Source organism: Lysobacter capsici (genome assembly GCF_014779555.2).
Lineage (GTDB): Bacteria > Pseudomonadota > Gammaproteobacteria > Xanthomonadales > Xanthomonadaceae > Lysobacter > Lysobacter capsici.
On record NZ_CP094357.1, the window covers coordinates 4302401 to 4763773 of the forward strand.

Annotated in this window: 375 protein-coding genes, 6 tRNA genes, 3 pseudogenes and 1 riboswitch (2 of these 385 only partly in view); of the genes and pseudogenes, 117 read left to right on the top strand and 267 right to left on the bottom strand. The window is 66.8% G+C overall.

Annotated features, from left to right (window positions below):
- Nucleotides 1–2038: the 3' portion of a DUF4082 domain-containing protein gene (locus tag IEQ11_RS17605; protein ID WP_191822365.1), read on the top strand. 239 nt of this gene lie to the left of the window's left edge; only the last 2038 of its 2277 coding nucleotides appear in the window; its start codon lies off the left edge, out of view; it ends in the stop codon at nt 2036–2038.
- A 563-nt stretch (nt 2039–2601) separates the two neighbouring features.
- On the opposite strand, the gene IEQ11_RS17610 is transcribed toward IEQ11_RS17605, so the two are convergent.
- On the bottom strand, nt 2602–2862 hold the full coding sequence (locus IEQ11_RS17610; protein ID WP_247024587.1) for a hypothetical protein: 261 nt from the start codon (nt 2860–2862) through the stop codon (nt 2602–2604).
- A gap of 295 nt (nt 2863–3157) precedes the next feature.
- Between IEQ11_RS17610 and IEQ11_RS17615 the strand changes: the two genes are divergently transcribed.
- Both IEQ11_RS17615 and IEQ11_RS17620 read left to right on the top strand, forming a co-directional pair.
- Nucleotides 3158–4759 (top strand): DNA-3-methyladenine glycosylase 2 family protein, encoded by a 1602-nt coding sequence (locus IEQ11_RS17615; RefSeq protein ID WP_191823826.1) that lies wholly within the window; start codon nt 3158–3160, stop codon nt 4757–4759.
- Entirely contained in the window at nt 4756–5298 is a 543-nt protein-coding gene (locus tag IEQ11_RS17620) for a methylated-DNA--[protein]-cysteine S-methyltransferase (protein ID WP_096415213.1), read from the top strand. Before IEQ11_RS17615 ends, IEQ11_RS17620 begins: the two co-directional genes overlap by 4 nt.
- A gap of 38 nt (nt 5299–5336) precedes the next feature.
- Here the strand turns inward: IEQ11_RS17620 and IEQ11_RS17625 are convergent, their stop codons facing one another.
- Nucleotides 5337–6653, bottom strand: a complete 1317-nt coding sequence (locus IEQ11_RS17625) for a formimidoylglutamate deiminase (protein WP_191823825.1) — start codon at nt 6651–6653, stop codon at nt 5337–5339.
- 27 nt (nt 6654–6680) lie between these two features.
- On the opposite strand from IEQ11_RS17625, the gene hutI reads away from it, so the two are divergent.
- From hutI to IEQ11_RS17640, 3 genes are all read left to right on the top strand, one after another.
- Nucleotides 6681–7940, top strand: coding sequence for an imidazolonepropionase (gene hutI / locus IEQ11_RS17630; RefSeq protein ID WP_191823824.1), 1260 nt, complete (start codon nt 6681–6683; stop codon nt 7938–7940).
- Nucleotides 7941–8483: 543 nt separating this feature from the next.
- Nucleotides 8484–9698: a dipeptidase gene (locus tag IEQ11_RS17635; RefSeq protein ID WP_191823823.1), complete on the top strand. Its 1215-nt coding sequence runs from the start codon at nt 8484–8486 to the stop codon at nt 9696–9698.
- Nucleotides 9695–10537, top strand: a complete 843-nt coding sequence (locus IEQ11_RS17640) for a DUF6348 family protein (RefSeq protein ID WP_191823822.1) — start codon at nt 9695–9697, stop codon at nt 10535–10537. The genes IEQ11_RS17635 and IEQ11_RS17640 overlap by 4 nt, the downstream gene beginning before the upstream one ends.
- A gap of 100 nt (nt 10538–10637) precedes the next feature.
- On the opposite strand, the gene IEQ11_RS17645 is transcribed toward IEQ11_RS17640, so the two are convergent.
- The 3 genes from IEQ11_RS17645 to IEQ11_RS17655 all read right to left on the bottom strand — a co-directional run bounded on the left by IEQ11_RS17645 (nt 10638) and on the right by IEQ11_RS17655 (nt 12308).
- The gene (locus tag IEQ11_RS17645) at nt 10638–11273 is read right to left on the bottom strand and encodes an outer membrane beta-barrel protein (RefSeq protein WP_057922257.1); all 636 of its coding nucleotides are present in this window, start codon (nt 11271–11273) and stop codon (nt 10638–10640) included.
- 238 nt (nt 11274–11511) lie between these two features.
- Nucleotides 11512–11718, bottom strand: a complete 207-nt coding sequence (locus tag IEQ11_RS17650) for a 30S ribosomal protein THX (RefSeq protein WP_257720866.1) — start codon at nt 11716–11718, stop codon at nt 11512–11514.
- A gap of 182 nt (nt 11719–11900) precedes the next feature.
- Complete coding sequence (locus IEQ11_RS17655; RefSeq protein ID WP_036114664.1) at nt 11901–12308, bottom strand: MerC domain-containing protein; 408 nt, start codon at nt 12306–12308, stop codon at nt 11901–11903.
- A 103-nt stretch (nt 12309–12411) separates the two neighbouring features.
- Here IEQ11_RS17655 and IEQ11_RS17660 point away from each other — a divergent pair, with 103 nt between their 5' ends.
- The 3 genes from IEQ11_RS17660 (at nt 12412) to IEQ11_RS17670 (ending at nt 16628) form a co-directional block, all read left to right on the top strand.
- Nucleotides 12412–14436 (top strand): TonB-dependent receptor, encoded by a 2025-nt coding sequence (locus IEQ11_RS17660; RefSeq protein ID WP_191823821.1) that lies wholly within the window; start codon nt 12412–12414, stop codon nt 14434–14436.
- Nucleotides 14437–14638: 202 nt separating this feature from the next.
- Nucleotides 14639–15034, top strand: a complete 396-nt coding sequence (locus tag IEQ11_RS17665; protein WP_228465051.1) for a MarR family winged helix-turn-helix transcriptional regulator — start codon at nt 14639–14641, stop codon at nt 15032–15034.
- Between the two features lie 340 nt (nt 15035–15374).
- The gene (locus IEQ11_RS17670; protein ID WP_191823819.1) at nt 15375–16628 is read left to right on the top strand and encodes an MFS transporter; all 1254 of its coding nucleotides are present in this window, start codon (nt 15375–15377) and stop codon (nt 16626–16628) included.
- A gap of 475 nt (nt 16629–17103) precedes the next feature.
- Here the strand turns inward: IEQ11_RS17670 and IEQ11_RS17675 are convergent, their stop codons facing one another.
- Complete coding sequence (locus IEQ11_RS17675) at nt 17104–17601, bottom strand: transcriptional repressor (protein WP_036114650.1); 498 nt, start codon at nt 17599–17601, stop codon at nt 17104–17106.
- Between the two features lie 31 nt (nt 17602–17632).
- The gene (gltX, locus tag IEQ11_RS17680) at nt 17633–19030 is read right to left on the bottom strand and encodes a glutamate--tRNA ligase (RefSeq protein ID WP_191823372.1); all 1398 of its coding nucleotides are present in this window, start codon (nt 19028–19030) and stop codon (nt 17633–17635) included.
- Between the two features lie 197 nt (nt 19031–19227).
- Between gltX and lpxH the strand changes: the two genes are divergently transcribed.
- The gene (gene lpxH / locus IEQ11_RS17685; RefSeq protein WP_191823373.1) at nt 19228–19962 is read left to right on the top strand and encodes a UDP-2,3-diacylglucosamine diphosphatase; all 735 of its coding nucleotides are present in this window, start codon (nt 19228–19230) and stop codon (nt 19960–19962) included.
- 44 nt (nt 19963–20006) lie between these two features.
- Here lpxH and IEQ11_RS17690 read toward each other — a convergent pair whose 3' ends face one another.
- From IEQ11_RS17690 to folC, 11 genes are all read right to left on the bottom strand, one after another.
- Complete coding sequence (locus tag IEQ11_RS17690) at nt 20007–21287, bottom strand: hypothetical protein (protein WP_191823374.1); 1281 nt, start codon at nt 21285–21287, stop codon at nt 20007–20009.
- Between the two features lie 187 nt (nt 21288–21474).
- On the bottom strand, nt 21475–23748 hold the full coding sequence (locus IEQ11_RS17695; RefSeq protein ID WP_191823375.1) for a TonB-dependent receptor: 2274 nt from the start codon (nt 23746–23748) through the stop codon (nt 21475–21477).
- 447 nt (nt 23749–24195) lie between these two features.
- Entirely contained in the window at nt 24196–26646 is a 2451-nt protein-coding gene (locus IEQ11_RS17700) for a S9 family peptidase (RefSeq protein ID WP_228464990.1), read from the bottom strand.
- A 110-nt stretch (nt 26647–26756) separates the two neighbouring features.
- A complete protein-coding gene (locus IEQ11_RS17705) occupies nt 26757–27035 on the bottom strand; it encodes a hypothetical protein (RefSeq protein WP_191823376.1) in 279 nt (92 codons plus the stop codon).
- A gap of 203 nt (nt 27036–27238) precedes the next feature.
- Nucleotides 27239–27664 carry a hypothetical protein gene (locus tag IEQ11_RS17710; protein WP_191823377.1) on the bottom strand — a complete coding sequence of 142 codons (426 nt, stop codon included), beginning with the start codon at nt 27662–27664 and terminating at the stop codon, nt 27239–27241.
- Between the two features lie 11 nt (nt 27665–27675).
- A complete protein-coding gene (locus IEQ11_RS17715; protein ID WP_191823378.1) occupies nt 27676–30126 on the bottom strand; it encodes a S9 family peptidase in 2451 nt (816 codons plus the stop codon).
- A 105-nt stretch (nt 30127–30231) separates the two neighbouring features.
- On the bottom strand, nt 30232–31047 hold the full coding sequence (locus IEQ11_RS17720) for a ferritin-like domain-containing protein (RefSeq protein WP_191823379.1): 816 nt from the start codon (nt 31045–31047) through the stop codon (nt 30232–30234).
- Between the two features lie 13 nt (nt 31048–31060).
- A complete protein-coding gene (purF, locus tag IEQ11_RS17725; protein ID WP_036114624.1) occupies nt 31061–32530 on the bottom strand; it encodes an amidophosphoribosyltransferase in 1470 nt (489 codons plus the stop codon).
- A gap of 175 nt (nt 32531–32705) precedes the next feature.
- Nucleotides 32706–33563 carry a CvpA family protein gene (locus IEQ11_RS17730; protein WP_191823380.1) on the bottom strand — a complete coding sequence of 286 codons (858 nt, stop codon included), beginning with the start codon at nt 33561–33563 and terminating at the stop codon, nt 32706–32708.
- Between the two features lie 74 nt (nt 33564–33637).
- Nucleotides 33638–34738: an SPOR domain-containing protein gene (locus tag IEQ11_RS17735; RefSeq protein WP_191823381.1), complete on the bottom strand. Its 1101-nt coding sequence runs from the start codon at nt 34736–34738 to the stop codon at nt 33638–33640.
- Between the two features lie 287 nt (nt 34739–35025).
- Nucleotides 35026–36297: a bifunctional tetrahydrofolate synthase/dihydrofolate synthase gene (gene folC, locus IEQ11_RS17740; protein ID WP_191823382.1), complete on the bottom strand. Its 1272-nt coding sequence runs from the start codon at nt 36295–36297 to the stop codon at nt 35026–35028.
- Nucleotides 36298–36671: 374 nt separating this feature from the next.
- On the opposite strand from folC, the gene IEQ11_RS17745 reads away from it, so the two are divergent.
- Both IEQ11_RS17745 and IEQ11_RS17750 read left to right on the top strand, forming a co-directional pair.
- A complete protein-coding gene (locus IEQ11_RS17745; protein ID WP_191823383.1) occupies nt 36672–37241 on the top strand; it encodes a hypothetical protein in 570 nt (189 codons plus the stop codon).
- Between the two features lie 66 nt (nt 37242–37307).
- Complete coding sequence (locus tag IEQ11_RS17750) at nt 37308–38222, top strand: hypothetical protein (RefSeq protein WP_191823384.1); 915 nt, start codon at nt 37308–37310, stop codon at nt 38220–38222.
- A 94-nt stretch (nt 38223–38316) separates the two neighbouring features.
- On the opposite strand, the gene IEQ11_RS17755 is transcribed toward IEQ11_RS17750, so the two are convergent.
- Both IEQ11_RS17755 and serA read right to left on the bottom strand, forming a co-directional pair.
- Nucleotides 38317–38961, bottom strand: coding sequence for a histidine phosphatase family protein (locus tag IEQ11_RS17755; protein WP_191823385.1), 645 nt, complete (start codon nt 38959–38961; stop codon nt 38317–38319).
- A 2-nt stretch (nt 38962–38963) separates the two neighbouring features.
- Nucleotides 38964–40526 (bottom strand): phosphoglycerate dehydrogenase, encoded by a 1563-nt coding sequence (gene serA / locus IEQ11_RS17760; protein ID WP_046657599.1) that lies wholly within the window; start codon nt 40524–40526, stop codon nt 38964–38966.
- Between the two features lie 479 nt (nt 40527–41005).
- Here serA and IEQ11_RS17765 point away from each other — a divergent pair, with 479 nt between their 5' ends.
- Nucleotides 41006–41233: a DUF6289 family protein gene (locus IEQ11_RS17765; protein ID WP_036115256.1), complete on the top strand. Its 228-nt coding sequence runs from the start codon at nt 41006–41008 to the stop codon at nt 41231–41233.
- A gap of 301 nt (nt 41234–41534) precedes the next feature.
- On the top strand, nt 41535–41768 hold the full coding sequence (locus IEQ11_RS17770) for a DUF6289 family protein (RefSeq protein ID WP_057922275.1): 234 nt from the start codon (nt 41535–41537) through the stop codon (nt 41766–41768).
- Nucleotides 41769–41942: 174 nt separating this feature from the next.
- Here IEQ11_RS17770 and IEQ11_RS17775 read toward each other — a convergent pair whose 3' ends face one another.
- On the bottom strand, nt 41943–44153 hold the full coding sequence (locus IEQ11_RS17775; protein WP_191823386.1) for a S46 family peptidase: 2211 nt from the start codon (nt 44151–44153) through the stop codon (nt 41943–41945).
- Nucleotides 44154–44735: 582 nt separating this feature from the next.
- A complete protein-coding gene (locus IEQ11_RS17780) occupies nt 44736–46910 on the bottom strand; it encodes a S46 family peptidase (protein ID WP_036115244.1) in 2175 nt (724 codons plus the stop codon).
- Nucleotides 46911–47424: 514 nt separating this feature from the next.
- Here IEQ11_RS17780 and IEQ11_RS17785 point away from each other — a divergent pair.
- Nucleotides 47425–49959, top strand: coding sequence for a M66 family metalloprotease (locus IEQ11_RS17785; RefSeq protein ID WP_191823387.1), 2535 nt, complete (start codon nt 47425–47427; stop codon nt 49957–49959).
- A 41-nt stretch (nt 49960–50000) separates the two neighbouring features.
- Here IEQ11_RS17785 and IEQ11_RS17790 read toward each other — a convergent pair whose 3' ends face one another.
- A complete protein-coding gene (locus tag IEQ11_RS17790) occupies nt 50001–52154 on the bottom strand; it encodes a S46 family peptidase (RefSeq protein WP_191823388.1) in 2154 nt (717 codons plus the stop codon).
- A 136-nt stretch (nt 52155–52290) separates the two neighbouring features.
- On the opposite strand from IEQ11_RS17790, the gene tdh reads away from it, so the two are divergent.
- From tdh to IEQ11_RS17805, 3 genes are all read left to right on the top strand, one after another.
- On the top strand, nt 52291–53325 hold the full coding sequence (tdh, locus tag IEQ11_RS17795; protein WP_187313240.1) for an L-threonine 3-dehydrogenase: 1035 nt from the start codon (nt 52291–52293) through the stop codon (nt 53323–53325).
- Nucleotides 53326–53435: 110 nt separating this feature from the next.
- The gene (kbl, locus tag IEQ11_RS17800) at nt 53436–54629 is read left to right on the top strand and encodes a glycine C-acetyltransferase (RefSeq protein ID WP_191823389.1); all 1194 of its coding nucleotides are present in this window, start codon (nt 53436–53438) and stop codon (nt 54627–54629) included.
- A 111-nt stretch (nt 54630–54740) separates the two neighbouring features.
- Nucleotides 54741–55130, top strand: a complete 390-nt coding sequence (locus IEQ11_RS17805; RefSeq protein WP_191823390.1) for an HNH endonuclease — start codon at nt 54741–54743, stop codon at nt 55128–55130.
- 331 nt (nt 55131–55461) lie between these two features.
- Here IEQ11_RS17805 and IEQ11_RS17810 read toward each other — a convergent pair whose 3' ends face one another.
- From IEQ11_RS17810 to IEQ11_RS17830, 5 genes are all read right to left on the bottom strand, one after another.
- Complete coding sequence (locus IEQ11_RS17810) at nt 55462–56214, bottom strand: pseudouridine synthase (RefSeq protein WP_228464992.1); 753 nt, start codon at nt 56212–56214, stop codon at nt 55462–55464.
- Nucleotides 56215–56523: 309 nt separating this feature from the next.
- Nucleotides 56524–57048: a hypothetical protein gene (locus IEQ11_RS17815; protein ID WP_096415241.1), complete on the bottom strand. Its 525-nt coding sequence runs from the start codon at nt 57046–57048 to the stop codon at nt 56524–56526.
- Nucleotides 57049–57310: 262 nt separating this feature from the next.
- Nucleotides 57311–58390 (bottom strand): OmpA family protein, encoded by a 1080-nt coding sequence (locus IEQ11_RS17820; RefSeq protein ID WP_046657607.1) that lies wholly within the window; start codon nt 58388–58390, stop codon nt 57311–57313.
- Between the two features lie 466 nt (nt 58391–58856).
- Entirely contained in the window at nt 58857–59936 is a 1080-nt protein-coding gene (locus IEQ11_RS17825) for an OmpA family protein (protein WP_096415242.1), read from the bottom strand.
- Between the two features lie 259 nt (nt 59937–60195).
- Nucleotides 60196–61653 carry a bifunctional 2-methylcitrate dehydratase/aconitate hydratase gene (locus IEQ11_RS17830; RefSeq protein WP_191823393.1) on the bottom strand — a complete coding sequence of 486 codons (1458 nt, stop codon included), beginning with the start codon at nt 61651–61653 and terminating at the stop codon, nt 60196–60198.
- A 232-nt stretch (nt 61654–61885) separates the two neighbouring features.
- Between IEQ11_RS17830 and IEQ11_RS17835 the strand changes: the two genes are divergently transcribed.
- Nucleotides 61886–62677 (top strand): DODA-type extradiol aromatic ring-opening family dioxygenase, encoded by a 792-nt coding sequence (locus IEQ11_RS17835; RefSeq protein ID WP_191823394.1) that lies wholly within the window; start codon nt 61886–61888, stop codon nt 62675–62677.
- Nucleotides 62678–63630: 953 nt separating this feature from the next.
- Here IEQ11_RS17835 and IEQ11_RS17840 read toward each other — a convergent pair.
- Nucleotides 63631–64545, bottom strand: a complete 915-nt coding sequence (locus tag IEQ11_RS17840) for a LysR family transcriptional regulator (RefSeq protein WP_191823611.1) — start codon at nt 64543–64545, stop codon at nt 63631–63633.
- 100 nt (nt 64546–64645) lie between these two features.
- On the opposite strand from IEQ11_RS17840, the gene IEQ11_RS17845 reads away from it, so the two are divergent.
- Nucleotides 64646–65902 (top strand): MFS transporter, encoded by a 1257-nt coding sequence (locus tag IEQ11_RS17845; protein ID WP_228465025.1) that lies wholly within the window; start codon nt 64646–64648, stop codon nt 65900–65902.
- 188 nt (nt 65903–66090) lie between these two features.
- Here the strand turns inward: IEQ11_RS17845 and IEQ11_RS17850 are convergent, their stop codons facing one another.
- Complete coding sequence (locus tag IEQ11_RS17850) at nt 66091–67002, bottom strand: LysR family transcriptional regulator (protein ID WP_191823612.1); 912 nt, start codon at nt 67000–67002, stop codon at nt 66091–66093.
- Nucleotides 67003–67124: 122 nt separating this feature from the next.
- Between IEQ11_RS17850 and IEQ11_RS17855 the strand changes: the two genes are divergently transcribed.
- Complete coding sequence (locus tag IEQ11_RS17855) at nt 67125–68372, top strand: SGNH/GDSL hydrolase family protein (RefSeq protein WP_191823613.1); 1248 nt, start codon at nt 67125–67127, stop codon at nt 68370–68372.
- A 127-nt stretch (nt 68373–68499) separates the two neighbouring features.
- The gene (locus IEQ11_RS17860; RefSeq protein ID WP_191823614.1) at nt 68500–69516 is read left to right on the top strand and encodes a zinc-binding alcohol dehydrogenase family protein; all 1017 of its coding nucleotides are present in this window, start codon (nt 68500–68502) and stop codon (nt 69514–69516) included.
- Between the two features lie 327 nt (nt 69517–69843).
- On the opposite strand, the gene fusA (IEQ11_RS17865) is transcribed toward IEQ11_RS17860, so the two are convergent.
- The 5 genes from fusA (IEQ11_RS17865) to IEQ11_RS17885 all read right to left on the bottom strand — a co-directional run bounded on the left by fusA (IEQ11_RS17865) (nt 69844) and on the right by IEQ11_RS17885 (nt 78507).
- Nucleotides 69844–71913 carry an elongation factor G gene (fusA, locus tag IEQ11_RS17865; RefSeq protein WP_191823615.1) on the bottom strand — a complete coding sequence of 690 codons (2070 nt, stop codon included), beginning with the start codon at nt 71911–71913 and terminating at the stop codon, nt 69844–69846.
- 60 nt (nt 71914–71973) lie between these two features.
- Complete coding sequence (locus tag IEQ11_RS17870) at nt 71974–72432, bottom strand: hypothetical protein (RefSeq protein ID WP_191823616.1); 459 nt, start codon at nt 72430–72432, stop codon at nt 71974–71976.
- A gap of 798 nt (nt 72433–73230) precedes the next feature.
- On the bottom strand, nt 73231–76035 hold the full coding sequence (locus IEQ11_RS17875) for an AAA family ATPase (RefSeq protein WP_191823617.1): 2805 nt from the start codon (nt 76033–76035) through the stop codon (nt 73231–73233).
- Entirely contained in the window at nt 76028–77026 is a 999-nt protein-coding gene (locus IEQ11_RS17880; protein WP_191823618.1) for a hypothetical protein, read from the bottom strand. The genes IEQ11_RS17875 and IEQ11_RS17880 overlap by 8 nt, the downstream gene beginning before the upstream one ends.
- Nucleotides 77026–78507 (bottom strand): hypothetical protein, encoded by a 1482-nt coding sequence (locus IEQ11_RS17885; RefSeq protein ID WP_191823619.1) that lies wholly within the window; start codon nt 78505–78507, stop codon nt 77026–77028. Before IEQ11_RS17885 ends, IEQ11_RS17880 begins: the two co-directional genes overlap by 1 nt.
- A 213-nt stretch (nt 78508–78720) precedes the next feature.
- On the opposite strand from IEQ11_RS17885, the gene IEQ11_RS17890 reads away from it, so the two are divergent.
- The 3 genes from IEQ11_RS17890 (at nt 78721) to IEQ11_RS17900 (ending at nt 82680) form a co-directional block, all read left to right on the top strand.
- The gene (locus tag IEQ11_RS17890) at nt 78721–80784 is read left to right on the top strand and encodes an NADPH-dependent 2,4-dienoyl-CoA reductase (RefSeq protein ID WP_191823620.1); all 2064 of its coding nucleotides are present in this window, start codon (nt 78721–78723) and stop codon (nt 80782–80784) included.
- 641 nt (nt 80785–81425) lie between these two features.
- Entirely contained in the window at nt 81426–81884 is a 459-nt protein-coding gene (locus tag IEQ11_RS17895; protein ID WP_036114714.1) for a cell wall hydrolase, read from the top strand.
- Nucleotides 81885–82068: 184 nt separating this feature from the next.
- Nucleotides 82069–82680, top strand: a complete 612-nt coding sequence (locus IEQ11_RS17900; protein ID WP_191823621.1) for a glutathione S-transferase N-terminal domain-containing protein — start codon at nt 82069–82071, stop codon at nt 82678–82680.
- Nucleotides 82681–83003: 323 nt separating this feature from the next.
- Here IEQ11_RS17900 and IEQ11_RS17905 read toward each other — a convergent pair whose 3' ends face one another.
- The 6 genes from IEQ11_RS17905 to IEQ11_RS17930 all read right to left on the bottom strand — a co-directional run bounded on the left by IEQ11_RS17905 (nt 83004) and on the right by IEQ11_RS17930 (nt 93173).
- Entirely contained in the window at nt 83004–83510 is a 507-nt protein-coding gene (locus IEQ11_RS17905) for a hypothetical protein (protein WP_036114719.1), read from the bottom strand.
- 310 nt (nt 83511–83820) lie between these two features.
- A complete protein-coding gene (gene prpC, locus IEQ11_RS17910; RefSeq protein WP_191823622.1) occupies nt 83821–84972 on the bottom strand; it encodes a bifunctional 2-methylcitrate synthase/citrate synthase in 1152 nt (383 codons plus the stop codon).
- A 524-nt stretch (nt 84973–85496) separates the two neighbouring features.
- A complete protein-coding gene (prpB, locus tag IEQ11_RS17915) occupies nt 85497–86384 on the bottom strand; it encodes a methylisocitrate lyase (RefSeq protein ID WP_036114723.1) in 888 nt (295 codons plus the stop codon).
- 336 nt (nt 86385–86720) lie between these two features.
- A complete protein-coding gene (locus tag IEQ11_RS17920; RefSeq protein ID WP_191823623.1) occupies nt 86721–87788 on the bottom strand; it encodes a suppressor of fused domain protein in 1068 nt (355 codons plus the stop codon).
- 127 nt (nt 87789–87915) lie between these two features.
- On the bottom strand, nt 87916–89820 hold the full coding sequence (prpE, locus tag IEQ11_RS17925) for a propionate--CoA ligase (protein WP_191823624.1): 1905 nt from the start codon (nt 89818–89820) through the stop codon (nt 87916–87918).
- Between the two features lie 986 nt (nt 89821–90806).
- The gene (locus IEQ11_RS17930) at nt 90807–93173 is read right to left on the bottom strand and encodes a TonB-dependent receptor (RefSeq protein ID WP_191823396.1); all 2367 of its coding nucleotides are present in this window, start codon (nt 93171–93173) and stop codon (nt 90807–90809) included.
- A 295-nt stretch (nt 93174–93468) separates the two neighbouring features.
- Here IEQ11_RS17930 and IEQ11_RS17935 point away from each other — a divergent pair, with 295 nt between their 5' ends.
- From IEQ11_RS17935 to IEQ11_RS17950, 4 genes are all read left to right on the top strand, one after another.
- The gene (locus IEQ11_RS17935) at nt 93469–94797 is read left to right on the top strand and encodes an MFS transporter (RefSeq protein WP_046657623.1); all 1329 of its coding nucleotides are present in this window, start codon (nt 93469–93471) and stop codon (nt 94795–94797) included.
- A 76-nt stretch (nt 94798–94873) separates the two neighbouring features.
- The gene (locus IEQ11_RS17940) at nt 94874–96196 is read left to right on the top strand and encodes a dicarboxylate/amino acid:cation symporter (protein ID WP_046657624.1); all 1323 of its coding nucleotides are present in this window, start codon (nt 94874–94876) and stop codon (nt 96194–96196) included.
- Between the two features lie 138 nt (nt 96197–96334).
- A complete protein-coding gene (locus IEQ11_RS17945) occupies nt 96335–97537 on the top strand; it encodes an OprO/OprP family phosphate-selective porin (protein ID WP_191823407.1) in 1203 nt (400 codons plus the stop codon).
- A gap of 264 nt (nt 97538–97801) precedes the next feature.
- Nucleotides 97802–100471, top strand: coding sequence for a hybrid sensor histidine kinase/response regulator (locus IEQ11_RS17950; protein WP_247024590.1), 2670 nt, complete (start codon nt 97802–97804; stop codon nt 100469–100471).
- Between the two features lie 566 nt (nt 100472–101037).
- On the opposite strand, the gene IEQ11_RS17955 is transcribed toward IEQ11_RS17950, so the two are convergent.
- From IEQ11_RS17955 to IEQ11_RS17970, 4 genes are all read right to left on the bottom strand, one after another.
- Nucleotides 101038–101694: a LuxR C-terminal-related transcriptional regulator gene (locus IEQ11_RS17955; RefSeq protein ID WP_057922299.1), complete on the bottom strand. Its 657-nt coding sequence runs from the start codon at nt 101692–101694 to the stop codon at nt 101038–101040.
- Nucleotides 101695–102188: 494 nt separating this feature from the next.
- On the bottom strand, nt 102189–103175 hold the full coding sequence (locus IEQ11_RS17960) for a malate dehydrogenase (RefSeq protein ID WP_036111681.1): 987 nt from the start codon (nt 103173–103175) through the stop codon (nt 102189–102191).
- Between the two features lie 87 nt (nt 103176–103262).
- On the bottom strand, nt 103263–103649 hold the full coding sequence (locus IEQ11_RS17965) for a glutaredoxin family protein (RefSeq protein ID WP_057922301.1): 387 nt from the start codon (nt 103647–103649) through the stop codon (nt 103263–103265).
- A 70-nt stretch (nt 103650–103719) separates the two neighbouring features.
- Entirely contained in the window at nt 103720–104925 is a 1206-nt protein-coding gene (locus IEQ11_RS17970; RefSeq protein ID WP_057922302.1) for a pyridoxal phosphate-dependent aminotransferase, read from the bottom strand.
- 461 nt (nt 104926–105386) lie between these two features.
- Between IEQ11_RS17970 and IEQ11_RS17975 the strand changes: the two genes are divergently transcribed.
- The gene (locus tag IEQ11_RS17975; protein ID WP_191823398.1) at nt 105387–105677 is read left to right on the top strand and encodes a hypothetical protein; all 291 of its coding nucleotides are present in this window, start codon (nt 105387–105389) and stop codon (nt 105675–105677) included.
- Nucleotides 105678–105896: 219 nt separating this feature from the next.
- On the opposite strand, the gene IEQ11_RS17980 is transcribed toward IEQ11_RS17975, so the two are convergent.
- Entirely contained in the window at nt 105897–106403 is a 507-nt protein-coding gene (locus tag IEQ11_RS17980; protein WP_046657632.1) for a peptidylprolyl isomerase, read from the bottom strand.
- A gap of 473 nt (nt 106404–106876) precedes the next feature.
- On the opposite strand from IEQ11_RS17980, the gene typA reads away from it, so the two are divergent.
- From typA to pqqE, 8 genes are all read left to right on the top strand, one after another.
- Nucleotides 106877–108706, top strand: coding sequence for a translational GTPase TypA (gene typA, locus IEQ11_RS17985; protein WP_036111701.1), 1830 nt, complete (start codon nt 106877–106879; stop codon nt 108704–108706).
- 71 nt (nt 108707–108777) lie between these two features.
- Nucleotides 108778–109299, top strand: a complete 522-nt coding sequence (locus tag IEQ11_RS17990) for a hypothetical protein (protein WP_191823399.1) — start codon at nt 108778–108780, stop codon at nt 109297–109299.
- A complete protein-coding gene (locus IEQ11_RS17995) occupies nt 109296–109769 on the top strand; it encodes a DUF2127 domain-containing protein (RefSeq protein ID WP_046657634.1) in 474 nt (157 codons plus the stop codon). Before IEQ11_RS17990 ends, IEQ11_RS17995 begins: the two co-directional genes overlap by 4 nt.
- Before the next feature lie 457 nt (nt 109770–110226).
- Nucleotides 110227–110310, top strand: coding sequence for a pyrroloquinoline quinone precursor peptide PqqA (gene pqqA / locus IEQ11_RS26045; protein WP_036111709.1), 84 nt, complete (start codon nt 110227–110229; stop codon nt 110308–110310).
- 64 nt (nt 110311–110374) lie between these two features.
- Nucleotides 110375–111304, top strand: a complete 930-nt coding sequence (pqqB, locus tag IEQ11_RS18000; RefSeq protein WP_191823400.1) for a pyrroloquinoline quinone biosynthesis protein PqqB — start codon at nt 110375–110377, stop codon at nt 111302–111304.
- 35 nt (nt 111305–111339) lie between these two features.
- Nucleotides 111340–112086 (top strand): pyrroloquinoline-quinone synthase PqqC, encoded by a 747-nt coding sequence (gene pqqC, locus IEQ11_RS18005; protein ID WP_247024869.1) that lies wholly within the window; start codon nt 111340–111342, stop codon nt 112084–112086.
- Entirely contained in the window at nt 112083–112379 is a 297-nt protein-coding gene (gene pqqD / locus IEQ11_RS18010) for a pyrroloquinoline quinone biosynthesis peptide chaperone PqqD (RefSeq protein WP_191823401.1), read from the top strand. Before pqqC ends, pqqD begins: the two co-directional genes overlap by 4 nt.
- Nucleotides 112376–113551 carry a pyrroloquinoline quinone biosynthesis protein PqqE gene (pqqE, locus tag IEQ11_RS18015; RefSeq protein ID WP_191823402.1) on the top strand — a complete coding sequence of 392 codons (1176 nt, stop codon included), beginning with the start codon at nt 112376–112378 and terminating at the stop codon, nt 113549–113551. Before pqqD ends, pqqE begins: the two co-directional genes overlap by 4 nt.
- Nucleotides 113552–113581: 30 nt before the next feature.
- Here the strand turns inward: pqqE and IEQ11_RS18020 are convergent, their stop codons facing one another.
- Complete coding sequence (locus IEQ11_RS18020) at nt 113582–113947, bottom strand: hypothetical protein (RefSeq protein ID WP_191823403.1); 366 nt, start codon at nt 113945–113947, stop codon at nt 113582–113584.
- A 409-nt stretch (nt 113948–114356) separates the two neighbouring features.
- On the opposite strand from IEQ11_RS18020, the gene IEQ11_RS18025 reads away from it, so the two are divergent.
- On the top strand, nt 114357–115808 hold the full coding sequence (locus tag IEQ11_RS18025) for an amidase (RefSeq protein ID WP_247024871.1): 1452 nt from the start codon (nt 114357–114359) through the stop codon (nt 115806–115808).
- 158 nt (nt 115809–115966) lie between these two features.
- Here the strand turns inward: IEQ11_RS18025 and IEQ11_RS18030 are convergent, their stop codons facing one another.
- The 55 genes from IEQ11_RS18030 to IEQ11_RS18300 all read right to left on the bottom strand — a co-directional run bounded on the left by IEQ11_RS18030 (nt 115967) and on the right by IEQ11_RS18300 (nt 160639).
- A complete protein-coding gene (locus tag IEQ11_RS18030) occupies nt 115967–116410 on the bottom strand; it encodes a hypothetical protein (protein WP_191823405.1) in 444 nt (147 codons plus the stop codon).
- 32 nt (nt 116411–116442) lie between these two features.
- Nucleotides 116443–117837 (bottom strand): class II 3-deoxy-7-phosphoheptulonate synthase, encoded by a 1395-nt coding sequence (locus IEQ11_RS18035; protein WP_036111723.1) that lies wholly within the window; start codon nt 117835–117837, stop codon nt 116443–116445.
- Nucleotides 117838–117927: 90 nt separating this feature from the next.
- Nucleotides 117928–118428 carry a disulfide bond formation protein B gene (locus IEQ11_RS18040; protein ID WP_096415268.1) on the bottom strand — a complete coding sequence of 167 codons (501 nt, stop codon included), beginning with the start codon at nt 118426–118428 and terminating at the stop codon, nt 117928–117930.
- 336 nt (nt 118429–118764) lie between these two features.
- Nucleotides 118765–119139, bottom strand: coding sequence for a 50S ribosomal protein L17 (gene rplQ / locus IEQ11_RS18045; protein WP_031373811.1), 375 nt, complete (start codon nt 119137–119139; stop codon nt 118765–118767).
- Nucleotides 119140–119434: 295 nt separating this feature from the next.
- Complete coding sequence (locus IEQ11_RS18050) at nt 119435–120433, bottom strand: DNA-directed RNA polymerase subunit alpha (protein WP_036111743.1); 999 nt, start codon at nt 120431–120433, stop codon at nt 119435–119437.
- 158 nt (nt 120434–120591) lie between these two features.
- Nucleotides 120592–121221, bottom strand: a complete 630-nt coding sequence (gene rpsD / locus IEQ11_RS18055; RefSeq protein WP_036111747.1) for a 30S ribosomal protein S4 — start codon at nt 121219–121221, stop codon at nt 120592–120594.
- Between the two features lie 14 nt (nt 121222–121235).
- Complete coding sequence (gene rpsK / locus IEQ11_RS18060) at nt 121236–121628, bottom strand: 30S ribosomal protein S11 (protein ID WP_036111750.1); 393 nt, start codon at nt 121626–121628, stop codon at nt 121236–121238.
- Nucleotides 121629–121641: 13 nt separating this feature from the next.
- Nucleotides 121642–121998: a 30S ribosomal protein S13 gene (gene rpsM / locus IEQ11_RS18065; RefSeq protein ID WP_036111754.1), complete on the bottom strand. Its 357-nt coding sequence runs from the start codon at nt 121996–121998 to the stop codon at nt 121642–121644.
- Nucleotides 121999–122232: 234 nt separating this feature from the next.
- Nucleotides 122233–123606, bottom strand: a complete 1374-nt coding sequence (secY, locus tag IEQ11_RS18070) for a preprotein translocase subunit SecY (RefSeq protein WP_096415269.1) — start codon at nt 123604–123606, stop codon at nt 122233–122235.
- A gap of 7 nt (nt 123607–123613) precedes the next feature.
- Nucleotides 123614–124051, bottom strand: coding sequence for a 50S ribosomal protein L15 (rplO, locus tag IEQ11_RS18075; protein WP_036111758.1), 438 nt, complete (start codon nt 124049–124051; stop codon nt 123614–123616).
- Between the two features lie 10 nt (nt 124052–124061).
- Nucleotides 124062–124268, bottom strand: coding sequence for a 50S ribosomal protein L30 (gene rpmD, locus IEQ11_RS18080; RefSeq protein ID WP_036111762.1), 207 nt, complete (start codon nt 124266–124268; stop codon nt 124062–124064).
- On the bottom strand, nt 124261–124800 hold the full coding sequence (gene rpsE / locus IEQ11_RS18085; RefSeq protein ID WP_046657640.1) for a 30S ribosomal protein S5: 540 nt from the start codon (nt 124798–124800) through the stop codon (nt 124261–124263). Before rpsE ends, rpmD begins: the two co-directional genes overlap by 8 nt.
- A 201-nt stretch (nt 124801–125001) precedes the next feature.
- Nucleotides 125002–125355 (bottom strand): 50S ribosomal protein L18, encoded by a 354-nt coding sequence (rplR, locus tag IEQ11_RS18090; RefSeq protein WP_036111769.1) that lies wholly within the window; start codon nt 125353–125355, stop codon nt 125002–125004.
- A 66-nt stretch (nt 125356–125421) separates the two neighbouring features.
- On the bottom strand, nt 125422–125949 hold the full coding sequence (gene rplF, locus IEQ11_RS18095) for a 50S ribosomal protein L6 (protein WP_036111772.1): 528 nt from the start codon (nt 125947–125949) through the stop codon (nt 125422–125424).
- 14 nt (nt 125950–125963) lie between these two features.
- A complete protein-coding gene (gene rpsH, locus IEQ11_RS18100; protein ID WP_036111776.1) occupies nt 125964–126362 on the bottom strand; it encodes a 30S ribosomal protein S8 in 399 nt (132 codons plus the stop codon).
- Nucleotides 126363–126507: 145 nt separating this feature from the next.
- The gene (gene rpsN, locus IEQ11_RS18105) at nt 126508–126813 is read right to left on the bottom strand and encodes a 30S ribosomal protein S14 (protein WP_036111781.1); all 306 of its coding nucleotides are present in this window, start codon (nt 126811–126813) and stop codon (nt 126508–126510) included.
- 15 nt (nt 126814–126828) lie between these two features.
- The gene (gene rplE, locus IEQ11_RS18110; protein ID WP_036111783.1) at nt 126829–127371 is read right to left on the bottom strand and encodes a 50S ribosomal protein L5; all 543 of its coding nucleotides are present in this window, start codon (nt 127369–127371) and stop codon (nt 126829–126831) included.
- 11 nt (nt 127372–127382) lie between these two features.
- On the bottom strand, nt 127383–127697 hold the full coding sequence (gene rplX, locus IEQ11_RS18115) for a 50S ribosomal protein L24 (protein ID WP_036111786.1): 315 nt from the start codon (nt 127695–127697) through the stop codon (nt 127383–127385).
- Between the two features lie 16 nt (nt 127698–127713).
- Nucleotides 127714–128082, bottom strand: coding sequence for a 50S ribosomal protein L14 (gene rplN, locus IEQ11_RS18120; protein ID WP_031373826.1), 369 nt, complete (start codon nt 128080–128082; stop codon nt 127714–127716).
- 14 nt (nt 128083–128096) lie between these two features.
- Entirely contained in the window at nt 128097–128366 is a 270-nt protein-coding gene (gene rpsQ, locus IEQ11_RS18125) for a 30S ribosomal protein S17 (RefSeq protein ID WP_036111791.1), read from the bottom strand.
- 9 nt (nt 128367–128375) lie between these two features.
- Nucleotides 128376–128561: a 50S ribosomal protein L29 gene (rpmC, locus tag IEQ11_RS18130; RefSeq protein WP_036111794.1), complete on the bottom strand. Its 186-nt coding sequence runs from the start codon at nt 128559–128561 to the stop codon at nt 128376–128378.
- A complete protein-coding gene (gene rplP / locus IEQ11_RS18135) occupies nt 128561–128974 on the bottom strand; it encodes a 50S ribosomal protein L16 (RefSeq protein WP_036111797.1) in 414 nt (137 codons plus the stop codon). Before rplP ends, rpmC begins: the two co-directional genes overlap by 1 nt.
- A 6-nt stretch (nt 128975–128980) precedes the next feature.
- Nucleotides 128981–129724 (bottom strand): 30S ribosomal protein S3, encoded by a 744-nt coding sequence (gene rpsC / locus IEQ11_RS18140; protein WP_036111800.1) that lies wholly within the window; start codon nt 129722–129724, stop codon nt 128981–128983.
- A gap of 14 nt (nt 129725–129738) precedes the next feature.
- On the bottom strand, nt 129739–130074 hold the full coding sequence (gene rplV, locus IEQ11_RS18145; protein ID WP_036111801.1) for a 50S ribosomal protein L22: 336 nt from the start codon (nt 130072–130074) through the stop codon (nt 129739–129741).
- Between the two features lie 10 nt (nt 130075–130084).
- Nucleotides 130085–130354: a 30S ribosomal protein S19 gene (gene rpsS / locus IEQ11_RS18150; protein ID WP_031373832.1), complete on the bottom strand. Its 270-nt coding sequence runs from the start codon at nt 130352–130354 to the stop codon at nt 130085–130087.
- A 6-nt stretch (nt 130355–130360) separates the two neighbouring features.
- The gene (rplB, locus tag IEQ11_RS18155; protein WP_036111804.1) at nt 130361–131188 is read right to left on the bottom strand and encodes a 50S ribosomal protein L2; all 828 of its coding nucleotides are present in this window, start codon (nt 131186–131188) and stop codon (nt 130361–130363) included.
- A gap of 10 nt (nt 131189–131198) precedes the next feature.
- The gene (gene rplW / locus IEQ11_RS18160) at nt 131199–131495 is read right to left on the bottom strand and encodes a 50S ribosomal protein L23 (RefSeq protein ID WP_036111808.1); all 297 of its coding nucleotides are present in this window, start codon (nt 131493–131495) and stop codon (nt 131199–131201) included.
- The gene (gene rplD / locus IEQ11_RS18165) at nt 131492–132097 is read right to left on the bottom strand and encodes a 50S ribosomal protein L4 (protein ID WP_036111811.1); all 606 of its coding nucleotides are present in this window, start codon (nt 132095–132097) and stop codon (nt 131492–131494) included. The genes rplW and rplD overlap by 4 nt, the downstream gene beginning before the upstream one ends.
- A gap of 2 nt (nt 132098–132099) precedes the next feature.
- Nucleotides 132100–132756: a 50S ribosomal protein L3 gene (rplC, locus tag IEQ11_RS18170; RefSeq protein WP_036111814.1), complete on the bottom strand. Its 657-nt coding sequence runs from the start codon at nt 132754–132756 to the stop codon at nt 132100–132102.
- Between the two features lie 10 nt (nt 132757–132766).
- Complete coding sequence (gene rpsJ, locus IEQ11_RS18175; RefSeq protein ID WP_027070119.1) at nt 132767–133078, bottom strand: 30S ribosomal protein S10; 312 nt, start codon at nt 133076–133078, stop codon at nt 132767–132769.
- Between the two features lie 649 nt (nt 133079–133727).
- Complete coding sequence (gene tuf, locus IEQ11_RS18180; protein ID WP_247024592.1) at nt 133728–134918, bottom strand: elongation factor Tu; 1191 nt, start codon at nt 134916–134918, stop codon at nt 133728–133730.
- Between the two features lie 165 nt (nt 134919–135083).
- Nucleotides 135084–137204 (bottom strand): elongation factor G, encoded by a 2121-nt coding sequence (gene fusA, locus IEQ11_RS18185; RefSeq protein ID WP_036115441.1) that lies wholly within the window; start codon nt 137202–137204, stop codon nt 135084–135086.
- A gap of 143 nt (nt 137205–137347) precedes the next feature.
- A complete protein-coding gene (gene rpsG, locus IEQ11_RS18190; protein ID WP_036115439.1) occupies nt 137348–137815 on the bottom strand; it encodes a 30S ribosomal protein S7 in 468 nt (155 codons plus the stop codon).
- An 83-nt stretch (nt 137816–137898) separates the two neighbouring features.
- Nucleotides 137899–138273, bottom strand: coding sequence for a 30S ribosomal protein S12 (rpsL, locus tag IEQ11_RS18195; protein ID WP_036115437.1), 375 nt, complete (start codon nt 138271–138273; stop codon nt 137899–137901).
- A 409-nt stretch (nt 138274–138682) separates the two neighbouring features.
- Nucleotides 138683–142915, bottom strand: a complete 4233-nt coding sequence (gene rpoC, locus IEQ11_RS18200; protein ID WP_057922311.1) for a DNA-directed RNA polymerase subunit beta' — start codon at nt 142913–142915, stop codon at nt 138683–138685.
- 120 nt (nt 142916–143035) lie between these two features.
- Nucleotides 143036–147205 (bottom strand): DNA-directed RNA polymerase subunit beta, encoded by a 4170-nt coding sequence (gene rpoB / locus IEQ11_RS18205; RefSeq protein ID WP_036115430.1) that lies wholly within the window; start codon nt 147203–147205, stop codon nt 143036–143038.
- 349 nt (nt 147206–147554) lie between these two features.
- On the bottom strand, nt 147555–147926 hold the full coding sequence (gene rplL, locus IEQ11_RS18210; protein WP_191823770.1) for a 50S ribosomal protein L7/L12: 372 nt from the start codon (nt 147924–147926) through the stop codon (nt 147555–147557).
- Nucleotides 147927–147997: 71 nt separating this feature from the next.
- Nucleotides 147998–148531 (bottom strand): 50S ribosomal protein L10, encoded by a 534-nt coding sequence (gene rplJ / locus IEQ11_RS18215; protein WP_036115423.1) that lies wholly within the window; start codon nt 148529–148531, stop codon nt 147998–148000.
- A gap of 503 nt (nt 148532–149034) precedes the next feature.
- The gene (rplA, locus tag IEQ11_RS18220) at nt 149035–149733 is read right to left on the bottom strand and encodes a 50S ribosomal protein L1 (RefSeq protein ID WP_036115420.1); all 699 of its coding nucleotides are present in this window, start codon (nt 149731–149733) and stop codon (nt 149035–149037) included.
- Nucleotides 149734–149736: 3 nt separating this feature from the next.
- Nucleotides 149737–150165, bottom strand: a complete 429-nt coding sequence (rplK, locus tag IEQ11_RS18225; protein WP_036115418.1) for a 50S ribosomal protein L11 — start codon at nt 150163–150165, stop codon at nt 149737–149739.
- Between the two features lie 293 nt (nt 150166–150458).
- Complete coding sequence (nusG, locus tag IEQ11_RS18230; protein ID WP_036115415.1) at nt 150459–151034, bottom strand: transcription termination/antitermination protein NusG; 576 nt, start codon at nt 151032–151034, stop codon at nt 150459–150461.
- Nucleotides 151035–151047: 13 nt separating this feature from the next.
- The gene (gene secE, locus IEQ11_RS18235; protein WP_036115412.1) at nt 151048–151425 is read right to left on the bottom strand and encodes a preprotein translocase subunit SecE; all 378 of its coding nucleotides are present in this window, start codon (nt 151423–151425) and stop codon (nt 151048–151050) included.
- Between the two features lie 96 nt (nt 151426–151521).
- A tRNA-Trp gene (locus IEQ11_RS18240) sits at nt 151522–151597 on the bottom strand.
- A 229-nt stretch (nt 151598–151826) separates the two neighbouring features.
- Nucleotides 151827–153017 (bottom strand): elongation factor Tu, encoded by a 1191-nt coding sequence (gene tuf, locus IEQ11_RS18245; RefSeq protein ID WP_046657641.1) that lies wholly within the window; start codon nt 153015–153017, stop codon nt 151827–151829.
- 72 nt (nt 153018–153089) lie between these two features.
- Nucleotides 153090–153165 (bottom strand) — tRNA-Thr (locus IEQ11_RS18250).
- Nucleotides 153166–153233: 68 nt separating this feature from the next.
- Nucleotides 153234–153308 (bottom strand) — tRNA-Gly (locus tag IEQ11_RS18255).
- A 97-nt stretch (nt 153309–153405) separates the two neighbouring features.
- Nucleotides 153406–153491: transfer RNA gene (locus tag IEQ11_RS18260), tRNA-Tyr, on the bottom strand.
- Between the two features lie 121 nt (nt 153492–153612).
- A complete protein-coding gene (ychF, locus tag IEQ11_RS18265; RefSeq protein WP_036111823.1) occupies nt 153613–154704 on the bottom strand; it encodes a redox-regulated ATPase YchF in 1092 nt (363 codons plus the stop codon).
- Nucleotides 154705–154786: 82 nt separating this feature from the next.
- The gene (gene pth / locus IEQ11_RS18270) at nt 154787–155368 is read right to left on the bottom strand and encodes an aminoacyl-tRNA hydrolase (protein ID WP_191823854.1); all 582 of its coding nucleotides are present in this window, start codon (nt 155366–155368) and stop codon (nt 154787–154789) included.
- A gap of 59 nt (nt 155369–155427) precedes the next feature.
- Nucleotides 155428–156087, bottom strand: a complete 660-nt coding sequence (locus IEQ11_RS18275; RefSeq protein ID WP_036111831.1) for a 50S ribosomal protein L25/general stress protein Ctc — start codon at nt 156085–156087, stop codon at nt 155428–155430.
- Between the two features lie 175 nt (nt 156088–156262).
- Nucleotides 156263–157222 carry a ribose-phosphate diphosphokinase gene (locus IEQ11_RS18280; RefSeq protein ID WP_036111835.1) on the bottom strand — a complete coding sequence of 320 codons (960 nt, stop codon included), beginning with the start codon at nt 157220–157222 and terminating at the stop codon, nt 156263–156265.
- Nucleotides 157223–157357: 135 nt separating this feature from the next.
- Nucleotides 157358–157434 (bottom strand) — tRNA-Gln (locus IEQ11_RS18285).
- Nucleotides 157397–158308, bottom strand: coding sequence for a 4-(cytidine 5'-diphospho)-2-C-methyl-D-erythritol kinase (gene ispE, locus IEQ11_RS18290; protein WP_191823853.1), 912 nt, complete (start codon nt 158306–158308; stop codon nt 157397–157399). The genes IEQ11_RS18285 and ispE overlap by 38 nt, the downstream gene beginning before the upstream one ends.
- A gap of 31 nt (nt 158309–158339) precedes the next feature.
- Nucleotides 158340–159032 carry a lipoprotein insertase outer membrane protein LolB gene (gene lolB, locus IEQ11_RS18295; RefSeq protein WP_228465057.1) on the bottom strand — a complete coding sequence of 231 codons (693 nt, stop codon included), beginning with the start codon at nt 159030–159032 and terminating at the stop codon, nt 158340–158342.
- Nucleotides 159032–160639 (bottom strand): tetratricopeptide repeat protein, encoded by a 1608-nt coding sequence (locus tag IEQ11_RS18300; RefSeq protein ID WP_051547691.1) that lies wholly within the window; start codon nt 160637–160639, stop codon nt 159032–159034. The genes lolB and IEQ11_RS18300 overlap by 1 nt, the downstream gene beginning before the upstream one ends.
- 398 nt (nt 160640–161037) lie before the next feature.
- Between IEQ11_RS18300 and hemA the strand changes: the two genes are divergently transcribed.
- The 7 genes from hemA to ppk2 all read left to right on the top strand — a co-directional run bounded on the left by hemA (nt 161038) and on the right by ppk2 (nt 168199).
- Complete coding sequence (hemA, locus tag IEQ11_RS18305) at nt 161038–162342, top strand: glutamyl-tRNA reductase (protein WP_191823852.1); 1305 nt, start codon at nt 161038–161040, stop codon at nt 162340–162342.
- 72 nt (nt 162343–162414) lie between these two features.
- Nucleotides 162415–163497, top strand: coding sequence for a peptide chain release factor 1 (prfA, locus tag IEQ11_RS18310; RefSeq protein ID WP_036111838.1), 1083 nt, complete (start codon nt 162415–162417; stop codon nt 163495–163497).
- A gap of 737 nt (nt 163498–164234) precedes the next feature.
- A complete protein-coding gene (locus tag IEQ11_RS18315) occupies nt 164235–164705 on the top strand; it encodes a GNAT family N-acetyltransferase (RefSeq protein WP_036111841.1) in 471 nt (156 codons plus the stop codon).
- A 22-nt stretch (nt 164706–164727) separates the two neighbouring features.
- Nucleotides 164728–166452, top strand: a complete 1725-nt coding sequence (locus IEQ11_RS18320; RefSeq protein ID WP_191823752.1) for an O-linked N-acetylglucosamine transferase, SPINDLY family protein — start codon at nt 164728–164730, stop codon at nt 166450–166452.
- A 75-nt stretch (nt 166453–166527) separates the two neighbouring features.
- On the top strand, nt 166528–167046 hold the full coding sequence (gene moaB / locus IEQ11_RS18325; RefSeq protein ID WP_046657649.1) for a molybdenum cofactor biosynthesis protein B: 519 nt from the start codon (nt 166528–166530) through the stop codon (nt 167044–167046).
- A gap of 5 nt (nt 167047–167051) precedes the next feature.
- The gene (locus tag IEQ11_RS18330; RefSeq protein WP_191823753.1) at nt 167052–167432 is read left to right on the top strand and encodes a helix-turn-helix domain-containing protein; all 381 of its coding nucleotides are present in this window, start codon (nt 167052–167054) and stop codon (nt 167430–167432) included.
- Complete coding sequence (gene ppk2 / locus IEQ11_RS18335; RefSeq protein ID WP_191823754.1) at nt 167429–168199, top strand: polyphosphate kinase 2; 771 nt, start codon at nt 167429–167431, stop codon at nt 168197–168199. Before IEQ11_RS18330 ends, ppk2 begins: the two co-directional genes overlap by 4 nt.
- Before the next feature lie 245 nt (nt 168200–168444).
- Here ppk2 and IEQ11_RS18340 read toward each other — a convergent pair whose 3' ends face one another.
- On the bottom strand, nt 168445–169188 hold the full coding sequence (locus IEQ11_RS18340; protein WP_191823755.1) for a helix-turn-helix domain-containing protein: 744 nt from the start codon (nt 169186–169188) through the stop codon (nt 168445–168447).
- Nucleotides 169189–169373: 185 nt separating this feature from the next.
- Between IEQ11_RS18340 and IEQ11_RS18345 the strand changes: the two genes are divergently transcribed.
- Nucleotides 169374–169745: a hypothetical protein gene (locus tag IEQ11_RS18345; protein ID WP_157754103.1), complete on the top strand. Its 372-nt coding sequence runs from the start codon at nt 169374–169376 to the stop codon at nt 169743–169745.
- Between the two features lie 26 nt (nt 169746–169771).
- Entirely contained in the window at nt 169772–170698 is a 927-nt protein-coding gene (locus IEQ11_RS18350) for a DUF2145 domain-containing protein (RefSeq protein WP_191823756.1), read from the top strand.
- A 183-nt stretch (nt 170699–170881) separates the two neighbouring features.
- Here the strand turns inward: IEQ11_RS18350 and IEQ11_RS18355 are convergent, their stop codons facing one another.
- From IEQ11_RS18355 to IEQ11_RS18370, 4 genes are all read right to left on the bottom strand, one after another.
- Entirely contained in the window at nt 170882–171979 is a 1098-nt protein-coding gene (locus IEQ11_RS18355) for a hypothetical protein (RefSeq protein WP_191823757.1), read from the bottom strand.
- 167 nt (nt 171980–172146) lie between these two features.
- Entirely contained in the window at nt 172147–172416 is a 270-nt protein-coding gene (gene yccX / locus IEQ11_RS18360) for an acylphosphatase (RefSeq protein ID WP_046657651.1), read from the bottom strand.
- Nucleotides 172413–173087 (bottom strand): TlpA family protein disulfide reductase, encoded by a 675-nt coding sequence (locus IEQ11_RS18365; RefSeq protein ID WP_191823758.1) that lies wholly within the window; start codon nt 173085–173087, stop codon nt 172413–172415. Before IEQ11_RS18365 ends, yccX begins: the two co-directional genes overlap by 4 nt.
- On the bottom strand, nt 173087–174358 hold the full coding sequence (locus IEQ11_RS18370; protein ID WP_096415285.1) for a YihY family inner membrane protein: 1272 nt from the start codon (nt 174356–174358) through the stop codon (nt 173087–173089). Before IEQ11_RS18370 ends, IEQ11_RS18365 begins: the two co-directional genes overlap by 1 nt.
- A gap of 283 nt (nt 174359–174641) precedes the next feature.
- Here IEQ11_RS18370 and wrbA point away from each other — a divergent pair, with 283 nt between their 5' ends.
- From wrbA to IEQ11_RS18395, 5 genes are all read left to right on the top strand, one after another.
- Nucleotides 174642–175235, top strand: coding sequence for an NAD(P)H:quinone oxidoreductase (wrbA, locus tag IEQ11_RS18375; RefSeq protein WP_057922322.1), 594 nt, complete (start codon nt 174642–174644; stop codon nt 175233–175235).
- Nucleotides 175232–175618: a DUF2069 domain-containing protein gene (locus tag IEQ11_RS18380; protein WP_191823759.1), complete on the top strand. Its 387-nt coding sequence runs from the start codon at nt 175232–175234 to the stop codon at nt 175616–175618. The genes wrbA and IEQ11_RS18380 overlap by 4 nt, the downstream gene beginning before the upstream one ends.
- A 166-nt stretch (nt 175619–175784) precedes the next feature.
- Nucleotides 175785–176750 carry a DUF6708 domain-containing protein gene (locus IEQ11_RS18385; protein ID WP_052756347.1) on the top strand — a complete coding sequence of 322 codons (966 nt, stop codon included), beginning with the start codon at nt 175785–175787 and terminating at the stop codon, nt 176748–176750.
- Nucleotides 176751–177051: 301 nt separating this feature from the next.
- Nucleotides 177052–177537: an asparaginase domain-containing protein gene (locus IEQ11_RS18390; protein ID WP_191823760.1), complete on the top strand. Its 486-nt coding sequence runs from the start codon at nt 177052–177054 to the stop codon at nt 177535–177537.
- A 218-nt stretch (nt 177538–177755) separates the two neighbouring features.
- The gene (locus IEQ11_RS18395; RefSeq protein ID WP_191823761.1) at nt 177756–178424 is read left to right on the top strand and encodes a hypothetical protein; all 669 of its coding nucleotides are present in this window, start codon (nt 177756–177758) and stop codon (nt 178422–178424) included.
- Nucleotides 178425–178488: 64 nt separating this feature from the next.
- Here IEQ11_RS18395 and IEQ11_RS18400 read toward each other — a convergent pair whose 3' ends face one another.
- The 13 genes and pseudogenes from IEQ11_RS18400 to IEQ11_RS18465 all read right to left on the bottom strand — a co-directional run bounded on the left by IEQ11_RS18400 (nt 178489) and on the right by IEQ11_RS18465 (nt 207018).
- Nucleotides 178489–179802 (bottom strand): M20/M25/M40 family metallo-hydrolase, encoded by a 1314-nt coding sequence (locus IEQ11_RS18400; protein WP_191823762.1) that lies wholly within the window; start codon nt 179800–179802, stop codon nt 178489–178491.
- Between the two features lie 449 nt (nt 179803–180251).
- Nucleotides 180252–181928, bottom strand: coding sequence for a M20/M25/M40 family metallo-hydrolase (locus IEQ11_RS18405; protein ID WP_191823763.1), 1677 nt, complete (start codon nt 181926–181928; stop codon nt 180252–180254).
- Nucleotides 181929–183711: 1783 nt separating this feature from the next.
- Complete coding sequence (locus IEQ11_RS18410) at nt 183712–186000, bottom strand: M14 family zinc carboxypeptidase (RefSeq protein ID WP_191823069.1); 2289 nt, start codon at nt 185998–186000, stop codon at nt 183712–183714.
- A 358-nt stretch (nt 186001–186358) separates the two neighbouring features.
- A complete protein-coding gene (locus IEQ11_RS18415; RefSeq protein WP_228464943.1) occupies nt 186359–188371 on the bottom strand; it encodes a proprotein convertase P-domain-containing protein in 2013 nt (670 codons plus the stop codon).
- An 826-nt stretch (nt 188372–189197) separates the two neighbouring features.
- Nucleotides 189198–191234 carry a proprotein convertase P-domain-containing protein gene (locus tag IEQ11_RS18420; protein WP_247024596.1) on the bottom strand — a complete coding sequence of 679 codons (2037 nt, stop codon included), beginning with the start codon at nt 191232–191234 and terminating at the stop codon, nt 189198–189200.
- A 344-nt stretch (nt 191235–191578) separates the two neighbouring features.
- The gene (locus IEQ11_RS26050) at nt 191579–192166 is read right to left on the bottom strand and encodes a PKD domain-containing protein (RefSeq protein WP_425494690.1); all 588 of its coding nucleotides are present in this window, start codon (nt 192164–192166) and stop codon (nt 191579–191581) included.
- Nucleotides 192167–192193: 27 nt separating this feature from the next.
- Nucleotides 192194–193501 (bottom strand): annotated as a pseudogene (locus tag IEQ11_RS18425) (M12 family metallo-peptidase); the annotation flags it as partial.
- Between the two features lie 462 nt (nt 193502–193963).
- Nucleotides 193964–194509, bottom strand: coding sequence for a hypothetical protein (locus tag IEQ11_RS18430; protein ID WP_191823072.1), 546 nt, complete (start codon nt 194507–194509; stop codon nt 193964–193966).
- A 291-nt stretch (nt 194510–194800) separates the two neighbouring features.
- Nucleotides 194801–196255: a S8 family serine peptidase gene (locus IEQ11_RS18435; protein WP_191823073.1), complete on the bottom strand. Its 1455-nt coding sequence runs from the start codon at nt 196253–196255 to the stop codon at nt 194801–194803.
- Between the two features lie 586 nt (nt 196256–196841).
- Entirely contained in the window at nt 196842–198623 is a 1782-nt protein-coding gene (locus IEQ11_RS18440) for a S8 family peptidase (protein ID WP_191823074.1), read from the bottom strand.
- Nucleotides 198624–200138: 1515 nt separating this feature from the next.
- On the bottom strand, nt 200139–202001 hold the full coding sequence (locus IEQ11_RS18445) for a S8 family peptidase (protein WP_191823075.1): 1863 nt from the start codon (nt 201999–202001) through the stop codon (nt 200139–200141).
- Between the two features lie 399 nt (nt 202002–202400).
- Entirely contained in the window at nt 202401–204608 is a 2208-nt protein-coding gene (locus IEQ11_RS25920) for a S8 family serine peptidase (protein ID WP_191823076.1), read from the bottom strand.
- Between the two features lie 364 nt (nt 204609–204972).
- Nucleotides 204973–207018: a S8 family serine peptidase gene (locus IEQ11_RS18465; protein ID WP_191823077.1), complete on the bottom strand. Its 2046-nt coding sequence runs from the start codon at nt 207016–207018 to the stop codon at nt 204973–204975.
- Nucleotides 207019–207763: 745 nt separating this feature from the next.
- Here IEQ11_RS18465 and IEQ11_RS18470 point away from each other — a divergent pair.
- On the top strand, nt 207764–208174 hold the full coding sequence (locus tag IEQ11_RS18470; RefSeq protein ID WP_191823078.1) for a hypothetical protein: 411 nt from the start codon (nt 207764–207766) through the stop codon (nt 208172–208174).
- Between the two features lie 221 nt (nt 208175–208395).
- On the opposite strand, the gene IEQ11_RS18475 is transcribed toward IEQ11_RS18470, so the two are convergent.
- The 4 genes from IEQ11_RS18475 to sufT form a co-directional block, all read right to left on the bottom strand.
- Nucleotides 208396–210201: a S8 family serine peptidase gene (locus tag IEQ11_RS18475; protein ID WP_191823079.1), complete on the bottom strand. Its 1806-nt coding sequence runs from the start codon at nt 210199–210201 to the stop codon at nt 208396–208398.
- Between the two features lie 427 nt (nt 210202–210628).
- Nucleotides 210629–212404, bottom strand: coding sequence for a S8 family serine peptidase (locus tag IEQ11_RS18480; protein WP_096415308.1), 1776 nt, complete (start codon nt 212402–212404; stop codon nt 210629–210631).
- A 596-nt stretch (nt 212405–213000) separates the two neighbouring features.
- Entirely contained in the window at nt 213001–213186 is a 186-nt protein-coding gene (locus IEQ11_RS18485; RefSeq protein WP_191823097.1) for a proprotein convertase P-domain-containing protein, read from the bottom strand.
- A gap of 103 nt (nt 213187–213289) precedes the next feature.
- Entirely contained in the window at nt 213290–213841 is a 552-nt protein-coding gene (sufT, locus tag IEQ11_RS18490) for a putative Fe-S cluster assembly protein SufT (RefSeq protein ID WP_046657671.1), read from the bottom strand.
- Nucleotides 213842–213942: 101 nt separating this feature from the next.
- On the opposite strand from sufT, the gene IEQ11_RS18495 reads away from it, so the two are divergent.
- Entirely contained in the window at nt 213943–214440 is a 498-nt protein-coding gene (locus IEQ11_RS18495) for a hypothetical protein (RefSeq protein ID WP_191823080.1), read from the top strand.
- A 367-nt stretch (nt 214441–214807) separates the two neighbouring features.
- On the opposite strand, the gene pdxR is transcribed toward IEQ11_RS18495, so the two are convergent.
- Nucleotides 214808–216253 carry a MocR-like pyridoxine biosynthesis transcription factor PdxR gene (gene pdxR / locus IEQ11_RS18500; RefSeq protein WP_036114348.1) on the bottom strand — a complete coding sequence of 482 codons (1446 nt, stop codon included), beginning with the start codon at nt 216251–216253 and terminating at the stop codon, nt 214808–214810.
- 276 nt (nt 216254–216529) lie between these two features.
- On the opposite strand from pdxR, the gene IEQ11_RS18505 reads away from it, so the two are divergent.
- The 4 genes from IEQ11_RS18505 (at nt 216530) to IEQ11_RS18520 (ending at nt 219744) form a co-directional block, all read left to right on the top strand.
- The gene (locus IEQ11_RS18505) at nt 216530–217402 is read left to right on the top strand and encodes a helix-turn-helix domain-containing protein (RefSeq protein ID WP_051547861.1); all 873 of its coding nucleotides are present in this window, start codon (nt 216530–216532) and stop codon (nt 217400–217402) included.
- Nucleotides 217403–217776: 374 nt separating this feature from the next.
- Nucleotides 217777–218274 carry a hypothetical protein gene (locus tag IEQ11_RS18510; protein ID WP_191823081.1) on the top strand — a complete coding sequence of 166 codons (498 nt, stop codon included), beginning with the start codon at nt 217777–217779 and terminating at the stop codon, nt 218272–218274.
- Nucleotides 218264–218866, top strand: a complete 603-nt coding sequence (locus IEQ11_RS18515; RefSeq protein WP_191823082.1) for a cytochrome P460 family protein — start codon at nt 218264–218266, stop codon at nt 218864–218866. The genes IEQ11_RS18510 and IEQ11_RS18515 overlap by 11 nt, the downstream gene beginning before the upstream one ends.
- 407 nt (nt 218867–219273) lie before the next feature.
- Nucleotides 219274–219744 (top strand): YehS family protein, encoded by a 471-nt coding sequence (locus IEQ11_RS18520; RefSeq protein ID WP_036114355.1) that lies wholly within the window; start codon nt 219274–219276, stop codon nt 219742–219744.
- Between the two features lie 43 nt (nt 219745–219787).
- Here IEQ11_RS18520 and IEQ11_RS18525 read toward each other — a convergent pair whose 3' ends face one another.
- The 4 genes from IEQ11_RS18525 to IEQ11_RS18540 form a co-directional block, all read right to left on the bottom strand.
- Nucleotides 219788–220951: a lactonase family protein gene (locus IEQ11_RS18525; protein ID WP_191823083.1), complete on the bottom strand. Its 1164-nt coding sequence runs from the start codon at nt 220949–220951 to the stop codon at nt 219788–219790.
- A gap of 131 nt (nt 220952–221082) precedes the next feature.
- Nucleotides 221083–221568 (bottom strand): hypothetical protein, encoded by a 486-nt coding sequence (locus IEQ11_RS18530; RefSeq protein WP_057922347.1) that lies wholly within the window; start codon nt 221566–221568, stop codon nt 221083–221085.
- A 36-nt stretch (nt 221569–221604) separates the two neighbouring features.
- Complete coding sequence (locus tag IEQ11_RS18535; protein ID WP_191823098.1) at nt 221605–223038, bottom strand: NAD(P)(+) transhydrogenase (Re/Si-specific) subunit beta; 1434 nt, start codon at nt 223036–223038, stop codon at nt 221605–221607.
- Between the two features lie 131 nt (nt 223039–223169).
- A complete protein-coding gene (locus tag IEQ11_RS18540) occupies nt 223170–223475 on the bottom strand; it encodes an NAD(P) transhydrogenase subunit alpha part 2 (protein WP_036114365.1) in 306 nt (101 codons plus the stop codon).
- A gap of 371 nt (nt 223476–223846) precedes the next feature.
- On the opposite strand from IEQ11_RS18540, the gene IEQ11_RS18545 reads away from it, so the two are divergent.
- Genes IEQ11_RS18545 through IEQ11_RS18555 form a run of 3 tightly spaced genes read left to right on the top strand, consistent with a single transcriptional unit; the run spans nt 223847 to nt 225396 of the window.
- Entirely contained in the window at nt 223847–224473 is a 627-nt protein-coding gene (locus IEQ11_RS18545; protein ID WP_191823099.1) for an RNA polymerase sigma factor, read from the top strand.
- Nucleotides 224470–224913, top strand: coding sequence for a hypothetical protein (locus IEQ11_RS18550; protein ID WP_191823084.1), 444 nt, complete (start codon nt 224470–224472; stop codon nt 224911–224913). The genes IEQ11_RS18545 and IEQ11_RS18550 overlap by 4 nt, the downstream gene beginning before the upstream one ends.
- Nucleotides 224914–224919: 6 nt before the next feature.
- Nucleotides 224920–225396 (top strand): DUF3106 domain-containing protein, encoded by a 477-nt coding sequence (locus IEQ11_RS18555; RefSeq protein ID WP_096415317.1) that lies wholly within the window; start codon nt 224920–224922, stop codon nt 225394–225396.
- A gap of 410 nt (nt 225397–225806) precedes the next feature.
- On the opposite strand, the gene IEQ11_RS18560 is transcribed toward IEQ11_RS18555, so the two are convergent.
- The 3 genes from IEQ11_RS18560 to IEQ11_RS18570 form a co-directional block, all read right to left on the bottom strand.
- Nucleotides 225807–226457, bottom strand: a complete 651-nt coding sequence (locus IEQ11_RS18560) for a hypothetical protein (protein WP_191823085.1) — start codon at nt 226455–226457, stop codon at nt 225807–225809.
- Between the two features lie 3 nt (nt 226458–226460).
- On the bottom strand, nt 226461–227564 hold the full coding sequence (locus tag IEQ11_RS18565; RefSeq protein WP_057922349.1) for an NAD(P) transhydrogenase subunit alpha: 1104 nt from the start codon (nt 227562–227564) through the stop codon (nt 226461–226463).
- A gap of 384 nt (nt 227565–227948) precedes the next feature.
- The gene (locus tag IEQ11_RS18570) at nt 227949–230252 is read right to left on the bottom strand and encodes a DUF1631 family protein (protein WP_160329674.1); all 2304 of its coding nucleotides are present in this window, start codon (nt 230250–230252) and stop codon (nt 227949–227951) included.
- A gap of 124 nt (nt 230253–230376) precedes the next feature.
- On the opposite strand from IEQ11_RS18570, the gene IEQ11_RS18575 reads away from it, so the two are divergent.
- The 3 genes from IEQ11_RS18575 to IEQ11_RS18585 all read left to right on the top strand — a co-directional run bounded on the left by IEQ11_RS18575 (nt 230377) and on the right by IEQ11_RS18585 (nt 232667).
- Nucleotides 230377–230961 (top strand): nitroreductase family protein, encoded by a 585-nt coding sequence (locus IEQ11_RS18575; protein WP_191823086.1) that lies wholly within the window; start codon nt 230377–230379, stop codon nt 230959–230961.
- Nucleotides 230962–230984: 23 nt separating this feature from the next.
- The gene (locus tag IEQ11_RS18580; RefSeq protein ID WP_036114387.1) at nt 230985–231914 is read left to right on the top strand and encodes a 5'-3' exonuclease; all 930 of its coding nucleotides are present in this window, start codon (nt 230985–230987) and stop codon (nt 231912–231914) included.
- A gap of 186 nt (nt 231915–232100) precedes the next feature.
- Nucleotides 232101–232667 (top strand): NUDIX hydrolase, encoded by a 567-nt coding sequence (locus tag IEQ11_RS18585; RefSeq protein ID WP_191823087.1) that lies wholly within the window; start codon nt 232101–232103, stop codon nt 232665–232667.
- A gap of 81 nt (nt 232668–232748) precedes the next feature.
- Here the strand turns inward: IEQ11_RS18585 and IEQ11_RS18590 are convergent, their stop codons facing one another.
- From IEQ11_RS18590 to IEQ11_RS18630, 9 genes are read right to left on the bottom strand one after another with little or no spacing between them, the layout of a single operon-like run.
- Nucleotides 232749–233486, bottom strand: coding sequence for a class I SAM-dependent methyltransferase (locus IEQ11_RS18590; protein WP_096418513.1), 738 nt, complete (start codon nt 233484–233486; stop codon nt 232749–232751).
- Nucleotides 233487–233523: 37 nt separating this feature from the next.
- On the bottom strand, nt 233524–234492 hold the full coding sequence (locus IEQ11_RS18595; protein WP_191823088.1) for a class I SAM-dependent methyltransferase: 969 nt from the start codon (nt 234490–234492) through the stop codon (nt 233524–233526).
- A gap of 10 nt (nt 234493–234502) precedes the next feature.
- Nucleotides 234503–235312, bottom strand: a complete 810-nt coding sequence (locus tag IEQ11_RS18600) for a polysaccharide pyruvyl transferase family protein (protein ID WP_191823089.1) — start codon at nt 235310–235312, stop codon at nt 234503–234505.
- A complete protein-coding gene (locus tag IEQ11_RS18605) occupies nt 235302–236027 on the bottom strand; it encodes a hypothetical protein (RefSeq protein WP_157754118.1) in 726 nt (241 codons plus the stop codon). The genes IEQ11_RS18600 and IEQ11_RS18605 overlap by 11 nt, the downstream gene beginning before the upstream one ends.
- Nucleotides 236024–236830 (bottom strand): glycosyltransferase family 2 protein, encoded by an 807-nt coding sequence (locus IEQ11_RS18610; protein WP_484502700.1) that lies wholly within the window; start codon nt 236828–236830, stop codon nt 236024–236026. Before IEQ11_RS18610 ends, IEQ11_RS18605 begins: the two co-directional genes overlap by 4 nt.
- The gene (locus IEQ11_RS18615; protein ID WP_191823091.1) at nt 236820–238982 is read right to left on the bottom strand and encodes a glycoside hydrolase family 99-like domain-containing protein; all 2163 of its coding nucleotides are present in this window, start codon (nt 238980–238982) and stop codon (nt 236820–236822) included. The genes IEQ11_RS18610 and IEQ11_RS18615 overlap by 11 nt, the downstream gene beginning before the upstream one ends.
- A gap of 24 nt (nt 238983–239006) precedes the next feature.
- A complete protein-coding gene (locus tag IEQ11_RS18620) occupies nt 239007–240140 on the bottom strand; it encodes an ABC transporter ATP-binding protein (protein WP_157754120.1) in 1134 nt (377 codons plus the stop codon).
- Between the two features lie 10 nt (nt 240141–240150).
- A complete protein-coding gene (locus IEQ11_RS18625; RefSeq protein ID WP_191823092.1) occupies nt 240151–240942 on the bottom strand; it encodes an ABC transporter permease in 792 nt (263 codons plus the stop codon).
- The gene (locus IEQ11_RS18630) at nt 240939–242846 is read right to left on the bottom strand and encodes a glycosyltransferase family 2 protein (protein WP_247024600.1); all 1908 of its coding nucleotides are present in this window, start codon (nt 242844–242846) and stop codon (nt 240939–240941) included. Before IEQ11_RS18630 ends, IEQ11_RS18625 begins: the two co-directional genes overlap by 4 nt.
- A 30-nt stretch (nt 242847–242876) precedes the next feature.
- On the opposite strand from IEQ11_RS18630, the gene IEQ11_RS18635 reads away from it, so the two are divergent.
- Nucleotides 242877–243263: a hypothetical protein gene (locus tag IEQ11_RS18635; RefSeq protein ID WP_247024602.1), complete on the top strand. Its 387-nt coding sequence runs from the start codon at nt 242877–242879 to the stop codon at nt 243261–243263.
- 519 nt (nt 243264–243782) lie between these two features.
- On the opposite strand, the gene pip is transcribed toward IEQ11_RS18635, so the two are convergent.
- Nucleotides 243783–244724: a prolyl aminopeptidase gene (pip, locus tag IEQ11_RS18640; RefSeq protein WP_046657689.1), complete on the bottom strand. Its 942-nt coding sequence runs from the start codon at nt 244722–244724 to the stop codon at nt 243783–243785.
- 122 nt (nt 244725–244846) lie between these two features.
- Nucleotides 244847–245674, bottom strand: coding sequence for a peptide chain release factor N(5)-glutamine methyltransferase (gene prmC, locus IEQ11_RS18645; RefSeq protein ID WP_191823095.1), 828 nt, complete (start codon nt 245672–245674; stop codon nt 244847–244849).
- 469 nt (nt 245675–246143) lie between these two features.
- Here prmC and IEQ11_RS18650 point away from each other — a divergent pair, with 469 nt between their 5' ends.
- The gene (locus tag IEQ11_RS18650) at nt 246144–247748 is read left to right on the top strand and encodes a PKD domain-containing protein (protein ID WP_191823096.1); all 1605 of its coding nucleotides are present in this window, start codon (nt 246144–246146) and stop codon (nt 247746–247748) included.
- Between the two features lie 1099 nt (nt 247749–248847).
- Here IEQ11_RS18650 and ahpD read toward each other — a convergent pair.
- On the bottom strand, nt 248848–249375 hold the full coding sequence (ahpD, locus tag IEQ11_RS18655; protein ID WP_036115815.1) for an alkylhydroperoxidase, AhpD family: 528 nt from the start codon (nt 249373–249375) through the stop codon (nt 248848–248850).
- Nucleotides 249376–249713: 338 nt separating this feature from the next.
- Complete coding sequence (locus IEQ11_RS18660) at nt 249714–250253, bottom strand: peroxiredoxin (RefSeq protein WP_036115812.1); 540 nt, start codon at nt 250251–250253, stop codon at nt 249714–249716.
- 153 nt (nt 250254–250406) lie between these two features.
- Between IEQ11_RS18660 and IEQ11_RS18665 the strand changes: the two genes are divergently transcribed.
- Together IEQ11_RS18665 and IEQ11_RS18670 are read left to right on the top strand one after the other, a co-directional pair.
- On the top strand, nt 250407–251363 hold the full coding sequence (locus tag IEQ11_RS18665; RefSeq protein WP_057922360.1) for a LysR substrate-binding domain-containing protein: 957 nt from the start codon (nt 250407–250409) through the stop codon (nt 251361–251363).
- A 283-nt stretch (nt 251364–251646) separates the two neighbouring features.
- Nucleotides 251647–252219 (top strand): DJ-1/PfpI family protein, encoded by a 573-nt coding sequence (locus IEQ11_RS18670; RefSeq protein ID WP_191823895.1) that lies wholly within the window; start codon nt 251647–251649, stop codon nt 252217–252219.
- A 227-nt stretch (nt 252220–252446) separates the two neighbouring features.
- Here IEQ11_RS18670 and msrA read toward each other — a convergent pair whose 3' ends face one another.
- On the bottom strand, nt 252447–253097 hold the full coding sequence (msrA, locus tag IEQ11_RS18675) for a peptide-methionine (S)-S-oxide reductase MsrA (protein ID WP_057923631.1): 651 nt from the start codon (nt 253095–253097) through the stop codon (nt 252447–252449).
- A 239-nt stretch (nt 253098–253336) separates the two neighbouring features.
- On the opposite strand from msrA, the gene IEQ11_RS18680 reads away from it, so the two are divergent.
- Entirely contained in the window at nt 253337–254986 is a 1650-nt protein-coding gene (locus tag IEQ11_RS18680; protein WP_191823896.1) for a peptide-N4-asparagine amidase, read from the top strand.
- Nucleotides 254987–255335: 349 nt separating this feature from the next.
- Nucleotides 255336–255788, top strand: coding sequence for a hypothetical protein (locus IEQ11_RS18685; protein ID WP_247024604.1), 453 nt, complete (start codon nt 255336–255338; stop codon nt 255786–255788).
- Here the strand turns inward: IEQ11_RS18685 and IEQ11_RS18690 are convergent.
- Both IEQ11_RS18690 and IEQ11_RS18695 read right to left on the bottom strand, forming a co-directional pair.
- Nucleotides 255755–256690, bottom strand: coding sequence for a DMT family transporter (locus IEQ11_RS18690; RefSeq protein WP_036115574.1), 936 nt, complete (start codon nt 256688–256690; stop codon nt 255755–255757). The two genes, IEQ11_RS18685 and IEQ11_RS18690, sit on opposite strands and share 34 nt — an antisense overlap.
- A gap of 249 nt (nt 256691–256939) precedes the next feature.
- The gene (locus IEQ11_RS18695; RefSeq protein WP_036115576.1) at nt 256940–257221 is read right to left on the bottom strand and encodes a putative signal transducing protein; all 282 of its coding nucleotides are present in this window, start codon (nt 257219–257221) and stop codon (nt 256940–256942) included.
- 215 nt (nt 257222–257436) lie between these two features.
- Between IEQ11_RS18695 and IEQ11_RS18700 the strand changes: the two genes are divergently transcribed.
- The 5 genes from IEQ11_RS18700 (at nt 257437) to IEQ11_RS18720 (ending at nt 263765) form a co-directional block, all read left to right on the top strand.
- Nucleotides 257437–259185 carry a glutamine--tRNA ligase/YqeY domain fusion protein gene (locus tag IEQ11_RS18700; RefSeq protein WP_057922363.1) on the top strand — a complete coding sequence of 583 codons (1749 nt, stop codon included), beginning with the start codon at nt 257437–257439 and terminating at the stop codon, nt 259183–259185.
- 17 nt (nt 259186–259202) lie between these two features.
- On the top strand, nt 259203–259757 hold the full coding sequence (locus IEQ11_RS18705) for a nucleoside deaminase (RefSeq protein ID WP_036115615.1): 555 nt from the start codon (nt 259203–259205) through the stop codon (nt 259755–259757).
- A gap of 138 nt (nt 259758–259895) precedes the next feature.
- A complete protein-coding gene (gene rlmM, locus IEQ11_RS18710; protein ID WP_036115583.1) occupies nt 259896–260966 on the top strand; it encodes a 23S rRNA (cytidine(2498)-2'-O)-methyltransferase RlmM in 1071 nt (356 codons plus the stop codon).
- A 200-nt stretch (nt 260967–261166) separates the two neighbouring features.
- On the top strand, nt 261167–261916 hold the full coding sequence (locus IEQ11_RS18715) for an EF-hand domain-containing protein (protein ID WP_191823870.1): 750 nt from the start codon (nt 261167–261169) through the stop codon (nt 261914–261916).
- A gap of 505 nt (nt 261917–262421) precedes the next feature.
- Nucleotides 262422–263765 carry an MFS transporter gene (locus IEQ11_RS18720; RefSeq protein WP_191823869.1) on the top strand — a complete coding sequence of 448 codons (1344 nt, stop codon included), beginning with the start codon at nt 262422–262424 and terminating at the stop codon, nt 263763–263765.
- 18 nt (nt 263766–263783) lie between these two features.
- On the opposite strand, the gene IEQ11_RS18725 is transcribed toward IEQ11_RS18720, so the two are convergent.
- From IEQ11_RS18725 to IEQ11_RS18740, 4 genes are all read right to left on the bottom strand, one after another.
- On the bottom strand, nt 263784–264089 hold the full coding sequence (locus tag IEQ11_RS18725; protein ID WP_191823868.1) for a hypothetical protein: 306 nt from the start codon (nt 264087–264089) through the stop codon (nt 263784–263786).
- A gap of 1 nt (nt 264090) precedes the next feature.
- Nucleotides 264091–264441: a hypothetical protein gene (locus tag IEQ11_RS18730; RefSeq protein WP_191823867.1), complete on the bottom strand. Its 351-nt coding sequence runs from the start codon at nt 264439–264441 to the stop codon at nt 264091–264093.
- Nucleotides 264442–264618: 177 nt separating this feature from the next.
- Nucleotides 264619–265818 carry an FAD-dependent oxidoreductase gene (locus tag IEQ11_RS18735; RefSeq protein WP_191823866.1) on the bottom strand — a complete coding sequence of 400 codons (1200 nt, stop codon included), beginning with the start codon at nt 265816–265818 and terminating at the stop codon, nt 264619–264621.
- Nucleotides 265815–267176: an FAD-dependent monooxygenase gene (locus IEQ11_RS18740; protein ID WP_425494649.1), complete on the bottom strand. Its 1362-nt coding sequence runs from the start codon at nt 267174–267176 to the stop codon at nt 265815–265817. Before IEQ11_RS18740 ends, IEQ11_RS18735 begins: the two co-directional genes overlap by 4 nt.
- Before the next feature lie 439 nt (nt 267177–267615).
- On the opposite strand from IEQ11_RS18740, the gene IEQ11_RS18745 reads away from it, so the two are divergent.
- From IEQ11_RS18745 to IEQ11_RS18755, 3 genes are read left to right on the top strand one after another with little or no spacing between them, the layout of a single operon-like run.
- On the top strand, nt 267616–268209 hold the full coding sequence (locus IEQ11_RS18745; RefSeq protein WP_057922370.1) for a hypothetical protein: 594 nt from the start codon (nt 267616–267618) through the stop codon (nt 268207–268209).
- A gap of 17 nt (nt 268210–268226) precedes the next feature.
- On the top strand, nt 268227–268781 hold the full coding sequence (locus IEQ11_RS18750) for a cob(I)yrinic acid a,c-diamide adenosyltransferase (protein WP_191823865.1): 555 nt from the start codon (nt 268227–268229) through the stop codon (nt 268779–268781).
- Nucleotides 268782–268783: 2 nt separating this feature from the next.
- Entirely contained in the window at nt 268784–269695 is a 912-nt protein-coding gene (locus tag IEQ11_RS18755; protein ID WP_191823864.1) for a histone deacetylase family protein, read from the top strand.
- A gap of 1024 nt (nt 269696–270719) precedes the next feature.
- On the opposite strand, the gene msrB is transcribed toward IEQ11_RS18755, so the two are convergent.
- Nucleotides 270720–271217, bottom strand: a complete 498-nt coding sequence (gene msrB / locus IEQ11_RS18760; RefSeq protein ID WP_191823719.1) for a peptide-methionine (R)-S-oxide reductase MsrB — start codon at nt 271215–271217, stop codon at nt 270720–270722.
- 141 nt (nt 271218–271358) lie between these two features.
- Between msrB and lptD the strand changes: the two genes are divergently transcribed.
- From lptD to IEQ11_RS18800, 8 genes and pseudogenes are all read left to right on the top strand, one after another.
- Nucleotides 271359–273914 carry an LPS assembly protein LptD gene (gene lptD / locus IEQ11_RS18765; RefSeq protein ID WP_046657706.1) on the top strand — a complete coding sequence of 852 codons (2556 nt, stop codon included), beginning with the start codon at nt 271359–271361 and terminating at the stop codon, nt 273912–273914.
- Nucleotides 273911–275288 (top strand): annotated as a pseudogene (locus IEQ11_RS18770) (peptidylprolyl isomerase); the annotation flags it as partial. The gene lptD and the pseudogene IEQ11_RS18770, both read left to right, overlap by 4 nt.
- On the top strand, nt 275283–276275 hold the full coding sequence (gene pdxA, locus IEQ11_RS18775) for a 4-hydroxythreonine-4-phosphate dehydrogenase PdxA (RefSeq protein WP_191823720.1): 993 nt from the start codon (nt 275283–275285) through the stop codon (nt 276273–276275). The pseudogene IEQ11_RS18770 and the gene pdxA, both read left to right, overlap by 6 nt.
- A complete protein-coding gene (rsmA, locus tag IEQ11_RS18780) occupies nt 276272–277132 on the top strand; it encodes a 16S rRNA (adenine(1518)-N(6)/adenine(1519)-N(6))-dimethyltransferase RsmA (RefSeq protein WP_046657709.1) in 861 nt (286 codons plus the stop codon). The genes pdxA and rsmA overlap by 4 nt, the downstream gene beginning before the upstream one ends.
- A 290-nt stretch (nt 277133–277422) precedes the next feature.
- On the top strand, nt 277423–277809 hold the full coding sequence (apaG, locus tag IEQ11_RS18785) for a Co2+/Mg2+ efflux protein ApaG (RefSeq protein WP_036115350.1): 387 nt from the start codon (nt 277423–277425) through the stop codon (nt 277807–277809).
- 13 nt (nt 277810–277822) lie between these two features.
- On the top strand, nt 277823–278686 hold the full coding sequence (locus IEQ11_RS18790) for a symmetrical bis(5'-nucleosyl)-tetraphosphatase (protein WP_046659280.1): 864 nt from the start codon (nt 277823–277825) through the stop codon (nt 278684–278686).
- Nucleotides 278687–278810: 124 nt separating this feature from the next.
- The gene (locus tag IEQ11_RS18795; RefSeq protein WP_191823721.1) at nt 278811–279491 is read left to right on the top strand and encodes a DUF1287 domain-containing protein; all 681 of its coding nucleotides are present in this window, start codon (nt 278811–278813) and stop codon (nt 279489–279491) included.
- Complete coding sequence (locus IEQ11_RS18800; RefSeq protein WP_191823722.1) at nt 279488–280135, top strand: hypothetical protein; 648 nt, start codon at nt 279488–279490, stop codon at nt 280133–280135. Before IEQ11_RS18795 ends, IEQ11_RS18800 begins: the two co-directional genes overlap by 4 nt.
- Before the next feature lie 11 nt (nt 280136–280146).
- Here the strand turns inward: IEQ11_RS18800 and IEQ11_RS18805 are convergent, their stop codons facing one another.
- The 17 genes from IEQ11_RS18805 to IEQ11_RS18885 form a co-directional block, all read right to left on the bottom strand.
- Nucleotides 280147–280653, bottom strand: a complete 507-nt coding sequence (locus IEQ11_RS18805; RefSeq protein ID WP_191823723.1) for a dihydrofolate reductase — start codon at nt 280651–280653, stop codon at nt 280147–280149.
- Between the two features lie 44 nt (nt 280654–280697).
- Nucleotides 280698–281372 (bottom strand): DUF3828 domain-containing protein, encoded by a 675-nt coding sequence (locus IEQ11_RS18810; protein WP_191823724.1) that lies wholly within the window; start codon nt 281370–281372, stop codon nt 280698–280700.
- Nucleotides 281373–281424: 52 nt separating this feature from the next.
- Entirely contained in the window at nt 281425–282219 is a 795-nt protein-coding gene (locus IEQ11_RS18815; protein WP_191823725.1) for a thymidylate synthase, read from the bottom strand.
- Between the two features lie 3 nt (nt 282220–282222).
- Nucleotides 282223–283137, bottom strand: a complete 915-nt coding sequence (gene lgt, locus IEQ11_RS18820) for a prolipoprotein diacylglyceryl transferase (RefSeq protein WP_191823726.1) — start codon at nt 283135–283137, stop codon at nt 282223–282225.
- Nucleotides 283138–283453: 316 nt separating this feature from the next.
- Complete coding sequence (locus IEQ11_RS18825; protein WP_191823727.1) at nt 283454–283978, bottom strand: TPM domain-containing protein; 525 nt, start codon at nt 283976–283978, stop codon at nt 283454–283456.
- Nucleotides 283978–284874, bottom strand: a complete 897-nt coding sequence (locus tag IEQ11_RS18830; RefSeq protein ID WP_191823730.1) for a TPM domain-containing protein — start codon at nt 284872–284874, stop codon at nt 283978–283980. The genes IEQ11_RS18825 and IEQ11_RS18830 overlap by 1 nt, the downstream gene beginning before the upstream one ends.
- Before the next feature lie 43 nt (nt 284875–284917).
- Complete coding sequence (locus tag IEQ11_RS18835; RefSeq protein ID WP_191823728.1) at nt 284918–286246, bottom strand: TPM domain-containing protein; 1329 nt, start codon at nt 286244–286246, stop codon at nt 284918–284920.
- The gene (locus IEQ11_RS18840) at nt 286243–287208 is read right to left on the bottom strand and encodes a TPM domain-containing protein (protein WP_191823729.1); all 966 of its coding nucleotides are present in this window, start codon (nt 287206–287208) and stop codon (nt 286243–286245) included. Before IEQ11_RS18840 ends, IEQ11_RS18835 begins: the two co-directional genes overlap by 4 nt.
- Nucleotides 287209–287337: 129 nt before the next feature.
- Complete coding sequence (locus tag IEQ11_RS18845; protein ID WP_036115366.1) at nt 287338–287964, bottom strand: LemA family protein; 627 nt, start codon at nt 287962–287964, stop codon at nt 287338–287340.
- A 245-nt stretch (nt 287965–288209) separates the two neighbouring features.
- Nucleotides 288210–288953 carry a TerC family protein gene (locus IEQ11_RS18850; RefSeq protein ID WP_046657716.1) on the bottom strand — a complete coding sequence of 248 codons (744 nt, stop codon included), beginning with the start codon at nt 288951–288953 and terminating at the stop codon, nt 288210–288212.
- Nucleotides 288954–289071: 118 nt separating this feature from the next.
- A complete protein-coding gene (locus tag IEQ11_RS18855) occupies nt 289072–289467 on the bottom strand; it encodes a diacylglycerol kinase (RefSeq protein ID WP_046657717.1) in 396 nt (131 codons plus the stop codon).
- Between the two features lie 1473 nt (nt 289468–290940).
- Entirely contained in the window at nt 290941–292179 is a 1239-nt protein-coding gene (locus IEQ11_RS18860; protein WP_191823778.1) for an ABC transporter permease, read from the bottom strand.
- A complete protein-coding gene (locus IEQ11_RS18865) occupies nt 292176–292883 on the bottom strand; it encodes an ABC transporter ATP-binding protein (protein WP_191823779.1) in 708 nt (235 codons plus the stop codon). The genes IEQ11_RS18860 and IEQ11_RS18865 overlap by 4 nt, the downstream gene beginning before the upstream one ends.
- Nucleotides 292880–294481: an efflux RND transporter periplasmic adaptor subunit gene (locus IEQ11_RS18870; protein ID WP_191823780.1), complete on the bottom strand. Its 1602-nt coding sequence runs from the start codon at nt 294479–294481 to the stop codon at nt 292880–292882. Before IEQ11_RS18870 ends, IEQ11_RS18865 begins: the two co-directional genes overlap by 4 nt.
- A gap of 260 nt (nt 294482–294741) precedes the next feature.
- Entirely contained in the window at nt 294742–296037 is a 1296-nt protein-coding gene (locus IEQ11_RS18875; protein WP_191823781.1) for a hypothetical protein, read from the bottom strand.
- 149 nt (nt 296038–296186) lie between these two features.
- On the bottom strand, nt 296187–297518 hold the full coding sequence (locus IEQ11_RS18880) for a sensor histidine kinase (RefSeq protein WP_191823782.1): 1332 nt from the start codon (nt 297516–297518) through the stop codon (nt 296187–296189).
- A 15-nt stretch (nt 297519–297533) separates the two neighbouring features.
- Entirely contained in the window at nt 297534–298244 is a 711-nt protein-coding gene (locus IEQ11_RS18885; RefSeq protein WP_036112873.1) for a response regulator transcription factor, read from the bottom strand.
- A 130-nt stretch (nt 298245–298374) separates the two neighbouring features.
- On the opposite strand from IEQ11_RS18885, the gene IEQ11_RS18890 reads away from it, so the two are divergent.
- Nucleotides 298375–298716 (top strand): DMT family protein, encoded by a 342-nt coding sequence (locus tag IEQ11_RS18890; protein ID WP_036112871.1) that lies wholly within the window; start codon nt 298375–298377, stop codon nt 298714–298716.
- 8 nt (nt 298717–298724) lie between these two features.
- Nucleotides 298725–299351 carry a hypothetical protein gene (locus IEQ11_RS18895; RefSeq protein WP_191823783.1) on the top strand — a complete coding sequence of 209 codons (627 nt, stop codon included), beginning with the start codon at nt 298725–298727 and terminating at the stop codon, nt 299349–299351.
- A 147-nt stretch (nt 299352–299498) separates the two neighbouring features.
- On the opposite strand, the gene IEQ11_RS18900 is transcribed toward IEQ11_RS18895, so the two are convergent.
- From IEQ11_RS18900 to nudE, 8 genes and pseudogenes are all read right to left on the bottom strand, one after another.
- A complete protein-coding gene (locus IEQ11_RS18900) occupies nt 299499–299987 on the bottom strand; it encodes a hypothetical protein (protein WP_191823784.1) in 489 nt (162 codons plus the stop codon).
- A gap of 119 nt (nt 299988–300106) precedes the next feature.
- Nucleotides 300107–300412: an Mpo1-like protein gene (locus IEQ11_RS18905; RefSeq protein ID WP_046657722.1), complete on the bottom strand. Its 306-nt coding sequence runs from the start codon at nt 300410–300412 to the stop codon at nt 300107–300109.
- Entirely contained in the window at nt 300364–300840 is a 477-nt protein-coding gene (locus IEQ11_RS18910) for a hypothetical protein (RefSeq protein WP_191823785.1), read from the bottom strand. The genes IEQ11_RS18905 and IEQ11_RS18910 overlap by 49 nt, the downstream gene beginning before the upstream one ends.
- A 78-nt stretch (nt 300841–300918) precedes the next feature.
- Nucleotides 300919–301587, bottom strand: a complete 669-nt coding sequence (locus IEQ11_RS18915) for a hypothetical protein (protein ID WP_191823786.1) — start codon at nt 301585–301587, stop codon at nt 300919–300921.
- Nucleotides 301588–301635: 48 nt separating this feature from the next.
- Nucleotides 301636–301962, bottom strand: a complete 327-nt coding sequence (locus IEQ11_RS18920; RefSeq protein ID WP_191823787.1) for a YnfA family protein — start codon at nt 301960–301962, stop codon at nt 301636–301638.
- Nucleotides 301963–301981: 19 nt separating this feature from the next.
- Complete coding sequence (gene mazG, locus IEQ11_RS18925) at nt 301982–302821, bottom strand: nucleoside triphosphate pyrophosphohydrolase (protein WP_096415361.1); 840 nt, start codon at nt 302819–302821, stop codon at nt 301982–301984.
- Nucleotides 302814–303644 (bottom strand): 3'(2'),5'-bisphosphate nucleotidase CysQ, encoded by an 831-nt coding sequence (gene cysQ, locus IEQ11_RS18930; RefSeq protein ID WP_046657724.1) that lies wholly within the window; start codon nt 303642–303644, stop codon nt 302814–302816. The genes mazG and cysQ overlap by 8 nt, the downstream gene beginning before the upstream one ends.
- 86 nt (nt 303645–303730) lie before the next feature.
- Nucleotides 303731–304276, bottom strand: a pseudogene (gene nudE / locus IEQ11_RS18935) (ADP compounds hydrolase NudE); the annotation flags it as partial.
- A 92-nt stretch (nt 304277–304368) separates the two neighbouring features.
- Between nudE and bioA the strand changes: the two are divergent.
- Nucleotides 304369–305769, top strand: coding sequence for an adenosylmethionine--8-amino-7-oxononanoate transaminase (gene bioA / locus IEQ11_RS18940; protein ID WP_228465049.1), 1401 nt, complete (start codon nt 304369–304371; stop codon nt 305767–305769).
- Nucleotides 305760–306497 carry a 16S rRNA (uracil(1498)-N(3))-methyltransferase gene (locus IEQ11_RS18945; RefSeq protein WP_191823790.1) on the top strand — a complete coding sequence of 246 codons (738 nt, stop codon included), beginning with the start codon at nt 305760–305762 and terminating at the stop codon, nt 306495–306497. Before bioA ends, IEQ11_RS18945 begins: the two co-directional genes overlap by 10 nt.
- A 1403-nt stretch (nt 306498–307900) precedes the next feature.
- Here the strand turns inward: IEQ11_RS18945 and IEQ11_RS18950 are convergent.
- From IEQ11_RS18950 to pilG, 12 genes are all read right to left on the bottom strand, one after another.
- Complete coding sequence (locus tag IEQ11_RS18950; protein ID WP_036112849.1) at nt 307901–308362, bottom strand: chemotaxis protein CheX; 462 nt, start codon at nt 308360–308362, stop codon at nt 307901–307903.
- Nucleotides 308359–308724 carry a response regulator gene (locus IEQ11_RS18955; RefSeq protein ID WP_036112846.1) on the bottom strand — a complete coding sequence of 122 codons (366 nt, stop codon included), beginning with the start codon at nt 308722–308724 and terminating at the stop codon, nt 308359–308361. The genes IEQ11_RS18950 and IEQ11_RS18955 overlap by 4 nt, the downstream gene beginning before the upstream one ends.
- 12 nt (nt 308725–308736) lie before the next feature.
- The gene (locus IEQ11_RS18960) at nt 308737–310908 is read right to left on the bottom strand and encodes an ATP-binding protein (RefSeq protein WP_191823218.1); all 2172 of its coding nucleotides are present in this window, start codon (nt 310906–310908) and stop codon (nt 308737–308739) included.
- A gap of 158 nt (nt 310909–311066) precedes the next feature.
- A complete protein-coding gene (locus IEQ11_RS18965) occupies nt 311067–312227 on the bottom strand; it encodes an OprO/OprP family phosphate-selective porin (RefSeq protein ID WP_191823217.1) in 1161 nt (386 codons plus the stop codon).
- Nucleotides 312228–313143: 916 nt separating this feature from the next.
- On the bottom strand, nt 313144–314277 hold the full coding sequence (locus IEQ11_RS18970) for an acyltransferase family protein (RefSeq protein ID WP_281439887.1): 1134 nt from the start codon (nt 314275–314277) through the stop codon (nt 313144–313146).
- Nucleotides 314274–314780: a chemotaxis protein CheW gene (locus IEQ11_RS18975; RefSeq protein WP_046657728.1), complete on the bottom strand. Its 507-nt coding sequence runs from the start codon at nt 314778–314780 to the stop codon at nt 314274–314276. The genes IEQ11_RS18970 and IEQ11_RS18975 overlap by 4 nt, the downstream gene beginning before the upstream one ends.
- 208 nt (nt 314781–314988) lie before the next feature.
- Nucleotides 314989–317109 (bottom strand): chemotaxis protein CheB, encoded by a 2121-nt coding sequence (locus IEQ11_RS18980; protein WP_191823216.1) that lies wholly within the window; start codon nt 317107–317109, stop codon nt 314989–314991.
- On the bottom strand, nt 317102–324199 hold the full coding sequence (locus tag IEQ11_RS18985) for an Hpt domain-containing protein (protein WP_191823215.1): 7098 nt from the start codon (nt 324197–324199) through the stop codon (nt 317102–317104). Before IEQ11_RS18985 ends, IEQ11_RS18980 begins: the two co-directional genes overlap by 8 nt.
- 153 nt (nt 324200–324352) lie before the next feature.
- Complete coding sequence (locus tag IEQ11_RS18990; protein WP_036112833.1) at nt 324353–326371, bottom strand: methyl-accepting chemotaxis protein; 2019 nt, start codon at nt 326369–326371, stop codon at nt 324353–324355.
- Between the two features lie 55 nt (nt 326372–326426).
- Entirely contained in the window at nt 326427–326978 is a 552-nt protein-coding gene (locus IEQ11_RS18995; RefSeq protein WP_036112830.1) for a chemotaxis protein CheW, read from the bottom strand.
- A gap of 8 nt (nt 326979–326986) precedes the next feature.
- Nucleotides 326987–327352, bottom strand: coding sequence for a response regulator transcription factor (locus tag IEQ11_RS19000; protein ID WP_036112827.1), 366 nt, complete (start codon nt 327350–327352; stop codon nt 326987–326989).
- Nucleotides 327353–327371: 19 nt separating this feature from the next.
- Nucleotides 327372–327770, bottom strand: coding sequence for a twitching motility response regulator PilG (gene pilG, locus IEQ11_RS19005; protein ID WP_036112825.1), 399 nt, complete (start codon nt 327768–327770; stop codon nt 327372–327374).
- A 330-nt stretch (nt 327771–328100) separates the two neighbouring features.
- On the opposite strand from pilG, the gene gshB reads away from it, so the two are divergent.
- Together gshB and IEQ11_RS19015 are read left to right on the top strand one after the other, a co-directional pair.
- Nucleotides 328101–329063 (top strand): glutathione synthase, encoded by a 963-nt coding sequence (gshB, locus tag IEQ11_RS19010; protein ID WP_191823214.1) that lies wholly within the window; start codon nt 328101–328103, stop codon nt 329061–329063.
- Nucleotides 329060–329941 (top strand): energy transducer TonB, encoded by an 882-nt coding sequence (locus IEQ11_RS19015; RefSeq protein ID WP_046657730.1) that lies wholly within the window; start codon nt 329060–329062, stop codon nt 329939–329941. The genes gshB and IEQ11_RS19015 overlap by 4 nt, the downstream gene beginning before the upstream one ends.
- Nucleotides 329942–330041: 100 nt before the next feature.
- Here IEQ11_RS19015 and IEQ11_RS19020 read toward each other — a convergent pair whose 3' ends face one another.
- From IEQ11_RS19020 to IEQ11_RS19080, 13 genes are all read right to left on the bottom strand, one after another.
- Nucleotides 330042–330320 (bottom strand): DUF7710 domain-containing protein, encoded by a 279-nt coding sequence (locus IEQ11_RS19020; RefSeq protein ID WP_191823213.1) that lies wholly within the window; start codon nt 330318–330320, stop codon nt 330042–330044.
- A gap of 42 nt (nt 330321–330362) precedes the next feature.
- Nucleotides 330363–330896: a hypothetical protein gene (locus IEQ11_RS19025; protein ID WP_191823212.1), complete on the bottom strand. Its 534-nt coding sequence runs from the start codon at nt 330894–330896 to the stop codon at nt 330363–330365.
- Between the two features lie 2 nt (nt 330897–330898).
- Nucleotides 330899–331627: a tRNA (adenosine(37)-N6)-threonylcarbamoyltransferase complex dimerization subunit type 1 TsaB gene (tsaB, locus tag IEQ11_RS19030; protein WP_191823211.1), complete on the bottom strand. Its 729-nt coding sequence runs from the start codon at nt 331625–331627 to the stop codon at nt 330899–330901.
- A gap of 480 nt (nt 331628–332107) precedes the next feature.
- Nucleotides 332108–332551 carry a VOC family protein gene (locus IEQ11_RS19035; RefSeq protein ID WP_191823210.1) on the bottom strand — a complete coding sequence of 148 codons (444 nt, stop codon included), beginning with the start codon at nt 332549–332551 and terminating at the stop codon, nt 332108–332110.
- 16 nt (nt 332552–332567) lie between these two features.
- Nucleotides 332568–334703, bottom strand: coding sequence for a DNA repair helicase YoaA (gene yoaA, locus IEQ11_RS19040; protein WP_191823209.1), 2136 nt, complete (start codon nt 334701–334703; stop codon nt 332568–332570).
- Nucleotides 334704–334710: 7 nt separating this feature from the next.
- Complete coding sequence (locus tag IEQ11_RS19045; protein WP_191823208.1) at nt 334711–335325, bottom strand: hypothetical protein; 615 nt, start codon at nt 335323–335325, stop codon at nt 334711–334713.
- A 3-nt stretch (nt 335326–335328) separates the two neighbouring features.
- Complete coding sequence (gene mrcB / locus IEQ11_RS19050; protein WP_191823207.1) at nt 335329–337737, bottom strand: penicillin-binding protein 1B; 2409 nt, start codon at nt 337735–337737, stop codon at nt 335329–335331.
- Nucleotides 337738–338087: 350 nt separating this feature from the next.
- Nucleotides 338088–339023 (bottom strand): glycosyltransferase family 2 protein, encoded by a 936-nt coding sequence (locus IEQ11_RS19055; RefSeq protein WP_191823206.1) that lies wholly within the window; start codon nt 339021–339023, stop codon nt 338088–338090.
- Between the two features lies 1 nt (nt 339024).
- Nucleotides 339025–340050 carry a glycosyltransferase family 2 protein gene (locus IEQ11_RS19060; protein WP_191823205.1) on the bottom strand — a complete coding sequence of 342 codons (1026 nt, stop codon included), beginning with the start codon at nt 340048–340050 and terminating at the stop codon, nt 339025–339027.
- 400 nt (nt 340051–340450) lie between these two features.
- The gene (locus IEQ11_RS19065) at nt 340451–341956 is read right to left on the bottom strand and encodes an NBR1-Ig-like domain-containing protein (protein WP_191823204.1); all 1506 of its coding nucleotides are present in this window, start codon (nt 341954–341956) and stop codon (nt 340451–340453) included.
- 499 nt (nt 341957–342455) lie between these two features.
- Nucleotides 342456–344066 carry a hypothetical protein gene (locus IEQ11_RS19070; RefSeq protein WP_247024606.1) on the bottom strand — a complete coding sequence of 537 codons (1611 nt, stop codon included), beginning with the start codon at nt 344064–344066 and terminating at the stop codon, nt 342456–342458.
- A 130-nt stretch (nt 344067–344196) separates the two neighbouring features.
- Nucleotides 344197–344472 carry a DUF6966 domain-containing protein gene (locus tag IEQ11_RS19075; RefSeq protein WP_036112801.1) on the bottom strand — a complete coding sequence of 92 codons (276 nt, stop codon included), beginning with the start codon at nt 344470–344472 and terminating at the stop codon, nt 344197–344199.
- Nucleotides 344469–358367 carry a putative Ig domain-containing protein gene (locus IEQ11_RS19080; protein WP_191823203.1) on the bottom strand — a complete coding sequence of 4633 codons (13899 nt, stop codon included), beginning with the start codon at nt 358365–358367 and terminating at the stop codon, nt 344469–344471. Before IEQ11_RS19080 ends, IEQ11_RS19075 begins: the two co-directional genes overlap by 4 nt.
- A gap of 219 nt (nt 358368–358586) precedes the next feature.
- Here IEQ11_RS19080 and IEQ11_RS19085 point away from each other — a divergent pair, with 219 nt between their 5' ends.
- A complete protein-coding gene (locus tag IEQ11_RS19085) occupies nt 358587–358907 on the top strand; it encodes a hypothetical protein (protein WP_191823202.1) in 321 nt (106 codons plus the stop codon).
- A 41-nt stretch (nt 358908–358948) separates the two neighbouring features.
- Here the strand turns inward: IEQ11_RS19085 and IEQ11_RS19090 are convergent, their stop codons facing one another.
- Nucleotides 358949–361141, bottom strand: a complete 2193-nt coding sequence (locus IEQ11_RS19090; protein WP_247024608.1) for a RelA/SpoT family protein — start codon at nt 361139–361141, stop codon at nt 358949–358951.
- A gap of 72 nt (nt 361142–361213) precedes the next feature.
- Between IEQ11_RS19090 and IEQ11_RS19095 the strand changes: the two genes are divergently transcribed.
- On the top strand, nt 361214–361744 hold the full coding sequence (locus IEQ11_RS19095) for a hypothetical protein (RefSeq protein WP_191823201.1): 531 nt from the start codon (nt 361214–361216) through the stop codon (nt 361742–361744).
- 54 nt (nt 361745–361798) lie between these two features.
- Nucleotides 361799–362284 carry a hypothetical protein gene (locus IEQ11_RS19100; RefSeq protein ID WP_191823200.1) on the top strand — a complete coding sequence of 162 codons (486 nt, stop codon included), beginning with the start codon at nt 361799–361801 and terminating at the stop codon, nt 362282–362284.
- Nucleotides 362285–363252: 968 nt separating this feature from the next.
- On the opposite strand, the gene IEQ11_RS19105 is transcribed toward IEQ11_RS19100, so the two are convergent.
- Complete coding sequence (locus IEQ11_RS19105; protein ID WP_191823695.1) at nt 363253–367452, bottom strand: DUF3418 domain-containing protein; 4200 nt, start codon at nt 367450–367452, stop codon at nt 363253–363255.
- 237 nt (nt 367453–367689) lie between these two features.
- Here IEQ11_RS19105 and IEQ11_RS19110 point away from each other — a divergent pair, with 237 nt between their 5' ends.
- Nucleotides 367690–368277 (top strand): Dps family protein, encoded by a 588-nt coding sequence (locus IEQ11_RS19110; protein ID WP_036107789.1) that lies wholly within the window; start codon nt 367690–367692, stop codon nt 368275–368277.
- Between the two features lie 313 nt (nt 368278–368590).
- Nucleotides 368591–370408 (top strand): DNA helicase RecQ, encoded by a 1818-nt coding sequence (gene recQ / locus IEQ11_RS19115; protein WP_057922401.1) that lies wholly within the window; start codon nt 368591–368593, stop codon nt 370406–370408.
- A 399-nt stretch (nt 370409–370807) separates the two neighbouring features.
- Here the strand turns inward: recQ and IEQ11_RS19120 are convergent, their stop codons facing one another.
- From IEQ11_RS19120 to IEQ11_RS19145, 6 genes are all read right to left on the bottom strand, one after another.
- Nucleotides 370808–372520: a ShlB/FhaC/HecB family hemolysin secretion/activation protein gene (locus IEQ11_RS19120; protein WP_191823694.1), complete on the bottom strand. Its 1713-nt coding sequence runs from the start codon at nt 372518–372520 to the stop codon at nt 370808–370810.
- A 266-nt stretch (nt 372521–372786) separates the two neighbouring features.
- On the bottom strand, nt 372787–374268 hold the full coding sequence (locus IEQ11_RS19125) for a collagen-like triple helix repeat-containing protein (RefSeq protein ID WP_228465035.1): 1482 nt from the start codon (nt 374266–374268) through the stop codon (nt 372787–372789).
- A gap of 580 nt (nt 374269–374848) precedes the next feature.
- The gene (locus IEQ11_RS19130; RefSeq protein ID WP_191823691.1) at nt 374849–375727 is read right to left on the bottom strand and encodes a PhzF family phenazine biosynthesis protein; all 879 of its coding nucleotides are present in this window, start codon (nt 375725–375727) and stop codon (nt 374849–374851) included.
- Between the two features lie 340 nt (nt 375728–376067).
- The gene (locus tag IEQ11_RS19135; RefSeq protein WP_191823690.1) at nt 376068–376238 is read right to left on the bottom strand and encodes a hypothetical protein; all 171 of its coding nucleotides are present in this window, start codon (nt 376236–376238) and stop codon (nt 376068–376070) included.
- A gap of 221 nt (nt 376239–376459) precedes the next feature.
- A complete protein-coding gene (locus tag IEQ11_RS19140) occupies nt 376460–377440 on the bottom strand; it encodes a glycoside hydrolase family 6 protein (RefSeq protein WP_191823689.1) in 981 nt (326 codons plus the stop codon).
- A gap of 361 nt (nt 377441–377801) precedes the next feature.
- Nucleotides 377802–377957, bottom strand: a complete 156-nt coding sequence (locus IEQ11_RS19145) for a hypothetical protein (protein ID WP_247024610.1) — start codon at nt 377955–377957, stop codon at nt 377802–377804.
- On the opposite strand from IEQ11_RS19145, the gene IEQ11_RS19150 reads away from it, so the two are divergent.
- From IEQ11_RS19150 to IEQ11_RS19165, 4 genes are all read left to right on the top strand, one after another.
- A complete protein-coding gene (locus IEQ11_RS19150) occupies nt 377956–378645 on the top strand; it encodes a response regulator transcription factor (RefSeq protein ID WP_046657745.1) in 690 nt (229 codons plus the stop codon). The two genes, IEQ11_RS19145 and IEQ11_RS19150, sit on opposite strands and share 2 nt — an antisense overlap.
- A complete protein-coding gene (locus IEQ11_RS19155) occupies nt 378638–380026 on the top strand; it encodes a sensor histidine kinase (protein WP_191823687.1) in 1389 nt (462 codons plus the stop codon). The genes IEQ11_RS19150 and IEQ11_RS19155 overlap by 8 nt, the downstream gene beginning before the upstream one ends.
- The gene (locus IEQ11_RS19160; RefSeq protein ID WP_228465034.1) at nt 380023–381150 is read left to right on the top strand and encodes an ABC transporter substrate-binding protein; all 1128 of its coding nucleotides are present in this window, start codon (nt 380023–380025) and stop codon (nt 381148–381150) included. The genes IEQ11_RS19155 and IEQ11_RS19160 overlap by 4 nt, the downstream gene beginning before the upstream one ends.
- 113 nt (nt 381151–381263) lie before the next feature.
- On the top strand, nt 381264–381608 hold the full coding sequence (locus IEQ11_RS19165; protein WP_191823686.1) for a hypothetical protein: 345 nt from the start codon (nt 381264–381266) through the stop codon (nt 381606–381608).
- 33 nt (nt 381609–381641) lie between these two features.
- Here IEQ11_RS19165 and IEQ11_RS19170 read toward each other — a convergent pair whose 3' ends face one another.
- The 22 genes from IEQ11_RS19170 to IEQ11_RS19275 form a co-directional block, all read right to left on the bottom strand.
- On the bottom strand, nt 381642–382022 hold the full coding sequence (locus IEQ11_RS19170) for an energy transducer TonB (RefSeq protein ID WP_191823685.1): 381 nt from the start codon (nt 382020–382022) through the stop codon (nt 381642–381644).
- Between the two features lie 127 nt (nt 382023–382149).
- Nucleotides 382150–382701 (bottom strand): hypothetical protein, encoded by a 552-nt coding sequence (locus tag IEQ11_RS19175; RefSeq protein ID WP_191823684.1) that lies wholly within the window; start codon nt 382699–382701, stop codon nt 382150–382152.
- A gap of 209 nt (nt 382702–382910) precedes the next feature.
- Nucleotides 382911–383273, bottom strand: coding sequence for a hypothetical protein (locus IEQ11_RS19180; RefSeq protein ID WP_036107764.1), 363 nt, complete (start codon nt 383271–383273; stop codon nt 382911–382913).
- 505 nt (nt 383274–383778) lie between these two features.
- A tRNA-Lys gene (locus IEQ11_RS19185) sits at nt 383779–383854 on the bottom strand.
- A gap of 116 nt (nt 383855–383970) precedes the next feature.
- A complete protein-coding gene (gene queC, locus IEQ11_RS19190) occupies nt 383971–384669 on the bottom strand; it encodes a 7-cyano-7-deazaguanine synthase QueC (RefSeq protein ID WP_191823683.1) in 699 nt (232 codons plus the stop codon).
- A 521-nt stretch (nt 384670–385190) separates the two neighbouring features.
- Nucleotides 385191–385868 carry a 7-carboxy-7-deazaguanine synthase QueE gene (gene queE / locus IEQ11_RS19195; protein ID WP_036107750.1) on the bottom strand — a complete coding sequence of 226 codons (678 nt, stop codon included), beginning with the start codon at nt 385866–385868 and terminating at the stop codon, nt 385191–385193.
- 7 nt (nt 385869–385875) lie between these two features.
- On the bottom strand, nt 385876–386676 hold the full coding sequence (gene ybgF, locus IEQ11_RS19200) for a tol-pal system protein YbgF (RefSeq protein ID WP_036107746.1): 801 nt from the start codon (nt 386674–386676) through the stop codon (nt 385876–385878).
- A 114-nt stretch (nt 386677–386790) separates the two neighbouring features.
- A complete protein-coding gene (gene pal / locus IEQ11_RS19205) occupies nt 386791–387315 on the bottom strand; it encodes a peptidoglycan-associated lipoprotein Pal (RefSeq protein WP_046657751.1) in 525 nt (174 codons plus the stop codon).
- Nucleotides 387316–387405: 90 nt separating this feature from the next.
- A complete protein-coding gene (gene tolB / locus IEQ11_RS19210) occupies nt 387406–388725 on the bottom strand; it encodes a Tol-Pal system beta propeller repeat protein TolB (RefSeq protein ID WP_036107742.1) in 1320 nt (439 codons plus the stop codon).
- Between the two features lie 202 nt (nt 388726–388927).
- Nucleotides 388928–389482: an energy transducer TonB gene (locus IEQ11_RS19215; RefSeq protein WP_191823731.1), complete on the bottom strand. Its 555-nt coding sequence runs from the start codon at nt 389480–389482 to the stop codon at nt 388928–388930.
- A gap of 2 nt (nt 389483–389484) precedes the next feature.
- Nucleotides 389485–390441: a cell envelope integrity protein TolA gene (gene tolA, locus IEQ11_RS19220; protein WP_191823732.1), complete on the bottom strand. Its 957-nt coding sequence runs from the start codon at nt 390439–390441 to the stop codon at nt 389485–389487.
- Complete coding sequence (tolR, locus tag IEQ11_RS19225) at nt 390438–390884, bottom strand: protein TolR (protein ID WP_036107734.1); 447 nt, start codon at nt 390882–390884, stop codon at nt 390438–390440. Before tolR ends, tolA begins: the two co-directional genes overlap by 4 nt.
- Before the next feature lie 110 nt (nt 390885–390994).
- On the bottom strand, nt 390995–391777 hold the full coding sequence (tolQ, locus tag IEQ11_RS19230; protein WP_036107730.1) for a protein TolQ: 783 nt from the start codon (nt 391775–391777) through the stop codon (nt 390995–390997).
- A 184-nt stretch (nt 391778–391961) separates the two neighbouring features.
- Entirely contained in the window at nt 391962–392447 is a 486-nt protein-coding gene (gene ybgC, locus IEQ11_RS19235; RefSeq protein ID WP_191823733.1) for a tol-pal system-associated acyl-CoA thioesterase, read from the bottom strand.
- 16 nt (nt 392448–392463) lie between these two features.
- Nucleotides 392464–393498 (bottom strand): Holliday junction branch migration DNA helicase RuvB, encoded by a 1035-nt coding sequence (gene ruvB / locus IEQ11_RS19240; RefSeq protein ID WP_036107728.1) that lies wholly within the window; start codon nt 393496–393498, stop codon nt 392464–392466.
- A 170-nt stretch (nt 393499–393668) separates the two neighbouring features.
- Entirely contained in the window at nt 393669–394778 is a 1110-nt protein-coding gene (locus tag IEQ11_RS19245) for an SMI1/KNR4 family protein (protein WP_228465041.1), read from the bottom strand.
- Nucleotide 394779: 1 nt separating this feature from the next.
- Nucleotides 394780–396633, bottom strand: a complete 1854-nt coding sequence (locus tag IEQ11_RS19250; RefSeq protein ID WP_228465042.1) for a potassium transporter Kup — start codon at nt 396631–396633, stop codon at nt 394780–394782.
- 240 nt (nt 396634–396873) lie between these two features.
- On the bottom strand, nt 396874–398811 hold the full coding sequence (locus tag IEQ11_RS19255) for a potassium transporter Kup (RefSeq protein WP_082124458.1): 1938 nt from the start codon (nt 398809–398811) through the stop codon (nt 396874–396876).
- Nucleotides 398812–398844: 33 nt separating this feature from the next.
- Nucleotides 398845–399435 carry a Holliday junction branch migration protein RuvA gene (gene ruvA, locus IEQ11_RS19260; RefSeq protein ID WP_036107722.1) on the bottom strand — a complete coding sequence of 197 codons (591 nt, stop codon included), beginning with the start codon at nt 399433–399435 and terminating at the stop codon, nt 398845–398847.
- A 215-nt stretch (nt 399436–399650) separates the two neighbouring features.
- Nucleotides 399651–400217: a crossover junction endodeoxyribonuclease RuvC gene (gene ruvC / locus IEQ11_RS19265; protein ID WP_051547409.1), complete on the bottom strand. Its 567-nt coding sequence runs from the start codon at nt 400215–400217 to the stop codon at nt 399651–399653.
- Nucleotides 400218–400314: 97 nt separating this feature from the next.
- Complete coding sequence (locus IEQ11_RS19270) at nt 400315–401046, bottom strand: YebC/PmpR family DNA-binding transcriptional regulator (protein ID WP_191823734.1); 732 nt, start codon at nt 401044–401046, stop codon at nt 400315–400317.
- 224 nt (nt 401047–401270) lie between these two features.
- A complete protein-coding gene (locus tag IEQ11_RS19275) occupies nt 401271–401897 on the bottom strand; it encodes an esterase/lipase family protein (RefSeq protein ID WP_046657759.1) in 627 nt (208 codons plus the stop codon).
- A 447-nt stretch (nt 401898–402344) separates the two neighbouring features.
- Here IEQ11_RS19275 and IEQ11_RS19280 point away from each other — a divergent pair, with 447 nt between their 5' ends.
- From IEQ11_RS19280 to IEQ11_RS19290, 3 genes are all read left to right on the top strand, one after another.
- Nucleotides 402345–403844 carry a DUF4832 domain-containing protein gene (locus tag IEQ11_RS19280; RefSeq protein ID WP_191823735.1) on the top strand — a complete coding sequence of 500 codons (1500 nt, stop codon included), beginning with the start codon at nt 402345–402347 and terminating at the stop codon, nt 403842–403844.
- A 955-nt stretch (nt 403845–404799) separates the two neighbouring features.
- Complete coding sequence (locus tag IEQ11_RS19285; RefSeq protein WP_191823915.1) at nt 404800–405996, top strand: LamG domain-containing protein; 1197 nt, start codon at nt 404800–404802, stop codon at nt 405994–405996.
- Between the two features lie 52 nt (nt 405997–406048).
- On the top strand, nt 406049–406528 hold the full coding sequence (locus tag IEQ11_RS19290) for a hypothetical protein (protein WP_191823916.1): 480 nt from the start codon (nt 406049–406051) through the stop codon (nt 406526–406528).
- 1036 nt (nt 406529–407564) lie between these two features.
- On the opposite strand, the gene IEQ11_RS19295 is transcribed toward IEQ11_RS19290, so the two are convergent.
- The 6 genes from IEQ11_RS19295 to IEQ11_RS19320 all read right to left on the bottom strand — a co-directional run bounded on the left by IEQ11_RS19295 (nt 407565) and on the right by IEQ11_RS19320 (nt 415892).
- On the bottom strand, nt 407565–408101 hold the full coding sequence (locus IEQ11_RS19295; protein ID WP_191823242.1) for a GNAT family N-acetyltransferase: 537 nt from the start codon (nt 408099–408101) through the stop codon (nt 407565–407567).
- 184 nt (nt 408102–408285) lie between these two features.
- On the bottom strand, nt 408286–410055 hold the full coding sequence (gene aspS, locus IEQ11_RS19300; protein WP_191823243.1) for an aspartate--tRNA ligase: 1770 nt from the start codon (nt 410053–410055) through the stop codon (nt 408286–408288).
- Nucleotides 410056–410497: 442 nt separating this feature from the next.
- Nucleotides 410498–410860 carry an FmdB family zinc ribbon protein gene (locus tag IEQ11_RS19305; protein ID WP_046657763.1) on the bottom strand — a complete coding sequence of 121 codons (363 nt, stop codon included), beginning with the start codon at nt 410858–410860 and terminating at the stop codon, nt 410498–410500.
- 177 nt (nt 410861–411037) lie between these two features.
- Nucleotides 411038–411586, bottom strand: a complete 549-nt coding sequence (locus tag IEQ11_RS19310) for a Slp family lipoprotein (protein WP_191823244.1) — start codon at nt 411584–411586, stop codon at nt 411038–411040.
- A gap of 107 nt (nt 411587–411693) precedes the next feature.
- On the bottom strand, nt 411694–413796 hold the full coding sequence (locus IEQ11_RS19315) for a hypothetical protein (protein WP_191823245.1): 2103 nt from the start codon (nt 413794–413796) through the stop codon (nt 411694–411696).
- 221 nt (nt 413797–414017) lie between these two features.
- Nucleotides 414018–415892, bottom strand: coding sequence for an ABC-F family ATP-binding cassette domain-containing protein (locus IEQ11_RS19320; RefSeq protein WP_191823246.1), 1875 nt, complete (start codon nt 415890–415892; stop codon nt 414018–414020).
- 203 nt (nt 415893–416095) lie between these two features.
- On the opposite strand from IEQ11_RS19320, the gene IEQ11_RS19325 reads away from it, so the two are divergent.
- A complete protein-coding gene (locus IEQ11_RS19325) occupies nt 416096–418501 on the top strand; it encodes a TonB-dependent receptor plug domain-containing protein (RefSeq protein WP_191823247.1) in 2406 nt (801 codons plus the stop codon).
- A gap of 93 nt (nt 418502–418594) precedes the next feature.
- Here the strand turns inward: IEQ11_RS19325 and IEQ11_RS19330 are convergent, their stop codons facing one another.
- A complete protein-coding gene (locus IEQ11_RS19330) occupies nt 418595–419458 on the bottom strand; it encodes an alpha/beta fold hydrolase (protein WP_191823248.1) in 864 nt (287 codons plus the stop codon).
- Between the two features lie 568 nt (nt 419459–420026).
- On the opposite strand from IEQ11_RS19330, the gene ybaL reads away from it, so the two are divergent.
- Both ybaL and IEQ11_RS19340 read left to right on the top strand, forming a co-directional pair.
- Nucleotides 420027–421718, top strand: coding sequence for a YbaL family putative K(+) efflux transporter (ybaL, locus tag IEQ11_RS19335; RefSeq protein ID WP_191823249.1), 1692 nt, complete (start codon nt 420027–420029; stop codon nt 421716–421718).
- 71 nt (nt 421719–421789) lie between these two features.
- Nucleotides 421790–422494: a YceH family protein gene (locus tag IEQ11_RS19340; RefSeq protein WP_096415460.1), complete on the top strand. Its 705-nt coding sequence runs from the start codon at nt 421790–421792 to the stop codon at nt 422492–422494.
- Between the two features lie 62 nt (nt 422495–422556).
- Here the strand turns inward: IEQ11_RS19340 and IEQ11_RS19345 are convergent, their stop codons facing one another.
- The 13 genes from IEQ11_RS19345 to btuB all read right to left on the bottom strand — a co-directional run bounded on the left by IEQ11_RS19345 (nt 422557) and on the right by btuB (nt 435620).
- On the bottom strand, nt 422557–423570 hold the full coding sequence (locus tag IEQ11_RS19345; protein WP_228464966.1) for an AraC family transcriptional regulator: 1014 nt from the start codon (nt 423568–423570) through the stop codon (nt 422557–422559).
- Nucleotides 423571–423677: 107 nt separating this feature from the next.
- Nucleotides 423678–424421, bottom strand: coding sequence for an adenosylcobinamide-GDP ribazoletransferase (locus IEQ11_RS19350; RefSeq protein WP_191823265.1), 744 nt, complete (start codon nt 424419–424421; stop codon nt 423678–423680).
- Entirely contained in the window at nt 424418–425056 is a 639-nt protein-coding gene (locus tag IEQ11_RS19355) for a histidine phosphatase family protein (RefSeq protein WP_191823250.1), read from the bottom strand. Before IEQ11_RS19355 ends, IEQ11_RS19350 begins: the two co-directional genes overlap by 4 nt.
- A gap of 60 nt (nt 425057–425116) precedes the next feature.
- Nucleotides 425117–426211, bottom strand: coding sequence for a nicotinate-nucleotide--dimethylbenzimidazole phosphoribosyltransferase (gene cobT / locus IEQ11_RS19360; protein ID WP_425494650.1), 1095 nt, complete (start codon nt 426209–426211; stop codon nt 425117–425119).
- Between the two features lie 35 nt (nt 426212–426246).
- On the bottom strand, nt 426247–426765 hold the full coding sequence (gene cobU / locus IEQ11_RS19365) for a bifunctional adenosylcobinamide kinase/adenosylcobinamide-phosphate guanylyltransferase (RefSeq protein WP_191823251.1): 519 nt from the start codon (nt 426763–426765) through the stop codon (nt 426247–426249).
- Nucleotides 426753–428240, bottom strand: a complete 1488-nt coding sequence (locus IEQ11_RS19370; RefSeq protein WP_191823252.1) for a cobyric acid synthase — start codon at nt 428238–428240, stop codon at nt 426753–426755. The genes cobU and IEQ11_RS19370 overlap by 13 nt, the downstream gene beginning before the upstream one ends.
- Nucleotides 428237–429235 (bottom strand): threonine-phosphate decarboxylase CobD, encoded by a 999-nt coding sequence (gene cobD, locus IEQ11_RS19375; protein ID WP_191823253.1) that lies wholly within the window; start codon nt 429233–429235, stop codon nt 428237–428239. The genes IEQ11_RS19370 and cobD overlap by 4 nt, the downstream gene beginning before the upstream one ends.
- Before the next feature lie 221 nt (nt 429236–429456).
- The gene (gene cbiB, locus IEQ11_RS19380; protein WP_191823254.1) at nt 429457–430395 is read right to left on the bottom strand and encodes an adenosylcobinamide-phosphate synthase CbiB; all 939 of its coding nucleotides are present in this window, start codon (nt 430393–430395) and stop codon (nt 429457–429459) included.
- A complete protein-coding gene (locus tag IEQ11_RS19385; RefSeq protein WP_425494691.1) occupies nt 430392–431711 on the bottom strand; it encodes a cobyrinic acid a,c-diamide synthase CobB in 1320 nt (439 codons plus the stop codon). Before IEQ11_RS19385 ends, cbiB begins: the two co-directional genes overlap by 4 nt.
- 68 nt (nt 431712–431779) lie before the next feature.
- Nucleotides 431780–432421, bottom strand: a complete 642-nt coding sequence (cobO, locus tag IEQ11_RS19390) for a cob(I)yrinic acid a,c-diamide adenosyltransferase (RefSeq protein ID WP_036104509.1) — start codon at nt 432419–432421, stop codon at nt 431780–431782.
- Nucleotides 432418–433026 carry a hypothetical protein gene (locus IEQ11_RS19395; protein WP_046657772.1) on the bottom strand — a complete coding sequence of 203 codons (609 nt, stop codon included), beginning with the start codon at nt 433024–433026 and terminating at the stop codon, nt 432418–432420. The genes cobO and IEQ11_RS19395 overlap by 4 nt, the downstream gene beginning before the upstream one ends.
- A gap of 69 nt (nt 433027–433095) precedes the next feature.
- Entirely contained in the window at nt 433096–433686 is a 591-nt protein-coding gene (locus IEQ11_RS19400) for a hypothetical protein (RefSeq protein ID WP_096415482.1), read from the bottom strand.
- A 56-nt stretch (nt 433687–433742) separates the two neighbouring features.
- Nucleotides 433743–435620 carry a TonB-dependent vitamin B12 receptor gene (gene btuB / locus IEQ11_RS19405; protein WP_191823268.1) on the bottom strand — a complete coding sequence of 626 codons (1878 nt, stop codon included), beginning with the start codon at nt 435618–435620 and terminating at the stop codon, nt 433743–433745.
- A 153-nt stretch (nt 435621–435773) separates the two neighbouring features.
- A riboswitch (cobalamin riboswitch) is annotated at nt 435774–436034 on the bottom strand.
- Between the two features lie 143 nt (nt 436035–436177).
- Between btuB and IEQ11_RS19410 the strand changes: the two genes are divergently transcribed.
- The 3 genes from IEQ11_RS19410 (at nt 436178) to IEQ11_RS19420 (ending at nt 442119) form a co-directional block, all read left to right on the top strand.
- Entirely contained in the window at nt 436178–436933 is a 756-nt protein-coding gene (locus tag IEQ11_RS19410; RefSeq protein WP_191823255.1) for an SDR family oxidoreductase, read from the top strand.
- A 605-nt stretch (nt 436934–437538) separates the two neighbouring features.
- The gene (locus IEQ11_RS19415; RefSeq protein ID WP_191823256.1) at nt 437539–439920 is read left to right on the top strand and encodes a TonB-dependent receptor plug domain-containing protein; all 2382 of its coding nucleotides are present in this window, start codon (nt 437539–437541) and stop codon (nt 439918–439920) included.
- Nucleotides 439921–440091: 171 nt separating this feature from the next.
- Nucleotides 440092–442119 carry an amidohydrolase family protein gene (locus IEQ11_RS19420; RefSeq protein ID WP_191823257.1) on the top strand — a complete coding sequence of 676 codons (2028 nt, stop codon included), beginning with the start codon at nt 440092–440094 and terminating at the stop codon, nt 442117–442119.
- 24 nt (nt 442120–442143) lie between these two features.
- Here the strand turns inward: IEQ11_RS19420 and IEQ11_RS19425 are convergent, their stop codons facing one another.
- On the bottom strand, nt 442144–442287 hold the full coding sequence (locus IEQ11_RS19425; RefSeq protein WP_228464968.1) for a hypothetical protein: 144 nt from the start codon (nt 442285–442287) through the stop codon (nt 442144–442146).
- Between the two features lie 308 nt (nt 442288–442595).
- Here IEQ11_RS19425 and IEQ11_RS19430 point away from each other — a divergent pair, with 308 nt between their 5' ends.
- The 3 genes from IEQ11_RS19430 to IEQ11_RS19440 all read left to right on the top strand — a co-directional run bounded on the left by IEQ11_RS19430 (nt 442596) and on the right by IEQ11_RS19440 (nt 443881).
- Complete coding sequence (locus tag IEQ11_RS19430; protein WP_191823258.1) at nt 442596–443090, top strand: CC0125/CC1285 family lipoprotein; 495 nt, start codon at nt 442596–442598, stop codon at nt 443088–443090.
- A complete protein-coding gene (locus tag IEQ11_RS19435) occupies nt 443087–443506 on the top strand; it encodes a hypothetical protein (RefSeq protein WP_191823259.1) in 420 nt (139 codons plus the stop codon). The genes IEQ11_RS19430 and IEQ11_RS19435 overlap by 4 nt, the downstream gene beginning before the upstream one ends.
- A 231-nt stretch (nt 443507–443737) precedes the next feature.
- Nucleotides 443738–443881 (top strand): hypothetical protein, encoded by a 144-nt coding sequence (locus IEQ11_RS19440; RefSeq protein WP_191823260.1) that lies wholly within the window; start codon nt 443738–443740, stop codon nt 443879–443881.
- A 164-nt stretch (nt 443882–444045) separates the two neighbouring features.
- Here the strand turns inward: IEQ11_RS19440 and clpB are convergent, their stop codons facing one another.
- Entirely contained in the window at nt 444046–446631 is a 2586-nt protein-coding gene (gene clpB, locus IEQ11_RS19445; protein ID WP_096415495.1) for an ATP-dependent chaperone ClpB, read from the bottom strand.
- Between the two features lie 433 nt (nt 446632–447064).
- Between clpB and IEQ11_RS19450 the strand changes: the two genes are divergently transcribed.
- Nucleotides 447065–448417: an OmpA family protein gene (locus tag IEQ11_RS19450; protein WP_191822036.1), complete on the top strand. Its 1353-nt coding sequence runs from the start codon at nt 447065–447067 to the stop codon at nt 448415–448417.
- Between the two features lie 114 nt (nt 448418–448531).
- Here the strand turns inward: IEQ11_RS19450 and IEQ11_RS19455 are convergent, their stop codons facing one another.
- The 8 genes from IEQ11_RS19455 to rluD form a co-directional block, all read right to left on the bottom strand.
- Nucleotides 448532–449074 (bottom strand): hypothetical protein, encoded by a 543-nt coding sequence (locus tag IEQ11_RS19455; RefSeq protein WP_191822037.1) that lies wholly within the window; start codon nt 449072–449074, stop codon nt 448532–448534.
- A 194-nt stretch (nt 449075–449268) separates the two neighbouring features.
- Nucleotides 449269–449799: a lactoylglutathione lyase gene (gloA, locus tag IEQ11_RS19460; protein ID WP_036104519.1), complete on the bottom strand. Its 531-nt coding sequence runs from the start codon at nt 449797–449799 to the stop codon at nt 449269–449271.
- Nucleotides 449800–449854: 55 nt separating this feature from the next.
- The gene (locus IEQ11_RS19465) at nt 449855–451441 is read right to left on the bottom strand and encodes a SulP family inorganic anion transporter (RefSeq protein WP_191822089.1); all 1587 of its coding nucleotides are present in this window, start codon (nt 451439–451441) and stop codon (nt 449855–449857) included.
- Nucleotides 451442–451458: 17 nt separating this feature from the next.
- Nucleotides 451459–451671, bottom strand: coding sequence for a hypothetical protein (locus IEQ11_RS19470; RefSeq protein ID WP_191822038.1), 213 nt, complete (start codon nt 451669–451671; stop codon nt 451459–451461).
- A gap of 467 nt (nt 451672–452138) precedes the next feature.
- Nucleotides 452139–452717 carry a DUF4166 domain-containing protein gene (locus IEQ11_RS19475; protein WP_191822039.1) on the bottom strand — a complete coding sequence of 193 codons (579 nt, stop codon included), beginning with the start codon at nt 452715–452717 and terminating at the stop codon, nt 452139–452141.
- Nucleotides 452718–452727: 10 nt separating this feature from the next.
- Complete coding sequence (locus tag IEQ11_RS19480) at nt 452728–453543, bottom strand: PA3715 family protein (protein ID WP_191822040.1); 816 nt, start codon at nt 453541–453543, stop codon at nt 452728–452730.
- A gap of 68 nt (nt 453544–453611) precedes the next feature.
- Nucleotides 453612–454397, bottom strand: coding sequence for a peptidoglycan editing factor PgeF (pgeF, locus tag IEQ11_RS19485; protein WP_191822041.1), 786 nt, complete (start codon nt 454395–454397; stop codon nt 453612–453614).
- Nucleotides 454394–455368 (bottom strand): 23S rRNA pseudouridine(1911/1915/1917) synthase RluD, encoded by a 975-nt coding sequence (gene rluD, locus IEQ11_RS19490; RefSeq protein WP_191822042.1) that lies wholly within the window; start codon nt 455366–455368, stop codon nt 454394–454396. Before rluD ends, pgeF begins: the two co-directional genes overlap by 4 nt.
- Nucleotides 455369–455547: 179 nt before the next feature.
- Here rluD and IEQ11_RS19495 point away from each other — a divergent pair, with 179 nt between their 5' ends.
- Nucleotides 455548–456453: an outer membrane protein assembly factor BamD gene (locus IEQ11_RS19495; protein ID WP_036104537.1), complete on the top strand. Its 906-nt coding sequence runs from the start codon at nt 455548–455550 to the stop codon at nt 456451–456453.
- A 196-nt stretch (nt 456454–456649) separates the two neighbouring features.
- Here the strand turns inward: IEQ11_RS19495 and IEQ11_RS19500 are convergent, their stop codons facing one another.
- The 4 genes from IEQ11_RS19500 to sucC all read right to left on the bottom strand — a co-directional run bounded on the left by IEQ11_RS19500 (nt 456650) and on the right by sucC (nt 461033).
- Nucleotides 456650–458305 carry an NAD+ synthase gene (locus tag IEQ11_RS19500; RefSeq protein WP_191822043.1) on the bottom strand — a complete coding sequence of 552 codons (1656 nt, stop codon included), beginning with the start codon at nt 458303–458305 and terminating at the stop codon, nt 456650–456652.
- A 19-nt stretch (nt 458306–458324) separates the two neighbouring features.
- Nucleotides 458325–458681 carry an endonuclease domain-containing protein gene (locus tag IEQ11_RS19505; protein ID WP_191822044.1) on the bottom strand — a complete coding sequence of 119 codons (357 nt, stop codon included), beginning with the start codon at nt 458679–458681 and terminating at the stop codon, nt 458325–458327.
- A gap of 297 nt (nt 458682–458978) precedes the next feature.
- Entirely contained in the window at nt 458979–459854 is an 876-nt protein-coding gene (sucD, locus tag IEQ11_RS19510; RefSeq protein ID WP_036104545.1) for a succinate--CoA ligase subunit alpha, read from the bottom strand.
- Nucleotides 459855–459866: 12 nt separating this feature from the next.
- On the bottom strand, nt 459867–461033 hold the full coding sequence (gene sucC, locus IEQ11_RS19515; RefSeq protein ID WP_036104548.1) for an ADP-forming succinate--CoA ligase subunit beta: 1167 nt from the start codon (nt 461031–461033) through the stop codon (nt 459867–459869).
- A 320-nt stretch (nt 461034–461353) separates the two neighbouring features.
- Between sucC and IEQ11_RS19520 the strand changes: the two genes are divergently transcribed.
- Nucleotides 461354–461373: the 5' portion of a sensor histidine kinase gene (locus IEQ11_RS19520; protein ID WP_191822045.1), read on the top strand. 1606 nt of this gene lie beyond the right edge of the window; the window shows 20 of its 1626 coding nt (coding positions 1–20); its start codon is at nt 461354–461356; its stop codon lies off the right edge, out of view.

Sequence of the window (461373 nt, forward strand, 5' to 3'; positions counted from 1 at the left end):
GACCAGCGTGCGCGTGGCCGCGCCGTTGCTCAACGATGGCGACGACACGGTCGACGTCGATCTCAGCGGCGGCCAGCCCGAACCGATCGATAACTACGAAGCCGCCGGCGTGATGTGGCGCGACCGACTGCGCACCATCGACCGGGTCGAGATCGTCCATGGCAGTTGGAACAGCAGCGGCGACGGCGCGTTCTGCGCGGGATTGACCTTGCAGTTCTCCAACAGCTTCAGCGGCGACTGGCGCGACAGCGGCTGGACCCTGGAACCGGCGTATCAATACGACTCCTCGCAGACCGCCGGCGTCACCTACACCTTCCGCGGCCCGCCCAGCGAAGTACGCGCGGCGCGCATCACCGGCCAATTACACTGCACCCACAACAGTTCGTACTGGACCAACATCCGCGAAGTGCGCGCGTTCGAAGCCGGCCGGCTGAGCCTGTGGAACGACAGCGCCGTGCCGACCGTGGTCGACGCGCCCGATACCGGCGGAGTCGAGCTGGGCCTGCGGTTCCGCAGCGTCCAGCCGGGCTGGATCAAGGGCGTGCGCTTCTACAAGGCCGCGGCCAACATCGGCGTGCACGTCGGCAACCTGTGGAGCAACGACGGCGCCTTGCTGGCGCGCGCGAACTTCGTCGACGAAACACCGTCGGGCTGGCAGCGCGTCGCCTTCGCCACGCCGGTGCGGATCGCCGCCGATACGACCTATGTGGTGTCGTACTACGCACCCGGCGGTCATTATTCGGCCGACCTGGATTACTTCGCCGCCGCCGACTACGCCAACGGCCCGTTGCGCGCATTGCGCGACGGCAGCGACGGCGGCAACGGCAACTACCGCTACGGCGCGCAGAGCGCGTTCCCGGACGCGACCTGGCGCTCGGCGAACTACTGGGTCGACGTCGAATTCGCCCCGCTCGACGGCGACACCGCCGCGCCGAGCGTGCCGACCGGCCTGCGCGCGATCGTCGGCGATGCGACCACGGTGTCGTTGAACTGGGACGCCAGCAGCGACGACACCAGCGCGGTGCGTTACCGCGTTTACGTCGATAGCAATCCGGTCGCGCTCGGCGAAGTCGAGGTGCCCGCGTTCGTGCACGACAGCGCGCAGCCGCAGACGAGCTACAGCTACCGGGTCAGCGCGGTCGATGCCGCCGGCAACGAATCGGCGCGCTCGCCGGCGATAGTCGTCACCACCCCGCCGCTCGGCAGCGCGCGCGGTTGCCCGCCGTTCCCGGCGTTCCCGAACGCGGCCTGCACCGGCGTACCGGCCGGCCAGACGCTGACCACGATCAACGGCAACCTGAGCAGCACGCGCGATGGTCAGATCATCAACGCCATGCTGATCACCGGCGACCTGGTGATCCGCCATGACAACGTCACCGTGAGCAACAGCCGGATCAAGGGCTTCGTCGACAATCGCAATGTCCGCAACCTGGTGCTCAGGGACGTCGATGTCGGCCCCGACGCGTGTCCCGCGGTCAACAACGGCGGACGCCGCCTGATCACCGGCGACAACGGCTACACCCTGATCCGCGCCCACCTGCACCACAACGGCGACGACATGCTGATCACCGGCGGCGGCGAACCGGTGGTGATCCAGGACAGCCTGATCCACAACACCTGTTTCTATCCCGACGATCATCTCGACGCGGTGCAGTTCTATTCGCCGGGCCAGGTCGGTCACGTCAGCATCCTGCACAGCGACATCGACGCGCGTCCGGTCAACGCCTCCGGCTACGGCAACGCCGCGGTGTTCTGGGCCGATCGCCCGGGCGCGGGCTCGACCCTGACCATCCGCGAAAGCCGCCTCGCCGGCGGCGGTTACACCCTGGCGCCGTACGATTCCGGATTGGGGTCGGGGGTGGTGATCGAAGTCAGCGACACCCGATTCGTGCGCAATTCGCAATGGGGCAGCGCTTGTTACGTGGGCAACAACAGTCCGGCCAATCATTCGCCGACGATCGCGTACAACGGCAGCGAGGGGCTCAAGTGGTTGCGCAATGCCTGGGATGACGGGACGCCGCTGCCGAGTTGTCAGTAACGCTTTCATCGCAGGTGCGACTGGTTTAGTCGACCCCGGGGCCGCGTGTTGGTCTCGGGGTTTTTCTTGGTGGTCGATCGCTTGCTATTGCCTCTGTGGGCGAGCTGAATCCCGATGGTTTCGGGTCCGATCGCGACAATCTTCGCGATCGGATCGAACGATGTCGCGGCTTGCGCCGCTCCTAGAGGTAGGTCACGCGGCTCTAACCGGAGGTCAAGGTCGAAGCCCGGGACGACGTAGCCGCATCGCTGCCCCTGTAGGAGCGACGCGAGTCGCGACCGCGACGTTTCGATGGCGACGAGGCTTTCGCTGTGCTTGTGTTTTCGCGGTCGCGGCTTGCGCCGCTCCTACAGGTAGGCCATGTCGCTTCTACTTAGGTCTGAAGCCGCGCAGTTCATCCAGCGCTGCGAGGCTTGGAACTCGCGAGAACAAAAGCACACCCGAAGGGCGGCGTGCAGGATGCACGCCGTGCGCCACCGGGACATGGATGTCCCGTGTGGCGCATGCCTGCGTAAGCACCGCACTTGCGGGCACTTGATTCAAAGAAAAGCGTTTTTCTTTGGTTACTTTTCTTTTGTCGCTTTTGACAAAAGAAAGTAACTCGGCCGCTTGCGGACGAAAGCTGTTGATCTTGCTTTCGGCCTCAAAAGCTCCAAAGCCTTCAAAGCCTTCAAAGCTTGAAGCAGGATCAAAAGCGTTCCGCCGCTGAAGCGGCGGGTTACTTTCTTTTGTCTAAAGCAACAAAAGAAAGGTAACCAAAGAAAAATGCTTTTCTTTGAATCAAGGGCCCGCACGATCGGTGCAGACGCGGGCATGCGCCACACGGGACATCCTGTCCCGGTGGCGCACGGCGCACATCCATGTGCGCCGCCCTTCGGGTGTGCTGTTGTTCTCGCGAGCTCCAAGCTTCGCAGCGCTGGGAATGGAATGCGACATCAGGCGCGAGCAACAGCAACTACAACTACAGTGGCGACGGCGACACCATTAGCCGCCGCGACAACAACAAAAACAGAGCGGCCGGGCCTCACAAACTTGCCCAATTCATCCCCCTGAACCCCTCCAGCATTGATGTCCGAATCCGGCGAGTCCCCCTCCCCGCCCGGTGCTAGCCTCCCTCCCATGAACAGCAAACCCGACCCCGTCGCTACCCCCGCCCCCAGCGCCTCGCTGCCGCAATGGCAAGTGTGCGAACAGGCCCGGCTCAGCCGCGATCCGCGCTTCGACGGGTTGTTCTTCACCGCGGTGACCAGCACCGGCATCTATTGCCGGCCGGTGTGCCCGGCGCCCGCGGCCAAGCGCGAGAACGTCAAATACTTCGGCCACGCCGCCGCGGCCGAAGCCGCCGGGTTTCGGCCGTGTTTGCGCTGCCGCCCGGAGTTGTCGCCGGCCGAAGGCGCCTGGCGCCGCGGCGATGCGGCGATCGCGCGCGCGCTCAAGTTGATCGACGAGGGCGCGCTGGCCGAACGACCGCTGGCCGCGCTGGCTGAACGCGTCGGGCTGGGCGAACGCCAGTTGCGACGCTTGTTCGTCGATCGCCTCGGCGCGCCGCCGATCGGCGTGCACAGTACCCGCCGCCTTTTGTTCGCCAAACAGTTGCTGACCGAAACCCGCCTGCCGATCACCGAAGTCGCGATGGCCGCCGGTTTCGGCAGCCTGCGCCGCTTCAACACCACCTTCCGCGAGGCTTATCGGATGGCGCCGCGCGATCTGCGCCGGCACCCGAACGAAACCTCCGACAGCGACGGCGAAACGCTGGTGCTGCGGCTGGGCTATCGGCCGCCGTACGACTTCGCGCTGATGCTGGATTTCCTGCGCGGCCGCGCCCTGCCGGGCGTGGAAGTCGTCGACGAACACAGCTACAGCCGGGTGATCGGGCCGATCGAATCGCCGGGCTGGTTGCGGGTCAGCGCCTGGCCTAGCGTCAAGAACGAGCCGCAGCACGCGCTCAAGCTCGAATTGCACGGGCCGGCGCCGGCGCGGCTGCTGGAGATCATCAATCGCTTGCGACGCATGTTCGATCTGGACGCCGATCCCAACGCGATCGGCGCCGCGCTATCGGTCGATCCGCGGCTGCGCGCACTGGTCGCCAAGCGTCCCGGTCTGCGTTTGCCCAGCGGCTGGGACGGTTTCGAAATTTCGGTGCGCGCGATCCTCGGTCAACAGGTCAGCGTCGCCGCCGCGCGCACGCTCGCCTCGCGCACCGCGCAACGTTTCGGCCAGCCGCTGCCGAAAGCGTTCGGGCCCGGACTGGAGCATCTGTTCCCGACGCCCGAAGCGCTGGCCGACGCGGATCTGGCCGAAATCGGCCTGACCCGCGCCCGCGCCGACACCGTGCGCACCGTGGCGCGCGCCTTGCTCGACGGCCGGGTCGACTTCCGCACCGAACGCACGCTCGACGAGTTCGTCGCGCGCTGGGTCGCGCTGCCCGGGATCGGGCCGTGGACCGCGCACTACATCGCGCTGCGCGCGCTCGGCCATCCCGATGCGTTCCCGGCCGACGATCTGGTCCTGCAGAAAGCCCTGCCCGAAGACGGCATCCGCATGAGCGCGAAGGCGCTCAACGCCCGCGCCGAAGCGTGGCGGCCATGGCGCGCGTACGCGGTGATCCAGATCTGGCGCGACAGCATGTCGACGCCGCTTGCGAAACCCGCGGCCAAATCCGCGATCGAGCCGCCGGGCAAATCGCCGATGAAGACGCGCAAAGCGAGGAAGGCCGCATGAGCACCAACATCCGACTCAAGGACGGCGCGGTCACTTATCAGCACATCGACAGCCCGGTCGGGCGCCTGCTGCTCGCCAGCGGTGACGACGGCCTGCGCCTGATCGAATTCGAAGCGCCGTGGCATCCGGTGTCGATGAGCGAGGGCTGGCGCGAAGGCGACGATGCGGTGCTCGCCGCAACCCGCACGCAGCTCGCCGAATATTTCGCCGGAACCCGCAAGACCTTCGATCTGCCGCTGGCCCCGCACGGCACGCCGTTCCAGATGCAATGCTGGCGCACGCTCGCGCTGATCGGCTGGGGCGAGACCTGGAGTTACGGCCAGATGGCGCGGCATATGGGCCAGCCCAGCGCGACCCGCGCGGTCGGCGCCGCCAACGGCCGCAACCCATTGCCTATCGTGCTGCCCTGCCATCGCGTGATCGGCGCCGACGGCAGCCTCACCGGTTTCGGCGGCGGTCTGCCGACCAAGCAATTCCTGCTGACCCACGAAGGCGTGCTGGGACGGCCGGCGCCGATCGCGGATCTGTTCGCGGTTTGATCGCGGCGGGTCGCAGAACGCGACCCCACCCAGCGAGTTCAATCTGCCAGCAACGCCCGCAAGGTCCGCGCATACCGCGCCGCGATCGCCGCATGCTCGCGATGACGCCCGTCGGCGACGACCTGGCGACCGCCGACATGCACTTCGCGCAGCACGCTGCGATTGCCGCTGAACAACCAGCGGTCGATGCAGTCCTCGTCGCTCGCGCCGGCCAGTGCCGGCGCATCGCCATCCAGAGTCAGCGTATCGCCATCGAGGCTGGCCTGATCGAAACCGGTCGAACGCGATGCGCTCGCGACCACATCGCGCAGCAGGGTTTCGCCGACGCTGCTCGACGCCTCGCCGACCGCGATGTTGCGCCGGCGCGTGAGCAGGCGCTGGCCGTATTCCAGCCAGCGCAATTCCTCGACCGGCGACACCGAAATATGCGAGTCCGAGCCCACGCCCCAAAACCCGCCGGCATCGAGGTAATCGCGCAGCGGGAAGAAGCCGTCGCCCAGATTGGCCTCGGTGGTGGTGCAGATCGCCACGGTCGCGCCGCTGCGGGCGATGCCCTGCACTTCCGCCTCGTCGAGGTGGGTGGCATGCACCAGGGTCCAGCGTTCGTCGACCTGCGCATGCTCCAGCAGCCATTGCACCGGCCGCGCCTTGCGCACGGCGAGGCAGTCCTCGACCTCGGCGACCTGTTCGGCGATATGCACATGCACCCGGCTGTCGGCCGGCAACGCCGCGAGTACTTCGCGCATCGGCCCGGGCGGCACCGCGCGCAGGCTGTGCAGGCAGCAGCCCACCCGCAGCAGTTCGTCGGCTTCGCCGCGCAGGGTGTCGAGCAAGCTCAGATACGCGTCGACCTCGTGACCGAAGCGGCGCTGGCGTTCGCCGAGCGGACGTTCGTCGAAGCCGCCGGTCATGTACAGCACCGGCAGCAAGGTCATGCGGATGCCGGTTTCGCGCGCGGCGGCGATCAGCGCGCGCGACATCGCCGCCGGGTCGGCGTAGGGCCGGCCGTCGGGCGCGTGATGCAGATAATGGAACTCGCACACGCTGGTGTAGCCGGCTTCGAGCATCTCCACGTACAACTGGGTCGCGACCGCGTGCAGCGCCTCGGGGGTGAAGCGCGCGGCGAACCGGTACATGGTTTCGCGCCAGGTCCAGAAGCTGTCGGCGGGGTTGGTCTGGCGCTCGGCCATGCCGGCCATCGCGCGCTGGAACGCGTGCGAATGCAGGTTGGCGATGCCCGGCACGACGCGATCGCCGGCGGCGTCGCCGCGCCAGCCGGCGGGGGTCCAGATGCGGTGGGAGGCGGGAATGGTCATGCGCGCATTCTCGCCTGCGCGGCGGCGCAACGCGACCATCGCGCACGAGCGACTAGAATCGGCACTATGACCGCCTCTACTTCCGCCCCTCACAACCACCGCTACGACGGCCTGATCCTCGGCGCCTCGCTCGCCACCCTCGACTGCGCCGACGGCTACGGCGAGATCGCCGACGCCGCGCTGGCCTGGCGCGACGGCCGCATCGCCCACATCGGCCCGCGCTCCGCGTTGGACGCCGAGCCGGCCGAGCTGGCGACCACGGTGATCCACGCCGACGGCTGGATCACCCCCGGCCTGATCGACTGCCACACCCACCTGGTGTTCGCCGGCGACCGCGCGCGCGAGTTCGAGCTGCGTCTGCAGGGCGCGAGTTACGAAGCCATCGCCCGCGCCGGCGGCGGCATCGTCTCCAGCGTTCGCGCCACCCGCGAAGCCAGCGAGGACGAGCTGCTGCGCCAGTCGCTGCCGCGCGCGCGCGCGCTGCTGGCCGACGGCGCGACCAGCCTGGAGATCAAGTCCGGCTACGGCCTGGACTTCGACAACGAACGCAAGATGCTGCGGGTCGCGCGCCGGATCGGCGAGATCCTCGGCGTGCGGGTGCGCACCACCTACCTCGGCGCGCATGCGCTGCCGCCGGAATACAGCGACCGCGCCGACGCCTACATCGACGCGGTCTGCGAGTGGATGCCGCGCCTGCACGCGGAAGCGCTGATCGATGCGGTCGATGCGTTCTGCGAAGGCATCGGCTTCAGCCCGGCGCAGACCCGACGCGTGTTCGAAACCGCGCGCGCGCTCGGCCTGCCGGTCAAGCTGCATGCCGACCAGCTCAGCGATCTCGGCGGCGGCGCATTGGCCGCCGCGTTCGATGGGCTATCGGCCGATCATGTCGAACACACCTCGCTCGACAGCGTGCGCGCGATGGCCGAGCACGGCACGGTCGCGGTGCTGCTGCCCGGCGCGTTCCATGTGCTGCGCGAAACCAAGCTACCGCCGCTGCAGGCGTTCCGCGATCACTGTGTGGCGATGGCGGTGGCGACCGACTGCAATCCGGGCACCTCGCCCTTGCTGTCGCTGCGCCAGGCCATGCAGCTGTCCTGCACGCATTTCCGTCTGACTCCCGAGGAAGCGCTGCGCGGCGCCACCGTGCATGCGGCGCGCGCGTTGGGGCTGGTCGATGCGGGCGTGCTGCGGGTCGGTGCGCGCGCGGACTTCGTGCAGTGGGATATCGGGCATCCGGCCGAGCTGTGTTACTGGCTCGGCGTGCGGCTGGCGCGACGGGTGGTCGCGGGTGGGCGGGTGCTGGTGGAACGTGGCGAGCGGGATTGATGCGCGGGGCTGGCGATTAGTGTCGATGGCTGACTATCAATGACCCATGGTGTGGAGCATGTCTGAGCGAATGGGTGGGGCATGTCCACCGAAAGCGTCGACGTTGTCCCATCCATCGCCCCCCCTTCGAAACAACATCGCCCCCTTTGAAAAAGGGGGCCGCGCCGGCGCGGGTACGAAGTCTCTGCATACTCGATAGCGCGGGGGGATTTGCTTTTTTGCCGCGGCAACGCTTGACGTCGCGGTTAAAAGCGAATCCCCCCTGCCCCCCTTTTCCAAAGGGGGGAACAGCACGGGCTTTCGTGGGGAGCAGAGCAAGCATGTTCGTTGGAAGCAGCACAAGCGTGCAGACATGAAAGCGGCAAGCCGCGCGTATGCGAGCCAGTGTCTTTCACGTATGCGCCCTGCCCACATCGCACCCGTATCGCGCCCACCTCGCCCCACCAACGCTGCGCCGCCGCAAGGCTCCATCCTCGCGCTGTTGTACGCTGGGCGTCCGCCGCGCCGCACGATGCGCGCGGTTCAACCCGATCCGGAGGTCATGTGCGCATCGCCGTTCTCGCTTTAGCCGTCGCCGCTGTCGCCCTGTCGTCGCCGCTGATCGCGCAAGCCGATCAGCCCCTCAGCGCCGGCCAGCGCTTCGCCCAGGACGCGATCATCGTCGATACCCACATCGATGCGCCCAGCCTGCTGCTGCGCAACTGGAACGACCTCGGTCTGGACACGCCCAAGGTCGAGTTCGACTACCCGCGCGCGCGTCAGGGCGGGCTGGATGTCGCCTTCATGTCGATCTACACCTCGCCGGCCGAAGATGCCGCCGGCACCGCGACCCAGACCGCGCACACCCAGATCGATGCGGTCGAGGCGATGGTGGGACGCCGCCCCGATCAGTTCGCGGTGCTGCGCAGCCCGAAGGATCTCGAACGCCTGCACCAGCGCGGCCAGCGCGTGCTGCTGGCGCTGGGCATGGAGAACGGCGCGCCGATCGGCGACGACCTGTCCAGGCTCAAGCTGTTCCACGCGCGCGGCGTGCGCTACATCACCCTCGCCCACAGCGAGGACAACCGGATCAGCGATTCGTCCTACGACAAGCACCACAAGTGGAAGGGTCTGAGCCCGTTCGGCGAGCAAGTCGTCGACGAGATGAACCGGCTCGGCATCATGGTCGACGTCTCGCACCTGTCCGACGACGCGGTGCGCGACGTGCTCGCGCGCAGCAAGGCGCCGGTGATCGCCAGCCACTCGGGCCTGCGCCACTTCACTCCCGGCTTCGAACGCAATCTCAGCGACGAGTTGGCCAAGGCGGTCGCGGCCAAGGGCGGCGTGGTCCAGGTAGTGTTCGGCAACGCCTTCGTCGACCCGGCCTCGGCCGCCGACACCCAGGCCTATTTCGACGCCAGCGCCAAGTTCGAACAGGAACAGGCCGCGGCGCGCGCGCGCGGCGACAAGCCGCGCAGCGAAAAGGAATTCGACGACGCCTGGCAGGCGGCGCATCCGCCGCGCACGGTCAAGATCGATGCGGTGCTCGATCAGATCGATTACGGCATCAAGCTGCTCGGCGCCGATCATGTCGGCATCGGCTCGGACTTCGACGGCGTCAGCGGCGCCTTGCCCGAAGGACTGAAGTCGGTCGCCGACTATCCGAACCTGATCGAAGGGCTGAAGGCGCGCGGCCATTCCGACGAGACCATCCGCAAGGTACTCGGCGGCAATCTGCTGCGCGTGTGGGGCCGGGTCGAGGCCTTGGCGACGCCATGAGCGAACCGACCGACACGCAGGCGACGCACGCGTTCGAACCGATCGCGGCCAATCCGGGTTCGGCCAGTTACGGCCACCTGACCTTCGCCCCCGAGGGCGAGGAAAGCTGGGTCGAACCGTTCGACCTGACCGAACTGGCGGCGAAGGTGCTCGGCGAACTCGGCCACGAAGTCCGCGTCGACGGCGACTGGATCGAATTGCCCGCCAGCGGCCTGTACCTGCTGCCGCAGTTGATCGAATTCGATATCCGACCCGACGGCAACATCCACGTCGCCACGACCATGCAGTGCAACCACGCCACCTTGTTGCCGCAGGGTTTGTTCGAGTATCAGTACTCGGTCCAGGAAACCTTCGACGAAGCCGCCGCGCTCGGTTTCAATCAGTGGGCGCGCACCGACCTGCCGGTGCTGCTCGACGCGACCCGCGACACCGCCGAATCGTGCATGCAGATGCGCATGGATTTCCCCGCCGAAGGCGATCGCCCGGCCTACGCGCGACGCGTGCTGTTCGGACCGGTCGCGCATTACGGCCGGGTGCCGCGCGAGGCCGCCACGAATGAAGACGGCGACGATGACGAGGGCGAGCACGACTTCTGCCCGTGCTGTCTGTTCACCAACTCCATCGACACCTTTGAACCGCTGCTTCACAGCGAAGCGCTGTACGGCCTGCGCCTGTTCGCCTCGCGCGACGAGGACGGCGAGTGCCAGTCCGACTGCCGCGCCAACGGCGAGGAATGGCCGCAGGGCCTGGCGGCCTTGCGCGCCTATGCCGCCACCTGGCCGGGCACGCATATGGAGTACCGCAAGCAGTACGTGATCGTGCAGAGCGTCGTCGACTGAAACGATGGTTCGCCTGCCGCGGCGCGCGGCCGCGCGAATCTCGCGCGCACAAAAAAGCCCGGTTCGCACCGGGCTTTTTCGTTTAAAACCGACGCAACGATCAGAAGCTGGCGCGGATGCCCAGGCTCAGCTGATTGTGGTCGTCGCCGAATTCGGCTTCGCCGACGAGGCCCCAGATGTGGTTGAACTTGACCTGGGCGCCGATGGTGCCGCTGAACTCGCTGTCGTACGCGTCGCCGTCGGTGTAGTTGGCCTTGACCCAGCCTTCGAAGTTGCTGGCCAGCTTGCCGCGCAGACCGACCGAAGCGCGGAAGTCGTCGGCGCGCTCGAACTCGTCGTCCTCCTCGACCTCCACATCGGTGCCCACATAGCTCAGCTCGCCGGTCCAGTCGACGCGGTCCGACAGCGTGTGGTGGTAACCGAAGCCGACTTCGTACTGGGACAGGTCGATGCCGACTTCGCCCAGCTTGATGTCACGAAAGCGCACCGCGACATCGTCGTCGCCCTGGCGGTAACCGCCGAACAGGTGGAACGCATCGCCCAGCGCGACCGAGCCCTTGATGTAGCCGCCGTTGGCCTTGATGTCGTCGACCGAATAATCGGGGTCGACGGTCGGCAGCTCGACCTTGCTCTGCGAGGCGCCGAACTCGACGTAGGAATAGCTCAGACCGTCGGCGGCCGCGGCGGCCGAGGAAGCGGTGGCGAGAAGAATGGCCAGCGCGAGTTGCTTCTTCATAAAGATCCCCTTGATCCTTGAATTGGTTAGACGTCCCTTTCCCCGGGAACGGCGCGCATCTTAATGAAAAAATCACATTCCGTGAAGTTTTTTTGATCGCGCTCACACAAACACACAAATTCCATGTAAGTCACGGCACCGCAATCGACATCGCATGCGTAATCGCGGCGCCCCGCGGGCAAAAGAAAAGCCCCGCGAGGCGGGGCTTTTCGTCAGGCGGAACAACCGGCGGGCCGGATTATTCCTTGCTCGCGGCCTTCTTCGCGACGACCTTCTTGGCCGGCGCCTTGGCGACGGCGGTCTTGGCGGCCTTCTTCACCGCCGGGGCGGCGGCGGTGCCGGCGGCCTTGGTCACGGCCTTGCTGCGGGCGTTGCCGTAGCTGGAGTTGTAGCGCTTGCCCTTGGCGGTCTTGCGGTCGCCTTTACCCATGGTCGTGCTCCTAATTAAGACGTTGAACGTTGTATCGAATGGTGGTCCGCGCAGACTGCAGGCGGGTCGGCCAGAGGACCCGGACCGCCTCTGGATGAAGAGATCGGACCGGCTACCGGCGCAGCGCGGCCGCGCGCGAGGCTGCGAAGCCTAGCACAAGCGTCCGGACTCGGCCTCCAGACCGGAGGCGATGGCCCTCAGTGGGCGCAGCTGGCGTCGTGGACGTGGCCGTGGTTGAGCCGCAGATTGGCCAGATGGGCCAGGCCGACCAGGGTGCCGCCGAAGGTCATCACGATCGCATGCGGCAACAGCGCGCCGTGCAGCGGCGGGTACAGCACCCCGCTCCACAACACGATCAGGCCCGGAATCAGCAGCGACAGCGCGCGCACCGCGTGGTGGCGGCGATACCCCGACCACACGCTGAAACCGCCCAGCAAGGTGGCGAAGATCACGAACGCGAGTTCGAAGCGATGGCCGAACCAGCTGGACAGGCCCAGCGAGGGCAGCACCGCGATCAGCAACGGCAGGGCGGCGCAATGCACGGCGCAGGCCAGCGAGCCGACAGCGCCGATTCGGTCCAACAGGCCGCGTAGAAATGAAGGCATGGGGGATGACTTCTGGGATGGTTGTCAATTCAGTATCGTTACTTTATAACATTTCACCCAGGCCCGCCAGCCTCCCCCACCATTCATTTCCAGTCGGTCCGCCATGCCCAAGCCCATCGTGTCGTCCCCGCGCGCTCGTCGCAGCGCGCTTGCCCTTGCCCTGACCCTCGCCCTGCCCTTGACCCAGGCGGCCGCCCAGGATGCCGCCGGTCCGTCCAGCCCCAGCGATACCCGCCACGACAAGGCTACCAGCCTGGACGCGGTCGTCGTTACCGCCACGCCGCTGCAGTCCAGCGCCGAGGAGCTTGCGCAACCGGTGGAAGTGCTGTCGGGCGAGAAGCTCGACGAGGCGCGCGGCGCCACCCTCGGCGAAACCGTCGGCAAGCTGCCGGGCGTGCAGAGTTCGAACTTCGGCGCCGGCGTCGGCCGGCCGATCATCCGCGGCATGGAAGGCCCGCGCGTGGGCGTGATGACCGGCGGCCTGGCCAGTCAGGACGTGTCCACCGTCAGCCAGGACCACAACGCCGCGGTCGAGCCGTTCCTGGCCGACCAGATCGAAGTGCTCAAGGGTCCGGCCACCTTGTTGTACGGCAGCGGCGCGATCGGCGGCGTGGTCAACATCGTCGACGGCCGCATCGCCGAGAAGCCGCTCGACGAAACCGTGTCCGGCCGCGCCGAAGTGCGCCGCAGCTCGGTCAGCGACGGCGTCACCGGCATGGCCCGGGTCGACGCCAGCGGCGCCGACGGCGCGCTGGTGCTGCATGCCGACGGCGTGTACCGCAACAACGACGATTACAACACCCCGCTCGGCCGCCAGCGCAACAGCTTCGTCGACACCAAGACCGGCGCGCTCGGCGCCTCGCTGGTCGGCGACGTCGGTTTCCTGGGTTTTTCCGCCGCGCGCTATGAAGACAAGTATGGCAATCCCGGCGAACCGGGCAACGCCGAGGAAGGCGAATCGCCGGTCCACATCGACATGCGCCAGAACCGCTTCGAACTCAAGGGCGGCATCAACCAGGAATTCGGCATCTTCAGCGGCCTGCGCGCGAGCGTGGCCGATACCGAATACGAACACACCGAATTCGAAGGCAGCGAAGTCGGCACGCGCTTTCTCAACGACGCCACCGAAGGCCGGCTGGAACTGACCCACAAGCCGCTGGCCGGCTGGGTCGGCGCGATCGGTCTGCAAGGCTACGAGCGCACCTTCCAGGCGATCGGCGAAGAAGCCTTCGTGCCGAAGACCAAGACCCGCGCGGCCGGCCTGTTCGTGACCGAGCAGCGCAAGTGGGATCAGCTGCAGATCGAACTGGGCGCGCGCATCGACAAGGTGGAAAGTTCGCCCAGCGGCGCGGCCAAGCGCGATTTCAACCCGCTGAGCCTGTCGGCCGGCGCGATGTGGAAATTCAACGACGCCTGGCGCCTGACCTTCAACGTCGACCGCGCCGAACGCGCGCCGGCCGAGGAGGAACTGTTCGCCAACGGCCTGCACGCGGCGACCGCCTCGTTCGAGATCGGCGACGCCGACCTGCGCAAGGAGCGCGCCAACCAGTTCGAACTCGGCCTGCACTACCACGGCGCGAAGTTCGAAGCGAAGCTGGCCGCGTACCAGACCCGTTTCGACGGTTTCATCTATTTGATCGATACCGGCGCGTTCGAAGAAGACAATCCGGTGCGCCAGTGGAGCCAGGCCGACGCCACGTTCAACGGTTTCGAGGGCGAGGCGATCGCGCATCTGTTCGACGGCGACGCCGGCAAGTTCGACGTGCGCCTGTTCGGCGATACCGTGCGCGCCAAGCTCGACAACGGCGGCGGCAACCTGCCGCGGATCGCGCCGTCGCGCATCGGCGGCGAACTGCGCTGGGACGCCGACAGCTGGCGCGCCTCGCTCGGCGCGACCCGCTACATGAAGCAGGACAAGGTCGCGCTCAACGAAACCCCGACCGACGGCTACACCCTGGTCGATGCGCACATGGCCTACCACTGGGATTCGGGCAACCTGGGTTATGAGGTGTTTCTCGACGGCACCAACCTGACCGACCAGGTCGCGCGGGTGCACACCTCGTTCCTCAAGGACAGCGTGGTGCTGCCGGGCCGCGGCGTCGATTTCGGGGTGCGGGTGTTCTTCTGACCGTTGCCGCCGATGCATCGTTTGCGGGGTTGAACCGACTCTCTCCAGGTCGCTTGTAGCGCTTCCCCACAGCCCCGAACGCCGGCCTTCGCGCCGGCGTTTGCGGTTGCGGCGCAAATAGGTGTATATACACATAATGACTATCGGCAACGACTCAATCGCAATCGACCCGCCCGCCCCCGGCGTCTGCACCTGTTTTCGCATGCGCAAGCTTTCGCGCCTGATGAGCCAGCGCTACGACCAGGCGCTGGCGCCGGCCGGGGTCAACCTCAATCAGTACTCGATCCTGCGCCGTACCGGCGGCCAGGGCCGGCCGCTGGGCGAGATCGCGCACGAACTGGGCATGGACCGCAGCACCTTGAGCCGCGACCTCAAGCCGCTGGTCGAAGCGGGCTGGATCGAAGCGGTCGCCGGCGGCGACGCGCGCCAGCGGCGGCTGCGCATCACCCGCGCCGGGCGCAAGGTGATCGACCGCGCGATGCCGCTGTGGCGGGCGGCGCAGGACGAGATCAATCGTGGGCTGGGGATGGATGGGATAGCGTTGCTGCATGCGCAGTTGGATGCGGCGATTGCGCAGTTGCAGGGGGCTATTCGCTGATGAGATCACTTTCTGCCCGGGCATGCCCGTCCGCTTCAACCGCCGCGCAACTCACCTACCGTCATTCCCGCGTTCGCGGGAATGACGTTCTGGTGAGATCACCCTGACTTGTGTGGATGTTCGGCTCCGCCGAAGTAAAGCAGAGCCCGCCTTCGCGGAAATGACGGCAAAAGCAGGAGCTGTGTAGCAAAGACTGCAACGTGAGTGCGACTGCAATCGAAACCGAGCTGGAACTGGAACTAAAGCCAGAAACCCGGACCGAAACCAGAAAATTTTCCTCTCCAAATCCCGCACCGCAAACCCCGCACATCACGCCGCCCCACCCGCCGCCGAGTTCCCCATGACACCCACCCCAACCGCGTCTCTTGGCCCCAAGCCCGCCTCCTACTGGCCGCTGCTGCTTGCCGCCACCGCGATGCTGATGATCACCATGGGCATCCGCCAATCGCAGGGGCTGCTGATCAAGCCGATCGGTCGCAGCACCGGGCTGGGCATCGCCGAGATCAGTTTCGCGCTCGCGATCGGTCAGTTCGTGTGGGGCGCGGTGCAGCCGGTGTTCGGTGCACTGGCCGATCAGCGCGGGCCCGGGCGGGTGCTGGTGTTCGGTGGCGTGCTATTGATCGCTGGCATGGCGCTGACGCCGCTGGTGTCTTCGCAATGGGGATTGATCGTCACTCTGGGCCTGCTGGGCGCGGCCGGCGCGGGCGCGGGCAGTTTCTCGATCCTGATCGGCGCGACCGCGCAACGCCTGCCGGCGGAAAAGCGCTCGATGGCGGCCGGGGTGATCAACGCCGGCGGCTCGATGGGCCAGTTCGTGTTCGCGCCGCTGGTGCAGGCGGTGATCGCCGCGGCGGGCTGGATGGCGGCGATGTGGACGCTGGCCGCGGCCGCGGTCGCCACCCTGCCCTTGGCCTGGCCCTTGCGGCGCCGCGCCGAGACGGCCACGCCGTCGGCGTCGACATTCAACGCCGCGCCGGGCATCGGCTTGCGCGAGCAACTGCGCATCGCCTTGCGCGATCGCAGCTACTGGATGCTGCACCTGGGCTTTTTCACCTGCGGCTTCCACATCGCTTTCCTGGTCACCCATCTGCCCGGCGAGATCGCGCTGTGCGGGCTGTCGGACAACGTGTCGGCGATGGCGCTGGCCTTGATCGGCCTGTTCAACGTCGCCGGCAGTCTGGCCGCGGGCTGGCTCGGCCAGCGCTATCGCATGAAGCATCTGCTCGCGCTGATGTATGCCAGCCGCGCCGCGATGATCGCGATCTATCTGATCTCGCCGCCGACGCCGCTGACCTTCTATCTGTTCGCCGCGGGCCTGGGCGTGACCTGGCTGGCCACGGTGCCGCCGACCGCGGGGCTGGTCGGCAAACTGTTCGGTCCGCGCTACCTGGGCACGCTGTTCGGGCTGACCTTGCTGTCGCACCAGATCGGCGGTTTCTTCGGCGCCTGGCTCGGCGGCGTGGCGATGGCCAAGTTCGGCGACTACACCTGGATGTGGTACGCCGACATCGCGTTGGCGCTGATCGCGGCGCTGGCGAATCTGCCGATTCGCGAGGCGCGGCCGGTGCGGGTGGGTGGGTTGGCGGCGGCTTGATTCGGGATTCGGGATTCGGGATTCGGGATTCGGGATTCGGGAATCGGGAATCGGGAATCGGGAATCGATCGATGATTCGATGCTCGGGAGTCGACGTCGAGCATCAGACGCGACGAATCCCTCCTATCTGTTCTCCCCTTTGAAAAAGGGGGGTCAGGGGGGATTTGCTCTTACGATCAGATCGCCGCGCACTGCCGCGAAAAGCAAATCCCCCGCGCCAGTCGGCGACGGTGAGACTTCACGCAACGCAGGGCGCAGCCCCCTTTTTCAAAGGGGGCGAATTCTCGCGGTGATTCTTTGACAAGCGAGTTGCCGCGGTCGAGCAGCTTGCCGCAGTCGACCGGCGCATGCGTTTGCGAAGCAGCCGCTGCGAGTCGTTGAGCTGCCCGAAACCGCGTTTACACAAACTCCGAGCAGGCCAAGACACCTGCGTAGCCTCGCCAGGACGTTTGAGCGACCTACGCCACTCAGCGCTTTAAGCCTGCGCCGCCTTCGCCTCGACGCAATCCGCGCACAGCCCATGCACTTCCAGCGTCTGCGCCTGCGGCACGAAACCCAGCGCGCGCGCGCGGCTTTCCAGCAGGTCGACGATGCGCTCGTCTTCCAGCTCCATCGCCGACTGACAGTTGTCGCAGATCAGGAACGGCACCGCGTGCTGGGCGCCGCCGGGATGATGGCAGCCCACGAACGCGTTGATCGACGCGAGCTTATGGATGAAACCGTGCTCGAGCAGGAAATCCAGCGCGCGGTAGATCGTCGGCGGCGCCGCGGCGTCGTGGGTGGCTTTCATCTGATCGAGCAGGTCGTAAGCCTTCATCGGTTTGCCGGCCGCGGCGATCAGGCGCAAGGCATGCGCGCGGATCGGGGTCAGCCGCAGCCCGCGCTGCTCGCAGGCCCGCTCGACCTCATGCACGAAGGCGTCGCCGTCGTGGACGTGGTGCTGGGGATCGGTGCAGGCGTGGCTGGTGCTCATGGCGGACTCCGTGGTCGCGGCGCGGTTGAACCTACGCAGGGATCTTAGTAAGGGCGGCGTCGATGCGTTGCAAGGCCCCGGCCTGGCCGGCCAGGTACACCGTATGCGAGATATCCGGACTGACCTGGGTGCCGGTGATCGCCACCCGCAGCGGCTGGGCGACCTTGCCCATGCCCAGCCCCAGCGCGTCGGCGGCCTCGTGCAGCGCGGCAGCGACCTTGTCGGCGCTCCACTCGCTCAGCGCGGCCAGACGCGAGCGCGCTTCGCTCAACGGCGCCTGCGCGGCGGCGTTGAGGTGCTTGGCGACCGCGGCTTCGTCGTAGCTCTCCAGCGGGCGATACCACACCGCCGCGCGCTCGGCCATGTCCTTGAGCGTCTGCACCCGGTCGCGCAGCGCGATCACCACGTCGGCCGCGGCCGGACCGCTGCTCAGGTCATAGCCGTTGTTGAGCAGATGCCACTGCAGGTGCTTGCCGACCTCGACCGGATCGTCGCTCTTGAGGTACTGCTGATTCATCCACCCCAGCTTGGCCGCGTCCAGGCGCGAGGGGCTGGAATTGACGTCGGACAGCTGGAACAGCGCGGTCATTTCCGGGATCGAGAAGATTTCCTGATCGCCGTGCGACCAGCCCAGACGGACCAGATAATTGAGCAGCGCATGCGGCAGATAGCCTTCGTCGCGGTACTGCATCACATCGGCCGCGCCGGTGCGCTTGGACAGCTTCTTGCCCTCGTGGTCGAGGATCATCGGCAGATGCGCGAAATGCGGCACCGGCGCGCCCAGCGCCTGGTAGATGTTGATCTGGCGCGGGGTGTTGTTGACATGATCGTCGCCGCGCACGACATCGGTGATGCCCATGTCCAGATCGTCGACGACCACGGCGAAGTTGTAGGTCGGATAGCCGTCGGCGCGGAAGATCACCAGATCGTCGAGCTCGCTGTTGGCGATCTCGATCCGGCCCTTGACCTTGTCCTCCAGCACCACCGTGCCGTCGAGCGGATTCTTGAACCGGATCACCCGGTTGGGATCGTCGCGGTACGGCTCGTTGCGATCGCGGTACGCGCCGTTGTAACGCGGCTTCTCCTTGGCCGCCTCGGCCGCTTCGCGCGCGGCCTGCAACTCTTCCTTGCTCTCGTAGGCGTAATACGCGGTGCCGGCCGCGACCATCTGCTCGGCGACCTCGCGGTAACGCTCCAGACGATGGGTCTGGTAGATCGGGCCCTCGTCGTAGTCCAGGCCCAGCCACTGCATCGCTTCCAGGATCGCGTCGATCGCGGCCTGGGTGCTGCGCTCGCGGTCGGTGTCCTCGATGCGCAGGATGAACTGGCCGCCCGCGCGGCGCGCTTCCAGCCAGCAGTACAGCGCGGTGCGCGCGCCGCCGATGTGCAGGTAACCGGTGGGGCTGGGGGCGAAGCGGGTGCGGGTCATGCGGGGCTCGGGTGGATCGGGGAATCGCGCATTTTAACGGACTGGCGGTGGCGATGGCGGCAACGGCCGCGCGACGCCGCGCTCAAGCGCCCGCAACACCGCGAAAGCGCCGGCCCGCAAGGTTTTCGGCCGATCCCAAGCGCCTGGTACGAGCGCCCACCCACGCCGCCCAGGCGCGGTGTTTTAGACTAGCGGCCATGACCACCCTCTTCATCTCCGACCTCCACCTCGACGCCGAGCGTCCGCAGATCACCGAGCTGTTCGGCCGCTTCGTGCGCGGCGAGGCGCGCCAGGCCGATGCGCTGTACATCCTCGGCGACCTGTTCGAAGCCTGGGTCGGCGACGACGACCCGTCCGACACCGGCGCCTACGTCGCCAGCGAACTCAAGGCGCTCGGCGACAGCGGCGTGCCGGTGTTCTTCATCCGCGGCAATCGCGATTTCCTGCTCGGCGCCGACTACGCGGCGCGCGCCGGCATGCGCCTGCTGCCCGATCCGTCGGTGATCGTGCTGTACGGCCAGCCGGTGTTGATCGGCCACGGCGATCTGCTGTGCACCGACGATATCGCCTACCAGCAGTTCCGCGCCCAGACCCGGCATCCGGCCTGGCAGGCGCAGTTCCTGGCCCAGCCGCTCGCGGCGCGGCTGGCGTTCGCGCAGCAGGCGCGCGCGGCGAGCAAGGCGCATCAGGCCGGGCTCAAGGACGACGGGCGCATGGAAACCATCACCGATGTCGCCGCGGACACGGTCGCCGAAACTTTCGCCCGCTACGGCATCGACACCCTCATCCACGGCCACACCCATCGTCCGGCCGTGCATACGCTCGAGGTCGGCGGGCGCTCACGCACCCGCATCGTGCTCGGCGATTGGTACGAACAAGGCTCGGTGCTGCGGGTGGATCGCGACGGCATGCAGTTGCAGACGCTGAGCTGAGGCCGCCGAGAGCCGTCGAGTAACGACGCCACGACCGCCGGCGCTCATTGCTCCGGCGATGCCCAGCGCACCGAGCGCGCGACCGCTTCGGCCCATTCGCGCGGCGCGTCGAGTTCGTCGCTGATGGTCAGCAGCAGCACCCGGCCATCGACCGCGCAAGCCGCGTACAGATGCCGCACCCGCGCTTGTGCGTCTTCCTCCCAGCGCGCAGTGGCCACAATCTCGTCCTGGGCCCAGGCCAGATCGGCCGGGCCGTCGCGATTGGCGGTTTCCAGCAGCTCCGCCGCGGGCGGCAGGCTGCCGTCGGCGGCCGCGATGCTCAACGAACTGACATAGACCGCGCGCCGGTCGCCGACGTATTGCAGGTTGTTGCCGTCGTTGAGCTCGTGTTCCTTGAAATGCCCCGGCACCTCGACGCTCCATGGCCCGCCGTACAGCGCGTGCCGGGTCGGCAGGCGCTTGTAGCCCGGCCCCTCGCGCTGCGGCAGTTCGATTTCCGCGCCGCGATCGAGCAGCCATTGCAGTTCGTCGCGCACCTCCGGTTCGAGCGCGCGGCGCGGATCGATCGCGGTCGCGCGGCGATCGCTGTCGAGCACCCGCCGCAACACGTCGCGTTCGGCCTGATCGCGCGGACCGACCCAGTTCACGTCGCACCACACGCCCACGCGCGCCAGCCCGCTCCAGAAATCGGCGCCGAAACCCGGCTGCCACCACGGAAAGAATTCGCTCGCCGCCGCCAGCGCTTCGGCTTCGCTCGCGGCGATGCGTTCGAAACGATCTTCGCTCCAGATTCCCATCGGCGAACCGACGAAGCCGCCGATGCGCGGCATCGGCCCGATCGGCATGGATACGAACAGATCCTGCGCATCGCGCCGCTGCAACAGCAGCTGCGCCACCTGCCGCAGCCAGATCGCCATCTCGTCCTGCAGTTGCGCCAGATCGCGGCCGTTCGCGTAGCCGGTCTCGTCGCCGCAAGCCTCGTCGTCGACTTCGTCCCAGCGCCAGCGCAGGCCCCATTGCGCGGCGATGCGATCGAGCAGGTCGAGCAGAAACGCGTGATAGCCCGGCCCGACCGTGTTGGTGCGGGCGCAGGCGATCAGGCTGCCGTCGGCGCGCAGCTCGATCGACAGCCCTTCCTCGGCCGGATGCCAGGCGAGGGTCGCGCCGTGCTCGCCCTGCCATACCTGCAGGCGCTCGCGCAGCACCGGCTCGGGCAAGGCCTCGAGGTAGGTGCGCTGAAATTCGCGCAGCAACGCCGGCACGCTCGGCTTGGCCCACATGCGCCGCTTCCACGGCGTGCTGACGACCTGAAACCCGATACCCATGCTGCCCCCCATCGCTCGCGTCCCCGGACGAATGCTAACGAGTTTTCGCTATGCGCAACGAGGGGTATTGCAGGCACACATGCGAACGCCCGGACGGTGCCGGGCGTTCGCTGCCTTGCATGCGCGTGCCTTCAATGCACGCGGTCTATGTCATCGGTCACGGCCGTATTGAACACAGCGGGATCGATCAGAACCGCACTTCCGCGGTCAGGAACGCCTGCCGCGGCGCGCCCGATTGCAGGGTGTAGTTCAGGCCGCGCGGATCGGAGGCGACGAAGCCGTTGGTGCCGATGCTGCCGAAGTACTCCTTGTCGAACAGGTTGGTCAGGTTCAACTGCAGCTTGAACGCATCGGCCCAGGCGATGTCCTTCCATTCGTACGAGGCCGAGGCATCGACCACCCAGAACCCCGACACGTGCGAATCGTTGAGGTAGGTCAGATAGCGCTTGTCGGTGTACTTGGCGCCGAGCTGCAGTTGCAGGCCATCGTGATCCCAGCGCAGCTCGGTCGCATACAGACGCTTGGGCGCGTCCACCGCCTGCTTGCCCTTGGTCAACACCACGGTGGTGCCGTCGAGATAATCCGACTCGTACTGCGAATCGTTGAACGCCAGCGAGTGATACCAGCTGAAACCGGCGAACGGCTTCCACAGCACGGTGATCTCGGCGCCGCGGCTTTCCACGTCGCCGACGTTGGCGAAGCTCGACGCGCAACCCACGATGCCGGCGCAACGCGCGATCGCGAGCAATCGGTTCTCGAAGTTGACCCGGTACACCGCGACCGAGGCCTCGATCTGGTCGCGGCTGGTGCGCAGGCCGGCTTCGAAGGTCTTGGAGGTTTCCGGTTCCAGCGTGCCGACGGCGGCGTTGAACGCGGCCTGCGAGGTCGAATGCGGACCGTTGACACCGGTGCGGAACGCCGACAGGTTTTCGCTGTAGGAGCCGAAGATTTCCTCGTGCTCGCTCAGCTGCCAGCGCGCGCCGAGCTGCGGCAGGAAGTTGTCTTCCGACACCAGCTTGCCGCTGGCGCGGCTGGCGCCGCCGATCAGGGTCTTGCCGTCGGTCTCGACCTTCAGCCCCTTGAAGCCCGCATCCACGGCCAAGCGGCCGTCGGCGAACTCCATGTGATCGAGCACGTAGTACATGCGCGTATCGGTGTCGAAGCGCTGGCGGAACACGCGCGCGGACGGGTTGCGGTAGAAGAAGATCTCGTCCGGCGGTTCGTTGCGGTTGAGGTCGTAGAAGTTGCGCTGCACGCCGTGATCGTTCTTCTCCAGCCACAGCCCGGCCTGCAGGCGATGGTTGCCGATCTGCCAGCTCAGGCTCGGCATGAAGCCGGTGCGCTCGATGTCGTACTCGGTGGTGCGCATGCGCAGCGGCACGGTCGGCGAGACCGCGTACGGCGTGGCCCAATGGCCCTGGCCTTCGTTGTTGTGGTAGTACGCGGTCGCCGCCAGGGTCACGTCGGCGTTGAGGTTCCACTCCGCGCTCAGGTAAGCCAGATCGTCGTCGCGCACGCCGCGGGCGATGTAGTACGCATCGTCCAGGCTGGTTACGCCGCCGCGGAAACTGCCGTTGGCCGCGTCGATCGCGCGCTGCCAGTCCTTGGCGTAGTTGTCCCAGTCCATGCCCAGGCGCTTGGCCGATTCCAGCGACAGGTCGGCGTAGTCGGTCTCGCGACGGCGCGAGGAGTCGGCGAAACCGGTGATCTTGAAATCTTCGCCGGTGTAGACGAACTTGCCGTTGAACTGGCTGTTGCGCTGCGGGCCTTCGCCCTTCCATTTGTCGGTGGTGTGGAACACGCCGCTGAGGTAAGCGCTCCAGCCGTCGTGATCGCCGGTGTCCAGGCGCGCGTAGGTGCGGCTGGTCGCGTCGCTGCCGATGGTCTGGGCCAGGCGCACGCCGAAGTCGGCGGACGGATCGGAACTGAAGAAACGCAGGGTGCCGCCGAGGTTGCCCGAGGACGCGGTGTCGATCGCGCCGCTGCCTTGCGAGAGTTCGGCGCCGGACAGGTTTTCGGCGGTGATCGCGCGGCTGATGTGCAGGCCGTTGTGATTGCCGTAGCTCATATCGCCCAGCGGGATGCCGTCGAGGGTGAAGCCGAGCTGCTGCTGCGAGAAGCCGCGGATGCTCAGCTTGCTCGACCACTCGTAATTGCCCCACGGATCGGAGCTCTGGAAATGCACGCCGGGCAGCTTGGCCATGACCTTGAGCGGGCTGGTGCCGGCCGCTTCGCGTTGCAGATCGGCCTTGCCGAGCGCCTGCACCTGGCGGGTCTGGCCGGTGCCGACCACCGACACCGCGTCGAGCGTGGTGGCGTCCTTACCGGCATCGGCGCTGGCGCCGGTGGCGGCAGCGGATTCGGCGGCGTTTGCGGGGCTGGCGGCTTCGGCGGCGCGGCCGTTGCCGGCGTACAGACAAAACAGGATCGAGGCGGCGAGGAGCGTCGTCTTCGTCGTCATGGGGAACTTCCATTGGGAGAGAGTGCCGCCGCACGCGTTGCAGAATCCGCTGCGTGAATCACTCTGGGCGGCTTGAGAGCGAAGCCCGGAAGTCTGTGGGTGACGTGTGAAAGGGATATTTCAGATCGACGTCAGTTTGCGTCGCGCGAGCGTGGGCTATGCCGGATTTGCGTTGTGACGTGGAGCAAAGCGATACGGCACGTCTGGAGAGATATCGCTCTTCGCGAAGCGCGCGACAGTTGGCCCCCTTTGGAAAAGGGGGCGGCGCGCTGCGATGACGAGAGGTTTGCGCGATAGGGCTCGCGCGGGGGATTCGCTTTTGCCCGGCCGCGGCGATCGTCGTGGCTGGGAGGAAAAGCGAATCCCCCCTGCCCCCCCTTTCCAAAGGGGGGAACTGCCTGAGGACTAGTTTCCAGCCATCTCGTTAAATCCCGCCATGACGCCCAATCAAAACCCCGAAGTGCTCAACTGTTTCGGCGGCTGCAACCGATAATTCGCCGGCGGCCTGGCGCCCATCAGATGCTCGACGAAGTAATCCCACATCCGCCGGGTGTAGTACGGGTCGTTGCGGAACAATTCGTGATCCTGGTTCGGCAGGTACAACAGGTCGAAATCCTTGTTGGCGCGGATCAAGGCCGAGGTCAGCTGCACGGTCACGGCCGGATAGGCGTTCTCGTCGAGATCGCCGTACACCAGCAGCAACTTGCCTTGCAGGCGATCGGCCAGGCGGGCGTTGTCGAAGGCGCGATACACCGCCGGCACCGCGTCCGGCGTCGGCCGGAAGCGCTCGCCGTTGCCGTAATCCAGCGGACCGGTCAGCAGGCGGTCCAGGCCCAGCACGCCGCCGGCGTACATGCCCTGGAAATTCTGATTGCCGGCCGAAGACACCGCGACCTTGTAGAACTCCGGCCGACGCAGGATCGCGCGAGTCGAGGAATAACCACCGAAAGAATGGCCGTAGATGCCGACGCGTTGCAGATCCAGGCCGGGATACCGCGCCGCCAGTTGCTCGATCGCGGCGACGTGATCGTCGATCTGAGTATCGTGATTGAGCCCGTAGCTGACATCGTGGAACGCGCGCGAACGGCCGGGCGTGCCACGTCCGTCGATGGTGATCACCACGAAGCCCAGCCGCGCCAGGCTGGAGCGCGAGATCGGATTGATCGCCGCGGTCGCCTCGACATAGGCCACCGGCGCATTGGTCACCTGCGGGCCGCCGTAGATCGCGTCGATGATCGGGTACTGACCCGGCTTGGCGCGTTCGGGCGCATAGTCCGGCGGAAAATAGACCGTGGCGAATACCTCGGTGCGACCGTCGGCGCCGGTGAATTTTAGCCGTTGCGGCGGCAACCAGCCGGCCGCGGTCACCGCGGACACGTCCGCGCGCTCCAGTTCGGCGATTACCGCGCCGTCTTCGGTCGAGCGCAGCACGCTGCACGGTGGCTGATCCAGGGTGGAGTAGCTATCGACCACATAATCGCGCGACGGCGACAAGGGATCGGCCGCGCCGCTGCGCGCGAAACCGCCGCCTGCGTCATTGATGTCGTGATCGGCCTGCTCCGCGGTCAGCAGCACCGGATCGCCGCCGTCGAGCGACACGCGATACAAGCGGCGTTGATACGGATCGCCCGGCTCGCGGCCGCCGGCGGTGAAGTACACGCGGCGCCGAGGTTCGTCCACGCCGATGACCTCGCGTACCGCCCAGTCGCCGCCGGTCAGGCGGCGAATCAATCGGCCGTCGCGCAGGTCGTACAAATACAGATGGCCCCAGCCGTCGCGCTCGGAATACCACACCGCTTCATCGCTCACGGCGAGCACGCGCACCGCGGCCGGCCGGGTCAGAAAATCGTTGACCTGCACGCGGGTGTCGGACCGCTCCTCGAACACCTCGCGCACGGCGCCGTCGCGCAGCCCGATCTCGATCATGCGCGCGCGCGTCGGACGCCCGTCGTTGGCGATCGCCGCATACACCCGGCCGTTGTCCCGCGACCAACCCAGCACACCGGCTTCACGCATCGCATTCCACCCATCCGGGATCGCGATGCGACGCGCACCGCCGGCCTCCACATCGACCGCGAACCATTCGTCGCGCGCCGGCTCGCGATCGCCCGGCAGGGTCAGGCGCAGCTCGTAGGCGACCGGGCGGAAGCCATGCTCGGGCGCGAACGCGACGAACGGATACGGCAGCACCTTGCGCTCGTCGAAACGCAGGCCGAACAGATGACGTCCGTCGGGCGACCACGACACCGCGTACGGCCGGGTCTGGCCGCGGCCCTGCAGACGCGGCACGCCGCGCATCGCGAAATCGGGCTGCACGCCGTAGCCGTAGTGGTCTTCGCCATCCGAAGTCAGCGCACGCTCGGCGCCGCTGCGCAGATCGCGCAACCACAGATTGTTTTCGCGCACGAACGCCGCGCGACTGCCGTCGGGCGACAGCAACCAGCCCGGATCGGCGGCAGCGGTGGCCGCCACGGCTTGGCAACGATAGGTCTGCAGATTGCAATCGAGTTCGCGAGCGCCCGCACCACGCAAGCGCGCTCGCAAGGCTTCGCCGTCCACCTGCAGAGCCAGCAATTCGGGCGCCGCGGTGGCCTGAGGCAACGCGGCGCGCATCGCCTGGCTCAGTCGCGCCGAGTCGAACAATGGCCGCCGCTCGGCGCGGGCCGGATCGATCAATACGTATTCGGCGCCGCGCTCGCCGTCGCGGCGATACCAGAAGCGGCCGTCGGCGAGCCACTGCGGCGCGACCGTCGCGTTCTTGATCCGGCCCTTGAGGTTGTAATCCAGCACCCGCTCGGCGCGCGCGTAATCGGCAGCGGACAAGGCCAGCGGTTGCGCCTGACCGGCAGCGGACATCGCGGCGCAGATCGCCGCGATACAGATCGCCCATCGTTTCATGCCATCCCCTTCCCCAGGTATGAAAGAAGAAGATCGCATAAGCCAAACGCGCGGACTTTACCTGCCTTGGCCCCAACATGACGCGCTGCGGCGTAACGCAATCGCTGAAGCTATTTCACTGCGACCAGGCTCGAGTCGGCGAAGCGCACGTCGGCAAATGTCGCGGCTTGCGCCACCTCTCGCAAATCGTTGGGCAGATCGGCGCAGGCGATCGGCAACAGCGGCCTGGCGACCAATTCGTATGCGTTCAATGGCCCTTCGATACTCGCGAAATCGGTCCAGTCGTATACGAACACGCCCCGCTGCGCCAGCGCGATATAGGAACCGGGGTCAGACGCATCGCACAGATTCGTTACCGCCTGACCGGGCCGAATGCTCAGGCGCAGCACTCTGGCTTCCACTTCCTCGACAGGAAAGAAGTCACCGCGCAGCGCTTGTGCCGGAACCGACCCTTCTCCGGCGGTGATGAAGACGCCTACGAATCCCTGCCCATCGGATGCGATCCAGGCTCAATCCACCGCGTAAGGATATTCTTGCTGATTCATCGTGGCGCCCTCGCGCAACTGAACTTCCGCAAGCCGCAGACCACGCATCAAACCGCTCTGAGCTGCTCATTGAATCGCCCGGAGTAGCGCCATCCAAGCCACTTGAACATATTTACGAACCATTCCAGCGAATCCACAGAATCCTCAACGCTATCGCCGTGCCCAAGAACACAGATGAGCGCCCGCATCGCCGCGTCTTCCTTATCGAGAACGTCGATGCCGCGCCCTTTGGAGACCAGGTAGTTCCAACACGATTCGTTGGCGGCATCGAGAGCGGCGACTTCGCCTTTCCCCTCGAGCCAGTATGAGCTGGCCAGATCCAAGGCGTCCCGACCGATCCGCGGCAACAAGTCGCGAATCGTCGCCAGACAGCGGCACATGAAGATCGAAAACGTACGCTCGACCTCGGCCGGACTTTGTTCGCGAGTGACCGAGCGTACGAATTTTTCAACCGACTTGAAATCAATATGCATGCGCCTTCGCCTCAGTACCCGCCCCCACCCCGCTTCGGCGGCGGCGCCAGCTTGTAACCTACTGGCGGCTTCGCCCCCATCAGATGCTCGACGAAATAATCCCACATGCGCCGGGTGTAGTACGCGTCGTTGCGGAACAGCTCGTGGTTCTGATTCGGCAGGTATAGCAGGTCGAAGTCCTTGTTGTTGCGGATCAGCGCTTCGGACAATTGCGCGGTCACCGCCGGCAGCGCGTTTTCGTCGAGGTCGCCGTACACCAGCATCAGCTTGCCGCGCAGGTTCTGCGCCAGGGTGGCGTTGTCGAGGCCGCGGTAGTTTTCCGGGATCGCCTCGGGCGTGGGTCGCACGGTGCGGCCGTTGCCATAGTCGACCTTGCCGGCCAGCAGACGCTCCATGCCGTTGAGGCTGGAGTACATGCCCTGGTAGTTGTGACTGCCGGCCGAGGACACCGCGACCTTGTAGAACTCCGGCCGGCGCAGGATCGCGCGCGCCGAGCTGTAGCCGCCGAAGGAATGGCCGTAGACGCCGACGCGCTGCAGGTCCAGTCCCCGATAGCGCCGCGCCAGTTCGCCGATGGCGGCGACGTGATCGTCGATCTGCGGATCGGCGAACGCACCGAAGCTCGCGTCGTGGAAGGCCTGCGACCGCCCCGGCGTGCCGCGCCCGTCGATGGTCACCACCACGAAACCCAACGCGGCCAGGCTGGAGCGCGAAATCGGATTGGTCGCCGACACCGCTTCGGCCATGCCGACCGGTGCGTTGGTCACTTGCGGGCCGCCGTAGAACGCGTCGATCACCGGATATTGGCCGGGCTGAGCGGTCTTCGCGAAATACCCGGGCGGGAAGTACACGGTCGCGTAGAGATCGGTGCGGCCGTCGGCGGCCTTGAGCGTGACCCGCTGCGGCGCGCGCCAGCCGGCGGCGATCACGTTTGAGGTGTCGGCGCGCTCGAGTTCGAGCACGATCGCGCCGTCGCGGGTCGAACGCAGCACGGTGCGCGGCGCGGTATCCAGGGTGGAGAAATTGTCGATCACGTAGTCGCCCGAGGGCGATAGCAGATCGATGCCGTCGCCGCCGAGGATCGCGCTCGCGCCGACTTCCAGCGCGTGATCGGCGACCTCCGGCGTCAGCAGCACCGGCTCGCCGCCGTCGAGCGACACCCGATACAGACGGCGCAGATACGGATCGCCGGCTTCGCGGCCGCCGGCGGTGAAGTACGCCACGCGCCGGGTTTCGTCGACGCCGATCAGGTCGCGCACCAGCCATTCGCCCGAGGTCAGTCGGCGGATCAGACGACCGTCGCGCAAGTCGTGCAGATACAGATGGCCCCAGCCGTCGCGTTCGGAAAACCACACGACCTGATCGCTGCGATTCAACACCCGCACCGCGGCGCGGTTGTAGAGAAAGTCGTTGACCTGCACGCGGGTGGCGGATTGTTCTTCCAGCACTTCGCGCGAACGGCCGGTGTCCAGATCCAGTTCGACCAGGCGCATGCGCGCGGGACGGTCGTAATTGGCGATGGAGGCATAGACGCGGCGATTGTCGGCCGACCATCCGAAAATATCCGCCTCGATCACCGGCGACCAGCCTTCGGGAGCGACGATGCGCTGAACCTTGCCGGCGCCGTCGACATCGACCGAGAACCATTCGGCCCGTGTTTGCTCGGCGTCGCCGAACAGGCTCAGACGGATGTTGTACAACTCCGGCCGATGGCCGCGCTCGGGCGCCATCGCCAGCATCGGGTACGGCTGCACCTTGCGTTCGTCGAAACGCGAACCGAACAGGCGCTTGCCGTCGGGCGACCAGTTGACCGCGAACGGCGGCACCTTCCATCGCCCCTGCCGCGACGGCACCGCGTGCAGGGCGAGATCGGGCAGCACGCCGTAGCCGTAGTAGGCTTCGCCGTCCTGGGTCAGGGCGCGCTCGCGGCCGCTGTCGAGATCGCGCAGCCACAGGTTGTAGTCGCGCACGAACACCGCGCGGCGACCGTCGGGCGATGGCAGCCACAGCGGGTCGGGTGTGTTCGCCGCAATCGCGCGGCATTGGTGGGCGACGACATCGCAGGACAGTTGCTGCGTTGCGTCGCCGGCGAAACGCGCGCGCAATACGCCTGCTTCGACGGCGACCGAAAGCGGCTCGGGTACGCGTTCGGCGGCCGCCGGCAGAACCGCGCGGATCGCCTCGCGCATGCGCGCCGGATCGAACAATGGCTCGCGGCTGCGCGCGGCGGGGTCGACCAGCATGTACTGCGCGCCATGCTCGCCGTCGCGGCGATACCACAGGCGTCCGTCGGCCAGCCAATGCGGGACGATCTCCGCGTTCTTGAGCTGGCCCTTGAGGTTGTAGTCCAGCACTTTCTCGGCGCGCGCGTAGTCCTGCGCGCTCAACGACGCGGGTTGCGCCCACACCGGTCCCACCGCGGCGCACAACAGCGCGGCGGCCCATATTCCGTAACGACTCATGCCATCCCCCTTCCCTTCGATCGAAGGCCGACGATGGCACAGGCGCCGGGGGGCCGGCTTTGCATTGCGAGGCAGTCCGACCGGACGACGCGGCGATGCCGGCCTCTAGCGTTCGACGAACGCCTCCAGCATGCGCAGTTCCTCATCGTCGAAGCCCGCCGCGCTGCGCGCTTCGAAGTTGAACGGCCCATACAGCACCGCGCGCGCGTATTCGCCCAGCAGTTCGCGAAAACGCGGCGCCGGGTCGATGCCGGCGCGTTCGCAGTACCAGCGGTACCAGCGCGAACCGGCGGCGACGTGGGCGACTTCCTCGCGCAGGATCGTTTCCAGGATCGCCACGGTCGCGCCGTCGCCGAGCGAACGCAGCTTAACGATCATGCCCGGGGTCACGTCGAGCCCGCGCGCTTCGAGCACGCGCGGCACCAGCGCCATGCGCGCCAGACCGTCGTGCGCGGTCTTCTCGGCCATTTCCCACAGGCCGTTGTGCGCGTCGAAGTCGCCGTAGTCGTAACCCAGCTCCTGCAGGCGCGCGCGCAGCAGGCTGAAATGGCGCGCTTCGTCGTTGGCCACGCTGACCCAGTCGGCATAGAACTGCGCCGGCAGGCCGCGGAAGCGGTACACCGCGTCCCAGCCCAGGTCGATGGCGTTGAATTCGATGTGCGCGATCGCGTGCACGAACGCGGCGCGGCCCTCGGCGGTGCCGAAGCCGCGCTTGGGCAGTTCGCGTGGATGCACCAGCGCCGGCCGCGCGGGGCGGCCGGGCATGCGGATCGGATCGGGCGCGGGCGCGTCGAGCGGCGTGGTCAGTTCGCCGCGCGCATAGGCCTGCGCGCAGGCGAAGGTCAGCTCGACCTTGGCCTGCGGCGTATCCGCATCCAGGCAGGCGCGTGCGGCGTCGAACAGCGAACCCGAGTCAAGCATGGCCGGCGCGCGCTTACGACGCGCGTCGGGTCTTCTTGGCGTCGTCCGAGCGCAGTTGCTGGATGCGCTCGAAATAGCCCGGTTCCACGCCGGTGACGTACTCGCCGTTGAAGCAGGACGAATCGAAATGGTCGATGCGGTGCTTCGGCCCGGACACCGCCTGTTCCAGCGCGTCCAGATCCTGATAGATCAGCCAGTCGCAACCCAGCAGGGTCTGCACTTCGTCGTCGGTGCGGCCGTGCGCGACCAATTCGTCGGTCGAGGGCATGTCGATGCCGTAGATGTTCGGGAAACGCACCGGCGGCGCGGCCGAGGCCAGATACACCTTGCGCGCGCCGGCGTCGCGCGCCATCTGCACGATCTGGCGCGAGGTGGTGCCGCGCACGATCGAATCGTCGACCAACAGCACGACCCGGTTGCGGAATTCCAGCGGAATCGGATTGAGCTTGCGCCGCACCGATTTCGCCCGCTCGCCCTGCCCCGGCATGATGAAGGTGCGGCCGACGTAACGATTCTTGATGAAGCCTTCGCGGTACTTCACCCCGAGGGTGTTGGCGATTTCCAGCGCGGAATCGCGCGAGGTGTCGGGGATCGGGATCACCACGTCGATGTCGTGATCCGGACGCAGGCGCTGGATCTTCTCGCCCAGGGTCTGGCCCATGCGCATGCGCGCCTTGTGCACCGACACGTCGTCCATCATCGAGTCGGGACGGGCGAAGTAGACGTATTCGAAAATGCACGGCGCGTGCTGGCGCGGCTGCGCGCACTGGCGCGAGAACAGTTCGCCGCGCGCGTTGATCACGATGCCCTCGCCCGGACGCACGTCGCGCAGGCGCTCGAAACCGAGCAGGTCCAGCGCCACCGATTCGGACGCGATCGCGTATTCGTCCTGGCCGCCGGTATTGCGCTTGCCCAGCACCAGCGGTCGGATGCCGTGCGGGTCGCGGAACGCGACCAGGCCCAGGCCGAGCACGGTGGCGACCACCGCATAGCCGCCGATGCAGCGGCGATTCACGCCCTCGATCGCGCCGAACGCGGCCTCGGGGGTGAGCACGCGCTGGCGGTCGAGCTCGTGCGCGAACACGTTCAACAGCACTTCCGAATCCGATTCGGTGTTGACGTTGCGGCGGTCCTGTTCGAACACCTCGCGCCGCAACATGTCGGTGTTGATCAGATTGCCGTTGTGAGCCAGGGCGATGCCGAACGGCGAGTTGACGTAGAACGGCTGCGCTTCGTCGGAGCCTTCGCTGCCGGCGGTCGGATAGCGGCAATGGCCGATGCCGACCCGGCCTTCGAGCAGGCGCATGGCCTTTTCGTCGAACACGTCGCTGACCAGGCCGTTGCCTTTGTGCACGCGCAGACGCGCGCCGTCGGCGGTGGCGATGCCGGCCGCGTCCTGGCCGCGATGCTGCAGCACCGTAAGACCGTCGTAGAGCTGAGCGGCGACATCCGTGTTGCCGACGATACCGAGAATGCCGCACATAGCGCTTGAATCCTGCTGAGATGTCGATGATGCGTGGCGCGCCGGAGCACGCGTTGCGGAACGAGTTATGGAGCGGGGTTGCGAACAACGGTTACTGCAAATGCGGGCGACGCGGGCCGATACCCATCCCTCGCCGTGTTGCGATACGTCCGCCGTCCGTGGCCGCTGGCGTGGCTCAATTCACGCGTTTGTCGTCTTGCTGCTTGTGTGCGTCGACCCGGGCCGGATCGCCCTGGGGACGATTCGCCGCGCCCTGGCCGCCGGCGCCGCGCGGCAACAGATCGCGCATCGCGCCGGGCAGCAGGTCCTGCAAACCGCCACCCGAGGCCTGTTCTTCCGGCAGCGGCTGCGGCAACGCGATGTCGCGCGGGCCGCCGGTGTCGTGGTTGTTCTGGCCGCCGCTCATCCCGGCCGGAATCAGGTCGGCCAGTCCACCGCCGGCGAGGCCGCCCATGCCGGGCAGCCCCTGCGGCACCTGCTGTTTCAGACTCTTCTCCAGGCCCTTCGCCTCGGACTGCACGGTCGCCTGCAACGAAGTGCCGCGCCCTTCCAGATCGACCTTGCGCGCCATTGCGTCCGGCAGGCCGCTGCGCATCAGCTTGGCGCCCGGCATCAGCAGCGCGGCGAAGCTGGAATCGCGCCAGGCGCGTTCGCGCGGCAGCGTGGTCATGCCCAGGGTCACCAGCAAGGCGCAGGCGAAGATCAGGCCGCGGATCGCGCCCAGGCCCAGGCCCATCAACCGGTCCATCTCCGACAGGCCGTAGGAATGCGCGATCCGGCGGATCACCAGACCGATCAGGCCCACGGTGATCCAGATCGCCACGAATGCCAGCGCATAGCCGCCCATGTACGAGGCCCAGCCCATCTGACCGTCGCCGAGGCTGCGGCCGACTTCGCCGCCGAACAGGAACGCGCCGACGCCCGCCAGCAGCCACGCCGCCAGCGACACCGCCACGCCGATCAGGCCGCGGGCCATGCCCAAGATCGCCGACAGCCCGACGATCAACAACAAACCCCAATCCAATGCCGTCATAGCGTGCCGCTCCTTAGTGTTTCCGCTCGCGGCTCACCGCCGCGACCGCCCTGGCTGCGCGCCGCGATCGCCGATCACGGATGCGGTTTGACCAGGGCATCGCCGACCCCGAGCTTGCTCGCGACCTGGGCCTTGAGCTTGTCGGCGTCGGCACGGTTGACCACCGGACCGATGCGCACGCGGTTGAGCATGCCCTTGTCGGTGCGGACCTGTTCGACGAAAGCGCTGAATCCGGCGGCGCGCGCGCGGTCGCGCAGCTTGTTGGCTTCTTCGGCGTTGCCGAAGGCGCCCAGTTGCACGGCGAAACCGGTGGCCGCGGCGGCGGGCTTGGCCGGCTCGACGGGCTTGGGCGCGGCCGGCTTGGTTTCGGCGGGTTTGGCGGCGACCGGCTTGGTCTCCGGCTTGATGGGTTCGGCCGGCTTGGTCGGCTTGACCTCGGCGGGCTTGGCCGCGACCGGCTTGGCCGGCTCGGGCTTGACCGGCGTGGGCGTCGGCGGCAGCGGCGTGGGCTTGGCCGGCTTGGTTTCGGCCAGCGGCTGCGGCGCGCTGACCGGCGGCTTGGCCGCGGCCGCGGGCGTGCTCAGCGCCGGATCGGCGGCGTCGGCGTTCAGCACCACGACCTTGGCGCCGATGTCGTTGCGGACTTTCGCCGAACTCAGGCGCGCGGACTCGGCGTCGGCCTGGGTCGCGAACGGCCCGATCCGGACCCGGTACACGGTGCGGCCGGCGGCGCTGGCGACGGTTTCCTGATAGCCCGGCAGGCGCGCGGCCTGCAACGCCGCGATCACCCGGTCGGCATCGCCGGCGCTGGCGTAGCTGCCGAAGCTGACCGCGTAATCGCCGCCGGCGGTGGACGCCGGCAGCATGCCCTGGTTGCCGGCCGCGGTGTCCACGGTTGGCAGGGTCTGGCCGTCGCCGCCGGGCGTCGGCCCGGTCGCGGGCGTGGGATGGTCCATGCCGACCACGCCGCCCTGGGGCGCATCGCCCGGGGTCACCAGCGGCAGTTCGCGGGTTTCCAGCTCGCCGCTGCCCTGCGGCTGATCGGGCAAGGTCAGCGGCACATCGGAGGCGCCGCTTGCGGGCGCCGGCCCCTTGATCAGCATGGGCAGAAAGATCACCGCCAGCGCGACCAACACCATCGCACCGATCAATCGCTGTTTCAGGGCAGGTTCCATCGCTACTCGATCACTCGCAAGGCCGGATGCCGGCGCGAATTATACCCCCGAGCGGGCATCGGTCCGGTGTACATGGCCGGGTCGGAGCGTTGTATTCAGGATAACGGGGCGTGCCGGATGCCGTTTCCCACAGCGATCCAATGCCGCGGCATGTCCCTGTAGGAGCGGCGCGAGCCGCGACCGCGAATTCCGGCCTGCAGCGAAAGCACCGTCGTAACTGTGATGTCGCGGTCGCGGCTCGCGCCGCTCCTACAGGGGGCTATCGCGGTTTCGTAAGGCGTCGAGGCTCAGTTCGCGCCCAACAACGCCAGCGCCGCCGCCGCGGTATGGAACGAACCGAACACCAGAATCCGATCGCCCTCGCCGGCCTGCGCCCGCGCCGCCCGCAGCGCGGTGGCGACGTCGGCATGCCGCTGGCCCTCGCCCGCCGCGCTGCCGCGCAAGCGTTCGGCGAACGCGTCCACGCCGATCCCGCGCGGGCCGCTGTCGGCCAGACCGGCCAGGTACCAGTCGTCGACCTGCTCCGCCAGCGCCTCGACCACGCCGGCCACGTCCTTGTCGCCGAGCGCGGCGAACACCGCGCGCACCCGCCCGGTCGCCGGCGAAGCCCGCAACCACGCCGCAAGTTCGCGCGCGGCCTGCGGGTTGTGGCCGACATCGACCACGATCTCGATCCCATCGCGCTCGAACCGCTGCAACCGCCCCGGCACCCGCGCGGCGGCGACGCCCTCGGCGAACTGCAGCCGGGTCGGCGACGGCCGCAGCGCCCGCAATGCGGCGATCGCGACCGCGGCGTTGCGCCGCTGCGCCGGCGCGGCCAAGGCCGGCGCCGGCAATTCGACCCGATAGCCGACCTCGCGCCAACGCCAGTGATCGGTGCCCGGCAGCGGCTCGAAGAAGAAATCGCAGCCGGCGCGCACCGCCGAGGCGCCGATCGCATAGGCATGGCCGAGCACGCTCGACGGCGGGTCGTCGTCGCCGAGCACCAGCGGCTTCCAGGCGCGCGCGATTCCGGCCTTTTCGAACCCGATCGCCTCGCGGTCGTCGCCCAGGTAATCCTGATGGTCCAGATCGACCGTGGTGATCACCGCCACGTCCGGGTCGACGATATTGGTCGCGTCCAGGCGCCCGCCCAGGCCGACCTCCAGGATCGCCAGATCCAGCTTCGCCCGTTCGAACAGCCACAGCGCCGCCAGGGTGCCGTATTCGAAATAGGTCAGCACGACCTCGCCGCGCGCGGCCTCGATCGCCTCGAACGCGGCGACGATGTCGGCATCGTCCGCGTCGCGCCCGTCGATGCGGATGCGCTCGTTATAGGCCAGCAGATGCGGCGAGGTGTAGGCGCCGACGCGGCGGCCCGCGGCGCGCGCGATCGCCTCGATGAAGGCCACCGTCGAGCCCTTGCCGTTGGTGCCGCCGACGGTGATCACCTTCTTGCCCGGGCGCTTGAGGCCCAGGCGTTGGTGGACGTCGCGGATGCGCTCGAGCCCCATGTCGATGGACTTGGGGTGGATGCGTTCGATGTGGGAGAGCCAGTCGGCGAGAGTGCGTTGCTGCATGCGCGCATTGTCACCCAGAAGCCTCCGCCCTAGACAGTCCGCCACAGTCCGTACCGCGAAACGCTTGATCACCATATCGCCCGGGAAGGATGCTCGCCCCCTCGCCGACTGCCCACCGACCTCGGCGTGGATCCACGGAAACATAATGCAAGCTTCATTTCAGCGCGCCAATCGCCCCCTTCATTTGGCATAGCATTATTAGGCACATAAACACCACGATGAAGGCGCAGCCTTTATACACGCCATTAAAATTATCGCGACCAACCGCAACTTTCAGAAAAATAATTTCATTGCGCAAAAACCGCATGTGCTAGCGTCGAATCGCGACCGGAACGGCCGCGGAAAAACGCAAAAACAAAGGAGCAACAAAGCACATGCCGACCAAATTAATTGCGCTGATAGCGCTCGCGCTGCTATCTCCCCAGGCGATCTCCAGCCAACATAAATCCGCGAGCCTGGATGCCGCCGAGGCGGTAGCAGAACTGAGCTTGATGCAACAGGAAATCGACTCAGCCACCGCGCCGATCAAATCCAGGCAGCAATTGCAACGCTATCTGAGCCGCACGCCCGAAGCGCCGCTGCACAAGCTGCCCGATAGCGCCAAACGGAATTTCATCAACAGCCTGATATTCACTGGGAAAGGATTAGGCTCATACTCGTATCTGCCCCTGGCCGACCATCTGAGCGCCACCGAAATCTACCAGACCCTGAGCCTTTTCGGAGTGCAGAGTTCCACCGGCGTCATTCCGAAATTGAAAGCCCACACTACCGTCGAACGCTCCATCATGGCCCGACCGACGAGTGACTTCTGCGAAACGCCCGATTCCCCGCTATGCCAAGCCGGAGGCGGCACTAAAACCGACTATATTTGCTCATCCGACCCATGGGACGACAAATATTCGTGTACGTACAGCTTCGGGGACATCTGCACCAAGAGCTGTTAAACCCCTGACGAGCAACAGCGGCGATTGCTGGAAGCACCAGCAATCGTCATTCGACCGAACATAGCAATGAAAACAGCCTGCCTATACTTGTCCATGGCATTACTTATCGTCTCGATATCGCCTGCCGCGGCGCAATCGAGTGCGACAGAAAAATATGAATCCTCAATGCTCGGCCTCAGTCGATCCAAAGGATTGTCTCTGGACCAGAAAGCCGACCAACTGAAACAGATATACGACGCCGAGTTCGCCCAGACCGTAACGACGGCCAGGCCCTCCGATGATGAGCTTGAGGCTCTGTTCAAGGCCGCCAACATGATGGCGAGCTACACCTTATTGCGCGACCATCAAGACAATCCGATCTATGTCGGGCACATGCGGCATGCGCTGTCTGAACTGCAGCGCCGCAATCTGGCGGGCGACCGGGAGATCAAGGAGATGTATGGCGCTCTCATCGCCGCGAGAATGTTCGAAGAAGCGTCCGCCATTGCAAAACGCTCGCCGACGCTCGACTTGCCACAACCGCCATCAATCGATACGCCAGCGGGTTTCGATCAAGGCAGGCCGGCTTATTTCGAAATTGAAGGCGCAACTGGACAGCTGAAACTCAAGAATGATGCGCAGACCCGGGGAGTCCGGATCATCGTGGTCGCGGGCTGCCATGTCTCGCTAGACGCCGCGAACGCCATAGCCTCCGACAAGGAATTGCAGGGGGCATTCCACAAGGCCAATACCCTATGGCTGACACCGGCGGAACGGACTTTGGACATTGCGGAGATTTCGGAGTGGAACCGGAAATTTCCGCAGAGTCCGATGCGGATCGCCTATACGAATAGATCCTGGCAAGGTCTGGACTTCTCCAATAAACCCACGTTCTATTTCTACAAAGACGGAGTACTGCTCAGCAAACATGTCGGCTGGAGCAGGGGCGGCGTCCCCGCTCCAATTCTCACAGCGCTCCGTGAGGCGCGACTGATCCGGTAAGCAACCTTCAAATACCGTACGACGGGTGCCGCTGACCTGGCGGCAAAGCCGCCCCCAGACCAGCACGCGCCGCTCATGTGCATCATTTGCCGAACTACAACGCCCGATGCACCGCCTCCCCAAACAACGCCGTGTGATGGCTGCAATCGTTGAGCCGCAACACTTCCAGACGATCGACATCATCACCCTCGAGCAGATTCAACGTCGTCGGCGCCTGTCGGAACGTCCACAGCTTCGACAGCGGAATGCCCAGCACCTTGCACAGCAACACCCGGTTGACCGCATCGTGCGCGACCACCAGCAAGGTGTCGTCGTCGCGCAGGCCATCGCAAGCGCGCGCGAACGCCGGCCAGGCGCGGTCGAGCACGTGCACGATCGATTCGCCGCCGGGCATCAGCACTTCATGCGGGGTGTCGCGCCAAGCGCGCAGGCGGTCGCCGTCGCGCTCGCGGATTTCGCTGGCGAGCAGGCCTTCCCAGGTGCCGTGGGCGATTTCCATCAGGCCCGGATCGAGCTTGAGCATCGACGCGCGCTCCTCGCCAAGCGCGAGCTGCGCGGTGTAGCGCGCGCGCGACAGCGGCGAGGCCACCGCGCGGGTGATCGACACTTCGCGCAGGCGCGCGCCGAGCGCGCGCGCCTGGGTTTCGCCGACCGGCGACAGCGCGATGTCTTCCTGGCCCTGGTAGCGGCCTTCGGCATTCCACGGGGTTTCGCCGTGGCGGGCTAGCAAGATGCGCATGCTTACACCTGCGCCAGCGAAAGGATGCCGGGGGTCGCGCGCAAGGCGGCGAGTTGCTCGTCGTTGACCGGACGATCGACCGTGATCGCCGCGCGCGCCTGGCCGTCGCCGGCCGCGCCAAGAGCGAAATTCACGATGTTGACGCCGGCCGCGCCGAGGGTCGAACCGACCACGCCGATCATGCCGGGACGGTCTTCGTTGCGCAGCAGCAGCACATGCGCCTGCGGATCGAATTCGATTTCCACGCCGTCCAAACGCACCACGCGCGGACCACGGTGCAAGGTCGCCTCGATCTCGCGGGTGCGGTTCTCGCCGACCACGCGCAGTTTGAGCAGACGATCGAAACCGTCGCCGTCGCCGCCGAGGGTTTCCGACACCACCAGGCCGCGCGCCGCCGCTTCCTGCAACGCGTTCACCGGCGTGACCCGACCCGAGGCGGTGCCGAGCAACGCGGCGACGAGCAGGCGCGACAACGGCCGCGTATCCAGCGCCTCGGTACGCCCGGCGTAAGTGATTTCCAGACGCGTCGGCGCCGGCACCAGGCGCGCGGCGAGGCGGCCGAGCGAGGACATCAGCGGCATCCACGGGCCGACTTCGCGCGCGGCTTCGGCGGTCAGCGGCGGCAGATTGACGCAGCCGGCGACCGCGCCGGTGGCGACGAAATCGATGATCTGGCGGGCGAGGATCGTGCTGACCGCCTGCTGCGCTTCGCTGGTGGACGCGCCCAGATGCGGGGTCAGGATCAGTTTCGGATTGGCGCGCAGCGCGGAATCGGCCGGCAACGGCTCGGTGACGAAAGTATCGAGCGCGGCGCCGGCGATATGGCCTTCTTCGATCAACGTCAGCAGCGCGGCTTCGTCGACCAGTCCGCCGCGCGCGGCGTTGATCAGGTAGGCGCCCTTCTTCATCGTGCGCATGCTGGTTTCGGACAGCAGGTTGGTGGTTTCCTTGGTGCGCGGGATATGCAGCGTCACCACGTCGGCCCAGGCCAGCAGTTCCTCGAGCGTCTTCAGCGGCACGCTGCCCTTGCCGGCCGCCGAGGCGGGCAAGAAGGGGTCGTGCGCGGCGACTTCCATGCCGATGCCCTGCGCCTTGCGCGCGACCGTGCCGCCGATCCGGCCCAGGCCGATCACGCCCAGGCGCTTGCCTTCGAGTTCGAACCCGGTGAGCCCGGCTTTGGGCCATTCGCCGGCCTTCATGCCGGCGTCGGCACGCGGGATGTGGCGGGCCAGCGCGAACAGCAGCGAGATCGCGTGTTCGGCCGCGGCCAGGGTGTTGCCATCGGGCGCGTTCATCACCGCGATGCCGCGCTCGGTCGCCGCGTCCACGTCGATGGTGTCGACGCCGGCGCCGGCGCGGCCGATCACCCGCAGCTGGCCGGCATCGGCCAGGGCTTCGGCCGGGACCTTGGTCGCCGAACGCACCAGGATCGCGTCAACGCCCTTGAGCGCGGCGGCCAACGCGGCGGGTTCCTTGATCGGATCGGACACCACGACATCCCAGCCCGCATCGCGGAATAGGGCCAGACCGTCTTCATGAATGCCATCGCAGGCCAGTACTTTCATCGCAAGCTCCAAGTCGTGAGGGACAGACGGGAGACACTGCGAGCCGGCACTACGGGTAGATGGATCGCCTCGGATTCCGGATCAGCCCCCTGAACAGGGAACGATCCGCCGAAAGCGGCGCCGCGTGGAGCGGCATCTGACACGGGTCGGGAGACGGGGCCGGCTGGCATGGGAATCCGCGACTGCCCGCGCAGCCTAAGGCAGCGGGTGCGTGCTTTGCAAGCGCCCGCGGGAATGGGGAGTCGGGAATGGGGAATCGGTTCAAGAGCAAAGGCGAGCGGACGAAGCAATCGCGCCGCTCATCAATTCCGTGTGCCCGCTTCAACGATTCCCCATTCCCGATTCCCAATTCCCGAAACCAAAACGACTCCCATCACAAAGCTACACAAAGGTGTTACTTGTCACGTTGAGTAATCGCGAACCGCGTCCTAGCTTCGATGCGCCGGCACTGTGCCGGCACACGAAGAGAGAACCTCATCATGCGCAAGAAACTCGCTCTGGCGCTCGGCTTCGCGGCGCTCGCCGCGGTCGGCGCCGCGGTCGCCGCGATCGGTCCCACCGGTCCGGGCCAGATCTACACCTACTACGACGCCAACGGCACGGTGGTCGGCCAGTCCTCGATCCATTGCGACGGCACGCCCGAGTTCTGGGGCAAGGCCACCAAGAACTACGGCGTGGGTTACTACATCTGCGATCCGGAGCCGTGATCGACGCGGATCGGCGCGCGCGCTGGCCTCGTGAGTGAGCGCAGGCTCCGCCGATCCGATCGTGCAATTGCTTGGCGTGCGATCGCCGGACCGATCCATTCGCGTCGTCCGCGCGCAGCACCGTCAGCAACGCGTTATCCGCAGTACCGATCCCAGCGATCGGCGCATGGCACGGCCCGCCTGACGTGAGCGACGTCAACGGCGAATCGCGCCGCGTCTTCGAGGGATCCACCACCGTCCGCGCGGCGACTCGCATCGCGGCGGACGTCCATCCTTCGCTTCGCCACACCAGGAGTTCGTCATGCGTAAATCCCTTGCCCTCGGCTTCGGCCTCGCCGCCGCCCTCGTCGCCACCGTCGCCCTCGCCCGCCCGCCGGGTCCGGACGAAATCGGCGAGTTCTATTTCTACTTCGACGCCAACGGCAACGAAGTCGGCCACGCCGAGCTGAGCTGCTCGGGCGTGTACACCGAGTCGGGCGTGCGCACCGCCAACTACAGCGCCGGCCATATGATCTGCCCGCCGCCGCGCGATTGATGCGGTGTTCGGCGCGGCGTGATGCGCCGATGCAATAAGCGACGGGCCGGCATTGCCGGCCCGTTGTTTTTCGCCGCGAAATACAACGCAACACCCTCAGCGCTTCACGCAAAACCTCGCGGCCCGCATCGGCGACGGATGCTCACGCCAGATCGTTTGGCGACACCAAGACGATTACTTGCCCGACGCCGGCACGCCCATCTCGGCCAACAGGCGCGGCGCCGGAAACACTTCCTGCAAGATCCAGCGCATGTAGCGTTGATCCACCGAGATCGTCCGCGTCAACGCCGGATCGAACAGCCAGCTCGCGCTCACCGATTCCCAGTTGCTGTCGAACACCAGACCGGCCAGCTTGCCCTGCGCGTCGAGCACCGGCGAGCCGGAATTGCCGCCGCTGATGTCCAGGTCCGACAGGAAATTCACCGGCACCGATTCCAGTCGCTTGTCCACCAGCGCGCCGCCGTACCGCTTGGCCGACACCGCATTGAGCAGCGCCGGCGGCGCGTTGAACGGCGCGGCGCCGCTGTTGCGCGCGACGATTTCCTCCACCCGCGTGAACGGCAATTGCCGCGCGCCGTTGTCCTTGGTGTAAGGCGTGACCGTGCCGTAACCGACCCGCAGCGAGCCGTTGGCGTCGGGGTACGCGACCTGCCCCACGCTCTTGCGGTAATCGGCCAGCGCCTTGAGATACACCGGCCGCACCGTCAGCGTTTCGCCGGCGCGGCTGCGGATTTCCTGCTCCATCCGCAACACGGTCGGCATCACCGCGACCGCGAAGCCGATCGCGCCGTCCTTGGCGCCGTCCTTGCCTTGCTCGAAGGCGAGGCGATCGGCGCGCAGCCAGTTGGTGCGTTGATCGGGATTGTTCAAGCGCGACTTGGCGATGCGGTCGAGCGCGCGCTTGATGTATTTGTCGTCGTCGCCTTCCAGCCAGCGGTCCAGCGCCTCGACCCGGTGTTCCTTCGGCAGCTTGATGTATTCGCGCAGCCAATAGTTCTGCAATTGCCGGTCCATGCGCGGATCCGAGCGCCGGTCCATCTGCCGCAGCTGATTTTCGAACGCGGCCTGATCGCGCTGGCGATAGCCGTTTTCGCGCAGGCTGTCGGGCTTGGCGCGTTCGATCGCCGAACGGTACAACTGCATCGCGGTGGCCAGCGAACCGGTCGCGTACAATTGGCCGATCACCAGGTCGCGATCGCGCTGCGCGCGCGCCTGCTGGCCCAGTTCGACCAGGCGCGCATGCGCCGACACCGCGGCGCTGCCGGCCGCGCCCTTCTTGCCCAGCCATTCGAGCAAGGCGGTTTCCTCGTCGCGCTTGATCTGCGCGGTGTTGGCGCGGCGGAAGCTGTCGACCTGGCCCTCGTAGCTCTTGGCCGCGCCCTGCCAGCCGCGCAAGGTGCCGGCGTACTTGCTGGCGATCTCGGGATTCTTGCGGCCTTCGGCTTCGATCAACGCCGCCAGCTTGCGGTAATGCGCGGCGACGGTCGGATAGGTCCAGTCGGCATTGGCCTGGAAATCGTCGGCCATCGCGTAGCGGTTGGTCAGCGCCGGAAAGCCGGCGAGCATGACGAAATCGCCGGCGCCCAGCGGCTTGTCGGCGATCTTGAGCCAGCGCTTGGGTTGATATGGCACGTTGTCGATCGCGTACGCCGCCGGCTTGCCGTCCTTGCCGACATAGGCGCGGTAGAAGGCGAAATCGCCGCTGTGGCGCGGCCACATCCAATTGTCGTTGTCGCCGCCGAAGTTGCCGATGCTGTCGGGTGGCGAATACACCAGGCGCAGGTCGCGAATCTCGATGCTGCGCTGCAGTTGGTAGCTGTTGCCGCCGGAAAAACTATAGAGGCGGCAGCCGTATCCGGGCGTTTTCTCGCAGTCGGCGACCAGCTGCTTTTCCAGCGCGTCGAGCGCTTCGATGCGCGCGAGCGGGTCGCTGGCCGCGGCCAGCGCGGATTGCACCTTCGCGGTCACGTCCTGGACCGAGTCGAGCACGTAGATGCGCGCATTCGGCCCGGCCGACACTTCTTCGTTGTTGGTGCCGGTCTTGAAGCCGTCGCGCAGCAGATTGCGTTGCGGCGTGGAGTTGAGATTGATCGCGCCGAGCGCGCAGTGCTGATTGGTCAGCAGCAGCCCCTTGGACGAGACGAAGCTCGCGGTGCAGCCGCCCAGCGGCACCACCGCGCCGAGCGGATCGCCCTTGGGGTCGGCCCATTGGCCGAGTTGCTTGGGCGTGGCGCGCAGGCCGGCTTGCTTGAGTTGCGAGGCGAGTTCGGGCAATTGCGGCGGCGTCCATAGCCCCTCGACCGCTTGCGCGGCATCGACCCAGACCGCGCCGCACACCAACGTCCCTGTCATGGCCATCGCTCTGGCCAGCGCCGTATATCGCATCAAAAACGTCCTGGGTCCGCGGGAGGTCGAGTCTAGCCCGGGGAAAACTGTGAACGCCATGGCGGAAGCGGCATACGACCGGATCGGCATGCGGATGGGGCGTGGAGTTTTAGCTTGCGCTCAGTTTTGCTTGGGGTTTTCGGGGTAACGCTAAAATTTCGTTAGTGTTTTGGGGCAAAAGCGAATCCCCCCTGCCCCCCTTTTCCAAAGGGGGGGAAAGCACGGGTTTCAAGTGGGATAGCACGAGTTTCGATGCGGTGGCGCGGTTTGTTGTGGTCCATGGTCCTTGCCAGCGCTCGTGCTCGGCGCTCTGCGCTTTCTTACTCACTCCTCATTCTTCTCCACTCTTTTTTCGCCCCCACACCTACCGCAGCGCAACTGCTTGCCCCCTTTGCAAAAGGGGGCCGCGCCCGCGCAACCATCCGCAGCCGAAACAACCATCGCGGGGGATTCGCTTTCAGCTCTTAGCTCTTAGCTTTTCGCCCTCGCCCTCGCCTTTCGCCACAACCACACCACCCCCTAAAACAAAACGCCAGCCGGTTCCCCGACTGGCGTTTCGCATATCCGACGATACAACCGCGATTACTTCTTCGCAGGCACGCCCAGCTCGACCAGCAACTGCGGCGCCGGATACACCTCCTGCATGATCCAGCGCATATAGCGCTGATCGACCGCGATCATCCGGGTCATGGTCGGATCGAACAGCCAGTTCGAACTCACCGATTCCCAGTTGCCGTCGAACGCCAGGCCGACCAGCTTGCCTTCGCCGTCGAGCACCGGCGAGCCGGAATTGCCGCCGGTGATGTCCAGGTCGGACAGGAAATTCACCGGCACCGACTTCAGGCGCTTGTCGACCAGACCGCCGAAACGCTTGTCGGCGATCGCTTCGAGCAAGCTGTCGGGCGCGTCGAACGGGTCCTGGCCGGTGGCCTTGGCCGCGACTTCTTCGAGCTTGGTGAACGCCGCCTGCTTGCTGCCGTCGAGCTTGGTGTAGGCCTTGACGTTGCCGAAGGTGATGCGCAGGGTCGAGTTCGCGTCCGGATACACCGACTGCTTCTTGCTCTTGCGGTAGTCGATCACGCCCTGCAGATACACCGGACGCGCCGCCAACGACTCGCCGTCGCGGGTCTTGGCTTCCTGCTCGATGCGCAGCACTGCCGGCAGCAGCGCCTTGGCCAGCTGGATCGCCGGATCCTTGCTCTTGTCCATGCTCGCGCGATCGTCGTCGATCAGCGCCAGGCGTTCCTTGGTGTTGCCCAGCTTGGTCTTGGCCAGCTTGTCGAGACCGCGCTTGATCGCCTTCTCATCGGAGCCGCCGAGCCAGCGGTCGAGTTCGGCGATGCGCTCGCCGGCCGGCAGCTTGACGTATTCGCGCAGCCAATAGGCCTGCAGCTCGCGGTCCATGCGCGGGTCGTAACGGCGTTCCATCTGCTCCAGCGCGCCCTTGATGCTCGGCAGATCGCGCTGCTGATAACCGACCTCGCGCTCGGCATCGGGCTTGGCGCGCTCGACCGACAGACGGTACAACGTGCCCGCCGCCGAGATCACGCCGAGGCGGCGCATCTGGCTGAAGACCAGATCGCGCTGACGATGCGCGACCGCGCTCTGGTTGACCTCGACCAGCTTGTCGTGCGCGGCCAGCGCCGCGGCGCCCTGCGCGCCGCGTTTGCGCAGCCAGTCGAGCACGGCCGCTTCGTCGGCGTCCTTCTTCTGCGCCGCGCCGATGCGCTCGAAGCCTTCCAGCTGGCCGTCGTAGTTCTTCGAGGTGTTCTGCCAGCCGCGCACGGTGCTGGCGTATTTCACCGCGATTTCCGGGTCTTTCTTCGCGGTTTCGCCGACCAGTTCGATCAGCGCCTTGTAGTGCCCGGCGATGGTCGGATAGGTCCAGCCGGCGGTGGAATCGAACTCGCTGGCCAGCGCGTAACGATTGGTGCGGCCCGGGTAACCGGCGACCATGACGAAATCGCCTTCGCCCAGCGGCTTGTCGGCGAGTTTCAGATAGCGCTTGGGCTGATACGGGACGTTGTCCTTGGAGTACTCGGCCGGCTTGCCGTCCTTGCCTACGTACGCGCGGTAGAACGAGAAGTCGCCGGTGTGGCGCGGCCACATCCAGTTGTCGACTTCGCCGCCGTAGTTGCCGACGCTGCCCGGAGGCGCGTACACCAGACGCACGTCCTTGATCTCGACCGTGCGGAACAGGCGATAGGTGCCGCCGCCGAAGAAGCTGTACAGCTCGCAGCTGTAACCGGCTTCGGCTTCGCACGAGGCGATCAGTTTCTTTTCGATCGCTTCCAGCGCATGGGTGCGATCGATCGGCTCGACCGCGTCGTCGATCACGGCCTTGACCTGCGCGGTCACGTCCTGGATCGAGTCGAGCACGTAGATGCGCGAGGACGGACCGGCGGAGACTTCCTGCTCCATCGTCGCGGCGTTGAAACCGTCGCGCATCAGGTTCTTCTGCGCGGTCGAATTCAACTGGATCGCGCCGTAGGCGCAGTGGTGATTGGTCACCACCAGGCCGCGCGGGGCGACGAAACTCGCGGTGCAACCGCCCAGCGACACCACCGCGCCCATCGGGTCGCCGGTGAGGTCGGCCAGCTGCTTGGCATTGAGCTTGAGCCCGGCCTTCTTCAGCGCCACGGAGATTTCCGGCAACTGCTGCGGCACCCACATGCCCTCCACCGCGCCCGCCGGAGCGGCCAGTCCCAAACCCAGCGTCCCGACCGCGACAGCCGCGGCCAATACCGTGTAGCGCATGCGTATACCCCTGATCTGTACGGAAAAATTCACGCGCCAGTCTAGCCGGCCCGGCCGACCGCTGCCACACGCGGCGCCGGGACCGGGCGCAGACCGAGTCGTCGCGGATGCGCGCGCCACATGCGCGCCGAGCGCCATCGCCGCCGCGCGTGCGCGGTCTTGCGCCCGACCGGTTGCCGCGCCTTCGCTTGTTCGCGGACCTGTCGACCGCCACCGCGTTCGAATCGTCAATCGCAACGCAATCACAATCGCGCCGCTTTCTTACCAATCCTAAAGATCGCGTGCGGCGAGGTTGCTACCAAGGCGTGCTCCATCCTCCCCCTCAGGATCCCCAATGTCCGTCTGCCACCGTATTCCGCCTTCGCGGCTGATCGCCGCATCCCTGCTCACCTGCGCACTGACCGGTTGTCCGCTCGACCGACAATCTTCCTCCGTCGACGATACCCAAGCCCCGTCACAAGGCGCCGCGGCAACCTTCGCGACCGCCCCGCAGGCGGCGTCGACAGCGACCGCAATGGCCGTCGACACCGACGCCATCGGTTTCTACGACCGCATCGCCGACGGCAGCGAGCGTCCGATCCGCAACGATCTCACCGGAACGCTGCAAGGCATGGTCCAGTTCGTACAGAGCCACTCGGTCGACCCCTCCGGCAATGCCGCCAAGCGGATGCCGCGACTGACCAGCGAACGCGAGGCGTTGCTGCTGGTGACGCCCACCAGCGCCTTCGCCGACGCCACGTCGCTGACCCTCACCGCCACGCTCGACGGCGTGCAGCTGCCGCCGGTCACGCTCAATCGCCCGGAGGCCCTGCCCAAGGCCGATAACCCGGGTGCGAGCGAACCGGAGATCGTGTATTCGCGCCGGGCCTGGTCGACGGTGCTGCCATGGCATTGGGTCAAGCCGGGGCTGGCCCTGAACATCGTCGACGATCGCGGCCGCGCCGGCACGCTGGCCGCGACATCGATCGAATTCGGCGCTCCCGCCGAACTGATCGTGCACAACATCCGCATCGGCATGCTGACCGATCCGCCCGATCGCCCGGAAGATCACTACATGCTGCGCGAACCCGCCAAGGCCGCGGCCGACTACTTCCAGACCATTCCCGCGGCGCAGCTGACCGTCAGTTCCTACGAGGACCTCAAGCTGACCCGGGCGATGGTGGCCAGCGGCGTCATCTACGACACGGCCAGCGCGACCGAGGGCGGCGATTACATCGGAGACATGCGCGAGGACATCGCCAAGGACACTGTCAGCGTCGGCATCAACCTCGCCAACTGGGGCATCACCAGTTCCTCGATGGGCAGCCAACAGCAGCCGCAGTTGACCCAGACCGTCGTCGCCCATCATGTGCTGGGCAATTACAAGAACGGAGTGATGGGACACGGCCTGAGCGGCGGCAACGGCATGCTCACTCTCTACCAGTCCCATGGCAACGAGTTCAGCCATGAGATCGGCCACCATTTCGGCCTGGGCCACCATCCGGGCGCGGAACTGGAGCCGAAGAATTTCTGGAACGGACATCACGCCGACAGCGGCTGGGGCTATATCGCTTACCGCAAGCGCATGCGCGCCAATCTGGCCTGGCATCGCCCCTATTCCGCCGATACCGGCACCGCCGCCAACAGCTTCGCCCAGCGCTACTTCTACAACCTCGATGCGATGTCCGGCGGCGAAGCCGTCAGCGAGTTGTCGCGTTACACCCATTACACCGGCTACAGCACATTCGTCAGGATACAGCGCAGTCTGAGCCGCTTCATGTTCGATCCCGCCGCCCCCTCGGGTTACAAGCACTGGAATACGAGCACGCGCAAGATGGAAGCGATCGCCACGCCCGCTGCCGTGCCCGACAACATGCCGGCGGTCTGGTTCAACGGCGGCACCTACCGGCCGGCGCGGCGTCACGGCATACCGGTGTTCACCGTACTGGGCGGCTACGATCCCGACAACGGCCAAGCCGTGCTCTATCCCGCCGCGCGCGGCAACTGGGGCAACGTCTTCGACCTGCCCGCGCCCAGCGCCAACGCCAGCGCAAGGCAGTGCTGGTTGCAGGTGAATTTCGGTTCGCGGCCGGCCAGGTCCATCGCCTTGGCCCCGCAGCGTCTGCGCAGCGCCACGGTCAACAAGCTGCACATCCAGATCGCCCAGGACGAAGCGCCGACCTCGGCGAGCCTGCAATGCCAGGATCCGGGCGCGCAACCGCGGGAACTGGCGAGCATGCAATTCCCGCAGAACCTCGCGGCGATGCCCGCGCCGGTGGTGATCGGCCGCGACAAAGGCTACGACGCCTTGACCAAGGTCGAATGGCCCGAGCTGGAAGCCGGCCTGCTGGCGCTGGCAGGCAAACCGGCGCCCTGGCCGGACAATAAGACGGCGCTGTTGATCGAGAGCTACTCCGACAAGATCGGACAACTGTCGTCGGCGGCGCGCGCGCAATACGACCGCCACCTCGCCCTGCGCCAGAAGGGGGCGCAACTCACCCAGTGGATCGAGCAGAACCGCATCGCGCTGGATGCGGGCGAACAGCAGGCCTGGCTCAATCTGGACCGGCAGATCGAAAGCACCCTGGGCCTGCAGGCGCCGGGCGAGAAACTGCCCGACGGCGGGCTGATCGTCTTCCGCGATGCCTGCCTGAAGATGGAGCAGACGGCCACCGGTCCGAATGCCTACTTCGCGGCCGCCTCCACCTGCAGCATCGCCAACGACGCCTGGATCATCGACGCGTCCGGCCGCATCCGGCCCCGCGCCCGCCTGGACTTGTGCATTTCCGATAGCGGTAACCGCGTCGCCAAGCTCAGCACCTGCGATACCGGCCGCGCGTATCAATCCTGGGACCTGACCACGTTCGCGCCCAAGGCTTCACGCCATGGCCGCTGTCTGTCCTTGTTCCAAGGTTTCCTCACCGATGGGCGCGGCTTGCTGGACATCTGGGTGAATTGCCATCAGGTCCCCGACGGCTGGCAACTGCCGGCCGTCAGCCAGAACCCGATGCTGCCGATCACCCGTTCGGACCACTGGCAGTACATCGAACGCTGGAGCCGCAACAACTGATCCGCATCGTGCGCCGGCTGGTTTCCAGCCGGCGCGCGCTTTCACTCCGCCGGCAGCTTCATTTCCTTGAGCAGATGCGGCGCCGGATACACCTTGGCCAGCAACCAGCGCATATAGCGCATGTCGACATGGATCGCGCGCTTGTAGCGCGGATCGAACATCCAGCTGGCGCTGACCGCTTCCCAGTTGCTGTCGAAGTTCAATCCGATCAACTTGCCGTTGGCGTCGAGCACCGGCGAGCCGGAATTGCCGCCGGTGGTGTCGAGGTTGGTCAGAAAATCCACGGTCTGGGTCTTGAGCTCGGGATCGACCGTGCTGCCGAAATCGCCCTTGGCGATCGCGTCGCGCAAGGCCTGTGGCGCGTCGAACGGCTTGACCCCGGTGTGTTTCTCGACGATGCCCTGAACCGTGGTCAGCGGCCGGTAGCGCACGCCATCGCGCGGGTCCATCGTGCTGACCTTGCCGTAGCTCACCCGCAGGGTCGAGTTCGCATCCGGATAGACCGCCCGGCCCTGCGAATGACGATACGCGATCAAAGCGCGCATATAGGCCGGACGCAAGCGCAGCAATTCGCCTTCGCGCGCCTTGGTTTCCTGCTCGATGCGCAGCACCGCCGGCAGCAGCGCGGCCGCGGCCTTGAGCAGGCTGTCGTCGCTGGCCTGCAACTGCCTGGCGTCGCTGTTCATCGCCTGCAGGCGCGCGGCTTCCTCGCCCAGGCGGGTGCCCGCGTACAAGCCATCGAGCGTGCGCTGCAGCGCGGCGCGGTCCTCGCCGGCGAATACCTGATCGAACTCGGCCACGCGCGCGGCCTTCGGCAAGGCCTTGTACTGACCCAGCAGATCCAGCAACAACGCCTTTTCGACTTGCGGCGCGTAACGGCGCTGCACCTGCTTGAAGCGACCGGCGATCAGCGCGTCGTCGCGCTGCTGATAGCCGCTTTCGCGCTGCGCATCGGGCTTGGCGCGCTCCAGCGCGAGGCGCTGCACGGTCAGCGCGGTGTTGAGCAACTGGGTCTGGGTGCGGATCGCGGTCAACAGCTGATCGCGCTCGCGCATCGCCGCGCCCGCGTCGAGCACGCGCTGCGCGGCGTCGATATCGGCGCGGATCGCCTTGGCGTCGGGCTGCTTGTCCAGCCACGCGAGCATCGCCGCCTCGTCGTCGCCGCGCACCTTGACCGCATCGCTGCGACGCAGGCCGTCGAGTTCGCCCTGCGCGCGCTTGAGGGTGTTCTTGAAGCCGGCGACCTGCGCGGCGTAACGCACCTTCGCCTCGGCGTCGTTGGCGCCGGCCGCTTCGACGGTCTTGATCAGACCGCCGTACAAGGCCACCCGCGACGGCAGTTGCCACTCGATCTGCTGGACGAATTCGGAGGCCATGCGGTGACGGAAGGTCACGCCCGGGTAACCGGCGAGCATCGCGTAATCGCCTTCGCGCACCGGGTCGGTGGACACCTGCAGATGCCCGGGCGGCGCGTACGGCACGTTGTCGGGCGAATAGTCGGCCGGCTTGCCGTCCTTGCCGACGTAGGCGCGCAGCAAGGTGAAATCGCCGCTGTGGCGCGGCCATACGAAGTTGTCGACCTCGTCGCCGTAATTGCCGATGCTGTCGGGCGGCGCGTACACCAGACGGATGTCGCGCAATTCCAGCTGGCGGATCAGATAGAAGTCGGTGCCGTAGTACATGTTGGCGACGCTGCAACGGGTGCCGGCGTCGCGTTCGCATTCGGCGACCACCGCCTTGCTCGCGCTGTCGATCGCGTCGTAGTAATCGCGGCCGTGCTTGCCGCGCGCGCCGGCGAGGATGCGCTCGGTGACCTTGTCGAAACCGGTCGTGACCAGCACCCGGAAATCCGGATTGGCCGGCAACTCGGCGGCGCGGTCGGCGGCGACGAAGCCGTTGCCGATCAGGTCGCGATCGGGCTTGGCGTTGTACTGGATCACGCCGAAGGCGACGTGGTGATTGGTCAGCACCAGGCCGTCGGGGGAAACGAAGGCGCCGGTGGCGCCGCCGACCTTCACCACCGCGTTCATCGGCGCGCGGGTGAGTTCGGCCAAATCGCTCGGATTGCCCTTGAATCCGGCCGCGCGCAGTTGGCGCGCGAGGTCGGGCAGTTGCGAGGGCATCCACATGCCTTCATCGGCCTGGGCGGCGGTGGCGCACAGCGCCAGGGACAGGGCTAACACACGGGGGCGCATGGATTTTCCGGGACGGCGAGGAAGTCGCGACGATAGGCCAAGCCGCCCGCCGCGGGCAAACCCGGCCGGGGTCGCGGCGTATAATTCGCGCTTCTCTCCTGCCCGGCCTGGCCGTGGCCCCTAGGTATCGACTCCAATGACGCAAACGATGAAGGCGCTGGTCAAGCGCGAAGCCGGCAAGGGCATCTGGCTGGAAGAAGTGCCGGTGCCCGTGCCCGGTCCGAACGAGGTCCTGATCAAGCTCGAGAAGACCGCCATCTGCGGCACCGACCTGCACATCTATCTGTGGGACGAGTGGAGCCAGCGCACGATCAAGCCCGGCCTGGTGATCGGCCATGAATTCGTCGGCCGCGTGGTCGACCTCGGCCCCGGCGTGGTCGGCTACCGTCCCGGCCAGCGCGTTTCCGCCGAAGGCCACATCGTCTGCGGCCACTGCCGCAACTGCCGCGGCGGCCGTCAGCATCTTTGCCCCAACACGGTCGGCATCGGCGTGAACCGCAACGGCGCGTTCGCCGAATACATCGTGATGCCGGCCAGCAACCTGTGGCCGATCCCCGACCAGATCCCCAGCGAACTGGCCGCGTTCTTCGACCCCTACGGCAACGCCGCGCATTGCGCGCTGGAATTCGACGTGGTCGGCGAGGACGTGCTGATCACCGGCGCCGGTCCGATCGGCATCATCGCCGCCGGCATCTGCAAGCACATCGGCGCGCGCAACGTGGTCGTCACCGACGTCAACGATTTCCGCCTCAAGCTGGCCGCCGACATGGGCGCCACGCGCGTGGTCAACGTCGCCAATCAGTCGCTCAAGGACGTGATGGCCGACCTGCACATGGAAGGTTTCGACGTCGGTTTGGAGATGAGCGGCAACCCGCGCGCGTTCAACGACATGCTCGACTGCATGTACCACGGCGGCAAGATCGCGATGCTCGGCATCATGCCCAAGGGCGCGGGCGCGGACTGGGACAAGATCATCTTCAAGGGCCTGACCCTGCACGGCATGTACGGCCGCAAGATGTACGAGACCTGGTACAAGATGACCCAACTGGTGCTCGGCGGTTTCCCGCTCGGCAAGGTGCTCACCCACCAGCTGCCGATCGACGAATTCCAGAAGGGTTTCGATCTGATGGAAGCGGGTAAGGCGGGTAAGGTTGTGCTCAGTTGGAACTGAGCGGAGATTCGGGATTGGGGATTTGGGATTCGCAAAACATCCCGCCCCATCTCGATCCGCACCGCTCTACCAATCTCGAATCCCCAATCACGAATCCCGGCCTCTAACCAATGTCCCTGACCCAACACTACGCCGACACCCTCGACGAAATCCGCGCGCAGGGGCTGTTCAAGTCCGAGCGCGTGATCACCAGCCCGCAGTCGGCCGAGATCGTGCTCGAGGACGGGCGCACGGTGCTGAACTTCTGCGCCAATAATTATCTGGGCCTGGCCGATCACCCGCAGGTGATCCAGGCGGCGAAGGACGCGCTCGACACGCACGGCTTCGGCATGGCCTCGGTGCGCTTCATCTGCGGCACCCAGGACCTGCACAAGCAGCTGGAAAAGACCATCGCCGATTTCTTCGGCACCGAAGACACGATCCTGTACGCGGCCTGCTTCGATGCGAACGGCGGCTTGTTCGAACCGCTGCTCGGCGAGAGCGACGCGATCATCTCCGATGCGCTCAATCATGCTTCGATCATCGACGGCGTGCGCCTGTGCAAGGCCAAGCGCTTCCGCTACGCCAACTGCGACATGGCCGACCTGGAAAAGCAGCTGCAGGCCGCCGATGCCGCCGGTTGCAAGACCAAACTGATCACCAGCGACGGCGTGTTCTCGATGGACGGCTTCATCGCCCCGCTCGATGAAATCACCGCGCTGGCGAAAAAGTACGGCGCGCTGGTGCATATCGACGAATGCCACGCGACCGGTTTCCTCGGCGCGAGCGGCCGCGGCTCGGCCGAAGTCAAGGGCGTGATGGACAAGATCGACATCTTCACCGGCACCCTCGGCAAGGCCATGGGCGGCGCGCTCGGCGGTTTCACCACCGCCAAGAAGGAAGTGGTCGAACTGCTGCGTCAGCGTTCGCGTCCGTACCTGTTCTCGAACTCGCTGCCGCCGCATGTGGTGGCCGCGGGCATCAAGGCCTTCGAGATGTTGTCGGCGGCCGGCGATCTGCGCGATCGTTTGGCGCAGAACACCGCGTACTTTCGCGAACAGATGACCCAACTGGGTTTCGACGTGAAGCCCGGCGTGCATCCGATCAGCCCGGTGATGCTGTATGACGCGCCGCTGGCGCAGAAGTTCGCCTCGCGCCTGCTCGAAGAAGGCATCTACGCGATCGGCTTCTTCTTCCCGGTGGTGCCGCAGGGCCAAGCGCGCATCCGCACCCAGATGTCGGCCGCGCATACGCGCGAACATCTGGACCGCGCGATCGCCGCCTTCGCCAAGATCGGCCGCGAACTCGGGGTCATCCAGGCTTGAGCCGAATGCCGCGATCGCAACGCAGCGCCGGCCTCGCCGGTGTTGCGCCGCGTCGCGGCGGTTTCGACGAGGCCCGCGCCGCGGGCCTCGTGTCCGCATCGCGATAAGCCCATGCGCGCCGCGCTGCGTCGCCGCTTGTTGCAGGCCGTGCATACCGACGCGCTGGCCGTGTTCGACGGCGGCGTGTGGCAAACCCGTTGCCTGCATTGCCGGCGCGCGCTGAGCCTGCGCGAGGACGGTGAAGCCCTGGGCACGACCTCGCTGGAGCATGTCGTCCCCAGCGCCTGGTTCGGCAAACGCGCGGCCGCCGCGTTCACCGCGCGCGTCGGCGACGATGCCGACGACCCGCGCAACCTCGCCCTGGCCTGCGCCGCCTGCAATCACGGCAAAGGCTGCAGCCACGACGCTCGCGGGCCGGGCGACGAACGCGCGCGCGAGGTGGTGTCGGCCTTGCTCGATGCGCGGCTGGCGCGCTGGCGCGACGCCGGGCCGCGCGACTGACCCGTTCGCCGCGACGCGACGCTTACTGCTGCGCAGCGAGCATCGCCTGTTCGAGCTGGGTCATATGCAAGGCCAACTGCGCCAGCGCCGCATCGGTCAGCGCCAGTTCGGTCTGCGAGGTCGGCTGCATCACCAGCGTGGCGGATATCCAAGCCGGACTTCGAGCCTTGTGACGTGGCGTCGTAACGCCAACCCCCATGGGCGATCGCTGCAGTCGCGGTCTTGTGGCGAGGCTGCAACCCCGACGCGGTGCTTTCATTGACTGCGGATCTTCCCAACCGCCTGATCGGAACGCATCAAGGCTGCAGCCGCGCCGACAACAGACCGCGCTTCAGTCGCCAGCCACCAAGGCGGCGACTTCGGTCCCGCTCAGCTCACGCCATTGGCCCTTGCCCAACTCGCCGAGCGCCAATCCGCCGATGCCTACCCGCACCAGCCGCAGCACGCCGATATCGAACGCGGCCAGCAAACGACGAATCTGCCGGTTACGGCCTTCGTCGAGCACGATCTGCAGCCACGCGTTCTTCTCGCCGCTGCGCAGCAAGCGCGCGGATTTCGCGCGCAGCAGTTCGCCGTCGAGGCTCACGCCGGCGTGCAGCGCGGCCAGTTGCGCGGCATCGGGGATCGCGTCGATCTGTACGTGATAGGTCTTGTCCGGCCCGCGGTCCGGATCGGTGATGCGCGCGGCCCATTGCGGGTCGTTGCAGAACAGCAGCAGGCCTTCGCTGGCCTTGTCGAGGCGGCCGACCGGCGCCAGCCACGGCAACGGCGCGTCGTGCAGCCGCGCGCCGTCGAGGCAGCGGTACACGGTGTCGCGGCCGCGTTCGTCCTGGGCGGTGGTCACCAGGCCGCGCGGCTTGTTGAGCATCAGGTACAGGCGCGGCGCCGCGTCGGCGGCGTTGCCGTCGATTTCGATCCGCTGCCGGCCCTGCACGATCGGAAACTCGGGATCGCGCACGATCCGGCCGTCGACCGACACGCGCCCGGCGGCGATCCATTTCGCCGCTTCGCTGCGCGAGCACAGCCCTTGCTTGGACAGCACGCGGGCCAGGCCGTGTCGGGGCGATGAGGATGAGGTACTCAAGCGCGGTCCTGGAAGCTGTGGAACGGATGCGGCGTGGCGATGGGGACGAACCCGACAGCGATCGGGTCGACGCGATCCGGACGCATCGCCTTGATCAAGCGCGAGCGCGGAGCGAACGCGGATCCGCCGCACGATACGAGCCGCTCGCGAAGTCCGCCAGGCGACCATCCGGTCTCGCCACGAGCATGAGCCGAAAGCCCGCGCATCGCTTCAAGCCACTCATCGCGGCGAGATCACGCCGCGCGGGTCAAAACGAAACGGCCGCGGGCAATGCCCGCGGCCGCTGGAGTCGCGTCGCCGCGGCGAGGCTTACTTCTTTTTCTTCTTCTCGTCGGCCGGAGCCGGCGCCGGTGCGGGATCGACAACCGGAGCCGGCGCCGCCGCGGGCGCGCCGTTGCCCTTGGCCACGCGCACGCCCTTGGCCTTCATCCAGGCGCTGAATTCGTCGGCGGTCATGCGCTTGCCGCCCTGGCTCATGTCGAAGCGCCACGGCGTGTTGTCGTATTGGGTCTGCGGCTTGTACGCGGCCGGATCGTTGGCCGACGGCATGCCGGTCGAGGCCGGCGTAGCCTTGGCGACGTTGCAGCCGTCCAGGCGGATGCGCAGCAGCACCTGATCGACCGACAGCGCTTCGTCCAGCGCCTGCGACAGCACGCCGGTGGGCGCGCCGAGCTGATGCGAGGGCGCGACCAGTTCCGGCGCGATCGGCGCGATCAGGGTCGGCTGCACGGGCTGCGCGCGCGACGCGGTCAGGGCCGCGCAATTGGCCGCGCTCTGCGCTTGCGAGGCGCCGGCAATCAAGAGCAACGACAGTCCGGCAATAACTCGGCGCATGATTTTCTCCTGGATTCGGCGCGAAGACGATTCCTACGCCGTTTGAACAGTGCGCGCCAGTGTAGGCGCCGGGGCGGGATCGGACAAGATTTTTGGCCGGGATTGGGGATTCGGGATTAGGGATTCGCAAAAGCGAGACATCGCCGCTTTGGCTTTTGCCAATCCCGAATCCCGAATCCCCAATCCCGGCCAAAAAGAAGCCCGGCACAAGGCCGGGCTTCGGGTGTCGCGGTGCGGGTTCCGAGGAACCCGCGGGTGTCGCTTAGTTCTGAACGTTCAACTCGGTGCGGCGGTTCTTCTCGCTCTTGCACGCCGGCATGGTCTGCGCGGTCGGCTCCAGCGGACGGCTTTCGCCGTACCCCACCGGCCCGATCAGACGGCCCGCGTCCACACCGTTGCTGGTCAGGTAGTCGTACGCAGCCTTCGCGCGACGCTCCGACAGCTTCTGGTTGTAGTCGTCCTTGCCGCACAGGTCGGTGTGACCGGCGACTTCGACCTTCAGGTCGGGGTAACGCTTCAGGATTTCGCTCGCTTCGCTCAGGATCGCCACCGCGTCAGGACGCAGGGTCGCCTTGTCGAAGTCGAAGTTCACGCCCTTCAGGTCGATGGTGACCGGCACCGGGCAGCCGTCCGGACCGATGGTCTGGCCAGCCTGCGAACCGGGGCACTTGTCGTCGCAGTTGTTCACGCCGTCGCCGTCGTCGTCCTTGTCCGCGCAGCCCGGCTGCACTTCCGGAGCCACCGCGACCGGAGCGGTCGGTTCCGGACCCAGCGGGACGATGATGCCGACCGAAGCCAGCACGTCGCCGAACCAGTCTTCCTGCGGCGCATTCACGCTCTGGTCGTCGAAGTCGGCGCGGTACGCCAGCTCGGTGCGGATGCCGACGCGGCCCAGGTCACCCTGCACGCCCAGACCGACCTTGGCGGCGAAGTTGCCGTCCTTGCGGTTGGCCGGCGACAGCGGCGACGGAATGGTGTACTCCTCTTCCGAGCGCTGGTAGCCCAGGCCCATCAGCAGGTACGGATTCCAGTTGCGGCCTTCGGTGACGAAGTGGCGGCGCAGGTCCAGCGAGATGCCGTACTGGCTCCAGTTCTGGTTCTGGTTGGCGTCGAACTTCGGGTTCTGATAGTTCAGTTCACCGTCGAGCGACCAGTTCTTGCTCAGGAACTTGCCCAGGCCGATCGCGCCGAACGGAGCGTTGCGGGTGCCGCGGTCGTTGTCCTGGATGTTCATGCCGGCCGAGCCGGTCAGGTACCAGCGGTCGTCGAAATCCTGGGCGCTAGCCACCTGCGAAAAAGCCAAGCCCGCCAGCAGTGCGGTGCTCAACATACGGATCTTCATTCTGTAACTCCTTCAGATCGATCGGAACGGGGGGTGATCGGGACTGTGTGATCGGGACAGTCTTTTGCGGCGCTGACTCTATGACAGAGACACTTTCAGCACTGGCAAGGCCTAGCACCGCGGTCACTGGCGGGGGGATCATACACGGTCAAGATGATTGTTAATACCACTTAACGTGGTTCAGTCGGAGGTCGAACCGGTTTGTGTGTAACGCGTCCGCAAGCAATACGCCCACTGGGCTGAGGCCGCGCCGACGAACGGTCGATATTCGGGCAATGAAATGAGTTGTTGGTCTTAGTTTCGGGATTCGGGATTCGGGATTCGGGATTCGCAAAAGCCAAAGCGGTGACGTTCCGCTTTTGCCAATCCCGAATCCCGAATCCCCAATCCCGGCCAAAAAGAAGCCCGGCACAAGGCCGGGCTTCGGGTGTCGCGGTGCGGGTTCCGAAGAACCCGCGGGTGTCGCTTAGTTCTGAACGTTCAACTCGGTGCGGCGGTTCTTCTCGCTCTTGCACGCCGGCATGGTCTGCGCGGTCGGCTCCAGCGGACGGCTTTCGCCGTAGCCCACCGGCCCGATCAGACGGCCCGCGTCCACACCGTTGCTGGTCAGGTAGTCGTACGCAGCCTTCGCGCGACGCTCCGACAGCTTCTGGTTGTAGTCGTCCTTGCCGCACAGGTCGGTGTGACCGGCGACTTCGACCTTCAGGTCGGGGTAACGCTTCAGGATTTCGCTCGCTTCGCTCAGGATCGCCACCGCGTCAGGACGCAGGGTCGCCTTGTCGAAGTCGAAGTTCACGCCCTTCAGGTCGATGGTGACCGGCACCGGGCAGCCGTCCGGACCGATGGTCTGGCCAGCCTGCGAACCGGGGCACTTGTCGTCGCAGTTGTTCACGCCGTCGCCGTCGTCGTCCTTGTCCGCGCAGCCCGGCTGCACTTCCGGGGCCGGAGCCACGGCAGCGACGGGTTCCGGACCCAGCGGGACGATGATGCCGACCGAGGCCAGCACGTCGCCGAACCAGTCTTCCTGCGGCGCGTTCTTGCTGCTGTCGTCGAAGTCGGCGCGGTACGCCAGCTCGGTGCGGATGCCGACGCGGCCCAGGTCACCCTGCACGCCCAGACCGACCTTGGCGGCGAAGTTGCCGTCCTTGCGGTTGGCCGGCGACAGCGGCGACGGAATGAAGTACTCCTCTTCCGAGCGCTGGTAGCCCAGGCCCATCAGCAGGTACGGGTTCCAGTTGCGGCCTTCGGTGACGAAGTGGCGGCGCAGGTCCAGCGAGATGCCGTACTGGCTCCAGTTGGCGTCCTGGTTGGCGTCGAACTTCGGGTTCTGATAGTTCAGCTCACCGTCGAGCGACCAGTTCTTGTTCAGGAACTTGCCCAGGCCGATCGCGCCGAACGGAGCATTGCGGGTGCCGCGGTCGTTGTCCTGGATGTTCATGCCGGCCGAGCCGGTCAGGTACCAACGGTCGTCGAAGTCCTGGGCGCTGGCGACCTGCGCGAGGCTCAGGCCACCCAGCAGGGCGGCGCAGAGGAGTTTCTTATTCATTGTTGTAGCTCCTGGTTCTAAAAATTATGGAAACCGCGTCTGCGAGGTTTCTACCGTTCAGGACGGTCGCCTGGACGACGCCATCCCGCGCAGAGTAGGTTTGCCAACGTGAAAGCGGTGTTAACAAGCGTCTAACATTCGACCGAGTTCCGTGAATTCTGAGACTGGGTCGCCCTGCGTTCAGTTTCGCGAGGGCGACCCGTTCAGCGCGGAACTGCACTTATAAGGTGTGCAATCGGCCGGGATCGGCGCTGGCAGCTTACTTGCCGGCCTGGCTGAACAGCGCCATGAACTCGGTCACCGGCAAGGCTTCGAGCTCGGCCGGGTTGTTGGCCAGGGCCAGCAGGCGGTCGGCCTGGGCGGCCGGCAGCTTGGCGCGGACGGCGGCTTCGAACTTGGCCATCAGCACCGGGATGCCCTCGGCGCGGCGCTTGCGGTGGCCGATCGGGAAGTCGATCGAGACCTTGTCGGTGGACGTGCCGTCCTTGAAGAACACCTGCACCGAGTTGCCGATGTAGCGCTTGTCGGGGTCGAAGTAGTCCTTGGTGAACTGCTCGTTCTCCTTGACCGTCATCTTGTCGCGCAGCGCGTCGATGCGCGGGTCGGCGGCGATTGCGTCGACGTAATCATCGGCGGTCAGGCGGCCGAAGATCAGCGGCACGGCGACCATGTACTGCAGGCAGTGGTCGCGGTCGGCGTAGTTGGCCAGCGGGCCGGTCTTGTCGATGATGCGCACGCCGGCTTCCTGGGTCTCCAGCTCGACGCGTTCGATCTGGTCGAGACGGTCCTTGACCTGGTCGTGCAGCTTCATCGCGCACTCGACCGCGGTCTGGGCGTGGAACTCGGCCGGGAAGCTGATCTTGAACAGCACGTTCTCCATCACGTAGCTGCCGAACGGGCGCTCGAACTCGAACTGCTTGCCCTTGAAGGCGATGTCGTAGAAGCCCCAGGTCTTGACCGACAGCGCGCTCGGGTAACCGACCACGCCCTTGACGGCGTTCAAGGCATGCGTGACGGCGCGGCGGCAGGCGTCGCCGGCGGCCCAGCTCTTGCGCGGGCCGGTGTTCGGCGCGTGGCGGTAGGTGCGCAGCACGCCGTTGTCGATCCACGAGTGCGATACGGCGGTCACGATCGCGTCCTTGTTGCCGCCCAGCATCTGGGTGGTGACGGCGGTCGAGGCCAGACGCACCAGGATCACGTGATCCAGGCCGACCCGGTTGAACGAATTCTTGAGCGCGTAGCCGCCCTGGATTTCGTGGGCCTTGATCGCGTGGCCGAGCACGTCGCGTACGGTCATCGCCTTGCCGCCTTCGGCCTCGGCCTTGCGGCCCAGGTAGTCGGCGACGCCGAGGATGGCGCCGAGGTTGTCGGACGGGTGACCCCATTCGGCCGCGAGCCAAGTGTCGTTGAAGTCGAGCCAGCGGATCTGCACGCCGATGTTGTAGGCGGCCTGGACCGGGTCGAGCTCGTGCGCGGTGTACGGCACGCGCGCGCCGCCGCTCATGCCGGCGCCGGGGACCAGCGGGCCGAGGTGCTTGACGCACTCGGGGTGGTCCATCGCCATCGCCGCGCAGGCCAGCGAGTCGAGCAGCATGTAGCGCGCGGTATCAAAGGCTTCCTTCGAATCGATCTGGTAATCGGCGACGTAGTCGGCGATGTCGACCATCGGCTTGTCGGGATCGGGGCGGACGGTCGAACGGATGTCGAAGTGGCTCATGGGTACGGGGGCCTGCGGACGGGTGAGTTAGCCCGCTATTTTGCCAGACTCGGGCGACGCGGGGCGGCGGCGGAGCCGGCGCGGTCGTGGCGCGGGCCGATCGCGCATCGTTTGCGCACCGGTTCGGGCTTCAACAATCAGCGCGCTTGATGCGAATTGATCGCAATTACAGAACGATCAGGCACAGCCGTCCAACTTGGAAATCGCCCCGGCGAGGATCACCCTGAGGGGCATGGACATCCCTACTCGCCTGCCGACGCTGTTTCTTTCCCATGGTTCGCCGATGCTCGCGCTGGAGGATTCGCCGGCCGGGCGCTTCCTCGATCAGCTCGGCCAGCAACTGCCGTGGCCGCGCGCGATCGTGATCGCCTCGGCCCATTTCATGACCGACCGGCCGATGGTCGGCGGTCACGACCGGCCGCACACCGTGCATGACTTCGGCGGCTTTCCGCAGCCGCTGTATCAGATCCAGTACCCGGCGCCGGGGCATGCGCGCCTGGCCGAGCAGATTACTCAACGCCTGATCGACGCCGGCCTCAACGCCAAGTTGCGCGACAACCACGGTCTCGACCACGGTGTGTGGGTGCCGCTGCGGCGCATGTACCCGCAGGCCGATATTCCGGTGGTGCCGGTGTCGGTCATGCCGCATGGGACGGCGGCGCAGCACTATGCGGTCGGGCAGGCCTTGGCGGCGTTGCGGGACGAAGGGGTGTTGGTGATCGGCTCGGGCGGGTTCGTGCATAACCTGGGCGATCTGGACTGGCAGCACCGCGATGCGCCGATGCCGGCATGGGCGGCGGAGTTCAGCGAATGGATGCATCGCAAGTTGGCGGCGCGCGATCATGCGGCGCTATTGGATTGGCAGGCGCAGGCGCCCAATGCGCGGCATGCGCATCCGACCGTGGAGCATCTGATGCCGTTATTCGTGGCGATGGGCGCGGCCGGCGAGGTGCCCGGGGTGCGGACGATTCATCGGTCGCATGAGATGGGGTCGTTGGCGTTGGATGCGTTTGCGTTTGATTGATGGGTGGTGATGGGTTCGCATCGGTTGCGGATGTTCGACGCGATGCGTGGGTTCGCGGTCGCGGCTTGCGCCGCTCCTACAGGTAGGCCATGCAGGTTCGGCTCGTGCCTGAAGCCGCGCAGTCCATCCAGCGCTGCGACGCCTGGAACTCGCGAGAACAAAAGCACACCCGTAGGGCGGCGCACATGGATGTGCGCCGTGCGCCACCGAGACAGGATGTCTCGTGTGGCGCATGCCTGCGTCTGCTCCGCACGCGCGGGCACTTGATTCACAAAAAGCATTTTTCTTTGGTTACCTTTCTTTTGTTGCTTTAGACAAAAGAAAGTGACCCGCCGCTTCAGCGGCGGAACGCTTTTGATCCTGCTTGCAGCTTTAAAGACTTCAAAGCTTTGAAGCTCTAGAGCTTTTGAAGCCAAAGACAAGATCAACAGCTTTCGTCCGCAAGCGGCCGAGTTACTTTCTTTTGTCTAAAGCGACAAAAGAAAGGTAACCAAAGAAAAACGCTTTTCTTTGAATCAAGTGCCCGCAAGTTCGGAGCAGACGCAGGCATGCGCCACACGGGACATCCGTGTCCCGGTGGCGCACGGCGTGCATCCTGCACGCCGCCCTTCGGGTGTGCTTTTGCTAACGCGAGTTACAGGCCTCGCAGCGCTGGATGAGCTGCGCGCCTTCAAGCCCGAGCAAAAGCTAAATGGCCTACCTGTAGGAGCGGCGCGAGCCGCGACCAGGAACCCGGCTACGGCGCAGGTTGCGAGGTTGTCGTCATGACGCGGTCGCGGCTCGCGCCGCTCCTACAGGCAGGCCATGAGGATCGCGACTCGCTCAGGCGGGACAGGTGGCGATTCCAGCCGCATGGATGCAACTTCAGGTTTCGATCCGAAGAAAACGCAATTCAAAAACGCCATCCGATCTTCCACGCCGATGCCGCCGGGCAAGCGGGACGGCATCCCCCCTCACCCACCCCGCTCCCACGGCGGCACCTCGCCGAACGACTCGGCCACGAAATCCACGAACGCCCGCACCCGCGACGGGACGAACCGGCGCTGCGGCATCACCGCGTGGATCGCGGTGTCGGGCAGTTCGTAACCGGGCAGCACCTGCACCAGACGCCCGGCGCGCAGGTCTTCGTGGACGTGCCAGGTCGAGAAATGGGCGATGCCCAGGCCGGCGATCGCGGCGTCGCGCAGGACTTCGCCGAAATTGCTCTCCAACCGGCCGTTGACCCGCACCGTGCTGGCGTGGCCGTCGCGGTCGAGGAAACGCCAGTACTCCATCCGCCCCTGCGCGCCGACCAGCAGCAGGCATTCGTGCTCGATCAGGTCCTGCGGCACCCGCGGCGCGACGCGCTGGCGCAGGTACTCGGGCGAGGCGGCCAGCACGCGCCGGTTGTGGGCGAGTTTGCGCGCGACCAGGGTCGAGTCGTCGAGCGCGCCGATCCGGATCGCCAGGTCCATGCCCGAGGCGATCAGGTCCAGGCGTTCGTCGTTGAGGTTCACGCTCAGCCGCACCAGCGGGTAACGACGCTGGAATTCGGGCAGCAGCGGCGAGATGTACTGGCGGCCGAACGAGGCCGAGGTGGTGACCCGCAGCAGGCCGGAGGGTTCGCTGCCGGCCTGGCGCAGGTCCGAGGTCAGCGCGTCGAGGTCTTCGATCAGGGCGCGGCCGCGTTCGGCCAGGGCCATGCCCTCGGCGGTGGGGTGCAGTTGCCGGGTGGTCCGGTGCAGCAGGCGCACGCCGAGGTCGCGCTCCAGCCGCTTGAGCCGCTGGCTGGCGACCGCGACCGACAGGTCCAGGCTGCGCGCGGCGGCGCTGATCGAGCCCAGGTCGAGCACGCGCAGGAACAGGTTGAGGTCGTCGACGCGGTCCATGGACTTTCAACGATTCGTTGATAGTGATTCCGCATACTGGCGGTTTTTCTACAAGATGCAACGGACCACACTGCCGCATCGTTTCCACGGATGCGCCCGCATGCACGCTTCATCGCCCGCTCCCGCCGCCCGCAAGGGGCTGCCCGTCGCGCTGTACGCGCTGACCGTCGGCGCTTTCGGCATCGGCACCACCGAGTTCGTGATCATGGGCCTGCTGCTGCAGGTCGCCGCCGACTTGCAGGTTGGGCTGGCCGCGGCCGGCCTGCTGATCTCCGGTTACGCGCTGGGCGTGTTCGTCGGCGCGCCGGTGCTGACCATCGCCACCGGGCGCATGCCGCGCAAGGCGGTGCTGGTCGCGCTGATGGTGATCTTCACCCTCGGCAACATCGTCTGCGCGATCGCGCCGAACTACACCGTGCTGATGATCGCGCGGGTGATCACCTCGCTCGCGCACGGCACTTTCTTCGGGGTCGGCGCGGTGGTCGCGACCGGCTTGGTGCCGGCCGACAAGAAAGCTTCGGCAATCTCGATCATGTTCACCGGCCTGACCGTGGCGACCTTGCTCGGCGTGCCGGCCGGGGCGTGGCTGGGCCTGCATTACGGCTGGCGTTCGACCTTCTGGGCGGTGTCGGTGATCGGCGTGATCGCGACGATCGTCATCGCCACCTTGGTGCCGAAGGACAAGACAAAACCTGAGCCGGTCGCGCTGCGCCGCGAGGTCAAGGCGGTGGTGCATCCGCAGGTGCTGCTCGGGCTGGCGATGACGGTGCTCGGCTTCGCCGGCGTGTTCACCGTTTACACCTTCATCCAGCCGATCCTGACCCGCATCAGCGGTTTCAGCGAGGCGGCGGTGTCGCCGATCCTGCTGGTGTTCGGCGTCGGCATGATCCTGGGCAACATCGTCGGCGGTCGCCTGGCCGACAAGCGTTTGACGCCGGCCTTGATCGGTACGTTGATCGCGCTGGCGGTGGTGTTGGGGGTGATGACGTTCGCCTTGCACAACCCGATCGCTGCGATTGCGTTTGTCGGTTTGCTCGGCGTGGCCGCGTTCGCGACGGTGCCGCCGCTGCAATTGTGGGTGCTGCAGAAGACCGATCCGGCCGGGCAGAACCTGGCTTCGAGTTTGAACATCGGCGCGTTCAATCTGGGCAATGCGCTGGGCGCGTGGCTCGGCGGCGCGGTGATCGAGCACGGGCCTGGGTTGGGCGCGGTGACTTGGGTGGCGGCGTTGGTGACGCTCTCAGGTTTAGCGCTGGCGGTGTGGGCGGCGCGGTTGGATCGGCCGGCGCGGTTGTCGACGCATGGCGGTGCGGATGCGTCGAACGAGGACGATGCGGCGGCGTGCGCGGCGGTTTGAGTCGTTGAGTCGACGACTCGCTTACGACCTGCACAGACTTGCGCACTAAACAGACATCTGCACGCATGCACGCCTTAGCTCTTGCTCGTCATCCCCGCGAAGGCGGGGATCCAGAGACTTCAGAGTCATGTCGCGATGGAGCCCTGGATTCCCGCCTTCGCGGGAATGACGGATGGAAGATTTTCGGCCTACGCGTTTTCCACATCGAAAAACCCCGGCAACTCCAGCAACCGCTCGCGCAAGAACTCCAGAAACACCCGCGTGCGCAACGGCAGATACCGCCGCGCCGGATACAGCAGATACACCTCATGCGCCGATGCCCGCCATTGCGGCAACACCCAGCTCAGTTCGCCGCTGTCGATCAGGTCCTGCACCAACCACGCCGGCGCCAAGCCCACGCCCGCGCCGATCAAGAAACTTTCGCGTATCCCCAGCGAGTTGTTGATCCGATAGCGGCCGTTCGCCTGCAAGCGCTGCACTTCGCCATCCGGTCCCTGCAGTTCGACACTCTCGCTGGCCCAGGCGAAGCGCAGGTAGTTGTGGTTCAGCACGTCCTGCGGCGCGTCGATCGGCGGATGCGCGCGCAGGTAGGCCTGCGAGGCGACCAGCCCGCGCGGCGACAGCGCGATCCGGCGCGCGACCGCGTTCGGCGGCAGGTTCGCGCCGAGCCGCAGCGCCGCGTCCATGCCCTCTTCGACCAGATCGACATAACGATCGTTGAGGATCAACTCGATCTCGATCTGCGGATACAGGGCGAGAAATTCCTGCACCAGGCGATTGAGCCGCAGCACGCCGATGCTGACCGGCGCGCTGACCCGCAACAGCCCGGCCGGGGTTTCGGTCAGACCGCGCGCATCGGCGACGGCTTCGCCGTATTCCTCCAGCACCCGCCGCGCGCGTTCGTAGAAACGCCGGCCTTGCTCGGTCGGCGCGAGGTGGGTGGTGCTGCGATTAAGCAGGCGCACGCCCAGTTCCTGTTCGAGCGCGGCGACGGTCTTGCTGACGGTCGGCTGGGTGGTCTGCAGTTCGCGCGCGACCGCCGACAGGCTGCCGAGTTCGACCGCGCGCACGAAGGTGCGCATGCCGCGAAGGGTGTCCATGGGGCTCCCACGATCCCATTCCGAAATGGAATGAAGCCTATGCGATCTTGCCTGCTACCACCCGATAGCGGAAGAACCGATGGTGCCCTGGTCGAATCCCCGACGCTTCCCGATCCCTGCCCATGAACGCTTCCGCCCTGCTCAAACCCCTCGCCGCCGCCGCGCTCGCCGTGGCCCTGTCGGCCCCCGCCTCGGCGGCCGACAAGCACTGGGTCGGCACCTGGAGCGCCAGCCCCCAAGCCACCTGGGGCACGGACTTCGTGCTGCCCACCGGCACCCCGCCGCGCCTGCGCGACCAGACCCTGCGCCAGGTCGCGCGGGTCAGCGTCGGCGGCGGACGAGTGCGCATCGCCTTGTCGAATGCCTACGGCGCGCAGCCGGTGACGATCGGCGCGGCGCGGATCGCGCTCAGCACCGGCGGTTCGCGCATCGACCCGGCCAGCGATCGCGTGCTGAGCTTCGGCGGCCAACCCGGCGTGACCCTGCCTCCGGGCGCGCCGATGCTCAGCGATCCGGTCGATCTGGACGTCGCCGCGCTCGGCGAAGTCGCGGTCAGCCTGTATCTGCCCCGCGACACCGCGGTGCAGACCTTCCATTGGGAAGGCCGCCAGGACGCCTATCTGGTCGGCGGCGATCGCACCGCCGACGCGCAGCTCGCGCGCGCCGACACGCTGCAGACGCGGCCGTTCCTCAGCGGCGTGTATGTCGAATCCGCCCGGCCGACCCGCAGCGTGGTGGTCCTCGGCGATTCGATCACCGACGGCGCCGCGTCCACGCCGAACCGCTACCAACGCTGGCCCGACCTGCTCGCTCAGCGCCTGGCCAAGCGCGACATCGCCGTGCTCAACGCCGGCATTTCCGGCGGCCAGGTGTTGCACGACGGCATGGGCGTAAGCGCACTGGCGCGGTTCGAACGCGATGTGTTGAGCCTGAAACCCGACACGGTGTTCGTGCTGCTCGGCATCAACGACATCGGCTGGCCCGGCAGCAGTTTCGAACCCACGCGCGAAGCGATGAGCGCGCCGCGCCTGATCGCCGGTTACCGCCAGTTGATCGCGCGCGCGCACTCGCACGGCGTGCGCATCGTCGGCGCGACCCTGACCCCGTTCGAGGGCGCGTTGCCGGATGCGCCGATCCACGATTACTACAACGCCGACAAGGACAAGGTGCGCCAGGCCGTCAACGCCTGGATCCGCGACAGCGGCGAGTTCGATGCGGTGGTCGATTTCGACGCGATCACGCGCGACCCGGCCCACCGGCAACGCTTCCTGCCGGCCTACGACTCCGGCGACCGCCTGCATCCGGGCGACGCGGGCTATCGGGCGATGGCCGCGGCGGTCGACGAGGCCGCGCTGTTCGGCCCGCGCTGATTCTCATGAACCGCATCGCATCGCCCCGATGCAACCGTCTTCGCGCCATCGTTCGATGATTTTTCGCACAATCCGGCCTCGTCGCCACGACGCCGGCCTCACCTCCCCAAGCACTCTGGAGTTCGCAATGAAAGCCGTAGCCCTCACCCGTTATCTGCCGATCGACGACCCGCAATCGCTGCTCGATGTCGACCTGCCCGCGCCGGTCGCCAGCGGCCACGACCTGCTCGTGCGGGTGGAAGCGATCTCGGTCAATCCGGTCGACACCAAGGTGCGTTCGCCCAAGCCGCAGGTCGAAGCGCAGCCGCGCGTGCTCGGCTACGACGCCGCCGGCACGGTCGAAGCGGTCGGCGAAAGCGTCACCCGCTTCAAGGTCGGCGATCGCGTCTATTACGCCGGCGACATCACCCGTCCGGGCAGCAACAGCGAACTGCAGTTGGTCGACGAACGCATCGTCGGCGCCGCGCCGACATCGCTGAGCGCGGCGCAGGCCGCGGCGTTGCCGCTGACCGCGATCACCGCGTGGGAACTGCTGTTCCAGCGCATGCCGTTCGATGCGGAAACCGGCGGCCGGGGCAAGTCGCTGCTGATCCTCGCCGGCGCCGGCGGCGTGGGCTCGATCGCGATCCAGCTCGCCAAGCGCGCGGGCTTCACCGTGATCGCCACCGCCTCGCGCGGCGAGAGCATCGACTGGAGCAAGCAGATGGGCGCCGATCACGTGATCGACCACCGTCAGCCGCTGGCGCCGCAGCTCAAGGCGCTGGGTTTCGACCACGTCGACGCCGCGTTGAACCTGGCCGACACCGATCGCTACTGGGACGTGCTGGGCGAATTGCTCGCGCCGCAGGGCCATGTCGGCCTGATCGTGGAGCCGTCGGGCACGCTCAAGATCGGCGACCCGTACAAGGCCAAGTGCATCGGGATCCACTGGGAAATGATGTTCGCCCGTCCGCGCTTCCAGACCCCCGACATGATCGAACAAGGCCGCATCCTCGATCGCGTCGCCCAGTTGATCGACGCCGGCGAACTCAAGGGCACCCACAGCGCGACCATCGGCACGATCAACGCGGCGAACCTGCGCGAAACCCATCGCCGGCTGGAGTCGGGCGCGACGATCGGGAAGTTGGTATTGGCGGGCTGGTGAACAGCGGGGTGATGCACCGGTAAAAGGTGGGCTCAAGTCGCTGCAATCACGCGTTCGCGGGACTGACGAGCCACCGCGATCGACGCCTCGGCTCATCCATCGTTCCCGCTAAAACGGGCTGCGCTTCTACTTCGGCCTGGCCGAATATCCAGCGACGTTCACCCGTGAAGCGGAGAAGCCGCGGCGCCTGGCCGCTGCGGGAGCGACGACTCCGAGCACCGCAAGGGCGATCCGAAAGAACCCACCCAACCCGGGAACGCGAAAAAAAAGAGGGGTCGGCATGCCGACCCCTCCCGTTCTTGCCTACTACGGTGTCGCACTACTTGCTTACACGGCATTGGATGCAGGACGCGCCTGCTCGTAGCCGTTGAACACCACCGACGCCGAGGCCCGTCCCTGGGTCAGCGAGCGCAGCGCGGTCGCGTAACCCGACAACGCGGCCAACGGCGCGCGCGCGGTCACGTCCGTGCGGCTGCCCTTGTCCTCGATGCCGAGCACCCGGCCCGAGCGGCGTTGCAGATCGCCGACCACATCGCCGACGTTGCCGGCGGGGGTGTCGATGACCAGCGCCATCACCGGTTCGAGCAAGGTCGTGCCGGTCACCGCCAACGCCGCCTTCAAGGCTTCGCTCGCGGCGCGCTGGAACGCCAGCTCGCTGGAGTCCACCGCGTGGGTCTCGCCGTCGGTGAGGCTGACGGTGAGGCCAACCAGCGGATAACCGCGCGGACCTTCGCTCAACGCCGCGCGCAGGCCCTTCTCCGTCGCATTGACGAAGTTCTTGGGCACCACGCCGCCGCTGGTGCGATCGACGAACTCGAACTGCCCGTCCTCGCGCGGCGCGACATCGATCGTCACCCGCGCGAATTGGCCCTGCCCGCCGTTGCGCTTGACCAGCTTGCCCTCGATGCCCGCGACCGCGGCGCTCGGGGTTTCCTGGTAGGCCACGCGCGGCGAACCGGTGCGCACGTCCACGCCCCAGCCTTCGCGCAGGCGCTCGACCATGACGTCCAGATGCAGCTCGCCCATGCCCCAGACCAGGGTTTCGCCGGTTTCCGGATCGGTGCCGACCCGGAACGACGGATCTTCCTGAGCCAGGCTGGCCAGGCCCTGGCCCAGACGGATCAGGTCGCTGGCCTTGGCCGCGGTCAGACGCCACGACAACACCGCCGGTTGCGCCTGGATCGTGTCGAGCACGAGCTTGCGTTCGACGCCGCTGAGGGTTTCGCCGCTGACCGCGTCCTTCCATCCCTGGATCGCGACGATCTCGCCGGCATACGCCACCTCGACATCGCGGCCGTGATCGGCCTGCACCACCACCAGTCGACCGACCCGTTGCGCGCGCTCGCGACGCGAGGCCCACACCGTGTCGCCGACCCGCAGCGTGCCCGAGTACAAACGCACGAACGACAGCGCACCGTGTTCCTGATGCACGATCTTGAACACCAGACCGCCCAGCGGACCGGAGGCATCCGGCGCCAGCGCCACTTCGCCGTCTTCACTTTGCGCCGTCACCATTGGACGATCCAGCGGCGACGGCAGGTAGTCGACGATGGCGTCGAGCAGGGTTTCCACGCCCTTGTTCTTGAACGCGGAACCGCCCAGCACCGGCGTGCCGGCGCCTTTCAGGGTGCCGCGACGCAGCGCCGCCTTGAGCAGCTCGCTGTCGATCGCGCGCGCGTCCAGGAAAGCCTGCGCGAGCTCGTCGTCGTGATCGGCGACGGCCTCGATCAGGCGCTCGCGCAGCGGTTCGTGCTCGCGCGTTTCCGCCTCGTTCCAGGGGCGCCGGGCGATGCCGCCCGTCTCGTCCCACAGCACGAGTTCGCGCGCGACCAGGTCGACCCAACCGCGCAGATCGCTTTCCGCGCCCAGCGGCCGGCCGATCGCCCACGGCGTCGCATCGAGCTTGTCGCGCATCTGCGCGAGGGTTTGCTCGAACGACGCGCCGACGCGGTCCATCTTGTTGACGAACGCGATCAGCGGCACGCCGTGCCGGCGCGCCTGACGCCACACGCTTTCCGATTGCGGCTGCACGCCGTCGACCGCGCTGAACACGGCGACCGCGCCGTCGAGCACGCGCAGCGAACGCTCGACTTCGATCGCGAAGTCGATGTGGCCGGGGGTGTCGATGATGGTCAACCGATGCTCGGCCAGGCCTTGCGGGGTCCAGTGCGTCTGCACCGCGGCCGCGCCGATGGTGATGCCGCGGCGTTGTTCGATCGGATCGAAGTCGGTGGTGGCGGCGCCGTCGTGGACTTCGCCGACGCGATGGATCGCGCCGGTTTTCCACAGCAGCCGTTCGGTCAGCGTGGTCTTGCCGGCGTCGACGTGGGCGATGATGCCCAGATTGCGCCAGCGCGAGGGGTTGAGGTTGAGAGTGCGGGTGTTCGTGGTGTTCATGACGATGCCTTAATGCCAACACGGGAGGCCGCGCGCCCCTGTTGGCTGCAAGGCGCGCGGCTAGGTTTGGGTTTCGGCCGTGGAATTCATGGCACGTTCTCCTTGGTTTTCAGGGGTTTCGGTGAAGGAATTGCGCTTGTTCGGCGGGTCGCGCGGATCGTTTTCGACGGATGTCTTCGACAAATTCCGGGCAATAAAAAAGCACCCTTGCGGGTGCTCTGTTCTGGTGTGGCTTCGCGCGGTCGTTACATCGACGCAGCGGCGAAAATCACAGGAGGCAGGCGCACCCGGCCCGCGCTCACGCGCTGGGCTTGCAGCGATATCAGTAGCGGGAACTGCTTCATGGGTGCGGTACGACTGCGGTTTTGGGTGTGCATAGAGTAAGGGCGGCGCGGCGGGAGTCAATGGGCGCGGGGTGTGGGTGGCTGGGATGTATCGTTCCATCGGCTGGATGGAGATCGGGCGGATGGGGAAATCGGGCGGTGGGGCGTCTTTGTTTGAGCCGGCAAGGCGTGCCATGAATTACAGCGTGTTTGCACGAAGTCGCGGCTGAAATCGGCGCCCGCTTTGGAAAAGGGGGCGAGCGCCCGGCAGGGTTCGATCCTGAGGGGCGATCGGTGCGCGGGGGATTCGCTTTTGGGCGGTCGGCGCTGCGATGGAGCGAGAGCAAAAGCGAATCCCCCCTGCCCCCCTTTTACAAAGGGGGGAACAGCAACAGCAACGACGACGGCACGGCGACTGTAACTGTAATAACAACGCCAGAGCAGCGGCGGTGGCGGCGCCGACGACACCAACACCAACACCAACGGCCACGACCACAACCGCGGCTGTAGCCACGGCTACTGCTACTGCTACTGCTACGGCTACGGAGACGGCGAAGGCGAAGGTGAAGGTGAAGGTGAAAGCGAAGGCTCTACGATTGCCTAAACACAAATGCTCCGGGTAAATCACGGAGCAGCCCATTTTCCGCACGAAGCCGCGGCTGAAATCGGCGCCCACTTTGGAAAAGGGGGCGAGCGCCCAGTGTGGTTCGATCCTGAGGGGCGATCGATGCGCGGGGGATTCGCTTTTGGGTGGTCGGCGCTGCGATGGAGCGAAAGCAAAAGCGAATCCCCCTGCCCCCCCTTTTACAAAGGGGGGGAACAGCAACAGCAACGACAACAGCAACGACAACAGCAACAGCAACGACAACGGCAACGACAACAGCAAAGGGAATTCGATTGTAGAAAAACGCTTATGTCGAGCGAGCCGCGGGCTCCGGATGTATCACGGAGCCACTTGCAGCAATCAGGCTGAATCACCTCCAGCCACACCCCCTCACGCCGCCTTGTTGTCCTCGCACTTGCGCTTGAGCACCGCCACCGCTTCCGCCCATGGGTTGCCGCCGCGGCGTTTGCTGGTCGCCAGCACCAGGTCGGAGGGTTCGAATACGTTGAGGTTGTGGGTGATCGGCGTGGTCAGGATGTACTGCGCGTCGGTGGCGCGCAGGAAGCGGCCCACCTTCTCGATGTTGAACACGTCCAGATGCGCGAACGGTTCGTCGATGAAGACGAAGCCGCCCGGCTGATCCTCGTCGCGCAGCAAGGCCACCAGCAGCAGCAGCGACTTCATCACCTGCTGACCGCCCGAGGCCTCGCCATCGTCCAGGCCGATCCAGCCCTTGCGGTCGAAATCGAAGCGCACCGACAACCCGGCCTGGGCCAGGGTCACGTCGTCATTGGCCAGTTCCGGCATATCGGCGTCGACGCCGATGCCGGCCAGGTCGCCGAGCGCGGCGAGGTTCTTCTTGTAACGGCGCACAGTCGCGCGCAGCACGTTGATGTAGGCGCCACGCGCTTCTTCGGTGAGGCGCTTGGCGCGGTCCAGATGCGCTTCGCGGCGGCCAATCGAACTTTCCAGCTCGTCGTGGTCGGCGCCGATCTTGTCGCGCAACGGAACGCAGGATTCGTCGGAGACGAAACCGCCGCGCTCCAACCGATCGTCCATGCGCTCGATCTCGCGACGCACCGCCGAAGTGCTTTCGTACTCGGCGCGCGCGGCCGCGAGCGCGGCGGGGCTGCGCCAGGCATCGGGCATCAGCGCGCGCTTGCGGCGGTAGTCGAGGATGCGCTGGATCAGGCTCTGGCGTTCGCCGTGGATCTGCTGCCCGCGTTCGCGCAACTCGCGCGCGAGCGCGTCGATCTGGCCCTGACGCTTGGCCGCGGCGATGCCTTCGGCCTTGTCCTGCTCGGCGGCCTCGTCGATCTTGGCGCGCGCCTGGGCCAACGCGGCCGCGGCTTCGGCGGCGGCTTCGGCCAGTTCCGGCAGACGCGCCTGCGCGTCGGCGAATTCGTTGGCGCGGGTGACCAGTTCCTGCGCCGCGTCCAGGCCCATCAGACGCGACTGATCGGCGTCGACGCGCTGGCTCAGCTCGTGCAACTCGGCCTCGCGCGATTGCGCGCGCTGGGTGATCGTCGCCAGTTCCGCGCGCAGTTCGGCCAGATGCGACTGCCGCGCGCCGCTGCCGAAATGATGCTGGTTGCCGCCGATATGGCGGCCGCCGCGGCTTTCGCGCAGATAGCCCTTCTGGGTGATCCAGTCCTGCCCGGCCGGCAGGCGCGCGCCGTGTTCGATATCGGTGACGCGGCGGATGCGATCGAGCTGACGCGGCAACCACGCCGGCGGATCGGCCGAGAAACGCACCACTTCCAGCAAGGAACCGGCGCTGGCCTTGGGCACCGGCGCGCGTTCGGCGACGATGAAATGACGGTACTGCTGACTCTCGCCGAGCTTCCACGCGATCCGCGCGTCCTTGGGATTTTCCAGCACCAGCAGATGCCGGTACGGCGCCAGCACCGCCTCGACCGCGACCGACCACTGCGGATCGGCGATCTCGACCAGTTCGGTCAGCACCTGATGCTTGATGCCGGCCTGTTCGAGCCCGGCGCGGAAGTCGCGTTCGAACGGCTCGACGATGCGCCCGCCGCCGCTGAGCGCGGCGGTCTGCGCGGAAATCTCGCCGCTACGCTTGCGGTCGCGCTCGGCTTCCAGCTTCAACTCGGCCTGGCGGCGGCGTCCGCTTTCGACGCTGGCGCTGAGCGCCTCGACGTCGATCGCGCCGCGCTGAGCCTGCAGGCGCGCCAGTTCGTCGCGACGCTTGACCAGCATCTCGGCATCGCGCGCAGCGTCGCGCGCCTGGGTGAAGGCCTGCTCGCTCGCGGTCACCTGACGGCGCGCTTCGCGCATCGCTTCTTGCAGCACGTCGCGGCCGGTCGCGGCGATCGCGTCGTCGGCGCGCATCTCCTCGAGGATCCGCTCGCGTTCGCGCAGCGCGCGGCGCAGCCCGGTCAGACGCGGCTTGGCGCCTTCGATCGCCACGCGCTGATCGGCCAGTTCGACCTTCGGCGCGATTTCGCTTTCCAGGCGATGGCGCTGATTGCGCAGCGCATTGCCTTCCTCGAACGAACGCACGTCGGCCTTGGCCGATTCCAGGCGCAGGTGCAGGCCGGCTAGGTCCTGGCCGAGCTGCTGTAATTCCTTTTCGACATCGAACTGCTCGGTGCGCGCGCGCTGGTAGTCGTCGAGCACCGCCTTGTCTTCGAACACGTCGAAGATCAGTTGCAGCAGATCGCGCGGCGAGTACTGGCAGAGTTTGTCGGTCGCGCCTTGCTCGAGGGTGAGCACGCGGCAGATCGCGCGGGTCAGCCCGGCGCCGGCCAGACGCACGCGGTAATCGCGCACGCCGAGCCAATCACCGCCTTGTTCGAGCGTTTCCACCGGGGTGTCGCCGGCGACGATCTGGTAATCGCGGCTCCAGTCGCCGCCGCGCTTGCGGATGCGGCAGGCCAGCGTGACCACGTCGTCCTTGATCGGGAAGAACGGCCGGCCGCCGCGTTTGTCAGGGCGGTTGCTGACCACCGCGCGCAGCCATGCGTACGGCTTGCCGTTGTGGCGCAGATAGGTCTTGTAGTCGCGCGCGGTGTCGCGGTCTTCGATCGCCAGCAAGGTGCGCAGCGCGTCGAGCAACGTCGTCTTGCCCGAGCCGTTGGGACCGACCACGGTGACGATGGACGCGTCCAGCGGCAACTGGAAACGCTGCCAGTAATCCCAGTGGACGACTTCGAGGGAGCGGAACTCAAACATCGGCCGCGGCCTCCTGGTTTTGCTTGGATGGGGTGTCGGGGTTTGCGTCGGTCGCGTCGGTGTCGTCGCTTACCGCGATCGCTTCGGCGTCGCCGCTTTCGGCGGCGAAAGCCCCGACTTCGTCGTCGGCGATCTCATCGGCCTGCAACGGCGGCAACGGATCCATCGCATCGCCGTCGCCGTCGTCGAACACCGCGCCGATTCCCGATTCCCCACTCCCGATTCCCGGCTCCCCATGCGTCTGCGCATACGTATCCAGGTCGGAATAAATCCCCGCCTCGATATCCGCCAGCAACGCCGCATCGGCCTGCGCCTCGGCCTCGGTCTCGCCTTCGAGTTCGGGATTGTCGGCGCTGTAATGGCGCGCTTCGGCGACCACGAACGACAGCGCGCCGTCCATCACCCGGCCGGCGATGCGTTCGTAATCCAGGGCCAGGTCGAGCAACGGGCCTTCGTGGATGCGTTCCTTGCGCCGCACGATGAAGCCCTGCCGCGCCAGCGAGCCCAGGTTGAACTGGATGCGGGTCTTGCCGCCGAGTTTCTCGGCGAAATCGGCGAGCAAGGTGCGCTCGTTGATCGGCTCGACCACTTCGGCGCCGACCGGCACCGGCTTGAGTTCGGCGAACATCTGCTCCTGGTCCTGATCGCGGTCGGCCTGCTGGCGCGCGATCTGGCGTTGGCGCTTGGGCAGCACCAGCAGCGCCCACAGCACCACCAGCAGCGCGATCGCGTCGCGGTCGAGTTGCAGGTTGGTCGACGACCACGCCTTGGCGCTGCCGAACACCGCCGATTCCTGCGGGCGGGCGATGCCGACGGCGATATTGGCGGCGTAAGGATGTTCGAGCAGGCGCATGCCGGCCGCGGCGAGGCGGCGGTCGAGGTCGTTGCGCAGTTCGGCGTCGGTCAGCAGATCGCGGACCGCGACGTCGTCGCGCGGCAGCCAGCGTTCGGCCAGCAGGCGCGCGATCAGGGAAGCGATGGGGTCGTTCATCAGGTGTCCGCGGTGTCCTTGGTCGCTTTGACGCGCTTGCCGGCGGGTGCGGCGGCGGGCGTGGCGGCGCTCTTCTTCTTGGGTTTGCGTTTGGGTGTCGCAGCAGTCTCGGCGTCGGGCGCGGTCGCGTCCTCGACGTCATCGCGCGCTTCGGCGCGTCTGCGCGGGGGCTTGCCGTGCAACGTGGTGTAGTCCGGCGCTTCCAGACGGCCGCGGCTCATGTAGGCCACGCCGGCGCGATCGATGGTTTCGAATTCGGTATCGACGCGCCACGCCAGCGGCAGCCGCGCCATCGAGGCGCTGACGCCGTTGCGGTTTTCCGCGCCGGGATCGCCGATCAGGCCGAGCAAGGACAAGCGGTACGCGCTGAGCGCGAAGCTGTCCTGCGGCACGACTTCGCTCAACTGCGCCGGCGTGTCCGTGGACGCGGCGGCGACATCGGCCAACGCGGTCAACTGATCCAGCCAATTCTCGGCGAACTGGAAATCGGTGGCCGCGGCCGGCGAAGCCTCGGTGTCGGGCGCGGCCTGCGCGGGCGGCAGCGACTGGTCTTCGTGCGCCTCGCGTTCGCGTTCGACCAGTTCGTACTCGGCCACGTCGAGCGCGATCGGCGACAGCATGAACGCCGGGATCGCCGAACGCGCGAGCACGTCGTCGGCCAGCGCGGCCAGCGCCTTCGCATCGAGTCCGCGCAGATAGCGGTTGACGTCCGACGAGGACAACCCGCTCGCGCCCAGATGCACGCGATGGCGATCGAGCTGGCTCAGCGCGCGCTGGAACACCGAGGCCTGGCGCAGCATCGCGCTCTGGGCGCGGCCGATCTGCTGGGCGACGCGGTGGGTGTGGCTGTCGAGTTCCAGGTCCGAGGAAATTTCCTCGACGATCTGGGTGCCCTTCTCGATCCAGCGCCAGGCCTGCTGCAAGGTGCCCGCGGCGCGCAGGATGCGATGCTCCGAGCCGCTGAGCACGGCCTGGTCGAAGTCCTCGCGCAGTTCGTTGAGCCGCGACAGCAGATGCTGCAGATCGTCCGGGCGCACCCGTCCGACCGCCTGGCCGGCGGCGATCTGCGCGGTGACGTAAGCCAGTTCGTCGCCTTCGCGATTGAACTGCAGCAGCAGGCCGATCGCCGACAAGGCCTGGCGGCCGACCGGGCTGATCCGGTAGCGCTGAGTCTGCGCGTCCCATAGCAGCAAATCGTTTTCGCGCAGGCGGCCGATCACGGTGTCGAACTTGACCGGATCGAGGTAGCCGAAGTGTTCGCGCAGTTCCTGCGGGGTCCAGTCCGGGGCCTGACCGCGTTCGCCGATCGCGCGCAGCACCAGCAGCCGCACCATCACCGACTCTTCGCCGCCATGGAACAAGGTGGAGAACGCGCGCAGCAGATCGCGCGCGCCCAGCAGGGGCTGCAGGTCGGGCAGGTCGGCGGCGACGATGTCGGCGCGCAGATAATCCTGGAGGCTGTTTTCTGGGGCGGCGTCCATGGAGGCGGGGCTACGGGGGTCGGGCATGTTCGGCGATGCGCCGCGTCCGTGACAACCGTTGCATTCGCGCGCGTTCGGTGCCTGTCTTCGCCCGGCCTTGACCTGGGACCGCGACGGCCCGCCCCGAAACCCGCTCCGATCGCCGATTCCGCTTGAATTAGCGCGCTGTTCGCGGCATCGTGCCCAATCCATACGCCAGCGTATTCAGCCAGCATGACCACGGCCGCCAACAGCTCCGCCCCGCACCCGCTCTACCCGCGTCTGTTCGCGCCGCTGGACCTGGGGTTCTGCACCCTGCCCAACCGCGTGCTGATGGGTTCGATGCACACCGGGCTGGAGGACAAGGCCGCCGATTTTCCGAAGCTGGCGGCCTACTTCGGCGAGCGCGCGGCCGGCGGGGTCGGCCTGATCGTCACCGGCGGCTTCGCGCCGAACCTCGTCGGCTGGCTCAAGCCGTTCGGCGGCAAGCTCAGCTGGCCGTGGGAAAGCGGCAAGCACAAGCAGGTCACCGCCGCGGTCCACCAGCACGGCGGACGCATCTGCATGCAGATCCTGCACGCCGGCCGCTACGGCTATCACCCGCTGCAGGTCGCGCCGAGCAAGCTCAAGGCGCCGATCAATCCGTTCACCCCGCGCGCGCTGTCGGCCGGCGGGGTCGAGCGCCAGATCAAGGCCTTCGTCAATTCGGCGCGGCTGGCGCGCGAGGCCGGTTACGACGGCGTCGAGGTGATGGGTTCGGAGGGCTATCTGCTCAACGAGTTCACCGCGCCGCGCACCAACAAGCGCAACGACGCCTGGGGCGGCGACGCCAGCAAGCGCTTCCGTTTCAGCGTCGAAATCGTCCGCCGCATCCGCGAGGCCTGCGGCCCGGACTTCATCATCATCTACCGCCTGTCGATGATCGATCTGGTCGACGAAGGCTCCAGCTGGAGCGAAGTCGTCGCCCAGGCCAAGGCGATCGAAGCGGCCGGCGCGACCCTCATCAACACCGGCATCGGCTGGCACGAGGCGCGCGTGCCGACCATCGCCACCTCGGTGCCGCGCGGCGCGTTCACCGGCATCACCGCGCGGCTCAAGCCCGAAGTGCGGATTCCGCTGGTCACCACCAACCGCATCAACATGCCCGACGTGGCCGAACGCATCCTCGCCGCCGGGGACGCCGACATGGTGTCGATGGCGCGTCCGTTGCTGGCCGACCCGGCCTGGGTCGACAAGGCGCAGCGGCAACGCGCGGCCGACATCAACACCTGCATCGGCTGCAACCAGGCCTGCCTGGACCATGTGTTCGAGAACAAGCACGCCAGCTGCCTGGTCAACCCGCGCGCCTGCGCCGAGACCGAACTCAACTACCTGCCGACCAAAACGCCCAAGCGGATCGCGGTGGTCGGCGCCGGACCGGCCGGGCTGGCCTGCGCGACGGTCGCGGCCGAGCGCGGCCACCGCGTGACCTTGTTCGATGCCGCCGGCGAAATCGGCGGCCAGTTCAACCTCGCCAAGCGCATCCCGGGCAAGGAAGAATTCTTCGAGACCCTGCGTTATTTCGCCGGCCGGATCGAACAGACCGGGGTCGAACTGCGCCTGGGCACGACCGCGGATGCGGCGATGCTGGCGGGCTTCGACGAGGTCGTGCTCGCGACCGGGATCAAGCCGCGCGAGGTCGCGTTCCCGGGCTCGGACCACCCGAAGGTCGTGTCCTATCTCGATGTGCTCAAGGGCCGGGTGGTCGCGGGCAAGCGCGTGGCCATCGTCGGCGCGGGCGGGATCGGTTTCGACGTGGCCGAGTTCCTGGTCCACGACGGCCCGCATTCGATCGACGCACCGCACCATCCCGACCCGGCGCGCTGGCGCGCTGAATGGGGCGTGGACCTGGGCTATGGCGACAACCGCGGCGGCCTGGTCGCGCCGCGGCCCGAACCGCCCGCGCGCGAGGTCTGGCTGCTGCAGCGCAGCCCCGGCAAGCCCGGCGCGAAACTCGGCAAGACCACCGGCTGGATCCACCGCGCCACGCTCAAGGCGAAGAAGGTGCGGATGATCGGCGGAGTCGAATATATCGGTGTCGACGACGAAGGCTTCCACGTCCGCGTCGAAGGCAGCGAGCAGGTGCTGCCGGTCGACCAGATCGTGATCTGCGCCGGGCAGGAACCGTTCAAGCCGCTGGCCGCCGCGCTGGCCGAGCGCGGCGCATCGGTGCATGTGATCGGCGGCGCCGATGTCGCCGCCGAACTCGATGCCAAGCGTGCGATCGCGCAGGCGAGTCGGCTTGCAGCGTCGCTTTAAGGCCGGGATTCGGGAATGGGGATTCGGGATTCGGAACGGCAAGAGCGGTTCAACCGCTTTTCCGATTCCCGATTTCCCATTCTCGATTCCCAGCACTACCTGTAGGAGCGGCGCAAGCCGCGACCACGACATCCGGTGACCGGCGAAACCTTCCGCCGCCGGCCCGGTCACGGCCCGATCCGCCCAAACCCCCATTCAGACTTGCCGAACCCGCCGCAAATCCCACCTCGGGCCGAGTCCACCCCGCCCCGGAGACGCCAATTCGCGCACTCGCGAATGCGGCTCACGACCACGTGAGACACGCCCGGCACGCTTCCTGCCGGCACAAAGCCCTGTAGAACCAACGACCTACCACCTGTTCAGAATAAAAACTCCAACTAAATTAGAAACTTGGAAATAGACGTTCAGGTTTTGTTTGGCTGGCCGTCGCTACCGTTCGCCAACTTTTCCGCCGCCCCCTGCAGAGGCGGCACCCACCATCGCTCCGGGCGCCCATTCGCCCCCGGCCCGATGACGGGGCAAAAGCGCGCCGCTAGAGCCGCTGCCCTCCCCAGTACGCCATGTCAGCTCACGGCTGTCCCGCTCTCCCGTTGGGGAGATCGAAGACCCCGTGCGGCCGACGCAACGGAGCAAGGAGTCATATGAAACTGGCTTGGATCCTGTGGTTGGCATCTGTGTTGCCGCCGCAAACCGCCGATTCGCTGTGTTTGAGCACCACCGTGTACCTGGAAGCCCGCGACCAGTCCCTGCGCGGCCAGCAAGCCGTCGCCGAGGTCGCCCTGCGCCGCCGCGACAGCGGCCTGTGGGGCGATACCGTCTGCTCGGTGGTGACCGCCAACAAGCAGTTCGCCCCGACCCTGGTGTCGCCGGGCACCCGCCTGAGCAACAGCGAAGCGTGGACCGAATCGGTCAACGTCGCGCTGGCGGCCGAACGCAACTGGGCGCTGCCCGAGGGCAAGCGCAAGGAAATCGTGCCGGGTGCGAGTCACTTCGCCGCCCACGCGATCGCCAGCCCGTCGTGGCGCAACGCGTACCAGGTCGCGACCATCGGCGATCACACCTTCTATAAGGTGCAGAAGCTCAAGTCGCGGCGGGGTTGATCGGGCCGGGAATCGGGAATCGAGAGTCGGGAATCGTAGAAGCAGTCAAACCGCTCTTGCTGTTGCGATTCCCAAGTCCCTATTTCCTATTCCGTCGAGCCGTAACGCATCGTTGCACCCGATTGCTTGAGCATAGCCCCGAAGCCGGCGATAGTCGGCGGCTTTCCTACCAAAGGGGCAACACATGAAGCTCTACAGCAAGCCCGGCGCGTGTTCGACCGCCGACCATATCGCGTTGCAGTGGACCGGCGGCGCGTTTGAAGTCGAAGTGATGGACAAGGACACGATGAAGGCCCCGGCCTACCTCGCGATCAACCCAACCGGCGCGGTGCCGGCGGTGGTCGACGGCGATTTCGTGTTGAATCAGAACAGCGCGATCATGGGCTACATCGCGGACAAGTTTCCGCACGCGCATCTGAGCGGCGACGGCAGCGCGCAACAGCACGCCGAAGCCGCGCGCTGGCTCGCCTTCGTCAATTCCGATCTGCATCCGGCGTTCAAGCCGATCTTCGGACCCGGCGCATTCCATCCCGATCCCGCCCAGGCCGACACCGTGCGCCAGCACGCGCGCGAACGCGTGCGCGCGCTGTACGCCACGGCCGATCAGCGTCTGGCCGATCGCGAATGGCTCGCCGGTTTCCGCAGTTACGCCGATCCGTATCTCTACATCACCCTGCGCTGGGCCGACGCGGTCGGCGTCGACATGTCGGGCTACGAACACCTGGCCGCGTTCAAGCGCCGCATGGAAGCCGATGCCGGCGTGCAAGCGGCGTTGAAGGCCGAAGGCCTGCAGTAAGCGCGAACAGCACGATCGCTACGGGGCGCGACGTTCGCCGCCTCGTAGCACGCGTCATCGCATCGGGCGGACGCTCGATGCGATGCCAAGACTTCTAGTACGAACTGCGCACGCCACATCGCATAGCGTCGTCAGTCGCGGCTCACAAGTCCGCGACAAACAAGCCGCGCTCGATCAAGCCGCTACGCAAGCAGCGCATTCTTCAGACAGAGCGAAACATCGACAGCCCCCAGTAGGAGCTGCGTAAGCTGCGACCGCGCAACCTGACCCACCGCGCCGGTCTCACTGACTGGATCGAAGCCCCAAGACACAACCCCGCAAGCTCAAGTCCCGGCGGAAAACCGAGCCTCGATCTCCGCGGCAATATCGTCCTTGCGCGCCTTCGCCAGCGCCGCGCTCAACTCCGGCAACACCTCGCCGAGTTCCTCGCTGTTCGAACAACGCTCGATCTTGAGCTGCAGAAAATACCCGCGCAGCCCCAGATGCTCGCGCACGGTTTCGCTCATCAGCGTGTACAGGGTCTGATACCGCTGCGCGGTATCCACCGGCGCGGCGACCGGCAACGCGAACGCCATGCCCGGCGTCGGCGCATGCGCGCTCACCGTGGCCGCGACCGCCGCCGAGGACGCGATCAAGCCCAAGCTTTCGAGCTGCTCCAGCGCATCGGCCGGCCCATGCAGGCTGGCGATCAGATCGCGCAGATGACGCACGCTGCGCTCGCCGTCGACGATCAACAGGATCGAACGCAGGACCGGCGGCAATTTGCGCGAGCGGTGCTGGATCTCATCGCGGCCGTCGTTCGTTTTGACCGGCAGATCGCTGTCGCGCATGGCTATCCCTCGTAGTGAATCCGACCGCACTGCGAACGTCGCGGACCGCAGGCATCGGCTGCGTTGACTGCAGACTTCGCTACGCTCGCGCGCTCGGCCAGCGCCGTCGTTCTCCCGGCTGGCAGCGGATCATGACATGTGACTCCATGACGTTTCTGTGTCGTATTCGACGTTAGTCGTAAACGGAAATACGTCAACCTGCAAAGGTCGGATGCACGAAAAAGGCCAGGCGATCGCCTGGCCTTTTTGCCTTGCTTCCTGCGTTTTACCGCCGCGCCGCATCGCGCGTGGCGATGCGGCCGGCGCGCCGTCAGCGCTGCTCGATCGGCACGTAGGCGCGATCTTCCGGCCCGGTGTAGTTCGCGCTCGGGCGGATGATCTTGCCGTCCTCGCGCTGCTCGATCACGTGCGCGCTCCAGCCGGTGGTGCGCGCGATCACGAACAGCGGGGTGAACATCGGGGTCGGGATGCCCATCATGTGATAGGCCGACGCCGAGTACCAATCCAGGTTCGGGAACATCTTCTTGCTGTCCCACATCAAGGTCTCGATGCGTTCGCTGACGTCGAACAGGACCTGATTGCCGCCATCCTTGCACAGCGCGCGCGAGATTTCCTTGATGATCGGATTGCGCGGATCGCCGGTGGTGTAGACCGGGTGGCCGAAGCCGATCACGATTTCCTTGCGCTCCACGCGCGCGCGGATGTCGGCCTCGGCCTCATCGGCGCTGTTGTAGCGCGAGATGATGTCCATGGCGACTTCGTTGGCGCCGCCGTGCTTGGGACCGCGCAGCGCGCCGATCGCGCCGGTGATGCACGAATGCAGGTCCGAGCCGGTGCCGGCGATGACGCGCGCGGTGAACGTGCTCGCGTTGAACTCGTGCTCGGCGTAGAGGATCAACGACTTGTCCAGCGAATCGGCCAGCAGCTGGCTCGGCGGTTCGCCGTGCAGCAGGTGCAGGAAGTGCGCGGCGACCGAGTCGTCGTCGGTTTCGCAATCGATGCGGCGGCCGTTGCGGGTGAAATGCCACCAGTACAGCAGCATGGAACCGAAGCTGGCGATCAGGCGGTCGGCGATGTCGCGCGCTTCGCTGGCCGGATGGCCTTCGCGTTCGGGCAGCACGGTGCCGAGCACCGAACAGCCGGTGCGCAGCACGTCCATCGGATGCGCGTTGGCGGGGACGAGTTCGAGCGCGTCGGTGACGATCGCCGGCAGGCCGCGCAGGCGCTTGAGCTTGGTCTTGTACGCCTTGAGCTGCGAGGCGGTCGGCAGCACGCCGTGGACCAACAGGTGCGAGACTTCCTCGAAGGTCGACTTGGTCGCCAGATCGTGGATGTCGTAGCCGCGGTAATGCAGATCGTTGCCGCTGCGGCCGACGGTGCACAGCGCGGTATTGCCCGCGGCGGTGCCGCTCAGGGCGACGGATTTCTTGGGCTTGGGCAGGGTCTGTTGCGTGTCGCTCATGGTCCTTCCTCAATAAAGTTGTCTTTTATTCCTATTTCCCTCTCCCGCCTGCGGGAGAGGGCAAGGGCGAGGGCGCGCGAATTCCGGCTTGCATCGCTGGCATGAAGTTTCGTGCGCCCTCATCCGGCCTGTCGGCCACCTTCTCCCGCAAGCGGAAGAAGGAAAATCTCAAGCGTTCAAACAAATTCCTTCGTTCCATTCCCTCTCCCGCTTGCGGGAGAGGGCAAGGGTGAGGGCGCGCGACTTCTGGCTACGTCGATGGCTTGAAGTTTCACCTGCCCTCATCCGGCCTGTCGGCCACCTTCTCCCGCAAGCGGGAGAAGGAAAATCTCGAGCGTTCAAACAAATTCCTTCGTTCCATTCCCTCTCCCGCGTGTGGGAGAGGGCGAGGGTGAGGGCACGCGACTTCTGGCTACGTCGATGGCTTGAAGTTTCAAATGCCCTCACACCCTAAGGGTGCGTCCTTCGGAGCGCCCGGCCCTTCAGGCCACCTTCCACGCCACGCGGAAGAAGGAAAAATCAGATCACCCGCTTTTCTTGGCGAACAACGCGTCCAGTTTTCCCTCGAACGCGTGATACCCAATGCGGTCGTACAACTCCTCGCGCGTCTGCATCGTGTCGACCACGTTCTTCTGATGGCCATCGCGACGGATCGACTGGTACACGTTCTCGGCGGCCTTGTTCATCGCGCGGAACGCCGACAGCGGGAACAGCTGGATCGCCACGCCGGCCGAGGCCAGTTCGTCGCGGGTGAACAACGGGGTCTGGCCGAATTCGGTGATGTTGGCCAGCACCGGCACCTTCACCGCATCGACGAAGCGGCGGTAGGTCGGCAGGTCGTAAGCGGCCTCGGCGAAGATGCCGTCGGCGCCGGCTTCCACGCAGGCGATGGCGCGTTCGATCGCGGCGTCCACGCCGTCGACCGCGATCGCGTCGGTGCGCGCGATCAGGAAGAAGTCCGGATCGGTCTTGGCGTCGGCCGCGGCTTTAACGCGATCGGCCATTTCGCCGGCGCTGACGATTTCCTTGCCCGGACGATGGCCGCAGCGCTTGGCGCCGACCTGATCCTCGATGTGGCAGGCGGCCGCGCCGGCCTTGATCAGCGACTTGACCGTGCGCTCGATGTTGAACGCGCTCGGGCCGAAGCCGGTGTCGATGTCGACCAGCAACGGCAGGTCGCACACGTCGGTGATGCGGCGCACGTCGACCAGCACGTCCTCGAGCGTGTTGATGCCCAGGTCCGGCAGCCCCAGCGAGCCCGCGGCGACGCCGCCGCCGGACAGGTAGATGGCGCGGTAACCGGCGCGCTTGGCCAGCAGCGCGTGATTGGCGTTGATCGCGCCGATGACCTGCAGCGGCGATTCTTCGGCGAGCGCGGCGCGGAACTTCGCGCCGGCGGAGTGGTGGCTCATCTTCAAGCTCCGGGGGCCCGGTCGGGGGCGATCCAGATATTTTAACCCGCGGCGCGGACCGGCCGATGACGTCGCGGGCGGCTGAACGCGACCGGTCCGGAAGCGAACAGCGACCGGGTCGGCGAAACGGTCGGCGAATCAGCCGATCAGGCACAACGCCGCGGTTCCAGCCGCGAACCATCGGGTGGAGTATCGAGCGCTCGCCAGCAAGCCCATGGCGGGCCGGGGGCCGATCCCTGCCCTGCCCGCGCCGTCGCATCGCGGCGATGCAGTCGGCGACACCGACACCGCGCGCCGTCGCATGCGCGGCTTAGCGCGCCGGTTCAACCGGCCGATTCAGCCGATGGTGCGAACGATATTGCCGTCCTGGTCGCGGATATGCGTTTGCTTGACCTCGACCTGCAAGGCCGGAAAGCCTTCGATCTCGTAGCTGCCGGCCTGCGCGCGCAGGCGCGAGACCAGGCTGCGCAAGGCCTGATCGTTGAGCCGCAGATGCAAGGATTCCTCGATCGCTTCCGCGCTGCAGCGCTGCGCGGGCTCGAACACGATGCGCTGTTCCTTGCCGATGAAGTAGAAATCCGCACCGAAGCGCAGCCGCAACGGCAACAGCGCGAGCAGTTCGCCGACCTGATTAGCGCCGAGGGTGATCTGCGTGGTCGGCGAGCGCAGCAAACGCTTGTGCTGCTCCCAGCCGAGCTGATCGGTGAACAGCATGCCGGTCGACGAACCCTCGCGCGCCGATCCCTCGGCCAGCCGCGCCGCCACGTCTTCGTCGGCCAGCAGCGAACCGCGCTCGATGTCGGTGACCCACAAAGGCAGGAAGTCCCGGAAGACCTCCAGCACCTTCAAGGTCGACCATCGCTTGAGCGCGAATTCCTCTTCGTTGGTCAGGCCGACCACCTGCAGGAAATCCACGCGCCCGTTGAGCGTGTCGATCGGCGGCAATTCCGGATCTTCGACGAAGGCCACCGCGCGGATCGCGCTGTCGGTGTCGGCGGCGATCGGGCCGTTGGCGTTGAGGTAATGCCCGGACTCGAAGGCGTTGCCGGTCTTGAACACGTAACGCGCCAGGTTCTGCAGGAAGTTGAGCACCCAGGTCGGCGGATCCTCGCTGTCCTCCGGATCGGCCAGGCGGAAGGTCAGTTCGAAACCGTAACCGCTGCGTTCGGGATCGTCGGATTCCTTCGCATACAGCTCGCTGAAACCATAGGTGATGAAATGCCAGTGCGGCACCGGAGCGATGCGCTTGTAGGCGCTGATGCCCGACAAGGGATCGTTGCCGCCGAGCGCGAAACCGATCACGGTGCCGTAGTGCTTGGGCTCCTGGCGCGAATAGATCCGGTTGAGCGCGCGATCGATCGCGCTCCAGCCCGGTGCTTCGTCGTCCTGTGTGTCGTGCTGCATAGCGTGTTCGCCTGCCGTTTCACCGCGGGCCGCGCCCGCATGCCGTGGACGATGCTAACGCGATCACGGGAAAATTTCGTCAATGCGCACATTTGGTGATCGGGCGTGAGTCAGCTGCCGGCGCGGCTCAGCTGCCCGCGTCGGCGCCGCGATCGAGCGCGCGGCGGACTTCGTCCAGCGCGGCCGGATCGTCGAGGGTGGACAGATCACCCGGGTCGCGGTCTTCGGCCAGGGCCTGGATCGAGCGCCGCAGCAACTTGCCCGAGCGGGTCTTGGGCAGCGCGTTGACCACATACACCCGCGCCGGCCGCGCCAGCGCACCCAGCTGTTGCACCACGCATTGCTGCATCGCCGCGGCGGCCAGCGCCGGGTTCTGCTCGCCGCTGGGCTTGAGCGTGGCGAACACCACCGGCACCTGGCCCTTGAGTTCGTCGTGAACGCCGATCACCGCCGCTTCGGCGACGCCGCTGTAACTGGCCACCGATTCCTCGATCTCGCGCGTGCCCAGGCGATGGCCGGCGACGTTGATCACGTCGTCGGTGCGACCGAGGATGAAGGTGTAGCCGTCGTCGTCGCGGATCGCCCAGTCCAGCGAGCTGTACAGCAGTTCCTTGAAATGGCTGAAATAGCTCGACAGGAAGCGCGCGTCGTCGTTCCACACCGTGGTCATGCAGCCCGGCGGCAGCGGCGGCACGATCACCAGCACGCCCTTCTCGTTCGGTCCGGCGTCCAGGCCGGTGGCTTCGTCGATCACCCGCAGGTGATAGCCCGGCGTGGGCAGGCCGGGCGAACCGAATTTCACCGGTTGCAGGTCCAGGCCCGGCATCAGCGACAGCACCGGCCATCCGGTTTCGGTCTGCCAGTAGTTGTCGATGATGGTCTTGCCGATGCCGTCGGTGATCCAGTGCGCGGTCGGTTCGTCGAGCGGCTCGCCGGCCAGGAACAACCAGCGCAGTTGCGACAGGTCGTGTTTCTTCAACCACGCGGTGTCCTGCTTCTTCAGCACGCGGATGCCGGTCGGCGAGGAAAACATCGTGCGCACGCCGTATTGCTCGCAGATGCGCCACCAGATGCCGGGGTCGGGATTCGTCGGCAGGCCTTCGTACAACACCGAGGTGGCGCCGGCGATCAGCGGCCCGTAGACGTTGTAGGAATGGCCGACCGCCCAGCCCACGTCGGAAGTCGAGAACATCACTTGTCCTGCGCGAATGTCGTAGATCGACCACATCGACAGCGCCAGCGCCACCGCGTAGCCGCCGACATCGCGCTGCACGCCCTTGGGTTTGCCGGTGGTGCCGGAGGTGTACAGCAGGTAGCTGGGTTCGTTGGATTCGAGCCATTCGACCGCGACTTGCTCGCCGTCGTGGCGCGCGCGCAAGGTCGCGTAATCGAGATCTCGACCGGCGACGATGGCGTGATCGGGGTCGAGGCCGCGGCCGACGACCAGCACGTGCGGCGGCGGCGATTGCGCTTCCTCGCAGGCCGCATCGACCAGCGGCTTGTAAGCGATGACCTTGCCGCCGCGCATGCCCGCATCGGCGCAGATCAGCAGTTTGGGCGTGGCATCCTCGATGCGCAGCGCCAGGTTATGCGCGGCGAACCCGCCGAACACCACCGAATGCACCGCGCCGATGCGCGCGCAGGCCAGCATCGCGAACACCGCCTCGGCCATGTTCGGCATGTAGATCACCACCCGATCGCCGCGACCCACGTCCAGCGACTTGAGCACGGCGGCGAAGGTGTTCACCTCGCGGTGCAGTTCGCGATAGCTCAGCTCGACGGTCTGGCCGGTCTCGCTGGAAATCGCCACCAGCGCGAGCTGATCGCCGCGCTCGTCCAGATGGCGGTCGATCGCGTTGTAGCAAAGATTGGTTTCGCCGCCGGCGAACCATTTGCGGAACGGCGGACGGGAGTAATCGAGAATGGTCCGCGGCGGCTTATGCCAGTGGATCGCCTGCGCCTGCTCGGCCCAGAACGCTTCGGGCTGCTCGATCGAGCGGCGATGGAAGGCTTGGTAGGACTCGTCACGCATGCGGCTGCCTCGCAGGACCGGTGGGCTACCGTCGGCAGGCTAGACCAGCCTTCGGCGGGATGCGTTACGACCATGGTCTAGAGGCTGGGGTGTTGGCAAGGTGTGAGGGGATGGGATTGGGGATTGGGGATTGGGGATTGGGGATTGGGAACCGGGAATTCGGGAGTCGCGGCCCCAGGGCAAGCGAAAATCATCGCCCCTTTGCAAAAGGGGGTGCGCCTTGCGCCGTAATTGGGTTGGCGCGGTCGCGGCTCGCGCCGCTCCTACAGGTAGGCCATGCGGCTTTTGCTTGAAGTCGCGCAGTTCATCCAGCGCTGCGAGGCTCGGAACTCGCGAGAACAAGAGGACACCCGAAGGGCGGCGCACATGGATGTGCGCCGTGCGCCACCGGGACAGGATGTCCCGTGTGGCGCATGCCCGCGGAAGCACCGATCGCGCGGGCCCTTGATTCACAGAAAAGCGTTTTTCTTTGGTTACCTTTCTTTTGTCGCTTTTGACAAAAGAAAGTAACTCGGCCGCTTGCGGACGAAAGCTGTTGATCTTGCCTTTGGCTTCAAAGCTCTGGAGCTTCAGTGCTTTAAAGCCTTTAAAGCTGCAAGCAGGATCAAAAGCTTCCGCCGCTAAAGCGGCGGGTCACTTTCTTTTGTCTAAAGCAACAAAAGAAAGGTAACCAAAGAAAAATGCTTTTCTTTGAATCAAGTGCCCGCAAGTTCGGAGCAGACGCAGGCACGCGCCACACGGGACATCCATGTCCCGGTGGCGCGCGACGCGCATCCATGCGCGTCGCCCTTCGGGTGTGCTGTTGCTATCGCGAGTCAGTGGCTTCGCAGCGCTGGATGAACTGCGCGGCTTCAAGCCCAAGCCACATGGCCTACCTGTAGGAGCGGCGCGAGCCGCGACCGCGCCACCCCGCCCACGCCGCAGGTCGCGACACATTCGTAACCCCACGCAATCAGCCAGCATCCTTCAGCCAATCACCCGACCAATCAAAACTGCGCATCAATCGTCAAAAACACCTGTCGCGGCGCATTGGCATGAAACGCAAACGTCTTCCCCTGCGGATCCGAGGCGCTGAACGCCGTCAGATTGCTGGCCGTACGCTTGTCGGTGAGATTGCTGCCATTAAGCGCAATCGACCACTGCCGCAACGGCCCCACCGGTTCGAAGGTGTAACGCAAGGCCGCGTCGAACTGAGTCGAACCACCGAACCCATTGTCGTTGGTGTAGGTGTAATAACGCTTGCCGGTGTACTTGCCGCTCACACTCGCCAGCCACGGCCCGCTGCGATAGCTCAACTCGCTCGACAGCATCTTGTCCGGCACATCGACCACGCGCTTGTCGCGGGTCTGCACGACCTTGCCGCTGTCGATGTAATTGTCCTGATAAGTCGACTTGTTCCACGACAGCGCGTTGTACCACTCGAACTGCGCATTAGGCTTCCAGATGAAGACCAGCTCGCTGCCGAAACTGTCGACCGAACCGACGTTGAAGAACTGGGTGACGCACTCCGGCCGCGTGCCGGCTTCGATGCTCGAACACGGGTTCAGCGACAGCAGGCGGTTGTCGAACTTGACCTTGTAGACGCTGAAAGAGGCCTGATAGGTCTCGCCCACGCGGCGATAGCCCGCTTCCAGGGTCTTGGACGATTCGGGCTTGAGGCTGGCCTTCTGCACGTCGAACGCGGCCTGACCGATCGCCAGCGGGCCGCCGGCGCCGCCGCCGACGAAGGCCGCGACGTTTTCGGTGTAGGCGGCGAACAGCTCCTGCCCTTCGCTGAGTTTGTAGCCGACGCCGAGCTGCGGCAGGAAACTGTCCTTGGTTTCCAGACGCCCGCTCGCGTTAGGCACTTCCATCGCGCGCGGATCGACCTGGCGCGCGCGCATGTCGACCTGGGTGCTCTTGGCGCCGACGTCCACGGTCATGCGGCCGTCGAGCAGGCTGATGGTGTCCTGCAGATAGGCTTGGCGGGTGTTGATGCGGTACTTCTGGAAGAACAGGCGGCGGTCGGGATCGTTGAGGAAACGGTCGTCGTTGACCGGGCCTTCGATGAAATAGAAATTGCGCTGCACGTCGTGGTGGTTGCTCTCGTACCAGAACCCGCCTTCGATGCGGTGATTGCCGATTTCCCAGGCCAGCGAGCTCATCGCGCCATAGCGGTTGATGCCGTAGTTGGTGCTGCGGATCGAGATCGGGATCGCCTTGGGCGTGTTCGGATACGAGTAATTGCCCGGCGACCACCAATGGCCCTGGCCGCGGTCGTCGTGGTAATAGGCCTGCGATTTCAGCGTCAGGCCTTCGCCGAGATTGAACTCGCCGGCCAGCGCGGCCAGATGGTCGGTGCGCAGCGCGCGGCTGGCGTAGTAGGCATCGTCGATGGTCGCCGCGGGGCCGCTGAAGCCGCAGCGCGGATCGCCGGCGCGGTGCTGGTTCGCCGGCCACGGCTTGGGCGCGCAGTACGCCGCGGCGAGCGCGCGCTGCCAGTCGGGCTTGTACAGATTCCAGTCCCAGCCCGAGCCGCGCGACAGCAGACCCTTGGACAGGTAGGCGAAGTTGGCTTGGCTGGTTTCCGCGCTCGACACGAACGCGCTGATCCGGTTGCCGTCGCCGAACTGATACAGCGCCTTGAGGTTGACCTGGTTCTGATCCTGGTTGTCGCCGGGCTTGGACCACATGTCGGCGCTGAGCAGCGAACCGGACAGATACATCGAGAAACCGCCGTGATCGCCAGTGTCCATGCGCGCATAGGTGCGGCGGGTGCTGTCGCTGCCGAAGGTCTGGGCAAGGCGCAGGCCGAATTCGCTGTGCGGATCGGAGGAGAAATACTGCAAGGTGCCGCCGAGGTTGCTGGTCGAGGCGGTGCCGAGCGAGCCGATGCCCGCGGCCAGTTCCGCGCCGGCCAGGTTCTCGCCGATCAAGGCGCGGCTGATGCCCAGGCCGTTGTAGTTGCCGTAGCTGTTGTCGCCGAGCGGAATGCCGTCGAGGGTGTAGCCGAGCAGGCGCTGGTTGAAGCCGCGCAGGCTGATGGTCTGCGATTCCTCGTTGGCGCCGTAGGCGTCGTTGGACTGCACCGAGATGCCCGGCAGCTTGTTGAGGATCTTCTGCGGGCTGGTGCCCGGCGCGCGCTTTTCGATATCCGCCAGCTTGATCCGCTGCACCTGGCGGGTCTCGCCCATGCCGATCACCGACACCGCGTCGAGCGTGGTCGCATCGCGGCCCGCCGCTTCACCCGCGGCGCCGTCGAGCGCGGTCTCGGGCGCGGGCGCGGCCTCGCGCGGATCGGCATGAACGGGCGCGGTCGCCAGCGCGGTCCAGATCGCCAGCACGAGCGCGGGCGTGGCAAGGGGGTACTTCATTGCAATCTCCGGGGGAAGTTCGGGCAAAAATCCGGAGAAGCATGGGCGGCGCAGATGACGCGCTGATGGCGGACCGGCGCGGATGAACGGCCCCCCTAACCCTAAGGTGGTATTGGTCGCCGCCGCGGTCGGGACCACTATCGGCGGCGACCGCGGGGACGCGCGCTCGCCTTGCCGTCGCCCGCGTCTGCCGCGAGCCATTCGCGCAAAGCGTTCACGGGCATTGCGGTCGCACGGCCAGCGCGACCACCGCCTTCGCATCGTCAGTATTCGCTTTTCCAGGAGCCGCCATAACGTGAGCGCCGTCACCCTCGCCGACACCGTGCCCAGCGCCCCGAGCGTGAGCCCCGGGCAACGTCTGAAATCGATCTTCTCCGGCTCGGTCGGCAACCTGGTCGAGTACTACGACTGGTACGTCTACACCTCGTTCTCGCTGTACTTCTCCCACGTGTTCTTCCCCAGCGGCGACAAGCTCAGCCAGAACCTCAAGACCGCGGCGATCTTCGCGGTGGGTTTTCTGATGCGGCCGATCGGCGGCTGGGTGTTCGGCCGCTACGCCGACCGCCACGGCCGCAAGGCTTCGCTGATGCTGTCGGTGCAGTTGATGTGTCTGGGCTCGCTGATCATCACCCTGACCCCGGGTTACGAAACCATCGGCCTGTTCGCGCCGATCCTGCTGCTGGCCGCGCGCCTGATGCAGGGCCTGAGCGTGGGCGGCGAATACGGCAGTTCGGCCACGTATCTGAGCGAAATGGCGTCGAGCAAGCACCGCGGCTTCTGGTCGAGCTTCCTCTACGTCACCTTGATCATGGGCCAGCTGCTGGCGGTGCTGGTGCTGGTGGTGCTGCAGCAGTTCGTGCTGACCGACGAGCAATTGCGCTCGTGGGGCTGGCGCATTCCGTTCGCGATCGGCGCGATCGCCGCGGTGGTCGCGCTGTACCTGCGCCGCAACATGCACGAGACCGAGTCGTTCACCAAGCTCAAGGCCAGCGACACGCCGCAGCGCAAGGAAGGCTCGCTGCGCACCTTGATGCAGCACCCGCGCGCGGTGCTGACCGTGATCGGCCTGACCATGGGCGGCACGCTGGCGTTCTACACCTATTCCAACTACATGCTGAAGTTCCTCAGCCTGAGCGCGGGCTTCAGCGAATCGACCGCGACCTTGATCAACGCCTCGACCCTGTTCGTGTACATGCTGCTGCAGCCGCTGATCGGCGCGCTGTCGGACCGGATCGGCCGGCGCCCGCTGCTGATCGCGTTCGGCGTGCTCGGCGCGGTGCTCACCGTGCCGGTGATGCACTGGATCCGCGACGCGCAGACGCCGCTGGAAGCGTTCTTCCTGATCATGGTGCTGCTCGGCGCGGTCAGCGGCTACACCGCGATCAACGCGGTGGTGAAGGCCGAACTGTTCCCGGTCGAAGTGCGCGCGCTCGGCGTCGGCCTGCCGTATGCGCTGACCGTCGCCCTGTTCGGCGGCACCGCCGAGATCATCGCCCTGCAGTTCAAGCAACACGGCATGGAGAGCGGTTTCTTCTGGTACGTCAGCGCCTGCATCGCCTGCTCGCTGCTGGTCTATTTCTTCATGCCCGACACGCGCAAGCACTCGACCATCGATCGCGACTGATGCCCGCCGTCGCGCGCGCGAACCCAGCTCCCGTCCCCACCCTTTCCGCCGTCGCTCCAGTACAGGAATCCCGCCCATGAAGAAGTCCGGTTCGCGTTTCTACCTGTGGGTGCTGGGCGCGATCGTCCTCGGCGGCGTGTTCGGTCATTACTTCCCGGACATCGCGGTCAAGCTCAAGCCGCTCGGCGACGGCTTCATCTCGCTGATCAAGATGCTGATCGCGCCGATCATCTTCCTGACCGTGGTGCTCGGCATCGCCGGCGTGTCCGACGTCAAGAAGGTCGGCCGCGTGGGGGTCAAGGCGATCGTGTATTTCGAAGTGGTCTCGACCATCGCCCTGGTGATCGGCCTGGTGGTGGTCAACACGCTCAAGCCCGGCGCCGGTTTCAACGTCGATCCGGCCACCCTCGACGCCAGCGCGGTGGAGAAATACGCCGCCGCGGCCAAGGACCAGAGCACCGTCGATTTCATCCTGCACATCATCCCCAAGACCTTCACCGACGCCTTCACCGGCAACGGCGACCTGCTGCAGGTGCTGCTGATGGCGGTGCTGTTCGGCTTCGCCCTGCTGCACATGGGCAAGAGCGGCGAGAAGGTGATGGACCTGCTCGAAGCGGTGTCGAAGGTGTTCTTCGGCATGATGAGCATGATCATGAAGCTCGCGCCGATCGGCGCCGGCGCGGCGATGGCCTTCACCATCGGCAAGTACGGCGTGGATTCGCTCGGCCCGCTGGCCAAGCTGATGGGCAGCTTCTACCTGACCTGCGCGTTGTTCATCCTGATCGTGCTCGGTTCGATCGCGCATTTCACCGGTTTCAGCATCCTGCGCTTCATCCGCTACATCCGCGACGAACTGCTGCTGGTGCTCGGCACCTCGTCGTCGGAATCGGCGCTGGTGCCGCTGATGCGCAAGCTCGAACGCCTGGGCTGCTCCAAGTCGGTGGTCGGCCTGGTGGTGCCCAGCGGCTATTCGTTCAATCTCGACGGCACCAACATCTACCTGACCATGGCGACGATCTTCGTCGCCCAGGCGCTCGGCGTCGATCTGACCCTGACTCAGGAACTGACCTTGCTGATGGTGGCGATGCTGACCTCCAAGGGCGCGTCCGGCGTCACCGGCGCGGGCTTCATCACCCTGGCGGCGACCTTGACCGTGGTGCCGTCGGTGCCGGTCGCGGGCCTGGCCCTGATCCTGGGCATCGACCGCTTCATGAGCGAGGCGCGCGCGCTGACCAACTTCATCGGCAACGGCGTGGCGACGATCGTGGTCGCGCGTTGGGAAAACGAGCTCGACCGCGACAAGCTCAATCACGAACTGGCCAATCCGCCAAGCGCGACCGATCTCGACGACGACCTGCCGTCGGATCATCACGCGCCGCTGGCCGATAAAGCCGCCTGACCTAGCGCCGCGGAAGTTTCGCCGGGCCGTTCAAGCAGCCCGGCTCATCCAACCCAATCACCACGAGCCGGACGCGCTGCGCCCGGCGCGGTTTCCTGCTGCCAGGACGGCGGTCACGACCTGGAGTTCCGACCGATGATCCGTATCGACCGCCTCGCCCTCGCGCTGTCCGCCGCGATCCTCGCCGCCGCGCTGCCGTGCGGCGCGCGCGCCGCCAACTTCGACGATTGGCCGACCAAGTACAGCTTCGCCGACGGCACCGAGATTTCCGGCACCGCCAACGTCGCCTACGACGTGGTCGATTTCTCCGGCGACAACGGCTACGGCACCGCCGCGACCGCGTTGTCCGACGACGGCCACTTCCGCCGCCGCGAGTTCGGCGTGAACCTGAAGAAGAAGGATGTGTACGACTTCACCGCGGTGTTCGATTTCGAAGCCAAGGTCTGGCTCGACGTCGCCCTGCGCATGGAGACCAAGGCCTTGTTCGGCGCCGACTACGGCAAGCTGCGCGTGGGTTACTTCAAGACCCCGGTCAGCATGGAGAGCGTGGCGGCGTCGCGCAGCGGCAGCATGATCGAATTGTCGGCGGCGTCGCAGGCGATCTACCAGGCCCGCCGCACCGGCGTGGAATGGTCGATGGAGCGGCCGCGTTACGCGGTGAGCGCTGCGTATTTCTTCGGCCACGACCTGCAGGGCGACAACCCCGGCACCACCGCGGCCGGCCGCGCGGTGTGGACGCCGGTCAAGGACAAGGACCATGTCGTGCATCTGGGCCTGACCGCGTCGGTCGAGAACCCGCACGGTTTCACCGATGGACGCGGCGCGTACTTCGGCCCGTCGACCCGCTTCCGCGCGCGGCCGATGAGCGGCCTGACCGCGGTGCGGCTGGTCGATTCGGGCAGCCTGCGCAACACCGACAAGGTGCTGCGCAACGGCCTGGAAGCGTTGTGGATCGACGGCCCGTGGTCGGTGCAGGCCGAGTACCTGCGCGCCACCGCGCAGCGCGAAAACGGCGCGCGCGATTTCACCGCCGACGGTTACTACGTAACCGGCAGCTGGGTGCTGACCGGCGAAACCCGGCCTTACACCGGCAACAACGTCGCCAACATCAAGCCGGCGCATGGCTATGGCGCGGTCGAACTGCTCGCGCGCTATGGCGAACTCGATCTCGACGACGGCGGCATCGCCGGCGGCCGCCAGCGCGATCTGACCCTGGGCGTGAACTGGTATCTGACCACGCACTTCAAATTCCAGGCCAACTGGGTGCAGGTCAAGGCGGACAAGGGGCTGTTGTCGGGGGATCCGGATGTGATGGAGGTTCGGGCGCAGTTGCAGTTTTAACGGCCGGGATTCGGGAATGGGGAATCGGGAATCGTGAAAAGCCGGGATTCGCAGGCGCTTTGACTTTGCCGCAGCGGATGGCGACGATGGATTGCGCACTGCGTTGATCCAGACGATGCAACGTCGGGCTCGGTCACCGCCGCCGGAGAACACGATGCTTGCACCCCGCTCAACTCATTCACGTCCTTCTCAGCGTGTCCGCGAGATCGCGTCGCACGCGCTTTTCCGACTCCCGACTCTCGATTCCCGATTCCCGTCCCACCCGTGATCCCCCACCGCCGCCAGCTGCAAACCGCCCTGTGGATCGCCCTGATCGCGATCGGCGTGGCGCTGTCGATGCTGATCGCCGGACGCATCGCCTATTCGCAGGCGCTGCAACGCCAGGCCGGCGAAGCGCGCGCGCTGCTGGCCCAGCGCGCGCAGGTGATCGAGCAGCACATCGACCGTTACCGGATCATGCCGGCGGTGCTGTCGCTGGATCCGCAACTGCGCGCCACGCTCGCCAATCCCGACGATCGCACTCAGCGCCAGCGCGCCAACGAGCGCCTGGTCCAGCTCAATTTCGCCAACCGCACCAGCACCCTGACCCTGATCGACAGCAAGGGCATCGGCATCGCCGCGAGCAACTGGGACCTGCCCAACAGCAACGTCGGACAGTCGTATGCGTTCCGTCCGTATTTCCAGAAGGCGATGACCGACGGCGCCGGCGAGTTCTACGCGATCGGCGTGACCACGCATGTGCCGGGCCATTTCATCGCCCGCGCGATCCACGACGAACGCGGCGGCGCGGTCGGCGCGGTCGCGGTCAAGGTCGAACTCGAGGACATCCGCTCGGACTGGAGCGAACGCGGCGATCTGGTCCTGCTCAGCGACGCCAGCGGCGTGGTGTTCCTGACCGCGCAGCCGCAATGGCGCTATCGCCTGCTGCGGGCGCCGACACCGGCGCAGAACCTGCAATTGCAGCGCACCCGGCAGTATCAGGGGCAGACCCTGCGGCCGGCCACGATCCGGGTCGAGCGCGAAGTCGGCGACGGCGCGCGCGTGGTGCGCCTGCGCGATCCGCTGATGCGCGAACCGATGCTGTGGCAATCGCTGCATCTGCCGCGCGAGGACTGGACCTTGCATCTGCTGCGCGATACCACGCCGAGCATTCGCACCGCGTGGATCGCGCGCGCGGTCGCGGCCGGCGCGTGGCTGCTGCTGGTCTCGGTCGTGCTGCTGCTGATGCAGCGCAACCGCATCGCCGCGCTGCGACTGCGCAGCCGGCAGGAACTGGAGAAGATGGTCGAGCATCACGCCGAAGCCTTGCGCAACGCGCAGGACGGCGTGGTCCAGGCCGCGCGGCAGGCGAGCCTGGGCGAAGGCCACAGCCTGGAGCATCTGCCGCAAGGCGTCAGCGTGGTCGACGCGGAACTGCGTCTGGTCGCGTGGAATCAGCGCTATGCCGAACTGTTCCGTTACCCGCCCGACCTGCTGCAGGTCGGCCGTCCGATCGAAGACCTGATCCGCTACAACGCGCGCCGCGGCCTGCTCGGCGCTGATCCGGAAGACGCGATCCGCCGCCGCCTGGATCACCTGCAGCGTGGCCAGCCGTACCTGCACGAACGCGAGCGGCCCGACGGCACGGTGATCGAGATCCGCGGCAATCCCATGCCCGACGGCGGCTTCGTCACCAGTTACGCCGACATCACCGCGTACAAGCAGGCCGCGCGCGATCTGCGCACGCTCGCCGACAGCCTGGAACGCGGCATCGAGCAACGCACCAGCGACCTGCAAAGCGCCAAGGGCGAAGCCGAACGCGCCAACCGGTCCAAGACCCGCTTCGTCGCCGCCGCGGTCCACGATCTGCTGCAGCCGTTGAATGCGGCGCGCATGTATCTGTCGTCGCTGCGTCGGCGCGTCGATGCCGAAGGCCGCGAGCTGACCGATCACATCGAGGCCGCGCTGGCCGCGCAGGACGACATCCTGTCGAGCCTGCTGGATATTTCGCGGCTGGAATCGGGCGCGCTGGAAGTCAAACGCGGCGCATTGCCGCTGGCGCGCGTGCTGAGCGCGATCGAAAGCCAGTTCCGCATCCTGGCCGAATCGCGCGGCCTGCATCTGCATTGCCTGCCGTGCAGCGCGATCGTCGACAGCGACGAAGTGTTGCTGCGCCGGATCGTGCAGAACTTCCTGTCCAACGCGATGCAGTTCACCCCGCGCGACGGCCGCATCGTGCTCGGCGCGCGGCGCTTGCGCGATGGCGTGCGCATTGAGGTGTGGGACACCGGGCCGGGCATCGCGCCGAACAAGCGCGAGCTGATCTTCGAGGAATTCCAGCGCCTGGACACCGGCGTGGAAGCGCCGCAGCGCGGCGCCGGGCTGGGACTGGCGATCGTGCGCCGAGTCGCGCTGTTGCTCGACCATCGCATCGGTCTGCGTTCGTGGCCGGGACGCGGCAGCGTGTTCTCGGTCGAGGTGCCGTATGCGAGCGCGGCGGTCGACGATGCCGCGCCGAGCCCGGCATCGGCGACGCCGGACGGTCCCTTGACCGCTCTCGATCGCGAAGAAGACTCGCCGCTGTATGAGCGTCAGGTGTGGGTGGTCGACGACGACCCGCATTCGCGCCAGGCCGCGCAACATCTGCTCGAAGATTGGGGCTGCCGGGTCGAGACCGCCGCCACCGCGGCTTGCGCGCTGACCCATGCCGATCATCTGCCGATGCCGGAGCTGTTGCTGCTCGATTACCGGCTGGGCGAAAGCACCGGCTTCGAACTGGGCACCCAGTTGGAAGCCAAATGGAAACGCATGCCGCCGGTGGTGCTGATGTCGGCCGATGCCGATCCCGGGCTACGCACGCGCGCGGGCGAGCGTGGGTGGAGTTTTCTGCCCAAGCCGCTGAAACCGGCGGCGCTGCGGGCGTTGGTTACGCGGATGGTGATGCGGGGCGGTTGAGGGTTAGGCGGGTTGGGTTTGTGTGCGTTGCGATTGCGCGATGCGCGATGCGCGTTGCGCGTTGCGCGTTGCGCGGATGCGCGGATGCGCGGATGCGATGTTGATGCGCAGTCGGCTGGCGCGGCAGGTTTTTCGCGTTGTGTTGAAGCAAAAGCGAATCCCCCCTGCCCCCCTTTTACAAAGGGGGGAACAGCAACAGCAACGGCTACGGCTACGGCAACAGCTACGGCAACAGCGACGACAACGACAACGACAACGGCCATAGCGTGGGGAAATCGCCAGCGCTCGGGATACGTATTGTCGACAAGCACATGTATCTAAGGAAGCGCGGGTTCCGGCCGAATCGCGCGTGCGTGCATTTGTTCGCACGAAGCCTCGGCTGAAACCGGCGCCCACTTTGGAAAAGGGGGCGAGCGCCCGGCGGGGTTCGATCCTGGGTGGCGTTCGGTGCGCGGGGGATTCGCTTTTCGTGTCAGCCAGCGCAAACGCCGCGCCCTGAACTGTCTTCAGCGAAAGCGCCGATTGCGAGCGCGCCGACAGCGGCCTCGACCACCGCGCAGCGAGCCCTAGTCGTGCAACCCCGCCGCGTCGTCTTCCAACGACAGCCCCTTCACCAACACCGCCGCCTGCGTGCGCGAATGGCAACCGAGTTTGCGCAGGATCGCGGTGACGTGGATCTTGACCGTGTTCTCCGCCAGCGACAGCTCGTAGGCGATCTGCTTGTTGAGCAGGCCGTCGGCCAGTCGCAACAGCACCCGCATCTGCTGCGGAGTGAGCTGGGCCAGGCGATCGGCGAGTTGCGCGTCGCCCTCGTCGCGCTCGACCTGCTGCGGCGGAAACCAGATCTTGCCGGCGAGCACCGCCTCGACCGCTTCGGCCAGTACCGTCGATGGCGCCGACTTGGGCACGAAGCCCGATGCGCCGAACTGCTGGGCGCGGCGGATCGTGCGCGGATGTTCGTTCGAGGAAATGATCACCACCGGCAGCTCGGGACGTTCGCCGCGCGCGTATACCAACGAGGAGAAGCCCATCGCGCCGGGCATCATCAGGTCGAGCATGGCCAGGTCGAATTCCTCGCCGCTGGCGATCGCCGCCTCCAGCGCGCTCTGGCTGGACACCTCGACCATCGCCGCGCCGGGCGCGATCTCGCCCAGCGCGAAGCGCAACGCCGCCCGGAACATCGGGTGGTCGTCGGCGATCAGGATGCGCAGGGTGTCGCTCATCGGGTGGATTCCCTCGGACGTGGAGCGGGACCGATCCTACACGGTCGGGGACGGCGCGGGACTTTGGTGCGCCTTTCCCTGGATCGGCTTGCGCGCCCGCCCTTGCTTGCGGCGTCCGCAGGGTGGCGACAGGTGAAAGGGCTGGGTGAAGGCACATGAGGCCTGCGATCGCATCGCTCGCCAAGATTCGCGTGCCCTCATCCGGCCCTTCGGGCCACCTTTTCCCGCGAGCGGGAGAAGGGAAAACCCCAGCGCTGCTCCACTCCAACTCCAACTCCCTCTCCCGCTTGCGGGAGAGGGCCGGGGTGAGGGCTCACGGGCTGGAAGCTCGCGTCGCAACCCAGAATTCGCGCGCCCCTCATCCGGCCCTTCGGGCCACCTTCTCCCGTAAACGGGAGAAGGACTCGTTACCCGTAATGCGCAGCTAACCGAAGCCCGCAAAAAAAACGGGGCAGCCAAAGCCGCCCCGTTCATGCACCGCATCGCGCGATCGATCAGCCCAGCAGATGCGCCACGCCGGCGCGCTCTTCCTCGAGCTCGGCCAGGGTCTTGTCCATCGCGGCGCGGCTGAACGCGTCCACTTCCAGACCTTCAACGCGCTTGTACTCGCCGTTTTCGGTGATCACCGGCACGCCGTACATCACCGTCTCCGGAATGCCGTAGCTGCCGTCGGACGGCACGCCCATGGTCACCCACTTGCCGTTGCTGCCGAGCACCCAGTCGCGGATGTGGTCGATCGCGGCATTGGCCGCCGACGCCGCCGACGACAGGCCGCGCGCTTCGATGATCGCCGCGCCGCGCTTACCGACCTGCGGGATGAAGGTGTTCGCGTTCCAGTCGGCGTCGTTGATCTTGTCCTTCAGCGACTGGCCGTTGACGGTGGCGAAGCGGTAGTCCGGGTACATGGTCGGGCTGTGATTGCCCCACACCACCAGGTTCTCGATGTCGCCCACGGCCACGCCGGCCTTCGCGGCGAGCTGGCTCAGCGCGCGGTTGTGGTCCAGGCGCAGCATCGCGGTGAAGTTCTTGGCCGGCAGGTCCGGCGCCGACTTCATCGCGATGTAAGCGTTGGTGTTGGCCGGGTTGCCGACCACCAGCACCTTGACGTTGCGCGAGGCGACCTTGTTCAACGCCGCGCCCTGGGCGGTGAAGATCTTGGCGTTTTCCAGCAGCAGGTCCTTGCGCTCCATGCCCGGGCCGCGCGGACGCGCGCCGACCAGCAGGGCCACGTCGGCGTCCTTGAACGCGACTTCGGCGTCGTCGGTGCCGACCACGCCGGCCAGCAGCGGGAACGCGCAGTCTTCCAGCTCCATGATCACGCCCTTGAGCGCGGCCTGGGCCTTCTCCAGCGGCAGTTCCAGCAACTGCAGGATGACGGGCTGATCCTTGCCGAGCATTTCGCCGGAAGCGATGCGGAACAGCAGCGAGTAGCCGATCTGGCCGGCAGCACCGGTGACGGCAACGCGGACGGGGGTCTTCATCGGGGTCTTTCCTTCACGAGTGAACGGTATGGCGGGCACGCGGCCCGCGGGATTGATTGGAAACCGCGCGCGGCCTGCGCCGCGCGCTTACAGGCGGTAGCCGAGCGGCTCCATCCGGTCCTTGATCTCGTCCATGTTGTAACCGTAGACGATGTCCTGACCGATGATGGTGACCGGCACGCCGCGCGCGCCGACGGCCTCCATCGCGCGCTGGCCGGCTTCGGTGTCGATGTCGATCAGGCTGTAGCGCACGTTGGCCAGTTCGAAATCCTTGCGCAGTTTTTCGCAGTAGCCGCACCACTGCGCGGCCAGCATCACGATGCGCTTGTCGCCGGTCGTGTGGCGCGGATCGTCGGGCTTGAGTTCGGCCGGACGCGAGGCGAACAGATCGAAACCGTTCGCCTTGATCAGCTTGACCCCGCCGACGCCGACGGCGGCGGCCAGGGCGATCCAGAGCACGGTGGTGACGCGCATGTCGAAGTCCTTGTCTCTAGGATCGCCGTGACGGCGGCTGTGAACCGGTGACCACGATTCCGCGCCGGGCTCAGACGAGCTCGGCGAAGAATTCCTGGAACCGCTGCAGGCCCGGCGCCAGCTGCGGCGTCGGACAGGTGTAGCTGATGCGCAGCGCGCGAGGCTCGCCGAACGCCGAGCCCGGCACGCAGGCCACGCCCTTGGTTTCCAGCAGCGCGTTGCAGAAATCCATGTCGCTTTCGATCTTCAGCCCGCTCGGACCGTGGGTCTTGCCGAACGCGACGCTGATGTCCGGGAACACGTAGAACGCGCCCTGCGGACGCGGGCAGACCACGCCCGGAATCGCATTCATCACGTCCATGACCTGATCGCGCTTGGCCTGGAACTCGGCGCAGCGCGCGGTCGGCACGTCCTGCGGACCCGACAGCGCGGCCACGGCGGCGGCGGTGACGATCTCGGGGACGTTGGTGATGTGGTTGGAATTCATCGTGGTCACGGCCTGCGCCACCACTTCCGGACCGGCCATGAAGCCCACCCGCCAACCCGGCATGCCGTAGGTCTTGGACAGCGAGTCGATGAAGATCACCCGGTCGCGCAACTCGGGACGCGAGTGCACGAAGTTGTGATAGCCCAGGCCGTCGAACACCATGCGGTTGTAGATGTCGTCGGTGATCACCCAGGTGTCCGGGTACTTGGCGACGACGTCGGCCAGCGCATCGATCTCTTCCTTCCCGTAGACCATGCCGGTCGGGTTGGAGGGATTGTTGAACAGGAACACGCGCGGCTTCTTCGCCAGCGCGGCGTCGAGCTGTTCGGGCGTGAGCTTGTAGTCCTGCGAAGCCGGGCACGGCAGCAGATCGATCTTGGCGTTGACGATCTCGGCGATGTCGAGATAGCTGGTCCAGTACGGGGTCGGGAAGACGATGGTGTCGCCTTCGTCCAACAGCGCCTCGGCGATGTTGTAGATCACGTGTTTGGCGCCGATGCCGGTGGCGCAGTTGACCCGGCCGTAACCGCTCAGGCCGATCTTGCTCATGTGCTCGATGAACGCGTCCAGCAGCGCGTCGGCGCCGCGGTTGCTGCCGTACTGGCCGCTGTCCTTGGCCAGGGCTTCGCGCACGGCGGCGTAGACGTGATCGCCGGGCAGGAAGTTGGGAACGCCGATCGAGAAGCTGATGATGTCGCGGCCTTCGGCCTTGAGCCGCTTGGCCTTTTCGGCAACCTGCATGATCGCGCTGGGCTTGGCGCGACCGATGCGCCGGGCGAGCTGGGGCATCGTGTAAACCTCGTGGGGTGGTGTACGACGGAGCGTGTGCGGGAGAGATGCGTGGGCCGAACGGCCGTGACGCCGCGGCGATCGCTGCCGGAATCGCATCCCCGACGACGCGGGAATGGCCGAAAACTACCGCCGGAACCACGGGTTCGAGCCGCAAAATGGTAGCACAGCACCGGCGCCGGACCGGTTTCGCCGCGCGCCGCCGAGCCGCCGCCGCCTGTCCGGACCCGGGCGTTCGCCGTGCCCGATCCGCCACCGCGCCTTGCACATCCTGTCACTTGAAAAAGGCCCGAAGACCAGCAAGCCGCGCCTGACCTGGACCCTCGGCCCGGGCGTGACCGGACTGCGCGAGGCGGCGGGCGCCGACTGCGGCCTGTTCACCCTATGTCCGCGATTCGTACGCCAGCGGCGGCCGCAAGAAAACGGCCTCCAAGCCCGACGGCCCCTGGTTCCGCGGCGGCATGCGCGCCGACGAGTTGCGCGACCTGATCCTGGACGGCCTGCGCGAGGAAGGCGCGGTCAACGTGAGCGGCAGCCAATTGCGTCCGCAGCGCTTCAGCAATGTCGACGGCGTGCGTTTCGACTTCGCCATGACCGATGCCGGCGGCTTGAACTACAAGGGCACGGCGGCCGCGGTCGAGCGCGACGGCAAGCTGACCGCGCTGGTCTGGCTGGCGCCGGGCGAGCATTACCACGACCGCGATGTGGTCGCGGTCAATCGCATGCTCGACGGGATGCAGTTCGCGCAGTGAGTGCGATGCGCTTGGGTCGGACAGTTCGTCTGGTGCCTGCGCGGTGAGCGGGTGTGACATGTCTTTGGCGCCCGCATCGGTCGCGCCGGAACCAGCGGTCGCGACTCAAACCGCTCCCGCGGGCAGCGGCCGAAAACGAAGTAAAAAAAAGACGGCCGCGAGGCCGTCTTTTTCTTGTGCGACCGTGGCGGCCAGTCGGCGCGCCGCGGACGGCAACCCTTACGGGCGCTTGTTTTCGTCGAGGATCTTGTTCCAGTCGGCCACGCGATCGGCCTTGGCGGCCAGCACCGCGGCGGTGTCGCCCTCGATCTTGATCGAGTTGATCGCGTCGCCCTGCTTGATGGTGTCGACGATTTCCTGGCCGTCGAGCACCTTGCCGAACACGGTGTGCTTGCCGTCCAGCCAGTCGCACACGACGTGGGTGATGAAGAACTGGCTGCCGTTGGTGCCCGGGCCGGCGTTGGCCATCGACAGCACGCCGCGCTGGTGGCTCAGGCCGTTGCGGGTCTCGTCCTCGAAGCGGTAGCCCGGGCCGCCGGTGCCGGTGCCCTGCGGGCAGCCGCCCTGGACCATGAAGTTCGGGATCACGCGGTGGAAGGCCAGGCCGTCGTAGAAGCCGCGCTGGGCCAGGTTGACGAAGTTGGCGACGGTCAGCGGCGCCTTGTCGGCGGCGAGTTCGACGCGGATCGGGCCGCGCGAGGTGTCGAAGGTGGCGATCAGGCTCATGCAACGCACTCCAGGTGTAGCGAAGGGGATGGGGATTGGCTCGCCCGCCGACATGGCGACTGCAGAGGCAATCCACAATGATACCGAAGCAAAAAAGCAGCCGCCCGGCTGGCGCACGCCGGACCGGAGCGGCACATGGCGGCGCGGGCCGCGGCGACCGGGAGCCTGGCGAAGCCCAGCCGACCAGGAATTCGCCCCCACCCGGCCCCGTCCGGCATCGTGCCCGGGCCGTTCAGGCGCGCGCGGCCGGACCCGTCTGCCCCCGCTGGAGCGGCCATGCGACCCGGGTCGGCCGGCCTTCCGCGGCGCGCGACTTGCGCCGCGCCCATCGAAGAAACCGATTTCTCAGCGCTGATCGTCAATAAAACCGGCAGAACATGAACAGGGCCCGCCCCGGCAGGCACGTGCCACCTTTGCCCGGTATAATGGCCGGCTATCTTCCTCAGCTATAGCGCCTTCCGGCGTCCAATCGCATGTCCATCGAACGCCTGCGCAATATCGCCATCGTCGCCCACGTCGACCATGGCAAGACCACCCTCGTCGACTGCCTGTTGAAGCAGTCCGGCACCCTGTCCGAACGCACGGTGCTCGCCGAGCGCGCGATGGACAGCAACGACCAGGAAAAGGAACGTGGCATCACGATCCTGGCCAAGAACACCGCCATCACCTGGCAGGGCAACCGCATCAACATCGTCGACACCCCGGGCCACGCCGACTTCGGCGGCGAGGTCGAGCGCGTGCTGTCGATGGTCGACTCGGTGCTGATCCTGGTCGACGCGATGGACGGCCCGATGCCGCAGACCCGCTTCGTCACCCAGAAGGCCTTCGCGATGGGCTTCAAGCCGATCGTGGTGGTCAACAAGATCGACCGCCCGGGCGCGCGTCCGGACTGGGTCATCGACCAGGTGTTCGACCTGTTCGACAAGCTCGGCGCCACCAACGAGCAGCTCGACTTCCCGATCGTCTACGCCTCGGCGCTGCACGGCTACGCCAGCCTGGACGACGCCGCGCGCTCGGGCGACATGACCCCGCTGTACGAAGCGATCATGAAGCACGTCCCGCCGCCGGAGGTCGATCTCGACGGCCCGTTCCAGATGCGCATCAGCCAGCTGGACTACAGCAACTTCGTCGGCCTGATCGGCATCGGCCGCATCCAGCGCGGCAAGGTCCGCCGCAACATGCCGGTCAGCGTGATCGACCGTCACGGCAAGAAGCGTCAGGGCAAGGTCCTGCAGGTGCTCGGCTTCATGGGCCTTGAGCGCCTGGAGACCGAGGAAGCCGAGGCCGGCGACATCGTCGCCATCTCCGGCGTCGCCGACCTGTCGATCTCCGACACCGTGTGCGCGCTGGACACCCCGGAAGCCCTGCCCGCGCTGACCGTGGACGAACCCACCATCAGCATGACCTTCCAGGTGAACAACTCGCCGTTCGCCGGCAACAAGGACCTCAGCGGCGGCAAGTTCCTCACCAGCCGCCAGCTGCGCGAGCGTCTGCAGCGCGAAACCCTGCACAACGTGGCGCTGAAGGTCGAAGAAGGCTCCGATCCGGACAAGTTCCTGGTCTCGGGCCGCGGCGAACTGCACCTGTCGGTGCTGATCGAGAACATGCGCCGCGAAGGCTTCGAACTGGCCGTGTCGCGTCCGGAAGTCATCATCAAGGAAATCGACGGCAAGCTGATGGAGCCGGTCGAACAACTGGTGGTCGACATCGAAGAGCAGCACCAGGGCGGCGTCATGGAGAAGCTCGGAACCCGCAAGGCCCAGTTGAAGGACATGGTGTCCGACGGCAAGGGTCGCGTGCGCCTGGACTACATGATCCCGGCGCGCGGCCTGATCGGCTTCCAGAACGAATTCCGCACCCTGACCCAGGGCTCGGGCCTGCTGTTCCATGTGTTCGACCACTACGGTCCGAAGGAACAGGGCGCGATCGCCAAGCGCATCAACGGCGTGATGATCGCCAATGCGCCGGGCACCACCCCGGCCTATTCGCTCGGGCCGCTGCAGGAACGCGGCAGGCTGTTCGCCGCCGAAGGCGACAACGTGTATGAGGGCCAGCTGGTCGGCATCCACTCCAAGGACAACGACCTCACCGTCAACGCGATCAAGACCAAGCCGCTGACCAACATGCGCGCTTCGGGCAAGGACGATGCGATCCAGCTGAGCCCGGCGATCAAGTACACGCTGGAACAGGCGCTGGACTTCATCGAAGACGACGAGCTGGTCGAAGTCACGCCGAAGGAAATCCGCCTGCGCAAGAAGTTCCTGACCGAAAGCGATCGCAAGCGCGCCTCGCGCGCGGCCTGATCGCCCGGTAAGTAATTGCAGTAGAGCCGCGCGTTTGGGGAACCAGCGCGCGTTGCAAGGATCGAAGTGAAATGGACTTACACGATCTGATCTGGTGGTTCGCGGGCCTCGCGCCCGGACTGCTGCTGGGCTGGTGGCTGGGCGCGCGCAAGCGCCCGGCCACGACCCAGGCCGCGGCGACACCCACGCCGCAACCGCAACTGCCGCCCGAGCCGCGGCCCGAGCCCATCGCACCAGCGCCCGCGGCCGTTCCCGCCGCGCCCGCGCCTTTAGTCGCACCGGCGGCGCCCGTCGCCGAACCGCCCGCCCCCGCCGCTCCTGTATGGTCACCGGACGTGCAGGCGCTGTTCGACAAGGGCGAGACGATCGAAGCGATCAAGAAAATCCGCGCCACCCTCGGCGGCCCGATCGCACGCAAGGTCGCGCGCGAACACCTGAGCGAAGGCGAGTTCCGCCTGCCCGCCGACATCCGCAAGCTCGCCGACGCGAACAAGAAACTCGAAGCGATCCGCCTGCTGTGCGATCAGACTCATATGGACATGCCGCTGGCTCAACGATTGGTTGAGCACTACGTCGCCCATCCGTACCGATGACCGAAGCCCAAACGCACTACGACGCCAACCCCAAGGCCCACCCGGGCCTGCATGTGATCGCCGCGGTCGAAGCGGTCAAGGGCGCGCTCGCGCTGAGCGCGGCGAGCGGCCTTGAACTGCTCGGACCGGCGCCGCTGCAACGCTGGATCGGCGAACTGATCAAGCGCTTCCATCTGGACCCCGAGCACGGCTCGCTGGCCTGGCTCGCCCACACCATCAGCCCGCATTCGGTGCACCTGGCCGCGGCGGTGGTGCTCGCCTACGGATTGCTGCACCTGATCGAAGCCTGGGGCCTGTGGAAGGCCAAGGCCTGGGCCTCGTGGCTGGGCTGCCTCGGCGCCGCGCTGTACCTGCCGTTCGATATCTACGCGATGTTCCGCCATCCCGGCTGGCTGGCCACCGCGGTGCTGATCATCAACCTGATCGTGGTGTGGGTGCTGGCGCGCGACATCCTCAAGCGGCGGCAGTGATCGCGCGTCGCGCATCGCGAAATCGTTTGTAAGACACACGTCGGCGTTGACGCGTTTCGCTCGGGTCATGCGACTGTCGACACGATCCGGGCCAGGTCCATCGATGCGCGTGGATTGCGCCGACATCGATCGGATCGGCCGAACCTTCGAAGCGGTCCGATCGCAACGCACCGAGGCTGATCCCCCGCCCAAAACCGCCGAACCGTTGCCGATCGGCCTGAATTGTTAGCGACTGATTAAACCGCACCGTGCCTGGGTTCCACCCCGATCGGGCTGCAGTCACAGGCATCGCGCGCCGCGCCGGTGTATGGTTTCCAGGTCGCGGCGATCGGCCGCGATGCACGCCGCGCGCCGCATCGCGCGGCCTGCGCATCGCGACGTTCGATGCGGACGCGCGCAGGCCGTTGCGCGCGCTGTCGATGCTGGCACGGCTCACTCCCCACCACGAGGAACGCTCATGAAGACTTGGTCCAAGCCTCAGATCCGCGAAATCTCGGTCGGCTGCGAAATCAATTCGTACTCCTCCGGCGACCTGTTCTGAGCATGCCCGCCTCTGCCGTCGCAACGCGCCCGGGGCCGCGCAGCCATTCGATGGATCATCGGTGATGCGCATCCTCGTACTCGGTGCGGCGGCCGGAGGCGGCTACCCGCAGTGGAACTGCAACACCCCCGGCAGCCAGCGCGCCTGGCGCCAGGAACCCGGCCACCAGCGCCGCACCCAGGCCAGCATCGCGGTCAGCGCCGACGACGAGCGCTGGCTGCTGATCAACGCCTCGCCCGACTTCCGCCAGCAGATCCTCGCCCAGCCCGCGCTGTGGCCCAAACGCGATCTGCGCCACTCGCCGATCGAAGCGGTGCTGCTGACCAGCGGCGAAATCGATCACATCGCCGGATTGCTGTCGATGCGCGAACGCCAGCGCTTCGACCTGTGGGCGAGCTCGCGCGTGCTGGACGTGCTCGGCCAGAATCCGATCTTCGATTCGCTGCATCCCGATTACGTCACCCGCAAAGCGCTGACCCTGGACACGCCGATCGAGGTCGCAGGCCACGACGCGCCGCTGGGCCTGCGGGTCACCGCCTTCAGCGTGCCCGGCAAGGTGCCGTTGTTCATGGAATCGCGCGCGAACGGTAATTTGCAGGGCGGCGACGAAGAGACGGTCGGCCTGGAAATCAGCGACGGCCGCGAACGTTTCCTCTACATCCCCGGCTGCGCCGCCATGACCGACGACCTGCGTCGGCGATTGCACGGCGCCTCGCTGGTGCTGTTCGACGGCACCTTGTGGCGCGACGACGAAATGGTCCGCGCCGGCGTCGGCAGCAAGACCGGCGCGCGCATGGGCCATATGAACATCGCCGGCGACGGCGGCGAGGACGGCGGCACGCTCGCCGCGTTCGCCCCGCTCGACGTGCGGCGCAAACTGTTCATCCATCTCAATACCACCAACCCGTTGCTCGACGATCACTCGCCCGAACGCGCGCAAGCGCGCGCGCACGGCTGGGAAGTCGCCGAGGACGGCATGGAGCTGCAGCTGTGAACGCAAGCGCGACCCAGGCGATCGACACCGACTTCATCGGCGACGATGCGCTGCTCACCCCGGCGCAACTGGAAGCGCGGCTGCGCGCGATCGGCGCGGAGCGTTACCACGACAAACACCCGTTCCATCACCTGCTGCACAGCGGCCGGTTGAACCGCGGCCAGGTCCAGGCCTGGGCGCTCAACCGTTTCGAATATCAGCGCTGCATCCCGCTCAAGGACGCCGCCCTGCTAGCCCGCATCGAGGACCCGCAACTGCGCCGGGTCTGGCGCCAGCGCATCGTCGATCACGACGGCGAGCGCGACGGCGACGGCGGCATCGCGCGTTGGCTGCACCTGACCGATGCGCTGGGCCTGGACCGGGCGATGGTCGAATCCGGCCGTGCCCTGTTGCCGGCCACGCGTTTCGCCGTGCAGGCCTATATCCATTTCGTGCGCGAACGCAGTCTGCTCGAAGCGATCGCGTCGTCGCTGACCGAACTGTTCGCGCCGACCATCATCGGCCAGCGCGTCAGCGGCATGCTGGCCAATTACGACTTCGTCTCGCGCCAGTCGCTGGCCTATTTCGATTCGCGCCTGCACCAGGCGCCGCAGGACGCCGACTTCGCCCTCGACTACGTCAAGCGCCACGCCCTCACCCGCGAGCAGCAGGACGCGGTGTGCGCGGCGCTGCGGTTCAAATGCGAGGTGCTGTGGTCGATGCTCGATGCCTTGCATCTGGCCTACGTCGAACCGCGGTTGATTCCGCCGGGCGCGTTCCGTCCGGACGAGGCCGGCGCATGAGCGCGCCGATCGAATCCACCGCGGTGCCGCGCTTCCCCGCCGGGGTCCGCCTGCAGCACGACCGCGCGCGCGATCAGTGGGTGCTGCTGGCGCCGGAACGGGTGGTCGAACTCGACGAGATCGCCCACGCCGTGCTCGCCCGCGTCGATGCCGCCAGCAACGTCGAAACCATCGTGCAGGCGCTCGCCACCGAATACGGCGCCGAGCCTGCGCAGGTGCACGGCGACGTGATCGAACTGTTCGCGACCCTGCAGGAAAAACGCATGCTCACGCTGAGCGCGCCGATGCCATGAGCGTCGAAGCCGCCAGCGTCGCCGGCATCGCCGCGGAACTTGCGCCGCGCAAGGCACCGCCACCCGTACCCGCGCCACCGCTGGCGGTGCTGCTGGAACTGACCCATCGCTGCCCGCTGTCGTGCCCGTACTGCTCCAATCCGCTGCAACTGGTCGGCATGCGCGAGGAACTGGCCACCGCCGACTGGCTGCGCGTGCTCGATCAGGCCGCCGAGCTCGGCGTGCTGCAAGTGCATTACTCCGGCGGCGAACCGACCCTGCGCAAGGACCTGCCCGAGCTGCTGCGGCATGCGCGCGCGCTCGGCCTGTACTGCAATCTGATCACCTCCGGCGTAGGCGTGACGCGCGAGCGCCTGCAGGAGTTGCAGCAGGCCGGCCTGGACCATCTGCAACTGAGCATCCAGGACAGCCAGGCCGCGGGCGCCGACCGTATCGCCGGTTACGCCGGCAGCCACGAACGCAAGCTCGCGCTGGCGCGCTGGTGCGGCGAGCTCGATCTGCCGCTGACCCTCAACGCCGTCGTGCATCGGCACAACGCCGAACGCGTCGCGCAGATGATCGAACTCGCGCTCGATCTGGGCGCGGGTCGGCTCGAAGTCGCGCACACCCAGTACTACGGCTGGGGCCTGAGCAATCGCGCCGCGCTGATGCCCACGCGCGCGCAACTCGACGCGGTCACCGCCGTGGTCGAGGACGCGCGCCAACGGCTGCGCGGACGGCTGACCATCGACTACGTCACCCCCGATTATTACGCGCGCCGGCCCAAAGCCTGCATGGGCGGCTGGGCGCAGCGCTTCGTCAACATCACCCCGGACGGCAAGGTGCTGCCCTGCCACGCCGCCGAGACCCTGACCGAGCTGCGCTTCGACTCGGTGCGCGAACGCAGCCTGGGCGACATCTGGCGCGACTCCGACGCGTTCGTGCGCTACCGCGGCACCGACTGGATGCCCGAGCCCTGCCGCGGCTGCGAGCGCCGCGAAATCGACTGGGGCGGTTGCCGCTGCCAGGCGCTGGCGCTCAGCGGCCGCGCCGATACGCTCGATCCGGTGTGCGAGAAATCGCCCGATCACGCGCGGGTTCGCGCCTTGGCCGAAACCGAATCGGCCGCGCCGGCGCCGGAGTTCGTATACCGCCGTCTGCGCGCGACGGGCGCCAAGGCCGCGACCGACTGACGCCGTATCGGCGCCCCACTTCGGCAACCGTCAGTCCAGCAGCTCGCGCAAGCGCTCGAAATAATCGCCGCTCCATTTCGAATACAGCGCGTCGTCGAGATTGACGATCCGATAGCCGTCTTCGATATCGAAATGGGAAAACACGCATCGGCACACGCCCAGCGCGATCCAGACGATGTTCGCGCGATGCGCCTGGCGCGCGACCGCGTCGCTCGAGACCAACTGCAGGTCGGCAACTAGCGATTCGAATAACGCCGCATCGAACACGCCGCGCTCGAACAGCCCATGGCAGAACGTGCCTTCGATCTCGTCATCGCGATTGCTCAGCAGACGGGCGATGGCCGCCTCGATCCGCGGGTCGCGCGGCGCGGCTTGAGTCGGGATCGTTGAATTCATCGCTGCGTCCTTTCGAATGGAAACCCGTGTCGCCGCGCCCCAGTCAGGCCGCGACCACGCCGCGAGACATCGTAACGGTGCCATCCGCACCGCACGATGCAAGCACGCGGGCACCCTGTCGTTCCGCCCCGGATCCTGGGCCGTACGAACAGGCTTGCCGTGTCGCCGACTGCGGGCATACTCGAGCGAATCCCTCGCGCGCCACGATCAGGAACCGGCCATGCCCGCCTTTCATTGCACCGCCCGCCTCAGCCTCGCGGCGCTGACGCTCGCGCTGGCCGCATGCACCGGCCCCCAGGCGGTGCGTGCGCCGCGGCCGGTCGTGGCCTCCGACGAAGCCGCCAAGGGCTTCCTGCCGACCGACCCGCTGCGCCTGGCCGAAGCCGACACCGCCGCGCTGAGCGCGCGCATGGCCAACGGCGAGCTCAGCAGCGTGCGCCTGACCCAGGGCTACCTCGACCGCATCGCCGCGCTCGACGACGCCGGCCCGCAGCTCAACGCGGTGATCGAACTCAACCCCGACGCGCTCGCCGAAGCGCGCAAGCTCGACGACGAGCGCAAGGCCGGCCAACTGCGCGGCCCGCTGCACGGCATCCCGGTGCTGATCAAGGACAACATCGACGCCACGCCGATGGTCAATTCGGCCGGCTCGCTGGCGCTGGCCGAGCACCGCCCCAAGACCGACGCGCCGATCGTCGCCGCGCTGCGCCGCGCCGGCGCGGTGATCCTGGGCAAGACCAACCTCAGCGAATGGGCGAACTTCCGTTCGACCCATTCGATCTCCGGCTGGAGCGGCCGCGGCGGCCTGACCCGCAATCCTTACGTGCTCGACCGCACCGCCTGCGGTTCCAGCAGCGGTACCGGCGCGGCGATCGCCGCCAGCCTAGCCGCGGTCGGCGTGGGCACCGAAACCGACGGCAGCATCCTGTGCCCGGCGGCGATGAACGGGCTGGTCGGGTTCAAGCCGACGGTCGGGCTGGTCAGCCGCCAGGGCATCATCCCGATCTCGCACAGCCAGGACACCGCCGGCCCGATGGCGCGCAGCGTCGCCGACGCCGCGCAGTTGCTCAGCGTGCTCGCGTCGGCCGAGGCCGGCGGCGACAGCGCCGCGCTGGCCGGCGCCGACAAGCGCCTGGCCGATTACGTTAGCGGCCTGGACGGCGACGCGCTGCAGGGCGCGCGCCTGGGCCTGCTGCGCGAATCGGGCGTGGGTCAGCTGCCGGCGATCGACGCCGCGCTCGAACGCGCGCTCAAGACCCTGCGCGATGCCGGCGCCACCATCGTCGAGGTCAAGATTGCGACCGCGGGCCAGTGGGACCGCGCCGAGGGCGAGGTGCTGCGCTACGAATTCAAGGACGGCCTGGAGCGCTATCTGCGCGAAAGCGGCGCGCCGGTGAAGACGCTGAGCGAACTGATCGCGTTCAACCAGGCCAACGCCGCGCGCGAGCAACCTTACTTCGGCCAGGAATTGTTCGAGCAGGCCAACAAGAAGGGCAGCCTCAAGGACCCGGCCTACCGCAAGTTCGCCGCGCAGGCGCGGCAGCTCGCCGGCCCGCAGGGCATCGACGCGACGCTCAAGCGGCACAAGCTCGACGCGCTGATCGCGCCGGCCACCACCCCGGCCTTCATGGTCGACCCGGTCAACGGCGACCCCTTCGGCGGCGCCAGCTGGGGCGCGGCCGCAGTCGCCGGGTATCCGAGCCTGACCGTGCCGATGGGCGACGCATCCGGCCTGCCGATCGGCCTGGTGTTCATGGGCAAGCGCTGGAGCGACGCGCACCTGCTGTCGCTGGGCTACGCCTTCGAACAACTGACCCTGGCGCGCACGCCGCCGGGGTATCGGGTGACGCTGAGCCCCTGAGTTCGAAGTTTCATCGTCGCCACATCAGCCCCCTGCAGGAGCGGCGCAAGCCGCGACCGCGACACCCCAGCGACGACCCAAACACGTCCCGCGACCACGCCGCAAAACCAAAAACCCGCCTCATCGGCGGGTTTTCGCTGTCTGCATCCAAGCTCGCATTACGGCGGCCGCCCAAGCCGCTTCCACACCCGCAGCAAACCGATCAAATGCACCACGCCGATGCCGAGGCAAATACCCGAACTCCACAGCCAGAAACTCACGCTGCGCCCCGGAAACACACTCATCATCGGCACCGCGGCCAAACCGCGCAGCAGATACACCGTGGTGACCAGAAACATCACCGTTCGCAGCAACGGCAAACGGCGCAACACACCCGCGGCGGAAAACGCGTACAGCGCCCAGACCGTCAGCACCGAGGCGATCACCAACGTGGCGACGGCCGGATACCAGTGACCAGCGATCGAAGCCTGCGCCATCCATTCGCCAGCGCCCAAGGCGCGATACCACGGCGCACCGAACACGATGCAGCCCAGATGCAACAAGGCGGCGAGCGCGCTGAGCGCGCCCGCCGCCATCAAGGTCCGATCAGGTTCGCCGCTCATCGTCCTTACGAACCGATGACCGACGACGCAGCTCAGGCCGGCGCCGCGATCTGCGCCTGCTTGCGCACGATCAGCATCGCCACTTCCAGCGCCTGTTCGTAGTTCAGGCGCGGATCGACCGTGGAACGGTACGCGCGCTCGAGATCGCTCTCGGTCAACTCGCGCGCGCCGCCGAGACACTCGGTCACGTCTTCGCCGGTCAGCTCCAGATGCACACCGCCCAGGCGCGTGCCGGCCGCGGCATGCAGCTCGAACGAGGTCTCGATCTCGGCGCGGATGTTGCGGAAGCGGCGGGTCTTGTAACCGTTGCTGGTGCTTTCGGTGTTGCCGTGCATCGGATCGCACACCCACAGCACGCGGCGGCCGTCGCGACGCATCGCATCGAGCAGCGGCGGCAGCTTCTCGGCGACCGCGGTCGCGCCCATGCGATGGATGAAGGTCAAGCGGCCCGGTTCATCCTCGGGATTGAGCAGGTCGATCGTGCGCAGCAGCTGATCCGGCGTGACCGACGGACCGACCTTGAGCGCGATCGGGTTGCGGATGCCGCGGAAATATTCGGCATGGGCGCCGTCGACCGCGGCGGTGCGCATGCCGATCCACGGGTAGTGGGTGCTGAGGTTGAAGTGGCCCCAGTGACGCGGCACCTGCCGGGTCATCGACTCTTCGTACGGCAGCAGCAGCGCTTCGTGCGAGGTGTAGAAATCGACCCGGTTGAGGTTGTGCACTTCCGAACCCGACAAGGTCTCCATGAAGCGCACCGCGTCGCCGATCGCATTGACCATGCGCCGGTACTCGTCGGCCAGCGGCGAGTGACCGACCCAGCTCAGGTTCCAGTACTCGGGATGATGCAGGTCGGCGAAACCGCCGTCGATCAGCGCGCGCACGAAGTTCATCGTCATCGCCGAACGCGCGTGGCCCTTGATCATGCGACGCGGATCGGGCCGGCGCGCGGCCTCGTTGAAGGCCGGCGCGTTGACCATGTCGCCGCGGTAGCTCGGCAGGGTCACGCCGTCGATGGTCTCGGTGTCGGCCGAACGCGGCTTGGCGTACTGGCCGGCGAAACGCCCGACCCGCACCACTGGCTTGCGCATGCCATGGACCAGCACCAGGCTCATCTGCAGCAACACCTTCAGACGATTGGAGATCACGTCCGAGGAGCACTGGTCGAAGCTCTCGGCGCAGTCGCCGCCCTGCAGCAAAAATCGCTTGCCTTCCTGCGCCTCGGCCAGTTGCTGCTTGAGCGAGAGGATCTCCCACGAGGTCACCAACGGCGGCAGCTGACGCAATTCCTGCAACGCGGATTCAAGATCGGCCGCGTCCGGATAGCTGGGCAACTGCAGTGCGGTGCGCTCGCGCCAGGAGGTCGGGCTCCAGTCGGCGGGCAGGTTGACGGCACGGAGGTTGCTGTTGCGATCGGAAGCGCTCATTTCCTTGATTCCAGTTGGTGTCGCGGTGTGTGGTGGGTGGTTGGGATGGATGGGAGGGTGGAGACGGCGAAAGACGAAGGGCTACTGAGTTCAACGGCCGCGGAACGCGGCATAGGCCGCCCACAGCGCCAGCACGACGAAGCAGATCAGGCTCCAGGCCGGCATGGACAGACCGAGGAAGGTCCAGTCCACGTTGGCGCATTCGCCCGAGCCGGTCATGACCTTCTTGATCACGCCGGTGATCGGCATCGCATCGAGCATGTAGTTCAGGCCCGGGCCGCAGGCCGGGACCTGGTCCGGCGGCAGGTGCTGCAGGCGCACGTGATTGCCGGCGACCGCGATACCCGCCAGCGAGGCTAGCAGGGCCAGGACGCCGTAACCGCGACGCCCGCCGGCCTTCTTGGGGCCATGCAGCGCGCCGAGCAGGAACACCAGGCCCAGCGCGGCGAACGCCACGCGCTGGAAGATGCACAGTGGGCACGGCTCGAGGTGCTGGTAGAGCTGCAGGTAGAAGGCATACGCGAGCAAGCCCGCGCAGGCCAGAAAACCAAGCAGAAATTGAATCCGGAAGGAGGCTTTGAAGGGGTTCATGCTCACACCATACGGGTCTGGGTCGGGTCGTGCCAATGTCGAATCGGCATGTATTTTCGCAACGCGGCATTTCGTCGCAGCAACATCGACTGCGCCCGGGGACGAAAGTTGCCGCCCCGTTCACGACCCTGAAAACCCCTCCGATGCATGAGATGACCGAACCCTACCGCGGCGCGGCGCTTTCGACCGCAACCGTTGCGCGAGTAACCGTTGCCAGAACGCAAAAACCCCGGCCGGGGCCGGGGCTTTGCTGGCTGCCGCCGCGACCGCGAACGGTCATGGACGGTAGAGGCTCGCGCTGGAACATCGCTGCGCCGGTCGCCCGGCGCGACGGATTTACTCAGCCGCGGCTTGCGGACGATCGACCAGCTCGACGTAGGCCATCGGCGCATTGTCGCCAGCACGGAAACCGCACTTGAGGATGCGCAGGTAACCGCCCGGACGCGACGCGTAGCGCGGGCCGAGTTCGACGAACAAGGTGCCGACGGCTTCCTTGTCACGCAGGCGCGAGAACGCCAGACGACGATTAGCGACGCCGTCCTTCTTCGCCAGGGTGATGAGCGGCTCGGCGACGCGACGCAGCTCCTTGGCCTTCGGCAGGGTGGTGCGGATGAGACCGTGCTTGATCAGCGAGGCGGCCATGTTGGTGAACATGGCGTCGCGGTGGGCACTGGTGCGGCTGAACTTACGGCCGGATTTCTGATGGCGCATGACTGTGATTCCTGATGAATGTTGAAACGGTTGGACTTCGCTGTCGCCATCCAGGCGTTGGAACATTGGACTGCGGGTGGTCCGAACCGATCGGTCCTTGATCGGCGGGTCGCGGAGTTCTGAATCCGTCGACGGGGTGGTGCGTGGTGCTTGTTGTTACGCGTTTCGGTGTGCTGATGAAGCAAGAGCCCACGCTTCGGTTAGCTTCGGCGTGGACTCTCTCGTTCCCCGGCCCTGCGCAGCGCGCAGGGCGTTCGCCCGGCCGCGCGGCAGTGCCGCGCGAGCTAGGCCGGGCTCACCCCATCATTCCGTGCGAGGCGATACCCGCCGGCGGCCAGTTTTCCAGCTTCATGCCGAGCGACAGGCCGCGCTGAGCCAGCACTTCCTTGATCTCGGTGAGCGACTTCTTGCCCAGGTTCGGGGTCTTGAGCAGCTCGACTTCGGTCTTCTGGATCAGATCGCCGACGTAGTAGATGCTCTCGGCCTTGAGGCAGTTGGCCGAACGCACGGTGAGCTCGAGATCGTCGATCGGGCGCAGCAGGATCGGATCGATGCCGCTGGTGGCCGGCTTCGCCGCACCGCGGTCGCGGTGGGTGAAGTCGCCGAACACCGACAGCTGATCGGTGAGGATGTCGGCGGCGGTGCGCACGGCTTCCTCGGCGTCGATCGTGCCGTTGGTTTCGATGTCCAGCACCAGCTTGTCGAGGTCGGTGCGCTGCTCGACGCGCGCGGCTTCCACCGCGTAGGCGACGCGACGGACCGGCGAGAAGCTCGCGTCCAGCATCAGACGACCGATCGCGCGGGTTTCTTCGTCCGGACGACGGCGCGAAGCCGCCGGCTGGTAGCCGAAACCGCGTTCGATCTTCAGACGCATGTTGATCGCCGTATCCTTGGTCAGGTGGCAGATCACGTGGTCGGTGTTGAGGATTTCGACGTTGTGGTCGGTCTTGATGTCGCCGGCGGTGACGATGCCGGGACCCTGCTTGGCCAGCGACAGCGTCGACGCGTCGCCGGTGTGCATGCGGATGGCGACGTCCTTGAGGTTCAGCAGAACCTCCAGCACGTCCTCTTCCAGACCTTCGACCGTGGTGTACTCATGCAGCACGCCATCGATTTCGACCTCGGTGATGGCGAAACCCGGGATCGACGACAGCAGCACGCGCCGCAGCGCGTTGCCCAGCGTATGGCCGTAACCGCGCTCCAGCGGCTCGATCACGACCTTCGCGCGATTGCCGGTGAGGCGTTCGATCTGCGGACCACGCGGGCGCAGTACCTGATTGGCGGTAACCGTCATGTTTCGGTGTCTCCAATGACCTCCACCGGGGGGCGGCGGGAGGCTTTAGCTCTTGGAGCCCTCTCTTAACGAGAGAGCGGCCGGTGCGCATGGCGCACCGACCTGGGTTGCGGGTTCTCCGCCGGATCCTGAGGGACGCCGGCGGGTGCCCTGCACTATTACTTGCTGTACAACTCGACGATCAGCGCTTCGTTGATGTCGGCCGGCAGGTCCGCACGATCCGGAACCGCCTTGAACACGCCGCTGAACTTCTTGCTGTCCACTTCGACCCACGACGGCGACAGGTCCATCTGCGACGACACGGTCAGGGATTCCTGCACGCGAAGCTGCTTCTGGGCGCGCTCGGACAACGCGATCGCGTCGCCGGCCTTGACCTGGTACGACGGAAGGTTGACCGACTTGCCGTTGACGGTGACGCCGCGGTGCGAGACCAGCTGACGGGCAGCCGGACGAGTCACGGCGAAGCCCATGCGGTAGACGACGTTGTCCAGACGGGTTTCCAGCAACTGCAGCAGGTTCTCGCCGGTGTTGCCCTTCTTGGTCGAGGCCTTCTTGTAGTAGTTGCGGAACTGACGCTCCAGCAGACCGTAGATACGCTTGACCTTCTGCTTCTCACGAAGCTGGGTGGCGTAGTCGGACAGCTTGCCCTTGCGGGCGGTGGGGCCGTGCTGACCGGGCTTCTGCTCCAGTTTGCACTTCGAGTCGAGCGCGCGAGCGGACGACTTCAGACCGAGATCGGCGCCTTCGCGACGGGCGAGCTTACAGGTGGGGCCAATATAACGAGCCATTTTTCTTCAGCTCCTCAGACGCGACGCTTCTTCGGCGGACGGCACCCGTTGTGCGGGATAGGCGTCACGTCGATGATGTTGATGATCTTGTAACCGACGTTGTTCAAGGAACGAACGGCGGACTCACGACCCGGACCCGGGCCCTTGATGCGCACTTCCAGCGACTTGACGCCGTAGTCGAGCGCAGCACGGCCAGCCTTTTCGGCTGCCACCTGGGCGGCGAACGGGGTCGACTTGCGGGAGCCGCGGAAACCCGCGCCGCCCGAGGTCGCCCACGAGAGCGCGTTGCCCTGGCGGTCGGTGATCGTGATGATGGTGTTGTTGAAAGAAGCGTGGACGTGGGCGATACCGTCGGTGACGATGCGCTTGATCTTCTTCTTGGTCTTGACTGCTGCCGGCTTGGCCATGGTCTAGGTTCCCTTACTTCTTGATGGCCTTGCGCGGACCCTTGCGGGTACGTGCGTTGGTACGCGTGCGCTGACCACGCAACGGCAAGCCGCGGCGGTGACGCAGGCCGCGGTAGCAGCCCAGGTCCATCAAACGCTTGATCGCAATACCGACCTCGCGACGCAAGTCGCCTTCGACCACGAACTTGCCGACTTCGGCGCGCAAGCGCTCGACTTCGGGCTCGGACAGGTCACGGATCTTCGTGGTCGAAGTCACACCCGCCGTCTGGCAGATCTGCTTCGAACGGGTACGGCCGATGCCGAAAATGCTTTGCAGGCCAACCCAGACATGCTTCTGGGCAGGCAAATTAACGCCCGCAATACGCGCCATAAGGCGATCTCCAACTGATTTGGCGGCCGAGACGGATTAATCCCGGCGGAGTGAACTGGAAATTATATCTAGGTCTCGGGTTAATAGGAAGCCCCGCGGCACCCGAGGGTGCCACGGAACCACGGCATGGGGAGTGTGCCCATGCTCCGGCGACGAGTCTGAACTGGCTGAACAATGCGATGACCTGCCCTGCCCAGCCCCGCGCGCTACTCTGGCGCGCAGAACGGTCCTGACTCACCCGCGCGCGAGACCGCCGCGCGAGCCGCCCTTCAAGTTCGCTTTCTTCAACAGGCTCTCGTACTGATGCGACATCAGATGAGCCTGGATTTGAGCGATGAAATCCATGATCACGACCACCACGATCAACAGCGACGTACCGCCGAAGTAGAACGAGGTGCCGAGCTGGGTCCGCATGACCTCCGGAAGGAGGCAGACGATTACCAGGTAAATTGCGCCGGCCGCGGTCAAGCGGGTCAGCACGCCGTCAACATAGTCCGCGGTGGCCTTGCCGGGGCGAATGCCCGGGATCAGCGCGCCCGACTTCTTGAGGTTGTCGGCGGTTTCCTGCGAATTGAACACCAGCGCGGTGTAGAAGAACGCGAAACCGATGATCAAGCCAGCATACAGGATCATGTGGACCGGCTCACCCGGGCTGAGCCACTGGCTCAGGCGCTGGAGGAAACCGGACACGCCGCTGCCGCTGTTGCCCTGGGCGAACCAGGTCGCGGCGGTGGCGGGGAACATCACGATGCTGGAGGCGAAGATCGCCGGGATCACGCCCGACATGTTGAGCTTCAACGGCAGGAACGACGCCTGATTCATGTAGGCGTTGCGACCGCCCTGACGACGCGCGTAGTTGACCGTGATCCGACGCTGGCCGCGTTCGACGAACACCACCAGGTAGGTGAAGGCCACCACCAGACCGACGACCACGATCGCCACGATCGGGCTCATGTCGCCGTTGCGGATCTGCTCGAACATGTGCAGCACCGCGGCCGGAAGACCGGCGACGATACCCGCGAAGATGATCAGCGAAACGCCGTTGCCGACGCCGCGCTCGGTGATCTGCTCGCCCAGCCACATCAGGAACATGGTGCCCGCCGTCAAGGCGATCACCGCGGTCAGGATGAAGCCCATGCCCGGTGCGTAAACCACCGGCGTGCCGTCAGGCGCCAGGCTCGACTGCAGGCCCGTGGCGATGCCCCAGGCCTGGAAGATCGCCAGCGGAATCGCACCCATGCGCGACCATTGATTGATCTTGCGACGGCCCGATTCGCCTTCCTTCTGGATGGCTTTCAGGCTCGGCACGATCTGCACCAGCAGCTGCACGATGATGGACGCCGAGATGTACGGCATCACGTTCAGCGCGAACAGGCTGAAGCGGTGCAGAGCGCCACCGGAGAACATGTTGAACATGTCCACGATGGTGCCCTGCTTGGTCTCCATGAACTTGACCATCGCTTCCGGGTTGATACCCGGCACCGGGATGTAGCTGCCGATGCGATAGACGATCAACGCGCCGATGACGAACAGCAAACGCTGACGCAACTCGGTGAACTTACCGAGTCCGCCGCCGATTCCAGCCATTGCGTTGCCGCTGCGCGCCATTGAGCCCTTACTCCTCGACCTTGCCGCCGGCCGCTTCGACCGCGGCCTTCGCGCCGGCCGTGGCCAGCACGCCCTTGAGCACGAACTTCTTGGTCAGCTCGCCCTTCTTCACGATCTTGGCCTGCTTGGCGTTGCTCGGAACGAGCTTCGCGGCCTTGAGCGCGGCGAAATCGATCTCGCCGGCTTCCAGCTTGTCCAGCTGATACAGCAGGACTTCGGCCGTGTCGTTCTTCAGCTTGGAGCGGAAGCCGATCTTCGGCAGACGACGCTGCATGGGCATCTGACCGCCTTCGAAGCCGGCCTTGATCTTGCCCTTGCCCGAACGGGCGAACGAACCCTTGTGGCCGCGGCCCGCGGTCTTGCCCAGGCCGGAACCGATACCGCGACCGACGCGCTTGCGGTCTTCGCGGGCGCCGTCAGCCGGCTTGAGTGTATTGAGACGCATGATGTGCTCCTTAGCCCTCGACCTGAACCAGGTAGTGGACCGTATTGATCAGGCCACGAACCTGCGGGCTGTCTTTCAGCGTCCGCACGTCGTTGAGCTTGTTCAGGCCGAGCGCCTTCACCGACAGGCGGTGACGCGACTGACAGCCACGCAGACCCTTGACCAGGCGCACCGTGACGGTGCCGCCTTCGACGGGCTTGTTAGCAGCCTTAGCCATGGTTGAGATCCTCCACCTTCTTGCCGCGCTTGGCCGCGATCTTGGCCGGCGAGTGCATGCCGGTCAGACCCTTGAGCGTGGCGCGAACCAGGTTGATCGGGTTACGCGAACCGGTGGCCTTGGCCAGCACGTTCTTGACGCCGACCGCTTCGAGCACGGCGCGCATCGCGCCGCCGGCGATCACGCCGGTACCTTCCGACGCCGGCTGCATGTACACATGCGCCGCGCCATGGCCCGACTTCACGGCATGCCACAAGGTGCCGCCGTTGAGGTCCACGTTGTTCATCGCCTTGCGGGCGTATTCCATCGACTTCTGGATCGCGACCGGCACTTCGCGCGCCTTGCCGTAGCCGAAGCCGACCTTGCCGTTGCCGTCACCGACCACCGTCAACGCGGTGAAGGTGAACTGGCGACCGCCCTTGACGGTCTTGCTGACGCGATTGACCGCGATCAGCTTTTCGATCATGCCGTCGTCGATCTCTTCGCGGTTGCGATCACGGTCGCGGCCCCGCGGGGCTCTATCGTCTGCCATTTCGGTGTCTCGTTGATTAATGGGATTTGCGGCGTGGCCGCTTATGATTGTGAAGTGGTTCGGGTGCCTCGCCAGGGCGGGAATCCGCCAGAGCGCCCGGCACAAGCCCGTGTCGGCGGGTGAAACTGTCCGGTGCGAAAGGCGTGGAGACGAATCTCCACGCTTTCAAGCCTGATATCAGTCTAAATACGGCAAGCCGTATTAGAACTGCAGACCGCCTTCACGCGCGGCATCGGCCAGCGCCTTGATACGGCCGTGGTAGCGGTAGCCCGAGCGGTCGAACGCGACCTTCTCGATGCCCGCGGCCTTGGCGCGCTCGGCGATCATCTTGCCGACCTTGACGGCGGCTTCGGCGTTCTTGCCGTTCTTCAGGCCTTCCTTGACGTCGGCCTGCACGGTCGAGGCCGAAGCCAGGACCTTGGAGCCGTCGGCGGTGAAGACCTGGGCGTACAGGTGCTGACCGGTGCGCAGCACGGTCAGACGGGCGACGCCGAGGTTGCGGATGTGCGACCGGGTCGACTTGGCGCGGCGCAGACGAGCGATGTTCTTGTTCATGTTCTGATCTCCGAAAGCTGAAGGCTTGGTGTCGTGGGAGCCGGTGCGGGACCGGCGCCCTACCCGTTAGGCCTTCTTGGCTTCCTTGCGGATGATGACTTCGCCGGCGTACTTCACACCCTTGCCCTTGTAGGGCTCCGGCGGACGGAAACCGCGGATCTTGGCGGCAACTTCACCGACGCGCTGCTTGTCCGCGCCCTGGACCAGGATTTCGGTCTGGGTGGGGGTGGCGATGGTGATGCCTTCGGGGGCCTTGAACAGGACCGGATGGGAGAAACCCAGGGCCAGGTTCAGGTCCGCGCCCTGCATCGAGGCGCGGTAACCGACGCCGACCAGCTCGAGCTTGCGCTCGAAGCCTTCGGACACGCCCTTCACCATGTTGGCGAGGATCGCGCGCAGGGTGCCGGTCAGCGGGATCAGCGCCGCGTCTTCGGTGGTGAACAGCGCTTCGCCGTTCTCGACCTTGAGGCTGATGGCGGCCGGCTTACCGATCGACAGGGTGCCCTTCGGGCCCTTGGCGGCGATCGAATCGGCCTGGATGTTGAGTTCGACGCCCTTCGGGAGAGCGATCGGCTTCTTGGCAACTCGGGACATGGTCGTTTACTCCCTTAAGCCACGAAGCACAGGACTTCACCGCCGACGCCCTGCTGGCGCGCCTGCGCATCGGTCATGATGCCCTTGGAGGTGGAGATGATCGCGATACCCAGGCCGCCGAGGACCTTCGGGATCGCGTCCTTGCCGCGGTACTGACGCAGGCCCGAGCGGGAGTAGCGCTGCAGGCGCTCGATCACCGGCTTGCCTTCGTAGTACTTCAGCGAAATTTCGAGTTCGGACTTGCCCGGACCGATTTCGGTCACGCGCGAATCCAGGATGTAACCCTCGTCCTTCAACACGGCGGCGATCGCCACCTTGATCTTGGAAGCGGGCATTTTCACCGTCTGCTTGCGCACAGCGGCCGCATTCTTGATGCGGACCAGCATGTCGGCGATGGGATCAGTCATGCTCATTGTGAGTCACCTATGAGTAGCACCGATATCCGCGGGATTGCGAATTTCAGTAGTAATTACAACGGGTTACTGCTTCTTCAATAACGCCGCCGCGGCCCGAGGGCCGCGGCGGTTGAACCGGGTAGCCGGCTATCGTACCAGAGATTTACCAGCTTGCCTTACGCAGGCCCGGCACATCGCCGCGCATGGTGGCTTCGCGCAGCTTGTTGCGGCCCAGGCCGAACTTGCTGTAGACGCCACGCGAACGACCGGTCAGGACGCAGCGGTTGCGCTGGCGGCTCGGCGAGGAGTCGCGCGGCAGCTTCTGCAGCTTGATGACCGCCTCGGCCTTCTCTTCGTACGACGAGTTGTCGCTGGAGATGATCTTCTTGAGCGCATCACGCTTGCCGGCGTACTTCTTCGCCAGCTTGGTCCGCTTGATGTCGCGGTTGATCATGGAAGTCTTAGCCATTGTTCAATCCTAGACTCAGTTACGGAACGGGAAGCGGAAGGCTTCGAGCAGGGCCTTGGCCTCGGCGTCGGTCTTCGCGGTCGTGGTGATCGCGATGTCCATGCCGCGCAGCGCGTCGACCTGGTCGAAATCGATTTCCGGGAAGATGATCTGTTCCTTGACGCCCATGTTGTAGTTGCCGCGGCCGTCGAACGAACGGCCGGAGACACCACGGAAGTCGCGCACGCGCGGCAACGAGATGTTTACCAGGCGGTCGAGGAACTCGTACATCTTGGCGCGGCGCAGGGTGACCTTGGCGCCGATCGGCCAGCCGTCGCGGATCTTGAACGAAGCCACCGACACGCGGGACTTGGTCACGATCGGCTTCTGGCCGGCGATCTTGGTCATGTCCGCAACGGCATTTTCCAGGATCTTCTTGTTGGTGGCCGCTTCGCCCACGCCCATGTTCAGGGTGATCTTGACGAGGCGCGGCACTTCCATCGGGTTCTTGTAGCCGAACTTCTCAGTCAGCACCGGAACCACTTCTTTCTTGTAGAACTCTTCCAGACGGGTGGTCATTTCAGCATTCCTCAGGCGTCAACCGCCTCACCACTGGAGCGGAACACACGCAGTTTGCGTCCATCCTCCAGTACCTTGAAACCGATGCGCTCGCCCTTGCCGGAGGCCGGGTTGAACAGCATGACGTTGGAAATGTGAATCGGCGCTTCGCGCTCGATCACGCCGCCCGGCTGGTTGGCCTGCGGATTCGGCTTGGTGTGGCGCTTGATGATGTTGATGTTCGACACGACGACCTTGTCGCCGAGCACGCGCACCACATCGCCCTTCTTGCCCTTGTCCTTGCCGGCAGTGACGATCACTTGATCGCCCTTCTTGATACGGTTCATGGTCTAGTTCCTCCGCTCAGAGCACTTCAGGCGCGAGCGAGACGATCTTCATGAACTTCTCCGAGCGAAGCTCGCGAGTCACGGGTCCGAAGATACGGGTGCCGATCGGCTCATGCTTGTTGTTGAGCAACACCGCGGCGTTGCCATCGAAGCGGATCAGCGAGCCGTCCGGACGGCGCACACCCTTGCGGGTGCGAACCACGACGGCGTCATAGACGTCGCCCTTCTTGACCTTGCCACGCGGGATCGCGTCTTTCACGGTGACCTTGATGATGTCGCCAATGTGCGCGTAACGGCGCTTGGAGCCGCCGAGCACCTTGATGCACATCACTTCCTTCGCACCGGAGTTGTCGGCCACGCCGAGGTAGCTTTGCATCTGGATCATGGTTCAGCCTCCTCTTAAATGGCCGCGCGGCTGACGATTTCAACCACGCTCCAGTTCTTGGTCTTGGACATCGGAGCAATTTCCTTCACCCGCACGATGTCGCCTTCTTTGCAGGCGTTGTCGGCGTCGTGGGCGTGGAGCTTGGTCGAGCGACGGATGTACTTGCCGTACAGCGCGTGCTTGACCTGGCGCTCGACGAGCACGGTGACGGTCTTGTCCATCTTGTTGCTGACGACCCGGCCTTCAACCGTGCGCAGCGCCTTGTCTGTATTGTTGTCGGTCATGGCGGGTCCTTACTTCTTCTCGCCCAGCAGCATGTTCACGCGAGCAATCTCGCGCTTCACACGGCGGGCTTCATGGGTCTTTGCGAGCTGCCCGGTGGCCTTCTGCATGCGCAGAGCGAAGCTCTCCTTGTGCAGGTCGACCAGGTGGGCCTTGAGCTCGTCCGCCGACTTCTGGCGCAGTTGCTTGAGTTCCATTAGCGCACCGTCCGGGTAACGAAAGTGGTGGTCACCGAGAGCTTGGCGGCGGCCAGGCGGAACGCTTCACGCGCCACGTCTTCGGCCACGCCTTCGATCTCGTAAATCATGCGACCGGGCTGGATCTGGGCGACCCAGTACTCGACGTTGCCCTTACCGGAGCCCATTCGGACTTCGATCGGCTTCTTGGTGATCGGCTTGTCCGGGAACACGCGGATCCACATCTTGCCGCCGCGCTTGACGTAGCGGCTGATCGAGCGGCGGGCCGCCTCGATCTGGCGCGCGGTCAGCTGACCGTGCGCGGTCGCCTTGAGGCCGTATTCGCCGAAGCTAACGGCATTGCCGCTCCAGCTCAGGCCATCATTGCGGCCCTTGTGCACCTTGCGGTACTTGGTTCGCTTGGGTTGCAACATGATGGATTACCTCTGTTCGCGGGCAGGACGGCCCGGGCGGTCGTTACGATCACCGCGATCGCCGCGGTCACCACGATCGCTGCGCGGCGAATCGTCCTGCTTCTCTTGGCCGACCTGGGAGAAATCGAAGATTTCGCCCTTGTAGACCCATACCTTGATGCCGATGATGCCGTACGTCGTCTTGGCTTCAGCGAAGCCGTAGTCGATGTCGGCGCGCAGCGTGTGCAGCGGCACGCGACCTTCGCGGTACCACTCAGAACGCGCGATTTCGGCGCCGTTGAGGCGGCCGGCGACGTTGACCTTGATGCCCAGGGCACCCAGGCGCATCGCGTTGCCGACCGCGCGCTTCATCGCGCGGCGGAACATGATGCGGCGCTCGAGCTGCTGCGCGATGGACTCGGCGACCAGCTGCGCGTCGAGTTCCGGCTTGCGGACCTCGGTCACGTTGATGTGCGCCGGAACGCCCATCAGGGTGCTGACTTCCTTACGCAGCTTCTCGATGTCCTCGCCGCGCTTGCCGATCACCACGCCCGGACGGGCGGTGTGGATCGTCACACGGGCGTTGTTCGCCGGACGTTCGATGAAGATCTTGGAAATACCCGCTTGAGCAAGCTTCTTGCGGAGCATCTCGCGGACCTTGAGGTCGGCGGCGAGGTACTCGGCATACTGCTTCTTGCCGGCAAACCACTTGGAATTCCAGTCCTTGGAGATACCAAGGCGGATTCCGGTCGGATGAACTTTATGACCCATTGTCTGACTCCGCCTTACTTGCCGGCGCCCACAACCACAGTGATGTGGCTGGTGCGCTTGAGGATGCGGGTGCCGCGGCCTTTCGCACGAGCCATAAAGCGCTTCAGTGCGGGACCCTCGTCCACCATGATGGTCGTGACCTTGAGCTCGTCGATGTCAGCGCCCTGGTTGTTCTCGGCGTTGGCGATGGCGGACTCCACGACCTTGCGGATCAGTGCAGCTGCCTTCTTGTCCGAGAACTTCAGCAGGTTGACGGCGCGCTCGGCCGACAGACCGCGCACTTGGTCGGCGACCAGGCGGGCCTTCTGCGGGGAGATGCGCGCGGTGCGCAGGATGGCTTTCGCTTCCATGGTCATCTCCTTACTTACCCGACTTCTTGTCGCCGCCGTGACCCTTGAACGTACGGGTCAGGGCGAATTCGCCAAGCTTGTGGCCAACCATGTTTTCGTTGACCAGCACCGGGATGTGGTTTTTGCCGTTGTGCACGGCGATGGTGAAGCCCACCATTTCCGGCAGCACCATCGAGCGGCGCGACCAGGTCTTGATCGGCTTCTTGTTGTTGCCCGCGGTCTCCACCTTCTTGATGAGATGGTGGTCGACGAACGGACCTTTTTTGAGAGAACGTGCCATGGCCGATTAACCCCTGCGATCGCGCACGATGAATTGCGTGGTGCGCTTGTTCTTGCGCGTCTTGTAACCCTTGGTCGGAACACCCCAGGGGGTGACCGGATGCGGGTTGCCCTGGCCAGCCTTCGCCTCACCACCACCGTGCGGGTGGTCGACGGGGTTCATGGCGGCGCCGCGGACGGTCGGCTTGATGCCGCGCCAACGCTTGGCGCCGGCCTTGCCGAGCTTCTCGAGGCTGTGCTCGTCGTTGCCGACTTCGCCGATGGTCGCGCAGCAGTCGACCGGCACCTTGCGCATTTCGCCGGAGCGAAGACGCAGCGTGGCGTAACCCTGTTCGCGAGCGACCAGCTGCACGCCAGCGCCAGCGGCGCGGGCCAGCTGAGCGCCTTTGCCCGGCTTCATCTCGATGCAATGCACCGTGGAGCCGACCGGGATGTTGCTCAGCGGCAGCGTGTTGCCGACGCGGATCGGGGCGTCACGGCCAGCGATCACCTGATCGCCGTCCTTCAGGCCCTTGGGGGCGATGATGTAACGACGCTCGCCATCGACGTAGCACAGCAGCGCGATGTGCGCGGTGCGGTTGGGATCGTATTCGATCCGCTCGACGCGGGCCGGAATGCCGACCTTGTCGCGCTTGAAGTCGATGATGCGGTAATGCTGCTTGTGGCCACCGCCGATGTGACGGGTGGTGATGCGGCCGTGGTGGTTACGACCGCCGCTCTTGCTCTGCTTTTCGACCAACGCCGCGTGCGGCGCGCCCTTGTGCAGGCCCGGGGTCACGACGCGAACCGCGTTGCGGCGGCCGGCGGACGTGGGCTTGAATGTCATCAATGCCATGGATCTTTCCTCAGGCCTTGGCCATCACGTCGATCGACTGGCCTTCGGCCAGCTTCACGTACGCCTTGCGCCAGTCGGCGCGGCGGCCCATGCGGAACTTGAAGGCCTTGTTCTTGCCCTTCACGTTGACCACATTGACTGCCTCGACCTTGACGTCGAACAGCTTTTCCACGGCGACCTTGATGTCGGCCTTGGTAGCGTCCGTCGCGACTTCGAAGACGTATTGGTTGGAGACTTCCTGCAGACGGGCGGTCTTTTCGGACACGCGCGGCGCGCGGATGATGCTGTAAAGCTTGGCGTCGTTCATGCCAGCCACTCCTCGATCTTCTTGACCGCATCGGCGGTGAACACGATCGAATCGGCGCCGACGAGGGCGACCGGATCGAGTCCCTGCACGTCGCGGACTTCCACGTAAGGCAGGTTGCGCGCCGAGAGGTACAGATTCTCGGAGGCTTCCTCGGTGACGAGCAGCGGACGACGGCCCATGTCGAGCGACTTCAGCATGGAGATCATGCCCGAGGTCTTCGGCGAGTCGATGTCGAGCTTTTCGACGACGGTGATGCGGCCCTGGCGGTTGAGTTCCGACAGGATCGACGCGATCGCCGCGCGGTACATCTTGCGGTTCACCTTCTGGGCGAAGCTGCGCGGCTTGGCCGCGAAGGTCACGCCGCCGCCGACGAAGATCGGAGCCGTCAGCGCGCCATGACGCGCGCCGCCGCCCTTCTGCTTCTTCGACTTCTTGGTGGTGCCGTTCACTTCCGAACGCGTCTTCTGCGCCTTGGTGCCGGCGCGGCCCGCGTTGCGGTAGGCCACGACCACCTGGTGAATCAGGTCTTCGCTGAATTCGCGATCGAAGATGGCGTCGGAAACCGACAGCTTCTTGTCGCTACCGTTGATGGCAAGTTCCATCGTTATGCTCCCTTGCTCGACGGGCGGACGATCACATCACCGCCCGGAGCGCCCGGCACGGCGCCCTTGATCGCGATCAGGCCGCGCTCGGCGTCGACCTTCACCACTTCCAGGCCCTGCGTGCTCTGCTGAACGAAACCCATGTGACCGGACATCTTCTTACCCGGAAACACGCGGCCCGGCGTCTGGCGCTGGCCGATAGAACCCGGCGAACGGTGCGACAGCGAGTTACCGTGCGTCGCGTCGCCCATCTTGAAGTTCCAGCGCTTGATCGTGCCCTGGAAGCCCTTGCCCTTGGTGATGCCCTGGACGTCGACGATCTGGCCCACTTCGAAGATGTCGGCCTTGATCTCGCCGCCGACTTCGAACGCGCCGATCTTGTCGTCTTCCACGCGCAGTTCCCACAAGCCGCGACCGGCTTCGACCTTCGCCTTGGCGAGGTGTCCGGCTTCGGGCTTGTTGACGAGCGCCGCGCGGCGCACGCCGACGGTCACCTGCACGGCGCTGTAGCCGTCGGTATCCGTGGTCTTGATCTGGGTAATGCGGTTCGGGGTCGCCTCGATCAGGGTCACCGGAACCGATTTGCCGTCTTCAGTGAAGAAGCGGCTCATGCCGGCCTTGCGACCGACGATGCCCAACGAATATTTCTTCGCGGTCATAGTGGTGGCCTCAGGTCAGCTTGATCTGCACGTCGACGCCAGCCGCGAGTTCGAGCTTCATCAGCGCGTCCACGGTCTTGTCGTTCGGGTCGACGATATCGAGCACACGCTTGTGCGTGCGGGTTTCGTACTGGTCACGCGCGTCTTTGTCGACGTGCGGGGACACCAGGATGGTGTAACGCTCGATCTTGGTCGGCAGCGGGATCGGGCCGCGCACTTGCGCGCCGGTCCGCTTAGCCGTCTCGACGATCTCGCTGGCCGAACGGTCGATCAAACGATGATCGTACGCCTTCAGCCGAATCCGGATCTTTTGGTCCGCCATGACGGAATTCCTTGGTTGAAAGAGCGACGGGACGGCTTCTGGGTGCGCCGACCCCACGAAATGCAAACACTCCAGGACAACACCCTCGCCCCGGAGCTTCCCTGCCTGGAAAAGCTAAGGCGGCCCGGTCACCCGGTCCGCCCAGACGGAATAGAACGCAGGAAGGGCCCCATCAGCGTTCTTTGGATGCCCTTGCGGGCCCAGAACGTATGGAGCGCTGCCGTGCGACATGTCCCTGTCTGGCGAATACGAGGGGCGTCCTGCTCCTCATTTCGCTGGTTGCGCCGCCCCGGCGTGAACAGGGGTGGCACGGTGGTCGCGCATTCTACATGCACCTTGGAGAAGAGTGCAAGCACTCGGCTCCTGGGTCGCGGAAACGCCCCTGCCCTGTCCAGCCGAGCGGGGTTTGACTACCGGTTTTCCCAACTGTGGCCGCGGGGCCGCGGTTGGGAAAACCGGCGACGGCTGGGCCGTCGCGGGTTTCTTTGTTGCTGGCGGGAATCCCGAGGGATTCTTGCCTTTAGACATCATGCCTTCGACGAGGGGTAGGACCGGACTTCGGGACTAATCCTCGTCTCTGGATCCCCGCCTTCGCGGGGATGACGAATCGGCAAAGCCGTGCGCGCTTACGCGCGCACGGGCCGATTCGTCACTTGATGATCTTCGCCACCACGCCGGCGCCGACGGTGCGGCCACCTTCGCGGATCGCGAAGCGCAGGCCTTCGTCCATCGCCACCGGGTTGATCAGCGTGACCACCATCTTCACGTTGTCGCCCGGCATCACCATCTCGACGCCCTCCGGCAGCTCGCAAGCGCCGGTGATGTCGGTGGTGCGGAAGTAGAACTGCGGACGGTAGCCCTTGAAGAACGGGGTGTGACGGCCGCCTTCGTCCTTCGACAGCACATACACTTCGGCTTCGAAGTCGGTGTGCGGCCTGATCGAGCCCGGCTTGCACAGCACCTGGCCGCGCTCCACGTCGTCACGCTTGGTGCCGCGCAGCAGCAGACCGGCGTTGTCGCCCGCCTGACCCTGGTCCAGCAGCTTGCGGAACATTTCCACGCCGGTCACGGTCGTCTTCTGGGTCGCGCGGATACCGACGATTTCGATTTCGTCGCCGACCTTGATGATGCCGCGCTCGATACGGCCGGTCACCACGGTGCCGCGGCCCGAGATCGAGAACACGTCTTCCACCGGCATCAGGAACGGCTTGTCGACGTCACGTTCCGGCTGCGGGATGAAGGTGTCCAGCGCCTCGACCAGACGCAGGATCGACGGCACGCCGATTTCGCTCTGGTCGCCTTCCAGCGCAAGACGCGCCGAACCGTGGATGATCGGGGTGTCGTCGCCCGGGAAGTCGTACTTGGTCAGCAGCTCGCGCACTTCCATCTCGACCAGCTCGAGCAGCTCGGCGTCGTCCACCATGTCGGCCTTGTTCAGGAACACGACGATGTACGGCACGCCGACCTGACGCGACAGCAGGATGTGTTCGCGGGTCTGCGGCATCGGGCCGTCAGCGGCCGAGCACACCAGGATCGCGCCGTCCATCTGCGCCGCGCCGGTGATCATGTTCTTCACGTAGTCGGCGTGGCCCGGGCAATCGACGTGCGCGTAGTGACGCGAAGCCGATTCGTATTCCACGTGCGCCGTCGAGATCGTGATGCCGCGCGCCTTCTCTTCCGGCGCCGCGTCGATCGCGTCGTACGCCTTGAACTCGCCACCAAAACGCTCGGCGCCCACCTTGGTCAGCGCGGCGGTCAGCGTGGTCTTGCCATGGTCGACGTGACCGATGGTGCCGACGTTGACGTGCGGCTTGGTGCGCTCGAATTTACCCTTAGCCATGATATGTCTCTCTTAAGTTCTGTGATTCGTGATTCGGGATTTGGGATTGGCGATCAAAGGCCGCCCTGTCCCTGCATCTATTTGTGACCGGACTTCGATGAGAGATCGGGAGCAGGTGAAATCCGCTGTTGCGAATCTCGAATCCCTACTCCCGAATCCCGTCTATCAGCCGCCCTTCTTGATCACGGTCTCGGCGATGTTGTTCGGCGCCTCGGCGTAGTGATCGAATTCCATCGTGAAGGTGGCGCGGCCCTGGGTCAGCGAACGAATGGTCGTCGCGTAACCGAACATCTCGCCCAGCGGCACCATCGCGTTGATGGTCTTGCCCGACGGCGTGTCGTCCTGGCCCTGCAGCAGGCCGCGACGACGGCTCAAGTCGCCCATCACGTCGCCGACGTAATCTTCCGGCGTCACGACCTCGACCTTCATCATCGGCTCGAGCAGGACCGGATCGGCCTTGCGGAAACCTTCCTTGAACGCCATCGACGCGGCGAGCTTGAACGCCATTTCCGAGGAGTCGACGTCGTGGTACGAGCCGAACACCAGCTTGACCTTGACGCCCACGACCGGGAAGCCGGCCAGCGGACCGCTGGTGATGGTTTCGCGCAGACCCTTCTCGATCGCCGGGATGAATTCCTTCGGAATCACGCCGCCGGTGATGTCGTTGACGAACAGGAAATCGTTCTCGACGTCCTCGTTCGCGCGGTCCTTCTCGTTCATCGGCGACAGCTCGATCACGACGTGACCGTACTGACCCTTACCGCCGGACTGCTTGGCGTGCTTGTAATCCGACTTGACGTCCGACTTGCGGATGGTCTCGCGGTACGCCACCTGCGGCTTGCCGACGTTGGCTTCGACGTTGAACTCGCGCTTCATGCGGTCCACGAGGATGTCCAGGTGCAGCTCGCCCATGCCGGCGATGATGGTCTGGCCCGATTCTTCGTCGGTGCGCACGCGGAACGAAGGATCTTCCTGCGCCAGGCGGCCCAGGGCGATACCCATCTTTTCCTGGTCCGACTTGGTCTTGGGCTCGACCGCCATCGAGATGACGGGCTCCGGGAAGATCATGCGTTCCAGGGTGATGATGTGATCCTGCGCGCACAGCGTGTCGCCGGTGGTCACGTCCTTCAGGCCGACCGCCGCGGCGATGTCGCCGGCGCGGACTTCCTTGATTTCGTCGCGCTGGTTGGCGTGCATCTGCAGGATGCGGCCGACGCGTTCCTTCTTCGACTTGACCGGGTTGTACACCTGGTCGCCCGAATTGAGCACGCCCGAGTAGACGCGGAAGAAGGTCAGCGAACCCACGAACGGGTCGGTCATGATCTTGAACGCCAGCGCCGAGAACGGCTCGGTGTCGGACGCCTTGCGGCTGTCTTCCTTGTCGTCCTCGTCGATGCCGGGAACCGGCGGACGATCGGACGGCGACGGCAGCAGGTTGATCACGCCGTCGAGCATGGCCTGCACGCCCTTGTTCTTGAACGCCGAGCCGCAGAACACCGGGACGATCTCGACGCGCAGGGTGCGCGCGCGCAGACCGGCGACGATTTCTTCTTCGGTCAGCTCGCCCTCGTTGAGGTACTTGTCCATGAGCTCTTCCGTGGCTTCCGCCGCGGCTTCGACCATGAACGCGCGCGCGGTCTCGGCCTGCGACTGCAGGTCGGCCGGAATGTCGCGGTACTCGAACTTGGTGCCCTGCGATGCGACGTCCCAATGGATCGCCTTCATCTTGAGCAGGTCGACCACGCCCTCGAAGCCTTCTTCGGCGCCGATCGGCACCTGCATCGGCACCGCGTAGGCGCCCAGACGGGCCTTGAGCTGCTCAACGACCTTGTCGAAGTTGGCGCCGGTGCGGTCCATCTTGTTGACGAAGGCCATGCGCGGCACGGAGTACTTGTTGGCCTGACGCCACACGGTCTCCGACTGCGGCTGCACGCCACCGACGGCGCACAGCACGAACACCGCGCCGTCGAGGACGCGCAGCGAGCGCTCCACTTCGATGGTGAAGTCGACGTGTCCGGGGGTGTCGATGATGTTGAAGCGGTGTTCGGGCAGCGACTTGTCCATGCCCTTCCAGAACGCGGTGGTCGCGGCGGAAGTGATGGTGATGCCGCGTTCCTGTTCCTGCTCCATCCAGTCCATCGTCGCGGCACCTTCGTGCACTTCGCCGATCTTGTGGCTGACGCCGGTGTAGAACAGGATGCGCTCGGACGTGGTGGTCTTGCCGGCATCGATGTGGGCCATGATGCCGAAGTTGCGGTAACGCTCGATGGGAGTGGTGCGAGCCACGGGACCCTCTCGTAATAAGTTTTCGAATTCCAGATGGCCGGACGCCGCCTCGTGGGCGGCCTCCGGTTCGCTAGGCGGCCATTTCGCCGCCGCGGCAACATCTCATGCGGATGTTGCGAAGACCCTGTCGCCAGGGTCTGCGATCACCAGCGGTAGTGAGCGAACGCGCGGTTCGCTTCCGCCATGCGGTGGGTTTCTTCGCGCTTCTTGATCGCCGCGCCGCGGTTTTCCGAGGCATCGAGCAGTTCGGCGGCCAGCTTGCGCGGCATCGAGCTCTCGCCACGCTTGCGCGCGGATTCGATCAACCAGCGCATCGCCAGGGCCATGCGGCGCGAGGTGCGCACTTCGACCGGCACCTGGTAGGTGGCGCCGCCGACGCGACGCGACTTCACTTCGACCGACGGCGACACATTGGTCAGCGCCTTCTCGACCAGCTCCAGAGCGTTGGGGCTCTTTTCGCCGATGACGTCCATTGCGCCGTACACGATCTTCTCGGCGACGGACTTCTTGCCGCTCTGCATGACCATATTGATGAAGCGCGCGATCGTCTCGCTGCCGTGCTTGGGATCGGGCAGGACCGAACGCTGAGGGGTGGAGCCTTTACGCGACATGGTGCGTACCTATATTCGTGATTCTTGACAGTCGTGCTGGCGTGTGGCGGCGCCGGACGGCGCGCGCCGGGCAAGCGACGCGCTTAGGACTTCGGACGCTTGGCGCCGTACTTGGAACGGCTCTGGCGACGCTTGGCGACACCGGCGGCATCGAGCGAGCCGCGCACGGTGTGGTAGCGCACGCCCGGCAGGTCCTTGACGCGACCGCCGCGGATCAGCACGACCGAGTGCTCCTGCAGGTTGTGGCCTTCGCCGCCGATGTACGAAATGACTTCGTAACCGTTGGTCAGGCGCACCTTGGCGACCTTGCGCAGAGCCGAGTTCGGCTTCTTCGGGGTCGTGGTGTACACACGGGTGCAAACGCCGCGACGCTGCGGGCAGTTCGCGAGCGCCGGCGAGGCGCTCTTGTAGGTGGTCGCCTGCCGCGGCTTGCGGACGAGCTGATTGATGGTTGCCATCTAGAACTCTTGTATTGAGGGGCCGGGCGGCCGCTTCGTGAGAAACAAACGGCACGCCGAATATTTCCGACCTGCCGAGACGAAAAAGTATAGCCCGCGCTGAACGTTTCCGTCAACGCAGGCGACACGAACAAGCAGAATCAGCGCTTTGCGGCGCCGACTTCGATACCCATTCGATTGATCCCGCCCTGCCCTGGGCCGAACACTAGGCACTCCATGTGCCTAATTTCGTGATCTGGGATTCGACCCATACGGGCCCATCCGACTGGCGACAATAGCATATTTTTCGGGATTTGCCAGCCCTTTCGGCCCCCCCCCCCCAGGACCGCGTCAATGCCGGGATCCCGGACAAAAACAAGGCGGGCATCGCTGCCCGCCTTGTCTTCGTATCGCTTCTTACCGCGCAGGCTTAGGCGTTGTCGTCGCCGGCAACCGTCTCGACCGCGGCCGCAGCCGGGGCTTCGACCGGGGCGGCCGTGACCGGACCCGACAGCGCTTCCATTTCCTGATCGGTCAGACCCGAGGCGTTCTTGCGACGCTGGGTGTGATACGCCAGACCGGTACCGGCCGGGATCAGGCGACCGACGATCACGTTCTCCTTCAGGCCGCGCAGGCCATCGCGAGTACCGCGCACGGCGGCCTCGGTCAGCACGCGGGTGGTTTCCTGGAAGGAAGCCGCCGAGATGAAGGATTCCGTCGCCAGCGAGGCCTTGGTGATGCCCAGCAGGACCGGATCGTACTTGGCCGGGATCTCGTTACGGGCCAGCAGACGCGCGTTCTCCTCGACGAAGCGCTGACGCTCGATCTGCTCGCCGTGCAGGAACTTGCTGTCGCCGTGGTCGGTGATTTCGACCTTGCGCAGCATCTGACGGACGATCACTTCGATGTGCTTGTCGTTGATCTTCACGCCCTGCAGGCGGTAGACGTCCTGGATTTCCTTGGTCAGGTACACGGCCAGGGGCTCCACGCCGAGCAGGCGCAGGATGTCCTGCGGGCTCGGCTCGCCGTCCACCACGGTCTCGCCCTTCTCCACGTGCTCGCCTTCGAACACGATGATCTGGCGGTACTTCGGGATCAGCTCTTCGTGCTCGTCACCGTCGGCCTGCTTGATGATCAGGCGCTGCTTGCCCTTGGTGTCCTTGCCGAAGCTGACGATGCCGGAGACCTCGGCGAGGATGGCCGGGTCCTTGGGCTTGCGCGCTTCGAACAAGTCGGCCACGCGCGGCAGACCACCGGTGATGTCGCGGGTCTTCGACGCTTCCTGCGGGATCTTGGCGACCACGTCGCCCACGCCGACCGCGGCGCCGTCCTGCAGGTTGACGATCGAGCGCGGCGGCAGCAGGTACTGCGCCGGCAGATCGGTGTTGGGGATCGTCAGATCCTTGCCGTTCTTGTCGACGATGCGCACGATCGGACGCAGATCCTTGCCCTGCGAACCGCGACGCTTCGGGTCGGTGATTTCGCGCGACGCCAGGCCGGTCAGTTCGTCGGTCTTCTCGATCACGGTCACGCCATCGACGAAGTCGATGAAGCGAATGAAACCGGCGACTTCCGAAACGATCGGGTGGTTATGCGGATCCCAGTTGGCGACGGTCTGGCCGGCCTTGATCTCGGCGCCGTCCTTGACCGCGACGGTCGCGCCGTACGGCAGCTTGTAGCGCTCGCGCTCGCGGCCGTGCGGGTCGAGCACCGACAGTTCGCCCGAACGCGACACCGCGACCAGATGGCCGTTGGCGTGCGCGACGTGCTTGAGGTTGTTGAACTTGATCGAACCGGTGGTCTTGACCGTGACGTTGTCGATCGCAGCCGCTCGCGATGCCGCGCCACCGATGTGGAAGGTACGCATGGTCAGCTGGGTGCCGGGTTCGCCGATCGACTGCGCGGCGACGACGCCGACCGCTTCGCCGTGGTTGACCAGGTGACCGCGGCCGAGGTCGCGACCGTAGCAGTTGGCGCACACGCCGAAGCTGCTGGTGCAGGTGATCGTGGAGCGAACCTTGATCGACTGCACGCTGGCTTCTTCGAGCTTGGCGACCCAGGCTTCGTCGAGCAGGGTGTTGCGGGTGACGATCGGATCTTCGTCGTTGCCCGGCAGGAACACGTCCTCGGCCACGACACGACCCAGCACGCGATCGCGCAACGGTTCGACCACGTCGCCGCCTTCGACGATCGGGGTCATCATCAGACCTTCGAGCGTGCCGCAATCGTCTTCGGTGATCACCACGTCCTGGGCCACGTCGACGAGTCGACGGGTCAGGTAACCGGAGTTGGCGGTCTTCAGCGCGGTATCGGCCAGGCCCTTACGAGCGCCGTGGGTCGAGATGAAGTACTGAAGAACGTTCAGGCCTTCGCGGAAGTTCGCGGTGATCGGCGTTTCGATGATCGAGCCGTCGGGACGCGCCATCAGGCCGCGCATACCGGCCAGCTGACGGATCTGCGCCTGCGAACCACGCGCGCCGGAGTCGGCCATGATGTAAATCGAGTTCATGGACTTCTGCGGAACGCGCTTGCCCTCGGCATTCTCGACGGTGTCGGTGCCGATCGCGTCCATCATCGCCTTGGCCACGCGCTCGTTCGTGCGCGACCAGATGTCGACGACCTTGTTGTAGCGCTCGCCGGCGGTGACCAGACCGGACTGGTACTGCTGCTGGATTTCCAGCACTTCGGTCTCGGCTTCGGCCAGGATGCCCTTCTTCTCGCCCGGGATGATCATGTCGTCGATGCCGATGGAAACGCCGGCGCGGGTCGCGTAAGCGAAGCCGGTGTACATCAGGCGGTCGGCGAACACGACCGTGTCCTTCAGGCCGAGCATGCGGTAGCACGAGTTGATCAAGCGGCTGATGTTCTTCTTGGTCAGCTCGGTGTTGGCCAGCGCGTACGGCAGGCCGTCGGGCAGGATCTCGCGCAGCAGCGCGCGGCCGACGGTGGTGTCGACGATCGAGGTCTTGGGCTCGCGGGTGCCGTCCTCGTTGATCACGATCTCGCTGATGCGGACCTTGACCTTGGCGTGGATCTGCACGACGCGGTTGTCGTAAGCGCGCTTCACTTCGGCGACGTTGGCGAACACCATGCCCTCGCCCGCCTTGTTCTCCAGGGCGCGGGTCATGTAGTACAGACCCAGCACGACGTCCTGCGACGGCACGATGATCGGCTCGCCGTTGGCCGGCGACAGGATGTTGTTGGACGCCATCATCAGCGCGCGCGCTTCCAGCTGGGCTTCCAGCGAGAGCGGCACGTGGACGGCCATCTGGTCACCGTCGAAGTCGGCGTTGAACGCGGTGCAGACCAGCGGGTGCAGCTGGATGGCCTTGCCTTCGATCAACACCGGCTCGAACGCCTGGATGCCCAGACGGTGCAGGGTCGGCGCGCGGTTGAGCAGCACCGGATGCTCGCGGATCACCTCTTCGAGGATGTCCCACACTTCCGCTTCTTCACGCTCGACCAGCTTCTTGGCGGCCTTGATCGTGGTGGCGAGACCGCGACGCTGCAGCTTGGCGAAGATGAAGGGCTTGAACAGCTCCAGCGCCATCTTCTTCGGCAGGCCGCACTCGTGCAGACGCAGGGTCGGGCCGACCACGATGACCGAACGGCCCGAGTAGTCCACGCGCTTGCCGAGCAGGTTCTGACGGAACCGGCCCTGCTTGCCCTTGATCATGTCGGCCAGCGACTTGAGCGGGCGCTTGTTGGTGCCGGTGATGGCGCGGCCGCGACGGCCGTTGTCCATCAGGGCGTCGACCGATTCCTGCAGCATGCGCTTTTCGTTGCGCACGATGATGTCGGGCGCATTGAGCTCGAGCAGACGACGCAGACGGTTGTTGCGGTTGATGACGCGGCGGTACAGGTCGTTCAAGTCGGAGGTCGCGAAGCGGCCGCCGTCCAGCGGCACCAGCGGACGCAGGTCCGGCGGCAGCACCGGCAGCACGGTCATGACCATCCACTCGGGACGGTTGCCCGACTCGAGGAAGGCTTCGACCAGCTTGATGCGCTTGGTGAGGCGCTTGAGCTTGGTCTCCGAACCGGTCGAGGCGATGTCTTCCTTCAACTGCAGCATTTCGGCCTGCAGGTCGATGGTGCGCAGCAGGTCGTAGACCGCCTCGGCGCCCATCGCGGCTTCGAAGTCGTCGCCGTGTTCCTGGCGCGCGGTCAGGTACTGCTCTTCGGTCAGCAGGTTGCCGCGTTCCATCGGGGTCAGACCCGGCTCGGTCACGACGTAGGCTTCGAAGTACAGGATCCGCTCGATGTCGCGCAGGGTCATGTCCAGCATCAGGCCGATGCGCGAGGGCAGCGACTTGAGGAACCAGATGTGCGCGACCGGCGAGGCCAGGTCGATGTGACCCATGCGCTCACGGCGCACCTTGGCCAGGGTGACCTCGGTGCCGCACTTCTCGCAGACCACGCCACGGTGCTTCATGCGCTTGTACTTGCCGCACAGGCACTCGTAGTCCTTGATCGGTCCGAAGATCGCGGCGCAGAACAGGCCGTCGCGTTCGGGCTTGAAGGTACGGTAGTTGATGGTTTCGGGCTTCTTCACTTCGCCGAACGACCACGAACGGATCAGGTCCGGCGAGGCCAGCGCGATCTTGATCGCGTCGAAGTCCAGCGCGGGACGCTGCTGGTTGAAGAGATTGAGCAAGTCTTTCATTTTTGACTCCGGGATTCGGGATGAGAGATTTGAGATTCGTTAAAGCGGGGATCCGGAGGATCGGGATGGTCGGCGTTCGCCTTTACCAATCCCGAATCCCGAATCCCCAATCACTACTTCTCAGTTCTCTTCCAGCTCCATGTTGATCGCCAGCGAGCGGATTTCCTTGACCAGCACGTTGAACGACTCCGGCATGCCGGCGACCATCTCGTACTCGCCGTCGACGATGTTCTTGTACATCTGGTTGCGGCCCTGCACGTCGTCGGACTTCACCGTCAGCATTTCCTGCAGGGTGTAGGCCGCGCCGTAGGCTTCCAGCGCCCAGACTTCCATTTCGCCGAAACGCTGACCGCCGAACTGCGCCTTGCCGCCCAGCGGCTGCTGGGTGACGAGCGAGTACGGACCGGTCGAACGCGCGTGCATCTTGTCGTCGACCAGGTGGTTCAGCTTGAGCATGTGCATGTAGCCGATCGTGACCGGACGCTCGAACGCTTCGCCGGTACGGCCGTCGTGCAGGATCGTCTGGCCGCTCAGCGGCAGGTCCGCCAGCTCGAGCATGCGCTTGATCTCGACTTCGGCCGCGCCGTCGAACACCGGCGTCGCCATCGGCACGCCGTCGGTCAGGTTGTGCGCGAGCGTCAGCAGCTCCTCATCGGAGAACTGCTTCAGGTCGACGCGCTGACCGTGCGCCTTCTGGTCGTGGTTGTAGATGTCGTCGAGGAACTTGCGCAGGTCGGCGATCTTCTGCTGCGCCTCCAGCATGCGCTGGATCTTCTGGCCCAGACCCTTGGCGGCCCAGCCCAGATGCACTTCGAGGATCTGGCCGATGTTCATGCGCGAAGGCACGCCCAGCGGGTTCAGCACGATGTCGACGGTCTGACCGTCGGCCGCGTACGGCATGTCCTCGACCGGCACGATGGTCGACACGACACCCTTGTTGCCGTGACGGCCGGCCATCTTGTCGCCCGGCTGGATGCGGCGCTTAACGGCGAGGAACACCTTGACCATCTTCAGCACGCCCGGCGCGAGGTCGTCGCCCTGGGTGATCTTGCCGCGCTTGTCGGCGAAGCGGCGATCGAATTCCTTCTGATGGACGTCGATCTGCTTCTGCGCGCGCTCGATCGCTTCGATCGCTTCCTCGTCCTTCATGCGCAGGGTGAACCAATCGGTGCGCTTGAGGCCGTCGAGCACCAGGCTGGTGACCGTGTCGCCCTTCTTCAGGCCAGCGCCGCCGTTGGCGACCTTGCCGATCAGCTGCGAACGCAGACGATCGTAGATGGCCGCTTCGAGGATGCGGAACTGATCGTCGAAGTCCTTCTTGACCCGGCGGATTTCCGACTCTTCGATCTGACGGGCGCGCTTGTCCTTCTCGATGCCGTCGCGGGTGAAGACCTGCACGTCGATGACGGTGCCGTCCATGCCCGGGGGCACGCGCAGCGAGCTGTCCTTAACGTCGGACGCCTTCTCGCCGAAGATCGCGCGCAGCAGCTTCTCTTCCGGAGTCAGCTGCGACTCGCCCTTCGGCGTGACCTTGCCGACCAGGATGTCGCCGGCGCGCACTTCCGCGCCGATGTACACCACGCCCGACTCGTCGAGGCGGTTCAAGGCCTGCTCGGAGACGTTCGGGATGTCGGCGGAGATTTCCTCCGGCCCCAGCTTGGTGTCGCGCGCGACGCAGGTCAGCTCTTCGATGTGGATCGTGGTGTAGCGATCCTCTTCGACCACGCGCTCGGAGAGCAGGATCGAGTCTTCGAAGTTGTAGCCGTTCCACGGCATGAACGCGACCAGCATATTCTGGCCGAGCGCGAGCTCGCCGATGTCGGTCGACGGACCGTCGGCCAGCACGTCGCCGCGGGCGATGACGTCGCCGACCTTGACCAGCGGGCTCTGGTTGATACAGGTGTTCTGGTTCGAACGCGTGTACTTGATCAGGTTGTAGATGTCGACGCCGGCATCGGTGACGCCGGAGATCTCGCTCTCGTTGACCTTGACCACGATGCGGGCCGCGTCGATCTGTTCGATCGTGCCGCCGCGCAGCGCATTCACTGTCACGCCCGAGTCGCGCGCCACGGCGCGCTCGATGCCGGTACCGACCAGCGGCTTCTGCGCCTTGAGGGTCGGAACGGCCTGACGCTGCATGTTCGCGCCCATCAGCGCGCGGTTCGCGTCATCGTGCTCCAGGAACGGAACCAGCGCGGCCGCGACCGACACGGTCTGCATCGGCGAGACGTCCATGAAGTGGATCTCGGACGGCGGCTTGAGCAGGGTTTCGCCCTGGAAGCGGCAGGCGACGAACTGCGAGCTGATCATGCCCTTGTCGTCCTGCGGCGCGTTGGCCTGGGCGATGACGTACTCGTTCTCTTCGATCGCCGACAGGAACTCGACGTCGTCGGTGACCTTGCCGTCCACGACCTTGCGGTACGGCGTCTCGAGGAAGCCGTACTTGTTGGTGCGCGCGAACACGGCGAGCGAGTTGATCAGGCCGATGTTCGGGCCTTCAGGCGTTTCGATGGTGCACACGCGGCCGTAATGGGTCGGGTGAACGTCGCGCACTTCGAAGCCGGCGCGCTCGCGGGTCAGACCGCCCGGGCCGAGGGCCGACACGCGACGCTTGTGCGTGACTTCCGACAGCGGGTTGTTCTGATCCATGAACTGCGACAGCTGCGAGGAGCCGAAGAACTCCTTGATCGCGGCGGCCACGGGCTTGGCGTTGATGAGTTCCTGCGGCGTGAGGCCTTCGGACTCGGCCATCGACAGGCGTTCCTTCACCGCGCGCTCGACGCGGACCAGGCCGACGCGGAAGGTGTTCTCGGCCATTTCGCCGACCGAACGCACGCGACGGTTGCCCAGGTGATCGATATCGTCGACCACGCCGCGGCCGTTGCGAATCTCGGTCAGCACGCGGATGACGTCGAGGATGTCCGAGGTCTGGCCGAGTTCGTTGCGCAGGCGCACCGACTCCTCGTCCTTGCGCTCGGAGAAGTACTTCGCGTCGTACAGCACCGAGGCGCCGGTGGTTTCCTTGCGGCCGATGCGGCGGTTGAACTTCATCCGGCCGACGCCCGACAAGTCGTAGCGCTCGAAGGTGAAGAACAGGTTGTGGAACAGGTTCTGCGCGGCGTCCTTGGTCGGCGGCTCGCCGGGACGCATCATGCGGTAGATCTCGACCAGCGCTTCGAGCTGCGTCTTGGACGGATCGATGCGCAGGGTGTTGGAGATGTACGGACCGCGATCGAGGTCGTTGACCCAGATCGTGCCGACCTGCTCGATACCGGCCTTGCGGAACGCGGCCAGCTGCTCTTCGCTGATCTCGTCGTTGGCCGAAGCCAGCAGCTCGCCCGACTTGGTGTCGACCACGTCGTGCGACAGGATGCGGCCGACCAGATACGCGTCGGGCACGGCCAGCGCGGCGATGCCGGACTGTTCCATCTGCTTCACATGGCGCGCGGTGATGCGCTTGCCGGCTTCGACGATGACCTTGTCGCCGTCGGCCAGATCGAAGTCCAGGGTCTCGCCACGCAGGCGCTCGGAGACCAGCTCCCACTGCACGCCCTCGGACATGATGTGGAAGGTGTTGATCTCGAAGAACTCCGAGAGCATCTCGGTGTTGTTGTAGCCCAGCGCGCGCAGCAGCACGGTGACCGGCAGCTTGCGGCGGCGGTCGATACGGGTGAACAGGGCGTCCTTCGGGTCGTACTCGAAGTCCAGCCACGAGCCGCGATACGGAATGATGCGGGCGCTGTACAGCAGCTTGCCCGAGCTGTGGGTCTTGCCGCGGTCGTGATCGAAGAACACGCCCGGCGAGCGGTGCAGCTGCGAGACGATGACGCGCTCGGTGCCGTTGACGATGAAGGTGCCGTTGCCGGTCATGAGCGGAATCTCGCCCATGTAGACCTCTTGCTCCTTCACGTACTTGATGGCCTTGGTCGACGACTCGCGGTCGTAGATCACCAGGCGCACGGTCACGCGCAGCGGGGCGCCGTAGGACAGGCCGCGGTTGCGGCACTCGCGCTCATCGAATACCGGATCGCCGAGCTTGTAGCCGACGTATTCGAGAGCGGCGTTGCCGCTGTAGCTGGAGATCGGGAACACCGACTTGAGCGCGGCATGCAGGCCGCGATCGGCGCGCTTGGCCGGATCGGTGTGTTCTTGCAGGAATTCGCGATAGGAATCGACCTGGATCGCGAGCAGGAACGGCACTTCGAGGATCGACTTGCGCTTGCCGAAGTCCTTGCGGATGCGCTTCTTTTCGGTGAACGAATACTGTTGCGTCGTGGAAGCTGTGGTCATGGTGAGCTACCGCCTCGATTTAGCTAATGGGCCGGGAAAGTCGCCTGACAGCGAGTCTTTCCGGGCGAACCGCGCGTCCGCGGTTCAGGGGACTAATGCGAAAACAAAATTGCCAGTGGGAAGTCGCTGGTATTGCCGGCACCAGCACGCCTTCTCCCGCTACTTCCGACTGCCAACTCGTTTGGAGCCGGGAATCGAGAATGGGGAATCGAGAATCGGTAAAAGCGATCAACCCGCTCTTACGATTCCCGATTCACCATTCCCGATTCCCGTGGAACGGCCAAAGGCCGGGGACTTTCGTCCCCAGCCTTCAGTGGTCGCCAAGGAAAAACGGCGACGCAAGTACTGCTTACTTGACTTCGACAGTCGCACCAGCGGCTTCGAGATCCTTCTTGAACTTCTCGGAGTCGGCCTTGTTGACCGCTTCCTTGACCGTCTGCGGAGCGCCTTCGACCAGGTCCTTGGCTTCCTTCAGACCCAGGCCGGTGATGGCGCGGACGGCCTTAATCACTTCGACCTTCTTGTCGCCAGCGGCCTTCAGGATGACGTTGAACTCGGTCTGCTCTTCTTTCTCTTCGGTCGGGCCAGCCGGGCCAGCCTGGACAACCGGAGCAGCGGCGGTGACGCCGAACTTCTCTTCGATCGCGCGGACGAGCTCCATGACTTCCATCAGGGTCTTTTCGGCGATGGCGTCGACGATTTGTTCGTTGGAAAGGGACATTTGAATAACCTCAGGAAATATTGATCTTACGAATCGGATTCAGTGAAGCGGTCGCGTCAGCGGGGCGGCGATTACGCCGGTTCCGCTTCGGCCGGCGCTTCGACAGCGACTTCGCCGCCGCCCTGCTTGTCGGCCACGGCCTTGACGGCGCGGGCGAACATGCTGGCGGGTTCGGACAGGACGCGGGCCAGCATGGCCAGGGCCTGGTCGAGGGTCGGCAGCGAGGCGAGGACGTCGACGTGGCTGGCCGGATACACCTGGCCACCCATCGCGACAACCTTGGCCTGCAACTTGTCGTTGCCCTTGGCGAATTCCTTGATCAGACGCCCGGCGGCGCCGGGTTCTTCGGTCGAGAACGCATACAGCAGCGGACCGACGAGCTTGTCCTGGACGCACTCGTATTCGGTACCGGCCACGGCACGGGAAGCCAGGGTGTTCTTGACAACGCGCAAGTACACACCGGTTTCACGAGCCTTCTTGCGCATCGCGGTCAGTTGAGCAACCGTGAGGCCAGCGTACTCGGCCGCAATCAAGGAGTGAGCCTTCGAAGCGACTTCTGCCAGTTCGGCGACTACTTCTTGCTTCTGAGACAGATTAAGAGCCATTGCACTCCTCCAATAAGCCGGGAGTCGAGAATCGAGAGTCGAGAATCGGTAGAAGCAGGAGCTGCTTTTACGATTCCCTATTCCCTATTCCCCATTCCCAGCCCAATTAACTCCGCTTACGGCTCCTGCCGCTTGCGGTCCTGGGCGGCGACCGTCCTTGGCGCCGGGGACGCCGAAGGCGTCCCGGGTGGTGGCCTTTCCTGAAGATTCATTACTGAATTCAGTCGGGGCGGCACCATCTGCGCGGGCCCGGCTCCGAAGAGTCCGAATTAAGCGATCTCGCTTGCACCGACGGCGACTCCTTGCCGTATCGAGCTTCCCTGCCCGTCGTCGGTACGCGCTGACCGCGCCTGCGGTCTTTGACGGCTATCGGTCGGGAGCGAACTCCCTCGCGATGCCCTCAAAATGCTGGGAACGAGTTGAGAGAAGCGAGAAACGAGTCAGAGCGACTAGGCTTTCCGCTCTGACTCCTCACTCCTGTTCACTCACTCCTGCTTGTTCGATTACTTCAGCGACAGCGAAGCCTGATCGACGATCACGCCCGGACCCATGGTCGAGCTGATCGAGATCTTCTGCAGGTACTGACCCTTGGCGGTCGCCGGCTTGGCCTTGATCAGGTCCAGCAGCAGCGCCTGCAGGTTGTCCTTCAGCGAGCCGTCTTCGAACGAGGCCTTGCCGATGGTGCAGTGGATGATGCCGGCCTTGTCGGTGCGGTAACGCACCTGGCCGCCCTTGGCGTTCTTGACCGCTTCGGCCGGATTGGCCGAGACGGTGCCGACCTTCGGGTTCGGCATCAGGCCGCGCGGGCCGAGCACCTGGCCCAGCTTACCGACGACGCGCATGGCGTCCGGGGTGGCGATGACGACGTCGTAGTTCAGATCGCCGGCCTGCATCTTCTCGGCCAGGTCGTCCATGCCGACGGCTTCCGCGCCAGCGGCGAGGGCTTCGTCGGCCTTGGCGCCGGCCGGGGCGAACACCGCCACGCGCACCGACTTGCCGGTACCGGCCGGCAGCACGGTCGAACCGCGTACCTGCTGGTCGGACTTCTTCGCGTCCACGCCCAGACGGACGGCAACGTCGACGGACTCGACGAACTTGGCCTTGGTGGCGGTCTTGACGATCTTGACGGCTTCGTCGAAGGAGTACGCCTTGCCCGGAACGACGGCGGCCTTGATTGCTTTTTCGCGCTTAGTGATCGCCATGTCTTAGCCCTCCACCACGAGACCCATGCTGCGGGCGGAGCCCGCAATCGTCTTCACCGCCGCGTCCAGATCGGCCGCGGTCAGATCGGCTTCCTTCGCCTTGGCGATGTCTTCGAGCTGCTTGCGGGTGACCTTGCCCACCTTGTCGGTGTTCGGGCGCTTGGAGCCGGAGGTGATGCCCGCGGCCTTCTTCAGCAGCACCGAAGCCGGGGTCGACTTGGTCACGAAGGTGAAGGTACGGTCCGAATAGGCCGTGATGATGACCGGCGTCGGCAGACCCGGCTCGAGCTTGGAGGTCGCCGCGTTGAACGCCTTGCAGAACTCCATGATGTTCAGGCCGCGCTGACCCAGCGCAGGACCGACCGGCGGCGAGGGATTGGCCTGACCGGCCTTTACCTGCAGCTTGATGTAGCCGACTACTTTCTTTGCCATGTTGGTTTCTCTCCGGGTGCTAGCGCCTGAACCTCAGGCTCCCCATCGGGCCGGAAATCGCGCGTTCCGGCTTCGCGTTTTGCTTGCGCAAACAGCCGCCCCGGTCCTTGTGAGAGGGGGCAGCTGGATGATTGGGGTCCGCCGCGGTTGGCAGCGAGCCGCGCACTATATCAGGTTTTTATGGGATCCCATAGCCGGCCCCATAGATCAAGGCCCGGCGAGGCCGGGCCTGGAAGCTGAACGAACTTGGGCGAACGGTCTGGCGGGACGGCCCTGCCGGGCCGGCGCCTGGCTCAGGTGGCCTTTTCGACCTGACCGAATTCCAGCTCGACCGGGGTCGAACGGCCGAAGATCAGCACCGCGACGCGCAGACGGCTCTTTTCGTAGTTGATTTCCTCGACCACGCCGTTGAAATCCACGAACGGGCCGTCGACCACGCGAACCATCTCGCCCGGCTCGAACAACACCTTCGGACGCGGCTTTTCGACGCCTTCCTGAACGCGCTGCAGGATCCGGTCGGCTTCGCTGTCCTGGATCGGCAGCGGACGATCGGCGGTGCCGCCGATGAAACCCATGACCTTCGGGGTTTCCTTGATCAGATGCCAGCTTTCGCTGTCGATCCGCGGAATGCCGGCTTCGTCGTGGGTGGAAATCTGCACCAGGACATAGCCCGGGAAGAACTTGCGCTCGGAACGGCGCTTCTGGCCGGAACGCATTTCCACGACCTCTTCGGTCGGGACCAGGACGTCGCCGAAGCGGTCCTGCATTTCGAAGCGCACGATCCGGTCGCGCAGCGCCTGTGCCACCGACTTCTCGAAGCCGGAATAGGCGTGGACCACGTACCAACGTTTGTTTTCTTGCGTATTCAAGTCGGTCGTCTCCTCAGCGCGACAGCAGGAATTTGACCGCGGCCTGGATCACCCAGTCGAAACCGGACAGGATCAGGCTAAGGATGGCCACCGCGATCATGACGACCCAGGTGGTCTTGAGTGCTTCTTCGCGGGTCGGCCAAACCACCTTGCGCAGTTCGAACCGCGATTCGGACAGGAACTCGCGGGTCTGCGCTCCCTTGGCGGTCAGCATGAACACCGCGGCACCGGCCAGCAGGCCGACGACGACCGCGCCGCTGCGCAGCGGGCCGCTCCAATTCTCGAACCAGAGGTAGGCGAACACACCGCCAGCCGCAAGCAGCAGAGCCAGCGCGTACTTGACGATGTCACCGGCGCCGCCGGATTTGTGTTGTTCGGCCTTACTGTTCATCTCGGGGCGATTCCCTCGCGAAAGCCCGCCCATCCGTTGCGCGGCCCTTTCAATGCCTTCCAGTCGCCGGATCGTCCGACCCGACTCGGTATCGAGTGGCACGCCAGGAGGGACTCGAACCCCCAACCTGCGGTTTTGGAGACCGCTGCTCTGCCAATTGAGCTACTGGCGTACGTCTTGAAGTGTTCGGTCCGGGTCGACGCCTGATCAGGCGCGGGCCGGCCGGTCATGCATTGTGTTCGAAAACACAACGCTTTGAAACAACGAAGGCGGACCGGGTTGCCGGCCCGCCGTTCGCTTGGGCTTGCATCCATCGCCGAGACCTTGGAGATGGATCCCCGCCTTCGCGGGGATGACGATTTGACAAAGCCGAGCGCGCAAAGCGCGCTCGGGTCAAATCGTCACTTGATGATCTTCGCCACGACGCCGGCGCCGACGGTGCGGCCGCCTTCACGGATCGCGAAGCGCAGACCTTCGTCCATCGCCACCGGGTTGATCAGCGTGACCACCATCTTCACGTTGTCGCCCGGCATCACCATCTCGACGCCTTCCGGCAGCTCGCAAGCGCCGGTGATGTCGGTGGTGCGGAAGTAGAACTGCGGACGGTAGCCCTTGAAGAACGGGGTGTGACGGCCGCCTTCGTCCTTCGACAGCACATACACTTCGGCTTCGAAGTCGGTGTGCGGCTTGATCGAACCCGGCTTGCACAGCACCTGGCCGCGCTCCACGTCGTCACGCTTGGTGCCGCGCAGCAGCAGACCGGCATTGTCGCCCGCCTGACCCTGGTCCAGCAGCTTGCGGAACATTTCCACGCCGGTCACGGTCGTCTTCTGGGTCGCGCGGATACCGACGATTTCGATTTCGTCGCCGACCTTGATGATGCCGCGCTCGATACGGCCGGTCACCACGGTGCCGCGGCCCGAGATCGAGAACACGTCTTCCACCGGCATCAGGAACGGCTTGTCGACGTCACGTTCCGGCTGCGGGATGAAGGTGTCCAGCGCCTCGACCAGACGCAGGATCGACGGCACGCCGATTTCGCTCTGGTCGCCTTCCAGCGCAAGACGCGCCGAACCGTGGATGATCGGGGTGTCGTCGCCCGGGAAGTCGTACTTGGTCAGCAGCTCGCGCACTTCCATCTCGACCAGCTCGAGCAGCTCGGCGTCGTCCACCATGTCGGCCTTGTTCAGGAACACGACGATGTACGGCACGCCGACCTGACGCGACAGCAGGATGTGTTCGCGGGTCTGCGGCATCGGGCCGTCAGCGGCCGAGCACACCAGGATCGCGCCGTCCATCTGCGCCGCGCCGGTGATCATGTTCTTCACGTAGTCGGCGTGGCCCGGGCAATCGACGTGCGCGTAGTGACGCGAAGCCGATTCGTATTCCACGTGCGCCGTCGAGATCGTGATGCCGCGCGCCTTCTCTTCCGGCGCCGCGTCGATCGCGTCGTATGCCTTGAACTCGCCACCAAAACGCTCGGCGCCCACCTTGGTCAGCGCGGCGGTCAGCGTGGTCTTGCCATGGTCGACGTGACCGATGGTGCCGACGTTGACGTGCGGCTTGGTGCGCTCGAATTTACCCTTAGCCATGGCTGTCGCTTCTCGTTTGTGGGTCTGTATGTCGCGGCGGCTGTTGGTAAAGCAGCCTTGTGTTGCGTTGGATGGTGCTCACGAAAGGAATCGAACCTTCGACCTCCTCCTTACCAAGGAGGTGCTCTACCGACTGAGCTACGTGAGCGTGAAACCTGGTGTCGCGACCCGGTCACCGGGCCTTGCTGCAATGGGGGCCGCCAAGAGTGGATTCAATGGAGCGGGAGACGGGATTCGAACCCGCATTATCAGCTTGGAAGGCTGAGGCTCTAACCATTGAACTACTCCCGCGCCGCGTACAGCCATTACAGCGTTGGAACTTTAACTTTAACTTGAAACTTTACCTTGGAACCGCGCCGAAATTTTCTTCGTCGCGCCACCGATGTTTTGGTGGAGGGAGGTGGATTCGAACCACCGAAGGCGTAAGCCAGCAGATTTACAGTCTGCCCCCGTTGGCCGCTTGGGTATCCCTCCAAAGAGCCCGTAATTCTGGGGTGCGTTCTTCAGGTTGTCAACGCGTTTTCACCTACAACCTTGAAAAATTTTCGTCCCGTCCCGGCGACGCGCATCGGCCCGGCGCGGCCGCATAGTGTACTCAGACATTGAACCGGAAGTGCAACACATCGCCTTCCTGGACGCGATATTCCTTGCCTTCCAGGCGCAGACGCCCGGCATCGCGCGCTCCGGACTCGCCCTTGTACTTGATGAAATCGTCGTAGGCGATGGTTTCGGCGCGGATGAAGCCCTTCTCGAAGTCGGTGTGGATCACCGCGGCGGCCTGCGGCGCGGTCGAACCGGCCTTGACCGTCCAGGCGCGCACTTCCTTGACCCCGGCGGTGAAGTAGGTCTGCAGGCCCAGCAACTCATAACCGGCGCGGATCAGGCGGTTGAGGCCCGGTTCGGCCAGGCCCAGGTCGGCCAGGAAGGTGTCGCGGTCCTCGTCGTCGAGCTGGCTGAGCTCTTCCTCGATCGCGGCCGACACCGGCACCACCTGCGCGCCCTCGGTCACGGCGCGCGCGCGCACCGCGTCGAGGTGCGGATTGTTCTCGAACCCGTCCTCGAGCACGTTGGCCACGTACATGACCGGCTTGAGGGTTAGCAGGAACAGGTCGCGCACCGCCGCCTTGTCGTCGTCGGACAGCTTGAGCGCGCGCGCCGCGGTGCCCGCATTGAGGCCCTCGCGCACGCGGCCGAGCACTTCCTTGCGCGCCGCGGCCTCCTTGTCGCCGGTCTTGGCCGAACGCTCGGCGCGCTGGTAGGCCTTCTCGACGCTTTCCAGGTCGGCCAGGGCCAGCTCGGTATCGATGGTGTCGATATCGGCGATCGGATCGACCTTGTTGTTGACGTGGATGACGTCGGGATTCTCGAAGCAGCGCACCACGTGGGTGATCGCGTCGACTTCGCGGATGTGGGCCAGGAACTTGTTGCCCAGGCCCTGCCCGCTCGCCGCGCCGGCGACCAGGCCGGCGATGTCGACGAACTCGACCGCGGTCGGGATCAGCTTCTGCGGCTTGACGATTTCAGCCAGCGCATTCAGGCGCAGATCCGGCACCGGCACCGCGCCGACATTGGGCTCAATGGTGCAGAACGGGAAATTCGCCGCAGCGATACCGGCCTTGGTCAGCGCGTTGAAAAGAGTCGACTTGCCGACGTTGGGCAGGCCGACGATGCCGCATTTGATGCCCATGGCTTTTTAATCCGGGAATAGAGAGTCGAGAATCGGGAATCGAGAAGCGGGCCGTGACGATTCCCGATTCTCGATTCCCCATTCACGGCTTTGCCGTATGCAACTGCGTCATCGCATCCATGAAATTGCCCTGCACCGCCAGCGGCATCACATCGATGGCGTTGTCGATCGCGCGCAGGATGGTCGCTTCGTCGTCCTTGCCGGGACGGCCGAGCACCCAGGGAGTGACTTTGTCCTTGTGGCCGGGATGGCCGATGCCGACCCGCAGACGGTGGAACTTGCCGTGGCCGAGCAACTGCATGGTGTCGCGCAGGCCGTTCTGGCCGCCGTGGCCGCCGTCGAACTTGAGCCGCGCGGTCCCCGGCGACAGATCCAGCTCGTCGTGCGCCAGCAACGCCTCTTCGGGCTCGATCTTCCAGTAGCGCAGCGCCGCGGTGACCGACTTGCCCGACAGGTTCATGAAGGTGGCCGGCTTGAGCAGCCACACCGGTCGGCCGGCGATCTCGATCTTCGAGGTCTCGCCGAACAGCTTGGATTCCAGGCCGAAGCGACCGCCGAACTTCTCGTTCAAGGCGTCCACAAACCAGAACCCGGCATTGTGCCGGGTCCGGGTGTATTCCGACCCCGGGTTGCCGAGGCCGACGATCAGGCGCAGTCCCGCCATGGATCACAACAGTCCGCGAACGCGAACCGGCGCGCCGGTCAGGGCGCGCCGGTCGGCGATCACTTCTTGTCTTCGTCCTTCTTGGCGACCTTCGCGGCCGGCACATCGGCTTCCGGCGCGTCGGTGGCTTCTTCGACTTCTTCCTTGCCGTGCTTGGCGATCACGACGGCGACGTCGTGTTCCTTGCCCAGCTTCAGCTCGGGGATCTCGACGCCCTTCGGCAGCTTGAGCTCCGACAGGTGGACGATGTCGCCGACGGTCAGCGCCGACAGGTCGATCTCGATGAACTCCGGCAGGTCCTTCGGCAGGCAGCTGACTTCGACTTCGTTGAGCTCGTGGGTGACCACGACGTCGGCGGCCTTGCCGGCCGGCGACTTGTCTTCGTTGAGGAAGTGCAGCGGCACCGCGACGCGAATGGCTTGGTTGGCATCAACGCGCTGGAAGTCCAGGTGCATGATGATCTGCTTGAACGGATGGCGCTGCATGTCGCGCAGGAGCACGTCTTGCGCCTTGCCGTCGAGTTCCAGGCTCAGGATCGAGGAGTAGAACCACTCGTGCTGGCTGGCCAGCCAGATCTTCTCGTGGTCGAGCTGGATCGCCTGCGGCGGATTCTTGCCGCCGTAGATGATGGCCGGGATGCTGGCGGCACGACGCAGGCGGCGGCTCGCACCCTTCCCCTCGACGTTGCGGCCAGTGGCCTTGATGATGTGTTCGGACATTGGTTTTTACTCACTTTGCAGCGTTAGGACCGCCTCGCGGCGGTTTAGGAGACTCACCCGCGACCAGGCGAGTCTTTGTTGCTGGGAATCGGGAATGGGGAATCGAGAATCGGTACAAGCAGATGCGGCGTTGCTGCTTTTACGATTCCCGATTCCCCATTCCCGACTCCCGGATTCAATCCACGTACAACGAACTCACCGACTCGCCGAAGGCGATGCGGCGGATCGTTTCGGCCAGCAGCTCGGCGACGCTGAGCTGGCGGATGCGGCCGGTGGCGCGGGCCGCGGCGGTCAGCGGGATGGTGTCGGTCACCACCAGCTCGTCCAGCTGCGACTTGGTTACGTTGTCGATCGCCGCGCCCGACAGCACCGGGTGGGTGCAGTAGGCCACGACTTTCTGCGCGCCCTGCGCCTTCAGCGCCGCCGCGGCGGCGCACAAGGTGCCGGCGGTGTCGACGATGTCGTCGACCAGCACGCAGGTCTTGCCCGACACGTCGCCGATGATGTTCATCACCGTGGCGACGTTGGCGCGCGGGCGGCGCTTGTCGATGATCGCCAGCTCCGCGTCGTCCAGGCGCTTGGCGATCGCGCGAGCGCGGACCACGCCGCCGACGTCCGGCGAAACCACGATCAGGTTGTCGGTGCCGTGCGCGCGCCAGATGTCGGCGAGCAGCAGCGGCGAGGCGTACACGTTGTCGACCGGGATGTCGAAAAAGCCCTGGATCTGATCCGCGTGCAGATCGACCGTGAGCACCCGATCGGCGCCGACCGCGCTGAACATCTTGGCCGCGACCTTGGCGGTGATCGGCACGCGCGAGGAACGCGGACGGCGATCCTGGCGGGCGTAGCCGAAGTACGGCACCACCGCGGTCACGCTGGCCACCGATGCGCGCTTGAGCGCGTCGATCAGGACCAGCAGCTCCATGAAGTTTTCCGCCGTCGGCGCATTGGTCGACTGGATGACGAACACTTCCTGGCGACGCACGTTCTCTTCGATCTCGACCTGCACCTCGCCGTCGGAGAAACGCCCGACCAGGGCCTTGCCGATGCGGATGCCGAGTTCTTTGCACACCGCCTCGGCGAGAGGACGGTTGGCATTGCCGCTGAATACCAGCAGGTTGCGATCGTTTTGCACTGTACTTCTCCGCTTCGCTCTGACCGTGGCGGCTGTAAAGCCGAGAATGGGGAATCGAGAATCGGGAATCGTCAGGGCGCGGACGCGGCGCTTACGATTCCCGATTCTCCATTCCCGACTCCCGGGCTACATCAATGGCAGGGGCGGTAGGATTCGAACCTACGAATGCCAGGATCAAAACCTGGTGCCTTGGGCCTCTTGGCGACGCCCCTGCGGAAACCTGGTCTCGAGTGCGGCATGCAGCGGCGAACGCCCTGCTCCGCCCGCCGTCCAGGCCCGAAGGCCGGAAGGCAGTTCCAGTAGCGCCGCTTCGGCGGTTTCGCGCGTGGCGAACTCGACGAAGCAACCGCTGCCGGAGCCGGTCAGACGCGGCGAACCGATCCGCGACAAGGCGGCGAAGGCAGCTTCTACAGCTGTTTCGCGCTTGCGCAGAACCGGCTCGAACACATTCCCGAGCGGCTTACCCGAAACGAAGTCCGATATTGTCGCGGGCGCGGCATCCCGCGTCAATTCGGCAGATTGAAATAAGGCCGCGGTCGGCGCGTGAACGCCCGGATCGACCAGCACGTACCAGGCCGGCGCCAGCTCGATCGGCCGCAGGCTTTCGCCGACGCCCTCGGCCCAGGCGTTCTCACCGCGGACGAAGACCGGCACGTCGGCGCCCAGCCGCAGGCCGAGTTCGGCCAGCCGGTCGACGCCCAGATCGGTGCCCCACAGCGCATCCAGCGCGACCAGCACGGTCGCCGCGTCGGACGATCCGCCGCCGAAACCGCCGCCGGCCGGGATACGCTTTTCGATGAGGATGTCTGCGCCTTGGCCGCTGTTGGCTTCTTTTTGCAGCAACAACGCGGCCCGGACGGTGAGGTCGTCGTGCTCGGCCACGCCCGCGACCGAGGCGCCGTGACGGACCACGCGACCATCGTCGCGCGGCCGCAGCCGGATCGTGTCGCCCCAGTCGAGCAGACGGAACACGGTCTGCAGCAGGTGGTAGCCGTCGGCGCGGCGGCCGACGATGCGCAGGAACAGGTTCAGCTTGGCCGGGGCGGGCCAGAGCGACCAACTGGGGGTTGCGGAAGTCTCAGACATAGCGGCAGCGACGGCGAAGCAACGAGTGGTTTCAGCGAGAAGACGGCGCAGCAGCAGCCGAAACGTCCGCCGCCCCGCCTTGCCACTCGTCCACGATCAAGCGCACCCGCGCGCTCGCGCGGCGCGCGTCCAGCCGCGACGGCAGATCGCCGCTGGCGGGCCATTGGTAGGCGATGGTCCAGCCGCCCTGTTCGATCGACAGCGGGCGGCCGTCCGGGCCGGGGGTCAGTTTCGCCGCGGCGCCGCCTTCGGCCGGCAGGCCGCGCAGCCAATTGCCGAGCGCTTCGACCGGGATGTCCCAGCCGGTGGTTTCCAGCAGCAGGGCGGCGGCGTTGTCGCCGCTGCGCGGGCCGCCTTCCAGGCCTTCCAGGCGGGCTTCGCCCGGGCCGCCGACCAGTCGCCAGCTTTGCCGGGTCACCGGCGCGCTGAGCGCGACTTCGAAGCGTTCGCCGCGCTGAGTCCACTCGATCCGGCCGCTGCCGCCCTTGCCAGCGTTGGACACGGCGATGCGGCCGGTCAACGACCACTCGTTCCCCGCGCGCACCCGCTGCGCGCGCGCGGCTTCGCGCTGCGCGGCGTCGGCGGCGGGCACCACGGTTTCGCCGGCGGGACGCTTGACCGCGCCGCCCACGCAGGCGCTCAGCCCAAGCGCCAACATCGCGATCACGGCCGTGCGCGTCAGCGCCGCGCGCATGCCGCCGACGACGGCCACCGAAGCAGCCATCACAGCCCGTACTTCTTCAACGCCCGCAGCAGCGAGCGGTTTTCCGGATCGATCTTGCGCGCCTGTTCGAAGTACTTGCGCGCCTCGTCGCGGCGCCCGCTTTCCCACAGCACTTCGGCCAGGTGCGAGGCGATCTCGGCGTCTTTCTGCAAAGTCAGCGCGCGGCGCAGTTCGGTCTCGGCTTCCTGCACCCGGCCCAGGCGATACAGCACCCAGCCGTAGCTGTCGATGATCGCGGAGTTGTCGGGCTCGGCGGTGCGCGCGCGTTCGATGAGTTCCAGCGCTTCCTGATAACGGGTGGTGCGGTCGGCGAGCGTGTAGCCCAGCGCATTGAGCGCGGCCACGCTGTCGGGTTCGGCGACCAGGATGCGGCGGAAATCGGCTTCGGCGCGGGCCACGTCGTCGCGGCGCTCCCAGCTCAGGGCGCGGGCGTAGAGGATTTCCGGTTCGTCCGGGAACGCGGCCAGGCCGCGCGCGAACGCGTCGCTTTCGCCGCTGTCGCTCTTGTCCTCGGCGCGCAGGCTGGCTTCCAGGATGTAGGCGTCGCGGCGGGTTTCGTCCTCGGCCGAGGCGTCGGACTGGATCGCGCGCAGGCTGGCGTAGGCCTCGTCGCCGCGGTGCAGCTTGTGCAGCACGTTGGCGCTGCGCAGGCGCGCGATCGAGCGCTGCGAGCCGCCGGGCACGCCCTGGTACCAGTTCAGCGCTTCCTCGTTGCGTTCGAGGAATTCGGCCATCTGCGCCAGCAGCAGACGCCGCGCCGGGTCGGGCTTGGCGGCGTCGGCGCGCAGTTCGTCGTACAGCTTGGTCAGGGTCGGCTTGTCCTCGGCGCGGGCTAGGTAGGACGCGCGCAAGGCATAGGTCTGCTCGTCCTGCGGGCCGCGCGCGAGCACCGCGGCGACGTTCTGGAAGTCGTTGAGCCCTTCGTACTGCTCGGCGATCAAGGCGCGTAGATTGTTGTCGGTGTCGGCCAGCGGCACCAGGGTCGAGAGCAACTGCTGGGCCTGCTCGGTCTTGCCGTCCTCGCGCAGCTGACTGACCCGCAGCAATGCGACCCGCGGCTCGCCGGGGAAGCGCTTGACCACTTCCTCGACGATGCGTTCGGTCAGCTTGGGCTGGTCGAGCCGCTGCGCCAGGCCGCCGAAGGCGACCCAGGCCATCAGATTGCGCGGCGGCATCTGCCCGCCGTCGATGATCTTCTCGAGCATGCGCCCGGCCTGCTGCGGGGTCTTGGACCCGGCGGTCAGCACGCCCAGCGCCTGGCGCCAGCCGGTGTCGGGATCGCCGCTCATCAGGTTGTTGAGCTGGCGCAGCGCGTCGCGCTCGTCGCCCCGGCGCAGCGCCAGGGTCGCCTCGGCGGCGTTGAGCGTCGGGCCCTTGCCGCCGAGCTTGCGCCACAGCGCCAGCGATTCGGACGCGGTCGTGTCCTGCTTGGCGACGATGGCGATGGTGGTCGCGCGCTCGGCCAGGGCCAGGTCGCCAGCGGCGCGCGCGGCCTTCAGATAGGCCGTGGCGGCATCGTTCAGCTTGCCGGCCTGCAGCGAGAATTCACCGCTGAGCAGCGATTCCAGCGACGCGCCGGTCGGGTCCTTGGCGGCCCGGGCCTGCATCTGGGCGCGGGCGGCGGCAAGCGCGGCGGCGGAGGGCTGGATCGGCGCGGCGGCGGCGCCGACGGCGCCCGAGGCGAACGCCAGGACCACGCTCAGCAGCGCGATCGGCAGCCGGCGGATGGCATCGGCCGCGACCGCGGCCGGCTTACGTTTAGTTCTGTCTATTGGACCGATCGAGCAAATCGAATCGTAGAGAACCACGGCGAGACCAGTGGGCCGGTAGAATGGCGGCCTTCAGCAGCCCGCAGCTTATCGCAAGCACCTGAACCGATGTCCCGCGCCGCACACCGCCCGATGAAACTTTTTCGCAGCCTTGCGATGGCGGTCGCCCGTGCCCGCGCCCCAGTCGCGCGCCGCCTGCGCGCGCGCGGCTTTCATCCCTTCAGCCGCGGTCTGTCATGAGTTTGTTCGTCCTCGGCATCAACCATCAGACCGCGCCGGTCAGCCTGCGCGAACGCGTGGCGTTTTCCGGCGACGCGGTCGCGTCCGCGCTGACCGCGCTGCGCGCGCTGGCGCCGGTGCGCGAGGTCGCGCTGCTGTCGACCTGCAACCGCACCGAGCTGTACGCGGTGGCCGAGGACGGCGGCGATGCGCTGGCGCAATGGCTGGCCACGCATCCCGACGATGCCGGCGATCTGCACGCGTATCTGTACCGCCATCGCGACGCCGATGCGGTGCGGCATCTGTTCCGGGTCGCGACCGGGCTGGATTCGCTGGTGCTCGGCGAACCGCAGATCCTCGGCCAAGTGAAGGACGCGTGGGCCAGCGCGCGCGCCGCCGGCACGTTGGGCAGCCAGCTCGACCGGCTGTTCCAGCAAGCGTTCTCGACCGCCAAGCGCGCGCGCACCGATACCCGCATCGGCGCCAATCCGGTGTCGGTGGCCTCGGCCGCGGTGCGGCTGGCGCAGGAATCGTTCGCTCGACTGGACGATTCGACCGTGCTGCTGATCGGCGCGGGCGAGACGGTGGAACTGGCCGCGCGGCATCTGGTGCAGGCGAAGGCCAAGCGCCTGCTGATCGCCAACCGCACTCTCGCCCACGCCCAGGACCTCGCGACCCGCCATGGCGGCGTTGCATTGCCGTTGAGCGAACTCGACCGCCATCTGGGCGAGGCCGACATCGTGCTGTCGGCGACCGCGAGCCGCGAACCGGTGCTGCGCAAGCCGCAGGTCGCCGCCGCCCTAGCCACGCGCAAGCATCGGCCGATGCTGCTGCTGGATCTGGCGGTGCCGCGCGACATCGCCGCCGACGTGGCCGAGCTCAAGGACGTGTTCCTCTACACCGTCGACGACCTGGAACGTTCGATCGAAGACAACCGCCGCAGCCGCCGCGAAGCGGCGACCGAGGCCGAGGCCATCGTCGACCTGCAGGTCGCGCGCTTCGTCGAAACCCTGGCCGCGAGCACCCGCACCGCGCCGATCAAGCGCCTGCGCGATCACGGTCAGGCCGCGCGCGAAGAAGTGCTGGCCAAGGCGCGGCAGCAACTGCAATCGGGCCAGGACCCGGCCGAGGTGCTCAACTTCCTCGCCCACACCCTGACCAACCGCCTGCTGCACGCGCCGACCATCGCCCTGCGCGAAGCGGCGCTGACCGGCAATCCGGAGTTGGCTCGGGCGGCGGATAAGATGTTTCCAGCGGTGGATCCGGGAATCGGGAATGGGGAATCGGGAATAGAAACAGCGGATTCGTCGGACGATCGTTAGCGACCAGATCGCATCGCTGCGCTCTTAGCTTTTCCGATTCCCGACTCCCGACTCCCCATTCCCGGCTCCCCAATGACCCCCACCCTGCGCCGCAAACTCGAAGCCCTGGTCGAACGCCGCGAAGAACTCGAACGACTGCTCGGCGATCCGGGCGTGATCGGCGACAACGACCGCTTTCGCAAGCTGTCGCGCGAATTCGCCCAGCTCGAACCGGTCGCGATCGCCCTGGCCGAGGAAGCGCGGGCCAAGGCCGACCTCGCCGCGGCCGAAGCGATGCGCAACGATCCAGAGCTGCGCGAACTGGCCGACGAGGAAATCCTCGCCGCGCAGGCGCGGCTGGAACAGCTCGATGTCGAACTGCTCGCGCACTTGATCCCGAAAGACCCGCGCGACGATGGCGACCTGTACCTGGAAGTGCGCGCCGGCACCGGCGGCGACGAGGCGGCGATCTTCGCCGGCGACCTGTTCCGGATGTACGCGCGCTACGCCGAACGCCAGGGCTGGAAGGTCGAGATCGAATCGTCCAATCCCGGCGAACACGGCGGCTACAAGGAAATCATCGGCCGGGTCGAAGGCCGCGGCGCATATTCCAAGCTCAAATTCGAATCCGGCACCCACCGCGTGCAGCGCGTGCCGGAAACCGAATCGCAGGGTCGCATCCACACCTCGGCGGCGACGGTCGCAATCATCGCGGTCGAGCCCGAGGGCGAGCCGATCGAGATCAATCCGGCCGATCTGAAGGTCGATACCTTCCGTTCCTCCGGCGCCGGCGGCCAGCACGTCAACAAGACCGAGTCGGCGATCCGCATCACCCACATCCCCAGCGGCGTGGTGGTCGAGAATCAGACCGAACGCAGCCAGCACGCCAACCGCGACAAGGCGCTCAAGCGCCTGCAGGCGATGCTGTCCGACGCCGCGGCGGCCAAGGCCGCGGCCGCGCAGGCGCAGGACCGGCGCCTGCAGGTCGGCAGCGGCGACCGCAGCCAGCGCATCCGCACCTACAACTTCCCGCAGGGCCGGATCACCGACCATCGCGTCGAGGGCCTGACCCTGTACGACCTGCCGAACATCGTGGCCGGCGATCTGGACGGCTTGATCGGGCGTCTGATCCACGAGCATCAGGCCGACGAACTGGCGCGCTTGTCGGCCAGTTGAGTCGCACCCGATCGCCGGCAACCCCGTCAGCCCCCTGTAGGAGCGGCGCAAGCCGCGACCGCGCCATCACGCCTGCGACGCCGATGAGTTTCGCGGTCGCGGCCTGTGACCGAAGCCCCCTCGCAAGACCCGGCACCGCCCGCCACTCCGGCAAGACCATGCGCCTTCTGTAGGAGCGGCGTAAGCCGCGACCGCGCCACCACGCTCGCGACGCATGCGAGATTTCGCGGTCGCGGCTTACGCCGCTCCTACAGGCGCCGGGGGCCGATCGCGCGCAAGCGAGCTTGCGATGCATGTGAGGTGTCGCGGTCGCGGCTTGCGCCGCTCCTACAGGGGGCTGCGGACACGATCGCGCGCATCTGAGTCGCAGCTCATGACCGAAGAATCCTTACGGGCCCAAGCCTCACCCGCCTCCGGCAATACCGCGCGCCTGATGTAGGAGCGGCGTGAGCCGCGACCGCGCCATCGCGCTTACGACGCATGTGAGGTGTCACGGTCGCGGCTCACGCCGCTCCTACAAGGGGCCGATCGCGCGCGGCTGAAGATGCGGCGCGTGTGAGGTGTCGCGGTCGCGGCTTGCGCCGCTCCTACAGGGGGCTGCGGACACGATCGCGCGCAACTGAGTTGCCGCATCGTGCAGCGGCGCACATACCCCGCGCCGATGCGCGATCCCGGGTCATGACGTCGCGCGGCCCCAGCGGCCATAATCGGCCATCTCCCGCCGGACCGACTTCTGCATGAGCCTCACTGTCCGCCGCGCCGGTCTCGACGACCTCGACCTGCTCGCCCCGCTGTTCGACCGTTACCGGCATTTCTATACCCAACGTTTCGACGAGGCGGTGTCGCGCTCCTTCCTCGGCGAACGCCTCAGCCGCGGCGATTCGGTGTTGCTGTTGGCCGCGCTGGACGGCGACGACGGCGCCGGCTTCACCCAGTTGTATCCGATGTTCTCCTCGGTGCGCGCGGCGCGGGTGTGGGTGCTCAACGACTTGTTCGTCGAAGCGCATGCGCGCCGGCGCGGCGTCGCCCAGGCCCTGCTCGACGCGGCCGCGGCGTTCGCCCGCGCCGACGGCGCGGCGCGGCTGGAACTGGAAACCAACCACGACAACCTCGGCGCGCAGGCGTTGTACGACGCCGCGGGCTGGCAGCGGTTCGACGGCACCCAGCGCTACCATCTGCCGCTGCAGCCGCCGGCCGTGTCGGCGTGAACCCGGGCCGGACCCGCCTCGCATGAACGATCCACGCACCCCGCTGCGCCAGGCGCTGCAACTCAATCCCGGCGACGCCATGGCTTGGGTGAGCCTGGCCGATTACGAGCTCGACGCCGGCGACGCGCGCAGCGGCGAAGCCGCGGCGCGGCGCGCGTTGAGCCTGCGCCCCGGCCATCCCGAAGCGCTGGCGCGGCTGGGCCGCGCGCAGTGGATGCTGGGCCAGCGCGAACAGGCGGTCACCAGCCTGCGCGCGGCCGCGCGCAGCGCGCCGCAGCACCCGGGCATCGCGGTGTGGCTGGCGCATGCGCTGGAAGACATCGGCGACGGCGAAGGCGCGCTGGCCGCGTATGCGCACGCGCATGCGCTGGCGCCGCGGCACGCGCAGTTCGCGGCCTACCTGCTGGCCTGGCGCCGGCGCTTGTGCGACTGGTCCGACCTGGACGCGCTCGCCCGCCAGGTGCGCGACGCGGTCGCGCACAGCGAGGCCTCGGTCGAACCGTTCGCGTTTCTCAGCGAAGACACCAGCGCCGCCGAACAACGCCGCTGCGCCGGCCTGCGCGCGGCGCAGATCGCGGGCGTGGTGCGGCCGCTGCCGCCGGCGCCGGCCAAGGACCCGGCCGCGCCGATACGCGCCGGTTTCCTGTCCAACGGCTTCGGCGCGCATCCCACCGGCCTGCTGACCGTGGCCTTGTTCGAAGCGCTGCGCAAACGCGGCGGGCTGGAGGTGCAGTTGTTCGCGCTCAACGGCGACGACGACAGCCCGATCCGGCGCCGCCTGCACGAGGCGGTCGCGGTGATGCACGACGTCAGCCGGCAACCGCACGATCAGGTCGCCGCCACCATCCGCCGCGCCGGCATCGACGTGCTGTTCGATCTGCGCGGCTGGGGCGGCGGCGGCGCGCCGGAAGTGCTGGCGATGCGGCCCGCGCCGGTGCAGGTCAACTGGCTCGCCTACCCGGGCACTTCGGGGGCGCCGTGGATCGACTACGTGCTCGCCGACCGTTACGTGCTGCCCGAGGCGTTGGCCGCCGATTTCAGCGAAACCGTGGCCTGGCTGCCGCGCTGCTTCCAACCCTCCGACACCCGCCGCGAACTGCCGCTGCCGCCGCCGCGCGGCGACTGCGGCCTGCCCGAGGACGCGGTGGTGTTCTGCTGTTTCAACAACAGCTACAAACTCAATCCGCACAGCATGGCGCGCGCGCTGGCGGTGCTGCGCGGCGTGCCCGGCAGCGTGCTGTGGCTGATGTCCGGGCCCGGCCGCGCCGACCAGCGCCTGCGCGAGTTCGCCGCGCACCAGGGCCTCGCGCCGGAGCGGCTGGTGTTCATGCGCAAACAGCCGCACGCCGATTACCTGGCGCGGCTGCGCCATGCCGATCTGTTTCTCGACACCAATCCCTACAACGCCCACACCACCGCGTCCGACGCCCTGTGGGCCGGCTGCCCGGTGCTGACCTGCCCCGGCGCGACCTTCGCCGCGCGCGTGGCCGGCAGCCTCAACCATCATCTGGGCATGGACTCGATGAACATGGCCGACGACGCGGCCTTTATCGCCCGCGCGATCGCCCTGGGCAACGACCGCGAAGCGCTGGCCGAGTTGCGCAATCAACTGGCCGCGCGCCGCCGCGACAGCGGCCTGTTCGACATGGACGGGTTCGCGGTCGATTTCGCCGCGATGACGATCGCGATGGCGCGGCGGCAGCGCAAGGGCGAGGCGCCCTCGGTGCTGCAAGGGCCGTCGCGTTAACGCGGCTGCTCGACGCGAATCATTCCCGCACATGCCTCCGACGTCCCCCGCCATCATTTGCGCTAGGCTGCATCCATGACCGCAGAACGCGATTTCATCCCCCTGAACCTGTGCGTGCTGACCGTGTCCGACAGCCGCAGCCTGGCCGAGGACAGTTCCGGCGATTACCTGATCCAGTCGCTGACCGATGCCGGCCACCGCCTGGTCGAACGCAAGCTGTTGCCCGACGACCGCTACAAGCTGCGCGCGGCGGTGTCGCAATGGATCGCCGACGACGGCGTCGACGGCATCCTGGTCACCGGCGGCACCGGCTTCACCGGCCGCGATTCCACCCCCGAAGCGCTGCTGCCGCTGCTGGACAAGGAAATGCCGGGCTTCGGCGAGTTGTTCCGCGCGATCAGCTATGACGAGATCGGCACCTCGACCCTGCAATCACGCGCCTTCGCCGGCTTGGCCAACGCGACGTTCCTGTTCTGCCTGCCGGGGTCGACCTCGGCCTGCCGCACCGCCTGGGAAAAGATCGTCAGCGCGCAGCTCGACGCGCGCACCCGGCCGTGCAACCTCGCCACATTGCGTCCCCGCCTCAAGGAGTGATCGGCATGTCGCTCGATACCACCCTGCGTTTGTTGACCAAGGCCAGCGGCCTGAGCGTCACCGACTTGGCCACCGCGATCCCGCGCGCCGGCGTGGCCACCGTCAGCGCCTGGCTGCGCGGCGACAAGTTGCCCGGCCGCGATCAGGTCGATGCGCTGGCGCGCGCGTTCGGCGTCCCCGCCGGCGCCCTGCTCGCCGATCTGGCCAGCACGCTCGATCCGGCGCGCACCCAGGGCGAACACGATCTGCTCGCCGCGTATCGCGCGCTGAGCACCAAGCAACAAGGCGCGCTGCTGGAAGTCGCCACCGCGATGGCCGGCACCAAGCGCGGCGCGGCCGGCAAACCCGCGGCGAAATCCACCGGATCGAGAAAGGCGAAACGATGAGCAAGCTCAAGCGCAAGGATTACGAAGAGCAGCTCGAAGCGCTGCAACTGGAACTCGCGGCGATGGCGCGCTGGGTGCAGCACCACGGCAAGCGCGTGGTGGTGTTGCTGGAAGGCCGCGACACCGCCGGCAAGGGCGGCGCGATCAACGCCTTGTCCGAACACCTCAACCCGCGCCAATGCCACATCGTCGCGCTGTCCAAGCCCAGCGAACGCGAAAGCGGCCAGTGGTATTTCCAGCGTTACGTGCCGCACCTGCCCGCGGCCGGCGAGATCGCCCTGTTCGATCGCAGCTGGTACAACCGCGCCGGCGTGGAAAGCGTCATGGGCTTCGCCAAGCCCGAGCAGGTCAAGGCCTTCCTCAAGCAGGCGCCGGCGTTCGAAAAGCTGCTGACCGACGACGGCACCGTGCTGTTCAAATACTGGCTGTGTTGCGACCAGAAAGAACAGGAGGAACGTTTCGCCGAGCGCCTGAACGACCCGCTCAAGCGCTGGAAGCTGTCGCCGATCGACCTGGAAGCGCGCAAGCATTACGACGATTACACCAAGGCGCGCGAGGTCATGCTCGAGGCCACCCACAGCAAGCACGCGCCGTGGACGCTAGTGGATTTCAACGATCAGCGGCAGGGCCGGCTGAGCCTGATCCGCGATCTGCTGTCGCGGCTTCCGGAGACGAAGTTGCCGGAGACCGAGCTTGAGTTCCCGCCGCTGAAGGGCAAGCCGTCGAAGGAGAAGTACGGGGTGCTTAAGCCGATCGGTAAAGGCTGAGATTGCGTTTGCTTCTATCGCGCCGCGCTGCGCGCGCGGCCGCGAGCTTCATCGTCGCGCATAGTCGATGTCGCGCTATTGCGGTATGCGCGGTGACGCGGTCGCGGCTTGCGCCGCTCCTACATGGATGGGCTGCCTGTAGGAGCGGCGCAAGCCGCGACCGCGTAAATTCAACCATCGCGCCACTGGATTCACGCGGCGCATGGCGATGACGTCGAAATGCCATCACCCGGCCCGTAACGTAGTCAGTCACCCTGCGACCGCCGATACGGCTGGAACAACTGCAGCAGCCACGGCTTCTGCGCCAGCACCAGGCTCACCCCGACCCGCTCCTGCGCGCTCAACGAGGCATCGCGCGCCAGCAAGGCGTCGAACTCGCGGGCGACCTCGCCCAGCCGCTGCTTGAGCTGACGGATGCCGGCGATGCTCAGCGCGCCGCTGAGCAACAGCAGCACGTCCTGTTCGCCGTCGAACGGGTCGGCGAAGAAGTCGCCGAGCAGGCGATGGCGGAAATAGCGCTCCATCGGCCCGTCGGCGCGCCAGCGGAAATTGCGCGCGGTCAACGGCCGGCCGCGGTTGCCGGGCATCAGTTCGATGATGCCGAGCCGGTCCAACCGCACCAGCAGCGCGGTCCACTGGGCGTTGTCGAAATTGAAATGGGCCTGGACGTCGGCCTGCTTCCAACGGTTCAAGGTCAGGAACAAGGCCAGCAGCAGCGCCGGTTCGTCGACCAGCGCCTGCTCCTGCGCCTCGCTGAGCGCGGCCATGGGCGCGCGTCCGCGCGCGGACTCGGCGCTGAGTTCGGCCAGGCCGATGTCGAGCACCTCGCACACCTCCTCCAATCGCTGCAGGCTCATCGCCCGGCGCGAAAACATGCGTTTGACCGCCGCTTCGCTGAGTTTCAGCCGCACGGCGAGATCGCGATAGGTCAGGTCCTGGGCGCGCAGAAAGCGCTTGAGGGCGTCGACGAGTTCTAGAGAGAGGGCCATGGGGTATCACAATACGCTACCGGGCAGTCCAGTCCGAGCCACTTTGTCGATGATTGTTGCAATCGCCGCGAGGCCCGCCGAGGGTGGCTCCACACCAGGACCAGGTTGCTCGAATGCCACGGATTGCCGAACGCATGCTCCCCCGGGTCTTGATGGGTTTGGCCGTCGCAGGCTTGCTGGCAGGGATGCCGGCAAGGGCGGCGGGGCAATCGGACGCGGTCAGCCGCCAGTCCGAAGCCAGCCTCAACGCCTCGGTCGAAGTGCCAGTGGCGGCGGCGCATGCCTTGTCGCAAGGCGCCAAGTTTTCGGTCACCGGCGTTGCCGCCAGTGCGCAAGGGGTCGCGGTGACGGTGTCCGCGGCCGGCGCGGGCGCCTCGTTCGTGGTGGTGCTGTCGGCCAAGGCAGCCAAGGATCTGGGCCTCGCGGTCGGCGCCTCGGTGGTGGTGTCGGTGGTCGCGGCCGGTTGGTTGATCAGCGACGCCGCCGGCCACGCGATCTGTTTCGTTCCCGATGCCGCCGCGCGTGCGCTGATCCACAGCGCGCGAGTCGGCGCATGAATTCGCTTCGCTTGGACGCGGCTTGCATGAGCGCCGCTTCCATCGGCGCGGTCCGCACGACCTTGTTCTCGTTCCTCGTTCGAACCTTCGTGACTGGCAGGATGCCGGCGGCCGGCAGGAAGCTGGCCATCACGCTGGGAGTGGCAGTGGTGGTATCGGGGCTGTTGCCCGCACAAGGACGTGCGGGCACTCGCTGCGAGAACGCAACGATCAGCCCGCAAAGCGCCGCCGCGGCCGCGCAGACCGCATTGACCGTCGCCGCCGCGCTCGACCAACGCGACGCTCCGGCCGCGCTGGTCGCACGCGTGGGCACCGACCTGTCCGCGCAAGGGCTGGTCTACAGCCATGTCGGTTTCGTCGTGCGCGATCACCCGGCCGGACGCTGGACCGCGGTGCACCTGCTTAACGAATGCGGCAGCGACCGCTCCAATCTGTACACCCAAGGGCTGGTCAATTTCTTCGCCGACGATCTGGTCAACCAGGACGCGCGCATCGTCTGGCTGCGACCCGAGCAGGCGCAGCGGCTGGCCGACTACCTGCGCGCATTGCCGCGCGGCGCGCTGCATCAGCCGCACTACAACCTGATCGCGCGGCCCGGCAGCGCCGACTATCAGAACTCCACCGCCTGGGTGGTGGAAACCCTCGCCGCCAGCCTGCTCGAACCGGCCGGCGCGACGCGCCTGAGCAACAACCGGCGCGAGGCCTACCGCGCGGCCGAACACGACGGCTTCCGTCCCGATCGCATCCATATCCCCTATTCCAAGCGCGTGCTCGGCGGCTTGTTCAGCGCCAACGTCGCCTTCACCGATCATCCGATCGGCACCCGCCTGGCCGGCGATTATCCGGTGGTGACGGTGCGCTCGATCATCGAGTATCTCGAGCGCAGCGGCCACGTCGACGCGCAGTGCGAATGGCGCAACGGCCAGGTGATGACGCGGTTGGGCGCGCTGTAGCGAGCGGCCGGCGGCAATGTCGCGGCGGCGCGATGCGCTGTGTGCGGCCGGAATCTTATCGAAGATCGCGCAGCGTCACGCTCGCTGTTCGGCCAACGCGCGCTTGCTTGCTATCGGGACTCGATAGCGTCATTCGTACGATACCGCCGCGCCTCGCGGACACGACGGCATCGCAGCGATCCGTCACCAGAACTTGGCCTTCAGCCCGAGCTCGATCAGATCGCCGCCCACGTCGGCGACCTTGCTGACGCCGTCGCCGAGCGTGTCGGTGACGTCGCGGACCACGCCGCCGCCGGGAATGCCGGTCCAGTCGAGGAAATCGCCGGCCCAGCCGCCCCAGTGATCGATGGTTTCGTTGGCCAGTTCGCCGCCGCTGTCGACCAGCACGTCGACGAAGTTGCCCGGGTCGGCGGCGATGGTCTTGAGCACCTCGCCCCAGCCCTTGATCAGGTCCGGGCTGACCGCGGAGGTGCCGATGCCGGTGTAATCCTGGTCGCCGTTGAACTGGCCGTAGATCTCGCGGTGCGCGTTTTCCCAGGCGTTGTGCTGGCCGCCGGACACCGAGGCGAGCTGCTGGATGTCGCCGACCATCTGAGTGCTGCCCTGGAAGATCGCGTCCTGGCTCAGCACCGCGCCGCCGTTGCAGTCGTCGGTGAAGGTGAAGGTCTGGGTGCCGCGCAAAACATGGCCGTCGAGGGTGTTGATGGTGATCGCGTTGGCGCCCGGATCCAGGCGGATCTCGACCGGCAGCCAGGTCGGCGGCGGACCGCCGGTTTCCAGCATGTAGCGGCCGCCGTCCTCCAGGCGACCGGCCGGCGGGCGGATTTCCATGCCGCCGGCGCCGAACACCTGCTCGGGGTTGTCGACGAAATGCTGGTACGCCTCTTGCGCGGTCGCATTGGGAATATTGCTTTGGTAGACCGCGCGGGTGACGTCGACGCCGACCTCGCCGATCGGCGGATTGGTGTTGAGGTCGGCGAGGATGTTGCGCACGTTGCCGTCGCTGGGATAACGCGGCGTGCCCGGCGTGTGGCCGGTCAGATAACTGGCGAAACCGCGCGTGGCCAGCGCGAGCATGTAGTCGCGCTGCTGCTCCTGCTGGTCGTGGCTGCCGCCGACGGCGAGCGCGGGGTCGGGCCCGTCGACGCCGATTTCGAATTGATTGGGGCCGTAGTCGGCGTCGACCGGGCGCAGGTCCGGCGCGCGCGGATCGGCCGGCGGCACCGGCGGTTTGCAGGTGTCCAGCTGGGTCGGATAGGACCGGTCGAGGGGCGGCAACATGGGGACTCTCCTTGCGATTCGCTGGCGACATTCAAGCCTCGCCACGCCGCATTGCCTAGCTAGGGTGTGCCCACGCTAGTGGCGACCCTAGCGGCGTCGGCGTCGCCGCTATCGCGTTGCTGCCGACAGCGCCGAGCCATGCCGAGCCGGATCGAATCGCGCCGCGCTCAGCCGCAGACGAAGCCGTCGCCGGCTTCGCTCTCGCTCGCCGCCTCGCGCAGCAAGGTGTCGACCCGCGCCATCGGCGGGCCTTGGCGCAGCCATTGCGCCAAGCGTTCGATCGCGGCCTCCTCGCCGACGGCCAGGACTTCGACCCGGCCGTCGCGCAGGTTGTTGGCGTAGCCGCGCAGGTCCAGCGCTAGCGCCTGCTCGCGAGTGGATGCGCGGAACCACACGCCTTGGACCTTGCCGGCTACGAAGAAGCGCGCCGCGCTCATGTATGGCCCGCGGATGCGCCGCCTTTCGCGACTGCCGGCGCCGCTTCGGTTGCCTTCGGCCCACCGGCCCTGGCGATCGCGTCCTCGATCTTCTTCGCATCGACCGGGCCGAGGAATTTGTCAGCGACCTTGCCGTCGGGCCCGATCAGATAGGTCATCGGCAGGCCGCGCGGGGTGTCGAACGCGGCCGGCGGCGCGGTCACATCCAAAATCGCGATCGGGTACGACACCGGATGCTCCTTCAGGAACGCCTGCATGTCGGGCAGTTCGATTTCCTCGTAGGCCAGGCCGATCACCTCGATGTGTTCGCGCATAGTGTCCAGCGCCGACAGCTCGGGCATTTCCTTGATGCACGGCGCGCACCAGGTCGCCCAGAAATTCACCACCACCCAGCGGCCGCGGTGTTCGGCCAGGTCGTAGGTCTTGCCGTCGATCGTCGCGATGCGCAGCTCGGGCGTGTCGGAAGCTGGCTTGTCGGAGGCTGGCTTATCGGTTGACGGCTTGTCGGCCGTGGGCGCGTCGGTTGGCGCGGTCGCGGCGGGCTTGGCGTCGGCCGGCTTGGCCGCGACGGGTTCAGCGGGTTTCTGGCACGCGGCAAGCAAGGCCGCGGCGATCGCAAGGGCGAGCAGCGGCAGACTGCGACGGGTGGTGGCGCGGGTGAGGCTGGACATCAGGATCGTTCCTCTTCGGCGTGAATGCTGGACACGCGTCGTTTCATGAGAGCGCGCAACGGCACGCGCAGTTCGTCCATCGCCGCGACCGCGGACTGACCGAGCAGGTCGTCGCGGCACGGCAGCATCGCCTCGGCGATCGGAATGCGCAGGTTGCAGGCTTCGTACAGCTCGCCCAGCGACAAATCGTCGAGATCGCGGGCCAGCAGCCATTCGCCGCTTTCGGCGCGGCGCACCACGTTGATCTGGCCGAGCTGGTCGAGCATCTGCTGGACCAGGGCGTCGGTCAGCATCGGTTCGCGCTGCTGGATATCGTCGACGTGCAGGCCGCGGCCGTCCTTGCGCGCCTCGTTGAAGCGCGCGAGCAGGCGCAGCAGGCCGTACATCTCGAACCCCAGCGGCAGCCGCATCGACGCGGGCTGATAGCGGAACGCGGCGATCGAGGAGGCCAGCGACGCGCCCAGCAGCACCGCGACCCAGCTCAGGTAGATCCACAGCAGGAAGATCGGCACGAACGCCAGGGTGCCGTAGATCTTCGAATACGAACCGAAGCTGCCCAGGTAGAAACCGATGCCGCCCTTGATCAATTCGAACAGCACCATCGCCAGGAACGCGCCGGCCACGGCGTGTCGCCACTTGATCGTGCGATGCGGCACGACCTTGAAGATCGCCGCGAACGCCAGCCATTCCAGGCCCATCGGCGCGACCCGCAGCAGCAGGCCTTCCAGCCAGCGGCCCGGTTCGGTGGCGAACACTTCCATCGCGAAAAAGCGCGCCGAGATCGCCAGGCTGGCCGCGGCGATCAGCGCGCCCAGGGTCAGCACGGTCCAGTAGACCAGGAACCGTCCCAGCCGCGGCCGCGCCGAAGGCACCCGCCAGATCCGGTTGAACGCGGCTTCCACGCCGTTGAGGGTGATCAGCAGCGAGACCACCAGCGCGATCACGCCGGCGGTGGTGAGCTGTCCGGCGTTGGCCGAGAACTGCTTGAGGTAGCTCTCCACCGAGCGCGCCGCCGACGGCACGAAGTTGGAGAAGATGTAGTCGCTGAGGCGGTCGCTCCATTCGCCGAACATCGGGAACGCCGAGAGCACGCCGAACACCACCATCGACAGCGGCACCAGCGCGAACACGGTGGTGTACGACAGCGCGCCGGCGGCCTGGAACAGGTTGTCGTCGAGGAAGCGCTTGGCCAGGAAGCGGAAGAACGTGCTCATGCGCGCGCGGTCGCGCACGCGGTCGGCCCAGCGGTAGATCGAGTCCAGAGGTTCCATCCGCCGCAGGGTAACCGATGGGGTGTGGGGGTGGCATGCAGTGGCGATTCGCGTTGGCCCGGGCCACGTGCCCTCATCCGGCCCTTCGGGCCACCTTCTCCCGCGAGCGCGGGAGAAGGAAACAAAGCCGCCGCATACATGAGCCCCTCTCCCGCTTGCTGGAGAAGGAAACCAAGCCGCCGCGTACATGAGCCCCTCTCCCGCCTGCGGGAGAGGGGTTGGGGTGAGGGCCCGCCCGCCCCCTCAGCGCATTCCTCTATCCTTCCCCGCAAAGGAGAATCCAATGACCGAAGTACTGGTGCTCTACTACAGCCGCGGCGGATCGGTGGCGCGGCTCGCGCGGCAGATCGCGCGCGGGATCGGCGAGGTCGACGGCGTCAGCGCGCGCGTGCGCAGCGTGCCGCCGGTGGCCGCGGTCACCCAGACCGCCGCGCCGCCGGTGCCCGACGACGGCGCCCCGTACGTGGACGCGCGCGATCTGGTCGAATGCGCCGGCCTGGTGCTCGGCAGCCCGACCCGCTTCGGCAACATGGCCGCGCCGGTCAAGCATTGGCTGGACGGCCTGGGCGCCGAATGGGCCAGCGGCACCCTGGTCGGCAAGCCCGCGGCGGTGTTCACCTCGACCGCGACCCAGCACGGCGGCCAGGAATCCACCCTGCTGACGATGATGGTGCCGCTGCTGCACCACGGCTGCGTGATCGTCGGCATTCCCTACACCGAGCCCGCGCTCAGCCACACCCGCGGCGGCGGCACGCCCTACGGCGCCAGCCACGTCGCCGGCGCCCAGGACGATCCGCAGCCCAGCGAGGACGAGGCGATCCTCGCCCGCGCGCTCGGCCGCCGCGTCGCCGAACTGGTCGCCAAGGTGAGCCGTTGAACGCGCCGGCCCCGACGCGCGCGCCGCGCAGCCGCGCCGACTGGGTGCTGCTGATCGCGCTGTTGCTGCTGGCGGCGTTGTTCTGCCTCTGGTACCTGCTGCCGCGGCAACATCTGATCGCCGGCCTGACCGTGTTCGTGCTGCCGCCGACCCTGCTCGCGCTCGGCGTCGCCCTGCGCAGCCGGCTCGCCGCCTACTGGGCCGGCGTGCTCGCGCTGTTCTGGTTCTGCCACGGCGTCATGCTGGCCTGGTCGTCGCCGGCCGAACGCGCGTACGCCTGGATCGAGCTGGTGCTGGCGCTGGTGGTGATCTTCGCGGCCAACCTGGCCGGCGTGAAAGCGAGGTTCGGCAAAAAAGCCGAGCCACCGAAGCCACGGCAGTAAGAGCCCGATAAGCCATCCGCAGCCGATAGCGACCGCCCGCCCACAAAACGCCGGCAACATCCAGTTCGCAACAAAGCACCATCCCGCCGCCTGTCTCGACGCGAGCCCGAACCATGGCGCTCGCGGCGGGTGACCAAGTCGTCTGGCAACCCAAGATGATCCGCGCATGATGAATTTCACCGGCGTGCTGCTCGGCTACAAGAAAAACCGACCGCTGACCGACGCCGAACGCGAGAACCAACTCAGGCAAAAGGAACGGCTGGATCTGCCGTTGAGCGATGACCTGTGCGTGATCAAGCTCAACAGCACCTTCATGGAGACGGTCGACCGCTACTACGCGTGGCGAGGGACGCTGACCATGTTGATGGGGAGCGCCATCGCGTCATCTGGTGTCGGGTATATGGGCTTTGTCTGGACCACGGTGACTCGTTGGGGACGGCCCGGTGAAAATCCGCAACAAGACATGCTTTTTCTGCTGGTCGCCGGAATCATTCTTTTTGCCGGCATGGGCGTTTATGCCTGGTATGCCCTTAAAGAAACTTTCACGTTCACCCACTTTCCCATTCGCCTGAACCGCAAGACCCGCAAAGTCCACGTATTCCGCCCGGGCCGCCCGGGCCGGCCGATCCTCACCGCCGACTGGGACAAACTGTTCGTGACCCTGACGCCCTGCCCCATGGGCAGTGGCAATCAGGATTGGGACATCCTGGCCCACGTCATGGCCGACGACGGCGAGACGGTGCTCGACACGTTCGCCTTCTCGTTCGTGCGGGATGTCGGTGAACTGGACGTGCTGCGCGGAAACTGGGAGTTTCTGCGCCGCTACATGGAAGACGGTCCCGAGCAGGCCTGGCGACTGGTGCACGTGTGCATGCCCATCGCCGAACACCGGGAAAGCTTGCGCTTCTCGTTCGACCGCCTGCATGTGCATTTCATGGGCGTTGGTCTGTGGGTGTGGTACCCGCTGCTGCCGTTCTGGCTGCTGTGCGTCGTGGGCCGCATCGTCTCGATGTGGACCAGCAAGGTGCCGGTGTGGCCCGAACACATCCAGGCGCAATGCCGTATCGAGGCGGACGATCCGTACGTGAAGGACGAGAGCACCAATCCGAAGGAAGGGATCTATTCGATCTGACCGGAGGCCTGCACGGCGAGCCAGGCACCCGCTCGCGCGACGCGTCGACCGCCGGGCCTGGACGGCCATGGCCGGCGCATTCCCCGGCCCGCAAGCATGCCGGCCAGGGCGCCATTCCTCAGCGGCAGGCAAGCCGCCAGCCTCGGCGCATATCCCGCCGCGAACGCCGCGACCCCGAAAGCTGAAGGCCGCGATTCGCGGGCGCAGGACATACCGCGCAACAACGCCGCTGTCCAAAAGCGACCGCCGGCGGCCTGGGGTCCTATAATCGCCGTCTCCCCGAGTACGCGAACCCCACACGATGGACCAGCTCTGCATCGTCACCACCGGCGGCACGATCGACAAGATCTACTTCGACGACAAGTCGGACTACCAGATCGGCGAACCGCAGATCGGCCGCATTCTCGACGAGCTCGGCGTGGCCTTCCGCTACAGCGTGATTCCGATCATCCGCAAGGATTCGCTGCACATCACCGGCGCCGACCGCGAGCTGATCCGCGCCGCGATCGCCGCCCAGGACGCGCAGCACGTGCTGGTCACCCACGGCACCGACAGCATGGTCGAGACCGCCAAGGTGCTGGCCACCATCCCCGGCAAGACCATCGTCCTGACCGGCGCGCTGAACCCGGCGCGGTTCCGCGGCTCGGACGCCGAGTTCAACATCGGCACCGCGGTCGGCGCGGTGCAGTCGCTGCCGGCCGGCGTCTACATCGCCATGAACGGGCGGATCTGGGACCCGGCCAAGGTCCGCAAGAACATCGAAGCCAACCGTTTCGAAGCGCTGTGAACCCCGCGCCGGTGTGATCGCGCGGCCCGAAGCGGCCAGGCCCGGGGTCTGGCCAATATCGGCAAACCCGACCGCGCATCACATCGCAAGCTCCACCGGCGTCTCGCGGATCGCCAACGCCGTCGCGCATTTGGGTCCACATCGGGTGTGGATTCGGCCCTTGCGGCGGCCCGCGATGGATTAGCATCGACGGCTTGTCCACTGCTGCGGTGATCTTCATGCGTCGAATCGTTCCGGCCCTGACGGTGTCTGCGTTGGCGCTGCTCGCGCTGGCGGCCTGCCAGAAACCCGCCGAACCCGCCCAGCCCGCCGCCGCGGCCCAGACCGACACCGGCAAGGCGCCGGCGGCCGCGTCGGCGGACGCCGCCCCCAATCCGCTGGAACCGCCCGCGCGGGTGCTGCGCAACGACGCGATCGGCTACGACGGCTTCAACGGCGGCACGCAGGCCGGCGCGGTCACCGCCAGGTTCGGCGCCGATGCCGCGGCCGTGCGCGGCGCCTGGGGCGGCGAGATGAAGGACAACAACGGCCAGCGTCCCGACGCCAAGTGCTACCTGCTGTACCCGGTGCGCGGCGCGATCACCCACCAGTACGGCTTCCTGATGGGCGCCGACGGCCTGAGCGGCATCGACGTCTACGATCCCAAGGCGCTCGCCCCCGGCGGCGGCCGCATCGGCATGAGCATCGACGAGATCAACAAGGCCTACCCCGGCAAGGTCAAGCAGATTCCGAACCCGAGCTTCGAGGGCGCCGCGTTCCTGCAGGTGTCGCCGCCCGACGGCAAGGACACCCAACTCGTGTTCGAAACCGACGCGCTCGGCAGCGTCACCAACTGGCGTATCGGCAAGCGCGGCGCGATCGAACCCGACGAAAGCTGCACCCGCTGACCTCGCAGTCGGTATCCCGCGACGATCCGGACCCACGGCCCGGATCGTCGCCACCGCCCCGCCCTCAGCGCCCGGCGGTCTTGCCCACCTCGCCCAGGAACGCCAGCCCCAGCTTGGCGAACGGCACGCTCGCCTGCGCCGACTGGCCCACGCTGGCCAGGGTGTCGTTGGCGGTGTGGATGTACGGCGAATAGCCGCCGTTGGCGTTGCCGCCTTCGAAATACATCGCCGCCGGATAGCCCGCCGCGGTCCACGAGGCGTGATCGGAACAGCCGTAGTTGCAGGTGTAGCTGCCCAGCCGCAGGCTGCCGCCGAGGTAGGTCGCGAACAGGTCGCGCAGCAACTGCTGCAGGCCGGCGTTGGAGAAGTCGTTGATCACCCGCACGTCCGGCGCGGTGCTGGTGCGGTAGTTGGTCATGTCCAGCTGCAGCACGCCGACCACGTTGACGCCGCGGGCCTTGAAATCCGCGGCGATCGCCTTGGAACCGCGCAGGCCGATTTCCTCGGCCGCATAGCCCATCAGCTTGATCGTGCGCTTGGGCCTGTAACCGTTGGCCATGGCGATGCGCAGCACCTCGGTCAAGGTGGCGATGCCGGACGCGTCGTCGTCGGCGCCGGGCGCGCGCATGGTCTCGCCGCTGCCGCTGTTGGAAATCGTGTCCAGGTGCGCGCCGAGCACCACCACTTCGTTCGGCAGTTCATTGCCGCGGATGGTGAGGATCACCGACGGCTGCGAACCGCAGCCGCTGCAATTGAACAGTTCGGTGCTGACATCGCCGCGGCCGTTGCCGAGCGCGGCCCAGCGGTCGCGAACCCAGGTCGCCGCGTTGCGGCCGTGGCTGGTGCTGGCGTGGCGGTTCGGCCAGTTGCTCGACAGCGACTGGATGGTCGCGCGGATATTGGCTTCGCTGACCTGCCCCAGCCACGGCGTGACCGTGGCCTGGTTGTCGATCGCATAACTGGCGAAGGCGGTGGTCATCGCTTCCGCGCTGCGGTCGTCGCGCACGAAGGCCTCGGCTTCGGCGCGGCTGTCGAAGGCGAAATAGCCGCCGCAGCGGCGTTCCTTTTCGTGCACGTGGCGGCTCAGATCGGTGAGCTGGTGGGTCTGCAGTTCGGACACGACCAGGGCCGCGCCGCTGCGGGCGACGCGGGCGCTGGCGTTGCGCGCCAGCGTGCTCAGGCCCGCGTCGTGGGTCTGGCGCGAGGTCACCACGTACACCGGCTTGAACGGATCGGAGTGCGCGGCGGCCAGGGCGGGATCGACGTGAGCCGGAGTGATCCGGGCCAGATCGGTACGGTCGGCATCGGCCTGCGCGAACGCGGGCGCGAGCGCGGCCAACGACAGCAGCGAGAGGGATAACAGGATCGAACGTTGCACGGTGAGGCTCCTTGACTGAGGGGCGCCGCACACGACGCAGTGCGGATTGCGCGATCGATGCCGCCGCGATGCCGCGTGCGGTACGCCATACACGCCGGATCCAGGATCCCGGAATCCGACGCCGCGTCGCCGGCCGATCGCCTGCCCTGGGCGATGTCGACGCTCGCGATTCCAGGCTAGAGGGCATCGCGCCGATCCCGGCCACGCCCTGCTTTCGCGGCATCCACATGCGGGTGATCGCCGTCATGCAAATCGGCGAATCAGACGAGTCCGAATCGGCTTGCGCTGCATTCGCTGTGCACGCGTCGGCGCGCAAGCCGCCGATCGATCGCGATGCCGCGCCCGGCATCGGCATAAAAAAACCCCGGCCGGAGCCGGGGTCGCAGAGTCTTAATCGGTGTGGCCGTGCGGCGAACCGATGCGTAGCCGCATCGATTCGCCGCCGTCGATCAGAACGTGATGCTCCAGGTGTCGATGCGGCCGACGTCGCCGCCGGCGTTGTCGTTGACCCGCAGCTTCCACGCGCCGTTGAGCGTTTCGCTGGACAGATTGAAGGTGAAGGTGCCGGTCACGTTGTCGGCGCTGCCGCCGGTGCGGTTGTGGATGTTGTAGAGCGAGCCATCCGGCGCGACCAGGTCGACTTTGATGTCCTGCTTGTAGGTATGCAGGATGTTGACCGACACCGAGGCGTTGGTCGGCGCGTTGCCGGTGCGGCCCGACACGTTGATCGTGCTTTCGACCGTGGCGTTGTCGGTGATCGCGACGTCGGTGCCGTTGGTGTAGGTCTGCACGCCGGGGCCCGGGCCCGGACCGGTGCCGGCGGTCTTGCCGAGCTCGCCGAGGAAGGCCAGGCCGAGCTTCGCGAACGGCACGCTGTTGGCCGCCGAGTTGCTCATGTTGGCCATCGTGTCGTTGGGCGTGTGGATGTACGGCGAGTAGCCGCCGTTGGCGGTGCCGCCCTCGAAATAGATCGCCGCCGGGAAGCCCGCCGCGGTCCACGAGGCGTGATCCGAACAGCCGTAGCCGCAGGTGTAGCTGCCGACGGTGCCGCCGAGGTAGGTGCTGTACAGATCGCGCAGGAACTGCTGCAGGCTGGAGTTGGAGAAATCGCTGACCAGCCGCACCGCCGGCGCGCCGCTGACGCGGTAGTTGGTCATGTCCAGTTGCAGCACGCCGACCACGTTGACGCCGCGGGTCTGGAAATCGGTGGCGATCGCCTTGGATCCGCGCAGGCCGACTTCCTCGGCCGCGTAGCCCATGAACTTGATCGTGCGCTTGGGCTTGTAGCCGCTGGCCATGGCCACGCGCAGCACTTCGGTCAGGGTGGCGATGCCCGAGGCGTCGTCGTCGGCGCCCGGCGCGTTCATCGCATCGCCGCTGCCGCTGCTGGAGATCGAGTCCAGATGCGCGCCGAGCACGACCACTTCGTTCGGCAGTTCGCTGCCCTGGATGGTCAGGATCGCCGAAGGCTGGGTCGAGCAATTGGTGCAACCGGTGTACAGCTCGGCGGTGACGTCGCTGCGGCCGTTGGCCAGGCCGAGCCAGGTGTCCTTGATCCAGGTCGCCGAAGTGCGGCCGTGGGTCGAGGCGTAGTAGCGGTTCGGGTACGAGGTCGACAAGTGATTGATGGTGCCGCGGATATTGGCTTCGGCGACCTGGCTCAGCCACGGCGTCACCGTGGCCTGGTTGTCGATGGTGTAGGTCGCGAACTGGGCGTTGATCGCCTGCACGCTGCGATCGTTCTTGACGAAGGTTTCGGCCTCTTCGCGCGAATCGAACGCGACGAAGCCGCCGCAGCGCTGTTCCTTCTCGTGCACGTGGCGGGCGATATCGACCAGCTGATGGGTCTGCAGTTCGGAAATCACCAGCTTGGCGCCGGCCGGATTGCTCAGGCCGACCGAGCTGTTCGTCAGCGTCTTGACCCCGGCGTCGAAGGTGGCGCGCGAGGTCACGATGTAGACCGGCTTGAACGGGTCGTCGGTGGCATCGGCCGGACGCACGTGATCGTGCGCGTGGTCCTGCGCGAACGCCGGCGCGGTGGCGGCGGCGAGCGCGAGGGCGAGCAGGGTCGGAACGAACATCGTCCGCAGGGATGAAGCGGGCACGGTGGCAAGTTGCTGATTCACGGAAAGCGCTCCTGGTTCGACGTCGCCGGCGCGATGATTTCGGCATCGGCGCGGGGACGCGGATGGACTGGGATGACGGCCGCGCGTGGCGCGGTCGTCGCGAGGGGTTTGCTGCGCGTGAAAGCGGCGCCGAACCGTGCGGGGGAAAGGTTCCGATACGCCCGGGTTTCGACCCTAAGCGGGTATGCATCGCGCGAACAAGCCGCAATCGGTTCGAGCGCACATTCGCGTTCGTGACCTCAGTCATGCAACCGTGCAGTAAACGCTTACGGTGCGGATGCGGATGGTCTAGGCCGGGGCTAGGCGCGAGAAATCCGCGGAATTTTCGGGGTTTCGCCGAAGGAAACAATGCGCCCGGACGGGGCACTTCGCGCGCTGCGTTCGAGTGGCCGCTGGAATCGTTGCATCACATTTTTAGTGAGCTGTCGCCATGAGTGCATGTAGAAAAGTCGCGTTCGCGATTCGATGGATGGCGCGAATGGGGTTCGCTTACCGTTCGCTGGCGCTGCCCTGCCCGGTCGCTTGGCTTTGGCTTCGCTCTGGTTTTTGGCTTTGCTGGGCTCAGCTTGGCTCGACTTGGAGTGGCATCAGCCTGACTTTGATTTGAAGCTGCGCTTTGCCCTTGCCCTTGCCCTTGCCTTTGCCCTTGCCTTTGCCTTTGCCCTTGCCTTTGCCCTTGCCTTTGCCTTTGCCTTTGCCTATGACTTTGGCTTGAGCCTGAAGCCGAGGCTACCCACAAGCGCTGCGAAGCCACGGACTCGCGTTAGCAACAGCACACCCGAAGGGCGGCGTGCAGGATGCACGCCGTGCGCCACCGGGACATGGATGTCCCGTGTGGCGCATGCCCGCGAAAGCACCGCACTTGCGGGCCCTTGATTCAAAGAAAAGCGTTTTTCTTTGGTTACCTTTCTTTTGTCGCTTTTGACAAAAGAAAGTAACTCGGCCGCTTGCGGACGAAAGCTGTTGATCCTGCCTTTGGCTTCACAAGCTCTAGAGCTCCAAATCTTCAAAGCTTCAAAGCTTTGAAGCTTTGAAGCTTTGAAGCCTTTAAAGCCTTTAAAGCTGCAAGCAGGATCAAAAGCTTCCGCCGCTGAAGCGGCGGGTCACTTTCTTTTGTCTAAAGCGACAAAAGTCCGCCTGGATTCCCTTCGGTCAAAAGGTAACCAAAGAAAAATGCTTTTCTTTGAATCAAGAGCCCGCGCGATCGGAGCTGACGCAGGCATGCGCCACACGAGACATCCTGTCTCGGTGGCGCACGGCGCACATCCATGTGCGCCGCCCTACGGGTGTCCTGTTGCTAACGCGAGTTACAGGCCTCGCAGCGCTGGATGGACTGCGCGGCTTCAAGCGGAACGGCATGGCCTACCTGTAGGAGCGGCGCAAGCCGCGACCACGAAAACGCAACTACTGCGCAGGTCTCGACGTGTTCGAAATGTCGCGGTCGCGACTCGCGTCGCTCCTACAGCGACTTCGATCCAAAGGCCTCGCAGCGCTGAAAATGAAAATGAACCCGATCTCGGATGAAAGCCCCATGGCCTAACTGTAGGAGCGGCATCCTACTGAATTTCCTTCGGTCACAAGCCCCAACCGCGAAAACACAACTACGGCGCAGGTCTCGACGTGTTCGAAATGTCGCGGTCGCGACTCACGTCGCTCCTACAGGGGCTGCGATGTAGCCACGCCCCCATCGCGGACACCTTCAAGGCATCGCCCCTCACACCGACAAGCCCGGGCACAGCGACACCTCGCCGCACCCGGGCCGCTCCAGATCATCCGTACCGGATCAGAACGTCAGACTCCACGTATCGATGCGGCCGGTATCGCCGGTCGCATTGTCGTTGACGCGCAACTTCCAGGTGCCGTTGAGCGGCTCGCTCGACAGGTTCTTGTTGAAGGTGCCGATCACGTTGTCAGCGCTGCCGCCGGTGCGGTTGTGGATGTTGTAGACCGTGCCGTCCGGCGCCACCAGGTCGACTTTGATGTCGCTCTTGTAGGTGTGATAGATCGCCACCTCCACCGGCGTGCTCGCGCCCCCATTGCCGGTGCGGCCCGACACCACGATCGAGCTCTCGACGGTGGCGTTGTCGGTGATCGCGACATCGGTGCCGTTGCTGTAGGTCTGGGTGCCGCCCGGGCCCGCGCTCACGGTGACCGAGGCGGTCTTGGTGTTGGTGGCGCCGTCGTCGTCGGTGACGGTCAGGCTGACGCTGTAGGTGCCCGCCGCGCTGTAGGTCTTCGACGGATTGGTCGCGGTGGACGTGGTGCCGTCGCCGAAGTTCCAGCTGCGCGAGGCGATGCTGCCGTCGCTGTCGCTGGAGGTGTCGGTGAAATTCACAGTCAGCGCGCTCGCCGACGAGGTGAAGTTCGCCACCGGCGGATTGTTGACCGGGCCGGTGCCGCCGACGGTGAAGCGCACCGCGTTCGGCGTGCCCGGCTTGCCGGCCGCGTCGGTGCCCTGCACGTACACGGTGTGCACGCCCTGGCTCAGGCCAGTCGTCGAGATGCTGCCGGTGACGTTTTCGTTGCTGCTGTTGAAGCTGCCGTCGCTGGCGCTCAACGCGATCGGCGTCGCTCCGCTCGCCCACGGCGGCGCATCCAGATACGCGCGCGCCGACGCGATGTTCTGCACCGGTTCGCTGCCGTTGCTCTGGTTGAACAGGCTGTCGTTGATGTTCGCGGTGATGGTCACCGGCGTGCCCGCGGGCACGGTGGGCGACGAGACGTTGACCACGGTGGTGTCCGGACCGCTGGGCAATGTGTAAGGCGCCCACAGGCTGCGCGCGACGTAACGCAGGGTCTTGAGGTTGTTCGGCAGCGTGGTACCGGTGAAGCTGCTGCAGCTTTCGAAGAAGCTGCCGCCGAGTTCGATCGTATAGCCAGGCACGCCGAGCAGACCGTACATGGTGTCGTCGGTGGTGCCGTCGGTGGCGTACAACTCATCGGACTGCTGCGGGTAATAGCCGTTGAAGTACGCCATGCGCCGGCCGAGGGTGCGCAACCCGCTCATGTTCGGCGCGGGATTGCTGGTGTCGCCCCACGACCACAGCACCAGGTCGGCGGCGCTGTGGATGTCGATGAACACGCCCTGGGTGTCGTCGGGCGCGGCGGTGTTGACGTCGTCGGGACGACGGTCGACGAAGATGCCGCCGGTATACACGCCGTTGCTGCCGCGGGTGCCGGCGACCAGACGCATCAGGTTCTGGGTTTCCGGATCCGAGGCCGCGGTCGGGCCGCGGTAGGTTTCCGCACACTGGTTGCCGCTGGAGCCACCGGCCGCGGTGTTCCAGTGATACGGGAAATTGCGGTTGAGGTCGGTGCCGTAGCTGCTCGCGCTGCAGCTGCCGCCGTTGCTGTTGTTGACGTTCTTGCGCCACGACGCGCCGGCTTCGGCCTTCTTGCGGCCGTCGGGATTGGCCTGCAGCACCAGCTGGAAGGCGAAGTTGTCGAGCAGCCAGGTCGCTTCCGGATCGGTGCCGTAGCCGTTGACCAGGCCTTCGGCGAAACGGGTGACCAGTTCGGCCGGCGCGTACTCGCGCGCGTGGATCGAACCGAACAACACCAAGGTCGGCTTGTTCGGCAAGGCCGCGTCGGTGGCGGTGTTGCTCAGGCGCAGCACGCGCATGTCGTAACCGGTGCCGGGGTTCTGGGTCTTCTGCCAGGTCGGGCCGATATTGGTGATGCGGGCAAGATTCGGCTTGCTCGCGACCAAGTTATCCATCGTCGTATAGGTTTCCTCGACGGTCCGGAAGCATGCGAAACCCGGAATGCTCTTGACCCCGTTGAGCGAGCCCTGCAGCGCGGTCTGCAGACGCTGCAGTCGCGCGGTGGCCTCCTGATCGACTTGATACTTGAAGCCCGCCTTGGTCAGCGCGGTGAGATCCTCGGGCATCGCCTCGACCTTCACCGTCCTGGCGTTGCGGTCGACATTCAAATGCTGGAAGCGCGAGGCGATGCGTTGCAGTTGCGCCGGGTTGTCGTACTGGGCGGTGACGAATACCGGCAGATCATCGGCGGCCGCGGCGCTGGCGGACAAAGCCAGCAGCAGCGGCAACGCGGCAGGTTGGAAGCGCATTGGGAAACTCTCCATGGATCATGGGCGGTGGGCAGGCGCGGGGCGTGCTGCAGGCCATGCTGCGGAGCGGACCGAATCGCTGACAAGCGCCGCTCGGCGCATGGACGGCGTGCTTTCGTGATGCATACAACAGAACGAGTTAGTGGCGACTGGCGCAGAAATACATCACCACTTGCGTCGCACTGACACGATGCGAATCGCGATCGCGAAGTTGAGATGCGTCGCGCCGCGACGGCGCGTCCGCGCTTCGCGGGCGAGGCGATTGCCGCGCGGCGCGCAATCTGTCGACGGATCGAATGCGCCTGGAAAAACGCCGCGGCCCGAAGGCCGCGGCGTCGTGTCGATCACATCGGTTCGATCAGAACGTGATGCTCCACTTGTCGATGCGGCCGACATCGGCGGTCGCATTGTCGTTCACGCGCAACTTCCACACGCCGTTGAGCGGCTCGCTCGACAGGTTCTTGGTGAACGTGCCGATGACGTTGTCGGCGCTGCCGCCGGTGCGGTTGTGGATGTTGTAGACCGTGCCGTCCGGCGCGATCAGGTCGATCTTCAGATCGCTCTTGTAGGTGTGATAGATCGTCACCTGGATCGGCGTGGTGGCCGAGCCGTTGCCGGTGCGGCCGGACACGGTGATCGAGCTTTCCACGGTGGCGTTGTCGGTGATCGCGACATCGGTGTCGTTGGTGTAGGTCTGCGAACCCGGGCCGCCGGACACCGTGACCGTGCCGGTCTTGGTGTTGCTGGCGCCGCCGTTGTCGGTGACGGTCAGCGTGACGGTGTAGGTGCCGGCCGCGCTGTAGGTCTTGGTCGGATTGGTCGCGGTCGAGGTGGTGCCGTCGCCGAAGTTCCAGCTACGCGACGCGATCGAGCCGTCGCTGTCGGTGGAGCTGTCGGTGAAGGTCGCGGTCAGGCCGCTGGTGGTCGAGGTGAAATTCGCCACCGGCGGGGTGTTGACCGGACCGCCGCCCGAATCCAGGCCGTCGATGAACTGCGCGCCGGTCGAGGCCGGATCCAGCCAGTCGCTCAGACGCGAAGCCGCCGCACCGCCGCCGGTCCACGAAGTGAACACGCGGCCGTACTGGTCGCTGCGGTTGGTGCCGGTCGCGCTGCAGCTCGATGGACCACCGTGCAACTGACCGAGCACGCGCTTTTCCGGGCTGTAGATCGGCGAACCCGAGGAACCCGGTTCGGTCACGCCGCCGGTCGGTTGCCACTGCACGTTCAAGTGGGTGGTGCCGGCGCCGCCGCCCCAGGCCACGAACGAGGTCGGGCTGGTCGAGTTGCTGATGCGCTTTTCGGCGACGTTCGGGTGATGGATGCCGATCGCGCCCGGATAGTTCTGATCGCGACGGTCCCAGCCGGCCCAGAACAGGTTGAACGCCGGGTTGGCCGGGGTGTTCAGTTCGAGCAGGGTGAAGTCGGAGTCCGCGTAGGTCGCCTTGACCGTCGAACCGGTCTGGGTCTGGCTCATCGAACCGTCGCCGTTGGCGCCGCTGGCCGGCGTGTTCGGCGCGCGGCAGGTCGAGTTCTGATAGTTCCAGTACACCACGATCGACGCCGCGGTCGAAGCGGTACCCATGCCGCAGTGGTGCGCGGTCAGGAAGTACATCTTCTTGTCGTTGGCGGTGTTGTTGACCAGCGAACCGGTACACGCCAGCGTGCCGTTCTTCGAATAGGCGCCGACCGAACGGATGATGTCGCGACGGCCGTCGCCCTCGGGGCAGACCACGTCGATGTTGCAGCTGCCCGACACGCCCTTCTCGCCGGCGGCGAGCGCCAGGCGGCGCGCGAGCGGACCGAAGCCGACGTAGTCGTGGTTGACCTTGGTCAGGTGCAGCTTGAGCTCGCCCATCTTGGCGCGCGGCACCACCACTTCGATGACCGCTTCCTGGCCGGGAACGACCGCGGTCCACAACTGGCCCTGCGCGTTGTTTTCGCGCGCGGTGTATTCGTTGATCAGCGCGCGATCGCCGCCGGCGGTCTGAGTCGCCGGATAGACCAGCAGGCGACCGCCCTGCGGCATGTGGTACTGGGTGAAACCGAAGTTCAACGACAGCGCTTTTTCCGAACGGATGCGCTGGCGCCAGACCACGGTGTCGGCGTCGACGTCTTCCCACACGCCGGAATTCAGCGGGGTCATGTCGACCGTCATCGGGAACGCGAAGCGCGGGATGTCGCCGCGCTTGTCGCGCTGCAGGTCTTCGGCCTTGAGCTTGGCCACGTCGACCGCGGGCATGGTGCGCAGGGCGACCTTGTCCACGCTCGACACGTTGGTGTATTCGAATGCCGCCGGGCGCGAGGCCGGCGCGGCGAGAGCGGCGCTGATCGACAGTCCGAGCAACAGCAAGGAACCACAAATGCGTTTCATGAGTCTCTCCGTCCGTAGTAGAGGCATGACCGCGCCGCCGGCTGGGCCGGTGACCGATGGCGATGGCGACGGGGTCAGATGGTGGGAACTGGAAGCTCCAGCGATTGATGCAGGCGGTGCCGCATGCTTCCCCATGAGCGTGCGTTGGTTCTTCGACGCGTGGTGCGCAACGAAGCATCGATGGCGACCACGGCGTGACTCTGCGGCAGATTTGTCGCACACAACAAGACGCAAACCCGCCGAGTCGACATAGCATCCGTGCATCGCGTCACGCATACGACGAAGATTTGTTGCTGTTGAAATCGGTGTGCATGACGGGAAATTGAAACTGAGACGTCGCGCGAATTCACAATGCAATCCAGCGCACGAAGCAGCGGAACTTCGAGGTGGGGTGATCGGAAGTTCACCGGCGCGGGAGATGACGCGGCAGGGTTCACGGCGATCGGGTCTCGGGCTTTCGGCATGGCAGCGCGGGTTCGGGGGCATGCATGGATCGATTGACGCGGCGATCTGAGCGGAAGACGTCGGGGCTGAAATCCCCACAAAAGAGCTCGCCGGCTCGCCTCGCCTGAAGATCGCGTTCGGTAGCGCGACGGGCGATCATCGGCGCTCAGGGCGGTCGAACATGATCGTTGCGTTGCGTTGCGTTTCCTCGCATCACGTTGCATCGCATCACATCAGATCGCGTCGCAACGCGGCTTGCGGCTCGTGGCGTGACGCAGCTTCATTTCGACGTGCCGGGTTTCGAGCGCCGCGCCCGTGCAAACGAAGAACCCCGGCCGAAGCCGGGGGTTCTGGCGCGACTACTTCGGATCCAATGACCGGATCAGAACGTGATGCTCCAGCTGTCGATCTTGCCGACATCGCCGCCGGCGTTGTCGTTGACGCGCAGCTTCCAGGTACCGTTCAAGGCTTCGCTCGACAGGTTCTTGGTGTAGGTCTGGATGATGTTGTCGGTGCTGCCGCCGGTGCGGTTGTGCAGGTTGTAGACGGTTCCGTCCGGCGCGACCAGGTCGACCTTGAGGTCGCTCTTGTAGGTGTGCAGGATGTTGACCGCGATCGGCGTGCTGGACGGCGCGTTGCCGCTGCGGCCGGACACCACGATCGCGCTTTCCACGGTGGCGTTGTCGGTGATGGCGACGTCGGTGCCGTTGCTGTAGGTCTGGCTGCCGTTGCCGCCGCTGACCGTGACCGAGGCGGTCTTGGTGTTGGTGGCGCCGTCGTCGTCGGTGACGGTCAGGGTGACGGTGTAGGTGCCCGCCGCGCTGTAGGTCTTCGACGGATTGGTCGCGGTCGAGGTGGTGCCGTCGCCGAAGTTCCAGCTGCGCGAGGCGATGGTGCCGTCGCTGTCGCTGGAAGTATCGGTGAAGCTCACCGTCAGCGCGCTGGCCGACGAGGTGAAGTTCGCGCTCGGCGGATTGTTGGTCGGCGGCGTGCCGGTCGAATCCAGGCCGTCGACGAACTGCGCGCCGGTCGCGGAAGCGTCGAGCCAGTCGCTCAGGCGCGAAGCCGCGGCGCCGCCGCCGGTCCAGGAGGTGAAGATGCGGCCGTAGTAATCGGCTTTTTGTTCCTGCGGCACGGTGCAGCTCGACGGGCCGCCGTGCAGCTGGCCGATCACGCGCTTGTCCGGGCTGTACAGCGGCGAGCCCGAGGAACCCGGCTCGGTCACGCCGCGATTGACGCCCCACTTCACGAACACGTGGCTGCCGTTGGCGACGGTCGGCGGGTTGTAGTCGGCGCCGCCGTAGTTGGTGGTGCGCGAGGCGCTGTCGGAGAAGCTGATGCGCTTGTCGGCGACGTTGGGATGGTGGATCGCGATCGAGCTGTTGTAGTTCTGGTCGCGGCGATCCCAGCCGGCCCAGTACAGGTTGTAGGCCGGGTTGGCGGCGGTGTTGAGTTCGAGCAGGGTGAAGTCGGAGGTCGCGTAGGTCGCGCGCAGGGTCGCGCCGGTCTGCGATTGCGCCAGCGAACCGTCGCCGTCGGCGCCGCTGGCCGAGGAACCGGGCAGACGGCAGGTGCTGTTCTGGTAGTTCCAGTACACGACCATCGAGTTGTTGACCGAGGCGCTGGTCATGCCGCAATGGTTCGCGGTCAGGAAGTACATCTTCCTGTCGTTGGCGGTGTTGTTGACCAGCGAGCCGGTGCACCACATCGTGCCCTGCTTCGAGTACGCCGCGACCGAACGGATGATGTCGCGGTAGCCGTTGCCTTCCGGGCAGACCACGTCGATCTCGCAGCTGCCCGAGGTCGCCATCGGGCCGACATCCAGCGCGGCGTTGCGCGCGAGCTTGCCGAAGCCGACATAGTCGTGATTGACCTTGGCCAGGTGCAGCTTGAGTTGCCCGACCTTCGCCGCCGGCACCACCACTTCGATCACCGCCTCGTCGCCCAGCACCACCGGCGTCCACAGTTCGCCGAAGGCGTTGTTGTCGGCCGGGGTGAAGCTGCGCACGCGGCCGGCGTTGGAGTTCGGACCCTGGTCGGCCGGATAGATCAGCATGCGCGCGCCTTCGGGCAGATTGAACTGATCGAAGTGGAAGTTCAGCGACAGCGCGTCCTTGGATTCGATGCGGGTGCGCCAGACCACGTTGCCGTCGTCGAGCGATTCCCAGGTGCCGCTGTTGAGCGTGTCGATGCTCACCGGCAAGGCGGTGGCGAAGCGCGGCACTTCGTTGCGCGCGTCGCGCTTGAGGTCTTCGGCGCGCAGCTTGGCCACGTCGACCGCCGGCATCGCGCGCACAGCGATGGCGTCGACGCGCGCCAGGCGGGCGTTGTCGAACGCGGCCGGGCGCAGCGCCGGGCCGGCCAGCGCGGTGCCGATCGACAAGGCGAGCAGGCCGAGGGTGAGGGTGATTCGTTTCATGGATGTCTCCGTCCGTTGGTGATTCAGGCGATGGTTCGGTTTGGACCACGATGAATGGCGGCGTGAATCGCGTGGGGCGAATGCCGGCCCGCGTCCGTGGCGGACCGGGTCGGCACTTCGCCGTCGTACGCGACGGCGCGCCGCGCGGGATGAGGCGCTCCCCTGCGCGCGCTCGAACTGCGAGGTCTTGCGCTTGCGATGCCCGCGGATCGAAGCGATCCGCGGGCCGGTGACATCGCGCTGGGCTGCGTGGCGACAATGCGGCCCAAAACGCCCCCCTGATTGACAGTCATGTGCTCCGACTGACTGTGTTTTGCGGGTACGGCCCGATCAAGGCGAGCCGATCAGAACGTGATGCTCCAGGTATCGATCTTGCCCACGTCGGCGGACGCGCGATCGGCCGCGCGCAGCTTCCAGGTGCCGTTGAGCGCTTCGCTCGACAGGTTCTTGCTGAAGCTGCCGCTGACGTTGTCGGCGCTGCCGCCGGTGCGGTTGTGCAGGTTGTAGACCGAACCGTCCGGCGCGATCAGGTCGACGATCAGATCGCCCTTATACGGATGCACGATGTTGACCGAGATCGAGGCGTTGCTCGGCGCGTTGCCGCTGCGGCCGGACACCACGATGCTGCTGCTCACGCCGGTGGCGTTGTTGTCCGGGATGTTGACGTCGGTACCGTTGGTGTAGGTCTGCACGCCGCTGGCGTTGACCGTGACCGAGGCGGTCTTGGTGTGGGTGGCGCCGCCGTTGTCGGTGACGGTCAAGGTGACGGTGTAACTGCCGGCCGCGGCGTAGGTCTTGGACGGATTGGTCGCGGTCGAAGTGGTGCCGTCGCCGAAGTTCCAGCTGCGCGACGCGATGGTGCCGTCGCTGTCGGTCGAGCTGTCGGTGAAGTTCACCGTCAGGCCGCTGGCCGAGGAACTGAAGTTCGCCACCGGCGCGGTGTTGCCGCCGGGCGCGCCACGGAACGCGGCGACCGCGGCCTTGGTCTGCACCAGCACGCGCTGGTTGTGGTTCTTGTCGGCGGTTCCCATCGGCACGCCGTTGTAGGTCACGTCCGGATTCGACCAGTAGTTCAGGCGGGTGCAGCCGCCGGTGCAGGCGTAGGCCATGATCGTGCGCCACTTGGTGCCGGTGGCGGGCTCATAGCGGTAACCGTGGCCATAGGCATACGGCGTGTTGTTCGGATCGGCGGCCGGATCGTGACGCGCCGACAGCAGATGGCCGATTTCATGGGCGAAGCTGTAGTAACCGGTGGCGCAGTCGTAATGCACGGTCGCGAACGCGGTCGCCGCGGTCGAACCGATCGAATGGGCCAGTCCGCAGTTGCCGGCGTCGTTGATGATCAGCACGCTGACGTCGGCCGCATTCGCATCGCGGCTGGCGTGGATGTCGTCCATGTAGCCGTCGCTGGGATCGGCGAAGCGTTCTTCGTCGGTGAAGTGGCCGTCGCCGGCCGAGGTGTACTGCACGGTGCGGTAGTTCGCCAGTTCCAGCTGGATGCCGACGTTGGAATTGACGTAGCCCTGGTTGCTCTCGGCCACCGCCAGTTCGACCAGCGCCTGCATGTCGCCGCCGTAGGCGGTGACCGCTTCGTTGGTGGCCACGACCTGCACGCGGATGGTCGCGGTCGCGCCCGGGTCGATCGCGGCCGGCCCGATCGCGGCGCTGTTGACGCGCGCGCTGGCGGCATTGGCGTTGGCGACGCGGGACGCTTCGCGCATGTCGATCTGCGGCAGGTCCGAATCGCGATAGCCCAGCGGGTGATCGGGCGGCATCTTGCTTTCGTCGACTTCGATCACCGCGTGGCTGCCGTCGGCGAGCGGACGGATGCGATACAGCTGACCGTCGACGCGCACGTTGCCGGTGACGCCATCGCCGCGGCGGACCAGGGCGACCGAGTTGAGTTCGTCGTGACGCACTTCGCGCGCGTCGGCGCTCGCGCGCTTGGCGTTCTCGCGCAGATGGCCGAGCCACACCGTGCTGCCGCGGCCGGTGTCGCGCGCGCTGTCGAGCACGGCGTTGACCCGATGCCCGCCGAGTTGCAGTTCGATCTCGCGGGTCTGCGCGCTGACCAGCGCGGCATTGGCGCGCTTGAGTTGCAGCGATGCGGTGGCCGGCGCGGCCGCCAGGCTTTGCGCGTGGCTCAGCGCCGAGGCTTGCGCGCTGGCCAGACCGGCGCGCGCCGTGGGCGCATCGCCGGTGAACAGCGGCTGCGCGGCGAACGCCGGCGCGGCGACCAGGCTGGAGACGAGCACGGCGCCGCGCAACGCGGCGCAAAGCGTTGCCGTACCGCGCGCGGGCGCGCGGCGTGAGGACTTGCTGGACATTGGTTTAACCCCCGATGGATGAAAGCCGCTTGCGCGGTCGAAGCGTCGGATTGCGGTGGTCGTAGCCGGAATTGAGCGACAGCGCGGTGGCAGGCGATCCCGCGTTTCCGGTCTGATGATGGGTCGAGTCGTCGGCTCGCCCATGTCATGACGCTAGCCGGTGGAGGAACGCGACGGCAACGGTATCGGCCGCGATTCAGGCGCGTCGTTCGTGATGTTTGTCATGCATCGTAAAATTGCTGCCTTAATTGGATTTTTTCGGCATGCATAAACACCTTTTTGGTGCCTCAACGCTACTGCGGCGCAACAGAAAAAACCCCGGCAATGCCGAGGTTTTCGTTTGTCGTCCAGATGGGGCCGCGAGCGCGGTTCAAGCGCGCGATCGACGCATCGCGAGCGCACTTATTTGTCGATCACCTCCGGGCCGCGGATGATCGGGCCGAGCGAGATGTGGTTGTCGGGCTCGATGAACTGCACGTCCGGGTCGTCGGCGAAGGTTTCCATCAACCGCACCGCCTCGGCGCGATCGAGCGCGGGGCTGACGCTGAACACATCGGCCTGGATGCCCATGCGGTGTTTCCAGGTCAGCTTCAAGCCGCTCTTGTTGGCCAGACCGACGCGTTGCGCGGTCTGGTCCAGGCGCGCCTGCACCGCGCCCTGCTGCGTCAGCGGCCCGGTGTCGTCGCGGTATTTGACGATGAACTGGCCGAACGGCCCGGCGCCGACCGGCGCACCGACCTGGGCGCGACCGGCGACCGGCTTGGCCTGCGTATCGCCGGGCTGGACGTATTGCGGCGGCGCCTGCTCGGGCTGGTTTTGATCGGGCTGACTTTGAGCAGGCGCGGCCTGATCGGGCTGCACCGGCTGCGTGCGCGGATCGGGCGAGCCGGTCTGCACCGGCTGCGGATCGGCGGACTTGGGATCGGAAGGATTGGTGCCGGATGCCATGCAGGCGCTCACTGAGAAGGACAGCAACACGGCCACGGCGGGAAGCCAGCGTGTACGGATCGAGGATGACATGCGGGCAGCTCCTGAGGTGGAACAGGTTTCAACGCAGGCCGGGGCCGATCGGGGTCGAGCCGGCGAGATGAACGCCGAACCCGCGCCGGACGCGGCAGGCCGGTTTCATTCTTGCACAGCGGGCATGACGAACCCGGCGACGCAATCGTCGCCGGGTGGAGGCTGCAGGCAGATGGAATGCGCGCCGGCCCGCACCCGGACCGGCGCCGTCGCTCAGGATCAAGGCGCGACCGAGCGCGCCCTCGCCACCGCCGCGGCCGCATCGACCAGGCCGGCGCCGCAACCGCCGGGGCAGTTGGCGGCGCTGATCGGACGCGCCGTCGCCGCCAGGATCTGGCGCACCTGTTCGAAGGTCCTGGGCGTGGGCGACGCGGTCTGGATCATCGCGACCACGCCGACCACGTGCGGCGTGGCCATCGAGGTGCCGTCCAGGTATTCGTAGCGATTGCCCGAATAGGTCGACAGGATGCCCTGGGTCAGATGCTGGCGCGTGCAATCCTGCGGCTTGTTGGCGAAGCGACCCAGCGGGAAGAACTCGCTCGCCGGCGAGCAGCTTTCGCCACCGGGCGCGGTGATGTCGATGCCGGCGCCGTATCCGGAATACCACGCGCGGCGGCCGCCCTGGTCGCTGGCGGCCACGGTGATCACGTTGTTGCAGCTGGCCGGGGTGAATCCGCGCACGTCGACATTGTTGTTGCCGGCGGCGGCGACCACGATCGTGCCGTTGGCGGTCGCGGTGTTGATCGCGCTCTGCCAGGCCGGCGTCTGCGTACAGGCGCTGAGCGTGCCGACCGACAGGTTGATGACGTCGGCCGGATTGGGATTGGCCGGCACGCCCGCCACGCGTCCGCCCGAGGCCCAGACGATGCCGTCGGCCAGATCGGACATGAAGCTGTTGTTGCCCTGCCCCAGCACGCGCACCGGAACGATCTTGACCCCCGGCGCCACGCCGGCGACGCCGACGCCGTTGCCGGTCACCGCCGCGACCGTGCCGGCGACGTGGGTGCCGTGCGGGAGCGACGGGGCGTAGACGGTATCGATCGGATTGGGATCGCGTCCATCGCCGTCGTTGCCGTTGCTCACCGACAGCATGTCGTAACCGGCGATGACGTTGCCGTTCAAGTCCGGATGCGAAACGATGCCGGTGTCGACCACCGCCACCACCGCGCCGCTGCCGTCGCTGGTGTCCCATGCGCTCGGCGCGCGAACGCCGACCGCGCTGTCGGCCAGGTCCCATTGCTCGGCGAAGCGCGTGTCGTTCGGCAACGCGGTGATGTCCACCGGCAGATCCGCCTGCACCCATTCGACATTGGGATCGTCGGCGATCCGCCGGATCAGCGCCTGGGTCTGCGCGCGGCTCAACGGCACGTCGCTGGTCACGACATCGCTGCCGATGGCCATGCGCCGCAACCGCTTGAGCGCTGGCGCGGACTGGCCCGCCGCCAGGCCCAGACCGGCGCGGCGCAACGAGGCGTCGACCGCGGCGGCATGGCGCGCCGGCGCGCTGCCCGGGACGAATTTGACGATCAACTGCCGGTAGGTCTGACCGTCGTGCAGGCCCCCCACATGGGCCTGGCCTGCGAATGCCGGAACGGCGGCGATGCCGCCCAGCGCCAGCAGCGCCGCGGCGGCGAACGAATGCACACGCCGGTTGCTATCGGAACGCGATTTCATGAGAAAGAACCCCTGACTGAATGCCGCATGGCGGCGAACTGCAACGTTCCCGCGCTCGCAGCGCGCGCGATGCGATCGACGGGACGTTCGATGCGGACGCGGCGCATGCCGCGTCCTTGTCTCGACGATAGGCAGCAGGAAAATTCCGCGGCAAGCCGGCGATGGAACATGGGCGCGCTGGAAAACAGTCGCCGGTCACATATCGCGACATCGCGCATCGTGCGATTTCCGCAACGAAATAGCGGGTTTTTACCCTAGTCGGACAAGTCCGATTCGCTGCGCGGACAGGTCGTGTTGCGCATTCGAAGCATCATCTATACGTAATTAGTGCGCATGTTTATGCGTCGCGTTCCACCGCATCGCCGCAGGCGGGTGTGCGCACCGATCCGAATCCAGCCGGCTTCGCCCAGCCACTATCGGGTTGTCGTTCGCATCGCGCGCAAGACCGTTGCGCGCGCCGGAGCGCGGACGATCGCTACGGCCATCGCCGGAAAAAAAACGGTAGCGCGTACGGGAGGATGCGCAAAAACAAACCCCGGCCTTGCGGCCGGGGTCTGAGTCGAACCTCAATTCATCGCAACCGAAATCAGAACGTGATGCTCCAGGTGTCGATACGGCCGATGTCCTGCGCGGCGCGATCGGCGGCGCGCAGCTTCCAGGTGCCGTTGAGCGCTTCGCTCGACAGGTTCAGGGTGAACGTGCCGCTGACGTTGTCGGCGGCGGAGCCTGTGCGGTTGTGGATGTTGTAGACCGAACCGTCCGGCGCGATCAGGTCGACGATCAGGTCGCCCTTGTACGGGTGGATGATGTTGACCGTCACCGAGGCGTTGCTCGGCGCGTTGCCGGTGCGGCCCGACACCACGATGCTGCTCGACACGCCGGTCGCGTTGTTGTCCGGAATGTTGTAGTCGGTGCCGTTGCTGTAGGTCTGGGTGCCGGTCGGCGGCGTGGTGCCGTTGACCGCATCGAGCGCGGCCTTGGCGTTGACGATGCCGGCGCCGCAACCGCCCGAGCACGCGCCCGGCAAGGCGCGCGCGGTGCTCTTGAGCAGGGCTTCGATTTCGGCCGGAGTCTTCGGCGTGGTCGCCTTGGACTGCAGCAGCGCGACCACGCCGGCGACGTGCGGCGAGGCCATCGAGGTGCCGCTCATGTACACGTACTGCTCGCTGCCCTGAGTGGTGGTGCCGCTGTTGTGGGTCGAGGCGATCTGGTCGCCCGGCGCGGACACGTCGATGCCGGTGCCGTAGTTGGAGTAGCTGGCCTTGGCGCCGGTCGAGGTGGTCGCCGCGACCGCGATGACGTTGGCGCAGTTGGCCGGGGTCGAGGTCGACACGTTCGCGCTCTCGTTGCCGGCGGCCACCACGATGGTGGTGCCGCGGCCGACCGCGCCGTTGATCGCGGTCTGGTAGCTGCTCGGGCAGGCGCCGCCGCCGCCGAGGCTCATGTTGATCACTTCGGCCGGATTGGCGTTGGCCGGAATGCCCGACACGGTGCCGCCCGAAGCCCACACGATCGCGTCGGAGATGTCGGAGTCGTAACCGCCGCAGCGGCCGAGCACGCGCACCGGCACGACCTTGGCGTTGAACGCGGTGCCGGCCACGCCCTTGGCGTTGTTGGTCACCGCCGCGATGGTGCCGGCGACGTGGGTGCCGTGCCAGCTCGAATCGCCGGCGGGCGCGTCGTAACCGGGCGAATCGCATTCGGTGGCGTTGTTCCAGTCGCCTTCGTCGTTCGGATTGGAATCGCGGCCGTCGCCGTCGCGCGAGACGAAGGTGTCGGAGATGAAGTCGTAACCGGGCAGGATGTTGGCGTTGAGATCGCTGTGCGGAGTGATGCCGGTATCGAGCACCGCGACCACCGAGCCGGTGCCGGTCGAGAGGTCCCAGGCCTGGTCGGCGCGGATGCCGCCGTTGGCGCCGTTGAAGCCGTACTGCACGCCGTAGTGGGTGTCGTTCGGGGTCAGCTTGCGCTGGCGCAGCACGTCGACTTCGACGTATTCCACGTTCGGATCGGCGGCGATCTGGCGCATCAGCGATTCGGCCTGGCTGCGGTCGAGCGCGCGATCGCTGCGCACGACGTCGGCGCCGATCGCGGTGCGGCGCAGATGGCTCAGGCCGAACGCGGCCGCGCCGCGGGTCTTGCCGGCGGTGCTGTTGGCCGCGGCGTTGAGCGCTTTCTGCACGTTCGCCGCGCTGCTGCGCTCGACGCTGTTGTTGCTGTATTTGACGATGAAGCGATCGAATTTCTGCGCAGTCTGCAGACCGCTGAGGTTGATGCGTTCGGCGGCGAACGCGCTGCCGGCGGTGCTGGCCAATACCAGAGCCGTGGCGACGGCCAGAGCGTGCGTGCGATGAGTGCGGACGGACATCGTTTGAAACCCCCGAAAGAGCCGCGAGCGCGGCAGAGTGGCCCGGTACGGCGACGGCAACGACGAGAAGCCGCGTCGCCCGGACGGTTTACGGACGCATATCCGGCGCGCGGCCGGCCTGCGTCCTTTGATTCACGCTAACGATTGCGCGAACTCGGGGACAAGGGTTTTCCGGGGATTTTTTACGCCTTAATGGTGAAACAAATCACGCATTTGCTACGCAGTTGTGTGCCGAGCGTCACAACGCAGAAGCGTAAAAACACCCTACCCGCGGTGTGTGCGTCGTGTGTCTGGAGTGGACTGTGAATGGGTGCTCGGGGTGGTTGTGACCGGGGGTGTTGGAGCTTCGGAACGGTGTCTGGATGGAGCGCTGGATCCTCGCCTTCGTGAGTCGGCAGGATCGGTAAGGCGCTGGCTGGATGCCGGCGTTCGCGGGGATGACGGGTAAAGGCGAGTTGCTCGGGCGGTTGCTCGAAGCTACGGCGCAGCAAGGCGTCGCAAGCGCTCATGGAAGCTGCATGTGTTCTTGGCATGTGCGCAGATGCGACGCTTCAGTCGACCTTCCCGAACTATTCCCCCCTTTAAAAAAGGGCGGCCAGGGGGGATTTGCTTTTACCCGCAAGACGCCGCGTTCTCCACGAAGCATGGGCCTGCAAAGACTTCGTACTTAGGCCTGGATGAAGCCCTGGATCCCCGCGTTCGCGGGTATGACGAGCAAAGACGAGGTGTTGGTGATGGCTCGAAGCTACGGCGCAGTAAGGCGTCGCGGGCACCATCGACGCTGTATGTGTTCTTGGCATCGGCACGTGCGCAGATGCGACGCTTCAGTCGAACCTTCCCGAACTATTCCCCCCTTTGAAAAAGGGGGGGCCAGGGGGGATTTGCTTTTACCCGCAAGACGCCGCGTTCTCCACGAAGCATAGGCCTACAAGGACTTCGAACTTAGACCTGGATGAAGCCCTGGATCCCCGCCTTCGCGGGGATGACGAGCAAGGCAGAGCGCGCGGCCGGGAAGTCGAGGCGATAAGGCGGCAACGCGCCGCGCACACTGGTTGCATCGGCAGAGCGGAAAGTCGCTGGATCCCCGCGTTCGCGGGGATGACGATGACAAACATCCGCTGCGTACGATGAGTTCCGTCGGATGACGATTAAAAAATACCCGCTGCGTACGACTAGCTTCGTCGGATGGCGATTACAAACAACGTTGCGTACCACGAGCTTCGTTGGATGACGATTGCAAACCGCCCCGCATACGACCAGCTCCATCGGACCACGACCGTAAACAGACGCTGCGCGTGGCGATTTCGTTGGGATGACGAATACGGACCGAGGCGCGCCTGTCGAAGTTCGTCGAGATGACGATTGCAAACACCCGCTGCGCTCTGCAAACCCCGTCGCCATCCGCATGACCCACCGACATCGCCGGCGAGGCCATCGACGAAAACAAGAAACCCCGGCCGAAGCCGGGGTTTCCCGTGCGACACCTGGCGCTTCACTGCGAAGCATGGTGTGCGATCAGAACGTGACGCTCCAGCTGTCGATCCGGCCGGTGTCCTGCGCGTCGCGATCGGCGGCGCGCAGCTTCCAGGTGCCGTTGAGCGCTTCGCTGGACAGGTTGACCGTGTAGGTCTGGTTGATGTTGTCGGTGCCGGCGCCGGTGCGGCTGTGCAGGTTGTAGACCGAACCGTCCGGCGCGATCAGGTCGACGATCAGATCGCCCTGATAGGTGTGGACGATGCTGACCGCGACCTGCGCATTGCTGGGCGCGTTGCCGGTACGGCCCGACACGGTGATGCTGGTCGACACGCCGGTGGCGTTGTTGTCGGGAATGTTCGCGTCGGTGCCGTTGCTGTAGGTCTGCGCGCCCGGATTGGTGCCCTGCACCGCAGCGACCGCGGCGGCGGCGTTGACGATGCCGGCGCCGATCGGCTTGGTGCCCGGCGACACCGGGAACGCGCGCGCGGTGTTCTTGAGCAGGGTGCGCATCTGTTCCTGGGTCAGCGGCGTCGGCGCCACTGACTGCACCAGCGCGGCGACGCCGGCGACGTGCGGCGCGGCCATCGAGGTGCCGTCGTAGGACTTGTACGTCTCGGTCGTCGGCCCCTTCGTGCCGTTATTGACGGTCGACAGAATGCCCGAGCCGGGCGCGGCGATATCGACACCGGTGCCGTAGTTGGAGAAGGACGAACGCGCGCCGGAGGAGGTGGTCGAGCCTACCGAAATGACCGTGCCGCAATTGGTGTTGGTGTAGCCCACCGCCTCGCCCTGGGTATTCGTAGCCAGGAGCGCATCGCCGTTGCTGTTGCCGGCCGCGACCACCACGATGCTGCCGCGCGCGACCGCCCCATTGAACGCATCCTTGGTGATCTGCGAACAGGCCACCGGCGCCCTGCTGCCGAGGCTCAGATTGATCACGTCGGCCGGGTTCGGATTGGCGGGAACGCCGGGCACGCTGCCGCCGGACGCCCAGGTGATCGCGTCGGCGATATCCGAACCGTAGCCGCCGCACTTGCCGAGCACGCGCACCGGCAGGATCTTGGCGTTGTGCGCGGTACCGGCCACGCCCTTGGCGTTGTTGGTGACCGCCGCGACCGTGCCGGCGACGTGACTGCCATGCCACGAGGAATTGGACATTCCGCAGAACTGCTGCACGGTGGGGTTGGCGGTGTCGGTGCTGTCGATCCAGTCGCCCGGATCGGCCGGATTGGCGTCGCGACCGTCGCCGTCGTTGGCGATGAAGAAACCCGAACCGGGCAACCCATCGGCCGGATCGTCGCCGCTGATCATGTCGTAACCGGCGATCACGTTGGCGTTGAGATCGCTGTGGTTGGTGATACCGGTATCGATCACCGCGACCACCGTGCCCTCGCCCTTGGTCACGTCCCAGGCGGTGGTCGCGCGGATGCCGCCGGTGCCGGTGCCGAAGCCGAACTGCTGGCTGAAATTGGTGTCGTTCGGGGTGAAGTACGGAACCATGAGGATGTCGTTGGACACCGACTCCACCGACTGATCGGCGGCGAGCTGGCGCATCAGCGTGGCGGCTTCGTCGCGGCTGAGCGCGCGGCTGCTGATCACCACGTCGGCGCCGCTGGCGGTGCGGCGCAGGCGCTTGAGCTGCACGGCGCGCTTGCCGCCGCCCAGGCGGCTGCTGGTCGCGCTGGCGGCGTTGGCGATGGCCTTGTTGAAGCTGGCGACGTCGCCGCGCGGCGCGCTGCCGCTGCGGTACTTGACCAGGAAACGGCCGAACTGCTGACTGCCGTCGACATTGAGGCTGCTCAGATCGACGCGATCGGCGGCGAACGCGGAACCCGACGCGGCGGCGATCGCCAGGGCGGTGGCGGCGGCGAGGAGGTTGAACGAATTGGAACGTGCGGACATCGGTTAAAGCCCCCTGATAGAACATGGGCCGCATATGCGGCAATGAACCGATCGCGATCGCGCGGAACCGTCTGCGCGGCGCTGCTCGGATGCAGCCGGTCCGCGCCGGCGGCGCGGACCGTGGGATTCACGCTAAAACGTCTGTTGCCTGCGCAGCACGGTCTCGGCGTGCGATTCATCACGATTTTTTGAGACGCAAATCACCGAAATCCACGAATAGGACGAGTCCTAATCGCAACCAAGGGTTGCGTCGACACTCGCGCGGCGGCGGGGCGTAACGCCAACAGCAGCCGCGTTCCGCCCGACCCGGCCGCGCCTGAAGAACCCCGGCCGAAGCCGGGGCTTGCGCAGCAACCGCGACGACGCGACCGCGTCGCCGCGGCCGCGTCGTGGCGCGGATCAGAACTTGATGCTCCAGCTGTCGATCTTGCCGACGTCCTGCGCGGCGCGATCGGCGGCGCGCAGCTTCCAGGTGCCGTTAAGCGCTTCGCTCGACAGATTCACCGTGTAGGTCTTGACGATGTTGTCGGTGCTCTGGCCGGTGCGGCTGTGCAGGTTGTAGACCGAACCGTCCGGCGCGATCAGGTCGACGATCAGATCGCCCTGGAACGGGTGGACGATGTTGACCGACACTTCGGCATTGCTCGGCGCGTTGCCGCTGCGGCCCGAGACCACGATGCTGCTGCTCACGCCGGTGGCGTTGTTGTCGGGAATGTTCGCGTCGGTGTCGTTGCTGTAGGTCTGTACGCCGCCGCTGCCGCCGCTCACGGTGACCGTCGAGCTCTTGCTGTGGGTCGCGCCGGCGTTGTCGGTCACCGTCAGGGTGACGGTGTAGGTGCCGGCGGCCGCGTAGGTCTTGCTCGGATTGGTCGCGGTGGAGGTGGTGCCGTCGCCGAAGTTCCAGCTGCGCGAGGCGATGCTGCCGTCGCTGTCGGTCGAGCTGTCGGTGAAGTTCACGCTCAGGCCGTTGACCATCGAGCTGAAGTTCGCCACCGGCGCCTGGTTGCCCGGGGTGCCGCCGCCGACCAGAGCCTCCAGCGCTTCGAAGCCTTGCACCAGACCGAAGCCGTATTCGTTGTCGCGGCCGGCGGCGCCCAGATCCAGCGCGGTGGAGGTCATCGCATCGCGAAGCTGCGCGGGCGTCGCCGAGGGCTTGGCGCTCAACAGCAGCGCGGCGACGCCGGCCACGTGCGGAGTGGCCATCGAGGTGCCGCTGGAGAAGTTGTAGGAGTCGACGTTGTAGATCGTCACGCCGCTCACCGTGGCGGTCTGCCCGGCCAGTCCGCGCAGGGTCTGGCCGTCGGCCTGGCTCACGCTGACCGCGGGGATGGTCGAGGTGACGCCATCGCCCAGGGTGCCGGCGAACGGACCGGCGACGTTGTTGTAGATGACCACGCCGAGCGCGCCGCCGTTCTTCGCGTTGACGACCTTGTCGTTGAAGCTGATGTCGCCGCGCTCGCACAGCACCACCTTGCCGCTCCAGCTGCCGGCGCTGGCGCAGCGCGCGCCGTCGACCATCGGCGCGCTGACGGCGATCTCCGCGGCGCCGGAGATGCGGTTGGTTTCGTAGTCGACGCCGTTGACCTTCACCGGCGTGCCTTTCTTCGGATACGTGCTGAGAATGCCCTCGCCCGGCGCGGCGATATCGACCGCGTCGTTGAACTGCGAAGTGGTCGCCTTGACGTTGTTGGAATCCACCGAGGCGACCGAAATCACGCTGGCGTAGGAGGCCGGGTAGCTCTTGGCCGAGTTGCCGTCGTTGCCGGCCGCCGCGATCGACAGCACGCCCTGATTGAGCAGCGTGGTGAACGCGGTATTTTCGCTGCTGCTGGACAAGGTGCCGCCCAGGCTCATGTTGATGATCTTGGCGCCGGCCTGCGCGCAGCGGTTGGCCGCGTCGACCAGGGTCGAGCTGTAGCTGCGGCCGCAAGTCGGGCCGTCGAAATACTTGATGATGTGCAGCGATACCTTGCCCGGGCTGACCCCGACCACGCCCTTGCCGTTGCCGCCGACCGCGGCGATGGTGCCGGCGACGTGGGTGCCGTGGCCGCAGGTATCGGTGTTCCAGCTCTGGCCGCTCGGCGCGTAGCCGGTGATGGCGATGCCGGCGAAATCCTCGTGATCGGCCTTGAGGCCCGAATCGATCACGCACACCTTGACCCCGGTGCCGTCGGCGCCGGCGGCGACCACGTCGCGCGCCTGGACCTTGTCGATGCCGAACGGGACGGTCTCAGCCATGGGATAACGCGGCACGTCCTGTTCGATGACCAGGTTGGGGTTGCCGCGCAGGCTGGCGAGCACTTCCGGCGGAAGCGTCATCACCACCGAATTGAGGTTGTCGAATTCGTAATGGGTCTTGCCGCTGATCGGCGCCGCCGCGGCGGCCTTGCCGGCGCTCTTGGCCGCGGCCATCTGCAGAGCCTGGATCTTCTGCGCGACCAGCGCCTTGACCTGGGCCTTCTGGCCCGGCTGGAAGCGGATCCACACGCGGTTCGGATCGCCCGGCTGCTCCTGCGGGGGCGCGGCGTTGGCGATGCCCGCCATGCCCAGCGCCACGGCCACGGTAAGCGCGCAGATACGCGGATGACGCTTGGATGCAAAGTACATGTTCAATCCCCTGGTGTTCGTTCGATACAGCTCGAAGACGCGGGCGCGGCCGCTCGGGCGGCGCCGATGACGGGCCGGCGGATGCGGCCCTTACTCCATACTCAGTGGCGGGGTAAGCGGATGGAACGGCCGGATACCGATACCACTGCGCACAAATTGTTCAGTCCGTCACATTTCTAAAAAGAAAATATTTTCCCTATTAGAAATATATGGATTGCCCGTAGCGCCCGCGTTGAAGGCGCTATCAGTCGGTGCCGGAGCGGCGTGTGTCGACTGCGCACAAAAACTCCGCCGCTGCGGCCGGGATTCAAGTAGCGACCACGACGGACGCGGCCGCATCGCTGCGGCCGCGCCGTGGCGTGGATCAGAACTTGATGCTCCAGCTGTCGATCTTGCCGACGTCCTGCGCGGCGCGATCGGCGGCGCGCAGCTTCCAGGTGCCGTTGAGCGCTTCGCTCGACAGATTCACCGTATAGGTCTTGATGATGTTGTCGGTGCTCTGGCCGGTGCGGCTGTGCAGGTTGTAGACCGAACCGTCCGGCGCGATCAGGTCGACGATCAGATCGCCCTGATAGGTGTGGACGATGTTGACCGACACTTCGGCATTGCTCGGCGCGTTGCCGCTGCGGCCCGACACCACGATGCTGCTGCTCACGCCGGTGGCGTTGTTGTCGGGAATGTTCGCGTCGGTGGTGTTGCTGTAGGTCTGCACGCCGCCGCTGCCGCCGCTCACCGTGACCGTCGAGCTCTTGCTGTGGGTCGCGCCGGCGTTGTCGGTCACCGTCAGGGTGACGGTGTAGGTGCCGGCGGCCGCGTAGGTCTTGCTCGGATTGGTCGCGGTGGAGCTGGTGCCGTCGCCGAAGCTCCAGCTGCGCGAGGCGATGCTGCCGTCGCTGTCGGTCGAGCTGTCGGTGAAGTTCACGCTCAGGCCGTTGACCGCCGAGCTGAAGTTCGCCACCGGTGCCTGGTTGCCCGGGGTGCCGCCGGCCGCCGCCGCGACCGCCGCGGCCGCGTCGATGATGCCCGCGCCGCAACCGCCGCTGCAGCGGTTGGCCGGAATCGGCCGCGCCGTGCTTTCCAGGATCTGCTCGATCTGCGCCGCGGTCTTCGTCGGCGACGCCGACAGGATCAAAGCCGCCACGCCGGCCGCATGCGGCGCGGCCATCGAGGTGCCCGACATCCCGCCGTAGCCATTGTTCGACAGCGTGGAGATCACATCGGTGGCGCCGCCGAACAGCGAACCGTTGCCGCCCGGCGCGGTGATGTCGATGGTCGCGCCCCAGGTGGAGTACGAGGCGCGCGAACCGGTCGTGGAGCTGGCCGCCACCGAGATCACGTTGTTGCAGCCGGCCGGGGTGGTGCCTGCGACGTCGTTGTTGCTGTTGCCGGCGGCGGCGATCACGGTCGAACCGTTGGCCGCGGCGAGGTTGACCGCGGCCTGCCACGCCGGCATCTGGCTGCACGGCACGTTGCCGCCCAGCGACAGGTTGATGATTTCGGCCGGATTGGGGTTGGCCGGCACGCCGGAAATACTGCCGCCCGATGCCCAGACCACGGCATCGGCGATATCCGAATCGCTGCCGAAGCCTTGATTGCCCAACGCGCGGATCGGCAGGACCTTGCCGCCGAAAGCGACGCCGGCCACGCCGATACCGTTGTTGGTCACCGCGCCGATGGTGCCGGCCACATGAGTACCGTGCACGATATTCGATGAGTCCACCGGATTGGCGTCGCGCCCATCGCCGTCGTCCGACTTGCCGCATCCGGGTTGCCCGCCGGCTTCGCGGCATTCGGCCTCGGGAAGACCGGTGGTCGTGCTGACGAAGTCGTAGCCCGGGAGAATGTTGGCGTTGAGATCGGCATGCGACAGGATGCCGCTGTCGATCACCGCCACCACCACGCCGCTGCCGTTGCTGGTGTTCCAGGCGACCGGTGCGCGGATGCCGAACGCGGTATCGGCATAGTGCCATTGCTGGCCGAAGCTGGGGTCGTTCGGGGTCATCAGCGCCTTGCTGATGCCGTCGAGCTGGACGAATTCGACATTCGGATCGGCGGCGATCTGGCGCATCAGCGCGATCGCTTCGGCGCGATCGAGCGCGCGGTCGGACGCGACGACGCGGCCGCCGGGCATGATCATCTGACGCAACGCACGCAGCGTCGGACGCTTGCCCGCGGCGGGCATGGCGGCGGTCGACGTGGCCTGGCGCAGCGAAGCGGACATCGATGCGGGGCTGGCCGCCGGCGCGCTGCCGCTCTTGTACTTGACGATGAACTGCTGGTTGCCCTCGTTTTTGAGGTTGCCCAGATACACCTGGCCGGCGAACGCAGGCGCGGCCAGGCCGGTCAGCGCCACTGCGGTGGCCGCGGCAAGCAGGTGCAAGCGAGTGATGCGATTCGAACGAGACGTCATGACGTGATGATCCCAAGTGAGCACCGCGATGCGGTGAGATGGAACGCTCTGGCGGTCGGACGGTGGCGGCGCCTGCCCGCGGAACGTTGCGATGGATGCGGGTGGGGCCGCGATCCGGGGTCCAACGCTAGCGGCGCGGGGAAAATTCCGGCAAGCGTTTTTGAATGATTCGAAGGCTCGCGAAGTGACTTTCGTCGCAATGTGCGAAACGGTTATTTCGAATCTATGCGGAACGAAAAACGATGCACTTACCCCACCCGATCGTTCGATGATTTTTCGTGAATAGACCTTAAAACACGGCAAAAACGTCATTTATGTGCGACTTCGACAAGTATCTAGTGTCTTTAATCACGCCCCGATACTTAAAATTTATGCAGCTAATCCACCACGTTCGAACGATCTTCTTCGCGATGCGCTTCGGGCTTTCCAAAACTTGATTCGGCGCAGTCATTCATGACCTTGCGGGACTTGGATCATCCGAATGCGAATTGCGAACTCGATGATCGAAACGCGGCATGTCGTGCGATCGATGCGACGCCATTGTCGAAACGCGGCGCGCTCGATTCGCGCGGCCTACGCATCCGTGTTTCTCGATGCAGGCCGCCGACGCGGCCCCGGACTTCGATGACCGTCGAAGTCCGGGGCCGCTTGCCGCACTTCATGCCGGCCTGATCGCACCGGCATATCCGACCGCCAGGCATCGGCGCCAAGCGTTAGACGCCGATGCCGTCGACAGCCTCACTACTTGCTGCTGTTGCTGCTGTTGCTGCTGTTGCTGCTGTTGCTATTGCTGCTGTTGCTGTTGCTGTTGCTGTTGTCTATTGCTTTTTGCTTGTCGCTGTTGCTTGTTGCTGTTTCTTCTTTCTGTTTCTTCTTGCTTGGTGCGTACTACCTAGGCTCGTTGCATGACACTTGTTGCCGATCACTTACGCTTGCAGTTGCCGCGTACCACCTGAATCCAGTTCAGACCGTTTCCGCCTCGCGCACCTCCAATGGCTGGCTGCCGTCATCGAGTCGCTTGTCGCTGCTTCTGTCCCACCGGATATCGGCGCATCGACTCGCTGCGCCGGCCTCCGCTTGCCGCTCCACCACCGGCCGTACCGCGCCGGCACCCACTTGCCCCTGTGCGACTTCTTTTCGCTTCCATCGCGGCTGACTCGATTCGCGATCGCTCGCGGCGACATCCGCATCGCGAACGGATTCCCGGACTCCGGCCGCGACCGGAGTCCGGGAGCCGCTCTCCAACACCACGCAGGAAACGGTTTCGCATTGATTCGATGACTCCTTGCATGCGGCGACGGGTTCCCCGGACTTCCGCCCCCACGGAAGTCCGGGCCCGCCCCCTGTCGTACTCGCCGCGATGGATGCGGCGACGGATCAGAACTCGATGCTCCAGCTGTCGATCCAGCCGGTGTCGTTGCTGTAGTTGTCGTTGACGCGCAGCCGCCATGTGCCGTTGAGCGGCTTGCCCCACAAATTCACGGCGACGGTCTTGACGATGTCGTCGGCATTGCCGCCGCCGCGGTTGTGCAGGTTGTAGGCGCTGCCGTCGGGCGCGATGAGGTCGACCTTCAGATCGCCGATGTAGCTGTGGCGGATGGTCAAACTCACCGGCGTGCCGGTCAGCGGCGCCGCGTCGCTGCGGCCCGACACGACGATCGCGCTTTCGACGGTGGCGTTGTCGTAGATCGCCACGTCGGCGTCGTTGAAATAACGCCGCTTGCCGCTGGCGGGCGCGGGATTGGCCGCGCGCACCGCTTCCATCGCGGCCTTGGCGTCGAGGATGCCGGCGCCGATCGGCCGGTCGGTCGCGAGCGGAAAACGCCGCGCGGTCTGCTTGAGCAAGGCTTCGATCTGCGCCGGCGTTTTCGGCGCGACCGCCAGCGATTGCATCATCGCGATCAGCCCGGACACCTGCGGCGTTGCCATCGAGGTGCCGTTGTAATACGCGTAGCCCTCGCCGGCGACTTTGGTGGCACCCACGCCGACGGTGGACAGGATAGTGCTGCCGGGCGCGGCCAGGTCGACCGCGTTGCCGTAATTGGAGGCGTAACCGCCGCTCCAGATCGAACGCCGGCCGTCGGCATCGCTGGCGCCGACGGTGATCGCGCCGTTGCAGTTGCCGGGCCGGAAGCCGCCGGCATCGGCATTGCCGTTGCCGGCCGCGACCACCACCGCGACGCCGCGCGCGATCGCGCCGTTGATCGCGTCCTGGGTCGCCGCATCGCATACGCCGGCGCCGAGCAGGCTCAGATTGATCGCCTCGGCCGGATTCGGATTGGCCGGGACACCGGGCACGTAACCGCCCGAGGCCCAGGTGATGGCGTCGATGATGTCGGAGAAATCGCCGCCGCAGCGGCCGAGCACGCGCACCGGAACGATCCGCGCGCCGTACGCGGCGCCGATCACGCCGCTGCGGTTGTTGCCGACCGCCGCGACCGTGCCGGCGACATGGGTGCCGTGCCAGCCCGACGCGCCGGCGCCGTGGCCGGCATAGCATTCGTTGGCCGCGACCCAGTCGCCTTCGTCGAGCGGATTGGCGTCGCGCGCATCGTTGTCGCGCGAGCGCCAGGTGCTGGCGATGAAGTCGTAACCCGGCAGCACGTTGGCGTTGAGATCGCTGTGCGCGACGATGCCGGTGTCGATCACCGCGACCACCGCGCCGCTGCCGTTGCCCAGGTTCCAGGCCTCGCCGGTGTTGCTGCCGGCGTCGTAATCGTGGAACGCCCACAGTTCGGAGTAGCGACTGTCGTTGGGCGACAGCGCCGCCTGCGCCTTGCCGTTGGGCACGACGTACTCGACTTGCGGGTCGCTCGCGATGCGCCGCATCAGCGCCAGCGCTTCGGCGCGGTCGAGCGCGCGATCGGCGCGGATCACATCGGCGCCGGTGGACACCCGACGCACGCGACGCAGACCGGCGGCCTGGGCGAAGCCGGCCTCGGCCTCGCGCAAGGCCTGGTGCAGGCTGTCGGCATCCAGACGTGCGCGGCTGCCGCTGCGGTATTTGACGATGAACTCTTGCATGGTCGCACCCGGCGGCTCATGGCCCGCCATCCGCGTCGCGGCCGCGTCGGCGGCCTGTGCGCCGGCCAGCGACGGCGTGGTCGCGACCGCGAACGTCGCCGCGGACACGGCGGCGACCAGCGAAACGATGCGCGTAAGAGGCGAGGCGCGAAGCGGCATGACGGACATCCCGATGACGGACCGCCGCGAGCGGCGGCGTTGGCGGCGAAGCGCTCCCGGTTCGATGCGGAGCGTGCTGCGGATGGACGTTTCTACGGCCACCCTCGGGATCGAAATTACTCAGCGTGTATGCACGCAACCATCAGACACGTCTGAAACAGCACAATTAACGCACTTCAAATGCACCCGTCCGGATTGGAGCCGCTGGCGCGATATGCGCCGATCCGGCGCAGATGGATGTCGGCGGATGCGATTTCGCGCACGCGCAAGGTGACTTGGGCGACGTGCTTCGCCGTTCGATGCGGCGCTTTCGCCGCACTCGCCCGCGCCTGACCGGGCCGCGCAAAAAAAAACGAACCCCGGCCGAAGCCGGGGTTCGCTGATGAGGCCAGGGCGCTCGCATCGCGAAGCGCCCGTCATGCAAGGATCAGAACGTGATGCTCCAGGTGTCGATGCGGCCCAGGTCGGCCGGACCGGAGTCGACCGCGCGCAGCTTCCACGCGCCGTTGAGGGTTTCGCTCGACAGATTCACCGTGTAGGTGCCGGCGACGTTGTCGGCGCTGCCGCCGGTGTTGTTGTGCAGGTTGTATACCGAGCCGTCCGGCGCGATCAGGTCGACCTTCAGGTCGCCCTTGTACGGATGGATGATGTTGATCGACACCGAAGCGTTGCTCGGCGCATTGCCGGTGCGGCCCGACACGGTGATGGTGCTGGTCACGCCGGTCGCGTTGTTGTCCGGGATGTTGTAGTCGGTGCCGTTGCTGTAGGTCTGGGTGCCGGTCGGCGGGGTGCCGCCGAGCGAATCCAGCGCCGCCTTGGCGTTGACGATGCCCACGCCGATCGGCTGGTCCGGCGTGCTCGGGAACGCGCGCGCGGTGTTCTTGAGGATGGTCTCGATCTCGGCCGGGGTCTTCGGCGTGGTGACCTTGGCCTGGATCAACGCGACCACGCCGGCGACGTGCGGAGTCGCCATCGAGGTGCCGCCGTAGGACGCGTAGCTTTCGGCGCCCGGCGTGGTGGTGCCCGAGTTCAGCGTGGACAGGATGTTCGAACCCGGCGCGGCCACGTCGACCACGGAGCCGTAGTTCGACTTCTGGGTGCTGCTCCACACCGAACGCGCGCCGTTGCTGTCGACCGCGCCGACCGTGATCACGCCGGTGCAGTTGGCCGGACGCGCGTTGGAGGCGTTGCCGTTGTTGTTGCCGGCGGCGACCACCACGGTCACGCCGCGCGAAACCGCGCCGTTGATCGCGGTCTGGTAGGTCGAACCGCAGGTGCCGCTGCCGCCCAGGCTCATGTTGATGACTTCGGCCGGGTTCGGATTGGCCGGCACGCCGGACACTGTGCCGCCCGAGGCCCAGGTGATCGCGTCGGCGATGTCGGCCAGGGTGCCGCCGCAACGGCCGAGCACGCGCACCGGCACGACCTTGGCGTTGTACGCGGTGCCCGACACGCCCTTGGCGTTGTTGGTGACCGCGGCGATGGTGCCGGCGACGTGGGTGCCGTGCCAACTGGAGTTGCTCGCGTAGCCCAGGCCGCAATCGGCGGCGGCGAACCAGTCGCCCTGGTCGGCCGGGTTGGAATCGCGGCCGTTGCTGTCGCGCGCGGCGGTGGCGTCGCTGATGAAGTCGTAGCCGCCGATGATGTTGGCGTTCAGATCGCTGTGGCTGGTGATGCCGGTGTCGATGACCGCCACCACCACGCCGGTGCCGGTGCTCACGTCCCAGGCCTGGGTCGCGTTGATGCCCGAGGCGGTATAGCCCCACTGCTCGCCGAAGCGGGTGTCGTCGGGGGTGAAGAACGCGGTCATGCGCGCATTGGGCTCGACGAACTCGACGTTCGGATCGGCGGCGATCTGGCGCATCAGCGATTCGGCTTCGGCGCGGTCGAGCTTGCGACCGGCGCGCACGACGTCGGCGCCGATCGAGGTGCGGCGCACGTGCTTGAGGCCCAGCGCGTTGCTCTTGCCGGAGAACCCGGTCGAGGCGGCGCTGAGGGATTTGAGCAAGGTGGCTTCGTTGCTGCGCGCGGCGCTGCCGTCGCGATACTTGACGATGAATTCGTCCTGCTGGCCGGCATTGGCCAGGGCGGCGAGGTTGATGCGGTCGGCGGCATAGGCCGATACCGCGACGCAGGACAGAGCGGTCACGGTGGCGGCGGCAAGCGCGTGCTTGCGCAGGCCGCGCATGGTGCGGTCGGACATGGATGAAACCCCCAAAAACGAAGTGCCGTCTTGCGGCGTTCAACGCGTGGTGGCGGGTGTGGCCACATCCATGTCTGCACACGACAGCGACCACGCTGTTTGTGTACGGACTCGTGACTGCCTGGTCCGCACGAACACGCTAAGGCTGCACTAACAGTGCCAACAAGCGGTTTGCCGCGCGGTTGCAGGGGGTGTTGTGTGAGCGACGTTGCACATTTAGGTTTTTTCGATGCGATCGATGCACATCGTCTGCACCTGAACGGCGTTGCTGCGGCGCAGCACCCGCGCCGCGAATCGGCAAGCGAATCCCGCGCTCGTCGATTTCCTAGTTGCTTCGTATGAAATCCGTGATCGTCGCGTGTCGCTGCCGCCTCGCGCCCTCTCCCGCGTCGCGCGGGAGAGGGGCGAGCGCATGCGCCTGTCGGTAAGCCGCGCATGCTTGCGATCGATCGGTGCTTATCGATCGGTGTCGCTTTGATCGTGACGCTTTGGATCGCGATGTTTTTAATCGCGTCGTTTTGAATCGCACCGTTTCAATCGCGCCTTTGCAAATCACATTGCTTCCAATCGCACGGCTTGAAGCGGGATGGTTCGAATCAGAACGTGATGCTCCAACTGTCGACGCGGCCGGTATCGCCCAGGGCGCTGTCGTTGACGCGCAGCGTCCAGGTGCCGTTGAGCACCTCGCTCGACAGGCTGAAGGTGAAGGTGCCGGTCACGTTGCCGGCGCTGCCTCCGGTGCGGCTGTGGATGTTGCAGAGCGAACCGTCCGGCGCGGCCAGCCCGCGCGCTGGATCGCCGAAGCGCGATCAGGACGCGCGGATCACAGCGCGATGCTTCAAGTGTCGATACGAGCGGAATCGAACGCGGCTTCGCGCCGACGCATCAGAGCATTCCGGTTTCCAGGCGCGCGGCCTCGGACATCATGTGCCGGCCCCACGGCGGATCGAACACCAGCTCGACATCGGCCTCGGCCACGGTCGGAATCATTTCGAGCTTGCTGCGCACGTCGTCGACCAGGATGTCGCCCATGCCGCAGGCCGGCGCGGTCAGGGTCATGCGCACTTCGACCACGCGCTGGCCGTCGTCGCGCGGCTTGACCGTGGCCTCGTACACCAGGCCCAGCTCGACCACGTTGATCGGGATTTCCGGATCGAAGCAGGTGCGCAGTTGCTTCCACACCAATTGCTCGACCGCCTCGTCGTCGGCGCCGGCGGGCAGTTCCAGCGGCTCGGGCGGTTCCTTGCCGATCGCGTCGGCGTCGCGGCCGTGGATACGGAACAGATTGCCTTCGACGAACACGGTGTAGCTGCCGCCGAGCGCCTGGGTGATGTAACCCACGCTGCCGGCAGGCAGATTGACCTCTTCGCCTTGCGGCACGAGGACGGCGGCGCAATCGCGCTCGAAACGGACGGGTTCGCTGCTGCGGGAATACATGGCGGAAAGATGGGGATGCCGTGCCGCAGCACAAGTCGCGTCATTCTACCGGTCGCGGCCGGCTATGCTGTAGGGCTTGCCCCATCCACAGTGTTCCGCCCATGACCGTCGCCGTCCCGCCCGACCACCACGCGACCGAGCCGCGCGCCCACGCTTCCAAGAGCGGGGCCACGCGAGGCCAGGCCCCGCAGGCCGGCGCCGAGCGCCGGATGACCCCGCTGTCGTGGCTGCTGCTGGTCCTGGGCATCTTCGGCTTCGCCGCGTTCTGGGTCCTGCTGAGCCTGGCCTGGGACCGCCAATGCAGCTGGATGGCGGTGCTGGGCGCGCTCGACATCGCCTGGATGATGCGCCTGGGCGGCTGGCGCCCGGGCCCGCGCCGGCTCGCGTTCGGCGTGCTGGCGACCGTGGCGATCGTGCTGTTCGCCAACTGGGGCATCGCCGCGGGCCAGTACGGCGCGGTGATGGGCCTGGATCCGCTGGACTCGGCGTCCAAGCTGGGGCCGAACTTCTTCCTGATCCTGTTCCAGCTGGCCAACACCGGCATGGACCTGATCTGGCTGGGGATCGCGCTGATCGTCGCGGCGGTGGCGTCGCGCTGAGGCTTGGATCGCGCTGAGGGTTGGGCTGGGTCGGATTGCGGCCGGGCCGGGCCAAGGCGCGGTTTGCGCCGGTGTTCGTGGTTCGCGGTCGCGGCTTGCGCCGCTCCTACAGGGGCTTCGGGTTCGCCCGACCTGGTTCGGGATCGCGCAGTTCCTTCGGTGAGCCCCTGTAGGAGCGACGCGAGTCGCGACCGCGACAAGCAAACGGCGGCGCAACCATCGGCAATCGAAGCAGCGCCGGCCAGACGCTGAAGTTCGCAGCCTGCATGGCGAATCGAACCGCCGCCTGCGCCGGTATTTGCGGTTCGCGCTCGCGGCTTGCGCCGCTCCTACAGCGGCTGCGGGCCGCTTTCGCCGCGACTCGTGCCTACTCCGCAAACGCCATCGCCTCCAGGCAATGCGCGAACATCCGCGCCGCCTCTTCGATCTCGACCACCGACAACGCGCCGTAACCGAACAGCAACCCGGCGCGATCGGGCGGTTCGAAGTAGTACGGCGCGATCGAATACAGCCCCAGCCCGCGGGCCTGGGCGAAGGCGATGAACGCCGCGCCCTGGGCGGCGTCGCGACCGCGCAGCCACACCACCAGGTGCATGCCGGCATGCGAGTCGTCGATCTGCACCGCATCGCCGGTCAGCCGCCGCAACGACTCCAGCAGCACGTCGCGCCGCTGTTTCAGGGTCTTGGCGGTGCGCCGCAGGTGGCGTTCGAAGCCACCGTCGGCGAGAAAATGCGCCAGCGCGGCCTGTTCGATCCCGGGCGAACCGAAGTCGTCGCACCATTTGGCGCTGATGAAATCGTCGCGCAAACCCGGCGGGGCGACGATGTAGCCCAGCCGCAGCGACGGAAACAGCACTTTCGAGAACGTGCCGGTGTAGATCACCCGGCGGCCGTCGTCGAGCCCGGCCAGGGCCGCGTGCGGCTGCGCGTCGTAGCGGAATTCGCCGTCGTAGTCGTCTTCGAAGATCCAGCACTCGTGGCGGTTGGCGTAGTCCAGCAGCGCGCGCCGGCGCGGCAGCGACATCAGCGCGCCGGTCGGGAACTGGTGCGACGGGGTCACGCAGATCAAACGCGGCGGGCGCTCGGGCAGCAGGTCGGTGCGCAGGCCTTCGCCGTCGACCGGCACCGGCAGCAGCCGCGCGCCGTGGATCTGCAGCGCTTCGCGCACGGCGAAGTACTGCGGCTCCTCGATCGCGACTTCGTCGCCTTCGTCCAGCAGCACCCGCGCGGTCAGGCTGATCGCCTGCTGGGTGCCGGTGCAGATCACCACGTCCTCGGGCGCGGCCTGCACGCCGCGGCGCAGCGACAGGTACTCGCACACCGCCGCGCGCAGCGCCGGCAGGCCCTGCGCGGGCGGGTAGTTCGGCGGCTGGTACGCGGCCGCGTGCGACAGCGCGCGCGCCCAGGCCGAGGTCAGCAGCGGATTGGTGAACGGCACCCCGTACTGGAAGCTGTGCAAGGTGCCCGGCGCGCGCCGGCCGGGGATGTTGGCGTGATCGTGATAGCGGCGCAGGCGCCGCGCGTAGGCGCTTTGCGCGGCGATCCGCGTCGGCGGCTCGCTGCGCGGCTGCACCGGTGCGCCGGGCAGGGCCACGTAGCTGCCGGAGCCGACCCGGGCCTGCATGAAGCCTTCCGCGCGCAGTTGTTCGTAGGCCGCCAGCACCGTGTTGCGCGACACGCCGAGTTGCTGGGCCAGCAGCCGGGTCGGCGGAAACCGCATCCCGGCCGGCAGCCGGCCGGCCAGCACGGCCTCTTTCAGCGACCGGACCAATTGGCCGTGCAAAGGCCCCCGGCCGTCCAGCGGCAGATACATGGCGTGGCTCCGGATTGGCCCCCGCGGGCCGGGTTTGCGGCCGATAGTGCCAAGCCAATCGGCGAGTTGCGAGGCGTGGCGCGCGAGTCGGTCGTTCCCGGCACATCGATGGTATCGCCCCGGCGCAATGCCGGGCAGCCCGGGCGACCCGGGCCGGCACCGATTGGCTCCTTCGAGGCCAGGGTAATTGGCCCTCCAGATGACGGCTCCGGGTGGCTAGCTTAGGGGCCAACCGCTGTGGTTTCCCTACTGCCGCACACCCCCCATGAGGCCCGTATGAGCCTGCATCACCATCGCATCCACTTCGCCGAACACCTCGACCTGTCGGCGTCCCGCCCGACCCTGCACCTGGTCCGCGCCTCCGGCCGGGCGGTCCAGCTGGACCTGCCGAGCGGCTGGCTGTCGCTGTGGCTGCCGCTGCGCGGCCCGCTGCGGCTGGAGTCGGCCGACAGCACCTGGGAGCTCGCTCCCGGGCACCTGCAGATCTGGCGCGACGGCCGCCTGCGAAGCAGCGCGCGCGTGCCGTGCTGGTGGCTGTGCCTGTGCGGCCCGGAAGCCGCGTGGCGCCCGCACCTGCTGACCGGTCCCGACGACGGCGCGCAGGACCTGTTCCCCTGGGAAGGCCTGGCCCCGCGCGACGCGCAGCGGCTGCTGGTGCGGCTGGCGCGGCTGGCCGCGCAACCCGACGAGTTGGCCGCCAACGGCGAGGCCCTGGTCCGCACGCTGTGTTCGCTGTTGCTGGAACAACAACGCGATCTGCAGGCGCGCCTGCCGCGCTGCAGCGGCCGCACCCAGCGCCGGCGCCAGCAGACCTTGCTGCGGCTGCTGCGCGTGCAGCACCTGATCCGCCGGCATCCGGAGATCCGTCTGGACCTCAACCGCCTCGCCCGCAGCGCCAATTATTCGCCCTGCCACCTGATCCGCATCTACCGCGACGTGTTCGACGAAACCCCGACCGAGTATGCCGCGCGCCTGCGCTCGGACCGCGCCTGGCGCATGGTCCGCGACACCCGCATGCCGGTGTGCGAGATCACCGAGGCGCTGGGGTTCGAAAGCCAGAGTGCGTTCTGCCGTGCGTTCAAGAATTCGTTCGGGGTGACGGCGACGCAGGCGAGGCGGTTGGAGCGGGCGGTGGTGCGGGCGGCTTGATTGGGTGGGGATTCGGGATTCGGGAATCGGGAATCGGGAATCGGATTTTCCAAAGGCGCGCATCGGTCATGCAATCGCTCGTGAGTCATGACGTTTAAGTCACTGGATTCCCGCGTTCGCGGGAATGACGAGCAAAAGCACGAACGCGCGAAACACTTTCAAGCCGTCATTCCCGCGAACGCGGGCTCCGCTGTACTTCGGCGGAGCCGAATATCCAGCGACTTTTTCTCAAGACCGTTGAGTGACTCGGTCTGGCTGCATACGTCCTACACGCCAATCGCATACCGCCGCATCTGCAACACCCCGCAGCGAGCGAACCACGCATCGACCTCAAACAGCGACAGCCGCCCCACCCTCTCCAACCCGAGCCCACCATGCCCGCCACCACCCGCTCCCTGCCCCTGTGGACCGCCATCGGCGGACTCATCGCCGGCACCCTAGACATCGTCTACGCGATCACCTACTGGGGCCTCACCAAGCACGTTCCCGCACAACGCATCCTGCACAGCGTCGCGTCCGGCCTGATCGGGCGCGAGGCGGCGCTGGCCGGCGGCGCGGCGACCGCGTCGCTGGGCTTGTTCCTGCACTACTTCATCGCCCTGGTGATGGCCGCGGTGTACGCCGCCGCCGCGCGCAAACTCGACTGGATGCGCCGCCACCCGTGGCTGGCCTCGACCGTGTACGGCCTGTGGCTGTTCGTGGCGATGAACTTCATCGTCGTGCCGCTCTCGCGCGCCGGCGCCAAGGGCCTGCCGCCGGACGTGCTGTGGATCGTGCTCAGCGTGGCGGTGCATATCGCGTTCGTGGCCTGGCCGATCGCCTGGGCGGTGAATCGCGCGCTGTCGAGTCAGGGATCGCGTCATGGGCGCTGATCGTGATCGCGGCGCGCGACCCGCGCCGTCGCGGCTGACATCGGCGATGTTGAACGCGGCCGTGTTCGCGCTGGCGATCAGCTGCTGGGCCAGCGCCGCCACACCGCCGGCCGTCGCCGACGACACGCTCGCAAGCGCCGCGCGCGCCGAAGACCGCATCGCCTATCCGACCGGCTATGCGCGCTGGACCCACATCCGCAGCGGCCTGATCACCGCCAAGCACCCGGCGTTCGCGCGCTTCGGCGGCCTGCACCACATCTACGCCAACCCGGCCTCGCTCGAGGGCTATCGCAACGGCCGCTACGCCGACGGCTCGGTGCTGGTCTACGACCTGTTCGAAACCCGCGACCACGGCGACGGCATCGTCGACCAGGCTCCGCGCCGGCAGATCGACGTGATGGTCAAGGACAGCAAGCGCTTCGCCGCGACCGGCGGCTGGGGCTACGCCGAATTCGCCGCCGGCACGACGACAGACCGCCTGAACAACACCGATCGCGACGGCTGCGCGGCCTGCCACGCCAGCCGCAAGCAGCACGGTCATGTGTTCAGCGAATGGCCGAACCGGGTCGAACCGCAGGCCGGCGAGTCGTAACCACCGCATTGGATGCCCGGCCCATCGCGGGCCCGGGCAGATATTCGAGCCAGTCGGGTGCTGCGCATACGCACCACCGTTCGCGCCCGGTTCCGCACGCGACCGACGAATGCAAACCTCGTCCCGTCCGTTCCAACGGCGCCTGACGGGCGGTCGAGTGCCCTCGCCGCCCTCGAGGCTCGCGCCGATACGCACCGATCGGGGCGAAAACTGGCGCATCCAGGCCCCATCCGTCCCCAGCCCCGCCCGAAATGCGAGAATCCGCCCTCGCACCCCTTCTCGACGGCCGCCGGGCGTTCTCGCCGGGCGCCGCATCGACGACGGCACTCCATCGGACGGCGGCGCCCCGCGCGCCGGCCGACAGCTTCACCCACCGGGCCCGGCGGCCCGGCCCGGCAGGACAGACCATGATCACCAACGACGTATTGCGCAGCATCCGCTACATGCTCGACCTCAGCGACCTCAAGGTGGTCGAGATCGTCAAACTCGCCGATCCCGACTTCGCCCTCGACAAGGCCGAGGTGCAGGCCTTCCTCAAGAAGGACGAAGACGAGGGCTACGCCGAATGCAGCGACGCGGTGCTCGCGCGCTTCCTCGACGGGCTGGTGTTCCATTACCGCGGCCGCGACGAGAACGCGCCGCCGCGGCCGATGGAAAAGCGGGTCAGCAACAATCTGGTGCTCAAGAAGCTGCGCGTCGCCTTCGAACTCAAGGACGTCGACATGCACCAGGTGTTCGAACAGGCCGGTTTTCCGGTGTCGAAACCTGAGCTGAGCGCGCTGTTCCGCCAAAGCGACCACAAGAACTTCCGCGCTTGCGGCGATCAGATGCTGCGCAACTTCCTCAAGGGCCTGACCTTGCGCGTGCGCGGCGGCTGATCGATCAGGCAGCGACGCTCAGCGCGACGCTCGCGACCGCGACTCAACGCCCGGCCACCCCGATCCCCACCGGCGCGCCGTTCGCGAACACGATCGGCGCGCCCGCGCGTTGCAGGCGATCGTCTTCGATCCGGAACGTGTACATCGCGCGCTCGACGATGCTCTGCGCGAACAATGTGCGCGAATCGTCGGCGAAACCGATGCCCTCGGCCCAGGCCCCGAACGGCGCCTGATCCAGCCGCCGCAGGCGCCGGCCTTCGATCTTCAACAGCACCACCAGGCTGTCGGGCGAATAGAAGGGATGATCCTTCGGCCGATTGCTCATGTTCTGCACCGCCGCGACCGCGTAGCGGCCATCGGGCGAACAGGCGACATCCTCCGGCGCGGAACCGACGCTGACGGTGTCGACGATGCGCGGCCGTGCGCCGGACAGATCGATCAGGCTGACCGTGTCGACATCGCCGTTGCCGCTGTCGGCAACGCCGAAGTTGGCGACCACCGCAAGACCGCTGTCGCCGCAGTACGACGGCGTGAACGGAGTGATGCCCGCGCCCATCTCGCGGATCGCCGGCAGGCGCAGGCGGTCGTTGTCGACCGCGTACAAGGCCACGCGCTGGCCGTCGGCCTGGGTCACCAGCACATGCTTGCCGTCGGGCGCGAACCCGGCCGCGAGCGCGCCCATGTTCGCGGCCATCTTCACCGTATCCACCACCGCGACCTTGCCCTCGCGCACCGACAGCACGGTGACGCTGTTGCCCGGACTCGACGGCACCAGCGCCATCGTGCCGGCCGGGTTCAACTTGATCGAGGACGGCGACACGCCCAGCGCCAGGGTTTGCGTCAGCTTCGGCGCCTTGCCGCTCAGATCGATCACCGATACGCGATCGTCGTCGGCGTATTTGCCCGGATCGTTCGGATCCAGCCGCGTCGACGAACTGACCAGCGCGAGCTTGCCGTCGCCCGACACCGCCACCGACGACGGCGCGCCGAGGTAACTGGCCGGCACCCGCACTTCGCCGAACCTGCGCAGCGCACCGTCGGCGAAGCGGAAGAACACCGCCGAATCGCGATGCGGCCCGGGCGCGATCGCGCCGGCGCCGTCTTTCAGGATCACCTTCGAATCCACCGCGACGCCGACGACCTGGCTCGCGGCGGCGAACGGCAATACGGCGGCGACGACGGCGAGCGATACGGCGCGTAGCTTCATGACGGCGAATCCTGCGGGGCTTAGCCGTCGATCATCGGCAAACCGGCGCGGACTGCCCAATCCCAAACGTCACCACTTCGCCCTGCGCCGATTCCGCGCGGCATCGGCTCAAGAGCCGGGTGACGGCTCGCTCAATCCCACCAGTTGAACAAGGCATCGCCGAGTCTTCGCGGCTGCCAGTAAGCGACATCGTTCGGTGATCGCTGCGGAAAATCCCCGGGCACCGCCATCGACAGGTCGTACGAAGACCACATTTCGATGCCATGGAAATCGGCCATCGCCGCGATGATTCCCTCGTGGTCGAGGAACTCCGGCTCGTACAGATGGGTCCAGCCCAGCGGCGGCCACTCGATGCCGGGGTCGGCGGCGTGCCTGAATTCGCGCGGCATCACCGCGGCCCAGGCGTCGTAGTCGAGCGAATACAACAGATAGATCCGCCGCGGGGTTGCCCACGGCTGCGGCTCGTCCAGCATCACCGCGACGAAATTCCGCGCGGCATCGGGTTCGTCAATCGTCAGTATCCGCGCGCCGATACGCTGGGCGACCGGATGAACGATGCCGCGAATCTCGGCCAGCGATAAATGCTGGCCGAGCGGGCTGAGCCGTATCTCGCGCACGTTCCCTGCGTTCGGGTTCGCGATGCGTTGAAGCGATCAATGCCCGCCGTCGAGCCCCTTCAACTCCGACACCAAGGCACTGGCCATTTCCGCGCCGTCGCCGTACAGCATGCGGGTGTTGTCGGCATAGAACAGCGCATTCTCGATGCCGGCGAAACCGGTGCCCTTGCCGCGCTTGATCACGATCGTGTTCTTGGAATTGATCACGTCCAGGATCGGCATGCCGTAGATCGGCGAGGCCGGATCGGTCTTGGCGACCGGGTTGACCACGTCGTTGGCGCCGATCACCAGCGACACGTCGGTGTTGGCGAACTCGGGGTTGATGTCGTCCATGTCGACGATCAGGTCGTAGGGCACGCCGGCTTCGGCCAGCAGCACGTTCATGTGCCCGGGCATGCGCCCGGCGACCGGATGGATCGCGAATTTCACCTTGACCCCGCGCTCCATCAGCTTCTGGGTGAGTTCCCAGATCTTGTGCTGCGCCTGCGCGACCGCCAGGCCGTAACCGGGCACGATCACCACGCGTTCGGCGAAGGCCATCATCGCGGCGACGTCGCCGGCTTCGATCGGCTTCTGGGTGCCGCTGATTTCCTGGGCTTCGCCGCCGCCGCCGAAATTCGAGAACAGCACGCCGCTGATCGGCCGGTTCATCGCCTTGGCCATCAACCGCGTCAGCAGCATGCCGGCCGCGCCGACCATGGTGCCGGCGATGATCAACGCCTCGTTGCCGAGCACATAGCCTTCGAACGCCACCGCCAGGCCGGTGAACGCGTTGTACAGCGAAATCACCACCGGCATGTCGGCGCCGCCGATCGGCAGGGTCATCAGCACGCCCAGGGCGAGCGCGACCACGAAGAAGGCGATGATGATCGGCACGTTGAGGGTCATGAACGCGGTGATGCCCAGCGCGACCATCGCCAGCGCGACGATCGCGTTGAACACCTGCTGGCCCGGAAACACCACGCGCCGGTCGAGGCGACCGTCGAGCTTGGCCCAGGCGATCACCGAACCCGACAGCGAAATCGCGCCGATCGCCGCGCCGATCACCGCCAGCACCAGCGACACGCTCGGGGTCTGCATCGCGATCACGCCGCGTTCGATCTGCGCCTGCAGCGGATCGGCCGGCATCCGCGCCGACAGCCGCAGCAGTTCGACCGCGCCGATCGCCGCCGCCGAACCGCCGCCCATGCCGTTGTACAGCGCGACCATCTGCGGCATGTCGGTGATCGCGACCTTCTTGCCCGATACCCATGCCAGCACCGTGCCGATAAGCAGCGCCAGCGCGATCAGACCGAAGTTGTGGACGCCCGGCAACGCGAACGTGGCCACCGTGGCGATGACCATGCCCGCGCCGGCCCAGCGGATGCCGCTGCGCGCGGTCACCGGCGAGGCCATGCGCTGCAGGCCCAGCAGGAACAAGGTGGCGGCGACGAGATAACTGCTCTTGACCAAGATCGGCAACAGATCCATCAGGACGCGCGCTCCATAGAAAGACAGCTGCCCGGACGGCAGGACGTAACCGAGGAAGGACAGGCCGGCGACCAGCGCCAGGCCGATGACGGCGGCCGCGGCGATCGCGGCGAATGCTCGGGCGTTCTCATTCAACCGCCCGCCTTGCCGGCCGGCTTCTTGCTGGACTTGAACATCTCCAGCATGCGTTCGGTCACCACGTAGCCGCCGGCGGCGTTGCCCGCGCCGAGCAGCACCGCGACGAAGCCGATGGCTTTCTCCAGGGTGGTTTCGGCGTGGCCGAGCACGATGATCGCGCCGATCAGGACGATCCCGTGGATGAAATTGGAACCCGACATCAGCGGGGTGTGCAGGATCACCGGCACCCGCGAAATGATGACGTGGCCGGCGATACCCGCCAGCATGAAGATATACAGCGCCACGAACCCGTCGCTCATCCGTTCTGTCCCCATGCGATGTCAGCCGCATCATAACCGTCCGTGAATGCAGCGCCACCGCTGTCAACCGATCCGGGGCGGGGACGTTTGCGGTTTGTGTAAGCGCCGCACATTCCGGTGCCTGGATTTGCCCATGCCGACCACCATCCGCCGTCACACCCGCTCGCCCGGCCCGGTCGGCCGCCGTTGAGGAGGTCCAGGTGCTGCTACCGCCAAGCGCCCGTATGCTGGAGGCCGTGAGCGTCGACAACGACCCGCCGAGCGATCCGCTGGAACACCGCTACGACCACCGGCGGCCGGCCGGCGCACGCCCGGAGCCGGCCACGCCGGGCACATCGACCGCGCCGGGCACGCCAGCAACGGCGCCGGGCATGGCCCCGGACCCGGCCGCGTCCACGAGCAGGCTGCGCGAAAGCGCGCCGCCGGACGCCGCCGCGCACGAACGGGGCCCGCACGAACAGGCGCGGCCAGAGCCGTCCGCGCGCCTGCCGGCGACGATCGAGGAGTTCCTCGCCGGCCTGGGCACGCGCGCGTTCCGTTTCGCCGAACTGGGCCTGCGCCATCGCGAGGACGCGCTCGACGCGGTGCAGGACGCGATGATGAAGATGCTCGGCTACCGCGAGCGTCCGCCGCAGGAATGGACGCCGCTGTTCTGGAGCATCCTGCGCAGCCGCATCGTCGACATCCAGCGCCGCCGCACCTTCCGCCTGCGCTGGCTGATGCCGGCCGCGCGCGACGACGACGATGCGCCGATGGACTGGGCCGACGACGGACCCGACCCCTCGCGCACCCACGACGGCCGCGAGGCCTACGGCAAACTCGCCGATGCGCTGGCCAAGTTGCCGCGCCGGCAACGCGAGGCGTTTTCCTTGCGGATTTTGGAAGAACTCGACGTCGCCACGACCGCGCGGGCGATGGGTTGCAGCGAAGGCGCGGTGAAAACCCATCTGTCGCGAGCACGCGAAGCCCTGCAGCGGCAATTGGAGGAATGGCGATGAGCACTCAAACCCCACCCGGCGGCGATCCGTCGCGATCCCCGCGTCACGACGACCCGGAGCAGCGCTTCGACGCGGCGATGCGCGCGATGTACGCGCAGGCGGTCGAACAGGTCAGCCCGGACACCCGCATGCGCCTGCGCGCGATCCGCAACGATTCCAGCGCGCGCGCGCAGCGTCGCGGCGGCGTGTTCGGCTGGGCCCTGGCCAGCGGCGGCGTGGCCGCGTTCGCGCTGGCCCTGGGCCTGCAGTTCGCCGGCGGTTCGGGCAGCGCGCCCGGCGTCACCGCGGTGCCCGCGCTCGCCGGCGGCGCCGAGGTCGCCCATCCGGTCGTCGACGTCAGCTACGACCCCGACACCGCGGTCGCCGCGCTCGACGAAAACCCCGACCTTTACCTGTGGCTGGCGTCCAATACCGACGCCCTGCCGACTCACACGGAGTAACCCGCCATGCCTCGCCTCGCTACGCTCCGCTTCGCCGGCCTGGCCCTGGCCGTCGGCGTCCTGTTCGCCGCGCCGGCCTTCGCCGCGCCGCCGCCGCCCGCGGGCGCCTCCGCGGCCAACCTGCCGAAGTGGGAACAGCTCAGCCCGGCGCAGCGCGAGCAGCTGATCGCGCCGATGCGCGACCGCTGGAACAACTCGCCGGAAGAACGCGAGCGCATGTTCGAACACGCCCGCCGCTGGCAGCAGATGAGCCCCGACGAACGCCAGAACGCACGCCGCGGCATGAAGCGCTGGGAGCATCTGAACCCGGAAGAGCGCGGCCAGATGCGCGCCCTGTTCGGCAAGATGCGCGGCCTGGACGACAACGCGCGCCGCGCGCTGATGGAGAGATGGCGCACCATGACCCCGGACCAGCGCCGCGCCTGGGTGCAGGCCAATCCGGCCCCGCCGAAGCCCGAGGGTGGGCGGCCGCCGCGGGATTGAATTTCGGGAATCGGGAATCGGGAATCGGGAATCGGGAATCGGGAATCGGGAATCGGATCGATTTGATTCGGCCCTGGCAGTCCACACAAGCGCGCATCGGTCGTTTAGTTCGAGCAACCTCATGACGTCGCAACCGGACCGTGCGTGTCGCGGCTTGCGCCGCTCCTACAGGGCTTGACCGCAGCCACGACCGCCCCCTGTAGGAGCGGCGCAAGCCGCGACCGCGCCACCCCACCCACCGCGTCACCGCACCTCATCTCGCAGCACACATCCAGGCCATGCGAGCGTGATCGCTTCAGACACGCCATCCCCTTAGGTGGGGATGCAGCAACACACAGCGCCACCGCATCGCTCAAAACTCACGGAAAACCCAATCGGCCCGCCGCAAAGCCTCGCCACCCCCGAACCACCTAGCGCAACACCCCGCTTGCATCCCCCGCCGCCACGCCATCGAGCCGCACCGCCAACCAGGCGATCGCGTCCTGCAACGCCTCGAACCGGGTGTCTTCGCCGCGATGCGGCTCGCGATAGCCCAGCACCTGCCAATCCCCGCATCGCGGATCGAAACTCAGGCTGAAAGCCGCGCGACCGCGCTTGAGCTCATCGGCATCCACTAAATCGCCCTGCGCCGGGTCGAACAGCAATATGCGCGAATTCGACCAATGCCGGTCGCTGCGCACCGCGAACCCGCGCATGCGCAACTGCGACAGCGCATCGGCGAGCGCGTCATGGCCGCGGCCGCGTTCGTTGCGAAGCGCGTTGATGCGGCGGCCGACTTCCAGCGCGGCCTCGTGCAGGGAATCGAAATCTTGCGCTTCGCTCTGCGCCGCGCTGCCCACGACCTGCCAGCGCGCGCCGTCCTGAGCAATCAGAAAGGTGTCGTGATGCAGATCGAGCACCGTGCCCGGATCGTCGGGCCCGCGACGGCCGGCCCCCAGCACCACGCGTTCGGCTTCGCCGGCGATGCCGATGTGGCCGGGCCGCTCGGCGCCCGGCCAATGCAGGAAACCCTGGTCCCTGAACCAGGCGATCGCGTCCTCGCGGGTGACGATCCGCTTCACCGATCAGGCGGGCGCCGCGCGCTCCGGCCACACCGTCTTGGTCAGCAGTTCGTCGTTCCAGTCGAAATTCACCGCGCCGTCGTTGACGAACAGGCTGACGAAGTTGAACACGTTGCGCGCATACATCTCGCTGGCGTGGACCGCGCCGCTGCTGGCCAGGTTCAACGGGCCGGCGACGGTCACGCCGTCGACGTCGATGGTTTCGCCGGGCTGGGTGAGTTCGCAATTGCCGCCGGTTTCGGCGGCCAGGTCGACCAGCACGCTGCCGGGCTTCATCCCGCCGATCATCGCCGCGGTCACGATCTTCGGCGCCGGACGCCCCGGCACCGCGGCGGTGCAGACGATCACGTCGATGTTCTTGAGATGCTCGCCGAGCCGGCGCTGCTGCTCGGCGCGTTCTTCCTCGGTGAGCTGGCGCGCGTAGCCGCCCTCGCCCGCGGCGCTGACGCCCAGGTCGAGGAACTTGCCGCCGAGCGATTCGATCTGTTCGCGCGTTTCCGGGCGCACGTCGAAACCTTCGACCTGCGCGCCCAGGCGCTTGGCGGTCGCGATCGCCTGCAGGCCGGCGACGCCGGCGCCGACGATCAGCACCTTGGACGGACGGATCGTGCCGGCCGCGGTGGTCAGCATCGGAAAGAAGCGCGGCGCCAGCTGGGCGGCGATCAACACCGCCTTGTAGCCGGCCATGCCGGCCTGCGAGCTGAGCACGTCCATGGCCTGCGCGCGGGTGGTGCGCGGCAGGCGTTCGAGCGGGAAGGCATTGAGTTTGCGCGCGACGATCGCCTCGCCGCGCGCGGCATCGCCTTGCGGCTGCAGCAGGCCGATCAGCGCCGCGCCTTCGCGCAGAGTCGCCAGCCGCGCCGGGTCGGGCGCCTGCACGCACAGCACCACTTCGGCGTCGGCCACGGCCGCGGCCGCGTCGTCGGCGAGTTCGGCGCCGGCCTGGACGTAGGCATCGTCGGTGAAGCTCGCCGCGCGGCCGGCGCCGCGCTGCACGCGCACCCGCGCGCCACGGGCGACCAGTTTCTTGCAGGTTTCCGGCGTGAGCGCGACGCGCTTCTCGCCTGATGCGGTTTCGCTCGCAACGCCAATCGTAATGCCCGACATGCTCCGCTCCGTACCCCGTTCACCGCATCGTAGCGGAATGCCCGGCGGCCGTGCGATCTCGGATCGATGACGGCGGCGGCGCGAGGGCGCGGAAACGGATTGGGGTCACATCGCGGGGTGAAGCTGGGTGCCTGGGTCGCCTGATCCGTCCGGCCGCCGCGGCCCGCAGGTTTCGCGGGAAGGGCTTGAGCCCCGACGCGGTCCGATCAGGTCCCCACAACAATCGATGCGATCGGAGCCCAAAGCGTCGGAGCCGAAAGCCACCCCACAAAAAACTTCGGGGCTTTCGTCCCGTCGTGGTCGTGCTTTTCGTGACACACCCATCGCCGAGGTCCGGCATCGACGGCTAACGCAGCCGCTGAACGCCCGACAGCCCGCGCAAACTCAGATCACCCGATCCAGATGCCGGCGTACCTGCCGCATCGCCTCATCGAACGCGGTGCGTTCGGCGCCGACCAGCAACCGACCGGACGCCGCCAATACCGCCAGTTCCTCCGCCGACGCCACCAGCGCGCGTACGCCGCGCCGGTTGACCAGCAGGAAACGCGAGGTCAGCGGACTGACCCAGGCGACCTTGACCGCGACGGTCTCGCCCTGGGTATTGGTCAGGCGCAGCCAGTCGCCCGGCTCGAGCTGGCGCATGCGCTCGGCCAGCAAGGGATCGTGCGCGCCGGAACCGTCGCCGCCGGCCATGTACAGGCGGCGCTCCTCGGCGATGTCTTCCTCGACCTCCGACGCGCTCGGCGGCGCATGTTCGTCGCGCTCGCTGTCCGGCGTCGCCAGCGCCCGCACCAGACCGGCCATGCCGTGCTGGGCCGCGCTGTCGTCCAGGCCCGAACTGGCCAGGCACTGGACGATGATCGGCTGCAGCGCCAGCAACTGATCGGCCAGTTCGCGGCCGCGGTTTTCGGCGGCAAGCTTGTCGGCCATCACCAGCGCATCGCCCAGCGCCAGCGCCTGCGCGCGGCGCTTGGGATCTTCGTTTTCGCGCAGCAGCACCTGGACCATGTGGTGACGCCACGGCGTGGCCAGGAAATCGGCCACCGCCTGGGTCAGCCGGCCTTCGCCGATGCGTTCGCGCACCGCCGCGTCGGCCTGGCTGCGCGCCGCGCCGAGGCGCTCGCGGCCGTAAGTGGCCTTGGCCGCGCGCTGTTCCTGTAGTTCGATCCGGCGCCGGTGCTGCGACAGCAGCGCGTCGAGTTCGGCATGGGCCAGTTCGAACACCGCGAGGTCTTCGTTGTAATCGGAGACGATGCGCTGCGAGATGTCGGAGGCGCGCTCGAGCAGATCGCGGTCCTGCGGGGTTTCGCCGTCGTTGCCTTCGCAGGCTTCGGTGATCGCGTCTAGCAAGCGCCGCGCCGGGTGCTCGCGTTTGACGAATACCTCGTTGTCGGTCAGCGCGACCTTGACGTACGGCATCACCAGCCGCGCATACACGCGCCGGGCGCGATCCTGCAGGGCGTGGTTGCGGAACAGCGAATCGAACAGCAACGCGACCAGATCGATCGCATCGTCCTCTTCGGCGCTGAAGCAGGTCTGGTCGGGATTGAAGCCGAGCCGGCGTGCGCCGTCGAACAACTGGTCGCGGATGGTTTCGCCCAGGCGTCCGGACACCGCCAGGGCGCGCGCGTACGCGTCCGGCGGTTCGGGCTGCAGCAGCGAGGCCATGCCAACCACTTCGTCGATGCGCAGTTCGCGCCGCGGCGCCATCGAACGCTGCGGCGCCTGGCCCGGCGGCAGACCGCCGGCCTTGACCATGCCCTCGCGCCAGGCGTGCAGTTGCGAACGCAGCTCGGCCAGTTCGCTGGCCATCGCCGCCACATCGGCCTGCGATATCTGCGGATTGTCGTGACCGCCGGCATGCGCGGCGTGGCCGTCGCCGCCGTAGCCGCCGCTCGCGGCGGAATGAGCGTTGTAGTCGTGGGGCACGGACGCGGCAGCCTCGCGATGCGGGACGGTGTCGAACACGCTGTCGAGCGTGTTGCGGTCGCGGCGCTCTTCGGCCGCGCGGGCCGGCGCGACGGGCGCGCCCGCGCCACCCATGCTGACCCCGTAACCGGCCGTCGCCATTAGATTGTTGACGCGGCCGTACAAGTCGCCGAGCAGCCGCGCGAGTTCGTGTTCGTACTGACGGAACAGGCGCAGGCGCAGGCTTTCGTTGACCTGCGCCTCGCTGTAGATGGCGGTGAAGGCCTTGACCAGCCGGTACGGTCCCAGCGGGTTGTCGCCCTCGGGCGCGCCCATCGCCTGCGACATCATCTGCAGGCGGCTGCGGATCATTTCCAGCGGGCGCTGATAGCGCAGTTCCAGCGCCTCGGTCAGGCGCTCGCCGTCCAGATCGAACGCCAGTTGCTGTTCGCCGACCAGTTGCAACGGCGAGCCGCCGAGCCCGCCGACCACGCTGCCGGGCTGGCGGAACGCGTCGAAGCCGTGACCGACCTGCTGGCGAAACGCCATGACATGGCTGGCCTGTTGCTGACGCAGGATCCACAATGCGGCCTGGTCTTCGTAATGATGATTGCGACCGTCGCCCTTGAGCGAGTCGGCCTTGAGCGCTTCCTCGATCGGTCCATACAGGGTGCCCGGCAGCCCCCCGAGTTGCTCGAGCGTCTGTCGTTTGATTTCTTCGAGCACGCGCGACGGATCGCTGCGCGTGGTCTGAACGACGCCGTGCAAATGACCGGACACGTACGGAGTTCCCCCTGATGGATGCGGTCGCGTCTGTTTGCGACGGCCACGGTCAGGATAGTGCCTAGATGCGACCATTTATGTGTCGCCGTTCATTTTTGTGACCGAGGTTCAACTTACTTCCATGCCCTCCGCCTCCCCCGACTTGCTCATCGCGCTCGACAGCCGCCGATCCGTCCCCGCCAAGCAACTCACCGCGCCCGGACCGGACGAATCCACCCTTAAACGTATGTTGGCCTCGGCCGTGCGCGTGCCCGATCACGGCAAGCGCGTGCCGTTCCGCTTCCTCACCATCGAAGGCGAGGCCCGCCACGCGCTGGGCGAACGCGTCGCCGCGCGCGGCATCGAGGTGTTTCCCGACGCCGGCGAGGCCGCGGTCGAAAAGGATCGCGGCCGCTATTCCTCCGCGCCGCTGATCGTCACCGTGATCGCCAGACTCGGCCCCGACGAAAAAATCCCCGAGTTCGAACGCGTGCTCACCGTCGGCAGCGTGTGCTTCGCTTTATTGCAGGCGGCGCAGGCGTTTGGCTTCGGCGCGGTCTGGCTGACCGGCTGGCCGGCCTACGACGAGCAGGTCGCGCGGTGGCTGGGTCTGCAGGCCCACGAACGCATCGGTGGCTTCATCCATATCGGCACGCCCAAGCTCGATGCGCCCGAACGCGAGCGGCCCGATCCGCTCGAGTTGACCCAAGCCTGGTCGCCGGCCTGAGCGCCGCGTGTTTGAATGAGCCCATGAACAACGCCGCACCCACACCGGTTTATCTTGTCGACGCCAGCCTGTACGTGTTCCGCGCCTGGCATTCGATCCCCGACGAATTCCAGGACGCCGAAGGCTGGCCGACCAACGCCGTCCACGGTTTCGCCCGCTTCCTGCTCGAACTGATCGAACGCGAACGCCCGCGCCATATCGCGATCGCCTTCGACGAAGCGCTGGACTCGTGCTTCCGCAACGCGATCTATCCGGCCTACAAGGCCAATCGCGATCCGGCGCCGGACGCGCTCAAGCGCCAGTTCGTACATTGCCAGGCGCTGTGCCGCGCGCTCGGCCTGGCGGTGCTGTCGGATTCGCAGTACGAAGCCGACGACCTGATCGGCAGCGCGATCGTGAGCATGCGCGGCCACGGCTACCGCGGCGTGATCGTGTCGGCCGACAAGGACCTGTCGCAATTGCTCGACACCCACGACGAACAATGGGACTTCGCCCGCGGCCAGCGCTGGGGCGCCGACGGCGTGCACGCGCGCCAGGGCGTGCATGCGCGCCAAGTCGCCGATTACCTGGCCCTGACCGGCGACGCGGTCGACAACATTCCCGGCGTGCCCGGCATCGGCGCCAAGACCGCGGCCGCCCTGCTCGCCCACTTCGATACCCTCGACGCCTTGCTGGCGCGGGTCGAGGAAGTCCCGTTCCTGCGCCTGCGCGGCGCCGCCAGCGCCGCGGCGCGCCTGCGCGAACACCGCGCCCAGGCCTTGCTGTGCCGGCAACTGACCACGATCGCGCTGGACGCGCCGCTGGGCGACAGCAGCGGCCACTTCGTGCGCGGCCAGGCCGACGCGGCCGGCCTGCTGGAACTGTGCGACCGTCTGCGCTTCGGGCCGATGACCCGGCGCCGGCTGCACGAAGCGGTCGGCCTGGACTTCGCCGCGTCACAGGTTCCGTCGTAGCATCACCCGCTCACGGCGCGGCGCGCCACGGCACCGACCGACCCCGTCCCGCTGCGGTACGCTGAAGGCATGAACGCGTCGCCGCGCGGCCGCGGCCGGTTCCGGCCGGCCCCGCCGCGACGCGCCCCACTTTCAGCCACGGCCAAGCGCCTCGCCCCGCCGCGAGACGCCCCTGCGAGGAACGCAATGACGTCAGCCGACCACACCGCGCACGACCAACCGATCGAAACCATCTACACCGGCCAGTGGCTGCGCATGATGCGCCGCGGCCATTGGGAATACGCCGAACGCACCCACGGCAAGGGCATGGCGGTGATCATCGTCGCCGTCACCCCCGCCGACGACATCCTGTTCGTCGAGCAATACCGCGTGCCGCTGGGCGCGCGCACCATCGAAATGCCGGCCGGCCTGGTCGGCGACGACCACGACCACGACACCCTCGAATCGGCCGCGCAACGCGAACTGATCGAAGAAACCGGCTGGGACCCCGCGCGCGTGGAAGTCCTGCTGACCGGCCCGACCTCCGCCGGCATGAGCAGCGAACGCATCGCCTTCGTCCGCGCCACCCAGCTGCGCAAGGTCGGCGACGGCGGCGGCGTGGCCGGCGAAGACATCATCGTCCACCAAGTCCCGCGCGCCACCGCGCCGATGTGGCTGATGCAGAAACAGGCGGAAGGCTACGAACTCGACCTCAAGCTGTGGGCGGGGCTTTGGATGATTGAGCGGAATCCGGATGGGTCGGCGGTGGGCTGAATCGAGCCGGCCGTCCGCTCGGCTGCTATCGATTCGCCGCGCAACCGGCGCGATCAAGAGCGCGACGCGCCTCGATCGAAGTCAGGATTCGTCCTGTCGCGTCAACACGCAGACCGACTGCCCCAGACAGCCGTGGCCTTCGACCTGCCGACCGTCGCTCCAACGTATGACACGGTCCAGCGCGATATGCGGCAGATGCCCATCCTGCAGTTCGAGCACCGTCAGTCCGAGATCGTGGGCGAAGCAATGAATCATGTCGCGATCCATGAACTGGTTGAGCACCTTGTCGGGCCGGTCGTCGCGCACTGAATGCTCGAAGATGAACCAGTGCGATGGCAGACGGTACTCAAGGAAAGAGAACACGATCTTGCCGTCGGCCTTGAGCACACGCCGGGCTTCGCGCAGGTAGCGATAAGTCTCCTCGTGCTGCAGATGAGTGAAGACCGAAAAGAACGTGATGAAATCGGCCGATCCGTCCGGCTCGGGTATCGTCGTTCCTGGTGCGCTGTAGAAACGCCAGTCGTCTCGTCCGCACAGCCGTTGCGCATACTCGTACAGCTCCGGCACCACATCCAGCCCGACCAGTTGGCCGGTCAGGTAGTCCTTGAGCTGCACCGCGAGCCGGCCGCTGCCACAGCCCACGTCCACCACCGTGTGCCCGGGCGAAAGACCCAACTGTTTGAGCAGGCAGAACTCCAACACGCCCACCGTCTCGAAGTCGCCGCCCACGGCCAGTTCCATCGCGCGATCCAGGTCGTGGTTTTGCAGCAACGACCGACTCTGCTTGAGATAACTGGACAGGAAATGCGGGAGTTTCATCGCCGGCTCCATAAGCGCGACACAGGATGAGGGGCATTCAAGGCGACACCCCCGGCTTGCGGCCGAACAGCGCATGCGCGCTGGCCAGTTCGGTCGACGCCTGCGCACTCAGATCGATCACAACAGGAAGCGTTTCGAGCGACTGCGGCGATGCCAGCAGTTGCGCGACCGTCATCGCCTCGAATGTTTCGCGCAGTTCGGCAGGCAGGCCGGCACGATAGCTCGACATGAACCAGTGCAGCGCCCATATCGGCCGCATCGCGCCGTAGATTTCGACCCGGCACTCACCCAGTGACTCGAACAGGCTCGCCAGTCCCTGCCGGGTCATATTGAAGTAGTGATGCGGATAGCCGTGCAAGGGCTGCAGGAACGGCGCCACGCACATTAATTCACCGCCCGGCTTAAGCACGCGCACAAGCTCGCTGGCCGCGCGGAACGGGTCCTTGACGTGTTCGAGCACGTTCATGCTCATCACCGCATCGAAGGTCGCGTCCGCGAACGGCAGCCGCTCGGCGGCGGCGAGCACGTCGGTGCTGTCGTAGTCCACGATTTCGCAGTTCACGACATTGCGGAAATACACGTTGCGCAAGCCGGCGCCGCAGTCCAGTACCAGGCCGTCCGCATGGCGATCGATCAGCGCTAAGGCTTCATGGTCGTACGCATGCGAACTCACATTGTTGGTTGCGACAAGGCCGAACTCATCGCGTACCCCTTGATCGATGAAGTCGAGACGATCCGCCCTGTCGCCACAGGCCAGATTCGCGCGAAGCGAAGGACGCAAGCGATCCAGTTTTTCCGCTCGCCAGCCCTTGGGAACCTCAAGACGCACGCAGCGTCGTTCGTCGCGGCCGAACGCGATGAAGTGCTCCCAACCCGAAGCGCATACACCCGACTCGACCGCGCGGGCGATATCCGGGTTGGCCCGCAGGTACGCGGCCTCGTCGAAATTCACGTCCGTGGCGACGACCATGAGCTCCAGGCGATCCGCGCGGATCGCCTGACCCATCGAAAGAGAATCAGTCATTTCCGTGCCCGATCACCGGTTCGAACGGCATGCGGTCCAGATACGCCGGGAAATCGAACTCGAACCGGTAACGCTTGCGCACCGCTTTGGCGATCTGCTCGACAGTCTTGCCCTTGAGCAGGAAGAACGGTGTCTCGCGCTTACGCCCGCACGAGGAAAAATAGTCGTAAAACTTGAAACCGGCTCCGACCACGCCATCGGATAACTGCATCCAGCGATTTGGAACCCCCAACGAATCGCAAGCGATCAAGCCATGCAGCGAACTGGACAAGCAGGTCTCGCAGTCCTGGATATCGGCAATCACCTGATCGATCCCGGCCTGGATATCGATTACTTTCACTCCATCCATCTTGCCGAACAACGAGACCAGAGGATGATCTTTCTCCACGTAGTGGGGGATCAGGCCGAGCTTGTACTTCGGCACCACGAATTGTCGCGCGCAGCCCAGATACCGCACGAACAGGCCCAGGTCGCCATAGACCTTCGGGCAGGCGATGCCATTGCCCTCCAGCACCGCGCGGCTCAAGTTACCGCGCACCGAGACGATCCGCTTGGGCTTGTGATCCACGTACAGGCATTGCTCGGCGAGCATGAAGCCCGCTCCGAGCACATTGCTGTGTTGATTCGCCAGCGAAAGAATCGATCCCACTACCACCCAGCTTTCCATGCCGCGCTCGACCTCCGGCACATGCTGGCACTCGATGCCGAACAACTCCCCCAGCAAGCGCTCGGTCAGATCGTCGCCGAAGTTGCCCTTGAAACCGACGGTTACAATGCGCCGTGCTGGTCGATCAGTAGGCATGGATGTCACCACGACCGGCGAGGTAAGCGGCCCATTCCGCGGAAGGAATCCGATTGTCACGCATCCACGGCAAATGCACCGCGACGAACTCCCCAGCCAATCTGTAGCTGCCGGGCGTATCCATGCAGGAGAATCGCCCGTGCGGACGCATGCGATCGACTTGTTGCTTGAACCGGTCGCGATCGTAAAGCGCGAACGTCGTATCGACGGGCGCCCGATACACCTCCAGGCCAGTGGCCGACGGCACCCGCTCCTTCCAGAACTGCGCCTCCCAGGACTGGATCGTATATAGCTGCCCGCCGATGCTGAAATCCGCGCGGATCATGTCCGCGGGCTGCGAAATGTCCAGCGCCAGCCCGACCTTGATGGCGGACAAATCGTCCAGCACGGCGTCCATAGTGTCGATAAACCCGCTTTTGAGCTGCGCCGAGAACAACAGGTCCGCGTCCGTATACGCGAATCTAGGGGGAAGCAGTTCGAAGAACCGCGACAGAAAGAACCAGTGCGGGCCGTTGTTGTCCGCCAGCTTGACGACCGGGTAACGATGCTTCAACTCGTCCAGCAACGAGAGCAACTCGGGCGAGGTCGACGCCTGATCGATGATGACGAGGTTATCGACCCCGAGCGCCGACAACTGGTTCACCATCATTCGCAGATAGCTGGGCTGGTTAAAGGAATTGATCACGACTGGAATGGAGCCGGCTGACATGCTCATGCCCTTCCGGCGCGATGCCGCGCTGCGAGGGCCGCGGCTTGATAGCGTCCACGCACCACCCTGGTTTCCAGCGATGCCACCCCCGCGAGCTGCGAGAAGGAGTTGCTGGAATGAATGCGATAGAAGTACAGGTCCTCCGGAACGTAGATTGGATCGGCAAGCAACGAAGCACGCAGGATGAAGTCCCAGTCGTGGCAATACTTCAGGTCGCAAAACGGCCCGACCGCATCGTAAAGATCGCGATGGAAAACGAAGTTTCCGGTGGATATGGCGAAATTTGCCCTGAGCAGGTCCTGCGCCGGGTCGATGCTGTTCGCATATACCTGGTCGGCGAGGTGGAAAACTCCCGTCAGTTCACGAGGCAGGGCGACGGGCGACATCAACCGGCCATCATCGTCGATCGGTACCACGCGGGAAAACGCTAATCCACCTTCACGACTGATCAGGCGATCCACCAGCCTGCTCAGGCGCGAAGGATGAAACAGGTCGTCCGAATTGAGCACGGCGATGTACCGGCCCGCGGCCATGGCGCACCCGCGGTTGATGCTGGCATGGGCGCCGGAATTGGAACCATTGGATACGAAACTCATGCCACGAAAGCGCGCGGCGACCGCCGAACGCCCCGCCCACAGTCCAATCGCGCTGGCCGTGTTGTCCGGCGATGCGTCGTCGACGACGATCAACTCGACGTTCGGATAGTCCTGGTCGAACACCGACTGCAATGCCGGCACGACGAAAGACTCGTGCTTGTAGGCCGGCACGACCACGCTTACCAAAGGCAGACTGCGTGGATCACACGACACGGATCACCCCATCGGCATAGTTCAACGAGAACGACTCCGCGGCGACCTGTACTATGCCGATCCTGTACTCACCCGGTTCCAGCCGGGTGATATCCACGTAGGCGCGGAAGCCGCTGTAGCGGGTCGAGGACGCCGACAAGCCGCTGAACGCGACCACGACGTCTTCGCGGACTTGGCGACCGAAGATCGGTGCGTAGTTGCGCCCCTTGCCCTTGAGCGATTCCATGACCAGGTACGAGACGGTCCTGTTCCCGACTTCGACCTCTGGATGAACGCACCAGCCTTCGACGAACAGATCGGCCGACCGGCGAACCACGACCACCTTCATATCGCCCGCGAGCGCGCCGATACGATCGAAATTGGCGCGCGCTGCCGGGACCAGCGGCAGGAAGTCCATCATGTACGGAACCGTGTCGCTCATGACCGTTCCGCCGTCGGTCAAACCGTGATTGCGGGAAATCAGGCGCTGCGCATGCGCCTCGATACGCTCGGCGTGTGCAAATCGTGCCTGTATTTCCGCCAGCCAGTCGTGCAGATCGTCGCCGGACAGGCCGCCCTTGGCTTGCGCGTACTGAATCAACGTCTGCCACTCGCTCAGACCGGACAACGCCCGCATCGTCGCTTCCAGATACGCGCGCCCGTGCTTGACATCGGGTTCCAGGTGAGTGCCTTCCGCCCACTCGTTCCACGCGTTGATGAAAACCAGCTGCTCCTGCGGAACATGATGGTCCCGGGTCCACTGAACCGCGGCGCGCATCCAAAGTTCGTAGGCAGCGGGAGTGGCCTTGTGGAACATGTGCGCTTTGTTCTTTCGGCGCGCCGAGTTGTCCCAGGACAGCATGACCCCGCGATAACGCTTGTAGCCCGGCTGCGGCGCGACGAGTTCGTTCTGAACTACTTCTTCGTAATCGAAAACATGCCCTTCGAAGTCCTTGTCCAGGCCTTTCAGCGAGGCGGCGATTTCGCTGGCGCTTATGCCGTGCGGCGGGAACTGCACTGAGGAATCGAATCCGATGGAGTACGGGTCGTTGAACCCGAACGACTCCACCGCACATAAATGTATGTGCGGCAGACCTTCCTCAGCGCAGATTCGCCGCCACACGTCCGCGGTCGCCTTCATGTCCGGGAACAACGTAGTGCGGTAGATCAGCAACAGCGGAGCGCCGGCGATGGTGATGTAGCGCGGGTCCTTGAGGATCGGAATGACATCGCGGATGAAGGCGATATCGTTGCCCTGGGTGTGTTCCTGCTTGAGCAGCACCTCATGTTCCGATCCGTCCCAACGCCTTGACCAGGTTTCGTTGGCCCAGCAGATGCAGAACGGAAAATCTGGCGAGCCCGAACTGAGCATGTCGTTCAACGGGCGCTCGAGGATCCTGCGTCCGGCGAACCAATAGTAGTAGTAGCAAAACCCGTGGATGCCGTGCTCTCGCGCCAACCGCGCCTGCGCTTCGCGCACCTCGGCCAGGCGCAGGTCGTAGAAACCCAGCTCACCGGGAATTCGCGGCTGATAGTGATCCTGGAACGCCGGCCTGGCCTGGGTGACGTTGGTCCATTCAGTGAAGCCCGGCCCCCACCATTCGTCGTTCTCGGGCACCGGATGGTATTGGGGCAGGTAGAACGCGATGGCCTTGACCTTGGCATCGCTGGTTGCGGGCAACGCCAGTTCCTCGACGTAGCGATCGACTTCTGCGCGTATCTGGGTTTCTGATTGCGGAACAGATCTGGCGCGCATGTGGGCACCGACGGCCTTGAGGTCCACCTCCTGCCCAGGCAGGAACGGTAGGCACGCGGATGCGTCTTCTATCTTGAAGACCAGGGGGATCGACTCGGCCTGTTCGCCCTGAAGGCGGGCGGGAATCTCGAGCAACGCTACCGGATAGGTGAAACCAGACTTCGCGGTCCGGCCCAGCAGAGCCGCGATATCGGCCCGGTTCTCGGTGCAGTAGGCCCGACCCAGCAATTCATCATCGGCGTATATGCCGATCGACAGCATGCGACCGGTATCGCTGGCATCCACCGCCCAGCCGGTGATCTCATTGGAATGCTTCAAGCCCTCCACGCAGCCGAAGAATCCATCCGAACTGATCCGGTCGGCCGCGGCCGTTACGGTTTTCAGCAATTGCTTTGCGCTCTCTTTTTTGCTGTTCATTAAGGTCTCAAGCTGACAATTGGTTCAAGTGCGCTCTATCAGTGCGGCGGCGGCCAATCCGAGCGGCAGAGCCGGCCGATCGGCACGCCCGAGGGCGCTCACATACAGCTGGGTCGGCGACCAGTCCACGCCCTGGCCGCCCGCCCCGCTCACCGTTAGGCGGAACCCGAATCGTCCCTTGGCCCGCCCGAGGTGCAACCTGACATCGACGCGATCGATGCGTTCGAAATCTCGGATCTGGTGCTCGCGCCCATCGATTTCGACGCATAACGCCTCGACTTCCTCGCCGCCAGCCCCCATCGCCCACCCTTCCAGTTCCAGGCCGCTGGCGTGCGTGCGTATGCGCTCAACAAGGCCGGTCGAGCCGCCGAACAACATTGGATCGTAGTCGGCCAGGGCTTTTCGGACCTGCACGTCGGCTCGCGAAACCAGCTCGCGATACTGCTGGATCGCTTCGTCGATGCCGCCGAAGAAATGCATTGCTCCCTTGTGCAGCACCAACCCCTTGTTGCACATATCATTGAGCATCGAGGTGTTGTGGCTGGCCAGGACAACGATGTGGCTGCCTTCAAAACGCGTCACCATCCGTGCCTGCGCGCGCTTGAGAAAGGCCGCATCGCCGGTGGCGATCCACTCGTCCATCAACAGGATGTCGGGCTGGATCGCGGTGGAAATCGCGAAACCCAGACGCATGCGCTGGCCAGACGACAGCGTGTGCAGGCTTTGATTGGCGTATTCGGTCAGGGCCGAGAAGTCCAGGATGTCGGGCAGCGAAAATTCCAGCTGCCTGCGGCGCAGGCCCATCGCCGTGCCGCGCAGGATCACGTTCTCCGCCACGGTCGCGTACTCGGAAAATCCGAGAGTGGCGTTGAGCAAGGACTGCATATCACCGCAGGACTCGACATGGCCTTGGGTGGGCGGGAACGCGCCGTTCAATACGCGCAATAGGGTGGTCTTGCCGGCCCCATTTAGCCCCATCAAAGCGATTCGGTCGCCGGGCTGCGCGGCGAAACTCACGTTTTTCAACACTCCGCGATACAGGCGTGAAGCGCGAGCGAGCGAAGCACGGAAGCCGCTGTTGCCCACACCCGACCGCAGCCGCTGAAGATCCAGCGGAAGTTCCAGATTTACCGAATGCACACGCAGATAAGCACTCACGACAAAGTCCTCAAAGCCACAGCGGAACGCGGCGTGCGAACGCCTGGTAGGCAACCGGCGCGGCGACGAGTCCGAGCACGGTGGTCGCAACCAGGTAATAGATCGTCAACTGCTCCAGGGGTTCTCCAAGCAATGGCGCGCGCACCGACGCGAGCAGGTGATGAAATGGATTGGCGCGCATGAACGCGCCCTGGATCGTCCCGGCCGGCGCCATGTCCGGATACCACACCACCGGCGTGATCAAAAATGACGCCATCATCGCGCTGCTCATGAACTCGCTTAGGTCGGGAAAGCGCGCACCAAGCAGCGACAGCAAGACCGAATAGAAGAACAGGTTGACCAGCACCGCGGCCATTCCGAGCATGGAGCCCAAGATGCCCAGCCACTCGAACTGCTGCGACGCGAATACGGCGACCGCCACCACCGGCAGCGCCAACAGGAAATAACAGAACGATCGGTTGATCATCCTGAATATCAGGTCCGTCAGGCGCAGGCTGCCGTCGTATATGTACGGCTTGAAACCGCTGAAAACGGCCGTCGCATCGCTCAGGACGGTCATGATGAAGCGAAACACCACAAACCCCACCGCAACGTGTGCAAGGAAGTCCTGGGTATTCGCGCCTGGCTGCAGCGCGCTGATGAATCCTCCGATGCCCCAGATGTAAACAGCGATCGGCACAAACACCCATGACAGCCCCAGGTAGGTCTTCCTGTACTTGGTCACGATGTCCAGCCAACTTCCGTACAGCCAGTGGTCGGGCCGGCGTAAGCTCTGGCGCAAATGAAAAAACAACAGATTCATTGAACTACCGGCATCGCAGTGAGAGTTGAAGGCTTTTGCGCAACTCGGCTCGCCGGGTTGCGCGGCGGAAACGCCAGCTCGAAATGCAGGCTATTGAGCGACAGGTTCGGGTTGTAGGCAGGATCGTTGAGGAGCAGGTCGCCCCAGCGCTGGCGCATGATGTCGGTCTCAGCACGAAACCTCGCGCGTTTTTCCGGCGTGTTCTCGTGCCCGCGACTCGCCGATTCGTGGTGGTACAGCTCTGCGAACGGCGTCCATACGTTGCGATAGCCACGCTCGTGGATACGCAGGCACAGGTCGATGTCGTTGAAGGCGATGGCCAAGCCTTCATCCATGCCGCCGACCTCGTCGAACACCTCGCGCCGTATCGCCAAGCAGGCGCCGGTGACGGCGCTCATGTTTTGCACGACACCCGCGCGCCCGAGGTAACCGTTGCTACCGCGACGCAGGTGGACGTGGGCATGGCCGGCAACGCCGCCGACGCCTAGGATCACCCCCGCGTGTTGGATGGTGTCTCCGGGGTAGTACAGCATGCCGCCTACGGCGCCGACTTCGGTGCGCGTAGCATGCGACACCAATTCGTCCAGCCATCGGGCGGCGATTATTTCGGTGTCGTTATTGAGCAGGCACAGCACGCTGCCCGCTGCCTGGCGCGCGCCATGATTGATGATCGCGGAAAAATTGAAAGTGCCCGGATACTCGATAACGCGGACACGCTCGCGCGTTCGGAGCTGGTTGAGATAGGCCAACGCGGACGGGTCGGTTGAGCCGTTGTCGATCACCAGTATTTCGTACGAACGATAGGAGGTCCGCTCGAGCAAGCTGGCGATACACTTCTTCAACAGGTCGGCGCGATCCCGGGTCGGCACCAATACGGATACCTGGGGCGGTTCCGCGCCGAGTTTTCGCACCGTGCGGTAATAGCCATGCTGCGTCACCTCAACGCTCGCATCCACGCCGGTGCGGCCCAGGTGATCCTCGATCGCGCGTCGGCCCGCATCCAGTGCGTAGGGCTTGCTGCCACCGCTTTGCGCCGTGGATTCGCCGCTCGATCGCCAGTGATAGAGCACCTTGGGTACATGCACGATCTGATCAGGCCGAATGCGTTCGACGCAACGCAGAATCAGATCATGGTCCTGCGCGCCTTCGTAGCCGGGACGCAATCCACCCAGCTCACGCACCAGTTCGGCCTGGATGACTGTGAAGTGACAGACATAGTTCTGTCCACACAGCAGATCCGGATTCCAGGCCGGCTTGAAGTGCGGCTCGTAGCGATCACCCGATTCATCGATCTTGTCCTCATCGGAATACAGCAAGCGCACCTCGGGGTGCTCGCCGATCGCCCGCGCCATTTCGCTCAGCGCGTCGCGATGCAGTTCGTCGTCATGATCGAGAAACCCAAGAAATTCCCCGCGCGCCAGATCGATCGCGTTGTTGCTCGCCTCGCAGATATGCCCGTGGTTCTCGCGGAAATGCACGGCGATGCGCGTTTCGCGGCTGGCGTAGCCGCGCAACAGGCGCTTGACCGCGCCCGAGGAGGACGCGTCGTCGGCGATGCACAGTTGCCAGTTCGGATAGGTCTGGGCGAGAACGCTGTCGATGCAGCGCCTGAGCCACGGCAGCGGCGTGTCGCGCACCGGCAGCACGATCGAGATCAGCGGGCCGTCGCCGCCCGGGTCGGGCGATGCCGCGCCCGGGCGTTCGGACAGATGGCCGCCGAACCGGGCCAGCCACTGTTGATACGAATGCGCGCGCTGGCGCAGCGTGCGGCGATAGCGTTGCGCGAGCAGTTCGCCGCCGGCGCCGACCTTGCCGCGCAAGGCCCGGCTGAGGAACAGCGCGAACGCGATCAGCGCGTCTTCCCACAGCAGTCGCCGGGTGATGCGCTGGATGCCGCGCAGCATTTCGAACACCGCGCGCACGCGGGAAATCGGTTGGAAATCGAACCGGCGCAAGCCGAAGCGCGCGCTGCATTCGGTCGGATCGAAACGCAGCGCCAGCAGCGACGGGCCGATGACGATCACCGTGCGCGAGCGTCCGTTCGCGCTCGGATCGGCCAGGTCGATGCGGATGGATTCGTTCAGGCCGCTGCCGTAATCGGGGTACAGGCACGGCGCGACGATCGCGCCGTCGTCGACGTCGAAATCCACCGTCACCAGATACCAGCCGGTCGCCGGCAGCGCGCCGTCCTGCGTCGCCCGCACCTCGAACTGAGGATCGTCACCCTCGGCTATGTAGCGAGACCGCGCGCCGGACGGCTCAGGCTGTTCCAGCAATTGCTGCAACGGCACCAGCGCCCACGGCTGACCTGGCCGATGTAGTGAACTGTTCTTCGACATCCCCTGCCCCGCACCCTCGTGACCCGGACGCACCGCGTCCGCCCCCACTCAAATCGCCGCCGGCGAAATCCCCGCATCGCCGCAGCGTTAAAAACTCATAAAATATTTATTCTGATTAGAGAATCACACTCTGATCAGAGAAATGTCAAGCAAGCGGCTGGGGACCGGAAACGGCGCGTCGGCGAGGGTATTTCGGCTGAAAAGTAACGGTGCGAAGGGCGCGCGGCCGGGCTTTACCGGTTTGCTGTGCCGCGATTCGCGCGAAATTCAACGATGGCCTGTCGAGCAGGCCACGCGTACGCACATTAATTGCGCTGTCTGCGACGCGAGTGGCTCGAAACGCGACGGCGCATGCCGGCCTTGGGCCACGAACGCCGGGCGCGAAAACCGCGACACACCGGCGCGCTGCGATGATGCGGCCGCTATCGCGACCACTGACGGTGTCGCCGGCAGCGTCGGGCCGAAGCCCGACACCGCGGTCACGTACGCGATTGCAATCGATCAGGCGAAGCGGTCGGTCGCCTGCACCAGCGCGTCGATGTTTTCGATTTCGAACGCCGAATGGCCCGAGGCCGGGGTGATGTTGAGCTCCGCCTTCGGCCAGACCTGCTTGAGGTCCCACGCGTTCTGCAGCGGGCAGACCACGTCGTAACGGCCATGCACGATCACCCCGGGGATGTCGGCGATCTTGTGCGCGTCGCGCAGCAACTGGTCCTCGACTTCGAAGAAGCCGCCGTTGACGAAGTAGTGGTTCTCGATGCGGGCGAAGGCCAACGCGAACTTGGCGTCTTCGTGGCCGCTGACGAAGTCCTGGTCGACATGCAGGAAACTGGTCGCGCCTTCCCACACGCTCCAGGCGCGCGCGGCGTCGAGCCGGGTCTGCTCGTCGTCGCCGGTCAGGCGGCGATGGAAGGCGCTGATCAGGTCGTGGCGTTCGACCGGCGGAATCGCCTTGAGGTAATGCTGCCACGCATCCGGGAACAGGCGCGAGGCGCCTTCCTGGTAGAACCATTCCAGTTCCCAGCGCCGCAGCATGAAGATGCCGCGCAGGACCAGTTCGGTGACGCGTTGCGGATGAGTCTGCGCATACGCCAGCGACAGCGTCGCGCCCCACGAGCCGCCGAACACCTGCCAGCGCTCGATGCCGAGCCGCACGCGGAGTTTTTCGATATCGGCGACCAAATCCCAGGTTGTATTGCCGACCAGATCCGCATGCGGCGTGGAGCGGCCGGCGCCGCGCTGATCGAACAACACGATGCGGTACTTGGCCGGATCGTGGAAGCGCCGCATCTTCGCGCTGCAGCCCGCGCCGGGACCGCCGTGCAGCAGCACCACCGGCTTGCCGTTCGGGTTGCCGCACTGTTCGTAATACAGGCTGTGACGATCGTCGACCTGGATCGTGCCGGTGTCGAAGGGTTCGATCTCGGGATAGAGCGTGCGCATCGCAGGTCTCGCAGTCGGGGATGCGCCAGTTTACCGGGCCGGACCGGCCGGTCGCGTGCGTATGTAGCGGTTGGGGCGCGGATCGTCGCGTCGACGGGCCCGCCCTGGCTGCGGGCGACGCTTCAGCCCGGAGCGCGTCGCGCCAGGCTGACCCGGTCGCGGCCTTCCCAATCCTGCTCGGTCGCCACCTCGATCAGCCCCGCCGATTGCAACAACGCGCGCACCACCTCGCCCTGCATCCATCCATGCTCGATCAACAGCCAACCGCCAGGCCGCAGATGCGAAGGCGCTTCGCGGGCGATAGTGCGGATCGCATCCAGGCCGTCTTCGCCCGATGCCAGCGCGTTGGCCGGCTCATAACGCAGATCGCCCTGGCGCAGATGCGGATCGTCGGATTCGATGTACGGAGGATTGCTGGCGATCAGGTCGAAATGCTCGCCGGCCAGCGGCGCGAACCAGTCGCCTTGACGGAATTCCACGCGACCCAGCCCCAACGCCGCGGCATTGCCGCGCGCGACCTCCAGCGCCTGCGCGCTGACGTCGACCGCGATCACCCGCGCCGATGGCCGCTCCATCGCCAATGCCAGCGCGATCGCGCCGCTGCCGGTGCCCAGGTCGGCGAGCGTGAGCGCGCCGGATTCGGGCAACCGCTGCAAGGCCAGTTCGACCAGCCGCTCGGTTTCCGGGCGCGGAATCAAGGTCGCCGGCGTGACCCGCAGATCGAAGCGCCAGAACCCGCGCGAGCCGGTCAGGTAGGCCACCGGTTCGCCGTCGGCGCGGCGGGCGATCAGCTCGCGCACCTCTTGCGCCTGTGTGTCGTCCAACACTTCGTCGGCATGCGCGAACAACCAGCTGCGCGACTTGCCGAGCGCATGGCAGACCAGCAATTCGGCATCGGCCTCGTCCATCCGTTGGCGCGCCTCGCGCAGCAGGGCATCGATGCGGGTCATGGGCGGCGCGGACGGGATCGACAGGAAGGGGCGCCATCGTAGCGCGATCGGTCGCTCGTCCGGATTGCGTGGGCGGCGCGAATCGGCACGCACGACGTCGGCTCACGAATCGTGACGCGCGAAACTGACGCGCGCTCCGAGCGAAGCCGACGGCCGCGCGAAACCGTGCTGCGACGCAACGCACCGCTTCGGCGATCTGTGCGCGGCGTCGAATCCTCGCGGCCGCGCGCGAACAGGCACAGCGCCTTGATTGCTCAGGAAAAACTCCGCGACCGTAACGCGTTTAAACGAATTTACCCGTTTTAAATCGATCCAAATATTGACACGCCCAAATCCGCGCTCGCACTGTCGCCCCCGTCGCCGCACGGCGACAAGGACTGCGTTCCTGTGATGCGCAAGCCATCGCGACGTGGGAACGCGCATTGCCGCCATTGCGTCGCCGTCGACGCTTATCGCAGGGGATCGCTCCATGTCGAAGTCGCACCAGCAACCGTCCGCCACCCTCCGCCGCCTCGCTCCGGCCTTCGCCGCGTTGACGCTCGCCCTGACCGCGCCGGCCGCGATCGGCGCCGAATCGGCGATCTTCGGCGGTGGTCCGTTCTATTCCGGCGGCCAGACCGTGATCAACGACCTACGCAACTCGGGCTTCACCACGGTGTTCCTGTGGAGCATCCACATCGAGGACAACGGCGATCTGGTCTACAACGACATCCCGATCGTCAAGAACGGCGCGTACGTCGGCGCCGACGCCGACTGGCCGGCGCGACTGGCGACGCTGAAGACCGCGCCGACCTCGGTCAAGCGCGTGGAAGTCTCGATCGGCGCCTGGGGCGTGCCCGACTTCGAACGCATGGCCAAGCTGGCCAACGGCACCGCCGCCGGCTGCGGCACCACCGTGGTCTGCGGTACCGGCAGCGGCAGCATCCTGTACCGAAATTTCCAGGCGCTGAAGACCGCCACCGGCGCCGACGCGGTGAACTTCGACGACGAGAGCCATTACAACGTCGCCGACACCACCACCTTCGGCCAGATGCTGGTCGGGCTGGGCTACAAGATCACCTTCGCGCCCTACACCAATCAAAGCTTCTGGAAGGGCGTGAAAGACAACCTGGGTGCTTCGGTCGACCGCATCTACCTGCAGGTCTACGACGGCGGCGCCGGCAACAACCCGGCCACCTGGAACACGGCGATGGGCATGACCGTCATGCCCGGCCTGTGGACCAAGCACGGCAGCGGCTGCAGCGCCGGCGACAGCCCGGCGCAGGTCAACACCCGCATGGCCGGCTGGAAGACCAGCGCCGGCATCAGCGGCGGTTTCCTGTGGCTGTACGACGATATCCAGGCCTGCTGGGCGCAGGGCACGACCGCGCAATACGCGGCGGCGATCAACAACGCGCTCAGCGGCAACACCGCGCCGGTGGCCAACTTCGGCGTCAGCATCAGCGGGCTGACCGCGAATTTCAGCGACTCCTCCAGCGACGCCGACGGCAGCATCGCCTCGCGCAGCTGGAACTTCGGCGACGGCGGCAGTTCCACCGCGACCAATCCTTCGCGCACCTACGCGAGCGCCGGCAACTACACCGTCAGCCTGACCGTCACCGACAACGGCGGCGCCACCCATACCAAGACCCAGACCGTGTCGGTGGGCGCGGGCAACGTCAACCTGGCGCTCAACAAACCGGTCACCAGCTCAGCCGCGTGCAACAGCAACGAATCGGCGGCGAAGGCGGTCAACGGCAGCACCTCCGGCGGCACCACCGACAAGTTCTGCTCGCTCGCCTCGCCGGCGTGGCTGCAGGTCGATCTGGGTTCGGCCCAGACCGTCAGCGGTTTCACGGTCAAGCATGCCGGCGCGGGCGGCGAGTCGACCAGTTGGAACAGCAAGGCCTTCACCATCCAGACCTCGAGCAACGGCAGCACCTGGAGCACGCCGGTGAGCGCGACCGCCAATACCGCCAGCACTTCGACCCATGCGATCACGGCGACGTCGGCGCGTTACATCAAGCTCAACGTGACCACGCCGACGCAGAATGGCGATCCGGCCACGCGGATTTATGAGTTCGAGGTTCGCTGAAGGTTGGGATATGGGCCGGCTCGCGATGCAGTCGCGGGCCGGCTTTTTCATGGGGTCTGGATTCGGCTTGATCGAAGAGCGTAAGGCTAAAGCCGCGCCTGAAAAATCGTCGCTATGGCGAAGTTTGGTTCTTACGTGGCTATTGCGTACTTGCCGTTCATCCGCCTGGCTCCGCGCGCCAGCACCCGTCTGGCTTCACCTCCGCCTTTAGCTCGGCTTTTGGCTCAAGCGTCGGTATCGAAACCTACGATGCAGCTCAGTTTTCGCGGTCGCGGCTTGCGCCGCTCCTACAGGTAGGCCATGTCGCTTTTGCTTGGGCTTGAGGCAGCGCAGTTCATCCAGCGCTGCGAGGCTTGTAACTCGCGTTAGCAAAAGCACACCCGTAGGGTGGCGTGCAGGATGCACGCCGTGCGCCACCGGGACATGGATGTCCCGTGTGGCGCATGCCCGCGTCAGCCTCGATCTTGCGGGCCCTTGATTCACAAAAAAGCATTTTTCTTTGGTTACCTTTCTTTTGTTGCTTTAGACAAAAGAAAGTAACCCGCCGCTTCAGCGGCGGAACGCTTTTGATCCTGCTTGCAGCTTTAAAGGCTTCAAAGCTTTAAAGTCTTCAAAGTTTTGAAGCTCTAGAGCTTTTGAAGCCAGAGGCAAGATCAACAGCTTTCGTCCGCAAGCGGCCGAGTTACTTTCTTTTGTCTAAAGCAACAAAAGAAAGGTAACCAAAGAAAAACGCTTTTCTTTGAATCAAGGGCCCGCAAGTGCGGTGCTTCCGCGGGCATGCGCCACACGAGACATCCTGTCTCGGTGGCGCACGGCGCACATCCATGTGCGCCGCCCTTCGGGTGTCCTGTTGTTCTCGCGAGTTCCGAGCTTCGCAGCGCTGGATGAGCTGCGCGGCTTCAGGCTCAAAACCAAGGCATAAAAAGCAAAGGTCAAGCTAATGCGATAGCTACAGCGACGACGCACCCAAGTCCGACTTTGGGCCTTCATTTCATGAAAACACCGCCATAAGATGGCATCAAGCTGACGACATCCATCAACAAAAACGCCGGCTTTCGCCGGCGTTTTCGCAATACGATCGCAACGAGCGATCAACCCATCACATCTGTTCCAACGTCACCGCCACCGCATGCACCACCGCGCCGATCTTGAGCGCGCTCTGCACGCCCTGCGCGCTGATGTCGTGCTTGCGCAGCACCTTCTCGTGCGAGTCCATGCAGGCGCCGCAACCGTTGATCGCCGACACCGCCAGCGACGCCAGTTCGAAGGTCATCTTGTCGATGCCCGGATTGGCCATCACGTTCATGCGCAGGCCGGCGCGCAGCTGGCCGTACTCTTCGTTCTGGATCAGGTGGGTGGCGCGGTAATAGATGTTGTTCATCGCCATCACCGCGGCCGCGGCCTTGGCGCCGTTGATCTCCTCGGGCGACAGCTTTTCGGCGGCGAATTCCTCGATCGCCGCGGCGAACGGCTTGTAGCGCGAGGCGATCGCGCACGCCAGCGCGATGGCGCGGATCTGCTTGGCGTCCAGGCCCTGCGAACCGGCGTCGCTGAGCACGCTATCGAGGTTGAGCTTGAGGTCCTTGGCGTAATCGGGAAGCGAGTTGCGAAGATCGGAAAGGCTCATCGAAAGCTCCTTAAGGCGAAAGATCCGTCGCGCGACGGACACGCGTCATCGCCTGGCGGGCATGCGCAAGCGCACGGCTGGCGGGGTCGATAACGAAACGAAAGAACATCGGAAGAAGTGCAGCCGGGGCGAACCCCGGCCGCGGGCATCCCGCATGGGAGGGAGGTTGGCCGCTGGTGGCCACATGCGGGGTACTGCCTTGAAAGTCTGCGCCGACGGCATGAGCCGGCAGCGCAGTAGAACCAGAGGGGAGCCGGGTCACGGAATCCGGCTCCGCGGGAGGTCACTCCCGGTCGAACGATCTACACGGACGAACCGCGAGGATCGAGCCTGAAAAATCAGGCGACCTTGAGGGTGCTCTCGCCCTGGCTCCAGTTGCACGGGCACAGCTCGTCGGTCTGCAGCGCGTCGAGCACGCGCAGGACTTCCTGCGGGTTGCGGCCGACCGAACCGTCGGTGACGTAGACGAAGCGGATGATGCCGTCCGGGTCGACCAGGAAGGTCGCGCGCTGGGCGACGCCGTCTTCGGTCAGGATGCCGAGCGAGGAGGTCAGGTCCTTCTTGATGTCGGCCAGCATGGGGAACGGCAGGTCGCGCAGGTCCTTATGGTCCTTGCGCCACGCCAGGTGGACGAACTCGCTGTCGGTCGACGCGGCCAGCACCTGGCAATCGCGGTCGAGGAACTGCTGGTTCAGGTCGCCGAAGCCCTTGATCTCGGTCGGGCACACGAAGGTGAAGTCCTTCGGGTAGAAGAACACCAGCAGCCACTTGCCCTTGTAGGTGTCGTTGTCGATATCGGCGAACGCGCTATCGAGACTGTCGATACCAACGGTGGCCTTGACCTTGAATTTCGGGAACTTTTCGCCGATCGAAAGCATGCGGATGACTCCTTGAAGGGATGGGATGGGTGGAAAGGGGTGATTGGTGCCGACGGACACAACCTATGTGCTACATGTTGCAGCACAGCAATTGATAAATAAAATGAATTGTTCCTATTATGCCGATAGTCGCACTCAATTGACAGGCCGCACATGAACCTTCGTGATCTCAAATATCTGGTCGCTCTGTCCGATCACAAGCACTTCGGCCGGGCGGCCGCGGCCAGTTTCGTGAGCCAGCCCACGCTGTCGACCCAGATCAAGAAGCTGGAGGAGGAACTGGGCGTGTCGCTGGTCGAACGCGCGCCGCGGCGGGTCATGCTTACCCCGGTCGGGCGCGACATCGCCGAGCGCGCGCGCAAGGTCATCGCCGACGTCGAGCAGATGAGCGAGATCGCCCGCCGCAGCCAGGACCCGGAGGCCGGTTCGGTGCGATTGGGTCTGTTCCCGACCCTGGGACCGTATCTGTTGCCGCATGTGGTGCCGGGGCTGCGCAAGCGTTTCCCGCGCCTGGAATTGCTGCTGGTCGAAGAGAAGACCGACCAGATCCTCGCGCGCCTGCGCGACGGCCGTCTCGACGCCGGCCTGCTCGCGTTGCCGATCCATGACGACCAGTTGCATGTCGAACCGCTGTTCGACGAACCGTTCCTGCTGGCGGTGCCGCAGCAGCATCCGATGGCCGGGCGCGATTCGCTCGATCTGCACGATCTCGACGACCAGCACCTGCTGCTGCTCGAAGAAGGCCACTGCCTGCGCGAACAGGCGCTGGACGTGTGCCGCCTGGCCGGCGCCGACGAACGCGACGGTTTCCGCGCCACCAGCCTGGAAACGCTGCGGCAGATGGTCGCGTCCGGGGTCGGCATCACCTTGCTGCCGATGCTGTCGGTGCAACCGCCGGTGCCGCCCTCGCCCGACATCCACCTGCTGCGCTTCAACGGCGAGTCGCCGCATCGGCAGATCGGCATGCTGTGGCGGCGCAGTTCGGCGATGTCGGAGTTCCTGATGCAGCTGGCGCTGGAGTTGCGCAAGTTGCCGGCGTCGTTGTTGCAGGCGCCGCGGCCGGTGGGGGAGAAGCGCAGGAGTGCGCGCGGCCGCATTGAGGGGACGTGACCTGGTTGTTTGATATGGATCGGGCTGCTGGAGTGGCTTCGTATATGAAATGCCGCGGTCGCGGCTCACGCCGCTCCTACAGTGAGAAACGTGGCATCGCCGCAGGCCGGCTGTAGTGGCGGCGTCCTACTGGATTTCCTTCGGTCATGAGCCGCGACCGCGAATCCGCCCGCTCTCGACGAATCGACATCTCCTGCATCGCCGCACACCTGACGCCCGTCACTGGCTGCATCACCATCGTGCGCGGATCATGTCCAGCCTCGAAACATCAGGACATGCCCGCATGAGCAAGACCATCGCGTTCGTCATGATCGACCGCCCCGCCGATTGGGAATACGGCCCGCTCGCTGGCGCCGCGCATGCCTGGTTCGGGGTCGATGTCGTCAGCGCGAGCATCGACGGTACGCCGTTGACGACGATGGGTGGCCTGACGCTGCAACCGCATGCCCGCCTGGCCGAGCTCGATCCGCTCGCCGCCGACCTGTGGGTCGTGCCCGGCAGCGCGCTGTGGGACGAAGCGCCCGCGCCGGAAGCGATCGTCGCCGCGCTGCGGCTGCGTGCCGCGGCCGGACGTCCGATCGCCGGCATCTGCGGCGGCACCCGCGGGCTCGCCGCGGCCGGTCTGCTCGACGAACGCGCGCATACCAGCAACGAGCCGGGTTATCTCGATGAAGTCGTCGGTTACCGCGGCAAGGCGCATTACCGCGACGCGGCCTGCGTCAGCGATGGCGGGGTCGTGACCGCGCCGGGCAGTTCGCCGATTTCCTTCGCCGAAGCCTGCCTGCGGATCGTGGTGCCCGAGCAGGCGGAAGGGATCGCGCAGATGAAGGCGATGTTCGCGCGCGATTTCGGCTGAGGCATCGCCGTGGCGTTCGCTCGCAAATTCGCATGCGAGCGAACAAAACCGCGCAACGAAAAGCCGCGAGGTCCTTGCGAGACAGGCTTCAGCCGCGACGCTTTGCGATCAAACGATGATCCGGAAAAAGCGCGTCGCGGCTGCACCACATCTCGCAAAAAATCTCGCGGCTTTGCTTATCCCGGGTTACGGCTTGCCGCCGCGGACTGCCCAGGCAATCCGCCGACTCACACCACCCCGATCGGACAACTCACCCCGGTCCCACCAAGGCCGCAATACCCCATCGGGTTCTTGGCCAGGTACTGCTGGTGTTCGTCCTCGGCGTAATAGAACACCGGCGCCGGCGGCTCGGGAATTTCGGTGGTGATGTCGCCGAACCCGGCCTCGCGCAACTTGACCTGAAACGCGTCGCGGCTGGCCAGCGCGGCCTGGTACTGGCTTTCGTCTTCGCAGTAGATCGCCGAGCGGTACTGGGTGCCGGCGTCGTTGCCCTGGCGCATGCCCTGGGTCGGGTCATGGCTTTCCCAGAACACTTTCAGCAGATCCTCGAACGCGACCTGCTTGGGGTCGTACACGACCAGCACCGCCTCGGTGTGACCGGTCTGGCCGCTGCAGACTTCGCGGTAGGTCGCATTGGGCGTGTAACCGCCCGAATAGCCGACCGCGGTGGTGACCACGCCCGGCACGGTCCAGAACTTGCGCTCGGCGCCCCAGAAACAGCCCATGCCGAACTGCACCCGCGCCAGCCCGGCAAAGGCGTCGCGCAGCGGTTGGCCGTTGACGAAATGACGGTTGTGCAACGGCAGTTCCTGCGCGCGCCCGGGCAACGCGTCCTCGCGTTGCGGCAGCCGCTGCTTGAACGCGCCTATGCCAGGAATGAATGAACCGGCCATCGTCTCGCCTCCGTATCGTCGATTGTCGCTGGGGATTGCTGCGGGCGAATGCCCTGCCGATGAAATGCGGCATGTGTCGCAGGATTCAAGCGCCGATCGCGCGCGCATGGCTTGTCGGTCGCGGCCAAACCCGGGAAGCTCGAAGGGCCCCGCCCGCCCCTGCGTGCGCACCGCCACGGTGCCGCGCCCGCCTGGACGGCCCGCCCTCTTTTCAGGACCTGGCTATGAACCCTCATCTGCTTCGCGTTGGCCTGATTTCCACCGGCTTGTTGTCGGCCGCGTTGGCCTTCGCCGCGCCCGCCCATGCCGCCGACGAATTCGGCAGCGACTGGGACGACCCGCGCACCGCCGACCCGACCGTCGCGCGTCCCGACACCCGCAGTTGCACGGTCGAAATCCTCGACACCGCGTTCGCCGATTTCGATTGGCATCCCGGTACGATCGCGCCGCCCGCGGCCTGTCCCGGCCCGTGGAGCAAGGTCGTGCTGGAAATGGACGGCCAGGTGAAGGGCGTCCAGTACGACCGCCTGGGCTATCTGCAGATCGCCGGCATGACCGTGCTGTCGACCAGCACGCCCGAACCTTCGCGCGACGGCATCGGCTGGCATGTCGAAAAAGACATCAGCGCCTACGCCTCGCTGCTGAAATCGCCGCAGGCGGTGCGCATGTACCTGGGCAACGTGGTCAACCAGACCTACACCGGGGTGATCTACGTCCAGGCGCGGGTGGTGTTCTACACCGCCGACCGTCGCCACCGCGCGCTCGACAGCGCCGACGTGGTCGCGCCGCTGGCCAACGAACGCCGCGACGGCGCCGACCTGATCGGCGACTACACCCTGCCGGCCAATGCCACGCGCTGGCTCGGCGAGGTCTACGCGACCGGTTCGGGCGGCGGCTGCGAGGAATTCTGGTACTTCACCGCGCCGCCGGAAGCCAACTACTCCTGCCCGGCCCAGCACGGCGCCTACCGCGAAGTGCAGGTGCTGATCGACGGCCGCGTCGCCGGCATCGCCATGCCCTACCCGCACATCTACACCGGCGGTTGGTCGAACCCGTTCCTTTGGTACGTGATCCCGGCGCCGCGCGCGTTCAACATCGAACCGATCCGCTACGACCTCACGCCCTTCATCGGCCTGGTCAACGACGGCCGCGCGCACGAAGTGCGCTTCCGCGTCGCCAACCTGCCCGACGGCGCCTCGGGCTGGACCTTGCAACCGAACCTGCAGGCCTGGACCGACGCCCGCCGCGGCGCCACCGGCGGCCGTCTGTTGAGTTATGAACTCACTCCGCTCGCGGCGAAGTCGGTCTACACCGCCTTGCCGGACGGCACCTTCAAACTCGACACCCGCGGCGGCCATCGGCTGCGCGCGAGCGGCTATGTCGACACCTCCAAAGGCCGCGAATTCACCAGCATCGACCGCATCGTCGGCAACGAAAACCTGCACACCTGGGGCGCGGAGGAAAATCCCGATGGCGTGAAGGGCGAATGGAACGACACCCAGACCGTCACCCGGATCGGCCGCGGCCTGCCGACGGTGGCGGTGCAGTCGCAGCGTTTCGGCCTGGACGGTTCGATCAGCGTGGTGCCGTCGGGCGATTACCAGCGCATCGTGACCACGATGAAGATTTTCGACGAGGCCAACGCCTTGCAGACGCCGGGGCTGGGGCAGCCGCTGATTGCGCAGGCCACGCGCAACAGTTTCGAGGGCGAGGCGGGCTGGAATTACGGGGTTCCGCGTCCTGAGCGTCATGCGACGGGGCATTCGACGCAGCGGCATCGCAGTGTGGGGACGCAGGGGTGTTATGACCACGAGATCGCGCAGGAGAATGGGTTCATTCAACTCGATCGGTATCGCTGTGGCGGGGCGCGCTGATTGAGTGTTCTTGGGTGGGGCTCGTCCTCGTTTGAGGTGTGAGTCGGGGCTGACGCCCCACCGACAAGACCTCGTGCCTTGATGTCGACTACCGATTTGCTTTGCCGTTGCTTTGCCTTTGTTCCGCCCTTGCTTTGCATTTGCCTTGGCCCGGCGCGGCTTGTAACTCGCGATGCAATAGCAGGCCCGAAGGGCGGCACGCATGGATGCGTGCCGTAGGCCACCCAGGACATGGATGTCCTGTGTGGCCTACCCCCGCGTAAGCACCGATCTTGCGGGCTCTTGATTCGAAACAGGAACGCCTTTTTCTTTGGTTACTTTTGACCGAAGGGAATCCAGGCGGACTTTTGTGGCTTTGGACAAAAGAAAGTTACCCGCCGCTTTAGCGGCGGAAGCTTTTGATCCTGCTTCCAGCTTTGAAAGCTCTAGAGCCTATGAAGCCAAAGGCAAGATCAACAGCTTTCGTCCGCAAGCGGCCGAGTTACTTTCTTTTGTCAAAAGCGACAAAAGAAAGGTAACCAAAGAAAAACGCTTTTCTGTGAATCAAGGGCCCGCGCGATCGGTGCTTACGCGGGCACGCGCCACACGGGACATCCTGTCCCGGTGGCGCGCGGCGCACATCCATGTGCGCCGCCCTTCGGGTGTGCTGTTGCTAACGCGAGTTACAGGCATCGCAGCGCTGGATGAACTGCGCGATGGCAAGCTCAAGCCAAGCGATGCAAAGGCAGAAGCTGAAGCGATCAGCCATGCGCGACATGCTTACTCGACTCAGGCGTCCTGCCGCGCCGAAAACAACGGCTGATCGCCTCGCGCCAATCCCAGAAAAATACCGGCCAGCGACAACCCGATGCCGACCAGCTCAATCGCCCCGAGCGACTTGTGGAACAGCAACACGTCCCAGACATAAGCCAACAACGGCTGCAACAACAGACACAAACCAACCACGCCCGCCGGCAGCTTCGGCATCGCCCGACCGATCACCAGCCAACCCAGCACCTGCGCGATCGCCGCATACGCGGTCAGGATCAACCAGTCGTGCGCACTCGCCGGCAACAAGGTCTCGCCACCGAACGGAACGCTGACCCCGAGCATCACCGCGCAGCCCAGACACAGCCACCACTGCAAGGCCTCGTTAGGCGTCGGCCCACGCCGCGCCTGCGCCGCGCGGAACGCGAGCAGGAAACCGCCGTAGGCCAGCGCCGCGGCCAGACCGAACGCCACGCCCAGGCGAAAGCGCGCGTCCATGCTTTCCCAACCCGGCGCGAGCAGCAGGCCGAGCCCGATCAGGCCCATGATCAAACCGACCCACAACCGCCAACCCGCGCGCTCGCCGAGAAACAAGGCGCCGACGCCGGCCAGCACGAACACCTGGAAATTCGCCAGCAAGGTCGACAGACCCACGCCGACGTACAGGATGCTGCGATGCCACAGCCACAGGTCCAGCGCCAGGAACGCCGCGCCGAGCATGACCAGACCGAGCACCCGGCCATCCGGGCGCCAGTGACGCATGCGGCCGCGCCGCCACGGCTGGCCGAGCAGCACCAGCAGGATCACCGCCGCCAGCGCCATGCGCCAGAACGCCGATGCGGCCGGACCGATCTCGACCCATTTGACGAACACCGCCGAACTGCTGATGACGCTGGCGCCCAGCAGCATCTGCAGCAGCGGCGTACGCGAGGAAGGAGCGTGAGCGGCGGCGTTCATGCGCGCCTCCGCAGTCGGGACAGATCAATAACGAATCGCATGTCGAATACTCCGGTCGTCCCCGCCCACGGCGGTCGCCGTGGACGGGTGGCGCCGTCGCGGCGACCGGCAGCGCGCCGGTCGCGCCGCGGGCGGCGCATCGAATAGGAAAGAGGTGGGATGCGGTCCGGCCCGTGGGCGCGAACCACTGGCGCCGCGAAGGCGCCGTGGCCTGACTCGGGCGCGCGACCGAAGTCCGCGCCCGCGCTGTCAGGCCGGCAGCCAGCCGGTGGGCGGCAGGCCGCCGACCGGGTCCGGCTCGTCGGCGACATCGGGCGGCGGATCGCCCAGCGACAAGGCCTCGACCACCTCGCGCGCCCGCGGCCAGGCGGCTTCGGGCACGCACACCTGCACCGCGCCGAACACCGGCAACTCGCCGATCCCGCCCAGCAGGGCTTCGCCGCGCAGGAACACCGGAATCCCGGCGTCCTCCAGCGCATGCCGGACCAGATGGGCATCGATCAGATGAGCGGCTTCGTAGACGACTTTCATCGTCCTTCCTTCGGCGCGGGGCCTGGCGGGGTCTGCGCCCAGCATACGCCGGCCGCGCGCGCCCGGCCCATGAACGCTGTGTCCCGCGCGACGATCGGCCCGACCCGGCAAGGGCCGCGACCGTTCAGGGCCGGGAGCACGGAATGCCGGCAACGGCTAAACTCCCGGTTCTCCCTTTCCTGTGTCCGCAAAGCATGTCTGCCGATCCCTCCCGCATGGCCCCCGAAATTCCGACCGACACCGCCGCCACGAGCGCGGTCAAGCAGGATTTCGTCCGTCAGATCGTTCGCGACGACCTGGCCAGCGGCAAGCACCAAGCGATCCGCACGCGCTTTCCGCCCGAGCCCAACGGCTACCTGCACATCGGCCACGCCAAGGCGATCGCGCTGGACTTCGGCATCGCCGGCGAATTCGGCGGCCGCTGCAACCTGCGCTTCGACGACACCAACCCGGCCAAGGAAGACCCCGAGTACGTCGCCGCGATCCAGGAAGACGTGCGCTGGCTCGGTTTCGACTGGGCCGAACTGCGCCACGCCTCGGACTATTTCGAAGTGTTCTATCTGGCCGGCGAGAAGCTGATCCGCCAGGGCGACGCCTTCGTGTGCGACCTCAGCGCTGAGGAAGTGCGCGCCTACCGCGGCTCGCTCAACGAGCCCGGCCGCAATTCGCCGTACCGCGACCGCAGCGTCGAGGAAAACCTCGACCTGTTCCGGCGCATGCGCGCGGGCGAGTTCGCCGACGGCGCGCGCACCTTGCGCGCGAAGATCGACATGGCCTCGGGCAACATCAACCTGCGCGACCCGGCGCTGTACCGGATCAAGAAGGTCGCTCACCAGAACACCGGCGACGCCTGGCCGATCTACCCGATGTACGACTTCGCCCATTCGCTCAGCGATTCGTGCGAAGGCATCACCCACTCGCTGTGCACGCTGGAATTCGAAGACCATCGCCCGCTGTACGACTGGTGCGTGGCCAAGGTCGACCTGCCGAACTCGCCGGAACTGCTGGCGCCGCTGCTGGCCAAGGGTTATCCGAACGAAGCGGCGATCCCGCGCCAGATCGAGTTCTCGCGCGCCAACCTCAACTACACCGTGATGAGCAAGCGCAAGCTCATGGTGCTGGTGCAGGAAGGCCTGGTCGACGGCTGGGACGACCCGCGCATGCCGACCCTGCAGGGCATCCGCCGGCGCGGCTACACGCCCGCCTCGCTGCGTTTGTTCGCCGATCGTCTCGGCGTGAGCAAGCAGAACTCGACCATCGACTACTCGGTGCTCGAAGGTTGCCTGCGCGAAGACCTCGACGCGGCCGCGGCGCGGCGCATGGCGGTGATCGACCCGCTCAAGCTGGTCATCACCAACCTGGACGACGCGCACGAAGAGTCGCTGCAGTTCTCCAATCATCCCAAGGACGAGAGCTTCGGCTCGCGCCAGGTGCCGTTCTCGAACCAGCTGTGGATCGAGCGCGAGGATTTCGAGGAAGTGCCGCCGAAGGGCTTCAAGCGCCTGATTCCGGGCGGCGAAGTGCGCCTGCGCGGCGCCGGCATCCTGCGCTGCGATGAAGTGATCAAGAACGACGCCGGCGAGATCGTCGAACTGCGCGGTACCCTCGACCCGGAATCGCGTCCCGGCATGGCCGGCGCCGATCGCAAGATCAAGGGCACCATCCACTGGGTCAGCGCGCGTCACGCGGTCGAGGCCGAAGTGCGGCTGTACGATCGCCTGTTCGACGTGTCCGCGCCCGACGACGACAGCGACGGCAAGACCTACCAGGATCATCTGAACCCCAACTCGCGCCGCGCCGTGACCGGTTACGTCGAGCCGTCCGCGGCGCAGGTGGCGCCGGAGCAGGCGCTGCAGTTCGAGCGCGTGGGTTACTTCGTCGCCGACCGCTACGACCACAGCCCGGGCCGGCCGGTGTTCAACCGCAGCGTCACCTTGCGCGACACCTGGGCGTCGAAGGAATGAGCCCGAAGATCCCCAACCTGCTGACCGCCTCGGTCACCCTGGCGCTACCGAGCTGGATCGACGAAGTGGTCGACCGCAAGCGCGCCTACCTCGGCGACGACGACAAGGTCGCGCTGGCGATCGAACTGTCGCGGCACAACATCGAGCTGGGCACTGGCGGCCCGTTCGGCGCGGCGGTGTTCGACGGCAACGGCCTGGTGGTCGGGGTCGGCGTCAACCGCGTGGTGCCGCAGAACTGTTCGGTCGCCCACGCCGAGATGATGGCCTTCATGTGCGCGCAGGCCGCGGTCAGCGCGTTCCGGCTCAACGAGATCGGGCCGATGACCCTGGCCACCTCGGCCCAGCCGTGCTGCATGTGCTACGGCGCCAGCTTCTGGGCCGGCATCAACAATCTGCTGATCGGCGCGCGCTCGGAAGACGTGATGCGGCTGACCGAATTCGACGAAGGTCCGCTGCCGGCGGACTGGGTCGGCGAACTCGAACGTCGCGGCATCGCGGTACGCCGCGATCTGCATCGCGACGCGGCCTGCGACGTGCTGCGCCGTTATGGCGAGAGTGGCGTTTCCTACTGAGTCCCCGCTTTATGTAGGAGCGGCGCAAGCCGCGACCGCGACCTCTCGCCTGCGTCGTCGCTGTGAGGTCGCGGTCGCGGCTCGCGCCGCTCCTACATTGAGACACCCGCACCTCCGCAACCCATGTGAGTTCCGACGATGACCGAGTCCGCCCTGCTATGTTGGTGCCGTGCCGGCTTCGAGCCCGAACTCGCCGCCGAATTGAACGAACGCGCCGCGATCGCCGGCCATCCCGGCTATGCGCGCACCCAGCGCAACAGCGGCTACGTCGAGTTCATCGTCGAGGACGCCAACGCGTTGTCGCGCGCGCTGCCGTGGTCGCAGTTGATCTTCGCCCGGCAGAAACTGGTGCGCATCGCCGACCTGAGCGACCTCAATCCCGCCGATCGCATCACACCGATGCTGGCCGCGCTCGATGCATTGGGCGGCTCGGGCCTGAACGTGTCGATGTTCGGCGAGTTGCTGGTCGAGCATCCCGATTCCGACGAAGGCAAGCAGTTGTCGGGCCTGGCGCGCAGCTTCGGCAACGCGCTGCGTCCGGCGCTGCGCAAGGCCGGCTGGCTGAGCAAGACCGACGATGCGCGCCGTCCGCGCCTGCATGTCGCCTTTGTCGCCGGCGATCACGCCATGCTCGCGCTGTCCGATCCGCTCGACAGCTCGCCGTGGCCGCTCGGCATTCCGCGCCTGCGCATGCATCCCGATGCGCCGAGCCGTTCCGCGCTCAAGCTCGAAGAAGCGCTGCTGACCTTTCTCGACGCCGACGAGCGCCAACGCCGCGTGCGCGACAACATGCAGGCCGCCGACCTGGGCGCCGCGCCCGGCGGCTGGACCTGGGTGCTGATGCGCAACGGCATGATGGTGACCTCGGTCGACAACGGGCCGTTGAAGCAGGAGCTGATCGACAGCGGCCGGGTCGATCACCTGCGCGCCGACGGCTTCACCTGGCAGCCCAGGCGCACCCTGGACTGGATGGTCTGCGACATGGTCGAGTCGCCGGCGCGCGTGGCCGAGCGCATGGCGACGTGGTTTCGCGAGAACTGGTGCCGGCAGGCGATCTTCAACCTCAAGCTGCCGATGAAGAAGCGCTGGGAAGAAACCCGCATCTGTCTGGAAGCGTTCGAACATCAGGCCCATCGCCCGCTGATCGTGCGCGCGCGCCAGCTGTATCACGATCGCGAAGAGATCACGGTGTTCGCCACGCCGAAGTAAGCGGCGCGCGCCACGAAAATCTTACGTTTGGTTGACCGCATGCGAACATTCGCAGCGATGCTCGCGACGCATTGAGCGATCTGCGTCGCATCAGGCGTCGATGCCGCGTGCAGGTTCAGCCTGGGTTGCGAAGATTTACGCGGCATTGATCTTGCGCGGTCTAGCGTCGGGGCGTCCCTCAAACGACGCGAGGCTCCGCCATGCAGCAGCACGCGAACCGATCGAAACATTCTTTCTCCAAACACGCTTTCTCCAAGCGCAGCCTGCTGGCCCTCGCGCTGCTGACGGCATTTGCCGCCAGCAGCGCACAGGCGCAGGTGCCGTCCAAGGTCCAGTCGAAACACGACGCGATCGAGAAGGCCGAAATGGCCGCGGCCGAAGCGCGCGCCGCGCGCCAGGACGCGCAGACCGCGCAAGCCGCGGCGCAGGCCGCCGCGGCGACCCGCGACGAAGGCGCGTTGACCGCGCGCGGTGCGCTGACCGCCGAAGCCACCGCTTACGACGCCAAGCAATCGGCACTGGATGCTCAAGACGCGGCAATCAAGGCCCGTCGCGCCGCCGAAGCCGCGCGTTCGGCGCAGGCATCGGCGGTGTCGGGCAACAACCCGACCGGCGCGGCGATCGAAGCACGTGCCGCGATGAACGACGCGATGACCGCGAGCTCGATCGCCACCGACGCCACCACCACCGCTCAGGCCGCCGCGTCGGCGACCGCGGACGCGGTGCAGCAGACCGGCGCGACCACCAACGTGCAGACGATGCCGCGCGCGATGGATTCGACGATCGAACCGCGCATCGACTTCAGCGCGCTCGACACCAATCGCGACGGCAGCGTCAGCCGGGTCGAGGCCAGTCTGAGTCCGGCGCTGACCGCCGATTTCGCCATCGCCGACCGCGATGCCGACGGACGTTTGAGCCAGCGCGAACTGGCCGGTTGGGCGCCGCGATAAGCAAGCAATGAGTCCCGCGTGACGCATCGAAGCGCGCGCCGGACCAAGTCGACAGGGGCGAGGACGCCTTCGGCAACGAAGGCGTTCTTGTTTGCATGGCAGGGATTGAACAGGCCGCATCGCGCCGATATCCGGCATGCGTTCAACCCTCGTGATCGAGCGATATCGGCCTGCGGATAACGCGGCGATCGGATAACGACGTGTCGCGGCTTGCGCCGCTCCTACAGGGAGCCCATGTAGGAGCGGCGCAAGCCGCGACCGCGAATCCACAGACACCCGCGCTTGTTTGATTCACCACGCGCGCCGCCGCCCACATCGCCTACCTGTAGGAGCGGCGCAAGCCGCGACCGCGCGCCCGCAAACACCCGCGCTCACCCGCATAACCCGCGCCCGCCGCACCCACTGCGCCCGAGCCGACAGACATCGCCACCGGCGAAAGCACCCCGCTTGCACCCCGCCCCCATTGCGGCATAGTGCCTTGCCCGCCCCGCCGCCCTCGCCGCCCATGCCCGCAAGCCCCGTCCCGACCGGCTCCGCTTCGATCGAATCCGACTCGCTCGAACGCGCCCCCGCCCGCCGCCTCGACCGCAAGGACGCGCGCACGCTGATGCTGGCCGCGCTCGGCGGCGCGCTCGAGTTCTACGATTTCGTCATCTTCGTCTTCCTGACCGAGACCCTGCGCCATCTGTTCTTCCCGCCCGACATGCCCGGCTGGCTAAGCACGCTGCAGATCTACGGCATCTTCGCCGCCGGTTATCTGGTGCGCCCGATCGGCGGCATCGTCATGGCCCATTTCGGCGACCGCACCGGGCGCAAGCGCATGTTCACCCTGAGCGTGTTGCTGATGGCGCTGCCGACCCTGTGCATCGGCCTGTTGCCGGTGTACGCGCAGATCGGCGTCGCCGCGCCGCTGCTGCTGTTGGCGCTGCGCATCGTCCAGGGCATCGCGATCGGCGGCGAAGTGCCGGGCGCGTGGACCTTCGTCGCCGAACACGTCCCGCGCGGCCGGGTCGGTTTCGCCTGCGCCAGCCTGTCGGCCGGGCTCACCGCCGGCATCCTGATCGGCTCGTTGATTTCGACCGCGATCAACACCTGGTTCACCCACGAGCAAGTGCTCGGCGGCGTGTGGCGCGCGCCGTTCGTGCTCGGCGGCGTGTTCGGTTTCCTGGCGGTGTACCTGCGCCGCTGGCTCAGCGAAACGCCGGTGTTCGCGGCGATGCGCGAGAGCCGGCAGTTGGTGCGTGAGCTGCCGCTCAAGCAAGTGCTGCGCGATCACCTGGGCGGCGTGGTGCTGTCGATGCTGGTGACCTGGCTGCTGACCGCGGCGATCGTGGTGATCATCCTGATGACCCCGACCATCGTGCAGCAGCAGTTCGGCATCGCCCCGGCGCGCGCGTTCTTCGGCAACAGCCTGGCGGCGTTCTGCCTGACCTTGAGCGCGATCGGCGGCGGCCTGCTGGTCGACTGGCTCGGACGCGGGCGCGCGCTGTTGATCGGTTCGCTCGGCGTGCTGGTCAGCAGCTTCGCGCTGTACTACGACCTCAACCACGGCGCCGAGCATTTTCTCGCGCTGTATGCGCTGGCCGGCGTGTTCGTCGGCGTGGTCGGAGTGATCCCGGCGGTGATGGTCGCCGCGTTCCCGGCGCCGGTGCGGTTCTCGGGGCTGTCGTTTTCCTACAACGTCGCCTATGCGGTGTTCGGCGCCGCCACTCCGCCGCTGATCGGCGGTTATCTGGCGCCGCATCTGGGCGGCATGGCGCCGGCTTATTACGTGATGGGCGTGGCGGTGGTGGGCATGGCGGTGGCGGTGTATCTGCTCAACACCCGGCGGCGGTTTCACGAGGATTGATCGGCGGCCGCGCGTGCATCAACAGCGCAAGGTAAAGAACTCGACGAACACCAGCAGGCCCGCGAGCCACAGGCCGAGCATCGGCACGCAGGCGGCCAGCGTCCAGGCCATGCGGCGGGCGACGCGGCGGCCGCGGGTGATGCGGATCGCCAAGATCGGGATCGCAAGACCGATCAGCACGAACACGCCCAGCACGCAGAAGCCAAGCGCCCAAAACCCCGCGCTCTTTTCGCCGTATTCGGGCGGGCATGACACCGTGGCCACGGCCAGCAGCGGCCACGCCGCCACGGCCGCGAGGCTCAGGCGCTGACTCAGCCGCCGCATTTCAGCAGCTCATGATGAAGACGCGGCCGAACACGAACAGGCCCAGCAGCCACACGGCGAGCATCGGCACGCAGGCCGCCAGGGTCAACAACACCCGCGCCACGGTTTTGCGCGCGCGGGTGAAGCGGATCGCCATGACCGGCGCGACCAGACCCAGCAGCAAGAACAGGCCCAGCACGGTGAAAGCGACGGCCCAGAACAACCCGTTCTTGTCGGTGGAGCCGGGCGGGCATTGGGTGGTGGCCGCGGCGAGCAGCGGCCATGCGCTCGCGGTCGCGATGCCAAGGCGCGCGAACCCGCGCGTGCAGGGCGATCTTGTATGTCGATTCGAAGCCGGTGTCGCCTCATCCATGTGCGTGCTCTCCAATTCGGGCGCTGCTCTTTTTTGAGGCGCAGCTTCAGCCACAACGCGTCTGGCTCGGATCGTGGCGCTCTTCAGATTTGAAGCCGCCGGTGACCGGAGATAAAAGCGTCGTGGCTGAAGCCTTGCCCACAAATGAAAACGTCGTTACACGGGTCGTCCAGCGCCTCAAACCCCCGCCGCGCGCCGCCAGAAATAATGGGTCAACGGCGGCAGCTTGCCGGCCAGTCCGAGTAACGGCCCGCGCAGCATCGTCGCGGCGAAGTCGTCGTTCGAGAACAGCTTGTTCAAGCCATCGAACCCGTACGCCGCCAGCGCGTTCTCGCTGCGGCGTTCGCGCGCCCAGCGCTGCAGTCGCGCGGGCGAGCCGATGTCGAGGCCGCGCTTGCGCGCCTGCGCCAGCGCACCGCGCAGACCGGAGATATCGCGCAGCCCCAGGTTGACGCCCTGCCCGGCCAGCGGATGCACCACATGCGCCGCGTCGCCAGCGATGACCACGCGGCCGGCGACATAACGCTCGGCCAACTGCCGCCGCAACGGAAACGCGGCGCGCTTGGATACGCCGGTCAAGGCGCCCAGACGTCCGGCGAAGGCGCGTTCGAGTTCGTCCAGGAACGCCGCGTCGTCCAGCGCCAACAGCCGCTCGGCTTCGGCATTGGGCAAGGTCCAGACGATCGAACTGCGGCGGTCGCGCGCGCCGGGCGCGCCCACCGTGGGCAGGAAGGCCAACGGCCCGCCCGGCAGAAAGCGTTGCCAGCAAGTCGCTTCGTGGCTCAGTTCGCTGTCGACATAGGCGACCAGTCCGCGCTGGCCGTAATCGTGCGCCGGCGCTTCGATGCCGGCGAGTTCGCGCAACCGCGATTGCGCGCCGTCCGCGGCGACCACCAGCCGCGCGCGCAGGCGACGTCCGCTGGCGAGCACCACGCCCACGCCGTCGGCGGCATCGTGTTCCAGGGCTTCGACCGCGTCCGGGCAATGCAGGCGCACGCCGGCCGCGGGCAAGGCCGACCACAACCGATCGACCAACACGCCGTGCTCGACGATCCAGCCCAGCTCGCGCCGGCCGAACGCGTCGGCATCGAAATGCAGCTCGCCGCCGCCGGCCGCGTCCCACACCCGCATCGCGCGATACGGTTGCAGCCGCGCGGCCTGCACCGCGCTCCACACGCCCAGATCGTCCACAAACGCGGCGTTGTCGGGCGCGAAGGCGTACACGCGCAGGTCCGGATCCTCGGGCGACCACGGCGCGGGTTCGCGCGCTTCGACCAAGGCCACTTCGAAACCGTCGCGGGCGAACGCCAGCGCCGCCGCCGCGCCGACCACGCCCGCGCCGACCACGACGATGTCCAGCACCTCGCGCCGGCTCATGCGCGGCCTCCGCGCAGCATCGGCTCATCGCCGCGACACAGCGCCGGCACGTCGCCGCGATAGCCCATCGCGCCGCCGACCAACAGCGACTGCGCGGTCGGCATTCGATCCAGCGCGAACAATCCCAGACTGCGCAACGGCCGCATCAACGCGGTTTCGTTCGAGGCCAATCGCGCGATGCCGTCGGAGAACTCGACGGTACGGTCGCGATCGGGCTTGCGCCGCTGTTCGTAACGTTCAAGCAGATCGGCGCTGCCGCAGTCGGCCTGGTCCGCGCTCGCCGCAAGATCGTGTTCGATCAATTCGGCCAGGGTCATCGCATCGCGCAAGCCCAGGTTGAAGCCCTGCGCGCCGATCGGATGGATGGTCTGCGCGGCATTGCCGACCAGCACCGCGCGCGGCGCGATGGTGCGGGCGGCGAGCACGCGGATCGCCGGGTACAGGCTGCGCGCGCCGCAGGACACGAAGCGTCCCGCGCGCCAGCCGAAGGCGTCCTGCGCGCGGGCGAGAAAGCCGGCTTCGTCGAGCGCGGCGACCGCGTCGGCCTGCGCGTTGGCGACGCCGTGGATGAAACCGTAGTGGCGATCGCCGCGCGGCAACAGCGCGGTCGGGCCGTCGTCGCCGAGGCGTTCGTACGCGGTGCCGTCGGGCGCGCGCTCGCTGCGCAGGCGGGTGACGAACAAGGTCTGGCCGTAGTCGTATTCGTCCGCGGCGATGCCCAATGCGTCGCGCACGCCGCTGCGGGTGCCGTCGGCGGCTACCACGAGGCGCGCGCGCAAGATCCGTTCTCCGGCACCGTCGGCAACCCGGATAGCGCGCCATTCGGAGCCTGCGCCGGCAGCAGCGCCGACGCCGCGTCGAGAGGCGTCATCGCCGTCGCGTGCTTGGGTTTGATCTATCGAGCCGGCATCACGCGTGCAGGTTTCGTCAGCCAACCCGACGAACCGCACCGGCCGATAGCGATGCAGCCGCGGCAGCTCGGCCAAGCGCGCTTCCAGCGCTTCGCCGAAATCGCGCGCCACCACGATGCGGCCGAATTCCTCGCGGCCGTAGCGTTGCGCGTCGAGCACGGTGCGGCCGAAATCGCCGCGCCGGCTGATATGGATGCGCTGGATCGAACCGGTCGGCGCGCGCAGCTTGGCCAGCACGCCGAGCGCGCCCAAGGCGTTGAGCGTGGCTTCGGCGAAACTGAGGTTGCGTTCGTCGAACACCGCCGGCAAGGCGCCGGGCGGCGCGGCTTCGATCAGGCCCACGTCCAGGCCAAGCCGGTCCAGGGCGATCGCGAGACTGGCCCCGACCAGGCCGCCGCCGACGATCAGGACGTCGTGACTGGCGTGCAGCGCGGGGGTGGAAGGCATCTGCGGCTTTGCATCTGAAGTCATGCGTTCATGATACGACCGCGTCCGTGCAGCGTCTGTTCGGATCGCGGTGGAAGCGGTGGGCGGATCGGCGCGGCGCGGCGGCGGAGCGAATCGCGTCGGGCTTGAAACGCCCAGCCACGAAAGGATCGGGCGATTCAACGCGAGATCGAACGCGAAATCGTGGCCTCGCCGACGCGAAGCGTGCTTGCGCGAATCCAGGCCGGCGGCGCGCCTGCAAGGCCGGCCGGCGGCCACGAGGTCGTTCGCGGGACGGCCTTCAGACCCGAACCTATTCGATCAAACCTTCCGAATCAGACACTTAGTCGTCCTTCACCCACCTGCCGCGCCCGCGCGCGCCAGCCAAACCGGCACTTTCGTCGCAGGTTCCTTAGAATGTGCGGATCGACGCGCCAGTCCGGCGTCAGGAGCCCTGGCCATGAAGCCGAACACCCAACGCACCCTCATTCTCGCCCTGCTCGCCGTGCTGATGATCGGCACCCGCGTCAATCATTGGACGCCGATTCCGGATGCGTCGTGGGCGGTGTTCTTCATCGGCGGCTTCTACCTGCGCAACTGGACCCGTTGGGCGTTCCCGCTGCTGATGGTGCTGGCGGTGGCGATCGACTACGCGGTCATCACCGGCCAGGGCATGAGCTTCTGGCAGCACTACTGCGTCTCGGCGGCCTATTGGTTCCTGGTGCCGGCGTACTTCGCGATGTGGGCCGGTGGCCTGTGGGTCGCGCGTAATTATTCGCGCAGCTGGCGCACGCTGGGCCTGACCGCGGTGGCGCTGCTGGCGTCGGTCGCGGTCTGCCAGCTGTTGAGCCAGGGCAGCTTCTACTGGCTGTCGGATTCGGTCGCCAACAAGTCGGTGGCCGGCTGGGCCGCGAACTACTTCGAATGGCTGCTGCCTTACCTGCGCACCACCGCGACCTACGTCGGCATCGCCACGCTGGTCCAGGCGATCGCCGCCGGCGCGAGCAAGACCGACGCGCTGCCGGGCCGTTCCGACGACGCGCGCAAGCGCTGATCGGGCGGCGCGGATCGATGGGCAACCGTCTTTCGAAAATCTATACCCGCACCGGCGACGACGGCAGCACCGGTCTGGGCGACGGCAGCCGCACCGGCAAGGATTCGGCGCGGGTCGATGCCTACGGCACGGTCGACGAGGCCAACTCGACCATCGGCCTGGTGCTGGCGAGCGAGTTGCCGCAGCTGGTGCGCGATCAACTGGTCGCGATCCAGCACCAGATGTTCGACCTCGGCGCCGAGCTGTGCATTCCCGGCCATGCGGCGATCTTCGACGCCGATATCGATCGGCTGGAGCAGTGGCTCGACGGCCATAACGAAGACCTGCCGCCGCTGAAGGAATTCATCCTGCCGGCCGGCGGCGAGGCCGCGGCGCGCTGCCACATCGCGCGCACCGCGGTGCGCCGCGCCGAACGCGAGACCGTCGCGTTGTCGCGGCTGGAAAGCATCCGGCCCGAAGCGGTGCGCTATCTCAATCGCCTGTCCGACCTGCTGTTCGTGCTCGCCCGCGTGCTCGCGCGCGCCAGCGGCCACGGCGAGGTCACCTGGAACCACGAACGCCGCAAGGGCTGACCGTGCGCATCTACACGCATCCGGCCTGCACGCGTCACGACCCCGGTCCGGGGCACGCCGAGCGGCCGTTGCGTCTGGTCGCGGTCACCGAAGCGCTGCGCGAAGCCTTCCCGGGCCTGGACTGGCGCGAAGCGCCCGCCGCCAGCCGCGGCCAACTGCTGCGCGCACACACCGACGAATTGCTGGCGCTGGTGCTCGACACCGCGCTCGACGGCCCCATGCACCTGGACCCCGACACCGTGCTCGCGCCCGGCTCGGCCGAAGCCGCGCTGCGCGCGGCGGGCGCCGGCGTGGCCGCGGTCGACGCGGTGCTCAAGGGCGAAACCCAGCGCGTGTTCTGCGCGGTGCGTCCGCCCGGCCATCACGCCACCTTCGAAGTGGCGATGGGCTTCTGCCTGTTCAACAACATCGCCGTCGCTGCCGCGCATGCCTGCGAAAAACACGGCCTGTCGCGGGTGGCGGTGATCGATTTCGACGTGCATCACGGCAACGGCACCCAGGCGATCTTCGACAGCGACCCGCGGGTGATGTACGTCAGCTCGCACCAGATGCCGCTGTACCCGGACACCGGTTCGGTGCACGAGCGCGGCGTGGGCAACATCGTCAACGCTCCCCTCGCCCCCGGCACCGGCAGCGAGGGTTTCCGCCGCGTATGGCGCGAACGCCTGCTGCCGACGATCGATTCGTTCCGCCCGCAACTGGTGCTGATCTCGGCCGGTTTCGACGCGCACAAGCGCGATCCGCTGGCGCAGGTGGAACTCGAGGGCGAGGACTTCGCGTGGATCACCCGCGAACTGGTGGCGATCGCCGATCGGCATGCGCTGGGCCGGGTGGTGTCGATGCTCGAGGGCGGTTACGACCTGGCGGCGTTGCGCGAGAGCGCGGTGGCGCATGTGGGTGCGTTGATGGCTTGAGCGCGTTCGGCGCTCTGGTGGGCTCGCGGTCTTGCGCGGACGAACTCTCACGTTTTCAAAGTCGCACCCGTCGGTTGCGCGGCACTGCTTGCGCGCACGCAACTCTTTAGCCTTTGGCTTTGGCCTTGGCTTTGACCTTGAATTTCAGCCGTTGGCTTTTTAGCTTTTCGCCCGGCGCGGCTTGTAACTCGCGATGCAATAGCAGGCCCGAAGGGCGGCACGCATGGATGCGTGCCGTAGGCCACCCAGGACATGGATGTCCTGTGTGGCCTACCCCCGCGTAAGCACCGATCTTGCGGGCTCTTGATTCGAAACAGGAACGCCTTTTTCTTTGGTTACTTTTGACCGAAGGGAATCCAGGCGGACTTTTGTGGCTTTGGACAAAAGAAAGTTACCCGCCGCTTTAGCGGCGGAAGCTTTTGATCCTGCTTCCAGCTTTGAAAGCTCTAGAGCCTATGAAGCCAAAGGCAAGATCAACAGCTTTCGTCCGCAAGCGGCCGAGTTACTTTCTTTTGTCAAAAGCGACAAAAGAAAGGTAACCAAAGAAAAACGCTTTTTGGTGAATCAAGGGCCCGCAAGATCGTTGCAGACGCGGGCACGCGCCACACGGGACATCCTGTCCCGGTGGCGCGCGGCGCACATCCTTGTGCGCCGCCCTTCGGGTGTGCTTTTGCTAACGCGAGTTACATGCCTCGCAGCGCTGGATGAACTGCGCAACTTCAGGCTTAAGCCAAAGCCACATCGCCTACCTGTAGGAGCGACGCGAGTCGCGACCGCGGGAATGCAACTACGGCGCAGGTTGCGAAGTTGTCGCAATGCCGCGGTCGCGGCTTGTGACCGAAGGAAATCCAGTAGGACGTCGCTCCTACAGGAGGGCCATGCGAGTCGCGATTCGCTCGTGTAGGTACGGATCAAAGCCGCGACCGCCATCGGGCGGCCGCCCGCGCAGATCAGCCCGCCCGCGAAACGGTCGCAAGCCCAGCCCCGCCACGGGACTCAATAACGGAAAATCCCAACCCGCCAATCACCCACCCGACGCCTTGCCCTCACCCGCGCCCTCAAACCCCAGCGACGCCGAGTTGATGCAATACCGCAACCCGGTCGGCCGCGGACCATCCGGGAACAAGTGCCCCAGGTGCGAGTCGCAACGCGCACATTTGACCTCGATCCGGCGCATACCGTGACTCTCGTCGGCATGCTCGGTGACCGCTTCGGGTGCCAACGGCTGCCAATAACTCGGCCAACCGCTGCCCGAGTCGTACTTGGCGTCCGAGGAGAACAACGGCTCGCCGCAGGCCACGCAGGTGTAGGTGCCGGCCTCCTTGTGATTCCAGAACTTGCCGGTGAAGGCCCGCTCGGTGGCCGAGCAACGGCAGACCGCGTACTGCTCCGGCGACAATTGCTCGCGCCATTCAGCTTCGCTCTTCGCGACCGCCGGCGCCGCGGTCGCCTGCGGTTCGGCCGACGGCTGCGTCGCGGCGGGGGCGGCCGGGTGCGGGTTCGGGTCGGGGTGCTGGCTCATGACGTCCTCCTGGGTAGGCAAGCGGATCGATGCGGCGTTCGCGGAAGATGAACGCCGAAGCCCGATAGATGGCGCTCGCGTTGCCCGCTTGCAAGGGATACGGCAAGCTAACGGCCGTTTTTCCGTCTGCCGGATGCTCGCGTGCGCAAACCCTTCCGCCTGCTCCCGTTATCGTTGTGCATCGCCATCGCCCTGCCCGCTTACGCGGCGGACGACAACGAGAATTGGGGGCTGTGCCCGCTGATCGACGCGGTGCCGTCCTTCGACGACGCCCCCGCCCCGACCGGCACCGCCGACCAGCGCACCGCCCAGCCGACCGACATCGACGGCGGCACCCTGCAGCGCGGCAGCAACGAGCAGAACATCGTGGTCCAGGACAACGTCCGGCTCAGCCGCGGCGACCAGTTCCTGGGCACCGACAAGCTCAGCTACAACCAGGAGTCGGGCAAGTACACGGCCGAAGGCCACGTGCGCTACCAGGACTCGAGCATGCGCATGGTCGCCGAGCACGCCGAGGGCGACCAGAACGCCGATCAGCACCGCATCGACGACGTCGAATACCAGCTGACCTCGCGCCGCGGCAACGGCGGCGCCGAACGCATCGACTTGAACGGCGCCAAGGGCGCGCTGCACAGCTCGACCTACTCGACCTGCGCGCCGAACCAGCGCGTGTGGGAACTGCGCGCCCACCGCATCGACCTGGACACCGACAAGGGCATGGGCGTGGCGCGCAACGCGACCTTGCGCATCGGCAAGATCCCGGTGCTGTACGTGCCGTGGTTCATGTTCCCGATCGACGACCAGCGCCGTACCGGCCTGCTGTTTCCGAACATCGGCGTGTCGGGCAAGAACGGTTTCGACTGGCGCCAGCCGATCTACCTCAACCTCGCGCCGAACTACGACGCCACCTTGTTCCCGCGCTACATGAGCAAGCGCGGCGTGGCGATGGGCGGCGAGTTCCGCTGGCTGTACGAGCGCGGCTCGGGCGAGGTCTCGGGCAACTGGATGCCCAGCGACGACCTGCCCCGCAACGACCCCGACCGCTACACCGATTATCGCCGCAACGACCCCAACGGCCTGTTCGAGATTCCCAGGGACCGCATGCCGGAAAAGAACCGCGGCGAGTTCGCGCTCAAGGCCCAGCACCGCCTCGACGGCACCTGGTACGCCGGCGCCAACCTGGCCTGGGTCAGCGACAAGTACTACCTGCAGGACTTCAACAACAGCCTGTACGGCCAGTCGGCGATTTCGCTGCGCAGCGAAATCGGCCTGTACGGCCGCGGCCGCTACTGGGACGCGAGCATCATCGCCGACCACAACCAGCTGGCCGACTTCACCCTGCAGGAAAACTCGCTGGCCTACGACCGCCTGCCGCGCGCGACCTTCCACTGGGCGCAGCCGTGGGGCAAGTGGGTCGAGACCGGTGTCGACACCGAGGCGGTGCGCTTCCAGCACGAAGACATGAAGTTCACCCCGGGCGACCCGGCCGCGCCGATCGGCCTGCGCCGCGAGATCCCCGGCGGCAGCCGGTTCGACATCAAGCCCTACGTCAGCTTCCCGCTGGAAGGCTCGGCCTGGTTCATCCGGCCCAAGCTGGCCTGGCGCTACACCGCGTACGAACTCGAAGGCGACCTGGCCCAGCAGCTCGCGGCCAGTCAGGCGGCGGCCTTCGCCACGGCCAACAACGTGCCCAACACGCCGGAGCTGGCGCGCAGCTTCTATAACAAGTCGCCCACGCGCAGCCTGCCGATCACCTCGATCGACGCGGGCATGTACTTCGACCGCGAGACCGAAATCCGCGGCGAGAACTACCTGCATACCCTGGAACCGCGCGTGTTCTACCTGCGCGCGCCGTACCGCGACCAGGGCGGCATCCCGCTGTTCGACACCAACCCGATGTCGTTCAGCTGGGGCGCGCTGTTCCGCGACAACCGCTACTCCGGCGCCGACCGCCAGACCGACGCCAACCAGCTGACCACCGCGCTGACCACCCGCCTGATCAATTCCGAGGACGGCCGCGAGCGGCTGGCGGCGAGCATCGGCCAGATCCAGTACTTCGACGACATCCGCGTGGTCGCCGGCGCGGAAACCCCGATCAAGCAGGGCAAGTCGGCCTGGGTCGCCGACGTCAGCGTCTCGCCGAGCGACCGCTGGACGATCAACGCCACCTACCAGTGGGACCCGCGCCTGCGCAGCGAGGACCTGGCCACCCTGCGCGCGCGCTATCTGTTCGGCGACGCCGGCGTGGTCAACTTCGCCTATCGCTATCGCCGCAACCTGTCGGTGCTGCCGACCGCGCCGCGCGAGCAGCGCGATCAGTTCGAGCAGGCCGACTTCTCGTTCCTGTACCCGATCAACAACAACTGGAGCGTGGTCGGCCGCTACTACTACTCGATCAAGGACAAGCGTCCGCTCGAGCAGATCGCCGGCGTGCAGTGGGAAAGCTGCTGCCTGGCGGTGCGCGCCATCGCCCGCCGCTACCAGCGCAACCGCTCCGAAGACCTCAACAGCTCCTTTCAGGTGGAGTTCGAACTCAAGGGTCTAGGCTCCGCCGGCCAGAACACGGAGCGCGTTTTGCGCCGTGCTATTCTCGGCTATAACCGCGACGACCTGTATCTGGCGCCGCCGTCTCCCACGGTCAGCCGCGAAAACCGCGGCAACGACGCCGACGACTCGACCCTCGACCCGACCCTATGAACAAACTTTTCGCGAGTCCGTTGCTCGCCGGCCTGATCGCCGGTGGCCTGCTGTTCGGTGGGGCGGTCCACGCCCAGGACGTGCAGCCGATCGATCGTATCGCCGCCGTCGTCGATGAAGACGTCATCCTCAAGACCGAACTCGACCGCGCGGTCGCCAACATCCTGGCCCAGTACGCCGGCCGCAGCGAGCAACTGCCGCCGCGCGACGTGCTCGAAAAGCAGGTGCTCGAGCGCCTGATCCTGCTCAAGATCCAGGTCGCCCAGGCCCAGGGCACCGGCGTGCGCGTGACCGATCAGGAAATCGATCAGGCCATCGGCGGCATCGCCCAGTCCAACAAGATCAGCGTCGAACAGCTGCGCCAGCAGCTGGCCCGCGACGGCAGCAGCTACACCGATTTCCGCGCCTCGATCCGCGACGAGCTGCTGGTCCAGCGCCTGCGCCAGCGTTTCGCCCAGACCCGGGTCTCGGTCAGCGACGCCGAGGTCGACGCCGCGCTGGCGGCGCAGGCCAACACCGGCACCCAGTACCACCTCGCCCACATCCTCGTGGCCCTGCCCGAGGGCGCCACCGCCGAGCAGATCGCGACCGCGCAGAAGAAGGTCGACGGCGTCAAGGCGCTGATCGACAAGGGCGAGATGGACTTCAACGCCGCCGCCGTGCGCTATTCCGACAGCCCCAACGCGCTGGAAGGCGGCGACCTGGGCTGGCGCAACGGCGACGAAATCCCGGCCGCGTTCAGCGACCTGATGAAGCAGATGAAGCCGGGCCAGATCACCGCCCCGCTGCGTGGTCCGAGCGGCTTCCAGCTGCTCAAGCTGGTCGAAGTCCGCGACGCCTCGCAGTCGGCGCCGCAGATGGTCACCCAGTACCACGCCCGCCACATCCTGGTCCGGGTCAGCGACAAGGTCAGCGAAGCGCAGGCCAAGGCCAAGGCCGAGACCCTGCGCGCGCGCATCGCCGGCGGCGCCAAGTTCGAGGACGTGGTCAAGGAAAGCTCCGAGGACCTGGGCACCCAGAACAAGGGCGGCGACCTGGGCTGGTTCATGAAGGACGAATTCGGTCCCGAGTTCGGCGGCGCGGTCACCAGCCTGGCCGACAACGACATCTCGCAGCCGATCCACACCAGCGCCGGCTACCACATCGTCCAGCGTCTGGGCACGCGCGAAAGCGACGTCGCCGACCAGAGCAAGCGCGCCCAGGTCCAGGAGACCATCGGCCGCCGCAAGCTGGAAGAAGAGTGGAACCGCTTCCTGCGCGAGAAGCGCGGCGAAGCCTACGTGGACTTCCGCATCGGCAAGGGTTCGGAGGGCAACCAGCCCGGCACCGAGACCACCCTGCCGACCGCCAAGCCCGCCGGCAGCTGACGTGACCCCGCCCCGGCTCGCGCTGGTGCCGGGCGAGCCGGCCGGCGTCGGGCCGGAGCTGTGCGTGCGGCTGCTGCAACGGCCGCGCGATTACGATCTGGTCGGCTTCGCCGATCCGCGCAGCCTGCGCGCCGCCGCCGACGCGCTCGGCCTGCCCCTGACCCTGCTGCCGCCCGATCGCCCCTCGCGGGCGCCCGGCGAACTGGCCCTGGTCGAGATACCCAACCCGGTCCACCCGGCCTTCGGCACGCCCGAGCCGGGCAACGCCGCGGCGGTGATCCAGGCCCTGCTCGACAGCGCCCAGGGCTGCCTGGACGGCCGGTTCGACGGCGTGGTCACCGGTCCCGTGCACAAGGCCGTGATCAACGCCGGCGGCATCGCCTACACCGGCACCACCGAACTGCTGGCAAACCAGGCCGGACGCGAGGTGGTGATGATGCTGGCCAACGACATCGTCCGGGTCGCGCTGGCCACCACCCACCTGCCGCTGCGCGCGGTCGCCGATGCGATCGAGCCCGCCGCCCTGACCCGCACCCTGCGCACCGTCCACGCCGCCCTGCGCCACGACTTCGGCATCGCCCGGCCGCGCATCGCCGTGCTCGGCCTGAACCCGCATGCCGGGGAGGCCGGGCACCTGGGCATGGAAGAGATCGAGGTGATCGAACCGGTCATGGCCGCGCTGCGCAACGAAGGTTTCGACCTGATCGGCCCGCTGCCGGCCGACACCGCGTTCCTGCCGGCCAAGCTGCAAGGCTTCGACGCGGTCCTGGCGATGTACCACGACCAGGGCCTGCCGGTGCTCAAATACAGCGGCTTCGAGCGCGCGGTGAACCTGACCCTGGGCCTGCCCTACCCGCGCGTCGCGGTCGATCACGGCACCGCGCTGGACCTGGCCGGGCGCGGCCTGGCCGACCCGTCCAGCCTGATCGGCGCCGCCGACACCTGCGCGCGCATCGCGCGCACCCGCCGCAACCTGCCCGGAGGCACGCCATGACCGGCACCGCCAAGAGCCACGCCAAGGGCTTCAAGCCCGAAGCCAAGAAACACCTGGGCCAGCACTTCCTGCACGACCAGGGGATCATCTCGATGATCGTGCAGGCCGTGGACCCCAAGCCCGGCGACCGCCTGGTCGAGATCGGCCCGGGCCAGGGCGCGATCACCTTCCCGCTGCTGGACCGCCACGGCGAGCTGACCGTGATCGAGTTCGACCGCGACCTGATCTTCCCGCTCAGTGAAGGCGCGCGCGCCCACGGCACCCTGGAAGTGATCCACCGCGACGTGCTGACCGTGGATTTCAGCGCGCTCGCCAACGAAAGCCCGATCCGCCTGGTCGGCAACCTGCCCTACAACCTGTCCTCGCCGATCCTGTTCCATGCCCTGGACCACGCCGGCTCGATCGTCGACATGCACTTCATGCTGCAAAAGGAAGTGGTCGACCGCATGGCCGCCGGTCCCGGCAGCAAGGTCTACGGCCGGCTGAGCGTGATGCTGCAGGCGTATTGCCAGGTGATCGCGCTGTTCGATGTGCCACCTGGCGCATTTCGTCCGCCGCCGAAGGTGGATTCGGCGGTGGTGCGGATGATCCCGCACCCGCCGCAGAAGATCGGCATCGACGACCGCGCGCTGTTCGCGCGCGTGGTCCGCGACGCCTTCGGCCAACGCCGCAAGACCCTGCGCAACGCCCTGTCGCGGATCTGCGAAGGCGCCGCGATCGAAGCCGCCGGCCTGCGCCCGGATGCGCGCGCCGAGCAGATCGAAGTCGCCGATTTCGTGGCCCTGGCCAATTGGCTCAAGGCCAATGCGCAGGTCGAGGCCGATACCGGCGAGGACGCGGCCGACAACACGGATTGAGCGATTACGATCCACCCGAGGCAGCCGATCCACACACCCTCGCCAGCCAGCGCCGCATCGGCGCCAGCGCGCCACTGAACGACACGGCGAAGTTTTCCGCCGGCGAAAACCGCGGCGCGCCGGCACCGCTTCGCGCATGCCAATTCGCGTGAGCGTTCGCACCCTACCGCCTCGCACGCCGCAGGACCGCGGTCCTGCGACCGCATCGCCGTTGTCCCGGATTCGACCGCATAAGCCGTTATCCCGAAGACTCATTCCCGCTTCATCCCCGCTTTGCTTAAACTGCCGCCATGGAACCGCAACGCCACGACTACGCCTTCGACATCGATGTCGCGACCCGCTACCTGGACGACCAGTCCGAGCCGGAGCAGGATCGCTATGTCTTTGCCTACACCATCCACATCCGCAACGCCGGCAAGGTTCCCGCGCGCCTGATCTCGCGCCACTGGGTGATCACCGACGCCAACGGCAAGGTGCAGGAAGTGCGCGGCGACGGCGTGGTCGGCGAACAGCCCTGGCTGCGGCCGGGCGACGATTACGAATACACCTCGGGCGCGGTGCTCGAAACCAGCCTGGGGACGATGGAGGGCAGCTACGCGATGGTGGCCGACGACGGCACCCAGTTCGAAGCGCCGGTGCCGACGTTCACGCTCACCATTCCGCGCACCCTGCACTGAGCGCGGACGACACATGACTGTTTGGGCAATAGGCGACCTGCAAGGCTGCTACGACGCGACTCAGCGCCTGCTGGAACGCATCCGGTTCGATCCCGCGCGGGATCGGCTGTGGTTCTGCGGCGATCTGGTCAACCGCGGCGGGCAATCGCTGGAAACGCTGCGGCTGGTGCATTCGCTGCGCGAGTACAGCACCACCGTGCTCGGCAATCACGACCTGTCGCTGCTGGCGATCGGCGAGCGCACCGAGGAAGAGAAGCGCAAGGTCAATCCCGATCTGCAGCGCATCGTCCTGGCCGAGGACGGCCCGGCCCTGCTCGACTGGCTGCGCCTGCAGAAACTGGTGCATGTCGACCGCAAGCTCGGCTGGATGATGGTGCATGCCGGCCTCGCGCCGAAGTGGACCACCGCGATGGCCGAGCGCCACGCGCGCGAAGTCGAGGAGCGCCTGCACGGCGATCAGTACAAGCGCCTGCTCAAGAACATGTACGGCGATCGCCCGGCCTGGAATCCGAAACTCGCCGGCATCGACCGCCACCGCGCGATCATCAACATCTTCACCCGCCTGCGCTATTGCACGCCGCGCGGCCGCATCGCATTCGAGGACAAGGGCAGCCCGGGCACGCAGCCGGTCGGCCTGTACCCGTGGTACGAAGTGCCGGGCCGGGCCGAGCGCGATCTCAAGATCGTGTGCGGGCATTGGTCGACCCTGGGCCTGTTCATCGGCCACGGCGTGCATGCGATCGACACCGGCGCGGTATGGGGCGGCAAGCTCACCGCGCTGCAGCTCGACACCGACGAACTGCGGCTGGTGCAGGTGCCCGGTCGCGACGTGCCGGCGCATCCGCCGCGGCCGCGGCCACCGCGTCAGCCTAACTGAGCGAGGCACGCGCATGCGCCAGGGAAGGTCGCGATCACAGCCATCCTCGGGGCCTGCACCGACGATGCGGCAAATCTTCGCCACACCCGCGCGAGTGGCGCGGATTTCAGTAACGGCGAAACCGATGCCGGCGACGACCTTCGCGCGAACGGTCACCGCCTTGCTGATCGCCGCGCTCGCCGCCGCATGTTCGCAGCCCGCCTCGCCGCCGGCCGAACGCACGACCGTGAGGGTCTGGCCGGCGCCATCCGCAGAACCCGCGGCAGCGTCGCCGCCCCTAGTCGCCGCCGCGCGCGCCCAGGTCGGCGTGGTGCGGCGGTACGACCCCGCCTACGTGCAACTGGCTTATCCCGGCGGCGACGTCGCCGCCGATCGCGGCGTCTGCACCGACGTGGTGATCCGCGCCTTGCGCGTGCAGGGCCTGGACCTGCAACAGACCGTGCACGAGGACATGCGCGCGAACTTCGCCGCGTATCCGTCGATCTGGCGGGCGAAATCCACCGACCGCAACATCGATCATCGCCGCGTGCCCAACCTGCGCCGCTGGTTCGAACGCCAGCGCTGGTCGTTGCCGGTCAGCGAGCGCGCCGACGACTACCGCGCCGGCGATCTGGTGACCTGGGAGCTCAACGGCGGCCTGCCGCATATCGGCATCGTGTCCGACCGCAAATCCTGGGACCGGCAGCGGCCGTTGATCCTGCACAACATCGCGCGCGGCACCCAGGAAGACGATGTGCTGTTCGATTATCCGATCACCGGGCATTACCGGCCGGTGTTGCCCGGCGCCGCGGTGGTCTCGCGATGACCGCCCCCGGGCGATCCGGCACGGACGCGCGCAGCGCCGCGCAATCGCCGGCGCGCAGCAAGCAGGACGAACTCGACTGGCAGGCCGCGAAGGCGAAAAGACCCGATCTCATGCTGCTGATGATCTGCACCGTCCTCGCCGCGATGGTGCTGGTGGGGATCGTGCGCACCCACCTCGAGATTCCCGAGCCGGCTGCTGCGCGAAGTGCCGAACGCGCCGCATCCGCGAACGCCGCCACGGCGCGCGCCGGTCCGCCGCCGAGCGCCACCCCGCTCATCCTGGAGCGCGTGTTCGACAGCACGCTCGCCAATCTCAAGAAAGAAAACGCCGTGCAACCTGAGGCTCAACGCCGGACCGCGGCCTATCGTTCGATGCTGACGCGCATGATCGCCAGCGCCCAGCTCAAGCTGGGCCTGGAAACCTTTGAGTGCGGACTCAGACTGTGCATCGGCTCGCTGCGCGGCGACGCAGCCGCCTACGCCACCTTGTTCGGCGCGATCGTGGACGCGCCGTTGCCGGTCTACGACGTCATCGATTACTCGACCGAACGCGAGCGCGGCGACGGCCCGCATCGTTTCGTCTTCTCGGTGAACCAGGGCAACGACGAAGCGAGCGCGCCCGCGCGCCCCGACGCCAACCGCTGATCCAGCCGGCCTCAGTCCATGCCCAGGCGGACGTATTCCACGTATTCGACATCGAACTCGTTGCGCTCGTCGGCGCGATGCGACTCGCGCGCGACCTCGCGCCATTCGTCGCGATCGAAACGCGGGAAGAACGTATCGGCGCCTTCGACCTCGGTATCGACCCGGGTCAGGTGCATGCGCGAAGCCGACGGCAGGCACAGCGCGTAGATCTCGCCGCCGCCGATCACGCACAGCTCGGCGGCGCCGTCGGCCCGGGCCAGTTCCAGCGCCTGTTCGGTCGAACCCACCGCTTCCATGCCGGCGAACGGCACCTCCCCGGAGCGGGTCAGCACCAGATTGCGTCGGCCCGGCAGCGCGCGGCCGAGCGATTGCGCGGTCTTGCGTCCCATCAGCAAGGGTTTGCCGAGGGTCAGCGCCTTGAAGCGCTTGAGGTCGTCGGACAAGCGCCACGGCAGCGCGTTGTCGCGGCCGATGGCGTGCTTGCGGTCGAGTGCAGCGATCAGTACCAAAGCGGTCATACCCAACTCCTTCGCTGTGGCGCCCGCGGCAGGCGGACGCCGGCTTATTCGCTCTGCCTGAGCGTATCGGACAGGCGTCCATGCGCCGCGAAATTCCGTTCGCCGTCACGGTCGCGCTCGCCGTCGGAGCCGTCCTGGCGATAGCCGCCGTATTCGACATCGTCGAGCTTCCAGCGCCCGTCCTCGCGCAGCATCTGCACGCGGTCGGTCCAGCGCGAGGTGCCGCTGGGTTCGGTGTAGCTGAATTCGATTTCGAAACTTTCCAGATCCGCCGTCCGCACGATGTGCTTGCCAAGTTTGAAGGTGGTCACACCGTCATCCCTGCTGGTGAAGAAATCGCCTTCGATGTACGGCGGCTTCACGCCCGGCGCCTGCGCGATCACCCGATCGCGCTCACGCGCGGCCGGCGCCATCAGCGCGAGCAACCGCCGGGACAGCATGGGTTGGTAACGCGCGAGGTCTTCGCCGACCGGCAGGCCGCTGGCCTTGAGCCGCACATGCATCCGATAGAAGGCTTGCAGCGCATCGGCGGCGCTGTCGCCGACCGCGGGCGGCTCAGCGACCGCTTCGGCGCGCACGCCCGGTTCGACGGCGGGCGCGGGCGGCGGCGGTGGAGTCGGCGGCGTGCGCTCGGTCGCCTGCATCGGCGCGATGTCCCGCGGCGCGACCGACACTTCGTCGGTCGGGCTCAGGCACGCGGTCGAACTCAACACCAACATGGACGCGAATCCGACGTTCAAACGCTGCCGCAACGGCCTCATCGCGCCGCGCTCAAACCGCCACCGGAGCCTTGATCGCCGGCAACGGGTCGTAGCCTTCGATGGCGATGTCGTCGAAAGTGAAATCGAAGATATCGCGCACGTCGGGATTGAGCTTGAGCGTCGGCAGCGCGCGCGGCGTGCGCGACAACTGCTCGCGCGCCTGGTCGAAGTGGTTGCTGTACAGATGCGCATCGCCGAGGGTATGCACGAAATCGCCGACGCCCAGGCCGCAGACCTGCGCGACCATGTGGGTCAGCAAGGCGTAGCTGGCGATGTTGAACGGCACGCCGAGGAAGATGTCGCCGCTGCGCTGGTACAACTGGCAGCTGAGCTTGCCGTCGGCGACGTAGAACTGGAACAGCGCGTGGCACGGCATCAGCGCCATCTTCGGCAGGTCGGCGACGTTCCAGGCGCTGACGATCAAGCGGCGCGAATCGGGATTGCGCTTGATCTCGTCGATCACCCAGCGGATCTGGTCGATCTCCACGCCGTCCGCGCCGGACCAGCGTCGCCACTGCTTGCCGTAGACCGGGCCGAGTTCGCCGTCGGCGTTGGCCCATTCGTCCCAGATGCTGACCTTGTGCTCTTTCAGGTAAGCGGTGTTGGTCTCGCCTTTGAGAAACCACAGCAGCTCGTGCACGATCGAGCGCAGATGCAGTTTCTTGGTGGTGAGTAGTGGGAAGCCGGCGTTCAAGTCGTAGCGCAGCTGCCAGCCGAACACGCTGCGCGTGCCGGTGCCGGTGCGGTCGGATTTTTCGGTGCCGTGATCGAGCACGTGACGCAGCAGGTCGAGGTAGTTGTGCATGGCTCAGCCCTTGTTCGTGGTCGCGGCGGCATCGGCCGGTTCGGCGGCCGGCAACTGCGGCTGCAGGGTCGGCGAACGCGTCGACCGCCACAGCCAGAACAGGCCCAGCAGGATCAGCGGCGTGCTCAGCACCTGGCCCATGGTCAGCCAACCAAATGCGAGGTAGCCGTGATCGCCGATCTGCGCATCGGGCACGCGCACGAATTCGACGATGAAGCGGAAGCAGCCGTATAGCAGCGCGAACATGCCCGACACCGCATAACGCGGACGCGGCTTGCGCGAGAACCACCACAGGATCGCGAACATGGCCACGCCCTCCAGCGCGGCCTGATACAGCTGCGAGGGATGCCGCGCGTAGCGGTCCAGCGCGCCGGCGGCGTACTGGGTCTGCAGTTGCTGGGTGGTCCAGTTGGCGAATTCCGGCGCGCGCGGGAAGATCACGCCCCAGCCGGCGTCGGTGAACTTGCCCCACAACTCGCCGCCGATGTAATTGCCCAGGCGGCCGAAACCGAGGCCCGGCGGTACCAGCGGGGCGACGAAATCCATCACGTCGAAGAAGTGGGTGCGATGGCTGCGCGCCCACCACCAGGCCGCGACCATCACCCCGATCAGGCCGCCGTGGAAGCTCATGCCGCCTTCCCAGATGCGCACCAGCATCAGCGGGTCTTTGACCAGTTCGGCGAAGTTGTAGAAGAACACGTAGCCGATGCGGCCGCCGAGGACCACGCCGAGCATGGCGTAGAACAGCAGATCGCCGTAAGCCTGTTCGCTGACGCCGGGCAGACGGCCGGCGCGCACGCGCTGGCGGCCGAGCCACCAGGCGCTGACGAACCCGAGCAGATACATGATCCCGTACCAATGGACTTGCAGCGGGCCGAGATGGAGTGCGATCGGGTCGATCTGGTGCAGGATGGTCATGCGGCGGGGCGGCTCGAGGGCGGATGACCGGCTTATTGTGCCCCAGGCCGCCCGCAGCCGGGGTGCCGGTTGCGGCCGCTGACCGCGGGCGCGGATCGGGTTTCAGCGTGGGTTCGGGCTGGGTTGGGTCGGGGCTGGAACTCGGTTTTCGATCGGGCTGCGGTCGGTACGAGTCCGGCGAGAGGACTTCGGCGTCAACGCTTTGCGATTCGATAGTGCGAGGCGCGCGGACCGTCTTGGGGAAGTAGCTTCGTCGACAGAATATTTCGCGCAATGCAGCGGTCCCGAAGGTCGATCAGGCCGTGCGCCGCATCGCTTAGAGCCGCACCGGCCGATCCGGCAACTCATTGCCCTCGCCGTCCGCTCCGCCGCGCTTGCCAAGGGACGACTCTGCCGAGAATTCATCGCGCGGGAACTGCTCGGCGATGATCTCCGACAAGGCCGCGATCCCGCCGAGCAACGCCGCCTCGGCCTCGCCCGCGGCCAAGGCCTGCTGGATGCGCTCGCACACCGCCTGCCAACGCTCGTCGCCGACCCGCGCGGCATAGCCGCGATCGGCGACGATCTCGATCCGGTGATCGGCCAACAGCAGGTACAGCAGCACGCCGTTGTTGGCCGCGGTGTCCCACACCCGCAACTGCGCGAACGCGACATGCGCGGCGTCGCGCGCATCGCGTCCGTCGAGCAGTTCGCCCAGGCTCAATCGCGACTCGACCGCGAAACACAACTGGCCGCGATGATGGCGTTCGCCGGCCGCGATCGCCTCGCCGATCCGCTCCAGGCTGGCGGCCGGAAACACTCGCCGCGACGAAAGCGCGAACAGATGACGTAGCCAACGCATCACCAACTCCCCGAGGCGCCGCCGCCTCCGCTGGACCCGCCGCCGCCCGACCAGCCACCGCCACCGCCGCCACCACCGCCCCAACCGCCACCGCTGTAGCCGCCCGAGCCGCCGCTGCTGACGAACATCCCGCCACCGCCGCCGATCAGGCCGAATACCAGGCCGACCACACCGGCCACCACGACCAGCCACAGCGACGGCGACAACTGCCACACCACGAAGGCCGACACCAATCCGGACACGATCCCGCGAATCAAGGCCGGCAGGCGGCGGATGAAAATATTCAGGATGCCGTTGGCGAAACTCGCCACCACGATCGCCAGGATCAGACCGGTCATGCCCGAGGCGACGGCCTGGCCGGCGACCGCGTCGTCGTCGCCGGCCAGCGGCGGCGGCAAGGGTTCGCCGTCGATCAGCTTGGTCAGCATCGCGGTGGCGTCGGCGAGGCCGCCGGCGTAATCGCCTTCGCGGAATTTCGGGGTGATGTATTCCTGGATGATGCGTCCGGCCTGGGCGTCGGTGATCGCGCCCTCCAGGCCGTAACCGACTTCGATGCGCACCCGCCGATCGTCCTTGGCGACCACCAGCAGCACGCCGTCGGACACGCCCTTGCGGCCGAGCTGGAACTGATCGAACGCGCGCACCGCGTAGGAATCGATGTCCTCGGGCTGGGTGCTCGCGACCATCAGGATCTGCAACTGGCTGCCCTTGCGTTGCTGCAACGCGCGCGCCTGCGCATCGAGCTGCGCGCGCGCGCCGTCGTCGAGCGTGCCGGTGGTATCGACCACCGGCGACTGCATCGCCGGGATCGCCGCCAGCGCCTGCGCGAACGCGCTGGCCATCGGCAGCAGCAGGCACACCATGAGCAACACGCGCAGCGCGAACGCTGCCCGCATCGAACGGCCGATCGACATGTCGTGGCGATTCACCATGAGCTGTTCACCATGATCCGCTCGCGCCTCCACCGCCGCTGCGTCCGCCGCCGCCGGACCAGCCCGAGCTGCTCGAGCCGCCGCTCGAACTGCTGGACGTGCTGCTGGACGTACCGGAACTTCGATAGTCGCGCGACGACGAAGACGAACCCGACGCCGACTGACGCGAGCCGCCGCGCCGGGGCCCGAACACGAACACACCCGCCCACGCGAACATGCCGACCACGCCGAGCAACAGCCCCGAAGCCATATCGATACCGGGTTCCATCCCGGCCCACCGCTGCGCCGCGAGCATGCCTTGCCACCCAAGCCAGGCCAGCGGCAGGAACAGCAGCGCGCGGATCACGCAGCCGACCCGGCTGACGTCCCAGGCGATGATCGGCGGCGCCAGCACCCCGGCCAGCAAAGGCGCCGCGAATAATTCCAACGCCAGGCCGAACACGATGCCGAGCAGATTCGGCTCGCGCTCGTGCCAGGCGAAAACGATCCCGATCGCGATCACCACCGCGATCGCGAACACCGTCATCGCGATCCGCAACCAGCGCTGGCGCGGCAGGCAATGGCCGATCGCCACGCCGGCCGCGGCGAACGCGGCCGCGCCCCCGACCGAACCGATGCCGCTCCACATCCAGGCGAACAGCAGCGGCGGCAATAACGCCAGCGGCCAGGCCATAGCGCGCGGCCACTCGCGCGTGCGCGCGAATGCGGCCGCGCCGAGCGCGAACACGAACGCGAGCGACCACGCGGTGTCGAGCGGCCGCCAACCCACCCCGGCCACCGGCGCCTCGGGCGGCGGCGGCAAGGCTTCGCCGTCGATCAATCCGGTCAATGCGGCCGTGGCCTCGCGCAGGCCGCCGGCGTAGTCGCCTGCGCCGAAACGCGGACCGATGTAGTCGCGGATGATCGTCGCCGCCTGCGCGTCGGTGATCGCGCCTTCCAGGCCGTAGCCGACTTCGATGCGCACGCGCTGGTCGCGCTTGGCGACCACCACCAGCACGCCGTCGGATACGTCCTTGCGGCCGAGTTCGAACTGGTCGAACGCGCGCAGCGCGTACGAATCGATGTCCTCGGACCCGGTGCTGTCCACCATCAGGATCTGCAGCTGGCTGCCCTTGCGCTGCTGCAGCGCGCGCGCCTGCGCCGCGAGCTGCGAGCGCGTCGGCTCGTCGAGCGTGCCGGTGGTGTCGATCACCGGCGAATCCATCGCGGGGATCGACGCCAAGGTCTGCGCCAACGCGCTCGCCATCGGCAGCAACAGCAACCACGCCACCAGCAGCATCCGCGCCAGCCAGCGCGCGCGGCCAAACCCCATGCGCGGATCGGCGCGCGTGTTCACCACGACCCGCTCGAGCCGCTGCCGCCGCTGCGCCCGCCGCCGCCGGAATAACTCGAACTGCTGCTGGAGCTGCTGCTGGAGCGACTGCGGCGACGGCGACGGTCGTCGTCGTCATCGCCGCGCGTACCGCTACGCCAGCCGCCGTCGCCGAACGCGGTGAAAAAGGTGAAGATGGTCGTGAGATACGTGATCAGCACCAGCGGCATGAAACGCTCCCAGCTGGTTTCGCTGACGATGGCCGAATACGACGCCGCCAGCGCCCAGCCGGCCGCCACCGCGACGATCGCCCAGCGGCCGAAGAACGCGAGCGGACCGCGCCGCCAGGCCGCGCGCATGCCCAACAGCGGCACCACGATGAACGGCAAGGCGAACAGCGTGCCGAAGATCGATACGAAGATCAGCAACGGCATCGGCATGCTGTTGTCGGGTTCGGGCAGCGGGGTGCCGTCGATCAGGCCGATCAGCGCGTCGCTGCCGCGCAGCAAGCCCTCGCCGTATTCGCCGTTGCGGAACGCGGGGGTCAGGTACTCGTCGATCACCTGGGTCGCGGCTTCGTCGGTGACCGTCTGCTCCAGGCCGTAACCGACGTGGATGCGCATGCGCCGATCGGTCTTCGCCACCACGATCAACACACCGTCGTCGATGTCGGCGCGTCCGGGCTTCCATTGCTCGAACACGCGCTGGGCATAGGCCTCGATCGATTCCGAGCCGGTGCTGTCGATCATCAACAGCATCAGCTGCGAACCCTTGCGGCGCTGCAGATCGAGCGAGCGCTCGCGCAGCGTGCTTTGCGTCGCGGCGTCGAGGGTGCCGGTGGTGTCGGTCACCGGCGAGGTCAGTTTGGGAATCGCGCGCAGCGGCTGCGCGGCGAGGTTCAAACCAAGCAGCGCCAACATCAGCAACACGGCGAGTCGCGCCCATGCGTTGCGCGCGCGCCGGCGCGATCGGTGGTGCGAATCCATCACGACATCCTTCAAGCGTTCCATGCCCATCAGCGGCGCCCCGCGGCGCCGCCGCCTTCGTATTCGCGCTCGCCGCTCAGCGCGACCGCGGCCAGCCGGCAATACGCGCGAACGCGCGGCACGGCCGGCTCAGCCGCCGGCCGGCGGCGCGGGTGCCGGAGCAGGCGCCGGAGCGGCGGCCGGCTGGCCGAAATCGACCTTCGGCGCTTCCTGGATTTCGGCCGCGTTCTGCACGGTGAAATTCGGCTTGGTCGAATAGCCGAACATCTTCGCGGTGAGGTTGGTCGGGAACTGGCGCAGGTAGGTGTTGTAGTCCTGGACCGCGGCGATGTAGCGCTGGCGCTCCACCGTGATGCGGTTTTCGGTGCCTTCCAGCTGGGTCTGCAGGCTCAGGAAGCCCTGGTCGGCCTTGAGCTGCGGGTAGTTCTCGCTGACCACCAGCAGGCGGCCGATCGCGCCGCGCAACTCGCCCTGGGCCTGTTCGAACTGCTGCAGCGAGGCCGGATCGTTGGCGTCGACGTTGATGCTGCCGACCTTGGAACGCGCCTCGGTGACCTGCACCAGCACCTGCTGCTCGTGGCTGGCGTAGCCCTTCACCGTCGCGACCAGGTTCGGCACCAGGTCGGCGCGGCGCTTGTAGACGTTGAGCACCTGCGACCAGGCGGCGTTCACCGCTTCGTCCTTCTGCTGGATGGTGTTGTAGCCGCAGCCGCTGAGCACGACGGTCAAGGCAAGCACGATCAAGGCTCGGAACATGGCGCGACTCTCCCGCTGGATGACGGCCGCATTGCAGCACCGGGCGCGGATCGGCGCAATGGTCGCGGTGTGACGACGGCTGGCGGGCGGCGGAGCCTCGCTGCGCGGCCGTTGCCGCGAGGTCGCGGCCGGGGCTTCAAACCCGGTCGCGCGTCGCGAAAACCCGAGCGCGGGCCCGCGCCGCGGCCACGAAAAAGGCCGGCGATCGCTCGCCGGCCTTCGGGGTTTCGCGCCGCGCCGTGCGCTTACTCGGCCGACAACCGCCGCGATGCGCGCTTCTTGGCCCACAGGTTCAGGCACTCGACCAGCGCCGAGAAGCCCATCGCGCCGTAGATGTAGCCCTTCGGAATATGCACTTCCAGGCCGTCGGCGATCAGGTACACGCCGACCAGGACGATGAAGGCCAGCGCCAGCATCTTGATGGTCGGGTTGTTGTCGATGAAATGGCCCAGCGGCTTGGACGCCAGCAGCATCACGCCGACCGCCAAAAGGATCGCGGCGACCATCACCGGCGTGTGGTTGGCCATGCCGACCGCGGCGATCACCGAGTCGAGCGAGAACACGATGTCGATCACCGCGATCTGCGCGATCACCGCCATGAACGACGCCGCCGGCTTGGTGTGCACGTCTTCGGATTCGTCCTCGCCGACGATCAGGTCCTTGACCTCCATCGAGCCCTTCACCAGCAAGAACGCGCCGCCGAGGATCAGCACCAGGTCGCGCACCGAGATGCCCTGGCCGAACACGGTGAACAGGTCGCTGGTCAGACCGGCCAGCCAGGCCAGGGTCAGCAGCAGCGCGATACGGGTGATGCAGGCCACCGCGATGCCGAACTTGCGCGCCTTCTCGCGGCTCTCGTACGGCAGCTTGCTGACCGCGATCGAGATGAAGACGAGGTTGTCGATACCCAGCACGATTTCGATCGCGCTCAGGGTGATCAGGGTGATCCAGACTTGCGGATCGGTCAGCAGTTCAATCACGTGCGGCATACCTCAAGGTGTAGTGGGAATCCCGCGGCTGGGTCCGCGGACGGGCGCGCCGCGAGGGCGGCCCGGTTGGAACGGCCTGCGCCGTTCCGCGATGCGCGTGCGGCCCGCGCGGGCGCGCTCAGCCCATCAGGTGGTGCCACAGCCGCGGGCCGAGGATCGCGGCCCAGGTCAGCAGCACGTTCATCAGCAGCACGAACACCGCCGCCGAGCCCATGTCCTTGGCGCGTCCGGCCAGTTCGTGGAACTCCGGGCCGTAGCGTTCGATCACCGCCTCGACCGCGGAATTGAGCAGTTCCACGCTCAGCACCAGCAGGATCGAGCCGATCAGCAGCGAGCGCTCGACCCCGCTTGCGCCGAAATACCAGCCGATCGGGGCCAGTACCACGAACATGTACACCTCGAGCCGGAACGAGGACTCGTGCAGCCAGGCCGCGCGCAGGCCCTGGAACGACCAGGTCGCGGCCTTGAGGATGCGGCCGGGACCGCGCGGCTTGTGCCCGTATTCGTCAGCCACGGGGACGCTCCATGGCGGCCGCGGGGCGGGTTTGATCGGGGCGCTCGGGCGGAGACGGCTCGAAGGTCGGCATGGCGTGCGGGTCTCGATCGTGCGGGCCGGGGCCGGCCGGGCGCGGCCGGGGCCGCTACAGGGCGGAGATTTTGCCACAAGCCCGGCGGGGCTGCCCTTGCGCTGGGGTGTCGGGCCTGGCCGGTCCCCGGGGCGGCGGGTTTGCCGCGCCGGTGTTGTCCTGGCGCGAGGACCGGGGGTCGGGCTGAGCGTTGCACCTGTCGGGCGGGGTTTGTGGGATTCGGGGTTTAGCTGCGGATCGGGTTTGATCGGGCGATGTCCAATCAGGTTCCGGCTTTTGGCGGGCGAGCGGTTTCGGACATGCCAACAACGTGGCTGCATCGCAGCCCCTGTAGGAGCGGCGTGAGCCGCGACCGCGGCAATGCGGCCACGGCGCAGGTTGCGTCATTGTCGTGATGGCGCGGTCGCGGCTCGCGCCGCTCCTACAGGTAGGCCATGCCGCTCCGCTTGAGCTTGAAGTCGCGCAGTTCATCCAGCGCTGCGACGCTTGTAACTCGCGAGAACAACAGGACACCCGAAGGGCGGCGCACATGGATGTGCGCCGTGCGCCACCGGGACAGGATGTCCCGTGTGGCGCATGCCTGCGAATGCTCCGAACTTGCGGGCCCTTGATTCACAAAAAAGCATTTTTCTTTGGTTACCTTTCTTTTGTTGCTTTAGACAAAAGAAAGTAACCCGCCGCTTTAGCGGCGGAACGCTTTTGATCCTGCTTGCAGCTTCAAAGGCTTCAAAGCTTTGAAGCTCTAGAGCAGAGCTTTTGAAGCCAAAGGCAAGATCAACAGCTTTCGTCCGCAAGCGGCCGAGTTACTTTCTTTTGTCAAAAGCAACAAAAGAAAGGTAACCAAAGAAAAACGCTTTTTTTGAATCAAGGGCCCGCGCGTGCGGTGCATACGCAGGCATGCGCCACACGGGACATCCATGTCCCGGTGGCGCACGGCGTGCATCCTGCACGCCGCCCTTCGGGTGTGCTTTTGCTAACGCGAGTCAGTGGCCTCGCAGCGCTGGATGAACTGCGCGGCTTCAAGCCCAAGCAGAAGCGGCATGGCCTACCTGTAGGAGCGGCGCAAGCCGCGACCGCGCCATCGCGGCAACGGCGAAACGTTCGTCGTAGCTGCATTGCCGCGGTCGCGGCTTGTGACCGAAGGAAATCCAGCAGGACGCCGCTCCTACAGGGGCTGCGATGCAGCTACGCGAATGGCATGTCCTGCCCACGGCCATTGCGGTGACGATGGCGATACCGACAGCGGCAATCGAAAGTCGCCGGGTCGCCCCAGGCAACAGCAACCATGACGGCCGGATCGACGCGTCCGCAAACGACCCGGCCACGATCCAGAATCGGATCCCGGCTCGAACACGAAACCACGCCTGCGCCGAGAATGAACCGACGCATCCCCACAGACCTCACTGCTGCCGCAACGCCTCGATCGGATCGAGCTGCGAGGCCTTGCGGGCCGGGTAATAGCCGAAGAACAAACCGGTCGCGATCGAGAACCCCGCCGCCAGACCGATCACCTGCCCGTTCAAGGCGATCGGCAAGGCGCCGAACTTGCCGACCAGGATCGTGCCGACCACGCCGATCGCGATGCCCAGCGCGCCGCCGATCAGCGAGATCAGCATCGCCTCGGCCAGGAACTGCGACTGGATGTCGCGCGGGCCGGCGCCGACCGCCATGCGCAGGCCGATTTCGCGGATGCGCTCGGTCACCGACACCAGCATGATGTTCATGATGCCGATGCCGCCGACGATCAAGGAAATCGTCGCCACCGCGCCGAGCAGCAACGACATCAGCCGCGTCGTCTGGGTGCGCGTGGCCACCACTTCGGCGATGTTGCGCACGGTGAAGTCGTCGTCGCCGCCAGGCTGGATCTTGTGGCGCTGACGCAGCAGCGCTTCGATCTGCTCCTGCGCGTACGACACGTCCTCGGCGCGACCCACGCCGACCGCGATCTGCATCACCGCGCCGTTGGGCAGGCCCATCGCGCCGAGCAGGCGGCGACGGCCGGTTTCCAGCGGCACCAGCACCACGTCGTCCTGGTCCTGGCCGAAGCCGCCCTGGCCCTTGGGCTTGAGCGTGCCGATCACGGTGAACGGCACCCGGCCCAGGCGGATGGTCTGGCCGATCGCGTCTTCGTCGCCGAACAACTCGCGGCGCACGCTCTCGCCGAGGATCACCGACTTGGTGCCGCTGCCGTAATCGCGCTGTTCGAAGCTCGATCCGCCGGCGATGACCCAGCCGTTGATGTCGAAGAAATCCGCCTGCACGCCCTGCCACTGGGTCGACCAGTTGTTCTCGGCGAACACCGCCTGGGTGCCGCCGCGCAAGGACGCGGCCACGTACTGCACTTCCGGCACTTCGTTGCGGATCGCTTCGCCGTCGTCCTCGGTCAGGGTGAAGAAACTCGACGAACTCAGACGCACGCCGCCGGTGCCGCGCCCGCCGCCGCCGGAACTGATGTCGAGACGGTTGGAACCCAGGCCCGAGACCAGCTTGTCGATTTCCGCCTGGGTGCCCTGCCCGACCGAGACCATCACGATCACCGCGGCGATGCCGATGATCACGCCGAGCGAGGTCAACGCGCTGCGCAGCCAGTTGCCGCGCAAAGCGAAGATCGCGGTGCTGAGCACTTCGAAGAAATTCATGCCCCGGCCTCCTGCACGTGCAGTTCGCCGTCGCGCATCACGAAGATGCGGTCGGCGTGCGCGGCCACGTCCGGGTCGTGGGTGATCAGCACCACGGTGTGATCGTCGGCCTGCAGGCGCTTGAACAGGGCCAGGATTTCCTCGCCGGTGCGAGTGTCGAGCGCGCCGGTGGGTTCGTCGGCGAGCAGGATCGGCGGGCGGTTGATCAACGCGCGCGCGATCGCCACGCGCTGTTGCTGGCCGCCGGACAATTCGCTGGGACGATGGCCGGCGCGCGCGCCCAGGCCGACCGATTCCAGCGCCTCGTGCGCGCGCCGCAGACGCTCCTCGCGCTTGATGTTGGCGTAGCCCATCGGCATCGCCACGTTCTCCAGCGCGCTCATCCGCGGCAGCAGATTGAAGCCCTGGAACACGAAGCCGATCTTGTCGCGGCGCAGGATCGCGCGTTCTTCCTTGTCGAGGCTGTCCACGTCGATGCCGTCGCACAGGTACACGCCGCTGGTCGGCGTGTCGAGGCAGCCGATCAGATTCATCAGGGTCGACTTGCCCGAGCCCGACGGCCCCATGATCGCCACGAATTCGCCGCGCGCGATCGACAGCTCGACCCCGTGCAGCGCGATCACCTCGGCCTCGCTGCCCGGCGAATAGACCTTGCCCAGATCGCGGGTCTCGATGACCGCGGTGGCCTCAGCGGCGCGGCTCATTTCGTGCCGCGCCCCGTGCCGACCACGACCTCGTCGCCTTCGGCGATGTTGCCGGAGACTTCGGTCCAGCTGCCGTCGCTCGCGCCGACCCGCACCGTCACCGCCTGCGGTTCGCCCTTGACCAGTTTGTACAGCGGCACGCGGCGCGCGCTGACCAAGGCCGCGACTTCGCCGTCCCACTGCGCGCGCTGCGCCTCGCTCAGCGATTCGCGGAACGCGCCGAACTGCTGGTTGAACCGTTCGAGCATGCGCTGACGCGCGGCGCCGGACATCGCGCCGCCGCTGCGGCTGGCGTTGCGGTTGTTGTTGCCGCCACCGCCGCCGCCCGGGCCGCGTCCGCCGCCCATGATGATCGGCGCGCCGCCGCCGGGCGGTCCGCCCGCGGCGCCGGCCGGGGCCGCGGTGCGCGCGGCCATGCGCTGTTTCATCTGTTCCAGCGCGGCGTCGAACGCGGCCTGCTGGTTCGCATCGAGCTTGAGCTTCGCCGCGACCGCCGGCAGATCGTTGCCGAGTCCGCCGCGCGCGCCGCCGGGGCCGCCGGGGCCACCGGCCGCGCTGGCCGCGGCCGGGTCGTCGTCGGCCGGCTTGTAGCGCAGCGCGGCGTTGCCGACCCGCAGCACGTCGTCGCGATGACTGACTTCGATCTCGGCGTTGGCGGTCATGCCCGGCAGCAGCACGCCGTCGGGGTTGTCGACCGCGACCACCACCGGATAGGTGATGACGTTGCTGGTGTTGGTCGCCGACAGCCGCACTTGCTGGACGCTGCCGCGGAACTTGCGGTCGGGGAAGGAATCGACGGTGAAATCGACGCTCTGACCCGGCTTGACTTGGCCGATGTCGGCTTCGTCGATCGCCAGCACGATCTCCATCTTCGACAAGTCCTCGGCGATCTGGAACAGCACCGGCGACTGCAGGCTGGCGGCGACGGTCTGGCCGGGTTCGATGGTGCGGGTCAGAACCACGCCGTCGACCGGCGCGCGGATCACCGTGCGCTGCAGGTTCAAACGCGAGGTCTGGGTCGAGGCGATCTGCTGATTGATCTGCGCCTGCGCGCCGGCGAGCTGCGCGCGCGCCTGATCGCGCGCGGCGCGGGCGAGGTCGGCGTCGCTGCGCGCGACCAGCTGGTTCTTGGCCAGTTCGGTCTTGCGCTGATAGTCGAGCTCGGCGTTGCGCAAGGTGGCCTGCGCGGTCGCCAGGCCGGCGCGGGCGTTGTTGACCTGGGCGGTGCCCTGGGCGATCTGCGCCTCGTAGGTACTCGGATCGATGCGCGCGATCACCTGACCCTTGGTCACCCGATCGTTGAAATCGACCAGCACGTCGGTGACTTGCCCGGAAATCTGGCTGCCCACGTCGACGGTCGAGATCGCCGACAGCGCGCCGGTGGCCGAGATCGCCACGCGGATATCGCCGCGTTCGACCTTGGCGGTGCGGTAGGCGCTCGCGGCCTGTTCGGCATTGCGCTGGCAGTAGAAGTACCAACCGCCGCCGGCCACCGCCAACACCACCACGGCGATCACGATGCGCTTGGGCCAGGGCGACCGGCGCGGGCGCAGGGTCTTGTTCGGGCTGGACGGGGAGGTCGGCTTGGCTGCGCTCATGGAGTTCGGTTCGAAGGCTATGGAGGCGCGAACGCGCGCGGCTGAACAGGGTTGACACTCGCGCTGCGATTGACCGCTTTTGGCGCGATCGGTTCAGTTTCGTCATGGGGCATCGATACGGCAAGCGCGGTGGACGCGGGCCGTCGCGATGCCGTCCGCGGAAGTCCATGGATGCACGGATGCGATGGGGCGGCGAAACGTCGCGCGGTGCGTTCGCCACGGTTGTCGCGGCGCGGCGCGCGCCGGTACAGCGGTGGCGATCAGCCCGACAGATCGAAATGCAGATCGGCGGTGTAACGAAGATCTTTCGCGCCCGTGCGCAGCCGGGTGGCTTCGTGCTTGCGCGCATGCGGCGGCGCGACGAGGCCCTGCGCCACCCGCCGCACCCCGGTGGTCTTCGCAAGGCCGGTGCACCAGGCCTGCCAGCGCTGGCCGTTGCGACGGTCGCGATAGCCCACGCCTTCGAGCTGTTCGGGGATGACCGGCGCCGGCGTAAGCACATCGAGGTATTCGACCAGGCCGCGCTCGGGACCGTCGTCGTCGGCCACCGCGTGGCAGTACACCGCGGTCCACAGGTCTTCGCGCAGACGCACCGCGTACACGTCGCCGGCCGCGACCGGCCCAGGCAGCGAGCGTCCGGCCACGCGCGGCGCGGTCGCGCGCCTGGGCTTGGCCGCCACTGGCAACGACGACGGCCGCGTCGCGGGTTTGCGAATAGCGCCGAACAAACGTTCGACCACCGCCGTGTTGATGCCGTCGTCGGCGCTCCACCACGCCAGCGGCGCCGGCACTTCGACCCGGGTGTTGGGCCGCTGATCGCGTTCGACCGCGCTGGTCCAGGCGGTGACCAGGCCCGGGTGCCCGGCGTTTTCGATCACGCTGATGAAGGACAAGGCCTCGAGCGTGGACTCGCAGCGATAGACCGTGTTGGCGCTGAGCAGCTTGGCGGCCTTGAGCTGCTTGCGCGCGACGCTGTAGCGGCTGCCCGCGGGCAATCGGGCGAGCAGTTCGAGCAGGCTGTGGAAGGTCCAGGCATCGTGTTCGCCCGGTTGCGGCCAGGCTGGATCGGCGAGCGCGAATTCCAGCGCGGCCACCGCTTCGACCGGGCCGTAACTGCCCCAGCCGGTGCCCTGGATCGAGCGGAACAGCGCGCGTTCGGTCAGATCGAGCGGGCCGCGCGCGTCGTGGAAACACACCCGGCAGATCGGGTTGCTCTCGCTCATCGGCAGGAACTCGTGCGCCGGCATCGCCAGGCCCAGACAGGCGGCGGGCAAGACCGATTGCCAGCTCAGGTCGGCGCTGGTCAGCGAAGTGACGAAGGCATCGGCCGCCTTGTCCAGATCGATGCGCGCGGCCAGGGCGCGCAATCGCGTCACCGCTTCGTCGTGCGTGCTCGTGCTCAGTGCGTTGGGCGGCAGTCCGGCCGCATCGAGCGCTTGCAGGTCCTGCGCCGAGAACGTGTTCGGCACCTTGTGCAGATAGCGTCCGTCGGCATCGAAATAAGTGGTGCCGTCGAGATAGATGCGTTCGAGCAGACCACGGATATCCGGATTCATGACGGCGACGGCTACTGCGCGTTGATCGGCCGACTATAACCGCGCTGGTTGTGTCGTCGCAGCGCTGGTGTGCGTGCGCAGGCCATCAGGACGAGGAAGGCGAATCGGCACGCACACAGGCGCGCGGAAACGATGCGGCCAGCCGTCGCTCAGGCTTCCGGCACCCGCGGCGCCGGCAGGATCGCGCCGCCCAATACCGTGGCCGCGCTCGGCTTGAAGCGGATCACCGCGGTGGTGCCCTGCTCCGGCGCGCTGGTCAGGGTGACCGGCCAACCGAAACGTTCGCCCAGACGGCGCACGATCGACAAGCCCATGCCCTTGCCATCGCTGGCGGAAAAATCGGCGCGGTAGAACGGGGTGAAGGCCTTGGTCAGCGTTTCCACCGACATGCCGATGCCGGTGTCGCGGATCTCGATGCAGTCGCGGCTCAGATACACGTCGATGCGGCCGGCATCGGTGAAGCGCACCGCGTTGCTGAGCAGGTTGCCGATCATCACTCCGAGCGCATGCGGCGGCGCGGTCAGGCGCGGACCGCCTTCGTCGTACAGGTGCAGCTCGACCGGCTTGCCGTTGAGCAACGGCAGGATGCGTTCCATCTCGTTGTCGACGATGTCGCGCACCGCGAATTCCTCCGACTGCGGCTCGACGTCGGATTCGCGCGCCAGGATCAGGAAGGCGTCGATCACCGCCTCCATGTCGCGGCCGGCGCGCTGCACCCGCAGCAGCGAGCGCTGCGCGCGCAGCGGCGTGTCCGGATCGGCCAGCATCAGGTCGGTGGCGACCCGGATCACGGTCAGCGGGGTGCGCAGTTCGTGGCTGGCATCGCGAGTGAAATCGCGCTCGCGCTGGACGAAATCGCTGACCCGTTCGGCCAGGCCGCTGAGCGCGCTCGACAGGCGGCGCACTTCGCTGCCGGGGTCGTAGGGGAATTTGATCGGCTCGATCAGGCTGGTGTCGGGATCGCGCGGGTCCCATTGCGAGACCACGTTGGCCAGCCAGCTGACCGGCGACACCAGCCGCTTGGAGGTGCGGTAGGTATGCCAGGAAATCAGGTAGGTGGTCAGCAGCGACAGCAGCAGCGAGAACAAGCCGGTGTAGAGGATGGCCTCGTCGATCAGCTCGGTCGCGTAGACCATGTAGAAGGTGCCGGCGTCGCGCCGGTCCACCAGCACCACCCGGCCGCCGCCGGGCAGGTTGTGCAGGCCCGAGTCGGCGCCGCGGATCGCCGCCGGCAGCAGCGAATCGCTGGCCCCGGCCGGAACGAAATGGCCGCGCGTGGTCGAGGTGCGCGGCAACGGGTAATCGACATCGCGGGTGCGTCCTGCCCAGTAGTCGTCGGCCTCGCGCTGCATGCGCTGTTCCAGCACGACGTGGCGCACCGCGAGCCCCGCCAGGAGAATACCCAGCGTGATCGCGATGCTGCCGATCACGGCTTGCAGAATGAACGCAAGCTTGATCTTGCGCGGGAGCCCTTGCGGCATGGCGGCGAAACCGCGTCAGTCCGGCGGCTGGGAAATGTCCGCCACGCGATAGCCGGCGCTTTGCACGGTGTGCAGCAGTTGCTTGCCGAACGGCTTGTCGATGGTCTTGCGCAGGTTGTACAGATGGCTGCGCAGGGTGTCCGAATCGGGCAGGCCGTTGCCCCAGATCTCGCGTTCGATTTCCTGGCGGCTGACCACGCGCGGCGATTCGCGCATCAGGATGGTCAGCAGGCGCAGGCCGATCGGCGAGAGCTGCAATTCGCTGCCGCCGCGGGTGACCCGCAGGCTGGCCGGATCGAGCACCAGATCGGCGACCTTGAGCACTTCGCCGCCGACCTGGCGGCGTTCGCGACGGATCAGTGCGCGCAGGCGCGCTTCCAGTTCCTGGATCGCGAACGGCTTGGTCAGGTAATCGTCGGCGCCGGCGCTCAGGCCGGTGAGTTTTTCGTCGAGCGTGTCGCGCGCGGTCAGCATCAGCACCGGGGTGGACTTGCGCGCTTCCTCGCGCAGCTTCTTGCAGACCTCGATGCCGTCCATGCGCGGCAGCATCAGGTCCAGCACGATCACGTCGTAGCTGTTCTCGGTGGCCAGACGGTAGCCGTCGAGGCCGTCGGCTGCGTAATCGACCTCGAAACCGCGGCTTTCGAGGTATTCACCGACCATCTCGGAGATATTGCGGTTGTCTTCGACGATAAGGACCAGACCCCCGTCTCTCGTACCCTGCATGCAGCCTCTCCATTCCTTCAGTTTTGTGAAGGTTGCCCTCCACAAGGTGGACGGCCCGTGAAGGCGGTGGCTACGCTGGCCCTTAATCTCACCATCCCTGTGCCTTCCCTTTCATCCCTCCGGACTTCCGATGCTCGCCGACCGCCTCTATCCGATCCTGCTGTTGCTGGGGTCCAACATCTTCATGACCTTCGCCTGGTACGGACACCTGAAGTACAAGTCCTCGCCGCTGGTGCTGGCGATCGCGGTCAGTTGGGGCATCGCCCTGTTCGAGTACTGCCTGCAGGTGCCGGCCAACCGCATGGGCAGCGCGGTGTACTCGGCGCCGCAGCTCAAGGGCATGCAGGAGGTGATCACCCTGCTGGTGTTCGCGGGGTTCTCGGTCTGGTACCTGGGCGAGCCGATGAAGTGGAACCACTGGGCCGGGTTCGGCCTGATCGTGGTGGCGGCGTGGCTGATCTTCCTGGAATGAGCCGCGGCATGACGCCTTCTGGCGCCCCGCCGAGCGTGGACATCGGCCTGTACGACCTGCTCGGCGACTATCTGGTCCACGGCGATCTGGCGCCGCGCCCGCAGCTGGGGCTGTTCCCCGACGACAAGCCGCGCATGCTCGCCGAGGGCTTCGAACCGGTCGGCGAACCGGCTGAATTCCACATGCTGGAAAAGGACGTGTCGATCCGCCATCGGCGCGGCTGGTTTGCGGCCACGCTCAAGCCGTTCTATTACGGCGACCGCTACATCAGCACCGGCCTGGCCCTGCCATGGCGGCGGCTGCGCCTGTCCTCGCTGCTGCGCTGGCTGCGCACGCACCACCCGGCGCGGGCGCGGCTGCTGTTCCATCTGGTCGACGCCGAACAAGGCGCGCTGCTGGTCGGCGAGACCACCGCGTTCCATTTCCATCGCCAGGGTCGGCGCTATTACGTCACCACGATCGAGACCGGCCGCGCGGCCGGCGAAAAGCCGCAATGGCAGTACAGCGCCGCGGATTGGGTCAGGCGGCTGATGAGCGAGTTCGGCGACGTGGCGCGGATGCGCGCCCTGGCCGGGGGCGATGCCGACGTGCTGACGGCGCTGGCCGAAATCGAGCCCTGCTTCAGCGGCGACTGATCGGCTGCGCGGTTCGCTTGCAGGGCCGCGTCAGGGACCGCAGAGCGATTCGACTTCGACCTCGCGCGTCCACATGTTGTCGTGGATCCGCATCGTCAGCACGCCGCGCCACAGCGTGCGCGTGCTGTCGTCGTCCTCGCCGCGCGCCTATCCGGGCGGCTGCGCGATCCAATCGCCGTCGCCGTTCTCGACGAATCGCCGCGGCGGTTGCAGACGCAGATGCGCCCACACCCCGTCGGCCGGCGCCGCCCACTCCAGATCCGCGCCGCGCTGGCCCTGCACGGTCCTGGCTTCGACATCGAAATCGCCGTCGCTGCGGCGCAAGGTCAGCGCGCGGCCGCTCAGCGAGACGAACAAGGCCGGCCAGGCGGCCAGGTCGGAGCGGTCGTCGTCGTCCGCGCGCCAGACCGTCGCCAGCACCGCATCGCGTTCGCGCTCGCCTTCGCCCCGCTGCGGCGCGGCCGGGCGCATACGCACGATGGGACAGGTCTTGCTGTCCATGGCCTGATCGAGCCAGGCCGAACGGCGCATCGGCAGATCGGGTCCGGCGATCTGCCCCACGCTGGCGGGCGCGGTCGGCGGCGCGAGGCACAGCGCCGCGAGCAGTGCGAGCACGACGGGGCGGATCGATGGCATGGCGTTGCGTCCTTGCGTTGCGTGTGGGTGGAGCATGGCGCTGATCGTCGTGCCGATCGGATCGGATGAGCCGACCAGATGAGCCGGATCGGATGAAAGCGGCCGCGTGGCGACAGCCTTCAGAATTTTATCTTGCCGGTGAGGATGTCCTTGAACATCACCCAATCGCCGACGAAGGAATACAGCGGATGCTTGAAGGTCGCCGGCCGGTTCTTCTCGAAGAAGAAATGCCCGACCCAGGCGAAGCCGTAGCCGCACACTAACGCGCCCAGCAGCAGCCACGGTCGGCCGCTGAAGATCGCCAGCGCGAGCAGGATCAACACACCCCAACTGCCGATGAAATGCAGGCGCCGGCTGGTGCGGTTGCTGTGCTCGCTCAGATAGAACGGATAGAACTCGCTGAAGCTTGCGAAACGGCTGGCCATCGATTCCTCCTGCTCGCTGTCATGCCTGCGGTTGTGCTGGTTGTTGGGCCGCGCATGCGGCGCCGCGGTTGTTTCAGTTGCCTGGCCAAGTGGCGATTGCGCAGCCAGATCGCCACGCCGGACACGGCCAGGATCGCGCCCATCGCGGTCAGCTTATTGAACCACCCGCGCTCGCCGAAACCGAAACGGAACAGTAGCGCGCCCAGCAGCAACGGAAATATCACCACGACGACACTTCCGCGCCGGGCCTGGCGGAAACTGGCTTCGCTGTTGGCGATCAGCGCGTCGCCGCGGCGCACCCGCGCCTCGCATTCGTCCGAACACACCAGCGACTGCCCTGGGTGGCGCACCCACTGCGCGCATCCGCCTCGCCCGCAGGCGCGGCGGATGCCGAGGGCTGCGCTGGGGGCGTGGCGGTAGCGGCGCATGGGCGTGGGGTCCGGTATTCCGGGATTGCCTGGATCGTGAACCGGGCGCTGGCGCGCTGCAAGTCACGGGCGTGACGGCTAATCCTCGACCTTGCCGCCGAATATGCCACGCGCCTTGAGCACGGTGCGTTTCTTGACCTCGAACAGATCCTGCACCGGCGTTCCGGTCAGGCAATAGGCTTTGTCCTCGTCGAGGCGGAAATCGCGCCTGGAAAACTCGCGAGGAGTCGGATAATCCCACCAGTGTTCGCCCAAGGGATGATAGGCCTCGGGACCGAAACGCATGGGCCGGGCCCAAGCGATGCCACGCCGCTCTTTGGTATCGCTCTCGCCGACCGGCCCGCATCCGGCCCAAACGCCTGAGCGATTGAGAAACACCGGATAGAACTGGTACTTCTGGTGATACAGCTTGCCGTTCGCGCGCGAAACGAACAGCAACGAATGGGGAAACGCTTCGAACGCCGGCCGGCCACGGTGATCGTAGGCCTCGAACTCGATCGTATCGCCGTCGTAATGGCCGTAGACGATCTGCTTGATCCGGAATTTCGCCTTGAACGCGACGTCCATGAGAATTGTATTGGGTCCCAGGACGGGTTCGAATTCCTCGACCGAGATCTTCTCGCCGACGAACACGATCAGGTTTTCCTCGGGTCCGGATTCAGCGTGCGCGGCATGAGCGGGCAACCCGCCCACGATCAGCCCCATCGTCGCCAACCAGCGCATCGTGCACTTCATCGCGTTCTCCATGACCACCCGTCGCGATGATGCTCGGCCAATCGTCGCGACGCCGCAAGCTCACCCCGCCCGCGGCGAAAACATGATCACCGCCATCCCGGCCAGGCACAGCGCGGCGCCCAGTAAATCCCAGCGGCTGTGCCTGATCGAATCGACCCACCACAGCCAGAAGATCGCCACGGTGATGTAGACCCCGCCATAAGCCGCATAGACCCGGCCCGACGCGGCCGGATGCAAGGTCAGCAACCACGCGAACGCCGCCAGGCTCAACGCCGCCGGCAGCAGCAGCCAGGCGCTGCCGCCCTTGCGCAGCCACAGATACGGTAGATAGCAGTCGACGATTTCGGCCAGCGCGGTGATCACGAACAACAGCAGCGTCTTGAGCATGCGCGACGCCGCCAGCGGCTCAGCCGTCGCCGCGTTCGTCGCGCTTGGATTGCTCCCAGTACGCGTCCTGGCCTTCCAGCGGCAGTTCGGCCAGCGACAGCCCGTCCTGCGCGGCCAGCATCTCCATCGCGCGGAAGCGGCGTTCGAATTTCAGGTTGGCGCGGCGCAAGGCGGCGCCGACGTCGACCTTGCCGTGCCGCGCCAGATTGGCGCAGACGAACAGCACGTCGCCGATTTCCTCTTCCAGCCGCGCCTGCGCGGCCGCGTCGTCGGGCGCGGCGGCGACCGCTTCGAACTCGACCCGCACCTCGTCGATCTCTTCGTGCAGCTTGGCGATCACCGGATCCACCGCCGGCCAGTCGAAGCCGACCGCGGCGGCGCGCTTTTGCAGTTTCACCGCGCGCTGCCATTCGGGCAGGCCGCGCGAGATCCCGGCCAGGGCCGAGCTGTCGGTTTCGCCGGCGGCTTCGCGTTCGCGCCGCTTGAGCTCTTCCCAGACCACGGTCTGCGCCTGTGAGTCCTCGACGCTGGCCTCGCCGAACACGTGCGGATGCCGGCGCACCATCTTGTCGCTGATCGCCGCGACCACATCGTCGAAGGCGAACGCGCCCTGCTCCTGGGCCATGCGCGCATGGAACACCACTTGCAGCAGCAGATCGCCGAGTTCGTCCTTGAGCGCGCCCAGGTCGTTGCGGTCGATCGCGTCGGCGACTTCGTAGGCTTCCTCGATCGTGTACGGCGCGATCGAGGCGAAATCCTGTTCCAGGTCCCAAGGGCAGCCGCCGTCGCGATCGCGCAGCTTGGCCATGATCGCGAGCAGGCCGGCGATGCCCTGCGGCAGATTCAATACCTCAGCCATCGAGCCACTCCCGCCAGGGCAAGCCGGCATCGCCCAGGGCGATGAAATCGCCGTTGAGGATGCTGCGGCGCTGGTTGTAACGGAACGGCCGGCCCTGCGGATCGAACACCGCGCCGCCGGCGGCTTCGAGCACGGCCTGGCCGGCCGCGGTGTCCCATTCGCTGGTCGGGCCGAAGCGCGGGTACAGATCGAGCTGGCCTTCGGCGATGCGGCAGAATTTCAGCGACGACCCCAGGCTCAGCATGGCGATGCCGCCGAGCGCTTCGCGATGCGCGCTGACCATGAAACCTTCGACGCGCGAGTTGTGATGCGAACGGCTCGCCGCGACCCTCAGCGGTTGCGCCGCCGGCACCTGCACGCGCAGCGCGGTTTCGCGCTCGCCGTCGCGGCGGAACGCGCCAAGGTCGCGGCCGCCGTACCACAGCGCGCCGCCGACCGGCGCCAGCACCAGGCCGAACACCGACACGCCGTTTTCGATCAGCGCCAGGTTGACCGAGAACTCGCCGTTGCGCTTGACGAATTCGCGGGTGCCGTCGAGCGGATCGACCAGCCACAGCCGTTGCCACGGGCTGCGGCGTTCGAAATCGATTTCGTCGGCGGACTCCTCCGACAGCACCGGCACGTCCGGGGTCAGCTTGGCCAGGCCGTCGAGGATGATGTGGTGCGCGGCCATGTCGGCGGCGGTGACCGGCGAGGCGTCGGCCTTGCGCTCGACCGCGAATTCGCCGTCGTAGACCTGCACGATCGCGTCCGACGCGGCGCGCGCGATGGCGATCGCGCCCTCGATCAAGTCGCGATCGGCGATGCCGGGAAGCAGGCTCATGGCGTGGGTCCGGCCGGCGCGACGGCGTCGGTGGCGACCGCGGCATCGGCGGTGACCTGCGGATGCGGCTCGGGTTCGCCGTTGCGCAGCCATTCGCGGGCGATGAACAACGCGGCGATGCTGCGGCCTTCGGAGAAATCCTCGCGCAGGATCAGCTCGTGCAAGGCATCGAGCTTCCACGGCACCACTTCGAGTTCTTCGGGTTCGTCGCCGACCAGGCGCTGCGGATACAGATCGCGCGCCAGCACCAGATGGGCCTGGTGGCTCATGTAGGTCGGCGCGAGGGTCAAGGTGCGCAGCACGGTCAGCGAGCGCGCGCCATAGCCGGCTTCTTCCTTGAGTTCGCGGTCGGCGGCTTCGATCGCGTTCTCGCCGGCGTCGATGCGGCCCTTGACCAGGCCCAGTTCGTAGCGATGCACGCCGGCGGCGTATTCGCGCACCAGCAGCACGGTGTCGTCATCGAGCATCGGCACCACCACCACCGCGCCCGGGCCGGCGCCGCGATTGCGGCCGTGCAGGCGCTCGTAGCGGCGGCGTTCGCCGTTGGAGAACTCCAGATCGAGCGATTCCATCCGGTACGGACCGGCGTCGTGCTCGGTGACGCTGTGGATGATCGGCAGCCGGCGGCTCATGGCGCCGCGCCGAGCAAGAATGATCCGGGCATGAGCACAGGGCAGAAAGGCACGATAATAGGGGGATGCGAGAGATCACTCACGACCCGATGATGCTAACAGAGCCGGGTGCCGACGCGGCGGACTCATGGCGCGAACGCGACCTGAAAGTGCTGTGGCACCCCTGCACCCAGATGCGCGAGCATCCCCACACCCTGCCCTTGCTGCCGATCGCCAGCGGCCGCGGCGAATGGCTGATCGGCCAGGACGGACGCCGCTACCTGGACGCGATTTCCAGTTGGTGGACCAACCTGTTCGGTCACGCCGAACCGCGCATCGCCCAGGCCATCGCGACCCAGGCGCGGACCCTGGAGCACGTGATCCTGGCGGGCTGTTCGCACCCGCCCGCGGTCGAACTGGCCGAGCGCCTGCTCGCGATCGCGCCGCGCCAGCCCGATCGCGCGCCGCTGAGCAAGGTGTTCTACGCCGACAACGGTTCGGCCGGGGTCGAGGTCGCGCTGAAGATGGCGTTCCACTGGTTCCGCAACCGCGGGGTCGAGGGCCGGACCAAGTTCATCGCCCTGGAAAACGGCTATCACGGCGAAACCCTCGGCGCGCTCGCGGTCGGCGATATTCCGCTGTATCGGCGGATTTATGCGCCGCTGTTGGCGGAATCGATCTTCGCGCCCTCGCCCGACGCCTACGCCTGCGAGGCCGGGCAAACCCCGGCCGATCGCGCGCGCTTCGCCGCGCAGGCTTTGCGCGATCTGCTCGAACGCCATGCCGATGGAGTCTGCGCGCTGATCCTGGAGCCGCGCGTGCAGTGCGCCGGCGGCATGCGCATGCACGATCCGCTGTACCTCAAGCTCGCCCGCGAACTGTGCGACGAGCACGGCGTATTCCTGATCGCCGACGAGATCGCGGTGGGCTTCGGCCGCACCGGCACGATGTTCGCCAGCGAACAGGCCGGAGTCATGCCCGACCTGCTGTGCCTGTCCAAGGGCCTGACCGGCGGCGCGCTGCCGCTGGCGGCGGTGCTGACCACGCAATCGATCTACGATGGTTTCCTCGACGATTCGCGCGAACGCGCGTTCCTGCATTCGCACAGCTACACCGGCAATCCGCTGGCGTGCGCGGCGGCGCTGGCGAGCCTGTCGATCTTCCACGACGACCAGGTGATCGAACGCAACCGCGCGACCTCGCGACGCATGGCCTCGCTGGCCGCGGAGTTCGTCGATCACCCGCAAGTCGCCGACGTACGCCAGGCCGGCATGATCGTCGCGTTCGAACTGACCCGCGGCGGCGACAAGCGCACGCCGTTCGATCCGGCCGCGCGCATCGGCCTGCGCGCCTACCGCGCCGCGCTCGAACGCGGCGTGCTGCTGCGCCCGCTCGGCGACACGCTGTATTGGATGCCGCCGTACTGCATCGACGACGATGCTTTGAATCTGCTCGCCGCGACCACGCGCGCGGCGATCGACCACGCCGTCCAGGAGGCCGACGCATGCGCCTGACCCGAGTCCATGTCGACGCCGACCTCGCCGCCGGCCGCGAAGTCGTACTGCCGGAAGGCCCGGCGACCCATCTGGCGCGCGTGCTGCGGCACGAGGTCGGCGATGCCTGCGTGCTGTTCAACGGCGACGGCCGCGACTATCACGGCCGCATCTGCGCGCTGGGCAAGCGCGAGGTGCGGGTGGACATCGTGTCGGTCGAAGAGGTCGCGCGCGAATCCTCGCTGCGGTTGGTTTTGCTGCAGGGCATCGCGCGCGGCGAGAAGATGGACCTGATCCTGCAGAAGGCGACAGAACTGGGCGTCAGCGCGCTGCATCCGCTGTGGTCGCAGCGCAGCGAGGTCAAGCTCGACGAAGCGCGCGCGGAGAAGCGTCTGGCGCATTGGCGCAGCGTGGTCGGCTCGGCCTGCGAACAAAGCGGACGCGCGCGGGTGCCGCCGGTGTCGGCGCCGCGCTCGCTGCAGGCGACCTTGGCCGCGCTGGAACCAGGCGGGCTGCGCCTGATCCTGGATCCCGAAGGCGAGCTGTCGTTCTCGACCTTGCAGGTGGACGCCGACACGCCGGTGCTGCTGGCGATCGGCCCGGAAGGCGGCTGGTCGCCGCTGGACCGCCAGCAACTGCGCGATGCCGGTTTTCAGGGGCTGCGGCTGGGACCGCGGATTCTGCGCACCGAAACCGCCGGCCTGGCGGCGATCGCGGCCTTGCAGGCGCGGTTCGGCGATTTGGCTTGAGCGGGGATTGCCGAGCCGGCTACCTGCCTACCCGCTCGCCCGCGTCAGTTGAATTCGCCCACTACGCGATTACCCCCTGAAACACGTCGGCGAATGAAGTAACGCGGTCGCGGCTCGCGCCGCTCCTACAGTCGCTTCGCCCGACCGCGTCCTCGCCCGCAGCCCCCCCTGTAGGAGCGGCGCGAGCCGCGACCGCGACAACCAAACAGCGTCGCAACCACGAGGTCGACATCGGCAACCGACCGCCAACACCAGATCGGTGACGCCGGCACGATGAAGTGGCGCGGTCGCGGCTCGCGCCGCTCCTACAGTCGCTTCGCCCGACCGCGCCCTCGCCCGCAGCCCCCTGTAGGAGCGGCGCAAGCCGCGACCGCGACAAACAAACAACATCGCAACCACGAGGTCGACATCGGCAACCGGTCGCCGACACCAGATCGGTGACGCCGGCACATGAAGTGGCGCGGTCGCGGCTTACGCCGCTCCTACAGTCGCTTCGCCTAACCGCGTCCTCTCCCGCAGCCCCTGTAGGAGCGGCGCAAGCCGCGACCGCGACAACCAAACAACCTCGCAACCACGAGGTCGACATCGACAACGGATCGCCGACGCCAGATCGGTGACGCCGGCACGTGAAGTGGCGCGATCGCGGCTTACGCCGCTCCTACAGTCGCTTCGCCTAACCGCGTCCTCTCTCGCAGCACCCTGTAGGAGCGGCGTAAGCCGCGACCGCGACAACCAAACAACGTCGCAACCACGAGCTCGACATCGGCAACCGACCGCCGACACCAGATCGGTGACGCCGGCACATGAAGTGGCGCGATCGCGGCTTACGCCGCTCCTACAGTCGCTTCGCCTAACCGCGTGCTCGCCCGCAACCCCCTGTAGAAGCGGCGCAAGCCGCGACCGCGACAAACAAACAACGTCGCAACCACGAGGTCGACATCGGCAACCGACCGCCGACACCAGATCGGTGACGCCGGCACGTGAAGTGGCGCGGTCGCGGCTCGCGCCGCTCCTACAGTCGCCCCGCCTAACCGCGTCCTCGCCCGCAGCTCCCTGTAGGAGCGGCGCAAGCCGCGACCGCGACAACCAAACAACCTCGCAACCACGAGGTCGACATCGGCAACCGACCGCCGACCGCCGACACCAGATCGGTGACGCCGGCACATGAAGTGGCGCGGTCGCGGCTCGCGCCGCTCCTACAGTCGCTTCGCCCGACCACGCCTCGCGCGAGGTCTCCGGCGCAATTCAACCGCACGACCATCGTGCCCCAAGATCGCGAAGACGGCTCCGGCCTGACGGCATACCGCATCAACGCCCGCGGTGACGCACTGTTCAGGGGGGAACTGCGCCACGGACGCCGCCGTCGCGACCGAAGCCGCCTTCGCAAACCGCTGGAGCGTCGCTCAGTCCAGGCGCTCGATATCGACCACCAGCGAGGCGCTGTAGGTTTTCCAGCTGACCATGATCACGTACGGCCGCTTGCGCGATCCGCTGTTGCTGATCGCGCCGGCCGCGGTCTTGGGCACCGAGATCTCCATGTCGCCGCCGAAGTGCTTGCGCGCGTTGCCGGCCAGGGTATTGGCCAGCTCGCCGACGGTGTCGCGCAGGTTGGCGTCGGACTGGTCGCTCTCGTTCAAGGCCAGCAGCAGATGCCGGATCATCGCGCGCGGCGCCGACACGGTGATCGTGCCGCGGAACTGGCCGCTGATCGAGATCTGGCCGCTGTAGTCGTAGACCGGCACCGTGCCGCTGTTGTCGTCGAGGAACGCGCCGCGCACCTGCGCGGTTTCCTGGGTGAGCTGGTTGAAGTAGTTGGTCACCGCGTCGATGAAGACCTTGATCTCGGTCTCGTTGAGGTCGCTCAAGGCAGCATCTCCAGTAAGGCTTCGACCAGTTGGTCGTCGGTGAACGGCTTGTACAGGAAGCCGCGCGCGCCCTTCTTGAGCGCGCTGATGGCGGTGGTTTTGTCGCTGAGCGCGGAGACGACGAGAATGTTCACCTTCTCGTCGATGGCGGCGATCTGCTCGGTGCACTCCACCCCGCCCAGTTCCGGCATGGTCAAGTCCATCGTCACCACGTCGGGGTGATAGCGCACGAACATGCTCAGCGCCTCGGCGCCGTTGCGGGCCTGGCCCACGATCTCCAGACCGGGCAGGCGCGCGTCTCCCGCCAGGCGCGCGATGCGCTGGCGGATCACGTTGGAATCGTCAACGATCATCAGCTTCATCGTGGATCCTGCTCAGAAGGTCAGTTGAAAGTCGGCCGGACCGGCCGGCAGCGCGGGCGCATGCGCGCCGTTGCCGGTCTCGACCGGCCTGCTTTCGGCGACCGGCAAGCGGATGCGGAACTCGGTGTAGGCGCCGACCTTGGTCGACAGCGCGATGGTTCCCGACAGCGAACGCACCTGCTTCATCACCAGATCCATGCCGATGCCGTGGCCGGCGTCGCGATCGCTGTGCTCGGCGGTGGACACGCCGGGCTCGAAGATCTTCATGATCACGTCGCGGTCGCTGAGCGCTTCGAGCTGTTCGAAGCCGTAACGGCCCGACGCGCTCAAGGCCGCGCGAATCCGCGCGACATCCAGGCCGCGGCCGTCGTCGCGCACCACCAGCTCGACCTGTCGGCTGCCGACGTCCTCGCTGCGGAAACTGACCGTGCCGACCGAAGGCTTGGCCCGCGCCTGGCGTTCGGCCGCCGGTTCGATGCCGTGCACCACCGCGTTGCGCAGCAGTTGCAGGCCTATCGTGCGCAGCGCGTTCAAGGTGTCGCCCGGCAGACGGTCGAACGCCTGCAATTGCAGGTCCAGCTGCACCTGCTTGCCCTGTTCGCGGGCGATGCGCTCGGCCAGCGTGTTCCAGCCTTCGACCGCGCGCTGCGACGGAGTGACGGCGGCCTGCGGCACCGACACGTCGCGGTTGCCGGCCATGCGGTCGAGGAAGTCGCGGATCGTCGCCACGCACTCGAACATGTCGTCCAGATGCACGGTCATCTTGACCATGTCGCTGCCTTCCACCGAGCCGCGGTCGCGCAGGTTGATCAGGTCGACCTCGAAGTTGTGGGCCAGCGCCTCGATCATGTCCAGGCTAAGCGCGGCGGCCTCGCTCTTGAGCGAGTGCACGTCGCGGAAGATCGCGTTGACCAGTTCGCTGTAGTCGGTGCCGGTGCGGCGCGCGGCGGCCTGGCGCAGATCGTCGTTGACCCGTTCGAGCACCACGCCGACGCGGTGCAGGAACAGCCGCACTTCGCTGGACTCGCGGCTGAGCACGCGCAGCAGCGCCTCCATTTCCTCGCGGGTGCGGGTCTTCGCCGCGGAGATCTCGTTGGTCAGGCGCACGCGCTCGGAGGCGTCGGACACCGTCACCAGCAGATAGACCGTGTCCTCGCTTTCCTGCACGCGGTTGAACTGGAAGTTCAGATAACGCGACTGCAGCTGCCCGCGGCCGTCGCTGCCGCCGGCCACCGGTACTTCCGACAAGGGGTTGAGGCTGGCGACCAGGTTTTCCTTGACCCGCTTGCCGAACAGCAGGCCCAGGTAATCGCGGGTCGCCTCCAGCGTCTGCGGCGTCACCATCGTGCGCATCACCTCGATCAGGTTCATGCCCGGCTCGACCTTGCGCTGCATGATCTGCGGCAGCGAGTTCGACATCTGGCTGCCGATCACGAAGTCGCTGGTCACCAGGAACAGGCCTTCCTTCACCGTCGCCAGGATGTCGTCGGTCTGCTTGCGCGACTGGACGACGGCCCGGTCGCCCGCGACCAGACGGCGGAACGCGACCAATGCGGTGAACAGGAAGTTCAGCACGATCAAGGCCGCGCCGATGGTCTGGGCCAGGCTGAGCTGCCGGTTGGCCTTCTCCGTGATCGCCTGCGATGCGCTGACCTGCTGGTTGAGCAGCTTGAACAATGCGGTGTTGTTGGCGCGGCCGTAGTCGACCGCGCGGGTCAGCGCGGCCGCGTCGATCGTCTCGCCGGCGAGCACGGCGTCGATGTGGCCCTTGTACGGCCCCCAGATCGCCGCGATGTCGCGGTTCAACCCGGACATCTCCGCCGACACGATGCCGCGGTCGAGCGCGGTCGGATTGTCGTCCCCGGGCATCTTGCCGCCCTCGTTGAACAGCTTGATCGTATTGCTGATCAAGCTCGAACGCTGACGCAGGGCGTCGATATTTTCAGCCGAGGCCGGCCGGCCCGCGGCGATGTCCTGCTGCATCTCCAGCATCGAGCGAAGCACGATCTGCGATGCGCTTCGCTCGCTGCCGGACAGGTCGCGGGCGTGGGTGCCTTGCCCGATCCGCGCCGACAGCAGCAAGCTGGCGCCGATCAGGGCCACGGAGATGATCAGGAACAAACTCACTGCCACGATCAGGATGAAATACCGCTTCCAGAACGTGCTGCCCTTAGCCTGTTGCATGGTGGCTCCCCCTGTGAGCGAGGCCGGAATGCGTCCGGCGCGTTTTGGATCAGTTCGCCGTCCGCATGGCCCCATGACGTCGATGCGGCCGCTGCGATGGCTTGCAGCGGCGCGGCACGTCGTTCATCCCGACGCGCGATGCCGAACCCGCCGCGAGGTCAGAAATAGACCTGCATGCGCAGTTCGGTGATGTTCGGGTCGAGTTCGACGCCGCGGCGCTCGCTGTCGACCAGCACGTAATTGGCCTGCAGCTTGAAGTGCTGGCCGATGTACCAGTTCAGGCCCAGCGTCCAGTCCTTCTGCCTGCCGCCGCGCAGCAAGCCGTGATCGATATTGACCGTGGAATAGCGCAGCGCGACTTCGAACGCGCCGTAGTCGTGCTTGGGCTTGACGTTGCCGAACGCGGCGCTCTTGTAGCTGCGCTTTTCGCCGGTCAGCACCCAGGCGCCCGACACGTAGTAACCGTCGGCCTCGAAGTCGGGCTGGCCCTCGCGCTGTACTGCCATGCGCAAGTATTCGCTTTGCAGCAACAGCGGGCCGTGCTGCCAGATCGCCTCCAGACCGGCGCGGTTGATCGCCTCGACCGAACCGATCGCGCCCGAATCGACCAGACGCACCGGGGTCAGGAAGGCCTCGGGCCGTACCCGGATGCGCGCGCTGTCGTCGTCGCGTTTTTCGTTCGAGCCCGACAGGCCGACATGCACGATGTCGGCATCGGTCTTGACCGGATTGAACACCACCCGCGCGGCCAGCATGCGGCCGTCGTTGTCGCCCTGCAGGTCGCCGCCGCTCATCAACGCGGCGTTGATGTACCAGCCCTTGAGCTTTTCGTAGGTCCAGTCGACGCCCAGTCGACGGCCCGCGTAGACCGTGGACACCGGCAGCGCGCGTTCGAGAAAGGTGGTCGACGTGGTGCCGACCGCGCCTTCTTCGTAGCCCACCGCGGTCTTGAACTGGCCGATGCGCAGATCGCCGCCGCGCTCGTTCGACAGGCGGATGAAGTTGTCGAGCCAGACCTTGTTTTCGAAATCGTAGCCCAGCCCGAGCTCGAACACGCCCGGCTTGCGCAGGTAGGCGTTGAGTTCCTGGCGGCGCCAAGCGTGGTCGTCGGCGAAGCGCGTGCCGCCGCCGGGCAGCCGGTCGTCGCCGAACTCGTTGTAGTCGTAGCTGAGATTGCCCTTCAGGCCGATTTCCACGCCCGATTCGGTCGTGGTCTTGACCGGCCAGTCGCCCAGCAGGCTGTAGCTCGGTGCCTCGGCCGCGAAAGCCGACGAAAACGCCAACGACATCGCGCCCGCGAGCGCGCTCTTGATCCACATACCACTGCCCCCTGTTCACAGCCATGCCGCCCAATGCGGCGATTACGATGCCGGCGCGGCGTGCGTGCGACGCCGCGTTCCTTCACTCGGCGCGGACCGCGCGCCGCGCCGATCCGCGTGATTCCAATGCATGAGGCCGAGCGTCCGCATCCGATCCCGACGGGCTTGCGTCGCGTGATCGAATGCGGCGCCGGCGCCATGTCCATGCGTGCGCGGCCACCGCGCATCCCCATCCCGGTGGCCAGCGCACCTGTTGCCGCGCCATGGACCGCGCTCTGGCGACACCGACGCATCGACGCGCAGCGGCCGCGCGCGCTCGATTCGCGATGCGAAATCGACGCTGCGTCGGATCTGCGTGATGCGTCATGCCGCCTCCCCTTTTCATCGCCGTCGCCGCCGATAAATCGCCCTATCCGGCGTTCGTCCAGGCGGTTGTTGCGCGCCTTCGATAATCGAGGCCTTCGGGCTTGTCCATAGGGAAAAAGTGGATGCGATCAGGCGAACTGCATTGCGCATGCCCGGCACGATCACGGGCGCACATGCGTTGCGTGTTTCTCATACCCACCGACAAAAACGCGCCCATCGGCCGTGCGCGCGGGCGGCGATCGGCATCGCGTTATAACGAAACCCAACAAATCAGTACGCCGCCGCATTGCTCCAATGCAGTGCCCGGGCGGGTCGTGTGTGATACGGCGCGACGAAGGCTGCAATGCGTGGCACAGGTTTCGCGCCGCATGGTGCGTTCGGTGCAATCGGCCCAGAAAATCCGAAAAAATGTGTTGTTCATCATTATGAAATCGTGATGAGCATCAAATTTCAGCGTTCAGGCGCGCAAGAGAGGTGTGCCTCTCGGCATGCGAAATGTTTCAACGCTATCCAGGGGATCCGGCGCGACCCGGACGCTCGGCCGCGCCGGTCAGATCTTGAAATAGATCCGGCGCGCGTCGAGCCAGCGCACCACGCCCCACCACAGCGCGACAAACGCCAGCGCGAACGCGAGCGAGGGCAGATAGGGACCGAACCGCGGCGTCATCCAGTCGGCGAACGCGTGCCGATAGATCGGTTCCAGCCAGCCCATGCCCATCAGCAGATACAGCAGCAGCGCCGAGCCGCCGTACGCGGCGATCGCGTTGACGCCGAACGCGCGGCCCCAGGCCGGCCAACCGCGCCGGTCGATCAGTTGATGGAACAGCGCGAGCACCCAGCACGATACCCCGCCGCTCCACAGCACATAGGCCGGGGTCCACAGGTTCTTGTTGATCGGCTGCGCATACGCCAGCAGCACGCCGGCGAGCGCGCACACGGCACCGGCGATCAGCAACGCGCGCACTTGCCCGCGCCGCAACCAATCGCCCGCGCGCAAACCGAGCAAGGTGGTGGCGAGCGCGCCGAACGTGGACACCAGGCCTTCGGGATCGTGGCCGCGCCCGCTCGCATCGATCTGGTAGACATGCGCGCCGAACAGCGCGCTGTCGAAACGGCTGGCGATGTTCTCGAACGGCGCGTAACTGCCGCCCGACGCGAGCAAGGCGGCATAGCCCAGCAACAAGGCCACGAACGCGATCCATTGCGCGCGCGCCGACAGGTACAAGGCCATCAGCGCGGCCGCGGCGAAGCACAGGCCGATGCGCTGCAGTACGCCGGGCAGGCGCAGGTACTCACGATCGGTCACCCACATCGCGATCAGATGCAGCAGCAGCCCCAGGCCGAGGATGCGCAATCCGCGCCACAACGCCGGCCGCAGCAGGCTGGCCGCGGCGACGCCGCTTTCGCGACGCGGCATCAGCGCCAGCGCGATCGACACGCCGACGATGAACAGGAACATCGGGAACACCTGGTCGGTCGGCGTGTAGCCGTTCCATTCCGAGTGCAGCAAGGGCGCATACACGTGGCCCCAATCGCCGGGATCGTTGACCAGCAACATCGCCGCGACGGTCAATCCGCGCAGCGCATCGACCGAGGCGTAGCGTTTGGGCGCGGGCGATTGAAGCGGTTGCGGGACCGACGGGTTCGGCGCCGCGGCGCCGGGCTCGGCAGGCCCCGGACTCACGCGGCTTGCGCGAGCGCTTCGCCGATCATGGCCTCGATGGCTTCCAGATCGGGCAGCAGCGCGGCATCGTCATTGAGCAACACGCGCGCCTGCACGCCGTGCGGCAGCAGGTCGTCCTCGCGGCCGTCGACCAGCAGGCTGTCGGCCGAGACCGTGACCAGGCGCGGGAAGCCCTGGGTCAGCAGGGCGAAATACGGCAGTCGCGACGCCGCGCTGAGCGCCTTGAGCACCACCACCTTGCTGCCGAGGCCGCCCTGTTCGCGGGCCAGGCCGGACAGTTCGCCGAATGCGATCAGCGGCAGGGTCCAACCGCGCCAACGGGTATTGCCGAGCAGCCAGCGCGGCGCGCCTTCGATCGGCGCCGGCGGTGCGTACGACAGCACCTCGGCGATGGTCGCGTTGGGCAGCAGCAGGCGGGTGCCGCCGGCCTGGATCAGCACGCCGCGGATATCGGCGCGCGAAGCGGTGTCGGGGGTGTCGCTGGCGGGAGTTTGATTCGACATCGCGGCATCCTCGCCGCGGATCGCGCGGCTTTCAAGCGAAGGCTTCGACGCGCGAAGCCGGTACGTACTGCATCGCGGTCCGCACTGGCGCCGCGATCGGGTCTGACTGAATCCGCCGCGAATCGCTCCGCGTCGGATCACTGGATCGAGCCGAGCCGCCGCATCGTCGCTCGATCTCATTCGAGCGCGCCGGCGGCCCGCGTTTGAATCAGATCGGACTCTGCTTCGACCAGCGCGAGGCCAGCTTGGCGGCCAGTTCGGCCGGTTGCCCGCTGCCGGCGCCACGCGCGATCGCGGCGCTGGCCGCGGCGGCGTCGTAGCAGCCGTCGGGCGACTGGCCGACCACCAGCGCGCCGTGCGCCGACAACTTCATCGCCGCATCGACCTGGGCGACGTCGGCGCCGCTGAACAGCAGCACCGCGCTGTCGCCGGCCGGCAAGGCCTCGAACACGTCGCCGCCTTCCACGAACTGGATACCGTTGTCGCCCGCTTCGATGCCCACGCCCGCCGGCAGGATGTAGATCACCCCGTCGATGGTGCGCGCGCCGACCTCGGCCAGCTTGACCAGCACCGGCGTCGCGCGCTGCATCTGCGCGACCAGCTTGTCGTAGCGGCCGCCGTCGAGGCGTTGCTGGACCAGCACCGGCCGGTCGAAATTCTCCGGCAGCGCGCCGAGCAGCTGGCGCACCGCGTCCGGACCGCCGATGCCGGCGAGCACCAGCACCGCGCCGTTGCGGGTCGAGACCGGCAGCCGATCGTCGACCAGTTCCAGCCCGGAAATGCGGCGTTCGATTTCGTCCAGATCGTGGCGGTTGAAATCGGGTTTGCCCGCGCCCGCGGCGGCGTCCGTCGCCGAGCCGGCATGCGCGCCGCTCTGGCCGGTCGCGGCGCTGACCAGGCTGGCCTCGTCGGTGAACGACCAGTCCGGCACCGAGGGCGCCGGCGGCGCGGGCGCCCTGGCGGCCAGCGGCGCGTTGTCGTCGTTGAGATCGAAATCGAGGCTGGATTCGAACGTCACCACGCCGTCGCCGCCGCGGCCGCGGCCGTCGTCGAAATCGATCGGCGCGATCGGGGTGGGATCGCGCTGGGTCGCATCGAAATCGATGCGCGCACCTTCGCTGGCGAAGGCCGCGTCCAGGTCGATCAGTTCATGCACCTGATTCGGCGCCGGCGGACGCCAGGCTTCCATGTCGCCCAGACCGGTTTCGTCCAGCGGCGGCAGGTCGGTCTGCACTGCGTCGGATGGAACCCATTCGTCCAGCCCCGGCGTGTACGGCCTGGCTTCGCCCGGCACGGCGGCGACGCTGTCGACCGCTTCCAGGGTCAGGCCGTCGAAATCGAAATCCGGCTCGCTGTGCGCATCGCTGGCGACCGCGGGAGCCGTCAATTCTTCGATGCCGTCGTCGTCGGCCGCGTAAGCCTCGATTTCGACGATGTCGGCATCGGCGATGGAATCATTGGAATAAGCACCGGCCGACGTATCGAGCGGCGTGCTGCCCAGCGCCTGACGGGCGAAGAACTCGCGCGCTTCGTCCGGCAGCGGCGGCGGGTCGGACAGAATCCGGTCGCCCGAGGAACCCAGCGGCGCGACCCGCGCCAGCTCGCCGGCTTGCTCGGCCGCGGCGAACGCGGACGGATCGGACGCGGGCTCGACCGAGCCGGCATCGAAGGCCTGCGACGGCGCGGCCGGTTCGGCTTGGAACCCGTCCTCGACGACGAAGGCTTCGCCGGCTTCGATCACTTCGATCGTTTCGCTGGCTTCGATCGCTTCGATTTCCTCGATGCCGTCGTCCGCGGCGACGTAGGCCGCTACCAATTCTTCGGCGACTTCCTGCGTCGGTGCCGGCGTCGGCGCGGCTTCGGTGAAACCGAAGATCGACCCGGGCGCCTGCGACGAAGGCAGTTCCTGCTCCAGCGTGGCCGGGCGCACGAAGCCCTCGGCGATCAGCATCGGATCGGGTTCCGGCTCGGGCTCGCGGCCCGGCGGCAGCACGTCGTCGTGGCGATTGAGCTTGGCGCTGAGATGGCGCGCCCAACGCGCCGCGTCCCAGCCTTCGCGCGAGGCGGCCAGTTCGGCCTCCTCGAAGATCACTTCGATCGACGGATCCAGCAGCAGGTTTTCGAACCGGTCCAGCGCGTCCTCGGAGGCCGGATCGAGCACGACCACGACCACGTCGGGATCGGCCGCGTCCAGCGCCCGCGGATCGAGCACGGTCGGGTCGCCTTCCAGCACCAGATTCGCGCCGGCTTCGGCCAGCGCACCGCGGAGACGTTCGCAGGCCACACCGGCCCGCGCCAACAATACGACGCGACGCTCTGCTTCAGACATGACTACGGGTAATTCCCAGCAATTCGAAGACGTTGCGCATCAACTCGGGCTCCTGGTACGGCTTGCCGAGATAACGCTCGACGCCGATCTCGAACGCGCGCTGGCGATGCTTTTCGCCGGTACGCGAGGTGATCATCACGATCGGCACGTCGCGCAGGTGCGGATCGGCCTTCATCTGGGTGGCGAGTTCGTAGCCGTCCATGCGCGGCATTTCGATGTCCAGCAGCATCAGGTCGGGCACGCGCTCGCCCAGACGCTCCAGCGCATCGATGCCGTCCTTCGCGGTCACGACTTCGAAGTTGTGACGCTCCAGCACGCGGCCGGTCACCTTGCGCATGGTCACCGAATCGTCGACCACCATCACCAGCGGCACCCGGCGGGTTTCCGCCGGCGCCGGCGGCGGCGCGGCGTTCTGGCTGAAGTCCTGCAGCAGCGCGGCGCGACGACGCACCAGCGGCGCGATGTCGAGGATCACCACCACGCGGCCGTCGCCCATGATGGTCGCGCCGAAGATGCCGGGCACCGAAGCGACCTGCGGGCCGACCGGCTTGACCACGATTTCGCGGTTGCCGATGACCTGGTCGATGGTGACCGCGGCGCGCAGATCGCCGGAGCGGATCAGCAGCAACGGCATCTGCAACTGGCCTTCGGCCTTGGCCGGCGCGTGGCCGACCAGCATGCCCAGGTCGTGGACGTGGTAGTCCTCGCCGCCGTAGCGGTAACTGACATCGCCGGCGTCGAGCACGTCGCGCGACAGGCGGCCGACGCCGCGCACCGAGGCGATCGGCACGGCGAAGGTGGTTTCGCCGATGCGCACGAACACCGCCTGGGTGACCGCGAGCGTCTGCGGCAGGCGCAGGGTGAAGTGAACGCCCTTGCCCGGATTGGAATGGATATCGAGCGTGCCGCCGAGCTGACGCACTTCGCTGGCGACCACGTCCATGCCGACGCCGCGACCGGCCAGGCGGCTGACTTCGTCGGCGGTGGAGAAGCCCGGTTCCAGGATCAGGGTGTCGAGATCGGCTTCCGACAGCACCGCATCGGCGCGGACCAGGCCGCGCTCTTCGCCGCGGCGACGGATCGCCGCGCGGTCGAGACCGGCGCCGTCGTCGGCCACTTCCAGCACGACTTCCGAACCTTCGCGGCGGACCGCGATGCGCACCGTGCCTTCGTCCGGCTTGCCGGCGGCGCGACGCTGTTCGGGTTTTTCCAGGCCGTGCGCGACCGCGTTGCGGAGCATGTGCTCCAACGGCGCGGTCATGCGCTCGAGCACGTTGCGATCGAGTTCGCCCTGGGTGCCTTCGAGCTTCAGCGCGACCTGCTTGCCCAGTTCACTCGAAGCCTGACGCACCACACGGCGCAGACGCGGCAGCAGCGTATCGAACGGCACCATGCGCGTGCGCATGAGGCCTTCCTGCAGTTCCGAGCTCACGCGCGACTGCTGCAGCAGCAGGGTTTCGTACTGACGGGTCAGGTCGTCGAGGGTGTTCTGCAGGCTGTTCTGGTCGGCCGCCGATTCGCCCAGCGCGCGCGACAGCTGCTGCAGGGTCGAGAAGCGGTCGAGTTCCAGCGGATCGAACGACTGGTCGCCCGATTCGCCCTCGCGCTGGTAGCGCGCGATGATCTGCGCTTCGGTTTCGATTTCCAGACGGCGCAGCTGATCGCGCATGCGCAGGTTGGTCTGCGCCATTTCCGCGATCGCGCCGCGGAACGCGCCCAGCTGCTGTTCCAGGCGGGCGCGGTAGATGGCCACTTCGCCGGCGTAGTTGACGAGGCGGTCGAGCAGGTCGGCGCGGATGCGCACCTGTTCCTGCGGAGCGCGCACGCCGATGTCGTCTTCGTCGGCGAAGGGCGTATCAAGGATCGGCGCCGACAAGGGCTTGAGTTCGCCGCTGTCGGTCGCTTCGCCGCGCGGCGCGGGCGTGGCCGCGGCGCCGGCGTGTTCGTCCTCGATCAGGCCGGGCACGGTCTGACCGCGCGAACGCGCTTCGAACACCGCGATCAATGCATCGGGCATGGCGATCGCGCGACGCGTGCCGACCCGGGTGACCATGCCGTGCAGGCGGTCGAACCCGCGTTCGAGCAGAACGATGCCGTCGCGGCCGAGTTCGGTGCGCTGGTCGACCACCGCTTCGAGCAGCGATTCCATGACGTGGCCGAGTTCGCCGACCGCCATGATGCCGGCCATGCGCGCGCCGCCCTTGAGCGTGTGCAGATCGCGCTGCAGGCCGACCAGCGGTTCGCGCTCGTTCGGCGCTTCGCGCAGTTGCGCGAGCAGGCCGTCGGAGTGATCGAGCAGGTCGCCGCCTTCTTCGACGAAGATGTCGACCAGTTCCGGATCGAGCTCGCTCAGGTCGAGCGCCTCTTCCGGATCGGGGTCGGCGCTGTAGGCCTTGGCGAACGCCGCCGCGAGCGCGGCGGAAATGCCGGCCACGGCGCTGGTCGGCGCGCCGCTGTGGGCGGCGGCCGCGGGTTGCGGTTCGGCTTCGGCTTCGGCGGTGGCGTCGGCTTGGGTTTCTTCGTTGCTGGCGCCGATGCCGCTGTGGTCGTCGAAGCGCAGGTCGGCCAGATCGTCGGTCGAAGCTTCGTCGCCAGCTGCGGCGTCCACCGTTGCGCCTTGCTCGGGCGTCAGGCGTTCGGCGGCGTAGTCGGCTTCCAGGCGTTCGTATTCCAGACGCTCGGCTTCGGCCTGCTCGGCGGCAAGGCGTTCTGCTTCGGCCTGCTCAGCAGCAATGCGCTCAGCTTCGGCCTGCTCGGCGGCAATGCGTTCGGCTTCGAGGCGTTCGGCTTCGGCCTGTTCGGTGGCGATGCGCTCGGCTTCGAGACGTTCGGCTTCGGCCTGCTCGGCAGCGATACGCTCGGCCTCAAGGCGTTCGGCTTCGGCCTGCTCCGCAGCGATGCGCTCGGCTTCAAGACGTTCTGCTTCGGCTTGCTCGGCGGCGAGACGCTCGGCTTCGAGACGTTCGGCCTCGGCCTGTTCGGCTGCGACGCGCTCAGCTTCGAGGCGTTCGGCTTCGGCCTGCTCAGCAGCGATGCGCTCGGCTTCGAGACGTTCGGCTTCGGCTTGTTCGGCGGCGATGCGTTCGGCTTCGAGACGCTCGGCTTCAAGCCGTTCGAATTCAGCCCGCTCGGCGGCGGTGCGCGCGGCGTGCTCGGCGGCGAGACGCTCGGCTTCAGCGCGTTGCGCCTGCTCGGCGTATTCGGCTTCGAGACGTTCGTATTCCAGCCGCTCTTCTTCGGCGACGCGTTCGGCTTCCAGACGCGCGGCTTCGGCGCGTTCGGTTTCGATGCGCTCGGCTTCGAGACGTTCGGCCTCCAGGCGGGCCGCCTCGGCCTGCTTGGCGGCCAGACGTTCGGCTTGCACGCGCTCGGCTTCGGCTTGTTCCGCGGCCAGACGCTCGGCCTCCAGGCGCGCAGCTTCGGCCTGCTCGGCGGCCAGACGCTCGGCTTCCAGGCGCGCGGCCTCCGCCTGTTCGGCGGCAAGGCGCTCGGCTTCGAGACGTTCGGCCTCGGCCTGTTCGGCGGCGAGGCGTTCGGCTTCAAGACGCGCGGCTTCGGCCTGCTCGGCCGCAAGGCGCTCGGCTTGCGCCTGTTCCGCGGCGAGGCGCTCGGCCTCGAGGCGCGCGGCTTCGGCTTGTTCGGCCGCAAGACGTTCGGCTTGCGCCTGCTCGGCGGCGATACGTTCTGCTTCGATACGTTCTGCTTCGATCCGCGCCGCTTCGGCACGTTTGGCTTCCAGACGCTCGGCTTCGACGCGCTCGGCTTGCGCCTGTTCGGCCGCGAGACGCTCGGCTTCCGCCTTCTGCGCGGCTTCGCGCTCGGCGGCGAGGCGGGCCTGTTCGATCGAGGCGTCGCTCAGCCCCATCGGGCCGACGGTGCTCGGGTCGAACTCGGCCGGCAGCACGTCCAGGCTGATTTCGAATTCGTCGTCGTAGTTCGGCGACTGATGACCGGCGGCGTCGGCCGTTTCGGTCTTGCCGGCGCCCTGCGGCGACGAGTCGTAGCCGTCGAACGCGCTCAGGTCGGCGACGGTGAGTTCCGACAGCGACTGCCCTTCCGGCAAGCCGTCGAGGTCGTGATCGAACTCGTCGACGATCATCGGCGAACGCGCATCGGGCAGGCTGTCGCGCAGCATGGCGATGCGTTCGGGCAGGCCGACGAACATCGGCACGTGCGGGGTCGGCGACTTCAGCGCTTCGACCGTGCGACGGATCGCGTCGGCGACCGCGCTGAGCGCGGACATGCCCTCGGCGCTGGCCGGCGCGCCGCTGGCGAGCAGACGCTTGACGTAGGCTTCGGTCGGCGCGGTGACGTCGGTGATGACCGGTACTTCGGTCATCGCGAACGCACCGTTCAAGGTGTGGATCGAGCGCTGCACCGCATCGGTGACCGGCTGCGGCGCGGTGTTCGACGCGGCCAGCCAGGCTTCGATCGTGACCAGATGCCCGGCGACTTCGCCGTCGAGGATTTCCAGCAGCACCGGATCGACCGAGGCCGGCACGTACGGGCCGTCGCTGACGACCGCTGGAGCGGTGTCGACGATTTCCGACTCGCCCGCGACCGCGGCGACCGGCGCCTGGTAATAGGCTTCCTCGCCGTTGGCGAGGCGGTCGGCATGCGCTTCGATGCCGGCCACGTCCACGCTCAGCGGCGCTTCGTTGCGCAGCGCGGCGTAGAAGCCCGGCAGCGCGCGATGCGCGTGCTCGACCAGATCGATGACTTCCGCGCTGGCCGGTCGGCCGTGCTCGCGCACGCGGTTGAGCAGGTTCTCGACCTTCCAGCTGAATTCGCCCAGGGTGCGCGCGCCGACCAGGCGGCCGCTGCCCTTGAGGGTGTGGAACACGCGCCGCACCGGCTGCACCCGCGCCAGATCGTCGGGCGCTTCGCGCCACGCCGGCAGCAGGTGTTCGAGGTTGGCGATTTCTTCCTGGAATTCCTCCAGGAAGATTTCCCGCACTTCGTCGTCGATGTCGTCGACGGTTTCGAAACCGCCCTGGGCCGGCGACGAGGCACCGAGGAAGGACGGCGGCGAGGACGGCAGCGCTTCGAGCATCGCCGTGTTGACCAGGCCGCCGGACACGCGTTCGGCGATGTCGGCAGGTTCGGCGGGCGCGGCATGGCTGGCGTCGGGTTCGAACGCCGAGGTGTACTGCGCGGCGCCGTGTTCGGCATCGACAAGGCCGCTGTCGACGGGTTCGGCGGATGCGCTGGCGTCGTGCGCCTGCGCTTCCGACACGCTCCAGTCGGGCGCGACCGGAATCTGGGTGTGCGATTCGCTCGCGACGGTTTCGCTCGCGCTCGGCGGCGACGCGGTTTCGTCGACGGCGGGCGCCGCGACCTCGGCGGCAACGACGGGCGGCGCGGCGACTTCGGCCTGCGGCTCGGCGCGAACCACGTCCGGCAACGGCCAGTAACGCAGCACTTCCAGGCTCTGGCGCGCGATGTCGAGGATGTCGTCGCGGTTCGGACGCTGCTCGCGCAACGCTTCGAGGTAGTACTCCAGGCTGGCCAGGGCATCGGCCAGGGTGTCGAGCTGCTGACCGCTGGGCACGCGGCGGCGGCCGATCAGTTCGACTTCGGTGTAACGCTTGACGCCGGTGAGGTAATCGGCCGCCAGCGGCAGCTCGATCATGCGCAGTGCGCCGGCGACTTCGTCGAGCACGCGCGGCACTTCGGCCAGTTCGTCGTGGTCCCACTTGGTCTCGACGAAGGCGACGAAGGACTGGCGCGCATCGCCGAAGTTGGCGATGGCTTCGCGCGCGACCACGTCGAGCACCTTGCGCGCTTCGCCGGCGAGCAGGTCCTCTTCGGCCTTGTCGTCGGGCAGGCCCAGGCGCGAGACCTGGTCGTCGAGCGAGGCGTCCACGTACAGCAAGGCGCCGGCGACATCGAGCAGGGTGCCTTCGTCGGCGGCGCGGCGGCCGTCGACGATCTCGCTCATCGCATCGCGCTGCTGCAGCACGACGGTGCGGGCCATGCCCAGCCCCATCATGCCGAGGGTGTCGCTGACCCGGGCCAGCGCCTCGACCTGCGGGCGCAGTTCGCCGGCATCGGTCTGGTTGGTGCGCAGGTGCAGGTCGAGGGCGTCCTTGACCCGCAGCAGGTCTTCCTTGATCGCCGCGGCGACGGTGTCGAGCAGGGCGCGATTGCGTCCGCTCAGGCTGCCGCGGGCGTGTTCGAGTTCGGATTCGCTGGGCAGGTGCGCGGCGAGTTCGAAGGTCTGGCGCAGATCGTCCAGCGCCGGATGGCGGCCGTCGCTGTGGGCGACGTGATACAGCAGCTGGCGGGTCGGTTCGGCCGCGGGTTCGCCGCGCGGCGCGCTGAAGCCGTCGTCGGACAGGATCTGGCGCGCTTCGCGCTCGACCCCGCCGAAGGCCTGACGCAGCGAACGCGTCGCCGGCAAGGCGCCGTCGCGCACCGCGTGGGACACCGAGGAGGCGACCCAGAGCATGCGCCGCACCGGTTCGAGCACGACATCGGCGAGCAGGCCGTCGATCGCCGAGGCGAGCTGGGCCGGGTTGGACGGCACACCGTCTTCCGGCCACGCGGTCAGCGCATCGCGCAGCGCGGCCAGATGCGGCGCGCTGGCGTTGCGGCCGCCACCGCTGCCGACCGGCAACGGCGGCGGCAGATGCGCCGGCAGCGGTCGGTCGAGGTTCGGCGCGAACAGCACGCTTTCGTTGAGGCCGGATTCGCCGCGGGTGGCGCGCAATTCGTTGAGCAGCGGCAGCAGCACGATCGGAATATCGCGATGGCCGCCCTGCAGGCGTTCGAGGTAATCGGGCAGCAGCACCACGCCGCGCATCAGCGCCGCGCAGGCTTCGTCGCGGTCGGCGACGCTGCCTTGCTGCAAGGCCAGGGCCAGGCGTTCCATTTCCTCGGCGACCATCGCCGGGGCGTACAGCTCGACCATGCGCAAGGTGCCGTGCACCTGATGCAGATGGTTGGCGCACACGCGCATGCGCGCGGTGTCGGCGGGATCTTCGGCAAACGCCTCGATCTCCTGCCGCGCCTGGCGCAGGGTTTCGTCCAGCTCGGGCTTGATCCAGCCCAGCGTGGTGGTGTCGATGGCTTCGCGCAGCGCGGTCATGGCGTGCTCCGCACGTCAACGCGGTCGCGTCGCTGACGCGGTCCGTGGCTCTGCCAGCGATGTGTCGGAAGCTTCATCCTCGGTACAACCCTTCTGTAATGCTTGATCACCGCCGCCCGATCCATCACCGCCCTGCCCGACCGCTTGCGCGGATCAGGCCGGCAGCTTGAAGTCGGCGACCGAACGGCGCAGGTCGGCCGCCAGTTGCGCCAGGTTTCCAATCGACGCGGCGGTCTGGTTGGCGCCCTGCGAGGTCTGCGAGGTGATCTGCTGAATCGTGTTCATCGTCTGGGTGATGTTCGACGCCGCGCTGGACTGCTGCTGGGCCGCGCTGGAGATGCCTTGAATCAGGTTCGACAGATCCGACGACACCTTTTCGATCTCGCCCAGTGCGGTACCGGCGTCTTCCGCCAATCGTGCGCCCGCGACCACTTCCGAAGTCGTCTGTTCCATCGAGCTCACAGCTTCGTTGGTGTCGGACTGAATTGTCTGGACCAACGTCTCGATTCGCTTGGTCGCGTTGGACGCGCGCTCGGCGAGTCGTTGCACTTCGTCGGCCACCACCGCGAACCCGCGGCCCGCCTCACCGGCCGATGCGGCCTGAATCGCGGCGTTCAGCGCCAGGATGTTGGTCTGTTCGGAAATGTCGTTGATGAGTTCGACGATCGAGCCGATTTCCTGCGAGCTTTCGCCCAGGCGCTTGATTCGCTTCGAGGTCTCCTGGATCTGGTCGCGGATCGAGTCCATGCCCTGAATCGTCTGCCGCACCACGCCCGCGCCCTTGGTCGCGATCTGCACCGAGCGCTGCGCCACGTCGGCCGACTCGGCCGAGTTCTTCGACACCTGGTCGATCGAGGCGGCGATTTCGCTGATGCGGTCGGAGGCCGAGCTGATCTCGTGCGCCTGGTGTTCGGCGGCCTCGGCCAGATGCATGGCGGTGGCCTGGGTTTCCTGGGCGCTCGACGCCACCTGCACCGAGGTGTCGGTAATCGTCTGCACCAGGCTGCGCAGCTGTTCGACCGCGAAGTTGATCGAGTCGGCGATCGCGCCGGTCATGTCCTCGGTCACCGTCGCCTTTACCGTGAGGTCGCCTTCCGCGAGCGAACCCATTTCGTCCAGCAGGCGCATGATGGCCTCCTGGTTGCGGTCGTTGAGTTCCTTGGTGGTCTGGTAGCGGCGCTGCTGGGCGTAGTTCAACGAGAACAGCAAGCCGGCGATCGCGACCAGCGCGGCCAGGCCGGAGATGATCGAGACCCAGATGTTGCCCATGAAGCTGGTGTCGCGCAGCGAGCCGAACGCGGTGAAGGCGCTGAACAGCGACTGGCTGTCGGTCAGCATCTTGTCGGCGCCGCCGGTGATCGATTCGGCCGCGGCCTGGGCCTGGAACAGGTCCTTGGAGCTGGCCGAGATCGCGTCGAGGTCCTTCTTCATCTCCAGCCACAGCGCTTCGGCCTGGCCCAGCGCGGCCAGCGCGCCGCCGTTGGACAGCGCGTTGACGCCGAACGAGGCGTCGCCCTTGCGCAGGCCGGTGAGGATGTTGCCGAACACGATCGCGTCGCGGCCGAGCGCTTCGCCGGCCATGCCGGCGCCGCTGCCGCCGGCGCGGATTTCGGTGATGCGGCGGGCCATGGTCGCCGACAGCACGACCTGGCGCAGGGCGATGTAGACCTGCGAGGACGGCGAGCCGGAGGCCGACATCGCGCGGACCAGTTCGTCCAGGCGCGCCTGCAGCTGCGGGACCTTGCTGGAGAAGCTGTCGGCGTTGCCGGCCAGGGCCAGCACCGCGGTCTCGCTGGCGGTCACCTGCGCGGCGCTCTTGCCCAGCGGCTCCCAGCTCTTGCTGACCGCGCTGATCGGCCCGGACACGCCGGCGGTGGTGCCGTAGTTGTCGTTGAGCTTCTGGATGTCGGCGTCGATGTCGCCGCGGGTCTTCTTGAACGCGGTGAACGCGTCCTTGTTGCCGCCGACGGCTTCGCGCGCCTGCACCGCGAGCTTCTGCGAGTTGACCTGCAGGCTCGAGGCCGAGGAGCTCGCGCCGCCCAGGCGCGCGGCTTTCCATGTCGCATAGCCTGTGTTGAGACCGAACACCAGGACCGATAGGGCCAGCACGATCAGCCAGGTGTTGGCGCCCAGAAGGCGGCTCTTGCCGGCGTTGTCCATCACAGTGCTCATGGTTCGGAAACCTCAGGTGTACTTGCGTGTACTTGCTGGATTGAAGGGAGCGGCTTCAGGCCGCTGCTTGTCGGAATTCGGGAGTGCGCGCCAGCCGGTCGAGGCTGAAGATGCCCCAGGGCTGGCCGTCGATCAGGTAGGCGCGATCGACGAAATAGCCATAGCGGCCCTCGGTGAGGCCGTGCCCGGCCGCTTCCTCGAGGGTCACCTGCTGTTGGTCATGAAAACTGCGCTGGCCGAACAGTTCGTCGATCAGCACCGCCACGTCGCCGCCGGGCTGGCGCACCAGCAGGATGCGGTGGCCTTCGTGCAGCACGGTGCGCTCGCCTTCGAGGAACTGCTTGAGGTCGACGATCGGCAGCAGGTTGCCGCGCACGTTGGCCAGCCCGAGCATCCACGGCTGCGCGCCGGGGACCTGGGTGACCTGCGGCAGCGATAGGATTTCCACCACCTCGGTGAAGGTCGAGGCCATCCGGCGGCCGCCGATGCGGTAGCCGACGCCGCGCCACAGGCCGGGCGCATCGAGCTGTTCGGGCAGGCCGGGCACGTGCGCCAGGGAGCGGCGCTCGTAATCGGTCAGCACATCGAACGGCGGCTTGAACGTCATCGTTTCGGTTATCCGGCAAGTAGTGCGTTGATTCGCGCGATCAATTCGTCTTCCCTCGGCGGCTTGACGATGTAATCGCGCGCGCCCTGGCGCATGCCCCAGGCGCGATCGGTTTCCATGCCCTTGGTGCTGACGATCAGAACCGGGATCTGGCTGGTGTCGGCGTCGCGGCTGAGCGCGCGCGTGGCCTGAAACCCGTTCATGCCCGGCAGCACCACATCCATCATCACCAGGTCCGGCCGCTCGCGCTTGCAGGCCTCGATGCCGTCCTCGGCACTGCCCGAGGCGAACACTTCGTGCCCGTTGCGCTGAAGCAACTGAGTCAGGACCGCGGTATCCGTCGGCGAGTCCTCAATAAGCAGGATGCGTGCCATGGTGTGCCTTACCCCCCGGTCAGGCGTGAACGTGCTTGCGGATCGCGTCGAGGAGCTCCTCGCGCGTGAATGGCTTGGTCAGGTACTGCTCCGATCCGACGATGCGCCCACGCGCCTTGTCGAACAGGCCGTCCTTGGAAGACAGCATGATGACCGGCGTGCTCTTGAACAATTGATTGTTCTTGATGAGCGCACAGGTCTGATAGCCGTCCAGACGCGGCATCATGATATCCACGAAAATGATCTGTGGCTGCTGATCGGCGATCTTCGCCAACGCTTCGAATCCGTCGATGGCCGTGACCACCTCGCATCCTTCGCGCTTCAACAGCGTCTCGGCGGTTCGACGGATGGTCTTGGAATCGTCGATCACCATGACCTTCAGACCATCGAGGCTGCCGCTACGAACCTCGTCGAGCATTCTTTGTATCCCCCATTGCGACGCCGTTGAATCCCCGGGCGTCGCGAAGCCGTCTTTATTCCAAGCCGCACGCGGGCTGTCAAGCGCGCCTTCCGTGCTCGGAAACTGAATACGCAACGTATCGGCATCACAGGGCAACCTTGCCGCGCATCACCGATGCCGGCGGCCGCTTCCATCGGCCCGCGTACCTCGCCCCTCGCATCGTGCGATGTGACCTGATCGTTGCGTGTCGCAAATGGACGCAGGGCGACCGTTTCCGACCCCGCCATCATGACAGATACCGGCGACCTGCCTGCTACCATCACGTCAATCTTTCAGGATTCCGTTCCCATGCCGTTGGACATCGTCGTCGTGATGGACCCGATCGGGTCGATCAAGATCGCCAAGGACTCAACCTTCGCCATGCTACTGGAAGCGCAGCGGCGCGGACATCGGCTGTGGTATGTGCGGCCCGGCGGGCTGAGCCTGCTCGGCGGCGCGGCGCGGGCCACGGTGGCGGCTTTGCGGGTCCGCGACGACAAGGCCGGCTGGTTCGAATTGGGAGACTGGTCACAGATTGAGCTGCATCACGGCCACGTCGTGCTGATGCGCAAGGACCCGCCGGTCGACGCCGAGTACCTGCACGACACCCAGATCCTGTCGGTCGCCCAGCGCGCCGGCGCGTTCGTGGTCAACGACCCGCAGGGCCTGCGCGACTACAACGAGAAGCTGGCCGCGCTGCTGTTTCCGCAGTGCTGCATCGACACCCTGGTCAGCCGCGACCCGGCCGAGCTGAAGGCCTTCGTCCAGCAGCACGGCCAGGCCGTGCTCAAGCCGCTCGACGGCATGGGCGGGCGCTCGATCTTCCGCGCCGCGGCCGGCGAGGCCAACCTCAACGTGATCCTGGAAACTCTGGGAGACGGCGGTCGGCACCTCGTCATGGCGCAGAAGTTCCTGCCGCAGATCAGCGACGGCGACAAGCGCATCCTGCTGGTCGACGGCGTGCCGGTCGACTACGCGCTGGCACGGATTCCGCAAGGCGACGAGTTCCGCGGCAACCTCGCCGCCGGCGGCCGCGGCGAAGGCCGGCCGCTGAGCGAGCGCGACCGCTGGATCGCCCACGAGGTCGGCCCGGAGATGAAGCGCCGCGGCATGCTGTTCGTCGGCCTGGACGTGATCGGCGACTACATGACCGAGCTCAACGTCACCAGCCCGACCTGCATCCACGAGCTCGACGAACAGTTCGGCCTGAACATCGCCGGCCTGCTGTTCGACGCGATCGAGGCCCGCATCGCAGCCGCCCAGGCGGCATGAGCGCGGCCGCACCCACCCTGCCCGGCGGCGGCCTGGCCGAACCGCAGCGTTTCAGCGCCACCCTGGTGCTGTCGGTGATCGTCCACGGCATTCTTCTGCTGGGCGTCGGCTACACCCTGGAGCAGGCTGCGCCGGTGGTGCCGACCCTGGACGTGATCCTGACCCAGACCCAGACCGCGCTGACGCCCAAGCAGGCCGACTTCCTCGCCCAGGCCAACAACCAGGGCGGCGGCGAGCACGACAAGAGCACCCGCCCGCGCGACAACCAGTCCGGCCCGGCGCCGCAGGCCGAGGCCGGCGTGGCCCAGATGCAGTTGCGCGCGCAATCGCCGACCGCCCAGCCCGAACCGGTCGCGCGGGTGGTCAGCAGCACCCGCGGCGAGACCGTGGTGGCCCGCGACCGCGCCACCCAGACGCCGACCGAGCGCCCGCTGCCGGCCGGCGAGCGCAAGATCGAACACGATATCGAGATGGCGCGTCTGGCGGCCGAGATCCACATGCGCTCGGAGCGCTACGCCAAGCGCCCCACCCGCAAGTTCGTCTCCGCGAGCACCACCGAATACGCCTGGGCCGGCTACCTGCGCGCCTGGGTCGACCGGGTCGAGCGCGTGGGCAACCTCAACTACCCCGACGAAGCGCGCCGGCGCCGTCTGGCCGGCCAGGTCGTCATCAGCGTGGCCGTACGGCGCAACGGAAGTGTCGAACGCGCCGACATCGTGCGCAGCAGCGGCATCGCCCTGCTCGATGCCTCGGCGCTGCGCATCGCCAGACTGGCCGAACCGTATCCGCCGCTGCCGAAGACCGAGGAGAACCCGGACATTCTGCATGTGACGCGGACCTGGAATTTCTTGCCGGGGGGGTCGTTGGTCGACGAGTGAGGATCGGTGGCGCCGGCTGCGTCGGCATCGGATCAAGCTGACTTACCGAGCCGACGCATCAAGCGATTTCGTCGAACCATCGGCTTATCGCATCGCCGCGCTATTCCGCGCGGCCGTTCTCGAAATGCAGATGCGCCTGCGCCGCGCTGGAGAAGGCGCCGATAAATCGGGCCTCGGACTGTGCCTGCGACTTGGGTTTGAAGTGGCCGTTGGCGAGCGCCCAGTCGTAGACCGATATGTCCAGTGGATAGACGGTCAACACTCCGCTGAGCGCATGCCGCTCGATCCAGGTAATCGCCTGGCTGCGTTCGCGAAACACCGCGGACGCGAACCGCGCGTCGGCGCCATGAAATACCCACACTGCATCGGTCTGGTTCATGCCTGCCTCGTGCTGGTGACCATTCGCCGCAATCGCCTCACATCAATCGAATCGATCCGCGTCGCCGGCTTCGGCTTCGGCTTCGGCTTCGGCTTCGGCTTCGGCTTCGAGCATGACCTCTTCGAAGCTCATCGCCTGACAGGCCACTTTCAAGTACAGCCCGTCATCGAACTCGAACACGTGTTCGAGCAGTTCGCCTTGCTCGTCGAGTCGGAACTCATGCATCAGCAGGTCCTGGGCGCCGTGGCCGGTGCGAACCTGCTGGTTCAGGCCATAAGCCAGCACATCGTCGTAGTACAGACGGAAGATCCGGTCGTGATACGGGCCGAGGAATTCCAGCTCCAGGCGCATGGGCGAAGCACGCGCATGCATATCGACGGGCATCAAGCTCATCTTGCGCAGCCAGGCATCGTGCAGCGATTTTCGCGAGGTCAAATTGTAACGGTCCACATCGCTGACGAAGGCGTACAACGCGGGATCGAGCCGGTGTTCGATGCTGGCCAGGTAGGCGAAGTACGGGTCGACGGTCCAGCCCAGAACCTCATCGTCGCGGATGAAACGAAACACGTCGGTCATGGCTACTTGGCGCGCGCGCGCAACGCGACTTGCTCGGCGATGGTCAAGGCGACGTTGTTGCGCAGATACGCCGGTTCGATCCGCTCCGGCGCGAGGGCTTCGCCGCGCGCATAGGCCAGCGCGGCCAGACTCGCGAGATCGGCGGCGTGCGGCAAGGCCTGCGCGTCGATCGCGGCGAAACGGTGGCCCAGGCGCTCGCGCAACGCGCCTTCGGCGGCGGCGAAACCGGTGCCCACGCCATGCCAGCCGTTGCGTTCGCCCGGTACGACCGCGGCGGCGGGCGCGATCACGACCTCTTCGTCCAGCGCGAACGCGTCGCCGTCGCGCAGTTCGTAGGCGGCGGTGTAGACCTCGCCCATGCGCGCGTCGATCGCGGCGAATACGCGTTGCGGCTCGGCGCTTGCGCCTTCCGGCTTGAGGTCGTGCGCGCGCAGGGCGAGCACGGCCAGGGTCGACACCGGCACGATCGGCTTGTCCAGGGCCAGCGCGATGCCCTGGGCGATGGCGATCGCCAGGCGCACGCCGGTGAAGGCGCCGGGGCCGCGGCTGATCGCGATCGCATCGAGTTGGCTGCGCTTGATTCCGGCTTGCGCGAGCAGTTCCTCGGCCCAGGGCAGCGACAGTTCGGCGTGGCGGCGCGGCGCGAGTTCGAAGCGCTCATGCACTTCGCCGTCGAGCCATACGGCGACGGAGCAGGCTTCGGTGGCGGTTTCGAAGGCTAGGAGGTTCATGGGCTCGGGGGTGTTCGGTGTCGGGGCTTGGTTAGGATTCGGTGTCGAGTGCGAGATGTTTTTGCTCTCTCGTTTTTGCGTTTTTCGTTCTCGCGCTTTCGTTTTTATGCTTTACGTTTTTGCTCGTCATTCCCGCGAAGGCGGTTCTGCTTTACTTCGGCGCAGCCGAACATCCAGAGCCTTTCGTGCGAGAACGTTTGAAGTCACTGGATTCCCGCTTTCGCGGGAATGACGATCTGGATGGATGACGCTGAAGTCTCTGGATATTCGGCTGCGCCGAAGTAAAGCAGGTCCCGCTTTCGCGGGAATGACGCTCTGGAAGGATGACGCTGAAGTCTCTGGGTTCCCGCGCTAGCGTGAATGACGATCCGGAGAGATGACGCGGAAGCCTCTCGATGATCCGCCTCGGCGAAGTAAAGCGGAGCCCGCATTCGTGGAAACAACAATCGCATCACCCTCGATCGTTCCACCATCACCGCATCACTCCGCACCCGGCTCCCACAACTCAATCAACCCGCCCTCCGGATCGACCACATACCCGAACTTGCCCTGCTCGCTTTCCTCGTAGCGATCGAGCACCTGGCAGCCTTCTTCGCGCAAGGACTGCAAGGTCGCCGCCAGGTCGTCGACGCGGAAGTTGATCATGTAGGGCTTGTCGCTGGGCTTGAAATACTCGGTGGTTTCGGCGAACGGCGACCACACGGTGTAGGCCGCCTCGCCGGTGTCCTCGCGCTTCCACCCGAACATCGCGCCGCCCCACTCCTGCCCGCCCACGTCGAGATGGCGGCCGTACCAGGCCGACAGCGCGGCCGGGTCGCGGGCCTTGAAGAACACGCCGCCCAGGCCATGCACGCGCGGCTTGCGCGAGTCGGTTTGCGCCGGCGATGACGCCGGCGAGGCGTCGCCCTGCTCTTGTTCGGTCATGGTCCTGGCCTCGTGGTCACTGGTAGTAATAGTCGTCGTCGGACGACGCCGACGTGGCCGATTCTAGTACCAGCGGCTCGCCGGCGAAGAACCGGCCCACGTCCTCGACCTGACGGGTGCGCGGCAGCGGCGGCAGCGAGTCGAGGAAGGTCTTGCCGTAGCTCTTGGACAGCAGGCGCGGGTCGCACAGGACCAGCACGCCGCGGTCGGTCTCGCTGCGGATCAGGCGGCCGGCGCCCTGCTTGAGCGCGATCACCGCCTGCGGCAGCTGTTCGTCGCGGAACGGGTTGCCGCCGCCGCGGCGGATGGCGTCCAGGCGCGCTTCGAACACCGGGTCGTCGGGCGCGGCGAACGGCAGTTTGTCGATCACCACCACGCTCAGCGCTTCGCCGGCCACGTCCACGCCTTCGCGGAAACTCGCCGCGCCCAGCAGCACGCCGTTGCCCGAGGCGCGGAAGCGTTCGAGCAGCACGTGCCGCGGCGCTTCGCCCTGCACGAATAAGGGCCAAGGCCCGTCGCGCAGCAATTCGGCCGCTTCGCGCAAGGCGCGGTGCGAGGCGAACAGGACGAAGGCGCGGCCGCCGGAGGCTTCGAGCACTGGGCGCAGGCGATCGACCATGCTCTCGTTGTAGTGGCGCACCGCCGGATCGGGCAGGCCGCGCGGCAGGTACAGCAACGCCTGTTCGGCCCAGTCGAACGGGCTGGGCGCGAGCAGGGTCGTGGGTTCGACCAGACCGAGCTTGGTCGCGTAATGCTCGAAGCGGCCGCCGACCGCGAGCGTGGCCGAGGTGAAGATCCAGGCCGCGCGCGAACGTTCGCGATGCTCGGCCAGGGGCGCGGCGACATCCAGCGGCGTGCGCGCCAGGCGGAACCCGCGCGCGGTGAGCTCGTACCACAGCACGCTGGTGTCGGGCGCGGCGGGGGTTTGTTCGGCTTCGTCTTCGGCCGGCTCATCGGCAAGCGCCTCGACGGGTTCGGCGATGGCCTCGACCGCGACGACCCGCCGCGGCGGCGCGAAATCGTCGTCCTCTTCGATCGGTTCGACCACGGCCGCAACCGGCGGCGGACCGCCGCGCCAGCGCCGCAGCTTGGTCTGGAAATCCTTGGCGCGCGCGTGGCAACTGTCGAAGCCCGGCGCGGCGCCGCGCAGCGGTTCGAGCGTCTTGTGCATCGCGCCCAATGCGGCATCGAGCGTGTCGAACGCGGCCTCGACCGCGGGCACCTCGGCGGCGCGGCGACGGGTCGCGCGCACCGGCAGTTCGTCCATCGCCGCGCGCAGGCCGCGCACCGCCTGTTCGAGATCGCGCGACGGCGTCTGCACGCTGGCCAGCGAACCGCTCACGCTCTTGCATTCGGCCAGCGCGTCGCGCGCCAGTTCGACCAGCGGCCGCGCGCTGATCGCTTCGCCGAAGAATTGCGAAGCCAAGTCCGGCAGCTGATGCGCTTCGTCGACCACGAACGCCTGCGCGCCCGGCAGGATTTCGCCGAAGCCTTCCTGCTTCAAGGCCAGATCGGCCAGCAGCAGATGATGATTGACCACCACCAGGTCGGCAGCCTGGGCGCGCTGCCGCGCCTGCACCACGAAGCAGTCGCCGAACATTGGGCATTCGCTGCCCAGGCAGTTTTCCGCGGTCGAGGTGACCATCGGCAGCAGCGGCGAGTCTTCCGGCAAACCGTCGAGTTCGGCCAGATCGCCCATGCGGGTGCGCCCGGACCAACTGACGATGCGCTGGAACTGCGCGGCGTAATCGCGACTGGTGAAACGCGGCTCGCCCTTGGCCTGCTCGGTGCGGTACTTGCACAGATAATTGGCGCGGCCCTTCAGCAACGCGGTCTTCAGGCCGACGCCGAGCGCGTCGCGCACGCGCGGCAGGTCGCGGTGATACAGCTGATCCTGCAGCGCACGGGTGCCGGTGGAGACGATGGTCTTCAATCCCGACAGCAACGCCGGCACCAGATAGGCGAAGGTCTTGCCGGTGCCGGTACCGGCTTCGGCGAGCAAGGTCGAACGCGCTTCGAACGCGTCGGCGATCGCCACCGACAGGTCCTGTTGCGCGGGTCGCGGCGCGAACGCGGCGATGTTGCGCGCGAGATCGCCGCCTTCGCTCAGCGCGGCACGGGTGGCGACGCCGAGGCGGCTGGGTTGTGGCATGCCGTCCTCAGTAACGCGCCGGCGCGGCGACCGTGCAGGTGGCGATCTGGGCTTCGGCCTGTTTGGCCGATGCGGTCAGCTGGGTGCGTTGCGGAACCAGCGCGTCGTAATGGTCCTGACGCTCGGCCAGTTTCATCGCGGCGTTGACACCTGCCAGCTTGGCGCTGCGCACTTGCGCAATTGTGGTCCAGTTGCGACGGCACAGCGGCCCGACCTTGGAACTGGAATCGAACGCCTGCTGGGCGAAACGCTCGGCATCGTCGAGGCGATGCAGCAGCAGCGCGGCTTCGGCGCGCTCTTGCAGCAGCGCCGGGTCGTTGGCGTTGAGCTGCAGGGCGTGATCGAGCGCGGCGGCGGCTTCGGGGTACTTGCGCGCCTTTTCCAGTTGTGCCGCCTGTTGGCGCAGGTCCTCGACCTGCGGGTCGCGGATCGGCTGCACGTCGAGTTCGCGCGATTCCAGGCCGCCGGCCGCGACCACCTTGGCCACCGCGGCTTCGCCGTTGAACGAGGCCTCGGCCAGCGCGGTCGGCTGCGGCGGCGCGACCGTGCAGGCGATCACCGCGGTCGTCAGCATCAGGGCGGCGCATCGGGGGATGGCGCCTGCGAAAAAACTGCGCTTCATGGATTACTGCTCCGGGGACGGGGGATTGGGCGCCGGCTCGCGCGCGGGTTCGTCCTTGTCCTTGCCGATGCCGAACCACTCGCGCCAACCGCCGCCGCTCGATTCCTCGGTCTCGGGCTGCGGCGCCGGGCACGGCGCGTACTGCGGCGCGAAACCGGCCACGAACGGGAAGCGGCGCGCGCCGGCGCAGCTGGCGTCGGTGGTGTTGGTGCCGACCACCGACTGCCAGTCCAGGCCCTTGTCGGTGACTTTCAAGGCCGCGCTGGGCAGGCGCGAGAAGATCGCCGACCACACCCGCATCGCGCCGGTGCCGCCGTACAGGCCGGTGGCCTGATTCTGGTCGTTGCCGACCCAGATCACCGCCAGATGATCGCCGGTCCAGCCGGCGAACCAGCTGTCGCGGCCGTCGTTGCTGGTGCCGGTCTTGCCGGCCGGCGACAGGCGGCCCAGGCCGTCGCCGACCAGTTGCCGGCCGGTGCCGTTGGTGATCGCGTGCTGCAGGGCGATGGTGATCAGGCGCGCGGCGATCGCGTCGCCTTCCTGCGCCGGCGCGGGTTCCTTGTCGTAGCGCTTGACCGCCTTGCCGTTGGCGTCGAGTACGCCGCGCACCGCGTGCAGCGGCTGGATTTCGCCGCCCGAGGCGAGGAACTGGTACAGCTGCGCCATCGCGTACGGGCTTTGATCGACCGCGCCGAGGATCAGCGAAGGGTTGTTGTCCGGCGCCTCGATCCCGGCCAGGGTCTTGATCAGCGCCGAAATGCGCTCGGGCGCGACCTGCATGCCGATGCGCACCGTGGCCTGGTTATAGGACATCGCCAGCGCATCGATCATCCGCACCATGCCGTGGCTGCGGCCGTCGGAGTTGCCCGGGTTCCAGTTGCGGCCGCGGCCGAGCTTGACCGTGACCGGAGAATCGTCGATCCACGAGGACAGGTTGAACTCACCCGGCTGCGCCAACGCGAGCAGATACACGAACGGCTTGAGCAGCGAACCCACCGGCCGCTGCGCTTCGACCGCGCGGTTGAAGCCGTGCTGGGTGAACTCGCGGCTGCCGACCACGGCGAGCACTTCGCCGTTGTGCACGTCGGTGACCACCAGACCGGCCTGCAACGGCGGCCGGCGCTTGTTGTCCAGGCTCTTGAGCGTGCGCGCGACCGCGCCCTCGGCCTGCGCCTGCGCCGACGGCGACATTCCGCTCATCACGCTCAGGCCGGCGCCGGCCAGCGCATCGGCCGGATAGTCGCGGGCGAGCTGGCGACGGATCAGGTCGACATAGGCGGGGAACCGATTGGCGGCGATGTTGCCGGGGTTGGCGGTGATTTCCAGCGGCGCCTTGATCGCGCGGTCGTGTTCTTCGGGCTTGATCAGGCCGGTCTCGAGCATCTCGCCGAGCACGAAGTTGCGCCGTCCCAGCGCGCGCTCGGGATTGCGCCGCGGGTCGTAGTACGACGGGCCGCGCACGATGCCGATCAGCAACGCGATCTGCTCGGTGTTGAGATCGCGCAGGTCGCGGCCGAACCAGAATTCGGAGGCGGCCGACACGCCGTGGATCGCCTGCGAGCCGCGCTGGCCCAGGTAGACCTGGTTGAAATAGGCCTCCAGGATCGTGCGCTTGTCGTAGCGCGCCTCGATCAGCAGGGCGTAGATGATTTCCTTGCCCTTGCGGGTCAGGGTCTGTTCCTGGCCGATGCCGAGCAGGCCGCTGCGCGCGAGCTGCTGGGTCAGGGTGCTGGCGCCCTGCTTGGCGCGGCCGGCGGCGACGTTCTTGAACGCGGCGCGGATCATGCCGGTGATGTCGATGCCGATGTGACTGTTGAAATCGCGGTCCTCGACCGCCTGCAGGCCGGTGACCAACAGCTCGGGCACCTCTTCGATGCGAACCAGCCGCCGCTCTTCCTGCTTCTGCCCGTACAAGGTGGCGATGCGCGCCGGGTCCAGGCGCGCGACCTTCAGCGCTTTCTTCGAGGTCAGGTCGCGCAGGCTGGCGACGCGGCCGCCGGACACCACCACTTCGATCCGGCGCGGCTGCACGGTGCCGTCGACATCGTTGAAGCCGCGGCTGGCCACGGTGAAACGGCCGCCGTCGCGGGCATAGGTGCCCGGGCGTTCGCCGCCGTCTTCGCGATAGGAGGCCGCGTCCAGCTCGGTCTTCAGCGTCGCCGGATCCAGCGCCAGGCCCGGCGCGAGTTCCAGCGGGCGCCCGTAGACCCGGGTCGGCAGCTGCCATTGCAACTGGCCGAAGCGTTCGCCGACTTCGTGATTGAGGTAGAGCGTGTAGGGAATCAGGAACCCCAGCCCCAGGCCAATCGCGGCCAGGGCCCAGGTCACCAGACGGCGGCGCCAGGTCGGCGCCGGGGCGCTGTCATCGCGGTCGTCGTCGCGTTCGTCTTCGTCGTAATCGATTCGGGCCACGGATCTGCAACACAGGGAGTCGCGGGCAAGTCTAGCGCAGGCGTCCCTGGCCCGTGCCCGGGTCGGATGGCAGGGGCCTGACGCATTCAGACCCCATGAATAAGCGCTGGTTCAGGGATTTGGGCGTGAACGCCTGGAAATCGCGGTGTTGCTGGCGTGACGCCCGCCCTTGGCGGAGCGGAAGGCCGCGAGGTCCGTTGTTGGAGGCCGCTGCGTTCGCTGATGCGGGCTTTGCGCGGCGATCCGGTGCGGGAGCGTCGGTGCCATGGCCCTCACACCGCGATCCGATCACGGGTCGAACAACGCGCGCGCAGGATTTCGACTACGCAAAACCGCGCCGGGCGGTGGCTCTAGTCCTCCGCCGGCGGCATCGGCCCATCGCGTCCGCGCAGGCCATCGCGCAGGCCGCGCAGCATCGCCTTCAAATAAGCGCCCCGCGGTTTGAGCAGCACGACGGTGCCGACGAATTTCAACACCAGCCGCGGCAGGTCCTGCGCGGCCCAGCGCCGCGGCACTTCGACGCGGCGGTACAAGGCGATGCGGTTGCGCATCATGTAGTACAGCCGGGTCGGGCTGTGGACCACGGTGCGGTAGGGAATCAGCCGCGACACCGGCTCCAGTTCGCCGATCCGGTGCTGCATGCCGGCGTCGCAGATGCCGTACAGGCGATAGCCGCGGTGCTTGGCGCGCGAACTCCATTCGACGTCGACGTTGTCGATGAACAAGCCTTCGTCCATGCCGCCGACCGTGTCCAGCACCTCCAGCGGCAACAAGGTGCCCGAGGTGATCAGGAAATCGCAGTCGATGACCTGGCCCGGGCCGCCGTAAAACTTGCGGTTGAGCGGAAACCCGATCTGCACGAACGGCGCGATCGCGCCGGTGCGCTGGTCGCGGAACTGCGGCCCGACCGCGGCGACCGGGTGCTGCGCCTGCAACTGGTGCAGATGGCGCTGCAACACCGCGACCATGTCCGCATCGACGATGCTGTCCTGGTCCATCAACAGCAGTTGCGCGAAACCGGCCGTGCGCGCGGCCCGCGCGGCATGGTTGATCGCGCTGCCCAGGCCGACGTTGCGGTCGCCGCGGATCACCTCCACGCCCTGCCCGCGCAGCCGCTCGAAATACGCGTCGAGCGCCTCGCCGGGACTGGCGTTATCGAAGATCAGCACGCGCCCGACCTGCGGCTTGATCGCGGCGACAACCTGGTCGAGCAGTTCGATCTGCGGGTGATAGGTGACGATCGCGGCGCATACGTCCGCGGCCTGGGCCGGCGCTAGAGCTTGCATGTCAGCGCAGCCCCAGCAGGTCGCAGACCATCGAGCGCAGACCGGCGGAGTAATCGAGGTAACGGCCGTGACGCCATTCTTCGCGCACCAGCGGCCAGCGCCTGGCGAAGTTCGCCGGCAGGTCCAGGCGCAGGCGCAGATGGGCGATGCGCGCGTCGATCGCGGCGCGCTTGGCCGCGCCCACGTCCAGGCCCGCGCGCTGCAGGTGCTCGCGCAACGAGTCGAGCTTGGCGACCATGGCTTGCATGTGTTCGCGCCGTTGCTTGCCGCCGCCGAGCCGCTCGATCAGGCTGCGCTGGCGCGCGCCGATCTGGTTGCCGCCGTGCTGGCGGTAACCCATCGTCGGCGCCTCCATGCAATCGATCTCGCCGGTCGCGGCCGCGATCAGCGCCAGCCATTCGTCGTGGACCCAGGCGCTGCGTTCGAGTTCGGGATGTTCGACGTCGGGAATGGGCAATGCCTGCGCCAACACCTCGCGCCGCAGCGCGGTGGTCGCGCCGGTCACGATGTTGCGCCGGACCAGCACCTCGAAACCGCGGCCGGCGTGGATCGCGGCCAGTTCGGCGGCGCTCACTTCCAGGGTCTGGAACATGCGCCGGCCCAGTTCGCGGCCTTCGCCGTCGATCAGCCGCGAGTCGCTGTGCAGCAGGTTCAAGCGCGGCCGGGCGCGGAACTGTTCGAGGTAATCGGCGAGTTTGTTCGGGTACCAGACATCGTCCTGATCGCACAGGAACACGATGGCTTCCTCGGCGCGGCGCAGCGCGGCCTCGAAATTGCGCAGGTAGCCCAGATTGCGCGGATTGCGCTGCAGGTCCACGGCGATGCCGCGCGCCCGCGCGCGTTCGGCGAAGGCTTCCAGCAGCGTCCAGGTGTCGTCGCTGGAGGCGTCGTCGGCGATCACGATGCGCTGCGGCGCCAGAGTCTGCGCGAGCAGGCTGTCGAGTTGCTGCGGCAGGTAGCGCGCGCCGTTGTAGGTGCACAGCACCACCGCCACCGAGTCCGGCGCCGGGCGGGGGTTCAACGCCATGCGCGCTCCGGCGGCGCGGCGAACGGGCGCGGCGCGTCGCTGACGGCAGGCAGGGCGAGGGTCGGATCGAAAGGCAACGGGGCGGTCTGACGGCGGAAACGGCCGGCATTATCGCCCAGCGCCGCGCCGACGGGAGCGGCGGCGCTGAACGGTCGCCAGCGGGCGATCCGCGGCTGGCGCGCTGCGACGGCGATCGCGTTCGCGCGGGCCGGGTCGCCCGGGTCCTCAGGCCGATGCGCGGGCCCGGGTGGGGTATGGAACAAAATCCCGGAACAAAGGGACGCCGGTCGATGGATCGGGAACCGACCCCGAAAGCGATCGCGCCGCACGGATCAACGATGCGGCGCGATCGAAGCGCGAAGCCCCGAGGCCTGAAGCCCCCGCGCGTGGCGTCGCGCGGTTACGGCGAGGCCGCCCGCGAGCGCTCCTTCGCGCCGGCCGACACGCCGCGCACATCGACGCTGGTGATGGTGTGGCCTGGAATGCCCAGATTGAAACGGATCGTGCCGAAGCTGATCCACGGCGCGCTCTGGGTCCCGCTCTGGCCGCCGGCGAACAACTGCGGATTGTTGCCCTGCGCGTCGGTGATGATGATCTGCGCGTTGGGCTGGTTGCTGTTCCAGGTGATCGTCGCGGTGCAGATCGCGCCGCCGATCGGGATCACGCAGGGATTGGGGCTGGCGCTGATCGAGCCGGTCGGCTTGGGCTTGACGGTCACCACCACGTTGGGCGTGGCGTCGCCGAACCAGGCGACGCCTTCCTTGACCAGCTTCCATTGGAAGTTGTAGTTGCCCGGCGTCGACGGCGGGATCACGGTGAAGGTGAAGGTGACGCTCTGCTGCGGCGCGACCGTATACGGCACATCCACGCGGCGCAGACCCCAGGTCAGATTGTCGCCGGGATTCTGCGAGCCCAGGCCGAGGAAGTCGTTCGGCCGCCAGGTCTGGCTGCTGGTGTTCTTCATCGTCACCGACACCGTGGTCGGCACGCCGGCCAGCATGGTCGGGTTGACGCTCTGGCTGACGAAGCTGCCGAGCAGGCCGTGCTTCACTTCCTTGCCGATCGCGGTGTAGGACGCCTTGAGCGAAGCGTGGGTGCGCACGCCGTTGGTATCCGCGTGGCCCCACAGGAACGGCAGCAGCATGATCACGCGCGCGTCGCCCTTGCCGATGGCGTACATGGTTTCGGGCGTATGCGGCGAGTTGTCGAGGATTCCGCCGATGCCGGCCTGCGGGACCATGATCTCGCGCTGCTGCGGGCGCATGTAGTCCTGCAGGTCGCCGACCGTGTCGATGTAGCCGCTGTCGTTGGCGCCGTAGTTGTTGGCGCCGACCCAATCGACCAGGCGCAGGCCCTGCGCGGCGTCGCGGAATTTCCTGCTCAGAATCATCGCGATGGGGATCCCGGCGGTGCGGGTATCGGCGCGGATCACGCCGATCGCGTTGGCGAGCGCGGGATGGGCCGCGCCGCCGACGTCGGCAAGACTGTGCAGTTCCGGCTCGTCGACCGGATAGAACGCGGCCACCGTGCTCTGCGCGGGATCGCCGGGCACCAGGTAACCGGCGGTGACCAGGTCGCTGAGCAGCGCGCCGAACTCGGTGGCCGCGTTGGGACGCTGGCTGTAACTGGTATTGGAACCGGAACCGGAAATGGTGAACAGGAACGAGTCGACCGAAACGACCGCCTTGACGCCGTTGGCCTTGGCCTGCTGCAACTCGGCGAGGATGGTGGTGCGCGCGGTGGCGCTGTCGGTGCCGGTCCACACGTGGGTGATGTTGGTGTGGTCCTTGTTCTCTTGCTGATAGCCGTTATTGGCCCAGTAACCGAAGTATTTGACCTCGGCCTGCGCGGCCGGCGATGCGGCGGCGGCCAGCAGCAGGGACAGCATCAATGCAGTGGGTTTCATGAAAAGTCCTTTTGACGATGAAGGGGAGCCGACAGTGCTTGCTCAGATCGCGGCGGCGGCGCGCGGCCGTGGCCGCACGCGCGAAACCTCCGCGAATTCGGCGCGACCGGCGCGCCGACCCGTCGCCCGGTTGCGCGGCGTGAGCGGCGGCATCGGGCGGCGGACATTCATGACTCGCGAAAGGTGCGCGGAAGGGATCATCACGCGCACGGATCGCAACGCACACCAGGCACCGGGAAGACGCACCGGAAGAAAAAGTCGCTGGCAGGTTCGAGCTACGCGGCCGCAGCGCAGGCGCCGGCCGAACGTGGCCTCAAGCAGGACAAAGCCGACGCGAACCTCGCAAAAACGGGCTCGAATGCAGCCAGACCGCTGTTATCGCGCAAGGCGGGAAAGGAGCGGGGTGAGGGCCGCTTTTAGCTCAAACCGGCGAGCACCCGCGTCGCCACGCGCCGCTGCCCTGCGACCGCGGGCGCAACAAGCCATCGACTGCGCGCGCTCAATTCGCCGCGGCCGCCGCCTGCACCCGCGCGGCCAGTTCGCTCAGCCCGGTCGCGCCCGGATCCAGCCGCCGCGCCGAATCCAGCGCGCTGCGCGCGGCATGCAGTTCGCCGGCGCCCAGGCGCTCGTCGCCGACCGCGATCCAGCGTTGCGCCAACCGCGTCGCCGCCTCGCGCACCGGCGCGCTCGCGCCTTCCAGCGCGCGCCGCGCGTCCAGGCATTCGCTCGCGCGGACCAATCGATTGCCGCTGAGTTCGGTTTCGAAACAGCGCCTGGCCGCAGGCAGCAGGCGCGCGGCGGCGGCGCGCACCGCCGGGTCCTGCGGCGCGATCGCCTGCGCCGCGCGCAATTTGTCGTAGGCGCTGTCGCCCGGCGGAGTCAGCAGGTCGCCGCGCTGCTCGGCGGCCGCGGCTTCGCTGAGCAGGCGCCGCAGCGACTGGCGCCGCGCCAGCGGCGGTTCCTGGTCGAAACGCTTGCGCGATTCGCGCGCGCGATCCAGATGCTGGTGCGCCAGGGTCACCGCGGGCGCGTCGACCGCGAGTTCGCGCGCGCGTTCCAGTTCGGCCTGCGCATCGGCGAAACGGAAGTCGGCGGCATAGCGTTCGCTGAGCGCGGCATGCGCATTGGCGACCGAGATCAGGCCGCGCCGCGCCGCTTCGTCGCCGGGCTGGATCGCGAGCAGGTCGCGGTAGGCCTCCGCCGCCCGATCCAGACGCTGCCGGCGCAGCGCCTGATCGGCGTCGCGACGGCGTTGTTCGACATGGCGCTCAAGCACGCTCAAGGCGTCGGGCAGATCGGCGTGGCCGGGATCGGCCGCCTGCACCCGCGCGATGCCCTGCGCGCCGCGCGCGAGTTCGCCGTGTTCCAGCGCCTGCCGCGCCTGCTGCAGCAGGTCGGCCAGGGTGTCGTCGCGGCCTTCCAGCGCATCGTTGCGTTGCGGCTGCAGTTCCAGCACCCGCAGGTACAGCGGCAAGGCCGCGTCGGGCGCGCCGTCGAGCCGGCCCTGCGCGCGCGCGTTCGCCGCCTGCGCGACCAGCCGGTCCAGCCCCGCATGCGCGGCCTCGCGCTCGCGCAGCCGCCGCGCCAGCGCCTCGACCTGATCGCGCGGCGTCGCCAGTTCGCGCGCCAGCTCCAGCCTTTCGCGGGCGAAATCGAAATGGCCGCCGTCGATCGCCTGACGCGCCTGCACCAGCGCCATCGCCCCGACCCGGGCCAGCCCCTGGCGCGCGTCGCCGCGATCCGGGTCCAGCGCCAGCGCCGCCTCGTACAGCTCGCGCGCGCCGTGGCCGTCGGGGGCGGTCAGCTTGCCTTCGGACAAGGCCTGCGCGGCCTGCTGATGCAGGGCCTGCAGGCGCGATTCGGGCCATAGCCGGTCGGACAGGGGTTGGCGCAGGGGGATCAGGGCGATCAGCGCAAGCACCAGCAGCGGCAGACCGATCCGCAGGCCGAAACGGCGACGGTTGTGCGCGTGCTTGTCGACGGCGCGTTGCGGCGCATCCTCGAAACGCAACCGATCCCAGTCGCCGACCGCGCCGACAGGCTCGATCCGGCCGTCTGGCGCCGGGTACGGGCGATCGGAACCGGATTGGGACGGCGGGGTGGGATTCACTGCGACAGCATAGCGCTGGGTAGGTGACGGCGGTTTGTCTTTTCCCGAATTCCACCGCGGCCGAAACGCGCGGCACTTCGATCTACACCAGGCCCTGCGCACTCACTCAGCTAAAGCCCACGTCTGGCGTTCAAGTTGCGCGGCAGAGCTCATGAAGTCGAATCCTCAATTCATCGAATTCGTTGTTTTCCCGAGACAAGGGCTGACCATTTTTGTACAGGACCACATCGTTCAGCGAACCCATGCCGCCATACATCGCCAGTATTCGAGCCTTGGTGATGTCCGGCGCCGTCCCGATGGCCTCGCGATGTCGTTCCAACGCGCCGGCCCAGTCAGGCTGCGCGGCCAGATTGAGCAAGTCGACCATCCGATCCAACAACGCCTGTATTTCCCGAAGCTCGGTCATTTGAGTGGCTTCCAATCGATTACTTGAACACCGTCAATCTGCCACGGCTTGCGCACGACGATCTGCTGAGTACCGCCGACATAGAAGCCGCCCTGCGTCCCCACTTTCCCGACATACACCTCGGTGCCGGCTGGGATCTTAACCGCGAACACCGTATCGATCGGCGACTTTCCGCCGCCCGGCCACTGCGGCAGCACGGCCTTGTCGATACGCGTCTGCAGCACGCCCAACGGCGATTGCCTGCTGAAATATTGGCCCAGCGGCTGGCTCTGGGTACCCGCGCGATACAACACCGTATCTTTATCGAGCACCACCGCCTTGTATCTTCCTCCAGCGAAGGTCCCCGCCATGCCGTCATCCAACGGCCCCGGATTCATCGCGGAATACTCGCCGCTGAGCTTGCCCAGCCTGCTGCCTGGAATGTCCTGACGGCCTGTCCTGGAACGCGATGCCAGGCGCAGGGGACCGCGCGCGCTTCCCGAGCGGGAACTGTACAGGTCGAGCACGACGGCGCCCGCTTGAAGCGCGGCTCCCACTCTGGTTTCGTTACCTCCCACTGCACGGGTCAACATGGCCGGCAGCGCGAACACCCCCAGAAAACTCATGCCGACATCGTTGGCGAAGCGCCGCTGCGCCTCCGTTTCCGCCTCGCTCTGCCCTGCCAGCGGCAGTGGCGTATCGCCCATGTAGAAGCGATTGAACGCGTTCAAGGTGAGCCGCAGGCGCGCGGCCTCTTGCGCGGACATCTCGAGCTCGCCGGCGTCGTAGGCCATCATGCGGCCGTAGTAGTCCTGCACGGCCTGCAGCGGGATGAAGTCGGGTGCCTGCTCGAAGGCTAGCAGCTCGCGCCGGGCATCGGTCAAGCCCTCGGGCTCGCCGACGCGACCACGATGCTCGCTCAGATACCAGCTCGCTCGCTCCAGCACACCGGCGTTGCGCGCGTGCTCGAGTTGTTCGGCCAGATTGCGACGGACGATGCTGTCGTCCTTGTAGAAGCCTGGGTTCTGATCGACCGGCAGCGATTCCACCATCGCATCGATATCGCCGACCGCCACCACCCCGCTGCCGGACGCCGACACGGCCATGCTCGCGAACGAAGCCGCCGCCAGCCGTCCGCGACCGCCTACCACGGCATATAGGTCGGCTTGGGTGGAAGCGAAGTTCTGCCTCGACCATTGCGACATGTTCACGCGGGCATCGGCCTGCATATCGATCGCGGCCGACAAGCCCATATCCGCGGACGCCGCCAGACCGGCGAACTGACGGTCCAGGTCGGCGCCGACGCTCAGCGCGGTATCGCGCTCGATCTCGGCGTCCAGGCGACGCTGCGTCGCCGCCATGGATTTCGACAGTCTCGCTTCGAGCGTCTTCGCACCGCCGCCGGCGTTGCTCGCGACCCAATTGCCCAAGGCATTGCCGAACGCATCCAACGCGATCCGCCCGTAATCGCCCGCACCATCCAGGCCGAACGCCTGCCGCACATGCAGACTGACCACGCCCTCGGTCAGATTCGCGCCGAAACCGACCGCGAAGCCCTCGCCCTGCAGCCCCAGCGCGCCGTTGATCTTGCTGGACACCGCGGCGCTCACCGCGCTGGCGGCGACGTTGCGCCAGCTGAAAGCGGTGTCCAGGCCGGCGACTTTCTGGCCGACATAGTTCGCCGCCGAACCGATCGCGGCCAGCGCGGCTTTGCCTTGGGCGGTCCTCGTCATCACTTCGCCGAACGAAGTCGCGCCGATGCCGGCGGTGATGCCGCCCGCGACCGCGCTGGCGGCGACGTTGCGCCAGCTGAAACTGCTGACCCCGGTCGCGCTGCCGACCGCCTGGCTGGCCACGCTGCTGGCCGCGCCGGCGGCGGCGCCGGCCAGGATCGCCCCGCCGGTGGCGCTGCCCACCCACGCCGCGGCGGGAGCGGCCAGGGCGCCGTAGGTGACGACCGACACCACCACCGCGACCACCACCATCAACACCATCGCCACCGCGTTGCAGTGGTTCTTCGGCGGCGGCGCGATCATCGGCAAACCCGGCGCGGTCGGACCGATCGCCGCGGCCGGGTCGTAGGGCTTGAAGGTGGACGCGTCGTTGTGCGCGACCGTCGTATCCGGCGCGGTCAACTGGGTGCCGGCGGCCAGTTCCTGATCGGGATCGCCCAGGCCGTTGGCGTCGGCGAGCAGATACCACAACTGCTCGGCGCCATACACGCGCTGGGCCAGCGAACGCAGGGTGTCGCCGGGTTGGGCGACGACGGTGTCGCCACCGGCCTGGTAATAGCCGCGTCCGCCCAGGCTCTGGATCTGGCGGCTGGGCAGGCCGCTGCTCAGTTGCACGCCCTCGCGCAGTTCGGCCTGTTGCTGCCCGCCGGCGTGGACGAGGAAGTAATTGCCCGGCCCGCCCGCGCCGTCCTGGGTGAACACGCCACTACGCATTACGCCTTCGCGCCGGGTCTGCACCCGGCCATCGCCGTCGTGACTGTAATAGCGCATGCGGTCCTCGATCGAACCGCTGTTCAAGCGGGTGTGTTCGAGTTGCGAGCGCAGACGGCCGAAGCTGTCGTAGGTCAGGGTGTTGGTGGTGGCCGGCTGGGCCGGCTGCGCCGGCCGCGTACCGGTGACGGTCTTCTCCTGGTAGCTGTCCCAACCGTAGTAGCTGTAGCTGTAACGCTGGGTGCTGGCGTAGCTGGCGTCGGGGCTGTAGTCGTAGCGGATCAGCCGGCCGGCCGCGTCGTAACCGGTGGCGCGGTTGTCGGCGAGCGGGCCGTTGGGCTGGCGCCCGGTGTTGATGCGGTAGTCGGCGTAGGTTTTGGCCTGCAGCACCCCCAGGTCGGTGTACTGCGCGGCGAGGTTGTTGTTGTGGGCCGGACGTATCCAGCTGACGTTGAGCGCGGCGCGGCCCTTGGTGTCCAGGCTCATCAGGCGGCCGTCGATGTCGTAGACGTAAATCTCCGCCGCCGACAGCCAGCCGCCCAGGCTGATCCACTGCGCGCCATCCACGCCGATGTCGAAATTCATCGAGTTGGCGTAGTACTCGCGCACCTCGGTCACGCGGTTGTTGTCGTCGTACGTGAAACGCTTGCGCACGCCCTGGTAGGCATCGACGCCGCCGGCGGCGACTTGCTGGTGGAACTCGATCTGGCGATTGCCGCGCAGGTCGTACACCGAACGCTCCACGCGCAAGGTCGGCACGGTCGCGCCCGGCGCGGCCATGCGCAGGCTGAAACGCGCGACGATGTTGCCGGCGGCGTCGTACTTGAGCTCGTAGGATTCGGGCTCCGCATGGGTGAGCACGATCTGCCCAGCCTGCAGGACGCCGTTGTTGATCTTGAGCCGGTTCTCGGCGTCGTAGGTGTACCAATACTCCTTGGTTTCGACCGGGACGGCGGCTTCGATCCCGCCGGGTTCGACCACGCCCGGCTCGACGCCCGAATCGGCTTTCTGGCCGAGCAGCGGCAGGCCAGTGCCCATGTCGAACTCGAACGATTCCACCGCTGGGTCGATCCCCGGCTGTTCGAGCAGGGTGGCCCGTCGGACCCGAACGGTGATGTTCAGCGCGGTCCGACCGCCCTCGCCGTCATCCGCAGTCAGCGTGAAGCTGCTGGGCTGGGCGAGCCATGCGCTCCGGTCGGCGTGGAAGATATGTCCCTCGGGGCCGAACTCGTGCCGCAGCCACGAGGGGTGTCCGGAGATCATGTAGCTCATCGGATTGCCGTCGGGATCGACGAACAAGCCCGCATCCAGGGTGAGATCCGGTGGCTCGGAGTTGCTGGATGTCATCTCGAAGGTCAGCGACGCCGACGCCACGGTCGCCACCGGCGGCTGATTGGCCGCCGGCGCGGTCACCGTCATCGCGAAACTCGTCACCGTGGTCGCGCCGAAGCGGTCCCACACCGACATGGTCACGTTGAAGCTGCCCTGCGCGGTCGGCACGCCGGTGATTTCGCGGGTGAGGTGGTTGAAGCTCAGCCCCGGCGGCAACTGCTGCGCATTGACCCAGTAATCCACCGGCGCGTCCGGGTCGAACGATTCCGGGATCACATAGCGATACGCAGCGCCCTGGCGCGGATTGGGCGGAGTGAACGCCGGCACGGTCGGCGGCGCGTTGTCGCGAACGATCACCCGCAGCGATTGACTGACGCTGCCACCGCGGCCGTCGTCGGCGCTGTAGGTCAGCCAGTAGGTCCCCAACGCCGCGTTGCCGCCGATCTGGCGCGTGACCGGATCGAAGCTCAGCCCCGGCGGCAAACCGGTCAGGCGCACGCTCACGACGTCGCCGTCGCTGTCGAGGAAGGCCGGCAACGGCGGCGGGTAATGGCTGCCGTCGCGGATCAACACCATGTCCGCGTCGTTGATCGTGCCGCCCAGATACGGGTCGGTGTTGAACGCGCGCAAGGTGATCGACAGGCTGGCGAGCTTGCTGTTGCCGTCTTCGTCGCTGGCCTTGAACTGGAACGTGTAGACGTGACCGGCGGCGACATCGTCGGGCGCGCGGCCGCTCAGGCGCAGCTGCGGCTGGCCTTGTTCGTTGGTCTGCTGGAACGACAGCCAGTTCGGCAAACCGATCGTGGCGATGCTCAGGCGGTCGCCGTCGGCGTCGGTGAACACCGACGACAGCGGCATGCTCCAGTCGAATTGACGGCCAATAGTCGCCGCACGCGGCGGCAATGTGTTCGGGCCGGTGGGCGCGGTGCTGGCGACGACGCGGATCACCACGGTCTTGATCGCGCTGCGACCGCCCTGGTCGGTTGCGCGCAGGCGCAAGCTGTAGTCACCGGGCGTGGCGGGCGGCAGGGTGCTGCGCAGGCGCAGCAGACCGCCGTCCGCCGACGCGCTGAGCCAGCTCGAGATCGACGGCACCGCGCTTTCCAGTTCCAGCCGCAGCACGTCGCCCAGGTCGGGGTCGACGAAGTAGTCGCTGGCGAGCAGATCGCGGGCCCATGACTGGCCGACCTTGGCGCGCAGCACCGGTTCGACCGTGTCGATTACCGTCGGCGCGCGATTCGCACCGACCGACAGCACGAACGAAGTCGCTTCGCTGAGTCCGCCGGGACGGTTCTCGGTCGCGCTCAAGCGTATTTCGATTTGCTGGACCGTGCCGGCGGGCGGGTTGGCGATGAAACGGACCTGGCCGTTGGCGTCCGGCCCGCTCAATTGCAGCCACGACGGCCACGGCAAGCCGTCGGCGCGGCCGACGCCGAGCGTCAATGCGTCTTGTTCCGCATCGCGGAAGATGTCGCTGAACACGATCGAGAATTCCGCGTTCTGGCCGCTGCGCAACCAGCGCGCCGGCGGCGTCTGCACGACCTGCGGACGCGTGTTTTCGGCGCCCACGCCTGTGGCATTGGGGCCGTAGCCGGAACTGGCGCGGACGCTGCGGCGGTTGCCGGCCGCGTCGTAGCTGTAGCTCAGATCGAAGATGCGTTTGGTCGGCGTGCCGCCGCTGCCCAGTTCGTCGGTGTAGACGCGCTGGATGCGGTTGTTGCTGTCGTACACGGTGCGCGTGCGGGTGCGCACTACCCGGCCGGACGCATCGCGGGTATCGACCTCCTCGACCACGCGATTGCCGGCCGCGTCGTATTCATAGCGATAGCTCGGCGTCGTGCTGCCCTGTTCGTAGACGGCCTTGATCCGACCATCGGGGTAGTACGTCGTGCGTCGCGCGCCGTCGACGACATCCAGGCCGGCGCCGCCGGTCTGGCGCTCGTTCACCAGCTGACCGGTGACCGCGTCGTACTCGTTGCTGAGGTCGCGCCCGCCCAGGTTGCGATGGGCGATCAAGCGGCCGTGCACGTCGTAACTCCAGCTCATCGTGTCGATGCCGTTGAACTCGGCGATCTTGCGGCCCTGGTCGTCGTAACCGTAGGTGCTGACCGCGCCCGACGCGCTCTGGCTGCGCACCACCCGTCCGGCGCTGTCGTAGCGATAGCGGACCAGGTTGTCGAGCGCGTCGTACAGGCCGTTGCGGTCGCCGTTCTGATTGAGCACGTAACGCTGCAGACTCTTGCGTTCGCGCGCGATGCCGGCGCCGATGGGCAGATAATCGCCGATGCCGACGATGCGGCCCTGGTTGTCGTAGTCCTTGTAGGTCAGATAGCCCATCGGGTTCTGGGTCAGGCGCTGATTGCCCAGGGCGTCGAAGGCGAACAAGGTTTTCTGGTTCAAGGCATCGGCCGACGCGATCATGCGTCCGGTCGCGTCGTAGTCGTTGGTGCGGGTGTTGCCGTTGGCGTCGCGGGTCGCGACCAGCCGGCCCAGCGCGTCGTAGAACCACTGATTGACCGGACGCAGCCACTGGCGAACCCCGCTCTCGGACACCACTTCCACCAACGGGCGTTCGTCGCGGGTGACCTGGTCGCGTTCGTTGTAGCGGTAGTCGGTGCGGTAGCCGCGGGTGTCGACGATGCTCAGCACGTTGCCCCAGCGGTCCAGTTGCCGGCTCGTGGTCGGCTTCGGCGCGGCGCCGTCCTGATAGGCGGGTAGTTCGCTGCCGATGGTCCGGCCCAGGCGGTCCAGGCCGAAGCGGGTGACCGCCGATTCGACACCGGCCGCGCCGAGCACGAAATGCGCCTCGCGTACGCGGTGGCCGGCCAGGTTGTAGCCATAGGAGCGGATCGCGCCGGTTTCGTCGTCGCTGAGCAGGCGTCCGGCCAGGTCGTAGCGGTAATCCAGCACGCCGGCCACGTCGCCGTACTGCTTGCTGACGATTTCGCCGAAGGCGTTGTAGCCCACGGTTTCGAGCAGATCGGTGGCCAGCACCGCGCCGGCCGCGGATTCGCGGGTGCGCTGCGATTCCAACTGGCGACCGGCCGCGTCGTAACGGAAGCGGTCGTGCACGCGCACCGCTCCGCCCGCCAGATCGGTGTCGAGCACCGACCAACGCTCGACGATGCGGTCGGCGTCGTCGTAGATCAGGTAGGTCCTGTTGCCGTTCGCGATGCCGGTGCCGGTGTCGGTTTCGCGCTTGACGAACACGACCACCGCCCTGCCCTGCCCGTCGTAGCGCACGCGTTCGATCTGATCGCGTTGGTCGTCGGCGACCGCGCCGCCCGCGCGCAGGCCGTTGGCGTAACGACGGGTCTCGATGACGTTGCCGAACGCGTCGTAACGCATCTGGGTGTAGGGCGAGGCCCACGCATACAGCGTGCCCACGCCCAGGTCGGCGCCGTTGCGCAACTGGGCGTCGGCATCGGCGGCGAGCACGTTACGGGCGGGTTCGGTCAGGTTGATCGCACGACCCAGCGCGTCGTACACGGTGCTGGTCACACCGGTGTCGTCGCTCAGCCGGATCAGGCGATCGCGGCCGTCGTACTCGAACTGGCTCATCACCTCGCGCACGCCGGAACTGCCCTGGCTGTCGGCGAAATGACGCTGCATGTACTCGCGGTGCTTGCGTCCGAGCGGGTCGTACTCCCAGCGGGTGATGCGGTCGAAACCGACGATGTCGTCGCCGCTGGCCGGCAACGACGGCGGCGTCGCGGCGCTCAGGTTCGAAGTCGCGATAGCGCGCGCGTATTCGACGCGGCGCTTGAGTTCGCCGGTGGGGTGGTACTCGTTGGCGGTGACATACCCTTCTGCGTCGACGCTCAACAGCAGCCGGCCGAGGTCGTCGTAGTAGAAATAGCTGTCGGCCCAGCGCGCGTCGCTTTGGCCGCGGGTGCCCTGCAGCAACACCGATTCCTTGACCTTGCGGCCGTAGGCGTCGTACTCGTACGCGGTCGTGGGCCGACCGGTCGCGGCGGTGCCGTCGTCGCGGTAATACTCCAGCGGGCTCTGTTCGACCCGCGCCACCTGGCCGCGCTTGTCGTAGAAGGTGGTGATGCCGCGGTCCTTGGCGGCGTCGTAGACCACGCCGTTGACCGACTGCGCATAACTGATGGCATGGCCCGCGGACCAGCCCGACAAGGCGCCGAAATTGAACGCGGTCGCGTGGCGGTACAGGCCGGTGCGTTCGCCGAAGACGTTGTATTCGTAGCGGGTGACGTAACCGGCCGGGTCGATGTCCAGGTACAACTGGCCGAAATCGTCATAGACCTTGTAGCTGTAGCGGCCGGACACGTCCTTGTTGACCACCGCGCGGCCGAGGCTGTCGTAGCCGACCTCGGTGCTGGGCCGGGTGCCGCCGATATCCAGCGCGCCGGTCGCCGGATCGATGCGACCGGCCAGCGGGAACACCGTGCGATTTTGCCGGCCGGCCGCGTCGTACTCGTAATGGGTCATCCGCGCCTGCGCGGTGCCGTCGTCCTCGCTGCGCGAGAGCACCTGTCCCAGCGCGTTGTAGTTGGTGCGGGTCACGATCGAACGGTTCTGCGTGGTCACCACGCCGTCGGCGTCGATCGTCGACACGTCCACCCGCGGACTGGTCTCGGTGATGCGGCGGCCGGCGCCGTCGTAGCCGTAGGTCCACACCCGCCCGTTCTTGTCGAGCAGTTCGATCAGCAGACCGGAGGCGTCGTAGGTGTAGCGCTCGACTTGATCGGCGGCATCGGTCACCCGCTCGACCCGGCCCGCGTTGTCGTAGCGGGTGACGGTCATGCGCTGGCGCATGCCGGCGACCGCGAGGCTCAACCCGGTCTCGGTCATCGGCGTGGCCGCGGCGATCAGGCCCTCGTACTCCCGCACCACGGTCACGCGCCCGGCTTCGTCGTACTCGCGCGCGACCACCGCGCCGGCATCGTCGACGGTGTAACGCGCGCGGCCGGCCTGGTCGTAGACATAGCGGGTTTGGCGCAGATTGCCCGTGCCGCCGGCGATGCCGAGCGCGGTGGTCACCGCGGCTTCGGAAACCGCGGTGCTGATCGGGATGCGCACGCCGTACAGGTTTTCGGCGACGACGCGGCCGCTGTCGTCGAAGCGGCGTTCGCTGACCGTCGCGGTGCTGGCGCTGTCCTGCACCAGCGTGTAGCGCTCGCGGCCGACGGCGTCGTAGACATGCCTCACCATGCGCGCGTCGTTCGAGACGATCAGGGCGGCGATGTCCTGCGGCGGGACGGTGCCCGCGCGCAGACGCTGCCGCAATGCGTCGCTGATCGCGATGGTGTTGGAGTAAGTCAATTCCGAGGCTAGGCGCCCGGCCACGTCATAGCGGCTTTCGCTGATGCGGCCGTGCAGGTCGATGCGGTAGCGCACCCGGCCGTCGCCGTCGTAAACGATGTAGCTGCCTTGGTCACCCGCCTGCTCGATGCTGAGCCCATTCAACTGCGCGAGCGTGGTGGTATCGCTGAGCCCGGCCGGCGCGGTCGCCTCCAGGTAGGCGCGCGTGGCGACCTCGCGGCCGGCCGGGTCGTACCAGCGGCGGACGATCGCGCCGGTCGCATCGACGCTGTAGATAAGCCGGTTGGCTTCGTCGTAATAGCTGCGCTGGGTGTAGCGTTGGCTGCCCTCATCGATGACATAACGACGCAGCAAATTGTCGTTGGCATCGAAGACGTAACCCGTGGTCAGCGCGAGACCCGCGGGATCGACCACCTCGCCGATACGACGGCCCAGCACGTCGTAGTCGTAGCGGACCGTGCGCGCCTGGGCGGTGCCGGCGCCTTCGGTGACGGTGAGCTGGCGGCCGTGCGCGTCGTAGGAATATCCGGTGCGCAGATTCAGGTCGTCCGGATCGAGCGCGGTTTCGAGCAGGCGCCCTTCGCGATCGTAGCGATGCTGCACGACCCGCCCGCTCGCATCGGTCACGCGCTGGTTGCGGCCCTGGCCGTCGTAGACATAGCTCGTCGTCAACGCCAGTTGCTGCGGATCCTCGATGCGCTGCAAAACCCGGCCGACCGCGTCGTAGCGCAGTTCGACCCGGCGTCCGCTGGCGTCGACGCTCGCGCTGAGCAGGCCGCGGCTGTCGTATTCGTTGACGGCCTGCTTGTTGAGCGGATCGGTCACGCTCAGCAAGTGACCGTCTCGGTCGTAGCGGTAATTGGTGACCGCGATGCCGCCGCCGGGAATGGCCTGCGACACCGACAACTGCTGGCCGTGGCGGGTGTACGCCGTGGTGACTTCGACGCCTTCGGGCGTGGTCACGCGCATGCTGCGCGCGGCGGTGTCGTAGAAATAGCTGGTGACGCGTCCGTTCGGATCGGTCTGGCTCAGCATGCGCGCATAGGCGTCGTAGCTGCTGATCCAGGTTTCGGCACGGCCCTGCACGGTCTGGCTGCGGCTGACCTGACGTCCGAGACGGTCGTAGCCGAACGTGGTCGTCGCGCCGCGCGCGTCGCTGGCGGCGACGACCCGGCCGAAGGCGTCGTAGCTCCACGACAACTGCCGCTGCAAGACGGTGTTCGGCGCTTCGATGCGGGTCTTGATCAGGCCGCGGTTGTCGTAGCTGCTGTCGATGCGCAGTTCGAGCGCGGTGCCGAATGCGCGCTGCTCGACGGTGCGATCGCCGTGGCCGTTGTAGCTGTAGCGCAGCACCGCGTTTTCGGCGTCGCGCACTTCGGCGAGCTGGCCGCGGCGGTTGTAACTGTAGCTGCGACGGCTATCGCTGGCGGCGGTATAGGCCAGGGTGGTCAGCGCGGTGGCGACGCTGTCGCGGTCGCCGGGCACGGCGATGGTCAGCAAGCCGGTATACGCGGTGGTTTCGATCGCATCGCCGAACGCGCTGTAGCGGACCTGGCTGACTTCGCCGCGCGCGTTGAGCACGCCGCTCGTGCCCGGCAGGCCGCGCACGGTGTAGGTCGGGCGGCCGTCGGCGTCGTGGAAGTACCAGGTCTTGTGGCCGTCGGCATCGATGCTTTCGATGCGCCGTCCCAAGCCGTCGTAGCTGTGGCGGGTGCCGTACTGGGCGAACACCGCGTCGATCTGCGCCTGGGTCATGTCCGGACGCAGACGGGTGGTGCCTTCGCCGCCGAGTTCGCCGATCAATTCGCCGAACACGTTGTAGCGCAGCCGGCCCTCGCGCACTTCGCTGGTGTCGGCCGCGAGTTCCGTGCGGACCAGATTGCCTTGCGCGTCATAGGTGTTGCGGGTGACCGTGCCCTCGGGATCGGTCTGCACCGTCAGCCGACCCAAGGCGTCGTAGCCGCGCCGGGTCTCGCGCACGCGTCCGGCCTGCGCGCGGCTGAGCAAGGTCGCCAGGGTTTCCGTGCCGGTCAGGCCGGTCAGCTGGGTTTCGAACGCGCGGGTGGTGTCCTGGGCTAGGCGTTCGTTGCGCAGGTACTGGGTCAGATAGCCCTCGGCGTCGAGCATCGCCAAGGTGTTGCCGCGGCCGTCAAAGAACCACAGCGTGACCTGGTCCTGCGCGGTGGCGGCCGGACGCATCTGGCCCAGCGTGGCTTCGCGCAGGTTCGATGCGACCGCGCTCGCGTAGGCGACGCTGCGGGTGCGATTGCCGGCGAGGTCGTAGTTGTGCTCGACCAGATAGCCCTCGGCGTCGAGGCGGCCGAGTTCGCGCCCCATCGCGTCGTAAAAATACCGAGCGATGCGTTCTTCGTTCTGCGGCGCGTTCACGCGCGGCAGTTGCCGGGTGCGGATCAGACGGTCGTTGAGGTCGTGGCTGAAATAGGTGACCCGGCCCTCGCCATCGGTTTCGACGTTCTTGCGGCCGAGCAGATCGTAGAACGTGGTGACGGTGCGATCCTGCGGCGTGGCGGTCGGCCGTACCAGGGCGATGTCGGTCGGTACCTGGGCCAGATTCGGCGAGGCCGGCGGCGCCGGCATCCACGCGCGGGTGTCGAGCACGGTTGCGTAGCGCACGGTCTGGACGATGCGGCCGAAGGTGTCGCGGACGTATTCGACCAGGGCGCCGGTCGCGTCGACCTCGCCGACCAGTTGTCGTTCGACGTCGTAGAACAGATAGCTGCGTCCGCCGTTGGCGTCCTGCACCGCGCGCAACAGGCCGGCGCGGTCGTAAAGGTTGCGGGTTTCGCGCGTTGTCGTCGGGCCGCCGAGCGCGCGTTCGCTCACCAGCACCACCTGCCCGGCGGCGTCGCGCTGTTCGATCCGGACCCGATCGTTGCTGATGTCGCCATCGTCGACCGCGCCGCCTTCGACGATCGCGGTCGCCAGCCGCTGCGAATCGGTGTAGGCCCAACTGCGCGACTGCAAGGCCACGGCATTGCGATCGAACACTTTCTCCGCGAGCAGCCGGCCCATGCCATCGTAAACGTAGACGGTGCGGCGCAAGTCCACGCCGCTGGACGCGCTGCGTTCGAGCACGCGGCCGCGTTCGTCGTAGCGATAGTCTTCGATCAGATCCGCATCGCCGGCGATGCCGTTGCCGGCGGCGTCGACCGCGGCGTAGCGGCGCCAAGCCACGCTGCCGAAGGCGTCGTAGCTGTACTGGGTCAGGCCGCTGTTGGCCTTGCGCGGCGCGGTGCTTGCCCAGGCTTCGAGCGCGGCCAGGGTGTAGGCGCCGGTGTAGGTCGCGTCCAGATACTGGCGCGCCTTGAGGATGCGCCCGACGCCGAAACCGGCGCTGGCGTATTCGCTCTCGCTGACCTCGCCGGCGGCATTGACCACGAAGCGCAGGCGATTGGCCGCGTCGTAGATATAGCGGGTGATCAGCGCGTTCGCCGGCGGCGTCAGCGCCTCATTCTTGCCGGTTTCGCTGCTGACGCCGGCGCCTGCGCTGGCGCGACCGAGAATGTCGCCCTCGTCGACTTCGTAGACGGTTTCGCTGGTGACCTGATTAGCCGCGTTGAAGCTTCGCTCGGTGACGCGGGTGATTACCCGCAATCCGGAGGAAATGAATTCGCGCTGCTCGATCGCATTGCCGTTGGCGTCATAGCGATACACCCGACCGGCCGCGCCGTCGACCATGGCGGCGGTGAGATTGCCGTCGGCGTCGTATTCGTAAGTGTAGGTTTCCTGCCAGCCGCCGGCGGACGGCTGTTCGGCGGCGATCAGTTGATTGCTTTCGTCGTAGTAATAGACCCAGGTGCGTCCGGTCGAATCGCTGACCCGGGTCGAACGTGCCCCGGTGTCGTAGGCGAAGCTCAGGGTCTGGCCCTGGCCGTCGGCGTCGTTGTCGTTGAGATCGCCGCGGGTCAGCGTGCGCACCCGGCCGAGCGCGTCGTAGGTGTAGCTGACCACGGCGCCGTCGCTGTGCTGCACCGATGCGATCTGCAGGCTGCTCGCATCGACATAGCTGTAGACGGTGCGGAACAGATGGCCGTCATTGACGGCGGCGGTCGCGCTCCATTCGTCGTCGCCGGTCTTGCCCGGGGTGAGGTCGTGGGTGACCGTGCTCAACCGCCCGGCCGCGTCGTAGCCGTACCAGACCCGGCCGACCGCCTGACTGCCGGAATAACTGGTGACGCTGGCGAGGTTGGCGCCGGCGTAGGTGAACTGCATCCGGCTTAGGTTGCCGTTGCCGTCGTTGGCGGCGACTTCGGTCACCCGCCCTTGCGGGTCGTAGCTCAGGTTCCAGGTGGTCGGCTGCTGCGGATCGCTCTTGAGATCGCGGATGCGGGTCAGGCGGCCGCCGGTGGCGGGATCGGCGTAGGTTTCCTCCAGCCGGGTATCGCCTTCCTCGTACAGCCACTGCAGGGTCTTGCCGTCGCGGCGCAGGCTGTCGTGCGCGCCGTCGCCGACGGTCGAGCGATACAGGCCGTTGCCGGCGTAGGCGAAATCCTGATACGAGCCGTCGCCGCTGTGTCGACGCATCACGCTGCCGGCCTGGTTGAGCGTGCCGATCAATTCGATCCGGCGTTCGAACCCGGTCAACCAGGCGTCGCTGCCGGCGTCGGCGAACGTGCCGCGGCTGTTGTAGGTGCGGCTGAAGCCGACCGTCATGCCGCGCATCACGACCTGATCGTCGAAACTGTGCAGCAGCAGATTGCCGGTGGCGATGTTGACGTACTGGCTGTCCTGCCCCTGCCCGTAACGCGCGCTCGCGCCCAGGCCCTTGCCGATCTGGCTGAAGGAGCTGTTGAACAGTCCCAGCCCGCTGCCTGAAATCACTGCCGCCATCGTCCTGTCCTCGAGCGTGGTTACGGCCCGGATTGGTCGGGCCTCTCGAGGAATTCATCCGCGCCGAAGGTGCGCGGGTTTAGATGTTTTCGGCCGGGAATATGCGGTTTTGCGATGCGGCCAGCAGAAGCGGAAATTGCCTGCGGAATTTCGCGGATTGGGTGATCCGTTTTTTCTGGTTGTTACGAGTCTGGTTTTTTATGGGCGGGGGTTGGGTTGGTGGAACGGGTGAGTTTTTGGGGCGGCGAGAGGGGCTTGGGTGCAAGCAGAAGCAAAAGCGAATCCCCCCTGCCCCCCTTTTCCAAAGGGGGGAAAAGCAACGGCGAGGATGATTGGGCTTGTGGTCGCGATGGCGGCGACAGCTTCACTATTGCCATTGCCATAGCCATAGCCATAGCCATAACCAAGCCATTGCTGTCGCTATCGCTGTTCCCCCCTTTGGAAAAGGGGGGCAGGGGGGATTCGCTGTTGCTGTTGCTGTTGCTGTTGCTGCTGTTGCTGCTGTTGCTGTTGTTGCTGCTGTTGTTGCCGCAGCCGTAACCGCGCCGCTACCCCACCCCATCCACCGCGAACCCGACGCATCACTGCCGCTGCGCATACTCCACAGCCGGCAACGACGACAGCTTGCCGAGCAAGGTCGACAACTGGCCGTAGTCGGCCACCCGCAACCGCAGGCGCAAACGCACCTGCGCGCCGTTGCGCTCGACATCGCTGCGGATGCTCAGCACGTGCGCGTTGGACTGGGCGATCACGTTGGTGACTTCCTTGAGCAGCCACTTGCGGTCCAGCGCCAACACTTCGATGTCGACTTCGTAGCCGCTGCCCTTGCGGCCCCACTCCACCGGCAGCACCCGCTGCGGCGTGGCCGCGGCCAGGCGTTCGAACGCCTGACAGCCGGGACGATGCACGCTGACGCCGCGGCCGCGGGTCAGATAGCCGACGATGGGTTCGCCCGGCAGCGGCTGGCAGCAGCGCGCCAGCTGCACCAGCAGATTGCCGACGCCTTCGACGGTGAAATCGGTGGACTTGCCCGGCACCTTGCGCGGCGCCGGCGGCGTGACCACGGTGGTGCCGCTGGCATGGGTCGCGGCCGGCGGCGGCGCCGACTGCGCGCGTTCGTGCTCGAGCAAGGCGCGGCCGATCTGATGCGGGCCGATGTCGCCGAGCGCGACCTGCACGTAAAGATCGCCGTCGCTGGCCAGGGTGAAGCGCTCGCGCGCCGGCGCCAGATCGGCGCCGAGCAGGCCGAGCCGGCGCAGTTCCTTGTCGAGCAGTTCGCGGCCGGCGGTTTCGTTGCGCGAACGGTCGAGCTTGTGGAACCAGTTGCGGACTTTCTCGCGCGAACGATTGCTGGCCAAAAAGCCGTTCGCCAGCACCAGCCAGTCGCGCCGAGGCTCGCCGGTTTTCGCGGTCAGGATCTCGACCCGGTCGCCGCTGCGCAGCTTGTGATCGAGCGGCACGATGCGCCCGTCGACCTTGGCGCCGCGGCAGCGATGCCCGACCTCCGTATGCACGTGGTAGGCGAAATCCAGCGGCGTCGCGCCGGTCGGCAGATCGATCACCTCGCCCTTGGGGGTGAGCACATAGACCCGGTCCTCGACCAGTTCGGTATCGAGTTCGCTCGCCAGCGCCTCGTCGCCGCCCTGGCCGCCATCGCCCTTGGCGTCGAGCAATCGGCGCATCCAGGCGATCTTGCGGTCGAACGCGGCGTCGGCGCTGTGGCTGCCGGCTTCCTTGTATTTCCAGTGCGCGGCCACGCCGAGTTCGGCCTGGCGGTGCATCTCGTGGGTGCGGATCTGCACTTCCAGGGTCTTGCCTTCCGGGCCGATCACCGCGGTGTGCAGCGAGCGGTAGTCGTTGCGCTTGGGCCGGGCGATGTAGTCGTCGAATTCGCTCGGCACCGGTGTCCAGGTCGCATGCACCACGCCGAGCGCGGCGTAGCACGCGCCCACATCGTCGACCATCACCCGCACCGCGCGCAGGTCGTACAGCTCGCTGATCGGCGCGTCCTTGCGCTGCATCTTCTTCCAGATGCTGTAGATGTGCTTGGGCCGGCCGGCGACCTCGGCCTTGAGCCCTTGCGCGCTCATCGCCTCGCGTAAGGTGCGCTTGACCTGCTCGATGTAGCGCTCGCGATCGCCGCGCTTTTCGTCGAGCAGGCGCGCGATCTTCTGATAGGTCTGCGGCTCCAGGTAACGGAACGCGAGGTCCTCGAGTTCCCACTTGAGCTGCCAGATGCCCAGCCGGTTGGCCAGCGGCGCGTGGATGTCGCGGGTCAACGCGGCCAGTTCGCGGCGCGTGTCCGCCGGCAGGTGATCGGCGTGGCGCATGCGCGCGAGCTGACGCGCGAGCAGGATCGGCACCACCCGCAGGTCGCGCACGATCGCCAGCAGCAGCCGGCGCAGCCCTTCGGTGCCCGAATGCCGGCCCTGTTCGGCATGCAGCGCCCACACCTGGCCGGCGGCGCGCTGGCCGTCGAGCAGGGCCGCGACCACCGGGTAATCGCGTTCGAAGCCCGCGCCCATCGCGCTCGCCCAGCCGGGATGGGCGTGCAGGATCGCCGCGGCGACGGTGTCGCTGTCGGCGTCGAGCAGGGCCAGCGCGTCCAGGGTCGCGGCGACCACCGCCGGCGCGTCCAGCGCATTCGCGCCGGCCTGCGGCGCCTGCGCCGCCTCCAGCAAGGCCTTGCGCAGCGGTGCGGCCAGGGCCGCCGCCGCGGGCTGGGCCAGGACGTGGGTCAGATCGGGTCGGGGCTGAGCGGCGGGAACGTTCACTGCGTGGGGACGGATCGAAGCGGGAAGAGCGAGCGTCTACACTAGCGAGCATCCGCCCCGAGGAACAGCACGATGTCCGCGATTCTCCTTTCCACGCCGCGCCCGGCGCTGTCGCGCCTGCTCATCGCCGCCGCGATCGCCCTGGCCCTGGCCGCGCCGGCCGCGCTGGCGCAGTCGAAGATCGAACAACAGATGAGCGCCGAACAGTTCAAGGCCGCCGGCCTGGATCAACTGAGCCCGGAGCAGCTGAGCAACCTGAACGCCTGGCTCAACCGCACCCTCGACAGCGAGACCACCAAGGCCGTGGTCAAGGCCAAGGAAGAAACCCGCGCCCAGGTCAAGCACGAAAACCGCGGCTTCCTCGGCTCGGGTTCGCGCGAAGCGGTGGTGGCGCGCATGACCGGCCCGTTCAACGGTTTCTCGCGCGGCCAGACCTACATCCTCGACAACGGCCAGGAATGGCGTCAGGACGACAACGCCGACCTGCCCGGCGTGCATCTGGACGCGCCGCAGGTGCGCATCACCCCGAGCGTGATCGGCAACGTCTGGTACATGGCGGTGCAGGGTTACAACACCCGCGCCAAGGTCACGCGGACCAAGTAAGCTGCGCGGCGACGGCCGATTCCCCTTTCGCGTCCTATTTTTCGGAGTGTTCTCATGCGTGCGTTCGCCCCACTGAGCCTTGCCGTGCTGCTCGCCGTTTCCGCCGGCGCGAGCGCGGCCGAACGTCATTACGTGCCCGTCGAGCAGCGCTTCAGCGCCGAACAGATGCAGGCCACCGGCCTGTCGTCGCTGTCGCCCGCGCAGCTGACGTTGTTGAACGAATTGCTGAGCCAGGATCAGACCAAGGCGGTCGCCGAGGCCGAGCGCAAGATCCAGGCCGAGCGCAACGACCCGTTCTCCAAGGTCGCCGCCGATCCGATCCATTCCACCATCAAGGGCGAGTTCCGCGGTTTCTCCGGCGGCAGCGTGATCGTGCTCGACAACGGCCAGCGCTGGCGGGTGATCGACGGCTCGCTGTTCATCGGCAAGCCGGTGACGTCGCCGAAGGTCACCATCAAGCCCGGCATGATGGGCGCGTGGTATCTCGAGGTGGACGGGCAGATTCCGAAGGCCAAGGTCAAGCGGGTCGACGGGGGCTGAGGCTTGGCTTTCGGTCGGCGGCCGGGCTGTCGGTCGCACGACGCATCCCAGAAGCATTTGATCGCAGACGCCGGCGCATAGCCGGCGTTTGCGTTTGTCGGGATGCCGCTCGCAATGCGTGCGCTTGGCTCGCACCTTCTCATCAAGCGTTCGTCGACGCGGGTGGTCCGCGGTCGCGGCTTGCGCCGCTCCTACAGGGTGGCCAGGCAGCTTCGGCTTGAGCTTGAAGCCGCGCAGTTCATCCAGCGCTGCGAAGCTCGGAACTCGCGAGAACAAAAGGACACCCGTAGGGCGGCGTGCAGGATGCACGCCGTGCGCCACCGGGACATGGATGTCCCGTGTGGCGCATGCCCGCGCAAGCACCGCACGCGCGGGCCCTTGATTCACAAAAAAGCATTTTTCTTTGGTTATCTTTCTTTTGTTGCTTTAGACAAAAGAAAGTGACCCGCCGCTTCAGCGGCGGAACGCTTTTGATCCTGTTTGCAGCTTTAAAGGCTTCAAAGCTCTAGAGCTTTTGAAGCCAGAGGCAAGATCAACAGCTTTCGTCCGCAAGCGGCCGAGTTACTTTCTTTTGTCAAAAGCGACAAAAGTCCGCCTGGATTCCCTTCGGTCAAAAGGTAACCAAAGAAAAACGCTTTTCTTTGAATCAAGGGCCCGCAAGTGCGGAGCATTCGCGGGCACGCGCCACACGGGACATCCATGTCCCGGTGGCGCGCAACGCGCATCCCTGCGCGTCGCCCTTCGGGTGTCCTTTTGCTAACGCGAGTCAGTGGCCTCGCAGCGCTGGATGAACTGCGCGGCTTCAAGCACGAGCCGAACTTGCATGGTCTACCTGTAGGAGCGGCGCAAGCCGCGACCGCGCCACATCAATAACCGCGCCACTCAGCCCAAGCTAATCAGACGCACGCCGCGGCGTTGTAATCCGTCGCACAAGGCGCACGCCGCGCCTGTCTGATCCACCACACACCTCACCCCCGCAACGAAGCCAACCGCTGCGCCAACTTCTTGGGCGACACCCCACCACGCACACCCAGTTCCTGCGCGAACAACGACACCCGCAACTCCTCGATCTCCCAACGCAAGGCCTGCCAGCCCGCATCCTCGGCGAGCCCCGCCGCCTGCGCCGCATCGAACGCATCGACGAACGGCTTGAGTTCCAGCATCCGCGCCTGATCGCGCACCGGATCGCGCAAGGCGCGCTCGCTGCGCACCGACAAGGCCTTGAGATAGCGCGGGTACTCGGCCAGCGCCGAAGTCGCGACATCGCGCAGGAACCCCGGCGGGGTCAGCCGCGCCAGCTGCGCGCGCATGTCGTCGAGGTTGCCGCTGGCCCAGCCCATCAACGACGACTCCAGCCGCGCGCGCGCCTCGGCGACCGCGCCGAGAATCGTCTCGGCCTGACGCAAGCGTTCCATCGCCTCGGGAAACAGCTTGCGCGCGACGGTCTCGCGGCGCAGTTCGAACCCGGCCGGATCGCGCACCGCGACCAGGTCGGCGTCGTCGCCCAGCAACGACTGCAAGGCGCCGTCGACCAAATCCTCGCGCAGGCGATCGCTGTCGCGCGGTCGATCGTGCGAGGCGCGGTCCTGCGCGGCGCGCGTGGGCGACACGCGGTCCTTGCGCGGCGCGGCCGACTCGATCGCCGCGTACAGCAGCCCGGTCTTGGCCTGGATCGGCATCTGCTTGCGCGCCTGCTTGAGCTTCTCGGCCATCGCGATCGCGAGCAGCCGGCGCACCCCGCCCGGATGCGCGCGCAACGCGGCCTCGCGCTCGGCGTGCACGCGCAGCGACACCGTGTCGCCGTCATCGTGCAAGGCCGGAAACGCCGGCACGCCGGCCGCGCCGGGCACCGACATCGGGATCGGCTGATCGGGAAACGCGGTCAGACCCTGCTGGCCCAGGCCATCGGCGGCCTGCGCGGCGAACGCGCGCGCGGCGCGCTCGCCGAAGCGCTGGCGCAGCTCGTCGAGATCGCGCGACTCGGCCAGCACCTTGCGTTCGGCGTCCTTGCCGCCGCGCGGATCGGCCGCGTCGAGCAGGCGCAGGTTGATGCGCAAATGCGGTTCGATCGTGCTCGGATCGAAATCGGTCGCGGCCACTTCGGTGCCGGTGAGCTTGCGCAGGAACCGCGCCAGCACACTGACCAGATCGTCGGCCTCGGCCTGGCGATGCGCCTCGTGGAAGGCCTTGGCGAAATCCGGCGCCGGCACGAAATTGCGGCGCAAGGTCTTGGGCAACGATTTGATCAGCGCCGCGGCCTTGTCGGCGACGAAACCCGGCGCCAGCCACGACAACTGCGCCGGATCGAGCGCGTTGAGCAGATGCAGCGGCACCGCCACGGTCATGCCGTCGTCGACCGCGCCGGGCTCGAAGCGATAGCGCACCGCCAGCCGCGCATTGCCCAGTTGCAGGTACGGCGGGAATCGCGACGCCTCGGTCTCGCCGCCGACCATCAGATCGTTGTTCGACCATTCCAGCGCGCGCTTCTCGTCGGCCGACAGCTTGGCGTACCACGCGTCCATCGCCTGCACGTTGTGGATCTGCGCCGGCAAGCGGTCCAGATACCACTGCGCCATCCATTCCTCGTCCACGACCAGGCCGGCGCGGCGCTGCTTGGCTTCTTCCTCGTGCGCCTTGGCCAAGGTGGCGAGGTTGCGCGCGACGAACGCGGCGCGGGTGTTGATCTCGCCGGTCACCAGGGCGTCGCGGGCGAAAATGATCCGGCTTTCTTCCGGATACAGCGCGCCGTAATGGATCGGCCGCTTCGGCGCCAGCACCAGGCCGAACAGACTGATCTGTTCGCTGCCGACCACGCGGCCCTGCGAACGCGCCCAGCGCGGATCGTGATGGCGACGCGCGAGCAGATGCGGCAGTTCCTGGATCGCCCAGTCCGGCTCGATCGTGGCATTGGTCATCGACCACACCCGCTCGGTGTCGAGCAAGGTCGCCGACAGCAGCCACGGCGGCGGTTTCTTGGCCAGCGGCGAACCCGGGAACAACTGGTACTTGCGCCCGCGCGGGCCGTCGTACAGCCCCTTGTCGCCGCGAAAACCGATCTGGGTCGGCAGGCCGGCGATCAGCGCGCGGTGCAAGGTCGCGTACGCCGAGGCATCGAGTTCGCCGGAACTCGCCTGCGCCTGCCAGCCCAGCTCATCGCACAGCAATTTCAGCTGCCGATGCAGCTCGCGCCATTCGCGCATGCGCAGGAAGCCGAGGAAATGCTTCTCGCACCAGCCGCGCAGCTTGGATTGGGTCAGGTCTTCGTGCGCGGTCTGATACGCGTCCCACAGCTTGAGGATGCCGACGAATTCCGAACGCGGATCGGCGAACAGCGCATGCGCCGCATCGGCCGCGCCGCGCTGGTCGGCCGGACGCTCGCGCGGGTCCTGGATGCCGAGGAAGGCGGCGATCGCGATCATCTCGCGCAGGCAGCCGTGGGTGTTGGCCGCGACCAGCATGCGCGCGAGCTTCACGTCCACAGGCATGCGCGCCATGGTCCGGCCGATCGCGGTGAGCCGGCGCTGCTCGTCGACCGCGCCCAGTTCGGCCAGTTGCTGCCAGCCGTCGGCGATCGCGCGGCTGTCGGGCGGATCGAGGAACGGGAAGTCCTCGATGATCCGCGCCGAGGCGCCGTGCGCGGTCGCGGCATCCTGTTCGGTGGTCGCCGCGGCGCCGCGCGGTCCGCGGCGTTTGTGACCGCCGCCGTCGACGCTGCCCAAACCCAGCGACAGCATGCGCAGGATCACCCCGGCCAGGGCGGCGCGACGGATTTCTGGATCGGTGTAGCGCGGCCGCGATTCGAAATCCGGCTCGCTGTAGAGGCGATAGCAGGTGCCTTCGCTGATGCGTCCGCAACGGCCCTTGCGCTGGTCGGCGCTGGCCTGCGAGACCGGTTCGATGTGCAGCCGGTCGAGCTTGCCGCGCGGGCTGTAGCGCTTGACCCGGGCCAGGCCGGGGTCGACCACGTAGCGGATGCGCGGCACGGTCAGCGAGGTTTCGGCGACGTTGGTCGCCAGCACGATGCGGCGCTTGGGGCCGGGATTGAATACCCGGTCCTGATCGCGCACCGACAGCCGCGCGTACAGCGGCAGCACCTCGGTTTCGCGGTACTTGCGCCGCTCCAGCGCCTGGTGCGCGTCGCGGATCTCGCGTTCGCCCGACAGGAAGATCAGCACGTCGCCGCGCGGATCTTCGCGGGTGATTTCGTCGCAGGCGGCGACGATGCCGTCGTTGACGCTGCGCGCGGGAGTCGAGATTGGGGATTCGGGATTCGCGGAACCCGCACGACGAGCGCCGCCGACATCGCGAGCCGCGGCCTTGCCGATTCCCGACTCCCCATTCCCCGTTCCCGCATCGTCCAAAGGACGATACCGAACGTTCACCGGATAACCGCGACCCTCGACGCTGACCACCGGCGCGCCGTCGAAATGCGCGGCGAAACGCTCGGTGTCGATGGTCGCCGAGGTGACGATGATCTTCAGGTCGCCGCGCTTTTTCAGCAGTTGCTTGAGATAGCCCAGCAGGAAATCGATGTTGAGGCTGCGTTCGTGCGCCTCGTCGATCAGGATCGTGTCGTAGGCCGACAGCCAGCGGTCGGACTGGATTTCGGCCAGCAGGATGCCGTCGGTCATGAACTTGACCGCGGTGCGTTCGCCGACGTTGTCGTTGAAGCGGACCTGATAGCCGACCACTTCGCCGAGCGGGGTATTGAGCTCCTCGGCCACGCGCCGCGCGACCGCGCGCGCGGCGATGCGGCGCGGCTGGGTGCAGCCGATCATGCCGGCGGCGCCGCGGCCGGCGGCCAGGCACAGCTTGGGCAACTGGGTGGTCTTGCCCGAACCGGTCTCGCCGGCGATCACCACCACCGGATGCTTGCGAATCAGCTCGACGATGCGATCGGCCTCGGCCGCGATCGGCAGCGCCGGATCGGCCGGCACCCGCGGCAGCGACGCCGCGCGCGCTTCGCGCTGCGCGACCGAGGCCGCCAAGGCCTGCGCGAACGCCGCCTGCGCCTGCGCGTCGGCGGGCTTGCCGCTCCAGCGCGACCACAGGCCGTGCAGGCGGCCGCGATCGCGGCTCAATGCGCCGTCGATCGCGTTGCGCGCCTGCCGTAACGCGACGCTAGCATCCGCGTGGCTAGACTGGTGTTTGGAATTGCTGGTGTTCATCGATAGATCGTTTGCATCGCAGCGCAAGGAACAAACCATTTCACATCGCGGTCGACAGCGCCTATTGTCGCCGCAGTGTCCGACGCGAGCGTCGGAACCCTTTCGATTCGATACCGGCCCACCGGAGCGCTTGAAATCCGGGGCCCGCGTCGAAACGTATTGAACTTCGGCGCGCGCGCCGAAGCGTTCTGCCACCGTCCCGCCTCACCATCCCGCACTGGAGTAAAGGAGTCCCCCATGGCCAAGGTCAGCAAGCCCGGAAAACCGGACAAATCCTCGTCCAAGAAGTCCGCGTCCCCGTCGTCGTCGAACAGCCCGGCCGCGTCGCCCGCCGCCGGCAGCAGCGCGCCCTCGATCGATATTGGGATTTCGCCGGGCGATCGCAAGAAGATCGCCGAAGGTCTGTCGCGCTTTCTGGCCGACAGCTACACCTTGTACCTGAAAACCCACAATTTCCATTGGAACGTGACCGGGCCGATGTTCAACGCCCTGCACGTCATGTTCGAAACCCAGTACACCGAGCAGTGGACCGCGCTGGACGACATCGCCGAGCGGATCCGCGCGCTGGGCTTCAACGCGCCGGGCTCGTACGCCGAATTCGTCAAGCTCAGCTCGATCCCGGAGGAAGCCGGCCTGACCGAAGCCGCCGATTGGCGCGAAATGGTCCGCCAGCTGGTGGTCGGCAACGAAGCGGTATGCCGCACTGCGCGCAAGGTACTCGACCAGGCCGACGACGTCGATGACGCGCCGACCGAGGACCTGCTGACCCAGCGCCTGCAGACCCACGAGAAGTATGCGTGGATGCTGCGTTCGCTGCTGCAGTAATCGCGATCTGGCGGTAACCCGGCGGGCGCGGCGATGGCCGCGCCCGTTGCGTTTGCGGGGTTTGGCGTGTTCGCGGGCGACCCAGGCGAGCGCTCATCACGGGCCGTCATCCCGCCAGCGCGCGCGCCGAACGGCGGCGGCGCTGAAGCCCGGCGCTCCGCGCTCGGGCCTGCAGTCCGGCCGCCAGCCCGAGCCCGCGGCACATTCCGACCGCGGCGCAGGCCGAGCCCCGAATCCTCGACGCCGCAATCGCCGACCACCCGCGACGCCGGTTTCCGACCGGTCCGCGAACCGGCCCGGTTAAACTAGCCTCATGCCTTCCCCCGCACTCGAGTTACTGCACCGCGTTTTCGGCCATACCGCGTTCCGCGGCGAACAGGCGCAGATCGTCCAGCACGTGATCGACGGCGGCGACGCCCTGGTGCTGATGCCCACCGGCGGCGGCAAGTCGCTGTGCTACCAGATTCCCTCGCTGATCCGCGAAGGCTGCGGCCTGGTGGTCTCGCCGCTGATCGCGCTGATGCAGGACCAGGTCGAGGCGATGCGCCAGCTCGGCGTGCGCGCGGCCTATCTCAATTCCACCCTGAGCAGCGAGGACGCGGCCGAGGTCGAGCGCCAGTTGCTGGCCGGCGAGCTCGATCTGCTCTACGTCGCGCCCGAGCGCCTGCTCAGCGGCCGCTGCCTGAACCTGATCGACCGCGCCAAGATCGCCCTGTTCGCGATCGACGAGGCGCACTGCGTATCGCAATGGGGCCACGACTTCCGCCCCGAATACCGCGAACTGACCATCCTGCACGAGCGCTGGCCCGACATCCCGCGCATCGCCCTGACCGCCACCGCCGACGAGCCGACCCAGCGCGAGATCGCCGAGCGGCTGACGTTGGAGGACGCGCGCCGCTTCGTCAGCTCGTTCGACCGTCCCAACGTGCGCTACCGCGTGGTGCACAAGGACAACGGCACCCGTCAGCTGCTCGATTTCCTCGCCGGGCATCGCGACGAAAGCGGCATCGTCTATGCGTTCTCGCGCAAGCGGGTGGAATCGGTGGCCGAGCAATTGGCCGCCGCCGGGATCAAGGCCCTGCCCTACCACGCCGGCATCGACGCAGGCGTGCGCGCCGCCAACCAGCGCCGTTTCCTGCAGGAAGACGGCGTGGTGATGGTCGCGACGATCGCCTTCGGCATGGGCATCGACAAACCCGACGTGCGTTTCGTCGCCCACATCGACCTGCCCAAGTCGATCGAAGGCTATTACCAGGAGACCGGACGCGCCGGCCGCGACGGCGAACCGGCCGAAGCCTGGCTGTGCTACGGCCTGGGCGATGTGGTCAATCTGCGCCAGCTCATTCAACAGGGCGAAGCCGGCGAGGAACGCAAGCGTCTTGAGCTGCGCAAGCTGGATTCCTTATTGGGCTTCTGCGAATCCACCGAATGCCGGCGCAAGGCGCTGCTCGGGTGGTTCGGCGAGCCGCATCCGGGCAACTGCGGCAACTGCGACAACTGCATGGAGCCGCCGCAGAGTTGGGACGGCACCACCGCCGCGCGCAAGGCGCTGTCGTGCGTGTACCGCACCGGCCAGCGCTTCGGCGCCGGTCATGTGATCGACGTGCTGCGCGGCACCGCGACCGAGAAAGTCACCCGTTTCGGTCACGAAGCGCTGAGCACCTTCGGCATCGGCAGCGATCTGGACGTCAAGCAGTGGAGCAGCGTGTTCCGGCAGCTGGTCGCCGCCGGCCTGCTGGAAGCCGACATCGAACGCCACGGCGCGCTGCGCCTGACCGCCGACAGCGCGCCGGTGCTGCGCGGCGAACGCGAGCTGCGCTTTCGCACCGAAGCGCCCAAGGCCGCGCGCGCCAGCACCCGCAAGACCCGCGGCGGCGCGGGCGCGGCGCCGATGATCGACATGGACCCGGCCTCGCTGCTGCGCTTCAACGCCCTGCGCGAATGGCGCTCGACCACCGCGCGCGAACAGAACGTGCCGGCCTATGTGATCTTCCACGACAGCACCTTGCGCGCGATCGCCGAGCAGGCGCCCGACGACCTCGACGACCTTGGCCGCATCCCCGGCATCGGCGTGAGCAAACTCGATCGCTATGGCGAGGCGGTGTTGCAGCATTTGCTCGATCACGGCTGAGGCGGCGATCCCGGAGTCGGCGCGCGGTCAGTTAGGCGGAAGCGAGCGCGGGAGCGTCGCAAGTCGAGGCAGCCGCTGCGACCTCAGAGCCGCGACGCAAGCGCGATGACGCGGTCGCGGCTCGCGCCGCTCCTACAGGGGGCGACCGCGGCTTCATTGCTCGCTGTAGGAGCGCCGCAAGTCGCGACCGCGACCTCACAGCCGCGATGCAAGCGCGATGGCGCGGTCGCGGCTCACGCCGCTCCTACAGGGGGGCGGCCGCGGCTTCGTTTCGCACTGTAGGAGCGGCGTGAGCCGCGACCGCGACACAACGGCTACGTCGCAACCAACACGAACGGCGACGGCAACAGCGGCAACGGCCACAACTGAAACGACAACGACAACAACCGCAACGCCGCCCTACTGCAGCTGATACGAGAAATTCAAATTCCACCGCGGCTTGCGATCGTCGGTCTCCAGCGGAATATCCGCGGTCGGCTTGGCGTAGGCGAAGTCGACGTTGAAATGCTTGTTGTCGGACAACCGCAATCCCAGCGCGACGCTACCCAGGTCGTCGATCGGCGGGCGGCCCTCGGTCAGGGAAACCCGCGCGTGCTGCACGCTCAGATACGGGGTCACCGACTTGAGCCATTTGGCCTTGGGACGGAAGTTGCGGCTCAGCTCCAGCGCCGCGCCCCAGCCGCGGTCGCCCGAGGTTTCGCCGGGGTCGTAGGCCAGGGCGAAACGGCTGCCGCCGAAGCTGATCTGCTCCGACGACGGCAGGCGCTGGCGGCTGTACTGCGCGGTCGCGCGCAGCACCGCGGCGTAGCGCTGTTCCTTCCAGGTGCGGCTTTGCGCGTACCCCAGGTTGTAGCGGGTGAACGACACGTCGCTGGCGCCGGCCACGTCGACGCCGTCGATGTTGGTGACGGTGTCGGCCGACGCGCCCCAGGTGTCGAGCCCGCGCGCGACCGAAATGCTCGCCTGGCGCGCGTGGTTCTTCTTGGCCTCGGCGTAGTCCAGCCCCGCGGTCACCACCCGGGTCTTGGAGCGCTGGTCGAGCAAGGCGCCGTTGATCGTATTGAAATAACGATCGGACTGATCGGCGGCATACACGCCGGCCGAGACGAACAACGACCGCTCGTTGCGCAACAGCAGCGGATAGCGCGCGCTGATCGCCACCCGGTCCTGTTCGACCCGGTGATCGAGAAACGCCGGCAGCGGGGTCTGGGTGACCGGCACGCCGCGATAGCGCGAACCGTCGACCCGGCCGATCCAGCCGTCGCTGCCGATCAGCTGCGAATACCCGGCGCTGTAGAAGCGTTCGTTGCTGCGGCCGTCGGGGTACAGCGCGGCCAGGCTCCATTGCTCGGCCAGCGAGGTCAGCGCATTGAGGTTGAGCGTCGCCAGGCCCTGAGTGCCGGGGTGATTGAATTCCAGCGCCCAGGTGGCGTCGTAGCGCTTGCCGCCGACGTTGAGATCGAGCGAGGTCGCGCCGTCGGTGGTGGTCGGCGCCGGCACGTTGATGGTCATCTTCGCGCCCGGCAGGAAGCCCAGGATCTGCGAATAGCGCTCGAAGGTGCTCTGGCGCAGCGGCCGGTCGTCGACGATGCGCTGGGCGATCGCGCGGATCTTGCGTTCCAGCTTGCCGGGCTTGCCGCCGATGCGGACCTGGGCGACATAGCCCTCGACCGCGACCACGCGCACGGTGCCGTCGGCGAAGTCCTGGGTCGGCACGTAGCAGAACGACAGCGCATAGCCGCGCTCGCGATACAGCTTGGTGCAGGTCTCGGCGGCGCCGAGCAGGTCGGCGACGGTGATCTGCCGGCCGATCAAGGGAATGAACAATCCGGTGACCTGTTCGAACGGCACCGACTTGACCCCGGACACCTCGAACCGGATCGGCGTCAGCGGCACCGCGAGCAAGGCGGCCATTTCCGGATTCTGCTGCGGCGCGACGATGGTGCCGACCTTCGGCTCGGCCTTGGGCAGCGGCGCTTGCGGCAGGGTTTGCAGTGGATTGCCGGTGGTCGGCAATCGTGGCTGAGTCTGAGAATGCGCCGTGGTCGCCGCGAGCATCGCGGTGATCGCCAGCGCCAGTGGATAGCGCTTCCCCCAAAGCCCTGTATCCATGCGGAACCCCTTGTGCCTCGGCGGTGGCTTTCGCCTTTGCTACGCCGGGCCGGTTGTCGTTGTTGTTTTGGTTTGACTCGGGCGAACGGTGGTTCCTGAGGTCGTTCGTGTTTCGGGTGGCTGGCTTGGGCTCCCGTCTGGATCACGGCCCCGGATGCGCGCGGCCGAGGCCGAAAACGCATCCGCAAGCCTTGGGTTGGACTCTACGACCTGTGCGCGCGACGGGAACGGCGCGATGCCGTTCCCGCGCGCCAGATCACATCCGATCAGGGCTTACCGCCCTTTTTGCCCAGCAGGCCGGTGCCGAGCAGGCCACCCTTGCCGCTGTCGTTGCCGAGCACGCCGCCCAACAGGCCGCCGTTGGTGTTATTGAGCCCGGTCGCCCCGGCTACGCCGTTGACGACCGTGCTCAGCCCCTGAGTCACCGGCTGCAGCGGTCCGTTGACCGCCGCGGTCGCACCCGTGCCGACCGTGGTCACGCCACTGCCTACGCCGGCGAGCGCACCGCCGACCAGGCCGGTGACCGGCGCCAGCGGCGTCGAGCCGCCCACGCTGGCCACGCCCGCTCCCACGCCGCCGACCGTGCCGCCCAGACCGGCCACGCCGCTGGTCACGCCCGCCGCGGTCACCCCGACCGGGTTGGCGATGCTGCCGGCGTTGCCCAGTCCCGCGGTGATGCCCGCGCCGACCGTACCGAGATTGTTGCTGACGCCGGTGACCGCGCCGCCGACCAGACCGGCCGCGCCGCCCGGAACCGGAGCGCCGCTGAGCGCGCCGCCGACCGCCGCGCCGGCCGAAGCCACGCCGCCGACCACGCCGCCCGCGCCCTGCGACACGTTGGCGACCAGATTGCCGCCGCCGCTGCCGCCGGTACCGCCGCCGTTGGTCTGGCCCAGCCCCGCGATCGGCGTGAGCACCTTGCTGACCGCGCCGGTCAGCGACTGCCCGGCCGAGCCCTCGAGCACACCGCCGAGCTTGCCGCCGATGTCCTTGACCCCGCCGCCGACGCCCGAGACCAGTCCGCCGGCCGCGCTGGTCAGCGGCTGGATCGGCGAGCCCTGGAACGCGCCGACCGTGGCGACCGTCTTGCCCAGGTCGTCGACCGTGGTGCCGACATTGACCACCAGATTGTCGACCCCGCCGACGGTGGTGCCGACCGGATTGCTGATATTGCCGATCTGGCCCAGGCCGCTGCTGGTCGACAGACCCAGCCCGCTGACCGTCTTGCCCAGGTCGTCGACGACCTTGGCCAGGCCCTGCGTGGTCGGGTTGTTGCCGCCGAGCAAGGCCTGATTGGGAATCTGCGCGCCGAGCGTGCTGACCCCGCCGCCGATGCCGGTGACCAAGTTGCCGGCCACGGTCACGATCGCGCCCAGAGCATTGCCAGGCACGCTGGTGCCGCCGGGACCACCGGGACCGCCCGGATTACCCGGACCGCCGGGGCCACCGGGTCCGCCCGGATTGCCGGGACCGCCCGGGCCACCGGGTCCGCCCGGATTGCCCGGACCGCCGGGGCCACCCGGATTGCCGGGGCCGCCAGGACCACCCGGACCGCCGGGATCGCCCGGGCCACCGGGGCCACCGGGGCCGCCCGGATCGCCGGGGCCGCCGGGACCGCCCGGATTGGGATTGAAGCTGGACTTGACCCCGCCCGAGCCCGAGCAACCGGTCGTCGAGACGGTGACCGTCAAAATGCATGCCGCCAACAAGCTGTAGGAAAGGGCCTTGCGAATGCCACGAGTGTCCATCACGTCCTCCGAGCGCAGCGTTGCGCTGCTCCGTGCCTGGGTTTATCGCTATGCCTGCGTTCGCGGGGGCGACACCGGCTGAGCGCCGATACCACACATTCAAAGTGTTATTTGAGTGTGTACGGCGTGAGGCTGCTCCTGTTTAGGGTCTAGGACAAGTGATGAAACCGGTCCAGGCGAGCGGCCAATGCGATATTTCCGATAATCGGTAATTCTCGTGAGAAAGCGTGATTTTCGTTCACCGTCGGCTGCTGGAACGCGACGTTGCCGACAAACAGGACAGCGCCGGGCCACGCGGCAAGAGCGCGATTTCGCGCTGCGGAAAAAGAATTTCAATCCGCTACTTGAACGTGCATTTCGCACGAGCCGTCCGACTGCATCGACTTTGCATCGGCTTTGCACCGGCGTGGATCGCCCTGCGTACGCGGATCAACCGCTAATCCGTACATTTACTGACCACAAAGGCGCAGCTTTTATGCAGCGATTTGGCATTTTTTACGTAAATACGGGCAAGACGTAAATTTTCGCCGCGCAATCTAAATTCGGTGCCGCGCCGGCGAGCCCGAATGTGCCGGCGGTCTCACCACTCGACCGTGCCGCGGATCACCGCCTGGACCTGGCCGCCGATCCAGACCTCGCCGTCCTCGTCGATGCGCACCTCGACACAGCCGTCGCGGCCGACTTCGCGGCCCTGGCTGACGCTGTAGCGATCGCCGGGCCGCAGCCGGCCGGCCTCGACCAGCGCCGCGGCGATGGCCGCGTTCGCGCTGCCGGTCACCGGGTCCTCGGCGATCCCGTCGCCCGGGCAGAACGCCCGCACCACGTAGTCGTAACCCGGATCGCGGCTGCGCGCGAACACCGCCAGCCCGAGCGCGTCGTCGCCGGCCAGGGCGAGGATGGCGTTGAGATCGGGCTGCAGGCTGCGCACCGGGTCGGGCTGGTCGGGCGCGGCGTCGAGTTCGACCACCCACCAGCGCGGGCCGTTGTCCCACAGCGCCGGCGCCAGCGCGCCGCGCGGCCAACCGGCGAGCGCCGCGTCCAGGCGCGGCGCGGTGGCGCGATCGTGATCGCAACGTCGCGCGCGCGGCGCGCGCACGCTGACCCGCATGCCGGTGCTGTCGTGGACGATCCGCACCGGCAGCAGACCGGCCGCGCATTCCTGCACCAGCGACTCGCGATCGGCCGGCACCCGTCGCGCGTCGATCGCCGCCCACGCCGCGCCGAGGCTCGGATGGCCGGCGAAGGCGAGTTCCTGGCGCGGAGTGAAGATGCGCACGCGATAGTCGGCGCCGGCTTGCGGCGGCAGCAGGAAGATCGTCTCGGGCAGATGCATCCAGGCCGCGAACGACTGCATCGCCGCGGCGTCCATGTCCTGCGCATCGAACACCACCGCCAGCGGATTGCCGGCGCCGATGCGATGGGCGAACACATCCAGTTGCAGGTAGCGGCGCAGGGTCATGAGCGCGGATCGTACCGGTTGCCGGCGCCGACGACAGTGGCTTCAGGCCGATTGACGCGGTCGCGCTGGCGGCGCTAATCGCCAGGCCGCTTCGCTTGCGCCCAGCGATTGCCGCGCGTGCCGGCGCCGCGGCCGAGACGACAGCGATAAACCGCCGCGCAACGCGCCGCATCCACGAATGTAGCGCATTGCGCGACGCTCCGCGAATCGCAGCCGCCGGTGCGTGGAGCGCGCGACCGGCGTGAGTCGGAGGGGGCGTCGGACTCGGCTGCGTGGCGGAGAAACGAGGATGCGGCCATGGCGGCGGCTGACGGCGCCGCGGTGGACGCATCGCGAAGGATCAGCGACGCGAGGATGGAACCCCGCGCTCGTGCATCGCCGGCGCGGCATCGTCCGCCGCGCGCAGCGCGTCGCGATCGACCGACGAGACGACGCTGCTGAAGAACACAGTCTGGCAAACAATCGCCAACCACAGCCGGTGCACGACCGGGCGGCGCGGGAACGAACGCATGCGATGCAACTCCTGAAACGAACAGACGAACCGGCAAATCGACGACCGGGAATCGCGCGGCGCCATCGAACTTCGGACAAACGGCGCCCGCACCGGCGCGCCGACGGCGATGGTCGAAACCACAAAGGATCGGCGAGAACGCGCAAGCAATGCCGCGGTTACGAGCCGCGAGGCGCCGTCACCCGAGCGAGGCAAACGCTCGGATGCGACTCGCCCGCAGCTCAACGCCCCTCGATCAAACGCGTGGCGATATCGGGCGAAAATTCCCCGGCCGGCGTATTCGGCGCGATCCCGCACTTGCCGTCCGAATCGCCGGGCACCTTGACCCACAACAGCATCTCCGCGCCCGTGGCGCTGTTCTGCGAACCCGCGCCGAGCTTGCGCCCGCCCGGATTGCACCACTCGCCGTTGGAGCCGTTGCCGTTGCGGCTGGTATCGACCACGAAGGCCTTGCTGTAACCGAACTGGCGCTGCAGCGAGGCCGCGACCGCCGCGCCGTAGGCATTGGAATCGGCGGTGGTGTGATAGTTCGACACGTTCAAGGCGAAGCCGCGCAGATCGCGCGCGCCGGCCGAATTCAGCCGCCGCGCCATTTCGTCCGCGGCGATCCAGCTGGCGTTGCCGCCATCGTGATAGACCAGCGCATTGGGCGCGCGCGCCTTGAACTCGCGCGCGGCGTGCTGCAGCAGGCCGATGCGCACCGAACGCTGATCCGCCGCGAGGCAATCGAGTTGCGCCAGCGCGTCGGGTTCGATCACCACCACCGCGCGACGGTTGCCGATGCCCGAGGCGAAACTCGATATCCAGGTGCGATAGGCCTCCGGACTGCCCGCGCCGCCGCCGGAATGACTGCCGCAGTCGCGTCCGGGAATGTTGTAGGCGACCAGGATCGGCAGCTTGTCGGCCGCGCGCGCGGCGTCGACGAAGACCGTCACCGCGGTGCCGATATTGCCGCTCCAGTTGCCGAACCAGCGCGCCATCGGCCGGGTCGCGATCGAGTTGCGGATCGCGTTCGCTCGCGTGTCGGCCGGATGGTCGCGCACCCACAGCGCCGGGTTGGAATCGGGATCGACGTAGAAGCCGCTGTTCTGGTTCGCGGCGAGCGCGCAGGCCGGCGTCAGCGCCGCGGCCAGCGCGAGCGTCGCGAACACCCGGCGCGTCTGCGCTAGCGGGGCCGAATTGGATCGGAATATTTGACGCATGTCTCTTCCTGCAAGTGACGCGGGGATGGATACCGCCGACGGCGACGCGAAGGTTTCGCGCGCTACTTAGTTTTGCTTACGACTGCCATCAGCTTTGCTTTGTTCGCCGATGCCGATGAGGCCAAAAATGACCTCGAAATCCAAGCCGCTCTTCCAAGCGCCTCACACTTTCGAACATCCGCGTCGACACCGCATCGACAGCCTGAAAATCGCGTGTTAGTCGTGGCGGCATGCTCACTTCCCCGGAGCATGCCGCCTTCGACTTCGACCTCAGCCAATCAGATAAGCCGATCGGACAAACCGATCAGCGATAAACGATCAAACCGCTGCCGAACACTCCCTCCAGAGCATGCGTTCCAGTCTAGGCCGATAGCCTGTCGCCGACCTGTCGCGCGCGTCCACGCCGCGCGCCGGCATGCGGTGTCCGCGATATCGGCTTGCGCTCAAGCGCGTCGTCCGCGCGTTCGCGCGCGGCGCCGCCGGCATTGATCCAGCCACTCATCAGGAGTTTCTTCATGCGCATCTTGCTGGTCGAGGACAATCTCGATCTGGCCCACGCCGTGGTGCAGCATCTGCGCCGCGGCGGCAACGCGGTGGATCACGAAGCCGACGGGCTGTCGGCCTGCCGCTTTCTCGAACACGAACGCTACGACCTGGTGCTGCTCGATATCGGCCTGCCGCGCATGGACGGATTGAGCCTGCTCGCCGAACTGCGCCGTCGCGGCGACGCGACGCCGGTGCTGATGCTGACCGAGCGCTCCGACATCGAGGACCGCATCAGCGCGCTGGATGTCGGCGCCGACGACTACATCGGCAAGCCCTTCGATTTCCGCGAACTCAGCGCGCGCTGCCGCGCGCTGACCCGGCGCCGGCAGGCGCAGACCTCGGCGCTGGTGCGGATCGGCCCGATGACCATGGACAACGCCGCGCGCCGGCTGCGCTTCCACAATCGCACCATCGACCTGCCCAATCGCGAATACAGCCTGCTGGAAATCCTAGTCGGCCGGCTCGGCCAGGTGGTCAGCAAGAACGAGATCACCAACCGTTTGTTCGCGCTCAGCGAGGAAGCCGGTTCCAATACCGTCGAGCTGTACGTGGCGAGACTGCGCAAGAAACTGCCGCGGGATTTCCTGCGTATCGTGACCGTGCGCGGCACCGGCTACCTCGCCGAAACCACCCACGGCAACGGCATGGCGCATGACTGAGCTCGAACAGGCCCGGCCATCGATCCGGCGCACCCTGCTGCTGTCGATCGGGCTGCTGTCGCTGGTCGGCATGCTGCTGTTGTTCTTCGGCGCGCGCCAGTACGGCCGGCGCGCGGCCGATCTGTCCTACGACCGGCTGCTCAACGCCTCGGCGCTGACCATCGCCGACAGCATCACCCTGGTCGACGGCCAGTGGGAAGCCAACATCCCCTGCGCCGCGTTGGAACTGCTGTCGGCCGCGCCGGACGACCGCGCGTTCTACCGCGTGTTCCTGGTCGGCGGCCGCACCCTGACCGGTTACGACGACTTGCCGCGGCCGCCGAGCCTGACGGCCGACCATAGCGTGTTCTTCGATGCGGATTACCGCGGCGAAGCGGTGCGTTTCGCGGTGCTGCGCCGCGCCGCGAGCAGCGCCGACGGCCCGGAAGCGGCCTTGATCCAGATCGGCCAGACCCGGCGCGCGCGCAACGAAGTCGCGGGCGACATCGTCTGGCACGTGACCGGCTGGATCGCCTTGTTCACCGTGGCGATCCTGCTGCTGGCGCGGCTAGCGATCGATCGCGCGCTGCAGCCGCTGGCGCGGATCGAACAGGATTTCAGCGTGCGCACCCCGTTCGATCTGCGCCCGATCACCCGCGCGGTGCCGACCGAGCTGTCGCACGTGGTCGCCGCGCAGAACCATTTCATGTCGCGCCTGTCGAGCAACATCGACGCGCTGCGCGCCTACATCGCCGAAGCCGCGCACCAGATGCGCAATCCGCTGGCTTCGCTGCGCGCGCAGGCGCAACTGGCCCTGGATCAGAACAGCCCGCAGCAGTGGCGGCAGGGCCTGGTCGCGGTCGAGCGTCATTCCGACAAGCTCGGCCGTTTGCTCAACCAGTTGCTCAGCCATGCCAGCGTGACCCATCGCGCCGAACTGCATCACTTCAAGCCGCTGGACCTGCGAACCATCGCGAAACAGGCGCTGCGCGAGTCGGTGCCGCAGGCCGAGCCGCGGCCGCGGGTGCGGTTCGATTGCGATGCCGACGACACCCGCCTGCACGGCGATGCGTTGATGCTGCGCGAGGCGATCAAGAACCTGATCGACAACGCGATCAAGCACGGCGGTAGCGAGGACGCGCCGATCCTGGTGCGACTCCAAGCCGACGGCGCGGGCCTGCTGCTCAGCGTCGAGGATGCCGGCCCGGGCATGAGCGCCGAACAGCGCGAGCGCGCGTTCGATCGCTTCGATCGCGGCGAACACGCCAGCGCGCAGGGCGCCGGCCTGGGTCTGGCGATCGTCAAGCGCGTGGTCGAGAGCCATGGCGGCCGCGTGGTCCTGGACACATCCGCCAGCGGCGGCCTGAGCGTGCGCCTGCACCTGCGCAGGGACGCCGCATGAAGCTGCTGCGTTACGCCTTCTCGCTGCTGCTGTACCTGGTCGCCGCGATCGGCACGTTGTATCTCGGCCATGCCCAGGCACGCCCGCCGCAGAGCGAACGCATCGCCGTGTTCGACGCGACCATCGCGCGACAAGGCCGGCTGGTGCTGCACGGTTCGAGCAACGTCGGCCTGGTCCGCGCCCTGATCGAGGACTATCAACGCCTGCATCCCGCGGTCGAGGTGCGCTATTCGCATCTGGACACCGCGCAGATCTACGCACGCGGCGCGCGCGCCGGCGCGGCGCAGGAACGTCCCGACCTGTTGCTGAGCAGCAGCACCGACCTGCAGATCAAACTGGTCAACGACGGCTACGCGCTGGCGCATCGCTCGCCGCAGGCCCAGGCGCTGCCCGCGAGCGCGCGCTGGCGCGACGAAGTCTTCGCCTACGGTTACGAGCCGGTGGTGATGGTGTACAACCGCGAACGGCTCGATCCGCAACGCGCGCCGCAGACCCGCGAACAACTGCGGCGCCTGCTGCGCGATCCGCACGGTCCGTTGCGCGGCCGGATCGGCCTGCAGGACCCGCGCGACAGCGCCGTGGCCTATTTCATCGCCACCCAGGAAGCCAAACTGCTCGGCAACGATGCCGGCCCGATGCTGACCGCGCTGGGCGAGAACGACGCGCGCTTGTTCAAGCGCATGGACCCGCTGCTCGACCGGCTCTCCGACGGCGAGATCGGCTTCGCCTACGGCGTGTTCGGCTCCTACGCGCTGCAACGCATCGAACGCGGCGCGCCGCTGCGGATCGTGCTGCCGCGCGATCATCTGCTGCTGGTCGCGCGCACCGCGTTGATCCCGCGCGCCGCGCCCAACCCGGCCGAAGCGCGGCGCTTCCTCGATTACCTGCTGTCGCCGCGCGGCCAGGTGCTGCTCGCGCGCGAAGCCAAGCTGATCCCCGCGCGCGACGACCTGCCCGACCCGCCTCGCCTGTACGGCGACCTGTCGCAACGCAGCGCCGCCTTGCGTCGCACCTCGCTGGGCCTGGGTTTCCTCGTGTATCTGGACGAGGTGAAGAAACGCCGGTTTCTGCGCGAATGGATCGAGCATCTGGCGCCGACCGAGGCCGCCGCGCCGCCACGCTGACGCCCGGCGTCAGCGATGGTCATGACGCGACGGCGGCGATGTAGATTAGCCATCGCAGTCGCCCATTCCATCCAGCGCTTCGATCCGGGGACGTCATGCCGCAGCCACGGCCATTGTTCGCATTCGCCATCGCCCTGTCGCTCGCCGCCGTCGGCGTTCGCGCCACCGAACTGGGCGAATCGCCGTTCTCCCTGCGCTCGGCCGAACCCGGCACGGTCCGCGCCCTGGCCGTGGCGCGCGCCGAATTCGTCAAGCGCCTCGCGCTGGAAGCCGGCCCGGACCCGGCCGACGACGCAACCAGGCGGCAAGCCGACGACTTCGATATCGCGATCACCCAGGACGCCGATCACTACCGGGTGGATTTCACCCCTTCGCAGCGCGGCCACCGCGGCGGCGGCTACGGATACCTCATCGCCAAGGACAGCTACCGCGTGGTGGAGCGGCGGATGTATCCCTAATTTCGGCGATAGCCGAATCGATGCGCGACGCCATCACTTCGATGGCATCGCATGAGGCGGGGCCTCGGAATCCAACTGCAGCGAAACCACAGTGCGGCCCTTGCAGGCCTTGGCTTGCGGCGCGAACCGCCACTTCGATACCGCGGCCAGGATCGCTTCGCGATAATCGATCGGCGCGCGGCCGCGATGTCCGATGGGGCGCCACTGTTGCGACACGATGACCGGCGAATGCACTTGGCCGGAACGGTCGAGCTCGAACGCGACCACGGCCGTGCCCTCGTACTCGTTGTGCAGCCGTGCCGGCAACTTCGGCGGGATGGTCGCGATCGGGTCCACTGGCTGCGCACACCGCGGCAATTCGTTTTTCGGCGCGGCGATGGCGGCGGCCGCGACCGCCACGATGCCGATCAGCAAGACCGTGATGATCGGGCAAGGCATCGGCTTGGGCACTAATCATCCTGCGACTACTGAGCGGCCGACGCCTCGGAAACGCCAGCCTACCGCGACGACCACCGCTCCAGATACGGTGCAATCTTGCCCTTCACTCGCCCTGCGGCGGCGTGGCGGGCGCCGCATTGGCGGACAACCCCTTATAGAACTGGATCGTCGCGGCCGCGTTGGCGGAGGTGGTGTAGTTCCTGACATCGTCCGGGCGCTCGGTGAGGTTTGCCGACCACTTAAGAAGGCCCTCGTCGTCGAGCCATATCCGGCAGGCAGGTGCCAGTTCCTCGTTGACTTGGATATCGCGCGCATCCAGCCAATCGTACAACTGCTTGGGCAACCAGTTCGGGGTACCTTCCGACCAGTACAACACCGCTTCTGGCCTGCCTTTCAGCATCAGTGCACGCGAGCCGGCAAAGGCTTCGTTGAGGGCTTGCAGGTACCCGGCCGAGCCGTCCGCGGGTATCCAAGTCGCGGCGGTGCAACCGGAATACACATGCGCGAGCGAAATCATGTGGCCCCAACTCATGCCGATCGCCACGCAACCGGACAATCCCGCGGTGTTGAGCTCGATCCGTTGCGCCGACTGGCCGGAACCGACGCGATTGCCATTCACCATGATCCATTGATCCAACCCGACTCTGATATACATCGCCTTCGCCTCCGTCGCACGCATCCAACCGGCAACCACTGCCGGCCCTTCGCCTTCTTAGACGCGGCTGCACTGGGGTTGTGAACCCGCTTCATGCACAACGCGCTAAACACCGGCCACGGAAAAAACAAAGGCCGGGCGCTGAGCACCCGGCCTTGCGTTCACACCAACACCGATGATTCACACCGACCGTCGAATCGGCGCATCGCTCACTGCAGCGGCTGCAGCTCCAGCGACTGGAACAACTGGTTTTGCGCCTTCTTGGCGATCGAGCGCGGCAGTTTCACCAGGAAACCGTCGCCGGCCAGGCCGACATCGCCGTGCAGAACGAAACCGTTGATGCGCACGTAGCTCTTGATCGAGTACGTCGCGCCGACCCGGTTGAGTTCCAGGAACATCGGCGCGGTCAGGAAGCCCGAACCCTTCTGATACTTGCGCGCATCGCCTTCGCTGCGCTTGAGCACGTAGCCGTTGCTGGCCGCCCACGCATCGACCATCGCGTAAACGTCCTTGTCCGAAGCGAATTCCACGTAGTCGAACTGGTTCTTCCCGTTCTTGGCGATCAACGCCATGACATTGAGAAGAACGAGCCCGCAAAAGGCGCCAAAAATCGCCATTCCTATAATCGAAGCCATATCGTTCCTTGAACTGTAGTGAGCGTCCAGCCCGCATGGGCCGCGAGGCCGCAACTGGGCGGCGATGGACACGGCCGAGCACTATACCGAAGCCTTTGCGCACGCTGCTTGCGCGATGCCTACAGTGGCCGACCGTGACGGCGGCAAGACGCGCGACCCGCGTTCGATCAGCGCCCGTGCGAACGCATTGATTGAACCACGCGCGGGCAAGCCGAACGCGACGTGGATCGCGCGTGATCCAGCTTGGACACAACCTCCAGGATCGACGCATCGAAGATCGTGGCGTCGAAGGCCACGGATCTGAGCCGCGGGCTCGGCACGAGCCGCCGCGAATCGCGGTAGTCGAGTAAACGACTCGAACCGCGAAATCGCCCCGGTTCAGGCGATTTTCGACCGGACAAAGAAAAGGGGCCCTGCGCGAACGCAGAGCCCCTTTGCTGTTTGGTGGGCCGTGTAGGATTCGAACCTACGACCAAAAGATTAAAAGTCTTCTGCTCTACCGACTGAGCTAACGGCCCGAATGCTGGATGATTCGGCCCCGACCTGCGCCGGGGTCGGGCATTCTAACAAAGCCTGCGCCGTGGCGTCATGCCCCGGGTAGCCGGCCTCGTTCAGATGGGCGGATGCGCGGCGATCAGACGTAGCGGGTCGGGTCGGCGACGCCGGCGGCGTTGAAGCCCTCGGCGCGCAGGCGGCAGGCGTCGCAATGGCCGCAGGCGCGGCCGGCGTCGTCGGCCTGGTAGCACGAGACGGTCTGGCTGAAATCCACGCCCAGGCGCTGGCCCTCGCGGACGATGTCGGCCTTGCTCATGAATTGCAGCGGCGCCTGCACGCGCAGGCCGGCGCCTTCGACGCCGGCCTTGGTCGCCAGGTTGGCCAGGCGCTCGAAGGCTTCGACGAATTCGGGGCGGCAGTCGGGGTAGCCGGAATAATCGACCGCGTTGACGCCGCAGAAGATGTCGTTGGCGCCGAGCACTTCGGCCCAGCCCAGCGCGATCGACAGCATGATGGTGTTGCGCGCCGGTACGTAGGTGACCGGGATGTCGTCCTTGGCCGCGGCCGCGCCGATCGCGTGGCCGTCGTTGTCGAGCGGCACCGAGATGCGTTCGTCGGTCAGGGCCGAGCCGCCGATGCTGCGCAGGTCGACGCTGACGGTCTTGTGCGCGACCGCGCCGAGCGACTGGGCCACCAGCGCGGCGGCGTCGAGTTCGGAGGTGTGGCGCTGGCCGTAGCGCACGCTCAGCGCATGCACGGCGAAGCCCTGCTCGCGCGCGATGGCGATGACGACGGCGGAGTCCATGCCTCCGGAGACCAGGACGACGGCTTTTTTCATGGGTGCGGGGCTCGGAATCGGGAATCGGGAATCGGGAATCGGGAATCGGGAATCGGGAATCGGGAATCGGGAATCGGGAATCGGGAATCGGGAATCGGGTAAGGCTAAACCAGGGGGCTGACGTTTTTGCTCGTTATTCGGGCGAAAACGGGTTCCGCCCTACTTCGGCCAAGCCGGACGTCCGCGGACTTCAGCGCACTCCATCCAGGCCGTCATTCCCGCGAAGGCGGGAATCTAGTGACTTTGGTTGTCTCGCACGAAGGCCGTGATGTTCGACTGTTCGGCTCCGCCGGATATCGGGCCTGCTCGATACACGGCGCTGAAGTCACTGGATTCCCGCGTTCGCGGGAATGACGAGCGAGGTGGCGCGGGGCTGGGGACGATTACGCCATTTAAGACAGGAAGCGATATATGAGGCATGACGCCAGGACGGGTCGCGGGTCGCGAATCGCGGCATTCAATCAAACCCCGACGAAACCGCTTTTACGACTCCCGACTCCCCATTCCCGATTCCCGCCCCCTCACCTACCCGGCTCGTCATTCCAAAGAATCTTGTGCAACTGCAGCTGGAACCGCACCGGCAAACGATCGGCGACGATCCAGTCGGCCAGGTCGCTCGGCTTGATCTGGGTGAAGCTCGGCGAGAACAGCACGTCGCAGATCGCGGTCAGGCCGTGCTCGGCGACGATGGCCTTCGACCACTCGTAGTCCTCGCGGCTGCAGATCACGAACTTGATCTGGTCGTGCGCGGTCAGCAGCGGCAGGTTGCTCCACAGGTTGCGGTGGACTTCCTTGGAATCGGGGGTCTTGATGTCGACGATGCGCGACACGCGCGGGTCGACCGGGCCGATGTCGATCGCGCCGGAGGTCTCCAGCGACACCTCGTAGCCGGCATCGCAGAGCTTTTCCAGCAACTGGATGCAGCGCTTCTGCGACAGCGGCTCGCCGCCGGTCACGCAGACGTGGCGCGCGCCGTGCTGGGCGACCTCGGCCAGGATCGCGTCGAAGTCCCACCATTGCCCGCCGTGGAAGGCGTAGGCGGTGTCGCAGTACTGGCAGCGCAGCGGGCAACCGGTCAGGCGCACGAACACGGTCGGCCAGCCGATGCTGTTGGACTCGCCCTGCAGCGACAGGAAGATTTCGGTCAGCCGCAGGCGCTCGGACGGCGCATCGGCCGTCGGAGTGACAACGGCGTTCATGAGGACCTTAGTTGCGCAGCCGGCTCAGCTGGATCGCGTTGAGGCGATCGACGGCTGTGCGGGCGGCGTCGGTGCCGGGATAGCGGTTGGCGACGTCGGCGAGCGTGCGCTCGGCGGCATCGACCTGTTTCAGGCCGAACTGGGCCAGACCGACCTTGAGCAGGGCACCGGCGGCCTTGTCGTGGGTCGGATAGCGATCGAGCAGGGTCTGGAACTGTTCCTGCGCGAGCTGATAGTTCTGGGTGACGTAATAACTTTCGCCGAGCCAGTACAACGCGTTCGGCGCGTAGGTGCCGCTCGGGTGGACGCTCAGGAATTCCTGGAACAATCGCGCCGATTCGGCGTACTGACCGGACTTGAGCACGTTGAACGCGGCGTCGTAGGCGGCGCGCTCGTCGCCGCTCTGGGCGACCAGACCGGCATCGCCGTGGACCACCGGCGCGCTGTCGCGGACCGCCGGCGGCGGCGCGGGAACCGACGCCTGCGGTTGCGGCGCGGCCGCGGGCACCGGCGCGCCGGCACCGCCTTCGAGGCGGTTCAAGCGGTTATCGGTGTCCAGATATTCGGCTTTGCTGCTGTCTTGCAGTTGCTTGTGCTGTTGCTGCAATTCCTCGACCTGGGCGCGCAGGGACTGCAGCTCGCTCTTGAGCTGGTTGACCTGGTTGAGCAGATCGAGATTGGCCTGGTTGTCCGAGGCGCGCTGTTCGAGGACCGCGACGCGGTCGGCGAGGCTGGCGCGCTGGGCAAATGCGGGCGTGGCGGCCGTTGTGGCCGCCACGATCGCCAAGGCTAGTGCGAATTTACGCATCGCTGGGTCAGCCTTCGTTGTTCTATCGGTCATGCGGGCTTGCCGGAGAGTGAGGCCCGGCTCGTCGTGCCGCGGCGATTCGCATCGCCGCGGGCACTTCATCGCGCCAGCGTATTACTTGGCGGTGTAGACGATTTCGACGCGACGGTTCTTGGCCCAGCAATCTTCGTTGGACTCGGTGCACACCGGACGCTCTTCGCCGTAGGAGGTCACGGTGATCTGGCTGCCCGAACCGCCGTTGGCCTGGACCGCCGAGGACACCGCGTTGCCGCGACGCTCGCCCAGGCCGAGGTTGTACTCGCGGCTGCCGCGTTCGTCGGCGTTGCCTTCCAGGGTCATGCGCGAGGACGGACGGTCGCGCAGGTACTTGGCGTGGCAGCCGACGATGGCCTGGAACTCGGGCTTGAGCGAATCCTGGTCGAGGTCGAAGTAGACCACGCGCTGACGCAGGCAGGCGTCGGTGTCCAGATCGTTCGGGCCGTAGGCGCCGGAAGCGACCGGACCGGTGTCGCCGCCGGGCTGGGTGGTGGTGGGGCCGGTGCCGTTGTCGGTCGGAGCGGTTTCCTTGACCTTCTTCGAGCAGGCGACGGCCGCGGTGCAAAGCACGGCGACGAGCAGGATGCGGGCAGCGTTGTTCATGGGGTATTCCTCGTCAGGTGGGGCAGGAGTTGTTCGGGGGTTTGGCGCGTTGGGTGGCGCGAATCTGCGCGTTGGGGTGTGGCCGGCGCCTTAGCGCGGCAGCCTGTACGGCCCCCAGGCCGGTTCGCGCACGTCGCCGTCGGCCAGCACCAGGCGCTGGCGCACCCGGGCATCGGCGGAAACGGCATAGAGCACGCCACGGCGTCCTTCGCGCGCAGCATAAATGATCATGGAGGCATTCGGGGCAAAGCTCGGCGACTCGTCCAGCGAACCGGGCGACAAGGTGCTCCAGCGCGGCGAACCCAGGCTGGAGTCCATCATCGCGATCCGGTAGTTGTTGCCGGCGCCCTGCGCGGTGGCGATCTTCTTGCCGTCGAACGACACGCTGGCGCTGGCGTTGTAGCTGCCCTGGAAGGTGACCCGGGTGGCGCCGCCGCCGCTGGCCGAGACCTGGTAGATCTGCGGCTTGCCGCCGCGGTCGGAGGTGAAATAGATCTTGCTGGCGTCGGCCGCCCAGGTCGGCTCGGTGTCGATGCCGAAGTGGTTGGTCAGCTGGGTCAGCGCCTTGCTGCCCAGATCCATCACGTAGATCTCCGGATTGCCGCTGCGCGACAGGGTCAGGGCCAGGCGACGGCCGTCCGGCGAGAACGCCGGGGCGCCGTTGATGCCGCGGAACTTGGCGATCAGCTCGCGGCTGCCGGTGCCGATGTTCTGGATGTAGATCGACGAATTGCCGCCTTCGAAGCTGACATAGGCCAGGCGGTTGCCGTCCGGGCTCCACGACGGCGACAGCAGCGGCTCGGGCGAGCGCACCACGGTCTGCGGGTTGTAGCCGTCGGAGTCGGCCACCATGAGCGCGTAATTGCTGCCACGGCCCAGGCCGGTCGCGGTGACGTAGGCGATGCGGGTGAAGAACGCGCCGCGCACACCGGTGATCTTTTCGTAGACCGCATCGGCGATCTGATGGGCCACATCGCGCATCGCATTGGACCGCGCGGTCAGCGCGAACCCGAGCAGGCGCTGCTGCTTGGCCACGTCGAACAGCTCGTACTCAACCCGATAGCTGCCGGCGCCGGCATCGGCGACGCGACCGACCACGAGGTAGTCCTGGTTGAGCGCGCGCCAATCCGGATAGCTGATCTCGCTGCCCTTGGTCGGCTTGGCGGTCATCTGCTCGACCGGCAGGCCGCGGAACTGGCCGGAACGGTTGAGGTCGTTGCGCACCACTTCGGCGATGTCGGTGGGCGGCGCGGCGCCGCCGCCCTGGTAGGGCATCGGCACCACGGCGATCGGCAGGGCCGAGGCGTTGCCGCCGACGACATCGATCTCCAACCCTTGCTGCTGGGCCGCGGCGGCGAAGGGAAGCAGGACTGCCAGCAGTGAAGCCAGCCAGCGCAGGGGTCGTTTCATCGGCACTCCGTGGGGTTCAACGGGGGTTTGTTCAGGTTCGGCATTGTTAACGCTGGTGGGTGAACGTGGGCTCAAAACCCGGGGTCAATTTGCGGTGCGGATGCGAACATTCGGCCAAACGGTCGTAAATGTTCGGATCAGGTGACGAAATCGAGCCTAAAAGTCGTTCTGACTCCACTTTCTGCGCGGGTCGCGATCGCGCTCAACGGTCGCGGATCGCGTCCACGCGGTCGCGGAGCCGGCGCCAGCGGCTGGGTTTGGCGTCGTCGTCCGGGTCCGGCGCGCTGATCTGCAGGCGCAGCTGCGGGCGGAACACTTGCTCGTAGCCTTGGTACGGCAGTGGCTGGGCCTTGAGGACCGCGGCGACGATGGAGTCGCGACCGGCCGCATCGAAGCCGCAGGGCTCGACCGCCTGCACCGAGGTCACCCGCCCGCCCGAGGTCTGGCGCAGGTCGAGGATGCAGCTCGCGTCCGCGGCCAGACCGGCCGGCGGGTGCCATTTGGCCAGGATCGCGTCGCGCAGCACTTCGGCGTAGCGCAGGTTGTTCTGGGCCACGCAGCGTTCGGGGTAGGTCTGGCAAAACTGCGCGCTCTGGCTGGCCTGCCCTTGCCGCGAGATCTGGTCGGCGCTCTGGCTCGACGGCCTGGCCGCCTGCGCCGACCACGGCAGCGCGATCAGCATGCTCAAGGCCATCCAGCGGCGCCGGCCGAGGATCGCGCGCGCACTGTCCATTCGACCGGCCGCGGATAAACGCATGCTCAGCGATCCTGCGCGGTGAAGTTGATGTTGAGCTGACGGCTGAACACCGTCTCGAACCCGGCATACGGCAAGGGTTGCGCCTTCAGCACCGCCGCCTCGATCGAACGCCGGCCTTGTTCGTCATAGGCGCACGGCTCGACCACTTCGGCCGAATTGACCCGGCCGCCGGGCAACTGGCGAATGATCAGGCGGCAGCGTGCGCCCAGCGGCACGGTGTCGGGACGCGACCATTTCGACAGCACCGCTTCCTGGATCGCGGCCTGGTAACGCGCCATCAGGCCGGCATCGACGCCCTGATTGCCGGCCGGAGCCGCGGTGGGCGTGGCGGCGGCGACGTTCTGGCTGGCGCGGGCGGCGCGCGCGTCGGCGAGCTGCTGCAGTTTCTGTTCGGCCAGTTCGCTCTGCTTCTGCAGCTTGGCGCGTTCGGCGCGGATCTTCTCCAGCGCTTTTTCGCGCTCCACCTGCTCCTCGGCCAGGCGCTTTTGCTGCTGCGCCTCTTCCTGGCGCTTCTGCTCGGTCAGATCGACCTGTTCCTGCTTGGCCTTGGCTTCCTGGAGTTTTTGCTCGTCGCTGACCTTGGGCGTGGGCGTATCGACCACCGCTTCCTGGCTGGTTTCATCCGGCACCGGAATGAAATCCTGCGGCGATTGCTGCTGCGGCGCGGGCGCGTCCTGCGGCTTGGGCTCGGGGATCGGCTGCGGCAACGGCGCGCTGTCTTCGGGCTCGGGCTGCGGCAACGGATCGATCGGCTTGGGGCGGTTGCGCAAGGTGCGCTGCATCGCCGCCGACAGGTCGCTGACTTCGGTCAGTTCCGAGGACATCGGCGAGCCCGCCGCGGACACCTGCTTGCTGTCCCAGTTCCAGAGCATGCTCAGGAAAATGGCGGCGATCAGCAGGCCGTGCAGCAGCAAGGCCAGCCCGATCGCCTGCACGGTGTCGGCGCGGGTTTCCCTCATTTCTTCGCGCCCTTCTCGGGCTGGCTCATCAGGCCGACCTTCTCCACGCCGGCGTCCTTGAGGATGTTCATCGCATCCATGACCGGCTGGTAGTTCGAACGGCCGTCGCCGGCGATGTAGACCTGCAGCTTTTCCTTGCCGTTCTGCTTGACCAGCGCGCCGACCTTGGTCGCCAGGGTTTCCTTGCTCACCGCTTCGTTGCTGCCGGCCTTGACCGCGAGGAAGAAGTTGCCCTTGTCGTCGATCTGCACCACGACCGGGTCGTTCTTGGTCTCGATCGACTTGGCGTTGGACTTGGGCAGATCGACGTCGATGCCCAGGGTGAGCAGCGGCGCGGTCACCATGAAGATGATCAACAGCACGAGCATCACATCGATGTACGGAACGACGTTGATCTCGGACTTGAGCTTACGTTTGCGGCGGCGGATGACGGTGCCGGACATGACGGGTTTCCTCGGTTACGCGCGGCGCTCGCACGGGGCGATGCGCAGCGGTCGCGCTGGGCGCGGGCGGCAGTGCGGGCGGCACTGCGAGTGAATTGGCGCGGGCCGCATCACTCGTCCAGATGGGTCTGGCGCTGCAGGATCGAGGAGAACTCTTCGGAGAACGCGTCGTAACGCACCGCCAGACGCTCCACGCTGGTGGCGTAGCGGTTGTAGGCCCACACCGCCGGGATCGCCACGAACAGGCCCATCGCGGTCGCCAGCAGCGCTTCGGAAATGCCCGGCGCGACATCGGCGATGCCGACCTGCTTGGACGCCGACACCAGCGAATGCATGGTCACCATGATGCCGAACACCGTGCCGACCAGGCCGATGTAGGGCGAGGTCGAGCCGATGTTGGCCAGCAGTTCGAGGTTGTGTTCCAGGCCGTCGAGTTCGCGCGAACCGGTCGCGCGCATCGCCCGCTGGGCGCCTTCGAGCTGGGCGCGCGCGTCGACGCCGCGACGCTGGCGGATGCGGTTGAATTCGCGGAAACCGGCTTCGAAGATCGCTTCCAGCCCGCCGACGCTGCGGCTGCGCTCGGTGGTGCCGGCGTACAGCTTGGACAGCTCGGCGCCGGACCAGAAGCGCTCTTCGAAATGATCGGCTTCGATGCGCGCGCGCCGGATCACCCGCCACTTGCGGAAGATGATCACCCACGAGGTGATCGAGGCGATCACCAGCAAGCCCATGATGAGCTGGACCGGGATGCTGGCGTTGGCGATCAGCGGCCACAGACTGAATTCGGTGGTGGCCTTGCCGGCGGCCTGCGCGCCATCGGTCACCGCCTGCACGGCTTCCTCCGGCAGGGCTTGTACCGTGGTGGCCAGAAGCGCGATCAGCGATGACGTCATGCTTGGTTCTCCGTAGCCCGATGCGCGGGCCTGTGGTGGGGCTGCGCGGTCCGTGGGGAGTAACGAGCCGCGGGAGGTGGTGGGGTTGCAGCGGGTGAGTCTATTTCAGCAGTGTTCTTGGCGATCTTGGTGAATTGTCGGTGGCCGACGGCGACGCGATGCGGCGCGCGGCGATGGGCGAGGCTCAGGCCCCGTCGCCGGGAACCTGCCGCGCCAGCAACTGCGCGTAGAGCTCGGGCGGAATCGCGCAGGGACGCTGATGTTGCGCGTCCACCGCGGCGACCCGGACCTCCGCGCTGATCAGCCGATCCGGCCCGCGCAGCACGCTCTGCGCGAAAATCAGGCTGGCGCGGCGGCAACGCCGCAGTTCCACCGTGACCTCCAGCCCATCGTCCAGTCGCGCCGGCTTGAGGAAGCCGATCTGCATGCCGGCGACCACGAACAGCAGCCCGTGATCGCGGCGCAGACCGTCCTGGCCGTAGCCCAGCGCGCGCACCCATTCGGTCCGCGCGCGCTCCAGGAACGCCAGGTACTGGGCGTGATAGACCAGACCGCCCGCGTCGGTATCTTCCCAATACACGCGTGTCGGCCAACTGAATAGCCGGGATTCGGGCTGGGAACCGGCAATCGGGAATGGGGAATCGGAGGTCAAGCGCTCGCTCCATGCCATATCGCCGCGAAGCTCATCATTCGGGCTCCTGGTCGAACAGGCTGACGTTTTCCACCCGCGGTTTCAGGCCCATCAGGCGGTAGGCCTTGGGCGTGGCCATGCGGCCGCGCGCGGTGCGGATCAGATAGCCCTGCTGGATCAGGAACGGCTCGATCACGTCTTCGAGCGTGCCGCGCTCCTCGCTGAGCGCGGCGGCCAGCGATTCCACCCCGACCGGGCCGCCGTCGAAGGATTCGATGATGGTCCGCAGCAGGCGCCGGTCGAGGTCGTCGAACCCCTCCGGATCGATCTTGAGCATCAGCATCGCCGCATCGGCGACGTCGCGGTCGATGAAACCGCCGGCGCGGACCTGGGCGTAATCGCGCACCCGACGCAGCAGGCGGTTGGCGATGCGCGGGGTGCCGCGCGAACGCCGGGCGATTTCCGCCGCGCCCTCGGGCGCGCAGGCGATGCCGAGGATCTGCGAGGAGCGGCGCACGATCCGGGTCAGCTCCTCGGCGTTGTAGAACTCCAGCCGCTGGGTGATGCCGAAGCGGTCGCGCAGCGGCGCGGTCAGCAGCCCGGCGCGGGTGGTCGCGCCGATCAGGGTGAACGGCGGCAGGTCGAGCTTGATCGAGCGCGCGGCGGGGCCCTCGCCGATCATGATGTCGATCTGGTAGTCCTCCATCGCCGGGTAGAGGATTTCCTCGACCACCGGCGAAAGACGATGAATTTCGTCGACGAACAGCACGTCGTGCGGCTGCAGGTTGGTCAGCAGCGCGGCCAGATCGCCGGCCTTTTCGATCACCGGGCCGGAGGTCTGGCGCAGGTTGACGCCCAGTTCGTTGGCGATGACGTGGCTCAGCGTGGTCTTGCCCAGGCCGGGCGGGCCGAAGATCAGCACGTGATCCATCGCCTCGCCGCGCTGCTTGGCCGCTTCGATGTAGATCTTGAGCTGCTCGCGCACCGGTTGCTGGCCGAGGTATTCGTCCAGGCGCTTGGGCCGGATCGACGCCTCGATGGCGTCGTCCTCGCGGGTGGCGCCTGGGGCGATGATGCGCGGATCGTTCATGGCCCTATGTTCGCATGGCCGTCGGAAATTCGCCCTCTTTGGAGCGGGGCCGATGGCGCCGCGGGCGTGGCGGAATAAGGCGGGACGGTGGCGCAGGACCGGGCTCGGGGCGGAAGCACGGCCTTCCCTGCCCCGTTTCGAAAGAACCACGGCGACGCCGGAACCCCGGCTCAGTCCAGCTCGCCCTGGCGCAGATCGGCGAAGAAGCGGTCGAAATCGCGCGCGCGATAACGCGGGATCAGCTCGTCGAAGTATTCGAAGTAGACCACGTCGGGTTCGCGCTCCGGCCCGCGTTCGCGGTAGTCCAGGCACAGCATCCAGTGGATGCCGTGCATCGCCAGCACGACGATGCGCTCGCAGCGCGCGTGCATGCGCGCGAAGCTCGACAGTTCGGTGCCGTCCTGAAAGTCGCTCGCCACATCGGCCAGGGTGCGCAGATGGCCGAGCGAGCTGAGGTAGCGGTCGGGAACGACGCTTTCCCAGTCGTAGAAATGCCGCGAAGGATGGCGTCCCAGCGGCGCCCACTCGAAACGGGTATAGCCGCCGTCCTGGCGCCGGTACAGCGCGCGCAGCAAGGCCGGCAGGCGCACGCCCAGGCGGAGCTCGGCGGCGGCGATCGCATCCTCCGACGCCGGCGCGCCGCTGGCGTCGTCCCAGAAACCCGGACCGCTCCAGAACGTGTCCAGGCTCGGCGGCTCGGGCCGCCAGTCCAGGGTCTGGGCCGGGTCGTGCCGCGCCTGCAGCGCCGGGCTCCAGTACTGCAGATCGATCAGATCGGCGAGCCAGGCCGCCGCATCGGCGTATTCGCGCAGGCGCCGTTGCTGATCGGTCAACACGATCGTCGGCTCGGTGCCGGCCGAATAATCCAGGCACAGGGTCTTGTTGCGCTCGTCGATCGCGATGGCGATCAGGCGACGGTCGTCCGCGGCCACGGCGGCATAGGCATCGTCGCGATAGCCTTCGCGGGCGCGCAATTGCGCGAAGGAAAACCATTCGTGCAGCGGCAGCAGACGCGCGCGCGGGATCAGCCATTCGGCCTTGAGCCACTGGCCCGGTTGTTCGATCGAGTCGGCCCGCGCCATTCGCGCCGCGCCGCCGTCGTAACGCGCATACAGCGTGCGCAGCCAGGCCGGCACGACGATGCCCAGCCGCGTTTCCGTTTCAGCGATGGCCTCGGCGGTGGCCGCCACCCGACCCAGGTTGAGTTCCTCGTCCCAGAAGGTGTCCAGCGTCGGCGCGCGGCCGTACACCATCCACTGCAACGACGACGCACCGCTCATCTCAGATCTCCACCTGCGCGCCCAGTTCGACCAGCCGGTTGCCGGGAATATGGAAGAACCCGGTCGCCGGCGCGGCATTGCGGTGCATGAAGGCGAACAGCCGATCGCGCCAGATCGGCATGCCGCGGTGGCGACCGGCGACGACGGTCTCGCGGCTGGCGAAATAGGTCGTGTCCATCGGGTCGAAATACACCCCGCCGGCATCGCACGAGCGCATCAGCGCCAGCGGCACGTCGTGGACTTCCATGAAACCGAAGCGGATCAGCACGCGGTAGAAGTCGTTGCCGATCGCCTCGATCTTCAGGCGTTTTTCCGGCGGCGCGTACGGCACGCCGAGCGTATGCACGGTCAGGAACACGTTGCGCTGGTGCAGCACCTTGTTGTGCTTGAGGTTATGCATCAGGCCGTGCGGTACCACGTCCTTGTCGGCGGTCATGAAGATCGCCGTGCCCGGCACCCGCACCGGCGGCGCCAGCATCAGGCCGGGCAGGAAGCTGTCGAGCGCGATGCCTTCCTTGCGCACCTCTTCGTGCAGCAATGCGCGGCCGCGGCGCCAGGTGCGCATCATCGTGAACAAGATCACCCCGAGCAGCAGCGGGAACCAGGCGCCGTCCAGGAACTTGATGATGTTGGCGTAGAAGAACGCGACGTCCACCAGCACGAACATCGCCGCGAGCAGCCAGAACAACGGCGCCGGCACCTTGGTGTTGGCGCGCAGGTAGATGATCATCAGCACGCTGGTGATCAGCATGGTGCCGGTCACCGACACGCCGTAGGCGGTGGCCAACGCGGTCGAACTGCCGAAGCCGACCACCGACACGATCACCAGCGCCAGCAGCATCCAGTTGACCGCCGGGATATAGATCTGGCCGATGGTGTCGCGCGAGGTGTGCTTGATCTGCATGCGCGGGATGTAACCCAACTGCATGGCCTGACGCGCGACCGAGTACGCGCCGGTGATGACCGCCTGCGAGGCGATCACGGTAGCCGCCGTGGCCAGGCCGATCATCGGAAACAGCGCCCATTGCGGCACCGCTTCGAAGAACGGATTGCCGACCGCGCTGGGCCTGTTGAGCATCAGCGCGCCCTGGCCGAGGTAGTTCAAGGTCAAGGCGGGCAGCGCGAAATAGGTCCAGGCCAGGCGGATCGGCCATTTGCCGAAATGGCCCATGTCGGCGTACAGCGCCTCGCCGCCTGTCACCGCCAGCACCACCGCGCCGAGCACGAACACCGCATGCCAGTTGTGTTCCATGAAGAAGCGCACGCCCCAGATCGGGTTCAGCGCCTTGATCACCTGCGGTGCCTCGACGATGTTGTGAACGCCGATCGCGCCGAGCACCAGGAACCACACGATCATGACCGGGCCGAACGCCCTGCCGACGTTCGCGGTGCCGAAGCGCTGGGCCAGGAACACCAGCACCAGCACGGCCACGGTGATCGGCACGACGAAATGGTCCAGATGCGGCGCCGCCACCTGCAGGCCTTCGACCGCCGACAGCACCGAAATCGCCGGGGTGATCACGCCGTCGCCGAAAAACAGCGAGGCGCCGAAGATGCCGAGCACGCCGACGATGTAGACCCCGCGCGGGTTGTGCTTGAGCGTGCGCTGGGTCAGCGCGGTCAGGGCCATGATCCCGCCCTCGCCGTCGTTGTCGGCGCGCATGATCACCGCGACGTACTTGAACGTCACCACGATCATCAGCGACCAGAACACCAGCGACAGGATCCCGAGCACGGTGTGTTCGTTGGGGATCAGGCCGTAGTGCGGCGAGAACGCTTCCTTCAGCGTGTACAGCGGGCTGGTGCCGATGTCGCCGAAGACCACGCCGATCGCGCCGGCGACCAGGCCGGCCATGCCGGTCCTGGCGTGGCCGGCTGCATGCTCGGCCTGGGGATGGGACGGCTCGTTCGCGGACATGCGCCTTCCTGGAGGTATGGCGGCAGGAGCCCGCGCGGCGGACCGGCGGGCGAAGGGTGAACTCTAGCGGTTTGCCGATGACGCCGATGCGGCGCGGGTCGAACGGTACCGATCGAGCGGTATTGACCGAACCCGGGCACCCGCCTCAGCCGGCGCCCGGATGGCTGCGCGCTGCGCTCAGATCTCGACTTGCGCGCCCAGCTCGACCAGCCGGTTGCCCGGAATGCGGAAGAACCCGGTCGCCGGCGCCGCGTTGCGGTGCATGAAGGCGAACAGGCGGTCGCGCCAGATCGGCATGCCGCGGTGGCGGCTGGCGACCACGGTTTCGCGGCTGGCGAAATAGGTGGTGTCCATCGGGTCGAAATAGATGCCGCCGGCATCGCACGAGCGCATCAGCGCCAGCGGCACGTCGGGCACTTCCATGAAGCCGAAGCGGATCAGCACGCGATAGAAATCGTTGCCGATCGCCTCGATCTTGAGCCGCTTGTCCTTGGGCGCGTACGGCACGCCGAGGGTTTCCACGGTCAGGAACACGTTGCGTTCGTGCAGGACCTTGTTGTGCTTGAGGTTGTGCAGCAAGGCATGCGGCACCACGCCCTTGTCGGCGGTCATGAACACCGCGGTGCCGGGCACGCGCGCCGGCGGCGCCAGCATCAGGCCGGGCAGGAAGCTGTCGAGCTGGATGCCTTCCTTGCGCACTTCCTCGTGCAACAGCTCGCGGCCGCGGCGCCAGGTGCGCAGCAGGGTGAACACCACCAGGCCGAGCACCACCGGGAACCACGCGCCCTGGAAGAACTTGGCGCCGTTGGCGATCACGAAACCCACGTCGACGACGAAGAACACCACGCACAGCGGCAGCACCCACTTGCGCCAGCGCGGCCACAGCGCGCGCGCGACCAGCGCCAGCAGCAGGGTGTCGATCAACATCGTGGTCGCGACCGAGATGCCGTACGCGGTCGCCAGCGCGGTCGAACTGCGGAACGCCAGGACCACGCCGATCACCGTGATCGCCAGCACCCAGTTGATGTACGGCACGTAGATCTGGCCGATGGTGTCGCTGGAGGTGTGCTTGATCTGCATGCGCGGGATGTAACCCAGCTGCATGGCCTGACGCGCGACCGAATACGCGCCGGTGATGACCGCCTGGGATGCGATCACCGCGGCCATGGTCGCCAGCACGATCATCGGGTACAGCGCCCACGACGGCACCGCTTCGAAGAATGGGTTCTTGACCGCCTCGGGGTGATGCAGCACGAACGCGCCCTGGCCCAGGTAATTGAGCATCAGGCAAGGCAACACCATGGTGTACCAGGCGTAGCGGATGGGCTTGGCGCCGAAGTGGCCCATGTCGGCGTACAGCGCTTCGCCGCCGGTCACCGCCAGCACCACCGCGCCGAGGATCAGCACCGAGTGCGAGCCGTGCTCCATGAAGAAGCGCAGCGCCCACCACGGGTTCAGCGCCTTGAACACTTCCGGGCCCTGGATGATGTTGTGGATGCCGATCGCGGCCAGCGACACGAACCAGACCATGGTGATCGGCCCGAACACCTTGCCGACTTTCTCCGTGCCGAAACGCTGGGCCAGGAACACCATCACCAGGATCACCACGGTGATCGGCACGATGAAGCGGTGCAGCCCGGGCGCGGCGACTTCCAGGCCCTCGACCGCGCCGAGCACCGAGATCGCCGGAGTGATCACGCTGTCGCCGAAGAACAGCGACGCGCCGAAGATGCCGAGGATACCGACCACGTAGGCCGAGCGCCCGCCCTTGGCCAGGGTGCGCTGGGCCAGGGTCATCAGCGCCATGATCCCGCCTTCGCCGTCGTTGTCGGCGCGCATGATGATGGTCACGTACTTCAGCGTGACCACGATCATCAGCGCCCAGAACACCAGCGACAGGATGCCCAGCACGGTGTCGTGGTTGCCGGTCAGGCCGAAATGCGGCGAGAAGGCTTCCTTGAGCGTGTACAGCGGGCTGGTGCCGATGTCGCCGAACACGACGCCGATCGCGCCCACGACCAATCCGGGCAACCCTTTCTTGGTGCCGTGATGGTGCGAGCCGTTGCCGGCCTTGTGGCCGTGCTTGCCGTGGGACGAAGGAACAGTGGAGGACATTTCGCGTGGTTCCGGGGCGGAGACCGCCTTGGCTCAACGAAGCGCGGACTTTAGCGCTTTGCGGATGATGGCGGCGGCATCGTCGCCGGCGGCGGTCGCTTCGCGCGCCATGCGCGCGGCTTCGACCGGTTTGTAGCCCAGTTGCTGCAGGGCGACGGTGGCTTCGCTCTGCGGATCGGCCGGCACGCCGGCGCTGGTGAAGGTGGCGCCGGAGCCGGCCAGGTCGGCGGCGCGGTCGCGCAGTTCCACCACCATGCGTTCGGCGGTCTTCTTGCCGATGCCGGGGATGCGGGTCAGCGCGGTCACGTCGCCCGCCTGGACCAGGCGCGCGAATTCCTCGACCGGCACGCCCGACAGCACCGCCAGCGCGATCTTCGCGCCGATGCCGCTGACCCGCTGCACATCGCGGAACAAGCGCCGCTCGGCCTCGCGCAGGAAGCCGTACAGCGACACGCTGTCCTCCTTTTGCGCGTAGTGGGTGAACAAGGCCACTTCGCGGCCGAGTTCGGGCAGGTCGTAGAACGTGCTCATCGGCGCTTCCAGCTCGTAGCCCACGCCATGGACGTCGACCACCAGCCACGGCGGCTGCTTGTGCACGATGATGCCTTTGAGACGACCGATCACGCGCGAACTCCCAATAGGATCGGCGACCCGCCGGCCCGCAGGACGGCGCGTCGCACGCAAGAAATCAAATACCCGGCGGCGAAGTATCCGGCGCCATCGGCCACAACGCGACCGCGGCCGCGACCCCCCACCTGTCGCCGTGACGACGCGACCGCGCCGCGTTGGGCGGCGACTGCGACGGCAATGGCGGCGAGCTGGCGCAAGGCGGCGCTCACTCAGGTCCCGCGCCTGCGCAGGTCGAGGGTGGAAATGCCGGTACGCCGCGCGGTAGCACTCATGTGGGCATGGGTCAGCGCCACCGCAAGCGCGTCGGCGGCGTCGGCCTGCAGCTTCACTTCGGGAATATTCAGCAACAGCCGCACCATGTGCTGGACCTGTTGCTTGTCGGCCGCGCCGCGCCCGACCAGCGACTGCTTGATCACCCGCGGCGCGTACTCGCTGATCGGAATCCGCCGCCGCACCACCGTCGCCAGCGCCGCGCCGCGGGCATGGCCCAGCTTCAGCGCTGAGGTGGCGGACTTGTCCATGAACACGGTCTCGATCGCGACCTGCTGCGGCTGGAATTCGTCCAGCGCCGCTTCCAGGCCCTCGCACAGCAGACCCAGCCGCGACGGAAAGTCGTCGGCGTCGAGCAGCTTGAGCGCGCGCGCATGCACGAAGGTGCAGCGGCCGTCGGCGCCCACGTCGATCACGCCCAGACCGGTGCGCTGCGAACCCGGGTCGATGCCGAGGATGCGGGTGGCGCCGGCGGGAATCGGGAATGGGGAATCGGGAATCGACATCACGATGCGTCAGGCAACCATCGCGATCGGGCAGGCATCGGCGAGCCAAAGCTTTTGCTTCACCCGAATCCCGAATCCCGAATCCCGATTCCCGGCCTCACACATATGCGTCTTCAGCCAGATCCGCGTTCGAATACACGTTCTGCACGTCGTCGATGTCTTCCAGCCAGTTCAGCAGCTTGACCACCTGCTGACCGGTTTCGCCGGAGACGGCGATGTTGTTGTCGGCGCGCAAGGTGACCTGCGCCTCGCCCGGGCTCAGCCCGGCCGCTTCCATCGCCGCCTTGACCGCCTCGAACGCGTCCGGCGCGGTCAGCACGTCGATCGAACCGTCCTCGGGGTAGACCACCACGTCGTCGGCGCCGGCCTCGATCGCCACTTCGGTGATCTTCTCCTCGTCCGAACCGGCCTGGAACCACAGCACGCCGCGCTTGGCGAACATGAAGGACACCGAGCCGTCGGTGCCGAGGTTGCCGCCGAACTTGCCGAACGCATGGCGCACATCGGCGACGGTGCGGACCTTGTTGTCGGTCAGGCAGTCGACGATCACCGCCACCCCGCCCGGGGCATAGCCCTCGTAGCGGATTTCCTCGTATTCCACGCCTTCCAGCGCGCCGGTGGCTTTCTTGACCGCGCGCTCGATCACGTCCTTGGTCATGTTCGCCGACAGGCCCTTGTCGATGGCGCTGCGCAGCCGCGGGTTGCTGTTGGGATCGCCGCCGCCCGAACGCGCCGCGACGCTGATTTCGCGGATGATCTTGGTGAAGATCTTGCCGCGACGCGCGTCTTCGGCGTTCTTGCGTGCTTCGATCGAAGGACCTCTACCCATGGCGTGACCGGACGTAGTGTGTGAACAAGCCGGCGATTTTACTCGATCGGGCCTGTCCGCCGGGGCATGGAATGCGGTTTTCGCTCGGCCGGCGTCGGTTGGCCCGGTCCGACCGGCCCAAATGGGTCGGTGCCGGCGTCGCGCCGGGTCGAAACCGGCCATGGCGCGAGCGCCGGTAGCGACGGCCCGGGACCGGACCTGCGAGCGCGCAGGCCCGCCCCGCCTCAGTCGGCGAAGCGGCCGCGGCGGAAAAAGCTCTCGGCCATGCGCGCGGCCTGAGCCGAAAACAGCAACCCACTGTGGCTGGCCTCGATCACCTCGTGCGCGGCCAGACCGGGCAGGCGCGTTTCCGACACCGCCACGGTGCCGTCGCTGTCGCCCTCGAAACGGCCGAAATAGCGGCCCAGGCCGCGCGGGCTGCGGCCGGCGATCAGCCCGATCTCGGCCGCGCCCTGCCACGGCGGGCAACCGGCCTGCAGCAGCTGGGCGGCGCGGCCGAGCATGGGCGCGCTCCAGGCATGCCGGGCCAGACCGTCGGCGGCGGAACTGCCGCACAGCGGCGAACCCAGACAGACCACGCGCGGCACCGGCAGCTCGGGGTGTTCGCGCAGCGCGGTCAGGGTGATCAAGCCGCCCAGGCTGTGGGCGAGCACATGGACCGGTTCGCGCCGCAGCCGTTCGACCAACCGCGGCAGGGTCGCCTCCGGGCCGCCGCCGGCCCCGGCGTAGGCGAATACCTCCGGTTCGAAGCCGGCCGCGGCCAGCCGCGCGCCGAGCCAGGCCATCGACACGCCGGGCATCCAGATGCCGTGCAGCATCAACACTTTGCGGGTGTCGCTCGGTTTTGCCATCTGCGTTTCTCGCGTCCGTTCGATCCAGCATAGACATCGGGCCGCGCGGGTGCGATCCAAGCGCCGCGCGCGGCGGCGGCCACCGCGACTTCAAGCGCCGGTCAGGTTGCGGTCGCGGACGGGATTGGGCGCTCATCGATGTCGCTCGGCAACGCAGGCGATCGACGGCGGCGCGGTGGCCTCGCGAATCGATTCGACCGACCAGCGTGCATCGCGTTCGTGTCGCCGATTGCGATGACGCATCGCGCGGACGCGATGCACCGGGATTGGTAGCAACTGAAACCGATCAAGCCCTTTGGAAATGTTTATTCAAAGCAAAAAGTGATGCGCATCGCCGATGGCGAACATAAAAACATTCGACACGTGGGAATGTGATCACGCGCCAACTCTGCGTTGCGATCGCGCTCCAGGATGCGCGCCACCTCCCCCCTGTTTCGCGGACCGAGCATGCGCCTGCGATACCCTGCCCCGCCTCTCGTCGGCATCCTGGCCGCGGCGTTGCTCGCCGCGGCCTCGATGTCGCCGATGACGCCCGCGCATTGCGGCGAACTGCGGCCCGCGCAAAGCAACGACGACCTGTCCAACCCGCATCGCGGTTTCCTGTTGTGGGGCACCACCGTCGGCGCCGACGGCGGCCTGCCCGACAATCACTACGGCGCGTCGATGTACCAGATCTACGTGCCGTGGCGCGAAATCGAAACCGCCGACGAGCAGTACGACTGGGCCGGTTTCGAGAAACGCCATCTCGAACCGATCCTCAAGGAAAACCCTAACGCGACCTTCGTGCTGCGCCCGGTCGCCGACTACCCCGACGGCGTGTCCAACAACATCAGCTTCTACTTCGACAAGACCGAAGGCCAGCTCGAACGCGATTACCCGAAGTTCCTGGAACTCGCGCCGCTCAACATCGCCGCGCACGACTACAGCAGTTGCGGCGGCGACGGCCCCGGACGCGCGCCGGAGTACAACTCGCCGGCGATGCGCCAGCAGTTGCAGCAGTTCGTCCAGGCCTTCGGCCGCCGCTACGACGGCGACCCGCGCATCACCGCGATCCACGTCGGCCTGCTCGGTTTCTGGGGCGAATGGCATACCTCCGGCTGCGAAGCCTGGGAACCCGACGCGACCACCCGCGCGCTGGTGCGCAATGCCTACGCGGCGGCGTTCACGCTCACGCCGGTGCATACCCGCTATGCGCGCAGCAGCGATCTGGACGGGGTGAACTTCGGCGTCAGCGAAGATTTCTTCCCCTCGTTCACCGCGATGTGCAACGCCTACAGCCCCAAGCTGCCGCGCTGCGACGACACCGGTTGGTGGAATCTGGAATGGGGCTTTCGCAACGAAGTGCCGGCCGCGCGCGAGAACTGGAAGCACAACCCGATCGGCGGCGAAAGCCCGTACGCCGACCAGAAGAAGACCTGGACCTCGCGCACCGCCGACATCGTCGATCTGCTCAAGCGTTACCACTTCAGCTGGCTCGGCCCGGCCGGTCAGCACGAGAACACCGGCAGCGGTTTTCCGGCCAAGATGCGCGCGATCAAGCGCGCGCTCGGTTACGAATTCACCGTGCGCCAGGCGGCGTGGCCCGATGCGATGCGCGCGGGCGCGCCGATCTCGGTCACGCTCAGCGTCGAGAACACCGGTTCGGCGCCGCTGTATCACCTCTACCAGACCGAGCTGCACTGGGTCGATGCGGGCGGCGCGACGCGCGCTCGCGCGGCGTTCGATTTTCCGTTGAATGCGTTGTTGCCGGGCGCCGCGCCCAGCACGCAGGTCAGTGCCACGACGGTGCCGGCTTCGCTGGCGCCAGGCAGTTATTCTTTGCGCCTGGCGTTCGCCGACAGTTGGCGCGAGCGGCCGGGCATCGCGCCGCAGAACGTGGGGCGCGATAGCACTGGACGGTTGAGCTTGGGGACGGTGACTGTCGCTGCGGCGGCGGTCGACCATTGAATGAGCGGGCCGGCGTAATCCCTCGGACGCCGGCCCGCTTTTCATCGAGCTGTTTGTATTTCGGGATGGGTTTGGCGGTGGGTGGCTCGTTGGCGGGGTTTCTCTGGCGGGCGTCTTGCGATCCGTTGACGCGCGTTCGATAGGTTTTTCGGTCTCGTTTTTTCTTGAAGACGATTGGGCTTTTCGGGCTTTGAGGCTTTCAAAGCTTGAAGCCAGATCAAAAGCTTCCGCCGCTGATGCGGCGGGTTACTTTCTTTTGTCTAAAGCAACAAAAGAAAGGTAACCAAAGAAAAATGCTTTGTTGTGAATCAAATGCCCGCGCGATCGATGCCGACGCGGGCATGCGCCACACGGGACATCCTGTCCCGGTGGCGCACGGCGCACATCCATGTGCGCCGCCCTTCGGGTGTACTTTTGCTAACGCGAGTTACAAGCTTCGCAGCGCTGGCAATAAAACCTGACTTCAGGCGAAAGCCACATGGCCTACCTGTAGGAGCGGCGCAAGCCGCGACCGCGCCATTGCAACCACGACGAAAATTTCGCCTCTGGCCGCCATCCCGCGAAGGCGGGATCCAGGGCTTCATCGCGATAAATGCACGACGCCGGGCGAATCCCGCGCGCCTTCTCCACCGCGACGAATTCCCGGGTTTATTAGAAAGCGTGCGCCTGACACTTTGTCACCGCCGCCACGCCTTCACATTGAACCGATCAGAACGCACCGCCGCTTAGGTGCGCGCAAAAAAGATGCCCGGCGGCGGCAATAAAAAAAACTACGCCGCCCGGCACCATTCACCCCAAAGGTCCGCTCCAAAACCGCCGCCGCTCACATAAGCGCGAAGCGCAATAAGCCGGAACGATGACACCGACGCGATCCGCGCGCGCAGTCACGGTCGCGGCCCGGGCCGGCTTCTAGATTCCCGCCACGCCCGACGTGGGCGATTACCAGGGAGTCGGTATGAATCGATCGTCATGGTTCCTGGCGTTGAGCCTCGCGCTCGCGCCTTCGCTCGCCGCCCAGGCGGCGCCACCGCGGGTCACCAATGGCCTGGTCGGCGAGTGGCATCTGGACCTGTCCGGCAACACCGCCTACGACACCAGCGGCTACGCCCGCAACGGCACGGTGCTCGGCGGCACCGCGTCGTCGTGGGGCTGGCTGGGCACGTCGGCCGATCTGAGCGGCGGCAAGTATGTGGAAGTGCCGAATTCGTCGAACCTCAACTTCGGCACCGGCAGCTTCACCCTCGCCGCGTGGATCCGCATGGCCGCGCCGACGTCCTCGGGGGTCAAGACCTTGATCGAGAATCGAGGCGGCGGCAGCGGTCGCGGCTATGCCTTCGGCGTCGATCAGGGCCGCAACGTGCTGCTGCAACTCAACGACGGCACCACCTGGGCCAATTACGTGTCCGACGGCAGTCTGACGATGGCGCCGAACCGCTGGCATCACGTCGCCGCGGTGGTCAATCGCAGCAGCGCGCCGTACACGATCTCGTTCTACATCGACGGCCGCCGCGCCACCACGCAGCCCTCGCCGATGTTGGCCAACATCGACAACACCGCCTTGCCGTTCCAGATCGGCGGGCACATGAGCATCCCGTCCTATCGCTTCAACGACCGCGCCGACGAAGTGCTGGTCTACAACCGCGCGCTGCCGGCCGACGCCAGCGGCGGCCTGGGCGACATCATGGCCCCGGGCCGCACCACCTTCCAGCCGACCTACTGGAACGACGGCAGCACCCGCCAGCGCAACAACAACTGCTACAACTACGCCAACGCGCGCGCCACCAACACCTTCGCCCAGCCCGGCCGCGCCGCCGGTTCGATGTACAGCTCGCTGACCTGTACCGCGGTGCATGCCGCGGCGGTGCGCGACGGCCTGGAACCGATCGCCGACACGCTGATCAACGCCAGCAGCTACAAGAACATCGCCGCACTGGTGGTCGGACCGAATTACGACTATCACTGGTACCGTCGCGACAGCAACGGCAAGTGGACCCACAAGCCCGGTGGCACCGCGGCCACCAACCGCGACAATTCCGGCAACGAAATCACCGACCCGCGCACCGCCAATCGCGGCGCCTACACGGATTTCTGCGGATTCTTCCGCGTGTGGTCCGACAGCATCGAGGGCAGCGGCCATGAACAGATCAACTAAGCGTCGATCGGCTGCACGCGCCTCATCCCAGTTCGCGGCTCACGGAGGATCCATGTCCCAGCGCTCGCTCAAGACCTTGCTCGCCGGCCTGTTGCTGCTGGCCGCGCCCACCTTCGCCCTGGCCGCCGACGCGCCCGGAGTGAAGATCACCTACCTGGTCTATTCCGGTCGTCCCGACCCGACCATCACCGTGACCGACGCGGCCTCGCTGCGCGCGATCGAAACCCGTTTGGCCGACGCGCTGGCCGCCCCCGCGCAATCCGGCGCCGCGCCCGATCCGGTGCTGGGCTACAACGGCATCCTGATCGAGCACGTCGGCGGTTCCAGTGCGAAGGCCAAGCCGCAGCCGCTGGTGATCAAGGGCCGGCAGGTGCGTATCGACACCGCGCCGGCGACCGAGTTGAAGTCGGCGACGGCGTCCACGCGCACTTCGGCCGCCGCGGGCGATCTGGAGGCGATGTTGCTCAAGCTTGGGCAGAAGCAGGGTGCGTTGGATGCGACGACGTTGAACGTGTTGCTCGACGGGCGCTGAGGGTCGGGTTGCGATGCTAGTACGGCCCTCTCTCGCTAAGGCGAGGGAGGGTCGTTTTGTTTTGGGGATTGGTTTTCGTTCGGGCGCGGTGAGATCGCGAGAATTGATGGTGCGGCTGCGAACGGATGCGCGTCGGTGTGTTCGTGCGCGCTCGATTTACAGGAAAGGCTGTATGGAATGCCCTGCGCTCGCCTACGCGTGGATGACGGTGACTGATGCAACCTTCGTCGTAATCGCAATGGCGCTGTCGCGGCTCGCGCCGCTCCTACAGGTAGGCCATGTCGCTTTTGCTTGAGCCGGAAGTCACGCAGTTCATCCAGCGCTGCGAGGCCTGTAACTCGCGTTAGCAAAAGCACACCCGTAGGGCGGCGCACATGGATGTGCGCCGTGCGCCACCGAGACAGGATGTCTCGTGTGGCGCATGCCCGCGTCTGCTCCGCACGCGCGGGCACTTGATTCACCAAAAAGCGTTTTTCTTTGGTTACCTTTCTTTTGTCGCTTTTGACAAAAGAAAGTAACTCGGCCGCTTGCGGACGAAAGCTGTTGATCTTGCCTCTGGCTTCAAAAGCGCTAGAGCCTCAAAGCTTTGAAGCTTTGAAGCCTTTAAAGCTGCAAGCAGGATCAAAAGCGTTCCGCCGCTGAAGCGGCGGGTCACTTTCTTTTGTCTAAAGCAACAAAAGAAAGGTAACCAAAGAAAAATGCTTTTTTGTGAATCAAGTGCCCGCGCGTGCGGTGCTTACGCGGGCACGCGCCACACGGGACATCCTTGTCCCGGTGGCGCGCGACGCGCATCCATGCGCGTCGCCCTTCGGGTGTGCCTTTGCTAACGCGAGTTACAAGCGTCGCAGCGCTGGAAGATAAGCTCGGCTTCAAGCTAAAAGCCGAAATCAAGCCGAAGCGGAGCCAATGTGGCTCTGATATCCACAGCCAAATTCAAAATCAAGGCGCAGGCGCGGGTGGGACGATGCCCGCCCCTCGCAGATAACGACTCATGCCAAACAAGCGTCGATGCACCGAAGCATCGACCACACAGACATCATCTCGCCGCATTGCGCCGCAGGATGAACTCATGATCCCGCGTCCCACCCACGACGAATTCGTACTCGCCGGCCTTCTCGAACCCATAGCGCCCATAGAACCGCTGCGCCCCGAAATTCTCCGACCACACCCCGATCCACAAGGTGCGCGGACCGTCGCGCTCGAGCCAGGCCAGGACCGTATCGAACAGGCGCGCGCCCCAGCCGCCGTTTTGCGCCTCGCGCAATACGTACAGGCGCTTGAGTTCGCCGTCGCCCGGGGCGACCTGCGGATGCGGCAGGCCGCACGGCCCGGCCGCGGCGTGGCCGACGACGATACCGTCGCGCTCGAGCAGGAAGATCGCGTAGTCCGGGTGCGACAGGATCACCGCCTGCTTCTCGACCGAGTAGCTGTCCTTGAGAAAGAAAGCCAGATCCTCGGGCGGGTACATGTCGCCGAAGGTTTCGACGAAGGTGCGCGTGGCGATGTCGGCCACGGTGGCCGCGTCGGCGACGACGGCGCGGCGGATCGAGAACTGCGGGGTTTCGCTGGTCATAACGCCTCGCGTGGAACGACGATGTGTCGGCGCGGCAATGGATCGGATCAATCGACTCAGGCCGATCGAACCGGTCACCGAATCAAATCAGGCCCGATCGAATCGGATTGCATCGAAGCACCGACCCGGCACGACGCCGGATCGCTGCAACGATCAGCGCCGGATCAAGCCCGGCGCGGCCAGATCAGGCCGGATCCTTCTTCGGACGCACCATCACATGCACCTCGGCCAACTGCGCGTCCGGGATCGGCGACGGCGCGCCGGTCATCAGGCATTGCGCGGTGGTGGTCTTGGGGAACGCGATCACGTCGCGGATCGACTCGGTGCCGGCCATCAGCGCGGCGATGCGGTCGATGCCGAAGGCGATGCCGCCGTGCGGCGGCGCGCCGTACTTGAGCGCGTCGAGCAGGAAGCCGAATTTGCCCTCGGCCTCTTCCGCGCCGATGCCGAGCAGGTCGAACACCGCCGACTGCATCTGCGGACGGTGGATGCGGATCGAACCGCCGCCGATCTCGTTGCCGTTGAGCACCATGTCGTAACCGCGCGATACCGCGGTCTTGGCGTTGGCGCGCAGATCGGCGATGTCGTCCACCGCCGGCGCGGTGAAGGGGTGATGCAGGGCCACGTAGCGCTGCGCTTCTTCGTCCCACTCGAACATCGGAAAATCGGTGACCCACAACGGCTTCCAGCCGTCCTGGATCAGGTTCAGATCCTTGCCCAACTTCAGGCGCAGCGCGCCCATGAAATCGCTGGCGGTCTTGTAATCGGCCGCGCCGAAGAAGATCGCATCCCCAGTTTGCGCGCCGCTGGCTTCGACGATCTTCGCCAGCGTGGCGTCGTCGAGGAACTTGGCGATCGGCGAGTTGATGCCTTCGCGGCCCTTGCTCGCGTCCTCGACCTTCATCCACGCCAGGCCCTTGGCGCCGTACTTGGCGGCATGCGCGCCGGCCTCGTCGATCTGCTTGCGCGACCAGCCCGCTGCGCCCGGCGCGCGCAATGCGATCACGCGGCCGTCTTCGTGGTTGGCCCAATCGGTGAAGACCTTGAATTCGCAGCTCTTGACCAGTTCGGCGATGTCTACGAATTCAAGCTCGATGCGCAGATCGGGTTTATCCGAACCATAACGACGCATCGCTTCGGCATAGGTCATGCGCGGAAATTCGGCGTCGAGTTCGACGTCGATGGTTTCCTTGAACACCACCCGGATCATGTCCTCGACCGTGTCCTGCACATCGCGCTCGGACACCCAGGCGAACTCCATGTCGAGCTGGGTGAATTCGAGCTGGCGGTCGGCGCGCAGCGCTTCGTCGCGGAAGCAGCGCGCGATCTGGTAGTAACGGTCGAAGCCGGCCACCATCAGGATCTGCTTGAACAGCTGCGGGCTCTGCGGCAGCGCGTAGAACTCGCCCGGGTGCATGCGCGCCGGGACCAGGAAGTCGCGCGCGCCCTCGGGCGTGGCCTTGGTCAGGATCGGGGTTTCGATGTCCTGGAAATTACGCGCGTCGAGCCAGCGGCGCAGCGACTGCACCAGACGGATGCGGGTGCGCATCATCTTCTGCATCTCGGGGCGGCGCAGGTCGAGGTAGCGATAGGTCAGGCGGGTTTCCTCGCCGGCGTTCTCGTGGGCGTGGAACGGCAGCGGTTCGGCCTTGTTGAGCACTTCGATCGAGCTCGGCAGTACTTCGACCTTGCCGCTGCGGATCTTGTCGTTGGCCGCGCCGCGCGCGCGCACGGTGCCGGTGACGCGCACGCAGCTTTCCACGCTCAGGTCGCTGGCGGTCTTGAACAGATCGGCCATGTCCGAATCGACCACGATCTGGACCACGCCTTCGTGATCGCGCAGATCGGTGAACACCACGTGGCTCTGGACGCGATTGGTGTTGACCCAGCCGCACAGGGTGACGGTCTGGCCGATCAGCGCCTCGTCGACGAGGCCGCAGAAGTGGGTACGCATGGAAACTCCGAATTGGTCGATCTGTGGATCGTGGGGGTGCAACAGGCGGGTCCGGACCGGGCCGCGGCGGGTGGCCGGGCGCGATCGCTCACCGGCCGGGGGTCGGGACCGAGCATTCTAGAGCACCCGGGCGGGGATGCGTCTGGTAACGCGGCCCTCGCGGCGTCTTTGCGGGGCTCAACGGGAGATGGGCGCCCTTCGACTTCCCCCGTTCCCCTCGACCGTCATTCCCGCGAACGCGGGAATCCAGCGACTTTCGTGCGGATCGCGGAAAGACACTGGATTCCCGCGTTCGCGGGAATGACGGACTTGGGGAAACGCCGCCGGCAGGGAAGTCGAGACGCCCAGAAGCAGAAAGGGCGCCTCGCGGCGCCCTATCAGGTCAGTGTGGATCGCAGCGGCATCGACCGAATCGACGGACGGTATCGCCCCGGCGAACCCGTCAGCTCGCGGCGCCACCGCTCGCCGGCTTGCTAGCCGGAGCCGGCTCGGCCTTCTTTTCGGACTTGCTTTCCGCGGGCTTGCTTTCGGCCGGCTTGCTGTCGCCGCCGCCGGAGGCCGACCCACCCGACGAAGAACCGCCTGAGCTGCCCTCGCCGGCCAGATTGCGCTTCTTGTCGCCGTCCTTCTTGAAATCGGTCTCGTACCAGCCGCCGCCGGCCAAGCGGAACTGGGGCGCGGTCAATTGGCGGCCGACCTTTTCGGCGCCGCATTCGGGGCACACGGTCGGATCGGCATCGGACAGCTTCTGCAGGCGATCGAAGCTGTGTCCGCAGGCACTGCACTGGAAGGCGTAGATGGGCATGGCGGTGGGCTGTGTTCGGGAACGGCGGACTGGCAGTGTGGGGGCGGATCGCGCCGATGCAAGCGCCGGCGTGCGTTCCGCAGTGGCCGGCGGGCTGTTGCCAGCCACCTCGACGGCCCCGAATCGGGACCATATCGGACCCGGTTCGACGTTTACACCGGCACGGTTCGCGCCTTCTCAGGGTTCGCCCGGCGGCGCCCCGGGCTCGACCGGACCATAGGCGCACTGCGGATCGGTGGCGGCATCGATATCCAGGCAATCCGAGAACAGATAGACCACCCGGGCCTCGATCGTGGCCACGCGCTCGCCGTCGAGCTGGGTATGGCCATCGATCCGGCCGACGAAGGTGACTTCGCGGAACGGCGCGAATCGCAGCGCATCGTAGAACCCGGCGCGGCAGGCGACGAAGCGCTCGTTGTTGGACTCCCGGGTCCAGTCCGGCTGGCCACTCGGAGTCAGCCGCGCGGCGCGCATCGTGAAACAGCTGCGGCCGTCCTGAAACACCACCCGGTCGATCCCGCCGCCCCAGCGCACGGTAGCGCCCAGGCGATCGGTATCAGCGGCCTCGCCCGGGGTGATCGGGTCGAAGTCGCCGCGCAGCGGGTCGGCGACCCGCGAGGCGGGTATCGGCGCGACCGCATCAGTGCGCGATGGCGACGGCCCACCGCTCGCACACGAGGCCAGCCCAAGCGCGCACACCACCGACACAAAGCCACGTACATCCATTCGAATCATCCTTTACCGCCTTGCATCGCGCCGGGCCCGATACGCATCAATGAAAACCCGATGCTGCCGATGCGGGCACGGCGCCCACATCGGCAAAGTTGCCTGCATCAAGGCCCGGTCGGCGGCACCGACGCCAAGCAATCCCCGGCAATGCATTCGATATAGTCCGCGCGCGAATCGAGCAATTGCACTTGGTACGGGCCGGTGTAGCCGGCGGGGGCGAGGAAATCATTGGAATAGAAATCCGACACTCCGTACAGTCGCGCGCCGACCCGGTATAGCGGTCGGAAATAGCGCACACGCGAAGGCGCGCAGGTCTCTGCCCCGGTGGCGAACGCCTGCGTGCAATTGGCCACGATGAATGAGGTGGGCCGATTGGGAAACAGCGCACGGAAAGAATAGTCAGGGACGCCGGAGCCGGTGGGGTAGTTCCAACTGGTCTGAGTGGAGCTCACCTGGTTGCCCATGATGTTGACATCACGTCCGCTTCCGTCGGGGAAACGGCGAATTTCGAAAGTTCGAACCGCCGGATAGCGCGCCAGTCGAGCCTCGGACGCCGGTGTCCGCCACGAACCTACCGGCGATCCCAGCGTGATGCCGGGCTGCTCCACCATCGCGACGCTGGCGCCCACGAAGTAACCACCGGCCGCGCGCGCCAGATAGATCAGCGGACGCGAGGCTGCGCTGCCGGCGGCATACCGCCAGAACGTGCTGTCGGTCCCGGGCTCCGTCGGCGTGTTGCCCCTCACCACCTGCAACGCGCCGTTGCCGATGAGTTGATAACTGAAACTGCGCTCCAGGCCGTAGCTCGGGAGGATCTCCATGCGCTCACCGACGCCGTCGACGGCGCGAAAGAAACCGCCGTGGCCGTAGCGAAACCAATACGGAGCATGCGCGCATTTGCCGAATCCCGGCTGATACGCGGCGCGCTGGGTCGAGGTGCAGGCGCTCGGCAGCGAGTAGGTCGGAAACTGCAGGCCATCGCCGAGCAGCTGGCCCCAGGGATGCTGCAGTGACGCGGCATTCAGATCGAACGCCGACCAGATCGCGTAAGTCGCCGTCTCCTCTTCGAAGTCGCCTGCCGGCGAGTGATGGCTGTCGAACCACAGCGAACGCGAAGCCCACAGACTGTAATCGTCGCCCACGACCAGCCGGCGCAGCCTGTGGCCGCGCGAGACACGCTGCACCGGCAGCGGTTGGAACAGAGAGAACGGCAGATAACGCAGCACGTTGCGCGTGCCGGCCTCGCCGACCGGAGTGAGCGACAACTCGCCCTGGCCGTTGATCGCCGCGGTGTAACGCGGATAGGTGACCAGCACCTCTTCTTCGAACAAGGTGAAGCTGCCGTCGTTCTGTCGATACAGCAACTGCAAGTCGCCCAACGACACCGCGGGTTCGTTGATCGGCAATGGCGCCAGCATCGCGGTCACGTCGGGCAACTGCGCCAGCGAGGTCAACGGGACGTAATCGGCCTGGGAGAACAGATAGGCTTGCGAGGCCGGATAGAAATCCTGGGTCCAGAGGAATTCCGCATAGGCGGCCGGCGCCTCCAGCAATTGCTGGCCGTCCTGATAGCCCTGCGGCAAGGCGACCGCGCCGGACGCGAACGCGTCGAGCAGATAGGCGACCATCACCAGATCGTTGCCGACGATCGAACGGGTCATGGTTTCGAATTCGCTGTCGCTCGCGGCGTCGCGACCATCCAGTCCAATCCGCACCAACCAGGCCAGCGCGGTGCTGAACGGCGACACCCGCAGCGAGGCGCGCTCGGCCAAGGTGACGTCGCCATCGCCGCCGGAAACGGCCTGCAACTTGCCGGCGCTGCCGAGCACGGAGCGGTAACGCGCGCGCGTGGAAACCACCTCCACCGTCACCATCTCGGTGTCGCTCAAGGCATTGATCGATGCGGTGTACGTCGCGCCCTGGACGATGGCCGGGAACACCCGGCCGCCGACGACCACGGTCGCGGTCACCGGCTCGTTGGCCGAAGCCAGGCCGGCGATCTCGCCGTTGAGGCTCAGATCGATCGATACCTGGCTTGAACGATGCCCGCCAGCCGCCGACAACGGCGCGGCATCGGTTTCAGTGACCGACGAAACGCCGATGCGTTGCGCCCACTGCGTCACTGCGCCCGGATCGGACACGGCCGTCACGGTGGCGCCCGCGCTCAATACGACGAAAGCGGCCAAAAGGCCCTTCCCTGCTTTCATGTTCGAATCCCTCGAAGCCGAAGACCATCGTCCTGGACGGCATCCGCCTCCGTGGCTGCGGCGAACCCGCCTCAGCCGGACCATCTCCCGGCACGCAATCTATCTCAGCAAACAGGGCTTATCCAGATTGTTTTATCTTGAGCGGCTTATCGACACGATGGCGCGACGGGCATGACCGCCGACGCCGGCGGCTCAAGGCACGCCGGCGACACGACCACGAATCAAGCCGCGTCGTACAACGCCATCCACTCCGCCTCGGCCTTGGCCAATTCGGCGGCGACTTTCTCGCGCTGCTTCGCAAGTTCCGCGGCGTTGTCGCCGCCGCCGGCGTACTTGGTCGGGTCGGCGAGGTCCATGTCGAGCGTGTGCAGTTTCGATTCCAGCTCGGCCATGCGCTTCTCGGCTTCGGCGAGTTTGAGCGGGTTGGCCTTGCGCGAGGATTTCGCCGCCGGCGCCGTCGCGCTCGCGGCGGCCGCAGCCGCGGCGGCAGCTTTGGACGCGGCCGCGCCCTTGCCGTCGTTGCTGTTGTCGCGCGTGCGCAGCCACACCGCGTAGGCGTCGAGGTCGCCGTCGAACGGCTGGGCCACGCCGTCGGCCACGCGCCAGAAGGTTTCGCAGACCAGGCCGATGAGGTGGCGGTCGTGCGAGACCAGCACGATCGCGCCGGCGAAATCCGACAAGGCCTCGGCGAGCGCTTCGCGCACGTCCAGGTCCAGATGGTTGGTCGGTTCGTCGAGCAGCAGCACGTTCGGCTTGCGCCAGGCGATCATCGCCAGGGCCAGGCGCGCGCGTTCGCCGCCGGAGAACCCATCGACCGATTCGAAGGCGCGGTCGCCGGGGAAATTCCATTTGCCGAGGAAATCGCGCAACTGCTGGGTCGGCACGCCCGGCGCGATCTCGGCCAGGTGGTCGATCGGGCTCACGCCCGCGTGCAGCGATTCGACCGTGTGCTGGGCGAAGTAACCGATGCGCAGGTCCGGGTGACCGCCGCGTTCGCCGGTCAGCAGTTCCAGCTCGCCGACCAGCGATTTGACCAGGGTCGATTTACCCGCGCCGTTCGGCCCGAGCAGGGCGATGCGATCGCCGGCTTCGAGGATGAAGCTGACATCGTCGAGCACGACGTGGTCGCCGTAACCACAATCGGCATGGACCAAACGCAGCAACGCGTGCGGCAGCTTGACCGGGGCCGGGAACTCGATCCGCATCGCGCGTTCCATGCGCACCGCCTCGGTGCCGACCATCTTGGCCAGGCGCTTGACCCGCGACTGCGCCTGCTTGGCCTTGGCCGCGCTGGCGCTGAAGCGGTCGATGAAGCTCTGCAGGTGGGCGCGTTCGGCCTGCTGCTTTTCGTGGGTGATCTGCTGCAGGCGCAGGTGCTCGGCGCGTTGGCGCTCGAACGCGGTGTAATCGCCGGTGTACAGCTTGGCCTTGCCGTCGTGTAGGTGCAGGGTGTGGGTGGTGACTTCGTCGAGGAACTCGCGGTCGTGCGAGATCAGCAGCAAGGTGCCCGGGTATTTGAGCAGCCATTGCTCCAGCCACAGCACCGCGTCGAGGTCGAGGTGGTTGGTCGGTTCGTCGAGCAGCAGCAGGTCCGACGGCGTCATCAGCGCGCGCGCCAGGTTCAGCCGCACCCGCCAGCCGCCGGAGAATTCCTTGACCGCGCGTTCGTGGGTGTCGGGCGAGAAGCCCAGGCCGTGCAGCAGCTTGCCGGCGCGCGCCGTGGCGTCGTAGCCGCCGAGCTCCTCGAGCTGATGGTGGGCCTCGGCGACCGCTTCCCAGTCCTCGCGCTCGACCGCTTCGCGCTCGGCCACCAGGACCTTGTAGACGGTGGCGTCGCCGGACAGGACGAAGTCCAGCGCCGGGTCGTCCAGGGCCGGGGTTTCCTGGGCCACGCTGGCGATGCGCACGCGGTTGGGCACGTCAATATCGCCGCGATCGGCCTCGACCTCGCCCTGGATGGCGGCGAACAGCGACGACTTACCAGTGCCGTTACGACCGATCACGCCCACCCGCCAACCGGCGTGCAGGGTCAGGTCTACGTTGGACAGCAGCAGGCGTTCGCCGCGCCGCATGGCGAAATCACGGAAAGAAATCATGCCGATATGGTCGCATGACTGATCGGTATTTGCTCATGAGCACATGTTCGGCCGCGCCCGGGGCGGGCATCGAATAATCGGGACGTCGGCCTCAGACCGCCCCCACGCGTCAACGAGCTCGCCATCCGCGGCAAAGCGCCCCTCGCGCCGGCCGCGGCGGCGGCGTTCGTCCCGACGTCCCCGATCGACCGCCCGGAGTCACCATGTCCCGTCGCATTTCCCTGCTCAGCACCGCCGTTTCGATCGTCCTGTCCACCTCGCCCGCCTGGGCCCAGGACGCCGGCGCCCCCGAGTCCGCCCCAGCCTCGAACCCCACCAACCTCGACACCCTGATCGTCACCGGCACCCGCGTGGCCGACCGCACCGTCGCCGAGTCCACCGCGCCGATCGACATCATTTCCCCGCAGACCCTGGAGTCGACCGGCACCGTCGAACTGGCCACCGCCCTGGCGCGCGCCCTGCCCTCGCTGAATTTCCCGCGCCCGGCGATCACCGACGCCACCGACGCGGTGCGTCCGGCCCAGCTGCGCGGGCTGGCGCCGGATCAGGTGCTGGTGCTGGTCAACGGCAAGCGCCGCCACACCACGTCGCTGATCAACCTCAACGACAGCATCGGCCGCGGCTCCTCGCCGGTCGACCTCAACGCGATCCCGATCGCCGCGATCGAGCGGGTCGAAGTGCTGCGCGACGGCGCCTCGGCGCAATACGGCTCCGACGCGATCGCCGGCGTCATCAATATCGTGCTCAAGGGTTCGGGCGAAGGCGGCTCGATCGCCGCGCGCTACGGCCAGTTCAGCGCCGGCGACGGCAAGCAGTATCAGTTGTCGGGCGATGCCGGCTTCAAGCTCGGCGAGAACGGCAGCGTGCACCTGTCCGCGCAGGGCGGCCACAGCGACAACACCGACCGCGCGCGGCCGTACCTGGGCACGGTCACGCCGACCAGCAATCCGCCGGGCAAGGTCGTGCATCGCTACGGCGATCCGGAAATCGATCAGGCCGCGGTCGCCTTCAACGCGCAGTACCAGGCCGCCGAGGGCGTGGAGTTCTATTCCTTCGGCACCGCCAGCCGCCGCCGCGCGATTTCCAACGGCTATTTCCGCGCGCCGGGCAACGCTAACAACATCCTGTCGGTGTATCCCAACGGCTTCCTGCCGCAGATCGATAACGTCAGCAAGGACCGCGCGCTGGTGCTCGGCCTGCGCGGCCAGACCGCCGGCGGCTGGAACCTCGATCTGAGCTACAACTACGGCCAGAACCAGCTCGATTTCGACGTGCGCAACAGTCTCAACCGCACCCTGGGCGTCGCCTCGCCGCACGACTTCTACATCGGCGCGCTGGAAGTCACCCAGAACGTGCTCAACGCCGATTTCAACAAGGCCTTCGACGTGGGCTGGCTGAAATACCCGCTGACGGTGGCCTTCGGCGCGGAATGGCGCGGCGAGAAATTCAACCAGAGCGCCGGCGAACTGGCGTCGTATGTCGCCGGTCCCGAACCCGGCGCGCCGGGCGCGCAGGTGTTCCCCGGCTTCACCCCGTCCGACGCCAGCCGTCGCAATCGCAACAGCCATTCGTTCTACGCCGACCTGGAAGCCGACGTGACCGACAAGCTGTCGCTCGGCGCGGCGGCGCGTTACGAAAGCTACAGCGACTTCGGCGAAACCACCTCGGGCAAGTTGTCGGCGCGTTACGCCTTCACCGACAAGGTCGCGTTGCGCGGCACCGTGTCGACCGGTTTTCGCGCGCCGTCGCTGCAGCAGCAGTTCTACCAATCGACCCAGACCGTGATCGTGCTCGGCGACCCGATCCCGTTCCAGGTCCGCACCTTCGCCGTCGACGACCCGGCCGCGATCGCGCTCGGCGCCGAGCCGCTCAAGGCCGAGGAATCGACCAACATCGGTCTGGGCCTGGTGCTGCAGCCGGTCGAATCGCTGTACATCACCATCGACGCGTACCAGATCGACATCGACGACCGCATCATCCTCTCGGAAAACCTGCGCGGGCCGGCGGTGGCGAGCTTCCTGGAAGCGCGCGGCTATCCCGGCATCACCGGCGGCCGCTACTTCACCAACGCGGTCGACACCCGCACCCGCGGCATCGACATCGTCGGCAGCTACAAGTGGACGCTGGGCAACGGCGCGCTCGACCTGACCGCCGGCTACAACCACAACAAGACCACGCTGGAACGCATCGCCGCCAATCCGCCGGAGCTCACCGCCGGCGGCCTGAACCTGCAGCGCATCGGCCGGGTCGAGCGAGGCCGCATCACCCAGGGCGCGCCGCGCGACAAGTTCTTCCTCGGCGGCAGCTGGAGCACCGGGCCGTGGCGTTTCGACGCGACCGGCACGCGTTACGGCGAGTTCCACACCTTCAACGACGACCCCAGCGGCGTGCGCGACCAGACCTACGGCGCGAAGTGGACCCTCGACCTGGCCGCGACCTACGCCATCGACGGATGGGAGTTCACCGTCGGCGGCGACAACGTGCTCAACGAATACCCGGACGAATCGATCTACGCCAACAGCGAAAGCGGCCAGTTGCCGTACAGCGGCAATTCGCCGTTCGGGTTCAACGGCGCGTTCGCGTATGCGAAGGTCGGGTACAAGTGGTGACTAAGCGCTGAGGTTGCGGGCGGCGGCTGAAACGCCGCCGCCCGCGTTTTCCCGGCCCCGCGCGCAGCGGGGCTTTCTTTGCGCTTGCCAGACTCAGCCGAGCGCCCGCTGCAGGAAATCGCGAACGCGCGGCAAGGCTTCGTCGAAGTGGGTTTCGAGCAGCCAATGGCCGGCGCCTTCCAGCAGATGCAGCTCTGCCTCGGGCAGGTCGCGTAGATAGGCCCGCGCCGCGGCGGCGGGCATATAGCCGTCCTTCGGACCCCACACGATCAGCGTCTTCGGCCTGTGCTCGCGCAGGTAGGCCTGGTAACGCGGGAACCAATCGAGGTTGGCTTCCAGCTTATCCATCAAGCCGACCATCGCCTCGCGCCGCACCGGCGTGTCCATCAACGGCCAATGCAGCTTCCACAGGTCCGGGGTGATTCGCGCGGCCACGTCGGCATCGACTTCACCGATGAACTCGTCGCGAAAACCGTGTTCGCTGACCGCCTGTTCCAACGGCTTGCGATGCTCCGGCGATCGGTCCGCCCAGTAGGTCTTGATGGTCTCGTACTTGGGGCCGAGCGCATCCTCGTAGATGTCGCCGTTCTGGACGATCAACGCGGTGATTCGCTGCGGATGCGCGATCGCATGGCGCAATCCGATCTGCGAACCGTAGTCGTGCAGCCACAGCGCGTAGCGGGTCAACCCGAGCCGGTCGGCGAACTTCGCCAGGAAATCCGCGTAGGCGTCGAAGTCGTAGCCAAAGCGCGAGGGGTCGGGCGTGCCGCTGTAGCCGAATCCCGGGAAATCCGCGGCCAGCGTGTGCCAGCGATCGCCCAGGGCCGGCATGAGGTTGCGGTATTGAAACGAAGAACACGGGTAGCCGTGCGGCAACAGCAAGACCGGCGCATCGGCCGGGCCGTGCTCTCGATAGAAAATCACGACGCCATCGACTTCAGTGGTCAGATAGTGCATGGGAATTCCTCGCTCGCGATCAGAAAATTCTGCTTGCACTGATCGATGCTATCGCCCGGGCGTCCACGTTCCGTTAATCAGCGTCGTCAATAAGCGCCGTTGGAAAGTCGTCCGGATCGAGGAGCGACGCGGTTGATGCCGGGCCTGACAACGGGCCGGGCCATCGGGCTAGCAGGCAGGCGTCTTACGTCCCGACGCCTTTCATCCGACCCGACGAACTGAAAGAGAAACATCGCAGCCCAAACCCCTCGCAGCAGACTTCGCGATCCCCGCTTTCGCGCAGATCGACAATGCGCGCGCCGTCCAACGCCGCGCGACTGAATCGCTGTTCATGCATTCGCCGCTATCGGCGACGCACTCGCGGCGCGCGTGAACGAACGTCGATCCTGGTGGTCTCAAGCCCCGCTGGGCCGGGACGCGGGCACCGCCGACGCAAGCCCGCCGACCGTCGGCCAGCCGCGGAAAATGTCGCAGAAACAATCATTTGCGACGACATGCCAAACGAGAAAGGCTTGCATCCAGCCGGCTCAGCACACATTCTTAAAAGGACCAGACCACAGGAGAGCCGATGCACCACACGTCCCTGATCGCGATTCTGGTAGCCGGCTTCGTCCTGGCCTTCATCTTCGGAATGATCGCGCAACGCCTGCGGCTGTCGCCGCTGGTGGGCTACCTCATCGCCGGCATCATCGCCGGCCCCTTCACGCCCGGCTTCGTCGGCGACCAGACCCTTGCGCCGCAATTGGCCGAAATCGGCGTGATCCTGCTGATGTTCGGCGTCGGCCTGCATTTCTCGCTCGGCGACCTGCTCGAAGTCAAAGCCATCGCCTTGCCGGGCGCGATCGTGCAGATCGCGGTGGCCACCGCGCTGGGTTGGGGCATGGCCGAGTTGCTCGGCTGGTCGCACGGCGCGGGGCTGGTGTTCGGCCTGGCCTTGTCGGTCGCCAGCACCGTGGTGCTGTTGCGCGCGCTGGAGGAGCGCCGCCTGGTGGAAACCACCAAGGGCCGCATCGCGATCGGCTGGCTGATCGTCGAGGACCTGGCGATGGTGCTCGCGCTGGTGCTGCTGCCGGCGCTGTCGGGCCTGCTCAAGGGCGAGGCCGGCGAAGCCTCGGAAGTGTGGAGCAAGTTGTTCATCACCCTGGCCAAGGTCGGCGCCTTCATCGCCTTCATGCTGATCGTCGGGCGGCGGGTGATTCCGTGGATTCTCGAACGCGTGGCCGGCACCGGTTCGCGCGAGTTGTTCACCCTGTGCGTGCTCGCGATCGCGCTGGGCGTGGCGTTCGGTTCGGCCGAACTGTTCGGCGTGTCGTTCGCGCTGGGCGCGTTCTTCGCCGGCATGATGCTCAACGAATCCGAGTTCAGCCATCAGGCCGCCAACGAAACCCTTCCGCTGCGCGAAGCGTTCGCGGTGCTGTTCTTCGTCTCGGTCGGCATGCTGTTCAATCCGATGATCCTGCTGGAGAAGCCGCTGGAAGTGCTGGCGGTGTTCGGCATCATCGTGATCGGCAAGTCGGTGGCGGCGTACGCGATCGTGCGCGCGTTCGGCAAGCCGAACTCGACCGCGCTGATGATCTCGGTCAGCCTGGCGCAGATCGGCGAGTTCTCCTTCATCCTGGCCCAGCTCGGCATCGACGAGGGCATCCTGTCGAAGGACGGGCAGGATCTGATCCTGGCCGGCGCCTTGCTGTCGATCGTGGTCAATCCGCTGCTGTTCGGCTGGCTCGACCGCAAGCAGGCGCGCGCCGACGCGGCCGAGGCCGATGCGCGCGCCGACGCGGCGGTGCCGCCGGTGCCGGCCGATATCGGCGGTCATGTGATCCTGATCGGCTACGGCCGGGTCGGCAGCGAGCTGGCGCGCTTGCTGACCGATCACCACGTGCCGCTGGTGGTCATCGACGGCGAGGACAGCCTGATCGACAAGGCGCGCGCCGCCGGTCATCCGGCGATCCTGGGCAACGCGGTCAACGAGCGGGTGCTGCGCGAAGCGGTGCCCGAGCGCGCGACCACGGTGATGCTGGCGATTCCGCAGGCGCTGGAAGCCGGCGAGATCATCGCCAAGCTGCGCGAACTCAATCCGGCCCTGAGCATCGTCGCGCGCGCGCACAGCGACAACGAGGTCAAGCATCTGCTCAAGCACGGCGCCGACGGCGCGGTGATGGCCGAACGCGAGCTGGCGCACAGCCTGGCCGAGATGGTGCTGGCCGCGCCGGTGTACCGCGGCGCGCGCAATCTGCCGCCGTCGACGGCGCTGGCGTGAGCCGGCGCCGTCCCGAGCCCGGCCACGCAATCGGTTAGTCTGAGCCCGCCCTTCATCAGTACCCAACGACCATGAGCGACATCGACCCGACCAGCAGTGAACCGTCCGGCAGCCACGACGCGCCCGACAGCACGCCCGAGAACACCGCGCCGCAACTCAGCGCGGTCGAGGCGCGGGTCATCGGCTGCCTGATCGAAAAGGAAGCGACCACGCCCGACGTGTATCCGCTGACCTTGAACGCCATCGTCACCGCCTGCAATCAGAAGACCTCGCGCGAACCGATGATGCAGCTGGAACCCGGCGAGGTCGCCAACGCCCTGCGCCGGCTGGAGCCGCGCGGCTGGATCAAATCCCAGCATCACTCGCGCGCGGAGCGTTACGCGCACCGCGCCACCACCGCGCTCGACGTGACCCGCCCGCAGGCCGTGCTGATCGCGCTGCTGATGCTGCGCGGTCCGCAGACCGTGAACGAGCTGTTGTCGCGCAGCGAACGCATGGCCAAGTTCGATTCGGCCGGCGACGTGCAGTACGCGCTGGAACGGCTGGCCCAGCATCAACCGCCGCTGGTGCGCCTGCTCGGGCGCCAGCCCGGCCAGCGCGAGGATCGCTATGGGCATCTGCTCAGCGGCGAACCGGTGTGGAACGGCAGCGTGTCGTCGTCCGGCGACGACGCGGGCTCGGGCGGCGGATCGCAGTCGGCACTGGCCGAGCGTGTGGCGGCGTTGGAAGCGAAGGTCGCGGAGCTGGAAGCGCGGCTGGAAGCGGCCGGGGCTTGAGTTTTTCGCGGTAGGCGCCTGGCGGCGCGCGTGAATCCGGACGTCTTTCGCGGGCGGAAGCGTCAGCCCTGCAACGGCAGATAGATGTCGGTACGCAGCAGCGCTTCGGGCACTTCGTCGGGATCGTCGAGGTATTCGTGATGCAGCGGCGCATCGCGCAAAAGCTCGCCGCTGCCGGGCAGCCAGTGCGCCAGCAGCGCATCGGTCAACGCCTCCAGTCCGTCGAAGGCGCCGACATGGCGGATGCGCGCATAGCGGCCGCCGCCCAGTCGCATCGTGCCCAGGCCGCTGCCCGCTTCGATCCGGAACGGTCGGCCCAAGGCCAGCATGCAATCGAATGCGCAGGCCTGCGGCGGCACGTCGCGGCGATCGTCGACCGGCACGCCGTACAGCCCGTTCAACGCGTCCAGCAAACCGTGCTCGGCGGCCCAGCCGAACAGACGGCCATAGCCCTGGTTCTGTTCCGGATAGGCGCCGGTCACGCGCAGCGTCACCACCTCGAACGGATCGACGCTGACCACTTCGACCCGCAACGGCGGCGACGGCGCCTGGCCCGAATCCGGCGGCAGCGACAGACGATCGATCTCGCGCCACAGGCGTTCGGGTTCGGCGCGCAGTTCGCTCGGGGTGCCGCCCACGCCCTGGCGAAACGCACGGGTGAAGGCCTGCGGGGTCTGATAACCGACCGCCAGCGCGGCATCGGTGACGCTGCGATCGGCGCTGGCGAGCAGGCGCAGGCCCTGCAGCAGACGCAGCCGGGCCACGGTCTGGCCGGTGGTCTCGCCGGTCATCGCGCGGTACACGCGATGGAAGTGGAACGGCGAGAACGAGGCCGCTTCGGCCAGGCGGGCGAGCTCGGGCGGGTCTTCGCCGCGCGCGATCGCCTGCTCGATCAGCGCCACCGCGCGCTCGATCCGGCGCTGGTGCGCGTCGCGGGTGCCGGCCTTGAGCGCGGGGCCGGCGCGATCGGGCGCGGGCTCGTAGACGCGATCGTCGACGGCAGGCGCGGCGCTTTCGGCGGCGTCGGCAACGGCCGCCGCCGCGGCTCGAACGGGATGATCCTTGACGGGAGGCATGCGCTCGTTCCTTGCGGATGGGTAATGGGTCGACGCTCAGGTTCGCAGACCGCCAACGCGGCGGCGGTTCCTATCTTGCGCTTTCCTCGCCTGCCCGACCCGACGCTTCAGTACGACAAGGCCAGCGCGACCAGCACCGCCGCTTCGATGATTTCAGTCAATGCGCCGCAGGCATCGCCGGTCATGCCCTGCAAGCGACGCAGGCAGGCCCGGCGCCAGATTGCGAACACCACCGCCGCGACCACGACCGCCAGGCAGCCGCGCCAACCGGCCAAGGCGCAGCCGCCGACGGCGATCGCGACCGCGACCCAGCACGCCGCGCGCGGCGCATCCACCAGCGCCTGGCCCAGGCCGCCGCTGCGCACATACGGCAGCACCAGGAACGCGAGGGTCAAACCGGTGCGCGCCAGCAACGGCGCGAGCAGCAGCGCGGCCCATGCCGGCGCCGGCAGGCTCGCCAGCGCGGCGAATTTCAGCAGCAGCGCCAGCACCACCGCGACCACGCCGACCGGCCCGCTGCGCGGATCTTTCATGATCTCCAGGGTGCGTTCGCGGCTCGCGGCCGCATCGGCGCGCATGCCGCCGACCCAGGCATCGGCGCTGTCGGCCAGCCCGTCCAGATGCAAGGCGCCGGTCAATGCGACCCACGCCGTCAGCAACAACGCCGCCGACGGCAGCGGCGGTCGCGTCTGCAACGCCCAGGCCAAGGCGCACAGCACGCCGCCGATCAGCAAGCCGACCGCGGGATACCAGGCCAGCGAGCGCGATTGCGCGCGCGGTTGTTCGAACACCCGCGCTGGCACCGGAATCCGCGTGAGAAAACCGATCGCGGCGAGCAAGGCCTGCATCAGCCGTCGACCGGATCGGCCCGTGCCGCCTCGTGGCGGGCGTCGTCGCCGCGCGGCGCATCGACCGCATCGCGCGGCGGTTTCGGCGGCCACGGCAAGGCATGCAGCGAGGCATGCGCGACATCGATATTGAGCAGGTCGGTGTAACGCCGGCCCGCGGCGAGACAACGCAGCAGACGGATCACGCCGCCGTGGGTCACCACCAGCACGCGCCGGCCCGGATACGTGCGCAGCAAGTCGCCGACCGCGCCGGTCAGGCGGTTGGCGAAATCGACGAAGCGCTCAGCGCCCGGCGGCGGATACGCGACCGGATCGGCCCAGAACCGCGCCAGCGCCTCGCCTTCGTTGGCGGCAATGGCGTCGACCGTGCGGCCCTGCCAATCGCCGAAATGGTATTCGCGCAGCGCCGGTTCCAGCGCCAGCGGCAGGCCGCGCGACTGCGCCAGTTCCTGCGCGAACGCCGCGCAGCGCTGCAACGGCGAGCTGACGATTACATCCCACTCGCGCCCGAGCACGGCGTCGCGCATCTGTCGCCAGCCCAGTTCGAGCAAAGTGTCGTCGAGCTGGCCGCGATAACTGCGGTGGCCGGTGTCGCCGTGCCGCAGCAGATCGATATGGGTGGTGGTGGACGAACTCATCGCAGCTCCTTTCCTTGTGCGCGATCGATGGCGATGCGAGGGCTCATCGCGGGAGCCACATCATGCCTGTTGCGCGGCGGATTCGGACACGCCGGCCTGGGCAAAGGTCGCCATGCCGTTGTGCAGCGCGCAGGCCAGGCGCAGCAACGGCACCGCCATCGCCGCGCCGCTGGCCTCGCCCAGGCGCATGCCCAGATCGAGCAAGGGCCGCGCCCGCAGGGCCTCCAGCACCATCGCATGACCGCGTTCGTGCGAGCGATGCGCGTACAGCAGCCAATCGCCACAGCCCGGGTTGAGCCGCTGCGCGGCCAGCGCGGCGACGCTGGCGATGAAGCCATCCACCAGAACCGGCAAACCGGCCTGGGCCGCGGCCACATACGCGCCGGTCAATGCGGCGATCTCGAAACCGCCGAGCCGGCGCAGCCGTTCCCAATCGCTGTCGGCCGGCGCATGCAGGGCCAGCGCGCGTTCGATCACCGCGATCTTGTGGGCAATGCCGCCCGCATCCAGGCCGGTGCCGGCGCCGGTCAGTTCCGACGGCGAGCGCCGCAACAAGGCACTGGCCAACGCTGCCGCCGAGGTGGTGTTGGCGATGCCCATCTCGCCGCCGATGAACAACTGCGCGCCGGCATCGAGCGCGGCGCGCACGCTGGCCGCGCCGGCGCCGAGCGCGGCGCGCAACTGCGCATCGCTCATCGCCGGGCCTTCGCAGAAATTGCGCGTGCTCGCGGCGATCACTGCCCGGTGCACGCCGGCCACCGCGCCGGGATCGTTGACCGTGCCCAGGTTGACCACGTCCAGGCTCGCGTCGAGCGCGCGCGCGAGCACCGCGATGGCCGCGCCGCCGCCGGCGAAATTGCGCAGCATCTCGCCGGTCACCGCCTGCGGAAACGCCGACACGCCCTCGGCCGCGACGCCGTGGTCGGCGGCGAACACGCTGATCCACACTCGATCGACCTTAGGCGTGGGGCTGTGTTGCAAGCCGGACAACGTCACCGCGAGGTCTTCCAGCACGCCGAGCGATCCCGGCGGCTTGGTCAACTGCGCCTGACGCGCGCGCCCCTGCGCCTGCAGGTCCGCATCGGGACGCTTGCAAGGCCGCAGCCACCACGCGTCCGCGGCGAGGGTCGATTGGTTCGATACTCGATCGTTCACTGCTTCGCTCCCATGCGACTCGTTGCGTCCCGCGCTCACAGCGCGGGACCTTTCAATACCAGCGGCAAGCCCGCGGCGACGAACACCACCCGTTCGCACACCGCGCCCAGCGCCTGATGCAGGCGCCCGGCTTCGTCGACATAGCGCCGGGTCAATTCGCCCATCGGCACCACGCCGAGGCCGATTTCGTTGCTGACCAGCAGCACCGTTCCGTCCAGTCCTGGCAAGGTCGCCAGCAACGCATCGCGTTCGCGCTCGAATACATCGCCATCCGCATCGCCCAGCAGATTGCTCAGCCACAGGGTCAGGCAATCCACCAGCACGCAGCGTCCTGGCGCCGCGTGCGCGCGCAAGGTTGCGGCCAAGGCGATCGGCTCCTCCACGCAGCCCCATTCGGCGGGACGCCGCGCGCGATGATGGGCGATGCGCTCGCCCATCTCGGCGTCGCGCGCCTGCGCGGTGGCGATGTAGACCACGTCCGCGAACGGCAGGGCCAGACGTTCGGCCAAGGCGCTCTTGCCCGAACGCGCGCCGCCGAGAATCAGGCTGTGCATACGGCCTCCAATCCGAACAGGGTTTCGAGCCGGGCGATATCCAGATGCGCCTGCACCGCATCGGCGAGGCGATCGATCCCGGCTTCGCGCAAGCCGCGCAGGTCCAGCGGCTGCGCCTGCGCCAATCCGGCCCAGCGCAACAGCGCCGCCAGGGCTTCGGGTTCGTCGAACAGACCGTGCACATAGCTGCCGAGGATGCGGCCGTCGGCGGAAATCGCGCCGTCGACGCGGCCGTCTTCGAAACGCAGGCACAGCCGCTGCAACGCGGCGCCGGTGCTGACGCCGCAGTGGATTTCATAGCCGCTGACCGCGGCATCGTCGAGGCTCAGGCGACCGCGCACATTGCGCAGCTGCTTTTCCGGCTCCAGCACCGTGTCCAGTTCGAGCCAGCCCAGGCCTTCGTCGCTGCCGGGCTCGCCTTCGATGCCGAGTGGATCGCTGATGCGCTGGCCGAGCATCTGCAGACCGCCGCAGATCCCGATCACCTTGCCGCCGTAGCGCAGATGGCGCGCGATCGCGGTCGCCCAGCCGTTGCGCCGCAGCCACTGCAGATCGGCGCGGGTCGACTTGGAACCCGGCAGCACGATCAGATCGCACGCCGGCGGGGTTTCGCCTGGGCCTACGAACCAGCAGTCGACCTGCGGATGCGCGCGCAGCGCATCGAAATCGTTGTGGTTGCTGATCCGCGGCAATGCCGGCACCGCCACTCGCAGTCGCTCGCCCGCCGCGGCGTTCGCGTCGCCCGCGCGCTCGCGCGGCAACGCGTCCTCGGCTTCCAGATGCAGGCCGTGCAGATATGGCAATACGCCGATCACCGGCTTGCCGGTCTCACGCTCCAGCCAGTCCAGGCCCGGCTGCAGCAGGGCGATATCGCCGCGAAAGCGGTTGATGACGAAACCGGCGACGCGCGCGCGTTCGCTGTCCGACAGCAAGGCCAGGGTGCCGACCAGATGCGCGAACACGCCGCCGCGGTCGATATCGGCGATCAGCAACACCGGGCAGTCGACCGCTTCGGCATAGCCCATGTTGGCGATGTCGTTGGCGCGCAGGTTGATCTCGGCCGGACTGCCGGCGCCTTCGACCACGACCGCATCGAAGCCGTCGACCAAACGCCGATGCGATTGCAACACCGCGTCCATCGCCACGCGTTTGTAGTCGTGGTAACCGCGCGCATCCATGTTGGCGACCGCGCGGCCGTGCAGGATCACCTGCGCGCCGGTGTCGCTGTTGGGCTTGAGCAGCACCGGATTGAAATCGGTATGCGGCGCCAGCCCGGCCGCCTGCGCCTGCACCGCCTGGGCGCGGCCGATCTCGCCGCCGTCGGCGGTCACCGCCGAATTAAGCGCCATATTCTGCGGCTTGAACGGCGCCACCGCGACCCCGCGCCGATGCAGCCAGCGACACAGCGCGGTCACCAGCGCGCTCTTGCCGGCGTCTGAGGTGCAGCCTTGGACCATCACTACGCGCGCCGTCATGCGCAGGCCCTCTCGTGCATGACCTCGGCCAGGGCCGTGTCGAGCCGCCGCCATGGGTCTTCTCCACCGGGCAGGCCGAAACGCAGGCTGCGCGGCTCGTCGAAATAACGAGTGAACACACCACGACGGGCCAGCGCTTCGTGCAACGCCAGCGCCTCGTCGTTGCGATGCCATTGGAAGAACGCGCAACCGCCGCTGGCGGGCAGACCATGCGCGCTCAGCAACGTGGCCAGCCGTTCGCCTTGCGCGAGCAGATGCGCGCGCATCGCCGCCTGCCACTCGCGGTCGGCCAGCGCGTGCCGCAGCGCATGCCGGGTCGGGCCGGTCACGGTCCATGGCCCGAGCCGTTCGCGCAGCGCCTGCAGCAAGGCTTCGTTCGCGCAGACGAAACCGGCGCGCGCGCCGGCCAGGCCGAAGAACTTGCCGACCGAGCGCAACACGATCAGCCCGTCGCGCGCGCTGTCGCCGCATAGGCTACGTTCGGGCGAGGCGTCCATGAAGGCTTCGTCGATCAGCAGCCAGCCGCCGCGCGCGGCCAGCCGCGCGTGCAGGTCGAGCAAGGCCGCGCGTTCGAAGCCTTCGCCGCCCGGGTTGTTGGGATGGATCAGCACGACCACATCGAAATCGTCGGCCTGCGCGAACAACTCGGCGGCGCCGCGCAACTCGACGCGATGGCCGCAACGCCGCCAGGCCTGCGCATGTTCGGCATAGCCCGGCGCGAGCACGCCGACCGTCGATGCCGCGCGCAATTCGGGCAGCGCCTGGATCGCCGCCTGCGAACCGGCGACCGGCCACAGCGATTCGGCGCCGTAGTAAGCGCGGGCGATATCGATCAAGCCATCGTCGTCTTCGGGCAAACGATGCCAGGCGCGCGCGGGAATATCGGGCACCGGCCAGGCCACCGGGTTGATGCCGGTGGACAGGTCGAGCCAATCCTGCACGGCGATGCCGTACTGCCGTGCCGCGCGCAACAGACGGCCGCCGTGTTCAAGCATTGCGATGGGTTCCTTGCGAAGGTCGCGAAGCCTTTTGTGTCACAGACCGATGCCACGAAGTCTTTTGTTGGCGGGGTTTCAACCCGGACGCTCTTCTATCAGCCTCGGCGATCCGAATGGAAAGCAGCGGGCCTGAAAGGCCCTCCCACAAAAGACCTCGGGCTTCGGCCGGAAAAAATGCAGCGGGCATGATCGCCTCGATCATCCTGCTGGTCTGCGCTTCATGCATGCGCATACCACCACCCCACCCAGCCCACCGCAAGAAACGCCAGCACCCAGACCGCCACACCACGCTTCACCAAACCCAACGCGCGACGAATCGAATCCGCGCTCGGCGCCTCGCCTTCGCCCAGCAGCGGCCGTGTTTCCCAAACGCCGTGATACGGCGCCGCGCCGCCCAGCCGGACCCGCAGCGCACCCGCGCCGGCCGCCATCACCGGCCCGGCGTTCGGGCTGTCCCAGTGCCGCGCCTGAGTGCGCCAGCAACGCCACGCGCTCGCGGTGTCGCCGAGCGCGGCGTAGGTCAGCGCGGTCAGACGCGCGGGAATCAGGTTGAGCGCATCGTCGATCCGCGCCGCCGCCCAGCCGAAGCGTTCATAGCGCGGCGTGCGATAGCCCCACATCGCGTCCAGGGTGTTGGCGAGCCGGTACAGGACCGCGCCGGCCGGGCCGAGCACGGCGAACCAGAACAACGCGGCGAACACCGCGTCGCTGCCGTTTTCCAGCACCGATTCGGTCGCCGCCGCGGCCACTCGTTCGCCGTCGAGCGCATCGACGTCGCGGCTGACGATGCGTCCGACCGCCGCGCGCGCGCCGGCCAAATCGCCGGCCTGCAACGCCGCCGCCACCGGCGCGGCGTGTTCGTCCAGGCTGCGCAGGCCGATCGCCAGATACAACGCGAACGCAGCGTATGCGGCGCCCAGCCAGAACGAATATGCGAACAGGTTGCGCTGCAGCCACCACGCGGCCGCGCTCAACGGCACCACCGCGAGCAGCCAGACCATCAGCCCGCGACCGCGGCTGTCGGCATGCAAGGCGCTTTCGAGCGCGCGCGCGAAGCGGCCGAAACCGATCAGCGGATGCAGCCGCCGCGGCTCGCCGAGCCAGGCGTCCAGCAACACGCCGCACAGCATCGTGGCCGACAGCGACGCCGCGTTCATGGCAGAAACAAGCGCGCGGCGGCCTGCGGGTTCGACGGAAAATAGAAGTGGATGAAGCTTGCGCTCAGGCGCTGGTCGCGATACAGCGCTTCGCGGCTCGGCCCGCCGTTGGGGTTGGTCGATTGCGCGATCGCCGCGGCCTCGATCTGCGCCTGGGCGTAATGGAAGGTATGCCCGCGCAGCACGCCTTCGGGCAGTTCCACCGATTGCAGGCCGAGCGCGGCCATGCGCGGCTGGATCCGCGCATGGCCGCGCAACAGGCCCGCCATCGCGCCGGAATTTCCTTCGCGGTCGCTCAACGAATCGAGCGCGTACAACAAGCCGCCGCATTCGGCGAGGATCGGCTTGCCGGCGTCGCGATGCGCGTGCAGCGCGTCGCGCACGGCCGCATTGGCCGACAACGCCGGCAGATGCAGTTCGGGATAACCGCCGGGCAACCAGACCGCATCGCAGTCGGGCAGGCTGTCGCCAGCGATCGGCGAAAACGCGATGCACTCGGCGCCTGCTTCGATCAGCAATTGCAGATTCGCCGGATAGACGAAACAGAACGCAGCATCGCGTGCGATCGCGATACGCCGACCTTGCAGCAGCGGCGGCATGCGCACAGGCTCGCTCGCGGCGAACTCCACCGGCGGCGGCAATTCGGCGTCGGCATGCGTGGCCCAGGCATCGGCGAGCGCATCCAGGCGCGCATCGATATCGCCCAACTCGCCCGCCGCGACCAAGCCCAGATGGCGCTCGGGCAAGGCCAGCGCCGGATCGCGCGGCAACGCGCCGAGCCAGCGCAAATCCGCCGGCAGACTCTCGCGAAGCAACTGCGCGTGATACGCGCTGCCGATTCGATTGGCGGCGACGCCGTAGACCGTCAAGCCTTCGCGATAACGCGCCAGACCGGTGGCGAGCGCGCCGAAGGTCTGCGCCATCGCCGAGCCGTCGATGACCGCGAGCACCGGCACGCCCAGCGCCTGAGCCAGATCGGCGCTCGACGGATTGCCGTCGAACAAACCCATCACCCCTTCGATCAGGATCAGATCGGCCTCGCGCGCCGCCGCATGCAGGCGCGCGCGCACGTCGGCTTCGCCGCACATCCACAGATCGAGCTGCTGCACGACGTGACCGCTGGCGCGTTCGAGCACCATCGGATCGAGAAAGTCCGGCCCGGTCTTGAACACCCGCACCCGTCGCCCTTGCCGCGCATGCCAGCGCGCGATCGCAGCGGTGACGCTGGTCTTGCCCTGGCCGGACGCGGGAGCGGACACGAGCAGCGCCGGGCAGCGGGCGCTGCCCTCGGGAATCGGGAATGGGGAGTCGGGAATCGTAAAAGCGGCCGCGTCGGAGTTTGTTGCTCCTGCGATTCCCGATTCCCCATTCCCGATTCCCGCGATCACAACTCAATCCCCTTCTGCGCCTTGATCCCCGCCTTGAACGCATGCTTGACCACGCGCATGTCGGTCACGGTATCGGCCGCTTCGATCAGCGCATCGGGCGCGCCGCGTCCGGTGATGACCACATGCTGTTGCGGCGGCCGCGCCGCGACCGCGGCGAGTACGTCGTCCAGGGCGATGTAGCGATGCGCCAGGGCGATGTTCAACTCGTCGAGCAAAACGAAGTCGTAACCCGGGTCGGCCAGCATCCGCGCGGCGATCGCCCAGGCCGCCTGCGCGGCGCGGATGTCGCGCTCCTTGTCCTGGGTTTCCCAGGTGAAGCCCTCGCCCATCACGTGATAGTCCAGTTCCTCGAAACGGCGGAAGAACGCTTCCTCGCCGGTCGAGAAACTGCCCTTGATGAACTGCACCACGCCGCACTGGAAGCCATGCCCCAGCGAGCGCGCGAGCATGCCGAACCCCGACGAACTCTTGCCCTTGCCGTTGCCGGTGTTGACCACCAGCACGCCGCGCTCGATGGTCGCGCGCGCGATCTTGCGGTCGATCAATTCCTTCTTGCGCTGCATGCGCTCGCGATGGCGTTCGTCGCTGGCCGCGGCGAAGCCGGCGCGATCGTTGTTGTCGTTGCCGCCCGCGCTCATGCGGCCGCTCCGCTGCGCTGGCGGATATGGGCGAAACGCAGCGCCGCATAAGCCAGGAAACCGGCGCCGACGTAGCCGGCCAGGGTGCCGAGCGTGCGCGGGTAGTACTGTGGAATCCGGTCGATGAAGCCGGCCAGCGAGGCGTCGGGATAACGACCCGACAGGAAATAGAAGCCGCCTTTCGAGATCAGATACGCCACCACCGAGGTCGCCAGCAGCACCAGCACCAGACGCGGCACAGTGCTCCAGTGATCGCGATGCAGCCGCGCGTAATAGCGCCCGCCCAGCCACAGCGCGCCGTAGGCGAAGGCCAGCGCCCAGTACGCCGGCGACAGGCACCAGTCGGTGACCCGGCCCAGCGCCAGGCTCGCCAGGTCCAGCAGCGAGGACAGCACGAACAAGGCCGGGAAGGTCCAGCCCGGCCGCAGCAGCGCGCCGGCCAGGAAGAACACCGCCCACGATGCGCTCGGCAAGGCATCGACCGTGGCGAAATGCTGGCCGCGGGTGCAGACCATCAGCACCGCCAGGGCGAGGCCGGCGGCGGCCTGGACCGGACGCGAGCGCAGCGGCAGTGCGGTGGAGACAACGGGATCGATCGTCGACATATCAAGCTCCGTGAAGATCGGTTTCGAACCACCGCGCCGCGAACGACGAGGCGAATGCATCCGGCGCGATCAAGCCCCGGCCAGCGGACGCGCGTCGCGAGGCCGCGCGTATCGCGCGATCAGCGCATGGACGAGAAAGCCCGCGGCGACATAGCCCAGTGTGGTGCGCACGAACAGCGGGCCCCACTTCCACACCCGCTCAATGTATTCGGCGAAATGCGGCTGCGGATAGCGCCCGCCCCACCAGTAAAACGCGCCGTTGGAAATCAGGAACGACACGCTGGCCGCCAGCAAGGCCACGCCGAGCCCGCCGAGCAAGGCGCGCGGGCGCGCCGCCATATGCGGTGCGTACATCCGGCCGGCATACCACAGCACCGCGTAGGCCAGCAGCAGGAACGCGTACGACGGGGTCACGCAGTAATGCTGGAAGAAGCTCAGGCCGCGCCCGGTGATGGCGGTGTAGTCGATCGCCACCGCTATCAGCAGATAGCCGACGAACGCCGCATGCCGGCGCAAGTACAGACCGCCGAGAAAGAACACCGCCATCGACGCGTCGGGCAGATGCAGCGCATCGCCGAAATGATGGAAGCGGGTGGCCAGCATCAGCGTCAGCAAGGCCGCGAACAGGCCGTATTGCGCGGGTCGGGACGGTAGGTTCATTGTCGGCTCTCTCGTTGCGAACCGGCCGCGCGGGCGGCCGGCGGGATGCTGATCCGTCAGCGGGAGGGTCGGTAACGCAGACTCAACAGATAGTTGCGACCGGGTTGATTGTAGAAGGCGGCGGTTTCGTAACGGCGATCGAACACGTTGTTGGCCGACAGTTGCAGGCTCCAGGCCGCGTCGATGGCGTAGCCCAGACGCAGATCGGTCAGCGCGTAGCCGCCCAGGCGGCGGGTATTGGCCAAGTCGTCGTAGCGCTCGCCGGCGGCGTAGACGCTGGCGCCCAGCGACCAGGACGAGGCCCCGCCGAGTTGGAAACGGCGATCGGCGTCGACCCGCGCGCTCTGCCGCGCGCGTCGCTGCAGATAGTTGTCGCGATAGGCGTTGGGGCTGTCGTTGCGCGGGTCCAGCCAGGTCGCGCTGGCGCGCAGCTCCCACTGCGCCAGACGCGTGTCGAGCACCGCTTCCAGGCCGCGGATGCGGGCGCGGTCGACATTGCCCGGCGCGCCGATCGAGGCGTCGTAGGCGATCAAGTCGTCGACCCGGGTCTGGAACGCGTTGAGCGACCACACGTGCTGGCGCTGCGCGCCGTGGGTGCCGCGCAGGCCGACTTCGACGCTGCGCGAGGTTTCCGGTTGCACCCGCGGGTTGCCGTAACCGGGGTAATACAGCTCGTTGAAGGTCGGCGCCTTGAACGCGGTGCCGTAGCTCGCGGTCAGCCGCAGCGAGTCGCTCAGGTCCCAGCCCCACAGCGCGCTGCCGGTGGTTTCGCCGCCGAACTGGCTGTCGTCGTCGCGGCGCAGGCTGGCCTGCACCGCGTGCGCGCCGAAGCTGCGCTGCCATTGCGCGAACGCGCCGCGCAGGATGCGGTGGTCGCGCGCGTAAGCCGTGTTGCTTTCGATTTCGTCGCGCTGCCAATCGAAGCCCGCGCTCAACAGGCCCTCGCCGATGCCGAAATCGCCCTGCACCGAGCCCAACTGGCGACGCGTGTCGAAGGTGCTGGAATACTTGCCGTTCTTGTAGGTGTCGCTCAAATCGGCGCTGTGCCCGGCGTTGGCGCTCAGGGTCACCCGTTCGCTGGGCTGGTAGCGCAACTTGACGCCGGCCACTTGTTGGACGTTGTCGGCCTCGTTGTTCTGGCTGCCGTCGTAATGGTTGTTGCCTTCGGCGCGGAACACCCGCGCTTCGCCGTCCCACTGTTCGTTGAAGCGATAGCCGCCCTGCATGGTCAGCGAGCTGTTGCGATAACCGTCGCGGTCGGGCGAATTGGTGAAACAACCCGCGCCGCCCGGCGAGGGCTTGCCGCGGCAGGCGTTGATGCCGTCGGTGTCTTCGTGCGCGGCGTTGATCGAGTACCAGCCGCGCTCGCCCTTGCCGGCCACGCCGGCGCTCGCGCGACGGGTGGCGTTGCTGCCGATCGACACGCCGAAACTCGGCGCGAACGGGCCTTGCGGGCGGCGGGTGAAGATCTGGATCACCCCGCCGATCGCCTCGGAGCCGTACAGGCTGGAAAACGGCCCACGCACGATTTCGATGCGCTCGATCTGTTCGACCGGAATGTCCTGCAGCGAGGCGCCGCCGCTGGTCGCCGAACCGATCTTGATGCCGTCGATCAGCACCAGCACATGGTCCGATTCGGTGCCGCGCAGGAACAACGAAGTCGATTTGCCGGCGCCGCCGTTGTTGGCCAGGGAAACGCCCGGGGTGCCGCGCAACAGATCCGGCAGCGAGGATGGCTGGCGCCGTTCGATCTCATCGCGATCGATCACGGTCACCGCCGCCAGGGTCGCGTCCTGGGTCTGCGCGGTGCGGGTGGCGGTCACCACCACTTGATCCAGGTCGACCGCGGCCGGCGCGGCGAACGTGGGCAGCGCGCAGGCGCTCAGGGTCAGGCTCAAGCCGCATGCGCGCAGCGTGGACGCCCGCGACGACACAGGCGGCGGGACGGCATTGGAACGGGTACGCAAAGTCACTGGCAGGTCTCCACGGCCGCGCCTCACCCGCGCGGTCCAGACAGGGTCGTGACATGCGGAGGGATGCAGCGCGGGCGCGCGCGGACGCACGACGCCCGAGACCGGCCCTCCGCCTGTCGGTTCGCGCTCCGGGCCGGTCTCCGGGCTTGCGAGCGAAGCGCGGCCGGCGCGGTCGTTGTCGGACCGAGCGCTACCGCCTCTTCCGTAGCGCGCCTTCCCGTGTCGAGACACAGTGGCCGATTGCGCTACGTCTACTCGCCTACCGTTGCGGGGGCAGCTCCGGCTTGAACGCGCTGACGAACGACAGCGACGCGACCGGATTCCCGTTTCAATCGCCGAACCGTGTCGGCGATCACCTTGAGCGCGGGCATCTTAGCAGCGGCGTCCCACACAAACGCCACGGTATGGGCGTCGCCGTGTTCATTTAGGAAGTTATGGGCACATTTCGGACGCGTCTGATTCATCCACTTCCGGCCGTTGCGCAGGATAGGCACATTCTTCGTAAACCGAGCCACGCCATGAGCGCAGCCCATGTCCGCCTGAGTCCCGCGCCGATCGTGCGCAGTCTCGTGATCGGTGCGCAGTCGAGCATCGGCCGTGCGGTAGCGGCACGTTTGTCGCGCCGCCGCGGTGAGTTGATGCTCGCCTGCGGCGATCTGCCGGGCCTGGAAGGCACCGCGCACAGCCTGCGGGCGCTGGCCAAGTCGGAGATCCAGACCCATCAGGCCCTGCTCGAAGACACCGACAGCCTGCGCCGTCTGTTCGACCACGCCGGCCAGATCGACCACCTGGTCATCACCGCCAGCGTGCCCTCGCCGGGCCTGCGCCTGGCCGAGCTGGACCTGGACGAGGTGCGGCTGGCGTTCGAACGCAAGCTGTGGGGTTCGATCCAGGCGGTGCAGCTGGCCCTGCCCTACCTGAGCCGCCACGGCAGCGTGACCCTGACCACCGGCATCGTCGCGCGCAAGGCCACCCCGGGCGCGCTCGGCCGCACCCTGATCAACGCCGCGCTGGAAGCCAGCGTCAAGGTGCTGGCGCGCGAACTGGCGCCGCTGCGGGTCAACGCGGTCAGCCCCGGGTTGACCGACAGCGACGGCTACAACGGCCTGGACCCGATGGCGCGCATGGCGATGCTGGCGCGGGCCGGCGACCGGCTCCCGGCCGGCCGGGTCGGCAGCGCCGACGAAATCGCCTCGGCCTATTTGTTCGCGATCGACAACGCCTTCGTCACCGGCACGGTGATCGACGTCGACGGCGGCGCGCTGATCAGCTGAGCGTCGCGGCCTGGCGCCGCGCTTCTTCTTCCGGACGCCGGGTTCGCGTTTGTTGCGGCCCGGCGTTTTTTATTTTGGGCGCCGGGAATCGGGAGTCGGGAATTGGGAATCGTAAAAGCGGCGGGCGCGGCGACCGTTGTGTATTCGCGTCCTTTCCTGACGTCATTCCCGCGAACGCGGGCTCTGCTCTATTTCGGCGAAGCCGCCTATCCAGTGACTTTGACGAGGCAACGGTAACGACGTCGCCTGCCGGGCCTGCGTTCAAGTCACTGGATTCCCGCGTTCGCGGGAATGACGAGCAAAAGCGAATCGGCGGACTTCGTGGCTCAACTGCGATGACGCCCTTAGCCGCCGGACACAGTGATCGACCCGATCGCGCCGCAATCGCTGTTGCTATTGCTCCTGCTCCTGCCCTTCCGATTCCCGACTCCCCATTCCCGATTCCCGCCCCCGATTCCCGCCCCCGATTCCCGCCCCCCAATTCCAAGACGCCTAGCACCTTTTAACTACTTGCGTTAGCCAGATCCTGGCCGCTTTATTGACCGACTTGTTAGAACCGTGTTAAACCCAATGACATCGCTGTCATCCCCCTGCAAGGAGTCGTCATGCCCGTCCGCCGCACCCCAGCCGGTCCGCGCCACCCTTTGGCCCTCGGCCTGCTGCTCGCCCTGTCCGCATCCGCCGCCCAGGCCCAGGACGCCGCTCCGCGCAGCGATCCCAAGACCCTCGACCAGGTCATCGTCACCGGCACCCGGGTGTCGGACCGCACCGTCGCCGAGTCCACCGCGCCGATCGACATCATCACGCCCGAAACCCTGGAAGCCACCGGCACGGTCGAACTGGCCAGCGCGCTGGCCCGCGCCCTGCCCTCGCTGAACTTCCCGCGCCCGGCGATCACCGACGGCACCGACGCGGTGCGTCCGGCGCAGCTGCGCGGCCTCGCGCCCGATCAGGTGCTGGTGCTGGTCAACGGCAAGCGCCGCCACACCACCGCGCTGATCAACCTCAACGGCAGCCAGGGTCGCGGCTCCTCGCCGGTCGATCTCAACGCGATCCCGATCGCCTCGATCGAACGCGTGGAAGTGCTGCGCGACGGCGCCTCGGCCCAGTACGGCTCCGACGCCATCGCCGGCGTGGTCAACATCGTGCTCAAGGGCAGCGATTCGGGCGGCAGCATCGCCGCGCGCTACGGCCAGTACAGCGCCGGCGACGGCGAGCAGTACCAGTTGTCCGGCGACGCCGGCTTCAAGCTCGGCGAAAACGGCAAGCTGCATCTGGCCGCGCAGGGCGGCCATCAGGACCAGACCAATCGCGCGCGTCCGTTCCAGGGCGTGGTCGAACAGCGCTACGGCGATCCCGAGATCGACCAGGGCGCGATCTCGTACAACGGCGAATACAGCCCGACCGATTACCTCACGTTTTACTCGTTCGGCAGCTACAGCAAGCGCGACGTGCTCTCCAACGGCTATTTCCGCTTCGCCGGCGATCCGCGCAACATCCCGTCGATCTATCCGAACGGCTTCCTGCCGCAGATCCATAACATCAGCAAGGACCGCGCCGCGGTGGTCGGCCTGCGCAGCGAAACCGCCGGCGGCACTCAGATCGACCTGAGCTACAACTACGGCCACAACGGCCTGACCTTCGACATCGAGAACACCCTCAACCGCAGCCTCGGCCCGACCTCGCCGACCAACTTCTACGCCGGCGCGCTGGAAGTCACCCAGCACGTGCTCAACCTGGACTTCACCAAGTCGGTCGACTTCGGCTGGCAATACCCGGTGACCTTCGCCTGGGGCGCGGAGTGGCGCGGCGAAGAGTTCTCCGAACGCGCCGGCGAGCCGCTGTCGTACGCCAACGGCGGCGTGCCGGCGTCCAACGGCCAGATCATTCCCGGCGCGCAGGTGTTCTCCGGTTTCCGCGCCAGCGATGCCGGCGACTTCGACCGCCACAGCTATTCCGCGTACATCGACGCCGAAGCCGACCTGACCGAGAAGTTCTCCGCCGGCGTGGCCGCGCGCTTCGAAAGCTACAGCGACTTCGGCGATACCACTTCAGGCAAGTTGTCGGCGCGTTACGCCTTCACCGACAAGGTCGCGTTGCGCGCGACCGCCTCGACCGGTTTCCGCGCGCCGTCGCTGCAGCAGCAGTTCTTCCAGTCGATCGCGACCAATTTCATCAGCGGCGTGCCGTATGAAATCGGCACCTTCCGGGTCGACAACCCGGCCGCGGTCGCGCTGGGGTCCGAAGCGCTCAAGGCCGAGGAATCGACCAACTACAGCCTCGGCCTGGTGCTGCAGCCGGCCGACGGCCTGTACATCACCGTCGACGCCTACAAGATCGAAGTCGAGGACCGCATCTTGCTGTCGGAAAACCTGACCAGCGCCGCGGTGCGCAACTACCTGCAGGCCAACGGCTATCCGGGCATCGGCGGCGGGCGTTATTTCACCAATGCGGTGGATACCGATACCCAGGGTGTCGATGTGGTGGCGACGCAGGCGTGGGATCTGGATTCGGGCAAGTTCAACCTCACGCTCGGCTACAACTATTCCAAGACCGAGATCGACAAGATCGCGCCGAACCCGGCGCGACTGGCGGCGATCGATCCCAACGCGGTGCGCATCGGCCGCACCGAGATCGGCCGCATCACCAAGGGCGCGCCGAAGGACAAGTTCTTCCTCACCGGCGATTGGAAGACCGGCAACTGGGGCTTCGCCGCCACCGCGACCCGCTACGGCGAATTCACCGAACTGCACGCGAGCGACCCGCTGCAGGACCAGACCTTCAGCGCCAGCTGGACGCTCGACCTGGCCGCCAGCTATCGCTTGAACAACTGGGAATTCACCCTCGGCGGCGACAACGTCCTCAACGAATACCCGGACGAATCCAAGCTGGTGCGCGGCACCCGTAACTACCTACCGTACAACACCGCTTCGCCGTACGGCTTCAACGGCGCGTTCGGTTATTTCAAGATCGGCTACAAGTGGTGAGCTGACCCACCCATGCGATAGCAGACGGCCCGGATTTCCGGGCCGTTTTTTTGGGTGTCGCCCGGCACATACCTGCCCTCGCCGGATCGGCTATACAGAGGCCTGCCGCCGTCCCGGTCGCTTCGGGCATGCGCGCGGCGTCCCGCCAGCACATCCTTCCAGGAGCCCGTCATGCGTCCGACCGTCGTGTTGTTGCTGTCCCTGGCCATTTCCAACGCTCTCGCCGCGCCCGCCAAGCAACAGCAGACCGTATTGATGCAAGGCAAACCCGCCGGCGGACAGACCGTCGACATCGCCGCCGACGGCAGCACCCGGGTCGAATACCAATTCAAGGACCGCGGCCGCGGCGATCACACCAAGACCCGCTGGAGCCTGGACGCGGCCGGCCTGCCGATCGAGTTCGATGCCGAAGGCCACAACTATCTGCAGGTGCCGGTCCACGAGCGTTTCAGCCTGAAGGGCGGCAAGGCGAGCTGGAACAACGACAGCGAGAACGGCGAGAAAACCCTGAGCGCGCCGGCGTTCTATCTGCCGCTCAACGCGCCGCCGGAAATGCAGGGCGTGCTGGCGCGCGCGCTGCTCAAGGCGCCGGGCCACACCCTGGCGCTGCTGCCGGCCGGCGAGGCGCGGCTGGAAGCCGCCGGCACTTTCGATGTCACCACGAAGAACGGCGCCGCAACCTTGTCGCTGTATCGCATCAGCGGCCTGGACTACACCCCGGGTTCGGTATGGCTGGACGCGCAGGGCAATACCGCCGCCTTGATCATGGCCTCGGGCTGGGTCTCGGTGATCGCGCCGGAATATCTGGACGCGTTGCCGAAGCTGATCGAATTTCAGGAACGCGCCGCGGCGCAATGGTCGCTCAAGCTCGCGCGCGAACTCGCGCACACGCCCAAGGGCCCGCTGCTGATCCGCAACGCGCGTCTGTACGACCCGCGCGACCTGTCGGTAACGCCGAACACCAGCGTGCTGATCGAGAACGAACGCATCGTGCGGGTCGCCTCCGACAGCGCGATCAAGGCCCCGGCCGACGCCGAAGTGTTCGACGCCGGCAATCGCTTCCTGATGCCGGGCCTGTGGGACGTGCACAAGCACTACTCCGACGCCGACGGCGCGCTCGACATCGCCAACGGCATCACCAGCGCGCGCGATGTGGCCAACAATACCGACGCGTTCCTGGACAAGGTCAAGCGCTTCGACGCCGGCACCGAGATCGGCCCGCGCGTGCTTTACGCCGGTTTCATCGACGGACCCGGCCCCTACGCCGGCCCGACCAAGATGCTGGTCGCCACGCCCGCCGAAGCGATCAAGGCGGTGGACTGGTACGCCGACCACGGTTACATGCAGATCAAGAGTTATTCCTCGCTGAAACCCGAGCTGGTGCCGGTGATCGCCGACCGCGCCCACGCGCGCGGCCTGCGCTACAGCGGCCACGTGCCGGCCTACATGTCGGCCCGGCAATTCATCGAAGGCGGCGCCGACGAACTGCAGCACCTGTTGTTCGTCGAACTCAACTTCATGTATCCGCGCGTGCAGGAAACCCACACCATGAAGCGGCTGACCGAAGTCGCCGCGCACGCCGCCGAATTCCCGCCGGAAAAACCCGAGGTGCGCGAGTTCATCGACTTCCTCAAGCGCCACCACACCGTGCTCGATCCGACCATGGGCATTGGAGAGGATCTGTTCGCCGGCAACCCGGCCGACAAAATCCCGCCCGGATTGAAGACGGTGGCCTCGCGCCTGCCGCCGCAGGCGCAGCGCAACCTCAGCTGGGGCGCGTTGAAGGCGCCCAAGGGCGAGGAGCACGCCTACGCGCAATCGTTCCCGGCGATGATGCGGCTGCTCAAGGCGCTGTACGACGCCGGCGTGACCATCATGCCGGGCACCGACGCGCTGGCCGGTTACATGCTGCATTCGGAACTGGCGATCTATTCGCGCGCCGGCATTCCCAACGCCGAGGTGTTGCGCATGGCGACCCTGACCCCGTCGCAGGTGCTCGGCGTGGACAAGGACCGCGGCGTGATCGCGCCGGGCAAGCTCGCCGACCTGGTATTGATCGACGGCGACCCGATCCGCGACATGCAGGACATCCGCAAGGTCGATGCGGTATTCAAGGGCGGCAAGCGCTTCGATCCGGCGCAGATCGAGAAGGCGTTGGGGATTCAGCCGCGTAAGGCAATCACCGTCGGCGCACCATAACGGGAGATGGACGATATGAACTCATCATCCGACCTCGACTTGGATCGGCAGATCGTCGATTTTTTGCGGAATGATTGTCTTGCCCTCGGTTACGCCCAGACGTTTGAACTGGCCGAGCTGGAAAGCGCGCTGTCGCGATGGATCGGCCAGCCGCGGTGCGCAAATCATCGAAGCGGTGCATGGCACGCGTTTTCTACAAAGGACCACGCACGGACTCACGAACGTTCTGCCATTCGTTCTCGGTTATACCGACGGTGTCGGCGCGGCGCACCTAAGCCGGCTTCAGCTATCTGACCATGCCTGCAGATACCCGAGCGATTACGGCTTTTGATGCAGGCATCCAACCGCGCCGGCCGCCTCGAGCGGCACCGGCCGGACCTGCCCCTTGAAGAACACCCCCGCAATCTTTCCTCAAAACATGACCGCTGACATAATTCCACCGTGAGCCTGGGGAGGCTCTTTACAGGGGGATACACATGACGCGAGCAATCGCGACTGCGATGCTCATCGCATCGCTCCTTACCGGCTGCGCCACCGGTTACCACAGCGCGACAAACCCCTTGCTGGGTTGGACAGGCGGGTACTGGGACAAGCCCGGGCCTGGCGAACTGATCAAGGTCGGCTTCGCCGGCAACGGCTACAGCAAAGAGGCCAAGGTCGAGGACTATCTGATGTTGCGCTGCGCGGAGATCGCGCAGTCGCGCAACAAGCCGTATTTCTCGGTCTACGGCTCGATCGCCGAGGCGGTCATCGATCAACGCCGCACCGAACGCTTGGTCACTCCGGTTACCAATGGACCGTCGGGCTACGCCTACATCCTGCTGGAAGACCAGGCAAAACCCGGTGCGCTCGTCACCGCCGATGTGCTCAAGCAGTATGCGCACATCCGCCCACAGGGCGCGGGCAATACGCCCACCGACACGAAGGCGCAGGATGCCTCCGGACAGTCCGGCAAGGCGGGTGCGCAATGAAGCGCGCATGGATTCTCGGATGGATCGCGATCGCCGCGACCAGCGGTTGCGCCTCGTTGCCGGCGTACACCTTCCAGCCCGGCGAGATCACCGCGACCGTCAATCTCAAGGGCGTGCCCGCGCCGTCGTTCTGCGCCGGCGGCACGGTATACAAATTCACCCCGGACAAGCAAGGCCGCGCTCACGTGCCGGTGGGCAAACGGATCGACGTCAATTCCTTCGTCTACCTCAGTGGGTACCAGCAATATTGGACGTGTCATGCCGGCATGAGTTTCGTGCCCGAGGCCTCGCTGAGCTATCTGGTCAACCTGGAAATGCGCGACCAGGCCTGCCGTGTCGAGATTTATCGCGAGGGCGCGAGCAACCGCACCGGCCTGGATCTGGAACCCAGCTTCGGTCGCCCGTCCTGCCGCTAATGCGCGCCATTCGGCGTAGCCGTCGCGCGTATCGCGGCTGCGCCGATGGCTCGGACCCTGGCACAAAGAAAGCGGCCCAGGCTGCGGGCCGTTCTCGTAGGCGCTTGAGGCCACCGGCGGCCGCCCCGCTCGATCAGGTCTTGCGGAACACCACCTGCCCCGTCGCAGGCAGGTGCGCGGCATGGACAAGAAGCGCGGGGTGATCGCGCCGGCAAGCTCGCCGACCTGGTATTGATCGACGGCGACCCGATCCGCGACATGCAGGACATCCGCAAGGTCGACGCGGTGTTCAAGGGCGGCAAGCGTTTCGATCCGGCGCAGATCGAGAAGGCGTTGGGGATTCAGCCGCGTAAGGCCGTGGCTGGCGGGAACTAACGCCGGCGTTTGAATTTCGCGGTCGCGGCTGGCGCCGCTCCTACAGGTAGGCCATGTAGGAGCGGCGCGAGCCGCGACCGCGTTACGTCACCCACGTCGCAACCTCGCAAACAAGAACGGCCCGCAAGCGCGGGCCGTTCCCATATCAGCCGATCGCGATCGGATCAGCCTTTGCGGAACACCAGGTGCCCCGCCTCGGCCTCGACCTGGATCGTGTCGCCGCTGACGAATTCGCCGGACAATATCTTCTGCGCGAGCGGATTCTCCAGTTGCTGCTGCACCGCGCGCTTGAGCGGTCGCGCGCCGTACACCGGGTCGAAGCCGACGTTGCCGATCAGGTTCAAACCGGCGTCCGACAGCGCCAGCTTCAGGCCGCGCTCGGCCAGACGCTTCTCCAGACCGTGCAGCTGGATCTTGGCGATCTCGCGGATCTGGCTCTTGTCGAGCGGATGGAACACCACGATGTCGTCGAGGCGGTTGATGAACTCCGGACGGAAGTGCGCCTGCACCACGCCCATCACCGCGGCCTTCATCTGGGTGTAGCTCTCGGGCGTATCGTCGGAATTCAATTCCTGGATCATCTGCGACCCCAGGTTCGAAGTCATCACGATCACGGTGTTGCGGAAATCCACCGTGCGGCCCTGGCCGTCGGTCAAACGGCCGTCGTCGAGTACCTGCAACAAAATGTTGAACACGTCCGGGTGCGCCTTCTCGACTTCGTCGAGCAGGATCACGCTGTACGGACGGCGACGCACCGCCTCGGTCAGATAACCGCCTTCCTCGTAACCGACATAACCCGGAGGCGCGCCGACCAGACGGCTGACCGCGTGCTTCTCCATGAATTCGCTCATGTCGATGCGGATCATCGCGTCGGCCGAGTCGAACAGGAATTCGGCCAGTGCCTTGCACAGCTCGGTCTTGCCCACGCCGGTCGGGCCGAGGAACAGGAACGAACCGCTCGGGCGATTGGGATCGGACAGGCCCGCGCGCGAGCGACGCACCGCATCGGACACCACGCGCACCGCCTCGTCCTGGCCGACCACGCGCGCGTGCAGCGCCTGCTCCATCTTCAGCAGTTTGTCGCGCTCGCCTTCGAGCATCTTCGACACCGGGATGCCGGTCCAGCGCGCGACGACCTCGGCGATTTCCTCGGCGGTGACCTTGTCCTGCAGCAGCTTGAAGCCCTTGGTCTCGACTTCCTGCGCGGCCTTGAGCTGCTTTTCCAGCTCGGGCAGGCGGCCGTACTGGATTTCGCTCATGCGGCCGAAATCCTGGGTGCGCTGCGCGGCTTCCAGGTCGAGCTTGGCCTGCTCGATTTGCTCCTTGATCTTGGTCGCGCCCTGCAAGGTGGCCTTCTCGGCCTTCCAGATTTCCTCCAGGTCGTTGAACTCGCGCTCCAGGGTGGCGATCTCGGCTTCCAGATCGGCCAGACGCTGCTTGGATTCGGCGTCCTTCTCCTTCTTCAGCGCCTCGCGCTGGATCTTGAGCTGGATCAGCCGGCGTTCCTTGCGATCGAGTTCCTCGGGTTTGGAGTCGATCTCCATGCGGATGCGCGAAGCCGCTTCGTCCATCAGGTCGATGGCCTTGTCGGGCAGCTGGCGATCGGCGATGTAGCGATGCGACAAGGTCGCCGCGGCGACGATCGCCGGATCGGTGATCTCCACGCCGTGATGCACCGCGTAGCGCTCCTTGAGGCCGCGCAGGATCGCGATGGTGTCTTCGACCGTTGGCTCGCCTACGAACACTTTCTGGAAGCGGCGCTCCAGCGCGGCGTCCTTTTCGACGTACTTGCGGTACTCGTCCAGCGTGGTCGCGCCGATGCAATGCAGCTCGCCGCGCGCGAGCGCCGGCTTGAGCATGTTGCCGGCGTCCATCGCGCCCTCGGCCTTGCCGGCGCCGACCATGGTGTGCAGTTCGTCGATGAACAAGATCACCTGGCCTTCGTTCTTGGACAGGTCGCTGAGCACGGCCTTCAGGCGCTCCTCGAACTCGCCGCGGAACTTGGCGCCGGCGATCAGCGCGCCCATGTCGAGCGAGAGCACGCGCTTGCCGCGCAGGCCCTCGGGCACTTCGTTGTTGATGATGCGCTGGGCTAGGCCTTCGACGATCGCGGTCTTGCCCACGCCGGGTTCGCCGATCAGCACCGGGTTGTTCTTGGTCCGGCGCTGTAACACTTGAATGGTGCGGCGGATTTCCTCGTCGCGGCCGACCACCGGATCGAGCTTGCCCGACTCGGCGCGCGCGGTCAGGTCGATGCAGTATTTTTCCAGCGCCTGCCGCTGTTCCTCGGCGTTTTCCGATTGCACGCTCTCGCCTCCGCGCAGTTTTTCGATGGCCGGCTCGAGCTTGGCCTTGGTCGCGCCGGCGGCCTTGAGCGCGCGGCCGGCGTCGCCGCCGTCGTCGAGCGCGGCGAGCAGGAACAGTTCGCTGGCGATGAAGGCATCGCCGCGTTGCTGGGCGAGCTTGTCGGTGACGTTGAGCAGCCGCGCCAAGTCGTTGCCGACCGAGATGTTGCCGGCCTGGCCCGAGACCTTGGGCAGCTTTTCCAGCGCTTCGCCCAGGCGCTCGCGCAGCAGCGGCACGTTGACCCCGGCCTGGCTGAGCAAGGGCTTGGTGCTGCCGCCGCTCTGGTCGAGCAAGGCGGTCAGCAGGTGCGCCGGTTCGATGACGCTGTGGTCGCGCCCGACCGCCAGCGATTGCGCGTCCGACAGGGCCTGTTGGAAACGCGAGGTGAGCTTGTCCATCCGCATGGAGGGTTCTCCGAAAGGGTGTGGCGGCCGGCGGTCGCGAGTGTCGCGCGACGGCTGCGAATGACCTGTTAATGCGGGCTGTGGCGGGTGTTTCAAGACTTGGCGAGACTGCGGCCGGGGTTGGCTTCAGCCGTCGCGGCCCGGGCGGCGCGCGTCCCGCCGGCAGCGGTGAGCGTCGTCCGCGATCCACCAGGGCGTCGCCCGCGGCCGGGTGCGAGGCGAGGTGGAAATTCGCCGCGAATGCGCGCGTCAGGACGAACCGGCGTGATGATTTACCACGTCATTTGCGCGGCCCCGGCATATTCAATATGGAAACGATTATTTTGTTACCCGCCGATTAACAACCCGCTTCAAACCCCGTGTTTTGCTGGATTCGCACAGGCCGGAAGCTCGTGCAAAACGACTTATCCAAGGCACAAAAACGGGGGTTTCAATGTTCAACTCACTCATCCGCGACGCCGCGGAGCGATTCAACCTGGGCGATAAGGCCGAGCGCTTTATCGGCCTGTTGCTGGGTTTGATCTTCGATCCGGCCCAGGGCGGGTTTTCCGGCCTGCGTTCGCGTTTCACCCAGGTCGGCCTGGGCGATCTGTTTCGCTCCTGGATCGGCGCGCATGTGGTCGATAACGTGCTGCAACCCGACCAGTTCAGCGCCGCGCTCGGCGACGAGGCCCTGGCCTCGATGGCCGCCAAGCTCGGCGTGCCCAAGGTCTCGATCAGCCTGGCCGGCGCCACTTTGCTGCCCAAGCTGATCGGCCTGTTGACCCGCGACGGCGAGCCGTCGACGGCGCCCGCCGAGGCCCTGGCGCTGATCAACGGCGCGCCGGCCCCGCGCGCGCAGCACGTCGCGCCGACCAGCGCGCGCAAGGCCGACAGCCGCCCAGGCTGGCTGCTGTGGCTGGTTCCGCTGCTGCTGTTGCTCGGCGGGTTCTTGCTGATGCGCAGTTGCGGCAAGGACGAGGCCGCCGCACCGGCACCGACACCGACACCCACGGTGACCGCGCCCAGCGAGCCGGAAGCGCCGGCCGCGCCGGTCGCGCAGGCCAATGCGCGCTTCGACCTGAGCAACGTCGACGGCAAGGTCACGGTCAACGGTCAGGTCGCCAGCGACGCCGACAAGCTCAAGCTGTGGGACGCGCTCAAGGCCGCGTTCGGCGAAACCAATCTCAGCGGCGACATCCGCGTCGATCCCGCGACGCTGCCGGCCGGCTGGATGGACAAGCTGATCGGCTTGCTGCCGCAGCTCAAGGCCAAGGGCCTGAAGTTCGGTTTCGACGGCGACGCGCTCAGCATCGACACCTCCGCCCTGCCCGAGGATCAGCGCATCGCGGTCAGCGAGCAACTGCGCAAGGCGTTCGGCGGCTTCCAGATCAGCGGCCTGTGGGATCGCGCCGCCGCCGCGCTGAGCGGGTTGAAGGCCGGTTTCAGCGGCGACGACCTGGTCGGGGCGCTCAACCTGATGAACGTCTACTTCGACAGCGGTTCGGCCACCATCACCCGCGACAGCCTGGAGACCCTCGACCACGCGGCCAAGGCGATCAAGGCCGCGCCGACCGGCATCCGCATCGAGGTCGGCGGCCACACCGACAACACCGGCGACGCCGCGGCCAACCTCACCTTGAGCCAGCAACGCGCCGATGCGGTGATCGCCAGACTCGCCGAACTCGGTGTCGCCCGCGAGACCCTGGTCGGCAAGGGCTACGGCCAGGATCAGCCGATCGCCGACAACGCCAGCGAGGAGGGCAAGGCCAAGAACCGGCGCATGCATTTCACGGTGTTGAAGTGAGTCGCAGTGAAGGCTGGATCTGGCGAATCGATCCAGCCCGCACGCTGATGGGTCGGTAGACACTCAGCAGAAACGGACAAGCCGGCGCGAGCCGGCTTGTTCGTTGTTGCGACGTTATGGCCGTGCGGCACGAGGAGACAGCGGCAGATTCACTCTCGGCAACCGTCCCGGCCCGCCGCTCACGATCGGGCAGTCGCGGCGCAACCAGTTCCTGGGACGCGGGTAGTACAGATTGAGCAACTGTACCGGCACTGCCCAGTCGGGGCGATGCTCGAACTCGACGATGACCAGTACGCCATCCGCATCGCCCGCCTCCGCCGAGACGTAGGGCGATAGGTTGACTGTCGTACGGTAACTTTCGCCGCTTTTGAGCGTTTTTTCGGTCACGTAATACAGGGAAAGCGGCAGCAGGACCGGCAAGGTACGCAGCCCGGCTCGGCGCGTGTATGCGTATGAATCGATGTCGACGAAATACCTGGGTACGTTAGGAAACGCGATCGGGCGCGGCCCGCGATTGCGTACATCCAGAGTCAATGTGTATGGATCGTCGCAAGAATACGAATAGCTCACGCGAAGGGCGGACGGCGCTCCTGGAAATGAGGCGTGGCCGCTCGCGGACCACAACACGAGCGCGCATGCAGCGATCAGCAGTTTCATGGAGCCATCCCCGGTGACGGTCGCGGGGATGGTATCGGTTCCTGGGCCTGATTCGCGCTCGGAACATTGCGGGTGCGCGGTGACTGAGCGAAAAACCGATCCCCTACCCCCTTTCGCAAAGGGGGAGCGCTTGGGCGGCAATGGGGGATTGTGTCGGAAACCGGAAGCCGGCTCAGCCGGCTACGCGGTACGGATCAGACCCGCGAAGTCGGCTGCAGAATCTCGACCCAATACCCATCCGGGTCCTTGATGAAGGCGATGTCCTTCATGCGCCCGTCGCTGAGTTTCTTCTGGAACGCGACGCCGAGTTGCTCGAAGCGCGCGCAGGCGGCCTCGACGTCGGGCACCGATACGCAGATGTGGCCGAAGCCGCGCGGTTCGCTGTTGCCGTGGTGGTAGGCGAAATCGGCGTCGTCTTCGGTGCCGTGGTTGTGGGTCAGTTCGAGCACGCCGCGCTGGCTCAGCAGCCATTCGCCGCGCGCGGGTTCTTCGGCGGGAATCCGCGCGGGGTCGTTCACCAGCACCAGGAAGTACAGGCTGAATTTCGCCTCGGCGAAATCGCGCTTGCGCACCAGGGTGAAGCCGAGCACGCGGGTGTAGAAATCCAGCGAAGCCTTGGGATCCTTGATCCGCAGCATGGTGTGGTTGAACACGAAGTCGCGGGTCGCGGCTTCGGGCTGCGCGGTCACGCCGGGCACGGCGTCGAGTTCGGATTGCAGGGACATGGCGTGGGCCGGTTCGAAAAGGGAATCAAGGATCTAGGGCCGCAAGGCCGCTGTCTCAAGCTTGAGCCGACGGCGCGACCGGATCGCGCTGCAACGACAGCAGGATCAGCAATACCGCCAGGCCGACATAGGCGCCGATGAACTGCCAGGCGATCACCCGCTGCAGGCCTTCGAGCGCCCATGGCAGGTACACGCCGCCGCGCGGGTCGACCGAGTGGATGATGCCGAACAGGCTCAGGCCCGCGCCCGCGAGCAGGAACGCCGCGGCGCGGCGCAAGCGGCCGTCGACCATCGCCGCGACCGCCGAGGTCCAGATCATCGAGGTCATGATGAAGCCGTTGCCCAGGGTCACGATCACCGCCAGTTCCGGCAGGCCGTGGCCGTCGAGCGCGCTCATCAGCTGGGCGTGATGCTCCGGCGCGATCCAGCCGGGGTTGCCGGTCTTGATCGCGAGCATGTAGGCCACCGACGGCAGGAAGCCGAACACCATCGCGGTGGCGTGCTTGCTCGGCGTGGCCTGGAACGCCTGGGTGGTGATGTCGAGCGCGACGTAGACGATGATCGGCGCGAGCACCGCCAGCGGCAGCCACTGCACCAGCCCCGAGACGATCCCGAGCATGCCGCCCAGGCCGATGAACAAGCCGGTCAACAAGGTGTAGCCGCTGCGCGCGCCCATGTGCTTGTACGCGGGCTGGCCGATGTAGGGCGTGGTCTGGGCGACGCCGCCGACGAAACCGGCGACCAAGGTCGAAAACGCCTCGGCCAGCAGAATGTCGCGGGTGCGGTAATCGTCGCCGGCCGCGCGCGCGCTTTCGCTGACGTTGATGCCGCCGACCACCATCAGCAGCCCGAACGGCAGCAGCAGCGGCAGGTACGGCACGGTGTAGGGCAAGCCGTCGAGGAAGCCCAGGGTCGGCAGCGGCAGGACGAAATGCAGCGGTTGCGCGGTCGGAAAGCTAAAGCCCGGCGCGCCCAGGCCGATCGCGCCGAAGCCGTAGAACAACGCGGTGCCGAACACGAACGCGACGAACACGCCCGGCAACTTGATCGGCAGCCGCCCTTTCGCGATCAGCACATACAGCAACAGCCCGAGGGTCATGAACCCGACCATCGGCGAGCGCAGGGTTTCGATCAGCGGCAGAAAGCCCATCAGCACCAGCGCCACGCCGGCGATCGAGCCGAGCAGGCCGGCGCGCGGAATCAGCCGGGTCACCGTGTCGCCGGCGAACGACAGCACGAACTTGAGCAGGCCCATCACGATCAGCGAAGCCATGCCGAGCTGCCAGGTCGCGGTCGCCGCGGCCTGTTCGTCCATGCCGGCCTGCTTGAAACCGACGAAGGCCGGGCCGAGCACCAGCAGCGCCATGCCGATGCTGGTCGGCGCGTCCAGGCCCAGCGGCATCGCGGTGACGTCGTCGCGTCCGGTTTTCGCGGCCAGCCGTCGCGCCATCACCGTGTAGATCAGATTGCCGACCAGCACGCCGAACGCGGTGCCGGGGAACATGCGCGTATAGATCACCTCGGCCGGGAAACCGAAGATGCCGATCAACGCGGCCGAGATGAAACCCAGGATCGACAGGTTGTCGACGACCAGGCCGAAGAAGCCGTTGAGATCGCCGGGGACGAACCACGAGCGCCGCATAGTCTTGTTATCGACGTTCACCAGCCGCGTCCCCCGTTACGAATTACGGCATCGACGTTCACTGTCCGAGCCCCCCAGTTACGAATCAAGGCATCGACGTTCACCAGCCGCATCCCCCGTCCACCATCGCGCCAACAGCCGACGCCTTCAGCGGAAAACGAACAAACCGGCGGCAGCGCAGCCGCAACGCCGGGGTTAAACGTTGAAGGCAACGAATCGATGACGCTCATGGGTGGTACTCGGATGCGCGATGCGGGAAGGGACGCGTCCTTGCCGGTGCACCCGCGATCCGTTTGCGGGAGGGTGGTGCATGGGGCGGATTGAGAACGAATGCGGAAGCGGCGGAAGCGAGGTGCGCGGTGCGGCTGGCGGATCGGTTGCGGTGAGGTCTGCGGTGGTTGCGGTGTCGCGGTCGCGGCTTGCGCCGCTCCTACAGGGCCTGATCGAAGCTAGGTTTCGCCCTGTAGGAGCGGCGCAAGCCGCGACCGCGACACCACGACTCACCACCCAACCCACATCCGCGCCGCGCACGAACCCGGCTTACCCAGGCGATTCCCCTGAAAATCCGGGAATTTCGCCCTGCCCGACCACATCCGCAGCATAGAACGCCACGCCACCGCCGCGCATCCGGTCCACGGAAACACAGCGGCGCGAAATTCGCACAGGTCGGCGCCGGCCCGGAAGGCCGCCCCGCCCCTCAATCGCCGATCGTCAGCCAGCCGTGGTAATGCACCAGCAAGCCGATCCCGGGCAAGGCCGCGCGCACGTCGAACCGGTAGCGCCCTTCGCGTTCGAACTCGTGCGCGCGCATGCCGTCGAACCAAGACAACGGCAACGCCATGCCGAGCGCGCGCACGCTGCGCAGCCGCCAGATCAGCCCGTCGTCGACGAGTTCCAGCGCGAACGCAAACGCCATCGGGCCGAGTCGTTCGTGGATCAGGCCATCGCGTTCGCGCAGGCGCGAACGCATGGCGCCGTGGCCGAAGCGGCGTATCCAGGTTTCGCCGTGGCGGCCGGCGTCGATCTCGACTTCGATCGCGCCGGCATGCGCGGGCGGCAGGCCCGCGATCCCGCCGCACAATCGCGACAGCCAACCCGCGCCGCGCGAGGCCTCGGCCTCGCCGGCATAACGCCGCACGCCGTCGCGGGCATGCAGCGCGCGCAGACTCGCCGGCAAACGCTCGAAATCGGCGCCGAGGATGCGCTGGTACAAGCTGCGGGCGTCGATGCCCGACGCCTGCTCCGATCCCGAACGCGCGCTGGCGAGGCCGCTCATCCGCGGTCGCTCAGCCGCCACTGTTGCCGATGTAATCGTCTTCGAAGCCGCGCAGGTCCTTGGGCACTACGTACTGGCGACCGTCGTAACGCAGGCGCACGCTGGACTTGTCGGTACCGCCGTCGACTTCGTCGCAATCCTCGCCCTTGGGGACGTTGCGGGTGGTGCGCGCCACGGTATTGAGCAGCAGCCCGGCATAGCCGTTATCGCGCTTGGCGTCGACCGAGATAGTGCGCCGGGTGTCGGTGAACTCGCCGGCGCACCGGGTATCCCACTCGCCCTGGTTGCGCATCACCACCAGATTGCGCAGCACCGGCCGCAGGCCGGTCGAGTCGATGACGTACAAGCGCAGGGTGCTGTCTTCGTAGGGATTGGGCCGCGAATTGCCGCTGCGGTTGACGCGCAGGCCGAACGCGGTGGTCTTGTCGTCGAGGCGATAGCGCGCGGTGTCGAACGCGAACGAGGACACCCGGATCGCATCGGAGGACAACACACCGTCCTCACGATGGCGCTGCACGATGCGATCGCGCGCGCTGTCGACGACCAATAGATCGAGGTCGGCCTCGTCCACGGCCTGATCGCCGTCGCGAGCGTGCTGCAGCTTCACCGCGACCAAGGTCTTGTCCGGCGAGGCCGGCCACACCTTGCACACCACCTCGGCGGGATTGACCCAGCGCGTGGGCGTGCCGCTCAGGCGCAGCAGGTCGCCGTTGTCGCCGCTGTCGTCCTTGGCCCCGGGATAGGCGACGTCCAGCAAGGCGGGAATGCGCGCCTCGCAGTCCCCGGCCGCGGTCGCGGCAGTGGAAAACACCGCGATGCAGAGCATGGCCGTGCAAAGCAGGGCGGTACGAATCGAAAAAGCGGACAGCGCCGTCCGATGGGCTGGGTTTCGCATCAGGTCATCCATATGAGAGTCGCCATGCGGCCGGTACGGCGGTCGCGGCGGTGGGAATAGAAGCGGTCGGGCTCGCTGATGGTGCACAAGCCGCCGCCGTGCACATGATCGGCGGCCAGGCCGGCCCGCGCCAGTCGTCCGCGCGCCAGCGCATACAGATCCACCCGCCAATGCCCGGGACGGGTGGCGACGAAGGCCGCCTCGGCCCCGGCGTCGCGGGCGACGAAGGCATCGCGCACCTCCGCGCCGATTTCGTAATGCCGCGGCCCGGCCGCGGGCCCGAGCCAGGCATGCACGCGCGCCGGTTCGGTGCGCATGGCCGCGACGGTGGCTTCGAGCACGCCGTCGGCGAGCCCGCGCCAACCCGCATGCGCGGCGCCGACTTCGCTGCCGTCGTCGGCCGCGAACAGCACCGGCAGGCAATCGGCGGTGAGGATCGCCAGCACGCTGCCGCGGGTCGAGGTCACCGAGGCGTCGGCCTCGGGTTCCTCGGCGAGGGTCGTCGCGCTGGTGCGCGCCGCATCGAAACGCAGCACGCCCGCGCCATGCACCTGGTGCAGCCAATGCGGGGGCGATGGCAACCGTGCGAGTTCGATCAGCAGTTCGCGATTGCGCGCGACCGCGAGCGGATCGTCGCGGTCGCTGCCGTAGCGCGTGCCGAGGTTGAAGCTGTCGAACGGCGGCTGCGACACGCCGGCGCCGCCGCGCACGGTGGTGAAGCCGCGCACCGGGGTCAGCGGCCAGGCCGCGGCGATCCACGGCGCCTCGGCGTCGCCTGCCGTCACCGCCCGGCCTCGACCGCCGCGCGGGTGTCGGCGCGCAGTTCGGCGATCAGCCGCTGCAGGTCGGCCGGCACCGGCGCGGTGCAGCGGATCGGTTCGCCGCTGGCGGGATGCTTGAATTCCAGAGTTTCCGCGTGCAGGGCCTGGCGCTTGAAGCCGCGCAAGGTCTCGACCAGCCCCTCGGTCGCGCCCTTGGGCAGCTTGAGCGGGCCGCCGTACAGCGGGTCGCCGACGATCGGATGCTTGAGGTGCTGCATGTGCACGCGGATCTGGTGGGTGCGGCCGGTTTCCAGGCGGCACTCCAGCAAGGTGTGGGCGCGGAAGCGTTCGCGCAGCCGGTAATGGGTGACCGCGTCCTTGCCGTCCTCGCGCACGCCCATGCGCAGGCGGTCGCGCGGGTGGCGGTCGATCGCGGCATTGGCGGTGCCGCCGGACACCAGCGCGCCGACCACCACCGCCAGGTATTGGCGATGCACGTCGCGCGCGGAGAGCTGTTCGACCAGCGAGGTATGCGCCGGCAGGGTCCGCGCCACCACCATCGCGCCGGAGGTGTCCTTGTCGAGACGATGGACGATGCCGGCGCGCGGCAGCGCCGACAGGCCCGGGTCGTGGTGCAGCAGCGCATTGACCAGGGTGCCGGCCGGATTGCCGGCGCCGGGATGCACGACCAGCCCGGCCGGCTTGTCCAGCACGATCACCTCGCTGTCCTCGTACAGGATGTCCAGGGCGATGTCTTCGGCGACCGCGTGGGTCTGGGTATCGAGCACGACGTTCAGTTCGACCGCCTCGCCGCCCTGGACCGGATCGCGCGGGCGCACCTCCTGGCCGTTCAGGCGGGCGTCGCCGGATTTGATCCAGGCCGCCAGCCGCGAGCGCGAATAGTCGGGGAACAGCTCGGCGAGCACCGCGTCGAAACGGCGCCCGGCGGCGCTGTCGGGAACGGTGGCGGTCAGGGTCTGGCGGGGTGAGGTCATCGGGTCGGGTCGATTGGGTCTTCGGCGTGAGCCGGGCCTGGGGCCTGGGGGAGCGGGATCGCGGCGGCCGGTCGCGAACGCGGCGGCCGGCACAAGGAAGTACGGGATCGGTTAAGGGGGCCGACCCGCGGACTGCTATTATCGGCTCTTCGTGCCTCCGGCGCCCGTTGATGCCTGCCATGACCGTACGTTCCGCCCCGTCCAGCCGTTTCGTTCGCCTGTTTTGCCTGCTGCTGATCGCCGCCGTCGCCACTACCGGCTGCAAAAGCGTCGGCAAGATGTTCAAGAAGGACAAGGATGCGGACGAAGGCCAGCCGGTCGAGGCCATCTACGAGAAGGCCCACAAGGCCATGACCAACGGCAACTGGTCCTCGGCCGAGACCAGCTTCAAGCGCCTGGTGGCGCAGTACCCGTACGGCCCGTACACCGAGCAGTCGCTGATCGAGACGGCCTACGCGCAGTACAAGTCGGGCAAGCACGACGACGCGGTCAGCAGCATCGACCGTTTCATCCGCACCTACCCGACCCACCGCAACATCGCCTATCTGTACTACCTGCGCGGGTTGGTGAACTCCAGCCGCGACACGGTGTTCCTGCAGAAGGTCTGGCGCCTGGACGTCAGCCGCCGCGACCTGGCCACGCCGATGCAGGCGTACAACGATTTCCTGATCGTGGTCGAGCGCTACCCGAACAGCCGTTACGCCGAGGACGCGCGCAAGCGCATGCTGGTGCTGCGCGACACCTTCGCCCGTCACGAGCTCGATGCCTCGCTGTATTACCTGCGCCGCACCGCCAACGTGGCCGCCGCCGACCGCGCCAAGTACCTGCTGGAAACCTATCCGCAGAGCCGCTACCAGAACGACGCGGTCGCGGTGCTGCTCAAGGCCTACGAAGGCCTCGGCAACGCCACCCTGGCCGCCGACGCCAAGCGCGTGCTGCAGCAGAACGACCCCAGCCATCCGGCTCTGTCGGGCGACGAGTGGCCGGATTACCCGAGCAACCTGCGCAAGCTCAACCCGTTCGCGGGCGAGAAGTCGGCGGTGGACAACCGCGACAAGGAAGAAGCCAAGCGCAAGCAGCAGTAAGCGTCCGGTTCGAATCGCAGAATAAAAAACGCCGCCTTCGGGCGGCGTTTTTTTATTGTTACTGAGCGCGGCGCGGGTACGAGCGCCCCCTGTAGGAGCGGCGCAAGCCGCGACCGCGACATCGCGCTTGCGTCGTAACTGCGGTGTCGCGGTCGCGGCTTGCGCCGCTCCTCCAGGGGAGGCACGGGCCAGAACGTCAGGCCGAATATCCGTTGGTGATCGGATACCGCCGCTCGCGCCCGAACGCGCGATGCGACACCTTCGGCCCCGGCGCGGCCTGATGCCGCTTCCACTCGCTGATTCGTACCAGCCGCAGCACCCTATCCACCGTCGCCGGGTCGAAACCCGCGGCGACGATCTCGTCGCGCGACTGCTCCTGATCGACATGGCGCAACAAGATCGCGTCGAGCACGTCGTACGGCGGCAGCGAATCCTGGTCCTTCTGGTTGTCGCGCAATTCGGCCGACGGCGGACGCTCGATCACCGCCCACGGGATGATCGGCGCGCCGGCGATCGCGTTGCGCCAGCGCGCGAGCGCGAACACCTCGGTCTTGTACAGGTCCTTGATCGGCGCATAACCGCCGCACATATCGCCGTAGATGGTCGCGTAGCCGACCGCGTATTCGCTCTTGTTGCCGGTGGTCAGCAGCAGCCCGCCGAACTTGTTGCTCATCGCCATCAGCAGCGCGCCGCGGGTGCGCGACTGCAGGTTTTCCTCGGTCACGTCGACCGCCTTGCCGGCGAAGGTTTCGGCCAGGGTGTCGAGATAGCCCTGGAACGGTTTTTCGATCGGCAGCGCGATCAGTCGCACGCCTTGGGTCGCGCATTGCTCGGCGGCGAGGTCGTTGGACATGTCGGCGGTGTAGCGCGAGGGCATGCGCACCGCGACCACGTTGTCCGGGCCGAGCGCATCGACCGCGACGGCCATGACCAGCGACGAGTCGATCCCGCCCGACAGCCCCAGCCAGACTTTTTCGAAACCGTTCTTGCGGCAGTAATCGCGGGTGCCGCGCACGATGGCCCGCCACGCCAGCGCATCGCGGCCCTCGTCCGCTTCGCTCGGCCACGACACATGGGTAAAGCTGCGGGTTTCGTCGTGGTAGTCGGCGACCAGCCAGTGATCCTCGAACGCGGTCGCAGCCGGATGCACGTTGCCGTCGCCGTCGGCGAGCACCGAGGCGCCGTCGAACACCAGCGCGTCCTGGCCGCCGACGACGTTGAGATAGGCCAGGGCCACACCGGTTTCCTGCACCCGCGTTTCCAGCAGCGCATCGCGCTGGGCGTGCTTGTCGCGCTCGAACGGCGAGGCGTTGGGCACCAGCACCAGGCGCGCGCCCGCGTTCGCGGTCGCGGCCAGCGGCTCGGCGAACCACAGGTCTTCGCAGATCACCACGCCGACGCTGACGCTTTCGTCGGACCCGCGGCCCTTGACCTCGAACACGCAGGCTTCGCCGTCGGGATCGACGTCGAAGTAGCGGCGCTCGTCGAACACCGCGTAATTGGGCAGTTCGCGCTTGCGGTAGGTGGCCTCGACCCGGCCGTCGCGCAACACGCTGGCGGCGTTGTAGACGACCGCGCCGGCCGCCTGCGGCCAACCGACCACGGCGACGATGCCGCGCGTGTTTGATGCGATGCGCAGCAGCGCGGCTTCGCAATCGGCGAGAAAGCTGGGCCGCAGCAGCAGGTCTTCGGGCGGATACCCGCTGACCGCCAGCTCGGGAAACAGCACCACATCGGCGCCGTGTTCGTCGCGCGCCTGCACGATCATCGCCGCGATCCGCTCGGCGTTTTTTTCGACCGCGCCGACGGGGAAGTCGAACTGGGCCAGGGCGATGCGCAAGGTGTTGGGCATGGGAGTTTCAACAGGTAAGTCAGTCCAGGCTGACGACATTGCGGGCCAGGGCGGCGTGGATCTGCTCCAGCACCGCGTCGGTCCGCATCAGGGCGTCATTGTTCCAGAATCTGAGGACGCGGTAGCCGCGGGATCGCAGATAGAAGGTCCGCCGCTCGTCGGCGTGGCTATTGGAATGCTGGCCGCCGTCGACTTCGACGATCAGACCGCGTTCGATGCAGGCAAAGTCGGCAACGTAGGGGCCGACGGGGTGCTGGCGGCGGAACTTGCAGCCCATCAGGGCCCGGTTTCGCAGATGGAACCATAACCTGTGCTCGGCGTCGGTCATGCTGCGGCGCAGGCGGCGGGCGAAGGTGGATTTTTGGCCTGGGCGCATCCTTGCGCTCCTTGGGGCGAGTGGAACTGCAGTTTCTTCGCTGCGGCTTTGTCGGGGCATAGGGGAAGCGGCCCTCACCCCAACCCCTCTCCCGCAAACGGGAGAGGGGCTTTATCCCGCAGATGGGTAGGAATCCGCGCCGTTGGTCTCGACGTCCCAACTCATCCGCGTAAAACCATGGGCCGAGGTGCATCGAGCCCCTCTCCCGCTCGCGGGAGAGGGGTTGGGGTGAGGGCCGCCCCAAACGCAGAAAGGCCGCCCGAAGGCGGCCTTTCCGACAAACCATGACGCTTCGGCTTACTTCGCCAAGCGCTTGGCAATCGCCGCGCCCAGGTCGCCCGGCGACTTCACCGTGGTGACGCCGGCCTTCTCCATCGCCGCGAACTTGCCCTCGGCCGTGCCCTGGCCGCCCGAGGCGATCGCGCCGGCGTGGCCCATGCGCTTGCCCTTCGGCGCCGAGGCGCCGGCGATGAAGCCGACGACGGGCTTGGTGACGTACTGGCTGATGAACTCGGCCGCTTCTTCCTCGGCCGAACCGCCGATTTCGCCGACCATGATGATGCCTTCGGTCTGCGGATCGTCCTGGAACCACTTCAGCGCATCGATGAAGTTGGTGCCGTTGATCGGGTCGCCGCCGATGCCGATGCAGGTCGACTGGCCCAGGCCCACGTCGGTGGTCTGCTTGACCGCTTCATAGGTCAGCGTGCCCGAGCGCGAGACGATGCCGATCTTGCCCGGCATGTGGATGTGGCCCGGCATGATGCCGATCTTGCACTCGCCCGGGGTGATCACGCCGGGGCAGTTCGGACCGACCAGGACCACGTCCTCGTAGCCGTTGAGGGTGTTCTTCACCCGCAGCATGTCGAGCACCGGGATGCCTTCGGTGATGCACACGATGACCTTGATGCCGGCGTCGGCCGCTTCCAGGATCGCGTCGGCCGCGAACGGCGGCGGCACGTAGATCACCGACGCGTCGGCGCCGGTTTCCTCGACCGCGTCGCGCACGGTGTTGAACACCGGCAGGCCGAGGTGCTGGGTGCCGCCCTTGCCCGGGGTCACGCCGCCGACGACCTTGGTGCCGTAATCGAGCATCTGTTCGGCGTGGAAGGAGCCCTGCGAGCCGGTGAAGCCCTGGACGATGACTTTGGTGTTCTTGTTGATCAATACGGACATGTCATTAACCCCTTACTTGCCAGCGACGGCAGCAACCGCCTTCTTAGCGCCGTCGTTGATGTTGTCGGCCGGGGTAATGGCCAGACCCGAGTTCTTCAGCAGTTCCTTGCCGGCTTCCACGTTGGTGCCTTCCAGGCGCACGATCACCGGCACCTTGACGTCGACTTCCTTGACCGCGGCGATGATGCCCTCGGCGATCATGTCGCAGCGGACGATGCCGCCGAAGATGTTGACGAAGATCGCCTTGACCTTGTCCGAGCTGAGAATCAGCTTGAACGCCTCGGTCACGCGCTCCTTGGTGGCGCCGCCGCCGACGTCGAGGAAGTTGGCCGGCGAGCCGCCTTCCAGCTGGATCACGTCCATGGTCGCCATGGCCAGACCCGCGCCGTTGACCATGCAGCCGATGTTGCCGTCCATGGTGACGTAGTTGAGGTCGTACTGGCTGGCCAGCACCTCGGTCTCGTCCTCCTGGCGGATGTCGCGCATCGCGGCCAGGTCGGCGTGACGGAAGGTGGCGTTGTCGTCGCTGTTGACCTTGCCGTCGAGGACCGCGAGGTCGCCGTTGGTGAGGATGGCGAGCGGGTTGAGCTCGACCAGCGCCAGGTCCTTCTCGTTGAACAGCTTGTACAGGCCCAGCATGATCTTGGTCAGCTGGCCGGCCTGCTTGGCGTTGAGGCCCAGGTCGAAGGCGAGCTCGCGGCACTGGTAGGCCTGCAGACCCTGCACGTAGTTGACGTGGATGGTCTTGATCGCGTCGGGGGTTTCCTCGGCGACCTTCTCGATCTCCACGCCGCCTTCGGCCGAGGCGATGAAGGTGACCGACTTGGTCGAACGGTCGACCAGCACCGACAGGTACAGTTCCTTGGCGATGTCGGTGCCTTCGGAGATCAGCACCGTATCGATCGGCAGCGCCACGCCGGCCGACTGGTAGGTCTCCATCTTGGTGCCGAGCATGGCCTTGGCGTACTGCTTCACTTCATCGAAGTTCTTCGCCAGCTTGACGCCGCCGGCCTTGCCGCGGCCACCGGCGTGGATCTGGGCCTTGACCACCCAAAGATCGCCGGGAATGGCCTTGGCGGCCGCGACGGCTTCGTCGGGAGTGCGCGCAACGCGCCCGGCCGGCACTGCGATGCCGTAGTCGGCAAACAGCTGCTTTGCCTGATATTCGTGAAAATTCATGCGTCACCGAGGGGAGTGAAAGACGTCCCGCGCGTGCGACCGGCCCGGAGCCGGCAGACGTGCGAGGGGGCCGCATTGTCGCCGATCGCGGCGGGCCGAGCAAAACCCGGCCCGCGCAGGAGCCCGCGCAGCGTCCGCCAGGCCCATTACAGGACGATCGCAGGCCGGTTACCGCCGACCAGGCCCCGCCGGAGGCCTGTTCGAGCAAAGCCCGCGGGCTCTCGGCACCCGCCGCAGACCGCCCCGCGGCACGCCGCGCCGGTTCGGACCGGTCAGCCGCCCTATACTGATCGATACTCCGCCCGCGCAGGGAAACCCGCTTGCCGTCAGGTCTCGCCCC

What these genes read in the sequence shown, in the direction of transcription:
- IEQ11_RS18910 (WP_191823785.1), bottom strand. Translation starts at nt 300,840, where the DNA reads ATGCGCCGCTACCGCCACGCCCCCAGCGCAGCCCTCGGCATCCGCCGC.
- IEQ11_RS17670 (WP_191823819.1), top strand. Translation starts at nt 15,375, where the DNA reads ATGACACCCACCCCAACCGCGTCTCTTGGCCCCAAGCCCGCCTCCTAC.
- queE (WP_036107750.1), bottom strand. Translation starts at nt 385,868, where the DNA reads ATGAACGCCGTTGTCACTCCGACGGCCGATGCGCCGTCCGAGCGCCTG.
- tuf (WP_046657641.1), bottom strand. Translation starts at nt 153,017, where the DNA reads ATGGCTAAGGGTAAATTCGAGCGCACCAAGCCGCACGTCAACGTCGGC.
- tuf (WP_247024592.1), bottom strand. Translation starts at nt 134,918, where the DNA reads ATGGCTAAGGGTAAATTCGAGCGCACCAAGCCGCACGTCAACGTCGGC.
- IEQ11_RS18585 (WP_191823087.1), top strand. Translation starts at nt 232,101, where the DNA reads ATGACGTCAGCCGACCACACCGCGCACGACCAACCGATCGAAACCATC.
- IEQ11_RS18905 (WP_046657722.1), bottom strand. Translation starts at nt 300,412, where the DNA reads ATGGCCAGCCGTTTCGCAAGCTTCAGCGAGTTCTATCCGTTCTATCTG.
- IEQ11_RS18975 (WP_046657728.1), bottom strand. Translation starts at nt 314,780, where the DNA reads ATGTCGAATCAAACTCCCGCCAGCGACACCCCCGACACCGCTTCGCGC.
- IEQ11_RS19295 (WP_191823242.1), bottom strand. Translation starts at nt 408,101, where the DNA reads ATGACCAGCGAAACCCCGCAGTTCTCGATCCGCCGCGCCGTCGTCGCC.
- rpsH (WP_036111776.1), bottom strand. Translation starts at nt 126,362, where the DNA reads ATGAGCATGACTGATCCCATCGCCGACATGCTGGTCCGCATCAAGAAT.
- IEQ11_RS18800 (WP_191823722.1), top strand. Translation starts at nt 279,488, where the DNA reads ATGACCGCCCCCGGGCGATCCGGCACGGACGCGCGCAGCGCCGCGCAA.
- IEQ11_RS17885 (WP_191823619.1), bottom strand. Translation starts at nt 78,507, where the DNA reads ATGGACGCCGCCCCAGAAAACAGCCTCCAGGATTATCTGCGCGCCGAC.
- secY (WP_096415269.1), bottom strand. Translation starts at nt 123,606, where the DNA reads ATGGCGCGCAGCGGCAACGCAATGGCTGGAATCGGCGGCGGACTCGGT.
- IEQ11_RS18810 (WP_191823724.1), bottom strand. Translation starts at nt 281,372, where the DNA reads ATGTTGGTGTTGAGTTCGACCGCGTGCCTGAGCCCGACCGACGAAGTG.
- IEQ11_RS19270 (WP_191823734.1), bottom strand. Translation starts at nt 401,046, where the DNA reads ATGGGTAGAGGTCCTTCGATCGAAGCACGCAAGAACGCCGAAGACGCG.
- IEQ11_RS17625 (WP_191823825.1), bottom strand. Translation starts at nt 6,653, where the DNA reads ATGGTCGCGTTGCGCCGCCGCGCAGGCGAGAATGCGCGCATGACCATT.
- IEQ11_RS18615 (WP_191823091.1), bottom strand. Translation starts at nt 238,982, where the DNA reads ATGAACAGCAAAAAAGAGAGCGCAAAGCAATTGCTGAAAACCGTAACG.
- IEQ11_RS18495 (WP_191823080.1), top strand. Translation starts at nt 213,943, where the DNA reads ATGACCGTCGCCGTCCCGCCCGACCACCACGCGACCGAGCCGCGCGCC.
- IEQ11_RS17955 (WP_057922299.1), bottom strand. Translation starts at nt 101,694, where the DNA reads ATGAGCGACACCCTGCGCATCCTGATCGCCGACGACCACCCGATGTTC.
- IEQ11_RS18625 (WP_191823092.1), bottom strand. Translation starts at nt 240,942, where the DNA reads ATGAATCTGTTGTTTTTTCATTTGCGCCAGAGCTTACGCCGGCCCGAC.
- IEQ11_RS19480 (WP_191822040.1), bottom strand. Translation starts at nt 453,543, where the DNA reads ATGCTCTGCATCGCGGTGTTTTCCACTGCCGCGACCGCGGCCGGGGAC.
- rplD (WP_036111811.1), bottom strand. Translation starts at nt 132,097, where the DNA reads ATGGAACTTGCCATCAACGGTAGCGACAAGAAGCTGTCGGTTTCCGAC.
- IEQ11_RS18340 (WP_191823755.1), bottom strand. Translation starts at nt 169,188, where the DNA reads ATGGCCCTCTCTCTAGAACTCGTCGACGCCCTCAAGCGCTTTCTGCGC.
- IEQ11_RS19175 (WP_191823684.1), bottom strand. Translation starts at nt 382,701, where the DNA reads ATGTATATCAGAGTCGGGTTGGATCAATGGATCATGGTGAATGGCAAT.
- bioA (WP_228465049.1), top strand. Translation starts at nt 304,369, where the DNA reads ATGCTAACAGAGCCGGGTGCCGACGCGGCGGACTCATGGCGCGAACGC.
- IEQ11_RS19035 (WP_191823210.1), bottom strand. Translation starts at nt 332,551, where the DNA reads ATGACCGAACAAGAGCAGGGCGACGCCTCGCCGGCGTCATCGCCGGCG.
- IEQ11_RS18420 (WP_247024596.1), bottom strand. Translation starts at nt 191,234, where the DNA reads ATGAAACGAATCACCCTCACCCTCGGCCTGCTCGCCTTGTCGATCGGC.
- IEQ11_RS17895 (WP_036114714.1), top strand. Translation starts at nt 81,426, where the DNA reads ATGAAACTGGCTTGGATCCTGTGGTTGGCATCTGTGTTGCCGCCGCAA.
- IEQ11_RS18745 (WP_057922370.1), top strand. Translation starts at nt 267,616, where the DNA reads ATGAAGCCGAACACCCAACGCACCCTCATTCTCGCCCTGCTCGCCGTG.
- IEQ11_RS18520 (WP_036114355.1), top strand. Translation starts at nt 219,274, where the DNA reads ATGATCACCAACGACGTATTGCGCAGCATCCGCTACATGCTCGACCTC.
- pqqD (WP_191823401.1), top strand. Translation starts at nt 112,083, where the DNA reads ATGAGCGCGCCGATCGAATCCACCGCGGTGCCGCGCTTCCCCGCCGGG.
- IEQ11_RS17620 (WP_096415213.1), top strand. Translation starts at nt 4,756, where the DNA reads ATGAGCACCAACATCCGACTCAAGGACGGCGCGGTCACTTATCAGCAC.
- IEQ11_RS19475 (WP_191822039.1), bottom strand. Translation starts at nt 452,717, where the DNA reads ATGAGCGGCCTCGCCAGCGCGCGTTCGGGATCGGAGCAGGCGTCGGGC.
- cysQ (WP_046657724.1), bottom strand. Translation starts at nt 303,644, where the DNA reads ATGAGCCTGCTTCCCGGCATCGCCGATCGCGACTTGATCGAGGGCGCG.
- ispE (WP_191823853.1), bottom strand. Translation starts at nt 158,308, where the DNA reads ATGTCTGAGACTTCCGCAACCCCCAGTTGGTCGCTCTGGCCCGCCCCG.
- rpmD (WP_036111762.1), bottom strand. Translation starts at nt 124,268, where the DNA reads ATGGCTAAGGCTGCTAACAAGCCCGTCGAAGGCGGCACCGTCACGGTG.
- tolQ (WP_036107730.1), bottom strand. Translation starts at nt 391,777, where the DNA reads ATGACGTCATCGCTGATCGCGCTTCTGGCCACCACGGTACAAGCCCTG.
- IEQ11_RS19280 (WP_191823735.1), top strand. Translation starts at nt 402,345, where the DNA reads ATGCGCCTGCGATACCCTGCCCCGCCTCTCGTCGGCATCCTGGCCGCG.
- IEQ11_RS17980 (WP_046657632.1), bottom strand. Translation starts at nt 106,403, where the DNA reads ATGAGCCTGATCGCCACCTTCGACACCTCGCGCGGCCCGATCCGCGTC.
- IEQ11_RS18365 (WP_191823758.1), bottom strand. Translation starts at nt 173,087, where the DNA reads ATGTCCAGCCTCACCCGCGCCACCACCCGTCGCAGTCTGCCGCTGCTC.
- pilG (WP_036112825.1), bottom strand. Translation starts at nt 327,770, where the DNA reads ATGCTCGACGAGGTTCGTAGCGGCAGCCTCGATGGTCTGAAGGTCATG.
- IEQ11_RS19140 (WP_191823689.1), bottom strand. Translation starts at nt 377,440, where the DNA reads ATGCGTCAAATATTCCGATCCAATTCGGCCCCGCTAGCGCAGACGCGC.
- gltX (WP_191823372.1), bottom strand. Translation starts at nt 19,030, where the DNA reads ATGACCCGCACCCGCTTCGCCCCCAGCCCCACCGGTTACCTGCACATC.
- IEQ11_RS17840 (WP_191823611.1), bottom strand. Translation starts at nt 64,545, where the DNA reads ATGGACCGCGTCGACGACCTCAACCTGTTCCTGCGCGTGCTCGACCTG.
- ybaL (WP_191823249.1), top strand. Translation starts at nt 420,027, where the DNA reads ATGCACCACACGTCCCTGATCGCGATTCTGGTAGCCGGCTTCGTCCTG.
- IEQ11_RS17860 (WP_191823614.1), top strand. Translation starts at nt 68,500, where the DNA reads ATGAAAGCCGTAGCCCTCACCCGTTATCTGCCGATCGACGACCCGCAA.
- IEQ11_RS19340 (WP_096415460.1), top strand. Translation starts at nt 421,790, where the DNA reads ATGAGCGACATCGACCCGACCAGCAGTGAACCGTCCGGCAGCCACGAC.
- IEQ11_RS18445 (WP_191823075.1), bottom strand. Translation starts at nt 202,001, where the DNA reads ATGTCCGCACGTTCCAATTCGTTCAACCTCCTCGCCGCCGCCACCGCC.
- IEQ11_RS19290 (WP_191823916.1), top strand. Translation starts at nt 406,049, where the DNA reads ATGTCCCAGCGCTCGCTCAAGACCTTGCTCGCCGGCCTGTTGCTGCTG.
- IEQ11_RS19425 (WP_228464968.1), bottom strand. Translation starts at nt 442,287, where the DNA reads ATGATTTGCGCACCGCGGCTGGCCGATCCATCGCGACAGCGCGCTTTC.
- IEQ11_RS18650 (WP_191823096.1), top strand. Translation starts at nt 246,144, where the DNA reads ATGTCGAAGTCGCACCAGCAACCGTCCGCCACCCTCCGCCGCCTCGCT.
- IEQ11_RS19245 (WP_228465041.1), bottom strand. Translation starts at nt 394,778, where the DNA reads ATGAGCGGTGCGTCGTCGTTGCAGTGGATGGTGTACGGCCGCGCGCCG.
- IEQ11_RS18275 (WP_036111831.1), bottom strand. Translation starts at nt 156,087, where the DNA reads ATGTCCGAACACATCATCAAGGCCACTGGCCGCAACGTCGAGGGGAAG.
- ychF (WP_036111823.1), bottom strand. Translation starts at nt 154,704, where the DNA reads ATGGGCATCAAATGCGGCATCGTCGGCCTGCCCAACGTCGGCAAGTCG.
- IEQ11_RS18880 (WP_191823782.1), bottom strand. Translation starts at nt 297,518, where the DNA reads ATGCCGCAAGGGCTCCCGCGCAAGATCAAGCTTGCGTTCATTCTGCAA.
- gshB (WP_191823214.1), top strand. Translation starts at nt 328,101, where the DNA reads ATGCCGTTGGACATCGTCGTCGTGATGGACCCGATCGGGTCGATCAAG.
- IEQ11_RS18575 (WP_191823086.1), top strand. Translation starts at nt 230,377, where the DNA reads ATGCCCTCCGCCTCCCCCGACTTGCTCATCGCGCTCGACAGCCGCCGA.
- rplE (WP_036111783.1), bottom strand. Translation starts at nt 127,371, where the DNA reads ATGACCACCCGTCTGGAAGAGTTCTACAAGAAAGAAGTGGTTCCGGTG.
- IEQ11_RS19075 (WP_036112801.1), bottom strand. Translation starts at nt 344,472, where the DNA reads ATGACCGAGCTTCGGGAAATACAGGCGTTGTTGGATCGGATGGTCGAC.
- IEQ11_RS18795 (WP_191823721.1), top strand. Translation starts at nt 278,811, where the DNA reads ATGCCGGCGACGACCTTCGCGCGAACGGTCACCGCCTTGCTGATCGCC.
- gloA (WP_036104519.1), bottom strand. Translation starts at nt 449,799, where the DNA reads ATGTCCCTGCAATCCGAACTCGACGCCGTGCCCGGCGTGACCGCGCAG.
- IEQ11_RS18670 (WP_191823895.1), top strand. Translation starts at nt 251,647, where the DNA reads ATGAGCAAGACCATCGCGTTCGTCATGATCGACCGCCCCGCCGATTGG.
- rpoB (WP_036115430.1), bottom strand. Translation starts at nt 147,205, where the DNA reads ATGACCACAGCTTCCACGACGCAACAGTATTCGTTCACCGAAAAGAAG.
- rluD (WP_191822042.1), bottom strand. Translation starts at nt 455,368, where the DNA reads ATGACCTCACCCCGCCAGACCCTGACCGCCACCGTTCCCGACAGCGCC.
- IEQ11_RS18300 (WP_051547691.1), bottom strand. Translation starts at nt 160,639, where the DNA reads ATGCAGGCCCGGGCCGCCAAGGACCCGACCGGCGCGTCGCTGGAATCG.
- IEQ11_RS18535 (WP_191823098.1), bottom strand. Translation starts at nt 223,038, where the DNA reads ATGGATCTGTTGCCGATCTTGGTCAAGAGCAGTTATCTCGTCGCCGCC.
- IEQ11_RS17645 (WP_057922257.1), bottom strand. Translation starts at nt 11,273, where the DNA reads ATGAAGAAGCAACTCGCGCTGGCCATTCTTCTCGCCACCGCTTCCTCG.
- ybgC (WP_191823733.1), bottom strand. Translation starts at nt 392,447, where the DNA reads ATGGCATGGAGCGAGCGCTTGACCTCCGATTCCCCATTCCCGATTGCC.
- IEQ11_RS18555 (WP_096415317.1), top strand. Translation starts at nt 224,920, where the DNA reads ATGCCTCGCCTCGCTACGCTCCGCTTCGCCGGCCTGGCCCTGGCCGTC.
- IEQ11_RS18695 (WP_036115576.1), bottom strand. Translation starts at nt 257,221, where the DNA reads ATGAAAGTCGTCTACGAAGCCGCTCATCTGATCGATGCCCATCTGGTC.
- ruvB (WP_036107728.1), bottom strand. Translation starts at nt 393,498, where the DNA reads ATGAACGATCCGCGCATCATCGCCCCAGGCGCCACCCGCGAGGACGAC.
- mazG (WP_096415361.1), bottom strand. Translation starts at nt 302,821, where the DNA reads ATGGCTGAGGTATTGAATCTGCCGCAGGGCATCGCCGGCCTGCTCGCG.
- rpoC (WP_057922311.1), bottom strand. Translation starts at nt 142,915, where the DNA reads ATGAAAGACTTGCTCAATCTCTTCAACCAGCAGCGTCCCGCGCTGGAC.
- IEQ11_RS18525 (WP_191823083.1), bottom strand. Translation starts at nt 220,951, where the DNA reads ATGAAGCTACGCGCCGTATCGCTCGCCGTCGTCGCCGCCGTATTGCCG.
- rpsQ (WP_036111791.1), bottom strand. Translation starts at nt 128,366, where the DNA reads ATGACCGACAACAATACAGACAAGGCGCTGCGCACGGTTGAAGGCCGG.
- IEQ11_RS19135 (WP_191823690.1), bottom strand. Translation starts at nt 376,238, where the DNA reads ATGCGTTCGTTCCCGCGCCGCCCGGTCGTGCACCGGCTGTGGTTGGCG.
- IEQ11_RS18990 (WP_036112833.1), bottom strand. Translation starts at nt 326,371, where the DNA reads ATGAGCACTGTGATGGACAACGCCGGCAAGAGCCGCCTTCTGGGCGCC.
- IEQ11_RS18900 (WP_191823784.1), bottom strand. Translation starts at nt 299,987, where the DNA reads ATGCCATCGATCCGCCCCGTCGTGCTCGCACTGCTCGCGGCGCTGTGC.
- rplB (WP_036111804.1), bottom strand. Translation starts at nt 131,188, where the DNA reads ATGGCATTGATGACATTCAAGCCCACGTCCGCCGGCCGCCGCAACGCG.
- IEQ11_RS17745 (WP_191823383.1), top strand. Translation starts at nt 36,672, where the DNA reads ATGCCGACCAAATTAATTGCGCTGATAGCGCTCGCGCTGCTATCTCCC.
- kbl (WP_191823389.1), top strand. Translation starts at nt 53,436, where the DNA reads ATGTCCCTGACCCAACACTACGCCGACACCCTCGACGAAATCCGCGCG.
- IEQ11_RS18885 (WP_036112873.1), bottom strand. Translation starts at nt 298,244, where the DNA reads ATGCAGGGTACGAGAGACGGGGGTCTGGTCCTTATCGTCGAAGACAAC.
- IEQ11_RS19470 (WP_191822038.1), bottom strand. Translation starts at nt 451,671, where the DNA reads ATGAGCGTCATCGATTCGTTGCCTTCAACGTTTAACCCCGGCGTTGCG.
- IEQ11_RS18505 (WP_051547861.1), top strand. Translation starts at nt 216,530, where the DNA reads ATGAGCCTGCATCACCATCGCATCCACTTCGCCGAACACCTCGACCTG.
- IEQ11_RS19250 (WP_228465042.1), bottom strand. Translation starts at nt 396,633, where the DNA reads ATGGCCGGCCTGGTCGCCGGCGCGATCGGCGTGGTCTTCGGCGACATC.
- IEQ11_RS17905 (WP_036114719.1), bottom strand. Translation starts at nt 83,510, where the DNA reads ATGCGCGACAGCGATCTGCCGGTCAAAACGAACGACGGCCGCGATGAG.
- IEQ11_RS18415 (WP_228464943.1), bottom strand. Translation starts at nt 188,371, where the DNA reads ATGAAACGCATTTGTGGTTCCTTGCTGTTGCTCGGACTGTCGATCAGC.
- IEQ11_RS17820 (WP_046657607.1), bottom strand. Translation starts at nt 58,390, where the DNA reads ATGAAGATCCGTATGTTGAGCACCGCACTGCTGGCGGGCTTGGCTTTT.
- moaB (WP_046657649.1), top strand. Translation starts at nt 166,528, where the DNA reads ATGACCGCAGAACGCGATTTCATCCCCCTGAACCTGTGCGTGCTGACC.
- IEQ11_RS17615 (WP_191823826.1), top strand. Translation starts at nt 3,158, where the DNA reads ATGAACAGCAAACCCGACCCCGTCGCTACCCCCGCCCCCAGCGCCTCG.
- sufT (WP_046657671.1), bottom strand. Translation starts at nt 213,841, where the DNA reads ATGTATTCCCGCAGCAGCGAACCCGTCCGTTTCGAGCGCGATTGCGCC.
- IEQ11_RS19105 (WP_191823695.1), bottom strand. Translation starts at nt 367,452, where the DNA reads ATGAACACCAGCAATTCCAAACACCAGTCTAGCCACGCGGATGCTAGC.
- IEQ11_RS19000 (WP_036112827.1), bottom strand. Translation starts at nt 327,352, where the DNA reads ATGGCACGCATCCTGCTTATTGAGGACTCGCCGACGGATACCGCGGTC.
- yccX (WP_046657651.1), bottom strand. Translation starts at nt 172,416, where the DNA reads ATGAGCGCGGCGCGCTTCTTCGTAGCCGGCAAGGTCCAAGGCGTGTGG.
- rpsM (WP_036111754.1), bottom strand. Translation starts at nt 121,998, where the DNA reads ATGGCGCGTATTGCGGGCGTTAATTTGCCTGCCCAGAAGCATGTCTGG.
- IEQ11_RS18815 (WP_191823725.1), bottom strand. Translation starts at nt 282,219, where the DNA reads ATGCACAACTACCTCGACCTGCTGCGTCACGTGCTCGATCACGGCACC.
- IEQ11_RS19435 (WP_191823259.1), top strand. Translation starts at nt 443,087, where the DNA reads ATGAAGCGCGCATGGATTCTCGGATGGATCGCGATCGCCGCGACCAGC.
- fusA (WP_191823615.1), bottom strand. Translation starts at nt 71,913, where the DNA reads ATGAACACCACGAACACCCGCACTCTCAACCTCAACCCCTCGCGCTGG.
- IEQ11_RS17900 (WP_191823621.1), top strand. Translation starts at nt 82,069, where the DNA reads ATGAAGCTCTACAGCAAGCCCGGCGCGTGTTCGACCGCCGACCATATC.
- IEQ11_RS17690 (WP_191823374.1), bottom strand. Translation starts at nt 21,287, where the DNA reads ATGGGTATCGGGTTTCAGGTCGTCAGCACGCCGTGGAAGCGGCGCATG.
- IEQ11_RS19095 (WP_191823201.1), top strand. Translation starts at nt 361,214, where the DNA reads ATGTCCGCGATTCTCCTTTCCACGCCGCGCCCGGCGCTGTCGCGCCTG.
- IEQ11_RS18665 (WP_057922360.1), top strand. Translation starts at nt 250,407, where the DNA reads ATGAACCTTCGTGATCTCAAATATCTGGTCGCTCTGTCCGATCACAAG.
- IEQ11_RS25920 (WP_191823076.1), bottom strand. Translation starts at nt 204,608, where the DNA reads ATGTACTTTGCATCCAAGCGTCATCCGCGTATCTGCGCGCTTACCGTG.
- sucC (WP_036104548.1), bottom strand. Translation starts at nt 461,033, where the DNA reads ATGAATTTTCACGAATATCAGGCAAAGCAGCTGTTTGCCGACTACGGC.
- msrB (WP_191823719.1), bottom strand. Translation starts at nt 271,217, where the DNA reads ATGAGCCAGCACCCCGACCCGAACCCGCACCCGGCCGCCCCCGCCGCG.
- IEQ11_RS17730 (WP_191823380.1), bottom strand. Translation starts at nt 33,563, where the DNA reads ATGACGGCATTGGATTGGGGTTTGTTGTTGATCGTCGGGCTGTCGGCG.
- IEQ11_RS18515 (WP_191823082.1), top strand. Translation starts at nt 218,264, where the DNA reads ATGGGCGCTGATCGTGATCGCGGCGCGCGACCCGCGCCGTCGCGGCTG.
- IEQ11_RS18945 (WP_191823790.1), top strand. Translation starts at nt 305,760, where the DNA reads ATGCGCCTGACCCGAGTCCATGTCGACGCCGACCTCGCCGCCGGCCGC.
- IEQ11_RS18390 (WP_191823760.1), top strand. Translation starts at nt 177,052, where the DNA reads ATGGACCAGCTCTGCATCGTCACCACCGGCGGCACGATCGACAAGATC.
- typA (WP_036111701.1), top strand. Translation starts at nt 106,877, where the DNA reads ATGTCCATCGAACGCCTGCGCAATATCGCCATCGTCGCCCACGTCGAC.
- wrbA (WP_057922322.1), top strand. Translation starts at nt 174,642, where the DNA reads ATGACCGAAGTACTGGTGCTCTACTACAGCCGCGGCGGATCGGTGGCG.
- IEQ11_RS18720 (WP_191823869.1), top strand. Translation starts at nt 262,422, where the DNA reads ATGCCCGCAAGCCCCGTCCCGACCGGCTCCGCTTCGATCGAATCCGAC.
- rplP (WP_036111797.1), bottom strand. Translation starts at nt 128,974, where the DNA reads ATGTTGCAACCCAAGCGAACCAAGTACCGCAAGGTGCACAAGGGCCGC.
- IEQ11_RS18825 (WP_191823727.1), bottom strand. Translation starts at nt 283,978, where the DNA reads ATGCGTTGGCTACGTCATCTGTTCGCGCTTTCGTCGCGGCGAGTGTTT.
- IEQ11_RS17890 (WP_191823620.1), top strand. Translation starts at nt 78,721, where the DNA reads ATGACCACGGCCGCCAACAGCTCCGCCCCGCACCCGCTCTACCCGCGT.
- IEQ11_RS18605 (WP_157754118.1), bottom strand. Translation starts at nt 236,027, where the DNA reads ATGAGCATGTCAGCCGGCTCCATTCCAGTCGTGATCAATTCCTTTAAC.
- rpmC (WP_036111794.1), bottom strand. Translation starts at nt 128,561, where the DNA reads ATGGAACTCAAGCAACTGCGCCAGAAGTCGGCGGACGAGCTCAAGGCC.
- hutI (WP_191823824.1), top strand. Translation starts at nt 6,681, where the DNA reads ATGACCGCCTCTACTTCCGCCCCTCACAACCACCGCTACGACGGCCTG.
- IEQ11_RS18565 (WP_057922349.1), bottom strand. Translation starts at nt 227,564, where the DNA reads ATGTCGGGCATTACGATTGGCGTTGCGAGCGAAACCGCATCAGGCGAG.
- pqqE (WP_191823402.1), top strand. Translation starts at nt 112,376, where the DNA reads ATGAGCGTCGAAGCCGCCAGCGTCGCCGGCATCGCCGCGGAACTTGCG.
- IEQ11_RS17700 (WP_228464990.1), bottom strand. Translation starts at nt 26,646, where the DNA reads ATGAAACGATGGGCGATCTGTATCGCGGCGATCTGCGCCGCGATGTCC.
- IEQ11_RS17735 (WP_191823381.1), bottom strand. Translation starts at nt 34,738, where the DNA reads ATGGAACCTGCCCTGAAACAGCGATTGATCGGTGCGATGGTGTTGGTC.
- IEQ11_RS19505 (WP_191822044.1), bottom strand. Translation starts at nt 458,681, where the DNA reads ATGCGCCCAGGCCAAAAATCCACCTTCGCCCGCCGCCTGCGCCGCAGC.
- ppk2 (WP_191823754.1), top strand. Translation starts at nt 167,429, where the DNA reads ATGAGCAAGCTCAAGCGCAAGGATTACGAAGAGCAGCTCGAAGCGCTG.
- IEQ11_RS18030 (WP_191823405.1), bottom strand. Translation starts at nt 116,410, where the DNA reads ATGAGCGGCGAACCTGATCGGACCTTGATGGCGGCGGGCGCGCTCAGC.
- IEQ11_RS18790 (WP_046659280.1), top strand. Translation starts at nt 277,823, where the DNA reads ATGACTGTTTGGGCAATAGGCGACCTGCAAGGCTGCTACGACGCGACT.
- rplN (WP_031373826.1), bottom strand. Translation starts at nt 128,082, where the DNA reads ATGATCCAGATGCAAAGCTACCTCGGCGTGGCCGACAACTCCGGTGCG.
- IEQ11_RS19080 (WP_191823203.1), bottom strand. Translation starts at nt 358,367, where the DNA reads ATGGCGGCAGTGATTTCAGGCAGCGGGCTGGGACTGTTCAACAGCTCC.
- rsmA (WP_046657709.1), top strand. Translation starts at nt 276,272, where the DNA reads ATGACCGGCACCGCCAAGAGCCACGCCAAGGGCTTCAAGCCCGAAGCC.
- rplO (WP_036111758.1), bottom strand. Translation starts at nt 124,051, where the DNA reads ATGCGTCTCAATACACTCAAGCCGGCTGACGGCGCCCGCGAAGACCGC.
- rplC (WP_036111814.1), bottom strand. Translation starts at nt 132,756, where the DNA reads ATGACCGCGAAGAAATATTCGTTGGGCATCGTCGGTCGCAAGGCCGGC.
- IEQ11_RS19465 (WP_191822089.1), bottom strand. Translation starts at nt 451,441, where the DNA reads ATGCGGCGCTCGTGGTTCGTCCCCGGCGATCTCAACGGCTTCTTCGGC.
- IEQ11_RS19415 (WP_191823256.1), top strand. Translation starts at nt 437,539, where the DNA reads ATGCCCGTCCGCCGCACCCCAGCCGGTCCGCGCCACCCTTTGGCCCTC.
- IEQ11_RS19180 (WP_036107764.1), bottom strand. Translation starts at nt 383,273, where the DNA reads ATGGCGTTGATCGCCAAGAACGGGAAGAACCAGTTCGACTACGTGGAA.
- IEQ11_RS17870 (WP_191823616.1), bottom strand. Translation starts at nt 72,432, where the DNA reads ATGGCACGCCTTGCCGGCTCAAACAAAGACGCCCCACCGCCCGATTTC.
- IEQ11_RS18025 (WP_247024871.1), top strand. Translation starts at nt 114,357, where the DNA reads ATGGCCAACGGCGAGCTCAGCAGCGTGCGCCTGACCCAGGGCTACCTC.
- IEQ11_RS18545 (WP_191823099.1), top strand. Translation starts at nt 223,847, where the DNA reads ATGGCCCCGGACCCGGCCGCGTCCACGAGCAGGCTGCGCGAAAGCGCG.
- tolA (WP_191823732.1), bottom strand. Translation starts at nt 390,441, where the DNA reads ATGAGGGAAACCCGCGCCGACACCGTGCAGGCGATCGGGCTGGCCTTG.
- IEQ11_RS17640 (WP_191823822.1), top strand. Translation starts at nt 9,695, where the DNA reads ATGAGCGAACCGACCGACACGCAGGCGACGCACGCGTTCGAACCGATC.
- rplV (WP_036111801.1), bottom strand. Translation starts at nt 130,074, where the DNA reads ATGGAAGCGAAAGCCATCCTGCGCACCGCGCGCATCTCCCCGCAGAAG.
- lpxH (WP_191823373.1), top strand. Translation starts at nt 19,228, where the DNA reads ATGACCACCCTCTTCATCTCCGACCTCCACCTCGACGCCGAGCGTCCG.
- rplW (WP_036111808.1), bottom strand. Translation starts at nt 131,495, where the DNA reads ATGAACGACGCCAAGCTTTACAGCATCATCCGCGCGCCGCGCGTGTCC.
- IEQ11_RS19320 (WP_191823246.1), bottom strand. Translation starts at nt 415,892, where the DNA reads ATGATTTCTTTCCGTGATTTCGCCATGCGGCGCGGCGAACGCCTGCTG.
- IEQ11_RS18980 (WP_191823216.1), bottom strand. Translation starts at nt 317,109, where the DNA reads ATGTCTGAAGCAGAGCGTCGCGTCGTATTGTTGGCGCGGGCCGGTGTG.
- IEQ11_RS18035 (WP_036111723.1), bottom strand. Translation starts at nt 117,837, where the DNA reads ATGAGCGCTTCCGATCGCAACAGCAACCTCCGTGCCGTCAACCTGCCC.
- lgt (WP_191823726.1), bottom strand. Translation starts at nt 283,137, where the DNA reads ATGACCATCCTGCACCAGATCGACCCGATCGCACTCCATCTCGGCCCG.
- secE (WP_036115412.1), bottom strand. Translation starts at nt 151,425, where the DNA reads ATGAACAGTAAGGCCGAACAACACAAATCCGGCGGCGCCGGTGACATC.
- IEQ11_RS18740 (WP_425494649.1), bottom strand. Translation starts at nt 267,176, where the DNA reads ATGCCTTCCACCCCCGCGCTGCACGCCAGTCACGACGTCCTGATCGTC.
- IEQ11_RS19045 (WP_191823208.1), bottom strand. Translation starts at nt 335,325, where the DNA reads ATGAAGCGCAGTTTTTTCGCAGGCGCCATCCCCCGATGCGCCGCCCTG.
- IEQ11_RS17655 (WP_036114664.1), bottom strand. Translation starts at nt 12,308, where the DNA reads ATGCCTTCATTTCTACGCGGCCTGTTGGACCGAATCGGCGCTGTCGGC.
- IEQ11_RS19055 (WP_191823206.1), bottom strand. Translation starts at nt 339,023, where the DNA reads ATGCAAGCTCTAGCGCCGGCCCAGGCCGCGGACGTATGCGCCGCGATC.
- IEQ11_RS18845 (WP_036115366.1), bottom strand. Translation starts at nt 287,964, where the DNA reads ATGTTCCGAGCCTTGATCGTGCTTGCCTTGACCGTCGTGCTCAGCGGC.
- cobO (WP_036104509.1), bottom strand. Translation starts at nt 432,421, where the DNA reads ATGAGCGCGGGCGGCAACGACAACAACGATCGCGCCGGCTTCGCCGCG.
- IEQ11_RS18735 (WP_191823866.1), bottom strand. Translation starts at nt 265,818, where the DNA reads ATGAGCCGGCGCGAGGTGCTGGACATCGTCGTGGTCGGCGCGGGCGTG.
- IEQ11_RS18540 (WP_036114365.1), bottom strand. Translation starts at nt 223,475, where the DNA reads ATGAGCGACGGGTTCGTGGCGCTGTATATCTTCATGCTGGCGGGTATC.
- folC (WP_191823382.1), bottom strand. Translation starts at nt 36,297, where the DNA reads ATGCAGCAACGCACTCTCGCCGACTGGCTCTCCCACATCGAACGCATC.
- IEQ11_RS18590 (WP_096418513.1), bottom strand. Translation starts at nt 233,486, where the DNA reads ATGAAACTCCCGCATTTCCTGTCCAGTTATCTCAAGCAGAGTCGGTCG.
- rplA (WP_036115420.1), bottom strand. Translation starts at nt 149,733, where the DNA reads ATGGCGATCACTAAGCGCGAAAAAGCAATCAAGGCCGCCGTCGTTCCG.
- IEQ11_RS17770 (WP_057922275.1), top strand. Translation starts at nt 41,535, where the DNA reads ATGCGTAAATCCCTTGCCCTCGGCTTCGGCCTCGCCGCCGCCCTCGTC.
- IEQ11_RS18040 (WP_096415268.1), bottom strand. Translation starts at nt 118,428, where the DNA reads ATGAACCCCTTCAAAGCCTCCTTCCGGATTCAATTTCTGCTTGGTTTT.
- IEQ11_RS17715 (WP_191823378.1), bottom strand. Translation starts at nt 30,126, where the DNA reads ATGAGTCGTTACGGAATATGGGCCGCCGCGCTGTTGTGCGCCGCGGTG.
- sucD (WP_036104545.1), bottom strand. Translation starts at nt 459,854, where the DNA reads ATGTCCGTATTGATCAACAAGAACACCAAAGTCATCGTCCAGGGCTTC.
- ruvC (WP_051547409.1), bottom strand. Translation starts at nt 400,217, where the DNA reads ATGTCGATTCCCGATTCCCCATTCCCGATTCCCGCCGGCGCCACCCGC.
- prpC (WP_191823622.1), bottom strand. Translation starts at nt 84,972, where the DNA reads ATGAGCGACACGCAACAGACCCTGCCCAAGCCCAAGAAATCCGTCGCC.
- IEQ11_RS18965 (WP_191823217.1), bottom strand. Translation starts at nt 312,227, where the DNA reads ATGTGGATCAAGAGCGCGCTCGCGGGCGCGATGTCGTTGGCGTTTTCG.
- IEQ11_RS19420 (WP_191823257.1), top strand. Translation starts at nt 440,092, where the DNA reads ATGCGTCCGACCGTCGTGTTGTTGCTGTCCCTGGCCATTTCCAACGCT.
- rpsE (WP_046657640.1), bottom strand. Translation starts at nt 124,800, where the DNA reads ATGGCAGACGATAGAGCCCCGCGGGGCCGCGACCGTGATCGCAACCGC.
- IEQ11_RS18895 (WP_191823783.1), top strand. Translation starts at nt 298,725, where the DNA reads ATGACGCCTTCTGGCGCCCCGCCGAGCGTGGACATCGGCCTGTACGAC.
- IEQ11_RS19275 (WP_046657759.1), bottom strand. Translation starts at nt 401,897, where the DNA reads ATGGCAAAACCGAGCGACACCCGCAAAGTGTTGATGCTGCACGGCATC.
- apaG (WP_036115350.1), top strand. Translation starts at nt 277,423, where the DNA reads ATGGAACCGCAACGCCACGACTACGCCTTCGACATCGATGTCGCGACC.
- prmC (WP_191823095.1), bottom strand. Translation starts at nt 245,674, where the DNA reads ATGACCCGCATCGATGCCCTGCTGCGCGAGGCGCGCCAACGGATGGAC.
- IEQ11_RS18875 (WP_191823781.1), bottom strand. Translation starts at nt 296,037, where the DNA reads ATGAATCCGGATATCCGTGGTCTGCTCGAACGCATCTATCTCGACGGC.
- IEQ11_RS17790 (WP_191823388.1), bottom strand. Translation starts at nt 52,154, where the DNA reads ATGCGCCCCCGTGTGTTAGCCCTGTCCCTGGCGCTGTGCGCCACCGCC.
- rplQ (WP_031373811.1), bottom strand. Translation starts at nt 119,139, where the DNA reads ATGCGCCATCAGAAATCCGGCCGTAAGTTCAGCCGCACCAGTGCCCAC.
- IEQ11_RS18475 (WP_191823079.1), bottom strand. Translation starts at nt 210,201, where the DNA reads ATGCCGCTTCGCGCCTCGCCTCTTACGCGCATCGTTTCGCTGGTCGCC.
- IEQ11_RS19330 (WP_191823248.1), bottom strand. Translation starts at nt 419,458, where the DNA reads ATGCACTATCTGACCACTGAAGTCGATGGCGTCGTGATTTTCTATCGA.
- tolB (WP_036107742.1), bottom strand. Translation starts at nt 388,725, where the DNA reads ATGAAACGACCCCTGCGCTGGCTGGCTTCACTGCTGGCAGTCCTGCTT.
- rpsK (WP_036111750.1), bottom strand. Translation starts at nt 121,628, where the DNA reads ATGGCCAAGCCGGCAGCAGTCAAGACCAAGAAGAAGATCAAGCGCATC.
- IEQ11_RS17785 (WP_191823387.1), top strand. Translation starts at nt 47,425, where the DNA reads ATGGCCGTCGACACCGACGCCATCGGTTTCTACGACCGCATCGCCGAC.
- cbiB (WP_191823254.1), bottom strand. Translation starts at nt 430,395, where the DNA reads ATGAACGCGGCGTCGCTGTCGGCCACGATGCTGTGCGGCGTGTTGCTG.
- IEQ11_RS17695 (WP_191823375.1), bottom strand. Translation starts at nt 23,748, where the DNA reads ATGACGACGAAGACGACGCTCCTCGCCGCCTCGATCCTGTTTTGTCTG.
- IEQ11_RS17665 (WP_228465051.1), top strand. Translation starts at nt 14,639, where the DNA reads ATGCGCAAGCTTTCGCGCCTGATGAGCCAGCGCTACGACCAGGCGCTG.
- IEQ11_RS18350 (WP_191823756.1), top strand. Translation starts at nt 169,772, where the DNA reads ATGAGCGCCGCTTCCATCGGCGCGGTCCGCACGACCTTGTTCTCGTTC.
- IEQ11_RS19255 (WP_082124458.1), bottom strand. Translation starts at nt 398,811, where the DNA reads ATGTCCTCCACTGTTCCTTCGTCCCACGGCAAGCACGGCCACAAGGCC.
- rpsG (WP_036115439.1), bottom strand. Translation starts at nt 137,815, where the DNA reads ATGTCGCGTAAAGGCTCCACCCCTCAGCGTTCGGTCCTGCCCGATCCC.
- IEQ11_RS18320 (WP_191823752.1), top strand. Translation starts at nt 164,728, where the DNA reads ATGAACGATCCACGCACCCCGCTGCGCCAGGCGCTGCAACTCAATCCC.
- IEQ11_RS19355 (WP_191823250.1), bottom strand. Translation starts at nt 425,056, where the DNA reads ATGAGTTCGTCCACCACCACCCATATCGATCTGCTGCGGCACGGCGAC.
- rplK (WP_036115418.1), bottom strand. Translation starts at nt 150,165, where the DNA reads ATGGCAAAGAAAGTAGTCGGCTACATCAAGCTGCAGGTAAAGGCCGGT.
- IEQ11_RS18860 (WP_191823778.1), bottom strand. Translation starts at nt 292,179, where the DNA reads ATGAATTTCTTCGAAGTGCTCAGCACCGCGATCTTCGCTTTGCGCGGC.
- IEQ11_RS19430 (WP_191823258.1), top strand. Translation starts at nt 442,596, where the DNA reads ATGACGCGAGCAATCGCGACTGCGATGCTCATCGCATCGCTCCTTACC.
- ybgF (WP_036107746.1), bottom strand. Translation starts at nt 386,676, where the DNA reads ATGCGTAAATTCGCACTAGCCTTGGCGATCGTGGCGGCCACAACGGCC.
- IEQ11_RS18715 (WP_191823870.1), top strand. Translation starts at nt 261,167, where the DNA reads ATGCAGCAGCACGCGAACCGATCGAAACATTCTTTCTCCAAACACGCT.
- IEQ11_RS17975 (WP_191823398.1), top strand. Translation starts at nt 105,387, where the DNA reads ATGCGCGCCGACGAGTTGCGCGACCTGATCCTGGACGGCCTGCGCGAG.
- IEQ11_RS18955 (WP_036112846.1), bottom strand. Translation starts at nt 308,724, where the DNA reads ATGAAGCTGATGATCGTTGACGATTCCAACGTGATCCGCCAGCGCATC.
- rlmM (WP_036115583.1), top strand. Translation starts at nt 259,896, where the DNA reads ATGACCGAGTCCGCCCTGCTATGTTGGTGCCGTGCCGGCTTCGAGCCC.
- IEQ11_RS18550 (WP_191823084.1), top strand. Translation starts at nt 224,470, where the DNA reads ATGAGCACTCAAACCCCACCCGGCGGCGATCCGTCGCGATCCCCGCGT.
- IEQ11_RS17940 (WP_046657624.1), top strand. Translation starts at nt 94,874, where the DNA reads ATGAAGAAGTCCGGTTCGCGTTTCTACCTGTGGGTGCTGGGCGCGATC.
- IEQ11_RS18830 (WP_191823730.1), bottom strand. Translation starts at nt 284,874, where the DNA reads ATGCGGGCAGCGTTCGCGCTGCGCGTGTTGCTCATGGTGTGCCTGCTG.
- IEQ11_RS17920 (WP_191823623.1), bottom strand. Translation starts at nt 87,788, where the DNA reads ATGCAGCACGACACACAGGACGACGAAGCACCGGGCTGGAGCGCGATC.
- IEQ11_RS18020 (WP_191823403.1), bottom strand. Translation starts at nt 113,947, where the DNA reads ATGAATTCAACGATCCCGACTCAAGCCGCGCCGCGCGACCCGCGGATC.
- IEQ11_RS17825 (WP_096415242.1), bottom strand. Translation starts at nt 59,936, where the DNA reads ATGAATAAGAAACTCCTCTGCGCCGCCCTGCTGGGTGGCCTGAGCCTC.
- IEQ11_RS19495 (WP_036104537.1), top strand. Translation starts at nt 455,548, where the DNA reads ATGACCGTACGTTCCGCCCCGTCCAGCCGTTTCGTTCGCCTGTTTTGC.
- IEQ11_RS18725 (WP_191823868.1), bottom strand. Translation starts at nt 264,089, where the DNA reads ATGCGGCGGCTGAGTCAGCGCCTGAGCCTCGCGGCCGTGGCGGCGTGG.
- IEQ11_RS18985 (WP_191823215.1), bottom strand. Translation starts at nt 324,199, where the DNA reads ATGACCGCGCTGCGCGAAGCCATCGACACCACCACGCTGGGCTGGATC.
- prfA (WP_036111838.1), top strand. Translation starts at nt 162,415, where the DNA reads ATGACCCCCACCCTGCGCCGCAAACTCGAAGCCCTGGTCGAACGCCGC.
- pth (WP_191823854.1), bottom strand. Translation starts at nt 155,368, where the DNA reads ATGGCGGGACTGCGCCTGATCGTCGGCCTCGGCAACCCGGGGTCGGAA.
- IEQ11_RS17750 (WP_191823384.1), top strand. Translation starts at nt 37,308, where the DNA reads ATGAAAACAGCCTGCCTATACTTGTCCATGGCATTACTTATCGTCTCG.
- IEQ11_RS18890 (WP_036112871.1), top strand. Translation starts at nt 298,375, where the DNA reads ATGCTCGCCGACCGCCTCTATCCGATCCTGCTGTTGCTGGGGTCCAAC.
- IEQ11_RS18865 (WP_191823779.1), bottom strand. Translation starts at nt 292,883, where the DNA reads ATGAGCCGCGCCGCTGAGGCCACCGCGGTCATCGAGACCCGCGATCTG.
- IEQ11_RS19410 (WP_191823255.1), top strand. Translation starts at nt 436,178, where the DNA reads ATGAGCGCAGCCCATGTCCGCCTGAGTCCCGCGCCGATCGTGCGCAGT.
- rplR (WP_036111769.1), bottom strand. Translation starts at nt 125,355, where the DNA reads ATGAACAAGAACATCGCTCGTCTGCGCCGCGCCAAGTCGACCCGGTCG.
- rpsN (WP_036111781.1), bottom strand. Translation starts at nt 126,813, where the DNA reads ATGGCTAAGACTTCCATGATCAACCGCGACATCAAGCGGACCAAGCTG.
- IEQ11_RS17970 (WP_057922302.1), bottom strand. Translation starts at nt 104,925, where the DNA reads ATGCCCCAGCTCGCCCGGCGCATCGGTCGCGCCAAGCCCAGCGCGATC.
- IEQ11_RS18915 (WP_191823786.1), bottom strand. Translation starts at nt 301,587, where the DNA reads ATGGAGAACGCGATGAAGTGCACGATGCGCTGGTTGGCGACGATGGGG.
- IEQ11_RS18870 (WP_191823780.1), bottom strand. Translation starts at nt 294,481, where the DNA reads ATGAGCGCAGCCAAGCCGACCTCCCCGTCCAGCCCGAACAAGACCCTG.
- IEQ11_RS19125 (WP_228465035.1), bottom strand. Translation starts at nt 374,268, where the DNA reads ATGGACACTCGTGGCATTCGCAAGGCCCTTTCCTACAGCTTGTTGGCG.
- IEQ11_RS19370 (WP_191823252.1), bottom strand. Translation starts at nt 428,240, where the DNA reads ATGACGGCGCGCGTAGTGATGGTCCAAGGCTGCACCTCAGACGCCGGC.
- pal (WP_046657751.1), bottom strand. Translation starts at nt 387,315, where the DNA reads ATGAACAACGCTGCCCGCATCCTGCTCGTCGCCGTGCTTTGCACCGCG.
- IEQ11_RS19395 (WP_046657772.1), bottom strand. Translation starts at nt 433,026, where the DNA reads ATGTCGACGATCGATCCCGTTGTCTCCACCGCACTGCCGCTGCGCTCG.
- IEQ11_RS17835 (WP_191823394.1), top strand. Translation starts at nt 61,886, where the DNA reads ATGGACATCCCTACTCGCCTGCCGACGCTGTTTCTTTCCCATGGTTCG.
- pdxR (WP_036114348.1), bottom strand. Translation starts at nt 216,253, where the DNA reads ATGTATCTGCCGCTGGACGGCCGGGGGCCTTTGCACGGCCAATTGGTC.
- IEQ11_RS18680 (WP_191823896.1), top strand. Translation starts at nt 253,337, where the DNA reads ATGAACCCTCATCTGCTTCGCGTTGGCCTGATTTCCACCGGCTTGTTG.
- rpsC (WP_036111800.1), bottom strand. Translation starts at nt 129,724, where the DNA reads ATGGGTCATAAAGTTCATCCGACCGGAATCCGCCTTGGTATCTCCAAG.
- prpE (WP_191823624.1), bottom strand. Translation starts at nt 89,820, where the DNA reads ATGCGTGACGAGTCCTACCAAGCCTTCCATCGCCGCTCGATCGAGCAG.
- IEQ11_RS18385 (WP_052756347.1), top strand. Translation starts at nt 175,785, where the DNA reads ATGATGAATTTCACCGGCGTGCTGCTCGGCTACAAGAAAAACCGACCG.
- IEQ11_RS18435 (WP_191823073.1), bottom strand. Translation starts at nt 196,255, where the DNA reads ATGAAATCGCGTTCCGATAGCAACCGGCGTGTGCATTCGTTCGCCGCC.
- queC (WP_191823683.1), bottom strand. Translation starts at nt 384,669, where the DNA reads ATGAAAAAAGCCGTCGTCCTGGTCTCCGGAGGCATGGACTCCGCCGTC.
- rplX (WP_036111786.1), bottom strand. Translation starts at nt 127,697, where the DNA reads ATGAACCGTATCAAGAAGGGCGATCAAGTGATCGTCACTGCCGGCAAG.
- IEQ11_RS18960 (WP_191823218.1), bottom strand. Translation starts at nt 310,908, where the DNA reads ATGCAACAGGCTAAGGGCAGCACGTTCTGGAAGCGGTATTTCATCCTG.
- cobD (WP_191823253.1), bottom strand. Translation starts at nt 429,235, where the DNA reads ATGCTTGAACACGGCGGCCGTCTGTTGCGCGCGGCACGGCAGTACGGC.
- IEQ11_RS19120 (WP_191823694.1), bottom strand. Translation starts at nt 372,520, where the DNA reads ATGGATACAGGGCTTTGGGGGAAGCGCTATCCACTGGCGCTGGCGATC.
- IEQ11_RS17710 (WP_191823377.1), bottom strand. Translation starts at nt 27,664, where the DNA reads ATGCATATTGATTTCAAGTCGGTTGAAAAATTCGTACGCTCGGTCACT.
- tolR (WP_036107734.1), bottom strand. Translation starts at nt 390,884, where the DNA reads ATGTCCGGCACCGTCATCCGCCGCCGCAAACGTAAGCTCAAGTCCGAG.
- IEQ11_RS19310 (WP_191823244.1), bottom strand. Translation starts at nt 411,586, where the DNA reads ATGGATGTACGTGGCTTTGTGTCGGTGGTGTGCGCGCTTGGGCTGGCC.
- IEQ11_RS19130 (WP_191823691.1), bottom strand. Translation starts at nt 375,727, where the DNA reads ATGACCCTGCGCCGCTACCTGCAACTGGATGTGTTCGCCCATCGCATC.
- recQ (WP_057922401.1), top strand. Translation starts at nt 368,591, where the DNA reads ATGCCTTCCCCCGCACTCGAGTTACTGCACCGCGTTTTCGGCCATACC.
- IEQ11_RS19500 (WP_191822043.1), bottom strand. Translation starts at nt 458,305, where the DNA reads ATGCCCAACACCTTGCGCATCGCCCTGGCCCAGTTCGACTTCCCCGTC.
- IEQ11_RS18050 (WP_036111743.1), bottom strand. Translation starts at nt 120,433, where the DNA reads ATGACGGTTACCGCCAATCAGGTACTGCGCCCGCGTGGTCCGCAGATC.
- rpsJ (WP_027070119.1), bottom strand. Translation starts at nt 133,078, where the DNA reads ATGGCGGACCAAAAGATCCGGATTCGGCTGAAGGCGTACGATCATCGT.
- purF (WP_036114624.1), bottom strand. Translation starts at nt 32,530, where the DNA reads ATGTGCGGCATTCTCGGTATCGTCGGCAACACGGATGTCGCCGCTCAG.
- IEQ11_RS18355 (WP_191823757.1), bottom strand. Translation starts at nt 171,979, where the DNA reads ATGTTGCCGCCCCTCGACCGGTCCTATCCGACCCAGCTGGACACCTGC.
- IEQ11_RS18595 (WP_191823088.1), bottom strand. Translation starts at nt 234,492, where the DNA reads ATGGGTCAGGCGATCCGCGCGGATCGCCTGGAGCTCATGGTCGTCGCC.
- IEQ11_RS17855 (WP_191823613.1), top strand. Translation starts at nt 67,125, where the DNA reads ATGAACGCTTCCGCCCTGCTCAAACCCCTCGCCGCCGCCGCGCTCGCC.
- clpB (WP_096415495.1), bottom strand. Translation starts at nt 446,631, where the DNA reads ATGCGGATGGACAAGCTCACCTCGCGTTTCCAACAGGCCCTGTCGGAC.
- IEQ11_RS19025 (WP_191823212.1), bottom strand. Translation starts at nt 330,896, where the DNA reads ATGACCGACGTGTTTCGTTTCATCCGCGACGATGAGGTTCTGGGCTGG.
- IEQ11_RS19285 (WP_191823915.1), top strand. Translation starts at nt 404,800, where the DNA reads ATGAATCGATCGTCATGGTTCCTGGCGTTGAGCCTCGCGCTCGCGCCT.
- yoaA (WP_191823209.1), bottom strand. Translation starts at nt 334,703, where the DNA reads ATGCCACAACCCAGCCGCCTCGGCGTCGCCACCCGTGCCGCGCTGAGC.
- IEQ11_RS17845 (WP_228465025.1), top strand. Translation starts at nt 64,646, where the DNA reads ATGCACGCTTCATCGCCCGCTCCCGCCGCCCGCAAGGGGCTGCCCGTC.
- IEQ11_RS18410 (WP_191823069.1), bottom strand. Translation starts at nt 186,000, where the DNA reads ATGCGCTTCCAACCTGCCGCGTTGCCGCTGCTGCTGGCTTTGTCCGCC.
- IEQ11_RS17995 (WP_046657634.1), top strand. Translation starts at nt 109,296, where the DNA reads ATGACCGAAGCCCAAACGCACTACGACGCCAACCCCAAGGCCCACCCG.
- IEQ11_RS18395 (WP_191823761.1), top strand. Translation starts at nt 177,756, where the DNA reads ATGCGTCGAATCGTTCCGGCCCTGACGGTGTCTGCGTTGGCGCTGCTC.
- IEQ11_RS19325 (WP_191823247.1), top strand. Translation starts at nt 416,096, where the DNA reads ATGTCCCGTCGCATTTCCCTGCTCAGCACCGCCGTTTCGATCGTCCTG.
- IEQ11_RS19110 (WP_036107789.1), top strand. Translation starts at nt 367,690, where the DNA reads ATGGCCAAGGTCAGCAAGCCCGGAAAACCGGACAAATCCTCGTCCAAG.
- IEQ11_RS17675 (WP_036114650.1), bottom strand. Translation starts at nt 17,601, where the DNA reads ATGAGCACCAGCCACGCCTGCACCGATCCCCAGCACCACGTCCACGAC.
- IEQ11_RS19215 (WP_191823731.1), bottom strand. Translation starts at nt 389,482, where the DNA reads ATGCGTTTATCCGCGGCCGGTCGAATGGACAGTGCGCGCGCGATCCTC.
- rplF (WP_036111772.1), bottom strand. Translation starts at nt 125,949, where the DNA reads ATGTCCCGAGTTGCCAAGAAGCCGATCGCTCTCCCGAAGGGCGTCGAA.
- IEQ11_RS19020 (WP_191823213.1), bottom strand. Translation starts at nt 330,320, where the DNA reads ATGAACCAGACCGATGCAGTGTGGGTATTTCATGGCGCCGACGCGCGG.
- IEQ11_RS19065 (WP_191823204.1), bottom strand. Translation starts at nt 341,956, where the DNA reads ATGAAACCCACTGCATTGATGCTGTCCCTGCTGCTGGCCGCCGCCGCA.
- IEQ11_RS19145 (WP_247024610.1), bottom strand. Translation starts at nt 377,957, where the DNA reads ATGAAGAAACTCCTGATGAGTGGCTGGATCAATGCCGGCGGCGCCGCG.
- IEQ11_RS18370 (WP_096415285.1), bottom strand. Translation starts at nt 174,358, where the DNA reads ATGGAACCTCTGGACTCGATCTACCGCTGGGCCGACCGCGTGCGCGAC.
- IEQ11_RS17850 (WP_191823612.1), bottom strand. Translation starts at nt 67,002, where the DNA reads ATGGACACCCTTCGCGGCATGCGCACCTTCGTGCGCGCGGTCGAACTC.
- IEQ11_RS18480 (WP_096415308.1), bottom strand. Translation starts at nt 212,404, where the DNA reads ATGTCCGACCGCACCATGCGCGGCCTGCGCAAGCACGCGCTTGCCGCC.
- IEQ11_RS18690 (WP_036115574.1), bottom strand. Translation starts at nt 256,690, where the DNA reads ATGAACGCCGCCGCTCACGCTCCTTCCTCGCGTACGCCGCTGCTGCAG.
- lolB (WP_228465057.1), bottom strand. Translation starts at nt 159,032, where the DNA reads ATGGCTGCTTCGGTGGCCGTCGTCGGCGGCATGCGCGCGGCGCTGACG.
- aspS (WP_191823243.1), bottom strand. Translation starts at nt 410,055, where the DNA reads ATGCGTACCCACTTCTGCGGCCTCGTCGACGAGGCGCTGATCGGCCAG.
- IEQ11_RS19305 (WP_046657763.1), bottom strand. Translation starts at nt 410,860, where the DNA reads ATGCCCATCTACGCCTTCCAGTGCAGTGCCTGCGGACACAGCTTCGAT.
- IEQ11_RS18920 (WP_191823787.1), bottom strand. Translation starts at nt 301,962, where the DNA reads ATGCTCAAGACGCTGCTGTTGTTCGTGATCACCGCGCTGGCCGAAATC.
- IEQ11_RS18700 (WP_057922363.1), top strand. Translation starts at nt 257,437, where the DNA reads ATGGCCCCCGAAATTCCGACCGACACCGCCGCCACGAGCGCGGTCAAG.
- IEQ11_RS17830 (WP_191823393.1), bottom strand. Translation starts at nt 61,653, where the DNA reads ATGAGCCACTTCGACATCCGTTCGACCGTCCGCCCCGATCCCGACAAG.
- IEQ11_RS17780 (WP_036115244.1), bottom strand. Translation starts at nt 46,910, where the DNA reads ATGCGCTACACGGTATTGGCCGCGGCTGTCGCGGTCGGGACGCTGGGT.
- IEQ11_RS18730 (WP_191823867.1), bottom strand. Translation starts at nt 264,441, where the DNA reads ATGGATGAGGCGACACCGGCTTCGAATCGACATACAAGATCGCCCTGC.
- IEQ11_RS18660 (WP_036115812.1), bottom strand. Translation starts at nt 250,253, where the DNA reads ATGCTTTCGATCGGCGAAAAGTTCCCGAAATTCAAGGTCAAGGCCACC.
- IEQ11_RS17805 (WP_191823390.1), top strand. Translation starts at nt 54,741, where the DNA reads ATGCGCGCCGCGCTGCGTCGCCGCTTGTTGCAGGCCGTGCATACCGAC.
- rpsS (WP_031373832.1), bottom strand. Translation starts at nt 130,354, where the DNA reads ATGGCACGTTCTCTCAAAAAAGGTCCGTTCGTCGACCACCATCTCATC.
- IEQ11_RS18630 (WP_247024600.1), bottom strand. Translation starts at nt 242,846, where the DNA reads ATGCTGCGCGGCATCCAGCGCATCACCCGGCGACTGCTGTGGGAAGAC.
- IEQ11_RS18440 (WP_191823074.1), bottom strand. Translation starts at nt 198,623, where the DNA reads ATGTCCGTCCGCACTCATCGCACGCACGCTCTGGCCGTCGCCACGGCT.
- IEQ11_RS18465 (WP_191823077.1), bottom strand. Translation starts at nt 207,018, where the DNA reads ATGACGTCTCGTTCGAATCGCATCACTCGCTTGCACCTGCTTGCCGCG.
- IEQ11_RS19100 (WP_191823200.1), top strand. Translation starts at nt 361,799, where the DNA reads ATGCGTGCGTTCGCCCCACTGAGCCTTGCCGTGCTGCTCGCCGTTTCC.
- IEQ11_RS19160 (WP_228465034.1), top strand. Translation starts at nt 380,023, where the DNA reads ATGAAGCTGCTGCGTTACGCCTTCTCGCTGCTGCTGTACCTGGTCGCC.
- pqqB (WP_191823400.1), top strand. Translation starts at nt 110,375, where the DNA reads ATGCGCATCCTCGTACTCGGTGCGGCGGCCGGAGGCGGCTACCCGCAG.
- IEQ11_RS17720 (WP_191823379.1), bottom strand. Translation starts at nt 31,047, where the DNA reads ATGCTTGACTCGGGTTCGCTGTTCGACGCCGCACGCGCCTGCCTGGAT.
- tdh (WP_187313240.1), top strand. Translation starts at nt 52,291, where the DNA reads ATGACGCAAACGATGAAGGCGCTGGTCAAGCGCGAAGCCGGCAAGGGC.
- IEQ11_RS18805 (WP_191823723.1), bottom strand. Translation starts at nt 280,653, where the DNA reads ATGACCGCTTTGGTACTGATCGCTGCACTCGACCGCAAGCACGCCATC.
- IEQ11_RS17755 (WP_191823385.1), bottom strand. Translation starts at nt 38,961, where the DNA reads ATGCGCATCTTGCTAGCCCGCCACGGCGAAACCCCGTGGAATGCCGAA.
- rplL (WP_191823770.1), bottom strand. Translation starts at nt 147,926, where the DNA reads ATGTCCCTTTCCAACGAACAAATCGTCGACGCCATCGCCGAAAAGACC.
- serA (WP_046657599.1), bottom strand. Translation starts at nt 40,526, where the DNA reads ATGAAAGTACTGGCCTGCGATGGCATTCATGAAGACGGTCTGGCCCTA.
- prpB (WP_036114723.1), bottom strand. Translation starts at nt 86,384, where the DNA reads ATGAGCCACCACTCCGCCGGCGCGAAGTTCCGCGCCGCGCTCGCCGAA.
- IEQ11_RS17990 (WP_191823399.1), top strand. Translation starts at nt 108,778, where the DNA reads ATGGACTTACACGATCTGATCTGGTGGTTCGCGGGCCTCGCGCCCGGA.
- IEQ11_RS19155 (WP_191823687.1), top strand. Translation starts at nt 378,638, where the DNA reads ATGACTGAGCTCGAACAGGCCCGGCCATCGATCCGGCGCACCCTGCTG.
- IEQ11_RS19400 (WP_096415482.1), bottom strand. Translation starts at nt 433,686, where the DNA reads ATGAACCTACCGTCCCGACCCGCGCAATACGGCCTGTTCGCGGCCTTG.
- IEQ11_RS18315 (WP_036111841.1), top strand. Translation starts at nt 164,235, where the DNA reads ATGAGCCTCACTGTCCGCCGCGCCGGTCTCGACGACCTCGACCTGCTC.
- IEQ11_RS17965 (WP_057922301.1), bottom strand. Translation starts at nt 103,649, where the DNA reads ATGCGCGTCACCACCGTGCTCTGGATCGCCCTGGCCGCCGCCGTCGGC.
- IEQ11_RS19060 (WP_191823205.1), bottom strand. Translation starts at nt 340,050, where the DNA reads ATGGCGTTGAACCCCCGCCCGGCGCCGGACTCGGTGGCGGTGGTGCTG.
- IEQ11_RS17875 (WP_191823617.1), bottom strand. Translation starts at nt 76,035, where the DNA reads ATGTTTGAGTTCCGCTCCCTCGAAGTCGTCCACTGGGATTACTGGCAG.
- pqqA (WP_036111709.1), top strand. Translation starts at nt 110,227, where the DNA reads ATGAAGACTTGGTCCAAGCCTCAGATCCGCGAAATCTCGGTCGGCTGC.
- IEQ11_RS18580 (WP_036114387.1), top strand. Translation starts at nt 230,985, where the DNA reads ATGAACAACGCCGCACCCACACCGGTTTATCTTGTCGACGCCAGCCTG.
- IEQ11_RS18750 (WP_191823865.1), top strand. Translation starts at nt 268,227, where the DNA reads ATGGGCAACCGTCTTTCGAAAATCTATACCCGCACCGGCGACGACGGC.
- IEQ11_RS19150 (WP_046657745.1), top strand. Translation starts at nt 377,956, where the DNA reads ATGCGCATCTTGCTGGTCGAGGACAATCTCGATCTGGCCCACGCCGTG.
- IEQ11_RS18330 (WP_191823753.1), top strand. Translation starts at nt 167,052, where the DNA reads ATGTCGCTCGATACCACCCTGCGTTTGTTGACCAAGGCCAGCGGCCTG.
- IEQ11_RS19015 (WP_046657730.1), top strand. Translation starts at nt 329,060, where the DNA reads ATGAGCGCGGCCGCACCCACCCTGCCCGGCGGCGGCCTGGCCGAACCG.
- IEQ11_RS18850 (WP_046657716.1), bottom strand. Translation starts at nt 288,953, where the DNA reads ATGCCGCACGTGATTGAACTGCTGACCGATCCGCAAGTCTGGATCACC.
- rplJ (WP_036115423.1), bottom strand. Translation starts at nt 148,531, where the DNA reads ATGGCTCTTAATCTGTCTCAGAAGCAAGAAGTAGTCGCCGAACTGGCA.
- pip (WP_046657689.1), bottom strand. Translation starts at nt 244,724, where the DNA reads ATGCGCACGCTCTATCCCGAGATCGAACCCTTCGACACCGGCACGATC.
- tsaB (WP_191823211.1), bottom strand. Translation starts at nt 331,627, where the DNA reads ATGAACCTCCTAGCCTTCGAAACCGCCACCGAAGCCTGCTCCGTCGCC.
- IEQ11_RS17880 (WP_191823618.1), bottom strand. Translation starts at nt 77,026, where the DNA reads ATGAACGACCCCATCGCTTCCCTGATCGCGCGCCTGCTGGCCGAACGC.
- cobU (WP_191823251.1), bottom strand. Translation starts at nt 426,765, where the DNA reads ATGCACAGCCTGATTCTCGGCGGCGCGCGTTCGGGCAAGAGCGCCTTG.
- IEQ11_RS18840 (WP_191823729.1), bottom strand. Translation starts at nt 287,208, where the DNA reads ATGGATTCGCACCACCGATCGCGCCGGCGCGCGCGCAACGCATGGGCG.
- hemA (WP_191823852.1), top strand. Translation starts at nt 161,038, where the DNA reads ATGAGTTTGTTCGTCCTCGGCATCAACCATCAGACCGCGCCGGTCAGC.
- IEQ11_RS17775 (WP_191823386.1), bottom strand. Translation starts at nt 44,153, where the DNA reads ATGCGATATACGGCGCTGGCCAGAGCGATGGCCATGACAGGGACGTTG.
- IEQ11_RS18345 (WP_157754103.1), top strand. Translation starts at nt 169,374, where the DNA reads ATGCCGGCAAGGGCGGCGGGGCAATCGGACGCGGTCAGCCGCCAGTCC.
- rpsD (WP_036111747.1), bottom strand. Translation starts at nt 121,221, where the DNA reads ATGGCTCGTTATATTGGCCCCACCTGTAAGCTCGCCCGTCGCGAAGGC.
- IEQ11_RS19450 (WP_191822036.1), top strand. Translation starts at nt 447,065, where the DNA reads ATGTTCAACTCACTCATCCGCGACGCCGCGGAGCGATTCAACCTGGGC.
- IEQ11_RS18510 (WP_191823081.1), top strand. Translation starts at nt 217,777, where the DNA reads ATGCCCGCCACCACCCGCTCCCTGCCCCTGTGGACCGCCATCGGCGGA.
- IEQ11_RS17660 (WP_191823821.1), top strand. Translation starts at nt 12,412, where the DNA reads ATGCCCAAGCCCATCGTGTCGTCCCCGCGCGCTCGTCGCAGCGCGCTT.
- rpsL (WP_036115437.1), bottom strand. Translation starts at nt 138,273, where the DNA reads ATGGCAACCATCAATCAGCTCGTCCGCAAGCCGCGGCAGGCGACCACC.
- IEQ11_RS17930 (WP_191823396.1), bottom strand. Translation starts at nt 93,173, where the DNA reads ATGAAGTACCCCCTTGCCACGCCCGCGCTCGTGCTGGCGATCTGGACC.
- IEQ11_RS17815 (WP_096415241.1), bottom strand. Translation starts at nt 57,048, where the DNA reads ATGCGCCGAGTTATTGCCGGACTGTCGTTGCTCTTGATTGCCGGCGCC.
- IEQ11_RS18430 (WP_191823072.1), bottom strand. Translation starts at nt 194,509, where the DNA reads ATGGCATCCGGCACCAATCCTTCCGATCCCAAGTCCGCCGATCCGCAG.
- IEQ11_RS18600 (WP_191823089.1), bottom strand. Translation starts at nt 235,312, where the DNA reads ATGCCTACTGATCGACCAGCACGGCGCATTGTAACCGTCGGTTTCAAG.
- IEQ11_RS19345 (WP_228464966.1), bottom strand. Translation starts at nt 423,570, where the DNA reads ATGCCTCCCGTCAAGGATCATCCCGTTCGAGCCGCGGCGGCGGCCGTT.
- IEQ11_RS19455 (WP_191822037.1), bottom strand. Translation starts at nt 449,074, where the DNA reads ATGAAACTGCTGATCGCTGCATGCGCGCTCGTGTTGTGGTCCGCGAGC.
- IEQ11_RS17765 (WP_036115256.1), top strand. Translation starts at nt 41,006, where the DNA reads ATGCGCAAGAAACTCGCTCTGGCGCTCGGCTTCGCGGCGCTCGCCGCG.
- IEQ11_RS17960 (WP_036111681.1), bottom strand. Translation starts at nt 103,175, where the DNA reads ATGAAGACCCCCGTCCGCGTTGCCGTCACCGGTGCTGCCGGCCAGATC.
- IEQ11_RS19315 (WP_191823245.1), bottom strand. Translation starts at nt 413,796, where the DNA reads ATGAAAGCAGGGAAGGGCCTTTTGGCCGCTTTCGTCGTATTGAGCGCG.
- ahpD (WP_036115815.1), bottom strand. Translation starts at nt 249,375, where the DNA reads ATGAGCCTTTCCGATCTTCGCAACTCGCTTCCCGATTACGCCAAGGAC.
- IEQ11_RS18995 (WP_036112830.1), bottom strand. Translation starts at nt 326,978, where the DNA reads ATGACGTTCAAGCCGCCGTTCGATGTGCTGACCGATTACGAGCGCCGC.